Source organism: Corynebacterium sp. NML 120412, assembly GCF_002285155.1.
GTDB classification, from domain to species: domain Bacteria; phylum Actinomycetota; class Actinomycetes; order Mycobacteriales; family Mycobacteriaceae; genus Corynebacterium; species Corynebacterium gottingense.
The window spans coordinates 272617-728428 of record NZ_NSGL01000001.1 but is presented as its reverse complement, the minus strand read 5'-3'; the positions used below and the strand labels follow the sequence as shown (position 1 = coordinate 728428).

At 65.7% G+C, this 455812-nt stretch carries 420 protein-coding genes, 9 tRNA genes and 11 pseudogenes (1 of these 440 cut by a window edge); 267 read left to right on the top strand and 173 right to left on the bottom strand.

Translation table 11 applies throughout. The features are described 5' to 3' along the window. The 6 genes from CKJ84_RS03315 to CKJ84_RS03290 all read left to right on the top strand — a co-directional run. A protein-coding gene (locus CKJ84_RS03315) for an ATP-binding cassette domain-containing protein (RefSeq protein ID WP_095279057.1) crosses the window boundary here: on the top strand, positions 1 to 457 show its 3' end. 587 nt of this gene lie to the left of the window's left edge; 457 of the gene's 1044 nt are visible here — the last part of the coding sequence; its start codon lies off the left edge, out of view; its stop codon occupies positions 455 to 457. After that, a complete protein-coding gene (locus CKJ84_RS03310; protein ID WP_095279056.1) occupies positions 454 to 1206 on the top strand; it encodes an ABC transporter permease in 753 nt (250 codons plus the stop codon). Before CKJ84_RS03315 ends, CKJ84_RS03310 begins: the two co-directional genes overlap by 4 nt. After that, positions 1203 to 1940 (top strand): ABC transporter permease, encoded by a 738-nt coding sequence (locus CKJ84_RS03305; protein ID WP_095534860.1) that lies wholly within the window; start codon positions 1203 to 1205, stop codon positions 1938 to 1940. Before CKJ84_RS03310 ends, CKJ84_RS03305 begins: the two co-directional genes overlap by 4 nt. A 73-nt stretch (positions 1941 to 2013) precedes the next feature. Further along, positions 2014 to 2697 (top strand): trans-aconitate 2-methyltransferase, encoded by a 684-nt coding sequence (locus CKJ84_RS03300; protein ID WP_095279054.1) that lies wholly within the window; start codon positions 2014 to 2016, stop codon positions 2695 to 2697. After that, positions 2694 to 4472 (top strand): ABC transporter ATP-binding protein, encoded by a 1779-nt coding sequence (locus CKJ84_RS03295; protein WP_095279053.1) that lies wholly within the window; start codon positions 2694 to 2696, stop codon positions 4470 to 4472. The genes CKJ84_RS03300 and CKJ84_RS03295 overlap by 4 nt, the downstream gene beginning before the upstream one ends. After that, positions 4469 to 6202: an ABC transporter ATP-binding protein gene (locus CKJ84_RS03290; RefSeq protein ID WP_005329286.1), complete on the top strand. Its 1734-nt coding sequence runs from the start codon at positions 4469 to 4471 to the stop codon at positions 6200 to 6202. Before CKJ84_RS03295 ends, CKJ84_RS03290 begins: the two co-directional genes overlap by 4 nt. A gap of 17 nt (positions 6203 to 6219) precedes the next feature. Here CKJ84_RS03290 and CKJ84_RS12180 read toward each other — a convergent pair whose 3' ends face one another. From CKJ84_RS12180 to CKJ84_RS03285, 3 genes and pseudogenes are all read right to left on the bottom strand, one after another. Beyond that, positions 6220 to 6387 carry a hypothetical protein gene (locus CKJ84_RS12180; RefSeq protein WP_154762579.1) on the bottom strand — a complete coding sequence of 56 codons (168 nt, stop codon included), beginning with the start codon at positions 6385 to 6387 and terminating at the stop codon, positions 6220 to 6222. Between the two features lie 9 nt (positions 6388 to 6396). Continuing rightward, the gene (locus CKJ84_RS12175) at positions 6397 to 6567 is read right to left on the bottom strand and encodes a hypothetical protein (RefSeq protein WP_154762578.1); all 171 of its coding nucleotides are present in this window, start codon (positions 6565 to 6567) and stop codon (positions 6397 to 6399) included. Between the two features lie 431 nt (positions 6568 to 6998). Continuing rightward, positions 6999 to 8206 (bottom strand): annotated as a pseudogene (locus tag CKJ84_RS03285) (IS110 family transposase). Positions 8207 to 8672: 466 nt separating this feature from the next. Here CKJ84_RS03285 and ilvA point away from each other — a divergent pair. Beyond that, positions 8673 to 9980, top strand: a complete 1308-nt coding sequence (gene ilvA / locus CKJ84_RS03280; protein ID WP_095545935.1) for a threonine ammonia-lyase IlvA — start codon at positions 8673 to 8675, stop codon at positions 9978 to 9980. Between the two features lie 69 nt (positions 9981 to 10049). Here the strand turns inward: ilvA and treZ are convergent, their stop codons facing one another. Further along, on the bottom strand, positions 10050 to 11843 hold the full coding sequence (gene treZ / locus CKJ84_RS03275) for a malto-oligosyltrehalose trehalohydrolase (protein WP_095545934.1): 1794 nt from the start codon (positions 11841 to 11843) through the stop codon (positions 10050 to 10052). A 66-nt stretch (positions 11844 to 11909) separates the two neighbouring features. Between treZ and CKJ84_RS03270 the strand changes: the two genes are divergently transcribed. The 3 genes from CKJ84_RS03270 to CKJ84_RS03260 are packed head-to-tail and all read left to right on the top strand — an operon-like array spanning position 11910 to position 13232. Beyond that, positions 11910 to 12554 (top strand): YigZ family protein, encoded by a 645-nt coding sequence (locus tag CKJ84_RS03270; protein ID WP_095545933.1) that lies wholly within the window; start codon positions 11910 to 11912, stop codon positions 12552 to 12554. A gap of 48 nt (positions 12555 to 12602) precedes the next feature. After that, on the top strand, positions 12603 to 12836 hold the full coding sequence (locus tag CKJ84_RS03265) for a hypothetical protein (protein WP_095534855.1): 234 nt from the start codon (positions 12603 to 12605) through the stop codon (positions 12834 to 12836). A 12-nt stretch (positions 12837 to 12848) separates the two neighbouring features. Continuing rightward, positions 12849 to 13232: an RNA-binding S4 domain-containing protein gene (locus tag CKJ84_RS03260; protein WP_095545932.1), complete on the top strand. Its 384-nt coding sequence runs from the start codon at positions 12849 to 12851 to the stop codon at positions 13230 to 13232. On the opposite strand, the gene CKJ84_RS03255 is transcribed toward CKJ84_RS03260, so the two are convergent. The 6 genes from CKJ84_RS03255 to CKJ84_RS03230 all read right to left on the bottom strand — a co-directional run bounded on the left by CKJ84_RS03255 (position 13229) and on the right by CKJ84_RS03230 (position 21959). Then, a complete protein-coding gene (locus tag CKJ84_RS03255; protein WP_095545931.1) occupies positions 13229 to 14284 on the bottom strand; it encodes a GTP pyrophosphokinase family protein in 1056 nt (351 codons plus the stop codon). The genes CKJ84_RS03260 and CKJ84_RS03255 overlap by 4 nt on opposite strands. Positions 14285 to 14339: 55 nt before the next feature. Continuing rightward, complete coding sequence (gene treY, locus CKJ84_RS03250; RefSeq protein WP_095545930.1) at positions 14340 to 16844, bottom strand: malto-oligosyltrehalose synthase; 2505 nt, start codon at positions 16842 to 16844, stop codon at positions 14340 to 14342. 68 nt (positions 16845 to 16912) lie between these two features. After that, positions 16913 to 17542: a hypothetical protein gene (locus CKJ84_RS03245; RefSeq protein ID WP_095536802.1), complete on the bottom strand. Its 630-nt coding sequence runs from the start codon at positions 17540 to 17542 to the stop codon at positions 16913 to 16915. 88 nt (positions 17543 to 17630) lie between these two features. Further along, the gene (locus tag CKJ84_RS03240) at positions 17631 to 19058 is read right to left on the bottom strand and encodes an exonuclease domain-containing protein (protein ID WP_095545929.1); all 1428 of its coding nucleotides are present in this window, start codon (positions 19056 to 19058) and stop codon (positions 17631 to 17633) included. Positions 19059 to 19139: 81 nt separating this feature from the next. Then, entirely contained in the window at positions 19140 to 21332 is a 2193-nt protein-coding gene (gene glgX, locus CKJ84_RS03235; protein WP_095534850.1) for a glycogen debranching protein GlgX, read from the bottom strand. A 39-nt stretch (positions 21333 to 21371) separates the two neighbouring features. Then, positions 21372 to 21959 carry a TetR family transcriptional regulator gene (locus tag CKJ84_RS03230; protein WP_095545928.1) on the bottom strand — a complete coding sequence of 196 codons (588 nt, stop codon included), beginning with the start codon at positions 21957 to 21959 and terminating at the stop codon, positions 21372 to 21374. Between the two features lie 226 nt (positions 21960 to 22185). On the opposite strand from CKJ84_RS03230, the gene CKJ84_RS03225 reads away from it, so the two are divergent. The 17 genes from CKJ84_RS03225 to CKJ84_RS03150 all read left to right on the top strand — a co-directional run bounded on the left by CKJ84_RS03225 (position 22186) and on the right by CKJ84_RS03150 (position 38440). Continuing rightward, entirely contained in the window at positions 22186 to 22962 is a 777-nt protein-coding gene (locus CKJ84_RS03225) for a hypothetical protein (protein ID WP_095545927.1), read from the top strand. 13 nt (positions 22963 to 22975) lie between these two features. Beyond that, entirely contained in the window at positions 22976 to 23548 is a 573-nt protein-coding gene (locus tag CKJ84_RS03220) for a hypothetical protein (protein ID WP_143340301.1), read from the top strand. 114 nt (positions 23549 to 23662) lie between these two features. Then, positions 23663 to 24976 carry a histidinol dehydrogenase gene (gene hisD / locus CKJ84_RS03215; protein ID WP_095545925.1) on the top strand — a complete coding sequence of 438 codons (1314 nt, stop codon included), beginning with the start codon at positions 23663 to 23665 and terminating at the stop codon, positions 24974 to 24976. Positions 24977 to 24978: 2 nt separating this feature from the next. Then, the gene (locus tag CKJ84_RS03210; RefSeq protein WP_095545924.1) at positions 24979 to 26097 is read left to right on the top strand and encodes a histidinol-phosphate transaminase; all 1119 of its coding nucleotides are present in this window, start codon (positions 24979 to 24981) and stop codon (positions 26095 to 26097) included. Continuing rightward, positions 26090 to 26713: an imidazoleglycerol-phosphate dehydratase HisB gene (hisB, locus tag CKJ84_RS03205; protein WP_095545923.1), complete on the top strand. Its 624-nt coding sequence runs from the start codon at positions 26090 to 26092 to the stop codon at positions 26711 to 26713. The genes CKJ84_RS03210 and hisB overlap by 8 nt, the downstream gene beginning before the upstream one ends. After that, on the top strand, positions 26714 to 26890 hold the full coding sequence (locus CKJ84_RS12170) for a hypothetical protein (RefSeq protein WP_158221631.1): 177 nt from the start codon (positions 26714 to 26716) through the stop codon (positions 26888 to 26890). It abuts the gene before it with no gap. A gap of 25 nt (positions 26891 to 26915) precedes the next feature. Continuing rightward, complete coding sequence (locus CKJ84_RS03200; protein WP_233125465.1) at positions 26916 to 28193, top strand: MFS transporter; 1278 nt, start codon at positions 26916 to 26918, stop codon at positions 28191 to 28193. A gap of 11 nt (positions 28194 to 28204) precedes the next feature. Continuing rightward, the gene (gene hisH / locus CKJ84_RS03195) at positions 28205 to 28888 is read left to right on the top strand and encodes an imidazole glycerol phosphate synthase subunit HisH (protein WP_095277558.1); all 684 of its coding nucleotides are present in this window, start codon (positions 28205 to 28207) and stop codon (positions 28886 to 28888) included. A gap of 29 nt (positions 28889 to 28917) precedes the next feature. Continuing rightward, positions 28918 to 29673, top strand: coding sequence for a bifunctional 1-(5-phosphoribosyl)-5-((5-phosphoribosylamino)methylideneamino)imidazole-4-carboxamide isomerase/phosphoribosylanthranilate isomerase PriA (gene priA, locus CKJ84_RS03190; RefSeq protein ID WP_095545922.1), 756 nt, complete (start codon positions 28918 to 28920; stop codon positions 29671 to 29673). A 30-nt stretch (positions 29674 to 29703) separates the two neighbouring features. Further along, positions 29704 to 30537, top strand: coding sequence for an inositol monophosphatase (locus tag CKJ84_RS03185; RefSeq protein WP_369801150.1), 834 nt, complete (start codon positions 29704 to 29706; stop codon positions 30535 to 30537). Positions 30538 to 30583: 46 nt separating this feature from the next. Then, complete coding sequence (gene hisF / locus CKJ84_RS03180) at positions 30584 to 31357, top strand: imidazole glycerol phosphate synthase subunit HisF (RefSeq protein ID WP_095545921.1); 774 nt, start codon at positions 30584 to 30586, stop codon at positions 31355 to 31357. Next, on the top strand, positions 31358 to 31726 hold the full coding sequence (hisI, locus tag CKJ84_RS03175) for a phosphoribosyl-AMP cyclohydrolase (RefSeq protein ID WP_095545920.1): 369 nt from the start codon (positions 31358 to 31360) through the stop codon (positions 31724 to 31726). A gap of 26 nt (positions 31727 to 31752) precedes the next feature. Next, positions 31753 to 32484, top strand: a complete 732-nt coding sequence (locus tag CKJ84_RS03170) for a TIGR02234 family membrane protein (protein ID WP_095545919.1) — start codon at positions 31753 to 31755, stop codon at positions 32482 to 32484. A gap of 73 nt (positions 32485 to 32557) precedes the next feature. After that, positions 32558 to 33394 (top strand): indole-3-glycerol-phosphate synthase, encoded by an 837-nt coding sequence (locus tag CKJ84_RS03165; RefSeq protein WP_095277546.1) that lies wholly within the window; start codon positions 32558 to 32560, stop codon positions 33392 to 33394. 59 nt (positions 33395 to 33453) lie between these two features. After that, a complete protein-coding gene (lgt, locus tag CKJ84_RS03160; protein WP_095545918.1) occupies positions 33454 to 34455 on the top strand; it encodes a prolipoprotein diacylglyceryl transferase in 1002 nt (333 codons plus the stop codon). Between the two features lie 52 nt (positions 34456 to 34507). After that, entirely contained in the window at positions 34508 to 35932 is a 1425-nt protein-coding gene (pyk, locus tag CKJ84_RS03155; protein ID WP_095534968.1) for a pyruvate kinase, read from the top strand. 105 nt (positions 35933 to 36037) lie between these two features. After that, positions 36038 to 38440, top strand: coding sequence for an excinuclease ABC subunit UvrA (locus tag CKJ84_RS03150; RefSeq protein WP_095545917.1), 2403 nt, complete (start codon positions 36038 to 36040; stop codon positions 38438 to 38440). Here the strand turns inward: CKJ84_RS03150 and CKJ84_RS03145 are convergent. The 5 genes from CKJ84_RS03145 to CKJ84_RS03125 all read right to left on the bottom strand — a co-directional run bounded on the left by CKJ84_RS03145 (position 38409) and on the right by CKJ84_RS03125 (position 46258). After that, a complete protein-coding gene (locus tag CKJ84_RS03145; RefSeq protein WP_095545916.1) occupies positions 38409 to 39194 on the bottom strand; it encodes an aminotransferase class IV in 786 nt (261 codons plus the stop codon). The genes CKJ84_RS03150 and CKJ84_RS03145 overlap by 32 nt on opposite strands. After that, a complete protein-coding gene (gene pabB / locus CKJ84_RS03140) occupies positions 39164 to 41047 on the bottom strand; it encodes an aminodeoxychorismate synthase component I (protein ID WP_095545915.1) in 1884 nt (627 codons plus the stop codon). The genes CKJ84_RS03145 and pabB overlap by 31 nt, the downstream gene beginning before the upstream one ends. A gap of 35 nt (positions 41048 to 41082) precedes the next feature. After that, complete coding sequence (locus CKJ84_RS03135) at positions 41083 to 43500, bottom strand: glycogen/starch/alpha-glucan phosphorylase (protein WP_095545914.1); 2418 nt, start codon at positions 43498 to 43500, stop codon at positions 41083 to 41085. Positions 43501 to 43547: 47 nt separating this feature from the next. Then, positions 43548 to 44831 carry an amidohydrolase gene (locus CKJ84_RS03130; RefSeq protein ID WP_095545913.1) on the bottom strand — a complete coding sequence of 428 codons (1284 nt, stop codon included), beginning with the start codon at positions 44829 to 44831 and terminating at the stop codon, positions 43548 to 43550. A gap of 101 nt (positions 44832 to 44932) precedes the next feature. Continuing rightward, positions 44933 to 46258 carry a DUF4921 family protein gene (locus CKJ84_RS03125; protein ID WP_186439372.1) on the bottom strand — a complete coding sequence of 442 codons (1326 nt, stop codon included), beginning with the start codon at positions 46256 to 46258 and terminating at the stop codon, positions 44933 to 44935. Between the two features lie 35 nt (positions 46259 to 46293). On the opposite strand from CKJ84_RS03125, the gene CKJ84_RS03120 reads away from it, so the two are divergent. Next, on the top strand, positions 46294 to 46692 hold the full coding sequence (locus tag CKJ84_RS03120) for a hypothetical protein (RefSeq protein WP_095536785.1): 399 nt from the start codon (positions 46294 to 46296) through the stop codon (positions 46690 to 46692). Positions 46693 to 46722: 30 nt separating this feature from the next. Here CKJ84_RS03120 and CKJ84_RS03115 read toward each other — a convergent pair whose 3' ends face one another. Beyond that, entirely contained in the window at positions 46723 to 47880 is a 1158-nt protein-coding gene (locus tag CKJ84_RS03115) for a glycerate kinase (RefSeq protein ID WP_095545912.1), read from the bottom strand. A 158-nt stretch (positions 47881 to 48038) separates the two neighbouring features. On the opposite strand from CKJ84_RS03115, the gene gdhA reads away from it, so the two are divergent. From gdhA to CKJ84_RS03060, 11 genes are all read left to right on the top strand, one after another. Beyond that, positions 48039 to 49385: an NADP-specific glutamate dehydrogenase gene (gdhA, locus tag CKJ84_RS03110; protein WP_095277512.1), complete on the top strand. Its 1347-nt coding sequence runs from the start codon at positions 48039 to 48041 to the stop codon at positions 49383 to 49385. 82 nt (positions 49386 to 49467) lie between these two features. Continuing rightward, complete coding sequence (locus CKJ84_RS03105) at positions 49468 to 50271, top strand: DivIVA domain-containing protein (RefSeq protein WP_095534830.1); 804 nt, start codon at positions 49468 to 49470, stop codon at positions 50269 to 50271. Positions 50272 to 50284: 13 nt separating this feature from the next. Continuing rightward, positions 50285 to 50821, top strand: coding sequence for a DUF177 domain-containing protein (locus tag CKJ84_RS03100; protein WP_095534829.1), 537 nt, complete (start codon positions 50285 to 50287; stop codon positions 50819 to 50821). Next, on the top strand, positions 50818 to 51591 hold the full coding sequence (gene rnc / locus CKJ84_RS03095) for a ribonuclease III (RefSeq protein ID WP_095545911.1): 774 nt from the start codon (positions 50818 to 50820) through the stop codon (positions 51589 to 51591). The genes CKJ84_RS03100 and rnc overlap by 4 nt, the downstream gene beginning before the upstream one ends. Continuing rightward, complete coding sequence (gene mutM / locus CKJ84_RS03090) at positions 51592 to 52446, top strand: bifunctional DNA-formamidopyrimidine glycosylase/DNA-(apurinic or apyrimidinic site) lyase (protein WP_095545910.1); 855 nt, start codon at positions 51592 to 51594, stop codon at positions 52444 to 52446. It abuts the gene before it with no gap. Positions 52447 to 52521: 75 nt separating this feature from the next. Continuing rightward, positions 52522 to 54024, top strand: coding sequence for a sodium:alanine symporter family protein (locus CKJ84_RS03085; protein ID WP_095277505.1), 1503 nt, complete (start codon positions 52522 to 52524; stop codon positions 54022 to 54024). 19 nt (positions 54025 to 54043) lie between these two features. Continuing rightward, on the top strand, positions 54044 to 54334 hold the full coding sequence (locus CKJ84_RS03080; RefSeq protein WP_095545909.1) for an acylphosphatase: 291 nt from the start codon (positions 54044 to 54046) through the stop codon (positions 54332 to 54334). Positions 54335 to 54370: 36 nt separating this feature from the next. Next, positions 54371 to 57814: a chromosome segregation protein SMC gene (gene smc / locus CKJ84_RS03075; protein WP_095545908.1), complete on the top strand. Its 3444-nt coding sequence runs from the start codon at positions 54371 to 54373 to the stop codon at positions 57812 to 57814. 19 nt (positions 57815 to 57833) lie between these two features. Beyond that, positions 57834 to 59450 carry a signal recognition particle-docking protein FtsY gene (gene ftsY, locus CKJ84_RS03070; protein ID WP_233125464.1) on the top strand — a complete coding sequence of 539 codons (1617 nt, stop codon included), beginning with the start codon at positions 57834 to 57836 and terminating at the stop codon, positions 59448 to 59450. Between the two features lie 106 nt (positions 59451 to 59556). Continuing rightward, a complete protein-coding gene (ffh, locus tag CKJ84_RS03065) occupies positions 59557 to 61188 on the top strand; it encodes a signal recognition particle protein (protein ID WP_095545906.1) in 1632 nt (543 codons plus the stop codon). A 45-nt stretch (positions 61189 to 61233) separates the two neighbouring features. Then, entirely contained in the window at positions 61234 to 65268 is a 4035-nt protein-coding gene (locus tag CKJ84_RS03060) for a hypothetical protein (RefSeq protein WP_095545905.1), read from the top strand. A gap of 27 nt (positions 65269 to 65295) precedes the next feature. Here the strand turns inward: CKJ84_RS03060 and CKJ84_RS03055 are convergent, their stop codons facing one another. Beyond that, positions 65296 to 67608: an acyltransferase family protein gene (locus CKJ84_RS03055; RefSeq protein ID WP_095545904.1), complete on the bottom strand. Its 2313-nt coding sequence runs from the start codon at positions 67606 to 67608 to the stop codon at positions 65296 to 65298. Positions 67609 to 67965: 357 nt separating this feature from the next. Here CKJ84_RS03055 and rpsP point away from each other — a divergent pair, with 357 nt between their 5' ends. The 12 genes from rpsP to CKJ84_RS02995 all read left to right on the top strand — a co-directional run bounded on the left by rpsP (position 67966) and on the right by CKJ84_RS02995 (position 79356). Beyond that, positions 67966 to 68490, top strand: a complete 525-nt coding sequence (rpsP, locus tag CKJ84_RS03050) for a 30S ribosomal protein S16 (RefSeq protein WP_095545903.1) — start codon at positions 67966 to 67968, stop codon at positions 68488 to 68490. A 162-nt stretch (positions 68491 to 68652) separates the two neighbouring features. After that, entirely contained in the window at positions 68653 to 69153 is a 501-nt protein-coding gene (rimM, locus tag CKJ84_RS03045) for a ribosome maturation factor RimM (protein WP_095545902.1), read from the top strand. After that, positions 69146 to 70357 (top strand): tRNA (guanosine(37)-N1)-methyltransferase TrmD, encoded by a 1212-nt coding sequence (gene trmD, locus CKJ84_RS03040; protein ID WP_095545901.1) that lies wholly within the window; start codon positions 69146 to 69148, stop codon positions 70355 to 70357. The genes rimM and trmD overlap by 8 nt, the downstream gene beginning before the upstream one ends. Further along, a complete protein-coding gene (locus CKJ84_RS03035) occupies positions 70354 to 72669 on the top strand; it encodes a Tex family protein (RefSeq protein WP_095545900.1) in 2316 nt (771 codons plus the stop codon). The genes trmD and CKJ84_RS03035 overlap by 4 nt, the downstream gene beginning before the upstream one ends. A gap of 113 nt (positions 72670 to 72782) precedes the next feature. Then, complete coding sequence (gene rplS, locus CKJ84_RS03030) at positions 72783 to 73130, top strand: 50S ribosomal protein L19 (protein ID WP_095277476.1); 348 nt, start codon at positions 72783 to 72785, stop codon at positions 73128 to 73130. Positions 73131 to 73423: 293 nt separating this feature from the next. After that, the gene (gene lepB / locus CKJ84_RS03025) at positions 73424 to 74113 is read left to right on the top strand and encodes a signal peptidase I (protein ID WP_095546389.1); all 690 of its coding nucleotides are present in this window, start codon (positions 73424 to 73426) and stop codon (positions 74111 to 74113) included. A 15-nt stretch (positions 74114 to 74128) separates the two neighbouring features. Continuing rightward, complete coding sequence (locus CKJ84_RS03020) at positions 74129 to 74785, top strand: ribonuclease HII (protein ID WP_095545899.1); 657 nt, start codon at positions 74129 to 74131, stop codon at positions 74783 to 74785. Continuing rightward, positions 74782 to 75090: a DUF2469 domain-containing protein gene (locus CKJ84_RS03015; protein ID WP_095277469.1), complete on the top strand. Its 309-nt coding sequence runs from the start codon at positions 74782 to 74784 to the stop codon at positions 75088 to 75090. Before CKJ84_RS03020 ends, CKJ84_RS03015 begins: the two co-directional genes overlap by 4 nt. A gap of 199 nt (positions 75091 to 75289) precedes the next feature. Continuing rightward, a complete protein-coding gene (locus CKJ84_RS03010; protein WP_095277467.1) occupies positions 75290 to 75715 on the top strand; it encodes a YraN family protein in 426 nt (141 codons plus the stop codon). Then, complete coding sequence (locus CKJ84_RS03005; RefSeq protein ID WP_095545898.1) at positions 75702 to 77255, top strand: YifB family Mg chelatase-like AAA ATPase; 1554 nt, start codon at positions 75702 to 75704, stop codon at positions 77253 to 77255. The genes CKJ84_RS03010 and CKJ84_RS03005 overlap by 14 nt, the downstream gene beginning before the upstream one ends. After that, entirely contained in the window at positions 77252 to 78445 is a 1194-nt protein-coding gene (locus tag CKJ84_RS03000; protein WP_095545897.1) for a DNA-processing protein DprA, read from the top strand. Before CKJ84_RS03005 ends, CKJ84_RS03000 begins: the two co-directional genes overlap by 4 nt. 11 nt (positions 78446 to 78456) lie before the next feature. Then, positions 78457 to 79356 carry a tyrosine recombinase XerC gene (locus tag CKJ84_RS02995; protein WP_095545896.1) on the top strand — a complete coding sequence of 300 codons (900 nt, stop codon included), beginning with the start codon at positions 78457 to 78459 and terminating at the stop codon, positions 79354 to 79356. A gap of 20 nt (positions 79357 to 79376) precedes the next feature. Here CKJ84_RS02995 and CKJ84_RS02990 read toward each other — a convergent pair whose 3' ends face one another. Then, on the bottom strand, positions 79377 to 79886 hold the full coding sequence (locus CKJ84_RS02990) for a M23 family metallopeptidase (RefSeq protein ID WP_095534811.1): 510 nt from the start codon (positions 79884 to 79886) through the stop codon (positions 79377 to 79379). A gap of 294 nt (positions 79887 to 80180) precedes the next feature. On the opposite strand from CKJ84_RS02990, the gene rpsB reads away from it, so the two are divergent. The 3 genes from rpsB to pyrH all read left to right on the top strand — a co-directional run bounded on the left by rpsB (position 80181) and on the right by pyrH (position 83144). Beyond that, on the top strand, positions 80181 to 81140 hold the full coding sequence (rpsB, locus tag CKJ84_RS02985; RefSeq protein ID WP_095534810.1) for a 30S ribosomal protein S2: 960 nt from the start codon (positions 80181 to 80183) through the stop codon (positions 81138 to 81140). A gap of 259 nt (positions 81141 to 81399) precedes the next feature. Continuing rightward, on the top strand, positions 81400 to 82218 hold the full coding sequence (gene tsf, locus CKJ84_RS02980) for a translation elongation factor Ts (protein ID WP_095536760.1): 819 nt from the start codon (positions 81400 to 81402) through the stop codon (positions 82216 to 82218). A gap of 242 nt (positions 82219 to 82460) precedes the next feature. After that, positions 82461 to 83144 carry a UMP kinase gene (gene pyrH / locus CKJ84_RS02975; RefSeq protein WP_233125538.1) on the top strand — a complete coding sequence of 228 codons (684 nt, stop codon included), beginning with the start codon at positions 82461 to 82463 and terminating at the stop codon, positions 83142 to 83144. Positions 83145 to 83337: 193 nt separating this feature from the next. Here pyrH and CKJ84_RS02970 read toward each other — a convergent pair whose 3' ends face one another. Beyond that, positions 83338 to 84459 (bottom strand): amidase, encoded by a 1122-nt coding sequence (locus CKJ84_RS02970; RefSeq protein WP_095545895.1) that lies wholly within the window; start codon positions 84457 to 84459, stop codon positions 83338 to 83340. Positions 84460 to 84530: 71 nt separating this feature from the next. Here CKJ84_RS02970 and frr point away from each other — a divergent pair, with 71 nt between their 5' ends. The 3 genes from frr (at position 84531) to rlmN (ending at position 87292) form a co-directional block, all read left to right on the top strand. Continuing rightward, on the top strand, positions 84531 to 85088 hold the full coding sequence (gene frr / locus CKJ84_RS02965) for a ribosome recycling factor (RefSeq protein WP_095277445.1): 558 nt from the start codon (positions 84531 to 84533) through the stop codon (positions 85086 to 85088). Positions 85089 to 85294: 206 nt separating this feature from the next. Continuing rightward, the gene (locus tag CKJ84_RS02960; RefSeq protein ID WP_233125537.1) at positions 85295 to 86119 is read left to right on the top strand and encodes a phosphatidate cytidylyltransferase; all 825 of its coding nucleotides are present in this window, start codon (positions 85295 to 85297) and stop codon (positions 86117 to 86119) included. 69 nt (positions 86120 to 86188) lie between these two features. Next, positions 86189 to 87292, top strand: coding sequence for a 23S rRNA (adenine(2503)-C(2))-methyltransferase RlmN (gene rlmN, locus CKJ84_RS02955; protein WP_095277440.1), 1104 nt, complete (start codon positions 86189 to 86191; stop codon positions 87290 to 87292). Between the two features lie 113 nt (positions 87293 to 87405). Here the strand turns inward: rlmN and CKJ84_RS02950 are convergent, their stop codons facing one another. Next, positions 87406 to 87972: a DUF2631 domain-containing protein gene (locus CKJ84_RS02950; RefSeq protein ID WP_095545893.1), complete on the bottom strand. Its 567-nt coding sequence runs from the start codon at positions 87970 to 87972 to the stop codon at positions 87406 to 87408. 229 nt (positions 87973 to 88201) lie between these two features. Here CKJ84_RS02950 and dxr point away from each other — a divergent pair, with 229 nt between their 5' ends. The 5 genes from dxr (at position 88202) to map (ending at position 94605) form a co-directional block, all read left to right on the top strand. After that, entirely contained in the window at positions 88202 to 89368 is a 1167-nt protein-coding gene (gene dxr, locus CKJ84_RS02945) for a 1-deoxy-D-xylulose-5-phosphate reductoisomerase (protein WP_095545892.1), read from the top strand. Positions 89369 to 89380: 12 nt separating this feature from the next. Then, the gene (locus tag CKJ84_RS02940; RefSeq protein WP_095545891.1) at positions 89381 to 90589 is read left to right on the top strand and encodes an RIP metalloprotease; all 1209 of its coding nucleotides are present in this window, start codon (positions 89381 to 89383) and stop codon (positions 90587 to 90589) included. A 29-nt stretch (positions 90590 to 90618) separates the two neighbouring features. Beyond that, on the top strand, positions 90619 to 91779 hold the full coding sequence (ispG, locus tag CKJ84_RS02935) for a flavodoxin-dependent (E)-4-hydroxy-3-methylbut-2-enyl-diphosphate synthase (RefSeq protein ID WP_095277430.1): 1161 nt from the start codon (positions 90619 to 90621) through the stop codon (positions 91777 to 91779). A 62-nt stretch (positions 91780 to 91841) separates the two neighbouring features. Further along, positions 91842 to 93653, top strand: coding sequence for a penicillin-binding transpeptidase domain-containing protein (locus CKJ84_RS02930; protein WP_095545890.1), 1812 nt, complete (start codon positions 91842 to 91844; stop codon positions 93651 to 93653). Positions 93654 to 93705: 52 nt separating this feature from the next. Further along, positions 93706 to 94605 (top strand): type I methionyl aminopeptidase, encoded by a 900-nt coding sequence (map, locus tag CKJ84_RS02925; protein ID WP_095536754.1) that lies wholly within the window; start codon positions 93706 to 93708, stop codon positions 94603 to 94605. 266 nt (positions 94606 to 94871) lie between these two features. On the opposite strand, the gene CKJ84_RS02920 is transcribed toward map, so the two are convergent. From CKJ84_RS02920 to CKJ84_RS02905, 4 genes are all read right to left on the bottom strand, one after another. Continuing rightward, the gene (locus CKJ84_RS02920; protein ID WP_095545889.1) at positions 94872 to 95333 is read right to left on the bottom strand and encodes a hypothetical protein; all 462 of its coding nucleotides are present in this window, start codon (positions 95331 to 95333) and stop codon (positions 94872 to 94874) included. A 54-nt stretch (positions 95334 to 95387) separates the two neighbouring features. Then, positions 95388 to 95756: a hypothetical protein gene (locus CKJ84_RS02915; protein WP_095545888.1), complete on the bottom strand. Its 369-nt coding sequence runs from the start codon at positions 95754 to 95756 to the stop codon at positions 95388 to 95390. 320 nt (positions 95757 to 96076) lie between these two features. Then, the gene (gene mtr, locus CKJ84_RS02910) at positions 96077 to 97504 is read right to left on the bottom strand and encodes a mycothione reductase (protein WP_095545887.1); all 1428 of its coding nucleotides are present in this window, start codon (positions 97502 to 97504) and stop codon (positions 96077 to 96079) included. A gap of 73 nt (positions 97505 to 97577) precedes the next feature. Next, positions 97578 to 98636: an alpha/beta hydrolase gene (locus tag CKJ84_RS02905; protein WP_233125463.1), complete on the bottom strand. Its 1059-nt coding sequence runs from the start codon at positions 98634 to 98636 to the stop codon at positions 97578 to 97580. Positions 98637 to 98832: 196 nt separating this feature from the next. On the opposite strand from CKJ84_RS02905, the gene mqo reads away from it, so the two are divergent. Then, the gene (mqo, locus tag CKJ84_RS02900; RefSeq protein ID WP_095545886.1) at positions 98833 to 100335 is read left to right on the top strand and encodes a malate dehydrogenase (quinone); all 1503 of its coding nucleotides are present in this window, start codon (positions 98833 to 98835) and stop codon (positions 100333 to 100335) included. Positions 100336 to 100367: 32 nt separating this feature from the next. Here the strand turns inward: mqo and CKJ84_RS02895 are convergent, their stop codons facing one another. Beyond that, entirely contained in the window at positions 100368 to 101603 is a 1236-nt protein-coding gene (locus CKJ84_RS02895) for a protein adenylyltransferase SelO family protein (protein ID WP_095545885.1), read from the bottom strand. 24 nt (positions 101604 to 101627) lie between these two features. Between CKJ84_RS02895 and cobA the strand changes: the two genes are divergently transcribed. The 4 genes and pseudogenes from cobA to CKJ84_RS02875 all read left to right on the top strand — a co-directional run. Further along, positions 101628 to 102368, top strand: coding sequence for a uroporphyrinogen-III C-methyltransferase (cobA, locus tag CKJ84_RS02890; RefSeq protein ID WP_095545884.1), 741 nt, complete (start codon positions 101628 to 101630; stop codon positions 102366 to 102368). Next, entirely contained in the window at positions 102352 to 103314 is a 963-nt protein-coding gene (locus CKJ84_RS02885; RefSeq protein ID WP_095545883.1) for a class I SAM-dependent methyltransferase, read from the top strand. The genes cobA and CKJ84_RS02885 overlap by 17 nt, the downstream gene beginning before the upstream one ends. A 47-nt stretch (positions 103315 to 103361) precedes the next feature. Continuing rightward, a complete protein-coding gene (locus CKJ84_RS02880) occupies positions 103362 to 103613 on the top strand; it encodes a type II toxin-antitoxin system Phd/YefM family antitoxin (protein ID WP_095545882.1) in 252 nt (83 codons plus the stop codon). Positions 103614 to 103640: 27 nt separating this feature from the next. Then, positions 103641 to 103868: pseudogene (locus CKJ84_RS02875) on the top strand (Txe/YoeB family addiction module toxin); the annotation flags it as partial. On the opposite strand, the gene CKJ84_RS02870 reads toward CKJ84_RS02875, so the two are convergent. The 6 genes and pseudogenes from CKJ84_RS02870 to CKJ84_RS02845 all read right to left on the bottom strand — a co-directional run bounded on the left by CKJ84_RS02870 (position 103840) and on the right by CKJ84_RS02845 (position 110145). Then, entirely contained in the window at positions 103840 to 104604 is a 765-nt protein-coding gene (locus CKJ84_RS02870; protein WP_095545881.1) for an NAD-dependent deacylase, read from the bottom strand. The pseudogene CKJ84_RS02875 and the gene CKJ84_RS02870 overlap by 29 nt on opposite strands. Positions 104605 to 104608: 4 nt before the next feature. Beyond that, on the bottom strand, positions 104609 to 105226 hold the full coding sequence (locus CKJ84_RS02865; RefSeq protein ID WP_095545880.1) for a thermonuclease family protein: 618 nt from the start codon (positions 105224 to 105226) through the stop codon (positions 104609 to 104611). A gap of 11 nt (positions 105227 to 105237) precedes the next feature. Beyond that, on the bottom strand, positions 105238 to 105966 hold the full coding sequence (locus tag CKJ84_RS02860; protein WP_095545879.1) for a DUF1648 domain-containing protein: 729 nt from the start codon (positions 105964 to 105966) through the stop codon (positions 105238 to 105240). A 306-nt stretch (positions 105967 to 106272) separates the two neighbouring features. Beyond that, positions 106273 to 107255 (bottom strand): annotated as a pseudogene (locus CKJ84_RS02855) (IS481 family transposase). Then, positions 107252 to 108496, bottom strand: a complete 1245-nt coding sequence (locus CKJ84_RS02850; protein WP_095545878.1) for an MFS transporter — start codon at positions 108494 to 108496, stop codon at positions 107252 to 107254. Before CKJ84_RS02850 ends, CKJ84_RS02855 begins: the two are co-directional and overlap by 4 nt. Beyond that, positions 108493 to 110145, bottom strand: a complete 1653-nt coding sequence (locus CKJ84_RS02845; protein WP_095545877.1) for an ATP-binding cassette domain-containing protein — start codon at positions 110143 to 110145, stop codon at positions 108493 to 108495. Before CKJ84_RS02845 ends, CKJ84_RS02850 begins: the two co-directional genes overlap by 4 nt. 345 nt (positions 110146 to 110490) lie before the next feature. Here CKJ84_RS02845 and CKJ84_RS02840 point away from each other — a divergent pair, with 345 nt between their 5' ends. Beyond that, complete coding sequence (locus CKJ84_RS02840) at positions 110491 to 111003, top strand: hypothetical protein (protein WP_095545876.1); 513 nt, start codon at positions 110491 to 110493, stop codon at positions 111001 to 111003. A gap of 124 nt (positions 111004 to 111127) precedes the next feature. Then, positions 111128 to 111418 (top strand): hypothetical protein, encoded by a 291-nt coding sequence (locus CKJ84_RS02835; RefSeq protein ID WP_158221663.1) that lies wholly within the window; start codon positions 111128 to 111130, stop codon positions 111416 to 111418. Here the strand turns inward: CKJ84_RS02835 and CKJ84_RS02830 are convergent. After that, a complete protein-coding gene (locus CKJ84_RS02830; RefSeq protein ID WP_095545874.1) occupies positions 111402 to 112103 on the bottom strand; it encodes a peroxide stress protein YaaA in 702 nt (233 codons plus the stop codon). The two genes, CKJ84_RS02835 and CKJ84_RS02830, sit on opposite strands and share 17 nt — an antisense overlap. 31 nt (positions 112104 to 112134) lie before the next feature. Between CKJ84_RS02830 and CKJ84_RS02825 the strand changes: the two genes are divergently transcribed. Next, complete coding sequence (locus CKJ84_RS02825; protein ID WP_095545873.1) at positions 112135 to 113925, top strand: proline--tRNA ligase; 1791 nt, start codon at positions 112135 to 112137, stop codon at positions 113923 to 113925. A 44-nt stretch (positions 113926 to 113969) separates the two neighbouring features. Here the strand turns inward: CKJ84_RS02825 and CKJ84_RS02820 are convergent, their stop codons facing one another. Further along, the gene (locus CKJ84_RS02820) at positions 113970 to 114797 is read right to left on the bottom strand and encodes a hypothetical protein (protein ID WP_095545872.1); all 828 of its coding nucleotides are present in this window, start codon (positions 114795 to 114797) and stop codon (positions 113970 to 113972) included. A 31-nt stretch (positions 114798 to 114828) separates the two neighbouring features. Between CKJ84_RS02820 and rimP the strand changes: the two genes are divergently transcribed. From rimP to CKJ84_RS02775, 9 genes are all read left to right on the top strand, one after another. After that, positions 114829 to 115371, top strand: a complete 543-nt coding sequence (gene rimP / locus CKJ84_RS02815) for a ribosome maturation factor RimP (RefSeq protein WP_095545871.1) — start codon at positions 114829 to 114831, stop codon at positions 115369 to 115371. A gap of 39 nt (positions 115372 to 115410) precedes the next feature. Beyond that, positions 115411 to 116439, top strand: a complete 1029-nt coding sequence (gene nusA / locus CKJ84_RS02810) for a transcription termination factor NusA (RefSeq protein WP_095545870.1) — start codon at positions 115411 to 115413, stop codon at positions 116437 to 116439. 209 nt (positions 116440 to 116648) lie between these two features. Then, positions 116649 to 116963 (top strand): YlxR family protein, encoded by a 315-nt coding sequence (locus CKJ84_RS02805; protein WP_095534785.1) that lies wholly within the window; start codon positions 116649 to 116651, stop codon positions 116961 to 116963. 121 nt (positions 116964 to 117084) lie between these two features. Next, on the top strand, positions 117085 to 119991 hold the full coding sequence (gene infB, locus CKJ84_RS02800) for a translation initiation factor IF-2 (protein ID WP_095545869.1): 2907 nt from the start codon (positions 117085 to 117087) through the stop codon (positions 119989 to 119991). 132 nt (positions 119992 to 120123) lie between these two features. Continuing rightward, positions 120124 to 120573, top strand: a complete 450-nt coding sequence (gene rbfA / locus CKJ84_RS02795) for a 30S ribosome-binding factor RbfA (protein WP_095545868.1) — start codon at positions 120124 to 120126, stop codon at positions 120571 to 120573. Continuing rightward, positions 120573 to 121616 carry a bifunctional oligoribonuclease/PAP phosphatase NrnA gene (locus tag CKJ84_RS02790; protein ID WP_095545867.1) on the top strand — a complete coding sequence of 348 codons (1044 nt, stop codon included), beginning with the start codon at positions 120573 to 120575 and terminating at the stop codon, positions 121614 to 121616. The genes rbfA and CKJ84_RS02790 overlap by 1 nt, the downstream gene beginning before the upstream one ends. A gap of 20 nt (positions 121617 to 121636) precedes the next feature. Further along, on the top strand, positions 121637 to 122968 hold the full coding sequence (locus tag CKJ84_RS02785) for an MATE family efflux transporter (protein WP_095545866.1): 1332 nt from the start codon (positions 121637 to 121639) through the stop codon (positions 122966 to 122968). After that, positions 122965 to 123765 (top strand): metallophosphoesterase, encoded by an 801-nt coding sequence (locus CKJ84_RS02780; RefSeq protein ID WP_095277369.1) that lies wholly within the window; start codon positions 122965 to 122967, stop codon positions 123763 to 123765. Before CKJ84_RS02785 ends, CKJ84_RS02780 begins: the two co-directional genes overlap by 4 nt. Then, the gene (locus CKJ84_RS02775; RefSeq protein ID WP_095545865.1) at positions 123766 to 124419 is read left to right on the top strand and encodes a 4'-phosphopantetheinyl transferase; all 654 of its coding nucleotides are present in this window, start codon (positions 123766 to 123768) and stop codon (positions 124417 to 124419) included. A gap of 5 nt (positions 124420 to 124424) precedes the next feature. Here CKJ84_RS02775 and truB read toward each other — a convergent pair whose 3' ends face one another. Next, positions 124425 to 125321 (bottom strand): tRNA pseudouridine(55) synthase TruB, encoded by an 897-nt coding sequence (gene truB, locus CKJ84_RS02770; RefSeq protein ID WP_095545864.1) that lies wholly within the window; start codon positions 125319 to 125321, stop codon positions 124425 to 124427. 30 nt (positions 125322 to 125351) lie between these two features. Between truB and CKJ84_RS02765 the strand changes: the two genes are divergently transcribed. The 4 genes from CKJ84_RS02765 to CKJ84_RS02750 all read left to right on the top strand — a co-directional run bounded on the left by CKJ84_RS02765 (position 125352) and on the right by CKJ84_RS02750 (position 130294). Next, positions 125352 to 126326: a bifunctional riboflavin kinase/FAD synthetase gene (locus tag CKJ84_RS02765; protein WP_095546386.1), complete on the top strand. Its 975-nt coding sequence runs from the start codon at positions 125352 to 125354 to the stop codon at positions 126324 to 126326. Between the two features lie 51 nt (positions 126327 to 126377). Next, positions 126378 to 127355, top strand: coding sequence for a nucleoside hydrolase (locus CKJ84_RS02760; RefSeq protein WP_095545863.1), 978 nt, complete (start codon positions 126378 to 126380; stop codon positions 127353 to 127355). A gap of 148 nt (positions 127356 to 127503) precedes the next feature. Then, a complete protein-coding gene (rpsO, locus tag CKJ84_RS02755; RefSeq protein ID WP_095277357.1) occupies positions 127504 to 127773 on the top strand; it encodes a 30S ribosomal protein S15 in 270 nt (89 codons plus the stop codon). A gap of 205 nt (positions 127774 to 127978) precedes the next feature. Next, positions 127979 to 130294 (top strand): polyribonucleotide nucleotidyltransferase, encoded by a 2316-nt coding sequence (locus CKJ84_RS02750; RefSeq protein ID WP_095536727.1) that lies wholly within the window; start codon positions 127979 to 127981, stop codon positions 130292 to 130294. Between the two features lie 85 nt (positions 130295 to 130379). Here CKJ84_RS02750 and CKJ84_RS02745 read toward each other — a convergent pair whose 3' ends face one another. Together CKJ84_RS02745 and CKJ84_RS02740 are read right to left on the bottom strand one after the other, a co-directional pair. Next, positions 130380 to 131963 (bottom strand): succinic semialdehyde dehydrogenase, encoded by a 1584-nt coding sequence (locus CKJ84_RS02745; RefSeq protein WP_095545862.1) that lies wholly within the window; start codon positions 131961 to 131963, stop codon positions 130380 to 130382. Between the two features lie 21 nt (positions 131964 to 131984). Next, positions 131985 to 133025, bottom strand: coding sequence for an oxygenase MpaB family protein (locus CKJ84_RS02740; RefSeq protein WP_233125462.1), 1041 nt, complete (start codon positions 133023 to 133025; stop codon positions 131985 to 131987). Between the two features lie 438 nt (positions 133026 to 133463). Here CKJ84_RS02740 and CKJ84_RS02735 point away from each other — a divergent pair, with 438 nt between their 5' ends. Both CKJ84_RS02735 and CKJ84_RS02730 read left to right on the top strand, forming a co-directional pair. Continuing rightward, positions 133464 to 134051: a DUF6230 family protein gene (locus CKJ84_RS02735; RefSeq protein ID WP_095277348.1), complete on the top strand. Its 588-nt coding sequence runs from the start codon at positions 133464 to 133466 to the stop codon at positions 134049 to 134051. Beyond that, positions 134032 to 135429: a DUF6114 domain-containing protein gene (locus CKJ84_RS02730; protein ID WP_143340300.1), complete on the top strand. Its 1398-nt coding sequence runs from the start codon at positions 134032 to 134034 to the stop codon at positions 135427 to 135429. The genes CKJ84_RS02735 and CKJ84_RS02730 overlap by 20 nt, the downstream gene beginning before the upstream one ends. A gap of 477 nt (positions 135430 to 135906) precedes the next feature. Here CKJ84_RS02730 and CKJ84_RS02725 read toward each other — a convergent pair whose 3' ends face one another. The 5 genes from CKJ84_RS02725 to CKJ84_RS02705 form a co-directional block, all read right to left on the bottom strand. After that, on the bottom strand, positions 135907 to 136836 hold the full coding sequence (locus CKJ84_RS02725) for an oxygenase MpaB family protein (protein ID WP_095545860.1): 930 nt from the start codon (positions 136834 to 136836) through the stop codon (positions 135907 to 135909). 20 nt (positions 136837 to 136856) lie between these two features. Further along, positions 136857 to 137645, bottom strand: coding sequence for an NAD(P)-binding protein (locus tag CKJ84_RS02720; RefSeq protein WP_095545859.1), 789 nt, complete (start codon positions 137643 to 137645; stop codon positions 136857 to 136859). Positions 137646 to 137867: 222 nt separating this feature from the next. Next, on the bottom strand, positions 137868 to 138602 hold the full coding sequence (locus CKJ84_RS02715; protein ID WP_095545858.1) for a hypothetical protein: 735 nt from the start codon (positions 138600 to 138602) through the stop codon (positions 137868 to 137870). A 39-nt stretch (positions 138603 to 138641) separates the two neighbouring features. Next, entirely contained in the window at positions 138642 to 139358 is a 717-nt protein-coding gene (locus CKJ84_RS02710) for a hypothetical protein (RefSeq protein WP_143340299.1), read from the bottom strand. A 50-nt stretch (positions 139359 to 139408) separates the two neighbouring features. Continuing rightward, on the bottom strand, positions 139409 to 139642 hold the full coding sequence (locus CKJ84_RS02705) for a VOC family protein (RefSeq protein WP_095545856.1): 234 nt from the start codon (positions 139640 to 139642) through the stop codon (positions 139409 to 139411). A gap of 78 nt (positions 139643 to 139720) precedes the next feature. Here CKJ84_RS02705 and dapB point away from each other — a divergent pair, with 78 nt between their 5' ends. The 10 genes from dapB to CKJ84_RS02655 all read left to right on the top strand — a co-directional run bounded on the left by dapB (position 139721) and on the right by CKJ84_RS02655 (position 150954). After that, positions 139721 to 140476, top strand: coding sequence for a 4-hydroxy-tetrahydrodipicolinate reductase (dapB, locus tag CKJ84_RS02700; protein ID WP_095545855.1), 756 nt, complete (start codon positions 139721 to 139723; stop codon positions 140474 to 140476). A 4-nt stretch (positions 140477 to 140480) separates the two neighbouring features. Continuing rightward, a complete protein-coding gene (thyX, locus tag CKJ84_RS02695) occupies positions 140481 to 141233 on the top strand; it encodes an FAD-dependent thymidylate synthase (protein WP_095545854.1) in 753 nt (250 codons plus the stop codon). A 64-nt stretch (positions 141234 to 141297) separates the two neighbouring features. Then, positions 141298 to 142206, top strand: coding sequence for a 4-hydroxy-tetrahydrodipicolinate synthase (gene dapA / locus CKJ84_RS02690; protein ID WP_095536845.1), 909 nt, complete (start codon positions 141298 to 141300; stop codon positions 142204 to 142206). Positions 142207 to 142208: 2 nt separating this feature from the next. After that, on the top strand, positions 142209 to 142487 hold the full coding sequence (locus tag CKJ84_RS02685) for a hypothetical protein (protein ID WP_095545853.1): 279 nt from the start codon (positions 142209 to 142211) through the stop codon (positions 142485 to 142487). 98 nt (positions 142488 to 142585) lie between these two features. After that, positions 142586 to 144340 carry a ribonuclease J gene (locus CKJ84_RS02680; RefSeq protein WP_095545852.1) on the top strand — a complete coding sequence of 585 codons (1755 nt, stop codon included), beginning with the start codon at positions 142586 to 142588 and terminating at the stop codon, positions 144338 to 144340. Between the two features lie 93 nt (positions 144341 to 144433). After that, on the top strand, positions 144434 to 144877 hold the full coding sequence (locus tag CKJ84_RS02675; RefSeq protein WP_095545851.1) for a hypothetical protein: 444 nt from the start codon (positions 144434 to 144436) through the stop codon (positions 144875 to 144877). A 21-nt stretch (positions 144878 to 144898) separates the two neighbouring features. Further along, the gene (locus CKJ84_RS02670) at positions 144899 to 145531 is read left to right on the top strand and encodes a TIGR03085 family metal-binding protein (protein ID WP_095546385.1); all 633 of its coding nucleotides are present in this window, start codon (positions 144899 to 144901) and stop codon (positions 145529 to 145531) included. 106 nt (positions 145532 to 145637) lie between these two features. Then, entirely contained in the window at positions 145638 to 148994 is a 3357-nt protein-coding gene (locus CKJ84_RS02665; protein ID WP_369801149.1) for a DNA translocase FtsK, read from the top strand. Next, positions 148995 to 149597, top strand: a complete 603-nt coding sequence (locus CKJ84_RS02660; RefSeq protein WP_095545849.1) for a DJ-1/PfpI family protein — start codon at positions 148995 to 148997, stop codon at positions 149595 to 149597. It abuts the gene before it with no gap. Positions 149598 to 149781: 184 nt separating this feature from the next. Then, positions 149782 to 150954 carry a TerC family protein gene (locus CKJ84_RS02655; RefSeq protein ID WP_095545848.1) on the top strand — a complete coding sequence of 391 codons (1173 nt, stop codon included), beginning with the start codon at positions 149782 to 149784 and terminating at the stop codon, positions 150952 to 150954. Positions 150955 to 150986: 32 nt separating this feature from the next. Here CKJ84_RS02655 and CKJ84_RS02650 read toward each other — a convergent pair whose 3' ends face one another. After that, positions 150987 to 151280, bottom strand: coding sequence for a YciI family protein (locus CKJ84_RS02650; RefSeq protein ID WP_095545847.1), 294 nt, complete (start codon positions 151278 to 151280; stop codon positions 150987 to 150989). A 46-nt stretch (positions 151281 to 151326) separates the two neighbouring features. Here CKJ84_RS02650 and pgsA (CKJ84_RS02645) point away from each other — a divergent pair, with 46 nt between their 5' ends. The 4 genes from pgsA (CKJ84_RS02645) to CKJ84_RS02630 all read left to right on the top strand — a co-directional run bounded on the left by pgsA (CKJ84_RS02645) (position 151327) and on the right by CKJ84_RS02630 (position 153667). Next, complete coding sequence (gene pgsA / locus CKJ84_RS02645; RefSeq protein ID WP_233125461.1) at positions 151327 to 151866, top strand: CDP-diacylglycerol--glycerol-3-phosphate 3-phosphatidyltransferase; 540 nt, start codon at positions 151327 to 151329, stop codon at positions 151864 to 151866. Beyond that, complete coding sequence (locus tag CKJ84_RS02640) at positions 151856 to 152350, top strand: CinA family protein (protein WP_095534764.1); 495 nt, start codon at positions 151856 to 151858, stop codon at positions 152348 to 152350. Before pgsA (CKJ84_RS02645) ends, CKJ84_RS02640 begins: the two co-directional genes overlap by 11 nt. Positions 152351 to 152358: 8 nt before the next feature. Then, on the top strand, positions 152359 to 152739 hold the full coding sequence (locus CKJ84_RS02635) for a helix-turn-helix domain-containing protein (RefSeq protein WP_095534763.1): 381 nt from the start codon (positions 152359 to 152361) through the stop codon (positions 152737 to 152739). A gap of 70 nt (positions 152740 to 152809) precedes the next feature. Then, the gene (locus tag CKJ84_RS02630) at positions 152810 to 153667 is read left to right on the top strand and encodes a PspA/IM30 family protein (RefSeq protein WP_095534762.1); all 858 of its coding nucleotides are present in this window, start codon (positions 152810 to 152812) and stop codon (positions 153665 to 153667) included. Positions 153668 to 153725: 58 nt separating this feature from the next. Here CKJ84_RS02630 and CKJ84_RS02625 read toward each other — a convergent pair whose 3' ends face one another. The 3 genes from CKJ84_RS02625 to CKJ84_RS02615 are packed head-to-tail and all read right to left on the bottom strand — an operon-like array spanning position 153726 to position 155619. Next, positions 153726 to 154337, bottom strand: a complete 612-nt coding sequence (locus CKJ84_RS02625; RefSeq protein ID WP_186439377.1) for an energy-coupling factor transporter transmembrane protein EcfT — start codon at positions 154335 to 154337, stop codon at positions 153726 to 153728. Further along, a complete protein-coding gene (locus CKJ84_RS02620; RefSeq protein WP_095545845.1) occupies positions 154337 to 155026 on the bottom strand; it encodes an energy-coupling factor ABC transporter ATP-binding protein in 690 nt (229 codons plus the stop codon). The genes CKJ84_RS02625 and CKJ84_RS02620 overlap by 1 nt, the downstream gene beginning before the upstream one ends. Continuing rightward, on the bottom strand, positions 155026 to 155619 hold the full coding sequence (locus tag CKJ84_RS02615) for a biotin transporter BioY (protein ID WP_095545844.1): 594 nt from the start codon (positions 155617 to 155619) through the stop codon (positions 155026 to 155028). The genes CKJ84_RS02620 and CKJ84_RS02615 overlap by 1 nt, the downstream gene beginning before the upstream one ends. Before the next feature lie 74 nt (positions 155620 to 155693). Here CKJ84_RS02615 and CKJ84_RS02610 point away from each other — a divergent pair, with 74 nt between their 5' ends. The 3 genes from CKJ84_RS02610 (at position 155694) to recX (ending at position 157933) form a co-directional block, all read left to right on the top strand. Next, positions 155694 to 155909: a DUF3046 domain-containing protein gene (locus CKJ84_RS02610; RefSeq protein WP_095545843.1), complete on the top strand. Its 216-nt coding sequence runs from the start codon at positions 155694 to 155696 to the stop codon at positions 155907 to 155909. A 246-nt stretch (positions 155910 to 156155) separates the two neighbouring features. Continuing rightward, a complete protein-coding gene (gene recA / locus CKJ84_RS02605) occupies positions 156156 to 157310 on the top strand; it encodes a recombinase RecA (RefSeq protein ID WP_095277290.1) in 1155 nt (384 codons plus the stop codon). Next, positions 157310 to 157933, top strand: a complete 624-nt coding sequence (gene recX, locus CKJ84_RS02600) for a recombination regulator RecX (RefSeq protein WP_095545842.1) — start codon at positions 157310 to 157312, stop codon at positions 157931 to 157933. The genes recA and recX overlap by 1 nt, the downstream gene beginning before the upstream one ends. A gap of 39 nt (positions 157934 to 157972) precedes the next feature. On the opposite strand, the gene CKJ84_RS02595 is transcribed toward recX, so the two are convergent. The 4 genes from CKJ84_RS02595 to gluA form a co-directional block, all read right to left on the bottom strand. After that, a complete protein-coding gene (locus tag CKJ84_RS02595; protein WP_095545841.1) occupies positions 157973 to 158911 on the bottom strand; it encodes an amino acid ABC transporter permease in 939 nt (312 codons plus the stop codon). Then, positions 158911 to 159597, bottom strand: a complete 687-nt coding sequence (gene gluC, locus CKJ84_RS02590; RefSeq protein ID WP_095545840.1) for a glutamate ABC transporter permease GluC — start codon at positions 159595 to 159597, stop codon at positions 158911 to 158913. Before gluC ends, CKJ84_RS02595 begins: the two co-directional genes overlap by 1 nt. A gap of 71 nt (positions 159598 to 159668) precedes the next feature. After that, complete coding sequence (locus tag CKJ84_RS02585; protein ID WP_095545839.1) at positions 159669 to 160544, bottom strand: glutamate ABC transporter substrate-binding protein; 876 nt, start codon at positions 160542 to 160544, stop codon at positions 159669 to 159671. A gap of 49 nt (positions 160545 to 160593) precedes the next feature. Beyond that, positions 160594 to 161322 carry a glutamate ABC transporter ATP-binding protein GluA gene (gluA, locus tag CKJ84_RS02580; RefSeq protein ID WP_165765357.1) on the bottom strand — a complete coding sequence of 243 codons (729 nt, stop codon included), beginning with the start codon at positions 161320 to 161322 and terminating at the stop codon, positions 160594 to 160596. A 156-nt stretch (positions 161323 to 161478) separates the two neighbouring features. On the opposite strand from gluA, the gene miaB reads away from it, so the two are divergent. The 3 genes from miaB (at position 161479) to CKJ84_RS02565 (ending at position 164068) form a co-directional block, all read left to right on the top strand. After that, positions 161479 to 163065 carry a tRNA (N6-isopentenyl adenosine(37)-C2)-methylthiotransferase MiaB gene (gene miaB / locus CKJ84_RS02575; protein ID WP_369801165.1) on the top strand — a complete coding sequence of 529 codons (1587 nt, stop codon included), beginning with the start codon at positions 161479 to 161481 and terminating at the stop codon, positions 163063 to 163065. A 45-nt stretch (positions 163066 to 163110) separates the two neighbouring features. Continuing rightward, positions 163111 to 163812, top strand: a complete 702-nt coding sequence (locus tag CKJ84_RS02570; protein ID WP_233125460.1) for a hypothetical protein — start codon at positions 163111 to 163113, stop codon at positions 163810 to 163812. 91 nt (positions 163813 to 163903) lie between these two features. Next, entirely contained in the window at positions 163904 to 164068 is a 165-nt protein-coding gene (locus CKJ84_RS02565; protein ID WP_095277275.1) for a glycerol dehydrogenase, read from the top strand. Here the strand turns inward: CKJ84_RS02565 and CKJ84_RS02560 are convergent. Beyond that, complete coding sequence (locus CKJ84_RS02560) at positions 164065 to 165186, bottom strand: GNAT family N-acetyltransferase (RefSeq protein ID WP_233125459.1); 1122 nt, start codon at positions 165184 to 165186, stop codon at positions 164065 to 164067. The genes CKJ84_RS02565 and CKJ84_RS02560 overlap by 4 nt on opposite strands. Beyond that, on the bottom strand, positions 165186 to 166595 hold the full coding sequence (locus tag CKJ84_RS02555; RefSeq protein ID WP_233125458.1) for a DUF349 domain-containing protein: 1410 nt from the start codon (positions 166593 to 166595) through the stop codon (positions 165186 to 165188). Before CKJ84_RS02555 ends, CKJ84_RS02560 begins: the two co-directional genes overlap by 1 nt. A 195-nt stretch (positions 166596 to 166790) precedes the next feature. On the opposite strand from CKJ84_RS02555, the gene CKJ84_RS02550 reads away from it, so the two are divergent. The 4 genes from CKJ84_RS02550 (at position 166791) to CKJ84_RS02535 (ending at position 170335) form a co-directional block, all read left to right on the top strand. Next, positions 166791 to 167438, top strand: a complete 648-nt coding sequence (locus CKJ84_RS02550) for a hypothetical protein (RefSeq protein ID WP_233125457.1) — start codon at positions 166791 to 166793, stop codon at positions 167436 to 167438. Then, positions 167435 to 168373, top strand: coding sequence for a tRNA (adenosine(37)-N6)-dimethylallyltransferase MiaA (miaA, locus tag CKJ84_RS02545; RefSeq protein WP_095545835.1), 939 nt, complete (start codon positions 167435 to 167437; stop codon positions 168371 to 168373). Before CKJ84_RS02550 ends, miaA begins: the two co-directional genes overlap by 4 nt. Continuing rightward, positions 168370 to 169236 carry a diaminopimelate epimerase gene (gene dapF, locus CKJ84_RS02540; protein WP_095545834.1) on the top strand — a complete coding sequence of 289 codons (867 nt, stop codon included), beginning with the start codon at positions 168370 to 168372 and terminating at the stop codon, positions 169234 to 169236. Before miaA ends, dapF begins: the two co-directional genes overlap by 4 nt. 106 nt (positions 169237 to 169342) lie before the next feature. Beyond that, positions 169343 to 170335 carry a hypothetical protein gene (locus CKJ84_RS02535; protein WP_095545833.1) on the top strand — a complete coding sequence of 331 codons (993 nt, stop codon included), beginning with the start codon at positions 169343 to 169345 and terminating at the stop codon, positions 170333 to 170335. Positions 170336 to 170353: 18 nt separating this feature from the next. On the opposite strand, the gene CKJ84_RS02530 is transcribed toward CKJ84_RS02535, so the two are convergent. Further along, complete coding sequence (locus CKJ84_RS02530) at positions 170354 to 170869, bottom strand: hypothetical protein (protein WP_095277264.1); 516 nt, start codon at positions 170867 to 170869, stop codon at positions 170354 to 170356. An 89-nt stretch (positions 170870 to 170958) separates the two neighbouring features. Then, entirely contained in the window at positions 170959 to 171750 is a 792-nt protein-coding gene (locus tag CKJ84_RS02525; RefSeq protein WP_095545832.1) for a hypothetical protein, read from the bottom strand. A 196-nt stretch (positions 171751 to 171946) separates the two neighbouring features. Here CKJ84_RS02525 and hflX point away from each other — a divergent pair, with 196 nt between their 5' ends. After that, positions 171947 to 173479, top strand: coding sequence for a GTPase HflX (gene hflX, locus CKJ84_RS02520; protein WP_095277259.1), 1533 nt, complete (start codon positions 171947 to 171949; stop codon positions 173477 to 173479). A 62-nt stretch (positions 173480 to 173541) separates the two neighbouring features. Continuing rightward, entirely contained in the window at positions 173542 to 174819 is a 1278-nt protein-coding gene (locus CKJ84_RS02515; RefSeq protein WP_095545831.1) for a uracil-xanthine permease family protein, read from the top strand. Between the two features lie 96 nt (positions 174820 to 174915). Here CKJ84_RS02515 and CKJ84_RS02510 read toward each other — a convergent pair whose 3' ends face one another. The 5 genes from CKJ84_RS02510 to lexA form a co-directional block, all read right to left on the bottom strand. Next, the gene (locus CKJ84_RS02510) at positions 174916 to 175185 is read right to left on the bottom strand and encodes an HPr family phosphocarrier protein (RefSeq protein ID WP_095277256.1); all 270 of its coding nucleotides are present in this window, start codon (positions 175183 to 175185) and stop codon (positions 174916 to 174918) included. 69 nt (positions 175186 to 175254) lie between these two features. Continuing rightward, complete coding sequence (locus tag CKJ84_RS02505; protein ID WP_095545830.1) at positions 175255 to 177393, bottom strand: fructose-specific PTS transporter subunit EIIC; 2139 nt, start codon at positions 177391 to 177393, stop codon at positions 175255 to 175257. Positions 177394 to 177432: 39 nt separating this feature from the next. After that, complete coding sequence (locus CKJ84_RS02500) at positions 177433 to 178398, bottom strand: 1-phosphofructokinase family hexose kinase (protein WP_095545829.1); 966 nt, start codon at positions 178396 to 178398, stop codon at positions 177433 to 177435. 169 nt (positions 178399 to 178567) lie between these two features. Beyond that, positions 178568 to 179353, bottom strand: a complete 786-nt coding sequence (locus CKJ84_RS02495; protein WP_095277246.1) for a DeoR/GlpR family DNA-binding transcription regulator — start codon at positions 179351 to 179353, stop codon at positions 178568 to 178570. A gap of 233 nt (positions 179354 to 179586) precedes the next feature. Continuing rightward, positions 179587 to 180273, bottom strand: coding sequence for a transcriptional repressor LexA (gene lexA / locus CKJ84_RS02490; protein WP_095277243.1), 687 nt, complete (start codon positions 180271 to 180273; stop codon positions 179587 to 179589). A gap of 381 nt (positions 180274 to 180654) precedes the next feature. Between lexA and CKJ84_RS11990 the strand changes: the two genes are divergently transcribed. Continuing rightward, on the top strand, positions 180655 to 180870 hold the full coding sequence (locus tag CKJ84_RS11990; RefSeq protein WP_133063988.1) for a hypothetical protein: 216 nt from the start codon (positions 180655 to 180657) through the stop codon (positions 180868 to 180870). A gap of 91 nt (positions 180871 to 180961) precedes the next feature. Next, positions 180962 to 181420, top strand: a complete 459-nt coding sequence (gene nrdR, locus CKJ84_RS02480) for a transcriptional regulator NrdR (protein ID WP_095277238.1) — start codon at positions 180962 to 180964, stop codon at positions 181418 to 181420. A 26-nt stretch (positions 181421 to 181446) separates the two neighbouring features. Here nrdR and hrpA read toward each other — a convergent pair whose 3' ends face one another. Both hrpA and CKJ84_RS02470 read right to left on the bottom strand, forming a co-directional pair. Further along, the gene (gene hrpA, locus CKJ84_RS02475) at positions 181447 to 185382 is read right to left on the bottom strand and encodes an ATP-dependent RNA helicase HrpA (protein ID WP_095545828.1); all 3936 of its coding nucleotides are present in this window, start codon (positions 185380 to 185382) and stop codon (positions 181447 to 181449) included. Positions 185383 to 185405: 23 nt separating this feature from the next. Next, complete coding sequence (locus CKJ84_RS02470; RefSeq protein ID WP_095545827.1) at positions 185406 to 186362, bottom strand: hydrogen peroxide-inducible genes activator; 957 nt, start codon at positions 186360 to 186362, stop codon at positions 185406 to 185408. A 149-nt stretch (positions 186363 to 186511) separates the two neighbouring features. Between CKJ84_RS02470 and CKJ84_RS02465 the strand changes: the two genes are divergently transcribed. The 3 genes from CKJ84_RS02465 (at position 186512) to CKJ84_RS02455 (ending at position 188895) form a co-directional block, all read left to right on the top strand. Further along, the gene (locus CKJ84_RS02465; RefSeq protein WP_095277230.1) at positions 186512 to 187108 is read left to right on the top strand and encodes a peroxiredoxin; all 597 of its coding nucleotides are present in this window, start codon (positions 186512 to 186514) and stop codon (positions 187106 to 187108) included. Between the two features lie 93 nt (positions 187109 to 187201). Then, the gene (locus CKJ84_RS02460) at positions 187202 to 187726 is read left to right on the top strand and encodes a carboxymuconolactone decarboxylase family protein (RefSeq protein ID WP_095545826.1); all 525 of its coding nucleotides are present in this window, start codon (positions 187202 to 187204) and stop codon (positions 187724 to 187726) included. 140 nt (positions 187727 to 187866) lie between these two features. Next, positions 187867 to 188895, top strand: coding sequence for an HNH endonuclease signature motif containing protein (locus CKJ84_RS02455; protein WP_095545825.1), 1029 nt, complete (start codon positions 187867 to 187869; stop codon positions 188893 to 188895). Between the two features lie 67 nt (positions 188896 to 188962). On the opposite strand, the gene CKJ84_RS02450 is transcribed toward CKJ84_RS02455, so the two are convergent. The 3 genes from CKJ84_RS02450 to CKJ84_RS02440 all read right to left on the bottom strand — a co-directional run bounded on the left by CKJ84_RS02450 (position 188963) and on the right by CKJ84_RS02440 (position 194046). Then, positions 188963 to 190180, bottom strand: coding sequence for an FAD-binding oxidoreductase (locus CKJ84_RS02450; RefSeq protein ID WP_186439448.1), 1218 nt, complete (start codon positions 190178 to 190180; stop codon positions 188963 to 188965). Positions 190181 to 190418: 238 nt separating this feature from the next. Further along, positions 190419 to 192962, bottom strand: coding sequence for an RNA helicase (locus tag CKJ84_RS02445; protein WP_233125456.1), 2544 nt, complete (start codon positions 192960 to 192962; stop codon positions 190419 to 190421). A 28-nt stretch (positions 192963 to 192990) separates the two neighbouring features. Next, complete coding sequence (locus CKJ84_RS02440; protein WP_095534735.1) at positions 192991 to 194046, bottom strand: PAC2 family protein; 1056 nt, start codon at positions 194044 to 194046, stop codon at positions 192991 to 192993. 202 nt (positions 194047 to 194248) lie between these two features. Here CKJ84_RS02440 and CKJ84_RS02435 point away from each other — a divergent pair, with 202 nt between their 5' ends. Then, the gene (locus tag CKJ84_RS02435; protein WP_095545822.1) at positions 194249 to 195445 is read left to right on the top strand and encodes a DUF4192 domain-containing protein; all 1197 of its coding nucleotides are present in this window, start codon (positions 194249 to 194251) and stop codon (positions 195443 to 195445) included. 1 nt (position 195446) lies between these two features. Here CKJ84_RS02435 and galE read toward each other — a convergent pair whose 3' ends face one another. The 6 genes from galE to CKJ84_RS02405 form a co-directional block, all read right to left on the bottom strand. Beyond that, positions 195447 to 196415 (bottom strand): UDP-glucose 4-epimerase GalE, encoded by a 969-nt coding sequence (gene galE, locus CKJ84_RS02430; RefSeq protein ID WP_095534733.1) that lies wholly within the window; start codon positions 196413 to 196415, stop codon positions 195447 to 195449. Between the two features lie 3 nt (positions 196416 to 196418). Further along, on the bottom strand, positions 196419 to 197111 hold the full coding sequence (locus CKJ84_RS02425) for a metal-dependent transcriptional regulator (protein ID WP_095536686.1): 693 nt from the start codon (positions 197109 to 197111) through the stop codon (positions 196419 to 196421). A 94-nt stretch (positions 197112 to 197205) separates the two neighbouring features. Further along, positions 197206 to 198198: a sigma-70 family RNA polymerase sigma factor gene (locus CKJ84_RS02420; protein WP_095278973.1), complete on the bottom strand. Its 993-nt coding sequence runs from the start codon at positions 198196 to 198198 to the stop codon at positions 197206 to 197208. Positions 198199 to 198385: 187 nt separating this feature from the next. Then, entirely contained in the window at positions 198386 to 198820 is a 435-nt protein-coding gene (gene dtd / locus CKJ84_RS02415; RefSeq protein WP_095536685.1) for a D-aminoacyl-tRNA deacylase, read from the bottom strand. Continuing rightward, positions 198820 to 200367: a class I SAM-dependent methyltransferase gene (locus tag CKJ84_RS02410; protein ID WP_095545821.1), complete on the bottom strand. Its 1548-nt coding sequence runs from the start codon at positions 200365 to 200367 to the stop codon at positions 198820 to 198822. The genes dtd and CKJ84_RS02410 overlap by 1 nt, the downstream gene beginning before the upstream one ends. A 3-nt stretch (positions 200368 to 200370) precedes the next feature. Beyond that, on the bottom strand, positions 200371 to 200877 hold the full coding sequence (locus tag CKJ84_RS02405; protein WP_095545820.1) for a DUF3099 domain-containing protein: 507 nt from the start codon (positions 200875 to 200877) through the stop codon (positions 200371 to 200373). 50 nt (positions 200878 to 200927) lie between these two features. Between CKJ84_RS02405 and CKJ84_RS02400 the strand changes: the two genes are divergently transcribed. The 3 genes from CKJ84_RS02400 to CKJ84_RS02390 are packed head-to-tail and all read left to right on the top strand — an operon-like array spanning position 200928 to position 203530. Beyond that, positions 200928 to 201182 (top strand): DUF3039 domain-containing protein, encoded by a 255-nt coding sequence (locus CKJ84_RS02400; RefSeq protein ID WP_095546381.1) that lies wholly within the window; start codon positions 200928 to 200930, stop codon positions 201180 to 201182. Beyond that, a complete protein-coding gene (locus tag CKJ84_RS02395; protein ID WP_095534728.1) occupies positions 201179 to 202954 on the top strand; it encodes a DEAD/DEAH box helicase in 1776 nt (591 codons plus the stop codon). The genes CKJ84_RS02400 and CKJ84_RS02395 overlap by 4 nt, the downstream gene beginning before the upstream one ends. Before the next feature lie 54 nt (positions 202955 to 203008). After that, entirely contained in the window at positions 203009 to 203530 is a 522-nt protein-coding gene (locus CKJ84_RS02390) for a DUF4190 domain-containing protein (protein WP_095545819.1), read from the top strand. A gap of 70 nt (positions 203531 to 203600) precedes the next feature. Here the strand turns inward: CKJ84_RS02390 and CKJ84_RS02385 are convergent, their stop codons facing one another. Together CKJ84_RS02385 and ppgK are read right to left on the bottom strand one after the other, a co-directional pair. Then, positions 203601 to 205187: an RNA polymerase sigma factor gene (locus tag CKJ84_RS02385; RefSeq protein ID WP_095545818.1), complete on the bottom strand. Its 1587-nt coding sequence runs from the start codon at positions 205185 to 205187 to the stop codon at positions 203601 to 203603. A gap of 214 nt (positions 205188 to 205401) precedes the next feature. Further along, positions 205402 to 206169, bottom strand: coding sequence for a polyphosphate--glucose phosphotransferase (gene ppgK / locus CKJ84_RS02380; RefSeq protein ID WP_095536682.1), 768 nt, complete (start codon positions 206167 to 206169; stop codon positions 205402 to 205404). A gap of 80 nt (positions 206170 to 206249) precedes the next feature. On the opposite strand from ppgK, the gene CKJ84_RS02375 reads away from it, so the two are divergent. Further along, positions 206250 to 207131: an inositol monophosphatase family protein gene (locus CKJ84_RS02375; protein WP_233125455.1), complete on the top strand. Its 882-nt coding sequence runs from the start codon at positions 206250 to 206252 to the stop codon at positions 207129 to 207131. Between the two features lie 151 nt (positions 207132 to 207282). Next, entirely contained in the window at positions 207283 to 207579 is a 297-nt protein-coding gene (locus CKJ84_RS02370) for a DUF4193 domain-containing protein (protein ID WP_095278964.1), read from the top strand. A gap of 3 nt (positions 207580 to 207582) precedes the next feature. Here CKJ84_RS02370 and CKJ84_RS02365 read toward each other — a convergent pair whose 3' ends face one another. After that, a complete protein-coding gene (locus CKJ84_RS02365) occupies positions 207583 to 208122 on the bottom strand; it encodes a DUF3093 domain-containing protein (RefSeq protein WP_095278963.1) in 540 nt (179 codons plus the stop codon). An 83-nt stretch (positions 208123 to 208205) separates the two neighbouring features. Between CKJ84_RS02365 and dut the strand changes: the two genes are divergently transcribed. From dut to dxs, 4 genes are all read left to right on the top strand, one after another. Next, on the top strand, positions 208206 to 208688 hold the full coding sequence (gene dut, locus CKJ84_RS02360; protein WP_095545816.1) for a dUTP diphosphatase: 483 nt from the start codon (positions 208206 to 208208) through the stop codon (positions 208686 to 208688). A gap of 137 nt (positions 208689 to 208825) precedes the next feature. Beyond that, complete coding sequence (locus CKJ84_RS02355; RefSeq protein ID WP_095545815.1) at positions 208826 to 209746, top strand: DUF3710 domain-containing protein; 921 nt, start codon at positions 208826 to 208828, stop codon at positions 209744 to 209746. 9 nt (positions 209747 to 209755) lie between these two features. Continuing rightward, entirely contained in the window at positions 209756 to 211012 is a 1257-nt protein-coding gene (locus CKJ84_RS02350; RefSeq protein WP_095545814.1) for a class I SAM-dependent RNA methyltransferase, read from the top strand. Between the two features lie 81 nt (positions 211013 to 211093). Then, a complete protein-coding gene (dxs, locus tag CKJ84_RS02345; protein ID WP_095545813.1) occupies positions 211094 to 213016 on the top strand; it encodes a 1-deoxy-D-xylulose-5-phosphate synthase in 1923 nt (640 codons plus the stop codon). A gap of 6 nt (positions 213017 to 213022) precedes the next feature. On the opposite strand, the gene CKJ84_RS02340 is transcribed toward dxs, so the two are convergent. Next, positions 213023 to 214225, bottom strand: coding sequence for an HRDC domain-containing protein (locus CKJ84_RS02340; protein WP_233125454.1), 1203 nt, complete (start codon positions 214223 to 214225; stop codon positions 213023 to 213025). Positions 214226 to 214233: 8 nt separating this feature from the next. Next, positions 214234 to 214869 carry a DUF3000 domain-containing protein gene (locus CKJ84_RS02335; RefSeq protein ID WP_095536676.1) on the bottom strand — a complete coding sequence of 212 codons (636 nt, stop codon included), beginning with the start codon at positions 214867 to 214869 and terminating at the stop codon, positions 214234 to 214236. A gap of 141 nt (positions 214870 to 215010) precedes the next feature. On the opposite strand from CKJ84_RS02335, the gene hemQ reads away from it, so the two are divergent. Next, entirely contained in the window at positions 215011 to 215712 is a 702-nt protein-coding gene (gene hemQ, locus CKJ84_RS02330) for a hydrogen peroxide-dependent heme synthase (protein ID WP_095278957.1), read from the top strand. A gap of 63 nt (positions 215713 to 215775) precedes the next feature. Here the strand turns inward: hemQ and msrB are convergent, their stop codons facing one another. The 9 genes from msrB to CKJ84_RS02285 form a co-directional block, all read right to left on the bottom strand. Next, on the bottom strand, positions 215776 to 216192 hold the full coding sequence (gene msrB, locus CKJ84_RS02325) for a peptide-methionine (R)-S-oxide reductase MsrB (RefSeq protein ID WP_095545812.1): 417 nt from the start codon (positions 216190 to 216192) through the stop codon (positions 215776 to 215778). Continuing rightward, positions 216185 to 217510: a glycosyltransferase family 87 protein gene (locus CKJ84_RS02320; protein ID WP_233125453.1), complete on the bottom strand. Its 1326-nt coding sequence runs from the start codon at positions 217508 to 217510 to the stop codon at positions 216185 to 216187. Before CKJ84_RS02320 ends, msrB begins: the two co-directional genes overlap by 8 nt. A gap of 50 nt (positions 217511 to 217560) precedes the next feature. Further along, positions 217561 to 218292: a pyrimidine reductase family protein gene (locus tag CKJ84_RS02315; RefSeq protein ID WP_095534716.1), complete on the bottom strand. Its 732-nt coding sequence runs from the start codon at positions 218290 to 218292 to the stop codon at positions 217561 to 217563. A 71-nt stretch (positions 218293 to 218363) separates the two neighbouring features. After that, a tRNA-Gly gene (locus tag CKJ84_RS02310) sits at positions 218364 to 218436 on the bottom strand. Between the two features lie 44 nt (positions 218437 to 218480). Next, positions 218481 to 218552, bottom strand: a tRNA-Val gene (locus CKJ84_RS02305). A 15-nt stretch (positions 218553 to 218567) separates the two neighbouring features. Continuing rightward, positions 218568 to 218641, bottom strand: a tRNA-Cys gene (locus tag CKJ84_RS02300). 32 nt (positions 218642 to 218673) lie between these two features. Continuing rightward, positions 218674 to 218749: transfer RNA gene (locus CKJ84_RS02295), tRNA-Gly, on the bottom strand. Positions 218750 to 218793: 44 nt separating this feature from the next. Continuing rightward, positions 218794 to 218865 (bottom strand) — tRNA-Val (locus CKJ84_RS02290). A 16-nt stretch (positions 218866 to 218881) separates the two neighbouring features. Beyond that, positions 218882 to 218957: transfer RNA gene (locus CKJ84_RS02285), tRNA-Gly, on the bottom strand. Positions 218958 to 219241: 284 nt separating this feature from the next. Here CKJ84_RS02285 and CKJ84_RS02280 point away from each other — a divergent pair. The 23 genes from CKJ84_RS02280 (at position 219242) to CKJ84_RS02170 (ending at position 244779) form a co-directional block, all read left to right on the top strand. Next, positions 219242 to 219313: transfer RNA gene (locus CKJ84_RS02280), tRNA-Val, on the top strand. 262 nt (positions 219314 to 219575) lie between these two features. Beyond that, entirely contained in the window at positions 219576 to 220151 is a 576-nt protein-coding gene (locus CKJ84_RS02275; RefSeq protein ID WP_095536673.1) for a copper resistance protein CopC, read from the top strand. A 10-nt stretch (positions 220152 to 220161) separates the two neighbouring features. Further along, on the top strand, positions 220162 to 220788 hold the full coding sequence (locus tag CKJ84_RS02270; RefSeq protein WP_095545811.1) for a copper chaperone PCu(A)C: 627 nt from the start codon (positions 220162 to 220164) through the stop codon (positions 220786 to 220788). A gap of 22 nt (positions 220789 to 220810) precedes the next feature. Continuing rightward, complete coding sequence (locus CKJ84_RS02265; RefSeq protein WP_095545810.1) at positions 220811 to 221995, top strand: Dyp-type peroxidase; 1185 nt, start codon at positions 220811 to 220813, stop codon at positions 221993 to 221995. A 166-nt stretch (positions 221996 to 222161) separates the two neighbouring features. After that, entirely contained in the window at positions 222162 to 224252 is a 2091-nt protein-coding gene (gene thrS / locus CKJ84_RS02260; protein ID WP_095545809.1) for a threonine--tRNA ligase, read from the top strand. 7 nt (positions 224253 to 224259) lie between these two features. Then, on the top strand, positions 224260 to 224868 hold the full coding sequence (locus tag CKJ84_RS02255; protein ID WP_233125452.1) for an HIT domain-containing protein: 609 nt from the start codon (positions 224260 to 224262) through the stop codon (positions 224866 to 224868). Next, the gene (gene pgsA / locus CKJ84_RS02250) at positions 224846 to 225481 is read left to right on the top strand and encodes a phosphatidylinositol phosphate synthase (protein WP_095276271.1); all 636 of its coding nucleotides are present in this window, start codon (positions 224846 to 224848) and stop codon (positions 225479 to 225481) included. The genes CKJ84_RS02255 and pgsA (CKJ84_RS02250) overlap by 23 nt, the downstream gene beginning before the upstream one ends. Further along, complete coding sequence (locus CKJ84_RS02245) at positions 225482 to 226438, top strand: phosphatidylinositol mannoside acyltransferase (protein WP_095545808.1); 957 nt, start codon at positions 225482 to 225484, stop codon at positions 226436 to 226438. 12 nt (positions 226439 to 226450) lie between these two features. Next, positions 226451 to 227563, top strand: coding sequence for a glycosyltransferase family 4 protein (locus CKJ84_RS02240; protein WP_279629691.1), 1113 nt, complete (start codon positions 226451 to 226453; stop codon positions 227561 to 227563). Further along, positions 227560 to 228060 carry a hypothetical protein gene (locus CKJ84_RS02235; protein WP_095276279.1) on the top strand — a complete coding sequence of 167 codons (501 nt, stop codon included), beginning with the start codon at positions 227560 to 227562 and terminating at the stop codon, positions 228058 to 228060. The genes CKJ84_RS02240 and CKJ84_RS02235 overlap by 4 nt, the downstream gene beginning before the upstream one ends. Before the next feature lie 11 nt (positions 228061 to 228071). Beyond that, positions 228072 to 228977, top strand: coding sequence for an acyl-CoA thioesterase II (locus CKJ84_RS02230; protein ID WP_095536667.1), 906 nt, complete (start codon positions 228072 to 228074; stop codon positions 228975 to 228977). A gap of 88 nt (positions 228978 to 229065) precedes the next feature. After that, entirely contained in the window at positions 229066 to 229818 is a 753-nt protein-coding gene (locus CKJ84_RS02225; RefSeq protein ID WP_095276283.1) for a YebC/PmpR family DNA-binding transcriptional regulator, read from the top strand. Positions 229819 to 229941: 123 nt separating this feature from the next. After that, the gene (gene ruvC, locus CKJ84_RS02220) at positions 229942 to 230499 is read left to right on the top strand and encodes a crossover junction endodeoxyribonuclease RuvC (RefSeq protein ID WP_095276286.1); all 558 of its coding nucleotides are present in this window, start codon (positions 229942 to 229944) and stop codon (positions 230497 to 230499) included. Continuing rightward, a complete protein-coding gene (gene ruvA, locus CKJ84_RS02215; RefSeq protein ID WP_095276289.1) occupies positions 230496 to 231095 on the top strand; it encodes a Holliday junction branch migration protein RuvA in 600 nt (199 codons plus the stop codon). The genes ruvC and ruvA overlap by 4 nt, the downstream gene beginning before the upstream one ends. A 7-nt stretch (positions 231096 to 231102) precedes the next feature. Beyond that, complete coding sequence (gene ruvB, locus CKJ84_RS02210; protein ID WP_095276291.1) at positions 231103 to 232179, top strand: Holliday junction branch migration DNA helicase RuvB; 1077 nt, start codon at positions 231103 to 231105, stop codon at positions 232177 to 232179. A gap of 31 nt (positions 232180 to 232210) precedes the next feature. After that, positions 232211 to 232594, top strand: a complete 384-nt coding sequence (gene yajC, locus CKJ84_RS02205) for a preprotein translocase subunit YajC (protein WP_095545806.1) — start codon at positions 232211 to 232213, stop codon at positions 232592 to 232594. A 78-nt stretch (positions 232595 to 232672) separates the two neighbouring features. Continuing rightward, complete coding sequence (gene secD, locus CKJ84_RS02200) at positions 232673 to 234565, top strand: protein translocase subunit SecD (RefSeq protein ID WP_233125451.1); 1893 nt, start codon at positions 232673 to 232675, stop codon at positions 234563 to 234565. Positions 234566 to 234567: 2 nt separating this feature from the next. Then, the gene (gene secF / locus CKJ84_RS02195) at positions 234568 to 235794 is read left to right on the top strand and encodes a protein translocase subunit SecF (protein WP_095545805.1); all 1227 of its coding nucleotides are present in this window, start codon (positions 234568 to 234570) and stop codon (positions 235792 to 235794) included. A gap of 91 nt (positions 235795 to 235885) precedes the next feature. Continuing rightward, positions 235886 to 237505, top strand: coding sequence for an ABC transporter substrate-binding protein (locus tag CKJ84_RS02190; RefSeq protein WP_233125450.1), 1620 nt, complete (start codon positions 235886 to 235888; stop codon positions 237503 to 237505). 58 nt (positions 237506 to 237563) lie between these two features. After that, a complete protein-coding gene (locus tag CKJ84_RS02185) occupies positions 237564 to 238121 on the top strand; it encodes an adenine phosphoribosyltransferase (protein ID WP_095545803.1) in 558 nt (185 codons plus the stop codon). A gap of 76 nt (positions 238122 to 238197) precedes the next feature. Next, entirely contained in the window at positions 238198 to 240477 is a 2280-nt protein-coding gene (locus CKJ84_RS02180) for a bifunctional (p)ppGpp synthetase/guanosine-3',5'-bis(diphosphate) 3'-pyrophosphohydrolase (RefSeq protein WP_095545802.1), read from the top strand. A gap of 162 nt (positions 240478 to 240639) precedes the next feature. Beyond that, positions 240640 to 242781 carry a 5'-nucleotidase C-terminal domain-containing protein gene (locus CKJ84_RS02175; RefSeq protein WP_095545801.1) on the top strand — a complete coding sequence of 714 codons (2142 nt, stop codon included), beginning with the start codon at positions 240640 to 240642 and terminating at the stop codon, positions 242779 to 242781. Positions 242782 to 243042: 261 nt separating this feature from the next. Then, a complete protein-coding gene (locus CKJ84_RS02170; RefSeq protein WP_095545800.1) occupies positions 243043 to 244779 on the top strand; it encodes an IS3 family transposase in 1737 nt (578 codons plus the stop codon). A 220-nt stretch (positions 244780 to 244999) separates the two neighbouring features. On the opposite strand, the gene CKJ84_RS02165 is transcribed toward CKJ84_RS02170, so the two are convergent. After that, positions 245000 to 245368: a hypothetical protein gene (locus CKJ84_RS02165; RefSeq protein ID WP_095545799.1), complete on the bottom strand. Its 369-nt coding sequence runs from the start codon at positions 245366 to 245368 to the stop codon at positions 245000 to 245002. A gap of 212 nt (positions 245369 to 245580) precedes the next feature. Next, a complete protein-coding gene (locus tag CKJ84_RS02160; RefSeq protein WP_095545798.1) occupies positions 245581 to 246549 on the bottom strand; it encodes a peptidylprolyl isomerase in 969 nt (322 codons plus the stop codon). Positions 246550 to 246695: 146 nt separating this feature from the next. On the opposite strand from CKJ84_RS02160, the gene tpx reads away from it, so the two are divergent. The 3 genes from tpx to hisS all read left to right on the top strand — a co-directional run bounded on the left by tpx (position 246696) and on the right by hisS (position 249236). Then, positions 246696 to 247193, top strand: coding sequence for a thiol peroxidase (gene tpx, locus CKJ84_RS02155; RefSeq protein WP_095276315.1), 498 nt, complete (start codon positions 246696 to 246698; stop codon positions 247191 to 247193). A 67-nt stretch (positions 247194 to 247260) separates the two neighbouring features. Next, positions 247261 to 247941, top strand: a complete 681-nt coding sequence (locus CKJ84_RS02150) for an MBL fold metallo-hydrolase (protein ID WP_095545797.1) — start codon at positions 247261 to 247263, stop codon at positions 247939 to 247941. A gap of 11 nt (positions 247942 to 247952) precedes the next feature. Further along, entirely contained in the window at positions 247953 to 249236 is a 1284-nt protein-coding gene (gene hisS, locus CKJ84_RS02145; RefSeq protein ID WP_095545796.1) for a histidine--tRNA ligase, read from the top strand. On the opposite strand, the gene CKJ84_RS02140 is transcribed toward hisS, so the two are convergent. The 5 genes and pseudogenes from CKJ84_RS02140 to CKJ84_RS02120 all read right to left on the bottom strand — a co-directional run bounded on the left by CKJ84_RS02140 (position 249233) and on the right by CKJ84_RS02120 (position 254236). Further along, positions 249233 to 250630, bottom strand: a complete 1398-nt coding sequence (locus CKJ84_RS02140) for an L-serine ammonia-lyase (protein ID WP_095545795.1) — start codon at positions 250628 to 250630, stop codon at positions 249233 to 249235. The genes hisS and CKJ84_RS02140 overlap by 4 nt on opposite strands. A gap of 26 nt (positions 250631 to 250656) precedes the next feature. Continuing rightward, on the bottom strand, positions 250657 to 251319 hold the full coding sequence (locus tag CKJ84_RS02135; RefSeq protein WP_095545794.1) for an FMN reductase: 663 nt from the start codon (positions 251317 to 251319) through the stop codon (positions 250657 to 250659). Between the two features lie 34 nt (positions 251320 to 251353). Next, positions 251354 to 252495: pseudogene (locus tag CKJ84_RS02130) on the bottom strand (CE1758 family FMN-dependent luciferase-like monooxygenase). Positions 252496 to 252526: 31 nt separating this feature from the next. Continuing rightward, complete coding sequence (locus tag CKJ84_RS02125; protein WP_095545793.1) at positions 252527 to 253264, bottom strand: CBS domain-containing protein; 738 nt, start codon at positions 253262 to 253264, stop codon at positions 252527 to 252529. A 51-nt stretch (positions 253265 to 253315) separates the two neighbouring features. Further along, complete coding sequence (locus CKJ84_RS02120; protein WP_095536838.1) at positions 253316 to 254236, bottom strand: neutral zinc metallopeptidase; 921 nt, start codon at positions 254234 to 254236, stop codon at positions 253316 to 253318. 160 nt (positions 254237 to 254396) lie between these two features. Here CKJ84_RS02120 and aspS point away from each other — a divergent pair, with 160 nt between their 5' ends. From aspS to CKJ84_RS02040, 16 genes are all read left to right on the top strand, one after another. Further along, entirely contained in the window at positions 254397 to 256217 is a 1821-nt protein-coding gene (aspS, locus tag CKJ84_RS02115; protein ID WP_095546378.1) for an aspartate--tRNA ligase, read from the top strand. Positions 256218 to 256320: 103 nt separating this feature from the next. Continuing rightward, complete coding sequence (locus CKJ84_RS02110; protein ID WP_095545792.1) at positions 256321 to 257580, top strand: phosphotransferase; 1260 nt, start codon at positions 256321 to 256323, stop codon at positions 257578 to 257580. A gap of 11 nt (positions 257581 to 257591) precedes the next feature. Further along, a complete protein-coding gene (locus CKJ84_RS02105; protein ID WP_369801148.1) occupies positions 257592 to 258977 on the top strand; it encodes a replication-associated recombination protein A in 1386 nt (461 codons plus the stop codon). Positions 258978 to 259073: 96 nt separating this feature from the next. Further along, complete coding sequence (gene alaS, locus CKJ84_RS02100; protein WP_095545790.1) at positions 259074 to 261743, top strand: alanine--tRNA ligase; 2670 nt, start codon at positions 259074 to 259076, stop codon at positions 261741 to 261743. Positions 261744 to 261905: 162 nt separating this feature from the next. Next, entirely contained in the window at positions 261906 to 262403 is a 498-nt protein-coding gene (ruvX, locus tag CKJ84_RS02095) for a Holliday junction resolvase RuvX (protein ID WP_095545789.1), read from the top strand. Then, entirely contained in the window at positions 262400 to 263551 is a 1152-nt protein-coding gene (gene mltG / locus CKJ84_RS02090; protein ID WP_095545788.1) for an endolytic transglycosylase MltG, read from the top strand. Before ruvX ends, mltG begins: the two co-directional genes overlap by 4 nt. 12 nt (positions 263552 to 263563) lie before the next feature. Continuing rightward, a complete protein-coding gene (locus CKJ84_RS02085; RefSeq protein ID WP_095545787.1) occupies positions 263564 to 264418 on the top strand; it encodes a shikimate dehydrogenase in 855 nt (284 codons plus the stop codon). A gap of 50 nt (positions 264419 to 264468) precedes the next feature. After that, complete coding sequence (locus CKJ84_RS02080; RefSeq protein ID WP_095545786.1) at positions 264469 to 264942, top strand: A24 family peptidase; 474 nt, start codon at positions 264469 to 264471, stop codon at positions 264940 to 264942. A gap of 12 nt (positions 264943 to 264954) precedes the next feature. Further along, entirely contained in the window at positions 264955 to 266220 is a 1266-nt protein-coding gene (aroC, locus tag CKJ84_RS02075) for a chorismate synthase (RefSeq protein WP_095545785.1), read from the top strand. After that, positions 266207 to 266821, top strand: coding sequence for a shikimate kinase (locus tag CKJ84_RS02070; protein ID WP_095545784.1), 615 nt, complete (start codon positions 266207 to 266209; stop codon positions 266819 to 266821). Before aroC ends, CKJ84_RS02070 begins: the two co-directional genes overlap by 14 nt. 90 nt (positions 266822 to 266911) lie before the next feature. Then, the gene (aroB, locus tag CKJ84_RS02065) at positions 266912 to 267988 is read left to right on the top strand and encodes a 3-dehydroquinate synthase (RefSeq protein WP_095536640.1); all 1077 of its coding nucleotides are present in this window, start codon (positions 266912 to 266914) and stop codon (positions 267986 to 267988) included. A 2-nt stretch (positions 267989 to 267990) separates the two neighbouring features. Next, positions 267991 to 268428 carry a type II 3-dehydroquinate dehydratase gene (gene aroQ / locus CKJ84_RS02060; protein ID WP_095545783.1) on the top strand — a complete coding sequence of 146 codons (438 nt, stop codon included), beginning with the start codon at positions 267991 to 267993 and terminating at the stop codon, positions 268426 to 268428. 34 nt (positions 268429 to 268462) lie between these two features. Beyond that, positions 268463 to 269554, top strand: coding sequence for an aminopeptidase P family protein (locus tag CKJ84_RS02055; RefSeq protein ID WP_095545782.1), 1092 nt, complete (start codon positions 268463 to 268465; stop codon positions 269552 to 269554). An 84-nt stretch (positions 269555 to 269638) separates the two neighbouring features. Beyond that, positions 269639 to 270202 (top strand): elongation factor P, encoded by a 564-nt coding sequence (gene efp, locus CKJ84_RS02050; protein WP_095276375.1) that lies wholly within the window; start codon positions 269639 to 269641, stop codon positions 270200 to 270202. Further along, positions 270202 to 270831 carry a transcription antitermination factor NusB gene (gene nusB, locus CKJ84_RS02045; protein ID WP_095545781.1) on the top strand — a complete coding sequence of 210 codons (630 nt, stop codon included), beginning with the start codon at positions 270202 to 270204 and terminating at the stop codon, positions 270829 to 270831. The genes efp and nusB overlap by 1 nt, the downstream gene beginning before the upstream one ends. 115 nt (positions 270832 to 270946) lie before the next feature. After that, positions 270947 to 271789, top strand: a complete 843-nt coding sequence (locus CKJ84_RS02040; protein ID WP_095536636.1) for a PPK2 family polyphosphate kinase — start codon at positions 270947 to 270949, stop codon at positions 271787 to 271789. Here the strand turns inward: CKJ84_RS02040 and CKJ84_RS02035 are convergent. From CKJ84_RS02035 to CKJ84_RS02025, 3 genes are read right to left on the bottom strand one after another with little or no spacing between them, the layout of a single operon-like run. Continuing rightward, positions 271786 to 272244 (bottom strand): YbjN domain-containing protein, encoded by a 459-nt coding sequence (locus tag CKJ84_RS02035; protein ID WP_095536635.1) that lies wholly within the window; start codon positions 272242 to 272244, stop codon positions 271786 to 271788. The genes CKJ84_RS02040 and CKJ84_RS02035 overlap by 4 nt on opposite strands. Then, positions 272234 to 272785, bottom strand: coding sequence for a YbjN domain-containing protein (locus CKJ84_RS02030; RefSeq protein ID WP_233125449.1), 552 nt, complete (start codon positions 272783 to 272785; stop codon positions 272234 to 272236). Before CKJ84_RS02030 ends, CKJ84_RS02035 begins: the two co-directional genes overlap by 11 nt. A 24-nt stretch (positions 272786 to 272809) precedes the next feature. Continuing rightward, on the bottom strand, positions 272810 to 274144 hold the full coding sequence (locus CKJ84_RS02025) for a TIGR01777 family oxidoreductase (RefSeq protein ID WP_095545780.1): 1335 nt from the start codon (positions 274142 to 274144) through the stop codon (positions 272810 to 272812). Between the two features lie 171 nt (positions 274145 to 274315). Between CKJ84_RS02025 and pyrR the strand changes: the two genes are divergently transcribed. The 25 genes from pyrR to secG all read left to right on the top strand — a co-directional run bounded on the left by pyrR (position 274316) and on the right by secG (position 302420). Next, positions 274316 to 274924, top strand: a complete 609-nt coding sequence (gene pyrR / locus CKJ84_RS02020) for a bifunctional pyr operon transcriptional regulator/uracil phosphoribosyltransferase PyrR (protein ID WP_095545779.1) — start codon at positions 274316 to 274318, stop codon at positions 274922 to 274924. 1 nt (position 274925) lies between these two features. Next, positions 274926 to 275846 carry an aspartate carbamoyltransferase catalytic subunit gene (locus CKJ84_RS02015; RefSeq protein WP_095545778.1) on the top strand — a complete coding sequence of 307 codons (921 nt, stop codon included), beginning with the start codon at positions 274926 to 274928 and terminating at the stop codon, positions 275844 to 275846. Beyond that, positions 275847 to 277163 (top strand): dihydroorotase, encoded by a 1317-nt coding sequence (locus CKJ84_RS02010; protein WP_095545777.1) that lies wholly within the window; start codon positions 275847 to 275849, stop codon positions 277161 to 277163. A 9-nt stretch (positions 277164 to 277172) separates the two neighbouring features. Next, entirely contained in the window at positions 277173 to 278366 is a 1194-nt protein-coding gene (gene carA / locus CKJ84_RS02005; protein ID WP_095536630.1) for a glutamine-hydrolyzing carbamoyl-phosphate synthase small subunit, read from the top strand. A gap of 33 nt (positions 278367 to 278399) precedes the next feature. Continuing rightward, positions 278400 to 281756 carry a carbamoyl-phosphate synthase large subunit gene (gene carB, locus CKJ84_RS02000; protein ID WP_095545776.1) on the top strand — a complete coding sequence of 1119 codons (3357 nt, stop codon included), beginning with the start codon at positions 278400 to 278402 and terminating at the stop codon, positions 281754 to 281756. Beyond that, on the top strand, positions 281746 to 282570 hold the full coding sequence (gene pyrF / locus CKJ84_RS01995; protein ID WP_095545775.1) for an orotidine-5'-phosphate decarboxylase: 825 nt from the start codon (positions 281746 to 281748) through the stop codon (positions 282568 to 282570). The genes carB and pyrF overlap by 11 nt, the downstream gene beginning before the upstream one ends. 302 nt (positions 282571 to 282872) lie before the next feature. Further along, a complete protein-coding gene (mihF, locus tag CKJ84_RS01990; protein WP_095276401.1) occupies positions 282873 to 283196 on the top strand; it encodes an integration host factor, actinobacterial type in 324 nt (107 codons plus the stop codon). Positions 283197 to 283198: 2 nt separating this feature from the next. Then, positions 283199 to 283792, top strand: a complete 594-nt coding sequence (gene gmk / locus CKJ84_RS01985) for a guanylate kinase (protein ID WP_095276404.1) — start codon at positions 283199 to 283201, stop codon at positions 283790 to 283792. Between the two features lie 16 nt (positions 283793 to 283808). Beyond that, on the top strand, positions 283809 to 284108 hold the full coding sequence (rpoZ, locus tag CKJ84_RS01980) for a DNA-directed RNA polymerase subunit omega (RefSeq protein ID WP_144717015.1): 300 nt from the start codon (positions 283809 to 283811) through the stop codon (positions 284106 to 284108). 100 nt (positions 284109 to 284208) lie between these two features. Next, the gene (coaBC, locus tag CKJ84_RS01975) at positions 284209 to 285435 is read left to right on the top strand and encodes a bifunctional phosphopantothenoylcysteine decarboxylase/phosphopantothenate--cysteine ligase CoaBC (protein WP_095545774.1); all 1227 of its coding nucleotides are present in this window, start codon (positions 284209 to 284211) and stop codon (positions 285433 to 285435) included. A 141-nt stretch (positions 285436 to 285576) separates the two neighbouring features. Further along, complete coding sequence (gene metK, locus CKJ84_RS01970) at positions 285577 to 286791, top strand: methionine adenosyltransferase (RefSeq protein WP_369801147.1); 1215 nt, start codon at positions 285577 to 285579, stop codon at positions 286789 to 286791. A gap of 19 nt (positions 286792 to 286810) precedes the next feature. After that, positions 286811 to 288820 (top strand): primosomal protein N', encoded by a 2010-nt coding sequence (locus tag CKJ84_RS01965; RefSeq protein ID WP_095545772.1) that lies wholly within the window; start codon positions 286811 to 286813, stop codon positions 288818 to 288820. A 108-nt stretch (positions 288821 to 288928) separates the two neighbouring features. After that, positions 288929 to 289861 carry a methionyl-tRNA formyltransferase gene (gene fmt, locus CKJ84_RS01960; protein ID WP_095536623.1) on the top strand — a complete coding sequence of 311 codons (933 nt, stop codon included), beginning with the start codon at positions 288929 to 288931 and terminating at the stop codon, positions 289859 to 289861. Continuing rightward, on the top strand, positions 289858 to 291363 hold the full coding sequence (locus tag CKJ84_RS01955) for an RsmB/NOP family class I SAM-dependent RNA methyltransferase (RefSeq protein ID WP_095545771.1): 1506 nt from the start codon (positions 289858 to 289860) through the stop codon (positions 291361 to 291363). Before fmt ends, CKJ84_RS01955 begins: the two co-directional genes overlap by 4 nt. A 10-nt stretch (positions 291364 to 291373) precedes the next feature. Further along, the gene (rpe, locus tag CKJ84_RS01950; protein ID WP_095545770.1) at positions 291374 to 292051 is read left to right on the top strand and encodes a ribulose-phosphate 3-epimerase; all 678 of its coding nucleotides are present in this window, start codon (positions 291374 to 291376) and stop codon (positions 292049 to 292051) included. A 125-nt stretch (positions 292052 to 292176) separates the two neighbouring features. Beyond that, positions 292177 to 292662: a 6,7-dimethyl-8-ribityllumazine synthase gene (ribH, locus tag CKJ84_RS01945; RefSeq protein WP_095536189.1), complete on the top strand. Its 486-nt coding sequence runs from the start codon at positions 292177 to 292179 to the stop codon at positions 292660 to 292662. A 78-nt stretch (positions 292663 to 292740) separates the two neighbouring features. Continuing rightward, positions 292741 to 293274, top strand: a complete 534-nt coding sequence (locus CKJ84_RS01940) for a PH domain-containing protein (RefSeq protein WP_095545769.1) — start codon at positions 292741 to 292743, stop codon at positions 293272 to 293274. Positions 293275 to 293310: 36 nt separating this feature from the next. Beyond that, positions 293311 to 295383, top strand: a complete 2073-nt coding sequence (gene uvrC, locus CKJ84_RS01935; protein ID WP_095545768.1) for an excinuclease ABC subunit UvrC — start codon at positions 293311 to 293313, stop codon at positions 295381 to 295383. Positions 295384 to 295448: 65 nt separating this feature from the next. Next, a complete protein-coding gene (gene rapZ / locus CKJ84_RS01930; RefSeq protein ID WP_095276437.1) occupies positions 295449 to 296330 on the top strand; it encodes an RNase adapter RapZ in 882 nt (293 codons plus the stop codon). Positions 296331 to 296424: 94 nt separating this feature from the next. Then, the gene (gene yvcK / locus CKJ84_RS01925; RefSeq protein WP_095545767.1) at positions 296425 to 297399 is read left to right on the top strand and encodes a uridine diphosphate-N-acetylglucosamine-binding protein YvcK; all 975 of its coding nucleotides are present in this window, start codon (positions 296425 to 296427) and stop codon (positions 297397 to 297399) included. Positions 297400 to 297477: 78 nt separating this feature from the next. Then, positions 297478 to 298488, top strand: coding sequence for a DNA-binding protein WhiA (whiA, locus tag CKJ84_RS01920; RefSeq protein WP_095545766.1), 1011 nt, complete (start codon positions 297478 to 297480; stop codon positions 298486 to 298488). 446 nt (positions 298489 to 298934) lie between these two features. Next, positions 298935 to 299945 (top strand): type I glyceraldehyde-3-phosphate dehydrogenase, encoded by a 1011-nt coding sequence (gene gap / locus CKJ84_RS01915; protein WP_095276446.1) that lies wholly within the window; start codon positions 298935 to 298937, stop codon positions 299943 to 299945. Positions 299946 to 300051: 106 nt separating this feature from the next. Beyond that, positions 300052 to 301269, top strand: coding sequence for a phosphoglycerate kinase (gene pgk / locus CKJ84_RS01910; protein WP_095545765.1), 1218 nt, complete (start codon positions 300052 to 300054; stop codon positions 301267 to 301269). A gap of 26 nt (positions 301270 to 301295) precedes the next feature. Continuing rightward, on the top strand, positions 301296 to 302078 hold the full coding sequence (gene tpiA, locus CKJ84_RS01905; protein WP_095276452.1) for a triose-phosphate isomerase: 783 nt from the start codon (positions 301296 to 301298) through the stop codon (positions 302076 to 302078). Between the two features lie 105 nt (positions 302079 to 302183). Beyond that, on the top strand, positions 302184 to 302420 hold the full coding sequence (gene secG / locus CKJ84_RS01900) for a preprotein translocase subunit SecG (protein WP_095276455.1): 237 nt from the start codon (positions 302184 to 302186) through the stop codon (positions 302418 to 302420). A gap of 92 nt (positions 302421 to 302512) precedes the next feature. Here secG and pgl read toward each other — a convergent pair whose 3' ends face one another. The 5 genes from pgl to tkt form a co-directional block, all read right to left on the bottom strand. Continuing rightward, positions 302513 to 303247: a 6-phosphogluconolactonase gene (gene pgl / locus CKJ84_RS01895; RefSeq protein ID WP_233125448.1), complete on the bottom strand. Its 735-nt coding sequence runs from the start codon at positions 303245 to 303247 to the stop codon at positions 302513 to 302515. A 22-nt stretch (positions 303248 to 303269) separates the two neighbouring features. Beyond that, the gene (locus CKJ84_RS01890) at positions 303270 to 304238 is read right to left on the bottom strand and encodes a glucose-6-phosphate dehydrogenase assembly protein OpcA (protein ID WP_095545764.1); all 969 of its coding nucleotides are present in this window, start codon (positions 304236 to 304238) and stop codon (positions 303270 to 303272) included. Positions 304239 to 304254: 16 nt separating this feature from the next. Further along, positions 304255 to 305802: a glucose-6-phosphate dehydrogenase gene (gene zwf, locus CKJ84_RS01885; protein WP_095545763.1), complete on the bottom strand. Its 1548-nt coding sequence runs from the start codon at positions 305800 to 305802 to the stop codon at positions 304255 to 304257. A 53-nt stretch (positions 305803 to 305855) separates the two neighbouring features. Beyond that, on the bottom strand, positions 305856 to 306947 hold the full coding sequence (gene tal, locus CKJ84_RS01880) for a transaldolase (RefSeq protein ID WP_095546377.1): 1092 nt from the start codon (positions 306945 to 306947) through the stop codon (positions 305856 to 305858). Positions 306948 to 307055: 108 nt separating this feature from the next. Beyond that, positions 307056 to 309137, bottom strand: coding sequence for a transketolase (tkt, locus tag CKJ84_RS01875; protein WP_095545762.1), 2082 nt, complete (start codon positions 309135 to 309137; stop codon positions 307056 to 307058). A 236-nt stretch (positions 309138 to 309373) separates the two neighbouring features. Between tkt and CKJ84_RS01870 the strand changes: the two genes are divergently transcribed. After that, positions 309374 to 310405, top strand: a complete 1032-nt coding sequence (locus CKJ84_RS01870; RefSeq protein ID WP_369801164.1) for a heme o synthase — start codon at positions 309374 to 309376, stop codon at positions 310403 to 310405. Here CKJ84_RS01870 and CKJ84_RS01865 read toward each other — a convergent pair. The 5 genes from CKJ84_RS01865 to mptB form a co-directional block, all read right to left on the bottom strand. Beyond that, a complete protein-coding gene (locus tag CKJ84_RS01865; RefSeq protein WP_095545761.1) occupies positions 310402 to 311361 on the bottom strand; it encodes a zinc-binding dehydrogenase in 960 nt (319 codons plus the stop codon). The genes CKJ84_RS01870 and CKJ84_RS01865 overlap by 4 nt on opposite strands. A gap of 40 nt (positions 311362 to 311401) precedes the next feature. Further along, on the bottom strand, positions 311402 to 312265 hold the full coding sequence (locus CKJ84_RS01860) for a heme A synthase (protein ID WP_095545760.1): 864 nt from the start codon (positions 312263 to 312265) through the stop codon (positions 311402 to 311404). Positions 312266 to 312546: 281 nt separating this feature from the next. Further along, complete coding sequence (locus tag CKJ84_RS01855; RefSeq protein WP_233125535.1) at positions 312547 to 313248, bottom strand: ABC transporter permease; 702 nt, start codon at positions 313246 to 313248, stop codon at positions 312547 to 312549. Positions 313249 to 313399: 151 nt separating this feature from the next. Next, complete coding sequence (locus tag CKJ84_RS01850; RefSeq protein WP_233125446.1) at positions 313400 to 314344, bottom strand: ABC transporter ATP-binding protein; 945 nt, start codon at positions 314342 to 314344, stop codon at positions 313400 to 313402. Positions 314345 to 314350: 6 nt separating this feature from the next. Continuing rightward, positions 314351 to 316024, bottom strand: coding sequence for a polyprenol phosphomannose-dependent alpha 1,6 mannosyltransferase MptB (gene mptB, locus CKJ84_RS01845; protein ID WP_198949231.1), 1674 nt, complete (start codon positions 316022 to 316024; stop codon positions 314351 to 314353). Positions 316025 to 316190: 166 nt separating this feature from the next. On the opposite strand from mptB, the gene CKJ84_RS01840 reads away from it, so the two are divergent. From CKJ84_RS01840 to CKJ84_RS01800, 9 genes are all read left to right on the top strand, one after another. After that, positions 316191 to 316931, top strand: coding sequence for a metalloregulator ArsR/SmtB family transcription factor (locus CKJ84_RS01840; RefSeq protein ID WP_095546375.1), 741 nt, complete (start codon positions 316191 to 316193; stop codon positions 316929 to 316931). Beyond that, on the top strand, positions 316918 to 318363 hold the full coding sequence (sufB, locus tag CKJ84_RS01835) for a Fe-S cluster assembly protein SufB (protein WP_095276483.1): 1446 nt from the start codon (positions 316918 to 316920) through the stop codon (positions 318361 to 318363). Before CKJ84_RS01840 ends, sufB begins: the two co-directional genes overlap by 14 nt. A gap of 5 nt (positions 318364 to 318368) precedes the next feature. Then, complete coding sequence (sufD, locus tag CKJ84_RS01830) at positions 318369 to 319541, top strand: Fe-S cluster assembly protein SufD (RefSeq protein ID WP_095276487.1); 1173 nt, start codon at positions 318369 to 318371, stop codon at positions 319539 to 319541. A gap of 69 nt (positions 319542 to 319610) precedes the next feature. After that, positions 319611 to 320366 (top strand): Fe-S cluster assembly ATPase SufC, encoded by a 756-nt coding sequence (gene sufC, locus CKJ84_RS01825; protein ID WP_095276490.1) that lies wholly within the window; start codon positions 319611 to 319613, stop codon positions 320364 to 320366. Next, entirely contained in the window at positions 320366 to 321625 is a 1260-nt protein-coding gene (locus tag CKJ84_RS01820; protein WP_095545758.1) for a cysteine desulfurase, read from the top strand. The genes sufC and CKJ84_RS01820 overlap by 1 nt, the downstream gene beginning before the upstream one ends. After that, positions 321622 to 322074: a Fe-S cluster assembly sulfur transfer protein SufU gene (gene sufU / locus CKJ84_RS01815; RefSeq protein ID WP_095545757.1), complete on the top strand. Its 453-nt coding sequence runs from the start codon at positions 321622 to 321624 to the stop codon at positions 322072 to 322074. Before CKJ84_RS01820 ends, sufU begins: the two co-directional genes overlap by 4 nt. Positions 322075 to 322077: 3 nt before the next feature. Then, the gene (locus CKJ84_RS01810) at positions 322078 to 322518 is read left to right on the top strand and encodes a metal-sulfur cluster assembly factor (RefSeq protein WP_095536171.1); all 441 of its coding nucleotides are present in this window, start codon (positions 322078 to 322080) and stop codon (positions 322516 to 322518) included. A 108-nt stretch (positions 322519 to 322626) separates the two neighbouring features. Continuing rightward, positions 322627 to 324255, top strand: a complete 1629-nt coding sequence (locus CKJ84_RS01805; RefSeq protein ID WP_095545756.1) for an ABC-F family ATP-binding cassette domain-containing protein — start codon at positions 322627 to 322629, stop codon at positions 324253 to 324255. Between the two features lie 32 nt (positions 324256 to 324287). Next, positions 324288 to 324536 carry a PLDc N-terminal domain-containing protein gene (locus CKJ84_RS01800; RefSeq protein WP_233125444.1) on the top strand — a complete coding sequence of 83 codons (249 nt, stop codon included), beginning with the start codon at positions 324288 to 324290 and terminating at the stop codon, positions 324534 to 324536. Here the strand turns inward: CKJ84_RS01800 and CKJ84_RS01795 are convergent. Continuing rightward, entirely contained in the window at positions 324533 to 325903 is a 1371-nt protein-coding gene (locus CKJ84_RS01795; protein ID WP_095545755.1) for a PFL family protein, read from the bottom strand. The two genes, CKJ84_RS01800 and CKJ84_RS01795, sit on opposite strands and share 4 nt — an antisense overlap. Before the next feature lie 10 nt (positions 325904 to 325913). Further along, the gene (locus tag CKJ84_RS01790; RefSeq protein WP_095545754.1) at positions 325914 to 326183 is read right to left on the bottom strand and encodes an ACT domain-containing protein; all 270 of its coding nucleotides are present in this window, start codon (positions 326181 to 326183) and stop codon (positions 325914 to 325916) included. An 84-nt stretch (positions 326184 to 326267) separates the two neighbouring features. Here CKJ84_RS01790 and CKJ84_RS01785 point away from each other — a divergent pair, with 84 nt between their 5' ends. After that, the gene (locus tag CKJ84_RS01785) at positions 326268 to 327011 is read left to right on the top strand and encodes an NAD(P)H-binding protein (RefSeq protein WP_095545753.1); all 744 of its coding nucleotides are present in this window, start codon (positions 326268 to 326270) and stop codon (positions 327009 to 327011) included. A 30-nt stretch (positions 327012 to 327041) separates the two neighbouring features. Here CKJ84_RS01785 and CKJ84_RS01780 read toward each other — a convergent pair whose 3' ends face one another. The 3 genes from CKJ84_RS01780 to acnA form a co-directional block, all read right to left on the bottom strand. Beyond that, complete coding sequence (locus CKJ84_RS01780) at positions 327042 to 327797, bottom strand: hypothetical protein (RefSeq protein WP_095545752.1); 756 nt, start codon at positions 327795 to 327797, stop codon at positions 327042 to 327044. 24 nt (positions 327798 to 327821) lie between these two features. Then, positions 327822 to 328388, bottom strand: a complete 567-nt coding sequence (locus CKJ84_RS01775; protein ID WP_095536166.1) for a TetR/AcrR family transcriptional regulator — start codon at positions 328386 to 328388, stop codon at positions 327822 to 327824. Between the two features lie 114 nt (positions 328389 to 328502). Next, positions 328503 to 331283, bottom strand: a complete 2781-nt coding sequence (acnA, locus tag CKJ84_RS01770) for an aconitate hydratase AcnA (RefSeq protein WP_233125443.1) — start codon at positions 331281 to 331283, stop codon at positions 328503 to 328505. A 375-nt stretch (positions 331284 to 331658) separates the two neighbouring features. On the opposite strand from acnA, the gene CKJ84_RS01765 reads away from it, so the two are divergent. The 3 genes from CKJ84_RS01765 (at position 331659) to CKJ84_RS01755 (ending at position 335621) form a co-directional block, all read left to right on the top strand. Further along, the gene (locus CKJ84_RS01765; protein ID WP_158221662.1) at positions 331659 to 332132 is read left to right on the top strand and encodes a DUF6676 family protein; all 474 of its coding nucleotides are present in this window, start codon (positions 331659 to 331661) and stop codon (positions 332130 to 332132) included. A gap of 546 nt (positions 332133 to 332678) precedes the next feature. After that, positions 332679 to 334523: a DIP1281 family NlpC/P60 protein gene (locus CKJ84_RS01760; RefSeq protein ID WP_095545749.1), complete on the top strand. Its 1845-nt coding sequence runs from the start codon at positions 332679 to 332681 to the stop codon at positions 334521 to 334523. Between the two features lie 51 nt (positions 334524 to 334574). Then, positions 334575 to 335621, top strand: coding sequence for a ferrochelatase (locus CKJ84_RS01755; RefSeq protein WP_095545748.1), 1047 nt, complete (start codon positions 334575 to 334577; stop codon positions 335619 to 335621). Positions 335622 to 335624: 3 nt separating this feature from the next. Here CKJ84_RS01755 and CKJ84_RS01750 read toward each other — a convergent pair whose 3' ends face one another. Further along, positions 335625 to 336410, bottom strand: coding sequence for a hypothetical protein (locus CKJ84_RS01750; protein ID WP_095276540.1), 786 nt, complete (start codon positions 336408 to 336410; stop codon positions 335625 to 335627). A gap of 52 nt (positions 336411 to 336462) precedes the next feature. Between CKJ84_RS01750 and CKJ84_RS01745 the strand changes: the two genes are divergently transcribed. From CKJ84_RS01745 to CKJ84_RS01735, 3 genes are read left to right on the top strand one after another with little or no spacing between them, the layout of a single operon-like run. After that, positions 336463 to 337308: a DUF3097 domain-containing protein gene (locus CKJ84_RS01745; protein ID WP_095545747.1), complete on the top strand. Its 846-nt coding sequence runs from the start codon at positions 336463 to 336465 to the stop codon at positions 337306 to 337308. Between the two features lie 20 nt (positions 337309 to 337328). Then, positions 337329 to 337757: an NfeD family protein gene (locus tag CKJ84_RS01740; protein ID WP_095536594.1), complete on the top strand. Its 429-nt coding sequence runs from the start codon at positions 337329 to 337331 to the stop codon at positions 337755 to 337757. Beyond that, the gene (locus CKJ84_RS01735) at positions 337758 to 338969 is read left to right on the top strand and encodes an SPFH domain-containing protein (protein WP_095536159.1); all 1212 of its coding nucleotides are present in this window, start codon (positions 337758 to 337760) and stop codon (positions 338967 to 338969) included. Positions 338970 to 338973: 4 nt separating this feature from the next. On the opposite strand, the gene CKJ84_RS01730 is transcribed toward CKJ84_RS01735, so the two are convergent. The 3 genes from CKJ84_RS01730 to CKJ84_RS01720 all read right to left on the bottom strand — a co-directional run bounded on the left by CKJ84_RS01730 (position 338974) and on the right by CKJ84_RS01720 (position 340385). Beyond that, a complete protein-coding gene (locus CKJ84_RS01730) occupies positions 338974 to 339528 on the bottom strand; it encodes a MarR family transcriptional regulator (RefSeq protein ID WP_095536158.1) in 555 nt (184 codons plus the stop codon). A 10-nt stretch (positions 339529 to 339538) separates the two neighbouring features. Then, entirely contained in the window at positions 339539 to 340240 is a 702-nt protein-coding gene (locus CKJ84_RS01725) for a TVP38/TMEM64 family protein (RefSeq protein ID WP_233125442.1), read from the bottom strand. A 59-nt stretch (positions 340241 to 340299) separates the two neighbouring features. After that, a tRNA-Leu gene (locus CKJ84_RS01720) sits at positions 340300 to 340385 on the bottom strand. Between the two features lie 232 nt (positions 340386 to 340617). Between CKJ84_RS01720 and CKJ84_RS01715 the strand changes: the two genes are divergently transcribed. After that, positions 340618 to 341154 (top strand): YbhB/YbcL family Raf kinase inhibitor-like protein, encoded by a 537-nt coding sequence (locus tag CKJ84_RS01715; protein WP_095545745.1) that lies wholly within the window; start codon positions 340618 to 340620, stop codon positions 341152 to 341154. A gap of 11 nt (positions 341155 to 341165) precedes the next feature. After that, on the top strand, positions 341166 to 341522 hold the full coding sequence (locus tag CKJ84_RS01710; RefSeq protein ID WP_095276562.1) for a hypothetical protein: 357 nt from the start codon (positions 341166 to 341168) through the stop codon (positions 341520 to 341522). A 12-nt stretch (positions 341523 to 341534) separates the two neighbouring features. Here the strand turns inward: CKJ84_RS01710 and CKJ84_RS01705 are convergent, their stop codons facing one another. Both CKJ84_RS01705 and CKJ84_RS01700 read right to left on the bottom strand, forming a co-directional pair. Further along, complete coding sequence (locus CKJ84_RS01705) at positions 341535 to 342686, bottom strand: quinone-dependent dihydroorotate dehydrogenase (RefSeq protein WP_369801145.1); 1152 nt, start codon at positions 342684 to 342686, stop codon at positions 341535 to 341537. A 2-nt stretch (positions 342687 to 342688) separates the two neighbouring features. Then, positions 342689 to 343780, bottom strand: coding sequence for a hypothetical protein (locus CKJ84_RS01700; protein WP_233125441.1), 1092 nt, complete (start codon positions 343778 to 343780; stop codon positions 342689 to 342691). A gap of 85 nt (positions 343781 to 343865) precedes the next feature. On the opposite strand from CKJ84_RS01700, the gene CKJ84_RS01695 reads away from it, so the two are divergent. The 9 genes from CKJ84_RS01695 (at position 343866) to CKJ84_RS01655 (ending at position 352994) form a co-directional block, all read left to right on the top strand. Continuing rightward, positions 343866 to 344723: an undecaprenyl-diphosphate phosphatase gene (locus CKJ84_RS01695; protein ID WP_095545744.1), complete on the top strand. Its 858-nt coding sequence runs from the start codon at positions 343866 to 343868 to the stop codon at positions 344721 to 344723. A gap of 67 nt (positions 344724 to 344790) precedes the next feature. After that, positions 344791 to 346011 carry a cysteine--1-D-myo-inosityl 2-amino-2-deoxy-alpha-D-glucopyranoside ligase gene (gene mshC, locus CKJ84_RS01690; protein WP_095545743.1) on the top strand — a complete coding sequence of 407 codons (1221 nt, stop codon included), beginning with the start codon at positions 344791 to 344793 and terminating at the stop codon, positions 346009 to 346011. Positions 346012 to 346020: 9 nt separating this feature from the next. Then, positions 346021 to 346425: a hypothetical protein gene (locus CKJ84_RS01685; protein ID WP_095276571.1), complete on the top strand. Its 405-nt coding sequence runs from the start codon at positions 346021 to 346023 to the stop codon at positions 346423 to 346425. Then, entirely contained in the window at positions 346418 to 347104 is a 687-nt protein-coding gene (locus CKJ84_RS01680; RefSeq protein WP_255407218.1) for an HAD family phosphatase, read from the top strand. Before CKJ84_RS01685 ends, CKJ84_RS01680 begins: the two co-directional genes overlap by 8 nt. Positions 347105 to 347115: 11 nt before the next feature. Beyond that, positions 347116 to 347379: a phosphoribosyl-ATP diphosphatase gene (locus tag CKJ84_RS01675; protein ID WP_095545742.1), complete on the top strand. Its 264-nt coding sequence runs from the start codon at positions 347116 to 347118 to the stop codon at positions 347377 to 347379. 33 nt (positions 347380 to 347412) lie between these two features. Beyond that, positions 347413 to 348261: an ATP phosphoribosyltransferase gene (hisG, locus tag CKJ84_RS01670; protein ID WP_095546373.1), complete on the top strand. Its 849-nt coding sequence runs from the start codon at positions 347413 to 347415 to the stop codon at positions 348259 to 348261. 61 nt (positions 348262 to 348322) lie between these two features. After that, positions 348323 to 349747 (top strand): aspartate ammonia-lyase, encoded by a 1425-nt coding sequence (aspA, locus tag CKJ84_RS01665; RefSeq protein WP_095536228.1) that lies wholly within the window; start codon positions 348323 to 348325, stop codon positions 349745 to 349747. A gap of 189 nt (positions 349748 to 349936) precedes the next feature. Further along, complete coding sequence (locus CKJ84_RS01660) at positions 349937 to 351244, top strand: anaerobic C4-dicarboxylate transporter (RefSeq protein ID WP_095546372.1); 1308 nt, start codon at positions 349937 to 349939, stop codon at positions 351242 to 351244. Between the two features lie 49 nt (positions 351245 to 351293). Beyond that, positions 351294 to 352994 (top strand): formate--tetrahydrofolate ligase, encoded by a 1701-nt coding sequence (locus CKJ84_RS01655; protein WP_095545741.1) that lies wholly within the window; start codon positions 351294 to 351296, stop codon positions 352992 to 352994. On the opposite strand, the gene CKJ84_RS01650 is transcribed toward CKJ84_RS01655, so the two are convergent. Further along, complete coding sequence (locus CKJ84_RS01650) at positions 352991 to 353815, bottom strand: RecB family exonuclease (RefSeq protein ID WP_369801144.1); 825 nt, start codon at positions 353813 to 353815, stop codon at positions 352991 to 352993. The genes CKJ84_RS01655 and CKJ84_RS01650 overlap by 4 nt on opposite strands. A gap of 26 nt (positions 353816 to 353841) precedes the next feature. Between CKJ84_RS01650 and CKJ84_RS01645 the strand changes: the two genes are divergently transcribed. The 4 genes from CKJ84_RS01645 (at position 353842) to CKJ84_RS01630 (ending at position 358575) form a co-directional block, all read left to right on the top strand. After that, positions 353842 to 355065, top strand: coding sequence for a M18 family aminopeptidase (locus CKJ84_RS01645; protein WP_095545739.1), 1224 nt, complete (start codon positions 353842 to 353844; stop codon positions 355063 to 355065). 15 nt (positions 355066 to 355080) lie between these two features. Further along, entirely contained in the window at positions 355081 to 355914 is an 834-nt protein-coding gene (locus CKJ84_RS01640; protein WP_095276590.1) for a tRNA (adenine-N1)-methyltransferase, read from the top strand. Positions 355915 to 355944: 30 nt separating this feature from the next. Beyond that, on the top strand, positions 355945 to 357495 hold the full coding sequence (gene arc, locus CKJ84_RS01635; RefSeq protein WP_095545738.1) for a proteasome ATPase: 1551 nt from the start codon (positions 355945 to 355947) through the stop codon (positions 357493 to 357495). 99 nt (positions 357496 to 357594) lie between these two features. After that, on the top strand, positions 357595 to 358575 hold the full coding sequence (locus tag CKJ84_RS01630; RefSeq protein ID WP_095545737.1) for a bile acid:sodium symporter family protein: 981 nt from the start codon (positions 357595 to 357597) through the stop codon (positions 358573 to 358575). Between the two features lies 1 nt (position 358576). Here CKJ84_RS01630 and CKJ84_RS01625 read toward each other — a convergent pair whose 3' ends face one another. Further along, positions 358577 to 359941 carry a PLP-dependent aminotransferase family protein gene (locus tag CKJ84_RS01625; protein ID WP_095545736.1) on the bottom strand — a complete coding sequence of 455 codons (1365 nt, stop codon included), beginning with the start codon at positions 359939 to 359941 and terminating at the stop codon, positions 358577 to 358579. Positions 359942 to 360020: 79 nt separating this feature from the next. Between CKJ84_RS01625 and pdxS the strand changes: the two genes are divergently transcribed. Next, on the top strand, positions 360021 to 360905 hold the full coding sequence (gene pdxS, locus CKJ84_RS01620; RefSeq protein ID WP_095545735.1) for a pyridoxal 5'-phosphate synthase lyase subunit PdxS: 885 nt from the start codon (positions 360021 to 360023) through the stop codon (positions 360903 to 360905). Positions 360906 to 361011: 106 nt separating this feature from the next. Here the strand turns inward: pdxS and CKJ84_RS01615 are convergent, their stop codons facing one another. Then, positions 361012 to 362499, bottom strand: a complete 1488-nt coding sequence (locus CKJ84_RS01615; protein ID WP_095545734.1) for a peptide MFS transporter — start codon at positions 362497 to 362499, stop codon at positions 361012 to 361014. 67 nt (positions 362500 to 362566) lie between these two features. Between CKJ84_RS01615 and dop the strand changes: the two genes are divergently transcribed. The 7 genes from dop to CKJ84_RS01580 all read left to right on the top strand — a co-directional run bounded on the left by dop (position 362567) and on the right by CKJ84_RS01580 (position 371956). Then, positions 362567 to 364078 (top strand): depupylase/deamidase Dop, encoded by a 1512-nt coding sequence (dop, locus tag CKJ84_RS01610; protein ID WP_095545733.1) that lies wholly within the window; start codon positions 362567 to 362569, stop codon positions 364076 to 364078. 1 nt (position 364079) lies between these two features. Continuing rightward, the gene (locus tag CKJ84_RS01605; protein WP_198949252.1) at positions 364080 to 364268 is read left to right on the top strand and encodes a ubiquitin-like protein Pup; all 189 of its coding nucleotides are present in this window, start codon (positions 364080 to 364082) and stop codon (positions 364266 to 364268) included. Positions 364269 to 364273: 5 nt separating this feature from the next. After that, on the top strand, positions 364274 to 365665 hold the full coding sequence (gene pafA, locus CKJ84_RS01600) for a Pup--protein ligase (RefSeq protein ID WP_095545731.1): 1392 nt from the start codon (positions 364274 to 364276) through the stop codon (positions 365663 to 365665). A 32-nt stretch (positions 365666 to 365697) separates the two neighbouring features. Then, the gene (locus CKJ84_RS01595) at positions 365698 to 367653 is read left to right on the top strand and encodes a YafY family protein (protein WP_095545730.1); all 1956 of its coding nucleotides are present in this window, start codon (positions 365698 to 365700) and stop codon (positions 367651 to 367653) included. Positions 367654 to 367736: 83 nt separating this feature from the next. Beyond that, the gene (gene tatA, locus CKJ84_RS01590; protein WP_095545729.1) at positions 367737 to 368024 is read left to right on the top strand and encodes a Sec-independent protein translocase subunit TatA; all 288 of its coding nucleotides are present in this window, start codon (positions 367737 to 367739) and stop codon (positions 368022 to 368024) included. Positions 368025 to 368102: 78 nt separating this feature from the next. Then, complete coding sequence (gene tatC, locus CKJ84_RS01585; RefSeq protein ID WP_095546371.1) at positions 368103 to 369083, top strand: twin-arginine translocase subunit TatC; 981 nt, start codon at positions 368103 to 368105, stop codon at positions 369081 to 369083. A gap of 5 nt (positions 369084 to 369088) precedes the next feature. Beyond that, positions 369089 to 371956, top strand: a complete 2868-nt coding sequence (locus CKJ84_RS01580) for an RNA helicase (RefSeq protein WP_095545728.1) — start codon at positions 369089 to 369091, stop codon at positions 371954 to 371956. Here the strand turns inward: CKJ84_RS01580 and CKJ84_RS01575 are convergent. Then, positions 371953 to 372576, bottom strand: coding sequence for a trypsin-like peptidase domain-containing protein (locus CKJ84_RS01575; protein WP_095545727.1), 624 nt, complete (start codon positions 372574 to 372576; stop codon positions 371953 to 371955). The genes CKJ84_RS01580 and CKJ84_RS01575 overlap by 4 nt on opposite strands. Before the next feature lie 33 nt (positions 372577 to 372609). Here CKJ84_RS01575 and CKJ84_RS01570 point away from each other — a divergent pair, with 33 nt between their 5' ends. The 5 genes from CKJ84_RS01570 (at position 372610) to CKJ84_RS01550 (ending at position 376500) form a co-directional block, all read left to right on the top strand. Beyond that, a complete protein-coding gene (locus tag CKJ84_RS01570; RefSeq protein WP_095545726.1) occupies positions 372610 to 373710 on the top strand; it encodes a Xaa-Pro peptidase family protein in 1101 nt (366 codons plus the stop codon). A gap of 4 nt (positions 373711 to 373714) precedes the next feature. Further along, the gene (locus CKJ84_RS01565; protein ID WP_095545725.1) at positions 373715 to 374491 is read left to right on the top strand and encodes an SDR family oxidoreductase; all 777 of its coding nucleotides are present in this window, start codon (positions 373715 to 373717) and stop codon (positions 374489 to 374491) included. Between the two features lie 5 nt (positions 374492 to 374496). Further along, complete coding sequence (locus CKJ84_RS01560; protein WP_095545724.1) at positions 374497 to 375696, top strand: lipase family protein; 1200 nt, start codon at positions 374497 to 374499, stop codon at positions 375694 to 375696. Positions 375697 to 375816: 120 nt separating this feature from the next. Further along, positions 375817 to 376401: an FxsA family protein gene (locus tag CKJ84_RS01555; protein WP_095545723.1), complete on the top strand. Its 585-nt coding sequence runs from the start codon at positions 375817 to 375819 to the stop codon at positions 376399 to 376401. 25 nt (positions 376402 to 376426) lie between these two features. Continuing rightward, a tRNA-Leu gene (locus CKJ84_RS01550) sits at positions 376427 to 376500 on the top strand. 4 nt (positions 376501 to 376504) lie between these two features. Here CKJ84_RS01550 and CKJ84_RS01545 read toward each other — a convergent pair. The 7 genes and pseudogenes from CKJ84_RS01545 to CKJ84_RS01520 all read right to left on the bottom strand — a co-directional run bounded on the left by CKJ84_RS01545 (position 376505) and on the right by CKJ84_RS01520 (position 381414). Continuing rightward, entirely contained in the window at positions 376505 to 377311 is an 807-nt protein-coding gene (locus CKJ84_RS01545) for a hypothetical protein (RefSeq protein ID WP_143340297.1), read from the bottom strand. A 27-nt stretch (positions 377312 to 377338) separates the two neighbouring features. Next, the gene (gene crtI, locus CKJ84_RS01540; protein WP_095545721.1) at positions 377339 to 378895 is read right to left on the bottom strand and encodes a phytoene desaturase family protein; all 1557 of its coding nucleotides are present in this window, start codon (positions 378893 to 378895) and stop codon (positions 377339 to 377341) included. Between the two features lie 37 nt (positions 378896 to 378932). Next, the gene (locus tag CKJ84_RS01535; protein WP_095545720.1) at positions 378933 to 379691 is read right to left on the bottom strand and encodes an SDR family NAD(P)-dependent oxidoreductase; all 759 of its coding nucleotides are present in this window, start codon (positions 379689 to 379691) and stop codon (positions 378933 to 378935) included. A 44-nt stretch (positions 379692 to 379735) separates the two neighbouring features. Continuing rightward, complete coding sequence (locus tag CKJ84_RS01530) at positions 379736 to 380032, bottom strand: FAD-binding domain-containing protein (RefSeq protein WP_233125440.1); 297 nt, start codon at positions 380030 to 380032, stop codon at positions 379736 to 379738. A 142-nt stretch (positions 380033 to 380174) separates the two neighbouring features. Then, positions 380175 to 380309: pseudogene (locus tag CKJ84_RS12420) on the bottom strand (deoxyribodipyrimidine photo-lyase); the annotation flags it as partial. Beyond that, positions 380306 to 380401, bottom strand: a complete 96-nt coding sequence (locus CKJ84_RS12305; RefSeq protein WP_198949229.1) for a deoxyribodipyrimidine photo-lyase — start codon at positions 380399 to 380401, stop codon at positions 380306 to 380308. The gene CKJ84_RS12305 and the pseudogene CKJ84_RS12420, both read right to left, overlap by 4 nt. A gap of 20 nt (positions 380402 to 380421) precedes the next feature. Further along, on the bottom strand, positions 380422 to 381414 hold the full coding sequence (locus CKJ84_RS01520; protein ID WP_095545718.1) for a suppressor of fused domain protein: 993 nt from the start codon (positions 381412 to 381414) through the stop codon (positions 380422 to 380424). A 116-nt stretch (positions 381415 to 381530) separates the two neighbouring features. On the opposite strand from CKJ84_RS01520, the gene CKJ84_RS01515 reads away from it, so the two are divergent. Further along, entirely contained in the window at positions 381531 to 382334 is an 804-nt protein-coding gene (locus tag CKJ84_RS01515) for a Bax inhibitor-1/YccA family protein (protein ID WP_095545717.1), read from the top strand. A gap of 91 nt (positions 382335 to 382425) precedes the next feature. Here the strand turns inward: CKJ84_RS01515 and CKJ84_RS12165 are convergent, their stop codons facing one another. The 3 genes from CKJ84_RS12165 to CKJ84_RS01500 all read right to left on the bottom strand — a co-directional run bounded on the left by CKJ84_RS12165 (position 382426) and on the right by CKJ84_RS01500 (position 384140). Further along, positions 382426 to 382941 (bottom strand): hypothetical protein, encoded by a 516-nt coding sequence (locus tag CKJ84_RS12165; protein WP_095537674.1) that lies wholly within the window; start codon positions 382939 to 382941, stop codon positions 382426 to 382428. 68 nt (positions 382942 to 383009) lie between these two features. Beyond that, positions 383010 to 383528, bottom strand: a complete 519-nt coding sequence (greA, locus tag CKJ84_RS01505; protein WP_095276849.1) for a transcription elongation factor GreA — start codon at positions 383526 to 383528, stop codon at positions 383010 to 383012. A gap of 126 nt (positions 383529 to 383654) precedes the next feature. Beyond that, on the bottom strand, positions 383655 to 384140 hold the full coding sequence (locus tag CKJ84_RS01500) for a DUF4307 domain-containing protein (protein ID WP_233125439.1): 486 nt from the start codon (positions 384138 to 384140) through the stop codon (positions 383655 to 383657). A gap of 133 nt (positions 384141 to 384273) precedes the next feature. On the opposite strand from CKJ84_RS01500, the gene mca reads away from it, so the two are divergent. Genes mca through CKJ84_RS01485 form a run of 3 tightly spaced genes read left to right on the top strand, consistent with a single transcriptional unit; the run spans position 384274 to position 386249 of the window. Further along, positions 384274 to 385134 (top strand): mycothiol conjugate amidase Mca, encoded by an 861-nt coding sequence (gene mca / locus CKJ84_RS01495; RefSeq protein WP_095545716.1) that lies wholly within the window; start codon positions 384274 to 384276, stop codon positions 385132 to 385134. After that, entirely contained in the window at positions 385131 to 385445 is a 315-nt protein-coding gene (locus CKJ84_RS01490; protein ID WP_095535680.1) for a hypothetical protein, read from the top strand. The genes mca and CKJ84_RS01490 overlap by 4 nt, the downstream gene beginning before the upstream one ends. 15 nt (positions 385446 to 385460) lie before the next feature. After that, a complete protein-coding gene (locus tag CKJ84_RS01485) occupies positions 385461 to 386249 on the top strand; it encodes an isoprenyl transferase (protein WP_198949228.1) in 789 nt (262 codons plus the stop codon). 16 nt (positions 386250 to 386265) lie between these two features. Here the strand turns inward: CKJ84_RS01485 and coaA are convergent, their stop codons facing one another. Beyond that, positions 386266 to 387201 (bottom strand): type I pantothenate kinase, encoded by a 936-nt coding sequence (gene coaA / locus CKJ84_RS01480; protein WP_233125438.1) that lies wholly within the window; start codon positions 387199 to 387201, stop codon positions 386266 to 386268. Positions 387202 to 387380: 179 nt separating this feature from the next. Between coaA and glyA the strand changes: the two genes are divergently transcribed. Beyond that, positions 387381 to 388673: a serine hydroxymethyltransferase gene (gene glyA, locus CKJ84_RS01475; RefSeq protein WP_095276837.1), complete on the top strand. Its 1293-nt coding sequence runs from the start codon at positions 387381 to 387383 to the stop codon at positions 388671 to 388673. A 4-nt stretch (positions 388674 to 388677) separates the two neighbouring features. Here the strand turns inward: glyA and CKJ84_RS01470 are convergent, their stop codons facing one another. Then, positions 388678 to 389028, bottom strand: coding sequence for a DUF5997 family protein (locus CKJ84_RS01470; protein ID WP_095535677.1), 351 nt, complete (start codon positions 389026 to 389028; stop codon positions 388678 to 388680). 24 nt (positions 389029 to 389052) lie between these two features. Here CKJ84_RS01470 and CKJ84_RS01465 point away from each other — a divergent pair, with 24 nt between their 5' ends. From CKJ84_RS01465 to CKJ84_RS01455, 3 genes are all read left to right on the top strand, one after another. Next, a complete protein-coding gene (locus tag CKJ84_RS01465; protein ID WP_095545714.1) occupies positions 389053 to 389727 on the top strand; it encodes a LysR family transcriptional regulator in 675 nt (224 codons plus the stop codon). A gap of 164 nt (positions 389728 to 389891) precedes the next feature. Then, a complete protein-coding gene (locus tag CKJ84_RS01460; protein WP_095545713.1) occupies positions 389892 to 390488 on the top strand; it encodes an LGFP repeat-containing protein in 597 nt (198 codons plus the stop codon). 113 nt (positions 390489 to 390601) lie between these two features. Continuing rightward, positions 390602 to 391132 carry a GNAT family N-acetyltransferase gene (locus CKJ84_RS01455; protein WP_095276829.1) on the top strand — a complete coding sequence of 177 codons (531 nt, stop codon included), beginning with the start codon at positions 390602 to 390604 and terminating at the stop codon, positions 391130 to 391132. A gap of 74 nt (positions 391133 to 391206) precedes the next feature. On the opposite strand, the gene CKJ84_RS01450 is transcribed toward CKJ84_RS01455, so the two are convergent. The 5 genes from CKJ84_RS01450 to glpX form a co-directional block, all read right to left on the bottom strand. Next, positions 391207 to 392784 (bottom strand): MDR family MFS transporter, encoded by a 1578-nt coding sequence (locus tag CKJ84_RS01450; protein ID WP_095545712.1) that lies wholly within the window; start codon positions 392782 to 392784, stop codon positions 391207 to 391209. Further along, complete coding sequence (locus CKJ84_RS01445; RefSeq protein ID WP_133064045.1) at positions 392757 to 393401, bottom strand: TetR/AcrR family transcriptional regulator; 645 nt, start codon at positions 393399 to 393401, stop codon at positions 392757 to 392759. The genes CKJ84_RS01450 and CKJ84_RS01445 overlap by 28 nt, the downstream gene beginning before the upstream one ends. Positions 393402 to 393446: 45 nt before the next feature. Next, positions 393447 to 393962, bottom strand: a complete 516-nt coding sequence (locus CKJ84_RS01440) for a hypothetical protein (RefSeq protein WP_095545711.1) — start codon at positions 393960 to 393962, stop codon at positions 393447 to 393449. A gap of 57 nt (positions 393963 to 394019) precedes the next feature. Further along, positions 394020 to 395420, bottom strand: coding sequence for a class II fumarate hydratase (locus CKJ84_RS01435; protein ID WP_095545710.1), 1401 nt, complete (start codon positions 395418 to 395420; stop codon positions 394020 to 394022). 122 nt (positions 395421 to 395542) lie between these two features. Beyond that, positions 395543 to 396562, bottom strand: coding sequence for a class II fructose-bisphosphatase (gene glpX, locus CKJ84_RS01430; protein ID WP_095545709.1), 1020 nt, complete (start codon positions 396560 to 396562; stop codon positions 395543 to 395545). 231 nt (positions 396563 to 396793) lie between these two features. Here glpX and CKJ84_RS01425 point away from each other — a divergent pair, with 231 nt between their 5' ends. Continuing rightward, entirely contained in the window at positions 396794 to 397369 is a 576-nt protein-coding gene (locus CKJ84_RS01425; RefSeq protein ID WP_095545708.1) for a DUF4245 domain-containing protein, read from the top strand. On the opposite strand, the gene CKJ84_RS01420 is transcribed toward CKJ84_RS01425, so the two are convergent. Further along, positions 397366 to 397641: an exodeoxyribonuclease VII small subunit gene (locus tag CKJ84_RS01420; RefSeq protein WP_095276814.1), complete on the bottom strand. Its 276-nt coding sequence runs from the start codon at positions 397639 to 397641 to the stop codon at positions 397366 to 397368. The two genes, CKJ84_RS01425 and CKJ84_RS01420, sit on opposite strands and share 4 nt — an antisense overlap. Positions 397642 to 397651: 10 nt before the next feature. Next, complete coding sequence (xseA, locus tag CKJ84_RS01415) at positions 397652 to 398902, bottom strand: exodeoxyribonuclease VII large subunit (RefSeq protein WP_095545707.1); 1251 nt, start codon at positions 398900 to 398902, stop codon at positions 397652 to 397654. A gap of 154 nt (positions 398903 to 399056) precedes the next feature. Between xseA and CKJ84_RS01410 the strand changes: the two genes are divergently transcribed. After that, a complete protein-coding gene (locus CKJ84_RS01410) occupies positions 399057 to 400028 on the top strand; it encodes a 4-hydroxy-3-methylbut-2-enyl diphosphate reductase (RefSeq protein ID WP_095545706.1) in 972 nt (323 codons plus the stop codon). A gap of 3 nt (positions 400029 to 400031) precedes the next feature. Here CKJ84_RS01410 and CKJ84_RS01405 read toward each other — a convergent pair whose 3' ends face one another. From CKJ84_RS01405 to CKJ84_RS01395, 3 genes are read right to left on the bottom strand one after another with little or no spacing between them, the layout of a single operon-like run. Further along, positions 400032 to 400661, bottom strand: coding sequence for a DUF6542 domain-containing protein (locus tag CKJ84_RS01405; protein ID WP_198949227.1), 630 nt, complete (start codon positions 400659 to 400661; stop codon positions 400032 to 400034). Positions 400662 to 400672: 11 nt separating this feature from the next. After that, positions 400673 to 401716 carry a DNA recombination protein RmuC gene (locus tag CKJ84_RS01400; RefSeq protein ID WP_095545705.1) on the bottom strand — a complete coding sequence of 348 codons (1044 nt, stop codon included), beginning with the start codon at positions 401714 to 401716 and terminating at the stop codon, positions 400673 to 400675. 30 nt (positions 401717 to 401746) lie between these two features. Continuing rightward, positions 401747 to 403138, bottom strand: coding sequence for an AI-2E family transporter (locus tag CKJ84_RS01395; RefSeq protein WP_369801143.1), 1392 nt, complete (start codon positions 403136 to 403138; stop codon positions 401747 to 401749). Positions 403139 to 403225: 87 nt separating this feature from the next. Between CKJ84_RS01395 and ychF the strand changes: the two genes are divergently transcribed. Both ychF and CKJ84_RS01385 read left to right on the top strand, forming a co-directional pair. Next, positions 403226 to 404314: a redox-regulated ATPase YchF gene (ychF, locus tag CKJ84_RS01390; protein WP_095276806.1), complete on the top strand. Its 1089-nt coding sequence runs from the start codon at positions 403226 to 403228 to the stop codon at positions 404312 to 404314. 20 nt (positions 404315 to 404334) lie between these two features. After that, on the top strand, positions 404335 to 405846 hold the full coding sequence (locus CKJ84_RS01385) for a recombinase family protein (protein WP_095545704.1): 1512 nt from the start codon (positions 404335 to 404337) through the stop codon (positions 405844 to 405846). A 540-nt stretch (positions 405847 to 406386) separates the two neighbouring features. Here the strand turns inward: CKJ84_RS01385 and CKJ84_RS01380 are convergent. Next, positions 406387 to 406791, bottom strand: coding sequence for a MerR family transcriptional regulator (locus CKJ84_RS01380; RefSeq protein ID WP_005293770.1), 405 nt, complete (start codon positions 406789 to 406791; stop codon positions 406387 to 406389). A gap of 169 nt (positions 406792 to 406960) precedes the next feature. On the opposite strand from CKJ84_RS01380, the gene CKJ84_RS01375 reads away from it, so the two are divergent. From CKJ84_RS01375 to eccB, 4 genes are all read left to right on the top strand, one after another. Then, complete coding sequence (locus CKJ84_RS01375; RefSeq protein WP_063938611.1) at positions 406961 to 408520, top strand: SulP family inorganic anion transporter; 1560 nt, start codon at positions 406961 to 406963, stop codon at positions 408518 to 408520. 249 nt (positions 408521 to 408769) lie between these two features. After that, a complete protein-coding gene (gene truA / locus CKJ84_RS01370) occupies positions 408770 to 409651 on the top strand; it encodes a tRNA pseudouridine(38-40) synthase TruA (RefSeq protein ID WP_083279290.1) in 882 nt (293 codons plus the stop codon). A gap of 49 nt (positions 409652 to 409700) precedes the next feature. Then, complete coding sequence (locus tag CKJ84_RS01365; protein WP_095545703.1) at positions 409701 to 411848, top strand: DUF6541 family protein; 2148 nt, start codon at positions 409701 to 409703, stop codon at positions 411846 to 411848. Between the two features lie 97 nt (positions 411849 to 411945). Then, positions 411946 to 413241: a type VII secretion protein EccB gene (gene eccB / locus CKJ84_RS01360; protein ID WP_070421280.1), complete on the top strand. Its 1296-nt coding sequence runs from the start codon at positions 411946 to 411948 to the stop codon at positions 413239 to 413241. 333 nt (positions 413242 to 413574) lie between these two features. On the opposite strand, the pseudogene CKJ84_RS12160 reads toward eccB, so the two are convergent. The 9 genes and pseudogenes from CKJ84_RS12160 to CKJ84_RS01305 all read right to left on the bottom strand — a co-directional run. Beyond that, positions 413575 to 413919: pseudogene (locus tag CKJ84_RS12160) on the bottom strand (integrase core domain-containing protein); the annotation flags it as partial. Next, complete coding sequence (locus CKJ84_RS01345; protein WP_070421282.1) at positions 413825 to 414727, bottom strand: transposase; 903 nt, start codon at positions 414725 to 414727, stop codon at positions 413825 to 413827. The gene CKJ84_RS01345 and the pseudogene CKJ84_RS12160, both read right to left, overlap by 95 nt. A 470-nt stretch (positions 414728 to 415197) precedes the next feature. Next, a complete protein-coding gene (locus CKJ84_RS01340; RefSeq protein WP_070790720.1) occupies positions 415198 to 416970 on the bottom strand; it encodes a penicillin-binding transpeptidase domain-containing protein in 1773 nt (590 codons plus the stop codon). Between the two features lie 111 nt (positions 416971 to 417081). Then, positions 417082 to 417966 (bottom strand): serine hydrolase, encoded by an 885-nt coding sequence (locus CKJ84_RS01335; protein ID WP_070421284.1) that lies wholly within the window; start codon positions 417964 to 417966, stop codon positions 417082 to 417084. Continuing rightward, positions 417963 to 418844 (bottom strand): LysR family transcriptional regulator, encoded by an 882-nt coding sequence (locus CKJ84_RS01330; RefSeq protein WP_070421285.1) that lies wholly within the window; start codon positions 418842 to 418844, stop codon positions 417963 to 417965. Before CKJ84_RS01330 ends, CKJ84_RS01335 begins: the two co-directional genes overlap by 4 nt. Positions 418845 to 419366: 522 nt before the next feature. Beyond that, positions 419367 to 419925, bottom strand: a pseudogene (locus tag CKJ84_RS01320) (NADPH-dependent FMN reductase). Between the two features lie 701 nt (positions 419926 to 420626). Further along, entirely contained in the window at positions 420627 to 421970 is a 1344-nt protein-coding gene (locus CKJ84_RS01315) for a hypothetical protein (RefSeq protein ID WP_231699088.1), read from the bottom strand. A 1542-nt stretch (positions 421971 to 423512) separates the two neighbouring features. Further along, positions 423513 to 423842 (bottom strand): hypothetical protein, encoded by a 330-nt coding sequence (locus CKJ84_RS01310; protein WP_095545702.1) that lies wholly within the window; start codon positions 423840 to 423842, stop codon positions 423513 to 423515. A gap of 171 nt (positions 423843 to 424013) precedes the next feature. Continuing rightward, positions 424014 to 424322, bottom strand: coding sequence for a helix-turn-helix domain-containing protein (locus CKJ84_RS01305; protein WP_024058948.1), 309 nt, complete (start codon positions 424320 to 424322; stop codon positions 424014 to 424016). Between the two features lie 1839 nt (positions 424323 to 426161). Between CKJ84_RS01305 and erm the strand changes: the two genes are divergently transcribed. Further along, positions 426162 to 427016 (top strand): 23S ribosomal RNA methyltransferase Erm, encoded by an 855-nt coding sequence (erm, locus tag CKJ84_RS01300; protein ID WP_016456425.1) that lies wholly within the window; start codon positions 426162 to 426164, stop codon positions 427014 to 427016. A 70-nt stretch (positions 427017 to 427086) separates the two neighbouring features. Here erm and CKJ84_RS12415 read toward each other — a convergent pair whose 3' ends face one another. The 3 genes from CKJ84_RS12415 to CKJ84_RS01285 all read right to left on the bottom strand — a co-directional run bounded on the left by CKJ84_RS12415 (position 427087) and on the right by CKJ84_RS01285 (position 430325). Next, on the bottom strand, positions 427087 to 427440 hold the full coding sequence (locus CKJ84_RS12415; RefSeq protein ID WP_016423158.1) for a type IIL restriction-modification enzyme MmeI: 354 nt from the start codon (positions 427438 to 427440) through the stop codon (positions 427087 to 427089). Between the two features lie 636 nt (positions 427441 to 428076). Next, complete coding sequence (locus CKJ84_RS01290; protein WP_005291011.1) at positions 428077 to 429969, bottom strand: cation-translocating P-type ATPase; 1893 nt, start codon at positions 429967 to 429969, stop codon at positions 428077 to 428079. Then, the gene (locus tag CKJ84_RS01285) at positions 429966 to 430325 is read right to left on the bottom strand and encodes a helix-turn-helix transcriptional regulator (protein WP_095545701.1); all 360 of its coding nucleotides are present in this window, start codon (positions 430323 to 430325) and stop codon (positions 429966 to 429968) included. Before CKJ84_RS01285 ends, CKJ84_RS01290 begins: the two co-directional genes overlap by 4 nt. Before the next feature lie 339 nt (positions 430326 to 430664). Between CKJ84_RS01285 and CKJ84_RS01280 the strand changes: the two genes are divergently transcribed. Next, entirely contained in the window at positions 430665 to 431639 is a 975-nt protein-coding gene (locus tag CKJ84_RS01280; RefSeq protein ID WP_005291014.1) for an NAD-dependent epimerase/dehydratase family protein, read from the top strand. 269 nt (positions 431640 to 431908) lie between these two features. Here the strand turns inward: CKJ84_RS01280 and CKJ84_RS01275 are convergent. From CKJ84_RS01275 to merA, 3 genes and pseudogenes are all read right to left on the bottom strand, one after another. Continuing rightward, positions 431909 to 432298: pseudogene (locus CKJ84_RS01275) on the bottom strand (peptide chain release factor I). A gap of 192 nt (positions 432299 to 432490) precedes the next feature. Then, entirely contained in the window at positions 432491 to 432841 is a 351-nt protein-coding gene (locus CKJ84_RS01270) for a hypothetical protein (RefSeq protein WP_095546369.1), read from the bottom strand. Then, a complete protein-coding gene (gene merA, locus CKJ84_RS01265) occupies positions 432838 to 434259 on the bottom strand; it encodes a mercury(II) reductase (RefSeq protein WP_095545700.1) in 1422 nt (473 codons plus the stop codon). The genes CKJ84_RS01270 and merA overlap by 4 nt, the downstream gene beginning before the upstream one ends. A gap of 98 nt (positions 434260 to 434357) precedes the next feature. Between merA and CKJ84_RS01260 the strand changes: the two genes are divergently transcribed. Continuing rightward, positions 434358 to 434747 carry a heavy metal-responsive transcriptional regulator gene (locus CKJ84_RS01260; RefSeq protein WP_005290994.1) on the top strand — a complete coding sequence of 130 codons (390 nt, stop codon included), beginning with the start codon at positions 434358 to 434360 and terminating at the stop codon, positions 434745 to 434747. Positions 434748 to 434793: 46 nt separating this feature from the next. Here CKJ84_RS01260 and CKJ84_RS12665 read toward each other — a convergent pair. Then, positions 434794 to 435039, bottom strand: a pseudogene (locus CKJ84_RS12665) (alkane 1-monooxygenase); the annotation flags it as partial. A gap of 82 nt (positions 435040 to 435121) precedes the next feature. Further along, positions 435122 to 435472, bottom strand: coding sequence for a VOC family protein (locus tag CKJ84_RS01250; protein ID WP_095537048.1), 351 nt, complete (start codon positions 435470 to 435472; stop codon positions 435122 to 435124). 327 nt (positions 435473 to 435799) lie between these two features. On the opposite strand from CKJ84_RS01250, the gene CKJ84_RS01245 reads away from it, so the two are divergent. Further along, positions 435800 to 436081: a type II toxin-antitoxin system RelE/ParE family toxin gene (locus tag CKJ84_RS01245; protein ID WP_095537047.1), complete on the top strand. Its 282-nt coding sequence runs from the start codon at positions 435800 to 435802 to the stop codon at positions 436079 to 436081. An 8-nt stretch (positions 436082 to 436089) separates the two neighbouring features. After that, positions 436090 to 436395, top strand: coding sequence for a HigA family addiction module antitoxin (locus CKJ84_RS01240; protein ID WP_095537046.1), 306 nt, complete (start codon positions 436090 to 436092; stop codon positions 436393 to 436395). 3 nt (positions 436396 to 436398) lie between these two features. Here CKJ84_RS01240 and CKJ84_RS01235 read toward each other — a convergent pair. The 4 genes and pseudogenes from CKJ84_RS01235 to relB form a co-directional block, all read right to left on the bottom strand. Then, positions 436399 to 437189 (bottom strand): annotated as a pseudogene (locus tag CKJ84_RS01235) (alpha/beta hydrolase). A 21-nt stretch (positions 437190 to 437210) separates the two neighbouring features. Then, entirely contained in the window at positions 437211 to 437654 is a 444-nt protein-coding gene (gene arfB, locus CKJ84_RS01230; protein WP_095545699.1) for an alternative ribosome rescue aminoacyl-tRNA hydrolase ArfB, read from the bottom strand. A gap of 61 nt (positions 437655 to 437715) precedes the next feature. After that, entirely contained in the window at positions 437716 to 438000 is a 285-nt protein-coding gene (locus CKJ84_RS01225; RefSeq protein ID WP_095545698.1) for a type II toxin-antitoxin system RelE/ParE family toxin, read from the bottom strand. 8 nt (positions 438001 to 438008) lie between these two features. Continuing rightward, positions 438009 to 438224 carry a type II toxin-antitoxin system RelB family antitoxin gene (relB, locus tag CKJ84_RS01220; protein ID WP_165765475.1) on the bottom strand — a complete coding sequence of 72 codons (216 nt, stop codon included), beginning with the start codon at positions 438222 to 438224 and terminating at the stop codon, positions 438009 to 438011. A gap of 177 nt (positions 438225 to 438401) precedes the next feature. Between relB and CKJ84_RS01215 the strand changes: the two genes are divergently transcribed. After that, positions 438402 to 438764 (top strand): DUF2200 family protein, encoded by a 363-nt coding sequence (locus CKJ84_RS01215; protein ID WP_095545697.1) that lies wholly within the window; start codon positions 438402 to 438404, stop codon positions 438762 to 438764. Between the two features lie 22 nt (positions 438765 to 438786). Here CKJ84_RS01215 and CKJ84_RS01210 read toward each other — a convergent pair whose 3' ends face one another. The 3 genes from CKJ84_RS01210 to CKJ84_RS01200 are packed head-to-tail and all read right to left on the bottom strand — an operon-like array spanning position 438787 to position 441874. Beyond that, on the bottom strand, positions 438787 to 439539 hold the full coding sequence (locus tag CKJ84_RS01210; RefSeq protein ID WP_095545696.1) for an ABC transporter ATP-binding protein: 753 nt from the start codon (positions 439537 to 439539) through the stop codon (positions 438787 to 438789). 4 nt (positions 439540 to 439543) lie between these two features. Then, the gene (locus tag CKJ84_RS01205; RefSeq protein ID WP_095545695.1) at positions 439544 to 440668 is read right to left on the bottom strand and encodes an iron ABC transporter permease; all 1125 of its coding nucleotides are present in this window, start codon (positions 440666 to 440668) and stop codon (positions 439544 to 439546) included. Continuing rightward, entirely contained in the window at positions 440669 to 441874 is a 1206-nt protein-coding gene (locus CKJ84_RS01200) for an ABC transporter substrate-binding protein (protein ID WP_095545694.1), read from the bottom strand. Positions 441875 to 442161: 287 nt separating this feature from the next. Between CKJ84_RS01200 and CKJ84_RS01195 the strand changes: the two genes are divergently transcribed. From CKJ84_RS01195 to CKJ84_RS01175, 5 genes and pseudogenes are all read left to right on the top strand, one after another. Beyond that, entirely contained in the window at positions 442162 to 442899 is a 738-nt protein-coding gene (locus CKJ84_RS01195; protein WP_158221660.1) for a type II CAAX prenyl endopeptidase Rce1 family protein, read from the top strand. 47 nt (positions 442900 to 442946) lie between these two features. After that, entirely contained in the window at positions 442947 to 443396 is a 450-nt protein-coding gene (locus CKJ84_RS01190; protein ID WP_095545692.1) for a VOC family protein, read from the top strand. Positions 443397 to 443407: 11 nt separating this feature from the next. After that, a pseudogene (locus CKJ84_RS01185) lies at positions 443408 to 443838 on the top strand (GNAT family N-acetyltransferase). A gap of 89 nt (positions 443839 to 443927) precedes the next feature. Then, a complete protein-coding gene (locus CKJ84_RS01180) occupies positions 443928 to 444392 on the top strand; it encodes a hypothetical protein (RefSeq protein ID WP_095278912.1) in 465 nt (154 codons plus the stop codon). 21 nt (positions 444393 to 444413) lie between these two features. After that, positions 444414 to 444914 carry a 2'-5' RNA ligase gene (locus CKJ84_RS01175; RefSeq protein ID WP_095278911.1) on the top strand — a complete coding sequence of 167 codons (501 nt, stop codon included), beginning with the start codon at positions 444414 to 444416 and terminating at the stop codon, positions 444912 to 444914. Here the strand turns inward: CKJ84_RS01175 and CKJ84_RS01170 are convergent. The 8 genes from CKJ84_RS01170 to CKJ84_RS01135 all read right to left on the bottom strand — a co-directional run bounded on the left by CKJ84_RS01170 (position 444847) and on the right by CKJ84_RS01135 (position 455395). Then, positions 444847 to 445962: an FUSC family protein gene (locus tag CKJ84_RS01170; RefSeq protein ID WP_133064706.1), complete on the bottom strand. Its 1116-nt coding sequence runs from the start codon at positions 445960 to 445962 to the stop codon at positions 444847 to 444849. The two genes, CKJ84_RS01175 and CKJ84_RS01170, sit on opposite strands and share 68 nt — an antisense overlap. Before the next feature lie 45 nt (positions 445963 to 446007). Continuing rightward, positions 446008 to 446754 carry a spermidine synthase gene (locus CKJ84_RS01165; protein ID WP_198949226.1) on the bottom strand — a complete coding sequence of 249 codons (747 nt, stop codon included), beginning with the start codon at positions 446752 to 446754 and terminating at the stop codon, positions 446008 to 446010. A 32-nt stretch (positions 446755 to 446786) separates the two neighbouring features. Beyond that, the gene (locus CKJ84_RS01160) at positions 446787 to 448769 is read right to left on the bottom strand and encodes a bifunctional UDP-sugar hydrolase/5'-nucleotidase (protein ID WP_095545691.1); all 1983 of its coding nucleotides are present in this window, start codon (positions 448767 to 448769) and stop codon (positions 446787 to 446789) included. 158 nt (positions 448770 to 448927) lie between these two features. Next, positions 448928 to 450028: a hypothetical protein gene (locus tag CKJ84_RS01155; RefSeq protein WP_095545690.1), complete on the bottom strand. Its 1101-nt coding sequence runs from the start codon at positions 450026 to 450028 to the stop codon at positions 448928 to 448930. 51 nt (positions 450029 to 450079) lie between these two features. Then, positions 450080 to 450610 carry a DUF1707 domain-containing protein gene (locus tag CKJ84_RS01150; RefSeq protein ID WP_095545689.1) on the bottom strand — a complete coding sequence of 177 codons (531 nt, stop codon included), beginning with the start codon at positions 450608 to 450610 and terminating at the stop codon, positions 450080 to 450082. 56 nt (positions 450611 to 450666) lie between these two features. Beyond that, positions 450667 to 451725 carry a hypothetical protein gene (locus CKJ84_RS01145; protein WP_095545688.1) on the bottom strand — a complete coding sequence of 353 codons (1059 nt, stop codon included), beginning with the start codon at positions 451723 to 451725 and terminating at the stop codon, positions 450667 to 450669. Further along, entirely contained in the window at positions 451718 to 453919 is a 2202-nt protein-coding gene (locus tag CKJ84_RS01140; RefSeq protein WP_095545687.1) for an AAA family ATPase, read from the bottom strand. Before CKJ84_RS01140 ends, CKJ84_RS01145 begins: the two co-directional genes overlap by 8 nt. A gap of 27 nt (positions 453920 to 453946) precedes the next feature. Then, positions 453947 to 455395: a DHA2 family efflux MFS transporter permease subunit gene (locus CKJ84_RS01135; protein ID WP_233125437.1), complete on the bottom strand. Its 1449-nt coding sequence runs from the start codon at positions 455393 to 455395 to the stop codon at positions 453947 to 453949. Positions 455396 to 455436: 41 nt separating this feature from the next. On the opposite strand from CKJ84_RS01135, the gene CKJ84_RS01130 reads away from it, so the two are divergent. Continuing rightward, on the top strand, positions 455437 to 455812 hold a 376-nt coding region (locus tag CKJ84_RS01130), incomplete at its 3' end, for a DUF429 domain-containing protein (protein WP_158221659.1).

Below are 455812 nucleotides of genomic sequence, written 5' to 3'. Positions count from 1 at the left end.
ACCCACGACGGGGCTGGACCCGGTCAGCCGCGAAGAGTTGTGGGGCTTCATCCAGCAACTGCGGGACGACGGAATGACCCTGGTGCTGACCACCCAGTACCTGGAAGAGGCGGAGGCGCTGGCAGACTACGTCCATCTGCTCAAGGACCGCCGCATCGTCGCCAGCGGAACGCCGGAGGAATTGCGCCGCGACTTCGGATCGCACGTGCTCCGCGTGTCCTTTGCCACCACCGCCGAGGCGGAGGCGTTCGCCCGCTGCCTCGGAGGAACGTGCCTGGACGGCGCCCGCGTCGCGGGGAAGTCGGTGTCCCTCGACGTCGACCCCGGACCGCAGGTCCTCGAGGCGGTGGCGCAGGCGATGGAGGCCTCGGACGCGTTGCCGGATTCGCTGAGCGTGTCGCCGCCCACCCTCAACGAGGTATTCATATCGATGAACGCAGGGGGTGCGGCGCGATGAGTGCGACGTCGGTCGCGGCGTTCCTCCGTCGGGATCTGCTGCTGTTGCGACGCAACACCGCGTCGCTGATCTCCATGTTCGTCGTTCCTCCCCTCTTCCTGCTGTGCCTGTACGCGGTGTTTGGGTACTCGGCAGGGCAATCCGGCTTCGGGTACCTGCGTTTCGTGCTCGGCGGCTGCCTGTTCCAGGCGGCGATGTTCACCGCCGCGGCGTCGGCGATGGCGGTGGGACAGGACGTCGAATCCGGGCTCGTTGACCGCGTGCGCGTGTTGCCCGGGGCCACAGGCGGCTATGTCGCCGGCAGGCTCGCCACCGATGTGCTGCGGATGTCCGCGTCGATCGCGGCGCTGCTGGTCGTCGCGTGGTCCTGCGGCCTCGACATGGCTCTCGGTGACGTCGCGTGGACAGTCCTGTGGTCACTGCTCGCCGCCGCGGTCCTGTCCCTGGTCACGGACGGGGTGATCCTGATGGTGCCCGCCCCGGTGTCGACAGCCTCATCGATCCAGGCGCTGGAAATGCTGCTGCTCATGTTCTCCACCGCGTTCATTCCGGCGACCGCTTTGGACGGCTCCCTGCGCGACGTCGTACGTCACATGCCGTTTTCGCCGATCATCGAGGTGATCAGGGCGGCGTCCCCGGATGCCTTCCCGGATAGTGCCGGGGAAGAGGCCGCCCTGTGGCTCGGTGTCGCGGCGGTCGCCGGAATCGTCTTGTTCATCCGCCGGTTCACCTTGAGGAGCGAATCATGATCGACGCCATTTTCGTGCATCTGCGGCGCATCGTCCACACTTGGCTGCGGCGCCCTGACTTCTGGTTCATGACGTTCATTGCTCCGCTCGTGTACCTGTTCATCGTCAACCGCATGTTCGGTGGCCTGGTCAGGCAGCTCACCGGAGAGTTCGAACTCCCGAACGCGGTCATCCTGGTCGTGACGACGTGGGCGTTCATCTTGGCCATCACGGGATCGTCCACTGTGTTCGTTGAACGCAGCAATGGCCTCCACGAGCGGTTGATCACCATGCCGGCACCGTACGCGGCCGTGCCGACCGCACGGATCATCGCCGAGTTTATCCGGATCATGGCGATGACGGTCGTCGTCGCGGCGGTGGCCGCCTTGCTTTCCGACAGCCCCCCTGAGGTGTCCTGGTGGTGGAGGATCACGGTGACCGGCGCGATGGTTGCCGCGGCGGCCGCATGCACCGGCACGTACATCGCGTTCTCCATCACCAGCCCCCAGGGATCCGTGGCCCTCATCCCGTTAATCATCGTTGCGATGTTCGTCAACACGGTGCTCATGCCCGCCGACCACTTCCGTCCCCTCCTGCGCGGAATCGCCGGGCACACCCCCGTATCCGCGGCCGGCGAGGCCGTCAACGGCACCGGGGCTGCGGGTCTGGTGGTCTGCGCGGCCTGGTTCTTTGGTATCGCTGTGCTCGCGGCGTGGGGCATCGCCGTGAAAACGAGGCCGGGGGAGTCTGCATGACGGCCCGCGAATCCGAGCATCTAACCCGAAACCGCCGCGTGGACGCGGCCCACACACCCGGAGACAGAACCAAATGAAGTCGATCGCCCAGATCGTCCAGAACAACCGCAGGCTCCTCGCGGCCTACGAGGACAAGGTCCAGCCGAGGTTCCTAAGCCGCTATGCGCGCGAACCGATGGACGCCGCTGCCGTGTACCGGAAGCTCCGTGCGCTGGATCCCGGGCCGGATGCGCCGGCCCGGGTCCTCGACCTCGGTTGTGGAACCGGGTGGCTCGCCCGCACGCTCGCCGCTGAGTCTCGCTATCGCAGGGCGAACATCGTCGGCTACGACCTGTCGCCCAATGCGATCCGCATCGCCCGCGAACGCGCCGCCGCCGACGGGCTCGGGGCCCGGACGGAATTCCACGTTGCCGACATCCTCACGCCGCTCGCGGGAGAGCCCGGCGGGGCCTGTGAAATCTGGGTGTGTGGCGCGCTCCACCAAATGAAGGATGCGGGAGCCGCGCTCGGCAGGGTCTCCGGGCTGCTCGCCGACGGCGGCATCGCTTACGTGCAGACGTTCGTCGAGGATCCCGACGTGAACGAGCGGGTCGACATGGCCGTCATGGAGAAGACGGGCCACCGGGTGTTCCGGGGCAGCGAGCTCGAGGACCTCGCCGAAGCCAACGGGCTGAAGCTGGACGGAGTCTCACGCGCCGGCATGGTGTATTTCTGCACTCTCACGAAGAAAAGCGCGATCGGGGAGGCGGGCAAGTGAGCGCCGTGGACGGGACCGTAGGCCCGTGGTCGCTGCTCGCCCCGATTCGGACCCGGATGCGTGCGGTGGTCGCGTTATCCGTCCTGTCGTCGGTGGCTACCGTCGCTTCGCTGGTCGGCATCATCGACATCGCGATGACGTACCCGGAGGCCCCGGAGCATCGGACGTGGTTGGCCGTGGCTGTCATCGTCGTCGCCGCAACGGTGCGCATGGCCGCGGACGGCGCCGCCGGCATGCTCTCGCACCGGGCGGATAATGACCTGCAGCTCCACCTCCGGCGCCGGCTGGTCGCCCACATCCGGAAGTTGCCGTTGGGCTGGCTGGACGCCCGGCGCTCGTCGGGAATCATCGAGTCGGTTGAGAAGGACGTCGCGGCTGTCCACCAGCTCATGGGCCACACCGTCGGTGAGACCGTGGTGGCGGTGCTGGTTCCCCTGCTTTCCCTCATCGCGCTCGTCGCGGTCGATTGGCGGATCGCGGCGGTGGCGGTCGTCCCGGTGCTGGTCACCTTCGCCCTGATGGGCGTGATGATTTCGCGCGGAGCCGGTCTTCAGCGCGACTACGAACGAGCCTCTGAAAAAGTGACGGCTGCGGTCATCGAGTTGGTGCGCGGCATCCCGGTGATGAAGTCCTTCGGACGCGCCAGCCAGGGCGCGGGCCGCTACGATGCCGCGGCGTCGTCGTTCGTCCGCGCGTGGTCCGCCTGGTCCCGGCAGTCGAACATCTATCTCGGGCTCATCGACGTGGTGACGTCCCCGATCACGGTCCTCGCAGTGATGTGCGGCGCCGGCCTCGCTTTGAGGGACACTGCGGGCGGCAAACCGGAGGGTCTCGTCGCCGGGCTGGTTCTCGGCCTTGGACTCTCCGCGGCGATCGTGAGGGTGGCTATGAACTCCGAACCCATCATCGCGGGGATCGCCGCCCTGAAGTCCATCGCGGAGGTGCTGGGCACGCCGCCGATCACCGAGTCCGTCGAGCCGGTGCCCGTGCACGGAGGCGCGCTCGAGGTTCGGAACCTGGTCTTCTCCTACGGGGATGGGCCGCGGGTCCTCGACGGGATGTCCGCGACGTTCGAACCGGGGACCCTCACGGCGCTGGTGGGGTCCTCCGGTTCCGGAAAGTCCACCGTCGCCCGGCTGTTGGCGCGTTTCCACGACCCTGTCGAAGGCTCGGTGCTGCTGGGCGGCGACGATCTTCGCGACATCGCCGTGCGCGACGTGCACCGTTCGGTGTCGGTGGTGTTCCAGGATCCGCAGTTGCTCACGCTGCCCTTGCGGGAGAACATCCGGCTGGCCAGGAGAGACGCCACCGACGGCGAAATCATGGCGGCCGCGAAGCTCGCGAACCTCGATACGGTCATCGCGGCGCTGCCGAAGGGCCTGGATTCGGTGGTCAACGTCGACGTGACCTTTTCCGGTGGTGAGGCGCAGCGCGTGGCCATCGCGAGGTCGATTGTCACGGACGCGCCGGTGCTCATCTTCGACGAGGCAACCGCTTACGCGGATCCGGCTTCCGAGGCCCTCATTCAGTCCGCAATCGAGCGTTTGGCTCGTTCGCGGACGGTGATCGTGATTGCGCACAGATTGAGCACGATCCGCAACGCCGACCGCATCCTCGTTCTCGATGGGGGAGCGGTCGCGGAGGCGGGCACCCACGACGAGTTGCTTGCGCGCGGTGGCCGTTACCGGGATCTGTGGCGCGCGTTCGCGCTCGACGACGAACCATCCGCCCCGCGGGGCACTGAAGCAGACGATGAAAAGGCAGGGAACCGATGATCCGGGACTTGTGGTCGATGACGGATCGGCGCTCGAAGATGACGCTGGCGTGGCTCATTGCGTTGGCCGCGCTTGCCGCGCTGGCACAGGGAGCGGCGTTCGTCGCGCTGCTGCCGCTGCTGTCGGCTCTGGCCGTGGGAGATGATGCGACGGCGTGGCGTTTCACCGGCGTTATCGCCGGCCTCGCGGCCGCCCATGCGGTGCTGTCCCTCGCCGCGGGGACGGTCGGCAGGGCGAATTCCGCAGCGGTGCTGTCGTCCCTGCTGCGTTCCCTGGGCGAACGCGTGCTGACGTTGCCACTCGGGTACGTCACCAAGTCCACGGCCGGCCGCTTTTCGGAGATGGCGTCTTCGGGCATGGCGTTCGCGGCGTCCGTGCCGCACGTGATCCTGCGGCCCGTCATCGCTGCTGTGGTTGCGCCGACCGTCATCGCTCTCGGAATTCTGGCGGTGGATTGGCGTGTCGGGTTGGTTCTCGTCGCGTCGGCGCCGGTGCTCTTCTTCGCCTACCGGGCCATTGGCCGAGTCGGCGGGGAGTCGGACGAAGCGCATGCTGACGCCGTCGCTGCCGTCTCCGGCAGGCTGATCGAGTTCACCCGCGGCCAGCAGGTGATTCGCGCCGCGGGCGACGGTTCGGCGGCGGACGCGATGGTGGATGAGGCGATCCAGGCCCAACACGATGCGTTCGCGAAGGCGACGTCGACGCAAGGCGCGGCCATCGGACGGTTGGGCTCGGTCGTCCATGCGGTGTTCACGGCGGCGGTGGTCGTCGCCGTGGCGGTCGCCGCGACGGGCGGGATGTCACCGGCGCATTTGGCGTCGATGCTCATTGTGGTCGTCCAGTTCACCGGACCGATCACCACGGCGGGAGCGTTGTCCGGCGGTTTCGGCGCGGGCCGCAACACGTTGGCTGCGCTGCGTGACCTGCGGGCGATCCCCGCCCTTCCCGAACCGGCCGCACCGGAGCTGCCCGACGGGCATGACGTGGAGTTCCGCGGTGTGAGCTTCGGGTACGGGGAGAAGAAGGTCCTCGACGGCGTCAGCTTCCGTGCACCTCAGGGAGTGCTGGTCGCCATAGTGGGACCTTCGGGGGCGGGCAAGACGACGGTCATGCGGCTGCTGTCGCGGTTTCATGATCCGGACTCGGGGGAGATCCTCATTGGCGGGGTGCCCTTGCCTCGGATCGGCACCGACGGCGTGAACTCGCTGGTGACCCCGGTGTTCCAGGAGACGTTCCTCTTCGACGCGTCCGTGCGGGACAACGTGGTCTTCGCCGACCCCGGATTCGGTTCCAGGCCCGGCGACGGAGACCGCTTGCGCGAGGCCGCCCGGCGATCCGGGGTGGACCGCATCGTGGAGCTGCTGCCTTCCGGGTGGGATAACCCGGTGGGGGAGGAGGGGACGCTGCTGTCGGGAGGCGAGCGGCAGCGCGTCGCCATCGCCCGGGCGCTTCTGAAGGATTCCCCGGTGGTGCTTTTCGACGAGCCGACGTCCTCGCTGGATGCGGCCACTGAGCGGGCGATTGTCGGCACGATGGAAGCGTTGCGCGGCGATCACACCGTGATCGTCGTCGCCCATCGCCTGCACACCGTCCGCGATGCCGACCTCATCGTCGTGCTTTCGGAGGACGGGACGGTCGCAGAACGGGGCACACACGATGAATTGCTGGCGAAGGGCGGCCGCTACGCCGAGTCGTGGACGTGCCGGACGGGAGGCTCCCCGGGCGCCTGATCCTCGTCCGTCGAGGACTATCGCTCCGGTCCGGTACCGGTGCAGTGGTCCCGCCACGCCGTCCCGGTCAGCGGGTCCTCGACGATGCCCTGGGCGACAGGGTCGTAATTGAAGCCGTAGTGCTCGGTGCGGTGGGCGGGGCACACGTCTTGGACGGTGATGTTGGTGACGCCGGGTTCCCGCACGAAGGAGTTTTAGTGGGGGAGCACGGCATTGTCGTGCCGCGTGCCCAGGAAGGTGTACCGAACGCCCGGTCGAGTGATGTCGCCGATGGTCAGCTCATTCAGCAGCATGGAACCGGAGATCTGCTGTTCCCAGGCAAGCGCGTTCGTTTTGCCGGCGTTTCGGGAGTATCCGTGGCGCATCTCGGGGTGGACGTCAAAGCGATCGGCTGCGCTGTGCGCCCGGGGCCCGTGGTTCGAGGCCCGGTACCGATGAGCTGTTCGACGACCCGGTCCCGGGAATGAGGATGACGGGCAATTCACCGTCCCGGGGCGGCACCGGAAGTCGTTGGCGCCGGGGGCACCAGACCGGGCTTGGCCATGGACAGGGCCCGGGCGGCCGCGGGTGAGGTTTGCCGGCGGCCGGGCCACCGGTCGGGAAACCGCCGTCCGACAGCGACGAGGGGATTCTCGTCACCTCGTCGGGGGGTGTTCCTATATAGGTTGTCAACTCCGCGGGTGGGCTTGTTGGGGGTGTGAACGGCTTCTGCTTCGTCTCGTAGATGTTGTTTTGGGTACCTTGAGGAGCCGATTGGGCTTGCTGTGCAATCGGCTTGGATGGGGGTCTGGTGGCTTTAGGCTGCTGCGGCCTCCTGGATTGTGGGGATGTCTCGGTAGAGCTCGCCGTTTCGCATCATGGCGAAGAGGACGTTGAGGCGTCGGCGTGCGAGTGCGACGACTGCGGCGTTGTGTCTTTTGCCTTCTTTGCGTTTTCGTTCATAGAATTGCCGGGAACGCTCGTGGAATCTGATCGATGCAAAAGACGATTGCCATAGGGCGTTCTTTAATTTTTGTTGCCAGCGCGGTTGGGCGAATTCGACATAATGGACGTTCCTGATTGATTTGTCCGTGGTGATAGGCCTGCATAGGACGCTAGGTGCGCTGCATCGGGGAAGTCGGACATATCGCCAACGGTCATGAGGATCTGTGCTGCGCTACGTGGGCCGATGTCGGGCATGGATAAAAGAATCTCGGTTTGAGGAATGTCTTGAATGAGCTTGAGTACCTGTGCTTCTATTTCCTTGCGATGCTCTAGTTTGGCCAGTGCGTCTTTGGCGGACATTGCTACGCCAAGTTCGGCGTATTCTGCGCCGGCAATGGACACGGTCTGTCCGTGGATGGCAGCAAGCATGGCATCGATGACAGGCTCGGGATTGCGCGCTTTGTGACTGCGCGCAAAGGCTGCTAGGCGTGTTTTACCGATGCGTCGAATCTTGGTGGGGTCACCGTATTTCGCAAGTAGGTGGAGGATCCATTTTCGGTGAATCATCTGTCCGCGCAGAACATGTTCGAATGCAGGATAGGTTCCTACGAGCGCGGATCGCATCTGGTTAATCAGGCGTGTGTAGGCCCGGGCGAGATCTTCGTCAATACCGTTGAGTACTTTCAGCTGGATAAAGACTTCCTCAACGCGGTCGACACTGCGCAAGGAATCTGGAAGGTTAAGACCGGCATGGGCGATGACGTAGGCGTCGCGTACATCGGTTTTGGAGTTGCCGACGTGGATGCGAGAGAGCTGTCGCATCGCAAGCCCTGGTAGATAGCGAACATCTGCCCCCATGTCTTGGGCGACTGCGACGGTTAATCGGCCGATGTTGTTGGGTTGATCGACAATGACCAGGACCGAGGCGTTGTCGGTGAGGAATTTGCCGAAGAGCTTGCGTAGTGAGCCTTCATGCTGGTTGATGCGTTTGGATAGGACTTGCCTGCCTTGGGGATCGAGGACGCAGGCGTGGTGGAAGTATTTGCCGACGTCTACGCCAATGACGAAGTCATAGGCCATGGGTGTGTGCCTCCTAGCGATGAATGAGAAGTTGGACTATTTAAGCTTCATCACTGGGGTTGGTCGGACATACTTGGACTGGCACCCACATTACTGTGAGACCTCATACCACCTGGGCTGGGTCAGGTTCCTATTAGCAGTTTGAGTATGTCACTGTCTTCGGCGACATCACCCCCCGGATCATTTTCAGACAGGGACAGGAATAAGCCATACCGAAGCCAGTGACTAGTTCCCCTGTCCTTTCAGACGGAGGGAACGGAAGTAAACATAGCCCGCCCAATCGGGCGGACAGGTTATGAATCTTCGGTGCCCTGGGGTGGAACTGCTAACAACGTAATGGGCATCCTAAAGTGGGCAGGTAGTTCCAAGGAGAACGCGTGGTGAACACTTGGTGAACCGTGCGGGTGAATGAAAACTGGCGGCGATAGCCCGCGCGAATACCTGTTCACGGATAGACTTGTCCACCATGAACGCAGCCACCGAGCACAATGAACAGTCAACGAGCAACTACCAACCGGTCCACGCTGCCGACATTCAAGCTGCTCAGGCGAAAATTTCCTCGGTGATTGAGCCGACCCCGCTGCAGTACTGCCCGCGGCTGTCGCAGCAGTACGGCGCAGATGTGTACCTCAAGCGTGAGGATTTGCAGGACGTGCGCTCCTACAAGATTCGCGGCGCTTACTACAACATCTCTCGCCTGTCCGCTGAGCAGCGCGCAGCGGGGGTGGTCGCGGCGTCGGCTGGCAATCATGCGCAGGGCGTCGCGTACGCCTGCCGTGCGCTAGGGATCCAGGGCAAGATCTTCGTGCCCAAGCCCACACCGAAGCAGAAGCGCGATCGGATTATGGTCCACGGCGGCGACAACGTCGAGCTCGTCGTGACGGGCAATACGTTCGACGAGGCGGCGGAGGCGGCTCGTGCCGACGCCCGCGAGCGCGGGGCAACAATCATCGAGCCTTTCGACGCCCGCGATACCGTCATCGGGCAGGGCACGGTTGCCGCCGAGATCCTCGCACAGCTGACGGGGCTTGGCCGGGAACTGGACACCATCATGGTGCCCGTCGGCGGCGGCGGCCTGCTCGGCGGGATCGTGTCGTACGTGGCAGACATGTCGCCGCGCACGGCCGTGGTGGGGGTGGAACCGCGCGGCGCGGCGTCGCTCGCCGCAGCGCTCGAGCACGGGGGTCCGGTGACGCTGACGGACATTGACCCGTTCGTCGACGGTGCGGCGGTCAAGCGCATCGGCGCGTTCCCGTTTGAGGTGATCGAACACAACCAAGGGCGTACGCACCTCCTGCGCGCAGACGAGGGCGCGGTGTGCACCGAGATGCTCGCGCTGTATCAGAACGAGGGCATCATCGCCGAGCCCGCGGGCGCGCTGTCGGTGGCGGGACTGGCCGGGATGAAGGTCCAGCCGGGGTCCACCGTCGTATGCGTCATCTCCGGCGGCAACAACGACGTGCTGCGTTACGCGGAGGTCATGGAGCGCTCCCTGGTGCACCGCGGGCTCAAGCACTACTTCCTGGTGAACTTCCCACAGGAGCCGGGACAGCTGCGTACCTTCCTCACCGACATCCTCGGCCCGGACGATGACATCGTCCTGTTCGAGTACCTGAAGAAGAACAACCGCGAGACCGGCGCGGCGCTGGTCGGCCTGGAGCTCACCCGCGCGAGCGACCTGGAGCCGCTGCTGGAGCGCATGGATGACTCCGTCATCGAGTGCCGCCAGCTCACGCCCGGCACGCCTGAGTACGAGTTCATCGTCTCCAGCTAGCCGAGCAAGCCCAGTGGGCCGAGCAAGCCCGGCGGGCCGAGCGGCCCGCGCGGGCCAAGCGGGCGCTGCCTAGCGCTGGATGTAGGCGATGCCCCAGGGGTCCAGCACCGTCTCGTCATCGCCGACCTGCGGGTGGGTGAACGAGTACAGCAGGGTACCGCCGACCGGCACGGTGACCGGCTCGTCGCTGAAGTTCGCAGCCAGCACGACCGTTCCGTCATCGCTACCGTCCGCCATGGTCAGCCACTTCTCGCCGTTGTCCACCTGCAGCGTGCGCAGGTCCTCGCGGTTGCAGCCGTGCTCGCGGCGCAGCTGGATCAGGCGCTTGTAGGCGTCGTGGACCTGCTGCTGCTCGTCGGTAAAGGTCCAGTTCAGCTTCGCGGACGTGTAGGTGTCCTCGTGGCCCGGGTCCGGCACTTCGTCGTGGTCCCAGCCCTGGCGGGAGAACTCGTGGAGGCGCCCCTGGCGAGTGCCCTCCAGAATCTGCTCATTGGAGTGGGAGACAAAGAAGGGGAACGGGGTGTTCGCGCCGAACTCTTCGCCCATGAACAGCATCGGGGTAAACGGGGAGTGCAGCAGCACCGCAGCCTTGAGCACCTGCTGGGTCGGGGTGAGGTTTTGGCTCGGGCGGTCGCCCGCAGCGCGGTTGCCGGTCTGGTCGTGGTTGGTGGTGTAGGACACCAGGTGCCACGGTGCGACGTGGGAGAGGTCCAGCTCGCGGCCGTGCGTGCGGGCGCGGTACTTCGAGTAGGAGTTGCGGAAGCGGTAGCCGTTGCGCAGCGTATCCGCGAGGATCTCCATGGAGCCGTAGTCCATGTAGTAGCCCTGGGTCTCACCGGTCAGCAGAGAGTGGATCCCGTGGTGGACGTCGTCGAGCCAGTGCCCCTCGAGCCCGTAGCCGCCGCGCTCGGGGGCGCTGATCAGTCGCGGGTCGTTCTGGTCGGACTCGCCAATCACGGTGCGGGGCACGCCGGTGTCCGCGGCGAGGTCGTCGCCGATGCGGGCGATTTCTTCCATGATGGAGAAAGCGAGGCGGTCGTCGTAGGTTTGCACCGCGTCCAGGCGCAGCCCGTCAGCGTGGAACTCGCCGAGCCACTGGCGCACCGTATCCAGGATGTAGGCGCGCACCTCGTCGGAACCGGGGCCGGAGATGTTGATGACCTCGCCCCAGGCGGTGAGCCCGTCCGTCAGGTACGGGCCGAACGCGTCGTTGTAGTTGCCCTCCGGGCCGAAGTGGTTGTACACGACGTCGAGGAGGACGGCGATGCCGTGGGTATGCGCGGCGTCGATAAGCTCCTTGAGCCCCTGCGGGCCGCCGTACGTCTCATGGATGGCAAACCAGTCGACGCCGTCGTAGCCCCAGTTCCGGGTTCCGGCGAAGGGCTGCAGCGGCATAAGTTCGATGGTGTTGACGCCCAGCTCGGCGAGGTAGTCCAGCTTCTCAATCACGCCGGCGAAGGTGCCGGAGGGGGAAAAGGTGCCCACGTGGAGCTCGTAAATCACCATGTCCTTGGTGGGGATTCCGGACCAGTTGTCATCGTTCCACGCGAAGTCGGTGCTCACGACCTCGGACGGGCCGTGCACGCCCTCGGGCTGGAGGCGCGTGCGCGGATCCGGCATGGGGATGGACCACTGGGTGCCGTCGAAGAGCGAGAAGGTGTAGTGCTGACCCGGCTGCGGGGCGACGGTGGCGGGGTCGAGCACCCACCAGCCCGCGCGCTCCGCGTCGGGCTGCATGTCGTGTTCCTCGCCGTCGACGGTCACGCGCACCTTCTGGCCCTTCGGGGCCCATACCTCAAACTGGCCCGGGGCGGTGTGGGACGCAGCATTGTTGGCAGTGTTTGTGCTGTGTGATTCACTCATGTTCCCCAGCCTAAGGAGGCGACTCGAGCACCGCAATGACGTCGTCCCCCGGTAGACTCCACCCCTATGCTGACCACCTACGAGCTGCCCGCCGCGGGCGCGCCGACCACCCACGAACTTGAAATCAAACGTTCCCGGTTCATTACCTGGGTGGGTCGCGTCGAATCGGAGGATGAAGCACGCGAATTCATCCACGCAGCGCGCGAGGCGTTCCCGGATGCGCGCCACCACTGCTCGGCGTTCATCGTCCACGTCGACGGCGCGCAGCCCATCGAGCGCTCGTCCGACGACGGCGAGCCGTCCGGCACCGCGGGCACACCCATGCTCGAAGTGCTCAAAGGCTCAGGCTTGGTCAACGTATGCGCAGTGGTCATCCGCTACTTCGGCGGCACCAAGCTGGGCACCGGCGGGCTCGTCAGCGCGTACACGCACGCGGTGACCGGCGCGCTCGAGAACCTGCCGCGCGCCACCCGCAACCTCCGCGAGCTCATCACCGTCAACCTGCCGCACGCCGAGGCCGGCCGGATCGAGTCGGAACTGCGCAACGCGGGCATCGAGGTCGTGGACATTGCCTACGGGTCACTGGCCACGTACACGCTCGGGTTCGCCCCGGGGGAGCGTGAGCTTGTCGACGCCCACCTGGCAGCGTCCACCCAAGGCACCGTCGAGTCGAAGGAAGCCGGGCACCGGTGGGTCGAAACGACCGACTGATCCGCGGCAAACGCCGGCTGCGCGTGATCCCGCGATAGACTGTGCAGCATGACGATGAAGCCTCGCCTCAATAACCCCATCGCGCGCCGCAAGGAAGCTGTGCGCAAGTACAGCCGGAACGCCGTCCTCTGGGCCGGCGGCGGAGTGGTCGGCGGTGTCGCCCTCGGCCTCATCGCGGGCTCATGGTCGCTGCTCATCCTCGGTTTTGTCGTCGCCGTCGTTGGCGGCGTGGCCAACTGGATGAAGGTGCAGAAGATCGTGAACCATAAAGACGAGTACTAAAGGCGTGGGCGAATGACCCAACCCGACGGAAAGGCAGTGCGGATCGACGCCTGGCTGTGGGCCGTCCGCATCTTCAAGACCCGCACCCAGGCCGCGGAGGCCGTGCGCGCCGGGCACGTCAAACTGAACGAGCAATCGGTAAAACCCGCCGCGCAGGTTGTACCCGGCGACGCGGTGCGCGTGTGGAAGGACCACCGCTACCGCGACCTGGAGGTCACGGCAACCGTGCGCAAGCGCGTCGGGGCGCCCGTGGCCAAGCAGTGCTACCTCGACCACTCGCCGCCACCGCCTCCGATGGACATTTTCGCCACGATGCCCAAGCGCGAGCGGGGGGCGGGGCGTCCGACGAAGAAGGAGCGGCGCGAGACCGACCGCCTGCTGGGTCGGCGTCGCTAGTTCGCTGCCCGGAGCTGCGCAAGCCGCTTGGTCAGCCGCGCCCGGCGCACCTTCGGCCGGTTGCCGGCGTCCCAGGTGCGCTCGATGTGGTCGGTGCCGTAGCGGTTGAGCAGGAGGTCGTCGACAAGCCTGACCTGCCCGGGCACGAATGAGTAGCGCAATCCGTTGGTTACCGCCTCAAGGTCCGCCGGGTTGAGCAGCTCCGCGACCTGCGAGACCCGCTCGAGGCCGTGCGCGCGCAGCAGCTCGTTGAGGAACCGGTAGTCCGCCGCCCGCGAGAGTGGGTAGCGCGAACCGAGCAGCACCGTGAGGATGCCGGGCAGCGTCTCCGGCGCGATCTGCGCCTCCACGTCCGCCCCCTCCGTAGGTTGCACATCCGTGATCCTGGCGATCTGGTCAAACTGCTGATCGGCCAGCTCAATGAGCCCGGCAGCGAGCGTGAACGCACGGTCCACCTGCGGGTCGACGTCCTCAACAGCCCGCTTGTAACGCACGTCGTGCTCGAACTCGGCCCAAGCATGCTGGAGCACCGTGCGGATCTGCACCTCGAAGGCAGTCCCCACATACTCCTCGAGCCCCTCGGACCTCTCCTGCACCCGCAGCACCAGGTGGTGCGAGCCGTAGCCGAATCCGCCGGCCACGCGCGTCTCCTCCGCCTTATCCACGCTGCGCAGGACCTCAAACTCATCCGCCAGCAGCGTTTGCACCGCGGGGATCTCAGTGGAGTGCAGCACCGTAATGCGCGCCCCGATGATGTCCTTAATGTCCGTCCACGGTTCCGGGTAGACGGGTTCGCCGTCGCGCATCTTGCGCGCCTTTTCCTTCAATGAAGGCCACGTCTTGATCCGTACGTCCACCCGGTCGAAGTTCACGGCGGCATCGCGCATCAGCTCGTGCAGCGCGTGGCGGAACGCGGTCGCCGGGTCCTCGTGCGCATTGAGCCAGTTAAAGTAGGTAGAGCCGAGCCGGGCGATGGTCGCATCGGGAACCCTCGCCTCAGCCCTCCGCGCCCCCTTGCCCGCCCGGGCGCGCTTCTCCTGCTCGTTGCTCATCAGGAGCTACAGCATACTCCGCTGCACGCTTATCGACGCCCCCACAGTCCCATCCTCACGCCCCCGCACGCACGAACAGCGCCACAGGCAGCGCGGAGAACACGTCAGCGACCTGCACAGTCCCGTGAAACTCCCGTCCGCTCAGGCGCTCCACCCACGTGCCCTCCGGTAGGTCCACTGTCGTTTCGCCCCAGCCGCCGGTTCTGGCCAGCTTGAGCGGCTCCCGGGTGGCGAGCCCAATCACCTTCGCGTCCTCGCCCTGCATACCTCGCGCCATGCCGACGAGGTGGTGCTGCGCGGGACCCAGCGCGAACACGGCCCGGTACGAGCCCTCCGTAAACACCTCCGGCCGCTCGTGGCGCAGCCGCAGCGCCTCCGCCGTGACCGCCTGCTTCGCGTGGTTGCCGCGCTCCGCCAGCGCCTCGGGGGTCGGCGGAACCTCGCCGTACAGGAACCGAGCCACGTCGAATGACTCACCGCTGCGGGCGGCGTCGTACTGTGCGAGCGTTTGCGCCCGGGCCGTGTAGTCCACGAAGGCCCTGTTGTCCGGGTCCACGAGCGCCAGTTCCACGAACTCCTGGCCTTGATACGTATCTGGAATGCCCGGCCCGACCAGCTGGAGCAGCTTGCGGCCCAGCGACACCTGGACCGCCCCGATGTGGAGCTGCTGGACGAACGCGCTCACCCGCGCGGCGGCCGGTCCGTACAGGACGGCGTCCACCCAGTCCAGTACCCGTTGTTCGTAGCGCGCATCCGGGTCCACCCAGGTGGTGTGGAGCGCCGCCTCGCGCACCGCCTTCGTGGCGTAGCCGTGCAGGCGCTCCCGCAGTGCGTCCGTCACCTCTCCGTCCTCCGGCCAGACGCCGATGATGTTCTGCAGGAGGAAGTGGCCGGTCGCGCTGTCCGGAGGCGGCACGAGCGCAACAATTTGCCGCACCAGCTCGGCGAAGTCGTTCGGCACCTCGGTGAGCTCGATGATCCGCGCGCGGGTGTCCTCGCTGCGCTTTGTGTCGTGCGTGGACAGCGATGTCATCGCGTGCGGCCACAGCCCGGCGCGCTCGTCCTGCAGCAAGTGGAACTCCGCCGCCCCGACGCCGAAGCGCCCCGGCGCGCCGCCGACTTCCTGCAGCGCCACGAGCCTGCTCGCGCGGTAGAACAGCGTGTCCTCGACGCCTTTGGCCATGACGGCGCCGCAGACTTGGGCGAAGCGGTTCTTCGCCTCGCCGGACGCGAGGAAGGCAGCCGCGATGAGGTCGAGCGCGTTGCGGCGAGAGGGGAAGCGCTTGGCCATGTCCGAGATGACGCTGGACGTGATGCGCGAGAGCGACCGGTAGTCGGCGCGGTAGACGGGCATCGCCGCGACCAGCTCGATCACTGTCGACGCCAATTGCTCATCCGAGACTTCCGCGGTCACCGCGGAGAAGTTGTCGCGGCGGATGGCGCGAACGAGCCTGCGTACCTCGGCGCCCAGCTCGGAGGAGGCGACGTCGTGCTTGAGCTGCTGCTCGCTCGCCGCGATGGCCTCCTCGTCCCAGGTCGAGCCGGATTGCTGCAGGGCGAGCATGCTTAACGTGTCCTCGGCCGAGCGGTTGAGAAAGATGCCGTCGAGTTCCCGCAGCGCGTCGTACCCGGTGGTGCCGTCGACGTGCAGGCGCGGGTCGAGCGGCTCGTTGACGCCAAGGATCTTTTCCACCACGAGCCACCGGTCGTGCCCGACGAGGTCCCGCAGGCGGGAGAGGTACGCGAAGGGGTTGGTCAACCCGTCGGGGTGGTCGACACGTACGCCGTCGATAAGCTCTTCTGCGATCAACTGGCGAAGGAGCCGGTGCGTGTGCTCGAAGACGAGTGGATCTTCCTGGCGTACCCCTGCGAGCCCATCGACGGAGAAGAAGCGGCGGTACGAGATTACGCCGTCGCGCCAGTACATCAGCTTGTACGGCTGGCGCTGGTAGACCTCGAGCGGGTCGTCGTCGAGACCGCCGTACGACCCCGGCGCGAGGGGAAAGTAGTTGTCGAAGTAGGCCAGGACATCCTCCCCGCCTGGGGCAGTGCCTGCGGGGAATTCATCCTCGGCCAGGTGAGTGAGGCGGAGCTGCTCCTCGTCGCCCTCCTTGCCAAGCACCGGGAGCCCGAGCTTACCGCCGGCGCCGTTGTCCTCGTGCCAATCAATATCAAAGTAGGTGGCAAACTCGGAGTCCGCGCCAAGCTTGAGCACGTCCCACCACCAGCGGTTGCGATGCGGGACCTCCACGCCCACGTGGTTTGGCACGATGTCCAGCACGATGCCGAGTCCGGCGTCGTGTGCTGCCCGGGCGAGCTTGCGCAGGCCCTCGATGCCACCCAGCTCGGGGTTGACCTTGGTCGGATCGATGACGTCGTAGCCGTGATTGGACTCCGGCATGGCGGTGAAGATGGGGGAGAGATAGAGGTGCGATACCCCTAGGTCGCGCAGGTAGGGGATCTGCGCCTGCGCCTCAGCAAACCCGAACGCCCGGCCCGCCGGGTCGGCCCCCGGGCCGCGCAGCTGGAGGCGGTAGGTGGAAGTGATGGGTCGACGCATGGTCGTGCTGCTCCTTGAGCTGGAATAAACGGGGACACAGGGACACCCCATTCACCATAGCGAGGTGGCTAGTAAAAGCGGCGTACCTTGCGCGGACGGCATAGCAGGAGCGGGAAGCCGAGTGAGTACCGCATCAGGCGCTCCCAACCGACGACACCGGCGACGTCCCTCGGTGGTGCGTCGAAGACGAACAGCTTGTTGTCATCAGCAACGTAGTACAGCAATTCGTGCTCCGGGCGCAGCACTTCCGTGAAGTGCGAGTGCAGTACGTCGAAGGTTGTCGGGTGCGTCACCCACCCCGCGGCCGTCCACCCAAGTGCTTGGACCTCAACGCCGCGCGGGAGCGAGCCCGGGGCACCACCGAGCGCGATGGACGGGTCCCGGACCCAAAACGCCTCCTCCGGGCCGCGCTCCTCGGCGAAGCGGAGCAGGCGCGCGGCAGCGTGCTTCCACGCTTGGTGCTCCGAAAAGCCCAACATGCCCACTTGCTGGTGCGTGAGCGCGGCCGTTGCCGGGGTGTCAAACACGCACGCCAGGCCGGGCGACAGGCCGACGTACGCAGTTGACGAGCTCAGCCCGGGCGTGAGCCACGCGTACGGGCCGGTGGAATAACGCTCGTCGCGCCGGGCGAGGCGGGGGATGAGCAAGGCGGGCAGCTCCGGGGCGCGGGGAGCCAGGGTGTCAGAAAAATGCGTCATGCACTATTAGACGCAAAAAGTGCCGCTCCGGTTCCATGCGTTGCCGAAGAAATTGAAATTTTTTTTGACGGAGGGGGGAGTTGGCAGGTCAGAACGGTGGTTCGTCGTCAAGCTCGAGCACCGAAAGCAGGCGATCCGCCTGCCAGATCTGGATCTCCTGACCCTTTTCCTGCAGTTCCTTGGCGCGCTTTTCCTTCGAGGTGACGCTGTTCCAGGCGCCGACCACCAGGATCGTCGTCTTCTTGGTCACGTTCTTGCCCACCTGGCCGCCGTGCTCGGCGATGCCGTTCCAGAGCGTGCCCTTGTCAAAGGGCTCGAATTCGCCGGTAAGCGTGACGTGCTGGCCGTACAGCGGCGAATCCGGGCTGGCGTCCAGGCTCGGCTCGGGGACCTTGTCGGGCGTGGCCACAGACTGCCAGGGAGCCGGGCCGCGCTGCCCGCCGCTCGAGACCCCCGCCCCCTTGCCCGAGCCGGATTGCCCACCGCGCTTCGGCCCGGCCTGGTTACTGCCGCGCGGCGCGGCGGCAGCCTCCACGACGGCCTGCACGCCGCCAGCGGCGAGCAGCTCCGCCTGTGCGGCGCTCCGCGTCCCGGAGCGGTCCCGCGTCACCGGCGTGACCTTCGCCTGCTCGATGGTGCCCAGCACAAAGCCGCTGCTGTGCACGAAGCTGGCCAGGGAGCCTGTGTGGTGCGCCCGGCGCGCCAGGCCGAGCATGATGCCGGCGCACGCGGCCGCGTCGGCGCACGCGTCGTGGTGGTTGTCCAGGCCCACACCGAAATACTCCGAAAGCGTGGGCAGGCGGTGGTTGCGCACGTCAAGGCGCTCCGCGCGCGACTGCGCGAGCGTGCACGCGAACAGCATGGGCGGCACCGGGTGCCCCGTAGCCACGCACGCGCTGTGCAGCGCCGAGGCGTCAAACTGCGCGTTGTGCGCGACCAACGGCAGCTCGCCGACGAAGTCAATCATCGCGTCGATGCGATCAGCCACGCCGGGCGCGTCAGCCACATCATCGGCGGTAATCCCGTGGATGGCCACGTTGCCCGGCTCGAACAGCTTGCAGCTCTCCGGAGGCTGGCACAGCCACGACACGCGGTCGACCTCTTCGCCGTCCACAAACTTGACCAGCCCAATCTGGCAGATGGAGCCCCAGTTGGGGTTGGCGGTCTCCACGTCGAACCCCACGAAATCGAAGCCGGGGATCGCGCCAGAAGCCTCCGCATTATCGACGTCCGGGGCTTCGCCCCGGCGCGCCGCAGCCACCAGCGACGCGAGCGCTTCTACTTGCGACGCCTCGCCGGGCGCGAAGCGCACCACCTTGGTGTCCCCGGCCCCGAGCGTGATGGTGAGGCGGCCTTCTTGCCACCCGTCCCCGAGCTCGGTGGTCACCTTGGTGATGTCCGCGACGTCCACACTGTGCTCGTCGGACTCGCCCGTGAGGGCGGCGGCGAGCGGCGAGGGGCGCCACACCACCTTCGAGTTGGTCACCGTTACCAGGGCGCCGTGGGCGGAAATCACGTGAACTACTCTCCAATCACAGGCAAATGCGGGTTCGCACTAGTCTACCGGGGCGGTGGGGCGTCGATAAGCACCTGCCCCTTAGTCCTCCGGCATCACCGGCGGCTCGATCTGCTTGAGCACCATGGTGGAGCGGGCGGGCACGGTCAGGGTGCCCTCAGCGTCGGCGGGATCGAAGCCGACGGGGTAGCCCAGGGGCTCGGTCGTGTCGATGAGCACCTCCCACTTCGCGCCGAACTTCTGCGGCGGGATGCGGAACTCGATGTCCTCGTAGTGGGCGTTGAACATGAGCACGAAGGAATCGTCCGTGATGCGGCGGCCGCGCGAATCGGGTTCGGAGATCGCGTCGCCGTTGAGGTAGACCATCAGCGCCTTGCCAAAGGCGAAGTCCCAGTCCTTCTGCTCCATTTGCTGCCCGTCCGGGACGAGCCAGGCGATCTCGCGGTCCAGCACGTCCTCACCCAACGCACCACCGGAGAGGAAGCGACGGCGGCGGAAGACGGGGTGGGCCTTGCGGATGGCAATGAGGCGTTTGGTGAAGTCGTGGAGCTCGTTCGCCTCGTCCAGGCGGTCCCAGTTCATCCAGGCGATCTCGTTGTCCTGGCAGTAGACGTTGTTGTTGCCGCCTTGGGTGCGCGCAAACTCGTCGCCGTGGGCGATCATGGGCGTGCCCTGGGACAACAGGAGCGTGGTGAGGAAGTTGCGGCGCTGCTGGGCGCGGAGCTGGCGCACCTCCGGATCGTCCGTCGGGCCCTCCACGCCACAGTTCCAGGAGCGGTTGTGGCTCTCGCCGTCGCGGTTGTCCTCGCCGTTCGCGTCGTTGTGCTTCTCGTTGTAGCTCACCAGGTCATTGAGCGTGAAGCCGTCGTGCGCGGTGATGAAGTTGATCGACGCGGTCGGGCGGCGATCGTTGTGTTGGTACAGGTCCGAGGAGCCGGTGAGGCGGGACGCGAACTCGCCCAGGGTGGAGCCCTCGCCGCGCCAGAAGTCGCGCATGGTGTCGCGGTACTTGCCGTTCCACTCGCTCCACAGCGACGGGAAGTTGCCCACCTGGTAGCCGCCCTCGCCGACGTCCCACGGCTCCGCGATGAGCTTGACCTGGCTGACAACCGGGTCCTGCTGCACGAGGTCGAAGAAGGTGGCCAGGCGGTCCACATCGGAGAACTCGCGGGCAAGGGTGGAGGCGAGGTCGAAGCGGAAACCGTCGACGTGCATCTCAGTGACCCAGTAGCGGAGGCTGTCCATAATCAGCTGCAGCGAGTGCGGGTCGCGCACGTTAAAGGAGTTGCCCGTCCCCGTGTAGTCCATGTAGTGGTACTTGTCATCGTCCACCAGGCGGTAGTACGCCTCATTATCAATGCCGCGGAACGCAATCGTCGGGCCCATGTGGTTGCCCTCCGCGGTGTGGTTGTACACCACGTCCAGGATGATCTCCATGCCCGCCTCGTGGTAGGCGCGCACCAGGTGCTTGAACTCGGCCACGGCGTCGCCGGGGTTGGAGGTGGAGGCGTAGTCGTGCTCCGGGGCGAAGAAGCCGAAGGTGTTGTAGCCCCAGTAGTTGCGCAGCCCCATTTCCTTCAGGCGGTCGTCCTGGAAGAACTGGTGGATCGGCAGCAGCTCGACGGAGGTGACGCCGAGGTCCTTGAGGTATTCCACCATTGCGGGGTGTGCCATACCGGCGTAGGTGCCGCGCAGGTTTTCCGGGATGTCCGGGTGCGACTGCGTCATGCCCTTGACGTGGCACTCGTAAATCACCGTTTCCTCGTCGGGGATGCGCGGGCTGCGGTCGTCGCCCCAATCGAAGAACGGGTTGATCACGACCGAAAGCATGGTGTGACCCAAGGAGTCTTCCTCATTGCGGCCGGTGCCGGGTTCCTCAGCGTCCGGGTCGTAGGAAAACAGCGCGGAGTGGGTGTCAAAGGAGCCGTCGAATGCGCGCGCGTAGGGGTCGATGAGCAGCTTGCTCGGGTCGCAGCGCTTGCCGTCAGCTGGGTCCCACGGCCCGTGGACGCGGTAGCCATAGCGCTGGCCGGGGGCGATGCCGGGGAGGTAGCCGTGCCAGATGTGGTTATCCATCTCTTCCAGGGGGACGCGCGTTTCGGCTCCGTCGTCGTCGATCAGGCACAGCTCGACGGCATCGGCGACACCGGAGAACAGCGCGAAGTTCGTGCCGGCTCCGTCGTAGGTGGAGCCAAGCGGGTATGCGGATCCTGGCCACACGATCGGTGCCTCGGAGGTGGTGGGTGCATCAGAAGGTGCAGAAGGTTCAGTCATGTCGCCCGATCCTAGCCAAATTTGCGCGCCCGGTCCCGGCTACGCGCCCGCCTCGCCCGCCGTGCCTCCCGCGCGCAACCCCGCCATGAGGAGCGCGACGCCTTCCTCGTGCTCGCGCGTCGCTTCCTCGGCGCCCACCACCGGCCGCTCCCCGGTGGCTTCCGCTAGCTGCGCGCCCGATTGGTACATCGTCGCCGCGCCAAGCGTCATGGTGACCAGGCCCGCCGCCGCTGAGCGAAGGACACTTGCCGGAGCGCCCTCGTTCGCGACTTCCCGCACTGCCCCCTCAAAGACGGTGGAAAGCTCCCCGCGGATGCGCGCTCCCGGCTGGCTCATTGCCGCGAGCACGACCTCGGCGCCATCGCGGATGCCCAGGACGGCCTCCCGGAGGGCGCGCGCGAGCTGTTCCGGCGCGGTCGCCTCCCCCGCGGCGTCGGCTGCAACTGGTCGCACAATCTCCGCGGCAAGGCAGGAGATGAGCTCCTGTTTGTTCTCGATGTGCCAATACAATGCCCCCGGGGCAACGCCGAGTGAGGTGGCCACGCGGCGCATTGAGACGTCCGCCAGCCCGTATTCTGCCAAAATGCGCAGCGCGGATGCGGTAATGGTGTCCCGGGTCAACTGCATAATGCTCCATCGTAACTGTGGTGCAGTCAGGGCACGGGAGGTTCATTGCCCCGATTGCTCACAGGAAGCGCCCAGAATGTTGTCACCTCAACTCGACGATTGCCCCAGCTGGGTGTTGTTAGGATGGTCGAGACAACTTACAAGTATCTCGAGCGTGCGTTCGCGCGTCCAAGAGTGATACGAACCCGGGCGGTCCGACTTCCCGGGAGATGAAGAGAGGTAATTCGTGAGGTTTTCCACCAAGACGACGAAAGCTGCTGCAGCAGGTGTCACGGCAATCGCCCTGACCTTGACACTGTCTGCGTGTGGCTCAGGGGAGGAAACCAACGGCGGCGGTCTGTCCACAGCAGCTGAGGCCGCCGGGGACAACGGGGCCGACAACACCGAGTCCGTCGACGGTGCCGCGAAGGAATCGGAAAAGAAGTCCGGGGACGACAAGGACCAGAAGGACGGACAGAAGGACCAGGACTCCAAGGGCGGGGATGCCGCGAAGAAGACCTCGGAGAAGGACGCCAAGGACTCCGGCGAGAAGGATTCCGGCTCCGACAACCAGGGCGAGAACGGCGATGTGCCCACCATTGCTAACCCGTTTGCGGACGGTGAGTACGAGCAGGTCACCCACGAGCCGATCGCCGGTGGCCAGGATGCGTCGCAGGGCGACATCGATGAGATGACCAAGGTCGTCGAGGCCGTCTCCAACCCGGAGTCGCTCGCCACCTGGACCCGCACCATCCTGGATAACTCCTGCAAGGCCGTGCGCGACCCCGCGATGGAGGAGCTTGAGCGCCAGGGCATGACCCTGGACTCCGTCGAGGAAGCGGCGCGGATGCAGGAAGATGCCGGCATGACCATGGACCTGCCGAAGTCCGAGATCTCCCTGGCGGACGTGCGCGTTGACGGCGACCGCGCCTCCGCGTCCGTGACGGCCAAGAATGATTCCGGCGAGGATACCCAGACCCAGCTCTTCGAGCGCGAGGATGGCCGCTGGAAGCTCTGCAACTAGTCAGCGCCCCTCGTTGAGTACTGCATTAGAAACAACCCAGCCCGCGTCGCGGCCCCGCATCCCGAGGTTCCCAGCTCGGATCGGGGCGGACGCGGGCCTTGTAGTGTGCGCGCTGCTGCTCGGTATCGGCGGCGGCCTCCTGTGGGGATGGCTGCGCCCCGCGTACGTGGGCACGGTGGATGACGGGAGGCTCGCCATCGACCAGGTGGCCAGCCCGGCAAACGCGGAGTTCGCCGCGACCGGCTGGTTCAGCCTGATCACTCTGGCCATCGGCGTCGTCCTGGCCGTCGTCGCGTTGCGCCAGTTCGCTTCTCGACGCACCCGTGGAGGCCTCGGCTCGCTGTGTTGGCTCATCGCCTGCGCGGTCTCCGCGACCCTGACGGTGGCCGTTACCGGCGACGTGCTCGCCGCGGCGCTGCACCCGCTGGACCACGCGAACCTGGCCGACGGCCAGCAGGTGGAGGTGGTGCCGCCTGCCAAAATCGGCGCTGCATGGTTGGTCGGCCCGTTTTTCTCCTCCCTAATCTACTGGGCCTCCAATGCGTTGTCCCTCGTGGTGGAGCGGGACGAGCCGCCAACTGACTGATGAACTTGCCGCGCGCAGCGGTCCCGGCCCCTACACTGGAAACGTCCTGGGGCGCAGCCACGCTAAGGCCGCGCCCCGTACCTCAAAGCAACGCGAGCGATGTTGGGAGTTTCCATGCTGCACGTCACCGACCTCCGGGACACCACGCCGACGACATCCGAGCTGCGTCGCGCCCTACCGCGCGGCGGGACGGATGTGAACGCGGTCCTGCCCACCGTGGCGCCGATGGTGGAGGCCGTGCGTACCGGCGGGGCTGCGAAAGCCCTGGAGTACGGCGAGCAGTTCGACCGGATCCGCCCCGCGTCGGTGCGCGTGCCCGCCGAGGTCATCGAGCGGGCCGTCGCCGACCTCGACCCCGCAGTGCGCGACGCGCTTGAGCTGGCCATCCAGCGCATCCGCCGCGTCCACGCGGAGCAGAAGCCAGCGGCGCACACGACGCGCCTGGCGGCGTCGGCGCACGTCACCGAAAAATTCGTTCCCATCAACCGCGTGGGCCTCTACGTCCCCGGGGGCAAGGCGGTCTACCCGTCGAGCGTGCTCATGAACGTCATTCCGGCGCAGGAAGCGGGTGCCACCTCCATGGTGGTGTGCACACCACCCCAGGAGGAGTTCGGCGGCTGGCCGCACCCGACCACGCTCGCCGCCTGCTCCGTGCTCGGCATCACCGAGGTCTGGGCGGTCGGTGGCGCACAGGCCGTGGCGCTCATGGCGTACGGCGACGACGCAGCCGAGCTCGAGCCGGTGGACATGGTCACCGGGCCCGGCAACATCTTCGTCGCTGCTGCCAAACGCCTGGTCAACGGCGTGGTCGGCATCGACGCGGAGGCGGGCCCCAGCGAGATCGCGGTGATCGCGGACGAGCACGCCAACGCCGAGTACGTCGCGCTGGACCTCATTTCCCAGGCGGAGCACGACGAGCAGGCGGCCAGTGTCCTCATCACTGACTCGGAAGCGTTCGCGCGCCGCGTCGACGAGCTGGTGGAGCAGCACTCCACGTCCACGCTCAACGCGGAGCGTGCCCGCAGCGCGCTGGGCGGGGCGCAGTCCGGCATCGTGCTGGTGGGCGACCTGGACGCCGCGGTCGCCGTGGCCGACGCCTACGCCCCGGAGCACCTCGAGGTCCACACCGCCAACGCCCGGGAACTCGCGGAGCGCGTGACCAACGCCGGCGCGATTTTCGTCGGCCCGTACTCGCCGGTGCCGCTTGGCGACTACGCTGCCGGATCCAACCACGTCCTGCCCACGTCCGGCACCGCGCGCTTCTCCGCAGGCCTGTCCACCCACACTTTTCTCAAGCCGGTCAACCTCATCGAGTACGACCAGGCCGCGCTGGCGGAGATCGGCCAGGCGATCATCACCCTGGCTGCCGAGGAGCACCTGCCCGCCCACGGCGAGTCCATCCGCGCTCGACTCGAAGGAGGCCGCTAACCATGCAGTTTCAAGACGGCACACTCGCCGCGTCCACCGAGCTCGCCGGACTGCCGCTGCGGGAGGAACTGCGCGGCAAGTCCGCGTACGGCGCGCCGCAGCTCAAGGTCCCGGTCGCGCTGAATACCAATGAGAACCCGTACCCGCCATCGCAGGAGCTTATCGACGCCCTTATGCAGGAAGTTGCCGCCGTCGCCGGCAACCTCAACCGCTACCCGGACCGCGACGCGCTCGCGCTTCGCGACGACCTCGCCGCCTACATCAGCGGACAGACCGGCGTCCGCGTCACCCGCGACAACGTCTGGGCGGCCAACGGCTCGAACGAAATCCTCCAGCAGCTGCTGCAGGCCTTCGCCGGCCCCGGCCGCAGCGCGATGGGGTTTATCCCCAGCTACTCCATGCACCCGATTCTGTCTGCGGGCACGCAAACGGAGTTCATCGCGGTCCCGCGCGGTGAGGACTTCCGGATTGATCTTGAGGCGGCGCTGGTGGGCGTCGATAAGCATGCGCCCGACGTCATCTTTATCACCACGCCGAACAACCCGACTGGCGACGTAACGACCCTGGACGACATCGAGCGGCTCATCCAGGCCGCGCCGGGCATCGTGATCGTGGACGAGGCGTACGCCGAGTTCTCGCCGAGCGCTTCGGCGGTGACGCTGCTGGAGCGGTACCCGGAGAAGCTCGTGGTGTCGCGGACCATGTCCAAGGCCTTCGATTTTGCGGGCGGGCGGCTCGGCTACTTCGTTGCGGCGCCGGCGTTTATCCAGGCAGTGATGCTCGTGCGGCTGCCGTACCACCTCTCGGTGCTTGCGCAGGCAGCCGCGCGCGTGGCGCTTCGGTTCGCGGGGCAGACCCTGGAAACCGTGGAGAAGCTCGCGCAGGAGCGCGACCGAGTCCAGGCGGCGCTGGAGGAGATGGGCTACGATGTCGTGCCGAGCGAGTCGAACTTCGTCTTCTTCGGGCCGTTTGCCAACGCGCCCGCCGCGTGGCAGGAGTTCCTCGATCGCGGCGTGCTGATTCGCGACGTCGGGGTGGCCGGCCACCTCCGCGCGACCATCGGCCTACCGCACGAAAACGACGCATTTCTCACCGCAGCGAAGGAGGTTTCCCATGGCTGAGTCTCCGGCGCCAGCCGCGCAGCGCATCGGCACCGCGACCCGCACGACCAGCGAGTCCGACATTACGGTGCAGATCAACCTTGACGGCACGGGCCAGGTCGAGGTTGACACCGGCCTGCCGTTTTTTGACCACATGCTCACCGCGTTTGGCACCCACGGTGCGTTCGACCTCTCCGTGCGTGCCCAGGGCGATACGCACATCGACGCCCACCACACCGTCGAGGACACCGCCATCACGCTGGGCTGGGCGCTTATCGACGCCATCGGTGACAAGCGCGGCATCCGCCGGTTCGGATCGATGCTGCTGCCCATGGACGAGACCCTGGTGGAAGGCGTCGTCGACTTTTCCGGGCGGCCCTACTTTGTCATGCACGGCGAGCCCGAGCACATGGACTGGCAGGTCATCGGCGGGCACTACGCCACCGTGATCAACCGCCACTTCTTCGAGACGCTGGCGTACAACGCGCGCCTCACGCTCCACCTCAACGTGCGCTACGGGCGCGACCCGCACCACATCACGGAGGCGGAGTACAAGGCGGTGGCCCGCAGCCTGCGCCAGGCGGTGGAACGCGACCCCCGTATCTCGGGGGTACCGTCGACGAAGGGGGCGCTGTAGGTGTTTAACGTCGCTGCCGGAATGTGGGTTGTCGTCCTTTTCCTGCTTGCCGGGCTGCTCGCCGGGGGAGTGTGGTCGGCGTATCAACACGGCTCAAAGGCCGTCACAATTGTATTAGCTCTACTCGCTGCGCTGGCATTCGTGTTCGCGCTATTCAACATGGCAAAGGTGGTGTGAGGTGTCCTTCTTTTCCCGTCGTCCTGTGACTACGGAAGAGATCAATTCCCTAACAAGCGTGTGGCAGGCACGCGGTCTCAAAGCGGTCTTCGTAGCCATGGCGTGCGCGTTCGGCGCGTGGGCCCTGCTCCTGCCCGTCGTTCCCACTGCCGTCCTTGACGCTGGCGGGGGCGAGACACTCGCCGGCACCACGACCGGTGTGTTCATGCTCTTTACCGTCACCACACAGGTATTTACTCCGCGGCTGCTACGAAAGTTTGGCTACACCACTGTGATGTCGGTTTCCGCGTTCCTCCTGGGCTTCCCCGCGGTGGGGTACCTCCTCGGGATGGGGGCGCCCGAGGTGCTCACCATTTCCGCGATCCGCGGCGTGGGATTCGGTGCGCTGACGGTGGCGGAGGCGGCGATCGTCGCGGAGCTGGTACCCATCAGCCTGCTGGGCCGCGCGACCGGCGTGGTGGGCATCATGATTGGCCTGGCACAGATGATCGCGCTGCCCACTGGCATGGCCCTGGTCCAGCGCATCGGGTACGACGCTGTCTACCTGATCGCGGGCGGCGTCGGCTTGCTCGCGCTCGTGGCCTGCCAAGGCATCCCGCCCATCCCGCCGCCGGAGAAGGAAACGTCGGAGACGGACCACATTTACGTGCCGATCTGGCGGTTGGTGCTCGTCCCTGCGCTCGCGCTCATGTTCGTCACCACCGCATACGGTGCGATTACGAACTTCCTGCCGGCGTCGATGCGCGAGCTCGACCCCGTCGCCGGCGCAACCCTGGGCGGGCTCATGCTCGGGTTCATGAACTTCGCCTCCATGCTCTCGCGCTACTACGCGGGCCGCGTCATGGACCGCGTGGGCTATCCGGGTACCGTGATGATTCGTTTCCAGATCACCGCCGCCCTCGGCGTCCTCCTCATCGCCGCGATCCTGGTGTTCCAGCTGTCCGTGTGGTGGATGGTGCTCGCGGCGCTGCTGTACGGACTCGGCTTCGGCGCCGTCCAGAACGAGGCGCTGACAATGATGTTCTACCGGCTGCCCCGGTCCAAGACCTCAGAAGCCGCGGCGATTTGGAACGTGGCCTACGACGGCGGCACCGGGCTCGGCTCAACCTTCTACGGCATGCTGCTGACCACGATGGCGTTTTCGCCCATGTTCGGTATTTCCGCGGCGGTCATCATGATCGGCCTGGTGGTGACGTTGCTGGACCGCCAGCTGGGCCGCCACCGCGTGGTTGAGGTGAACAACCTCGCCGCCCGGCTCCAATCGGTGCAGGCACCGCGACGCTACCGACGCCGCGACCGGTAAGATGAGCCACCATGAACTCCACCCCTGAGCGCCCGGACCACGCGACAACGCCGCGCAGTGCCCCCAGCGTCGCCCTGCTTGACTACGGGGCGGGCAACATCCGCTCCGCGCAGCGCGCCCTCGAGCACGTCGGCGCGCAGGTGACCGTCACACAAGACCCGCACGTGGCGGTGGAGGCTGACGGCCTGCTCGTTCCTGGGGTGGGCGCGTTCGACGCGTGCATGCGCGGCATCAACCGGGTCAACGGCGGCCGCGTCATTGGCCAGCGCCTCGCGGGTTCGCGCCCGGTGTTGGGGATCTGCGTCGGCCTGCAGGTGCTGTTTGACCGTGGCGTGGAGCACGGCGTGGACACCAAGGGCCTCGGCGAGTGGCCCGGGGTGGTGGAGAAGCTCGAGGCGCCGGTGCTGCCGCACATGGGCTGGAACACCGTCGACATCGCGGACAACAGCGAGATGTTCGCCGGCCTGGACCCGCAGACGCGCTTTTACTTCGTACACTCCTACGGGGTGCGCGACTTCGCGCTGTCCGCCGACGACTACATCGCGTACCCCAAGGTCAGCTGGGCAACGCACGGCGACTGCCGGTTCGTGGCTGCGGTGGAGAACGGCCCGCTGTGGGCCACGCAGTTCCACCCGGAGAAGTCCGGAGACGCGGGCCTGGCGCTGCTGGAGAACTGGGTGAACACGCTGCGCTAAACGCGTGGCGGCGCTGCTACCATGTGTGCATGGATTTCACACTGCTGCCCGCCGTAGACGTTGTTGATGGCCAGGCCGTCCGCCTCGAGCAGGGCGAGGCCGGGACGGAGAAGAGCTACGGCGACCCGTTGGAGGCTGCCCTTCGCTGGCAGGAGCAGGGGGCGCAGTGGCTCCACTTCGTTGACCTGGACGCCGCTTTTGGGCGGGGGTCGAATCACGAGATGATGGCGGACATCGTCGGCAAGCTTGATGTGCAGGTGGAGCTGACCGGGGGGATTCGGGACGACGCTTCGCTTGAGCGCGCCCTGGCCACCGGTGCGCGTCGCGTGAACATCGGTACCGCAGCGCTGGAGAACCCGCAGTGGGCGGCCGATGTCATCGCGCGTTTTGGTGACAAGATCGCGGTGGATCTGGCGGTGCGCGAGGAAGCCGGCGAGTGGCGCACGAAGGGCAACGGCTGGACCTCGGACGGGGGCGATCTCTGGGAGGTCCTGGAGTACTTCGATGCGGCGGGGTGCGCGCGCGTTGTGCTTACCGACGTCAGCAAGGACGGCACCCTGACCGGTCCGAACATCGAACTGCTGCGGGAGGTCTCGGCGGCGAGCGACGCTGCGGTGACCGCCTCCGGTGGTATCGCCACACTCGACCACGTGCGGGAGCTGGCCAGCTACGCGGAGGAAGGCATCGACTCGGCCATCATTGGCAAGGCGCTCTACGAGCGGAAGTTCACGCTGACCGAAGCGCTCGACGCGGTGGCACACGCCACGCCCGCGGCCCAGGACTAATTGCGAGACGAAGGAGAAGGGGCACCGCACGTGAGCGAGTTGCACCAGCCCGATTCCAACACCGATGCGGCGGGGACAGGCGTCGACCTTCCCGGGTGCATGGACGCCGCGCGCGACGTGGTAGCACAAGCTCGCGAGCTCTTCACCGCGCACCTCGGGGCGGCGCCGGCGTTGGATAAGGGGAAGGGGGACTTCGCCACCGAAGCGGACCTGGCCATCGAGGCGCTCCTGCGGCGCCGCCTCGAGTCAGAAACCGGCGTGCCCGTCTTTGGGGAGGAGCAGGGCGGGGAGCTCAACGAGCACGCGTGCTGGGTCGTGGACCCCATCGACGGCACGTCGAACTACTCGACCGGCAACCCCAACTGCGCGATTCTGGTCTCGCTGGTGGTGCGCGGCGAGCCGGTCCTCGCGCTGACGGACATCCCGCTGATGGACATGCAGCTGAGCGCCGTCGCGGGCGGCCCGGTCATGCTCAACGGGGATGCGTTGCCACCGGTGAACAGCCGGACGGCGTCCGCGTGGCAGGTTGGCGTGGGCTCCGTCGGCTCGGACGACCGGCAGCGGTTCCCTGCCCGGATGCGCCTGGGACTTGTCGGGGCGCTCGCGGAGACGGAGCTGCGCCCCCGCATTTCCGGCTCCGTGGGGGTGGACCTGGCGTTCGTGGCGCAGGGCATCTACCAGGCGGCCGTGAGCTTCTCGCCGCACATCTGGGACAACGCGGCGGGCGTGTGCCTAGCGCGCTGCGCCGGCGCGCGCGTGACCGACGCCGTGGGCAAGCCCTGGCACATGCGTTCCGTCGGCGCCCTGCTCGGCACCCCAGAGGCGCACGCTCGGACCCTGAGTACGATGAAGTCCGTTGTGTAGATAGCCCTGTAGCCCTGTAGCCCTGCCCGAAAGGACGTGCCCGCTCATGCCCGTTGCAATTCGTGTGATCCCGTGCCTCGACGTGGACGAGGGCCGGGTGGTCAAGGGGGTTAACTTTGCCAACCTCCGCGACGCCGGCGATCCGGTCGAACTGGCCAAGAAGTACGGGGAGGCAGGCGCCGACGAGCTGACGTTCCTCGACGTCTCCGCGTCGAAGGAGGGCCGCGGCACCATGTTGGATGTCGTGCGCCGCACCGCGGAGCAGGTGTTCATTCCCCTCACCGTCGGCGGGGGAGTGCGCTCTGCTGACGACGTGCGCGAGCTCCTCCGCGCGGGAGCGGACAAGGTGAGCGTGAATACCGCAGCCATCGCGAACCCGTCGCTGCTGCGTGAACTCAGCGAGGAGTTCGGCGCCCAGTGCATCGTGCTGTCCGTCGATGCGCGGCGCGTCCCCGAAGGCGGCGCGGAACAGCCGTCCGGGTTCGAGGTCACCACCCACGGCGGCACGCGCTCAGCAGGTATCGACGCCGTGGAGTGGGCCCGCACCGGCCAGGACCTGGGCGTGGGTGAAATCCTCTTGAACTCCATGGACGGTGACGGCACGAAGGAGGGGTTCGACCTGGACCTGCTGCGCGCGGTGCGAGAGTCCGTGACGATCCCGGTGATCGCCTCCGGCGGCGCCGGTAAAGCGGAGCACTTCCCGCCCGTGGTCGATGCAGGTGGCGACGCGGTGCTTGCCGCATCGATCTTCCACTTTGGCGAGGTCTCCATCGCCGCGGTGAAGGACGCGCTGCGGGATGCCGGCAAGGAGGTCCGGTAAGTGGACACCCAGCACAGCGATAATCCTGCCGAGTATGCGCTCGACCCGGAGATTGCGCAGCGCTTGAAGCGCAACGATGCGGGGCTCGTTCCGGCAGTGGTGCAGGCGGCGGACACCCGCGAGGTGCTTATGATGGCGTGGATGGATGACCACGCGCTGGCCTACACGCTGGCCACGCGGCGCGGGACCTACTATTCGCGCTCCCGCCAAGACTACTGGATTAAGGGACTGACCAGCGGGAACGTGCAGCGTGTGACGGAGGTGCGTCTGGACTGCGACGGCGATACCCTCCTTGTCACGGTGGAACAGACCGGTGGGGCCTGCCACACGGGCGATCGCACTTGCTTTGACGCGGACCAGCTACTCTGACGCGCACGACTACTAAGGAGCACAACATGAGCCAACCGTCGAAGGGCTGGTCCCGCGCGGGCGCGATCGCGCTCGGCGTGGGCGGCGCTGCGCTGTGGGCCTTCGCACGCATGGAATGGATCCAGGTGGACTACCAGGACGACCTCTCCGGCGGAGGCAGCGTGGCCATCCGCGGGGCGGAGTGGTCCACGGAGACGACGGCGGTCGCGTTGCTGCTCATCGTCGGCATGATCGCAGGCGTTGCCCTGCGGCGCTGGGGTCGGCGCGCGGTGGGCATCGTTGGCGCGCTCGCGGGCGTCGGCGGCGCGATTTCGCCGGCGACGACGCTGCTCGGCACGATCGACCCCGAGCGGGTGCACACGCTGCTCAGCGTGGGGTCCGACACCGCGCAGACCGCGCAACAATCCCAGTCATCAGGAGCTGTGATTGCGGAATGGGCCGACATTACTGCCACGACGGTGGCACCGCTCGGGCCGATCGGTGCGCTGCTCGGTTGCCTCGTTGCGGTGGTCGGCGGCGTGCTGCTGGCGGCCAAGCCGGGACAGGACTCTGCGAAACTGAACAAGTACGAGCAGGAGACGGTGCGCCGCGAGAAGATCCATGAGGACCTCGAAGCACGTCCGGACTCGGGTCGCGTCCTGTGGGACGCGCTGGACGCAGACATCGATCCGACTGAGCAGTTGGGCCAGCCGGAGCGCCCGGAGCACCCGGAGCACCCGGCGCGCCCCGAGCACTCCGTGCGCCGACGGGACCAGTAACCAGGGGAGATTTCGTGCGCAGCGGCCAACCCGTCTATTCTATGGACAACAGTCAAGACTCCTGGAGGTAGTCATGTTGGCACCGCACACGGCTGACGCGCCCGACAAGGTCAACACCGTTGTCGCCAGCGTCCTGCGCGACGTTGCCAAGCGCGAATCTGTCGTTTCCTTCCAGGACATTAAGGCCCGCTCCCGCGCAATGGCGCCAACTCGGGACGCCAAAGCCGCGCTGCTGCGCCACGGGTGCGGGGTGGTTGCGGAGATTAAGCGCAACTCTCCGGTGTTCGGACCGACCGCCGCCACCTACCAGTCCATCGAGGAGGTGGCGCACGCCATCGAGCAGGGCGGGGCGCACCTCATCGCGTGCCAGACGGAGCGCCTGCGTTTCGACGGTTCCCTGGCGGACATGGCGGCCGCCAGGGAAGCGGTGGAGCTGCCCATGGTGTGCAGGGACGTGATCGTTGACCCCTACCAGATCCACGAGGCGCGCTGCTACGGCGCGGACGTGCTTCCCCTCCAGGTGGAGATCCTGGAGCAGGCGAGGCTCGCCGCGCTGCTGGATCGCGCGGAGTCGCTCGGCATGGTGGTCATGGCGGAGGTGCGCACCCCAGAGGAAGCGGACCGCGCGCTTCAGGCCGGGGCGAGCGTCATCGCGGTGAACTCGTGGTCGTTTGAGACCAACTCGCTCAACCGCGACGCGTTTGCGGAAATCGCGCCGGGTCTGCCCAGCGAGGTGATCAAGATCAGCCTCGGCGGCGTCGCGACCGCGAAGGACTTGATGGCGGCTGCCGCGTGCGGGGCGGACGCGGTGCTGGCCGCCGAGGCGATCATGAACGGGGGAGACATCTTGGCGGCAACCAGGAAGCTTGCGGCAGCTGGGCAGCACCCGGCCTGCCCGTCGCGGAGGTAGCGTCGATAAGCACGAGGCCCTGTTCGAGATTCGGGGCACGCTCAGGCACACTATGTGTCGTGGAAACCTTTTACTTGGCAAATATTCCGTCGCCGCCGCAAGGCGTGTGGCACCTCGGGCCGGTGCCGATCCGCGCCTACGCCCTGTGCATCATCACCGGCATCCTCGCGGCAATGTGGCTCGGCGTGCGGCGCTACAAGGCGCGCGGCGGCGACCCGGACGTGGTGTGGGACGCGGCCATCGTGGCGATCCCGGCGGGTATCGTCGGCGGCCGTCTCTACCACGTCATTACGGACCATGAGAAATACTTCGGCCCCGGCAAGGACCCTCTGCAGGCGCTCAACATTACCGCCGGTGGCCTGGGTATTTGGGGCGCGGTCGCGCTCGGCACGCTCGCGGTGTGGGCCCTCATGCGATACCGCAAGGTGCCGTTTGCGCCGCTTGCCGACGCCCTCGCGCCCGGTGTTGTGCTCGCACAGGGCATCGGACGACTGGGGAACTGGTTCAACCAGGAGCTCTACGGCGCGGAAACGGATGTGCCGTGGGCGCTGGACATCTACTACCGGGTCGACGAGTCCGGGAAGTTCGCGCCACTGACCGGGCATTCGACCGGCGAGGTCTTGACCAGTGTGCACCCGACGTTCCTCTACGAGCTGGTCTGGAACCTGCTCGTCTGCGCGCTGCTGCTGTGGGCGGACCGCCGGTTCCGCCTCGGGCACGGCCGCGTGTTCTGGCTCTACGTGGCGGGGTACACGTTCGGTCGCTTCTTTGTAGAGCTCATGCGAAGCGACGAGGCGACCATGATTTTCGGGCAGAGAGTCAACACCTGGGTTTCTGCAATTGTGTTTTTGATCGCGGTTATCCTGTTCCTACGCTTGCCCAAGGGGCGTGAAACCGCAGCTCAGGTGCGGTCGCTCGGGGGGTCTGGCCCGGTCGGTGGGGAACCGCAGGAAGATTTGGCGGAATGTCCGATTGTGTCCGAACGGTCATCGGAAGGCGAAAAGGAGTACCGTTGGAAACCGGAAGCAGGGCCCGGCAATCGCCCCGGTCATGAAGGCTGAGGCGGGGTCGTCGCCCTGAAGAGTTCGTCAACATCCAGATAGGTTGGAGATCGTGGATAGAAGAACAAAGATCGTTTGTACGCTGGGTCCGGCTGTGGCTTCCAAGGAGGGCATCCTCGGGCTGGTCAAGGACGGCATGGACGTCGCCCGCCTGAATTTCTCGCACGGTGATTACCCTGATCACCAGAAGAACTACGACTGGGTCCGCGAGGCGACCGACGAGACCGGTCACGCCGTCGGCATCCTGGCCGACCTGCAGGGCCCGAAGATCCGCCTGGGCCGCTTCAAGGACGAAAAGACCTACTGGGAGACCGGCGAGACCGTCCGCATCACGATCGATGATGTGCAGGGTACGCACGACCGCGTCTCTACCACCTACAAGGGCCTGGCCAACGACGCGCAGCCGGGCGACCGCCTGCTTGTGGACGACGGCAAGGTCGGCCTGGTGTGCGTCGAGGTCGACGGCAACGACGTCGTGTGCCGCGTGACAGAGGGTGGCCCGGTGTCCAACAACAAGGGTGTGTCGCTGCCCGGTATGAACATCTCCGTGCCGGCCCTGAGCGAGAAGGACAAGGCCGACCTGCGCTTCGCCCTGAACATGGGCGTGGACATGATCGCCCTGTCCTTCGTTCGCTCCCCGGCGGACGTCGACCTGGTCCACGAGATCATGGACGAGGTCGGCCGCCGCGTCCCGGTGATTGCAAAGCTGGAGAAGCCGGAAGCGGTTGACGCCATTGAGTCGATCATCCTCGCATTCGACGCCGTCATGGTTGCCCGTGGCGACCTCGGCGTGGAGATCCCGCTCGAGGAGGTCCCGGCCGTGCAGAAGCGCGTGGTCCAGATCGCCCGCGAGAACGCGAAGCCGGTCATCGTGGCAACCCAGATGCTGGACTCCATGATTGAGAACTCCCGCCCGACCCGTGCAGAGGCTTCCGACGTTGCAAACGCCGTGCTGGACGGCGCGGATGCGGTCATGCTCTCCGGCGAGACCTCCGTCGGCGTCGACCCACACAACGTGGTCCGCACCATGAGCCGCATCGTCCGCTCCGCAGAGGGCACCGGCGAGGTGCCGAAGCTCCAGCACGTCCCGCGCACCAAGCGCGGCGTGGTGGCGTACTCGGCCAAGGACATTGCTCAGAACCTGCACGCCCGCGCGATTGTCACCTTCACCACCTCCGGCGACACCGCCCGCCGCGTGGCCCGCCTGCGCCCGGACCTGCCCATTCTGGTGTTCACGCCGCACCCGCAGGTGCGCTCGCAGCTCGCCGTGTCCTGGGGCGCGGAGACCTTCCTCTGCCGCGACGTCCACTCCACGGACGAGATGATCGAGGTCGTCGACGAGATCCTGCTGGGCATGGACCGCTACGACGAAGGCGACACCATGGTGGTTGTCGCTGGTACCCCGCCGGGAATCTCCGGCAACACCAACACCATCCACGTCCACCAGCTGGGCGAGGATACCCGCAGCCCGCGCTAAGACTTCCGCGCGAACTGCTGCCGCATCGCCCCCGGCTGACGCACCTAAACGTGCGTTTAGCCGGGGGCGATGTCGCGTTTCCGGGGACGGACGTATGGTGGCAGCATGTCTAGTATCTCTGTCCGCGACGCCCACCTGCACAACCTCAACAATGTCGACGTCGACATGCCTCGGGGAAAGCTCGTGGCCGTCACGGGCGTGTCCGGGTCGGGCAAGTCCTCGCTCGCATTCGGCACCATCCACGGCGAGGGCCAGCGCCGCTACCTCGAGTCAGTCGCACCCTTCGCGCGCCGCCTCATCGGATCCGCCGTGGACCCCCAAGTGAGCCAGGTCGAGGGCCTGCCGCCCACCGTCGCACTGCAGCAGTCCACCACCTCCGGCGGCACGCGCTCGACCGTGGGCACGATCTCCGCGCTGTCCAACAGCATCCGCCTCCTGTACTCCCGCGCGGGCGACAACCCGCACGGCCTGTACTCCGACTCTTTCTCCCCGAATACGCCGGAAGGCATGTGCCCCACCTGTCACGGCACGGGCGTGGTCCACGAGCCGACGGAGGCAACGATGGTCCCAGACCCGTCGCTGTCCATTGAGGACGGCGCGATCAAGGCGTGGCCCGGCGCGTGGGCGGGCAAGAACTTCCACGACATCCTCCAGGCACTCGGTTACGACCTGGACTCACCGTGGGAGGACCTGCCACAGGAGGACCGCGAGTGGATCCTGTTTACGGACGAGCGCCCGGTGGTCACCGTCAAACCCCTGCGCGGCAAGGACCAGATCCAGCGCAACTACGAGGGCACCTGGCGCTCGGTGGCGAGCTACCTGCGCAAGACGCTCGCGGAGACGCAGTCCGACTCGCTGCGCAAGCGCACCCTGTCCTTCATGGAGTCGCGGACTTGCGAAACCTGCAACGGCCGCCGACTGAACCAGCGCGCCCTCGAGGTCACCTACGCAGGGTTGCCTATCGACGAGCTCGGCGCCCTCCCGCTCGACCGCGCCCACGAGCTGTTGGCGCAGCAGCACCCGGAGGACCCCAGCTCCGCAGAGGCGCTCCTGCTCAAGCAGATTCTGCCCTCGCTGACCTCCGCCCTGGAGCTCGGGCTGGGTCACCTCAGCTTGGACCGACCGGCGCAAACGCTTTCCGGCGGCGAGCTGCAGCGTATCCGCCTGGCGGCGCAACTGCGCTCCGGCCTGTTCGGCGTGGCGTACGTGCTCGACGAGCCGTCCGCCGGCCTCCACCCGGCCGAGCGGGGAGCGGTGCTGGACATCTGCCGTCGCTTCATCGACGCCGGCAACTCCGTCCTCCTGGTCGAGCACGACATGGACCTGGTCGCGCAGGCCGACTGGCTTGTAGACGTCGGCCCGCTCGCCGGCCAGCGCGGCGGCGACGTGGTCTACTCTGGCCCGGTTGCGGACTACGACGCTGACACCCCCACCGCGCGCGCCCTGCGCAATAGGACACTTGAGCTGAAGGTGGAGCCGACCGAGCCTGCCGGCGACCTCGTGCTCTCCGGTGTTCGCGCCCGCAGCATCGACGCGTTGGACTTCACCTTGCACCTTGGCCAGTTCACCGCGGTGGCTGGCGTCTCCGGATCCGGCAAATCCACGCTGATCAGCACCGTGCTCGCGGGGCTGCTGCGCCGCAACGCGACGATGGTGACCGACGAGGACAGCCCTGCCGAGGAGCGCGGGTGGTCCGTCGACAATGCGGAAGGCCTCGAGCGCGTGAGCCGCGTCGTGCAGATTACGCAGAAGCCGATCGGACGCACGCCGCGCTCCACGCTGGCCACCTACACCGGCCTCTTCGACAACGTGCGCAAGCTCTACGCCTCCACCGACGAGGCGAAGCACCGCAAGTGGACCGTCTCCCGCTTCTCCTACAACGTGAAGCAAGGCCAGTGCCCGACCTGCGGCGGCGCTGGCAAGATCGAGGTGGAGCTCGTGTTCTTGCCGGGTTCGTACACCACCTGCCCGGACTGCGGCGGTGCCCGCTACAACGACGAGACGCTCGAGGTCCAGTGGGAGGGCCGCACGATCGCAGAGGTGCTGGAGCTGACTGTCGACGACGCCGCCACGGTCTTCGCCGACGAGCCGAAGATCCTGCGCGCGGTGGAAACGCTCCAGGCCGTCGGCCTTGGATACTTGCGGCTGGGGCAGGGCGCGCCGGAGCTCTCCGGCGGCGAGGCCCAGCGCATTAAGCTCGCCACCGAGCTGCAGCGCTCCCGCATCTCGCGCCGCGGCCACACGGTTTACATCCTGGACGAGCCGACTACCGGCCTGCACCCGGCCGACATCGCACTGCTCAACGCGGAGCTGCACAAGCTGGTTGACGCCGGGCAGACCGTCGTGGTGGTCGAGCACGATCTGTCGATGATGGCCCAGGCGGACCGCATCGTGGAGATGGGGCCGGGCGCAGGTGCCGAGGGCGGCCAAATCGTCGCGGATGCAACGCCCGCTAAGCTCGCAGGCCTGGATACGCCTACCGGTGAAGCACTGCGGTCGCGGGCGTAAAGCCGGACCACCACCACTCCCGCCATTGCTCAGTCGCCGCGTGCGCGGGCGGGATGATCGTGCCCTGCGCTGTCCGGATCTCGCTCACCGGGCTAATCCCGTGGAGTGAATTGAGGTACCACAGCGGGCGGTCGCAGCACGACTCCACGGTGAGCGCCTCCCTCCGCACGGGAACGCCCAACCAGCGGGCGCGCTCCGTCACCTGCCGCAGCGTGATGCTGGGGAGGTAGACACCCTCTGGGGTGACAAGCGTTTCACCGTCCCACGCGACGAGTGCGCCGTTTGACGCTTCAACCATCGCGCCGGAGCTGTCGGTGATAGCGATGTCATCGGTTTGTGTATCCATGTACTCGCGCCGGTGCAAGCGAAGCGGGATGAAGTCGGGGCCCTTCACTAGCGGGTGCTTCCGCGGGTCCGGCGCGGCTGCGTAGGTGAGACTCGTGGTGTCGCGGGGCAGCGGCGCGAACCGGAGCTGCAAAATGAGTTCACCCTTGTACAAGGCGATGCGGGGGAACAGCTCGCCCTCGGAGGCCATGGCGACCATCTCCTCCACGAACCCTTCCGGGAGCGGTCCCGCGGTCTCCTCGAATCGGTCGAGGTGGAGGTCAAGGCGGTTCGTACGGCCACGAGAATGGCGCCACGAATCAGCGACGGTGTACCTGTCCACGTAGGAGCCGGGTTGCCAGCGGCGAGGGCGGAAACCGTCCTCCCAGACGTATTCCGTTAACGGGAACTCCGCGAACTTTTCGGACACTGCAACGCCTCCACTACTGCATCGGCCTTCAACTGCTTTTCATCCCACTCTGCCACGGGATCAGAATCCCAGACGATTGCCCCTCCGGCGCCCACAGTGAGCTGCTCGCCACGCTTGACCGCGGTGCGGATCACAATGTTCAGGTCCGCCGTCCCGTCGAACGCAAAGTACCCGATCGTGCCGGAATAGATGCCGCGCTCGCCGGCCTCCAGGCTGTCGATGATCTCTAGGGTGCGCTCCTTCGGCGCGCCCGTCATCGATCCCCCGGGGAACGTGGCCCGCAATAGCTCCGCCGCGGTGACGCCGGGGCGCAGCCGCCCCGTCACCGTAGAGACCAACTGGTGGACCGTCGCGTACGTCTCCACGGCCATCAGGCTGGGTACCTCGACCGACCCGGGCTCGCACACCCGGGACAGGTCGTTGCGCAGCAGGTCCACGATCATGAGGTTTTCCGCCCGCGTCTTCGCGTCCTGTCGCAGGAATGCCGGGTCTTCCTCGCGTGCGATCGTGCCCTTGATCGGCTTGGAGGACACGATGCCCCCGCGGACGCGGAGGAACCGCTCGGGAGAGGAACAGAGGATCTCCTCCGTGCCCGTGTCCAGGTACGCAGCGTACGGCGCGGGGTTGGCGCGGCGCAGCCGGCAGTACGCGTCGAGACCGCTCCCGGTGATTGTGGTTTCCCACGTGTCGGTGAGGCAGACCTCGTAAGAGTCGCCGCGTGCGAGCGCCTCCTTGATGTCCCCGATGCACCCGAGGTACGTGTCTTTGTCCATCCGCCACGCACCGGTCCCAAGATCGATTGGCCACGCCTCGTGCGGGCGCGGGGTAGCGGTCGCTTGGGCGGTGCGGACGGCGTGGATAAGCTGCTGCATCAAGCGTTCGGTCTCGGGTGTCTCGTGCTCGTCGACGAGCACGCAGCACTCCACCACGGCGCCGTCGTGGTGGTAGACCACAAACGCGTGCGGGCGCAGCCACCAGCCCGCGCCGGGTGTGCGCGCGTAGGCGCAGTAGCCCACGAGCCCGCCAGGGATGGGCCCGACTGCCCCGCGTTGCAGCTGGGCAGAAAGCTTATCGACGCTCCCCGCACCGTCAAACACCGCAGCGAGACTCCCGGCCGAAGTGCCCATGATGGTGGTGCCGTCGCCGGTAGCGGAGTCGAGCCAAAACGCCTCCGTCGCGGGCAGGGTGGAGCGCAGCGCGCGGAAGAGCGCCTCGGTGTCGAGCGCGCCCTCGAGCCGTGTGTGCGCTACGCGCCACGGACCGGGCAGGCCGAGGAAGTTACGCATGAGCGCCTCGCCGTGCTCGGTGAGGATCGACTCGGGGTGGAATTGCACACCCCAGTGATTCAGGCCCGCGACCTTGAGCGCTTGGACCGTGCCGTCCTCGGCGCGGGCGTGGACTTTCAAACGCGGGTTGCTGGCTGCGGGATCAACGACGCACAGCGAGTGGTAGCGCACCACGTGCATGCCCTGCGGGAGGCCCGCGAAGATGCCCTCGCCGGAATGGGTGAGGGTGGACAGCATGCCGTGCTGCGGTGCGGCGCGGTGGATCGGTGCACCGGCGAGGAGCCCGAGTCCCTGGTGTCCGAGGCACACCCCGAGCAGCGGAAGTTTGGCCTCCGCTGCGGCCTCGATGGCGCGCCGGGAGGCCCCGAAATCCTCGTCGCTCTCCGGGGTGCCGGGCCCGGGGGAGATGATGATATGGGAGAACTCCCCGGCGCGGATGCGCGCGGGGAGTTCCGGTGCCTCTGGGGCGTCGCAGCGGACCACCAGGGGTTCGCTGCCGGCCACCTTCGCCACGAGGTGGGCGAGGTTGTAGGTGTAGGAATCGCGGTTGTCCAGCAGCAAGATCATGGTGCGGATGATCTTACCGCTGGGGTGTACGCCTCCTAGTTTGCGGTGGACGCGTTGTGCTCCGCGTTGACCGGGGTCGGCTCGATCTTCCAGACTTCCTCCGCGTAGTCGCGGATGGTGCGGTCGGAGGAGAAGCGGCCGGACGCGCAGATGTTGATCCAGCACATCTTCGCCCAGTGATCCGGGTTTGCGTAGTACTCGGCGGCCATGCGGTCGCGGGTGTCGCGGTAGTCCGCGAAGTCGCCGAGCGTGTAGTAGACGTCCGGGTCGTCGAAGCCGAAGCCGTCGAGCAGGGAGGTGCGAATGTCGTGGAAGGCTCCGCTGCCGTTGTCGTCCAGGGTGCCGTCGACAAGCGCATCGAGCACGCGCATCAACCCCGGGGTGTCGGCAGCGACCTGCTTCGGGTCGTAGTTGCGCTTCAGCTCGGGAAGCTGCTCCTCGCGGGCGCCGAAGATGTAGGCGTTCTCCTCGCCCACTGCCTCGGCAATCTCCACGTTGGCGCCGTCCATGGTGCCCAGGGTCAGCGCGCCATTCATCATGAACTTCATGTTCGAGGTGCCCGAGGCCTCCTTGCCGGCCGTGGAAATCTGCTCGGACACGTCGGTCGCCGGGATGATGTGCTCGGCGGGGGAGACGTTGTAGTTCTCCACGAACACGACCGTGATGTACTTCGAGGCCTCCGGGTCATTGTTCACCAGCTCGGCAATGGTGTTGATGAGCTTGATAATGCCCTTGGCCATGGTGTAGCCCGGAGCCGCCTTGGCGCCGAAGATGAAGGTGCGCTTCGGGATGTCACGCTCGCCGTCCTGCGTGATGCGGAAGTACAGGTCCAGGATGTACAGCGCGTTCATCAGCTGGCGCTTGTACTCGTGGAGGCGCTTGATCTGGGTATCAAAGACGGAGTCCGGGTCGATCTCCGCGCCCTGGCGCTCCGCGATCCACTCGGCGAAGTCGCGCTTGTTGTCGGCCTTGATCTCGCGCAGCTCCTTGAGCACGGCCGGGTCGTCGGCGTAGCGGCTCAGTTCCTGCAGCTTGGACAGGTCGGTCACCCAGGCGTCGCTGCCCGCAAGGCGGTCCAGCAGCGCGGACAGGCGCGGGTTGCACATGCGCAGCCAGCGGCGCGGGGTCACACCGTTGGTCTTGTTGTTGAACTGCTCCGGGTTCATGCCGTACCAGTAGGCGAGCGTGTCACGCTTGAGAATCTCGGTGTGCAGCGCGGCCACGCCGTTGACGGAATACGACGCGTAGCAGGCGATCCAGGCCATGTGGATGGAACCGTCGTGCACGGGGGAGTAGTGGTGCGCTTCCTCCGGGCCGATGCCGCGCTGTTCCATGTCGATGCGGTAGCGACGGTCAATCTCCTGCACGATTTCCCAGATGCGCCAGAACAGCTGCTTGAAGATGGACTCTTCCCAGGTCTCCAGCGCTTCCTGCAGCACGGTGTGGTTGGTGTAGGCGAAGGTGTTGGAGGTGACCTCCCAGGCGTCCTCCCAGCCCATGCCGTGCTCGTCCATAAGCAAGCGCATCAGCTCGGGGATGCCTAGGACCGGGTGGGTGTCATTGAGCTGGATGGAGTTGTACTTGTGGAACTCGCTGAGGTCCTCGCCGTGGTGCTCGACGTAGTTGTCTACCAGCTCCTGCAGGGACGCGGAGACGAAGAAGTACTGCTGACGCACGCGCAGCACCTTGCCCGCGTAGCTGGAGTCGTTGGGGTAGAGCACGCGGGTGATGTCGTGGACCGCTTCGCGCTCCATGATCGCGTCGGTGAAACGCTGGTGGTTGAAGGCGTCGTAGTCGAACTCGTGCATCGGCGACGCGTCCCACAGACGCAGGGTGCCCACGTTGTCGGTGCCGTATCCGGTGATCGGCATGTCGAACGGGATGGCGCGCACGTGCATGTCATCAAACTTGATGATGCGCTGCTCCGAGCCGCGTCGCACGATGAACGGGTAGAAGGACTCCTTCCAAGCGTCCGGGTGCTCCTTCTGGAACCCGTCGACGAACTCCTGGCGGAACAGACCGTAGCGGTAGAGCAGGCCGTAGCCGGTCAGCGGGTAGTCCTGGGTGACTGCAGAGTCGAGGAAGCAGGCGGCGAGGCGGCCAAGGCCGCCGTTGCCCAGTGCCGCGTCGTGCTCAGCCTCGAGCACGTCCGACAGCTCGTGGCCGTACTCACGCGCCACGCGCTGTGCCTCGTCGACCAGACCCAGGTTGGTCAGGTTGTTGAGCAGTGCGCGGCCCTGCAGGAACTCGGCGGAAAAGTATGCGGCCTGGCGGCCCGCGGCGTACTTGGAACGGGTGGCATTCCAGTTGTCCGCCAGCTGCTCCATCACGGCGGAGGACAAGCCGGTCCAGAACTTCTTGTTCGTGGCGTTTTCCGGCGTGCTACCGGAAAACGCGCGGACGTGGCCGCCGAGCGCGGCCTCGAGCGACGGGGCGTGTGCGGGGTTATTCATGCTCTGCCTTCCAGGAATTTTGCAAAATGAGTTTACGTTGCCCGAGCCTACCGGCTCTTCGCGGGCGCATCAGTGGCCAGATAGGTCAGCACCGCGGCCAAACCGGCGTTGGTTGCCGCCTTGATCGTTGGCTCGTATTCGGGGAGGAACGTGGACATGTGGTTGACCGGTACGTCTTGTTCCACGCGGTCCGCCGCGACGGCCTTGTCCCACTGCTCGCGCGGGGTGCAGCCGATGAGCCAGAAGAAGTACGGCACGCCGAAGGCCTGCGGCAGCACCGGGAAGTCCTCGGAAACGGTCTTGCGCGCGGCGTTGACGGAATCGGTGCCAAAGACATCATTAAACGTGGCGCGGACCTTGTTGTACACCACCGCGTCGTTGCTCATCAGCTCGCCGTGCGCGAAGTACTCGATCGTGGGCGCCTCGGTGGAGCCGGAGGCGAGCACCTCGGCGTGGACGACGCGCTCGATCGAGGCGTAGATGCGGGCCTTGGTGCGCTCGCTGTAGAAGCGGCAGTTCAACACCAGTTCCGCGTGGCCCGGGATAATGTTGTTGGTCGTTCCCGCGTGCATGCTGGCCACGGTGACCACGGCGAAGTCGTTCGGATCCACCTCGCGGCCCACCAGTGCCTGCATGCGAGAGATGATCATCGCGGCAGTGTATGTGGGGTCGATGGAGTTGTGCGGCATCGAGCCGTGCGCGCTGCGGCCGGGGATGCGGATGCGGATGGAGTCGCAGGCAGCAAACTGGGGGCCGGACTTGGACATGACCTGCCCCGCGCGCCCGGGCATGACGTGCTGGCCGAAGCAGACTTCGGGGAAGGGGATACGGTCCACCAATCCATCGTCCACCATCGCTTCTGCGCCTGCGCCGATCTCCTCACCAGGCTGGAACAGGGCGATAAACGTGCCCGACCACTTGTCGCGCGTGTTGTCCAGGAAGTGGCACATGCCCATCAGTGCGGCGGTATGAATGTCGTGGCCGCAGGCGTGCATGGTCCCTACTACTTCGCCGTCCTTCGTGGTGACGCGCTTGTGCGACGCGTAGGGGACGCCGGTCTGCTCGGTCACGGGCAGGCCGTCGAAGTCCGCACGGTGCAAGACCGTGCTGCCCTCGCCGTTGCGGAAGATAGCGCAGATGCCGTACTTGCCAATCGGCGCGATGACCTCGCAGTCAAGGAAGCTCAGTTCCAACAGGAGGCGTTGGTGCGTTTCCTCCTCCTGCAGCGAGAGTTCCGGGTTGGCGTGCAGCAGCTCGTAGAGCCTGCGCTGCCAGGCCGGATCGATCTCGTAGGATTCAATTATGGACGCGATATTGCTCGTGTCGCTCAAGGTTGCTCCTCCGTGTGGTCAACCCACACGCTCGATGGTTTGGGTGTATTTACCTGTTTACCACCTTGCGCGGCGCTCGAGCGATCGCGTGCGCCCCGCGTTCACCCAACCGCGGGGTTGTAGCGCAGCGCGTTGCGCGCCGGTGCGCACTCCGTCGCAATCCGGATGCCCGGGTCGATCGCGCCTTCCTCGCGCAGCCGGTACATGTTGGTCACCACACGGTCGCGAATATCAAACGGGGAGAGCGTGTTGACGTAGATCTTCGTACCGCCCTCGAACCCCGCGAGCGTGGAGATACGCCACTTGATGTTGATCCGCCACGGCATAGGCAGGTCCAGGTCCACCGGCTTGTAGTGCCACTCCTCGTTCGTCGACACCTCCGGTCCCGTCGCTGCGTGGACCGCGTGCAGCAGGTTGGACATGCCGCGGACCTCGTCCGGGGTCTGCTTCCACGGCTCGCAAGTCGGGGACTTGGAGTAGACGCTCACGGTGGGGTAGCGGTGCCCGATGCCGACGAGCACAATGGCGTGCTCGTTCTCCGCGATGACGAGGTTGTGGTAGCTGGCGTAGTTCGCGCCCCACTCGTTGTACATGTTCACGTTCTGGCGCAACTTGCTGATCTCCAGCTCGGCTTGGACCCCGCGCTCGTCGATAGCCACCAGCTGCTTGTGCAGGTGATTGAACGACGCGCCCGCGGGGGCAAGCCAGTTTTGAAACACCACCACGTACGGCGCGTAGCGGTTCTGGTCGAGCAGGTCCGCGAGCGCGTCGATGGTGAAGGTGATGAAGCCGAAGTGTTCCTCCGGCGTGAGCGTGCCCGAGCCAGCGAGCTGTGAGTCATTCTCCGCGCCGTCAACGTAGTGCCTGCGCCCGATGATCACGTCATGCCCGCCCGCAAAATACGCGGGCACGTATGACATGAGTGTCGCCTCGTCCGGCTCGCCCTGGTGCCCGGAGGCCTTCAGCCGCGTGCGGACAATGTTGTAGATGTGCTCGCGGCCCTCGTGGTCTGCCAGGTAGCCATCCATACGCGAGCGCTGGGCCTCGGTGATCTCGTAGCCGTAGTTCTCCTTCCAGTACTGGTAGGAGACGATTTCGAAGAGGTTGGGTACGCGCCTGAATTCGGCACGTGTTTGCTCCAGCTCGTGCGGCATTTGGTTACGCAGGATGCGCCACTCCTCGCCGTTGCGCACCATCCGGGACTTCTCCGGTGGCGTGGCCAGTTGCTTCGCCTCGCAGAAGTTGCACGCGTGGGTGAAGTCGTCCCCGGAGAGCGGCTTCGGGTCGGCCGCGGGTGTGGATAGCGGCCGGTTCCCGCGCCCCGGCACGGTCCACACTTGAGTACCGGAAAACGGGTTGACCTGCTTGATCGTCCCGTCGGCCATGGTGGACAGTGCGTCGCGGTGCAAGGGCAGCGGAAAGCTCATGCGACCCAGCGTAACCCCTTGGTTAGGCTTGTCGCATGCCTCACATCCAGTTCGATGTCCTTGTCCCGTCCGCCCACGCTGGCGAAATCGGCGATGCGTTCCAGCGCGCGCTGGACATTCTCGTTCGTCGCGGCAAGCTCAGCGCCGCCTCGCTCGAGGCCCAGGGCCCAGTGCTTCTCGACGCCCCCGTGCTCGCCGTTTTCACGCGCGCCTACGAAGAAGAGCGCGGCACCGACCCCGCCGCCGACGGGGCCGAGGTGCACCGGTACCTCATCAGCGCCGAGGGCGTGGACAGCTACAACCGCCTGGCCATGGGCCTCTCGCGCATCCTTACCCCGAAGGCGGACCTGCCGCGCGACCCGGTCGCGCTTGAGCAGCAGGACCGCTTCGAGGTGCCCGCGCTCTTCCCGTGGATGGTCACGATCCTGCGCTGACCCTTCGCCGCCCCCTCGCTGATGCCTCGGCTACTCGGCGCCAGTAGCGCCGTCGTTGAGGTACGCGACCGCGATCTGCGCGCCCGCGCGGACGAGCTGCTCGCGGATATCGGCAATATCCTCCAGCTGCACAGCCAGCACGCCCCCGTCGGGCTCGCCCTCAAAGCTTCCCGCCGCCACTGCGACGGTGGGGGAGCCTGCTCCTGCCTCGCGAGCCATCTCACAGATCGCGCCGACGACCTTGCCGCTCGCGGTCTGCGAGTCGAAGCGGCCCTCTCCGGTGATCACAAGGGAGGCAGCTCCGATCAGGTCCGCTACGCCGTTCGCGTCGGCGACGGCTCGCGCGCCGGGCGTGATGTGGACGTGGCTGGCGTCGCCGTGCAGCAGCGTGGAAAGCCACGTGATGCCGATGCCCAGGCCGCCCGCGGCGCCCATCCCCGGCGTGGCGGGGTCGATCCCGGCCACTTCGCACAGGCGGGTCAGGCCCGCGTCGAGAAGTTCGACGTCCTCGGCAGACGCGCCCTTCTGCGGGCCGAACACTGCGGCTGCACCGGAGGGGCCGGTGGCCGGCGAGGTGACGTCGGTAAGCAACAGCCACTCGAGCGCACCGGCGGGGACATTGACTTTGGCGGTGTCCAGGTCGGCGAGCTGCGTGAGGGCGCCACCGCCCGGCTTGAGCTGGTAGCCGGCCTGGTCGATGGGGTTCGCACCGAGCGCGACGAGGATACCGGTGCCGCCGTCTATCGTGGCGGTGCCGCCGAGGCCCAGGACGATACGCTTCGCGCCGCGCGTTTCCGCATCCGCGATGAGCACGCCGGTGCCGTAGGTGTCGCCGGTGAGCGGTACGGGGTGGTCGGCGACGGCGGGGAGGCCGGAGGCGGCGGCGACGTCGATGTAGGCGGTCTCGGTGGTCGCGTCGTAGGTGTAGGTCGCCTCGGTGAGACGCCCGGCGGCGTCCGTGGTGGGGAGGGTGATGCGCTCACCAGTGAACAGGGAGGAGGTGCCCTCGCCGCCGTCTGCCATGGGGGCGAGGGTGATGTCGGCGTCGCGGATGACGCTGCGGACGCCTTCGCCGAGCCACTGTGCGGCTTGTTCCGCAGTGGCGGTGCCCTTGAACGAGTCTGGTGCAATAACGATGCGCGCGGAGGGCGCTTCAACACCGTCGACGTCATTTGTGATCAAGCTCATAATTTCCCCTTTTTCCGTGCGTGCTGGGATGTTGAGGGCATTGTAGCTGGCTGCCAAGAATGAAAATTCGGCAGTTTTCTATCGCGAGACCGAAACCTACTGTAGGCTGAACCGCGATCCTGAAACCTACTGCCTAACAGGTATTGAAAGGAAAGCTCATGAGCTCGATCGAACAAGAGGTCGCTGGCTACTACGACAAGCTGCTCCAGCGCAACGCCGGTGAGCCGGAATTCCACCAGGCCGTCGCCGAAGTGCTCGACTCCCTGAAGATCGTCCTGGGCAAGGACCCGCACTACGCGGACTACGGGCTCATTGAGCGTCTGTGCGAGCCGGAGCGCCAGATCATCTTCCGCGTCCCCTGGATGGATGACAATAACGAGATCCGCGTCAACCGCGGCTTCCGCGTCCAGTTCAACTCGGCGCTTGGCCCCTACAAGGGCGGCCTGCGCTTCCACCCGTCCGTGAACCTGGGCATCATCAAGTTCCTTGGCTTCGAGCAGATCTTCAAGAACTCTCTGACCGGCCTTCCCATCGGCGGCGGCAAGGGCGGCTCCGACTTCGACCCGAAGGGCAAGTCCGAGGGCGAGGTCATGCGCTTCTGCCAGTCCTTTATGACTGAGCTGTGGCGCCACATCGGCGAGTACCGCGACGTCCCCGCCGGCGACATTGGCGTGGGCGGCCGCGAGATCGGATTCCTCTTCGGCCAATACCGCCGCCTGGCAAACCAGCACGAGTCTGGTGTCCTGACAGGGAAGGGTCTGACCTGGGGCGGCTCCCTCGTCCGCACCGAGGCAACCGGTTACGGCTGCGTGTACTTCACGCAGGAGATGATGAAGGCAAAGGGCGAGTCCCTCGACGGCGCGAAGGTCATCGTCTCCGGTTCCGGCAACGTGGCCATCTATGCAGCGCAGAAGGCGCAGGAGCTCGGCGCCACGGTCGTCGGCATGTCCGACTCCTCCGGCTGGGTCGAGACCCCGAACGGCGTCGACGTTGAGCTGCTGCGTGACGTCAAGGAGGTCCGCCGCGCACGCATCAGTGACTACGCAAAGGAGACGGAGGGCGCGACCTACCACGAGGACGGCTCCATCTGGGACCTCAAGGCGGATGTCGCCCTGCCGTGCGCCACCCAGAACGAGCTGGACGGTGAGCACGCGAAGAAGCTCATCTCCAACGGCGTGAAGTACGTAGCGGAGGGCGCAAACATGCCGTCCACCGCAGAGGCAGTGGAGGTCTTCCGCGCAAAGAAGCTCTCCTTCGGCCCGGGCAAGGCCGCCAACGCCGGCGGCGTGGCGACCTCGGCGCTGGAGATGCAGCAGAACGCGTCGCGTGACTCCTGGACCTTCGACTACACCGACGGCCGCCTGCACCAGATCATGTCTGGCATCTTCAACGTCACGGCGAACACCGCGGAGGAGTACGACCACGCTGGCGACTACGTCATCGGCGCGAACATCGCGGGCTTTAAGAAGGTCGCAGACGCGATGCTGGCGCAGGGCGTCATCTAACCGCCGCAGTCGTTGTAGTTGTTGTTGGACACTGGTTCCGCCTTCGCTTCGCGCGGGGCGGATTCCAGTAGGCTATTGAGCTATGTATCGCGTATTTGAAGCACTGGACGAGCTTGTCAAGACTGTTGAGGGTGCATACGGCGTGCCAATGACCGCCAACTGCATGGTTCCGCGCAACGAGATGCTCACGCTTCTCGACGACATCCGGGAGTCCCTCCCCAAGGAGATCGATGATGCGCAGGACGTCCTGGATAAGCAGGACGAGATCCTTATTGGTGCCGAAAACCGCGCGGACCAGCTCGTGGGCGACGCGAAGGCGGAGGCAGACCACATCCTCGGGGACGCACAGTCCCAGTCCGAATCCATGTTGAGCGACGCGCAGGCGCAGGCCACCTCGCTGGTCGCCCGTGCCGAGCAGGACGCGGAGAGCATCACCTCGCGCGCTCAGGAGGAAGCGGACTACGCGCTCGACAGCGCCCACACCGAGGCCGAGCGCCTCGTTGAGGACGGGAAGCAGCAGTACCAGCGCTCCATCGACGAGGGCCTTGCGCAGCAGGAGCACCTCATCTCCGAGTCCGAGGTCATGCGCCGCGCCGACGAGGAGGCGCACCGCTTGGTCGAACAGGCGCACTCCGAGTCGTCCCGACTGCGCGGCGAGTGCGACGACTACGTGGACTCCAAGCTGGCGGAGTTCGAGGAGTCGCTGTCCTCCGTCCTGCGCACTGTGTCCTCGGACCGTTCCGCGCTGCGCCGCGGTGCCGGTGCGGCCGGTACGTCGCGCGACCGCGGTGACAGCAGGGGAGACGTGAGGACGGACCATTACGAGCCTCGCGGCTACCCGCGCAGCGGCCGGAGCCAGCGAGCTGACCGCGGAAACCGTGAGTAGGATACTGGCTGTTATGGCTAAGAATCCTTTCATTGTTGATGTCGCCGACGCACTCCACGGCGACGGAATGCCAGTCACCGTCCACCTGTCCGGCCCGAGCCCGTCGAGGGTGGGGCCGGAGATGATTGCCCTCCCGGAGGGCCAGGAAGTGGAAGTGGATGCGACCATCACCCCGCTCGGCTCGGGCGTGCTCGTGGACGCCAGCCTGACCGCTCAGTTCAAGGGCGAGTGCGTCCGCTGCTTGAAGACGCTGACGCCCACGAAGACACTGCAGATCTCGCAGGTGTTTGAAGGCGACGACGGCTTCATCGTCGGCGATGCTGAGGCCGAGGAGGACCAGGGCTCGGGCGATGAGATCCGCCGGATTGAGGACGAAACGGTTGACCTTGAGCAGGCGTTTGTGGACGAGGCGGGCCTGACCCTACCGTTCAACCCGGTTTGCGAGCCAGAGTGCGACGGCGACACCGAGGTCCCCGACCCGGACGGCGTGTCAGGGGAGGAAAACAACCTGGTCGACCCGCGTTGGGCCGGTTTGGAGAAGTTCCTGTGAGCCGTTCCCGCAAACACAAACTCTCCGGCGAGGAAGCCCTTGCGCAAGCCTTCGCCGCAGTGGACCACTCGCCGCTGCTCGAGCGCATCGGCGTGCAGCTTGACGACGATTACCTGCGCCTCGCCCTGACGCACCGCTCCTTTGCCAACGAGCACGGTCACCTCCCAAACAACGAGCGCCTTGAGTTCCTCGGCGACGCCGTGCTGGGGCTGTCGGTGGCCACGAAACTGTTCGAGCTCTATCCGTCACGGCCGGAGTCCGATCTGTCTCCGATGCGTGCGGCCATCGTGTCGCGCTACGGGCTGGCGGACATCGCCCGCGAGATTGACCTGGGCCCGCACATCCTGTTGGGCAAAGGCGAAGAGGCCACGGGCGGCCGGAAGAAGGACTCGATCTTGGCCGATACGACCGAGGCCCTGTTTGGCGCAATCTACCGGCAGCACGGCTTCACCGCGGCACGGGACGTCGTGCTCCGGTTGTTCGACGACAAGCTGCAGCACGCCACCGTCTCCGGCAAGCACAAGGACTGGAAGACCGAACTGCAGGAGCGCCTCGCAGAGCTGAAGGCCCCGTTGGCGGAGTACCGCGCCACCTCGGTGGGCCCCGACCACGACAAGACCTTTACTTCCGACGTCTTCGTCGGCGAGGAGTCCCGTGGCCGCGGTGTCGGCCCGAGCAAGAAGCTGGCGGAGCAAGAAGCGGCGCGCAACGCGGTCCGGTTCCTCCGCGACCACCCCGGGGCCGTGGCGGGCACCGCCAAGGAGCACTAAGTGCCCGAACTGCCAGAGGTGGAGGTGGTCCGCCGCGGGCTCGATCGCCACGTGGTCGGCCGCACGTTCACCGCGGTCGAGGTGCTGCACCCCCGCGCGGTCCGCGGGAACACCCACGACCTCGCAGCTGTCCTGCCCGGAACAACCATTACCGGCACCGGGCGGCGCGGCAAGTTCATGTGGCTCACGCTGGATTGCGCCGACGCCCTTGTCATCCACCTCCGCATGAGCGGGCAGATGCTCGTCGGCGCTCCGGGCAGCGTTGACAGCCCGCACCTGCGCATTCGGGCCCTGCTTGGCGGTTCCGGCCGCGATAGCGCAAGGGCAGGGGAACCGCTCGAGCTGGACTTCGTGGACCAGCGCACCTTCGGGCTGTGGCAGTACGCCCCGTATTCCGGCGATGTGCCCGAACCAGTCGCGCACATCGCCCCGGACCCGTTCGAGGACGACTTTGACGCGGTCGCAACGGCGCGCCTGATTCGCACGAAGCGCTCGGCGATTAAGACGGTGTTGCTCAACCAAGAGGTGGTGAGCGGGATCGGGTCGATTTATGCCGATGAGGCGATGTGGGCGGCGGGCGTGAGGCCGTCGAAAAGCGCCCGCTCGCTGCGCCAACGCGACACCATCGCGCTGTTGGACCACGCGCGGGACGTGATGGCACGCGCCCTCGAGCAGGGCGGCACCAGTTTCGATTCCCTCTACGTCAACGTCAACGGCGCCTCGGGGTACTTCTCGCGCTCGTTAAACGCATACGGGCAAGCGGGCGCACCGTGCGCCCGTTGCGGGACCCCCATCGAACGGATGGTGGTGGGCGGGCGCTCCAGCTTCTACTGCCCCCAGTGCCAACGCGGCTAACTGCCCGCCCACGAATGTGGGGAAGCGTACATCGTCGTTGCGAGTTTCCTCATATCACCCATTAAGATTCCCGCCATGGAATCCGCAACGTCGTTTGTGAACGACTCGCTCAATGGCATCATCTGGAACGTCGTTCCTTGGCTGCTCCTGGCAGCCGGTATCTACTTCGGCCTCCGCACCATCTTTGTGCAGATCCGACTCCTGCCTGAAATGCTCAAGGCGGTCACCGAGACACCAAAGGGCAAGGACCGCGAGGGCCGCGACCTTGATGAGGAATACGGTGGCATCTCCGCGTTCAAGGCCTTCACTATCTCCGCAGCGTCCCGCGTGGGCACCGGCAACATCGCCGGCGTTGCGCTGGCCATCTCCGTCGGCGGCCCGGGCGCCGTGTTCTGGATGTGGATCATCGCCCTGGTCGGCGGCGCTACCGCGTTCGTCGAGTCCACGCTCGCGCAGCTGTGGAAGACCAAGGACGAGGACGGGAACTACCACGGCGGCCCGGCCTACTACATGACGCGCGGGCTGAACTGGAAGCCGCTGGCCGTCATCTTCGCCGTCGCGCTGTCGCTGACCTACGGTTTTGTGTACAACGCCATTCAGACCAACTCCATCGTGGAGGCAGTCGGCGGCTCGTTCAACACCGACTCCGTCGCCATGAAGTGCATCGTCGCCGCGGCGGTTGCGGCGCTGACGGCGATGATCATCTTCGGCGGCGTGACCCGCATCGCGAGCGTGACGCAGATCATCGTGCCGTTCATGGCCATCGCGTACATCCTGATCGGCCTGCTCGTGATCATCATGAACATCACCGAGGTGCCCGGGATGTTCGCCCTCATCGTCGGACACGCCCTCGGCCTCAAGCAGGTCGCCGGCGCCGGGCTGGGCGTCGCGTTCGCCCAGGGCATGCGCCGCGGTTTGTTCTCCAACGAGGCCGGCCAGGGCTCCGCGCCGAACGCGGCGGCGACCGCGACGGTGTCGCACCCGGTCAAGCAGGGCCTGGTGCAAACCCTCGGCGTGTACTTTGACACCCTCGTGGTCTGCACCATCACCGCCTTTATCGTGCTGCTCGGCCCAGCTGTTTCCTACGGCAACGATGACATCCAAGGCGCGTCGCTGACCCAGTCCGCGCTGGCGGACAGCGTCGGCGCGTGGGGCACCCACGCCGTCACCTTCATCCTGTTCTTCCTCGCCTTCTCCTCCGTGATTGGCAATTACTACTTGGCGCAGGCCAACGTGGAGTACCTCACCGACTCGAAGCTCGTCATGCTGCTCTTCCGCCTCGGCGTGATCGGCTTTGTCATCTTCGGCGCCTTCGGCTCGCTGCCGCTCGTGTGGGCGCTGGGCGACACCATGGCGGGCACCATGGCAATCATCAACATCATCGCCATCGTCCCGCTCGGCGGGGTGGCCTTCAAGCTGCTGAAGAACTACAACGAGCAGCGCGCCAAGGGCGTCGACCCGGTCTTCCACCGGGACATGGTCCCGGGGCTGAAAAACGTGGAGTACTGGGACGGCTCCGACCCGGTCACCCGCCGCAGCGCGGAGGACCTGAAGGTGGCGGATCATCCGGATCAGTAGCCGCGGCTAGTGTGGTGGCATGACTGAACAGCTTGTGAGAATGACAGCCCACGTCCATGGACACGTCCAGGGCGTGGGTTTTCGTTGGTGGACCCGGTCCCGCGCCCTGGAGCTGGGGCTGCGCGGGTACGCGAAGAACCTCGCCGACGGGCGTGTAGAGATTGTTGGGGAGGGGGAGCGAGGGAGCGTCGAGAAGCTTTTTGCGCTGCTGAACGAGGAATCGTCGACGGAGAAGCGCCCGGGGCGCGTGGAGTTTGTCGGCGTGCAGTACGGCGAGCCGAAGGGGCTTTCCGGCTTTGAGGAACGCTAAGGACGGGCTGCGGCCCGGGCAGGTACACTGACGCCAATGCACCTGAAATCGCTGACGCTCAAAGGATTCAAGTCCTTCGCTTCAGCGACCACGATGAAATTCGAGCCCGGAATTTGCGCCGTGGTGGGGCCGAACGGCTCCGGCAAGTCGAACGTCGTGGACGCGCTCGCGTGGGTGATGGGGGAGCAGGGCGCGAAGAACCTGCGCGGCGGGAAGATGCAGGACGTGATCTTCGCCGGCGCCGGTGACCGCAAGCCGCTCGGCCGCGCGGAAGTCACCCTCACCTTTGATAACTCGGACAAGCACCTGCCCATCGAGTACACCGATGTAGCGATTACGCGCCGCATGTTCCGCGACGGCGCGTCCGAGTACGAGATCAACGGGTCCAAGGCCCGGCTGATGGACATCCAGGAGCTGCTGTCGGATTCCGGCATCGGCCGCGAGATGCACATCATCGTCGGTCAAGGCAAGCTCTCCGAAATCCTGGAGTCGCGCCCCGAGGAGCGCCGCGCCTATATCGAGGAAGCGGCGGGGGTGCTCAAGCACCGGCGCCGCAAGGAGAAGGCGCAGCGCAAGCTCACCGGCATGCAGGCGAACCTCGACCGCCTCACCGATCTGACCGAGGAGCTGGGCAAACAGCTCAAGCCGCTGGCCCGCCAGGCCGAGGCCGCGAAGCGTGCCGCCACCGTGCAGTCCACGTTGCGCGAGGCCCGCATGTCGCTCGCTGGCCACCAGGTAGTGACGCTGCGCAGCACGCTTCTCGACGCCACCCGCGCCGCCGAACTCCTCGCCGAGCAGGTCGAGACCGCGACCGCCGCACTGGAAGAAGCGGAGCAGACTCAGGCGGAGATCGAGTTCGAGCAGGAGGAGGCGCAGCCGCAGGCGGAGCAGGCCCAGCAGGTGTGGTTCACGCTGTCCACCCTGGCGGAGCGTGCCAATGCGACAGTCCGCATCGCCACCGAGCGCGCACAGAACGCGGGCGCGCAGGTGCCCTACGCGGGCCAAGACCCGGAGGAGCTGCTGCGCCGCGCAGCATTCGCCGACGAGGACTACGCCGAGGCGCTTGAAGCTGCAGAAGAGGCCGCCGAGAGGCTCGAGACGCTGCGCGAGGAGGTCGCGGAGAAACAGGAAGCGTTCGACGCCGCCGAGCGCGAGCACATGGCGCAGGTGCGCGCGCTCGCGGACCGGCGCGAAGGTGTGGTGAGGCTGCTCGCGCAGGAGGAATCACAGCAGAGCGCGATCACTGCGGCCGAGGAGGACGTGGCGCGGCTGACCGAGCTGCTCGAGGAGACGCGCACCCGCGCCCGCGCGGCGGAGAAGGAGGCTCGCGAGGCCGCCGAGCAGGTAGCGAACGTGGATACGCAGCGCGCCCCGCTGGACGAGGCCCATGTGCGCGCCTACACGGAGTCCGACGCCGCCGACAAGCGCCTCGAGCAACTGCGCGCCCAGCAGCGCGAGCGCGAGCGGGCCGTGTTCACTCTGGAATCGCGCATCTCCACGCTGCAGGAGCAGGCGCCGAAGCAGCCGGCAGCGGAGATCGTCAGCGAGGCGGCGCCGCTCGCGGGGCTGGTCACCGCGGAACCGGGCGTGGACCGGGCGCTGTCCGCCGCGCTCAGCCAGTACGCGGAGGCATTGGTCGGCGACGTCACCGCAGAAACGGTCGAGCGCCTCGCGGATGCGGCCCGCACCGTGGTGATCGACCGCAGCGGCGGCAGCGCGTGGCGCCTCGACGCGGAATCCCCGGTGGACTGGCTGCTTGACCACCTGCGCATCGACGCGTCGGTGCTGGGGCCGGTGACGCGTTTGCTTGTCGACGTCGCGCTCACCGACGACCTCCCCACCGCCCGCCAGCTGGTGGACGACGACCCCCGGCTTCGCGCCGTTACGCGCGACGGCGTCGTCGTCGGCGAAGGTTGGGTCGCCGCCGGCACCGGCGCCACCACCTCGGTGGAAGTGAGCGCGCAGATCGAACGCGCCCGCGAGGAACTCGACGTGGCCCAGGCCCAACTCGAGGAGCTCTCGGGCACGCTGGAGGGCGCGAAGCTGGCCGCGGAGGACGCGCGCGTGACCGCCGCGAGCGCGAAGGCGGCGCTGCGCGAATACGACGCGGAGTCCGAGCGCCAGCAGCGCGACCACGAGCGGCTGGAAAAGCAGTGGCAGGCGAACAAACACGAACATGAGCGTGCTGCGCAGCGCGCCACGGAGGCAGAGGCCCGACTCGCCGCCCGCCGCGAGGACTTGGCGCAGACTCGTGACCGGCTTGCCCGCGTCAACGATGAGGACACACCCAGCGAGGAGCCGTCGTCCGCCCAGCGCGACGCGGCGCAGCAGGAACTGAACCAGGTCAAGGCGATGGAGATGGAGGCCACGCTCGCCTCCCGGTCCGCGCAGGCCGAGGCGGAGCAGCGCGCAGGGCGCGGCGACGCCCTGCGCCGGCAGGCGGAGCACGAGAAGCAGGCGAAGGCACGCCACGACGCGGCGATGCAGAAGCGTCGCGCGCAAGCGGAGCTCGCCCGCACCGTCTCCGAGCAGGGCCGCGACCTGATCGCCCGGATCCAGGACGCGTTGTCCCGTGCGGCGGAGGAGCGTGACCGGTGGCAGGGGAGCGTCGTCAAGCTGCAGGCGCGACTGCAGCAGGCCCGCAGCCAGGTCTCGGCGGCCCGGCAGCAGCTCAAGCGGCTCACCGACAGCGCGCACAATTCGGAGATTGCGCAGTCGCAGGCGCAGGTGCGTATCGACGAAGCCGAGAAGAAGATCACCGAGTCCCTCGGCGTTGCCATCCCGGACCTCCTGCGCGATTACACCCCGGGAGAGGATTTCGATGAGGCCGCCGAACAGGCGCGGCTGAAGCAAGCCGAGAAGGATCTGCGCGCGCTGGGCAAGGTGAACCCGCTGGCGCTCGAGGAGTTCAAGGCGCTCGAGGAGCGCTACTCGTTCCTGTCCACGCAGCTGGATGACGTGATCAAGGCGCGCGAGGATCTCACCGGCGTGATCAACGACGTCGACGCGCAGATCCTGCAACTTTTCACCGATGCGTGGAAAGACGTCGAGGACGAGTTCCCGCGCGTCTTCCACACCCTGTTCCCGGGCGGCGAGGCGCGGCTCGTGCTCACCGAGCCTGACGACATGCTCGCCACCGGAATTGAGATCGAGGCGCGCCCGCCGGGCAAGAAGGTTAAGCGCCTGTCCTTGCTCTCCGGCGGCGAGAAGTCGCTCACCGCGCTCGCGTTCTTGGTGGCCATCTTCCGCGCCCGCCCCAGCCCGTTCTACGTGCTGGATGAGGTCGAGGCAGCGCTTGATGACGTCAACCTTCGCCGCCTCATCGCCCTGCTCAAGGAGCTGCGGGAGGACTCGCAGCTGATCGTGATCACGCACCAGAAGCCGACCATGGATGTGGCGAACGTGCTCTACGGCGTGACCATGCGCGGCGACGGCGTGACGCGCGTCCTGTCGCAGCGAATGCAGCCTGCGGCTGACTAGCTCCGCCGCGCCTGGCACTATGGGTGCCATGGATATGGAACTAGCAATGAACTCGCCACTACTGTGGATCATCGTCGCGATCATCGTCGTTGTCCTCATCATCGTGGGCATCGTCGTGGTCGGGCGCCGCAGGAAAGAAGAAAAGACCGTCTCCTTTGAAAAGACGGAGGAGCCGAAGGAGCTCACCCAGCAGGAGAAATCCGGCAATTACCAGGCCAAGGGTGGTTTCAATTTTGCGCCCGCCGCCGCCCCCGACGCACCTGCGAAGGAGCCGGTCAAGGAGCCAGTGCTTCGCGACGAGCCCGTGGCCCCAGTAGCCAAGGAAGAGCCGAAGGCTGCAGCGGCTCCCATTCCGGAGCCTGTCGCGGAGCCTGTCGCGGAGCCGGTGGAGGATCCGGTTGCGGAGCCGGTTGAGGAGCCCGCACAGAACGAGGCGCCGGTGGAAGCCGCCGACCGCGACACCAGCAATCCCAGCGACTCCAGCGACACCGACGAGACGGTCGTGCTGAACACTGACGAGCCGGAGGCCTCCGAGACCGTCGTGGCCCCGGAGGACGTCGCGCCCGCCGAGCAGGAGACCGAAGCCACCGAGGCCGCCGAAGCCGCTGCTGTGACCGCCGAGAGCGCCGGCGCTGCGCGTGAAGCGGGTGCTGAGCCGAGTGATGAGGTGGTCGTCGAGAAGCATGATGCCCCCGCGGAAGAGCTCGACGAGATCGAGCCTGCTGCCGGGCGCATTGGCAAGCTGCGCGGGCGCTTGTCGCGTTCGCAGAACGCAATCGGGCAGGGCTTGCTCGGGATCCTCACTGCAGGCGACCTCGACGAGGACGCGTGGGAGGAGATCGAGGACACGCTGATCATGGCGGACCTCGGCACCAACCTGACCCTGCGTGTCACCGAGAATCTGCGCGAGAAGATCGCGGAGCGCGGCGTGTCCACGGAGGCTGAGGCCCGCGCGATGCTGCGCGAGACGCTCATCGAGGCCGCGCGTCCGGACATGGACCGCTCTATCAAGGCGATGCCGAATGAGGGCAAGCCCGCCGTCATCCTGGTCGCCGGCGTGAACGGCACCGGCAAGACCACCACCACCGGCAAGCTTGCGCGCGTGCTCGTGTCCATGGGCCACTCCGTGGTGCTCGGCGCAGCCGATACGTTCCGCGCCGCCGCTGCCGACCAGCTGGAGACCTGGGGCCGCCGCGTCGGCGCCTCGACCGTGCGCGGTAAGGAGGGCGCGGACCCGGCGTCCGTCGCCTTCGACGCGGTCGCGACCGGCGTGCAGGAGGGCGCGGACGTGGTGCTCATTGACACCGCCGGCCGCCTGCACACCTCCACCGACCTCATGGACCAGCTGGGCAAGGTCAAGCGCGTGGTGGAGAAGAAGAGCAACGTCGACGAGGTGCTGCTCGTGCTCGACGCCACCGTCGGCCAGAACGGTATTGCGCAGGCGCGCGTGTTCCGCGAGGTCGTTGACATCACCGGCGTCGTCTTGACCAAGCTCGACGGTACGGCGAAGGGCGGCATCGTTTTCCAGGTCCAGGAGGAGCTCGGCGTGCCCGTCAAGCTCGTCGGCCTGGGCGAGGGCGCGGACGACCTCGCGCCGTTCGAGGTGGAAAGCTTCGTCGACGCGCTGCTGGGCTAGACCGGCTGAGTTCTGGGCTTTCGCGCCCAGGCACTAGGCTAGAACGAGTTCATCTTTAGCAAGCGCTTTTAGCACGCTTATCGACGAAGCGAACAGGAGTACTGACGTGTTCGAGTCACTGTCCGACCGCCTCCAAGATGCCCTCGGTGGCTTGCGCGGAAAAGGCAAGCTCACCGAGGACGACATTAAGGCGACCACGCGTGAGATTCGCCTCGCCCTGCTCGAGGCGGACGTCTCCCTGACCGTCGTCAAGGCCTTTATCAAGCGGGTGAAGGAGCGCGCGCTCGGTGCGGACGTGTCCGAGGCGCTCAACCCAGCGCAGCAGGTTGTCAAGATCGTTGATGAGGAGCTCACCTCGATCCTCGGCGGGGAGACCCGCCGTCTGAACCTGGCAAAGAACCCGCCGACCGTCATCATGCTCGCGGGCCTCCAGGGCGCGGGTAAGACCACGCTCGCCGGTAAGCTGGCCAATCACCTCTCGAAGCAGGGACACACCCCGATGCTGGTGGCGTGTGACCTGCAGCGCCCCGGCGCAGTTCAGCAGCTGCAGATCGTCGGCGAGCGCGCCGGCGTGCAGACGTTCGCGCCGGACCCGGGTACGTCCATCGACTCCTACGAGCACGAGATGGGCTCCTCCCACGGCGATCCGGTCGCGGTGGCGCAGCAGGGCATCGAGCACGCGAAGCAGACCAAGCACGACGTGGTCATTATCGATACCGCGGGTCGCCTGGGCATCGACGAAACCCTGATGACGCAGGCGCGCAACATCCGCGACGCCGTCAACCCGGACGAAGTCCTCTTCGTCATCGACGCGATGATCGGCCAGGACGCGGTGAGTACCGCGCAGGCCTTCGCCGACGGCGTCGACTTCACCGGCGTGGTCCTGACCAAGCTGGACGGCGACGCCCGAGGTGGTGCCGCGCTGTCGATCCGCGAGGTGACCGGCAAGCCGATCCTGTTCGCGTCGACAGGCGAAAAGCTCGACGACTTCGACGTGTTCCACCCGGACCGCATGTCCAGCCGCATTCTCGGCATGGGCGACCTGCTCTCGCTGATCGAGCAGGCCGAGCAGACCTACAACGAGCAGGACGCCGAGGAAGCGGCGACCAAGCTCGCGTCCGGCGAGCTCACGCTCGAGGACTTCCTCAACCAGTTGCTCATGATCCGGCGCATGGGGCCGATTGGCAACCTGCTGAAGATGATGCCGGGCGGCAAGCAGATGAACCAGATGGCCGACATGGTGGACGAGAAGCAGCTCGACCGCATCCAGGCCATCATTCGCGGCATGACGCCGGCGGAGCGCGAGGACCCGAAGATCCTCAATGCTTCACGACGCAAGCGCATTGCCAAGGGTTCCGGTGTCGAGGTCTCCGACGTGAACCAGCTGGTGGAGCGCTTCTTTGAGGCGAAGAAGATGATGGGCAAGATGGCCGGCCAGTTTGGCATGGGTGGCGGCATGCCCGGTATGCCGGGGATGCCGGGTGGCCGCTCGGCAACCAAGAAGAAGCCGAAGGGCCGCAAGGGCAAGAATGGCAAGCGTAAGCCGCCGAAGCGCCGTGGTGGCGGCGGGATGCCAGGGATGCCGGGGATGCCCGCGATGCCAGGCATGGGCGGCGGCATGCCGGACATGAAGGAGCTAAAGAAGCTGCAGGAGCAGCTTCCTCCGGGGATGGACGGCATGGACCTGGACAACCTCGACTTCGGTGAAGCGATGAAGCGCATGGGGAAGAAGAAGTAACTCCCGCCCCTGCGGTGTGCGCTATATCACTGTAGGTTGTGCGGTATGGAGTTCCCATTCCACTTCCTGCGAACGAATAGCGTTGTCACGTCCCGCTTCGACCAACTGGCGAAGGTTCTCAAGGGCGTGGACGTTGACGCGCTGCGCCAGATCCCCGATCCAGAGATGGAGGCGTTTGCGCGTGATCTTTCGCGTGGGCTTGGTCAGGACTTCGCGCCGACTCGCCTCATCACTGCCTCGGTGAACGGTCTCGATGCCCACTCGCTGAATTTCGTCTCTTTCCTGTGTTTGCAGCACCGAGTCTCGGCGTTTATCGGGGAATCGGATCTGTACATCGACGCCAGTGGCGTCTATGGTGCGACCGCCGAAATCTCGGCGGTGACAAACTCGATCGCAACAGTCTGGTGCCAGGTGAGCGAGCACACTCTGGACCGCGCGTTTGAGGATGCCCTTCGAGCGCCGTCCGACATGGACACCTGGGTGCAAGTGCACAACTTCGGCGAGAGCACCGCCGAGTTTGGTGTCCGGATGCGCATGCACCTCCTGGACGACGGCCGTTTCACAATCGTGTGGACCGTTCGTGAGGACGACTCCGATCTTCGAACCCTGTCGGTTGCGACCTACGAGGAAGCTCGCGCCGTCCTACTCGCGTTTGCGGATCATTGCCCGATCCTCAGTGAGTACGAGTGGACCAACGTCGACTTCGTCCCGTGTCTCTCTACCTGCGACCTCGTGCAGCGCTCCCAGTACCGGCTGCGCCGGTTCGGGGCGATCCGCGATCTGCCGGCGGGCGTCATGGTGCGCCTGCACGACCGGCTCAATTTCTCTTTGGAATTTGGGCGGGACCGCGACGGGCAGTGGCGCGCGACGATGCGCCACGCCTTGAACGGCGGGATGACCCGCACCTTCGATACCGCCGGCGAGCTCCTCGAAATCGCGGAAGCCTATGTCAACAACGAGCTCGGGGCGTTGCTCGAGTACTTCCCGGAGTCGTCTGAAATGGCATTGCCCGCCGCTCTCACCGTGACGGCGATGGTGCTTCCGGAACGCGCGGCGAGGTGGGCGAACTCGTCGATACGCGAGATGCACCGCGTGCGGGACGCGCACAACGGCGCGGAAGCGGGGGCGATGGCTGCATTCATCGCGCAGGTGAATCAGCAGGCGCCGCATACGCTTGCGCTTGAGCGAAGCAGCGTGGAGGCGCGTGCCTTATCGACGATTTCCGTCAGCCGGCGCGGCTCGCTGCGGACCCTCGACCGGCTGGGCAACCTCGCGCACCGCTACGGGGTGTCACTGGTGCTTGACGGTGCACATGTGATGGTCAACCCCTCGGGCGCCACAGCTGGAGGCGACGTGCGGTGCACACTTGAGCTGTTCGACGGCGACAGGTGCGTGAATCGGTGGGTGTCGGTGTCACCGGCTGCCTTGATGGAAGCGTTGATGGTGTACTTCAGTCATTGGCAGCTGCGACTGACCGTCGAGTCGCTCGAGCGTCCCGACCAGCGGCTGGTGCTCCTCGCCATCCCTCAGGACGCGGATCATGGCTCGTTTCTGCTGAAGGCCTTCGGGCCCGGTTGGAGCATGCGGGCCGTCGCCGGACTTTCGCAATACGAAGTCGCGGTCGTGTTCGTGAACGCCGCGGAGTCTCCGCACGAGATTGTTGACTCAGTGCATTGGGAATCGGTGCGGACCGCAGACTTGGCCTTGCCGCGGCGTCCGTACATGCTCGGCTCCAACTCCGGTGACTCGACGACGTTGTACAGCGACGAGGCGTTGGCTACCTACCAGGAGGCGTTTGCCGCAGCGGGCGTCGGCGACTGGATCGGAGTGACCGACAACCGTAGCCCCGAGGACTATTGCCGCGTGTTCCGCCACGATGCCCATGACTGGTACCGGGTGGAGTGGGGGTACAACAATGGCGCCGTCGAGCGCGGGCACGTGCTCACCCGCGACATCAACCGAGCGTACGAAGTCTTCCGGATGTACGTGGAGGATAACCGGGAGCTCATGCGCGCACTTGACTGGATCGTGGGGGACGAAGGGGCGCCAGGCGGGCGACGGTACGGGGCGCCGGTGCGCCTGTACGTGTCCCGTCCATCAACCGGCGTGCTCGCGCATCACCAGCGGTACGTGCAGGAGTTGTACCTGCAGGACCCGGATCAGTTCGAAGTCCCGGATCCCTCGATGGAGGGACTCGCGGGTGCGCTTGCGCACCTGCTGGGGCACGACGTGAAGGCGCAGCGCGTGCTCACCATTGATGCGCAGATGGACGATCCCCAGGTGTTTAACCGTGTCGTCGACCTAGCATTTCAGCATCACGCCCTGGTGTTTCAGGCCGACTCCGGGTTGCTGGTCAACGGATCCGGGGCGGAGATGCACGAGGTCGGCTTCGCGGGCCTTCGCAATAACATCGGCACCCTGTGGCACCAGGTGTGCGAGCGCACTCTTGATGTGGCCTTTGAGGACGCGCTGCGCGTGCCCGACCCCATCGGCGCGTGGGTCGAGGTGTACGCCGAGGGCCCGGAAGCGATGGCTGCACGCCTCGACGCCGACGGCTCGTGGACCCTCCGCTGGCGCCACGTGAACGGGGAAGACTCCGGCGAGTACCGCTTCCTCACCCGCCGGGTGGCCGGCTACGCCCAGGCGCGCGAGCTGCTCCTGGCGTTTGCGGATCGGAGTCCGCTGCTCGACCGCCTCGGATGGGGCGAGGCCGCGCCGGCGGACGCCCACTTTGCTTCGAGCGCTGGGGAGCGCAGCGAGCTCCCTCTGCGTCGGCTCGACGCGGTGCTTCATCTGCCGGAGGGCACACTCGTGCGGCTCCACGACGGCCCAGGTGGCGCCCTGGAATACGGGCGCGCCGGCAACGGCCGATGGGTAGCCACGCTGGAAACCGCACCGTTTTCAACTGTGACCCGTGAGTTTTCCAGCGGCGCCGACCTGGTGGCGTTCGTGCACATGTACCTCGCGGCGGACGACGCGCAGGCAGAAGTGCTCTTCGGCCAGGACGCCCCGGTTCGAACACGGTCGCTGTGGGACAACGAGCTCACGGAGATCTCTGCCATGATCCTCCCGCAGCGAGCCCAGGCATGGACCGATGCATCGGTCCGCCACTTCCACCGCATGCACGCGGACACCGCCGAGGACGCACCCGCCGAGCTCAAGGCCTTCTTCTCCGAGCTGCAGCAAGCACAGCCGGCACCCGGTGCGATCCGCGGGCGCGCCGGCAACGAGGTCGGGCTTCGCGCGATGACGCGTGCGTGGGTGCCCAAGGCCGCGCTCGACGGAGTCCTCGCGGACATCGTGCGCCTTGCGCCCCAGTACGGGGTCTCGGTCGTGCTCAACGAGGCGCACGTCTTCTACAACGCCACCGGAGGCGAGGAGACGCCGTTCAGCGGATTGACGCTCGGCGCGAACAACACGATCGTCCAGTTCTGGGTCGATGCCACCGTTCCCGCGTTCGCGCAGGGCCTGCAGCAACTGCGCCGCGCGGACGAGCTCGTGGTCGCGTCCAGCATTACGCTCGACTCGGGCCGTGCGGAGCCGGACCTGCAGTACTACTGGCTCACCATCCGTGAGGCCCCGGGCGGCTATTCGGCCACGTACGAAATCCCGGGCGGCATTGTGTACTCAGTCGAGCGACTCGCTGAACCGGATGTGCTGCACCTCTACGCCACAATGGCGCAGTCGCCGGCTGCGGTGGTCGAAGCGGCCCAGTGGCACAGCGCCACGCGGGCACCGGATGCACCTTCCCGCTTCCAGATACAGTCAAATCTCTTCGAGCCCGTGCCGCTCGACCCGGAGAACCTGGACGCGCTGCGCCGGGTGGAGTTGCCCACAAAGGGCGACTTCATCCAAGTGATGGATTCCGCTGTGGAGGGCGACTACGTCCTGGTGATCAATGACAGCGGCGCGCTTCGCAGCCGGTTCGTGGTCGGGTGGGGCCACGACTTCGGGCAGATTGAGAACTTCCAGCGCAAGACGAGCAGCCTCGCTGAGGCCCTCGCGCTCGCCGAGCATTACGTTGCGGGCGATCGCCAGGCGTTTGTGGCGCTGGGGTGGAAGCGTCGCAAAGTGCGCTAACGCCCCGAGCGGGCTGCTTATCGACGCCTACTCGCGTCCCAGCATCGGCACCTCCGGTGCCTCCCCGTCGCCGGCGGGGACGTGCGCGTTCGGATCGGGGAACAGCGGCGGGATGACGTACTCCGTGGGTGGCGCGCCTGCTGCGCCCTCGCCGTCTTGCCCCGGCTCGGGCTGCGTGTAGGCGATGTCCAGCGTGTCAAAGACTCGGCGCAGCTCCTGCCACACCAGCGGCGTCAGCGTGGCCATGTACGCGTTCGAAATGTGGTTCTGGTCGCGGTAGACGTACACGTTGCCGATCTGGGGGCGGCACAGTTCGGCGTCGCAGAACCACCCGGCGGTGTCCACACTGAACTGGTTGCGCGAGCCGTCGAGGTACTCGGCAGCCGGGTCGACGGGGGCGTAGACGTCCTTGGTGGCCATGGAGCACTCTTCCTCGGTGTGACCACTGACAACGCAGATGTTCGGGTCCATGATCTCCCCGAAAATGTCGAAGATCCACGGATTGTCGCGGAATCCCAAGAAGGGAAGGTCGTTGGCGGCGAGCTCGTCCCACAGGTTGAGGTAGGAGTCCGGGACATGGTCCACGGACACCGTCACGTCTCCCGCGTGGCCTTCCGGGCGCGTGGAGGTGGAGACCACCAGATCCGGGTCCAGGTTGACAATTTCGTTGAACGCGTTGACGCTCCACTCCTGGCAGACCTGGGAGACGAGCTCGCCGCTCTCCGCGGCGTCCAGGATGAGCGGGCACGTCTGACGGACGTACGGGATCACCTTGAACCCGTGTTCCTTGCCCAGGCGGTCAAAGGGGATCACGTACGGCTCGATGTGGGAGCCGCCCACCATGACCACCGTCGTGTCCGCCTCCGGGTCGCCGTACACGCAGTCGGGGCGCGGCATGGTGTCGGCGTCCTGGTTCTGGAACACCATGCAGCCGTCGGTACCGGCGGGCGGGTAGACACCGGAGATGAGGTTCGGGTCCGGCTGCGGGGGCACGTCTGGAACGTTCACTCCCGCCAGGGCCAAGGCGCCGGGGTAAAAGGTTTCATTGAGCGGCTTTTCCGCTTCCTCGACCTTCTGGTTCCACAGCGGTTGGATTGTAAAGGTAGCGGCGACTAAGCAAGTGACAACCACGCCTCCGACGGCGCGGGCCGCACCGGCGGGGGTGCGGAGTGACCTGCGGGCGTCGAGAAGCGGCTTGTCCGTGGCGGTCGGGCGCTTCCGGTGCTGGCGGAGTGGCTCTTCAAGCAGCTCGTGGGTGACGTGCGCGAGGGCGAGGGACACGATGATGACAATCGTGCCCACCCAGGCCGGCGGAGTGCCAAAGCCGCCGATGACGGTGACGATGATGAGCAGTGGCCAGTGCCAGAGGTACAGCGAGTAGGCGATGCCACCCAGCCAGGTCATCGGCTTAGACGCGAGTACCGTGGAGACCGGGTTGTCGTTGCCGCTAAGGATCACCAGCGCGGCGCCCACGAGGGGGAGCAGCGCGACCGGGCCCGGGAAGGCGAGAGAATTGGCAACCACCGCGCCCGTGATCGTGATGCACACGACGCCAAGCGCCGACGTCAACCAGGCGATGCGCTGCGGGAAGAAGCGCGAGCGCGGGACGAACGCGAGGAGCGCGCCGAGCGAGAGCTCCCAGGCGCGGGAGAACGTGGAGTAGTAGTTCGCGCCGGTGCCGATAAACCCGAAGCGGGACGCCCACGCAAAGGAAGCGACGGTGATGAGTGCGAGCACGATCACGGCGCCGCGGCGAGCGAGCGTGCGTGGCAGCTTGCACTTGGTGATCAAGACAGCGACGAGCGTGCCGAAGAGGATGCCAAAGAGGTAGAACTGGCCTTGGACCGCCATCGACCACAAATGCTGCAGCGGCGACGTGTCCTGGCTGGCGGCCGCGTAGTCCGCGTCCTGCGCCATGAGCTCCCAGTTCTGGTAGTAGAGCATCGACGCGGTGAACTGGGCCGCGAGCTCGTCGCTCATGAGCTCCGGGGTGAGGTAATGCACCGCGATAAGCACCGCCAGAATGACGACGACGAGCGCAGGGACCAACCTACGAATGGTTCGCCAGAGCGGCCACCATGGATTGAGGTTGGGGTTCGGGCGCAGTGCGTAGCGCAGCTGTCCGCCCAGGAAGAAGTAGCCGGAGAGCAGGAGGAACACGTCCACGCCGCCGGATACGCGGCCGACGAAGACGTGGAAGAGCACGACGAGCGCAATTGCGTATCCGCGAAGGCCGTCGATGTCCACGCGGTAGGACGAGGGGCGCGGGCGGGGATGCGCGCCAGGAGACTGCTGCGCCTGCCGCGCCGTCTGTGACTGCTGCGCCGTTCCTTCGCCCATAAGCCCGTAAAACCCCTACAACATCATGAAAATTTTGGTACTATCCGGTTCAATTCGCTGAAGACATTACCGGCTCAACCGCCCGATTTGAAAAAACTTGGCCCCGTTGGGCGTGGCACGTCGTTTTGGTGTATGTGCCTCAACCGGGTAATGTGTGCGGGGTTGCCTGGTGGTTTGCCGCCCCAGGGGACAGCACAATCTGCGTACGCGCCGGACCCGTCTGGTCCGCGCCCCGGAAGGCCGGGAGCGCGGCGGTCGGCCGGCCAGTCACGCGCAGGGTAAAGAAGAAGGGTTGAACCGGCTCGCCGACAAGTGGCGGGTGTCTGCACTGCCCAGTGACCGAAAAGGAAGTTTTTCATGGCTGTCAAGATCAAGCTGCAGCGTGTGGGTAAGATCCGCAACGCTCAGTACCGTGTTGTCATCGCTGACTCCCGCACCCGTCGTGACGGGCGCGTCATCGAGAACATTGGCATCTACCACCCGAAGGAAGAGCCGTCGCTCATCCGCATCGACTCCGAGCGCGCTCAGTACTGGCTGGGCGTCGGCGCGCAGCCGACCGAGCCGGTCCTCGCTCTGCTGAAGGTCACCGGTGACTGGCAGAAGCACAAGGGCGAAGAGGGCGCCGAGGGCACCCTGAAGGTCGCTCCGGAGAAGAAGACCAAGCTCGAGCTGTTCAACGAGGCGCTCGAAGAGGCCAACAACGGCCCGACCGCCGAGGCCATCACCGAGAAGCGCAAGAAGGCGAAGGAAGAGGAGGAAGCCAAGGCTGCTGCCGAGGCTGAGGCCGCTGCCGCCGCCGAGGCTGCGGAGAAGGCTGAATCCGAAGAGGCAGAGGCTTCCGAGTCCTCCGAGGAGAAGGCTGAGGAGTCCGAGGAGAACTAAGCGTCTCTCGTATTGTATGAGCCCCCGCTGCGTCACCTGGCGCGCGGGGGTTTGTTCGTTGCAGTGGGGCAGTGTTGACGCGCGCTCGGTGCTCCGGTGAGGGCGTTGGTGCGCAAACCGGCGACTCTGGTCCACTGAACGCCCGTGTTAGGCTTGCTGATTATGCAGCTCAACATAGGAAAGGTCGTGAAATCCCACGGCATCAAAGGCGAGGTCGCCGTCGAGGTCACGACGGATGATCCGGATGTGCACTTCGCCGTCGGTGAGTCCCTGACCGGCAAGCAGGCCGGGAAGGAACAGCAGCTCACCGTCAAGACGATGCGCCCGCACCAGAAGCGGCTCCTGGTCAGTTTCGAGGAGATCCCCGATCGCACCGCTGCCGACAGCCTGCGTGGCATGAAGTTCTACGCCGAACCGCTCGAACACGATGCGGACGAAGACGGCTACTACGACCACGAGCTCACTGGCCTTGAAGTCCGCATGGACGGAGCGCGTATTGGCGAGGTCACCGGCATTATGGACACGCCGAACCGCAAGATCCTCGAGGTTGACTACCAGGGCAGGGAAGTCCTCATCCCGTTCGTGATGGACATCGTCCCGGAGGTGGACCTGGACCAGGGCTACCTCGCGATCACCCCGCCGGAGGGGCTGCTCGATGTCTAGCCACATCCCGCAGCTGCGCCTGGACGTCATCACCATTTTCCCCGAATACCTGGAACCGCTGCGCCACGCGCTGTTGGGCAAGGCCATCGAGCAAGGAATCCTGCAGGTCGGCGTGCACAATCTGCGCGACTGGGGGCAGGGAAATCACAAGTCTGTCGACGCCCCGCCGCTCGGCGGGGGCCCCGGCATGGTCATGAAGCCAGAGGTGTGGGGCCCAGCGCTCGACGCGGTCGCGCACCGTGACACCGATGTCGAGACGCTCACCACCGCTGCCGCGCACCGCAACGACAAGGTGCGACACGACGAACGCCACGGCGTTACAGCCCGACCTTACGACTCCCGCGACGTCCGCGACGGCGAGGACCCGGACGCCCCGCTGCTGCTCGTGCCCACCCCGGCGGGTGCGCCCTTTACACAAGCGGACGCGCAGGCGTGGTCGCGCGAGCGCCACATCGTTGTCGCGTGCGGGCGCTACGAGGGGATAGACCAGCGCGTCTTTGAGGACGCGGCGCAGCGCTACCGCGTGCGAGAGGTGTCCATCGGAGACTACGTGCTCATCGGTGGCGAGGTCGCCACGCTTGTGATCGCGGAAGCGGTCACCCGGCTCATCCCGGGCGTGCTGGGCAACACCCAGAGCCACGAGGACGACAGCTTCTCCGACGGGCTGCTCGAGGCCCCCAGCTATACCAAGCCGCGCAGCTGGCGCGGGATCGATGCCCCAGAGGTGCTTTTTTCCGGCGATCACGGCAAGGTGGAGCGGTGGCGTCGGCAAGCATCGCTCGCCCGCACGCAGGCGATACGCCCGGACCTTGTCGCCCAAGCCCGCGCGCGCGACGAGCTCACCGACGAGGACACCTTTTACCTCGACTCGCGCGCGGTGATCACCGGCCTCGATGTCCTCCTCGACCCCCGCAGCTGGTCCAAGGTGCGAAAGCGTTTGCGCCGCGAGCTCGCCAAAGCCGGTTACCGCATTGACGACGCCACGCTCACCGAGCGCTCGGGCCCCGCCTGCTTCGAGCCGTCAATGCTCGAGCAGGTCTACGAGCAGGAGCACGGGCTGCCGGCCCTGGATCCGCTGTGCCAGCTCGAGATCACCGGCCGCACCACGCTGAGCAACGCCGAGGCGACTAAGGCCGTGGTGGCCGCGCTGCCGCGGGGTACCCAGTGGGTGGGCACGACGCGGTCGCTAAACTCACACGAATGACATCTCTCGCAGCGACCATCGCGACAGAACTCAACGTACAACCATCCCAGGTCGAGGCGGCGCTGAAGCTGCTCGCCGAGGGCAACACGGTCCCGTTCATTGCCCGCTACCGCAAGGAGGCCACGGGCGGCCTCGACGACGCGCAACTGCGCCACATCGAGGAGCGTCACACGTACCTCGTGGAGCTCGAGGAGCGCAAGCAGGCAGTCATCGAGGCGATCGAGGAACAGGGCAAGCTCACTGACGAGCTCAAGCGCGCCATCCTCGACGCAGACACGAAGGCCCGCGTGGAGGACCTCTACCTCCCGTACAAGAAGCGCCGGAAGACGAAGGCGGACATCGCGCGCGAGGCAGGACTCGAGGAGCTCGAGCAATTGCTTATCGCCGACCCCGTCGCCGACCCCGCAACATTGGCCGAGCAGTTCCTCTGCGAGGGCTTCGAGGACACGAAATCGGCCCTCGACGGGGCCCGCGCAATCCTGGTGGACAGGTTTGCCACCGACGCGGACCTGGTCGGCGAGGTACGCGAGCGCCTCTACACCACAGGCACGATGCGCTCTGGCGTCGTGGAAGGCAAAGAAGCCGAAGGCGCTAAGTTTAAGGACTACTTTGACTTCAACGAGCCGTTCGAATCCCTGCCGTCGCACCGCATCCTGGCACTGCTGCGTGGCGAGAACGAGGGCGTGCTCACGCTCGACCTGGATGCGGGCGACGAGTCGGTGTACGAGGGCATGATCGCCGAGCGCTTCGACCTGCCGGTGAAAGACAGCGAGTGGCTGGCCAAGGCAGTGAAGTGGGGCTGGCGCACGAAGCTGCAGGTTTCCGCGAACCTGGATACCCGCGTGCGTTTGAAGGAGAAAGCGGAAGAGGGTGCCCTCGAGATCTTCAAGACGAACCTGCGCGACGTGCTGCTGGCCGCCCCGGCGGGCCAGCGGTCCACCCTCGCCCTGGACCCGGGGTATCGCAACGGCGTGAAGTGCGCGGTCATCGACGGCACCGGCAAGGTCCTCGACACGACGATCGTCTACCCGCACCAGCCGCAGAACCAGTGGCAGCAGGCGGTGCAGACACTGTCCACGCTGTGTGCGCAGCACGGCGTGGAGCTCATCGCGGTGGGCAACGGTACCGCGAGCCGCGAGTCCGAAAAGCTCGCCGGCGAGGTCGCAGATCTTATCGCCCAGGCGGGCGGGCAGCGCCCAACCCCGGTGGTGGTTTCGGAGTCTGGCGCGTCCGTCTACTCTGCGAGCCAGATTGCGGCCGAGGAGTTCCCGGACATGGACGTTTCCCTGCGCTCGGCGGTTTCCATCGCGCGCCGCCTCCAGGACCCGCTCGCGGAGCTGGTGAAGGTCGACCCGAAGTCCATCGGCGTGGGCCAGTACCAGCACGACGTCAACCAGGCCGCGCTCGCCCGCACGCTGGACGCGGTGGTCGAGGACGCGGTGAACTCGGTCGGCGTGGATCTCAACACGGCATCCGCACCACTGCTCGAGCGCGTGGCAGGCGTGAGCGCCACTATTGCGAAGAACATCGTGGCCTACCGCGACGAGCACGGCTCCTTCACCTCGCGCAAGGAGCTCGGCAAGGTCCCGCGCCTGGGCCCGAAGGCGTTCGAGCAGTCCGCTGGCTTTTTGCGCGTGCAGGGCGCGGCGAACCCCCTCGACGCGTCGGCGGTGCACCCCGAGGCGTACCCCGTGGTTGAGCGGATTGCCGCGGCGACGGGGCTGGACACCAAGGGGCTCATCGGCAACAGTGCCGTGCTGACCAAGCTCAAGCCCGCCGACTTCGCCGACGAGACCTTCGGCGTGCCCACCGTGACCGACATCATCGCCGAGCTGGATAAGCCGGGCCGCGACCCGCGCCCGGAGTTCAAGACGGCCACGTTTAAGGAAGGCGTGAACAAGGTCAGCGACTTGACCCCGGGCATGATCCTCGAGGGCACCGTGACCAACGTCGCCGCGTTTGGCGCGTTCGTTGACGTCGGGGTGCACCAGGACGGCCTGGTCCACGTCTCCGCGATGAGCAAGCAGTTCGTCTCGGACCCGCACGACGTGGTGCGCTCCGGCGAGGTGGTCAAGGTGAAGGTCATGGAGGTCGACGTTGAGCGTCAGCGCATCGGCCTGAGCTTGAGGCTTGACGACGAACCCGGGCAGGACCCCAAGCGCGGCGGCGGCAAGCCCGCCGGAAAGCCCGGCGGCAAGCAGCAGCGGGGCGGGAAGCAGCGACGCGGTGGGAGGGGGCGCGGTGGCGTCGATAAGCGGGCCCAAGGCGGGTCGATGGCGGACGCGCTGAAGCGAGCGGGATTTGGTAAATGACCCGGGCTTATGTAAGCTTTCTCGAGTTGTTGTAGGCGACATGAACCAGTCGAGCGCCCGTTTGGGAGAAGCCGCTAGGGTCCTCTGTCCTTAAACGTAAAGGATTGCTTCATATGAGCAACGGCATTATTGATCTTGTAGACGCAGGTCAGCTGCGCGATGACATTCCGGACTTCCGCGCCGGCGACACGCTTGACGTGCACGTGAAGGTGATCGAGGGTTCGGTGACCCGTACCCAGGTCTTCACCGGCTTCGTGGTGCGTCGCCAGGGTGGCGGCATCCGCGAGACCTTCACCGTGCGTAAGGTCTCCTTCGGTATCGGCGTTGAGCGTACCTTCCCGGTGCACTCCCCGAACATCGAGAAGATCGAGGTTGTTCGCAAGGGTGACGTCCGTCGTGCGAAGCTGTACTACATGCGCGATCTGCGCGGTAAGGCAGCCCGCATTAAGGAGCGTCGCTAGTCTGCGGCACCGGCGCCCCCGCTCACTGACACGATTCGGTGGGCGGGGCGTTTTTGTATGTCCGGCCGACCGGCGCTGCTAGAGTATGCGAGGTGACGAACGTGAATGGACCAGTAAGCGGCTCGAACCTAGGCAGGGGAGAGCCGGAGTACCCGCGTGACACGACGGTGCCATCCGTGCCGGCCGGTTCCGGCGCGCGCGCCGGGGCGGAAGACCGTGTCGCTCAGGGGAAGGCGGGCAAGCCGGGGAAGTCTGGCTCGTCGGAATCCTCGGAATCTTCGGAGTCCAAGGAGATGCCGTGGTACGTGGAAATCCCCATGGTCATCGTGCTGACGCTCGTGTTCATCTTCCTCATCCAGACCTTCATCGGGCGCCTGTACGTGATCCCGTCTGGGTCGATGGAGCCCACCCTGCACGGCGAGAACGGGTCGGGGGACCGCATCTTCGTGGAGAAGCTCACCTACGCCTTTGACGACCCGGAGCCCGGCGACGTGATCGTCTTCAAGGGTACGGACTCGTGGAACACCGGGTTTGAGACCAACCGCTCCGACAACCCGGTGATCCGCGGCGTGCAGGAAGTTGGCTCGTGGGTGGGCCTCGTGCCTAAGGATGAGAACACGCTGGTCAAGCGAATTATCGCCGAGGGCGGGCAGACCGTGTCCTGCCAGGAGGGTGACCCGGCCGTCATGGTGGACGGCCAGCCGATCCAGCAGGACTACATCATGAAGCCCTCGTACTACCCGGTGGACCCGTCGACCGGCTCCGACGCGTGCGGTGGACAGTACTTTGGCCCGCTCGAAGTGCCGGAAGACCACTACTTCATGATGGGCGACAACCGCACGAATTCTTCCGACTCCCGCTACCACATGGGCGACGGCGAAGAGGGGACGATTCCGCGTGAGAACATCCGCGGCAAGGTCCTCGGCATCGTCTTCCCGCTGAACCGTTTCGGCGGCGTGGAGAGCCCGGACATCCAGCAGTAGGCTGGTCCGCTGTCGATGGCTCGTGTCCGCAGGCTCAAACAGCTGCGCACCTACGAGGTAGCGCTGGACAACGCCGGGCTCGGCCCGGTGGCCGGCGTGGACGAAGCAGGGCGGGGTGCCTGTTTTGGTCCGATTACGATCGCCGCGTGCGTGCTCCCGACGAGCCCGGTAAAGGAGCTCGAGGGCCTGACCGACTCGAAGCGGCTCACGGCGCGCCGTCGCGAGTTGCTCTTCGACCCCATTCGAGAGTGCAGCTTGGCGTACGGGATCGTGCATATCTCGGCTAAGGAGATTGACCACCGCGGCATCCAGGCCGCCAACCTGGACGGCGCGCGCCGCGCCGTCGCCCAACTAGAGATCCAGCCTGGCTATGTGCTCATGGACGGCTTCCGCGTGCCCGGTATGCCGGCCGCGCAACTTCCCGTGGTCGGCGGGGACGCCGTGGCGCGGTGCATTGCGGCGGCGAGCATCCTGGCCAAGGTGAGTCGTGATCGGCTCATTACGCAAATGGCGCAGCAGTACCCCGGCTACGGGCTGGAGGGGCACAAGGGCTACGGCACGAAGGCGCACATGGATGCGGTGCGCCGCCACGGCGCGACCCCGGAACACCGCTATAGTTATGCAAACGTCAAGCAGGCGATCGAGTGTTACGAAAAAGGGGTGCTTGCATGAGCGCTGAGGAACTGGACAACTACGAGTCTGAGGTGGAGCTGTCGCTGTACCGGGAGTACCGCGACGTAGCCAGCCAGTTCTCCTACGTGGTGGAAACGGACCGCCGTTTCTACCTGGCCAACGCGGTCGAGCTGATCCCACACACCGAGGGCAAAGACGTGTACTACGAGGTCCGCATGTCCGACTGCTGGGTGTGGGACATGTACCGTGCCGTGCGTTTCGTGCGCTACGTCCGCGTCATCACCTACAAGGACGTCAACATTGAGGAGCTGGACAAGCCCGACCTGACCTTCCCAGACCGCTAAACACCACGGTTTCCCGCTTCTTTCATCGGGGGCGACGACCGCGAAGCAACACCGGTGGCGCAGTATCCTGCGCCACTTTTTTCGTTTGTGATGGAACCGCGGCCCCTTTTCCGGAGTCTAACTAAGTACGGGGTTTTACACCCGCACTGAAAGCAACGAACGTTCAGACACAGTAAGACACGGACTCTCAGGAGGGGCCATGCACCATCACACATCACACCACGACCCGCACCAGCGATCCGGGCCGCCGATCGGCCTGAATGACCAGTACGAGCTGGGATATGCGGGGGAGGCGGGCGCGATCGCGTGGTACGAGGAGCTGGGCTACCAGCTGCTCGCGCACCGCGCCCGCGTGAAGGCGGGTGAAATTGACGCGGTGCTTCGCGCGCCGGACGGGACCATCGTGTTCCTTGAGGTCAAAACGCGCCGCGGCACAGCGTTCGGCGCGGCGGAGTCGGTCACACCCCGCAAGCTCGCCACGATGCGGCGCTGCGCCGGGCAGTGGCTGAGCCAGCACCACCTGCCCGAGGCACGGTGGGCGCGCTTCGACGTGGTTGAGGCGGTCTTTGACGGCACCCAGCTGCACTTCCACCGCTTCGAGGGGGTCGAAGATGGCGCTTGCTAGCACCCAAACCGCGACGGTTGAGGGCGTCGTCGCCCACCCGGTCACCGTGGAGGCCAATGTCGGCCCCGGTCTACCCGGCGTCCACATGGTCGGACTTGGCGACGCCGCCGTGAAAGAATCCCGCGAGCGCATCCGCACCGCTGTCGCCAACGCCTCGCTGCCGTGGCCGCGCACCAAGATCATGGTCTCGCTCTCGCCCGCGCACCTGCCCAAAGCCGGATCGCATTTCGACCTGCCCGTCGCCCTGGCGGTACTGGGCAGTATGGACCCGCGCACCCAGCGCACCATCGGACGCACCCTCTTCCTCGGTGAGCTCGCCCTCGACGGCACCTTGCGCCGGGTCGAAGCGATCCTGCCGATGCTTCTGCAAGCACGCAGCCGCACCGACATCGATACCATCGTCGTCCCCACGGCCAACGCCGATGAGGCGGCACTCATCGCCGATCCCCGCACGTTCACCGCCGATTCGCTCACGCACGTGTGGAGCTGGCTTCTCGACGCCACGCCGCTCCGCCCCGTCGCCCCCGTTGCCCCCGGCACCCCCGGTACCTCAGCGCGCTCGGGGAGCGGGGCGGCTGCGCTCGACTTCGCGGACATCGCCGGCCAGGTCCTTGAGCGGCGGGCGATGGAAGTCGCCGCCGCCGGTGGCCACCACCTGATGATGGTGGGCCCGCCCGGGTCCGGGAAGTCGATGCTGGCGGAGCGGCTGCCGTCGATTATGCCCCCGCTCACCGACGCCGAACGGATCGAATGCACGGCGCTGCACCAGGCCGCGGGTATCGCCAAAGGCGCGCTTGTGCACGAGCGGCCGTTTATCGCGCCGCACCCGTCGTTGACCAAGGCGGCGTTGCTGGGCGGTGGGGCGCACATCCCGCTGCCGGGAGCGGTGAGCCAGGCCCACCGCGGCGTGCTTTTCCTCGACGAAGCCTCCGAGATCCCCGCCCGCGTTCTGGACGCGCTGCGCATTCCGCTGGAGCAGCGGGAGGTGCAGCTCCAGCGCGGGCGCCGGACCGTGCGGTACCCGGCCGCTTTCCAGCTGATCCTGGCTGCGAACCCGTGCCCCTGCGGCGGGGAGGCAACGCGGTGCCGCTGCACACCGGGGGAGCGGGCGCGGCACCTCGCCAACATCTCCGGCCCGCTGCGCGACAGGCTGGACCTGTACGTGCGCACGACAGCGCAATCGGCGGTGCTCAGCCCGGAGGACGCCGAGCCGTCCGCCGTTATCGCCGACCGCGTCGCCGCGGCGCGGGAACGCGCAGCCAGCCGCTGGGCTCAGGCTGGGGTCGGTGGGGAGGAGGCCGCGACCAATGGCGCGGTGGCGTCGACACTGATCCGGAGGCACTACCCGGCCGATGAGACCGGCATGATCTTCCTCTCCAACAAACTCGGGCACGGCGAGCTGACGCAGCGTGGCGTGGACAAGGTGCTCAAGCTGGCGTGGACGCTCGCCGACCTCGAGGCTGCCGACACCCCTGACATCGACCACGTCGCGCGGGCGGCGGAGATGCACGCGCCCGCGCCAGAGGAGGAGGCAGCATGACACCCAGCAACCTTGAGTCCTGGGCCTACCTCTCCCGAGTAATTGAGGGCCCCTCCCGCCACCTCCAGGAGATGCTGCGCGCCGGCCGCGATGCCGACGAGATCGCCCGCGGCATCCGCACCCGGGCGAGCTGGCTCGGCCCACTGGCTGGCACGACGGAGCGCCGGTACGACTGGGACCGCCCGGCCGCGGACCTGGAGACAGCGCACGAGCACGGCTACCGCTTGCTCACCCCGGAACACGCGGGGTGGCCGAGCGAGCGCATCGAGGAGTCCTTTGTCGCGGGGGCATTGCACAGCCGGGAAAACATGGACTTCGCCATCGCGGACGGGTCGGCCCCGCACGCCCTGTGGGTGCGCGGGGCGACCGACCTGGCGGCGCTGGTCGCGCAGTCGGTGGCCTTTGTGGGCACGCGAGCGTCGAGTAGCTATGGGCATCAAGCCACGCAAGACCTCGTGGGCTCGGTGGCCAAGCAGCGCTACACCGTTGTCTCTGGCGGGGCGATCGGCATCGACACGGTGGCGCACGAGACCGCGCTCGCGGCGGGCGCGCCGACCATCGCGGTGGCCGCCTGCGGGCCCGGGGTGGTGTACCCGAAGCGCAACGAAAAGCTCTTCCGGCGCATCGTCGCCGCGGGAGGCGCGCTGGTGACGGAATACCCGCCGGGCGTGACGCCGGATCGGCACCGCTTTCTCACGCGCAACCGGCTCGTCGCCGGACTGACGCAGGGCAGCGTGGTGGTCGAGGCGGCGTTTCGCTCCGGCGCGCTGAACACGCTGAAGTGGGCGCGCTACTACAACCGGCAGGCAATGGCGGTGCCGGGGTCAATACTCGGGCCCAACTCGCTCGGCACTAACCTGGCCATCCGCGCCGGGAACGCCACGATGGTGCTCAGCGGAGACCAGATCCACGAGCAGTGCGGTCACATTGGCCAGATTGACGCGGAGGGGCAGCTGGAGATGCAGTTTCAGGCAGACCCGATCCAGCAGCTCAGCCACAACGAACTCCGCGTGTTTGATGCCACCCCGCCCGCCGCCTCAGCGGGGCGCGACGCCGAGCGCATCGCCGCCGACGCCGGGTTGAGCACGGGTCTCACCGTCCACCTCCTCATGGAACTCGAGCGACGCGGCCTGGTCCAGCGTGAGCGCAGGCAGTGGTCCCGCGCGGTGCGCAGCAAGGAGAGTGCGTAAACTCCTGGGGCATGAGTGACTTCAGCGCCGAGTCGCAGTTCCTTGCCGCCGTCGCGGACTTTGCGGACTACGCCCGCGACGTGCGCAACCGTTCCAGCAACACCGTGAAGGCCTACGAGGCGGACCTGCGCAGCCTGTCCAGCTACGTCACCACCTTGGACCAATTCACGCTGGAGACGTTGCGCACCTGGCTTGCCGACGCCTCCCGCGCCGGCAAGGCACGCTCCACTCTCGCCCGACGCACCGCCACCGCCCGCAGCTTCTCCACGTGGGCGACCAAACAGGGGCTGCTCCCTCGCGACGTCGCGGCACGCCTGGTCACCTCCCAATCCCAGCGGCCCCTGCCCACAGTGGTGAGCGCCACGCGCGCTGGGGACCTTGTCGAGGCCGACACAGCCGACGACGCGCACCCCGCCGAGGCGCTCCGTGACCACGCCATGCTCGAATTGCTCTACGCCACCGGCATCCGCGTCGGCGAACTCACCGGCTTGAACACTGGGGACGTCGACTTCGCCCGACAGACGGCAAAGGTCACTGGTAAAGGCAACAAGCAGCGCACCGTGCCCTTTGGCCAGCGGGCCAGCCTGGCCGTACAGGACTGGCTCGAGCAGGGCCGCGAAGAGCTCGCCGCCGATACCGACGCGCTCTTCGTGGGCAGCCGCGGCGGGCGGATTGACCAGCGTCAGGTCCGGCGCATCGTCGAGCGGGCTGCCGAGCGCGCCGGGATCGCGGACGTCTCACCCCACACGCTTCGCCACACCGCGGCCACCCACATCCTGGAGGGCGGCGCGGACCTGCGTGTGGTGCAGGAGATGTTGGGGCACTCTAGCCTGCAGACCACGCAGATCTACACCCACGTCTCCGCCCAACGGCTGCGCAAGGTCTACGAGCAGGCGCATCCACGGGCGTAGGGGGTTGGCTTCGGGTTGGTTTAGCGGACGGGTTTGAGCCGGATCAACGGGGCCGAGAGGAGCGAAAGCGGGTCGATGTAGCGCTCCTTACCCACGATCGCGCCCCAATGCAGGCCGTCGTGCCGGTTGGGCGCGTTGGCGGGGGAGTAGGCGAGCGCGCCGATGATGTCGCCCTCGCCGACGGGGTCCCCCTTGCGTAGCTCGGTGCGTACGGGTTGGTAGGTTGTGCGGATTCCATCCGCGTGGGCGATGGAGACGACGGGTGTGCCGGCAATCGTGCCCACGTAGTGGACCGTGCCGCCGCCGGCGGCCAGGACGGGGTCGCCGGGGCGGGCGGCAAGGTCGACGCCGCGATGGCCGGGCTGCCAGTTCTTCTCCGGGATGTTTGCGGGGCGGGTCACGCGGGAAGCGTGCGCGGTGCCGGTGGTGGGGTCCACCCACGCGAGGGTCGGCGGGCAGGAGATGAGGAGCGCGAGGGTGGCGAGGATGAGGGCGGTGAGGGGTGGGCGCGGCGTCGTGAAGCGATACATGCCTCAGTTACATCACAACAAACGGTGCAAAGGAACCCTAAACGAAAAATTTGTGGATAGGTGCTGGGGGTTATCCACAACCGCGCAGCGCAATTAGGATTTTGCGCCTGAGGTGCGTATACTCACTCGGGCAGTCCGCGCCTTGCGCGAGGCTGACTCCGCGCGCCGACAAACGCCAGCCGAGCAACGGTCCCTTGAAAGGGTGCGAGGCGGGCACGGTGCCAGGGTGTGGGATAAAAACCCGCACGTTTGACCAGTATTAACCGAACTATTTTCTCCAAAGGAGACATTCCCATGGCAGTCGTAACCATGCGCGAACTCCTCGACGCAGGTGTGCACTTTGGCCACCAGACGCGTCGTTGGAACCCGAAGATGCGTCGCTTCATCTTCACCGATCGCAACGGCATCTACGTTATCGACCTGCAGCAGACGCTGACCTACATCGACGAGGCATACGAGTTTGTCAAGGAGACCGTTGCGCACGGCGGCACCCTCCTGTTCGTCGGTACCAAGAAGCAGGCACAGGAGCCGATCCAGGAAGAGGCAGAGCGCGTCGGCATGCCGTACGTGACCCACCGCTGGCTCGGTGGCATGCTCACCAACTTCCAGACCGTGTCCAAGCGAATCGCCCGCATGAAGGAACTGCAGGCGATGGACGCAGCCGAGGACGGCTACGCCGGCCGCGGTAAGAAGGAAATCCTCATGCTCACCCGCGAGCGCACCAAGCTTGAGCGCGTCCTCGGCGGCATCTCTGAGATGACCAAGACGCCGTCCGCGCTGTGGATTGTGGATACCAACAAGGAGCACATCGCCGTCAACGAGGCGCAGAAACTGCGCATCCCCGTTGTCGCTGTGCTGGACACCAACTGTGATCCGGACCTGGTTGACTTCCCGATCCCGGGCAACGACGACGCCATCGGCGCCGTGAAGCTGCTCACCCACATCGTGGGCGAGGCAGTCGTGGCCGGTAAGCAGCAGCGCGAGGAGCGCCAGCTGGCAGCCGCCCGCGACGCAGCAGGCGACAATGACGCCAAGCTGCAGGCCGAGGCATCCGAGGCTGCTGCGAACGCAGCGTCCTCCGACGATGTCTCCGCTGCCGACGCGGCCAAGGCCGCCGCTGCCGCCGAGGCAGCAACGCCGCAGGAGGTCGCACCGGTTGAGCAGCCGCACGCAGTGCGCGCCGCTGAGCAGGCAGCCGAGGCTGAGAAGGCCGAGAAGGCTGAGCAGGAGGAGAACTCCGAGAAGGAGTCCTAAGCCGAATCGGCAACCCCCTGACACATGCACCCCGCGTCTTCGGTTCACGTCCGCCCCACTTCACTGGGCCGGGACGCGAGCGAAGCGCGGGGTGTAGTGCATCCAAGGGCTGCTAGCATTTCCTAGCGTGCCGATTCACGCAAAGTCGGCTACCCTTTACACGATTACTTATCACAGCCAATTTTGGTTGCTTGTGGGCGCGTGGGCGCCGATAAGCTGCCCAAAATTGCACAAACCTTACGAGGAGGATCGCCCCAACATGGCGAACTACACTGCAGCAGACGTGAAGAAGCTCCGCGAGATCACCGGCTCCGGCATGATGGACTGCAAGAAGGCACTCCAGGAGACCGACGGCGACTTTGAGAAGGCCGTTGAGAACCTGCGCATTAAGGGCGCAAAGGACGTGGGCAAGCGCGCTGAGCGCAACGCCCTCGAGGGCCTCGTTGCAGTTTCCGGCAACACCATCGTGGAGATCAACGCAGAGACCGACTTCGTGGCCAAGAACCAGGAGTTCAAGGACCTCGCCGCTAAGATCGCCGACGCCGCTGCCGCTGTGAAGGCGAACTCCCAGGAGGAGCTGGCAAACGCTGACGTCGACGGCCAGACCGCGCACGAGGCGCTGCAGGTCCTGTCCGCAAAGATCGGAGAGAAGCTCGAGCTGCGCCGCGCCGCAACCGTCGAGGGCGACAACGTTGCGAAGTACCTGCACCAGCGCTCCGCGGACCTGCCGCCGGCCGTGGGCGTGCTCGTTGCCTACACCGGTGACAACGAGGAGGCCGCTCACCAGGTCGCTCTGCAGATCGCCGCGATGAAGGCTCGCTTCCTCAAGCAGGAGGACATCCCGGCCGAGGTCGTGGAGAAGGAGCGCGCGGTGCAGGAGGAGATCACCCGCAACGAGGGCAAGCCCGAGGCTGCCATCGAGAAGATCGTCCAGGGCCGCATGGGCGGCTTCTACAAGGACGTCGTGCTGCTGGACCAGCCGTCCCTCGCAGACTCCAAGAAGACCGTGAAGCAGTTCACGGAGGAGAGCGGCATCGAGATCACCGACTTCGTGCGCTTCGAGGTCGGCCAGGCGTAAGCAATCTGCTTATCGACGATGCCGTGAGCCCCGTCGAGTCTGTTCCGCTCTAGCGCCCTGCCCCCGGGAAACCGGGGCGGGGCGCTTTCGCGTTCTTTGCAGTGCATTTACGTGGTTGCGGGGGAACTGGTTAGAATCGGGTGCGAATACGCAAGCTTTCGATTCACCACCCGGCATTTGTGCATAAGGAGTGTCACACCGTGACTGATTTCGCCCTCAACCGCAACGGATTCAAACGCGTCATGCTCAAGCTTGGCGGTGAGATGTTCGGCGGCGGCAAGGTCGGCATCGACCCGGACGTGGTGGAAAGCGTCGCCTCCCAGATTGCCGAGGTGGCCAAGGCAGGCACCGAGGTCGCCGTGGTCATCGGCGGCGGCAACTTCTTCCGCGGAGCGGAGCTGCAGAAGCGCGGCCTGGACCGTGCGCGTTCTGACTACATGGGCATGCTCGGCACCGTCATGAACTGCCTGGCGCTGCAGGATTTCTTGCAGCAGAAGGGCGTGGACTGCCGCGTGCAGACGTCCATCAACATGGCGCAGATCGCTGAGCCGTACCTGCCACTGCGCGCCGCCCGCCACCTGGAGAAGGGCCGCGTGGTCATCTTCGGCGCCGGCATGGGCATGCCGTACTTCTCCACCGACACCACCGCTGCGCAGCGCGCGCTGGAGATCGGGTGTGAGGTCCTGCTGATGGCCAAGGGTGTCGACGGCGTCTACGACGACGACCCGCGCACCAACCCGGACGCCAACCTGCTTACCGAGATCTCGCCGCGCGAGGTGCTTGAGCAGGGCCTCAAGGTGGCGGATGCCACCGCGTTCTCCCTCTGCATGGACAACAACATGCCGATCCTGGTGTTTAACCTGCTCAAGGAGGGCAACATCGCCCGCGCCGTTGCCGGTGAGCAGATTGGGACCTTGGTGGCCTAGGCGTCCCTTCGGTTTGGGAGTGTGCCCCGGCGGTGTTGACCGCCGGGGCTTCCTTGTTTCCGGGGCGTGTGACAGATTTCCGCAGAAACGATTCACCCAGACCGGCCCACCTGGGGAATTGTCGGCCAGGGGCGCGACGGCCGGGGAAATTTTACGCATTTTCGTCATGTGCGCGCCGCCCCAGGATCACCACTTACCCCTCGCGACCCAGGAGCCCGTCCACCTGCCAGGCGAGGTTGAGCAGCTCCGTCGCGTTGACGGCGGGGCGCGCCGCGCTCCCGAGTACACCCAGGTGGATGCCTCCGATCGCGATCGCGGCGCTGCCGGTGACGTTGAACACCGAGCACCACGGCGACCAGACCGTCTGCTGGTAGAAGCTCTCCTCGGGGGACAAGGAGGGGAAGTAACCCAACCGCGGCGGGTCGAAAGCCAGGGTGGGAGAGAGGACTACGTCGACGTCCCACTGCTGGGCAAGCAGGTGCGGGAGCACGTCCAGGTGCTCGCGGACGCCGCGCATCTGGGCGCGGGTGACGCGCGCCCCCTCCTGCGTGAGCCACTGGAGGTACTCGCTGTCCAGCGGGTCGACGCTGGTGAAGGAGCGCTTGATGCGGCGGGAGAAGTGCGCGAAGGTGTCGCCCGCCTGGGCGTAGGCGCGCAACGGGACGACGTCGTGGTGGAGGGAGAGCGCCCCCGCCAGCTGGTCCACCGCGTCCGCGCGGGAGGGTGAGAGATGGGAGGGGGCGAGGAGGGCGTCGAGAAGCACCCCGACCCGCAAGCGTCGCGGATGCGTGGGGCGCATGCCGTAGATGGTGCATTGGTCGGCGACGGTGCGGGTAAGGAAGCCGTGCGCCGCGACGTGGGGCGAGGCGGGCTTGAAGCCGACGATGTCGCACGCCGCGGCGGGCACACGCAGCGAACCGCCCGCGTCCGTTCCGTGCGCCGCGCGGACTTGGCCCTCCGCCACCGCAACCGCGGCACCGGTGGAGGAGCCGCCAGGGGTGCGGCCGGGGAACGCTGGGGACTCGAGCACTGGGACGCCGGGGCGCTCGGCGTAACAGGTGGCGCCCAGCTCGGAAGTGAGTGTTTTGCCGGGGATGGTCGCGCCGGCGTCGAGAAGCATGGGCACGATGGCGTCCGTGCGGCGCGCCACGTAGCTGCGGGCGGGGTTGCCGTTGGTGGTGGGCCAGCCGGCGACGTCAACGGAGTCCTTGACCGGGATGTCCCAGCCCGCGAGTCTGGTGCGGGACGGAGCGGCAGCGGCGTCGACGGGCGGGGGCGCCAGGGGAGCGCGGAAGGAGAACGCCGATTGCTGCATGGCAACAGTGTAGGCGGGGCGAGCGCTGGTAGATTAGTGGGGAACGTTAACGAGCAAAAGGTAGGTAAACCATGATTGATGATGTCCTGTTGGACGCAGAAGAGCGCATGACTTCCTCGGTGGAGCACACCCGCGAGGAGTTGGTCACCATCCGTACCGGCCGCGCCAACCCCGCAATGTTCAACGGCGTCATGGCGGAGTTCTACGGTGCGCCGACCCCGATCAACCAGATGGCCACCATCTCCGTGCCGGAGCCGCGCATGCTGCTGATTAAGCCCTATGACATGTCTACCCTCCAGGAGATTGAGAACGCGATCCGCAACTCCGACCTGGGCGTGAACCCGACCGATGACGGCCAGGTCATCCGCGTCACGGTGCCGCAGCTCACCGAGGAGCGCCGCAAGGACCTGGTCAAGCACGCGAAGCAGAAGGGCGAGGAAGGCAAGATTGCCATCCGCAACGTCCGCCGCCAGGGCATGGACCAGCTGAAGAAGATCCAGAAGGACGGCGACGCCGGCGAGGACGAGGTCAAGACCGCCGAGCAGTCCCTGGACAAGACCACGCAGGGCTACGTCGCGCAGATTGATGAGCTGGTGCAGCGCAAGGAAGACGAGCTGATGGAGGTCTAACCTCCCGCACAGTCGCGCAACTATCCGCCAATTGAGGCACGCCGTGGACATCGCTCCGTGGCGCCGGACGAGACCGAAGCGAGGAGACAGTGCAACCACACCGCAACGAGCAGAGCGATCTTGACAACCGGAGGGTTGCGGAGAGGTCCAGGTGGCCGTCGTTAAGGCTCAAGGCGCCCACGCCGAAGAACAATGCGGGGCGCGACCTGACCGCCGCGATCACGACGGCGGTGGTGCTCGGCTCGGTGGTAATCGGTGCGCTGTTGGTGGGCCCGTTGGCCTGGTACCCGCTTGTTGCCGTGGCGGTGGCGCTGGCCATGTGGGAAGTGCTCACGCGCCTGCGCGAAGCCGGGTACCAGCAGCCGCGCACGCTCCTGGTCATCCTGGGGCAGATCATGCTGTGGGCCTCCGCCACGTACGAGACGGCCGGCCTGGTCACGGGGTTCGCGTTCACGGTCCTCTTCCTCATGTTCTACCGGCTGTTCCCCAACGGCCGCCACGCCAAGCCCGAGAACTACCTGCGCGATACCGGTGTGGGCATCTTCGTCCTCGTCTGGATCCCGCTCTTCGGGAGTTTCGCCGCGATGATCTCGCTTATCGACGAAGGTGCCCTCCCCGCCAGCCGCTTCATCGCCGCATTCATGCTCTGCGTCGTAGCCAACGACGTCGGCGGCTACGCCGCGGGCGTCATGTTCGGCTCGCACCCGATGGCGCCCGCGATCAGCCCAAACAAGTCGTGGGAGGGCTTCGCCGGCTCCGTGGTGTTTGGCGTGCTCACCGGCATAGCCGTGGTGCACTTCCTCATCCAGGGACCCTGGTGGATGGGCGTGGTGTGGGGCGTTGCGCTTGTCCTCTGCGCCACCATGGGCGACCTCGTGGAGAGCCAGTTCAAGCGCGAGCTTGGAATCAAGGACATGTCGAACTTGCTTCCCGGCCACGGCGGGCTGATGGACCGCTTGGACGGGATGCTGCCCGCCGCCAGCGCGACCTACATGCTGCTCAACGCCGCGGCGATCATGAACCCGCTCTAGCGGCCCTGGCAGCGAACGGGCCGCGTAGATTAGTCAAGACGCGGGTTACGTGCCAAAATAGGGCACACTATGAGCGACGTACCCAAGATCCAACTCCTTTCCCCGAAGCGCGGCATGCCGCCGAAGCACTTTGCTGACCTGACCAAAGAGGAACGCGTCGAGGCCCTCAAGGAGCTCGGGCTGCCGAAGTTCCGCGCGGACCAGATCGCGCGCCACTACTACGGCAAGTTCGAGGCGGACCCGCTGACCATGACGGACCTCCCCGAGGCTCAGCGCCAGCTGGTCAAGGACGCGCTGTTCCCAACCCTGCTCAACCCCGTGCGCACCGTGGAAACCGACGAGGGCGACACCACCAAGACCTTGTGGCGCCTGCACGACGGGATCCTGCTGGAGTCCGTGCTCATGCGCTACCCGGACCGCGCCACGCTGTGCATTTCTTCCCAGGCGGGCTGCGGCATGGCGTGTCCGTTCTGCGCTACCGGCCAGGGCGGTCTGGACCGCAACCTGTCCACCGCGGAGATTGTTGACCAGGTCCGCGCAGCCGCCGCGATGATGGCGGCGGAGGGCTCGCGCCTGTCCAACATCGTCTTCATGGGCATGGGCGAGCCGCTGGCCAACTACAACCGCCTGCTCTCCGCAGTCCGCCAGATCACCCAGCCCAGCCCGGATGGGTTTGGCATCTCGCAGCGCAACATCACCATCTCCACCGTCGGGCTCGCGCCGCAGATCCGTCGCCTTGCCGACGAGGGCCTCTCCGTCACTCTCGCCGTGTCGCTGCACACGCCTGACGACGAGCTACGTGACACCCTCGTGCCCATCAACAACCGCTTTGCCGTCTCCGAGGTGCTCGACGCCGCGTCCTACTACGCGGATCAGACCGGTCGCCGCGTCTCCATCGAGTACGCGCTGATCCGGGACATCAACGACCAGGACTTCCGCGCCGACATGTTGGGCAAGAAGCTGCACAACGCCCTCGGATCCCGCGTCCACGTGAACCTGATCCCGTTGAACCCGACGCCGGGTTCCAAGTGGGACGCGTCCCCGCGCGACCGGCAGGACGAGTTTGTCCGCCGCGTGATCGCCCAGGGCGTCACCTGCACCGTGCGCGACACGAAGGGCCAGGAGATCGCCGCAGCCTGCGGCCAGCTCGCTGCCGACGAGCAGGCGGGGTAGGCCGGGTCCGCACGCGTGTGGGCGGCGAATGCGCGGGGAGACTGACCGCCCGCAATCCGAGCATAAAAGGGGCCGATCCCGTCTCCCGGGATCGGCCCTTTGCCTTGCTGCGGCTACTGCGCGGCGTGCTTGCCGCGCGGGGTGACCTCGACAACCTCGACGTCGTGGTCCGCGCGGTTCACGTGGACGGCGCCGTCCTTGCGCACGGATGCGGAGCCGGCCGCGGTGGCGTGGCGGTCACCGGCGGCAACGGCCTGCTGCGGTGCGCGCAGGTGCTGGATGCGGGCCGGGTCGATGTTCAGGGCGCGCAGCTGGCGCTCGTCCAGGTTGGCGTACGCGCCGGACAGGGTCTTCTGGTCGTAGCACCAGTCCGGTTCGACGTGGCCCTGCGGCTTGTTGTGGGCGGTGACTGTGCGCTTTTGGTTCAGCTTCGGCTGCGTCGCGTGCAGGATCAGACCCAGGGCGATGAGGACGGCAATGGCAATGAGCCAGATGGTCTCAACGTGGCCCTTGTGGTTACCAAAGTTGTAGGCGATGAGCACCAGAACGGACACCCAACCGGCAGCCTGGATCGTGCCGCGGCTCTGCTCGCTCCAACCGAAGCGTGCAGACGGGACGTCTGCCTCGGAAACGCCGTTGTACACCTCAGGTGCCTTTTCGTTCGCGTGGGCCACTGCCATACTCCTTCAAGTCAGCGCTAAATGCTTCGGCCCGCGCCCTTCCGCAGTGCGCTTTGCGCAGCGCAAACGGAATCGCAGCCGGAGCAGGAAACAATTCTGAGGACTATATTGTCATACTTCCGTGGCAATCGGTGACTTTGTACCCCTAATAGGTGCAAACTTTCGTCCGATCTGCCGGCCGTCGGTCCACCCGTCGAGCGGCCGCACCGGGGCGTGCAACAATGGCGGGGTGAAACGAATTGTCATTCTCGGCTCAACCGGATCAATTGGCACCCAGGCGTGCGAGGTTATTCAGGACAACCGCGACGCCTTCCAGGTGGTCGGCATCGCCGCCGGCGGACGCGACCCGCAGGCGATCAGCACGCAGGCGAAGGAATTTGGGCTCCAGCCCGACCAAGTGGCTGTCCAGCGCGAGGACGCCGCGGCGCAGGTTGGTCAGGCCCTCGGCGGAGCCGTGCTGAGCGGTGAGGACGCGGCCCGGCAGCTCACCGAATCACAAGCCGCGGACGTCGTGCTCAACGCGCTTGTTGGGGCGGCGGGGTTGGCGTCGACAATCGCTGCCCTGCGCAGCGACGCCGTGCTGGCGCTGGCGAACAAGGAATCGCTCGTGGCCGGCGGCCAGGTCGTGCTGCGGGAGGCGAAGCCGGGCGCGCTGGTGCCGGTGGATTCGGAGCACTCCGCGATGGCGCAGGCGCTGCGCGCGGGCCGCCGAGACGAGGTCGCCCGCTTCGTGCTCACAGCATCCGGCGGCCCGTTCCGCGGCCAGACTCGCGAGCAGATGTGGGGCGTCACGCCGGAACAAGCCGTCACCCACCCCACCTGGTCGATGGGCACGATGAATACGATCAATTCCGCAACCATGGTGAATAAGGGGCTCGAGCTCATCGAGGCGTCCCTGCTCTTTGACGTGGAGCCATCGCTTATCGACGTCACCGTCCACCCCCAATCCATCGTCCACTCCATGGTCACCTTCATCGACGGCGCGACGATCGCGCAGGCTTCGCCACCGTCGATGAAGATGCCGATCGCGCACGCCCTTGCGTGGCCCGGCCGCGTCGCGGGCGCGCAGCCCTCGCTGGACTTCACAACCGCATCGGAGTGGACTTTCGAACCGCTGAACAACGAGGCGTTTCCAGCAGTGGAGCTTGCACGCCAGGTGGCGAGCGCCGGCGACCCGTACCCGGCGATCTACAACGCCGCGAACGAGGTGGCCGTCGACGCGTTCTTTGATGGGAGGATCCGCTTCCCGCAGATCGTGGACACGATCGACGCCGTGCTTGACGCCGCGGGCAGCTATGCGCACACCCCGACGTGCATTGAGGAGATCCTCGAGGTGGACGCGCAGGCGCGCCGGAGCGCGGCGGACTCCGCGGACGCGCTGGCGCGCAAACAGTAAGAGGGAGCGCTCATGGGCATCATTGGTGTTGTCCTGTTTGCGCTCGGCATTGCTGTGTCGATTGCGCTTCATGAGGCGGGGCATATGGCGGTGGCCCGCGGCTTCGGAATGCGTGTGCGCCGCTACTTCATCGGTTTCGGGCCGACGGTGTGGTCGGTCACCCGCGGGCACACTGAGTACGGCGTTGCCGCCCTGCCGTTCGGCGGCTTCTGCGACATCGCCGGCATGACCGCGCAGGACGAGCTGGCCCCGGACGAGGCCCCGCTGGCCATGTACAAAAAGCCGTGGTGGCAGCGAGTGGCGGTGATGGCCGGCGGCATCGTGATGAACCTGTTCATCGGTGTCATCATCACCTACTTCGTGGCCGTTCTCGCCGCCATCCCGAACCCGTACGCGGATCGCACGCCCACGGTGGGTGAGCTGTCGTGCACCTCCGACCAGATCGACGCGGAGACACTCGCCCCGTGCGAGGGCGACGGGCCCGCCGCGCAAGCCGGCCTCCGCCCGGGGGACAAGCTGCTGGCTGTCAACGGCCAGGACATCGTCGCGTTTACGGAAGTGCGCGATTACGTCATGGCGCGACCCGGCGAAACGGTGGCGCTTGACGTCCTCCGCGACGGCACGGAGCTGACCGTCGACGTGCCCGTTGCGCGCGTGAAGCGCATCGACCCCGCCAGTGGGCAGGAGTTTGACGCGGGCGCGATCGGTGTGACGAGTGAGCCGGTCGCGGACGCGATGCGCCAGTTCGGGCCGATTGAGGCGGTCCCGGCGACCGCGAAATTTACCGGTCAAATGCTGCACGCGACCGTCGATGGCATTCTCGCGTTCCCGAGCAAGATCCCGGGCGTCGTGGCATCCATCTTCGGCGCGGAGCGCGACGTCAACGGCCCAGTCAGCGTGATCGGCGCCTCCCGCGCTGGCGGTGAGCTGGTCCAGCAGGACCTGTGGTCCATGTTTTGGATGATGTTGGCCAGCATGAACTTCTTCCTCGCCCTGTTTAACCTCGTGCCGCTGCCTCCGCTGGACGGCGGGCACATCGCGGTGGTGCTGTATGAAAAGGTGCGCGACCTCGTCCGCAGGCTGCGCGGGCTCGGCCCCGGCGGCCCGGCGGACTACGAGAAGCTGATGCCAGTGACGTACGCCATGGCTGCGGCGCTGCTTGTGGTGGGGCTCTTCGTCATGGCTGCGGACGTGGTGAACCCGATCCGCCTCGCTGGCTGAGCTCGCGTGCGGTGCTAGAGTTGGGCACTATGAATCTCCCCATCGGATTAGGTATTCCTGAAGGCCCGCCACCGACCCTGGCGGAGCGACGCAAGACCCGCCAGCTGATGGTGGGGAACGTGGGCGTGGGCTCCGAGCACCCGATCTCGGTGCAGTCCATGACCACGACGAAGACGCACGACATTAACGCGACGCTGCAGCAGATCGCGCAGCTGACCACCACCGGTTGTGACATCGTCCGCGTGGCGTGCCCGAAGACGGTGGACGCGGACGCGCTGCCGGCCATTGCGGCGAAGTCCCCGATCCCGGTGATCGCGGACATCCACTTCCAGCCCAAGTACATTTTCGCCGCCATTGATGCCGGTTGCGCCGCGGTCCGCGTGAACCCGGGCAACATCAAGGAGTTCGACGGCCGTGTGAAGGAGGTGGCGAAGGCGGCGGGCGAGGCCGGGATTCCGATCCGCATCGGTGTCAACGGCGGTTCGCTGGACAAGCGCCTGCTGGAGAAGTACGGCAAGGCCACCCCGGAGGCGCTCGTCGAGTCGGCGATTTACGAGGCCGGCCTGTTCGAGGAGTACGGTTTCGGCGACATCGCCATCTCTGTCAAGCACTCCGACCCGGTGCTGATGGTGGAGGCGTACCGTCAGCTGGCGGAGAAGACCGATTACCCGCTGCACCTCGGCGTGACCGAGGCAGGCCCGAAGTTCATGGGCACCATCAAGTCCTCCGTCGCGTTCGGCGCGCTGCTCTCGCAGGGCATCGGCGACACCATTCGTGTGTCCCTCTCCGCCGACCCGGTGGAGGAGATCAAGGTGGGCGACCAGATCCTGCAGTCGCTCAACCTGCGCCCCCGTAAGCTGGAGATCGTGTCCTGCCCGTCGTGCGGCCGCGCGCAGGTGGACGTGTACAAGCTCGCCGAGGAGGTCACCGCGGGTCTGGAGAACCTGGAGTACCCGCTGCGCGTCGCCGTGATGGGGTGCGTTGTCAACGGTCCGGGTGAGGCTCGCGACGCCGACCTGGGCGTCGCCTCCGGCAACGGCAAGGGCCAGATCTTTGTCAAGGGCGAGGTCGTGGAGACCGTCCCCGAGGCCGACATCGTGGAGACCCTGATCCGCCACGCGAACCGAATCGCGGAGGAAGAGGGCATGGAGAAGGGCGACGGCGGCGCCGAGGTCAAGGTCACTAACTAGACCGAAGCGTGCTGTGAGCGTGGCAGCGTCGGGCGAGTGCCCGGCGCTGCTATTTTTATCCCATGCAACGACTCCTCGCCCTGCTCACGGGCGCGGCTGTACTTACCACCGCGCTCGCCGCATGCACCCCGCGCCCCAACGATGCGCAACCCGTGGCGCAGGAGATGCTCGAAGCGATCGCGTCCCGCGAGGTGGGGGAGCTCGATGCGCTTGTCGACGACCCCTCGACCGCCGCCACCTCAATCAACGAGAATTGGGACGGCCTCCAGGCCGAGGCGCTCGACGCCCGGATAACCAGCGTGAGCCAGACGGAAAACCTCGCCACGGCCAACTACTCCATGAACTGGGAGCTGCCCCGCGGCCGCAAGCTCAACTACGACGGCCAGATGACTCTCACGCAGTCGGGTGAGAACTGGCAGGTGCGTTGGCAGCCGAGCGTCCTTCACCCGCGCCTTGGCGCCAACCAGCACCTGGAGCTGCGCTCGATCACGCCGAAGGAGGCGAGCGTGGTGTCTGCCGACGGCGTCGAGCTCCTGCGCCCCGGCGTTGCATACCGGCTGCTGGTGGACAAGGAATCGCTCGGCTCCGTGCCCGACACCGCGTTCAAGATCTCTCAGGCCCTCGCCGCGGGCCACGAGGCGGATCGCGCGGTGCCGCTTCGCGACGCCGGCGAGCTCACCAACGAACTTGAAGGCGTAGGTGGCGTCTATTCCGCTGCCATGATCCCCCAGGCCGCGAAGGGGGTCGTGGAGCACGAGCTCAACGGCATCCCTGGGGTGCGGCTGAACGAAGAGGCGTCGATGGTCAACGCCGACCCCGCGTTCGCCCCGGACATCATGGCGCGGGTCGGCCAGCTGGTCCGCGACGACCTTGAGGGCGACGCGGGTTGGAACGTGAGCGTGGTGAACGAGAACGGGGCGGCCTACGAGGAGCTGGAGCGCGAAGACGCCGCGCCTGCGCCCGCCGTGCACATCAGCCTGGACCACCGGGTGCAGCAGGCAGCCGAGTCTGCGCTGGAGCCGGTTGCGGGCCAGCAGGCGATGATCGTGGCTATCCGCCCGTCCACCGGCGGCATCCTGGCTGTGGCTCAGACCCCCGCTGCCGACGCGGACGGTAACGTCGCGACGATGGGGCAGTACCCGCCGGGTTCGACGTTCAAGATCATTACTGCGGCCGCGGGGATGGAGCGGCAGGGTCTGAATCCCGGTTCAACGGTTCCGTGTCCGGGCACGATGAACCTGTTCGGGAGGACCGTGACCAACTACGCCGGGTTCGGCCTGGGCAACGTCTCGTTGGAGTCTGCGTTCGCGCACTCCTGTAACACCTCGTTTGCCGATATTTCGACCCAGCTTGCTCCCGGAGAGCTGCAGGAGACGGGCAAGCAGTTTGGGCTCGGGCTGGACATGAACATTCCGGGGCTGGACACCATTACCGGGTCGATCCCCGAGGGCGAGGAGCCGTTAGACCGCACCGAGTCCGGCTACGGCCAGGGCTTGGATCTGGCGAGCCCCTTCGGCATGGCTCTGGTCGCGGCCACGGCTGCGCACGGGCAGATGCCGGTCCCATTCCTCATCCAGGGGAAGGAAACGGAAGTGGACGGCCAGGTGGGCCCGATGGCTCCGGAAGTCGCCGCTCAGCTACAGCAGATGATGGCGGCCGTGACGGCCCCGGGCGGTACGGCGACGGGGATGACCGCCGGCGGGGATATACGCGGGAAGACCGGTGAGGCGGAGATTAACGGCGGCTCACACTCCTGGTTCGCCGGGTACAGGGCCGATGATGACATCGCCTTTGCCACCCTCATCGTGCTTGGCGGAGGCTCCGAAGCGGCGGTCGCGGTGACCGACCGGATGCTGCACAACCTCAACCCGTAACGCGGGTCGGCGCGAATCGGGGTTTGCGCACTTGGGGACTACCATGGGGCGCATGAGTGCAAGAGGAAAGTTGAAGCCAGGAAAGCAGACACCGATCCGCAAAGTGCCCAAGGACATCGAGCGTCCGGAGTACGCGTGGAAGGACGACGTTCAGGAGAACGTGGGCGAGCCGCTCGTGCAGACCGCTGAGACGGTGGAGCGGATGCGCGAGGCGTCGAAAATTGCGGCAAACGCGCTTGCTGTGGCCGGCGCGGCGGTGGAGCCTGGGGTGACTACCGATGAGATCGATCGGATTGCGCACGAGTTCATGTGCGACCACGGCGCGTACCCGTCGACGCTGGGGTACCGCGGGTTTACCAAGTCCTGCTGCGTGTCGCTGAATGAGATCGTGTGCCACGGGATTCCGGATACGACGGTGATTGAGGAAGGCGACATCGTCAACATCGATGTCACGGCGTACAAGAACGGGGTGCACGGCGATACGAATGCGACCTTCCTCGCGGGTGAGGTGTCGCAGGAACACCGGGACCTGGTCGAGCGCACGTACAAGGCGACGATGCGCGGCATCAAGGCGGCAAAGCCTGGCCGCGAGATCAACGTGATCGGCCGCGTGATCGAGTCCTACGCGCAGCGCTTCGGCTACAACGTGGTCACGGACTTTACCGGCCACGGTGTGGGCACCACCTTCCACAACGGTCTGGTTGTGCTGCACTACGACTCCGATACGTACCGTGATGTGCTGGAGCCGGGAATGACGCTCACCGTGGAGCCGATGATCAACCTCGGAGGGCTCGAATACGACATTTGGGACGACGGCTGGACGGTGCAGAACCGAGACGGGGAATTCACGGCGCAGTTCGAGCACACCCTGGTGATCACCGACGACGGCAACGAGATCCTCACCATCCCGGACGAGCAGTACGCCGCCGGTCAGCTCATGCTGGGGAGCTAGGTTGGTTCTTCTCCGTGGCCGCGTCTTGATCTTGACGGCGCGGCTTTGCACATGGCGCTAGCTCCATGTGGTCGGCGGGGAACACCAAGACCTGGGGTTTCCTCCGCGGTGGTTCATATATGGAGCTAGCGCCATGTAGGGGAGTGGACAAAAACGTTCGTGCTCCGGGCAGCTGAGACAACCCCTAAAGCACACGAAAAGCCTCCCGCACCGAGACGGTGGGGAGGTAATTCCTTGCTAGGAATCGAGGTCCTAAGCAGTGCTTCTTACAGCTTGATCAGGCCGTTGTAGGAAGCGAAGTTGAAGCCTGCGATGACCAGGCCAACGAGAGCGCCGATCGCGGAGACGATAGTGCCGTCGATCCAGATGCGAGCCCACTGCGGGAGAGCCTCGGCGTTCTTCTCCTTGCCGAATGCGTCAACGCCGTAGAACGGCTTATCCGCATCGTTGACGTAGTGGGAGGAGCCCTTGCCGTTGAAGAGGCCCTCGGTGCCGTCGGAGATGGACTCGTTGAAGGACTTGTCGCCGTCGCGGCCGTCGAAGCCCTTGAATGCGACGGAGTTGTCGTTGTTCTTGGTCTCGGAGCGCGGGCGGTCGGCCGGCTTTTCGTAGGAAGCCTCGGTGGTGGCCGGGGTCTCCGTGGTCTCAGCGGAGGCGACAGCGACGCCACCGAAAGCGACGGTCAGTGCGGTTGCGGAAGCAACTGCTGCGGTGCGGAAGTTACGCATTGATGTTCCTTCTTTCGAGAAAGTCGTTAGTTGTTGTGTGCGGAATTCCGCGACTTACATGTTCGGGAGGCCGTGGACAACGAAGTTGTAGGCCGGGCCGACGACCAGGCCGACCAGTGCGGAGATAGCGGCGAAGATGGTCGTGGCGTAGAAAGCCTTTGCCCAACCCGGCTGGTCACCGAAGTGCTCCTTCTCGGAGCCGAAGATCTCACGGCCGTCGGCAGCGGTAGCGTTGCCGTTCTCGTCGTAGGCGCCGAGGGAAGCGCCGATCTTGGTGGAAGCGGACGGCTTCTGGGCGTCTGCCGGGGTCTGGTTGTTGGTCTCCGGGGCGGCAGTCTCTTCAGCTGCGGCAATGGTGGTGGAGCCGAAAGCCAGGGCGACTGCGGTTGCGCCTGCGAGGGCTGCCTTACGGAAATTACGCATGAAACGAAATCCTTCTCTGATAGTACTTGCAAGACGTCCGGGGATTAACGGAGAAAATCCAGGGGCCAAAGCTCCTAGGACCGAATGACAAGCCCGATGGACTCGGATCCCGGTGTCGAAAAACCACACTAATGGATAGACGGCATGAATGCACAAGTGAACCGCGAAAAAATTTCAAGAAACGTGAAAATGGGGCCTCTCGTATCGTGGCTTTTGGGGTTCCTGTTACACAACCATTATCTGACGTGGGTTTTTGCTGCTCGATTCTATGTTTTTCCTGGAAAAGCGTTACACCCCCACAACGGGGGTGGACGAACGGTCTAAAATTCGTAAAAGTCCAGGTCGAGGCCCAAAAGTGCGTTCTCCACTACTTCCGGCAACGCCGGGTGAATCCAGTACTGGCGGCGCGGAATTTCCCGCAAGTCCAGGTCAAACGCCATGATGGTGACCAATTGCTGGATCAGGGTGGAGGCCTGTGGCCCAATGAGGTGAGCTCCCAGGAGTTTGCCAGACTGGCGGTCAGCGACGAGTTTCACCAGACCTGTCGTGTCCTCGAGCGCCCAGCCGTAGGCCACATCGCCGTAATTCTGGACCTTGACGGTGACGTCGTGGCCGGCGTCGCGAGCTTCCTGCTCGGTCAGGCCCACCGACGCGATCTGCGGGTGCGTGAACACGGCGTAAGGTACGTGCTGGTGCGGCATCGGCACGAAGTCGTCGGAATCCTTCATCGCTGCAATGACGTTGTGGGTCACCGCGCGCTGCTCCGCGTTGGCCACGTGCTTGAGCTGGTACGGGGAAGAGGCATCGCCGAAAGCCCAGACGCCGTTGGCGGTGGTACGGCCGTACTCGTCAACCGCGATGCGCCCGTCCTCGCGCACCTCGACGCCACCGGCGGCGGCGTCGAGTCGGTCACCGTTGGGCACACGCCCGGTGGCGATGAGGAGGGCCTCGGAGGTGATGACGGTGGCGTCGTCAAGCGTGAGCTCCACCGAGTGGTCGTCGCCGCGCGCAGACGTGACGGTACGGCCGATGTGGGTGGTAAAGCGCTCGGTGGCAAGTGCGTTGAAGCGCTCGTGGATGTCGGCGTCGAGCGCGCGCATGAGCGGGGAGCGGTTCACGACGGTCACCTCGCAGCCAAGCGCGTCAAAGATGTGCGCGAACTCCATGGCGATGAAGCCACCGCCCACGATCGTGAGCGACTTCGGCAGCTCCGGCAGGCGCATGATGTCCTCGTTCGTGTGGAACGGCACGCCCTCGGCCCACTCGGGGATGAACGGACGCGCGCCGACGGCCAGTATGATCGTGTCGGCGCTGATTCGCTTCTCTGCGCCCCCTTGCCCTGTCACCAATGTCTTCGGTCCCACGAACCGTGCGTGCATGTCGTACACGGTCACGTTCGGGCACTCGTCGCCGCGTCGGTATGCTTCGCCGCCGGCCGCGATCTGGTCCACGCGATCCCCGAAGACGCGCTGCTGGATGGCCTTCCAGTCGACACCGCGATATTCCAGATTTACGTTGAGGCGATCGGCCTCGCGGGCCTGGAGTGCAGTATCGGCGGCAAGGACGAACATCTTCGTCGGAATGCAGCCGACGTTGAGGCAGGTGCCGCCAAACGTGCCCTCTTCCACGATGGCGACTTTTTTGTCGTCGAAGTCCGGTGTGAGCACGCTGTTGCCGGAGCCGGTGCCGACGATGATGAGGTCATAGTGCTCGGTGTGCTCAGTGTGCTCGGTGTGCTGATCGGTCATGCGATGACTCCTTTATATATACGTCTATGTTGAGTTTGGGACAATTGGGATTTGAGAGGTGTTCTGGGGCGGCTTAGCGGTGCGGCAGCTCGTCCAACCAGGAGGTACACGCCTTGAACGCGGACTCGCGAGCGTACTTCCCGGACAAGAAGACGTCGTGGCGCGCCCCGTCGATGGTGGCGATTACGCAGTCCTGAGCAAGGTGCGGCGCCCACGTGCGGATCTGGTCGACGTCCAGCACCGTATCGGCAGTGTCCGCGGCGGGGGAGTACTCCTTGCCCAGGTAGGAGTGGGAGGACACGAGGGTGAGCAGCGGGACTCCGGTATCCACGTCGTCGCAGTGGATCCGTTCCTGGCCATCCACAATCGCCTTGAGCCAGCCCGCGTACTTCGTGTGCCCGCCTAACGGCTTCCACTTCGTATTGAAGTCCCACTCGCCGTTGTGGTCCACATGCAGCGACTCGCCGTAGGTGGAGAGGGACCCTCCCGGCAAAGGCACGCGCGGGAGCACGCCGCCGCCCACCTTGAGGACCGGCTTGACCGTCTTGACCAGCAGGGGAGAGAACTGCATGTCAATCCATGGGCTGTTGAGTATCAGGCCCGCCAGCCGCGCGTGGTCTGCGGGTCGCTCCCGGCGCAGCCAGTCCGCCCACAGCGAGGTGATCAGCCCGCCGGCGGAGTGTGCGAGGGGGACGACCTTCGCGCCCTGGCCGCGCTCGCCGACGATGACGTGCAGCGCGTCCGTGAGCTCGGGGAAGTAGTTGGCAAGGTCCTCGGTGTAGTGCCAGTACTCGCCGTTCTGCCGCGAGCGCCCGCACCTGCGCAGGTCGATGGCGTAAAAGGCGTACCCGGCGGCGGTGAATTCCTCGGCGACGTGAGTCTGGAAGAAGTAGTCGCTCATCCCGTGTACCCAGAGGATCGCGGGTTTTGTCGGATCAACCGCGTCCGCATTGAGGCTCGTTCGCACAATGGTGGCGCGCGTGCCCTTCCCGGTATCAGGGTCCTTGCCCTGCGGGAGGAACGCGGATTCAAATCCGTCACCGAGCACGTCGGGGTACCAGTCGGGGCTCATGCTTGTCGACGTCACGCCGTCCCAAGCGCCTGCGGGGGTGTTCTCCGGGGTCTTTGTCATGTCACTGATCCTAGCGAAGGGGGTGGGGTGCACGGTGGCGTCGAGAAGCGTGAAAGCCGTGCCACGCAGGCCAAACATCGTACCATTATCCGGGGGTATGGGTGGACAATGGCGGAGGCAACTGGCGTATTGTGGATGGGTGACGTGAAGGCGAGGTGCACTCGCAATGAATACACAGTGAATGAGGGAAATCACGATGTCTGATACAGCAGCCAACCGCTACGACGATGAGGTGGACGTCCTCCTCATCGGCGCCGGTATCATGTCCGCGACACTCGGCGCTATGCTCCGCCAGCTCGAGCCGAACTGGACCCAGGTGATCTACGAGCGCCTCGAGGGGCCTGCGCAGGAGTCCTCCTACGCGCTGAACAACGCCGGCACCGGACACTCCGCGCTGTGCGAGCTGAACTACACGCCGGAGAAGAACGGCCGGATCGACGTCTCCAAGGCGATGGCGATTAATGAGAAGTTCCAGGTCTCCCGCCAGTTCTGGTCCCACCAGATCGAGCACGGCGTGCTGGGCGATCCGAGCGAGTTCATCAACCCGGTCCCGCACGTCTCCTTCGCGCAGGGCGACGACCAGATTGACTACCTGCGTCGCCGCTACGAGGCGCTATCTGCAAACCACATGTTCCCCAACATGCAGTTCACCGACGACCAGGACGTGTTCGCCGAGAAACTGCCGCTGATGGCCAAGGGCCGCGACTTTGATGCCGAGCCCGTCGCGATCTCCTGGACCGACGCGGGTACGGACATCAACTACGGCGCGCTGTGCAACCAGTTCTTCGACGCAGCCACCCAGGCGGGCACCGAAATCCGCTACGGTCACGAGGTGACCAACCTCAAGCGCGAGGGCAACTTCTGGAAGGTCACCGTGCGCAACGTGCACACGGGTGACAAGAAGGTCACCCGCGCGCGCTTCGTCTTCGTCGGCGCGGGCGGATACGCCCTGGACCTGCTGCGCAAGGCGGGCGTGCCCGAGGTCCGCGGCTACGCCGGCTTCCCCATCTCTGGCATGTGGCTGCGCACCACCAACCAGGAGCTCGTCGCCCAGCACAAGGCAAAGGTCTACGGCAAGGCGAAGGTCGGTGCCCCGCCGATGTCCGTGCCGCACCTGGACCTGCGCGTCATTGACGGCGAGGAGTCTCTGCTCTTCGGCCCGTACGGCGGCTGGACCCCGAAGTTCCTGAAGAAGGGCTCGTACCTGGACCTGTTCAAGTCCATCCGCCCGGACAACATCCCGTCCTACCTGGGCGTTGCGGCCACCAACTTCGGCCTGGTCAAGTACCTGGTGGAGGAGGTCTTCCGCGACTTCGACGGCAAGATGGACGTCCTGCACGAGTACTACCCGGAGGCCGACCCGAAGGACTGGGAGGTCGTCGTCGCGGGCCAGCGCGTGCAGGTGATCAAGCCCGCGCCGGCACCATCCTTCGGCTCCCTCGAGTTCGGCACGGCGCTGGTCAACGACCAGTCCGGCTCCATCGCCGGCATCCTCGGTGCGTCCCCGGGCGCATCCATCACCCCGTCCGCGATGCTCGAGCTGCTCGAGCGCTGCTTCGGTGAGCGGATGATCGAGTGGCGCGAGGAGCTCCACGAGATGTTCCCCACCTACGGCAAGTCCCTCAAGGACAACAAGGAGGCCTACGACAAGCAGTGGGCCTGGACCGAGAAGACGCTGAAGCTCGAGGACAAGAAGTAGTCACCCCACCGGCGTGACCCGGCCGGGGCCGTTTACGTACCGCAGAAGGTACGGAACGGCCCCGGCTTTTCCGGTTGGGCCATCCACTCCTCGCCGGCGGCCTCGTCGTAAGGATGCGTCACCGCCTGCAGCAGCGCGAGGTAGGCAGCGACGTCCCCGTCGCGTTCCGCCGACGTGATCGCCGCGTCCAGCATGTGGTTGCGGGGAATATAGATGGGGCCCGGATACGTGCCGTCCTTGTTGGGCTCGGTGCCGCCGAAAGGCATTCCGTGTTCCCGGTTGTACGTGGTGATGTCCTGCGCGAGCATCAAACCCTCCGCGTGCGCGCCGACGTAGTGGCTCCAGGCCTTGTCCCACCGCGCCTGCAGCGTGGACAGGATCTCCTGGGCCTGCTCCTGGCCCAGCTCGGGCAGCAGCGTCTCCGCGAGGCGGACCATGTTCCACGCCAGGATGCCCGGCTGGTTGCCAAAGGCGTAGCGGCCCTGCGCGTCGATGGAAGAGAACGACGCGGCGCCGTCGAACCGCTGCGTGAACGCACACGGCCCGTAGTCGATCGTCTCGCCGGACAGTGCCACGTTGTCCGTATTCATCACGCCGTGGACGAAGCCGACGCGCATCCACCGGTTGACCAGGTCGATCTGGCGGTCGATCACGGTATCCAGCAGCTCCGCGGGCCCGTCGAAGCCTGCGGCGGCAATGACGTCGCCGACCAGGTCGCGCGACTGCTGCGCCGCGTACTGCAGGGAACCGACGCGCAGGTGGGAGGTGGCGACGCGCACGACGATGCCCGCGGGCACCGGGCCTTGCTGGCGGACGACCGTTTCGCCGGTGCGAAGCACCGCGAGCGAGCGCGTGGTGGGGATGCCGATGGCGTGCATGAACTCGCTGATCAGGTACTCGCGCAGCATCGGGCCGATGGCGCCGAGCCCGTCGGAGCCGGGGCGGGAAAACGGGGTGAGCCCGGAGCCCTTGAGCTGGATTTCGCGGCCACCTATGTCGCCGAGGAGGAGCGCGCGGCCGTCGCCAAGCACTGGCACGAACTGGCCGAACTGATGGCCCGAATACGCGGTGGCGTGCCCGCCTGCGGATCCGGCGAGCCACGCCACGCCCTCTGGGCTGCGCAACCAGTCGGGGTCGAGGCCGAGCTCGCGGGCGAGCGGCTCGTTGAGCACGATGAGCTCCGCGCCCGGAACCTGCGTGCCAGGCAGCGGCACTGCCATGTCCGGCAGCGCGTCGGCGAACGTGTGGGCAAGCGTGGGCTGTTCCATGGCCCCAGCCTAGACTAGGGGCCCATGAGCATCGGAGAAGTCACACTCGTCGGAGGGGGCCCGGGCGAATGGGACCTCCTGACCATCCGCGGCCTGCGCGCGCTCGAAGCCGCCGACGTGATCCTGACCGATCATCTCGGCCCCTCCAGTCAGCTTGAGGACTTCCTCGACGTCTCGGGCAAGGAGCTTATCGACGTCTCCAAGCTCCCCTACGGCAAACAGGTCGCCCAGGAACGCACCAATGAACTGCTGGTGGAACACGCGCTGGCGGGCAAGCGCGTCGTTCGCCTGAAAGGCGGGGACCCGTACGTGTTTGGCCGCGGTTTCGAGGAGCTGCAGGTGTGCGCGGCCGCCGGGGTGCCGTGCCGAGTGGTGCCGGGCGTGACCAGCGCGATCTCAGTACCCGCCGCAGCGGGCGTGCCCGTGACCCAGCGCGGGGTGACGCACTCCTTCACGGTGGTTTCCGGGCATCTTGCGCCGTCGAACCCGGAGTCGCTGGTGGATTGGGAGGCGCTCGCGCGGGTTGGCGGGTCCATCTGCGTGATCATGGGCGTGCGCCACGTCCGCGAAATCGCCTCGACGCTGGTGAGTGCGGGGCTCGATGCTAACACCCCCGCGGTCGCGGTGCAGGAGGGCGAGACCACCTCCCAGCGCGCCGTGCACGCAACCGCGTCGACGCTTGCGGACGCGATGGAAGCCGAGGCGATCGCCTCGCCCGCCGTCTACGTGATTGGGGAGGTCGCTGGTCTTGCGAGCGCTGGATAGCCTGATCTGGGACACAGCAGTTGCGGGTGGGGTGCCGGATACCTTGCTCGTTTGCCACGACCCGACGATGGACCTGACGCGCCAGGCCGTGGCGACGGGTGCTTGCGTGCTGTTTCTGGACCCGGACTATGCGCGCAGCCAGGCCGCGTTGGCGCTCGGCGCGGAGATCGTTGGGGACGTTCGGCTCGACGAGTTTCTCGCTCGCTTAGGCCCTGGAGCGGGTTGCGTAGTCGGGCTCGGCGAGATGCCGAAGTCCCTGGCTCGACTGGACTACCTCGCCCGCTCCATCGCCGGCGCCGGATTCGCGGAGGCGCGCCTGGTGCTCGGGGCGAACAACAAGCACCTTTCTCGCGGCATGAACTCGGTGCTGGCAGATTCCTTCAATGACGTCCACGGATCGCGGGGGCGCGGCAAGTTCCGGTGCCTGGTGGCGTCGGGGGCGCGCGAGGTCACGTACGAGCCAGTTTCGCAGCGGGGGTTGGTAGCCATCGGCGGCGTCTTCTCCGGCGCCAAGCCGGACCGCGGCGGCGAGCTGCTGCGCTCGTGCCTGCCCCAGGAGCCTGGTCGCCTGCTGGACCTCGGGTGCGGCAACGGTTCGGTGAGCAGGGGTTTCGAGGGCGCGGTCGCCACAGATTCGGACGCAGACGCGGTCCTTTCTGCCCGCGTCATCGGCCTGGAGGCCACCTGGGACGATGCCGGCTCGCAGCTGCCGGACGCGTCCTTCGACACCATTGCGCTGAACCCGCCCTTCCACGCGGGCACGACCATCGACGCCACCCTCATCCAGCACCTCCTCGACGCCGGCGCGCGCCTGCTCGCCCCCGGCGGCGATCTGTACGTGGTGCACAACTCGCACCTGCGCTACCGCGGGGAGGTGGAGCGCCGTTTCGGCGAGGTGGAGCAGGTCGCTCGCGACGCGACGTTTACTGTGCTGCGGGCTCGGTAGGGCGATTCAAGGTACCGTAACGTGGTACAACAAGCTGGAGGTGGCAAATGTCTATCAGTGCTTCGGAAGCGCGCCGAACCCTGCTCCCTCTCATTGAGAAGGTGAACCAAGACCGGGACACGGTCGAGATCGTTTCCCGTAGCGGTAACGCGGTGCTGATGTCCGCGGAGGACTATTCCTCCTGGGTGGAGACCGCGTATCTTTTCCGCTCTCCAGCCAACGCGCGTCGGCTCTTGGAGTCCTACGAGCAGGCGCATCGTGGCCAAGCCGTCGCGCATGCCATCGACCTGGATGCATGAATGCAGCTCGCCTGAACGCCATACACTTGGGAGGAATACCTCTACTGGCAGCAGAAGGATCGGAAGATCCTGAAACGGGTGAATCAACTGCTCAAAGACATGATGCGTGATCCATTCGAGGGGATTGGTAAGCCGGAGCCGCTGAAATACGGTATTGCCGGAGCCTGGTCACGGCGCATCACCGAAGAGCACCGATTGGTTTACATCCTTGAAGGCGAAACGCTCATTATTCTGCAAGCTCGCTACCACTATTGATCCGCCCCTGCAGGATCCGCGGCAGCGCCTCCGCCGCGGTGGCAGGCACGACCACGTCGGCCAGGTGCGATAGGTCCGTCGGCTGCGGGGTGACCTCCACGATCGGGATCTCTCGCGCGTGCGCCATCAACGGCAGGCCCGCGGCGGGGTAGACCACGCCAGAGGTGCCGACGATAAGCAGCGCATCTGCGGTCTTCATGCGCCGCTCCGCCTCTGCCCACTCGTCCTGCGGCAGCGCCTCGCCGAACCAGACCACGCCCGGGCGCACGAGCCCGCCGCACACCGGGCACTCCGGCGGCGCGATCCGCTCAACCGGCTCCTCCGGCAGCGCGATCGGCTCCTCGTACGGGATGCCGCAGTCGGTGCAACGGAAGGCGAATAGTGAGCCGTGTAGGTGCACGACATCCTCGCTACCTGCTCGTTCGTGCAGGTTGTCGATGTTCTGCGTCGTCACCGTCATGCCCCGCGCCGCCGCAATTGCCCGGTGCCCGGCGTTCGGCTCGGCGCGCTGCGACAGCTGAGCCCGCCAGAGGTACCAGGCGTACATCGTCTCCGGGTCGTCGTGCCATGCGCTTATCGACGCCATCGCCACCGGATCCACACGCTCCCACACCCCAGTTACCGCATCCCGGTACGTGGCGATGCCACTGTCGGCGCTCATGCCGGCGCCGGTGAAGACTTCGACGTGGTTGGCTGCTGTGAGGATCTCGTGGGCGTCGATAAGCATTTGCTCCATGGCCCTAGTCTAGGCTGTCGATGAACTCCAGAGCCTGGCCTTTGTACGTGAAGTTGGGGGTGGCGTTGACAGCGTCGCGCATCACGTCGCGGTAAAACGCCTGGTGCCGCGGATCCTCTTCGTGGAGCTCGTACGCGCGACGGGCCGTATCGGTGGGGAGCAAGCACTCGGTCGGCACCGCGTGCATGCCGAGGTGGGCGCTGCGGGCGCGGGCCTGGGCGGACTCCATGCGCGTGGTGTAGGCGTGATTCGGCTCGTAGGTGACTGCGCGAGCCAAGCCCTCGGCGGCGAGCTGCTCGTTGACGAATATCTCGCCGGCGAAGACAGCGGCAAGCTCGCGGCCGTAGCGGTCCTGGCGCTCCTCGTCGTGCTCGAGGCGCACGCGGGTGCCCGGTGGGGCGAGCTCGGTAAGGCGGTCCGTGGCCTTCTGGTAGAGGCACTCACCCCGTTCAGGAGTGTCGATGTTGAGCAGGCGGACGCGCACGGTCTCCCCGTCGCGGTCGACGTCGAGGGTGTCGCCGTCGACGATCTTGGTCACCGTCGGCTGGTCCTGTCCGGGAAACTGGCAGGCAGTCAGGACAGCGACGGCGAGGACCGTGGCGATGAGGCGGAGCGGGCGCATAGCAGTCTCGCTTACATGACGGCGGCGAAGACGATGCAGGCCACTATGGATGCCGCGAGCGCGATGCCCATCCGCCACAGGTAGCGGCGACTCCGCTCGTGCGCGGTGTTGATCTGGAGCTTGCTTGGGTTGGTGGGGAATACCGCGACCGGTGCCGGATCCTGCGGTTCGCTATAGACGCCCATGCCGCCGGCGTAGCGGAAGTGCTCGTTGCGGGTCTGCTCGTCTTGGTCTGTCGGGAGTGCTTCGACCTGCTTGCTGGCACTGACAGTAAACGCGATGGCGAGCACCACGACGCCGATGGTGAACACGATCCAGACTGCGGGGAGCAGCCAGTTGAACGGCGTGAGGCCGGCTGACGAAAGCGCGCTCAGGCACGTGCACACCGCCATGCCGAAGATGGTTTGGGAGACGAAGGTGGCCGTCTTATCGGTGAGTAGTTCGACACGTGCCGCGTTGGCCTCCGAAAACGGGACCGGGGAAGTGCTCGGTACATCCGTGGTGCGACGAACCATGGCGTGCGGCGGTACGCAGCAGGCAATAGCAACGGACACAGCCGCGCCAATCCACACCAGGGCGGTTGCGCCAAGGAAGGATTTCGGCGTGTAACCGTCCGCGTTGCCGGAGCCATCGAAGTGCACCGGGATCGGATCCGGAACGGTGTCCCATCGCAGCAATACGTACGCCAGCGTGGCGAGGTAGAAAAACGCGGTGGCCGCGTAGTAGTGGCGAGGTTGCATGGGGCGAGCGTAGCAGAGGAATCGGTGGAGGCTGACAGACGGAGCTAGCTCCGTATGTGGGGTGCGGGTTTGGAAAACCCCTGGTGGTGGGTCGGTGTGTCGGGCAGATGGCGCTAGCTCCGTTTGTGGAGAGCCGCGGCCAAAACGCCTGGCGCGGGTTGGCGGTTCAGCTAAACGGAGCTAGCTCCGTTTGCACGATGCCGCCACCAAAACGCCTGGTCGTGAGTTGATGGTTTGGCTAAATGGAGCTAGCGCCATTTGTAGACCGCCGCGGCTAAAACCACAGGTCGCGGTTCGGTGTGTCGGCTAGATGTACTGCTCGGGGACGTTGAGCAATCGTGAGAACGGCGGCTGGTTGTCGCAGGCCGTGTGCGGGCGGTGCTGGTTGTACTGGTGCAGCCAATCCGGCAGGGCGTCGCGTCGTTCTTGCTCGCTGGTGTAGCAGCGGGCGTAGGCCCACCCGTCGGCCATGGTCCGGTGGAAGCGCTCTACCTCGCCGTTGGTCTGCGGCCGGTACGGGCGCGTCCGCTTCGGGGTGATCGAGAGGGCCTCGCGGGTGTCCCGCCATAGGTGCGAGCGATAGGCGCCACCGTTGTCGGACAGCACCCGCTCCACGGCGACGCCGCGATCGGCAAACCACGCCACAGCCCGATGCAGGACCCCGACCGCGGTGACGGCGGTCTCGTCGGCGTGGAACTCGGTGTACGTGACGCGGGAGTGGTCGTCAATGACGGTGTGCACGAACGCGTACCCGAGCCTGGGGTTGTGCCCCTTGCTCTTCGGCTTACCCGGTGTCGCCGTTCGGTTGTGGTCGCCCTGGCGGCGGCCGACGTAGCGCCAGCCGCCGCCGGGGATGTTCCCGAGCTTCTTCACGTTCACGTGGACCAGGGAGCCGGGGTGGGGGTGTTCGTACCGGCGGATCGGTTCGCCAGTCTCGCGGTCCACGTAGGAGAGCCGGTTCAGTCGGGCACCGGCCAAGATGCGGTGGACGGTCGAGGGCGCGATGCCGAGTCGGGCGGCGAGCTGCACGGGCCCTCACGCAGCCGTATCCGCAGGCTGACGCACCGCTTCGTCGTCGCCTTGTCCGTCTTGTTCGGTGAGGTCTTCGGTCGGGACGAGCGATCCTGCATCGACTCGCCGGCGCGATAGCGGTCGACCCACCTCTTCACGGTCGGCCAGGAGACCTGGAAGCGGGCGGCGACTTCGCTGATGGGCCAACCGTCGTCGACGACGAGCTGGGTCACCTTGAACCGATGGCGAGGTGTCAGGGTGGCGTTGGCGTGCATCACTCCTCACCTGCTGCGACGGGCGTCGTCCGCGGCGTTCGGAGTTGCCCCAGGACTGCAAGGAGGATCGTCGTGGCGAGCGGCACGAGTCCGGCGGCGATGAACAAGCTGGCAGCGGCGATGTGTCGGCTGAGGAGTCCGGTGAGTGCGATGGACAGTGGCATGAAGGCGATGGAGATGAAGAAGTCGAGGCTGGCGACTCGGCCGAGCATCTCCAGCGGTACGTGTTCCTGCAGGACCGTGCCCCAGATGACCATCCCGACTCCGATCGACGCACCGTAGACCGCGAGTCCGGCGCTGATGATCCACGGATTGTTGGTGAGCGCGGGGATGGCCAGTGGAAGGCAGCCGAGTGCCCATGCGCTGACCATTACGGGCAGGAAGTGTGAGGGGGTGGGCCATGAGCCGGCGACGAGGGAACCCACCAGACCGCCGACGCCCAGAGCTCCGAGGACGACTCCGTACACAGCCGGACCGTTGTCATGGGTCGAGCGTATGAGCGCGGGCAGGAGAACATCCAGCGGGCCGGTCACGGCCAGGCCCATGGCGGCCGCCAACAGCACGCTGGAGCGAACCCAGCGCGTGCGGGCGACGTAGCCGAACCCGTCGAGCAGATCCCGCAGCGCAGAGGTGGCCGGAGCTTCGGCGTCGGTCTCGGCTGAGCAAGGGGCAGGAAGCCGCAGGGCGGCGATCAGGGCGAGTCCGAGCGCGCCGGCGATGAGGTACCCGCCCGCGGCGGGCACGCTCGCGCCGATGACGGCACCGACGACGCCGGGGGCGAGGGTCTGTCCTACCAGCGGCCGGGTGGTCCCTTCGAGCCCGTTGACGGCCATCAGGTCGTCGCTTCCCACGAGGACGGGCACGAGCGCGGTGTAGGCCGGGAAGAAGAAGGCGGTCGAGACGCCGATGACGAACGCGGACACTGCCAGCATCCAGAAAGTGGCCGCGTCGAAGATGGCGGCGGTGGAGGTCGTCGTCGAGGCGGCGAGGTTGACAGTGAGGACGCCGACGATGATGGACTTCTTGGCGACGCGATCCGCAAGTACCCCGGCGGGCAAGGATCCTGCGAGCAGGCCGATGCCGCTCCACGCCACGACACTCGACAAAGTGGCCGCCGTGGCGCCCAGGTCGAGGGTCTGCATGGCTAAGTAGAGGGCCCAGGCGCCCTGGGCGAAGACGGTGAGCACCATCGCTGCAAACAGCGGTCGGTAGCCGGGGACGGACAAGGGGCGAAGGGGGTTCATGGCAGGTCCTTTGGGGCAAGGCTGAGGTGGGGCCAGTCAGTGAGGTCGTTGAGCATCTGCCGGTCGTGCGTGGCGACGATCGTGGCGCAGGAGGTACGCAGGAGCTCGGTGGTGATGTCGTCGACGAGGCTCGATGACAGATGGTTGGTGGGCTCGTCCAGGAGCAACAAGTCCGGGTCCACCGCCAGGCACATGGCCAGATGGAGACGGCGTTGTTGCCCTTGCGACAGGTGCCCCACGAGTGTGCGGGTTGCCGCGGGCTCAAGCAGCCCGAGTGAGCCGAGGGAGGGTGCCTGTGATCGGCGGCCCTGCGTGGCCAGGTACGTCTCGTAGACCACGTGTGCGGGGAGGGCGTCGTCCCAGTCAGGGACCTCTTGAGACAACAGGGCGACGCGCACCCTCGGGTTCACCCGCAGCTGACCTGTACTTGGGGCCAGTCGCCGACCGAGAAGCCCCAACAGTGTGGACTTCCCAGCACCGTTCGGCCCGGTGACCACCAACCGGTCTCCACCGCTGATGTCCACCGAGACCGGGGTGGTCAACTGGCCAGTCACGGTGAGCATGGAGCCGTTGACGATGTTCTGACCGGTCCGCGCTGTCGATATGGGCCATGCCAACCGCAGCGGTGGCTCTGGCACGTCGATCTGATGACGCTCCAGGTCCACGATGCGGCGGTTGAAAGCCTGGACCACCCCGGCAGCGCGCGTGGCCCGTTGGTGCTTGCCCGTTCCCTTGTCGGGTCGCCAACCGCCTTGCGACAGGCGGGAGCGTGCGTCGGCGGCGGCGCGGGTCAGTTCCTGATGCCGGGCGACCTGGGCGGCATGGTCTTGCTCCCAGGCGGCCCGTTCTCGTTGCCGCCCTTCGATCCAGCCCTCGTAACCGCCCGCGTAGGTGCGCGGAAGGCCATCGCGGGTCGGGTCGAGGTCCAGGAAGCTGGTCGCCACATCGCGCAGCAGGGCGCGGTCGTGGCTGACTAAGGCCAGGCCACCGGGGTGGTCCCGCAGGCGCTCAGTCAGGAAGGACAGCCCTGCAGCGTCCAGGTGGTTGGTGGGCTCATCCAGCAGCAACAGGTCAGGGGACGATCCGAGGGCGACCGCCAGCCGTACCCGGTACCGCTGGCCGACCGACAAGGTCGACAGGACCCGATCGCGGTCGCTACAGGCGTTCAGGCCCGCCAGGGCGATGTCAACACGGCGGTCTGCATCCCAGGCTTCCAGTCGCGTGGCCGCCTCGAGTGCGGCGGAATAGGCGTCGGCCGCGTCATCGCCCGCGGCCAGCGCCGCGGTAGCCACGTCGAGGGCCTGCAGTGCGGCTCTGGATTGGGTGGTCGCCTCGGCAATGAGGTCACCGACCGTGCGATCGCCCTCGGTGGCCATGTCCTGCTTGACCAGGACGAGGGAACCCACCCGGGTCACCACTCCCGAGTCTGGTTTCAAGATCCCCGCCAGTATATGGAGCAAGGTGGTCTTGCCCCGGCCGTTGTCGCCGACGATCGCCAGTCGCGACCCGGTGGAGACGGTGACGTCAGTCTCCCTCAGCAGCGGCCTGTCGCCGAGTGTCAGGTGGAGTGATTCAGCGCGGATGTGTGCAGCGGGCCCTTGGGATGTCCCGATCCAGGCACATGACTTTAAAGGTTCTGTGGTTGGCATTGCGTACTCTCAGCTCGTCATGGAGCCGGGCACCACGAAGCGGCCGCCCGGCAGATGGCCAGGACGGCAGACGAGAGGTCATAAGGGGTCCCGCCGCCGTCAGCGGACGGAACGCAGCTTCATCGAGGCGATTCCTGAGTACATGCGGCTGAGCATACAGAGCCCGGGCGATGCCACGCAAGTCAACTAACGTCCCCGGTCAGTACAGCCGGATGGCGCTAGCTCCGTTTGCAGGACGCCGCGACCAAAACGCCTGGTCGCGAGTCGGCGGCGCAGCCAGATGGAGCTAGCGCCATTTGCAGCGCACCGAAACACACAACCCCAAACCGATAGACGAAATAAGCGATGTCTGCTAAAAACAACAGTATGGATTCGGGGAGGAAGCAAGAGCTGGCGAACAAGCTCATGGACAGAAAGTGCGAACAAGATTGGCTCGCGTACCGCAGGTGCCCGGCTGCGTTTCGTAAGGTCTCAACGCGTTTTTTCATCAATGTGGCTGAATGGAAGCAGCTGCGCTATCACGAAAAACGATGGCTGGCGGCTTACGCGGTCGGTTGTACTGTGCCGAAAGCCGTGTTGTCCGGGCGATCGGCGGCGCGCATTCTCGGTATCTGGGTGATTGCGACGACGCCGGAACAAGTAGAGCTGGTATCGCAGCGAGGGAAGGCACCTTCTCGGAAGCAGTGGCCGTCGGGCGTGGTGTACCGGGATAGGTCGCCAGGAAATGCTGCACCTCGCAGCTTCGATCGTCTCCGCACGACGGACCTGATGACAACCGTGTTCGAGATCGCCCTGCGCCACGGCTTCGCAGAAGGGCTCGTTGCGATGGACTGGCTGCTCCGCGAGGGGAGGCCGTAGCCGGGCTGGGCCCTTTCCGCGGCATCGGGACGCTGCACCGCGTTATCGTGCACGCGGTTGATAAATCGCTGTCGCCGTACGAGTCCTATGCCCGCGCGCTCCTGGTGCAGGCGGGCTTCGGCAGTTGGCAGGTCAACGCGCGCATCGCGGTTCCCCAAAAATCTACTTCGTGGACTTGCTGCGTGGCCGCCTCGTCGTCGAGACCGTTGGGGCGCAGAAATACGACGGGACCACCTTCGCCCCGACCGACACGGCGATCCGCGAGGAACGGGAGCGCGAGAAGCACCTACAGAACGCCGGCTACCTGGTGGTGCGCGTCTCCCCCGAGCAGCTGCGTGAGAACGCCTCAGCGTTCCTCGCCACCGTCACCCGCATGCTCGAGCTCGCGGAAATGTATGTCACACAACCAGCGTGACCTGGGCGCCGTGGACCTCCGCGCTCATGCCGGCGGTGTGGGCGACGTGGGCGACGTCGTCGGGGGAGGTGACGGTGGTGTCGTGAAGCGCGAGAGCCCGGGCGAGCTCACCCTTGTACTGCTTGTTGAAGTGGCTGACCACCTTGCGCGACCCGTCGGGCTGCACGGATTCGACGCGCACGGTCGCGGCGCCGGGGACGGGGCCGAGCTTCTGGTACGTGCCGGAGCGGAGGTCGACAACGAAGGGGAAGTCTGCAAGGACGTCGGTAATCGCGGTGCCCCAGCGCGACTTCAGCGTGGCACCGCCAAGGCGCGCACCGCCGGAGAGCCGGTAGCGCGGGATCAAATCCCCGGCACGCACGACTCCGAAGAGCGCCGAGCCGACCGCCAAGCGCTCCAGGCAGGCGGTGGGGAGGGTGGGGGCGGACAGGGCGTCGAAAAGCACGCCCGTGTAGCGGAAGATGGCAGGCATCACAGGTGCCTGGGCCAACCCCAGGTTTTCCTCCGCCTCCGCGCGCTTCGACGCGGGGATTTTCAGCTCGGCCATCATCTCCTCGACCGGGAGCGCCACAAGGTCGCGCATCAGGTCAGAGCGGATTGGGTCGAGCGCGGGAAAGGACGCGCTCATCGGCGCATCCTGGCCGCCGGGCGCCTTGGTCTCTGAAGGCGGGAGGACGATAAGCATGGCTCACAACCTTAGCGCTAGGATTGTGCGCATGATTACACGCCTCTCTCAGCTGTTCCTGCGCACCCTGCGCGAAGACCCCGCCGACGCCGAAGTCCCCAGCCACAAGCTGCTCGTTCGCGCCGGCTACATCCGCCGTGCCGCGCCGGGCGTGTATTCGTGGCTGCCGCTGGGTCTGCGCACGATGCGCAAGATCGAGGGCGTTGTGCGCGAGGAGATGGACGCGATGGGCGGCCAGGAGCTGCTTTTCCCCGCGCTGCTGCCGAAGGAGCCGTACGAGGCGACCAACCGCTGGGATGAGTACGGCGACGACCTGTTCCGCCTGAAGGACCGCAAGGGCGCGGACATGCTGCTCGGACCCACGCACGAGGAGATGTTCACCCAAACGGTCAAGGACCTGTACTCCAGCTACAAGGACTTCCCGGTCACGCTGTACCAGATCCAGACCAAGTACCGCGATGAGGCGCGTCCGCGCGCTGGCATCCTGCGCGGCCGCGAGTTCGTGATGAAGGACAGCTACTCCTTCGACATGTCGGACGAGGGCCTGGACGCGTCGTACGCGAAGCACCGCGCGACCTACCAGCGCATCTTCGGGCGCGTGGGGATCCGCTACGAAATTTGTAAGGCCACCTCTGGCGCTATGGGCGGTTCCGCGTCCGAGGAGTTCCTCGCGTACAGCGAGAACGGCGAGGACACGTTCGTCGTTTCCTCCGAGGGCGACTACGCCGCAAACGTGGAGGCCGTCATCACGGTCCCGCCGGCCGCGACCCCGATCGAGGGCCAGCCGGAGGCGAAGGAGTACGACACCCCGGCCGCCGAGACCATCGACGCGCTCGTCGACTGGGCCAACAAGGAGCAGGTGCTTATCGACGGCGCGCCCACCCAAGCTTCTGACACCCTCAAGTGCATGATGATCAAGGTGGATGACCCACGCGCGGTGGACGAGGACGGCAACAAGGTCGGCCCGCAGCTCACCGGCGTCCTCCTGCCCGGTGACCGCGAACTGGACGAGAAGCGCCTGGAGGCAGCCCTCGAGCCGGCTACCTTCGAGCTGGCCAGCGACGAAGACTTCAAGAACTCCGATTTCCTGGTCAAGGGCTACGTCGGCCCGCGCGCGCTGCAGGCCAACGGGGTGCGCGTGCTCGCGGACCCGCGCGTGGTCGAGGGGTCCAGCTGGATCACCGGCGCGGACGCCTCGCAGAAGCACGTGGTGGGCCTGGTCGCCGGCCGCGACTTCACCGTCGACGCCTTCGTCGAGGCCGCCGAGGTCCGCGAGGGCGACCCGGCGCCGGAGGGCAACGGCACCGTGCGGCTGGCGCGCGGCATCGAGCTGGGCCACATCTTCCAGCTGGGCCGCAAGTACACCGAGGCCATGGACGTCCAGATCCTGGACGAGAACGGCAAGCGCGCCGTGCCGACCATGGGCTCCTACGGCATCGGCGTGTCCCGCATGATGGCGGTCGTGGCCGAACAGCGCCACGACGACAAGGGCTTGGTCTGGCCGGTCGCGATCGCGCCGTACCAGGTACACGTGGCAGTGGCCAACAAGGATAAGGCCGCGCTCGAGGCCGGCGATCAGATCGCCGCGGAGCTCTCGGACGCGGGCCTCGAGGTGCTTTTCGACGATCGCCCCAAGGTCTCCCCGGGCGTGAAGTTCAAGGACGCCGAGCTCCTCGGCATGCCGTTCATCGTGATCCTTGGCCGCGCGTTCGCCGACGGCAACGTGGAGCTGCGTATCCGCGGCGGCGAAACCCGCGAGGTGCCGGCCGGCGAGATCGTGGCGAAGGTCCGCGAGCTGGTCGCGGAGCAGCTGGCGCAGTAGCGCCCTCCGGGCGTGGCTGCCCCGCGGGCGCCGCGCGCCTGCGGCTACGCCCCCTGCGCCTCCGCGGCGAGCTGAATAGCCAGGCGGCGGAACTGGGGGCTCTCGGCGTTGGCGGCGGTGGCGCGCCACTGATCCACAAGCGCCTGCTGCTGGGTCTGCGTGTAGGCGCCGGCGGAGGCGACGTCGGCAGGCGCCGGGACGCCCTCGAATGCGTAGCCCGGGGCGGCCTCCGGGACGTCGCCGCTGGGCTCGAGCGCGGTGACGAGGGCGCGCACACGCTCGTCGGAGGCGTCGCGCAGCGCCTCGAGGTGCTGGTCAAGCGCGTCGTCCGCGTACGCAGTGGCCATGGAAAAGCCGTACTGCGCCGCGTACTCCCGGCGCAGCATCTCGCGGGCGGCGTCCAGGTCGGCTTCGTTGGTGATCTCGGAGTCTGCGCTGTCTGCGTCTGCAGCGGGCTCCGTTCCAGCTGCCACGCGCAGATCGATCGCCTGGGCGGTCACCAGCGCGACGGATTCCTCCGGCACGTCCGCGGCAGCTTCCGTAAGCGCGTCCGCCGCGTGGTCGGCCGCGGACACCTCGTCGGGGTTGCCCGCCGATTCGCCGGGCGTGCGTTCCACCTTGCAGGTGCTCGGCAACTCGCCGGACTCGGTGGTGCCGCAGAGGCGCTCAACCTCGTCGAACAGCTGCTGCGCCTGCATGGCGCGGGTGTGGGCGAGCGGGGCGTCGCCAAGCGCCTGCTCATCGGCGACTGCCTGCTGGGCGAGCGCGACGAGGTCGGCGTTGGGGCGCGGCCCGACCACATCGAGTGCGTCGCAGGATGCGAGCGAAAGCGCGACGGGGGCGGACATAGCGAGGGCGACGAGTTTCTTCACCCGCAAAACCGTACACGATAGGGTGGGGGCCATGGCTTTTCCTACACCCGAGCAGCTCGAGGACATTGTCGCCCCCATCGCGCGCAACCACGACCTGGACGTTGAGCAGATCCGCGCCGTGCGCGCCGGCAAGAAATCACAGGTGGTCGTCGCCCTCGACGGCGACGAGCACCCCACGTTGGACGAGCTGGAGGTCGTTTCCAACGAGCTCAGCGAGCTTTTCGACGCCCACGAGTCCGCCGGAGACCTCAACTTCGGCGCCGGCTACACCCTGGAAGTGACCACGCCCGGGGTGGACATGCCGCTGACCGCGCCGCGGCACTGGCGCCGGAACCGTGGCCGCGCCGTCGCCCTGCTGGACGCCGACGGAAAGAAGGAGACGTGGCGCATCGGTGCGCTCAACGATGCTGAGGATCGTGTCGTGCTCATCGAGCGCGGCGCCAAGCAGCCGCGCGTGGAAACCCGCGTGGTTTCCGAAATGCCGAAGGCAGTGGTAGAAATTGAGTTCAAAGCGCCACCGGCTGCCGAGCAGGAGCTGGTCGACGCTGCGTACGAAGAAGCAGGAGACGAGTAAGCTCCGGGGCTCACCCGGCTTACCTGGAAGGAACAACAAGTGAATATTGACTTGAACGCGCTCAAAGTGATTGAGGACAAGCAGGGCATCGCTGTCGACGACCTGCTCACCACCATCGCGAGCGCGCTTTTGTTTGCGTACCTGGATTACCGTGACGGGAAGCCGGACGAAAACACCAAGTCTCGCGTGGACATCGACCCAGACACCGGCGATGTGCACGTCATGGTCAGCGAGTTGGATGAGGACGGCGAGGTCGTCTCTGAGTACGACAGCACGCCGGTCAACTTCTCCCGTATCGGCGCCCCCGCGGTGCGCGACGCCATCAAGCGTCGCCTGCGCGAAGCGCAGGCGGGGCGTGTCTACACCGCTTACTCAGAGTTCGAGGGCCACGTCGTCTCCGGCGTGGTGCAGCGCGACGCCAACGCGGAGGCACGCGGCCTGACCATCGTCCAGCTGGGCACCGAGGCGGATCCGCAGGACGGCATTCTCCTGCCCGCTGAGCAGATTCCGGGAGAGCGCCTCACCCACGGCGACCGCGTCAAGGCGTATGTGGTGGGCGTGAACAAGGGTGAGCGCAATGTGCAGGTCAACCTGTCGCGCACGCACCCGGAGCTGGTGCGCGGCCTGTTCGCGCTCGAGGTGCCCGAGGTTGAGGACGGTTCCGTGGAGATCATCGCGATCGCTCGCGAGGCCGGCCACCGCTCCAAGGTCGCGGTGCGCGCCACCGTCAAGGGCGTCAACGCAAAGGGTGCCTGCATCGGCCCGCGCGGCGCGCGTGTGTCCAACATCATGAAGGAGCTGGGCGGGGAGAAGATCGACATCATCGACTACTCCGAGAACCCGGCCACCTACGTGGGCAACTCGCTGGCGCCGTCCAAGGTGGTCAAGGTGGACATCCTGGACCGCGACGCGCAGATGGCCCGGGTGACCGTGCCGGACTACCAGCTGTCGCTGGCCATCGGCAAGGAAGGGCAGAACGCCCGTCTGGCAGCGCGACTCACGGGGTGGAAGATTGACATCCACTCCGACGCCGACGCGGACACCGATACGGACGCAGCCGCGGAGTAGCGGGGGCGTAGCTGGGGAGCGCGTGAGCGTCGACAAGCAATGCCCCGGGGCCGGCAGGAACCCTGCTGACCGCCGTAAGTATTGTTTAGCGCCGCAATGGCGTAGGCTAGGACGCGGCTTATTTCCCGTGCGTCGAGACGTGTCGCGTTCCCGGTCGCAGTAGTTGGGTGTGGGCAGGACTGTACGTCGAGCAACAGGAAGGGTTGTGGATGAGCGTTACGCGCAAGCGTCCCATCCGTACTCGTACCTGCATTGCTACCCGCGACGTGCTGCCCGACACCGAGCTACTGCGACTCGTTCAGGACCCCGATGCGCCCGGCCGGATCCTCGCCGACCCGCGCCGGTCATTGCCCGGCAGGGGAGCGTGGATCACGCCGACGCGGGAAGCAGTCGAGCTGGCGGAGCAACGCCGTGCCTTCGGTAGGGCGTTCCGTCTGTCCGCTCCGGCGGACCTAGGTCATGTACACACGTACCTCGCCAATCTGGCGAACGACCCAACGCAAGTAAGGAAGACCGAACACTGATGAGTACACAACCGTGAAGCAGCATCAGCGATGAAAGTCAATGACCACGTCTAGGGGTCGGTAGCCGCACGAGCCACGGGTTCGGCGGGCACCGTCTCCTAGCACAACAACAAGGAGACACGTGCCCGGAAAGTTACGCGTACACGAGCTTGCCAAGAAGCTTGGCGTTACTAGCAAGGAACTGCTCGCCACGTTGAAGGAACAAGGCGAGTTTGTAAAGACCGCTTCGTCGACCATTGAGTCGCCAGTGGTGAAGAAGATGACGGCCTACTACCAGGAGAAGGAATCCGGTGGGAAGGCCGAGGGCGACAGCGGTGCGAAGGCCGCTCCGAAGCCCGGTGCCCCCAAGCCGGGGGCCGCGAAGCCTGCCGCAAAGAAGCCTGGTGCCCCGAAGCCGGGTGCGCCGAAAAAGCCGGGCCAGGGCGCTCCGGCTGCGCAGGGCGGTGCCCCGAAGCCGGGGGCCGCGAAGCCTGCGGCGAACAAGCCTGGTGCCCCGAAGCCGGGTGCGCCGAAGCCTGCGGCGAAGAAGCCGGGCCAGGGCGCTGCGGCTGCGCAGGGTGGCACCCCGAAGCCGGGCGCTCCCAAGCCTGGTGCACCGAAGCCTGCGGCGAACAAGCCTGGCGCCCCGAAGCCTGGCGCGCCGAAGCCTGCGGCGAAGAAGCCAGGCCAGGGCGCTGCGCCGACGCCGGGCTCGATGCCGCGACCGGTGGCAAAGCCGGGCGGTCGTCCGAAGGTGGCGAACAACCCGTTCTCGTCCAACACCTCCGCTCCGCGCCCGGCGCCGCGCCCCGGTGGCGGCCGTGGCGGCCAGGGCCAGGGCAACCAAGGTGGTGGCCGTGGTCGCGGCCAGGGCGGACAGCGCCCGGGTCAGGGTGGCCAGGGCCAGGGCGGTCAGCGCCAGGGCGGAAATCGTGCTGGTGGCGGCCGTCGTCCGTCGCCCGCTGATATGGCTGCAGCTCCGTCGCCGAAGCAGATGCCGGCGAAGGCTGCCGGTACCCGCGGTGGACGCGGCAACGGTGGCGGCGGTCGCGGACGCGGTGGTGGCCCGGGCGGCCCGAACCGTGGCGGCGGCGGTGGCTTCCGCGGACGCGGCGGTCGTCGCGGTGGCACCGCGGGCGCATTCGGGCGTCCGGGTGGCGCACCGGGGCGTCGTCGCAAGTCCAAGGGCCAGAAGAGGGCCGAATACGAGGAGATGCACAAGCCGAACGTCATCGGTGGCGTTCGTCTCCCGGACGGCGACGGCAAGACCGTGCGCCTGCGCCAGGGCGCAACCCTGTCCGACTTTGCGGAGAAGATCAACGCGGAGGCGTCGGCACTCGTGCAGGCGCTGTTCAACCTCGGTGAGATGGTCACGGCGACCCAGTCGGTGCCGGAGGAGACCCTCCAGCTCCTGGGCGCGGAGATCAACTACGAGGTGAAGATCGTCTCGCCTGAGGACGAGGACCGCGAGCTGCTCGAGTCCTTCGACCTGCAGTTCGGCGAGGACGAAGGCGACGACGAGGATCTCCAGCAGCGTCCTCCGGTCGTGTCCGTGATGGGCCACGTCGACCACGGTAAGACTCGCTTGCTGGACTCGATCCGCAAGGCGAACGTGGGCCGCGGCGAGGCCGGCGGCATCACCCAGGGCATCGGCGCGTACCAGACCGAGGTCACCCTCGAGGACGAGCCGCGCAAGATCACGTTCCTGGATACCCCTGGTCACGAGGCGTTTACCGCCATGCGTGCCCGCGGTGCGAAGTCGACCGACTTGGCCATCCTGGTCGTCGCTGCGGATGACGGCGTCATGCCGCAGACCGTTGAGGCGATCAACCACGCCAAGGCGGCGGACCTGCCCATCGTGGTTGCCGTGAACAAGGTGGATAAGCCGGAGGCACAGCCGGATAAGATCCGTGGCCAGCTCACCGAGTACGGCCTCATCCCCGAGGAGTACGGCGGCGACACCATGTTCATCGACATCTCTGCGAAGCAGGGCACGGGTATCGACGACCTCCTGGAGGCCGTCCTGCTCACCGCCGACGCTGCGCTGGAGCTGACCGCGAACCCGGACATGGACGCGCAGGGCGTGGCCATCGAGTCCCACCTGGACCGCGGACGCGGCCCGGTGTCCACCGTGATCGTGCAGCGCGGTACGTTGCGCGTCGGCGACTCCATCGTCGTCGGCGGCAACTTCGGCCGCGTGCGCCGCATGGTCGACGAGTGGGGCAACGACGTGCAGGAAGCCGAGCCGTCCCGTCCGGTGCAGGTGCAGGGTCTCAACGGCGTTCCCGGCCCGGGCGACAACCTGCTCGTGGTGGAGGACGACCGCGTGGCGCGCCAGATTGCGGCGCAGCGCGACGCCCGCCACCGCGCAGCGATGCAGGCGCGCACGAAGAAGCGTGTCTCCCTGGAGAACCTGGACCAGGCGCTCAAGGAGACGAGCCAGCTCAACCTCATCCTCAAGGGCGACAACGCCGGTTCAGTGGAAGCCCTGGAGGAGGCGTTGCTCAAGATCGAGGTGGACGACGAGGTCGAGGTGAACATCATCGACCGCGGTGTTGGTGCCGTCACCCAGACCAACGTGGTCCTGGCTGCCGCTTCCGACGCGGTCATCGTCGCCTTCAACGTTCGCGCTGAGGGCAAGGCGACCGAGGAGGCCAACAACGAGGGCGTGGAGATCCGCTACTACTCGGTGATTTACGAGGTCATCGACCAGGTGGAGGCCGCACTCAAGGGCATGCTCAAGCCGATCTACGAGGAGCGCGAGGTTGGTGCCGCGGAGATCCGCCAGATCTTCAAGGCATCCTCCGTCGGCCTCATCGCCGGCTGCATGGTCACCGAGGGCCACGTCAAGCGCGGCGCGAAGCTGCGCCTCGTGCGCGACGGCAACGTCATCACCCCGGATGCAACGATCGAGTCGCTGCGTCGCGAGAAGGACGACGTCACCGAGGTGGCCAAGGGCTACGAATGCGGTATGGTCCTGTCCTACCCGGACATCCAGGTGGACGACCAGATCCAGGTCTACGAGATGGTCGAGGTTCCCCGCGACTAGCGCACAACGCGCAGAAAGAGGGAAGCACGCTGCCCGGCCCCGGCATGACGCTGGGGTGCGGGCAGCGTGGCGTCGATAAGCACATGCGAGCGTCTAGACTAGAGACGCTTACGCGAAGAAGGAGATGATGACATGGCTGAAAACCCGCGCGCACAGCGCCTTGCCAAGCAGATTCACGCGATCGTGGCGTCTGCGATTGAGCGAGAGGTCAAAGATCGGCGTCTGGAGCTGGTCACCATCACCGACGTTCGCGTTACCGGTGACCTGCACGACGCGACTGTGTACTACACAGTGCGTGGTCGCGACATCGACGAGGAGCCGGACTTCGACGCGGCGGCGGAGGCACTCCACCGCGCCCGCGGCCAGCTGCGCAAGAAGGTCGGCGACCAGCTCGCTGTGCGCTTCACGCCGACGCTCGCGTTCGAGCTCGACACCGTGCCGGAGGCCTCCGCGCGCATGGAGGAGCTGTTGAACCGGGCGCGCGCCCGCGACGCGGAGACCGCGCGTCTGCGCGCCAACGCGACTCCGGCCGGAGACGGTAACCCGTACAAGACCAGCGGCGACGCAGAGTCCGGTCAGTAATGGGCGGACTGTTCGCGGACACCCCGGCAGTCGGGGAGCAGCTGGCGCAGGTCGCCGAGGTGCTGCGCGGCGCGGAGCGCATCTCCGTCGTGGCGCACATCAAGCCGGATGCCGACGCAGTCGGCTCCGCGTGCGGCCTGGCGGCGGGGCTGCGCAAGCTGGGCAAGGACGCCCGTGTCTACATCGGGCAGACCTATCCGCACCCGGGCAACCTGCGAACTGTGCCTGGTGTGGACGACATCACCTACGGGTCGCACCTGCCCGCAGACGGCCTCATCGTCACCGTGGACTGCGCGTCCGTGGACCGCACCGGCCTGCTGCGCGAGCAGATCGACGCCGAGCGCGACCGGGTCGTGGTGATCGACCACCACGAGACCAACCCGGGTTTCGGTGCCCACAACCTCATCGCAGATGCTGAGTCCACCACGACCATTATCCGCGAGCTGTTCACGCACCTTGGCGTGGAGCTGGATTCTGAGATCGCGTACTGCCTGTACGCCGGGCTGGTCACCGACACGGGCAGCTTCCGCTGGGGGACACCGCGAATGCACACGCTTGCCGCCGAGCTCATGGAATACGGCCTGGACACCCGGCAACTCACCATGGACTTAATCGATAAAGCGAGCCCCCGCGACCTGCAGATCATGGGCGGAGTGCTGGCGGACCTGCAGAACTTCCGCCAGGAGGGACTCGTTGTCAGCGTGTTCACCATCCCGGCGGAGGCGCTGGCTCGCATGAGCCAGACCACGGTGGAAACCATCATTGATTACGCCCGCGTGCTGGAAGGCTCCGACGTGGGTATGGTGCTCAAGCAGAACGGCCCGAAGCACTGGGCGGTGTCGCTGCGCTCGACTGTGATCGACGTATCCAAGCTGGCCCAGGCCCTTGGGGGCGGCGGGCACATCCCGGCCGCGGGGTACACGGCGTACGGATCGCAGGACATGGTTGTGCGGGACCTGATCGCTGCGCTGCCTACGCGCGAAGAGCGCGCTGCCTCCCAACACGAGCCAGCAGCCCAAAACTTCCCGAACGCTAACCGATAAGGAGAGTGCACGCTGCCGTGATGGCGCAACGCAACGACGCGACGGTCACCCCTGGCAAGATTCTCGCCCTGGCCCTGCCGGCACTGGGTGTGCTGGCGGCCAACCCCCTCTACCTGCTGCTGGACACCGCCGTGGTCGGTCGGCTGGGCACCGCGGAGCTGGCGGCCCTCGCCGCAGGCACCACGATCCAGTCCACGGTGACCACCCAGCTCACGTTCTTGTCCTACGGTACGACCGCGCGCAGCTCCCGCCTGTTCGGCGCGGGGAAGCGCGAGGCCGCCGTGGCGGAAGGCGTGCAGGCCACGTGGGTGGCGCTCGGCGTCGGCTTCGCGCTCGCCACCATCATCTGGTTGTTCGCGCAGCCGATCGCGCTGGCCCTGACTAACGACGCGGCCACGGCCCAGGAGTCCGCGCGGTGGATGCATGTCTCCGCGTTTGCCATCCCGCTTACGCTCATCATCATGGCGGGCAACGGCTGGATGCGCGGTGTGCAAAACACGCGGCTTCCGTTCCTTCTCACACTGTGCGGACTCATTCCGGGCGCGATCGCGCTGCCCATCTTGGTGGGAAAGTTCGGCCTGATCGGCTCCGCGATGGCCAACCTGCTGGGCATGGGGATCACGGCCGCGCTTTTCCTCACCATGCTGCTCCGCGAGCACGCCGGCAGCTGGGGGCCGCGCTGGCGCGTGATGCGTGAGCAGCTCGTCTTGGGGCGCGACCTGATCCTGCGCTCCCTGTCCTTCCAGATCTCGTTTCTCGCCGCGGCGGCGGTGGCCGGCCGGTTTGGCGTCGCGACGCTTGCCGCGCACCAGATCCTCCTGCAGCTGTGGAACTTCCTCACGCTCGTCCTCGACTCGATGGCCATCGCCGCGCAAACGCTCACCGGGGCTTCGCTGGGCAAGGGTCGCGTCGCCGAGGCTCGCTCCGTCGGCGCGCAGGCCACCAGGTTCTCCGTCGGCTTCGGCGTGGTCTTGGCGTTGGTCTTCACGCTTTTCGACGCCCCCCTGCAGTCCATCTTCACCCAGGACCCAGCCGTCCACGACGCCCTCACCATCCCGTGGTGGTTGCTCATCGCCATGATTGTCACCGGCGGCGTCGTCTTCGCCCTGGACGGGGTGCTGCTCGGGGCCGGCGACGCGGCGTACCTTCGCAACATCACCATCGCCTCCGTACTCGGCGCCTTCCTCCCGCTCACGCTGCTGTCGGTGGCGTTCGGGTGGGGCTTGGTCGGCATCTGGGCTGGACACCTCGCCTCGGTGCTGCTGCGCCTGGTCGGCGTGGTCATCCGTTTCCGGGGCGACGAATGGGCACAGACAGGAGCAGAGCGCAAGACCCGAAAGGCGAGCGCATGACCACCACCCTCTGGGCAGTGAGCGACCTCCACGCAGCGGTGAAGCGGAACGGGCCGAAGATCGCCCAGATCCAGCCCGCGGACCCGTCGGACTGGCTGATTGTGGCCGGAGACGTGGCGGAACGCCACGAGTTGATCGTGCAGGTGATGGCGGAGATGGCCGGAAGGTTCGACACGGTGATCTGGGTGCCGGGCAACCACGAGCTGTTCGCCCGCAGCGCGGACCGCTACCGCGGCCGCGATAAGTACACCGCACTGGTGCAGTCCATGCGAGAGCTGGGTGTGGTCACCCCAGAGGACCAGTTCCCCGTCTTCGGTGGCGTTACCGTCGCCCCGTTGTTCACGCTGTACGACTACTCATTCCGTGGCCCCGGAATGACGGTCGAGGAGGCCATCGAGGCGGCGAAGGAAAAGAACATCGTGATGACGGACCAGTACGCCATCGCCCCGTTTGTGGACGTGCGCGCGTGGTGCTGGGATCGTCTTGCGTACACCACGAAGCGGCTCTCACGAATCAGCGGGCCCACCATCATGGTGAACCACTGGCCGCTGGTGCAGGAGCCGACGCTGCGGATGCAGTGGTCCGAGATTGCGCTGTGGTGCGGGACGAGGCATACGCGATCTTGGCCAAAGCGCTACAACGCCCGCGCAGTGGTGTACGGGCACCTGCACATGCCCGGCGTCGTGGAGGTGGACGGCGTGGACCACATCGAGGTCTCGCTCGGGTACCCGCGCGAGTGGCAGCGCCACCCTGCAGGGGTGCAGTTCCCGTACCCGGTCATGGAACTGGGGGCCTAGATGCAGAACCTGGCACTGTTTCCCCCCGAGGCCCGGTTTGTGTACCTGCGTACGAATGAGCGCAGAGACCTGACCCACTACGAGGATCTCCACCCCAGTGAACAAGAGCTTGTCAGCCGCGCCGTGGACAAGCGCAAGGGCGAGTTCGGCGACGCGCGCTGGTGCGCCCACGAGGCGCTCAAGGAGCTGGGCTGCAGCGACGCGGGCGTGATTCTGCGCGGCGAGCGCGGGATGCCGCTGTGGCCGCACGGCTACACCGGGTCGCTCACGCATACAACCGGCTTTCGCGCGGCGGTGGCGGCACCGACACGGCACGTACGGTCCATGGGACTCGACGTCGAGCCCGCGGTCCCGCTGCCGAGCGAGGTGGTGCCCCGCATCGCCAGGCCCACCGAGCGGGCGATGCTGCGCGAGCTGGAGGAAGAAGGCTTCGAGTGGGCCAGCAAGCTCCTCTTCTGCGCCAAAGAGGCGACGTACAAGTGCTGGTTTCCCATGACGCGCCGCTGGCTCGGATTCGAGGACGCCGACATCGTGTTGCGCACCGACGGCACGTTTTCGTCCTACATCCTGGCCCGCCCCACCCCGGCGCCGCTGTTTGAGGGGCGCTGGGTGGTCGGCGACGGCTACATCATCGCCTCCGTCTTCGTGGAGTAGGCGATTTAGCCCAGGGTTGCCGGGCGAGCCACGAACTCCGTGGACAGGCGCTTGCCCTTCTCCTTGACCAGGGCCACGACGCGCCCGTCCGGCCCCTGGGCGGCGTGCACGCCCTGCAGTCCGCGCGGTTCGAGCCATTTCCCCAGCGCGAGTGCCTGGTACTCGTCGTCGCTGACCGGGAGCACCGGCCAGGCGCGAGTGAGCGCCTCGTCCAGGGTGAGCGAAAGAGCGGGGGAGTCTTGGAGGACGGGGAGCGGCGTGGCGTCGGCAAGCGAAAATGCGCCAACGCTGGTGCGGCGGAGTTGCGTGAGGTGACCGCCGACGCCGAGCGCGGCGCCCAGGTCGCGGGCGAGAGCGCGGATGTAGGTGCCGGAGGAGCAGTGGACGGTCACGGTGACGTCGATAAGCGAGCCCTGCCTGCTGACCTCGTGGGTGTCGAAGGCGAAGATGGTGACCGGGCGGGCGGGGATGTCCACGTCTTTGCCCTCGCGGACCAGCTCGTGCGCGCGCTTGCCGTTGATTTTGATGGCGGAGACCGCGGTGGGTTTTTGCATGATGTCGCCGGTCAGGGCAGTGATCTCGGCGGCAATCTGCCCGTCGGTGATGGCTGCTGCGTCATGCTCCGCAGTGAGCTCGCCCTCCGCGTCATCGGTGGTGGTGGACTGGCCGAGCCTGATGGTGGCCTCGTAGCGCTTGTCGTGCGCGACGAGGTGGGCGAGCAGCTTGGTGCCGCGCTCGATCCCGGCGACAAGCACGCCGGTGGCCATCGGGTCGAGCGTGCCGGCGTGCCCCACCTTGCGGGTGGAAAATGCGCGGCGCAGCTTCGCTACAACATCGTGGCTTGTCATGCCCGCGGGCTTGTCTACCACGACGATTCCAGAGGTTGCGAGGGGATCGGTCATGGTTTTCCAGTATGCCGTACGCTATTGCGCGTGGATATTTTGCACGGGCTTGGAAGCGTCCCAGCACATCTGAAGGCGGACGGCGGTTGCGTGGTCACCATCGGCGTGTTCGACGGCGTGCACCGCGGGCACCAGCTGCTCATCAGCACCGCCGTGGACAGGGCGCGCGAGCGTGGCGTGCCGTGCGTGGTGATGACGTTCGACCCGCACCCGGTGAGTATTTTCGCCCCCGATCGTGCCCCCGTCGCCTTGCTTCCCATTGAGGAGCGTGCCCGGCAGATCGCGGAGCTCGGCGTGGACTACCTCCTGGTCATCGACTTCCGCGAGGAGCTGGCAGGCGACAGTCCTGAGCACTACGTCACCGAAGTGCTGCAGGGGCGGCTCGGCGCCCTCGAGGTGGTCGTGGGCGAAAACTTCACCTTTGGCAAGGACGCCGCCGGCACCGCGCAGACGATGGCGCAGCTGGGCGAGCGCCACGGCCTCGAGGTGACCATCGTGCAGTTGCTCAACGACGGCGACGTGCGCATCTGCTCGACCGCCATCCGCGACGAGCTCACGGCCGGGAATATCGGCTTGGCGACGGACTACATGGGCCGGCCGTTCTCGGTGATCTCCATCATCGAGCGCGGCGCGGGCCGGGGTGGGCGCGAGCTGGGGTACCCCACGGCGAATCAGTACGTCGAGGAGATGTCGGCGCTGCCCGGAGATGGTGTCTACGCCGGCTGGGTCACCATCATTGATGACGCCCCCATCGACGGCGACATCGAGCCCGGGGTGCGCTACCCGGCGGCGATTTCGGTGGGCACCAACCCGACCTTTGGTGATACCCGCCGCAGCGTCGAGTCCTACATTCTGGATCGCGACGCCGATCTGTACGGACGGATGGCGCGCGTGGAGTTTGTGGACAAGGTCCGCGACATGGTGAAGTTCAACTCGGTGGACGAGCTGCTGGAGAATATGGCCCGCGACGTCGCCCGTACCCGGGAGATCCTCGCCGCAGAGTAGGGCGCGCTATTGTCGGGGGCACGACAGTCTCCCCAGCGAAAGGACCCAACCATGGCACGCAAGCTCATCCTGGACGTGGACACCGGCATCGACGATGCGCTGGCGATTGCGTACGCACTCGGCTCCGAGGATCTTAACCTCATCGGCGTGACGGGGACCTACGGCAACGTGCTGGTCCCCACCGGAACGAGGAACTCGCTGGCCATCCTGGAGCTGTTCGGCCGCACCGACATCCCGGTCTACGCGGGGCCGGACCACGCGCGCGCCCGCGATTCCTTCGAGGTCATGGAAATCTCCGAGTTCATCCACGGCAAGAACGGTATCGGCGAGGCCCAGATTCCGGACGCCTCGCGTGCGGTGGAGGAGCAGTCCGCCGTGGAGTTCATGGTGGAGTCTGTGCGCCAGCACGGCGACGAGTTGGTGATCGTGCCTGTGGGTCCTCTCACCACGGTGGCCGCGGCGATGGAGGCGGACCCGACGTTTGCGGACAACGCGCACATCGTGATCATGGGTGGCGCGCTCACCGTGCCCGGCAACGTGACGCAGTGGTCCGAGGCCAACATTAACCAGGACCCCGAGGCCGCTGACCTGGTGTTCCGCAACGCGAAGGACGTTACGATGGTTGGGCTGGACGTGACGCTGCAAACGCTTTTGACATCCAAGGAGACCGCGGAGTGGAAGGCACTGGGCACGACCGGCGGCGACTTCCTGGCCACCGCGACGGACTACTACATCAAGGCTTATGAGACCACCGCGCCGTACCTGGGCGGTTGTGGACTCCACGATCCGCTCGCCGTGGCGGTGGCGGCGGACCCGACCCTGGTGGAGACGTTGGACATCAACTTGAAGACGGACACGCAGGGCGAGACGCGGGGGCGCACGATTGGCGACGAAGCCCGGCTCAACGACGCGGCGAAGACCGGGCACGTGGCGGTGGGCGTGGACGTCGAGCGCTTCCTCGCCGAGTTCATGCGCCGGCTGACCGGGCTTGCGCAGCGGACCCCGGGGAGTGACGCGGCCGCCAGGTAGCGCGATTTGGGGAGGGCGGTAGCGCTCCGGTAGTATGATCCGCTGGCCCTGTCACCGGAGCTTTCCGGGGCACAGACTGTGGTTCGCAGCAGTCCCGCAGGGCACGAGAACACTGAAGAATGCGGACTGAAATATAAGGAGCATACTCATGGCACTGTCCACTGAGAAGAAGGCCGAAATCCTCAAGGAGTACGGCGTCCACGAGACCGACACCGGTTCCCCGGAAGCGCAGGTTGCGCTGCTGACCGAGCGCATCAACAACCTGACCGAGCACCTGAAGGATCACAAGCACGATCACCACTCCCGCCGTGGTCTGCTGCTGCTGGTCGGCCGTCGTCGCAGCCTGCTGAAGTACCTGCGCGAGAACAACGTTGAGCGCTACCGCGACCTCATCGCTCGCCTGGGCCTGCGCCGCTAAGCACAGCTGAGAGCCCGCCCGGTGTTACCGGGCGGAGATGCACCAACCCGCCGCTTTCGAATCGGGACGCTGTCCGCCGACACGTTCCCGGGATGAGATGGCGGGTTTTGTGCGCGGTGGGGAGGTGCAGAGAAGCGTGCCTTGCACGGTCGAGCTGGTATGATGTTTGCCGTTGTAGATGAACGCATACGAACCGGCGGCACCGATGACCGCCACGACGAGACTCGAGGAGAGAGATCTTTTGAGCACCTTTACGCCCAAGAACTCGTACGACATTCACGTGGACGAGGAGTTCGGGATTACTGAGGCGGTTGCCACACTGGACAATGGCGACTTTGGCTCCCGCACCATTCGTTTTGAGACCGGTCAGCTCGCCCGCCAGGCGGACGGGTCGGTGACCACCTACCTGGACGATGACACGATGATGCTGGCCACCACCACCGCGTCGAACCAGCCGCGCGAGGGCTTCGACTTCTTCCCCCTGACGGTCGACGTGGAGGAGCGCATGTACGCCGCCGGCCGTATCCCGGGCTCGTTCTTCCGCCGCGAGGGCCGCCCGACCACGCAGGCGATTCTGGCTTGCCGCCTGATCGACCGCCCGTTGCGCCCGACGTTTGCCAAGGGGCTTCGCAACGAAGTGCAGTGCGTGATCACTGTCATGTCCATGGCACCTGACGAGTACTACGACGTGGTGGCCATCAACGGCGCCTCCGCGGCAACGCAGCTGTCCGGACTGCCGGTCTCCGGTGCCGTCGGCGGTGTGCGCATGGCGCTGATTGCGGATGATAAGCACCCGGAGGGACAGTGGGTCGCCTTCCCCAACGCTGCGCAGCACGAGCGCGCGTTGTTTGAGATGGTCGTGGCAGGCCGCATGGTGGAGCGCAAGCGCGGTAAGAAGACCGAGGAAGACGTTGCCATCATGATGGTGGAGGCCGGCGCTGGCGTGAACGTCGTGCAGCTGGTCAAGGACGGCTACCCGGCGCCCAAGGAGTCCACGGTTGCTGAGGGCCTCGAGGCTGCGAAGCCGTACATTCAGACGCTGGCGAAGGCGCAGGCCGACCTGGCTCAGGAAGTGGGCAAGGAGACCAAGGAGTTCCCGCTCTTCCCGCCGTACACCGACAAGGTTTACGAGCAGGTGGAGAAGAAGGCCGCGAAGAAGCTGGCCAAGATCATGACCATTAAGTCCAAGGCCGAGCGCGAGGACGCCTCCAACGAGTACATGGAGGAGATCGAGGAGGCGCTCCTGGACAAGTTTGACGTGGACGACGATGACGCCGAGGTCACCGCCATGTCCAAGGAGATCCGCGCCGCGTACAACGCAGTGCAGAAGAAGATCGTGCGCGAGAAGATCCTCACCGAGGGCTTCCGTATCGACGGCCGCGGGGTCACCGACATCCGCGACCTCGAGGTGGAGGTCGAGCTGGTACCGCGCGCACACGGCTCCGCGCTGTTCGAGCGCGGCGAGACCCAGATCCTCGGCGTGACCACGCTGGACATGCTGAAGATGGAGCAGCATATCGACTCGCTGCACCCGGAGGATACGAAGCGCTACATCCACCACTACAACTTCCCGCCGTACTCCACGGGCGAAACGGGCCGCGTCGGCTCCCCGAAGCGCCGCGAGATCGGCCACGGTGCGCTGGCAGAGCGCGCGCTGCTGCCGGTCATTCCGTCCAAGGATGACTTCCCGTACACGATCCGCCAGGTCTCCGAGGCGCTGGGCTCCAACGGCTCGACGTCGATGGGCTCCGTGTGCGCGTCGACCCTGTCGCTGTACAACGCGGGCGTGCCGCTGGCGGCGCCGGTGGCAGGCATCGCCATGGGCCTGGTGTCCGGCGAGGTTGACGGCGAGACCGAGTACGTCACCCTGACGGACATCCTGGGTGCAGAAGACGCGTTCGGCGACATGGACTTCAAGGTCGCCGGCACCAGCGAGTTCATCACCGCCCTGCAGCTGGACACCAAGCTGGACGGCATCCCGTCTGACGTCCTCGCCGGCGCGCTGGAGCAGGCCTACGAGGCCCGCGAGACCATCCTGGACACCATGTCCGAGGTCATCGAGGGCCCCGACGAGATGAACCCGCTCGCTCCGAAGATCACGACGGTGACCGTCCCGGTGAAGAAGATCGGCGAGGTCATTGGGCCGAAGGGCAAGACGATCAACTCCATCACGGAGGAAACCGGCGCGGAGATCACCATCGAGGACGACGGCACCATCTACGTGTCTGCGACCGAGGGCTCGGCTGCCGACGCCGCGATTGAGAAGATCAACGCGATTGCGAACCCGCAGATGCCGAAGGTGGGCGAGCGCTACCTGGGCACCGTGGTGAAGACGGTTGCCTTCGGCGCTTTCGTGTCCATCCTGCCGGGCACCGACGGCCTGATCCACATCTCCAACCTGGGTGGCAACACCCGCATTGAGAATGTTGAAGACGTGATCAACGTCGGCGACAAGGTTGAGGTGGAGATCCGCGACATTGACAACCGCGGCAAGATCTCCCTGGTCCCCGTCGAGGAGTAGGTCGAACCCGCGACGGCAAACGCCTCCCCGAACCGGCTGCGCGCTGGTGGGGAGGCGTTGTTGCGTCGGTAAGCAAATGCGAACGCTAGGGGAGGAACCGTAGCTTCTTGCCCAGGTTGAGCGCTGTGGTGAGCAGCGTGCCGTAGTAGCGGCGGGGGAGCTGCGCGGGGCCGCGCATCGGCATGATTCGCTGCTGGGAGATGTTCTTCGGTTCCGTGTACTTGGTCAGGCCCTCGGGGCCGTGGCGGCGGGCTAGGCCGGATTCTTTCATACCGCCGAGCGGGGTGGAGATGGAGGCCCAGGTGGAGGCGTAACCGTCGTTGATGGTCACGCTGCCGGACTCGATGCGTTGGGCGAGGGCCCACGCCGTGTTCGGCGCGCCGAACACGGAGGCGTTCAGGCCGTAGCAGGTTGCGTTGGCCAGCTCGACGGCCTCGTCGATGTCGCGCACGCGCTGGACGTAGACGACCGGGCCGAAGACTTCCTGGGTGGCCAGGTCGGTGCCCTCGCCGAGGCCGGTGAGGATGGTTGGTTCGAAGTGGAAGGGACCGATGTCCGGGCGCGCCTTGCCGCCGGTCACTACGGTTGCGCCTTTGGCCAACGCATCGTCCACGAATGCTTGCACGCGGTCTAGCTGGGCCTGGTTGATGAGCGAGCCCATCTCGTAATCCCAGTTCAGTCCCTTGCCCAGGGTGATGGACTCCGCGGCGCGCCGGAATGCGGCGATGAAGCGGTCGAAGAGCGCGTCGGGCACGTAGATGCGCTCGATGGACACGCAGAGTTGGCCGGAGTTGGAGAAGCAGGCGGTGGCGATCGTGTCAATATGCTTATCGACGTCAGCGTCCGGGGCTATCAGCATCGGATTCTTGCCCCCGAGCTCTGCCGAGAACCCGACGAGCCGCTCGCCGACCGTCCTGCCCAGCAGCTTGCCGGTCTTGGTGGAGCCGGTGAACATGAGGTAGTCGCACTGCGCGGCGATCGCGCCGCCGACCTCCTCGCCGGAACCGGTGACGATCTGGAAGAGGTCGCGCGGCAGGCCCGCCTGGATGAGCAGGTGGAGCGAGATGAGGTTGGAGAACGGGGTCTGCCAGTCCGGCTTTGCCACGACGCCATTGCCGGCGATCAAGGCGGCCACCGCGTCGGAGACGCCGAGCGCGAGCGGGTAGTTCCACGGGCTGATCTGGCCGACGACGCCTTTGGGCACGCGCTGCTCGGCCGTCTTGGTGATGAAGGGGAACGCGCCCGCCCGGCTTGACGTGGTGAGCAACCGCTCTGCCGTGTTGGCGTAGTAGCGGGCGTTGTTCATGACATCGAGGACTTCGTCGAACGCGGCGGTACGGTCCTTGCCGGTTTCAAGCTGGACGATGTCCGCGAGCAGCTCCCGCTCGCGGTACACCAGGTCGTGGAAGCGCTCGAGCACAGCGACCCGGTCTGCGATGTCGCGCGCGGCCCACTCCCGTTGGGCGGTGCGGGCGCGGCGGAACGCTTCATCGACGTCCGCGGCGGTGCCGGCTCCGACCCAGCCGATGGGCTGGTCGACGAAGGGGGACGTGACATCTTGGCGCTCGCTGGCGTCGAGCGAGCCCGTCGCGCGGTTAGTGGTCAAGTTGAGCAGCATTTCCAGGAAATGTTCCGGGAGCGGCTGTTCCTTCAAACGATGAATTGGCATGAAGTTTGCGCTCACTCCTGGTTAGAACGGGCAGCCGGCTGCGCGGCGGGCGGCGACGGCGTCGGCATCGTCGTCAAGCGAGCTGCGCTGCTTGTGTGCGGACACGGTGATGCCGTCTGCGGCCTTGAGCTCTGCTTCCGGGTCCTCGTCGCCGTTGCCCTGGTATGGGCGGATGTTCTTCGGCTCCTTGTACTCGCCGGAAATCATGCCGTGCTTGATCATCTGGGACCGGCCCGGCTCCATGTAGCGCTTGTCCTCCGGGAGGATGTCAAAGACCTTCTTCACCAGTTTGGCAATGCGGTCGAAGCGCTTTTGATCCTTTGCGGACCAGTCGAGCTCGAGGATGGCGCGCTCCTTTGCGGGGATGGTGCCGTAGGTGAGCCAGATGACGCTGCGCATGATCGGCTTCCAAATGATCTTCCACACCTTCGGGGAGACGCCTTCCGGCGGGGCGATCATCTCGTCGCGGGCGGTGCGCAGAGCGAAGTCGACGGTTTCGTTGCGCTCGAGGACGGTGTCGGCCATCTCGTCCATGTACGCCACGAGGTCGTCGTAGTTGTCGATGACCGGGCGCTCAGACATGCCGTAGTGGTCCCACCAGGTCACGCCCTCGCGCACGATCTGGTCCTTCTCCTCGTGGGTGAAGGGGGTGCCGAAGAGCTCCTGGGCGTAGATGACGCGGTAGACAAACGTAGCGTGCGCCCACCAGAAGGTTTCGGGATTCATCGAGTGGTAGCGCTCGCCGTTGCGCAGAGTGCCCTTGATGGTGGTGTGGTAGTCGCGGATCTGCTTGCCAAGGTCGCCGTCGTCGTAGATGGACATGATGATCTGCGGGGTGGAGCGCTCCAGACGAGCGAACGGCTCGTCGAAGAACTTGGAGTGGTCCAGCAGCGACTGGCCAATGGCCGGGTGCATGTTCTGCATGACGCCGGTGTACCCGCGCAGGAGCTGAATGCGTTGGTCAGAACCCCACTTCCACAGGAGCGAATCTGGGCCGAGAGGAGAGCGGCGGAGCTCGCGCTTACCACCCTTTGAGGAGTTGGCGGAAACTGGCGTGGACATCAGTTGCCTCATTTCATGTGCTTGTAGACATCTCGATTGATATGTGAACGGTAGCACAGGAACGCGGTTGGCCGGGTGGGGGTCACATAATTTTCATGCCCTAAGGATTTGTCTGTGGAGAGGCGCCGGCTGAAACGTGGGCGTTCTGCGGGCGTTCTGGGGCTGTGACGGCGAGGATCTGGTGTGGGCACCTACCTTATGTGCGGGTAGTGGTTCGCAGTGCGACCGCGGGGGTGTCCGGTATTTTCAACTTTGGGTGTATGTGGCGGACGTCATGAGATTCGGTTTGGTCTGGGCCACCGCAGCCGTGTTAATGTGTGGCAACTCATACAAGAGCGTGTCGTTTTGGCGGAAGTCTCAGGCCCAACCTCAGCACTCCCCGCAGCACCTGAGGGTGCATTGGTTAAAACGGTTGCACAACGATGAAAGGTTGCCCCCATGGGGAAATTCAACTGGAAGAAGACCGCGGTCGCCCTGACCACCGGTCTCTTGGCGTTCGGGGCCACTGGCGTCGCTGTCGCGCAGGGAGGCCTGACCGCAAACCTGGCGCTATCGGGCACCTTTTTCAAGGTCAGCATGACGCACCTGGACGGCGAGGACTTCTCGCTGTTTGTGGATAGTGAGCCGATGAAGGAAGATGACACCATTCCGGTCGCCCGCCTGAAGTTTGGCCACGCGTACGCTTCCAACCTGTGCCTTTCCGCCACGCTGCCGGATCTCCCGATGGTCGGCGAGGGCACGCTCGCGCTTCGCGCCAACGGCGACAACAGCGTCGAGGTCCGCAACCTCGTCGTGGGTGCCAACGACATTAAGGGCGCACTCCAGCTCACCGACGCAAGCGTCGGCATCGACGCCCAGCAGGTTAACGCGCAGGCCGCGCCTGGGACCTGGGGCCTGCACTCCAACAAGGTCTCGCTCAGCGCCGACGACATCACCACTACGTCCATCGGCGCCGAGTACCTCTCCGCGTCAGGCGTTGGTGTGACCGTGGTGAAGGGGAGTGACAATGCCTGCGGCCTCAAGTAGCGACGAGGAGCACATGCTTATCGACGACCACGACACCGCCACCCACGACACACCGGGACTGGCACACCGCTTCAATCAGTGGCGGAAGAATCGCCCGTTCATTCCGGGCCTGCTCATGATGATTTCCGGATTCGTCATCGCGGCACCGGCATACATCACGGTTGAGGTCTCCGACATCCTGGTGATGATCTCCACCGTCTCCGGCGTGTCCACCCTGCTCATCGGCGTGCTGATGTTCATGTTTGGCCTCGGATGCTGGTTGCAGCCTGCCACCGCGGTGTACTTGGGCGTGCTGGCCATCATCGTGTCGGTGATCTCCCTGCCGACCTCGAACCTCGGCGGCTTCGTTGTGGGCGCGCTGTTTGGCATTGTCGGCGGCGCCCTTGCGCTGGGCTGGGAGCCGGGCGAGAAGAGTGCGAAGAAGCGCAAAGGGAAGCACACGAAACGTGCGTCGGCTGCCGACGCACCGGAGCAGCCGGAGGACTTCGATCCGTTCGCCGAGGACGCCTTCGATGAGTCCGAACCCGAGGAATCCGAGACCGAACAGCGCGGGGGAAGCTCGAAGTGGAGTGGAGGTTCCACGCTGAACTCGGTCGTGGCCGTCGCTGCTGCGAGCGCGGTCCTCGCACTGCTGCTCGGCGACACTGGGGTCGTGTCTGCACAGGAACCGGCGGCCCCCGCAGCGCCGCAGCTCCCGCAGGTGGAGCTTCCAAAGCTTCCGGCCCCGGAGCTCCAGTTGCCGGAGATTCCGAAATTGCCAGCGCCGTCGGTCCCCAATGTTCCGGGCCTGCCGGCGCCGACGCAGCCCGCACCGGAGAGTTCGGCCCCTGCGGCCCCGGCGGCTCCGGGGGTGGGCGAGGGGGCGTCGATAGGTACGAGCACAATTCCCTCGGGGCTGGCCCCGGCCGCGGCGCCGAGTACTGTGACTGCGGACAAGGTCACGCTGACTGGCAATGTGCACGCGACGCTGGACTATGTCAACGTGGGAGGACAGCAGCAACGAGCGCTGGTGCTGAGCGGCGATCGGCTGGTTGGGCACAACCTGGGTCTCAAGATTCCCGGCATGGGCGGCGGGAACCTGACCACGGGAAATGTTGATACGACAGTAACGAATGGGCCGGTGAAAGTCGTGGCTACAGGCTTGACTGCGACGCCCGCTGTGCGTGATCTTCCGACCATCCCAGTGACGGTCGATCTCAGCGGTGACCTCAACTCGGTCCTCGATCAGCTCGGTGTACCCGAGAAGCGTCCCGTCCCCAATGTAGAAGTGCCCGACATGTTGATGAATGAGATTTCGCTGAACAACGTGACCATGCAGATGGTGACGCTCTACGGACAAGGGTTTAGTGCGCCGTCGGTTCGTTTGACAGTTCCGTAGATTGGGCGAGCAGATAGTTCTGACTGGGCTCTGATTTTTCCGCCTGTGCGGAATTTTTGATCACACGGAGTACACGAGGTCGGGAGGACTGGGGTCAGATTTTCCGCGTGTGCGGAGTTTTTGGGGGCCCGAGTTTTCCGTCTGTGCGGAATTCTTCGGGCCCGGCTTTTCCGCTTGTGCGGAATTTTTCGGGCCCAGCTTTTCCGCCTGTGCGGAATTTTTTGAGGCCGAGTTTTCCGTCTGTGCGGAATTTTTTGGGGGCCAAGTTTTTCCGCTTGTGCGGAACTTTTGGAGCCCGGCTTTTCCACTTGTACGGAACTTTTGGTCTGCCGGTTTTTCCGCCTGTGCGGAACTTCGGCCATACGTTGAGCTACCACACGGATACATGGCGATAATGCTCACGTCGGGGCGCAGTGCATAAAGAAAACGCCGGGTCTCGGGACGAAACCTGGCGCACTCTCGTCGCGGTGGCAGTCGTTAGAAGCGGAAGCCACCTTCGGCTTCGGCTTTCTCGTACGCGCGGGATGCGATCGGGACCATGCGCGCCTTGCGAGGAAGGACCGAGAATACAGCGCGTGTGCCCGTAGAAAGCAGCTTGAGGCGACGGGCATCCTTCTTGGTCCACTCCCAGCCGAGCTTGTCGCGGAGCTTGTCGGGGATCATGCCGATAGCCACCCAGAGGAGGAGCTTGGAGGCGAAGGGGGCGACCGGCTTCCACGCCCATTTCGGCACCGATGGGTCCGGTGTGTCGAGCGTCAGACCATTGATGATGCGGGAGCGCTCGATCGTCTCACTGGGGCCGAGCTCGTCGATCATGCGGTCCATGTATTCGACATACTCGTCGTACGTCTTCGGTGCGCTTTCGGGTTCGGCGACGCCGTAGAAGCTGTACCAGGTTCGACACTCCTGGAAGAGCTGATCCTTCTCCGCCTTGGTCATATCCGGCATGAAGTTGCCGGCAAGCTGGTACGGCATCGCGGCAAACGTCGCGTGCGCCCAGTAGTAGACCTCCGGGTTCAGCGAGTGGTAGCGCGAGCCATCCGGATGGGTGCCCTTAATGTCCTTGTGGAAGTCGCGGATCATTGATCCAACCTCGGGCCCTTCGTACACTGCGCGGATGATTGGGAATGCGGAGCGAACTAGGCGTGCGACCTCGTTATCAAACACGTTGGATTGCTGGACTAGGGAACGGCTGATGTCCCGGTGCGCGATCTGCAGCACGCCTGCGGCCAGGGCGACGAATGCGGAGCGCCAGTCGCCAAAACGGTCCCAAAGGATGGAATCCGGGCCGAGCTCGGGCAGGCCGGGTTGCGGCTCGGCGACGTGGCCCTGAGCCGCTTCCTGCGCTGCGTTAAGCCCCGCGTCGGCAGCGGACTCGTTCTTCGTTGACGGGTGGACGGTAGTCATGGTGTCTCCTTCGGGCTTGGTTAGCGTGCCGCTGCGGTGGCTCGTGCGGCTCGGCGGGCGTCGTCGGCGTAGTGAGAAGCGCGCTTGAACTCGTGGACGGTCGCATCGAACTCGGACAGCTTCGAGCGAATGCCGCGAACGGCGCCGGGTTGCACCAGCCACTTGTCGCGCTTGACGGTCAGCGCACCGGGCCCGCGGATTTCTAGCTGTCGGGCGTAGCGGCGGGCGTAATCGCCGCGCGCTTCGAACACAGCCAAGGGGTGTCGCTTGAGGCTGGAATCGGTGGGGTAGGGGCCGTCGACAAACAGCGCGTTCGGCAGACCGACAACTTCCACGCCGTGGTGCAGGTAGAGGTCATCGACCGAGATGTTTGGGCGGCCGGGGACTGCGATCCACGGCGATGCCTCGCCGGTGGCGCGGACGAGAATGTCAAAGCGCTCAGTGTGCTCGCCGCCTTGTGTATCGATGAAGGTTACCTCCCACTGGCCTTCGCCTTCATCAAACGCGGCACCGGTGACCGTGGTGTGCGGGCGGAAATCCGCGCCGCCCGCCTGCACTGCCGCGGCGAGGTGGCGCGCGGCGGCAGCGGCAGAACCGTCCACCTTGGTCACCTTGAGGTACGGCCTGCGGTAGTGGAGACGCTTGGACACAGGTTCCGCATCGGGTGCCGCCAGGTGGCCGCCGATTGCTTCGCGCTTGTCAAAGAGGGTGGTGTCAAAGCCGGAGAATGCGCATTCTGCGGCAGCGGTAGCGCCAGCAGGGCCGGCGCCGATGACGGCCACTGTGGGGCGTCTGTAGGGATCAAACATTGTTGGGTGCCTTTCACAGCTGGCGATGTATGCGCCAACGAGAAGATCGATTCATGGAATTGCTCTAGATCATACAGAACGATACGGGGTAATAGCGCTCTCTCGCAAGAACAAGTGTGTTGCAGATAACTCAGGCGACCTCCCCTCGCCCGACCACCACAGTGCGTATACACAAAGCGGGCACTCGATGGAGGGGTGCCCGCGGATGAAGGGGAGGTGCGTCTACTTGGGAAAGTCGAGCACTATGCGCGGTGGGTTCTCAAGCATTTGGAACGTGAAGTCGCGCTCGGAGTCCAGGCCCACGTAGAAGAGCGAATCGCCTTCGGTGCCACCAGAGTTGAATACATCAAGAATGTTGCCCGCCGCCACGCCTAAACTGCCACGACCAACAAACTGGCGCCCTTCGGGTGTGTCAGCCACTGCCACCCGTCGCAGCAAAACTGGAAGGTACGCATTGCCCTTGACGGGTTCAATGTCTCCGGTGCCTTGCTGGTCCGGGGCATCTTGATAAGTCATAGCTTTCTCGACGACCTCCGGGTTCCCCGAAAACTCAAAGACCAGCCGGTCGAACCCCTCGTGCTCTGCGGCTCGAACGTCACGGCGGAGGACCTCGGGCATGCCCGGGTTCGAGTACCCACTTCCCGGAATGTCTCCGCCGGCCGCCTGGGCGGTCTGGTGCACCTGTGCCACCGCTGACGGCGTGACCAGCGCTTTGGTCAGCGGTGCAAGCGCTACCTTGTCGCCGGGCTTGCCGGTTGTGGCCACCACGCTCGCGTCGGGATCGTGGGCCTGCGCATCCGTATCCTCCGTTGCCTGTGTTGTCGACCGGACGGTAACGGTCTCCGGGCCGCTGTCGCCCTCGTTGGCGCAACCGGCGAGCAGGAGAGAGAAACCGCGGCAATGCTCGCGACGGTAGGCCGAGCGCGCAGACAGGCGATTGGCAGGAAACGGTGGCATAACTGCCAGTGTCTGCCTCCTGTAGTGCCCCCGCTCCGCTTACCGGGCAATATCGACCACGACGCGCGTCGGGTTCTCAAGCGTGTAGATCTTGTACCCGCGCTGGCTGTCCAGCCCGATAAAGAACTGGGAGTCGGCCTCAAAGATCGAACCCAGGTACACGTCCGCGATGTTGCCCGCCGCGACGCCCTTACTGCCCATCGCCGTGATCGGCGCGTCGGTGCGCATCATATCCCCGGCCGTACCCTGCACATTCACTTCGAGGTGCGCCGCGCCCGGCACCTCCATCACGTTCCCAGAGGCCTGTTGCCGCGGCGTATCGACGTACCCCGCCACGTAGCTTGGCAAGCCCGTCCCCGCGTACTCAAAGACGACGCGGTCAATATCGCCGTGGGAGCCCGCGCGCACATCCTGCAGTTGTAGGTCAGCTGGCTGCGGCTGCGTGACCCGGACTTGCTCCGTGCTGAACTGCCCGCCATCGCTCGCCGCGGACAGCTTCTGCGCCGGAGTCTCAGCCCGAGTTTCAGGCTGCGTCTTAGGCACCGTGCTTACCGACGCCCCCACGTCCCCCTCCGGGCGTTCGCTGGAAGCAACCTCTGCCGCAGACGTCGGAGTGGCTGCGCTCGAGGGTGTGGGAGCCTCATCGGATGACTCCGGCGAGCAGGCGGTCAGCGCGAGAGTGCAGGCGAGGGCGGCGCTGGCGACTGCGGCGGCGTGGGAGAAATGGGGCGCGTGGTGCTGACGTGACTGTTGCATGGTGCCAGTATATGGGGAAGGGGAGGGTGTGGGCGTCGAGAAGCGAATTGCTACGCGCCCTCGACGAGTTGGATGTAGTGGCCGTTCTGGTCGTCGAACACTGCGGCTTTGACCTCGCCCATCGGCGTCGGCGGCATGGTGAACTTCACGCCCTGAGCGGCGAGGCGCTCGTGCTCGCCGCTGACGTCATCCACGTTGAACCGGGTAAAGGGCAGGCCGTCGCGGTAGAACTCGAGCGCTCGCTGCTGGTCCTGAACACAGCGAGCAAGGACTGAAATACGCATACCCGCCAGTGTGCCCGGGCTTGGCCGCGCGGGCTAGAGTTGCGAGGGAACAATGCAAGCGGAAACGAGGAGGCCAGCATGGCGGACAAGGTGATCAAGGTCGGAGTGCTCGGAGCGAAGGGGCGCGTGGGTACCGCTGTGGTGGCCGGCGTGAACAAGGCCGAGGACCTGGAGCTGGTTGCAGAAGTCGGCAGCGGCGACTCGCTCGAGGTTCTCGCCGAGCGCGGCGCGGAGATCATCGTGGACTTCACCACGCCAGCGTCCGTGATGGATAACCTTGAGTACTGCATCAATCACGGCATCCACTGCGTGGTGGGCACGACCGGCTTTGATGACGCCCGGTACGAGCAGGTGCGCGCTTGGTGCGCCGACAACCCCGGGGTGGGCGTGCTCGTTGCGCCCAACTTTGCAATTTCCGCGGTGCTGACCATGGCGTTCGCTCGCCAGGCGGCCCGGTTCTTCGATTCGGCCGAGGTCGTCGAGCTGCACCACCCAAACAAGCTCGACGCGCCCTCCGGCACTGCGCTGAAGACGGCGCAGGGCATTGCCGACGCCCGCCGCGACGCCGGTCTGGGCGCCATGCCGGACGCCACCGAGCAACAGCTCGATGGTGCCCGCGGCGCCGACGTTGATGGCGTGAAGGTCCACGCGGTGCGCATGCAGGGCATGGTCGCGCACGAGGAAGTTATTTTCGGCACGACCGATCAGTCGCTGACCATCCGCCAGGACTCCTACGGGCGCGAATCCTTCGTGCCGGGTGTGCTCACCGGTGTGCGTGGCGTCGCGGACCGTCCCGGTCTGACCATCGGCCTGGACGACTACCTGGGGCTGTAGCGACATGGCCGTTTCCTCGCACTTGGACGTCCAGCTCATCGCTGCCTCCCAGTTCCGCGCCCCCGCGGGTGTGGCGTGGGAGGCCGACCCCACGGCCACCGACGCGGAATCGCTCGTAGAATTCGCGGGCCGGGCCTGCTACGAGACCTTTGACCGGCCCAACCCGCACACGGCGGCGAACGACGCCTACCTGCACCACATCCTGGATGTCGGGCACGACGCACTGCTCGAACACGCCACCGCGACCCTGTACATCCGCGGCCTGTCACGCGCAGCAGGCAACGAGCTGCTCCGCCACCGGCACTTTTCCTTCTCCCAGCTGTCGCAGCGATTCGTGCATAGCGACGACAACGAGGTCGTCGTCCCCGACATCATCGCGGACGACGAGGAACTTTCGCGCATGTTCCTGCGCGCGGTGGATGACTCCCGCTTTGTGTACGACGAGCTGCTGCAGGCCCTGGAGGAAAACATGGCCTCGGAGCCGAACGCGCTGCTGCGCAAGAAGAAGGCCCGCCAAGCCGCGCGCGCGATCCTGCCCAACGCGACCGAAACCAGGTTCGTCGTCACCGGAAACTACCGCGCGTGGCGCGGGTTCATCGCCTCGCGGGCGTCCGAGCACGCGGACGTGGAGATCCGCACGCTCGCGGTCGAGTGCCTGGAGCTGCTGCGCGGTCAGGCGCCAGTGTTGTTCAGTGACTTTTTGATCAGTGAGCTTGCCGACGGCACGCGGATGGCCACCAGCCCCTACGTGCGGTAGGGGCGGGGTTGCAGAGGGGCGTCGATAAGCACTTGCGTTAACGAAGAGGGTAGTCTGTGTGCTCATGGGCACATCTATGAAAGCTAACCTCGGTGCAGAAGTCTTTGGCACCGTCTGCGTCGCAATGGTCACGCCGTTCGATTCCAACGGAGAACTTGACTGTGATGCAGGCCGAAAGTTGGCAGCCCACCTTGTAGATCATGGAATCGACTCGCTTGTCCTCGCAGGCACAACCGGCGAATCCCCGACCACCACGGTGGAGGAAAAGCTGGCCCTGCTCAAGGCGGTCAAGGAAGAGGTGGGTGACTCCGCAACGCTGATTGCGGGAGCCGGCACAAACAACACGAAAACCTCGATCGCGCTGGCGCAGGCCTCGCGCGATGCCGGGGCGGACGCACTGCTGGTAGTCACCCCGTACTACTCCAAGCCCTCCCAAGCAGGCGTAAAGGCCCACTTCACCGCCGTGGCCAAAGCGACCGACCTGCCGATCTGCCTGTACGACATTCCCGGCCGCTCCGGAATCCCCATTGCTGGGGAGACCATTGCTGAGCTGGCTGAACTCGAGACAGTGCAGGCGGTAAAGGACGCGAAAGGCAACTTCTTTGAGGCCGCTCCGCTCATTCAGAGCACGGGCCTGGCCTGGTACTCCGGGGACGACCCGCTCAACCTGCCCTGGCTGTCCGTTGGCGCGACCGGAATGATCTCCGTCGTGGCGCACGCGGCTCCGCAGGCAATGCGTGACATGGTGACAAGCTTCGAGGAAGGCGACCTCGCCCGCGCGCGGGAAATCAACGCCAACACCCTGACCGTGCTTGCTCGACAGCAAGCGGCGCTCGGCGGTGCAACATTTGCAAAGGCAGCCCTGCGACTGCAGGGCATCAACGTAGGGGCGCCGCGCCTGCCGGTGGTTGACGCAACCCCGGCGCAGCTTGAGGCGCTCCGTGAAGATATGGAAAAGGCTGGAGTTCTCTAAGTATGAACGAACCCCGTAATCGCTCCCGCAAGGTGACCCGCAAGGCGGGCCCGCCGGAGCCTGCTGAGCAGCAGCCCGCGTTCAAGGCGCCGTCCCAGCAGACCCCCAACAACGAGTCCCACGGCGACGGCCACAACGACGCCGACCACGGAAGCGGCAACGGCAAGAACGGCGGTGGCCGCAACGGTGGCCACGCCAAGAACGGCGGAAACGGCAACGGCAATGGCAACCAGGGCAACGGCCGTGGCGGCAACGGCCGAAGGCGGGCTAGATCGCGTTGAGCTCGCCGACTGACGGGCCGGTCAACCTGTATGCGACCACCCTTGCCGGGGATGACCCTGTCAACCCGAGGCGGGCGACCCGGGAGCTGCGGCTGTTGATGAGTGCGGACGGGCCGACGTGCTCCTGGGCGGATTGCCACCAGCCGGCGAAGGACACGCTACGCATCTACGCGCTTGGCGGCATTTCTGAGATCGGCCGCAACATGACGGTCTTTGAGTACAACGGCAAGCTGCTCATCGTGGACTGTGGCGTGCTCTTCCCCAATTCCGGCGAGCCGGGCGTGGACCTGGTCCTGCCGGACTTCGGCCCCATTGAGAACAAGCTGGACAAGGTTGAGGGCCTCGTGGTCACGCACGGGCACGAGGACCACATCGGCGCCATCCCGTGGCTGCTCAAGCTGCGCCCGGACATCCCGATCTACTCCTCGCGCTTTACCAACGCGCTCATCGCCGCGAAGACGAAGGAGCACCGCCAGCGCCCGAAGCTGCACGAGGTGAACAAGGACTCCGAGGTGACCCTCGGCCAGTTCCGTCTCCGGTTCTGGCACGTCGGCCACTCCATCCCGGAGTGCCTGGGCGTGTCCATCAAGACCGGCGCCGGCCACGTCGTCATGACCGGCGACGTCAAGGTGGATCAGACCCCGTACGACGGCAAGCCCACCGACATCCCCGCGCTGTCGAGGCTTGGCGACGAAGGCGTGGACCTCTTCCTCTGCGACTCCACCAATGCGACGATCCCGGGTATCTCCGCTTCGGAGGCCGGCATCGAGGACACCCTGACCCGCCTCGTTGCGCAGGCGAAGCAGCGCGTGGTCATCGCGTCCTTTGCGTCCAACGTGTCGCGCGTGCAGATGGCGGTCAATGCCGCCGTGGCGAACAACCGCAAGGTTGCGTTCAACGGCCGCTCCATGCTGCGCAACATGGAGATCGCGGAGAAGATGAGCCTGCTCAAGGCCCCGAAGGGGACCATCATCCCGATCGAAGAGGCCGCCAAGATGGCGCCGCACAAGACGGTGCTCATCACCACCGGCACGCAGGGCGAGCCGATGGCTGCGCTGTCGCGCATGTCGCGCCGCGAGCACCGTCAGATCACGGTCCGCGACGGCGACACGATCATCCTGTCCTCCTCCCTGATCCCGGGCAACGAGGAAGCCGTCTTTGCCGTGATCAACAACCTTGCGCAGATCGGCGCGAAGGTGATCACCAACAGCGAGGCGCACGTCCACGCGTCCGGTCACGGCTACGCCGGTGAGCTCCTGCAGCTCTACAATGCGGCGCGGCCGAAGAACGCGATGCCGGTACACGGCGAGTGGCGCCACATGCGAGCAAACAAGGAGCTCGCAATCTCCACCGGCGTCCGCCCGGAGCACACCGCGCTCGCGCAGAACGGCGTGGTGGTGGACATGCACGCCGGCAAGATCAAGGTGGTCGGCCAGTACCAGGTCGGTCAGCTTTACGTTGACGGCGAGACCATGGGCGACGTCGACCCGGACGTGCTGGCAGACCGCAGCTCGCTCGCATCCGGCGGCGTTGTGTCCATCACCTGTGTGATCGACGACCGCACCGGCCAACTGCTGGAGGCCCCGCGCGTGTCCACCACCGGTTTCTCCGACGACGACCGCGACTTCAATAAGAAGCTCGTCGAGCGCGTCGAGGGCGTGATGGGCGACCTCGCCGCAGAGGGCGAGAACGACCCGTACCGCATGGTGCAGCAGCTGCGTCGCAAGGTCTCCCGCGCGATTGAGCAGAAGTACAAGCGCGAGCCGGTCATTCTGCCGACCGTCGTGCCGATGGCTGCGGATAACCTGCCGGTTGAGGACGACGACATCGAGCTCACCCGCGAATCGCTGTAGCCGCATTTCGCTTGGCGACGCCAACCCCCTCGGCCTGCAAGTTCGGACCGAGGGGGTTGCGACGTTCATGACAGGTGTGTATAAAAATGGTCTATGATGGACTGCACAAAGACCACCGCCTCAATGATCGCCGCCACAATTCTGCTCGCGCCCGCTGCCCACGCCGATGACGCTGACGCCGACACCGACTGGACCGGCGGACACCCGCTGCCCGAGGGCACTGAGGTGCCGCACGAGCCGGGGTATGGCTCGGCCTGGAGGATGTACGACGTGATCAAGTTCGGGGACCCGAATTTTCGCAACAGCGAGGCCCGGGGAGTGCGCGTCATCGGTGACTTTGATGCGGACCAGATGCTGTGCTCCATGAACTTCAAAGGTGGTGTGGGGTCCTGCTACGTCGACGGCCGGCAGGTGACCGACTTGGGCTGGGCCAAGGGCGGCAAGCTCGTCACCGCTGACGCCAAGATCGCACCGTTTACTCCCATCATTCAGGCGTTCGCCAGCCTCGAGCACCGGCTCTCTAGTTCTGCGAGCTAAAAGAACGCTAGGGTGGGCACCATGTCTTTAGCTTCTCGTGAACGTGAAAACCTTGGTGCCCTCCTTCTGCAGTTGGGGCCAGACGCCCCGACGTTGCTCGATGGCTGGACCACCCGCGATCTCGCTGCACACCTGTACGTGCGTGAGCACCGCCTTCCGTGGGGGGTTGGCAACTTCTTCTCGCCGTTGGCCAAGAGGCTGGGCAAGGAGATGGACAAGGCTCGGAACCGTCCGTACGAGGACAACATTCAGGATTGGCTCGCCGGTCCGAGCAAATTCGCCGCGCCCCTTTTTGCGCCGCTGAACACGGGCGAAAACTTTGTCCACCACGAGGACGTCCGCCGCGCGCAGGGCACCGATGTGCAACCGAGGGCGCTCAGCGCCGCCGCGCAGGAGCGCCTGCTCAAGTCCGCGACCAGCTACGGCAAGGTGACGCTGCGCAAGGCGCCGGTCCCGGTGATTCTCACGCCGGAGCACCTGCCGCCCGTCACGCTTGGCGACAAGTCCGGTGTCTCGGATCAGGGCGATCGTGTCGTCCGCGTCTTCGGTGACCCGAGCGAGCTACTGCTGTGGGTCGTCGGCCGTGCCGCAGTGGCAAAGGTGCGGGTGGACAACGAGGAACTGCTCGAGGGCTACGAGATGTCCGTCGGATAGTCGGTTTCTTAAGGGGCCAATGGGGGAGTGGCTCCCCTCGATACGGCGAGGTTTTTCCGCGCCACCCCGAGTTGCCTATGGGAAGTATGTGACTCGAGGTATTAGAGTGACAGCCATGTCTGTCAAAAATTCCGCACCACGCTCAACGCGTCCCCGCTCGAGCGGGGCGTCGACGCGGCGCAATGGCCCCGTGTCGCTGACGCACCCGCCGACATCATCAATGGTGGCCGCGGAAACTGCCGACGAGCGCGTCGGCTCGGCCACCAGCGTGGTCGGTCGCTCCATCGGCGCGGCAGCAAGCTCTGCGGCGCGCGGGGTGAGGGGCGTGTTCGGGGGCCTGTCCCGTCGCGTCAGCGGTGGCCGTGATGGTCGCGGTGGTCGCGGTGGCCGGTACGCCACCGACGAAGAACTCGACGACAGCTTTGACCCGTTTGATGATGAAGAGGAGCACGTGCAACAACGCACCCGTACGAGGAGCGCAAAGCGATCCGCCCGCCGCGGCGACGACCATAACGACTACGCCGACCACAACGACTACGACGATTATGACGATCGTGGCGAGCAGGCCGAACTCGGCGACGACGGCAGGGGGCTTCCGCGGCGCGGTCGCGACAGCATAGCCGAGCACGCGGATGCGTGGGGACTACTCCTTATCGGCCTCGCCGCAGTCATCGGTGCATCGGTGTGGCTGGACATTGCCGGTCCGATCGGCGAGCTCATCGCCACAGTGACCCACTGGGTAATCGGCGCTGGCGCGCTCATCCTGCCGGTCCTCCTCGTCGGGATCGCCATCGCGTTGATGCTCAATGTGCGCACGCCGCGGGATGTCCGCAACCGGGTCTCGCTGGGCCTGGGCATTATCGCGGTGGCCATGCTCGGACTCGTCCACGTCTTCGCCGGCAACCCCGCAGATTGGGAGACGCGCCGCATCGCCGGAGGTGTCATCGGCGCATACACGGGCGGCCTTTTGGCCAAGGGCTTCTCCTCGTACGTTGCGATCCCGCTCCTCGCACTCGTGATCGTGTACGGCGCGCTGAAAACCACCGGTATTACCGTGCGCCAGGCGTACGACTACGTCGTCGCGCGCATTTCCGAGCTTTTCGACGCCACCAGAAACCCAAGCGATGACGACGTTGACGATGAGGACGCTGACGGCTTGGACGACGATTTGTACGGCCACGTCGAACGGGACCTGGACGACATCGCCGAAGGACGCGAGCGCCGCTACAACCGTCGGCCCGCGCAGCGACGGGAACGCCCCGCCCGATCTGACCGCGCTGACCGGTCCGACCGCGAGGAGGCGCGCCGAGAGCGTCTGCGCCGAACCCGCCCGCGCCGCCGCACGCCGATGGACAACTACCCGACGGACGAGCAGCACTCCGATCCGACCGAGGCGTTCGACCGACAGCGGGTGGACGACTTCGGCGAACCGGTCGCGGAGGCCTTCGACGCTCCTGCCGAGCCCGAGGTGCACGACGATCCTTCCCCGGCGTCTTCGAAGCGCGGCACCACCCGCGCACGCAAACACAGTGACGACGGGGAGACCAAGGTCCTGAAGCGCACCGCGGAAGCTGCGGGCGGCGTTGCGGGCGCTGCAGCCGGGGCCGCAGGCGCGGCGAAGGCTGCAGGGGCCGCAGGTTCCACTGCGGCGGCGGGCGCTGCTGCTGGCGCGGGCGCTTCCGCGGCGGGTGCCGCCGCTGAGGCAGCCGGTGACGCAGTGAGCAACTCCCGCGAAGCCGTGCGCAAGGCGATCGTCGCCCGCTCCGGTGTCGACGCGTCCGCAGTTCCGGCCTCAACCCCGAAGTCCGAGGTGGAGGCAGCAAGCGTCGACCCGGCGCAGCAGCGTGCGCGCAAGATTCAGCGCAACTCGGACTACGCGCTGCCGTCGACAGACTTGCTCATCCAGGGCAGCGCTCCGAAGACGCGGACCGAGGCGAATGACCGCATGATCGAGGCGATTACGGACGTCTTCGAGGAGTTTAAGGTCAACGCCCAGGTCACCGGATTTTCGCGCGGCCCGACGGTGACGCGCTACGAGGTCGAGCTCGGCCCAGGCGTGAAAGTCTCCAAGATCACCAACCTGCAGTCCAACCTGGCGTACGCGGTGGCGACGGACAACGTACGCCTGCTGACCCCGATCCCGGGCAAGTCCGCCGTGGGCATCGAGGTGCCGAACCGCGACCGCGAGATGGTCCGACTGCGCGACGTGCTCGACGCGCCGAAGGTGGCCACCGACGAGGACCCGATGCTTATCGGCCTGGGCAAGGACATCGAGGGCGACTTCATTGCGTCCTCGGTGCAGAAGATGCCGCACCTGCTGGTGGCCGGCTCGACCGGTTCCGGTAAGTCCGCCTTCGTCAACTCCATGCTGGTTTCGCTGCTTACACGCGCGACCCCGGAGGATGTGCGCCTGATCCTCGTGGATCCCAAGATGGTTGAGCTGACTCCGTACGAGGGCATCCCGCACCTGATCACCCCGATCATTACGCAGCCGAAGAAGGCTGCGGCCGCGCTCCAGTGGCTGGTCGAGGAGATGGAGCAGCGCTACCTGGACATGAAGCAGGCGCGCGTGCGCCACATCAAGGACTTCAATAAGAAGGTCCGCAGAGGCGACATCCAGGCACCGCCCGGATCGGAGCGCGAGATGCGCCCGTACCCGTTCATCGTGTGCGTGGTCGACGAGCTCGCCGACCTGATGATGACCGCGCCCAAGGAGATCGAGGAGTCGATCGTGCGCATCACGCAGAAGGCGCGTGCAGCCGGCATCCACCTGGTGCTCGCGACGCAGCGCCCCTCCGTGGACGTCGTCACCGGCCTGATCAAGACCAACGTGCCTTCGCGCCTCGCGTTCGCCACCTCCTCGTTGACTGACTCACGCGTCATCCTGGACCAGGGCGGCGCCGAGAAGCTCATCGGTATGGGCGACGGCCTGTTCATCCCGCAGGGTGCCGGCAAGCCGCAACGCATGCAGGGCGCCTTCGTCACCGACGAGGAAATTCAGGCAGTGGTCGACGCCGCGAAGTCCCAGGACGAGCCCGACTACGTCGAGGGTGTCACCGAGGAGAAGCAGGCAGAGAAGAAGGTCATCGACGACGACATTGGAAAGGACCTCGACGACCTGCTCGAGGCCGTCGAGCTGGTTGTCACCTCCCAGCTCGGCTCGACGTCGATGCTGCAGCGCAAGCTGCGCATCGGCTTTGCCAAGGCGGGCCGCCTCATGGACCTCATGGAGTCCCGCGGCGTCGTCGGCCCGTCCGAGGGATCGAAGGCCCGCGAAGTGTTGGTCAAGCCCGAGGAGCTGGAGACCATCATTTGGATGATCAAGGGCGCGGACCCCGCGGAGGCACCCAAGGAGCAGTCGCTTGACGACGACGCGCCGTCGCCAAGCGACGCCCCGGAGGCAGGCGACGACAACACCCGCACGGTGGAGGCGACCTACAACCCGACTGGCGGCGCGTTCTAGATGTCACGCCGTAGCTCGAGGAGATTCTCGATCGTCCTGTTTGAGGAATTCGAACTCCTCGACGTGGCCGGGCCGTTGGAGATTCTGTCCAAGGTTGAAGGGTGGGACACCGAGTTACTCTCACCAGATGGGAGACCGGTGGGCGCGTCCCAGGGTGTGCGATTCGAGGTCGATGGCTCCTACGCGCAGAAAAGCGGCGACGTGCTCGTTATCCCCGGAGGGCTCGGGACGCGAACGCTTGCCCGTGACGAGGAATTTCTTCGAAATCTCACCTTGATGGCGAACGGCGCGAGTGTCCTCATGTCGGTGTGTACGGGCTCGGCACTGCTCGCCGCAGCGGGACTCCTTGAGGGATATGCGGCAACCAGCAACAAGCGGGCATTTGCATGGGCCACTGGCTTCGGGCACGAAATCGACTGGCGCAAATCTGCCCGGTGGGTGCATGACCGCGATCGGTGGACGTCTTCCGGAGTGTCGGCCGGGACGGATATGGCGGCGGCATTCGTCGCAGCCGAGTGTGGAGTGGATGTGGCGCGCGAGGTTGCTTCCGCTATCGAGCTCCGCCTGAACCTTGACGCTGACGAGGACCCGTTCGCTGTGTAGCCGTGACTCGCGCGGCGCACAGGGTGGTGTATTGTTGGACGAGCTTGGAGGGGAGTACCCCGTAAGCGCCTGGACCGTCAACACGGAAGCGTCGGTAAGCGATTGCCCCGGTCTGGGCCGCCCCGCGCTGGGTGGGGGAGACCTCCGGTCATCTTTGTTCGAACTCTGACCGGAGGAAATGTCTATGCATGTGCCCCTGTATATCTGGCTCATCACCTCAGCGGTGATTCTCGGCTTCTTCGTCTTTGACTTCGTCTCGCACGTGCGAAATGCGCACGAGCCCACGATGAAAGAGTCCGGAGGTTGGGCCGCCTTCTACATGACGATGGCCGCAATCTTTGGCGGCATCGTTTGGTGGCTCTGGGACGCCGAGCACGGCGTGCAGTTCTTCACGGGCTACATCACCGAGCTTTCACTGTCGGTGGATAACCTGTTCGTGTTCGCCTTGATTATGGGCGCCTTTAAAATCCCTCGGGCGTACCAGCAAAAGGTGCTGCTGATCGGCATCGTCATGGCGCTGGTCTTCCGCCTCCTGTTCATCCTGCTGGGCGCGGTGATCATCGAGGCGTGGTCGGACGTGTTCTACCTGTTCGCAGCCTTCCTGATCTACACGGCGATCAAACTCATCTACGACGAGGCGACAGACCAGCCCGACGAAGACCCGAACGACATGTTCGTGGTGAAAACGCTGCGCAAGGTCATTCCGGTGACTAAGTCCTACCACGGTGACCGACTGGTGTCGAAGACTGAGGCGGGGAAGAAGGCAGTGACCCCACTGTTTGTGGCGCTGCTGTCCATCGGTTTTATCGACGTGATGTTCGCGTTCGACTCCATTCCGGCTATTTTCGGTATCACTCAGGAGTCGTTCCTGGTCTTCACCGCGAACGCCTTCGCGCTGCTGGGCCTGCGCCAGCTGTACTTCTTGCTCAACGGCCTGCTGGACAAGCTCGTGTACTTGCCGTACGGACTCGCGATCATCCTGGGATTTATCGGCGCGAAGCTGCTGCTACATGCACTGCACGAGAACAACTTGCCGTTCATTAACGGGGGCGAGGGCCTGGCCGTACCGGAGGTTGGCACTGTCGCCTCGCTGGTGGTGATTGTGGGCGTACTCGTGGTCACTGCGGTGGCGTCGATCCTTAAGGATCGGGCCGACGTGAAGGCCGGCAAGATGGATCCGAACGAGACGAGCTACCACATCGACTATGACGACCATGGCAACCGCCGCAAGGTGGACAAGCACGGTCACCACGTCGAGTGGGTCGATGATCCGGCTACCTCCGGCAAGGGAGATCACACTGCCACGGGTTCGCGGGAGACGGATCACCTGCACGTCGCCCGCGGCGGTAAGAAGTAGGGACGAGGGGCGTCCCGGGCGGAAACGCCGGCTTACTTCTCGGCGAAGATATTGCTCACCGGGTTCCACTCGTGGACCTCGCGGGACGCGAGCGCGGACTTCTCGGTGTAGGGGTCCGCGTCCATGATTTCCTCGGCGTCCGCGACCGTGGCGGTGTCCGGCAGCTGCAGGATGATGAGTGCCTGCTCGCCGCCCGCGTACGGGCCGGAGCCGACGATCCGCCCCAGCGACAGCTGGCTGGCGATGAATTCGCGGTGGGCGGGGCGGGTGGCGTCGACAAGCGCCGTGTCCTCGCCGTAGGTATAGGTAAACGCAAAATACTTCATGGGTGGCAGTCTAGGCCACGGCGAATGGGTAGGTAGGCTGGTTTTTGTGAAGACTCAGTCCAATTGGAATCTGCCGAACGCTCTGACGTCGCTGCGAATTCTGTTTATCCCCGTGTTCGCGTGGCTTGTGCTCACGCAACACTGGTGGTGGGCCTTTTGCCTGTTCGTGGCGCTCATGATCACGGACAAGCTCGACGGTGACATCGCCCGCGCGCGCAATATTGTCACCGACTTTGGCAAGATCGCGGACCCGATCGCGGACAAGGCGCTGATGATCACCGCGCTGGTGACGCTCAACATCGCGAGCTCCTTGCCCGTCTGGATCACGGTGGTCATCATCGTCCGCGAGCTTGGCATCACGTTCTGGCGCATGTGGATGCTACGCCAGGGCCACGTCGTTCCAGCTTCCAAGGGCGGCAAGCTCAAGACGGTGCTGCAGACCGTCGGCGTGGGCATGTACCTGTGCCCGCTGCCTGGATGGATGGACATCCCGACGCTTACGGTCATGCTCATCGCCGTCGTGGTGACCGTGGGCACGGGCGTGCAGTACCTCGTGGACGCGCGAAAGGCCAACAATGGAGCGTGAGCTCGTCGCATTGCTTATCGACGCCCCCGCCACCCTCGCCTTCTGCGAATCCCTCACCGCAGGCCTCGCGGCCGCGACCGTGGCGCAGGTGCCGGGCGCTTCCGCAGTGTTGCGGGGCGGCCTGGTCACCTACGCGACGGACCTGAAGGAGTCGCTGGCTGGGGTACCGCACGCGGTGCTGGAAGCGAACGGCCCCGTTAGCCCCGTCACGGCGCGCGCCATGGCCGAAGGCGCGCGCCGAGTCTGTGGTTCGGACTACGGCGTCGCGCTGACTGGCGTTGCCGGACCCGACCCGCAGGACGGGCACCCGGTTGGCGAGGTGTGGGTCGGCATCGCGGGTCCGCGACGGAGCTTCGCCCTGGCCGCGGGTGGCACCGAGCCGCTGCGGGGATCGCGCCAGGACATCCGCGAGGCGGCGGTGGGCGCGGCGCTGTCGGCCCTGTACAACGAAGTCCGGGAACAAACACAAGGGGAGGACCGTTAGTACTCGTGATGGCAACTACAACTCTCGTACATGAATCACCGATGATCCAGCCCGCCGCGCTCGACGGCGCGGCTGGGCGCACCCTCGCTCCGGAGGTGCAGGAGCGCGAGCCGCTGCTGCGCGAGGCCCTCGGCATGTCGCTGCGCGCCTACCGCGCCGATAAGGGCGTGACGCTGCGCGAGCTGGCAAAGCAGGCGCGTGTGTCCTCTGGCTACCTCTCGGAGCTGGAGCGCGGCCGCAAGGAGGTCTCTTCTGAGCTGCTCGCGGCCATCTGCACCGCGCTGGACACGTCGGTGGCGGAGCTGCTGATGGAGGTCGTGGCGAACATGTCGCTGCACTCCATTCAGGAGGAATTGGCAACAACTTCACCGGCCGCAGCGGAAGCATAACTCGGCCCAGCACACTAGAGTGTTGGATTATTAGTGTGACTGACAGGTAACGAAAGGTTCTTTAAGTATCATGGCTAACCCGTTTGCGAAGTTCTGGAGCTACCTCATGGCGCTCTTTGACAACAAGATCGAGGAGAACGCCGATCCGAAGGTGCAGATCGAGCAGGCCATCGGTGAGGCACAGCGCCAGCACCAAGCGCTGTCGCAGCAGGCTGCGGCGGTGATTGGTAACCAGCGCCAGATCGAGATGCAGCTGAACCGCCGCCTGGAAGAGGTGGAGAAGCTGCAGGCGAACACCAAGCAGGCACTGCAGCTGGCGGACAAGGCTCGCGAGGGTGGAGACGCCCAGAAGGCCCAGGAGTACGAGAATGCGGCCGAGGCCTTCGCAGCGCAGCTCGTCACCGCGGAGCAGAGCATCGAGGAAACGAAGCAGCTGCACGACCAGGCGCTGCAGCAGGCCACCCAGGCAAAGCAGGCCGTTGAGCGCAACGCTGCGCACCTGCAGCAGCAGGTGGCAGAGCGCTCCAAGCTGCTCAGCCAGCTGGAGCAGGCGAAGATGCAGGAGAAGGTCTCGGAGACCATGCAGTCCATGAACTCCATCACCGCCTCCGGACCGAACCTGGATCAGGTGCGCGACAAGATCGAGCGCCGCTACGCAAAGGCACTCGGCTCCGCCGAGCTGGCAGAGAACTCAGTCCAGGGCCGTATGGCCGAGGTCGAGCGCGCCGGCATCCAGATGGCGGGCCACGGCCGTCTCGAGCAGATCCGCGCGGAGATGTCCGGCGAACTGTCTTCCGGCTCCAAGCCTGCCATCGAGCAGAACGCGCAGGGTGCAGCCGGCAATGCGCAGGGCGCAGCAGGCAACGGCGCGAACGTCAGCGACGACGCTGTCGCGCAGCGCATGCGTGAGCTTCGCGGCGAGAACTAAGGAGGGCGCCGGCGCGAGAGCGTGGCGCAAACGTCCCCATTGATGGCCCGCGGCGCGGTTAATCTACCGCGCCGCGGGCCATCAGTGCTTCTCCGATCATGCGCGCTCGCAAGACGGCACGAATCACCAGAGGAATGCCAAACGCGGTGACGGAGAGCCCGAGCCCACGCGCCTTGCGCGCTTCCAGAACCTCATTGGCTGTTGCCAGCATGAGTGGGACGAGCCTGATCGTCAAGGCGATGGCGAGGCTGATTGTGTTTACGGGAACTCCGAAACGCTGGAGTGGCGCAAGGTTGCGATCAAGCGCGTCTAAAAGCGCCTCCACCGTGGTGGTGAGCGTGAGTAGATTCGCTGCGGCGATTGTGGACAAGAGCCCGAAGAACGTGGCGGCAGCTGAGGCGAGACCGTTTTGCCACCAGAGAAACGCGGAGAGGAACGCCAACAGGGGGAGCACTGGCAGGGCCTGCTCCGCTGCAATGCGCGGCGGGATGGCCGCCACGGCGTAGAGGGCGACCACAAGCCCGAGCGCGGCGAGTGCGTGCCACGGGCGCGTGGGGAGCAAGGTGACGGCGATGATGAAGACCAGCAGCGCGACGAACTTCGCCGTCGGATGCGCGCGGTGCAGCACCGAGTCGCCGGGGACGTAGACGCCGAGGGGGAGCGTACGGATCACGATGTCTGCTCCATGAGCTCGGTGTAGAAAGCGATCGCTTCGTCGGGGTTCCCGTCGTACGCCAGCTTGCCGTCATTTATGCAGATGACTCGGTCGAAGTCGCGCAGCATGTCCAGGTCGTGGGTGACGACGATCAGCTGCTGGTCCAGCGCATCGAGCTCCCTGATGATGCGGCGTCGGTTCCGCAGGTCCAGGAGGGTCGTTGGCTCGTCGGCGATGATCGTCTCCGGGCGGATTACCAAGACCGATGCCAGTGCGAGAAGCTGCTTTTCGCCGCCGGAGAGTGTGTGCGGGGACGCCTCAGCCTTGTCGCTCAGGCCGAATCGCTTGAGTGCTGCGTCGACGCGGTCGCGCACTTCCTGCCGGGGAAGTTTGAAGCGGCGAAGGGAAAATGCGACGTCGTCGCGCACACGAGGCATGACGATCTGCGACTCCGCGTCGGAGAACACAAAGCCCACGCGTTTGCGAATGGCTTTGCCGTCGGTGGAGGGCGACATGGCGTCGAAAAGCACCTGCCCCTCGGACGGCGTGATAAGGCCGTTGATGAGGCGGACGGTAGTGGATTTGCCGGATCCGTTGGAGCCAATGATGCCGATGCGGCGTTCCGTGAGCGTGAGGTTGAGGGGCACGAGCACTGTGCGGCCGTCGTAGGAGACGGCGGCGCCGCGGAATTCGATGGTGGGCATTAGCGGCGGCGCATGTCGGGGAAGGCGGCGTGGACGGCGAGCGCGATGATGACCATGACGGCGATCTTCGCGGCGTCGGCGGGCAGGAAGGGGACCTGGGCGAGCCATGCGGCACCGAAGGAAAGGTCGGCGCGGAGCATGAGCCCGAAGACGCCGAAAAGGTACTGCAGGGCGAGACCGAGGGTGCCGGCGACGAGGAAGAGGATGACTCGTCCGGCTTTGGACGAGCGGAGCGCGGAGTAGGCGATCGACCCGGCGACGGCCGCGGAGATGATGTAGCCGACGAGGTAGCCTGCGGTGGGGGATCCGAGCGCGTAGAGGGTGGTGCGACCTCCCGCGAGGACCGGGAACGCGAGCCCGATGAGCAGGATGAGGACGACGGAGGCGGTGCCGCGGCGAGCGCCGAGGACCAGGCCGGTGAGGATTGCGGCGGCGTTTTGCAAGACGATTGGCACGCCTGCGGTGCCGACGGGGATGGAGACAAAACCGAGGATCCAGAAGATGGCCGCGAAGACGGCGATGTAGGCAATGTCGACGGCGGTGATACCGGGCTTGGACCCCGCAGTTGCTGCAGGGGTGGTGTGTGTACTCATGGGTGAAACCTTAGTGAACGCTGTTCAACTCGTTCGATGCGGGGAGAAAGCGGTGCGCGTGTAGGTTAGACGGCATGCGTTTGACGGAATTTCGGCAGTTGGTGGAAGACGAATTCGGCTCGGATCGCGCCGGTTGGATTATCCAGTCCCAGGTGCTTTCCGTGGAGGGCGAAACGGCTGCAGAGATGATCGAAAGCGGGGTCGATCCGAAGGTGGCGTGGGAGCGACTGTGCGACTCCTTTGACGTGCCGCAGGAGCGCCGCCTGGGTGTAGACCGGCCTGGGAAGTAGCGCGCGGCCCTTTGTCTGCGGCGCGCTGTGTAGGGGTGGACCCACTTGTGTGTCGCGACGTGTACTCGAACACCTATGCGTGTATAGTCGTTGCGTGTCCGTGCCCTGCCGTAGAGTGCCAATCAGCGCCACAGGAGAAAAAGATTGGTGGCAGAGGGAACCGCACCCCTATGGTCGTGCGTCTAATAGATAAAGGGCGGCCACGGTGCCGCGTGCGAACCTACGAAAGACATAAAGGAGAACAACATGGCTGCGAAGAAGAAGGCTGCCGCGAATAGCGGCAACGAACGTCAAAACGCGCTCGATGCGGCGATGGCTCGGATTGAGAAGGACTTTGGCAAGGGCGCGATTATGCGTCTTGGAGACGATAACCGTCCGCCAATCCAGTCCATTTCTTCGGGCAATACTGCGATTGACGTCGCCCTCGGCATCGGAGGCTGGCCCCGCGGCCGTGTCGTAGAGATCTACGGGCCGGAATCCTCCGGTAAGACGACGGTGGCGCTGCACGCAATCGCGTCCGCCCAGCGCGCCGGCGGTATTGCCGCGTTCATTGACGCGGAGCACGCGCTCGACCCGGAGTACGCGCGCAAGCTCGGCGTGGACACCGATAACCTGCTGGTGTCCCAACCGGATACCGGTGAGCAGGCCCTGGAGATTGCGGACATGCTGGTGCGCTCCGGCGCCATCGACATCATCGTGATCGACTCCGTCGCGGCGCTGACGCCGAAAGCGGAAATCGAGGGCGAGATGGGCGACTCCCACGTCGGCCTCCAGGCCCGCCTGATGTCGCAGGCGCTGCGCAAAATGACCGGTGCGCTGTACAACTCCGGCACCACCGCGATCTTTATCAACCAGCTGCGTGAGAAGATCGGTGTGATGTTCGGCTCGCCGGAGACTACCACCGGCGGTAAGGCGCTGAAGTTCTACGCCTCCGTGCGTTGTGACGTGCGTCGAATCCAGACCCTGAAGGACGGCCAGGATTCCATTGGTAACCGCACCAAGATGAAGATTGTGAAGAACAAGGTCTCGCCGCCGTTCAAGATCGCCGAGTTCGACATCATGTACGGCGAGGGCATCTCCCGCGAGTCCTCCATCATTGACCTCGGCGTGGACAACGGCATCGTCAAGAAGTCCGGCTCCTGGTTTACCTATGAGGGCGACCAGCTCGGCCAGGGCAAGGAGAAGGCCCGCAACTTCCTGAAGGACAACCCGGACCTGGCCAACGAGATCGAGGACAAGATCTTCCAGGCCCTCGGCGTCGGCGCGTACGCCAAGTCCAACAACAGCGAGGGCGATGAGCTTAGCGACGATCCCGTGGACATGGTCCCCAACGTCGACTTCGACGACGACGAAGTCGGCGACGGCGCCCCGGCCGGTGCGTCCGCCGCTGACGCGAAGTAGTGGCGGGCCCACGCGATCGGGGGCCGGCCCAGCCTGACCCGGAAAAACTTGAGCAGCTCAAGGAGGCCGTCGAGGCCTACGAACGCGGCGAGGGGAGCAACCAGCTCTTCGACCGCACCCGGGAGGAGGCCCTGGCCCCAGTGCGAAAGCGGGCGCTGGGGCTGCTCGACCAGCGGGCGCGCTCCCGCGACGAGCTGCGCTCCCGCCTCCTGCGCGCGGAGTTCGAGCCACAGCTCGTTGAGGACGTTCTTGATGAATTCGAGGGGTCCGGGCTGCTCAACGACGCGGCGTTCGCCCACGAGTGGGTGCGGCAGCGCGCGAAACGGCGCGGGAAGTCATCGCGGTTCCTGGACCGGGAGCTGCAGAAAAAGGGCGTGGCTCAGGCAGATCGGGCCGAGGCCCTAGCGCAGCTCAGTGAAGCAGACGAGGAGGCCACCGCGCGTGCGGTGGCAGAGAAGAAGGCCCGCCAGGTGAGGCACCGCCCCGACGGGCGGGCCGAGTACGACAAGGTGTTGCGACGCATCGTCGGCGCGATGGCGCGCCGCGGCTTCCCCGAGGGGATGGCGCTGCGCCTGGGCCGCGAGGTGCTTGAGCAGCGCCTCGCGGAGCTCGATGGAGAGTGAGTGACGTGGGGCGTGGCGTCGAGAGGCGATGCCCCGCGTCTACTCGTCGGGGTTGGCAACCTTGGTGTAGTTGGGGTTGTGCCAGTCCACGTTGACGTTGTCTTTGGTTTCCAGGCCCTGGTTGTGCTGCTCGGGAACCTTGGCAAAGGGGTTGCGGCGCGCGCGACCTGCGCGAAGCTGGTGCTCAATGCGTGACGCCAAGCGGGTGAGCAGGAAGTTGATGGCGATCATGATGATGGCCACGACGATGAGCGCAGGGATGTAGTTCTTGTTCGCGGACGCGACCTGGGTGCCCGAACGGACAACTTCGATGTAGCCGATCTGGTAGCCCAGTGCCGAGTCCTTCAACGCAATGACCATCTGAGAGATGAGCGCCGGCAGCATTGCGGCGACGGACTGGGGGAGCAGGATCTGCCACATGGTCTGCCAGTGCGACATGCCCAAGGCCTGCGCTGCCTCCGACTGCCCGCGCGGGAGCGACTTGATGCCGGCGCGAAGGATCTCGGCGATGACGGCGCCGTTGTAGAGCGTCAGCGCGATGACGACGGCCCAGAACGCGAGCCCTTTCGGAGGAACGATCTTGAATACCGCGAAGAGCTGGTACAGGAAGATCATGAGCATGAGCACTGGGATGGCGCGGAAGAACTCAATGATCACGCCGCACAACCAGTGCACCACCTTGGTTTGGGCGAGTCGGCCGAGGCCGAAGATCACGCCGAAGACGATGGCGAAGACGATGGAGAGCGCAGCTGCTTTCAGTGTGCCGAGGAGTCCAGGCAAGATGTAGGTGGTCCAGGTGTTGGCCTGGACAAAGGGGGTCCACTTTGCGGCCTCGAGCTGGCCGTTGCTGGAGAGCGTGCTCATCACCCACCACGCGGCCGCAGCGAGGACGGCGATGGTGACAGCGGTGTAGATGTAGTTGCGTTTGACGGCGTTGGGGCCGGGGGCGTCGTAAAGAACTGTTGCGCGTACGGACATCAGCGCTTCACCGCCAATCGGTCAGAAAGCCAGCCCAGGGCGAGGCCCATCGGCAGGGTGAGGATGAGGAACCCGGCGGCGAAGACGCCGAAGACGACGAAGAGCTCGTTGGCGTGGAACTCGATCGTGGACTTCATCAGCAGCGATGCCTCGGCGACACCAATGACTGACGCGATGGTCGTATTCTTGGTCAGCGCGATCAGCGTGTTGCCCAGTGGCACGATCGCCGCGCGGACGGCCTGCGGGAAAACAATGAGCGAGAATATTTGCCCGAAGCTCAAGCCCAATGAGCGGGCAGCTTCGGCCTGGCCGAAGTGGACGGTGTTGATGCCGCTTCGGAGCGACTCGGCGACGAAACAGCTGGTGTACAGGATGAAGCCGAGCACCGCCAGGCGGAAGTTCTGGTCCGCGATGAACGTCGAGGAGTCCCTGCTGGCCAGTTCAAGCCCGAGGTTTTGGTACAGACCGAACGAGCAGAAGAGCACAACCAGGGTGAGTGGGGTGTTTCGCACCGTTTCGATGTAGGTGGTGGCGAGCCCGCGCAACACACCGACCGGCGAGACGCGCATTGCCGTCAGCAGCGTGCCTAAGAGCATCGCGCCGATGGCCGAATAGACGGTGAGCCGGATTGTGGTGAAAAATGCGGGCCAAAGCTTTGGCAGCAGGTCGGCCCATAGGGCGTCCATAGTTGACTCCTCGGTGCAGTGCGGTGAGTAGATTGGGGGCTGGCGCGGGGCGCGCGGGCGCGTGGGAGCGCCTACTGCTCCAGGAAGGACAGGTCGCCCGGCTTGTCCTGCTCGACACCTACGCCGCCCTCGAGGTTTTCGTTGACGAACGTGTCAAAGGAGCCGTCCTCGTACATAGCCTCGAGCGCGGTATTGATGGCGTCGACGGTTTCGGTGTCGTCCTTGGTCACGCCGATGCCGTAGTGCTCGTTGGTAAACGGCTCGCCGTCCTTTTCCAGCTCCACGACCTTGAAGTCGCCCGGGGACTGGGCCGCGTAGCCGCCCAAAATAGTGTTGTCTGTGGTCAGCGCGTCGACGTTGCCGTTGCGCAGCGCCTCGACGCACGAGGAGTAAGTGTCGTACTCCTGGAGCTGCACTCCGGGGAGCGCGTCCTTGACCTTCTGCGCCGGGGTGGAGCCGGTGACGGAGCACAGGATGCGGCCGTCAAGGTCATCCAGGCCGTTGATGTCATTACCCTCGCTGCGCACGAGCAGCCCCTGGTGGGTGAGCAGGTAGGGGCCGCCGAAGCTCACGGCCTCTGCGCGAGAAGAGTTAATGGAGTAGGTTGCGCCGATGGCGGCGACCTCGCCGTTTTGGATCAGGGTTTCGCGCTGCGCTGATGGGGTTTCGCGCCAGGTGATTTCAGGGTGCTCCCAGCCGTTCGCATCGGCGATGGAATTGACCACGTAGGTCATGATTAACACGTCCAGGCCGGTCATGGAGCCGTCTGCTTCGCGCAGGCCGAGGCCCGGCTGGTCATACTTGGTGCCCAGGGTGACGTTGCCCGCCTCAATTTGGGCGAGTAGGCCGTCGCCGCTCGCGCTCGAGGCGCCGCCGCACGCGACGAGCATGGTGGCGGTGAGTGCTGCGATGGACGTGGCTGCCAGGGCGCGGAAGATGCGGTTCATGAGTGGTCTCCTTTGGGATTGGGATGAGGGGGAGGGAAGGGCGTAGGGGTTAATGCGGAAGGATCTTGGCCAGGAAGTCCTTGGCACGATCCGACTGCGGGTTGGTAAAGAAGGATTCTGGGTCGGAGTCCTCCACAATCTCGCCGTCAGCCATGAAGAGGATCCGGTCCGCCACTTTGCGGGCGAAGCCCATTTCGTGTGTGACTACGACCATGGTCATGCCGGATGCGGCGAGTTCGCTCATGACGTCCAGGACTTCTCCCACCATCTCGGGGTCGAGGGCGGACGTGGGTTCGTCGAAAAGCATGACCTTCGGGTCCATGGCCAGGGCACGCGCGATAGCGACGCGCTGCTGCTGACCGCCGGAAAGCTGCGCCGGGTACTTGCCTGACTGGTTGCCAATGCCAACCCGGTCGAGCAGCTCGTTCGCGCGGTTGACTGCGTCCGATTTGCTGTGCTTGCGCACCTTGATGGGGCCGAGCGTGACGTTGTCACGGATGGTCAGGTGCGGGAACAGGTTGAACTGTTGGAACACCATGCCCACGTCGGCGCGCAGCTTGGCAAGGTCTTTCCCTTCCTCAGGAAGGAGCTTGCCGTCGATGTGGATCGAGCCTTCCTCGATGGTTTCGAGGCGGTTGATCGTGCGACACAGGGTTGACTTGCCGGACCCGGATGGGCCAAGCACAACGACAACCTCGCCTCTGGGAACGGTGAGATTGATGTCAGTCAGGGCGTGGAAGTCACCGAAATACTTCTGCACGCCCTCCATGAGAATCATGGGTTCAGTAGCCTGTGTCATGCATATAACATTTAGCTGATCCAAGTGAGCTGTGACATGCTTTTGTGAAACTTTGTGTGAACCTCCCCCAAACTGTGGGTAACTCGAGCGGCGTGGGCGGCGGATTTCCCGGTTATGCTGCGGGCGTTGGCGGCGATACACTGTGCAACCGTGACGCAGCAACAGAATCTTCAGGGGCAAGAAGTGACCAGCGGTGGAGCCGGTCGCACCTACGAGGTGCGCACCTTCGGCTGCCAGATGAATGTGCATGACTCGGAGCGGCTTTCCGGCATGCTTGAACGCGCCGGGTACGTCGCCGCGGAGCAGGAGACCGAAGCCGACCTCGTGGTCTTCAACACGTGCGCGGTGCGCGAAAACGCGGACAAGCGCCTCTACGGCACGCTCGGCCAGTTGAAGAAGACCAAGGAAGCGCACCCCGGCATGCAGATCGCTGTCGGTGGCTGCCTGGCGCAAAAGGATCGGGACACGGTCCTGGAAAAGGCCCCCTGGGTCGATGCCGTGTTTGGCACCCACAACCTGTCGGCGCTGCCCGCGCTGCTGGACCGCGCTCGTGTGGAAGACGAGGCGCAGGTGGAGATCGTCGAGTCCCTCGAGGTCTTCCCGTCGGTACTGCCGGCGAAGCGCGAGTCCTCGTACGCGGGCTGGGTGTCCGTGTCCGTCGGCTGCAACAACACGTGCACCTTCTGTATCGTGCCGAGCCTGCGCGGCAAGGAAGCGGACCGCCGACCCGGCGACATCCTGGCAGAGGTCCAGGCGCTGGTGGACCAGGGGGTGTCCGAAATTACGCTCCTGGGCCAGAACGTGAACGCGTACGGCGTGAACTTTGTTGATGAGGACCTGGAGCGTGACCGTTCCGCGTTTTCCAAGCTCCTGCGCGCCTGCGGCGACATTGAGGGGCTCGAGCGCGTGCGCTTCACCTCTCCGCACCCAGCCGAGTTCACCTCTGATGTCATCGACGCAATGGCGGAGACGCCGAACGTGTGCCCGCAGCTGCACATGCCTCTGCAGTCCGGCTCGGACAAGGTGCTCAAGGACATGCGCCGCTCCTACCGCACCAAGAAGTTCCTCGGCATTCTCGACGAGGTGCGTGAAAAGCTCCCGCACGCGGCGATCACCACTGACATCATCGTCGGCTTCCCCGGCGAGACCGAAGAGGACTTCCAGGGCACCCTCGACGTGGTGGAGCAGGCGCGCTTCAGCTCGGCGTTTACCTTCCAGTACTCGCCGCGCCCCGGGACCCCGGCCGCGGAGATGGAGGACCAGGTGCCGAAGGAGGTCGTGCAGGACCGGTTCGAGCGCCTCGTCGCCCTGCAGGAGCGTATTAGCGAGGAGGAGAACGCGAAGCTGGTGGGCACCGACCAGGAGCTGCTCGTCCAGGCCGACGGGGGCCGCAAGAACGACCGGACCCACCGCATGTCCGGCCGTGCCCGTGACGGCCGACTCGTGCACTTCACACCCGAGGGCAACATCGACGGCGAGATCCGCCCGGGAGACATCGTCCACGTGACCGTGACTGACTCCAAGCCCCACTTCCTCATCGCGGATTCGGGTGTGCGCTCGCACTGCCGCACCAAGGCGGGCGATAACTCGGCCGCAGGTGAGGTGCCCACCACGGCGCCGGTCGGGGTGGGCTTGGGCTTGCCGACGATCGGCCGCCCCGCCACTAACGCGGACCCCGCAACCGGCACCGCCGCAGCGGGCGGCGCGTGCGGCTGCAACTAGACTCACTGCCCGAACCACTTCCACGCACACTCATTGGAGGCCACCATGGCGCAGGCACCACACCCGGAGGACAATCGGCTCGCGGAGCAGAGCGCGGCCGCCCACACCTACAAGGGCGGCGATGCCAAGCAGGCCGCGCGCGCCGAGAAGGCGGCTGGCGCGACCATCCCGGTCAACGCGGGGTTCTGGGTGCTTGCCGGCTGCATCGTGGTGTACCTCATTGCACTCTTCCTCCCGTTTGCGGGCGGGGTGAGCGGCTGGCAGTTCGTGGGGGTTACGGAGGCGTCGGCAAGCGTTCAGGCGAAGCTCACGGAGACCGTGTTCCTGTGGCTGTCGCTGGCCGGGCTGGGCGTGCTCACGACGGTGGCGCTGGCCACCCGCCGCTTCGTCTTCGCCGCGCCCGCGTGGATGCTCACGACGGTCGCACTGTTTGCGTCTGTGCTCGCGCTGTGGCTTCGCCGCACAAGCGATGCGTTTGACCAGGGATTTCACCACGGCCCGGGCAGCTACCTGGCCATCCTCGCGGTTGCAGTGGCCACGTTCGCCTTCATCCCGGTGATCACCCGCCGCGACGCAGCCCAGCGGGCGGCCGGTGAGCGCCGCGCGCTGCTCGACGACACCGACGACGTGGCCAAGGCCCAGCAGGAAGCCACCCGCCAGGCACAGGGATACGCCGAGAACCCGCTGCTTATCGACGATCGCCGCGCCCGGGCCGCCGAACGCCACCGCAAACACCCCTCGGACTAGGTGGACTGACCGGGGCCGACCCGCGCGGAGCGGAGAATCGGTATGGTGGAGGGCCAGACTTTACCTGTTCCCCACATGGAAGGACTTGTGTATGCGTTGGGTTGTTTCGATCGGCGGCGCCGTCGTCGGTGCCCTCTTCTTCGGGTGGCTGTTGCAGATGCTGGGCATCACCGGCATCCTCTACACCATTCTGGTGCTGGTCGGCTCGGCGGCAACGTCGTCCGCCGCGAACGCACTCTACCGGCCGCGCAGCTAATCCGTCTCCTCGAGCTTCTGCCAAGCTGTCGTGGCGGAGGCAGACTCGGCGGAGAGCGACCGCATGATGGATCCCGCAGCTGCGGAACCGGCGGGGTACGAGCAGTAAGCGGTCTCCAGGTCCTCCCACACATCCCGCGCGTGCTCGAGCGTGGCGCGAATGAGCCCCGCGCCGAGGCCGCGACCGCGATGCTCGGGCAGCACGTAGACGAGCCCAAGCTCGCAGACCTTCGGGTCATCCGAAAGGTAGCGGACAACCTCGCACAGACCAGCGATCTCGCCCGCGGCACGGACGATGCCGGTGAGCTGCACACCGCCGCGGTCGGTCAGCCTGGCACCCGCGTCAGTGATGCGCTGGAGGTCCCACTCGATCGTGTCCAGGCACAGGTCGCCGCGCGGGTAGTCGCGTGAGGCCGCGGTGAGCAACCGGCCGAATTGTTCCGCCTCGCCCGGTGCGCCGGTGCGGTTCGTGCGGAACCCGGGGCCTTCCACGACATGGATGTCACCGGCGGGAGTGGGGAGTGCCGAGATGTGCTCGACCGGGAACGTCGCCTGATCCTCGCGGAACGCGGGCGCGTAGCCGAATTCCTCGGCGGCCGGTGGGGTAAATTCGCCCGGCGCGTGGGTTACCCAGATGTGTCTGGTGGGGCGCTCGAGTTGGGTCGACAGGGCGTCGACAAGCGAGAGTGCGGCACGCCATGGTTCGTCCGGGATGGGTTCTCCTGGCAGGGGTGCGATCGCGGCGTCAAGGGTGATGTTTGCCTCGATGACGGTGAGGTCCTCGAGGAGCGGCAGGGAGACGAAGACCCACGCCTGGACGTGCTCGAGGTCGGCTGCGAACAACTCGGGGTATCCGAGGTCGGTGACGGGGCGCGGTGCACGCGCATCTGTGAGCGCGAAGAGGTACGCAGCGGACTCAGCGGACGGCTCGAGGCGTTTCGCAATGTGCGACGCGGTGACGCCTGAGGTGGCCATGCCGGTGATGTCCTGGATGGCAAGGGTGGCGGAGAACGCGTACGCCCCGACGACGGCGGCCGCCGCGTCGTGTGCCGCGTTGTCTGCGGCAGCGTGCGGAGTGTGGGCGTCGGGGCGGGGCGCGAAGAGTTGCGGGGCGAGCACTAGTTGTCGTTGACCGCCTTGGACGCCACGTCGGCGAACTCCTGCCATTGGGCGGCCTGCTCGCGCAGCTCTGTGGCCTTGTTCGCGTCACCCTGCTGCTCTGCAGCCTCAGCCTGCTTGGTCAGGTCATCTGCCTTGACCTGGAACTGGTTTGCCTTGGCCTGTGCTGCCGGGTCGGTCTTGCGCCAGCGGGATTCCTCTGCATCTGCGACGCGGCGCTCGAGCGCGCCGATCTTGTCCTCGTACTCGCGGACCTTTCCGCGGGGGACGTAGCCAATCTCATCCCACTTGTCCTGCAGCTCGCGCAGCTTCGCCTTGGCGCCGCCGAGGCCCTTCGACGGGTCAATGAGCGGCTCGTATTCTGCGATGAGCGCGTCCTTGGCCTGGGCGTTCGCTGCAAACTCGCGGTCTCGTTCGGCGTTGACGGCGTCGCGGGCGCCGAAGAACTTGTCTTGTGCCGCCCGGAACTTGGCCCACAGCTTGTCGTCGGCGTCGCGTGGGGCGCGTCCGGCCGCCTTCCACTCCTTCATGAGGTCGCGGTACGCGCGCGCGGTCTCGTTCCAATCGGTGGAGTCCTGCAGGGCCTCGGCGCGCACGACCAGCTCCTCCTTGGCGCGCTTGGCGGCGGCGCGGTTGCGGTCCAGCTCGGCGAAGTGGGAGCCGCGGCGACGGTTGAACGCGTCGCGGGCGCGCGAGTAGCGCTTCCACAGCTGGTCGTCCGTCTTGTGGTCGATGCCGCGAATGGTGCGCCACTCTTCGAGGATGGCGCGAATGCGATCGCCCGCGGCCTTCCACTCATTGGAGTTTTCGGCGAGCTCCTCCGCCTCCGCCGCGAGCGCCTCCTTCCTGGCGATGGCGTCGGCGCGGCGCTGCGCCTTCGCCTCCTGGGCCTGTTGGCCGGCGACGTCCGATGCCGCGATGACCGCGTCCAGTCGCGCGTCCAGGGCGTCCAGGTCGCCGATGACCGCCTGCTCGTCCAGCGTCGACTTCAGCGACTCGGCCCGCTGGCGAAGTTGCGCGGCGTCGTCCGGGTGGGCTGCCAGGCGGGATTCGATCAGCTCGACCTCGGTGACCAGGTCGTCGAAGCGCTGGCCGTAGTGCGCCAGGCCTTCCTCCGGTGTCCCTGCCTGCCAGGAGCCGATTTGGCGCTCCGTGCCACCGCGCGTGACAAAGACCGCGCCGTGCTCATCGATGCGACCAAACTTGGACGGGTCAGCGGTGGGCACCGCGGGCGCCTTCGGCGGGACGGGGGACGGGGTGGCAGCCTGCGGGTTTGCGGAACCAGGCACGGGACCGGGCTTGGGCGAGCGGTTCGGCATCGCGGCCGGTGAAGGTTTCACGCCCGGCTTCGGAGCGGGGGTCGCCCCGGGCTTCGGAGCTGGCTTCGGTGTCTGGTCCGAGGTGGTCATTGCAGGTCCTTTCCCTACGTTCAAAGTGCCGCGCGACGCGGCTGCCAGTGCCACGCGGCGTCCGTTGTAGGGCGCCGCGTGGCGAGTGCTTCCTCAAACTTTACAGGGGTACCGGCAGCTGCGCGGCCAAACCTTGCTCCGGGAGCGGACCTCCCACCCGGTTGCGCGCCGAGCACGCCAACTAGAGTGGTGCGGGTGAAACACAGCGCACAGGTCCTCATCATGCCGGGGTCGCCGGCCCTGGTTGACGCCCTCGCCGGGGCCCACGAACCCTCCCGGCGGGTGCTCGGCGCGATCGGCACGGCGGTTGGGCAGGCGGTAGACGCCCTCGGCGCCTTAGGTGCCCGAGAAACAGCGGCGACCATTGACATTGTCTGCCCGCGCAACCAGCAGCACTACACCGCCCATACTGGCTCCTTCGCCGCGTGGGGCGCACCGCAAGTCAGCGTCGGCGAGGGAAACTACCTGCCGGAGCTCGTCGCCCGCTACGCGCTCGCGCAACCCTCGCTGGCCGGCCGGAGCACCCGCGTGCGTGAGGTGCGCAGCCACGTGGGAGCACCTGACCCAGGCGTGCTCACCATCGTCGTGGCGGACGGGTCGGCGGGCCTGACCGAGCGCGCGCCGCTCGCGCTCATGCAGGGTGCCCCGGAACTGCACCGCGCAATGGAGCGTTTCGCCGACGGCGAGGATGTCGCGCTGCCCGAAAACTTGGAGGAGCTTGGCGTGCTCGAGCCGGAGCTGTGGTTCGAACTCGCCCGGCTCAACCGGGTGAGCAGCCAGTTGGTTGATTCGGACGCGTCGCTCGGCGTCGGCCGCTACGTTGCGCTGTGGGAGGTGGCATGACTCACGCACCCGAGAGCTCGGTCAGCCCGATCGCTGTCGTTGGCCCCACGGCGTCCGGAAAGTCCGACCTGGGCATCGCGCTCGCTTCGCACGTCGGCGGGGAGGTGGTCAACGTCGACTCCATGCAGCTCTACCGGGGTATGGACATCGGCACCGCCAAGCTCGCCCCCGACGAGCGCGGCGGCATCCCACACCACTTGCTGGACATCTGGCCCGTCACCAAGACCGCGTCCGTGGCCGAGTATCAGGCACTCGCCGTCGCCACCGTTGAGGAGATCATGGCGCGCGGCAAGGTCCCCGTCCTCGTCGGCGGTTCGATGCTGTACGTGCAGTCGCTTATCGACGCCTGGACGTTCCCGCCCACCGACCCCGCAGTTCGCCAAAGGTACGAGGACCGCAGGCTCGTCATCGGCACCGACGCGCTGCACGACGAGCTCGCCGCGATCGACCCCGAAGCCGCCCGCGTCATCGAGGACAAGGACCCGCGACGCACGGTGCGCGCGCTCGAGGTCATCGAGCTGACCGGGAAGCCCTTCCAGGCGTCCCAGCCGCCAAAGGACGCGCCGCCGCGCTGGGGGACACGCATCGTGGGGCTGCGCACGAACGCCGAGTGGCTCAACCCGCGTGTGGAACAACGCGCGCACCTCATGTTCGAGCGCGGCCTCATCGACGAGGTCGAATCGCTCATCGGTGACGGGCTCGTCCGCGACTCCACCGCCGGGCGCGCCATCGGCTACGCCCAGGTCCTCGACATGATGGCAGGCACGCTTTCCCACGACGAGGCCGTCGAGCGCACGGTGACCGGCACGCGCCGCTACGTGCGCCGCCAGCGCTCGTGGTTCAACCGGGACCACCGCATCGCGTGGCTCGACGCAGCGTCGGGAGAGACGCTCGACCAGGCGCTGGGCGCACTGCGTCTAGACTCGCAACCATGACTCAGCCGCAACAGTTCATCAAAGCCCACGCGACAGAAAATGACTTTGTCGTACTCGTAGACGTCGACAATCAGCTCGACCTCGCCCCCGAACAGGTTGCCTGGCTGTGCAACCGCCGCGCCGGGATCGGCGGCGACGGCCTGCTGCGCGTCGTGCGTATCGACGGCACCTGGTTCATGGACTACCGCAACGCCGACGGCTCGATCGCTGAGATGTGCGGCAACGGCATCCGCGCATTCTCCCACGTGCTCAAAGCCGAGGGCCTCGAACCCGCCGATGACTTTGACGTGCACACCCGCGCAGGAATGAAGCGGATCCACGTCGTGCGCTTTGACGAGCGCGACGCCGTCGTAGCCGTCGGCATGGGCACCGTGCGCGTTGGGGCTGACTCTTGGGCGACCATCGGATCGCACACCTTTGAAGGCGTCGCAGTCGATGTGGGGAACCCGCACCTCGCCGCGGTCGTGCCCGGCATGACCCCTGAGGAGCTCGCAGCCATTGAGCTGTCCGCTCCCGAGTTTGACGCTGCCGTGTTCCCGGAGGGCGTCAACGTGGAGCTCCTCACCGAGGCGCGCGACGGGCAGTGTTCCATGCGCGTCTGGGAGCGTGGCGTAGGAGAGACCCGCTCCTGCGGGACCGGCACCGTCGCCGCCGCGACCGCCGCGCTGCGTGCCGCGGGCGAGACGGCTGGGACCGTCACCGTGCGCGTCCCCGGCGGTGCGGTGGAAGTTGCAATCAGTGAAGACCCAGCAAATTCGGAGCAAACCGCGCGCATGACGGGCCCCTCGCGTATCGTGGCACACGGAGACCTCATCCTTCCGGGTCCCGCTGCGGACGCCGTTTCTCCCTCCGGCGCGCAGTAGAAGCTCGTTGAAAGTAGCCGCAATGCACCTCGCAGCCTCGTTTGCACGTCCACTTCACGACGATCACCGGGACACCAAGCGACCCAGTTCCCGGAGGCTCGCCAGCGTGGCCGCCCCGATGGCCGCAGTGGTTGCAGTGGCCGCAGTGGCGCCACCCGCCAACGCCGCCGATGTCAGCCCGCTGGAAGACTCGGGGCTACTGGGCGCGCAGTCTTGCTTTGTCAGCCTCACCGAAGACGAGGCCAAGGCGTACGCGCTGTATGACACCGTGGCGCTGGAGCGACTCTTCATCGTTGCGAGTAAAACCACGCTCACACCCGAACAACTCAAGCGCCTCGATGCGTTAGTAGCAAACGAGTCCGTGGTAGAGACCTTGATCAGCTACGAAAACTTTACCGACGTCGCCCCAGACGTCGAAGCAGAGTACGAACGCGAAGTTGCGTCGCTCGAGGACGCATACGGCCCCGATACGGCCGGAACAATCACGGACATCGTCGCAGCGCAAGCCCGAACCGACGCGTACCTGCAACGTGTGGAGTCCGGGAGGGCGAATTCCTGGGAGTTCGAGCTCTTCCCGGGAGAGACCGCAAACGCAGCGTGGGCCGAAATGGGCTACGAAGGATGGGATGAGTTCGCCCAGAACCCGGGCAAGGTTTTCTCCGCCAATGAACAGCTGGACCTGACGCAGGACCAGATCAGGAGGTTTAACGAGGAAGCACCGCGCGTCGTCGACCTCCCCGCAGCCATCGCCTACGAGCGCGCAAACGTCGCCGCGACGAAGCAGGCAGACAAGGCGTGCGCGCAGGGCGGCAACGTAACGGTCAGCTTCCCCACGGAAGCGGACGTGAACCAGCAAGGAGGCGTCGGCACGCGTCACGGCGACGGCCCTTCACCCGCAGGTGAGCCCCTGGCCGACACCGCGGCGCCCCCAGCGGTCCCGGCGAGAGCAGAAAACACGGAGCAGGCCAGCTCGGCGGGAAAGGCAGTTGCCATCGCACTTGGGGTGCTCGCCGCGCTCGGGCTCCTCGTCGGCGGCGGAGTCGCAGTCGCGCCTCGGCTGGGCATCACACTGCCGTCGCAGCTGCAGCAGTTGCTGTAGGGGTTTGCGCTCGCAGCGCTACGCGGGCCCGATTTGGCGCGCGACGCGCCGGGCGTCGTCCCACGCTTCGGAAAGCTCGAGCGCGCGCTCGTCGGCAATGCCAATGAGCTTTTCTAGCTGGAAGCGGTCAATGTCCGGGGATTCCAGGTAGCCGTCAATGCGCGCGATGAAGCGGCGCGCTGAGGAGGTGCGCAGCAGGAACTCGCTGATGGCGTGCTGCGAGACGTCGCCGTTGGCCAGCGCCGGGTAGTGCAGCGTGCGATCTGCGACGGACTGCGTGGACGTGCCGTACTTGAGATCGTCGTAGCTTTGGAGGATCTCCTCCATGTCGTCGCGCGCGATGCGCAGCGACGCCTTCAGCGACGCGATCTCCGGATTCGTGTCGTACCGGCGGTGTATCGCGAGCGCGAGCGGGATGAGGAGCAGCGTGAGCATGAGCCCTGGGAGCCGGAGGAAGATCACCAGCAGGACCGCCACTGCGAACAACAGAGCGCCCCACAAGGCGCGGAGTAAGTCTTTTCGTGATGGATCCATGTGCGGTCACCTCCTCGATCGGCGTGTGGGGACCATGTCAACGGGGTCAACGGGGTCAACGGGGTCACCGGAGCCGAGCGTCTGTATCCCTAGTGCCCACCGCAGCCACAGGAACCGCCACAGCCGCCACACCCGCCGCCGCTCGGAGCGGGGATGGAGCCGGCGAGCACCGCGGTACCGGCGATGACGGAGTCGCGTTGCGGGAGCTCGCCGTCCGGCAGGCACACGTCGAAGGGGAAGGCGCCATCCACGGACGCGTGGATGAAGCGCTGGCCGGTCAGCTCGGAGGTGCGGTATTCCGCGTCGAGGACGCGTGCGGAAAGCTGCGCCGCTGCGTCGGGGGTGGTGGCCGCGCCGTTGCCCACGGCTTCCGCACCAGGGGAGGTCACGGCGCCGAGGACTGCACCCGGGTTGGCCGCCAGGTACGCGTCGGTGGAATCGAAACGCTGCTGGTCCAGCATCAGTGCGGTGATGCCCAGCTCCTGCCACTGGAGCGTCGGCTCGCCGACGATTAGCGGGCCCTGCGCCAGATTCACGGTAACGGAGGAAATGGTGTTACCGTGCGGATCAACAACGTCGGCCAGTGCGACGACGTCATTGAGCGGGGTGATGTGCGCAAACGTGCGCGTTTGCGACGCAAAGCCAGCGAAGGTGGCAAACGGCTCAACAGCCAGGATGTTGAGCTGCGCGCCCGACGGGTCGCCGTACTGAATCAGCTGCCCGCCACGGACCTCGCCCGTGACTTCGAGGCGGTTGGTGGCGATTGCCTGCTCGACTGCTTCCTGCCACTTGGAAAAACCGAGGCCGATCGCAGCAAGGTCCTGGTGGGCGCCGTTGCTCGCGGTGGCCGCTTGGGCTCGGGTACTCAGAGTTTCGCTCATGGAGCACAGCCTAGTCGGCGAATGCACCGGGGTGAGAACTGCGGGGTCGCGGTGGCGTCGCAAAGCACTGTGCGCACGGAATGATCCGCATGCACACGGTGTTGGAAGAAACACGTAAACTACAACGTAAGCATTCTTCGGAATGCGCTGGGCGCGCGAACCCACGCGGCCCGGAAGTTCTGACCAGAAGGACTGAATGACCTCAACGTTCTACACCCAGGGTGCTCAGGGAGCACAGGACGACCAGAGCGACCAGGATGCGGCGCGTGATGCGCTGCTTGAGCGGGCGTTCCGGCACAACTCGCCGCAGCCCGGGGCTGACGCCCCGACGACTGGCGCGCTCGACTTGGAGGAGCGCAACTCGTTCCGCAGGGTGACACAACACACCGAGATTCGGACTGACGAGCTCGAAGACGACTACGAAGTTGAGTACCGCAAGCTGCGTCTTGAGCGAGTGATCCTCGTTGGCGCGTGGCTCGAGGGCACGACCGCGGAGATGGAAGCGAACATGCGCGAGCTCGCCGCGCTGTCGGAGACGGCGGGCGCGGAAGTCGTGGAGATGATCTACCAAAAGCGCGACAAGCCGGACCCGGGCACCTACATCGGTGCCGGCAAGGTCGGGGAGCTGCGCGAGATCGTGCAGGCATCCGGCGCGGACACGGTGGTCTTTGACGGTGAGCTCTCGCCCTCGCAGATCGTGGCGCTGGAGGAGGCGCTGAAAACCAAGGTCATCGACCGCACCATGCTCATCCTGGACATCTTCGCCCAGCACGCGAAGAGCCGAGAGGGTAAGGCGCAGGTCTCGCTGGCGCAGATGGAGTACCTGTTCTCGCGCACCCGTGGTTGGGGCGGCAACCTGTCCCGCCAGGCGGGCGGTCGCGCCGGCTCCAACGGGGGCGTGGGCCTCCGCGGCCCTGGTGAGACTCGTATTGAGGCAGACCGTCGCCGCCTACGCGCGGACATGGCGCGCCTGCGCCACGAGCTGAAGGGGATGAAGACGGCGCGCGAGGTGAAACGCGCGCGGCGCCAGCGTTCCACCACGCCCAAGATTGCCATCGCTGGCTACACCAACGCGGGCAAGTCCTCGCTCATTAACGCGATGACGGACGCGGGCGTGCTGGTGGAGGACGCGCTGTTTGCCACCCTGGACCCCTCGACGCGGCGCGCCCAGCTGGCGGACGGCCGCAATGTTGTCCTCACCGATACCGTCGGTTTCGTGCGCCATCTGCCCACGCAGCTGGTCGAGGCGTTCAAGTCCACGCTGGAAGAGGTCACGAACGCGGATCTCTTGCTGCACGTGGTGGACGGCTCGGACCCGTTCCCGCTGAAGCAGATCAAGGCGGTCAACGAGGTCCTGGCAGAGATCACGCGCGAATCCGGCGAGGAAATCCCGCCGGAGATCGTCGTGGTGAACAAGATCGACGAGGCTGATCCGCTCGTGCTTGCAGAGCTGCGCCACGCCTTCGATTCCTCCGGCCACGATGTCGTCTTCGTCTCCGCCCTTACCGGCGAGGGCATCCCCGAGCTGGAAGGCAAGGTCGAGTTGTTCCTCAACACCCTCGACGCCCACGTGGAGATGCTCGTCCCGTACACCCGCGGCGACGTCGTCTCGCACGTCCACGAGGAGGGCACGGTGCGCCGCGAGGAGTACGAGGAGCAGGGCACGCGTATCGACGTCCGCCTGCCCCAGGTGCTCGCCGACCAGTACGCGGAATTCGTAGTCGCGTAAGCGGACGAGTGCCTGCGTAAACAATTGGGGCCAGCTGGGTACACCTGCCTAGACTGCCAGGTGTGAATACTTCGTATGGTTGGTCCCTACACGGCGACGGCCGCACCGTGAAACCCGGTGCCGTCGTCGCACCCGACGAACGGCTGAGCTGGCCGCGCACCATCGGCATCGGCATGCAACACGTCGTGGCCATGTTCGGCGCGACCCTGCTCGTGCCGACCCTGACCGGGTTCCCTGTCAACACCACACTGCTCTTTTCAGGTTTGGGCACGATCCTCTTCCTGCTCATCACCCAGAACAGGCTGCCCAGCTACCTTGGCTCCTCGTTCGCCTTCATCGCGCCGCTGTCCGCCTCCCAGCAGTACGGCATCGGCGCGCAGCTGGGCGGGGTGCTGGTGACAGGCTTGCTCCTCATCGCCGTCGGCGCGGTCGTGCACGTGGCCGGCAAGCGCGTGATCGACGCGGTCATGCCGCCCACCGTCACCGGCGCTATCGTCGCCCTCATCGGCTTCAACCTCGCGCCGACCGCGGTGAGCAACGTCCAAGCACAGCCAGCCGTCGCTGGCGTGACCCTCGCGGCGATCGTGCTGATCACCGTGGCGACCCGCGGGATGATCTCGCGCCTGAGCATCCTGATCGGCGTGATCGTGGGCTGGGCCTACGCCGCAGCCACGGGCGGGCTTGCCGACGACGCCCTGGACACCATCGCCGCCGCGCCCCTTATCGGCCTGCCGCAGTTCCACTCGCCGGAATTCCACCTTTCTGCCATCCTGGTCACGCTGCCCGTGATGGTGGTGCTCATCGCCGAAAACGTCGGGCACGTCAAGGCGGTCTCCGAGATGACCCACCGAGACCTGGATGACCTGCAGGGCAGGGCACTTATCGGCGACGGCATTGCCACCACCCTCGCCGGCGGTTTCGGCGGCTCCGGAACGACCACGTACGCCGAAAACATCAGCGTGATGGCGGCGACGAAGGTGTACTCCACGGCGGCGTACTGGGTGGCAGCGTGCTTTGCCATCGCGCTGGCGTTCGTGCCCAGGTTCGGCGCCATCATCTTCACGATTCCCGTCGGCGTTCTCGGCGGCGCGTGCCTGGTCCTGTATGGGCTCATCGGCATGCTGGGCGTGCGCATCTGGCAGGACAACAACGTGGACTTCACCACCCCGGTCAACCTCACTGCCGCCGCGGTCGCGCTGATCGTGGGCATTGGCAACCTGTCCTTCACCGTTGGCTCCGTGACGCTCGAGGGGATCGCCATCGGGTCTGTGGGCATCATCGTCGGCTACCCACTCATGCGGTGGCTGTACAACTCGGTCGGGGAGGGCCAGTACCGGTAAGGAGGGGATTACGGGGGGCGTCGATAAGCACGAAAGAGCCCCTGGGCCTTCACGGGGAAGGTGCCAGGGGCCTGAAGTTGTGCGATCGCGCGGAGGCTACTCCTCGTCGAGGTTCTGCTCGATCAGCGCGGCGATCTTCTCAACGGCGTCGGCGTTGTCGGAGGTGATGGTGACCTCGTCGCCGTGCTCCGCGCCCATCGCCATAATCATGAGGGAGGACGCGGCGTCAGTCTCGTCGTCCTCGTCGCCACCGACGAGGGTCAGGATGATCTCGTCATCAAACTCGCCTGCGGCGTCGGAGATGACCGTTGCCGGGCGTGCGTGCAGTCCGACGGTGGAGCCAACCTTGACGGTCTTGGAAGCCATAATGAGGTCCTTTCGAAATACTTTGGTTGAGTGCTGATTTACTGGGTACCAGTGTAGGCACCCGGTTGGTTATGCCGCTACCTGCTGCACGCCCGCCGAAGCGGTGTTTTCCTGCGTAGCCTTGTCAGCGGCGGCCTTCTGGATTTCCTTGTTGGGCCAGAAGCGCTTGATGGCAATTACGGCTAACGTGGCCACGAGTACGCCCGCGGCCAGCGCGATCACCATGCCCCACCACGGGTCGTAGGCGAAGATGACAAACACGCCGCCGTGCGGCGCCTGGCATCCCACGCCCAGGCCCATGGAGACCGCGCCCGCAGTAGCGCCACCCAGCATCATCGCGGGGATGACGCGGAACGGGTCAGCTGCTGCGAACGGGATCGCTCCCTCCGAGACGAAGGACAGGCCCAGGAGCCACGCGGACTTGCCGTTCTCCTGCTCGGCCGGGGTGAACAGCTCCTTGCGCAGGAAGGTCGCGATGGACAGCGCGATTGGCGGCACCATGCCGGCGATCATGACGGTCGCCATGATCTCGAAGCTGGCGTCCGTGCCAGCGGACAGGCCCGCGGTACCGAACAGGTACGCCGCCTTGTTCACCGGGCCACCAAGGTCAAAGCACATCATCAGGCCGATGATGATGCCAAGCAGTATTGCCGACGACCCCGTCATGGACGACAGCCAGTCGGTCAGCCCCAGCATGAGCGCCTCGAGCGGGCGGCCCAGCAGGAGGAACATCAGCAGGCCGACGATCAGGGAGGTCAGCAGCGGGATGATCACCACCGGCATGAGCGAGCCGAGCCAGCGCGGCACCTTCCAGGTCTGGATCCAGTACGCGATCACGCCGGCGAGCAGGCCGGTGACCAGGCCACCGATGAAGCCGGCACCAACCATGACGGAGATGGCGCCGCCAATGAAGCCCGGTGCGATACCGGGGCGCCCTGCCAAGCCGTAGCCGATGTAGCCGGAGAGGGCCGGCACGACGAACTGCATGCCCATCTGGCCCGTGGCAAAGAGGACGGCGCCGAGGTAGAGCGCCCACCCGGAGCGCTCAAAGGTTGCCGTGACACCGTCAACCGTCACCTCGTGGCCCGGCAGATCCCACGGCGTGAACTGGGTGACCAGCGCCTGCCAGCCGTTGGCCATGTCGTAGCCGCCGAGCAGGAAGCCGAGCGCGAGCAGGAGACCGCCCGCGGCGACGAACGGCACCATGTAGGACACGCCGGTCATGATCGCCTGCTGCAGGCGCTTCGGCCAGCTTTCGCCCGAGGACCCGGTTGCGGAGTCCTCGCCAGCGGACTCGGAGGCGGCCGCGACGCGAGGGGCCTTCGAGTCCTTCGCCGCGGCGATGGCCTCGTCGATCATCGCGTTCGGTTCGTTCACACCGCGCTTGACCGGGGAGTCCACGACCGGCTTGCCGGCAAAGCGGCCCTTGTTTCGCACGGCCACGTCGTGGGCGAAGATGACTGCGTCGGCGCTATCAATGAAGGACTGCTCGAGCGGGTCGCCGCCGGACGACCCCTGCGGCTCCACAATGAGCTCGACGTTATCGCGCTTTTCGGCTGCCTGGGTGAGCGCGTCAGCTGCCATGTAGGTGTGGGCAATGCCGGTCGCACACGAGGTGACCGCAGCGATGCGGATGACGTCCTGCTTCGCGCCGGAAGTGCCCGCGGTACCTGCAGCGCCCGCGGTGACGGCCGTGCTGCCGGCGGCTGCGGCGCCATCGGTCGTGGCCGGTTTCGGCTTCTTCTTTTTCGGTTCGGCGTTGACGACCTCCAGCACTGCGTCGACAAGCTCCTGCTCGGTGCTGGCGTTGCGAAGCTTCTCCACAAAGTCACCGCGGACCAGCGCGCGGGCCAGCTTGGACAGGATTTTCAGGTGTTCCTTGCCGCCGCCCTCGGGGGCGCCGATGAGGAAGACCAGCTCGGCATCGCCGTCGGGGCCGGAGAAATCAACCGGATTGGACAGGCGCGCGAAGGCAAGGGTGGGCTCGTTGACTGTAGCGACGCGGCAGTGCGGGATGGCCACACGGCCGTTGACACCGGTGCCGGCCTTCGCTTCGCGGGCAGTCGCCGCTTCAGCGATGGGGCCTGCGTCGGTCGCGCGCCCGGAGGCTTCTATGAGCCCGGCAAGGTGTTGGATGACGTCCGCGGGCGAGGAGCCGAAGTCCACGTCCAGCCTGACCAGGTCAGGTGTGATGAGTGGGGAGTTCATAGGAGTTCCTACTCTGTAGCGAAGGATATGGGTATTGAATTAGTTGGAAAGACTGAAGACTTTGGTGCGCTCGACGTCCAGGTCGGACGGGGAAGGAATCCCCGTGCCCGGCATCGAGGCAGCGGCCGAGCCGTAGGCCACGGCCCGGCGGAGGCAATCCGCGGGCTCGAGGCCCTCGACTCGCGCCATCACGTAGCCGGCGAGCGAGCTGTCGCCCGCGCCAACGGTGGAGCGAACGGTGATCGGGGGAGCGGAGGCCGCCCACGCGCCGTTGGCCGTGACCAGGCACGCGCCGGCGCCACCGAGCGTGACCAGCACCTCCTGCACACCTCGTTTCACGAGGGCGCGCGCTGCGGCGATGATGGCATCGTACTCGCCGCGCTCGGCGGCGGCCTCGAGCTCGTGCCCGTCCGCGCCGGTGAGCTGGGCCAGCTCGAACGAATTCGGTTTCATGATGGTCGGTGCCGCACCGTCGAGCTTGCGCCCGAGCGCCTGTAGCGGCGCATCCGACGTGTCCACAGCAATGACAAGATCCGGCGAAACCTTGCGCAGGGAAGCGACAAGCTCGGCGTACCAGTCCGGCGCCGCACCAGGCGGCAGCGAACCAGCCAGCACCGCAGCGTCGGCGTTTCGTGCGTGGTCGAGCAGTTGCTTTTCGACGCCACGCTGCTCCTCGCCCGACAACTCGGCACCACGCTCGTTGATCTTGGTGGTGGTGCCGTCCGGCTCGGTGAGCGCAGTGTTCGTGCGCACGTTGCCCTGGATGGGCACTGGTGTGAACGGGATGCGCGCGCGCTCGACAGCGCTGATGAATGGGTCGTGTGGTCCACACGGCGCGATCGCGAGGGTGTCCTTGCCAGCCAGCGCAACAGCGTTGGCGACGTTGATGCCTTTACCCCCGGCTTCGCGTCTGGCATCGGTGGCGCGGACCACTTCGCCGCGCGCCACGGCATCGACGTTGAGTGTGGCGTCGATGCTCGGGTTCGGCGTTAACGTGATGATCATGGATTCGCTCCCTACTGTTGATGTAGTGGGGTGAGGCACGAGAGCGCCCCTACGCAGCGAGTCTGTTGGCGATGCCGGGCACTAAGCGCCACCCCCCAAGTATGTCCGAATAGGTGTGATTTTTCAACCATTCGGAAGCGATCTCACACGAGTGAGGGGGAAAACGGGCTTATTCGGACGCGGTAATGACGTCGACGCCGTGTGCGACGAGTTCATCGATGAAGGACTTTGGCGCCTCCGAGTCGGTCACCAGCACATCGACTTCGCTCAGGCGGGCGAAGCTCACCAGGTAGTCGTTTCCGAGCTTGGTCGAGTCGCACATCGCCACCACCTTGTGCGCGTTTGTGACCATCGCCTTCTTGATCGCGGCCTCTTGGGGGTCGGCCGTGGAGAGCCCGTGATCAATGGTCAATGCGTTGGTGCCAATGAAGGCGACGTCGGCGCGCAGAATGGCGATGGAGCGAAGCGCGATGTCTCCGACGACCGCTTGGGTGATCGCACGAACGGTTCCACCCAGTAGCTGCACATTTTCCAAACCCGCGCTTGCCAGGTCGAGGGAGGTGGGCAGCGAGTTGGTCACGATGTGCCAATCTTTGGCCGAGGGGTGCTTGGCAATAATCTCGGCCAGACCATTGATGGTTGTGCCAGAGTCGAGGAAGAGAGATCGGTCCGGCCGGTCCGGGAGGAATTGGAGCGCTGCACGGGCGATCGCCATCTTGGCCGTGGACGCGGCGCGATAGCGGGCCTCAAGCGGAAACTCGGTGGTGAGAAAGGATTGGCTCGCTACGGCGCCACCGTGCACGCGGTGGACAATGCCCTCATCATTGAGCACAGCCAGGTCGCGACGGATCGTCTCCGCGGTGACTCCAAACTTTTCGGCCAGCTCAGTGACATTGACTCGACCTTCAACCGCGGTGAGGGAGGCAATTTGTCGCCGGCGTTCTTCTGCGTACACGGCGCTCCTTCAGTATGTCGGGATGTAAGACGGGAAAACGTATACCTGTCATTGTCGCATTGATTGGTGCCCGATTGGTTGTTGTTGTGCCCGACTCCCCCGAAGCGGGGGCAGCACCCGCCACATATCCGGAAATCGTCACAGTGGTTGAAGGTGATAAGCGGAGGTGAGCTACAAACAAGAAAAACGCCCGCGCGAGGGATCGCTGCGGGCGTGTGTTCAGGGTGGAGGTGCTACATGGTGCGGAACACGGAGACGACGCGTCCCATGATTTCCGCATTGGTGCCGTCAATAGGCGAGTAGGCATCGTTGTGGGGGAGGAGCCACACGCCGCTGGAATCCTTGTGGAACTCCTTCACCGTCGCCTCGCCGTCGAGCAGGGCTGCGACGAACTCTCCCTCCTCTGCCACGGGCTGGGAGCGAACGACGACCCAGTCGCCGGGGAGGATGCCGGCATCGCGCATCGACTCGCCGACGACCTGCAACATGAACAGGTCGCCGTCGCCGAGAAGATCCTCCGGCATCGGGTAGTAGCTCGTCACGTTCTCCTCTGCGAGGATCGGCGACCCGGCGGCAATCTGGCCGACCACTGGGATGTAGCGCGGAGTCGACGCATCCTCCGGCACGTTTGTGTCCGTGCTCGGCTTCGGCTTCTTGCCGGGTGCGTCGGGGAGATGGCGCAAGTCGACCGCGCGAGGCTTGTTCGGGTCGCGGCGCAGGAAGCCCTTCTTTTCAAGCTCTTTGAGCTGGTAGGCGACGGACGAGGTGGACTGCAACCCAGCTGCGTCGCCAATCTCGCGAATGCTTGGCGGGTAGCCGCGAAGGACGACGGCGTCCCGAATTACTTCCAAAATTCGCCGCTGACGATCAGACAGCGTCGAGATGTCCAAATCCTTGGCATCAGCCTTTTTGCGGGCCATGAGGTGCTCCTTTGATGGTGACTGTGTGTGAGTTTATTCGCGCTAACTACGCACTGCACAACCTACCAGATCGGGCAAACATGTTCGAGTTCTCAACCCGCCCGCTAGACAAGCTTTGACGTGCCTGCTATAAATCGAACATGCAACCGACATCGAACGCCTGAACGGTATTCCGTTCGACAGTGTTGGTTCGGTTCGTAAGATTGCGGTGAACGTGAAAGGAATGAACTCATGACGATGATGCAAAATGGTACTTACGGTGCTTCTACTACTCGCTTCGAGGTGGCTTCCATGCCGGCTCGTGCTGACGAGTGGGACATTGAAACCCGTGGTGTTCGGCGGTGTGGGGCTGAGCATGTTCGAACGCTCAGTAATTCGATAATGGCCGTTGATGTGGGGAGGGGTGATCCGGCGCAGTGGCCAGACCGAGCGGACGATCGGTTCGAATCCCACCGCGAAAAGCGCGAGAGCGTGCTCGTGGGACTGGGCTTGAGCGCCGCGCTGGTGATCGGGTCGATCGTGGGCGGTGCGTTCTCGGACGACACCGCGTCGATGAGCCACCAAGTCTCCGCCCAATACGTCGCTGGCGCCCGCTAGGGAAGCGGCGCGGGGGACGGTACATTGAGGAGGCAAGCCCGGGCGCACGTCCCCGGGGTGTACCCAGAACAGCGAGGAGCGGGAGCCTGCAATGTACTGTCCGTTTTGCCACAACGATCATTCGCGCGTGATGGACTCCCGCATCATTGAAGGAGGATCAGCAATCCGCCGGCGTCGTGAGTGCACCGAATGTGGGGGGCGATTCACCACCGTGGAAAAGGCAGTGCTGACGGTGGTGAAGCGCAACGGGATCAGCGAGCCGTTTGACCGTGACAAGCTCATCGTCGGCGTGCGGCGTGCCTGCCAGGGGCGCGACGTGTCGGACGACGCGCTCAAACGACTCGCGCAACAGGTCGAGGAGATCGTGCGCTCCCACGGCAGCTCACAGATCCCCGCGCACGAAATCGGCCTCGCGGTGCTCGAACCGCTCCGCGCGCTTGACGAGGTCGCCTACCTGCGCTTCGCGTCCGTGTACAAGTCGTTCGAGAGCGCCGACGACTTCGAATCAGAGATTCGTCTGATGCGGCGGCGCGACAAAGAGGACTTCTGAGCCGGTTGAGTCTGTAGCTCACGCCGCTAGGTCAGCTTGTCTACCATCTTCTCAATGCGCCGCGCGCTGACCGGCTTCGGCGTGCCAAGGCGCTGCGCGAAGACGCTCACGCGCAGTTCCTCAATCCTCCACAACACGTCCTTGTAGGCGCGAGTCTTTTCCCGCCCGGCGGGGAGCTTGGCCAACTTGGCGGCAAGGTACGACTTCGCGCCGTCGACAATTGCCTGCCGGTCCGCATCGCGGTCGGGATCCACGCGCATGTCCTCAAGGCGAATCCGGATAGCCTCGATGTAGCGCGGCATGTGCTGGAGGTGGGTCAGTCCGTGCCTGGTCAACGCGTTGCGGGGGAGGTAAAACTCGAGCTGCGAACGCATGTCATCAATCGCGGGACCTTCCCATTGCGACAGCTCCTGCGCCATGTTCGCGTACGCGACGAGCCCAGGGGCGATGCCCACCACCATGCGCCGCACCGCGCCAGGAACTTCTGGCGACACCTTGGCCACGAGCGCCGAAAACTCCTCCGGTGTACGCACGGGGCCGCCGTGCTGCATCATCAGGTCGCGAATCGCTGCCACCCGCGCATCCTCCACGAGCCCCTTCGCGCCACCGTGCGGGTACTGGTCCACCGCCACCTTCTGTCGCAGCGGCAACCCCTTGGTCATCTGCTGCGCAGACACCGAAATCTCGCGGATCAGCAGCGTGAGGGTCGCGGTGACCATCGACGCGTCCGCGGCAGCCTTCGTTGGGAAGACCGTGACGCGCACGCCGTCGCGGGTAGCCTCCAGCGCGGGGAACGCGTCGACGCTATTGCCATCAATGGTGGTTTGCACCGTCGCCGGCACCTCGCCCAGGGAGTCCGCCGTCCACTTCGCCACGGCCTTAGACTCCGCTGCCCGGCTCGCCTTTGACACCGACGAGCGGATCTTGCCCGCCTGCCGCTTCTTCAGCGCGGCAAGGTCCTTGTCGTGGTCGACAACCTTCCCGCGCTTGTCAATTGCGGCGTACGTCATGGTCAGGTGCGCCGGGAGTCGAGTCGGTGAGAAGTCTGACCCGTTGACCCCGGAGGCCCCCAGTGACTGGAGGGCGGACGCGAGGGCGTCGACAAGCGGCTGCCCGTCTTCGAGGAGGGGCAGGGCGCGCTGCGCGAAGTCGGGCGCGGGGACGACAGTGGTGCGAATCGCCTTGGGGAGCGAGCGGATGAGCTCGGTGATGAGCTCCTCGCGCAGCCCCGGTACAAGCCAGTCGAAGCCGTCCGGGCTCAGGCCTGCGAGCAGCGGGACCGGGACCTCGACCGTGACGCCATCGAAGGGGTCGCCGGGCTCAAACTTGTAGCGCAGGTCGTAGTTGATCGATCCCTGGCGCCACGTCTCGGGGAAGGCGGTGGCTGAGGTGTCGGTGCCGGTGTCGTCAAGCAGCGATTCCGGGTCGAAGTCGAGGAAGTGCTTGTCTGTGCGGCGCTGCTTCTTCCACCAGGAGTCGAAGTGCCGCGCGGTGGTCACGTCGGCGGGCAGCTTGGCGTCGTAAAACTCGAACAGCGTGTCCTCATCGACCACGAGGCCGCGGCGTCGGACCTTTTCCTCCACCTCGGAGGCCTCCGCGAGCAGGGCGTCATTGTGCTCGATGAACGTGTGGTGGCGGTTCCAATCGCCCTCCAGCAGCGCGTGTCGGATGAACATGCTGCGCGCTGCCTCCGGATCCACCTTGTGGTACGGAACGAGCCGGTCGCGCACAATCGTGACGCCGTAAAGCATTGACTTCTGGTGCACCATCGCCGCGGAGCGCTTGCGCGACCACACCGGTTCGGAATAGCTGTGTTTGAGCAGGTCTTTCGCGGCGCGTTCCACCCACTGCGGCTCGATCTTGGCCACGTCGCGGGCCCACAGCCGCGAGGTCTCCACCAGTTCCGCGGCCATGAGGAACTCCGGCGGCTTCTTGCTCAGGCTCGAGCCGGGGAAGACGAGGAAGCGGGTGCCGCGCGCGCCCTGGAACTCCTTCGAGTTGCCGTCGCGCGCGCCGATGTTTGACAGCAGGCCGGTGAGCAGCGATTTGTGCACGGCGTCGGCGTCTGCTGCGCCGTCGCCTTGAGTGCTTTGCGACGCCCGCACAATCCACCCCAACTGCTTTTCCACATCCCGCAGCTGCCGCACCAGGTCGTACCATTCGCGGATACGCATGTAGTGCAGGAACTCGCGCTTCATCCGTTTGCGGAACGCGTTGCCCGACAGCTCGTCGCGGGACTCGTTGATGTAGTCCCAGAGCTTGAGCACGGAGAGGAAGTCGGACGTCTTATCCTTGAAGCGTGCGTGCGCCTGATCCGCCTGCGCTTGGTACTCCAGGGGGCGTTCGCGCACGTCCTGGATGGTCATGCCGGCGACGATCACGGTGACGCGATCGAGTACGCCGAGGGTGTTGGCCTCGACGAGCATGCGCGCCATGCGCGGGTCGACGGGGATGCGCGCGAGGTCGAGGCCGATGTCCGTCAAGACGGGGGCGCCGCTGCGCTCCTTGTCGGTGATCGCGCCCAGCTCGTGGAGGAGCAGGAGACCGTCGCGCACTGCCTTGTGATCCGGTGGCTGGATAAACGGGAACTCGGAAATGTCGCCGAGGCGCAGCGAAATCATTTGCAGGATGACGCTGGCCAGGTTGGTGCGCAGGATTTCCGGGTCGGTGAACTCGGGCCGCGCCTCGAAGTTTTCCTCCGAGTACAGGCGGATGGCAATGCCGTCGGCGGTACGTCCCGAGCGGCCCGATCGCTGGTTCGCGCTGGCCTGCGAAACCTCCTCGATGGGCAGGCGCTGTACCTTCGTGCGGGTGGAGTAGCGAGAGATACGGGCCAGCCCGGTATCCACCACGTAGTGGATCCCCGGCACGGTCAGCGAGGTCTCCGCGATGTTGGTCGCCAGCACGATGCGGCGGCCGGAGTGCGGGGAAAACACGCGGTGTTGCTCCGCGTTGGAGAGGCGCCCGAACAGCGGCACGACCTCCACGCCGCGCCAGTGCTGCTTCTCCAGCGCCTCCATGCAGTCGCGGATGTCACGTTCGGATGAGAAGAAGCAGAGGATGTCGCCTTCGCCCTCGCTCATGAGCTCCTTGCAGGCATCGACGACGCCGTCGATCATGTCGATGTCCACGTCTTTCGTGCCCGACTTCGTCTCCACTTGCTCGACGAGCGGCCGGTAGCGGATCTCCACCGGGTAGGTACGGCCCGAGACCTCGATGATTGGCGCGGGCGTGCCGTCGGCGGCCGCGAAGTGCGCGGCAAAGCGCTCCGGGTCGATCGTCGCCGAGGTGACAATGACCTTGAGGTCCGGCCGCTTCGGCAGGAGCCGCTTGAGGTAGCCGAGGAGGAAATCGATGTTCAGGCTGCGCTCGTGGGCTTCATCGATGATGATCGTGTCGTAGGCGTTGAGAAAACGGTCGCGCTGCATCTCCGTGAGGAGGATGCCGTCCGTCATCAGCTTCACGGCGGTAGAGTCCGACACCTTGTCGTCGAAGCGGATGGCGTAGCCGACGGTTTGACCAATTTTTTGCCCCAGCTCGTCGGCGATGCGCTCGGCCACCGTGCGCGCGGCGATCCTGCGCGGCTGCGTGTGTCCGATCAGCCCGCGTCGCCCGCGCCCCATCTCCAGCAGCATTTTCGGGATCTGCGTGGTCTTGCCCGAGCCCGTCTCGCCAGCGATGATCACGACCTGGTTGTCGCGGATCAGCTCCATGATGTCGTCGCGCCGCGCGGAAACGGGCAGCTGCTCAGGGTACTCGATGGCGGGCACGAGGGCATTTCGCTTCTCGACGCCACGCGCCGCCTCCGCAATGTCCGCCCCGATCGCGGCGAGCGCCTGCGGCGCCTTGGCCTTGGAAAGCCGCCGCCGGAACCGGCGCTCCTGGTTGATCGGCACCGAGTCGAGCTGGCGGTACAGCTCGTCCTTGCTCGGCACGTCCGTATTGTCTGGATCCTTTTTCATCACTGCTGGACCAGCTTAGTAGCTCAATGCGTGAGCGCTGCATCTCCGCGCGCGGCGGCCTCCGCGTACGCGGCCTTCACCAGTTCGCCCAGGGCCTCGAACTCTTCAGCGCGGCTTGACGACGCCCGGTACGCAAGCCCAATGGTGCGCTGCGCCCCAACGCCGGTGGCGAAGGTCGCCAGCCCGATCCCGGGGCGGGTGCATTCGCTGGCCACGGCGGACTTGGGCACCAGCGTTGAGCCGAAACCAGCGCCGACGAGCTGCATGATCGTGGTGAGCGACGCCGCCCGCGTCACCGACTGGTTGGCGGCGGGGTGAGACACATTCGCCAGCTTGCACAGGTCGACGATTTGTTCGCGGAGGCAGTGGCCGTCGTCAAGCAACAGCAGGTCGAGCTCCTCGAGGGCGGCGAGCGGCAGGTCGCGACGCCCCGCGAGCGCGTCATCCTCGTGGGTGACGGCGACGAATTCCTCGTCGTAGAGGGGCAGTTCCGTGAGCGTGGGCGTCTCGGTGGGGAGGGCGAGGACGGCGAGGTCGATGCGGCCGTCGCGAAGCTGCTCGAGCAAACGCTCGGTCTGTTCCTCCACGATGCGCGGCTGCAGGTTCTCGTACTCGGACCGCAGGCGCGGCAGGAGATCCGCCAGAAGGTACGGGGCGACCGTGGGGATCATCCCGATGGTCAACGGGCCGTTGAGCACGCCGTGGGCGCCCTGTGCGCGGGCGACGAAAGCGTCGGCTGCTTCGAGCGTGGTTTTTGCGAAGGGGAGCAGCTCCTCGCCGGCGGCGGTGACGATGACCTTGCGCGTCGAGCGCTCGATGAGCTGTATACCCAGCCCGCCCTCGAGCGCGACGAGGGCCTGCGACAACGACGGCTGCGAGATACCGAGCTTGGCCGCGGCGGTGCCGAAGTGCTTGTTCTCCGCGATCGTGACGAAGGTGCGCAGCTGCGCGAGCGTCGGTTTATATTCCTTATTGCTCATGCCTATCATCATACCGCACCTTTATAGGTTTTGTTGTTGAGCTTCCGGGTGGGCTGTGGCATACTCGGGTGGCAGAAGACGTGAGAACGTGTTCGTGACTAACTGCGTCACAGTACGCAAATTCACCCTATGTATATGGAGGAATCACTATGCCGATCATGACTGTTGGGGAGCGTTTCCCGGAGTTCAACCTGACCGCGCTCAAGGGCGGCAACCTCAAGGAAGCAGACGCGTCCTCCCCGGACGACTACTTCGAGCAGGTCTCCCTGGACAAGTACGAGGGCAAGTGGAAGATCGTCTTCTTCTACCCCAAAGACTTCACCTTCGTATGCCCGACCGAGATTGCCGCCTTTGGCAAGCTCAACGAGGAGTTTGAGGACCGCGACACCCAGGTGCTCGGCGGCTCCACGGACAACGAGTTCTCCCACTTCAACTGGCGCGCAACGCACGAGGACCTGCTGGACATCCCGTTCCCGATGTTCGCCGACGTCCGCCACGACCTGATCCGTGCTCTCGGCGTCGAGAACGCTGACGGCGTGTGCGACCGCGCGACCTTCATCATCGACCCGGACGGCATCGTCCAGTTCGTGTCCGTCACCCCGGACGCCGTCGGCCGCAACGTCGACGAGGTCCTGCGCGTCCTCGACGCACTGCAGTCCGAGGAGGTTTGCGCCTGCGACTGGCAGAAGAACGATCCGACCAAGAACATCGACAAGATGGCCGTGGTTCAGGACGCCCTGAAGTAGCGCGATTCTTCGCACGAAGCCGCCCCGCGCTCCGCACCGCTGGAGTGGCGGGGCGCTCGTCTACTTACCACCAATCACACGAAAGGACACCCAATGTCTATTGACAACCTGCGCGGCGCTCTGCCGGAGTACGCCAAGGACCAGAAGCTGAACCTCGGTTCGCTGACCCGCTCGACCGAGCTGAGCGAGCAGCAGCTGTGGGGCGCGCTCGTCGCCGCTGCCGCCGCGACCCGCAACGCGACCGTCATCTCCGAAATTACCGACGAGGCGAAGGAGCACCTCTCCGAGGAGGCCCTCAACGCTGCGTTCGGCGCCGCCACCGTGATGGCGATGAACAACGTCGGCTACCGCGCCAAGGGCTGGCTTGGCGACGACTACTCGCAGGTCAAGTTCGGCCTCCGCATGAACATCATCTCCAAGCCGGGTGTGGAGAAGGCCGACTTCGAGCTGTGGTCCCTCACCGTTTCCGCGATCAACGGCTGCGAGCACTGCAGCGTCGCCCACGCGAACACGCTGCGCGAGGAGGGCATGACCAAGGAGCAGATCTGGGAGGGCGTCAAGGTCGGCGCCGTCGTACAGGCCGTCGCCCAGGCCATCGAGATCGAGGTAGCGCGCTAGCAGCTCGCTTATCGACGCCACGCAAACCCCCAACCCTATTTAGACGCACCAAACCGGCCCGCGGTTCCCTCCCGGGCCGAAAATGGGTGAATCCTCACAACCCATTGTTTCCCCAGCTCAGAGCCGGTAACGTGGCTGCCATGAACGCACTGGCAGACCTCGTATCCATCGACCGCCGCGGCATGCAACTTGTCGCGGCGGCCGCTGGCATGACCCTCGAGGACCTCACCGCACTCGGCCTGCCACGCGACCGCGCCCGCCAACTCCACACCCCCGCAACCGTCCTGTGCGGCACACCCAGCCACACCGCCTACCAACGCCGCGCCCACACCGGCGCCGCAACCAACCAGCACCGCCTGGACACCCTCGCCTACATCGCCCGCAGCGCCCGCACCATCACCGACACCACCGCCCGCTGGACCTACATCGACACCCTCTGCAACACACCCGGCGACCTGACCCACATCACCCGCGTTGCCAACGAACTGAAAACCGAACTCCAGCCCGCACCCCCGCGCCCCGAACAAGCCCGCGTAACCCACCACGGCGACGGCATGGCCACCCTGCGCATCACCGGGCCCGCCCTAGCCATCCAAGGTGTTTACGACGCGGCGAACAACAACATCACCGGCTGGCTGGCAAACGACTGCCCCAAAGCCGACTACCTCGTACGCGTTACCGCCAACCTGGACCTCGGCGACTACCAACGCATCATCGCCGGCACCGGCGACGACGTCGAGGTCCACTTCGCCAACGGGGTGATCACCACCGGGGAAGAATTCGTGCGCATGCAACTCGCAGAGCTCGGCAGCATCATCCTCATCGGCGCGATGGACGGGCCCGTCAACGCCTACAACGCGCGCTTCGCCTCGGCGAAACACCGCGAGATCATGCTTGCCGACGCCACCACGTGCACCTGGAAAGACTGCACCGTACCAGCCACACGCTGCCAGGCGCACCACATGAGCGAACACCGCCACGGCGGCGAGACCACGCCCGCCAACCTTGGTTGGTTGTGCCAGTACCACAACTCGCAGGCCGCGACCGGCGCCCGGGGCCACACCGAACGGCGGGACGGACAGATCTACTACGTCTCACCATACGGAAACGCCACCCCAACCGGCACCGACCACACCGCCCGCGCGCCCAGCCGCACACCGCCCGACTGACCCCCAACGCAAAAGCCCGCGCGCCAGCAACCCTGGCGCGCGGGCAAGCATGCCCGCAGGCGGTGGCCTACAGGCCGGCGAACGGGCTGCGCAGCGGGTCGAACGGCTCGATGGTGCGGTCCACCTCGCCGGTGGCGATCTGCTTGGCCAGCATCTTGCCCGACACCGGGCCGAGGACGATGCCCCACATGCCGTGGCCGCCGTTGGTGTACACGTTGGGCACCTTGGTCGCGCCGACGAGCGGCAGGCCGTCCGGGGTCACGGGGCGCGAGCCGACCCACTCGTCCTGGCGGGCGTCCCAGTCGATGCCGCGGAACATCGGCTTCGTCGCATGGATCATGGAGGCGACGCGGCCCGGCTGGAACGCCTCGTCGGGGCCGCGGAACTCCATCGTGCCCGCCACGCGCAGGCGGCCCTGGTACGGCGTGCAGGCGATCTTCTGCTCTGGCAGGTAGACGGGGCACTCGGGCACGGTCTCCGTCTCTACGCTGAACGAGTAGCCGCGCCCCGCCTGCACCATGGTGGTGACGCCCAGCTCGCGCGCCAGTGCGGGCATCCACGCGCCGGTGGCGATCACGACGACGTCGGCAGGCTTCCATTCGCCCGTGGACAGCTGCACGGCCGGTTTGCGGGTGGAGGTCACCTTCGTCACTTCGGCGCCGGTGGTGATGGTGCCGCCGCGCGCGGTGAACGAGTCGGCGATGGCCTGGCAGTAGGGGCCCGGCTCGATGAAGCGTTGGCCTTGCATGCGGTATATGGCCTTGACATTGTCGGTGAGCATGGGGGCGTGCTCGCGGGCGTCGTCAAGCGAAATCGGCTCGAACGGGATCTCCTGGCCGTGGCGGATGGCCCCGTCGACCTCCTTGAGGAAGCCCTTGGCCTGCGACTGTGACTCGAAGCCGATGATGTACGGCGAGCGGTAGGACTTGGAGGTCACGCCGCCCGCTTCGAGGTCGTCGAAGGCGGCGAGCGAGGCCATGTCGGCGGGGGTCAGGCCGGCCATGGTCTTGTCCCACGCGCGCTGCGTGGCGTGCGCCATGAACTGTGCGCAGAACGCCCACAGCTTCGGGTCGACGCGCACGGGAACAGAGAGCGCGGCGTTGCGGTCGAAGAGCGCGGTCGGCCCGTAGGCCCAGAGGCTGGAGTTGGACAACGGGATCGTCTTGCCGGGCGCGAGCCAGCCGGCGTTGCCCCACGAGGAGCCGCCCGCGACGCCAATTTTGTCTACGACCTCAACGTCGTACCCGTATTCCTGCAGGAACCATGCGGTGGACAGGCCTGTCATGCCTGCGCCGATCACGAGCGCACGAGTCAATTGTGTTACTCCTCACAAATTGTCGGATTGTGTTTGGAACAACAATGTACCGCACGCCAGTGAGGTGAATGTCACGTTCGCTGGGTGAATTTTACGCACTGCATATTGTGCAAGTTATGCAGCTGCGCGCATGAAAAGCCCAGCTCACGTACCTGTCTATCCACAGAAAAGGGGCATGCTTATCGACGCCACGCCACCCCCAAAAGAGCTACCCCTCCCGCAATTCCAAAGATCGGAGCCGGACTTCTCCCGCCTCGTCGGAGGCGTCCAAGTCCACAACGCCGTGGAATTGGAACGCGTTGTCGCCCTCCGGGTCCTTGAGGATCTGGGTGACCTCCCAGGTGCGCCCGGTGGTGTCGCCAAGCCGGAAGTACTCGGGTCCACGAGCGTCGGGGCCGGTGTCGACGTCGTCGTACTCGTCGAAGTAGTCGTCCATCCCGGCGGGGAAGTCGGGGCGCGCGTCCGGGTCAAGGTAGTCGAACATCTCGTCCAGCTCGCGTTCCTTCTCCAGCGCGAAAAGTTCGGCGAGGCGGAAGAAGGCGTTGCGGACCATGATGGTGAAGGCGCGCCGGTTGGCGGTGAGGGCGTTCGGGTCCTCGACGCCGAACGCTAGCTCGCGGTCCAGCGTCGCCTGGTCGATGGGGGAGTCTTCGTCGGCCATGTGCGCCCATTCGTCGATAAGCGACGAGTCCACCTGGCGGATCAACTCGCCGAGCCACACGATGATGTCTTCGAGCTCCTCGTTCATGTTGGCTTCGGGGATGGAGTGGGAGAGGGTGCGCCACGCGTCGGTGAGGTAGCGCAGCACCACGCCCTCGCTGCGCGCGAGGCCGTACGTGGCGATGAGATCGGAAAACGTCATGGCGTGTTCGATCATGTCGCGCACGACGGACTTCGGCGCGAGCTCGAACTCTTTCGCCCACGGGTTGCCCTGGCAAAAGGTATCGAAGGCCTCGTCGAGTTCGTCAGCAAGCGGCTTCGGGTAGGTGACGTCCTCGATGAGCGCCATGCGCTCGGTGTAGTCCACGCCGTCCGCCTTAAGCGCGGCGATTTCCTCGCCGCGGGCGGCGGATTGCTGTGCCTGGAGGAGCTGGCGGGGGTCGTCGAGAATTGCTTCAAACGTCGAGATGACGTCGAGCGCGTAGGTGTCGGACTCGGGGTCCAAGATGGTGAGGAACGCGAGCGCGAACGGTGACAACGGCTGGTTGAGCGCAAAGTCGCGGTCCAGTTCCCGGGTGAGCGTGTAGGGGCGGAATGCGGGCGAGTCGGGCGTGCGCTCGACGACGCCCGCGTTGATCAGCCCGCGGAACAAGTCGACCGCGGTGAGGATGTCTCGGTTCTGCTTCGCCCGCGAGTCGTGGTTGGTGCGCAGCAGGTGGCGCATGTGCTCGTAGCCGTCGCCCGGGCGGGCCACCACGTTGAGCAGCATCGAGTTGGACACGCTGAACTGGCTGGTCAGCTCCTCCGGCTCCGCGGTGGTGAGCCGGTTGAACGTGTCCTCGGACCAGGAGACCTCGCCGTCGCGGGCGGACTTCTTCCGCAGCTTCTTGCGCTTCTTCGGGTCGTCGCCGGCCTTCCTGCGCAGCTTCACGTTTTCAATCTCGTGCTCCGGCGCCTCTACGACGACGGTGCCCTCCGTGTCGTAGCCGGCGCGCCCGGCCCGGCCGGCAATCTGGTGGAATTCGCGAGATTTGAGGATGCGTTGGCGCGTCCCGTCGTACTTGGCCAGGCCGGTCATCACCACGGTGCGGATCGGCACGTTAATGCCCACGCCCAGCGTGTCGGTACCGCAGATCACTTTGAGCAGGCCGGTTTGTGAGAGCCGCTCCACCAAGCGGCGGTACTTGGGCAGCATGCCGGCGTGGTGGATACCGATGCCGCGGCGCACCAGCTTGGACAGCGTCTTGCCAAAGGTAGTGGTAAAGCGGAACGAGCCGATCTCTTCGGCGATGCGCCGCTTCTCCTCGTCGGTGATGATCTTCAGGCTGGTCAGCGCCTGGGCGCGCTCGGTAGCTTCGCGCTGGGAGAAGTGGACGACGTAGATGGGGGCCTTGCCATCGTCGAGAAGCTGCTCGATCGTCTCGTGGACCGGGGTGAACACGTAGTGGAAGTCGAGCGGCACGGGGCGCTCGGACCCGCCGACGTAGGTGGTCTGGCGGCCCGTGCGTGAGGTGAGGTCTTTCTCCAGCCAGGCGGTGTCGCCGAGCGTTGCAGACATGAGCAGGAACTGGGCCTTCGGCAGCTCGAGGAGCGGCACCTGCCAGGCCCAGCCGCGGTCGGGCTCGGAATAATAGTGGAACTCGTCCATGACCACCTGGTCGATCTTCGCGTCCTTGCCCTCGCGCAGGGCGATATTTGCGACGATCTCCGCCGTCGCCGCGATAATCGGCGCAGACCCGTTCACTGTCGCGTCGCCGGTCATCATGCCGACGTTTTCGGCGCCGAAGATCTCGCACAGGGCGAAGAACTTCTCGCTGACCAGCGCCTTGATCGGCGCGGTGTAGAACGTGCGCTGCCCGCGGGTCAGGGCGATGAAGTGCGCCGCGTTGGCCACCATGGACTTGCCGGACCCGGTGGGGGTGGCGAGGATGACGTTGTCACCGGCGAGCAGCGCGAGCGACGCTTCCTCTTGCGCCGGGTACAGCGAGATGCCGCGGGACGAGGTCCAGGAGAGGAAGGAGTCCCACGCGGCTTCGTCGAGAAGCGGTGCGGGGACGTCGGCGAGATCGGCGAGCAAGTCAGATAAAGTCACGCTCACCACCGTAGCCGAGGAGCGAAACCTACTCGTCGTCGTCCGGTTTTTCCGGGTCTGCAGGGTCTTCAGGGTCGATGAGGAAGTGGTCCATCAGCAAATTGTTCTCGTCGTCGCCGAACGGCAGGCTCAGCTGCTGTTCGTCCTGGCCGAGCACGCGGTCGCGGTCCTCGATGGCGGTGAGATAGTTCTCAAACGCGTCGCTGATCTCCTCGCCGCTCGGCACCTGCGCCTCGCCCGGCATCATGGCCTGCGGGTGGCGCTCGCGGTAGTCACTGATCTCCTTGTCGTAGTGCTCCTCCAGCGCGTGGACCACGTGGGCGATCTCGTCGGAACCGGCCATCTGCTCGGCCAGCTGCTGCGACACCCGCGTGATGTCCGACTCCAGAGCGCGCAGCGGGAACTTCAGCTTAGTCGCGTCCTCGATGGACTGGAGCAGCTGGAACGTCGCGTGCGGGTACGGGGACGACGCCACGTAGTGGGGCACGTGCGCCGTAAACCCGGCGACGGGCTTGCCGCGCTTGTGCAGGGCGCGCTCGATGAGGATCGAAGCAGAGCCGGGCACCGTGACCATGCCGTCGAAGGTATACATGTTGCCCACCAGCTCGCTGCTGTTGCCGTGTGCCGAGACGACCAGCGGGCGGGTGTGCGGGGCGCCCATCGGCGCCGCGTAGAGGCAAATCGTCTGCGCGACGCCGAAGCGCTGCGCCAGGTCGCTCACGGCCTCGCTGAACGCCTCCCACCGCAGGTCGGGCTCGGGGCCGGACAGGAGGAGGAAGGAGCGCCCTGCTTCGTCACGAAGCACGCGCAGGTCCAGCTGCAGGTCATCGATGTCCGTGATCTCGTGCTGCGCGATGGTCACTGCGGGGCGGCGCGAGCGGTAGTCAATGAGCTCATCGTTGCTAAACGTGGCGAGCGTGCGGGAGTCCAGCGCCGCCTTGAGGTGCTCGGCGGCTCCCTCGACGGCGTGGCCGGCGTCGGCGTAACCCTGCATTGCCACCACGAGCGCCGGGCCGTTCGCGGATTCCTCGCCGACGGAGGGCGCCGGGTATTCCAGTTCATACATGCGAGACGTATCAGACATGTGCTTCCTCCCAAATGATCTCGCGGTACGCCACATTGCCCGGACAAATGCCGGGTGGCGTACCTTTTCGCATTATCAAAGACAACTACGCCAGGGGTGAAACTATTCCACGCGTCCCGCGCCAAGGTGGCAACAATGATACCGCAGCAAAGAAGTTTCCCGGACGAGGGAACCGAGGCGGTGCTTTTTGCGTCCAATATGTATGAAGCAATCACGAAACTTTGACGCCAATGACCACCGCCCCAACAACCCGCCGTACGGCCCCGCCGAACTCATCGCCTGCATCCCAGGCGCGCTCGGCTTCTACCCGCAAGAATCCCTCGTCCTCATTGGCCTGAGCCACGCCGGCGAGGACTCCACCTCGTACACGGTCGGCCCGATCGTGCGCGCTGATCTGGCGAGTGAGGAGCAGATCGCGTTCGGGCTGCGGGCGCTTTTCGACGCCCACCAGGACCTCCACCTCGCCGTCATCATCACCCGCATCCCGAACTCGGATTTGGCGATGGAAACCGCCTACTTCCTGCAGTCCCTGGATACCCAGCTCGACCTCCCGCCGCTCGCCGCGTGCTGGCACGTCTCCGAGATCGCCGCGGGCACGCCCTACACCCTGCTTTTCGACGCCACCAGCCCCCAACTCTTCCCCGCACACCACGAGCGCACCGCCGCCCCCGCCTCGTACTTCTCCGGCACCGTGCCGTCGATCGTGCACGCGCCAACCATGCGCGGATTGCTTGACAACGGCATGCTTCCAGAGCTTCGTCGCGAGGACATGCACCTCTTCTTCGAATCCGACAATTCCGGCGACCTGCGCCGATGCCGCGCGCTTTACGACGCCGCGTATCACTCCGGCCGCCGTCTCATCCAACAACTCGCGCCGCACCCGGCAGGCGCCGGCGAGGGCTGCGGCGACAGGTGGGACGCCATCAACCTGATCGAGGACGGCTGCGTGACGCTCATCCATGGCGGCGCGGGCAACCCGGAGTTTCCGGCGGGGACGTCACGCCGGCCGCTGCAGTTGAGCGACTGCTTCCGCGACGACGAGGAGATCGTCCTGCTGGCCTCGCTGCTGTCCCGCAGTAAGCTGCGCGATTGTCTCGTCGAGGACGTCCTCGAGCACTCCGCGACGGCCGCTCAGGCGCTGCTGCTCATCGCGCGAAACTTTACGGGCGTCATCCGCGCGAACGCGCTGAGCTTGTGGGCGCTCGCAGCGGCGGCGTCGGACCTGGAGCCGTGGGCGTTCGCGGCGCTGCGGGCGGCCCAGGACGAGGTGCCAGGGCATTCGCTGTCCGCGGTGCAGCGCCAGCTGATGGCGATCGGCGAGTGGCAAGGGATGGTCAACACCGCACTCGCCGGGTGCCGCGAGTCGTGGGACGACCTGCTCCGCGAGCAGGCGGCGTGACTCAAGCACCCCCGTGGCGGGCGGAGGTGAAGTCCCACGCGTCTTGGACGATGGTGCGCAGGTCGGTGCGCGTGGGGTTCCAGCCCAGCTGGCGCTTGATCTTGTCCGAAGAGGCGATGAGCACGGCCGGGTCGCCGGCGCGGCGGGGTGCGACCTCGGCCGGGATCTCGTGGCCGGTGACCTCGCGGCACATCTCGACGACCTGGCGGACGGAGTAGCCGTCGCCGGAGCCAAGGTTGTAGATCTCGTGGGTGCCTGGGGTATTCGCCTCGAGTGCGAGCACGTGGGCGTCGGCAAGATCCCTCACGTGGATGTAATCGCGAACGCAGGTGCCGTCGGTGGTGGGCCAGTCGTCGCCGAACATCTTGATGGCGTCGCGCTGGCCGAGGGCAACCTGCAGCACGATGGGGATGAGGTGCGTCTCGGTGCGGTGACGCTCGCCGTAGTCGCCGTACGCGCCGGCAACGTTGAAGTACCGCAGACTCGTCGCGCCGATGCCGTAGGCCTGGCAGTAGGAGGTGATGGCGTAATCGATGGACAGCTTCGTCGCCCCGTAGGTGTTGGTGGGGCGGGTTGGGGCGTCCTCGGTGATGGGCACTGCCTCCGGCTCGCCATAGGTGGCGGCGGTGGAGGAGAACACGAGCGAGTGCACGCCGTGTGCGCGCATCGCGTTGAGCAAGGTGAGTGAGACCTCGAGGTTGTCGCGCCAGTACTCCGCGGGAACCTCCATGGATTCGCCGACCAGCGAGCGGGCGGCGAAGTGGAGCACGCCGTCGACGTCGCCGGCGGACAGGACGCGGTCGATGACGTCGGAAATATGGCCCTCGACCAACGTTGCCCCGTTGGGGACGGCGTCGCGGTTGCCGGTGCTGAAGTCGTCGATGACGATGACGTCGTGGCCAGCCTCGACGAGCACAGCAGCGCATACGCTGCCCACGTAGCCGGCACCGCCGGTGACTACAAGCTTCACGGGTTAATCCTCCACTGGGGTGACGCGCAGTGCGTGCGCGAGTTCGGGTGAGAGTTCGACGCGTTCGCCGTCCTTGGTGGTGAGCATGATCGCGCCACCGTCGTGCTGCTCGAGGGTGACCTGCGAGCCGACGAAGGACGCGACGCCGACAGTCGGGGAGACGGTTGCGGAGAGCTGCTGCAAGATCTCGCTCACTTGCACCACCGTGACCTCGGTCGGGCCGTCGAGCTCGAGGTCGCTCGCGCGGGTGCCGTACGCGGTTTCGGAGCTCGGCGTGGCGTCGAGCTCTTCCAACGCCGGGATCGGGTTGCCAAACGGGGAGCGGGTCGGGTTGCCCAGCACGGCGACGACGCGGCGCTCCACGTCCTCGCTCATGACGTGCTCCCATCGGCACGCTTCGTCGTGGACCTGCGCGATGTTGAGCTGTAGGACGTCGGTCAGCAGCAGCTCGGCCAGGCGGTGCTTGCGCATCACTGCGGTGGCGCGCTGGCGCCCCGCCGGGGTAAGCGCGAGGGAGCGGTCCGGCTGGACCACGAGCAGGCCGTCGCGCTCCATGCGCGAGACCGTTTGCGAGACGGTCGGGCCGGATTGCTCAAGGCGCTCCGCGATGCGCGCGCGCAGCGGCGTGATGCCTTCCTCCTCAAGCTCGTACACAGTTCTCAAATACATCTCGGTCGTGTCGACGAGATCACGCATGCTGCCTCTCCCTCTGAGTCACTCTGTGCAGACGGTCTGCGCGGGTCATTTCGCGCACAGTCCATCCAAGCCCTGCAAGTGTACGCGCGGTGCCCTAGGCGTAGTCGCGCAGCCGGTCGGCGCGGTCGCCGACGCGCAACTTGGCCATAACCTCGCGCTCAATTTGGCGCACGCGCTCGCGCGACAGGCCGAACTGGCGGCCAATCTGGTCCAAGGTGCGCGGCACGCCGTCGGTCAGGCCGTAGCGCAGGCGAATCACGTCCTGTTCGCGTTCCTCCAGGCCTGCGATGATGTCCTCGATGTCGTCGTGGCGCAGGGTCGAGACCACAGCGTCTTCGGCGTCCGTCGCCTCAGCGTCCTCGATGAAGTCACCGAGCGGCGCCTCCTCGTCCGCGCCGACAGGCATATCCAGGCTCACCGGGTCGCGCGACTGGCGCAGCAGCATCTCAATCTTGGACTCCTCGATGCCGGACTCCTCGGAGAGCTCCTCATTCGTAGGTTCGCGGCCCAGGGACTGGTACATCTCGCGGCGGATGCGCGAGAGCTTATTCACCTGCTCCACCAAGTGGACTGGTAGGCGAATCGTGCGCGACTGGTCCGCCATCCCGCGTGTGATGGCCTGGCGGATCCACCAGGTGGCGTAGGTGGAGAACTTGAACCCCTTGGCGTAGTCGAACTTTTCCATGGCACGGATCAGCCCGAGGTTGCCTTCCTGGATCAGGTCCAGCAGTGGCATTCCGCGCCCCGTATACCGTTTTGCCAGCGAGACCACGAGGCGCAGGTTGGCTTCCAGCAGGTGTGAGCGCGCTTTGCGCCCTTCCTTGGCCAGGATCTTCATGTCACGCTTCTTGGCGCGGGTGAGCGTGACCTCCGGGTCGTCCAGCAGGTGCTGGGCGTAAAGGCCTACCTCGATCTGCTGGGCCAGCTCGACCTCTTCCTCAGCGTTCAACAGGGCCGTTTTGCCGATACCGTTGAGGTACACGCGCACGAGGTCCGCCGACGGATTGTCATTGGTCTGATTTCGGCGGCTACCGCGGTCAACGTTTTCTTCGTTGCCCGCATCACGAGCGTGGTCCGGCTGAGTCATGAAGAGCTGCCTCCTTGAAAGGGGTTCGAACCGTAAGTTCAGTCTTATAGATCAAACGGAGCAACGCTCCCGATTGTTCCGGCTGAGCGTAAATATTATGCAACGCGCGTCTGCCTCGCTCGACTCTCAGCATCACTCCAGGAACTTCTTCCCTAGAACGTGGGTAGCGGCCAGGTTTCGCCCCGTGTCACGCCTCGACGAGGACCGTGAACGGCCCGCTGTTGACGCTCGCCACGTCCATCATCGCGCCGAACCGGCCCTCTTCGACCGTGATGCCGCGGCCGCGGAGCTCCTCTGCGATCTTGGCAATTACCGGTGCAGCTACCTCGCCCGGCGCCGCATCCGCCCACGACGGCCTGCGTCCCTTCGCTGTACGCCCCATGAGGGTGAACTGGCTGACCAGGAGGACGGGCGCGCCGGCGTCCTGGGCGGAGCGCTCGCCGTCGAGAATGCGCAGCTCCGCGATCTTGCGGGCCATCTTCTCCCACGCGTCCTCCGCGTCGTCGCGGCCCACGCCGACGAGGGCGAGGATGCCGCCGGTTTCGGGGCAGTCGATCGCCCCGACGACCTCCCCGTCGACGGTGACAGAAGCACTCTCCACTCGCGTCAGTACAGCTTTCATCAGGACTCCTTCGCAATAATCTCAGCGGGCAGGACGAGGCCGTGGCGCACACAATCCACCGCAATCGCCGCTGCGTTGTTCTCAAGGCGTGTGTGTTCCGCCGGGTCATCGACGCCTTGCGACGCCACCAGCAACCCCACCACCTCGCGCAGGGGCAACCCCTGTGGGTGGAGGCCAGAGAGAATCGAGACGACACCGTCGTCGACCTCGTGGGTAAAGCGCGGTCCGTCCATGCGCGAAACCCTCGTGACTCGCTGCGCAAAGCCCATCCCGGCCTCGGCGTCGGCGACGCTCACCCTCTCCAGCGCCACGCCTGGGCGCACCATGTACGCGGCATCCAGGATGTCGTCGGTGCCCCTGCCGCGCAGCCATTCGGCCCTGGTGAAATACTCGTCCACCTCCGGCCCGAGGGGATCCGTGAACGGGTGCGAGAGGTCTTCGGCGGTAATCTCGGTGGGGTTATCGCCGATCTCGCGGAGGAAGATCCACCCGAACCCGATGGCCTCGACGTCGTTGTCGCGGAAGTGCGCAAGCCAGCGCTCGGTGCGCTCGACGGCCTCTGGGGAGCGGACGTCGACCGATTCATCAGCAAGCCAGGTAGAGACGTACTGGCCCGGGTCGACAACATCGCGTTCCAGGACCCAGGCGCTCACACCGCGGGAGGGCAGCCACGAAGCAACGCGCGAGCGCCAGCTCTCGCCGGTGCGGTGGACCCACGCACCGAGGATGCACGCGGTCGCGCCCTCCGCCAGGTGTGCGGGGGCCTGGCCGACAACGAGCTCGGTTGCCCCGTCGAGCGACAACCCCGAATCGCGGTACACGTGGCCCACCTCGGGCAGTCCCACCACGAACGGCGGGTTCGCTACGATCCGGTCGAAGCGCTCGTCGGCAACCGGCTCGAACCACGGGCCCTGGCGCAGCTCGACGTTGTCGATCCGGTTCGCAGCGAGCGTCGCGCGAGCCAGCTCCAGGGCGCGCGGGTGGACGTCCGTCGCCACCACGCGCTGCGCAACCCCTGCCTGCGCCACCGCCTGCACCCCCGAGCCGCAACCGAGATCCAGCACCGTGTCAACCGGCGTCTCCGGCGAGGCGCTGAGCAGCGAGAGCGACGCCGACCCAACGCCCAGGACGTGGTCGGGCCCCGGCACGTGCGCGGTCATCGACGCATCCAGGTCCGACACGATCAGTCGGTCCTGCCGCGCGAGGACGTGGGGGCGCAGGTCGAGGGCCACGGCGAACCGGTCGTTGGCGGCGGGGCGGATCACGGTGGCGTCGAGAAGCATGCGCACGAGGTCAGGTGCAAGGAGCTCGTCGAGCTGGGCTTGCGACGCCGGCTCGCGCACCAAGAAGAAACGGATCAGGCGCGACAGCGGCGAAGCATCACAGGCGGCGAGTACGACGCCTGGCTCGCCACGGTAGAGCGCCGCAGTCGCGTGGGGACCGAGGTGCTCGGCGATGCCGTCGGCGGTAAAACCGGACGGCGCGAGGGCGTCGGCAAGCGCGCGCACGGCGCTGGGAAGAGACTCGGGGAGCGGTTCGAGAGGCATTGGCTACTCCTTGCTGGCGTCGGGATCGGACTCGATGATAGCGGGGGAGCGGTCGGCACCAGAGCGCGATTGACCCGCCTCCAACTGCGCACGGGCCTGCGCGGCGAGCTGGGCCTCCTCGCGGGCGAGCGCAGGCTTGTACACGTTTTTGTCCCGCTTATCGCGCGCCTCGCCCTGGCTGTTGGCAATCATGACGGAGATCCACGGCACCGGGATCGATATGGAGAAGAAGAGTGCGGCGAACCACCAATGTCCCAGCACCGCGCACAGGATGGAGATGGCGATCAGTGGCACGCGGGCACCCTGCCACAACAGATACTGCTTTTCGCGGCTCTGCAGATCCTGCTCGTGGGTCCGCGTGGCGTCGGTGATGAGCGCGCGCCGGGAGCGCCTCGGGCGGAGCCGGCGGCGGCGGGGCTGCTCCTCGTCCGGCTCGGCGTCGATCGTGTGCGGGTGCGGACCGGGCACGCCCGACTCGGGTTGGTGGAAGGTGTGGTCAGATCCGCTCATAACGCAAAGGGTAGCGGGGCATTGCAAATTCCGACCCACTTTGGGGCATGATGGAAGGCGTGAATACGACGACGAAGACTCTTGAGCGCCCCGACCTCCGGGAGGAGACCTCGTCAACCACGGAGGACGGCAAGGAAAAGTTTTTCCACTACGTGCGGAAGGACCAAATCGTGGATTCCGCGATCTCTGGGAAGCAGGTTGTCGCGCTCTGCGGAAAGAAGTTCTCTGTAAAGAAGCAGGCCAAGCCGGGGTCCCCGGTCTGTGCCGATTGCCAGCGGATTTATGAGGGGCTGCGCCGCAAGTGACAGCGTCGACACCAGGGCCTCAGCTCCGTAAATGGCAGCAAGAGGCCCTTGATTCGTTTCTGCGTACAAAACCGCGCGACTTCATGGCCGTGGCAACGCCGGGCGCGGGAAAGACGACGTTCGCGCTGACGCTGGCGAGCACCCTCTTGGCCGACCGCACGGTGCAGCGGCTCATTGTGGTCGTGCCGACGGAGCACCTGAAGCACCAGTGGTCCGAGTCGGCCAAGCGCTTCGGGTTGTCGCTGGACCCCAACTTCACCAACTCGTCCGCGGTGAACCCCTCCTACGACGGCATCGTGGTCACCTACGCGCAGGTGGGCATGCACCCGTTCAAACACCACGCAGTCGCGTCGGCGCGGCGCAGCTTGGTCATCCTGGACGAGATCCACCACGCCGGCGACTCGAAGAGCTGGGGCGACGGCGTCTATGAGGCGTACAACGACGTAGAGCACCGACTCGCGCTCACCGGTACGCCGTTCCGCTCTGACGACTCACAGATCCCGTTCGTGCGCTACAACGAGGACGGCGAGGGGCACCTCGTCTCCGAGGCCGATTACACCTACGGCTATTCGCACGCGCTCAAGGACGGTGTGGTGCGCCCCGTTGTGTTCCTCGCCTACAGTGGGGAGACAGAATGGCGGGATTCCGCTGGCGAGGAATACTCAGCCCGCCTCGGTGAACCGCTCAACGCGGAGCAAACGGCACGCGCGTGGAAGACGGCACTGGACCCGAAGGGGGACTGGATCCGGCTCGTGCTGCAGGCCGCGCACACGCGCCTGACCAAGATCCGCGCCAACATGCCGGACGCGGGCGGGCTGGTCATCGCCACGAACAAGACCACGGCGCGCGCCTATGCCAAGATGCTCGAGGGGATTTCCAGCACGCCAGTCACGGTGGTGCTTTCCGACGAACCCGGGTCCTCCGACCGCATCGAGGAGTTTTCGGCGTCCCGCGACGAGTGGATGGTGGCGGTGCGCATGGTCTCCGAGGGCGTCGACGTTCCGCGCCTCTCCGTCGGCGTATACGCCACCTCCGCATCGACGCCACTGTTCTTTGCCCAGGCAATCGGCCGTTTCGTGCGCTCCCGCATGCCCGGCGAGTCCGCGTCCGTGTTCCTGCCGTCCGTGCCCGTGCTGTTGGGGCTGGCGGAGAACATGGAGGAGGAGCGTGATCACGTCCTGGGCAAGCCGCACCGCGAGCAGGGATGGTCCGACGAGCTCATTGAGCAAGCCAACCGCCAGGAGAACGAGCCCGACGAGGGCCCGAGCTACGAGTCCATCGGTGCGTCCGCCGAGCTGGATTCGCTGATTTTCGACGGCTCCACCTACGGCACCGCGACCGCAGCTGGTTCCGCCGAGGAACAAGACTTCCTTGGGCTCCCGGGACTGCTGGACGCCGAACAGGTCAAGACCCTGCTGCGCAAGCGGCAGAGCGACCAGCTGGACGCCCGTGAGGCGGAGGAGAAGGCGCGGAAGGCCGCGGAGCGCGAAGCCGCAGAACGGGCGAAAACGCTGGGCGAGCCGGTCGCTGCTGGGCCCGGCGCCGCACCGTCCAAGTCTGGCTCCACCGGCGGCGGGGGCGAGACCGCTGCGGATGAGATCCCCAGGCTGCGCAAGGAGCTGAACACGCGCGTCTCCATCGTTGCGGGCAAGACGGGGCGTCCGCACGGCGCGATCCACACGGAGGCAAGGAAGGCGTGCGGCGGGCCGCCGACCGCACTGTGCAACGCCGAGCAGCTGCAGCAACGCATTGACTATTTGCGTGGCTGGTAGCGCAAAAGACCGGTAGTGTGGGCGAGTGCACGGCGACGAGTGAAGGAGACGACCATGACAGATCGTTATAACCCGAACCAGGAGGGTCCGTACAACCACCCCGAGGGGTTCTCAGACTACGGGCAGCACCCGCAGCCAGGTCAGCCACAGCCGGGCCAGCCGGGCCAGCAATGGCAGTACGGCGGCGGTGCCGCCTACGGTGGCGCGTACCCGCAGGGCGAGCCGTATGGGGTACAGAAAAATAACGGCATGGCGATTGCTGCCTTGATCGTGGGTATCCTCGCCATGCTTGCAATCATTACGATCGTCGGCGGGGTGTTCCTCGGTGTTATCGCGATCATCCTCGGCATTTTGGGGATCCGGAGCGCGAAGAAGATCGCCGGTCCGGGCGCGCGGAAGGGGATGGCCATCGCCGGCATCGTTCTCGGCGCGATCGCCTCGCTGCTCAGCGTGGTGTTTATGCTCGTCGGTGTCGGACTCGTTTCTACCCTCGTCGGGGAGTGCGACCACTTGGTGGATGACACGGCCGCTTACGAAAAGTGCGTGGAAGATGTCGCGGAGCGTGAGTTTGGCTAATTCAGCCGTACATAAAAGCGGTGCCCCGCCCGGAATCCTCCTGGCGGGGCACCGCTATATCCGCGAAAGGCTAGTCCAGGTAGTCGCGCAGCACCTGGGAACGCGACGGGTGGCGCAGCTTGGACATTGTCTTCGATTCGATCTGGCGGATGCGCTCGCGGGTCACGCCGTAGACCTGGCCGATTTCGTCTAAAGTCCGCGGCATGCCGTCGGTAAGCCCGAAGCGCAGGCGTACCACGCCAGCTTCGCGCTCGGAGAGCGTGTGCAGCACGTCCTGGAGCTGGTCCTGCAGGAGGGTGAAGGACACGGCGTCGACGGCGACGACCGCCTCGGAATCCTCGATGAAGTCACCGAGCTGGCTATCGCCCTCGTCGCCAATCGTCTGGTCCAGGGAGATCGGCTCGCGCGCGTACTGCTGGATCTCCATCACCTTTTCCTCGGTGATGTCCATCTCCTTCGCCAGCTCGAGCGGGGTGGGCTCGCGGCCCAGGTCCTGCAGCAGCTCGCGCTGGATACGCCCGAGCTTGTTGATGACCTCCACCATGTGCACCGGGATACGAATGGTGCGGGCCTGGTCCGCCATCGCGCGGGTGATCGCCTGGCGGATCCACCACGTAGCGTACGTGGAGAACTTGTAGCCCTTGGAGTAGTCGAACTTCTCCACTGCACGGATCAAGCCGAGGTTGCCTTCCTGGATGAGGTCCAGGAACGCCATGCCGCGGCCGGTGTAGCGCTTGGCCAGCGAGACCACGAGGCGGAGGTTTGCCTCCAACAGGTGGTTCTTTGCCTTGCGGCCGTCGCGGGCCACCGCGCGAAGGTCGCGCTTGACCGCAGGCGTGAGCTTGGCATCCTTGTCGCCCTCAGCGGCGGCGCGCGCCATCTCGTCCAGGCGGTACTGGGCGTACAGGCCGGCCTCGATGCGCTTGGCCAAGGAGACCTCTTGCTCCGCGTCTAGCAGCGCGACCTTGCCGATCTGCTTGAGGTACGCGCGGACGGAGTCGGCGGACGCGGTCAGCTGCGCGTCCTTGCGCGCCTGACGCAGCGCCGCAGACTCCTCGATGTCCCAGACGGACGAAGAGTCTTCTTCCTCGTCGTCCGAGTCGTCGTCTTCGTCATCTTCGATGTCGTCGCCGTCCAGGTCGTCCTCGTCGATGTCCTCGGCGAGCTCGTCATCAAAGTCGGCGTCCTCGTCCGCGAGGTCGGGATCGTAATCTTCGTCGTCGCGGTCATCGACGGTATCGGCATCGTCGACAAGCGCATCGGTGCGCAGCTCGTCCTCGTCCACGCCCTCGGCGCCTGCGTGCGCAGCGGTCGCCTTCTTGGCCGCTGACTTCTTGGTGGTCTTCTTCGCAGTCTTGCGGGCCGTCTTCTTGGCCGTCTTCTTGGTGGCCTTCTTCCGAGCGGATTTCTTCGCCGTCTTCTTCGTGGCCTTCTTCCGAGCGGTCTTCTTTGCAGCCTTCTTGGCCGTCTTCTTCGCCGCCGGAGTTGCCGCGGCGTCGTTTGCACCGTTGCCTGCGCCACCGTCGGAGGATGCCTGTGCTGCATTCTCCACGGTGTTATTGCCTGATGCTTCGCTGGCTACCACGTACGCCCTTTCGCCGATTCGGTTTCTTCCACTGCGCGCAACCCTGCTTCCTGCGAGAATATTCGTATGCATATCCTGCCGGATTGCGCAATGGTTCCAATTCTAGAACGCCAATCCTAACAGGCCGCGCGCTGAATCTATTCCAGCACTCGCCATCGTGCCGCATCTTTCGCGCGCCGTGCGTGTCACTGGGCCGGAAAGGTGCGTCCCACGAGGGCAGGAGTGGTTGCTGTCCGGTGCCCACCGTACATGAGTCATGGATCTGTGGTTGGGCCGGACCAATCAATTACGGCGCAACGTGCTCGTTCGCCGCCATCGCCGCGCCGACAATGCCTGCTCGGTTGCGCAGACGCGCGGCGACCACCGGCACGTCCACCGTCAGGTTCGGGACCCACTTGTCCGCCTTACGGGAGATGCCGCCGCCGACCACAAACGCGGACGGGCTGAACAAGCGCTGGTACTCGTGCAGGACGGCGTCGACCCGCTTGGACCACTTCTTGTAGCTCAGTTCCTCGCGGTCCTTGGCGGCGGAGGAGGCGACATGCTCTGCTTCCTCTCCAGAGATGACCAGGTGGCCGAGCTCCGTGTTGGGGAAAAGGGTGCCGTCCATGAAGAAGGCGGACCCGATCCCGGTGCCGAAAGTCAGGAAGATGACGGCGCCCTCGCGGGCCTCGGGCTCCCCGAATGCGACTTCGGCGAGACCGGCGGCGTCGGCGTCGTTAAGCACCGCGATGTCCTCCGTGCCCAAGGCTGCGGAGAAGAGCTCGTGGACGTTAGTGCCAATCCAAGCTTCGTCGATATTGGCGGCGCTGCACGCGACCTGGTTACGGATAACGGACGGCAGGGTGATGCCGATCGGCCCATGCCAGTCGTGCGCGCGCACGATTTCCGCGACGGTGTCGGCCACGGCCTGGGGCGTTGCGGGCTTGGGCGTGGCAATCTTGACACGCTCGCCGACAAATTCGCCGGTATCCATGTCAACGATGGCACCTTTGATGCCCGAGCCGCCGACGTCCACGCCGAATCCGAGATGAGTTGCAGTCGTATCGCTCATACGGCACAGCTTACAAACGCGCGGCATAAATGGGGCGGTGCGAGTCGCGCTTCCGGGAAAGTCGGTGCACGATGGGGACTATGAGCACACCGACTTCCCCCAATGGCACCGCCAATACTCCCACCGCAGCTGAGTTGCGCGACCTGTGCGTTGAACTCGTGCAGGACGCGGCCGGGTTCGTGGCCAAGCAGCGCGACTTTCTGACCAGGCACGGTTCCGTGGAGATGGTCGCGCAGACTAAGACGTCCGAGGTTGACCCGGTCACAGCCGTGGACAAGGGGTGCGAGGAGCGCATTGTGGGCAAGCTCTCGGAGTTGCGTCACGGCGACGGCGTCATCGGCGAGGAGGGCGCGTCGAAGCCGAGCGAGACGGGCGTTGAATGGGTCATCGACCCCATCGACGGCACCGTGAATTTTATTTACGGGCTGCCCGCCTACGCGGTCTCCGTCGGCGTCGCCGTGCACGGCGAGCTCGTCGCTGGCGCGGTCGCTGATGTCGCCCGCGGCATCACCTATTTCGCCGCCCGCGGGCACGGGGCCTTCGTGCTTAGCGACGCCACCGCCCACCCCCTTCACACATCCCGGGCCTCCCGTCCCGCCACCGCTCTGGTGGAGACCGGCTTCTCCTACGACTCCGGGTGGCGCGGCCAGCAAGCGCAGATACTGACCACGCTCTTGCCGCAGGTGCGCGACATCCGCCGCATGGGCTCGGCGGCGTTGGACCTCTGCCGCGTTGCTGAGGGGAGCGCGGACGCCTACTACGAGCACGGCACGCACCCCTGGGATTACGCTGCCGGCGCGGTGATTGCCGCCGAGGCGGGAGCGGTGGTGCACCACCCGGGCTTGCGCGATCGCGGCGGTGACGGCGCATTGATGTACGCCTGCGCTCCGGGGCTCGCGGAATCGTTCCCGCGGCTGCTGGAGGAGGCGGGGGCGATGCGCGATTTGGGATCCGACTCCTAGCAGCATCGCCCCTGGTCGGGGGCGAAAGTGACAGATCGAGCCATTTGCTTTAGTATTCCGCTCAAACGCGTCCCGGCAGGACCTGGCAGGACGCTCAAAACAAAGCACCGCACCTTTTTACTTTTTACGTTGAGCTGGAGGGAAGAACGCCATGGCTACGGATTATGATGCGCCGCGTCGCCGACTCGAGGACGACGAGATTGAGACCGACTCGCTCGAAGGCCTGAAGGCTGCAGAAGTAGCCGGCAGCAGCATGGACGACGACGGCGAGATCGTCGAGCCAGTGGAAATCCCCGCGCAGGACCTGTCCGGTGAGGAGCTCAACGTAGAGGTCAAGCCCCGCCAGGACGACGAGTTCACCTGCGCCTCCTGCTTCCTGGTGCAAAAGAAGAAGCGCCTGGCGTACACGGCCGATGACGGCTCGAAGTACTGCCTGGACTGCGAGTAAGCCTTACGCAGCCCCGTCGGCAGGGGCCTTCTCGGGGACGAACGCGGCGAGCAACGCCTCGGGGTGCTTCGACGAAATGAGCCAGTAGGGGGTTGGGTCCTCTGGGTCGTTCAACACGATGAGCGCGTGCTCGGGGACCCACGCGTGGGAGACGAGGTACGCCGCCGGGTCGAGCTGGCGGCCGAGCGCGTTCTGCCGCGCGGAGCGGGGGACAACCATTGCACGATCAACTGCGTCCGCGGGCAGGTTCGCCTCGCCGACGCGGAGCCAGCGCGAGCCGTCCGGGTCGCGCTCGACGGACACGGTGGTGTTGGACAGCCACGTGAGGAACCACGCGACGAGCGCGCCGATGACTACCAGCGGCACAATGAACCACCAGACGTTGCGGTTCAGCGCAAACTGGGCGGCAAGGAGTAACGTCAGGCCGATTCCGGCCGCCCACCAGTACCACGGCACCCACTGTCGTTCGCGGTAGAGCACCTCGGGCGCTGCGGCGCCGGTGGCGTGGGCAGTTGCATCGTTGGAGCGCGAGGTTTCAGACACGAATGCAACTTTAGTTCAGGGGATGGGTGACCTGTCCAATTCGCCGCATTGGCGTGTGCAGGCCGTACCGTAAGGTGGGCACCATGAGCGAGAACAACGAAAACACACAACTGGTTGGCGCGGTCCAGCTGCCCCCGATCCCGCTGAAACGGCTGGATAAGGAGCTGCCGCTTCCCAAACGCGCGCATACTGGGGATGCCGGCGCGGACCTGTACTCCGCCGAGACAATCACCCTGGAACCGGGACAGCGCGCACTCGTGGGCACGGGCGTGGCCCTCGCCCTGCCGCTCGGCACGGTAGGGCTGATCCACCCGCGCTCCGGGCTCGCTGCGAAGCACGGCTTAAGCATTGTGAATACGCCGGGGACTGTCGACGCCCAATACCGCGGTGAGCTCAAAGTGTGTCTGGTGAACACGGACCGCTCGCAAGCATTTACCGTCGAGCGTGGGATGCGCATTGCCCAACTCGTCGTCCAGCGCGTGGAGCTGGTTGACTTCGTCGAGGTCGATGCGCTCGACGAAACGGTACGCGGCGAGGGCGGTTACGGCTCGACCGGGACCAAATAGCACCAACCGTTGAAGGCCCCACCACCGCGCGCGCTAGAGGTGCGGCGCGCTATGGTCAAAGGGCACGACTTTAAAACGCGAAACCACCGCGAAAATTTCGCAGCAACGCCCAACCGGGCGCGAGGAGGACAGAAACTATGGCACTGTGGCCGTTTGGCAAGAAGAAGAACCGCAACAAGGCCGACAACGACGCGGCTGCCCAGCAGGTCCCCGAGCACACCGAGTCTGCCGAGCCCACCGATACTCCGGACGCCGCAGCAGCACAGGCAGAAGCAGCTGCGCCCGAACCATCGGAGTCTGCGGTGGCGGCGGCACCCGCGGTGCAGGACGGCGGCCAGGCGGCTGGCACCGCACCGCTGACGGACTACGACCCGATCAACGGCAGCACCGGCCCCTTCGACGGCGACTCCGTCAACATCGAGGACTTTGATTTCTCTGACTTCTCCAGCGCCACGCTGAACCTGCACTCCATGCGCATCCCGTTCCCGAAGGAGGCGCAGGTGCAGGTGGAGATGGGTGAGCAGGGGCCGAAGATGGTCCACATTGTCACCCGCTACGGTCGCGTCACCCCGGTTGCCTTCGCGGCTCCGCGCAGCGGTGGTCTCTGGGATGACTCCGCCGAGGAGATTGCAGAGGGCATGCGCAACGAGGGCATGCCGGTCACCTTCGAGCAGGGGCCGTGGGGCAAAGAGATCGTTGGTCAGGGCACGAATGGTGTGATCCGCATCATCGGTGTGGAGGGTCCGCGTTGGCTCTACCGCGTCACCCTCGCCGCGCCGCAGGGCCGTGAGGACGACCTGGCAAGGCTGGGGCGCGAGATCGTAGCGCGATCCTTTGTGTATCGCGGCAACGACCCGGTCCTGGCCGGGAGCTCCCTCGATGTGATCCTGCCGAAGAAGATCGCAGAGCAGGTGCAGCAGGCGGTGCAGCAGCGTGCTCAGCAGGGCCAGAGCGCCGCTGCGGGCCAGAGTGCTCCGCAGAGTGGCAACCCGAACCTGCTCAGCGACGCGCTCAAGCAGATCATCGACCAGAACAACCAGTTCAACAAGGATAAGTAGTTTCCACGCATGGCAGACTCGGGAACCGGGGCACTTGAGGTAGGCGAGACCCTCGAGGTCTCCGTCCGCGCAATGGCGCACGGAGGGGAGGGAATCGCCGACGCGCCCGACGGACGTGTGGTGTTCGTCCGCGGCGCAATCCCCGGCGACCGCGTCGAAGCCCGGCCCACCAAGGTGAAAAAGCGGTGGGCGCGCGCAGACCTCGTCGAGGTCCTCGAGCCATCCCCGCAGCGCACCCGCCAGGTGTGCCAGGCTGCGGCGCACGGGGCCGGATGTTGCGACTTCGGTTTCGTGACAGCTCCCGCGCAGCGCGAGCTGAAGCGTGAGGTGCTCGTCGGCCAGCTGCGTACCCTGGCGAAGCGATCCGGGGTGCTCGACGGGTTCCAAGCCGACAGTGATCTTCAGGAAACCGCGCTCGCGCCCGACCACGGCTGGCGCACCCGCGCCCGGCTGGGCGTGGATAGCGAGGGCCGCGCCGGCCTGCGCAAGCTGCGTTCCACCGAGCTGGTAACCGAGTTCCCCTGTGCCCAGATGGTGCCCGGCCTGCTCGACGGCCTCGTCGGCCCCGGCGGTCGCCGCTTCACTCCGGGAGCCGAGGTCATCGCGGTGATCGATTCCACTGGAGCCCGGCACGTCGTGGAGACGGCAAAGGTGCAGCGCGGGCGCCGCGCGGAGACAATCGACACTGTCGTGGAGGGTACCGGGATGGTCACCGAGCGTGTCGACGACCGCGAGTTCACCTTCCCAGCCACCGCCTTTTGGCAGGCGCACACCGCGGCACCGCAGGCGTACGCCGACATCGTTGCGCAGTGGGGCGAGGCTGCCAACGCTCCCGGTGCTGTTGGCTGGGATCTCTATGGCGGCGTCGGCATGTTCGCGCCCGCGATCAGTCGCGCGCTGGGTGGGGGCCGCGTCGAGACCGTGGACTACTCGCCGGCGGCGACCGGGACGCCGCAGCCGGGGCTTGCGGACCTGGATGTGCGGGTGCGGAATGCTCGGGTGGAGGTGAGCGTCGATAAGCTGCCCAGCCCAGCGCTCGTAGTGCTCGACCCGCCGCGATCCGGCGCGGGAGCCGAGGTCGTCGGCGCGGTGGCTCAGGCCGCGCCACCACGTGTCATCCACATCGGCTGCGATCCCGCAACACTCGCGCGCGATTTGGGCACCTGGGGCGAGCACGGGTACCGCGTCGAGCGCATGATGCTTATCGACGCCTTCCCGCTCACCCACCACTTCGAAACCGTCGTCCTCCTGACGCCCCGGGCGTGAGCGCTGCAAGGATAGGGCAGCGTGGCGGCACGGTGTAACATGGCGGGGAATACCGGCGAGACGAAGGAGAGCTTGACAACAGTGGGAATGCTCGAGGGAATCACATCGCCAACCGACGTGAAAAAGCTGTCGGTGGAGGAACTTGACGCGCTCGCGGAGGAGATCCGTGAGCTGCTGATTGCTAAGGTCTCCGCCACCGGCGGGCACCTCGGGCCGAACCTCGGTGTTGTCGAGCTCACGCTGGCGCTGCACTCTGTGTTCAACTCGCCGCAGGACCCGATCATTTTTGATACCTCGCACCAGTCCTACGTGCACAAGATCCTTACCGGCCGCGCCGACAAGTTTGACACGCTGCGTAAGCGAGGCGGGCTCTCCGGATACACCGACCGTGCTGAGTCGGAGCACGACTGGACGGAATCCTCGCACGCCAGCGCGTCGCTGTCCTACGCGGACGGCCTGTCCAAGGCCAAGGAGCTCAGCGGCCACGGCGACGACAAGGTGGTCGCCGTCGTGGGTGACGGCGCGCTCACCGGCGGCATGTGCTGGGAGGCGCTGAACAACATCGCGGCGGGCAACCGCAACGTGGTCATCGTGGTCAATGACAACGGGCGGTCCTACTCGCCAACCATCGGCGGCTTTGCAAACAACCTGTCCAAACTGCGCGACCAGCTCGTAGCGCTGCGGATGCAGCCGGGCTACGACGAAGTCATGGAGTCCGGCAAGAAGACCTTGAAGTCTATGGGCTGGGTCGGGGAGCGGACGTTCGAAGCGCTCCACGCGCTCAAGGCAGGCGTGAAGTACCAGGTGCTGCCCACGGAGATGTTCCCGGACCTGGGCATGAAGTACGTCGGCCCGGTGGAAGGCCATGACCTCAAGGCGCTGCTCAGCGCGTTCCACTACGCGCAGCGCTACGATGGCCCCCTGATCGTTCACGTGGTGACGGAGAAGGGACACGGCTTTGCCCCGGCCGTGAACAACGAGGCGGATCAGATGCACTCCACCGGCGTGATTGATCCGGTGACAGGCGAGTCGCTGGCCAAGTCCGCTCCCGGCTGGACCTCCGTGTTTACCAAGGAACTGCTGCGAGCCGGCCACGAGCGCGACGACGTTGTTGCCATCACGGCGGCGATGGCGGGGCCGACCGGCCTGCAGCCGTTCGCCGAGGAGTTCCCGGATCGCTTCTTCGACGTGGGCATCGCGGAACAGCACGCGATCACCTCCGCCGCCGGTCTCGCGCTCGGTGGGATGCACCCGGTGGTGGCCGTCTATTCCACCTTCCTCAACCGCGCCTTTGACCAGCTGTTGATGGACGCCGGCCTGCTGCACCTCCCCATCACGGTGGTCCTCGACCGCGCCGGCGTGACCGGCTCGGACGGTGCGAGCCACAACGGGGTGTGGGACTTCTCGGTGGCGTCGATAGTCCCGGGCATCCGCATCGCCGCGCCGCGCGACCCGGCACGGCTGCGCGAAGAATTCCACGAAGCGCTCGGCGTTGACGACGGCCCTACCGTCGTCCGCTTCCCGAAGGGCAAGGTCGGCGCTGACATCGAGGCAAAGGAGCGCCGCGGTACGGTCGATGTGCTGCGCACCACGCTTGACCGCGACGATGACTCCGTCCTCAACGTTCTCCTCGTCGCTGTCGGCACGTTCGCGGGCCCGGCGCTCGAGGTCGCGGACGCCATCGCCGGCGACGGCATCAGCGTCACGGTCGTGGACCCGCGCTGGGTCGTTCCGGTCGCGCCGGAGCTCATCGATATGTCTGCCTCGGCGGACCTGGTGGTGGTGTACGAGGACGGGGTGATGCGCGGCGGCGTGGGTTCTGCCGTCGCGGAGGCGCTCCACGCCGCGGAGATTGATACGCCGCTGCGCCAGCTGGCATTCCCGTCCGTGTACCCCAAGCACGCGTCGCGTGATGAGGTACTGGCGGAGTACGGCCTGGATGCGGAGTCTGCGACCGAGCAAGTGCGCACATGGGCGCTTGACCTCGCAGACCGGGAGAACTAGCCGCTCCTACTCGTCGGCGGCGGAAAGCCCCGCGGCCGCGATGATCGGCGCGACGAGCTCGCACTGCCAGGGCCGCGCGCCGAGCTCACTGAGCTCCTGCTGAGCCCGCCGCACATCCCAGGGGTGCAGCGAGTGCGACGCCTTCCACACCGCTGCGCGCAGCAGCTTCGTGGTGGCGATGGTGCTCGCCTCCATGTTCAGCGCGTCGGCGAGGTCCGCTACCTCGTCCCGGGCGGCCTCGAGCGCCTCGCTGAGCGCAGGGTACTCGCGGCGCATGGTCGACTTGGAGGGGACGTCCGTCGGCGCTGACTTCGGGCGGGTCGGCCACGTTGAGCGGTCCTGCTCGCGCGCCTCCGCCATCACATCCAGGCAGGCAGCGGCGAGGTCTTTGCGTCGACGGGGGAACCCCGGGACGGCCATGACGTCGCGGATGGTGGTCGGCTGGGCGAGTGCGATGTCGACAAGCACGCGGTTCTGCAGAATGTTGGACGGAGAGCGGTCGGAGCGCTTCGCCTGTGCCTCGCGCGCAGTCCACAGCGCCCTGGCAAGCTGCATGCTGAGCGCGCTGCTGATCCGCGAGGCTCCTTTCAGGTCGCGCCAGGAGCCCGTGCCAGTGCGGGGCGAGGAGGAGGTGTCCAGGATGTACGCAAACTCTTGCTCCGCAAACTCGAGCTTGCCGGTTTGCGCGAGCTCCTCGGCGAGCCCGTCGGCCAAATCGGTGAGGTAGGCCACGTCGAGCGCCGCGTAGTCCTGCCACTCTCGGGGCAGCGGTACCTTGGACCAGTCTTCGCGCCCGTGGCCCTTCTCCAGCACCACGCCGCAGATGCGCTCGACCATGTTGGCCAGGTTGGGGCGCTGGTATCCGGCGATGCGTGCGGCAACCTCGGTGTCAAACAGGCTGCCGGCGCACAGGCCCAGCTCGGACAGGCAGGGCAGGTCGCTCGCGGCGGCGTGGAGGATCCACGTCTCACCGTTCAGCACCGGTGAGAGGGCGCGGGTGGCGTCGTCGCGGTGCCCCTCGGGCGCAATGAGAAACGTGCCGGCGTCTTCGCGCTGCACCTGGATAAGGAATGCTCGGTCGCCGTAGCGAAACGTCGAGGCCCGCTCGGTGTCGACGGCGAACGGCCCGCGGCCTGCCGCCAGCGCCTCGGCCGCCTCCTGGAAGCCGGTGGGCGTATCGACGAGCCTGTAATTCACCTTTTCACACACGGGGCGAACTACTTGCGTGCACCCAGCGCGGTGACACCCTCCGGCGGCAGGCCCGCGACGTGCGCGAGCACCTTGGCAAACGCCTCGACGTGGCCCGAGAGGTCGATGCCCTCGGCGGTCCAGGAGGCGCGCATCTCCAGCTGGTAGGCGCGCGGCGGGCCGCCGATCTCGCCAAAGCGGACGGAGGCCGTGGAGGTGACGGTGCCTCCGAGGTTGGTGTAGCCCGCGCCGGCTTCGGCGAGCGACTCGTTGAGCCACTGCCATGCGACGTCCGGAAGCAGCGGGTCGGACGCGACCGCGTCGTCCATGTCGGCCTGGATGTAGGCCACGAGGCGCATGGACCCCTCCCACGCCTCCTCGGCGTCCGGGGAGTGCAGCAGGATGAGGCGGCCGAACGCGTCGCCCTCGCTGTCTGTGGGGACGGTGCCGGCCTCGTCGCCGGAGCGGTCGACCTCAAGCCCGACGGCGTGGCTGTATGGCGCGGGCCGCTGGGGTGGTCGGATGGTGCCGAGGGTGACTTCCGGCCGCAGCTTCGCAGCGTGCATAGACTCCACCGCAGCAGAGAAATCTGCGGGCAGGGAGGCGGTGTCGCTGTGCGGGGCGGGTGTGCCGTCGCCCGTGTTGGAGGAGTTGTCCGAATTCATCACAGGGTTCAACGTAGCTACCGTAGCGGCCCGCGGGTGGGAGGCGCGCCGAACGCCGGGGCGCGTGCCGACGGCGCGTAGACTGTCCTTACGACTTTCGGTTGATCTGGCCCGCCCGGGCCGAAGAAAGGATACAAACCTATGGCCAAGCTTGATTTCGACGCACTGAACTCCGTTCAGCGCTACCTCCAGTTTGCGGTGTTCCGCGCCATCCCCGGTGCTCTCGGCTCCGAGCGCGAGGAGCTGACCGCGGAAGCGAAGCGCTTCTTTGCGGACCTTGAGGCGGAAGGCAAGGTCGTCGTACGCGGGATCTACGACAACACGGGCATCCGCGCCGACGCCGACTTCATGATCTGGTGGCACGCCGAGGAGTTTGAGTACCTGCAGAAGGCGCTGGCAGATTTCCGGCGCACCACCGCCCTCGGCCAGCTGCTCGAGGTCTCGTGGCTGGGCAACGGCCTGCACCGCCCGGCTGAATTCAACAAATCCCACCTGCCCAGCTTCATCATGGGCGAGGAGGCAGAGGCCTGGATCACCGTGTATCCGTTCGTGCGCTCCTACGACTGGTACATCATGGACCCGCAGGAGCGCCGCCGCATCCTGGCCAACCACGGCAAAGCCGCGCGCGACTTCGCCGATGTCCGCGCGAACACGGTTGAGGCGTTCACGCTGGGTGACTACGAGTGGATGCTCGCTTTCGAGGCGCCCAGCCTGGAGCGCATCGAGGACCTCATGCACAAGATGCGCTACACCGAGGCGCGCCTTCACGTGCGCGAGGAGATCCCGTTCCAGACGGGTCGCCGCGTCGCGGACATTGGCGAGATCATCAAGATTCTGCCCTAAGCAGAGCACGCTTGTCGACGCCCCGTTGCAGACGCCGCGGTCCACGTGGCGTCGAGAAGCGTTTTACTTGCGCTCGTCGAGCGTCATCGAGATGGAGTTGATGCAGTAGCGCAGGTCGGTGGGGGTGTCAAAGCCTTCGCCGGCGAAGACGTGGCCGAGGTGGGACTCGCAGTTGGCGCAGAGCACCTCGGTGCGGACCATGCCGTGCGAGCGGTCCTCGTGCTCGATGATCGCATCACCCGCGAGCGGGCTGAAGAACGCCGGCCAGCCGCAGTGCGCGTCGAACTTCTCGGTGGAGCGGAACAGCTCCGCGCCGCAGGCACGGCAACGGTAGATGCCCTCGGTGGTGGTGTTGGTGTATTCGCCGACGCCCGCGGGCTCGGTGCCAGCCTGGCGCAGGACGTAGAACTCCTCGGGGGAGAGTTTTGCCTTCCAATCGTCCTCAGTGAAAGCGCTGTAATCGTTGCTGTTTTCAGTCATGCTGTGCCTCCTGTGCCTCCGGTGTCTTGCCCGGCTTGTGTAGCTCCTGTGCCGGTGCTGCTGGCAGACTACGCGTTAGCACTGAGATTACCCAAGCGGCGATTGCCACGATGAAGATTGCCCAACCCGCGGTGGGCAGGAATGTGTTGAGCCACCGGCCGGCCGGCCCGATGACGGTGCTGTTGAACTGGAGCGGGCTGACGCACAGAAGCAGGCCCGCCCACGGCGCGGCGATGTGGAACGGGCTGGCGCGGTGCAGCGCCGTAAACGCGGCGGGGAAGAGCATCATTGAGTAGTACGCCTGGCCGAGCGAGCTGAGCAGGCACACCCCGGCGAGGAGCACGGCGGTGGAACACGTGAGCCAGAGCCATTCGTCGCTAAAACGCCAGCGCGCAAGGCCCAGAACTCCGGCCGCGACGGCCGCGCCGAGCACGACGAAGAGGAGACCGTGCGCCCAGGCGGGCATGCCGAAGTAAACGGCGAAGCCCGCGAGCGAGGAGTTTGCGTAGTCGCGCGTGATGCCTAGGTACGGCACGAGCTTGGTCAGATAGTCGCTGGCGCCTGGAGTAAGCGGCCAGGCCACTACATTCAGGAGGGCTGGCACCGCGATTCCTGCGGCCACGGCCCTGAAACGCAGCTGCATGAGCGGCAGGACGAGAAGCGGGGCGAACATCGGCTTGATCAGGATGGCCAGGCCGAGGACAACCCCGGCGACGAGGAAGCGGCGGGCGCGGTAGCTGGCCAGGAACGCGGTGAGCGCCAACAGGAGGATGCCGTTGATGTTGGAAAAGACCAGCGTGTTGGTCACCGACTCCGTCGCAAACGCCGCCGCGAGCGCGACGGGGAACACGGGTCCGGTGAGCCGGCCACCCGCAAGACGGGTGCACCAGGCGAGCGCACCGATGATCGCGAGCGCGTTGGCCAGAATGAACCAGGGGCGCACGGTGTCTGGCGAGTCCGCCAATCCGAGCGGGGAGAGCAGGAGCGTCGCGCCAGGGTTGTACAGGTAATGCGGGTCCACGTAGTGGTAGACCTCGTTGTAGACCGGGACCCGCTGGATGAAGCGGTGCGTTGCCGCCCACACGGTGGTGAAGTCGTCGGTGGGTGAGCCCTCGCGGGCGAGCACGACAAGCCGGTGCACGATGAGCAGGATGGCCAGCGACCACGCGGCGGCCGTTACAGCGCGGGCGGAGGGGGAGTGAAGGTCCCCGGTGCTGCTGCGCGGCGCGGCGGCCGCGGTTGGGCGCGGCGCGGGCGAGGTCCACAGTGCGTTGATCCGCTGCTGCCAGCTGGGGGAGGGGTGAAGCGTGGTAGTCACGCGATTTACCGTACCGAACCGGGTGCGCGTTTCCGGTATCGCCGGTGCGGCTATTGGTCAGTGCGACGGTAGCGGCAAAACATGACGGAATCGTCGCTCGTGTGCACGTCTTCCAGGGCGAGACGCGCGTTGTAGTTGCCGCCGGCGCCGAAGAGCGTGGTTTCGACGTTGCCGTGGACGAGCGGGTCGATGGTGAGGTGGAGGACGTCGCCGAGGCCGGCCGCGAGGAGGGTTCCGTACAGCCCCGGTCCGCCCTCGCAGGTAATGCGGTTGAAACCGCGGGTGTGGAGGGCATCGATGATGGCGTGTGCGGAGCCGTCGCCGGTGGAGATGAGCTGCGCGTTGGCGTCGAGAAGCCTCTGGCGCGCGCTGGCGAGGCCCGGATCGTCGAGGGAGGCCTGCGGCGCGAGGAAGACCGGCGGCACTTCGGTGTCGGTGAATAGCTGCGAGGACGGGTCAAAGTCGAAGGATTTTGTGAGCACCGCGATAGGGGGGACGGGGGCTTGGCCGCGGGCGACCCGCTTGTCTCGCTCGGACTCGCTGCACTTGGCGCCGGAGTAGGTTTCGGCGCGGGCCGTGCCGGCGCCGACGAGGACGACGTCGGACCATGCGCGGACCGTGGTGAGGAGGGCCGCATCGATGTCGTTACCGAGCGATTCGGAGGTGCCTTCGACGGCGGCGGCGCCGGACAGTGACATTACTGCGATCAGCCTCAGCTCGCGCTCGGCGGGTGGGAGCGTGGGGCCTAGCAGGTCGGCGGTGGTGAACGGTGTCTGCTTCATGCATGCCAGCATAAAGAAGCAGGGGCACATGCAAAAACACCGCCGGGGAAGAACCCGACGGTGTTGCGTAGAGCGGATGACGAGACTCGAACTCGCGACCCTCACCTTGGCAAGGTGATGCGCTACCAACTGCGCTACATCCGCGGGGCAAGCGTGAGCTTGCCACAAGCCTTCTTGCGAAGACTTTGTGCGCGATACTGGGATCGAACCAGTGACCCCTACCGTGTCGAGGTAGTGCTCTACCGCTGAGCTAATCGCGCGGGCTGTTTCCAGCTTGGAGGTGGATACGGGAATCGAACCCGTGTACACGGTTTTGCAGACCGTTGCCTAACCACTCGACCAATCCACCTTGGAGCTTCCTCCAAAGTACCCGTATGTACTTGGAGCGGATGACGAGACTCGAACTCGCGACCCTCACCTTGGCAAGGTGATGCGCTACCAACTGCGCTACATCCGCATGGCAAACATGAGCTTGCCCCGAGTCTTGCTATGAAGACTCTGTGCGCGATACTGGGATCGAACCAGTGACCCCTACCGTGTCGAGGTAGTGCTCTACCGCTGAGCTAATCGCGCTCATCCCTTACGGGATTGGAGCGGATGACGAGACTCGAACTCGCGACCCTCACCTTGGCAAGGTGATGCGCTACCAACTGCGCTACATCCGCACGCACCTTATTGCCTGTCAACATCGTGACCAGCACTGCGTGGTGCGAGATAAAACATTAACCGGTTGGCAATCATAGTCCAAATCGTGAGGTCATGCCCCGATTTCCGATGTCGCTGAGTCGATCTCTGAGTTACATCGTTGTCGTTTGACGTGCCCGCCCCTTCGCTTATCGACGCTACCGCTATCCCCACACTTCCGTGAGGGGGATAGGCGTGCTGAAGTGTGTTGTGTCCTGCGGATTCGTGGAATCGCGGGGTGGCGTTGTAAAGTATCAACTCGTTCGGTCCTATGGCTCAGTGGAAGAGCGTTCCGTTCACACCGGAAAGGTCGCTGGTTCGATCCCAGCTAGGACCACAGATTGCGCCCCGGCGAGATGTTTTCTCGCCGGGGTTTTCGCGTCGCCTCGACTTGTGGAAATCGACGAGGGCAAGTGCGCCGCATCTGCGCTCGGCTTCGGTCTGCCGCTGCTGGCGCTGTGGATCCTTAGCCCCGCATTGGGGTATATCAACCGAAAGTTGGGGTGCCGGGAACTCTAGTGCAGCACTGTGCGACTACTCTCCCAAGAATGTAAACAACCCGTTACGTTCACGTGACGTTGAAAAGGAGAGCTCAATTTATGCAACGCACCATTGCAGCCACCGCCGCTGTCATCGGAACGTTGGCGCTCGCAGCGCCAACCGCCTATGCGCATGACTCTGTGATCAGCGGCACTCCAGACAACGAGTCCACGGTCCAAGCGTTCCCCGACACCATCTCGCTGGAGTTCTCGGGGCAGCCGCAGGAGGGCTTCAACACCGTTGCGCTTTCCCGCGCGTCGGATGGCGAGGTGCTTTTTACCGGCGAGCCGGAGATCGACGGTCGCGTTGTCACCATCGACGTCCCCGACGAGGTTGAATCCAACGCCGAGCCGGGGGAGTACACGGTCGGCTACCAGATCATTTCCTCCGATGGTCACTCGACGAAGGGGATGTCCAGCTTCACTTTCGAGCCGGGCGCGTCCGACGCCGCAGACAACGCCGACAACACCGAAGCCGCCGACGAAGAGGGCGGCAATTCGGGCCTGCTGACCATTCTGGGCATCCTGCTCGGCGTGCTCGTCTGCGCTGGTGCCGCCGTCGCCGCGCTGGCGAAGTCCCGGAAGTTCCGTGCGTTGAATGATGACGGCGCGGCGTCGACAAGCGAAAAGCGATAAGGAGCAGACGATGAAGATCACCCGCACAATAGTGACCGCGCTTGTCGCGGCGACCGCCCTCGGAGTTGCGGGCTGCAGCCCCTCCAATCAGGAGGACTCGACGCAGCCAAGTGCGACTGCTGCTTCGAGCGAGGTGAATGAGTCGAGCACAGCGAATGATGCCGAAGCACAGCTGCAGGGCGCGGGCGACATCAAACTCGAGGACGCGACGGTGCGCGCGAAGGCGGCGGCCGATGGCGCCGAGGGCTCGGAAATGACTGCGATCTTTGGCACCATCCACAACACTGCTGACCACGACATCACGATCACTGGGTTCTCTACATCCTTGGGGGAAGCCGACTACCAGATCCACGAGACCGTCGACGGGACGATGCAGCAGAAGGAGGGCGGCATCACGATTCCGGCAGGCGGGACCGATGAGCTCGCGCCCGGCGGCGATCACCTCATGATCATGGGGTATGCGCCCGAGATCGCTGCAGGTGACACGGTGGATGTGTTTTTCGAAACGTCCGACGCGGAGGGGAGCGAGCAGGGCATCGTTGTCCAAGGCGTGGCCGTGCGCTCCATGCTGCCCGGTGGCGAGGAGTACGGCGACGGCGGCGAGATAACCGCCCACGAGCACGCGGACAGTCACTAGGCAAGAAGGGGTAGGCACGACGATGGAGGTATCTCGGCGCGGATTCTTGGCGGCGGGCGCGGGAGGGGTCGGTGTGACGTCGTTAAGCATGCTCTCCTCATGCGCGGAGCAACCGGGCGCTGCGCCGCAGGAACTCCCGCTGCGCAGCGCCTCCATTGCCTTCGACGGCGCGCACCAGGCAGGCGTGCAACAGCCCGCGCAGGCGAGCCTGAACCTCATTGGTTTCCGCTTGAACCAGGGCGTGGACGCAAAGGCAATCGTGCGGCTCATGCGCCTGTGGACGGAGGACGCGCGGCGGCTGACCGCGGGGCAAAACCCGCTGGGAAGCCTCGAGCCGGAGCTCACCACGTGGCCGGCGAACCTCACCATCACCTGCGGGTTTGGTCCGCGGATCTTCCAGGTCGCGGCGCCGCATGTCGCGCCCGCATGGCTTCACGGCATCCCCGCGCTGTCTCGCGATCAGCTCGACCCACAGTGGGGGCAGACTGATCTGGTGCTCCAGATCTGCTGCGACGACCCGGTGATGGGCGCGTGGGCGATGCGGCACATGACGCGCGCCGGCGTAGATTACGTGCGTACCGCCTGGGTGCAGCAAGGGTTTGTCAACGCGCACGGGGCGACGCCGGAAGGCGAGACCCCGCGCAACCTCTTCGGCCAGGTCGACGGCACCGTGAACCCGCGCACCGACGAGGATTTCGCGCAGCAGGTGTGGATCAACGAAGGCCCGCTGGCGGGTGGGACCTCGCTGGTGGTGCGCAGGATTGCGATGCACCTTGACACCTGGGAGCTGCTGGACCGCCGCTCTCGCGAAGAGGTCGTCGGCCGCACTTTAGCCACTGGTGCTCCGCTGACCGGCGGCGACGAGTTCACCGAGCCCGACCTTCAGGCTCGAGACGCCTACGGGCTGCCGGTGATCGACCCGAACTCGCACATGGCCCGCGCCCGCGCCACCGGCGCCAAAATCCTGCGCCGCCCATACAATTACAGCCTGCCGCCGGAGCCGGGTGCCACCGAGCTTTCCAACGTCGGCCTTATCTTCATGGCCTACCAGCAGGACCCGGACGCGAGCTTCACCCCGCTGCTCACTCACCTCGATGAGGCGGACCGCCTCAACGAGTGGATCACCCACATCGGCTCTGCCGTCTATTACATCCCGCGCGGCACGGCGGCGGGCGAGTACTGGGGTCAGGGCCTGCTCCAGGGCTAGTTTGCTTATCGACGCCCACTCGCACCCCACCCACCCAGTCCAACCAACCCCGGCGGGGTAGTATTACCAACGATGTGCCGGGCCCGCTGTGCCCGGCGCAGGACGGAACGAACACGTGGGGTGCGTCCAGGTATGGCGGACCCCTTTGACGCGCAAAGGAGCGCCAATGGCCACCGATGTAACCGACGTAGCCGATGAGGCCGATGAGAATGTGCAGGTAGAGTTCGCCCCCTTCGAGGTCCCCGCTGGGACCCCGGTCGGTGCCGCAATGCGCGAGCTAGACCTGCCCAACAAGGGCGACAACGCCATCGTTGTTGTCCAGGACGAGGCGGGGGAGCTCAAGGACCTCTCGCACGTTCCGTCCGAAACCGCCACCTTCACGCCGGTCCCCGCCAACACTGAGCTGGGTCGCTCGGTGATCCGCCACTCGTGCGCGCACGTACTCGCGCAGGCCGTGCAGGCGGAGTTTCCGGGCACCAAGCTGGGCATCGGTCCGGCGATCAATGACGGCTTCTACTACGACTTCGACGTTGCCGAGCCCTTTACGCCGGAGGACTTGAAGAAGCTGGAAAAGCGGATGAAGAAGATCATCAAGCAGGGCCAGAAGTTTGTCCGCGGGGTGTACGAGTCCACTGACGTGGCGTCGGAAAAGCTCGCGAACGAGCCCTACAAGCTCGAGCTGATCCAGGACAAGGGCAACGTTGACCCGGATTCGGACGAGGCGACCGAGGTCGGGGCGGGCGAGCTGACGCACTACGACAACGTCAACCCGCGCACGGGCGATGTCGAGTGGTTTGACCTTTGCCGCGGCCCGCACGTGCCCACCACCAAGTACATCCCGGCCTTCGCGCTGACCCGCTCGTCTGCGGCGTACTGGCGCGGCGACCAGAAGAACGCTGGCCTGCAGCGTGTCTACGGTACCGCCTGGGAGTCCAAGGAGAAGCTCGCCGAGTACATGACCATGCTGGAGGAGGCGGAGAAACGTGATCACCGCCGCCTGGGCAACGAGATGGACCTGTTCTCCTTCCCCGACGAGGTCGGCTCCGGCTTGCCGGTGTTCCACCCGGACGGCGGCATCGTCCGCATGGTGATGGAAGAGCACTCGCGCCAGCGCCACCTGAAGGCCGGTTACTCCTTTGTAAACACCCCGCACGTGACCAAGGGCGACTTGTTCAAGAAGTCGGGCCACCTGGACTGGTACGCGGACGGCATGTTCCCGCCGATGCAGCTCGACGGCGAAGTCGACGAGGATGGCAATGTGACCAAGCAGGCCGTTGACTACTACGTCAAGCCGATGAACTGCCCGATGCACAACCTCATCTTCGACTCCCGCGGCCGTTCCTACCGCGAGCTGCCGCTGCGCCTGTTCGAGTTCGGCACCGTCTACCGCTACGAGAAGTCCGGCGTGGTCCACGGCCTGACCCGTGCGCGCGGCTTCACGCAGGATGACGCCCACATCTACTGCACCGAGGACCAGCTGGAAGAGGAGCTGACCAGCGTCCTGGAGTTCATCATCTCGCTGCTCAAGGACTACGGCCTTGATGACTTCTACCTGGAGTTGTCCACCAAGGACCCGGAGAAGTACATCGGCGACGACGACATCTGGGATCGCTCCACCAACATCCTGCGCTCCGTGGCGGAGAAGTCTGGCCTGGAGCTCGTCCCGGACCCGGCGGGCGCGGCCTTCTACGGCCCGAAAATCTCCGTGCAGGCGCGCGACGCCATCGGCCGCACCTGGCAGATGTCCACCGTGCAGCTGGACTTCAACCTGCCGGAGCGCTTCAACCTGGAGTACACGGGCCCGGACGGCGCTAAGACCCGCCCGGTGATGATCCACCGCGCGCTCTTCGGCTCCATCGAGCGCTTCTTCGGCGTGCTGCTCGAGCACTACGCCGGTGCGTTCCCCGCCTGGCTCGCACCGCACCAGGTGGTGGGCATTCCCGTGGCCGACGAGTTTGCGGACCACCTGGAGGGCATCGTGAGCAAGCTGCGCGAGTCCGGGATCCGGGCTGAGGTCGACCACTCCGACGACCGCATGCAGAAGAAGATCCGCACCCACACCACCGGAAAGGTGCCCTTCATGCTGCTCGCTGGCGCACGGGACGTGGAGGCCGGCGCGGTCAGCTTCCGCTTCCTGGACGGCACCCAGGTCAACGGCGTGCCGGTGGACGAGGCCGTCGAGCTGATTACCAACTGGGTTGCTGAGAAGCTCAATGCGCAGCCGAGCGAGGAAGCCATTGCAGCGCGCCGAGGGTAGGGACGACGTGGCGTCGGCAAGCTCGAGCCCGCGCGACTACGTGGACTCGGGAGCCGGCGACGCGGACCGGCTGCAGCGACTTTGGGCCCCGTACCGGTCCAACTACATTGCAGCGATGCCGGAGCGCAGCGCGGACCCCTTCGTGGAGATCCCGAAGGGGAGCGACGAGGACGGGCTGATCATCGCACGTGGTGAAACCGTCTACGCGCTGCTCAACCTCTACCCCTATAACGCGGGCCACCTGATGGTGGTGCCGTACCGCAAGGTTGCGGCGCTTGAGGCGCTGACCGACGCGGAAACTGCGGAGCTGATGGTGTTTGCCAAGCGCGCCATCCGCACGCTCAAGTCCGTGTCCAACCCGGAGTCCATCAACGTGGGCCTGAACTTGGGCAAGGCGGCGGGCGGATCGGTGAGCGATCACCTGCACCTGCACGTGGTTCCGCGGTGGGCGGGAGACTCGAACTTTATGACTGTGATCGGCGGGACGAAGGTGCTGCCGCAGCTGCTGCGCGAGACGCGCGCAGTCCTCGCGGACGCCTGGGTGGCGCTCGAGCGCGACACCGACTCCGCCGAGGCGCCGGAAGGAGGCGACGATGCTGAGCGTCCACGGGCGTAAACCCGCTGCCGTGGTGGTCAAACCGGTTGCCAAGGCGCTGCTCAAGGTCGGGATGACCCCAAACGTCACCACGCTTGTGGGCACCGCGGCGACCGTGCTCGCCTCCGTTGTGCTCATCCCCACCGGCCACCTCGTTTGGGCTGCGTTGCTGTCTATCTTCTTCGCCGCGTTCGACATGGTCGACGGCACGATGGCGCGACTGCGCGGCGGGGGCACCGCGTTCGGGGCGACGCTGGACGCCAGCTGCGACCGCATCACGGACGGTGCGCTCTTCGCCGCCATCGCCATGTGGCTCATCTACGTGGACAACGCGCAGCCGTACAATGTGGCCGTCTGCCTTGCCGTGCTGGTGCTCTCGCAGGTGATTAGTTACGTCAAGGCGCGCGGAGAGGCCGGCGGGCTGCGCATCGTCGGTGGGCTCATCGAGCGCCCCGAACGGCTCATCATCGCCCTGGCGGGGCTTTTCCTCGAGGGCTTCGGCGTGCACCACGCCATCGAGGTGTCGCTGTGGGTCCTCCTCGTCGGCTCCGTATTCACGGTGGGCCAGCGCCTGCTGTACGCGGCGCGCGACCCCAAGTCCGACGGCAAGCTGGCACCACCCGCGGGGGCGTAGATGGCAGTACTCGACCCGGTGACGGCGGGGTACCTCGCCGGTTGGAAGCTCGTGGGACGGCTGCCCGAATCCGTCACTGGCCGGGTGTTCGCGCGGGGCGCCGATTGGGCGTCCGGCAACGGGGCGGGGCCGGAGATGCTCCGCCGCAACCTCACCCGCGTCGTCGGCCCCGAGCGCGTGACGCGCGAGCTCGTACGCGATGCGATGCGTTCCTACGCGCGCTATTGGCACGGGGCGTTCCGCTTGCCGCAGCTCGCCGGACAGCCCGGGCTGCTCGCCGAGCTCGATGCAGGCGTGCAGGGGCGGGCGCTTATCGACGCTTCTCTGGACAAGGGCCACGGCTTGATCCTCACCCTGCCCCACACTGGGAACTGGGACATGGCCGGCATGTGGTTAGCGCAGCGCTACGGGGGATTCACGACTGTCGCTGAACGGGTCAAGCCGGAGGCCTTGTTTGATGCGTTCGTGGACTTTCGGGAGCAGCTCGGCTTTGAGGTCCTCCCGCTCACCGGCGGGCAGCGCCCTCCGTTTGCACGGCTGAAAGAGGTCCTCCGCGGGAACGGGATCGTCTGCCTCATGGGCGAGCGCGACCTTACCGGGAAGGGGATCGCAGTTGACTTTTTCGGCGAGGAAACCACCATCCCTGCGGGGCCGGCGAAGCTCGCTCAGGAGACGGGGGCAGCGCTGTGTGTCGCCCACTCGTGGTTCGAGCGAGACCTGACGCTGCCGCGATGGGGGTTCAGCGTCACCGGCATTGAGGTGCCGGAGGCGACGCCGGGCGCCGGCCAGGAGGGGCTCGCGGTCACCGCGCAGCGGGTCGCGGACGTGTTCGCCGCGAACATCGCTCGGCACCCGCGTGATTGGCATGCGCTGCAGCCCATTTGGCCCGCGGATGCGGCGTGGCGCAAGCAGGCACACCCGCGGCGGGAGCCTATTGCACAGGGCGGGGAGGCGTAAGTGCGCATTGGCATGGTTTGCCCGTATTCCTTTGACAAGCCCGGCGGGGTGCAGTCGCACGTGCTCGATCTCGCGCGCGTCTTCCGCGCCCGCGGGCACGACGTGCGGGTGCTGGGGCCGGCGTCGGCGAGCACTCCACTGCCAACATGGGTGAGGCGCGGCGGGCTTGCGGTACCCCTGCGCTACAACGGCTCGGTGGCGCGCATCGCCTTCGGGCCGCAGGTGAGCCGAGTGACCCGAGAATTCCTGCGGAACGGCAACTTCGACGTCCTGCACGTGCACGAACCGAACTCTCCCAGCTACTCCATGGTGGCGACCCGCCTGGCGCGGGGGCCAATTGTTGCGACCTACCACGCGTCCGCCCGGAGCTCCTACGCGCTCCGGTTCGCGCTGCCCATGCTGCGCGGAAATTTGGAGAAGATCCGCGGCGGGATCGCGGTTAGCGAGCTTGCGAGGCGCTGGCAGGTGGAGCAGGTGGGGACGGACCCGATTGTCATCCCGAACGGGGTGGATACGGCGCTGTTCCGTCGAGCTCGAGAATCGGCGGACGGGTGGAAGGCCAGCGCCGACACGGACGCGGTGGAAATCGTGTTTCTGGGCAGGCTGGATGAACCGAGGAAGGGGTTGGGGACCTTTTTGGGTGGTGTGGAAAAACTTGGTCTTCCGGTACGGGTGACGGTGATGGGTGCGGGGCACCACCGGCCGGTGCCCGGGGTGCGGTTCGTCGGCGCGGTGAGCGACGCGGAAAAGGCGGCGATCCTCGGGCGCGCGGACATTTTCGTCGCGCCAAACACGGGCGGGGAGTCCTTCGGCATCGTGCTGGTAGAGGCGATGGCCGCCGGCTGCGCCGTGGTGGCGAGTGACTTGGAGGCATTCGCGCGCGTGTGCGGCGCTGATACTGCGCACCCCGCAGGGGTGCTGTTTCCCGTCGGCGACGAGGACGCGCTCGCAGACTGCCTTCGCGCGCTCGTTGCAAACCCGCAGCTGCGCAGGCAGTTGGTTGCGCGCGGCACGCAGCGAGCCCGCGAGTACGACTGGGCTACCGTGGCCGATCGGATCATGGCGGTCTACGAGACGGTGGCGCCGGTCGGGCCCGGGGCGGCAGAGAAGGTGTCGGTGCGATGACCTGGCTAGCAGTGTGCGCTGCGGTGGCGGTCACCGCGTTCCTTGCCTGGGCGTACTTCACGGCGCAGCGGCTTGACCGGTTGCACATGAGGGTGGACCGCACCCGTGACGCGCTGCAGGCGGCGCTCGACCGGCGGTGCGCTGTCGTCGCGGCGACACTGCCCGCGCTGCGCGATCAGGCGCGGGCAACGGAGGAAGTGCGGCTGGACCCGCGAGACATTGCACACCGTCTCCGGCGGGAGGACGCGCTGTCCGTGGCGCTCACGCGCGTGCAGAAAGAGTGCGCGGGGAGCGCACCGGAGGTTGCGCACTCCCTCCGTGACGCGGAGACCCGCGTCTTCCTCGCGCTGCGTTTTTACAACGAGGCGGTGTCAGACACGCGGGCGTTGCGGCTGCGTCCACTTGTGCGCGCGCTGCACCTCGGCGGTACCGCGGCACTGCCGGAATACGCAACGATGACCGAGCTGGAGGGCCCCGCCCCCGCGCGAAATGCGTAAGGTCGTGTCACATGAGCGCTACACTTTCGAACCTTTCGGAGTCCCCGACCTACATCCAGCGCATCCTGGATCTTGAGCGATGTGACGGAAACGAGCCAGACACCTTCCGCGGTGCGGCAATGCATTCGGACCATTTCGTCCGCACGTTTGGAGGACACGTCGCTGGTCAAGCGCTCGTGGCCGCCACGCGCACAGTGGAGGGTAAAAAGGTCCACTCGCTGCACGGATACTTCCTGCGCCCCGGGGACGCGAACGCGGAAACCGAGTATCGCGTCGGCCGCCCGCGCGACGGCCGCAGTTTTGCCACCCGCACCGTCGAGGCACTCCAGGGCGGGGAAGTGCTCTTCTCCATGCAAGCCAGCTTCCACCGCGCCGGCGATGAAGGCCCGGAGCACTCCGACGAGATGCGCGCGGTTCCCGCGCCGGACGAGCTGCCCGCCGAGACGAAAGCGCCCAACCTTGGGCCAGGGTCGCGCCACGACCTCAACGAGTGGGACATCCGCGTGGTGCCGCCGGAGATGTACTCGCCGAACCAATACACCACGAGCCAACAGGTGGTGTGGTTCCGATCGACGAGGAGGTTGCCGGACGAGGACACGTTCCACGCGTGCACGCTGACCTATATGTCAGACATGACGCTGCTGCACTCGGCACTCGCCGCGCACCCCGGCCACCAAGTCCAGCTGGCCTCGCTGGACCACGCGGTGTGGTTCCTGCGTCCGTTCCGGGCCGACGAGTGGCTGCTCTACGACCAAATCTCGCCGTCTGCGCACGCCGGCCGGGCTTTGACCCACGGCCGCATCTTCGACCAGCAGGGGCGCCTGGTCGCCGTGGTGGTGCAGGAGGGGCTGACGCGCAACCTTCGCGAGGGCGCCCACGCCGTGCCCGAGCGGGATCCTCGCCCGGAACCAATGTAGCGCCCCAAGCAGGCCCCCGGAACGGGGTGAGCGGGGGACACGTATACTTAGCCAAGTTCATCTACTCGCGACGAAAAAGGGGTGCCAGATGTCGGGCCACTCAAAGTGGGCTACTACCAAGCACAAGAAGGCTGCGAACGACGCGAAGCGTTCCAAGCTGTGGGCGAAGTTGATCAAGGACATCGAGGTGGCCGCTCGTACGGGCGGCGGCGATCCTGCAGGCAACCCAACGCTCGATGACATGATCAAGAAGGCCAAGAAGGCCTCGGTGCCGGGCGACAACATCGAGCGCGCCCGCAAGCGCGGCTCCGGCGAGGAAGCTGGCGGCGCGAACTGGGAGTCTGTGATGTACGAGGGCTACGGCCCGAACGGCATCGCGCTGCTCATCGAGTGCTTGACCGACAACCGCAACCGCGCGGCTACTGAGGTCCGTACCGCGATGACCAAGAACGGCGGCAACATGGGCGATTCCGGCTCCGTTGCTTACATGTTCAAGCGCACCGGCATCGTCACCATGAAGAAGGGCGAGCTGACCGAGGACGACGTGCTCATGGCTGTGCTCGACGCTGGCGCCGAGGAAGTCAACGACCTGGGCGAGGAGTTCGAGGTCGTCTGCGAACCCTCCGATACGCAGGCCGTGCGCGACGCGCTCAAGGCTGAGGGCATCGAGGTTGAAGGTGCGGATCAGGACTTCCGCGCAGACATCGAGGTCGACGCCGACGTCGCCGCCGCGAAGAAGACCCTCAACCTCATCGATGCGCTCGAGGATTCGGACGACGTGCAGAACGTGTACACCAACATGAACATCTCCGACGAGGTCGCCGCCCAGCTGGACGACTAGCCTCCGCCGCGTCGCCCCGCCGCGCGCCCGACTCGTACGGGTGCCCGGCGGGGCTTTCGCGCTTATCGACGCCCTGTGGTAGAACATTTGTGTTAGATGGTTCATTGCTCGTGGGAGGTTGGAATGCAGCTCGAGGGGCTCCGCGTCATGGGGATTGACCCAGGCCTGACCCGGTGCGGCCTTTCCGTGGTGCAGGCCGGGCGAGGCCGCCAGATCCTTCCCATCTCGGTAGGAGTGGTGCGCACCCCGTCCAACGCGGACCTCTCCGAGCGCCTGCTGCGCCTGTCGCGTGCGGTCTCGGAGTGGATGGACGAGTACCGCCCGGATGTGATCGCCATGGAACGTATTTTTGAGCGCGGCAACGTCTCCACCGTCATGCACACTGCCCACGCGGTCGGGGTTCTCGTCCTGGCAGCGGCGGAGCGTGGCATCGCGGTGCATATGTACACCCCTTCCGAGGTGAAGAAGGCCATTTCCGGCAACGGACGCGCGGACAAAAAGCAGATGACGGTTATGATTACCCGTATCCTTGGGCTTTCGGAGCCGCCGAAGCCCGCGGACGCGGCAGACGCGCTGGCTATCGCGGTGTGCCACTGCTGGCGGGCCCCGCTGCTCGCACGGAGCGCGCACGCTGAGCGGCTGGCCCAGGCGCAGCGCACAAGGACAAAGGAGAAGACATGATTGATTCCCTCAACGGCGAGGTCATCTCGATCGGGTTGGACCACGCGGTCATCGAGTGCGCCGGCGTCGGCTACCGCTTCTTGGCAAGCCCACCCACGCTGGCCGCGCTGACCCGTGGTGAGCAGCGCCGCGTGCTCACCTCCATGGTGGTCAAAGACGACGGCGTGACGCTCTATGGCTTCGCTGACGACGATGCGCGCGAGATGTTCCACCGCATGCAAAGCGTCACGGGCCTGGGGCCCAAGCTGGCGCTCGCCGCGCTTTCCGTCTTTAGCCCCGCTGAGTTGGCCACCCACATCGCGGAGCAAAACGCCAAGCGCATCCAAACGATTCCCGGTGTGGGCAAGAAGATGGCGGACCGCATCGTGCTCGAGCTCAAGGACAAGGTTGCCACCCTGGCTGCTCCCGAGCAGGAGGCACCCGCCCCCGCCGCAACAACCTCGTTCGCCACGGAGCAGGTCGTCGAGGCGCTCGTCGGACTCGGCTTCCCGGAGCGCAGCGCCCGCCCGGTCGTTGACGCGATCGCGGCAGAGCAGCCGGACGCGGCCAGCTCCGCGCTCCTGCGCGCGGCCCTGACCCAGCTGGGCAAGAAGTGAGGCCCAAATGTCGGATGTAGAAAAGACTGAATTTTCCCTCCCGGACGGCATGGCGCGCCCGGGCAATTCGCTTATCGACGCCACTTCGCAACCCGAGGAGCGTGACGCCGAAAAGTCGTTGCGCCCGAAATCCATCAGCGAGTTCATCGGCCAACCGAAGGTCCGCGAGCAGCTGGGCCTGGTCCTCGCTGGGGCACGCAGCAGGGACGTCACCCCGGACCACATTTTGCTGTCCGGCCCGCCGGGCCTGGGAAAGACGACGATGGCCATGATCATCGCGCAGGAACTGGGGACCTCGCTGCGCATGACCTCCGGCCCAGCACTGGAGCGCGCGGGCGATCTGGCGGCGATGCTGTCCAACCTCATGGAGGGCGACGTCCTCTTCATTGACGAGATCCACCGGATCGCCCGCCCGGCCGAGGAGATGCTCTATATGGCGATGGAGGATTTCCGGATTGACGTGATCGTCGGCAAGGGCCCCGGCGCCACGTCGATCCCCCTGGAGATCCCGCCGTTTACCCTCGTCGGCGCGACGACTCGCGCCGGAATGCTCACCGGACCGCTGCGCGACCGCTTCGGGTTTACCGCGCAAATGGAGTTCTACGACGCCGAGGACCTGACCAAGGTGGTCACCCGCGCGTCCTCCATTTTGGGAGTGAGCATTGACGAGGACGCGGCGGTGGAGATCGCCTCGCGCTCGCGCGGCACGCCGCGTATTGCCAACCGCCTCCTGCGCCGCGTGCGGGACTGGGCCGATGTGAACGGCGACGGCCACGTGGACCTCGCGGCCGCGCAGGCGGCGCTGGCGGTGTTTGACGTGGACGAGCGCGGCCTTGACCGCCTCGACCGTGCCGTGCTGGACTCGCTCATCCGTGGCCACGGTGGTGGGCCGGTGGGTGTGAACACCCTGGCCATCGCGGTCGGCGAGGAGCCCTCGACCGTCGAGGAGGTCTGCGAGCCCTACCTCGTGCGCGCTGGGTTGATGGCGCGGACGGGCCGCGGCCGCGTCGCCACGGCGGCGGCTTGGCAGCACCTGGGCATCACGCCGCCTCCGGAAGCGCCGGGCCAACTCAACCTCTCGTAGGCACACCTGCGGCCTATGAAACAATGGGCGCATGGAAATTGTTTACATCCTCATCGTCCTGGCCATCTTCTTGCTGCCGTCGCTGTTGATGATGCGCAGCCAGAAGAAGCGTCAACGCCAGATGCAAGAGATGCAACGCTCGATTGCTCCCGGCGACCGGATTGTCAACGTCGCCGGTTTCCACTGCACCGTGGTGGAGAACAACGGCGAGACGCTGCGGGTGGAACTGGCCCCGAACGTCGTGGCCACGATGGAAACCGCGGGCGTGATGAAGCGCGTGGACCCGCAGGGTTCCACCCAGGCCGACGTGCCGACCGACACCGAGTACCCAGCGCACCTGGCACCCAGCCCGACGCTTCCCATGTACCGGGGGAGGGGTCGGGCACCAATTTTTTGCCCCAATGCCGTAGCATAATCCGTTGTGCAAGTGCCGGACACCCGTCTCGGGTGCCCTGGGCAGCAAAGATCAAAGAACAGCAGAGGAGTCAGCTCAGTGTCCTCAAACACTCGGCGTTCCGGCGAATTGAGATCAAAACGTACGTGGCCAGGCAAAGCCCTGGCGCTGTTTTTGCTCATCGTCATCGGCGTGTACGCATTAGTCTTCTTTACCGGCGACAAGTCGGCATCGCCGAAGCTCGGCATTGACCTGCAGGGCGGTACCCGAGTCACCCTCGTTCCGCAGGGTGAGGAGCCAACGCGCGAGCAGCTTAACGACGCCCGCCGTATCCTGGAGAACCGCGTCAACGGCATGGGCGTCTCCGGCGCGACCGTCGTGGTGGACGGCAACACGATCGTCATCACCGCCGCCGGCGACGACACCTCCGAGGTCCGCAACATCGGCCAGACCTCCCAGCTGCTGTTCCGCCCGGTGGAGGAGATGCCCTCCCCGGATGCCGCCGCAATTGGCCCGGCAGTGTTGGACATGGCAAACGAGTGGGTCAAGTACGGCGTGATGACGAAGGAAGAGGCGCAAGGGCTCCTCGACCAGTCGATGGGCGGCCAGGACGGCCAGCCGAACCCGAATACGCCGAAGATCGAAGCCGATCCGCTGCCCGAGCCCGAGGGGCCGGTTGAGGCTGCCGACCGCCGCTCCGAGGTGACGGAGATGCTCCGCGAGTCCCGCCAGTCCGACGACCCGACGAAGCAGTTCGCTTCCTTCATCCTCCTGTCGCAGAAGTGCGCCACCCAGGAAGTCGACCCGCTCGCGGGTACCGACGCAGAGGATCGTCCCCTGGTCGCCTGCGATTCCTCGACGCGCCAGCCGCTGCTCCTCGGCGAGGTACCGCTGCTTGAGGGCGTGACTGAGGAAGATGGTCCGCGCCTGACTGGCGAGCAGATCGACACCGCCCGCCCGATTACCGGCGGCTACAACCCGCAGAGCTCGCAGATGGAGATCAGCTTTGCGTTTAGCCAGAACGGCGACGTCAATGGTTCTTCCACCTGGGCTGCATTGACCAGCGAGATGATTGGCAAGCAGATCGCTATCACCCTGGACTCCCAGGTCATCTCCGCACCGCAAATCCAGGGCGCGACCCCGGTCGGCTCCGCCACCGCCATCACCGGCGACTTCACGCAGGAAGAGGCCGAGGGGCTGGCCAACAACCTCCGCTACGGTGCGCTGCCGCTGTCCTTCGCCGGTGAAAACGGCGAGCCGGGCGGCACCGCGCTGACCGTCCCGCCGTCACTCGGCCTGGCCTCGCTCAAGGCGGGCCTGTACGCCGGCCTGGTTGGCTTGGCACTGGTCGCCCTGTTCGTGTTCGCGTACTACCGCCTGTACGGCCTGATTTCGCTGGCCACCCTGGCGGTCTCCGGCGTCCTGGTCTACGGGTCCCTGGTGCTGCTCGGTCGCTGGATCGGCTACTCGCTCGACCTGTCCGGCATCGCCGGTCTGATCATCGGTATCGGTACGACGGCCGACTCCTTCGTGGTGATCTACGAGCGCATCAAGGATGAGGTCCGCAAGGGCAAGACGTTCCGCTCCGCCACAGCGTCCGGCTGGGACCGCGCGAAGGAGACCGTGGTGACCGGCAACATGGTCACGCTCATCGGCGCGGTGATCATCTACTTCCTGGCTGTGGGCGACGTGAAGGGCTTCGCGTTCACCATGGGTCTGACCACGGTGTTCGACCTCCTCGTCACCTTCCTGGTCACCGCGCCGCTGCTCATCCTGGCGTCTCGCAGTAAGTTCTGGGGCAGGCCGTCCGTCAGCGGTATGTCCAAGGCGTTTGCCACTGCGAACAGGAAGAAGGACACTGACACAGACAAGGACACTGACACAGCTCGGACCAAGGCCGCCGAATCGACTGGGTCGACGGTGGTGGAGGTCGGCGGGGGAAGCGTCGATAAGCAACTGGCCCCCACTCGCGACGACTCTGAGGAGAAGTAACCATGACGAGTTCTATTGCGAACACCGCGCCCGCGGCTCAGATGGACCGGCGCGAGCGGCTGCACACCGAGGACGGCGCCATCGACTTCGTCGGACGCCGGAAGCTCTGGTACTCCATCACCCTCGGCCTGCTGGTCGTCGCCGTCGTGGCGATGCTGGCACGTGGGTTCAACCTGGGTATCGACTTTGAGGGCGGCACGAAGATGTCCATGCCCGCTGGCGACCTCGTCGCCGAGGAAGTCGAGGACACGTTTGTTGACGCCACCGGGGTGACCCCGGAGCTGACGCAGATCGTCGGCGCTGGTGACGCGCGCACCCTGGAGATCAATTCCGAGCACCTGAGCCAGGAGCAGATCGACCAGGCTCGCCAGGCAATCTTTGAGCAGTACCAGCCGAAGGACGAGAAGGGCGACGTTACCGCGAACGCGATCGGTGACTCAACCGTGTCCGAGTCGTGGGGCGACACGATTACTCAGCGCATGCTGCTGGCAATGCTCGTGTTCGTCATCGCCGCGGCCGTGTACGTGGCAGTGCGCCTGCAGCGCGAGATGGCGTTGGCCGCACTGGCCGCGCTCGTGGTGGACGCCGTCCTCATTATGGGCTTCTACGCGCTCTTCGGGCTCGAGGTCACCCCGGCGATGATCATCGGCCTGCTCACGGTGCTCACCTTCTCTCTTTATGACACGGTCATCGTGTTTGACAAGGTGAAGGAGAATACCTCCGGAATCCTTGATTCGCGCAGGTCCACCTACGCGGAGCAGGCGAACCTGGCGATCAACCAGACCGTGATGCGTTCTATTTCCACCACCGTGATTTCCGCACTGCCGATTATCGCGCTGATGATCGTGGCGGTGTGGATGCTCGGCGTGGGTACGCTGCGCGACCTGGCGCTCATCCAGCTCATCGGTGTGATTGAAGGCGTGTTCTCGTCGCTGTTCCTGGCGACCTCGCTGCTGGTGACCTTCATCGAGCGCCGGAAGAAGTTCCGCGACCACAACGCGGCGGTGCAGGCGTTCCGCAACGGTGACACCGCAGAGCACGGCGAAGGTGCTGAGGGCGCTGAAGGCGCTGAGAGCATTGGGCGAACTGTGGCGGAGCATGGGAAGCGCACCGTCGGATCTATTTCCCAGCGCACCTCCGGCGAAGCTGACGCCGCTGGCAAGGGGACCGGGGCGGACTCGTTCGGCGACACGCCGGGCGGGGCTGCGACCTGGAGGCCGGGGCGCTAGACAGAAGGAGAGTCACGCAGTGCCACAGCACGGGAGAACACACCGAAAAACAGACGGAACTCGGCGCAGACATCAGGTGGGCCGAGGCGCGGTGGCGTCGCTTAGCGCAGCTTGCCTGTTGGCGGGGACGCTCACGGCGTGTAGCGGCGGTGATGAGGACCCGAACGGGAAGCTCGACGAGCAGCATTTCGGATACCAGGTGTCCGGTCCGCTCCTCACCACCAACGCCGGCAGCCTCGAAGGCACGTCCACGCAGGCGCACCGCCTGTCTGGCCGTCTGTACCCGGGCGTGTTCGTGCCGGGGCCGGGCGGGGAGATGATCCCGAACACGGACCTGATCAGTGCGCAGCCCCTTCCAGGCCCGCAGCGCCGCGTAACCTACACCATCTCGGACAACGCCGTCTTCTCCGACGGAACGCCGGTGACGTGCACCGACTACCTGCTCGCGTTTACGGCGGGACAGCACCCTGAGATCTTCGGGTCGCACCTTCCGCTTTTCGACGACACCGAGTCTCTCGACTGCACCTCGGGCAGTAAGACCTTCACCGTGGTGTTCAAGGAGGGCCGCGGGGACCGGTGGCAGGACCTCTTCGGTGCCGGCACCGTGCTGCCCGCGCACGCTGTAGCGCGGAAAGCGGGGAAGAGCGTCGAGGAGCTCAACGCTGCGCTGCAATCCGAGGATCCCGCACAGCTCGCCCCGATTGCGCTGATCTGGCACCACGGGTTCGACTTTGCGCAATTCGATCCGGAACTTCAGGTTTCTTTTGGCCCGTACGTGATTGAGAGCTACGGCGCTCAGGGAGAAGTGAACCTGATTGCCAACGAGCACTACTACGGCGACCGGCCGGCGATCGATCACCTCGTTATCTGGCCTGGCACCGCGGACAGCGGCGAGCTGTACCGCGGGGGCGGGCTCAAGGTCGCAGACCTGGACGACCCGAACCCGGAGTGGTTTGACGTGAACGCCGAGGACAACCAGGTCGACATCTCCACGGTGGTCGGGCAGCTCTCCGAGATGCTCACCTTCCCTGAGACCGGGGTCTGGGCCATTCCGGAGAACCGGCAAGCACTGTCGCGGTGCCTTGACCCTCGCGGCGTGGCGGCCGTTTCGAGCGAGCACGCCGGCGTGCAGGTTCCGCCCGCCCCGGTCCACGTGCTGCAGCAAGACGATCCGCTCACCTCCCGCGTGGAGGACGTGGCGGCGCCGTTCATGGACGTCAATATCGACGAGGCGAGCGTTTTGAGCGGGATGGAGGTGCGCGTGGCGTACCCGTACCCGAATGCCCGCCAGGCCGCGATGGTCGAGGCAATGCGCCGCAGTTGCGAGCCCGCCGGCGTGAACATCGTGGACGTGACGGGGGAGGGCAAAACGCTGGCGGATCTGCCGCACCTTGCCACCAACGAACAGGGTATGCAGTTTGTCACCGACGGCGAGGTCGACGCGCTGCTGCGCCCGGTCGACCCGATGAAGGAGTACCCCGCCGCAGCAAACCAGGGCAACCAGGTGGGCAACCTGCGCGCCCAGGAGCACGCGCTGTGGGAGCAGCTGCCTTCGGTGCCGCTGGCCGCGCAGCCCCGCACGTTCGCTGTGAACCGCGGTGTGGGCAACGTCGTGCCGTACACCGGTCTGGCGGGAATCGGCTGGAACATGGACCGATGGCGCATCATGCCGCAGGATGCAATACCATCGTCATCTGGTGGGCAGCAGTAGTTCCCGCTGCCAGAATTCACTCCGTACCAACACTCTGAAAACGAGGATGCCCCGGCCCATGGCTAAGACAGACAACAAGTATTCGTCCGCGCAGGAAGCGCTCGCTGATAAGGTGCGCCGCGTACCCGACTTTCCAGCTGAGGGCGTGTTGTTCGAAGATCTCACCCCGGTGCTTGCCGACGCCGACGCGCTCAACGCCGTCATCCGCGAAATGGCTGAGGCCAGCAAGCAGCTCGGCGGTGACCTCATCGGTGGTTTGGATGCCCGCGGCTTCCTGCTCGGCTCCGCTGTCGCCTTTGACATGGGCGTTGGTATCCTGGCCATCCGCAAGCAGGGCAAGCTGCCGCCGCCGGTGATCACCCAGGAGTACCAGACCGAGTACAGCACCGCGGCGCTCGAGATCCCCGAAGACGGCATGCAGCTTGAGGGGAAGCGCGTCGTGCTTGTCGACGATGTCCTTGCCACCGGTGGCACGCTCGTGGCTGCCACCAACCTCATCGAGCGCGCAGGCGGCAAAGTCGTCGGCTACGTGGTCGTGCTCGAAGTCGACGGGCTCGGCGGCCGCGAGCGCCTCGGCGACGCCCCGTTGGTGGTTTTGGACGACGGAGGGCGCTGAAGCGACTAGAATCAGACGCTTACACTGAGTTTCGTCTCGGTGTGCAGTCTGGTTCAGAGTCTGGCGGGAGGCCCCGGTGTCGCACGAGAAAACTTCTAAGCGCTCAGGTCAAACGGTGCGTAGCGTCTCCGCGCGGCTGGCGCGCTCGCTCACGGGCGGCGGGCGCCCGAAGATTAACCCGGTCCTGGACCCGCTGCTATCTATTCACCGGAAATACCACCCGAAGGCCAGCGTCGAGCTGCTCAACCGCGCCTACGGGACCGCCGAGCGCTTGCATGAGGGCGTGTTCCGCAAATCCGGCGACCCCTACATCACCCACCCCCTCGCCGTGGCGACGATCTGCTCCGAGATCGGCATGGACACCACCACCGTGGTCGCGGCGCTGCTGCACGATACGGTGGAGGACACCGACTACACCCTGGATGACCTCACGGCTGACTTCGGTCCGGAGGTGGCCCGGCTGGTAGACGGAGTGACCAAGCTGGACAAGGTGGAGCTGGGCAAGGCCGCAGAAGCGGAGACGATCCGGAAGATGATCGTCGCCATGGCGAAGGACCCGCGGGTGCTGGTGATTAAGGTGGCGGACCGCCTGCACAACATGCGCACGATGCGCTTCCTCCCACCTGAGAAGCAGGCGAAGAAGGCGAAGGAGACGCTCGACGTCATCGCGCCGCTGGCGCACCGCCTCGGCATGGCTTCGGTGAAGTGGGAGCTGGAGGATCTGGCCTTTGCCATCCTGTACCCGAAGAAGTACGAGGAGATCGTACGCCTCGTGGCGGATCGGGCCCCCTCGCGCGACCGGGCGCTTCAAGAGCTCACGGAACAGATCCAGTCCGAGCTCAAGGCGAACGGGATTGAGGCCGAGGTGATGGGGCGTCCGAAGCACTATTGGTCCATCTACCAGAAGATGGTGGTGCGAGGCCACGAGTTTAACGAGATCTTTGACCTGGTTGGCATCCGCGTCCTGGTGGATACGGTGCACGATTGCTACGCCGCGGTCGGCGTCGTCCACGCCCTGTACTCGGCCATGCCGGGACGGTTCAAGGACTATATCTCCAACCCACGTTTCGGCGTGTACCAGTCGCTGCACACCACGGTGATGACGGACACGGGTCGCCCGCTCGAGGTGCAGGTGCGAACCCACGACATGCACTACAACGCCGAGTACGGGGTGGCGGCGCACTGGCGCTACAAGGAGACGAAGGGCTCCCACAAGGGTAACCAGAACGAAGTGGATGAGATGGCGTGGATGCGCCAACTGCTGGACTGGCAGAAGGAGGCGGCCGATCCGGACGAGTTCCTCGATTCGCTGCGCTACGACCTGACCAGCCAGCAGCTCTTCGCGTTCACCCCGAAGGGCGACGTGGTGAACCTGCCGGCGGGGTCCACCCCGGTCGACTTCGCCTACGCCGTGCACACGGAGGTGGGGCACCGGTGCATTGGTGCGAAGGTCAACGGCAAACTCGTGGCCTTGGAGACCAAGCTGGAATCCGGCGACCGGGTGGAGATCTTTACCTCCAAGGACCAAAACGCCGGCCCGAGCCGGGACTGGCAGGACTTCGTGGTCTCGCCGCGAGCGAAGACGAAGATCCGCCAGTGGTTTGCCAAGGAGCGCCGCGAGGAGCACCTGGAGGCCGGGCGTGACGCGCTGGCCGCGGAGGTGCAGCGCGGAGGGCTGCCCATGTACCGCCTGTTCACGGCGGAGTCGATGCGCAGGGTGGCCAAGCAGCTGCACTACCCGGATGTGGACGCCCTGTATACCGCGATCGGAGCCGGTCACGTCTCCGCGCAGCACGTGGGCAAAATGTTCGTCGACCTGTTTGGCAACGAGGAGGACGCGGTCGATGCGCTCGCGGACCGCGCCCCGATGTCGGAACTGGTGCGGCGGGAGTCGCGCGAGTCCGCCAGCGGTATCCTCGTGCAGGGGAGCCCAGACGTCATGGCGAAGTTGGCCAAGTGTTGTCAACCGGTGCCAGGTGATGAGATCTTCGGCTTTGTCACCCGCGGCGGGGGAGTCTCGGTCCACCGCACCGACTGCACCAATGCGGCCAAGTTGCGTGAGGAGCCGGAGCGGCTTATCGACGTCGCGTGGTCCACAAAAACCACGGCAGGCGGTGCCTCGCTGGCCACCCTCCAGGTCGAGGCACTGGACCGCCACGGGCTGCTCGCAGAGCTCACCGGCGTCATGACGGACCAGAACCTCCCGATCTTGGCGCTGTCTTCCCAGGCTTCGGACGACCGGATCGCTAACGTACGGTTCACCATCGAGGTGTCCGACACGAAGCAGCTGGGCGCGCTGATGAATCAGTTGCGGAACGTGGAGGGCGTCTACGACATCTACAGGGTGACGTCGTAAAGCGCGCTCTGCGTGCCGAAGTTGAACAGCGGGTGAATTCTTGGCGACGTCCGCCTTGAATCTCAAGGCCGACCTGTCACAGTACGTACGTTGTGCTGCGAGCGAGCTGATCTCGCGCTAGAAAACAGTGAGACCCCTATTTCACACGCAGAGGAGTTCCAAGTGTTTTCTTTCCGTCGCGCCGGCGCGCTGATCGCCGCAACTACGTCGACCGCGCTGGTGGTCACCGCTGTCCCGGCTTTTGCCGCGGACGATGAGAAGGTGCAGATTAGCATCGCTAACTTCACCGACTTCCACGGCCGCCTCGAGGCGAACCTGTCCACGGACAAGGAAACGGGCGAGGTCACCCCGAAGAAGGGCGACGAGATGGGTGCCGCAAACATCGCCGGCATCATCAACTTCCTGCGAGACAAGAACGCCAACACTATCGTCACCAGCTCGGGCGATAACCAGGGCGGCTCGGCATTCGTCTCCGCGATCTCAGACGACAAATACACCATGGACTTTGTCAAGGCCGTTGGCACCGTGGGCTCCGCTGCTGGCAACCACGAGTTTGACAAGGGCTACAAGGACCTGATTGACCGCATCAACCCGGGTACCGGTGGCATCCAGCTCGGCGCGAACGTGTTCAAGGAGGACGGCTCCCGCGACCTGGAGGCCTCGAAGATCGTCGAGATTGACGGCGTGAAGGTTGGGCTGGTGGGCACCACCTCCAACCTGACCAAGAGCAAGTCCAGCCCGGATAATGTCGCCGGCCTGAACTTCACCGACTCCTCCGAGCAGGTGAATAAGGAAGCGAAGAAGCTGAAGGATGAGAAGAAGGCCGACGTGGTCGTCGCCCTCATCCACGACCCGGTCGAGACCGGCGCGCCGAAGCTGGACCCGGAGTATGTCGACTTCATGTTCGGCGGCGACAGCCACGTGAACGTGGTCAACGCCGATGCCCCGGTGCCGAACGCACAGTCCTGGGAGTACGGCAAGGTCGTGACGGACCTGGACTTCACCTACAACAAGACCACCGGGGAGATCGAGGCACCGGCGTTCGAGCAGTACGACGCCGAGTCCCTGGTCACCCTGGACATCACCCCGGACGCCGAGGTGCAGAAGATCGTCGACGAGGCGAAGGCGGAAGCCGGCAAGCTCGGCGAGGAGGTCGTGGCCAACGTCCAGGACACCTACCTGCGTGGCTCCAACCCCGGAGAGAACACCGGCTCGAACCGTGGTACCGAGTCCACCGCGAACAACATGCTCGCTGAGTCCGCGCTTTACGCGATGGACAAGTCGCTCGAAGAGCACATCGACCTGGGCATCATGAACGCTGGCGGCGTCCGCGCGGACCTCGAGGCCGGCGACGTGACCTACCAGGAGGCCTTCCAGGTCCAGCCGTTTGGCAACGACATCTCGGTGGCAACCTTGTCCGGCAAGGCCATCAAGGACGCCCTCGAGCGTCAGTGGCAGAGCAAGGAGGACGCCGAGAAGTCCGGCCGCCCACGCCTGGACATGGGCCTGTCCAACAACGTCGCCTACACCTACAACCCGGAGGCTGAGGCCGGCGAGCGCATCACCTCCGTAACCATTGACGGTCAGCCGCTCGAGGACGACAAGGACTACCGCATTGCAGGTTCCTCCTTCCTGTTCGCTGGCGGCGACAACTTTGTGAACCCGGACGACGTCCGCGACCTGCTCAACGTTGGCTACAACGACCTGCAGGCGTTCGTTGACTACCTGAAGTCCGACGAAGTTGGCGTGCGCAAGGGCCAGAAGGACGTCGGCGTGGTCCTGCCGGAGGAGCTGAAGGCAGGCACCACCGCCTCCATCAAGCTCTCCTCCCTCAACTACTCGTCCGAGGGCGAGCCGATGGCGAAGCAGGCCACCATCACGCTTGGCGACGCCACCGCGACCGCCGACATCGACGCCTCCACCACCGAGGCGGACAACGGGCTGGGTGAGCAGGGCCGCGCGACCGTGGACATCGAAATCCCGGCCGAGGCCGCAGGTGAGCAGACGCTGAGCATCACCACTGACGCTGGCACCGAGCTGACGGTTCCGGTTACCGTCGCGGCCGCTGACCCGAAGCCGTCCGAGGAGCCGGCGCCGAGCGAGAAGCCTGCGCCGTCCGAGGAGCCCAAGCCGTCCGAGGAGCCGACGCCGGGCGACGAGCAGGGTGCGCAGGACGGCAGCACCGCAAACCTGGGCACCATCATGGGCGCCGTTGCAGGTGTGCTCGCCCTCCTCGGCCTGCTGGCCGTCGTCTTCGCTGGTCCGATCGACCAGGTGCTTGGCCCGATCGCAAAGCTTTCCTAGCAGCCTCCCCGTAGGGGACCCAACCTGCCGCAGCGGCGCCGTCCTTCTCGCGATGTTCTGAGAGGGGCGGCGCTTTCGGAGGATGGCACGCTCAGTCCCAGAAGAACGCTCGATCCTGGGGCGGCAGCAGCGATGCGCTGGGCCTCCAACAGGCTCTACCACCCAATCAGCGCCTACTTGACGAGATTGGGTTGACGAAGATGCGAGAAAGGGACCGCGGACAAATAGTTGGAGTGTCCCCGGGGGCGGAGAGGGTTTCTGATGTCCGCGCATTTTCCCCGTGAGATCCGGGAGCAAGCAGTTGATAAGTTTCTTGAAGGCATGCCGTACAAGCGCATCGGCGATTGGCTGGAAGAAAGCTATGGCCAACGCCCTTCTCGGTCAACGGTCGGGTTATGGGTCAGGCAAAGACGTCACGGTCGCCCTCTTAGCCCGCAGCCGGGTATGCATGCCCCGGAAACAGTCGCTGATGCGGTTGCACGTCGTGTGACCTCAACACAGTCGTTTGCAATTATCGGCGACCAAGTTGGCGTCGCCAGTGGGTCAGTGCGGAAATGGACTTCGCGGTACTGGCCCGACGCGCAAGAGGTTGCCGCTGCCGCGTCGCTGCCGTTCGACGAGGTCTACGCGATCACAATGGAACGTGTGAGCAAAGATCGCAGAAACAAACGCACCAAACAGCAACAGCGCATCGCTGATAAGCACAACGCCGCAACCCGTCCGGCACCGGTAGATTCCTGGTTGCCAGGCCCAGGTCCTGTCCCCGATATGGATGCGCTGCCTGATGACCCTGCAGAGTTAAAGAAACTCCTCGCCCAGGAACGCGAACGCCAAGCGGTCAAAGACGCGATCATTGAAGTGCTCATGGGCGGCAGCGAACACACCCAGGGCTGCGGTGATGCATCGGGAAAAGCCCTCGTCCGTGATGGTGCATTGTCTATAGCTGCGAAAGCTGCTGTGGTCTGCGCCCTTACGGACACCCACCACATCAGTATCGCCAAAGCATGCGCGCTTGCCGGGATCGCGCAGTCAACGTTTTATCACCACCAGGGCAAACACCAACGCAGTGTGGCAAAACGCAAGGCACGCCGCGACAAGTACAAAGTACTCATCCGCCAGGCAGTCGATGAGTGCGGGCAAAGCTACGGCTACCGGCGCATCCACGCGTGGCTTGTTCGCGGTGGGCATCGCATATCGGAAAAAATTGTGCGTGAGCTGATGGACACACTCGGCTGCCACCCACCAGCAAAAGCATCCACGAAGTACTCCTCATACACCGGCGAGACCGCGCACCGCCCGGCAAACCTGCTGCTCATTGGCGATAACGAGCGCCCTGCTAATGAGACACATACCCTTGCCCGCCCTGAGGTGGCGCACTCGCAGTATTTCACCCGGTATGCGCACAGTAAGGGGTTGACCCATGATTTTCACGCGGATCAACCTTGGCAGAAAATTGGTACCGATGTCAGCGAAATCCGCTGCAGTGACGGCAGGCTCTACTTGTCAGCAGCCATCGACTTCTTCGACGGGATGCCCATTGCTGTGACCATGTCACAAACGCCAAACCATGAGCTGGTTGCCGGGATGATTGAACGGATCGACGCGGTAAAACCTGCTGATGCGCAACCGATCCTGCACTCGGATCGTGGAGGGCTCTACCGCAGCACACGCTGGGTCAACCTGATTACCGACCACGCCCACAACATCACCGGGTGCAAGGCATGCGCCACAGGGGAATGGTGCCAGAGGCGGTGGCGATACATCCCGTCACTGTCACGGAAAGGCACAAGTGGTGATAACGCGCGCACCGAGGGGTTCTTCGGCACGATGAAACAAGAACTGCTCAAAGGCAGACCCGCCACCAAAAAGATGACGGTGGCACAAATGCGAGACTATATTGACAACTACATCGACTTCTACACCCACACCAGGCTGAAGTCGACGCTAGGCAACGGCTATGCCACCATCGCCGAACACCGCCAAGCACTTGGAGTCTAAACAACAACACACAAGCCCACGGGGCACTCCAACAAAACATCCGCAGGCCCAAAAGGGACGTCTTCGTCACCCGATTCTCGTCAAGTAGGCCAAACCCGCTCATGACGCCGAGCGAGGCACTCGTTGAGTCGGCGGGCAGGGCAGAGCATCGCAAGCAAAAAGCCCGGCCGCAGGGGCCGGGCTGTGCTCACGCGCCCAAGGGTGCGCGGTGACTCCGCAATTACGCGCGCAGGTACTTGTCCAGGAACGCGAACAGGGTGCCCAGAGCGCCGATGACGGCGGTGAACACTGCGATCCAGTCGCGGATCTCGGACGGGGACATGTCCTTGACGGAGGAACCCTCGCCCTTCTTGTTGTTGTCGCCGGTGTTGACCTTCGGGCCGTTGGACGGCTTGGAGGTCGTGGTCGGCTTCGACTCGGTGGTCTTGGTCGGCTCGGCCTTGGTGGTTTCGGTCGGCTCAGCCTTGGCGGTCGCCGTCGGGGTGGTGGTGCGGGTGGTGACCGTGGTGTCAGCGGTAGCTGCAACTGCGCCGGTGGACATGACAGCTGCTGCGGTTGCGGCGGCGAGGAGGCCCTTGCGGAACTGCATCTGATTCCCTATCTTTCGGAGATCTTCGATTGAACGTTGATTACCTTAGCCAGACACCAAAGGGTACGCAACAGTTTTCCCGGCATTTCTTCAATGTTCTCGCAACGCAAGATGAACTTTAAATGAACTGCTCACGTGCGTTTTGTGTCATGTCGGGTGCGCTCAAGAGTGTCTGGCGGCACGAGCAACGATACCAGAAGGTATCGCGCGCGCTACTTGACAGTAGCGGAATTGATCTTGACCTCTTCGGCGGGCGCGCCGTCCTGGCCACCGTCCTCAGTACCCTTCTCGGCGATCGCGTCGAGGGTGTCAAGGCCCTCCTGGTTGATCTGGCCAAAGTAGGTGTACATCGGAGGCAGGATGGAATCGCCGTAGTTGAGGAAGAACTGCGAACCGTTCGTGCCCACGCCAGCGTTGGCCATCGCGATGGAGCCGCGCGGGTAACGCTTCTGGTCCTGCTGCAGGGCCATGGATTTGTACTGTTCCTTCTCCTCGTCGGAGACACCCTCGGGGATCTGGAGCTGGGACTCGTCGACGGACTCGAGGGCCTCGTCGGTGGGGAACTCGTTGGCAAATTGGAAGCCAGGTCCGCCCGAGCCGGTGCCGGACGGGTCGCCGCACTGGAGGACCTTGAGGCCTTCGTTGGTGGTCAGGCGGTGGCACACGCTGCCGTCGAAGTACTTCTCCGAGGCCAGGTGCTCGATGGCGTTGACGGTACAGGGCGAGACGCTGCGGTCCAGCTCCATGCCGATCGGGCCTGCGCTGGTGTCCAGCTCGACGTTGACCTTGCCCTCCGTGGAGACGTTGTCGGTCTTCGGCTTGCCAGCCTCTGCCTCACCTTCGCCAGCCTGTGGGCTGTCGTTGTACGAGCAGGACACGGTCGCGGGCAGCGCCGTCGCGCGCTCGGTGGCAACCGCTTCGAACTGGTTGGGGTCGATGCTGGGCTCGGTCTCGGAGGACTCGGCGGCTTCCGAGGAAGCGGTGGTGTCCTGGGCCGTGACGTCCTCGCTTCCGTCATTCTGCGTCGCGGCGAAGTAGATGCCGCCGCCGACCACGGCAATCACCACTGCGGACAGCGCCGCCACGGTGAGCGGCTTGGACTTCTCCTTGCGGTCGCGGGAATCAAGCTCGCGCTTGAGGTGGGTGAGGGCTTCTTCGCCCCGTTTTTGGTTGTCGGCCACCTGAGATACCTCACTTGTGTGTTGCGTAGCGTCGCTAAGCGCTGGTGCGCTCGGCAGGTGAATTTCGGGGCTTAAGCCTAGCAGTGCTTGGGCCGCCGCTTGATCAACCCTTGCGAGGCCTGACTCGCGTCCATAGAATCGCGCCCATGGCTACCGTTACTTTTGAAGGCAATGAGACCACTACTTCCGGCGAGCTGCCCAAGGTCGGCGACGCGCTGCCCAACGCAACGCTCGTCGCGGGCGACCTGAGCGAGAAGTCCCTGGCGGACTACTCGGGCAAGCGCCTCGTCCTGAACATCTTCCCGTCCCTGGACACCGGCGTGTGCGCGAACTCCGTGCGCAAGTTCAACGAGCTCGCCGCGTCCCTGGACAACACCGAGGTCCTGTGCATCTCCAAGGACCTGCCGTTCGCGCAGCAGCGTTTCTGTGCCGCCGAGGGCATCGAGAGCGTCGAGGCGCTGTCCGCGTTCCGTTCCTCCTTCGCCGATGATTTCGGCCTGACCCTCGAGGGCTCCCCGCTCAAGGGCCTGTGCGCTCGCGCCGTCGTGGTGACGGACGCTGACCACAAGGTCATCCACACCGAGCTCGTCTCCGAGATCACCACCGAGCCGGACTACCAGGCAGCAGAGGACGCGCTGAAGTAAGCAAGTCTGCTCCCCGCACGCGGGCGTTTCCGGCCACTGGGTCGGGCGCCCGCTTTATTATTGCCGTATGAAGCTTTCAGGTTTTGCCGCAGGCCCGTTCCAAACCAACTGCTACGTGCTCCTTTCGGAGGAGTCACGCGAAGCGGTGGTGATCGACCCCGGAATGGGCGCCTACGAGCCCGTCACTGAGTTTCTCACCCGCGAGCAGGCGACGCTTGCCGCCGTGGTGTGCACCCACGGCCACCTTGACCACACGCGGGACGCCGCCCGTTTCGATGTCCCGGTGTACATCCACCCAGACGACGAGTTCATGCTCGACGGCGGCCTCGGCCTGCCGGACTCGACCCGCCAGCTCTTTGACGCAGCGTCGATGCAACCCCCGCGCGAGGTGCGATCGCTTCTCGACGCCCACTCGCTCACCCTCGCCGACACCACCTTTACCGTCCGACACGCCCCCGGGCACTCGCCGGGATCTGTGCTGCTCGTGGAAGACGCAGCGGAGGAAAAGACGGAAACGGCGGGGGAGACCGGCCCGCTGGTCTTCTCCGGCGACGTCCTGTTCCGCGGCGCGATCGGCCGCACGGACTTCGAGCACTCGGACCCCGCCGCGATGCGCGCGTCGCTCCGCGGCCCCGTATGGGACCTCGATGACACTTGCGTCGTGCTGCCCGGCCACGGGCCGACCACCGTGATGGGGCAGGAGCGCGCTACCAACCCGTTCCTGCTGCAGGCCAACCCGGACCGCTAAACTTTGAACCCGTGAGTGAATCGAAGAAGACCGAGAAGTTCCAGCCGCTGTCCGCCCCGAAGGGCCTGCCGGACTACGTGCCGCCGCAGTCAGCGACATTCCACCGCGTCCGCGACGAGTTCGCGCGGCAGGCTCACCTGGCCGGGTACCAGCACGTTGAGCTGCCGGTCTTCGAGGACACCACGCTGTTCGCCCGCGGCGTTGGCGAGTCCACAGACGTGGTGTCCAAGGAGATGTACACCTTTACGGACCGTGGCGACCGCTCGGTCACGCTGCGCCCGGAGGGCACCGCGGGTGTGATGCGCGCCGTCATCGAGCACAACCTGGACCGAGGGTACCTGCCGGTCAAGCTGAACTACTACGGCCCGTTCTTCCGCTACGAGCGCCCGCAGGCCGGCCGCTACCGCCAGCTCCAGCAGGTCGGTGTGGAGGCGATCGGTGTGGACGACCCCCTGCTGGATGCGGAGATCATCGCGCTCGCGGATCGCTGCTTCCGGTCCATCGGTTTGACCGGGTTCCGTCTGGAGCTGACCAGCTTGGGCGACCGCAACTGCCGCCCCGAGTACCGCCAGAAGCTACAGGACTTCCTGTTCTCCCTTCCGCTGGATGAGGAGACCCGCCACCGCGCTGAGATCAACCCGCTGCGCGTGCTTGACGACAAGCGCGAGAAGGTCCGCGAAATGACCGCGGACGCTCCGCTCATGCTCGACTACCTCGACAATGATTGCCGCAAGCACTTCGACCAGGTGCGCGCGTCTCTCGACGAGATGGGGGTGGAGCACGTGGTGAACCCGCGCATGGTCCGCGGCTTGGACTACTACACCAAGACCTGCTTCGAGTTCGTCCACGACGGCCTCGGCGCGCAGTCCGGCATCGGTGGCGGCGGCCGCTACGACGGGCTCATGGCGCAGATCGGTGGCCAGGACCTCTCCGGCATCGGCTTCGGCCTCGGCGTGGACCGCGCCGTGCTCGCGCTCGAGGCGGAGGGCGTCACTCTCGACGGGGTGGATCGCCGCGTCGACGTGTTCGGTGTCGGCATCGGCGAGGCCGCGCAGGCGCGCATGGCAGTGCTTATCGACGCCCTCCGCGCCGCCGGTGTCTCCGCCGACATGGCCTACGGCGGCCGCGGGCTCAAGGGAGCCATGAAGGGTGCCGACCGCGCCGGTGCCAAGTACGCGCTCGTTCTCGGCGACCGCGAGCTAGAGGCCGGCGAGATCGCGATCAAGGACCTTGCCGCGCACAGCCAGGAGACCGTGGCGCTCAGCGCCGAGGCAGTCATCGCGCAGCTGCGCTAGCACTCAGTGATGTTGACTGGCAGCCCGAGCTGGACTGCCAGGCCGCCCATCGAGGTCTCCTTGTACTTGGTCATCATGTCGCGGCCGGTCGTCGCCATGGTCTCGACGACGTCGTCGAGGGTGACGATGTTGGTGCCGTCGCCAAGCTTGGCCAGCCGGGCTGCGTTAATCGCCTTGACCCCGCCGATGGCGTTGCGCTCGATGCACGGGACCTGCACCAGGCCGCCGACCGGATCGCACGTGAGGCCGAGGTTGTGCTCGAGCGCGATCTCGGCCGCGTTCTCAATCTGCGCCGGCGTACCGCCAAGGACCGCGCACATGCCGGCGGCGGCCATCGCGGAGGCTGAGCCGACCTCGCCCTGACAGCCGACCTCGGCTCCGGAGATCGACGCGTTTGTCTTGATGATGATGCCCACCGCACCAGCGGTGAGCAGGAAGCTTCGCGCCTGCTCCTGGGTGAACGCGCCGTCGGTGAAATCGCGGCAGTAGTGCATCACCGCGGGGATGATGCCGGCGGCACCGTTCGTGGGCGCGGTGACGACCTGGCCGTGGGCGGCGTTTTCCTCATTCACAGCAAGCGCGTAGAGGTTGACCCACTCCATGGCGTCGAGGCCGCGGGCAGTGGATTCCTCGTACTCCGCGGTGAGCAGGCGGTGGAGGCGGTGGGCGCGGCGCTTCACGCCGAGGCCGCCAGGCAGGGTGCCCTCGGTCTTCAACCCGTGGGCGACGCATTCCTGCATGACGTCCCAGACGGCGTCGAGGTGGGCGTCGAGAAGCGCTTTGCCATGCAGCGCCTCTTCGTTGGCGCGGACGAGCTCAGCGATGGACAGGCCGCTTTCTTCACAGAGTGCGACGAGGGTCTTCGCGTCGTTGAACTCGTACGGCGCGGGCTCGTTGTCGCGGACGGTGGCCACACCGGCTTCGTTGCGGTGCTCCTCCATGCCGGTGCGGTCCAGGATGAAGCCGCCGCCGACGGAGTAGTACTCCTTGCGGGTGGCGATGCGGTTGCCGTCGGCGTCCCAGGCGTCAAAGATGAGGCAGTTCGGGTGCTGCGAGACCGGAGTGGGGTTAAACGTCACCTCGTACTCGACCTCGCCGGCAGGGCCCGAGATCATACCGCGTTCGGGCACCGGGTCGCCGGGTTTCGGGGCGATGTCGGCCGACGTGGTCGTGGGGGTGTAGCCAACCAGGCCGAGCAGCGTTGCGCGGTCGGTGCCGTGGCCCACACCAGTGGCGGCGAGGGAGCCGCGCAGTTCTACGCGGACGAATGCGGGCAGCACGCCGAGTTGTTCAACGAACGCGAGGGATGCGCGCATCGGGCCCACCGTGTGCGAAGACGACGGACCGATACCGATGCTGAAAAGGTCAACGACGCTAACAGTATTGTGGGGCATGCGCGCGATGATACCGCATCGTGGGATTAGCTCCGCGTCCCCGTGTGGCCTTCCAACAGCTGGGAAAACGGGACGAAATCTTCGGCAAGGTCCGTGCCGGTGCGGCGAGTGACGCCCTCCGGTGGGCCACTTAATCCTTCAACTGCGCCGCTGGTGGTGACGATGAGCGCTGCGAGCTCGCTGGCAGCGCGGCTGATCCGCCGCTGGAACGAGGCGCCGTTGGCATCGCCGAAGTCAGCAGTGGCGGCGAAAAGTGAGGTGGGGACCACCGTCGCGTGCAGGTACGTGAGCAGCGGGCGCAGCGCGTATTCGGTGACGAGGGAATGGCGCTCAGAGCCTGCTGTCGCGGCGACGATGGTGGGCATGTCGGTCAACGCGTTGGGGTCGAGGGCGTCGAAGAACATCTTGAACAGGCCGCTGTAGCTGCCCTGAAACACCGGGGAGACCGCGACGAGGGCGTCGGCGGCGGAGATGTCTCGTTTGACCTGATCAAGCCTGGGGGAGGGCATCCCGGTGAGCATGAGCTGCGTGAGCTCGGTGGCGTACTCGCGGACCTCGATCGTGGTGACCTCGAGGTCTTCGCCACGCCCGCCGACGGCGGAGCCGACCGCCGCCGCGATCTCATCCGCCACCTGTCTCGTGGTGGACGGCTGCGACAGACCTGCGGTGACTACGATGAGCTGCTTCATGCTGTGGTGGGTGCTCCTTCGCTACATTGCCCGGCTATTCCTGCTCGGATTGCTCCTGTGCTTCTCCGGGTGAGACGCGAAAGTGCGCCAGATTCTTCCCATCGCGCTTTGCACGTGCGAGGGACGCAAACGTGGGCGGGTCGCTCGGAACGTGGACCGGGCGGCGCGCTTCCATCCGTCTGCGCAGCTCAGGGACCACTTCCGTGCCGAGGCGCTCGATCTGGTGGAGGACCACCTCGAGTGGGAGTCCGGCGTGGTCAATAAGGAACAGCTGGCGCTGATAGTCCCCGACCCAGTCCGCGAACTGCATCGTACGCTCGATGACCATCTCGGGAGTGCCCACGGTCAGCGGGGTGATGTCGGTGAACTCTTCCAGCGAGGGCCCGTGGCCGTAGACGGGCGCGTTGTCAAAGTAGGGGCGGAACTCGCGTTTCGCCTGTTCCTCAGAATCCGCGATGTACACCTGGCCACCGAGCCCGACGATGGCCTGATCCGCCGCGCCGTGCCCGTACGCGGCGAAGCGCCGACGGTAGATGCCGACCATCTTCGCGGTGTGCTCCTTGTTCCAAAAAATATTGTTGTGGAAGAACCCATCGCCGTAGTACGCCGCCTGCTCGGCGATCTGCGGCGAGCGGATGGATCCGTGCCACACGAATGGCGGCACGCCCTCAAGCGGCGCGGGCGTGGTGGTGAACCCGTGCAACGGGGTGCGGAACGTGCCCTCCCAGTTGACGTTCTGCTCGCGCCACAGCCTGCGCAGGAGGTGGTAGTGCTCCACCGCGAGCGGGATGCCCTTGCGGATGTCCTTGCCAAACCAGGGGTAGACGGGACCGGTGTTGCCGCGCCCGAGCATGAGGTCCATGCGGCCATCCACCAGGTACTGCAAGAAGGAGTAATCCTCCGAGAGCCTGACAGGGTCCGTGGTGGTGATCAGCGTGGTTGACGTGGAAGCAGGATGGAGGAGGTTTTCGCACCAATGTAGGCCAGGTGGGTCGTCGGAGAAGACGGGACAAACGGCGGGTTGTGGTGCTGGCCTGTGGCGAAGACATCGAGCCCGACCTCCTCGGCCTTCAGCGCGATCTGTGTCATCGCGTCGATCCGCTGTTTCTCGGTCGGGGTCGCGCCGTTGGTGGGGTCCGCGGTGACGTCGCCGATGGTAAAGACGCCGAACTGCATCCGTGGGTGTCCTTTCCGTTGATCGTCGCGGTTAGCGGGCCGCCAGTAGGGCAGGAATGTCGGTGGCCACCAGTACCGCGAAGGGGCGCTGGCTGGGTGAGCCGGACTCGGTGATGATGGCCAGGCGGGGGAGCGCGCCGCTGTCCAGCGGCGTGGTCAGCGCATCAACGGCTACTGCGGCGGTGACGGACCGTGGCAGGAAGACCGGCTGGTCGTGCCGCCCCGACAGATCGAGCACCTGCTTGACCGTGGTCGGGGTGAGGTGGTTGTTTGCGTCCAGTTCGCCCGCCAGCCAGCGAGCCAGCGCGTTGGTGGTGAGCAACCCGACGCAGGCGCCGGCGTCGTAGACGGGGAACTGCCTGTGGCCGGTCTCCCGCAGCGCGCGCAGTGGCTCCAGGATGTCGTCGTCCGGGGCGAACGTAATCACGGCTTGCGTCTGGACCACTTCGAGGGCCAGCGCCGGGGTGAGCAGCGCGTCGCGCAAACGCTCAATCTCTTCCACCGTCTCCTGCAGCGGCTCTGCAATGGGGCGCAGGTCGCGGTACTCGCCGTGCGAGATCGCGTTGCGCAGCTCCGCGTACTCCACAAGCAGGTCAGCTTGGTCGCGGCTCACCACGCCCTTCTTCGCCGCCTGCCTGGTCATCCACTTGAAGGAGTCCGACTTTTTTGCTCCTAACTCCTCGCGCAGGAAGCCTTCAATGGCGTTGAACGCGGCCATAAACGGCACGGCGCGGTTGGAGCGGTTCTGGGGGGATGACGTTTCGCTCATGCCCACGAGGGTAGCGGTGGTGGCACGTGGGCGTCGATAAGCGATGTGGCTCTAGGCGTCCTGGTAGACGCCGCGGTTGAGCGTGTCGCAGGCGGACATCTGGCCGGTGGTGTAGCCGGACTTGAAGGCCTCGGCGCGCTGCTCGGAGGAGCCGTGGGTCCAGGAATCCGGATCCACATCGCCGCCGGACTTGCGCTGGATGCTGTCGTCGCCGATCGCCTGCGCGGTCTGAATTGCCTGGTTGAGCTGCTCGTCCGTAATCGGCTCGAGCGCCGCGTCGGGCCCCTCGGAGGCGTGCTTGGCCCAGATACCGGCGTAGCAGTCCGCCTGGAGCTCAATCGCCACGGCAGCGGAGTCCTCTCCCGGGTTCTTGTAGTCGCTCAGGCCCAGCGTGCCCTCGAGGTTCTGAATGTGGTGGCCCATCTCGTGCGCGGTGACGTACTCCTGGGAAAGCGCGCCGTCGGAACCGCCTAGCTGGCCGAGCTGCTCAAAGAAGGACACGTCGAGGTACGCGGTGGTGTCGTTCGGACAGTAGAACGGGCCGGTATCGGCCGTTGCGTACCCGCAGCCAGTGCTGACATCGCTGCGGAACAGGTTGATGTCAGCGGGGGTGTACTCAATGTTCGCCTGTGCTGGCAGGACTTCGGCCCACACCTGGTCGACCGAGCGGGCGGTGGCCTCCGCGCGGCAGTCGTCGTACTCGTTCGCCGCGCCCGGGGCATCGCAGTGGCTCAGGTCGTAGTCGCCCTGGGCACCGGGGCTTTGCTGGGACTGGCCCTGCGGGTCCGAAGAGCCGCCGGTGAGCCCGCCCAGGCCGCCGTTGAGGAAGAACACAATAGCCAGGAGAATGATCGTGCCGATACCGCCGCCGCCCACCGCGATGGGGATGCCGCCGCCTCCAGCCCGGCCGCTGCCGGAACTCGTCTGCGCGCGGCGGCCTTGGCCCTGACCAAAATCATTCTTAAACGTCATGCTGCAAATCTTGCCAAAAAACCGCGTGCAGCGCTGCATCCCCGCGCCTGTGCCGTGCAGAGAAGAAGCGAAACGGGGCGCTTCAACGCTTGACGACGCCTACGGGTAGAGTTTTTGGCGTTCAAGTTTTGCCCTCACGTGGAAGGACGTGGAAGAGACCGTGCTGCGCACTCACCTTGCGGGTGATCTCCGCAAAGAACTCGATGGACAGACCGTTACGCTCACCGGTTGGGTGGGCCGACGCCGCGACCACGGCGGCGTGATCTTCATCGACCTGCGCGACCGTTCCGGCCTGGCGCAGGTTGTGTTCCGCGAATCCGAGGTGGCGGAGGCCGCGCACGACCTGCGCAGCGAGTACGTCATCCAGGTCACCGGCGTGGTTGAACCGCGCCCGGAGGGCTCGCAGAACCCGAACCTGGCCTCCGGCGAGATCGAGGTCAACGTCTCCGAGCTCACCGTGCTGAACAAGGCGGCCGCGCTGCCGTTCCAGATCGAGGACGCCTCCTCCAGCGAAGTCGGCGAGGAGACCCGTCTGAAGTACCGCTACCTGGACCTGCGCCGCGAGCGTCAGGCGAACGCGCTGCGCCTGCGCGCGAAGGCGAACCAGGCCGCCCGCCGCGTGCTGGATGAAAACGGCTTCACCGAAATCGAGACGCCGACGCTGACCCGCTCCACCCCGGAGGGCGCGCGCGACTTCCTCGTCCCGGCCCGCCTCCGTCCGGGCAGCTGGTACGCGCTGCCGCAGTCCCCGCAGCTGTTCAAGCAGCTGCTCATGGTCGCCGGCATGGAGCGCTACTACCAGATCGCGCGGTGCTACCGCGACGAGGACTTCCGCGCCGACCGCCAGCCGGAGTTCACCCAGCTGGACGTCGAGGCGAGCTTCGTGGACCAGGACGACGTCATCGCCCTGGCCGAGCAGATCGTCACGGAACTGTGGAAGCTGATCGGCTACGAGATCACCACCCCGATCCCGCGCATGACCTACAAGGACGCGATGGAGAAGTACGGCTCGGACAAGCCGGACCTGCGCTTTGACATCCAGCTGCAGGACTGCACCGAGTTTTTCAAGGACACCACCTTCCGCGTCTTCAACGCTGAGTACGTCGGCGCTGTTGTGATGGACGGCGGCGCCTCCCAGCCGCGTCGCCAGCTCGATGCGTGGCAGGACTGGGCCAAGCAGCGCGGCGCCAAGGGCCTGGCCTACATCCTCGTGCAGGAGGACGGCTCCCTGGGCGGCCCGGTGGCCAAGAACATTACGGACGAGGAGAAGGCCGGGATTGCCGATCACGTCGGTGCGAAGCCGGGAGACTGCATCTTCTTCGCTGCAGGTGAGACCAAGTCCTCCCGTGCGCTCCTCGGTGCTGCCCGTGGCGAGATTGCGAAGAAGCTCGACCTGATCAAGGACGGCGACTGGGCGTTCACCTGGGTCGTCGACGCGCCGCTGTTCGAGCCGTCTGCGGACGCCACCGCGTCCGGCGATGTCGCCCTCGGCCACTCGAAGTGGACCGCCGTCCACCACGCGTTCACCTCGCCGAAGCCGGAGTACTTGGACAACTTTGATAAGAACCCGGGCGAGGCGCTGGCGTACGCCTACGACATCGTCTGCAACGGCAACGAGATCGGCGGCGGCTCGATCCGTATCCATCAGCGCGATGTGCAGGAGCGCGTCTTCGACGTCATGGGCATCAGCGAGGAAGAGGCCCGCGAGAAGTTCGGCTTCCTGCTCGACGCGTTCGCGTTCGGCGCACCCCCGCACGGCGGCATCGCCTTCGGCTGGGACCGCATCGTGTCCCTGCTCGGCGGCTTCGACTCCATCCGCGACGTCATCGCGTTCCCGAAGTCCGGCGGCGGCGTCGACCCGCTGACCGACGCGCCCGCCCCGATTACGAAGGAGCAGCGCAAGGAGTCCGGCGTGGACTTCAAGCCGAAGGCCGACGAGAAGGCCGCGAAGTCCTCCGGCGAAAGCGAGCAGTCTGAGTAAGAGCCAATACGGTTCCACGGCCCCGGGTGTGGCGGAAACGTCGCGCCCGGGGCCACTGGTATGTCACACTGAGAACCGAGTAACCCGCAAGGAGAGGTTCAGCATGGACCAAGAGCAGATCATCGCCGAGGCGGAGGAGATTCTCACTCGGCGCTACGGCGGCACCCAGACGCTCGGCGAGGTACAGCGTCTGGGGGGCTCCGGCGTTGCCAGCGTGTTCCGTGCCCGCGTGTCCAACAACCCGTTCCTGCAGCACCGGACCGTCGTGGTGAAGTACTCGCCGGAGACCGGCAACGTGCTGGAGGACGCTGCCTTTTTGCGGGAAGTGGTTGCTTACCAGTTCACGACGTCGTTAAGCGAAGATGTCCGGCCAGGCCCGGTCCTCCTTGGCTACGACATTGACCAGCGCATCGTCATCATTTCAGATTCGGGCGAGGGCGACACCCTGGCCACGCTGCTGGACAGCGCGGATGAGGAGCAGCACGTGCAGCTGCTGCGCAACCTCGGCACTGCGCTGGGGCGGATGCACGTCGGCTCGGCCGGCCGCGAGGACGCGTTCGACGTACTGTTCGCACAAGCGGCCCGCCAGCGCAGCGGAGCGGATACGATGCAGCACCTGCGCGAGCGCCTGCTTGCGCACCGCTTCGGCTTCGGTCTGGATATGCTCGAACGCAGCGGGCTCGACGTGCCGACGGAGGTCCGGCTGACCGCCGCCAACGTGCGCAATCGCCTGTTCAAAGGGGGCTCGCGGGCGTTTACCCCCTTTGATCTGTCGCCCGACAACATCATCTACGCGGACCGCACGCAGTTCCTGGACTACGAGTGGGCGGGTTTCCGCGACGTCTCCTTCGACGTGGCGTTCGTGGTCGCCGGGTTCCCGCTCTACGTCTCCGCGTGGGGCTACAGTGACGTGGCCATCGAGGCGTTCATCAGCGCGTGGGTGCAGGAGGTCCGCCGGATCTGGCCCGCATTCCTGCACGAGGACACGCTCCACGCCCGGATCACCGGAGCCATGGTCGCGTGGGCGCTGTCCAGCCTCTCCGTGATGGGGCAGTTCACCGTCGCCGAGCTTGCGGCCAGTGATGCCGAGCTTGCGCAAGAGCTTATCGACGCCGGCGTCGCACCCCACAGCGAACGGCTCACCGCGCAGGGCGAAGCGGCGAGCGGCGCGGAGACGCTACACGGCGGCTCGGACATCCTCCGCCCGCAGAGCCAGGGACCGTTCACCGAGGAGGAGCAGCTCGTGCGCCGCGACCTGCAGGAGACGTTCGAGGCGCTCGCCGCGTTTGCCGGCACCGGGCGCGACACGGCGTACCTCGTGATCGCTGACTTTGCCCGCACCGTGGCGAAGCGGTTTGCGTAGGCGGGGTGGCAGTGGCACAAGAAGATTTGTTTGGCGGCGGGCTCGGCGGGCCAACTCCCGGCCCTGGTGACCCCGGTGGCCCCGCGGCAGGTCTGCGCGGCGCGAGCTTCTTCGAGGCGGGGCAAACCGCCCCGCTGGCTGCGCGGATGCGCCCGCGCTCGCTGGATGAGATCGCGGGGCAGGCGCATTTGCTCAGCGAGGGGAAGCCGTTGCGCCGCCTCGTCGAGGGCTCGGGCGCCGCCTCCGTCATCCTGTACGGGCCGCCCGGAACGGGCAAGACGACGATCGCGTCGCTGATCGCGCAGACGATGGAGCAGAACTTCGTCGGCCTGTCGGCCCTGTCCAGCGGCGTGAAAGAGGTGCGCCAGGTCATCGACCAAGCGCGGCGCGACCTCATCCGGGGCGAGAAGACGGTGCTGTTTATTGACGAGGTCCACCGCTTCTCCAAAACCCAGCAGGACGCGCTGCTGGGGGCGGTGGAAAACCGGACGGTCCTGCTGGTTGCAGCGACGACGGAGAACCCCTCGTTCAGCGTCGTCGCCCCGCTGCTGTCCCGTTCGTTGCTGCTCAAGCTGGAGTCGCTCTCTCGCGAGGACCTGCGCAAGGTGATTGAGAACGCGGTCGTGGCACAGCGCGGGCTCGCCGGCACGGTGGAGCTGGCGGACGACGCGCGCGAGCAGCTGATCACACTGGCCGGCGGCGACGCGCGGCGCGCGCTGACCTACCTGGAGGCGGCGGCCGAGGCGGTGCCCGCCGGCGGGACGATCACGGTGGATACGCTGCGCGACAACGTGAACCGCGCGGTGGTGCGCTACGACCGGGACGGCGACCAGCACTACGACGTCGTCTCCGCGTTTATTAAATCGATCCGCGGCTCCGACGTGGACGCCGCGCTGCATTACCTGGCGCGGATGATCGAGGCGGGCGAGGACCCCCGCTTCATCGCCCGACGCCTGGTCATCCACGCGTCTGAGGACATCGGGATGGCGGATCCGACCGCGCTGCAGACGGCCATCGCCGCGGCCAACGCGGTGCAGTTCATCGGGATGCCGGAGGGCCGGCTCCCGCTCGCGCAGGCGACGATTCACCTCGCCACCGCGCCGAAGTCGCCGTCGGTCATCCAGGGGATCACCCGCGCGCAGCAGGACGTCGCCGCCGGCAACATCGGCGCGGTGCCCCCGCACCTGCGCGACGGCCACTACGAGGGCGCGAAGGCGATGGGCAATGCCGTCGGCTACAAGTACCCGCACGATGACCCCCGTGGCGTGGTGACGCAGCAGTACCTCCCGGACGAGTTGCTCGGCGCGGAGTACTACACGCCGACCGATCACGGCGCGGAGAAGCGGATCCGCGATTTCCTCGGTCGGCTGCGCCGCGTGATTCGGGGAAAGGACTAAGCGCGGGCATTGCTTATCGACGCGCACTGTCTCCGGATTCACACGCCGGGGTAGAGTAGTGCGGGACAAATACGAGCTTTGAAAGGACATCACCTCGTGCAGACACATGAGATCCGTGAGCGGTTTACCAACCACTTTGTTCAGGCAGGGCACACGCCCGTGCCGAGCGCTTCGCTGATCCTGGACGACCCGCAGCTGCTCTTTGTCAACGCCGGCATGGTGCCTTTCAAGCCGTACTTCCTGGGCCAGCAGAACCCACCGTTTGAAAACGGCCTTGCCACCTCGATTCAGAAGTGCGTGCGCACGCTGGATATTGAAGAGGTGGGCGTGACTACCCGCCACAACACCTTCTTCCAGATGGCTGGCAACTTCTCCTTTGGCCAGTACTTCAAGGAAGGTGCGATTACTCACGCGTGGACGCTGTTGACCAACTCGGTTGAGGACGGTGGCTTCGGCCTGGACCCGGAGCGCCTGTGGGTCACCGTCTACTTGGACGACGACGAGGCCCTGGAAATCTGGCGCGACAAGATTGGCGTGCCGGAGTCGCGTATTCAACGCATGGGGATGGAGGACAACTTCTGGTCCATGGGCGTGCCCGGCCCGTGCGGTCCGTGCTCCGAGATTTACTACGACCGTGGCCCTGAGTACGGCAAGGAGGGCGGTCCAGAGGCGGACGACTCCCGCTACATGGAGATCTGGAACCTGGTGTTCATGGAATCCATCCGCGGCGAAGGCGACAAGAAGGGCGGCTTCGACCTGCTTGGCGAGCTGCCGAAGAAGAACATTGATACCGGCCTGGGCATCGAGCGCGTCGCGTGCCTCCTCCAGGGCGTTGACAACGTGTACGAGACCGACCTGCTGCGGCCGGTGATCGACGAGGCCGTGAGGCTCACCGGCACCCAGTACGACGCAGGGAAGCACGAGGATGACGTGCGCTTCCGCGTCATTGCAGACCACTCCCGCACCGGCATGATGATCATCCTGGACGGCGTGACCCCGTCCAACGAGGGCCGCGGCTACATCCTGCGCCGCCTGCTGCGCCGCATCGTCCGCTCCGCCCGCCTGCTTGGCGCCGAGGGCAAGGTGCTTGAGGTCTTCATGAACACGATCATGGACACCATGACGCCTTCGTTCCCGGAGATCGCGGACAACCGGGAGCGCATCTTGCGCGTCGCTGTGGCCGAGGAGCGCGCTTTCCTGAAGACGCTCGCCTCCGGCACCAGCCGCTTCGACGAGGCTGCGTCCGCGCTGCGCGAGTCCGGTGCCACGACGCTGCCGGGTGAGCAGGCCTTCGAGCTGCACGACACCTACGGGTTCCCGATCGACCTGACGCTGGAGATGGCGCGCGAGGCTGGCCTCGACGTGGACATGGCGGCGTTCGACGCGGCGATGCAGGAGCAGCGTGCGCGCGCGAAGGCGGACAATAAGGCGAAGAAGCAGGGCAACATCGACGAGTCGCTCTACCGCGAGTGGGTTGACGCGCACCCCACCGAGTTCGTGGGCTACGGCGAGCTGTCGCACGAGGGCAAGGTGCTCGGCCTCGTGCGCGACGGCGCGAAGGTGAACGAGGCGACGGCCGGCGACGAGGTCGAGGTCATCCTCGATGTCACCCCGATGTACGCCGAGGCTGGCGGCCAAATGGCAGACCGCGGCCGCATCGTGGTGGGCGACACCGTGCTCAACGTCAACGACGTGCAGAAGGTGGGCAAGAAGCTCTGGGTGCACAAGGCCACCGTGGAGCACGGCGGGCTGGACCTCGGCCAGACCGTGACGGCGGAGGTGGACGAGGCCTGGCGCCACGGCGCGCGCCAGGCACACACCGCAACGCACCTGATCCACGCTGCACTGCGCCAGGTGCTTGGGCCCACCGCGGTCCAGGCCGGCTCGCTGAACAAGCCGGGCTACCTGCGCTTCGACTTCAACTACACCGACCAGCTCACCGACGCCCAGCTCAAAGAGATCGCCACCGTGACCAACCAGGCGGTCGACGCGGACTTTGCCGTCAACACCATCGAGACCTCCCTGGACAAGGCCAAGGAAATGGGCGCGATGGCGCTGTTCGGCGAGAACTACGGCGACCAGGTGCGCGTGGTAGAAATCGGCGGTCCGTTCTCCATCGAGCTGTGCGGCGGCACGCACGTCGCGCACTCCTCGCAGATCGGGCCGGTCGCCGTGCTGGGCGAGTCATCTGTCGGCTCCGGCGCGCGGCGTATCGAGGCCTATTCGGGCATGCACTCCTTCGATTATTTCTCCAAGGAGGCGGCTCTGGCTTCCGGCATCGCCGCGGAGCTGAAGACCCCGACCGACCAGCTGCCCGACCGCATCGCGCAGCTCACCGAGCGCCTCCGCGCCGCGGAGAAGGAGATCGAGGCGCTGCACCGCCAGCAGCTGCTCGCGCAGACGGCGGGCCTGGCAAAGAACGCGGAGCACGTCGGTGCGTTCAAGCTCGTCGCCGTCCACCTTCCGGACGGAGTGTCCGGTGGCGATCTGCGCACCATCGCCCAGGACGTCCGAGGCAAGCTCGGCACCGAGCCTTCCGTGGTGGCCCTGGCGTCCAACGACGGCGGCAAGGTCCCGTTCGCCGTGGCCGCAAACAAGGAGGCCGTCGCCGCCGGCGTGAAGTCTGGGGACCTGGTCAAGCTGGTCGGCGGCTACATCGACGGCAAGGGTGGCGGCAAGCCGGACTTGGCACAGGGCTCCGGCAGCAATCCGGACGGCATTACGGCTGGCCTGGCCGCGCTGCGCGAGGAGCTCGCCGGCAAGTAAGCTGCAAATGTAACAAATTGGTCAAGGGACACGCCGTCGGCGTGTCCTGGCCTTTTGTGCGTAGACGGTATTTTGGCTGTGAGCGCCGTACGCGGTTTGACGCTAGCGTCGATAAGCGATTGCTCGTACGCATGAGCCCCGACCTGTAGATCGGAGAAACTTTTGAAGGTTGAGCCTGACACACCGGGCGTCGAAGACCCCGGCCCGGGCCGCAGACTCGGTATCGATGTGGGCACGGTCCGCATTGGCGTCGCGGCGTCGGACCGCGACGCAAAGCTGGCTATGCCGGTGGAGACTGTCAAACGCGTCACCGGGTTTAAGGACCGGGACGGCGAGGACATCGAGCGGTTGCTCGAGCTTATCGACGCCTACGGGGCCGTCGAAGTCGTTGTCGGGCTTCCCCGCGACCTCAAAGGAAACGGCTCCAAGAGCGTGAAGCACGCCAAGGAGATCGCCTTCCGTATCCGGCGGCGCAACGGCGACGTGGCCGTACGGATGGCGGACGAGCGGCTGACGACTGTCGCGGCGACGCACGCGATGCGGGCCTCCGGCCGCAGCGAAAGGGACCAGCGTGCCGTGATCGACCAAGCGGCGGCAGTGGAGATCTTGCAAACGTGGCTTGATGGCCGGCACAACTACCTCAAGGAGAACGAATCGTGACTTCCCGAAACAACGCCCAGCGGCGGACGCGAGGGATCGCGGTCCTCGTCGCCTCAATCCTGCTGATCATCGGCCTGATTGCGTGGATCGCCGTTGCGCACCAAACCGCCTCGCCGGATGACTTTAAGGGCGAGGGCAACGGCGAGGAGCAGGTCGTGGAAATCCCCGAGGGCTCGAATATCTCCGCGCTCGGCCCCGAGCTTGAGGAGCGCGGCATCGTCGGCTCCAACAAGGCGTTCCAGGCCGCGGCTGCGAGCGACCCAGACTCCGACAATATCCAGCCGGGCTTCTACCGCCTGGAAAAGGAAATGAGCGCGGAGAGCGCCGTGTCTGCGCTGCTGGACCCGAACAAGAAGGTCACCCCGCTCCAGGTCTACGGCGGCGCGACGCTCATGGACATCAACGTGGTCGGTGGGCAGAAGCGCGAAGGCATCCTCACCATGATTCAGAACGTGACGTGCGGCAGCGAGATGGCGCAGGGCTGCGTGGACGTCGAGCGCCTCAACCACGTGGCGTCCGATGCGGACGCGGCGAGCCTGGGCGTGCCGGAGTGGGCCGTCGAGACGGTGGACGCGCGGAAGGGCGACGCGAAGCGCCTGGAGGGCCTGATCGCACCGGGCGAGTACATCATTGACCCGGGTGCGACGGCGGAGCAGATCCTCACGGACCTGATTACCCGTTCCGCTGAGGTATACAACTCCACCGACATCGCGTCCCGTTCAGAAAACGTGGGCCTCAGCCCGTACGAGCTGCTGGTTGCCGCCTCGCTGGTTGAGCGCGAAGCGCCGGCAGGCGAGTTTGACAAGGTCGCCCGAGTGATCCTGAACCGCCTCAACGAGCCGATGCGCCTGGAGTTTGACTCCACCGTGAACTACGGCCTGCCCAACGTCGAGGTCGCGACCACGGACGAGGACCGCCAGCGCGTCACCCCGTGGAACACCTACGCCATGGACGGGCTGCCGCAGACCCCGATCGCCTCGCCGTCTGTCGAGGCCCTCGACGCGATGGAGCACCCCGCCGACGGCAATTGGCTGTTCTTCGTCACCGTGGACAAGGACGGCACGACCGTGTTCAACGAAACCTTCGAGCAGCACCAGGAAGACACGCGCCGCGCGATCGACTCCGGCGTGCTTGACTCCCAGCGGTAGGGGCGGACCAGCATGACGCAGCCACCCACGCACCGCGCGGCGGTCCTTGGCAGCCCAATCGAACACTCGCTGTCGCCCGTGCTCCACACCGCTGGGTACCGGGCTGCGGGCCTCGACGGCTGGGCGTACGAGCGCATCGAGTGCACCGCAGAGACGCTGCCGGCGATTGTGGGTGGGGCCGATCCCACATACCGCGGGTTCTCCGTCACCATGCCCGCCAAGTTTGCGGCCCTGGAGTTTGCTACCACCGCGTCAGAGCGGGCCACCGCGATCGGCTCCGCAAACACGCTCGTGCGTACCGACGACGGCTGGTACGCCGACAACACCGACTGCGAGGGAATTGCCACGGCGCTCTCCGCGCTGCTCGGTGCGGCGACGCCGCGCACCGCCCTGGTCATCGGCGCCGGCGGCACGGCGCGCCCCGCCCTGTGGGCGCTGCGCCACGCGGGTGTAGCGCGCATCGACGTGGTGAACCGCTCCGACCGATCGGGCGAGATCGCCTCGCTGGTGGAAGGCGTGGACTTCCAGTTCCACGGCTACACCGGCGACCTCGAAGCACTTGCAGTTCGCGCCGACGTCATTGTCTCCACCGTCCCGGCAGCTGCGGTCGCGCCCTACGACGCACAGCTTGGACACGCGCCTGTCCTCGACGTGATCTACAACCCGTGGCCGACGCCGCTGGCGGTGCGAGCCGCCGCTAACGGGTACCCGACGGTCGGCGGGCTCACCATGCTCGCTGGGCAGTCGTACTCGCAGTTCGAGCAGTTCACCGGCGTGACGGCGCCTCGCGGTGCCATGCAAGATGCACTCATGCGCCACTGGGATGAGCTGGTCAGTGGCGGCGGGGAAGCGGGGGCATCGCGCTAGCACTGTGCCCGCTCTGCGGCACGCGGGGCGGCGGCCTAGACTTTCACCCCATGGGGATTGGGGGAGCGCTCTTCAGCGCGGAATTCGCATTATTTGGGCCAGCCGGCGTCACCTGGCTGGCGCTGTGCACGTTCGTCGGGTGGAGCATCGTGCTCGCGCGCATTGACGCGAGGCACTCACGTTTGCCCAATGGGCTGACGGTCCCGCCCGCGCTCGTTGCCCTGGCAGCCTGCGTCGCCTCGCCGTACCTCGCGTGGGGCCTTGTGTGGCCTGCCGCCTACCTCGCTGGCCCCGGCATGGGCGGCGGTGATGTAAAGCTTGCCGTCCCGCTCGGAGTGCTTCTCGCTGCGCTTGGAGGTCCGTTCGCGGTGCTCGCCGCGGTAGGGCTCGCGGGACTGCTCACGGTTGTGCGCGGGTGGATGGCAGGGCGAGCGGCACTGCCGCACGGCCCCCAGATGCTGGCAGCGGCTTGGGCCGTTGGAACATTTGTTGGGCTAAAGAGCTCGATCGCGGCGGCGTTGTGAGACAATGCCTTCATGTTTCGTTGGACTACCGCTGGGGAATCCCATGGACAAGCGCTGATCGCGCTCATTGAAAATATGCCCGCCGGAGTGCCGGTGACCCAGGAGGAGATCGGGCACCACCTCGCCCGCCGGCGGCTGGGATACGGCCGTGGCGCGCGCATGAAGTTTGAAGCGGACGAGCTGACGCTGCTCACAGGCATTTTGCACGGCAGAACGCTCGGCAGCCCAATCGCTATTCAAATTGGCAATTCCGAGTGGGCGAAGTGGACGACGATCATGTCGCCGCACCCACTGGACATGGAAGACGACGAGGTGGCAAAGGCGATGTCGTCCGGGCGCGGGGCGCGCCTGACTCGTCCGCGGCCGGGCCACGCGGACTTTGCCGGCATGCTCAAGTATGGGTTCGATTCCGCTCGGCCGGTCCTGGAGCGCTCCTCCGCCCGCGAGACGGCGGCACGCGTCGCTGCGGCGACTGTCGCACGCTCGCTGCTGCGCGAAACGTTGGGCGTCGAAGTGTTCTCGCACGTGATCTCGATCGGCGAGTCTGCGCCGTACGCAGGCCCCGCGCCCACGTACGCGGACATTGATGCGATTGATGCGTCCCCGGTGCGCGCGTACTCCAAGGAGGCCGAAGCGGACATGGTGTCCTGCATCGAGGCGGCCAAGAAGTCCGGCGACACCCTAGGTGGCATCGTCGAGGTCATCGTGGATGGACTGCCCATCGGGCTCGGGTCCCACATTTCTGGTGACCACCGCCTGGACTCGCAGCTCGCTGCCGCGCTCATGGGGATCCAGTCGGTCAAGGGCGTGGAGATTGGCGACGGCTTCGAGGAAGCCCGTCGTCGCGGCTCCGAGGCCCACGACGAAATGGTGCGCGACGAGGCCGGCGTGCACCGTCTGACCAACCGCGCGGGCGGCTTGGAGGGCGGCATGACCAATGGCGAGCAGCTGCGCGTGCGTGCGGCGATGAAGCCGATCTCCACCGTCCCCCGAGCCCTGCAGACGGTCGACATTTCTACGGGCGAGGCCGCGACGGGCATTCACCAGCGCTCCGACGTGTGCGCGGTCCCCGCCGGCGGCGTGGTCGCCGAGGCCATGGTGGCGCTCGTGCTTGCGCGCGCGGTGCTGGAAAAGTTCGGCGGCGACGGCCTTGAGGAGACGAAGCGCAACATCGACGCGTACAACGAAGACGTGCGCCGCCGCCTCAATTTTGCAGACGGCGCGGTGCATGAGGCGGCAGGAGAGAAGAAGGAAGGCAACGCCAATGACGTTCACTGAGTCAGCGCAGGAGCGCGACGAAGCGACCACCCCCGAGCTGGATACCTCGCCGGATTCCCAGCCCACTGCGCAGGCCTCCGTCGTTGCGTCCGTCCCCAGGATCGTGCTGGTCGGCCCGCCGGGCGCCGGAAAATCGACGATCGGGCGCCGGATTGCCAGCGCCCTGAACCTGCCGATCGTGGACTCTGATCTGCTCATCGAGCAATCCGAGGGCAAAGCCTGCGGGGAAATCTTCTCCGAGGTCGGTGAGGAGCGCTTCCGTGAGATCGAGGCAGGGTGCGTTGCACGCGCTCTCGCGACCGGCGGCGTAGTGAGCCTGGGCGGAGGGGCAATCCTCACCGCCTCGACGCGCCAGCTGCTGCAGCGCCACACGGTGGTGTGGATCGACGTGAGTGCGGAGGAGGGCATCCGCAGGACCGCAAATGAGACGTCCCGCCCGGTCCTCAATGCCGAGGACCCAGCGCAGCACTACCGCGACCTCCTGGCTACCCGCGAGCCGTTCTACCGCGAGGTTGCGGACTACCGCGTTCGCACGGACCAGCGCCCCCCACAGCGTGTGGTCGCGGAGATTCTGGGGATCATCGAGTCCTCGGAGGAGTAGGCGCGGACAAGCGCGTGCCGGAGCAGGCGCACGAGGGCATTCTGGGGAAGAATCGGACCACACTCGCACCCGTCCACAAAGGAGCACACTATGGCACACGTCGAGGTCACCGGGCCTTCGCCGTACACCATCCACATCGCGCACCGCATTACTGATCAGGTCGCGCCTCGCGCCAAAGAGATTGGGGCGCGCAAGGTGGCGATCGTGCACCAGGCTGCGCTCAAGGCGGTGGCGCGTGGCATCGCGGGCGACCTCGAGGCCGTGGGCGTTCAGCCGGTGATGGCGGAGATCCCGGACGCGGAGGCGGGCAAGTCCCTGGACACGGCAAGCACGCTGTGGGACCTCCTGGGTACGAGCGGCTTCTCGCGCCAGGATGCGGTGATCGGCCTCGGCGGCGGCGCGGCAACAGACATTGCGGGTTTCGTCGCCGCGACGTGGATGCGCGGCATCAAGGTCATCCAGGTTCCGACCACGCTGCTCGCGATGGTGGACGCCGCCGTGGGCGGCAAGACCGGCATGAACACCGAGGTAGGGAAGAATCTGGTCGGCGCGTTCCATGAGCCGGACTCCGTGTTCATTGACCTCGAGCGGATCTTTACGCTGCCGGAGGAGGAGATCGTGTCCGGCTCCGCCGAGTTGGTCAAGACCGGTTTTATCGCGGACCCGAAGATCCTCGACCTCTACCGCGACGGCAGCGCCCGCGGTGAGTGGAATTGGGAGGAGCTGGTGCGCCGCTCCGTCGCCGTCAAGGCAGCCGTGGTCAGCCGCGACCTCACCGAATCCGGGCTGCGCGAAATCCTCAACTACGGGCACACGCTCGGCCATGCCATCGAGCGTCGCGAGCAATACACCTGGCGCCACGGCAACGCGGTCGGTGTCGGCATGATGTTTGCGGCGCACCTCGCGCACGAGCGCGGGCTTATCGACGCCACCCTGCTGGACCTCCACCGCGAGATCCTCACCCTTGTCGGCCTGCCCACTTCGTACGAACCGGGCGCCTTCGACGAGCTATACGAGGCGATGACGCACGACAAGAAGAACCGCGACGGCCGCATCCGCTTCGTGGTGCTCAACGCCCTCGGCTCGTGCACGCGGCTCGAGGATGCAACCGTCGAGGAGATGCGCGCGGCGTACGACGCAATTTCCCAACCCACCCAGGAGGCGTAACTGTGAAAATTCTTGTGCTCAATGGCCCGAACCTCAACCGGCTCGGCAAGCGGCAGCCGGAGGTGTACGGGAGTGAGACGCTGGGGGACGTCGAGAAGCGGCTGCACGACCGCGCAGCCGAGCTCGGCGTGGAGGTCGAGGTGCGCCAGACCAACCAGGAGGGCGAGATGCTGGACTGGGTCCACGAGGCTGCAGACCACCGCTGGCCCGTGATCATCAACCCGGGCGGGTGGACGCACACCTCGGTGGCGCTGCGCGATGCGCTCGTGGAGCTGACGGACCATCGCGGGTTCATTGAGCTGCACATTTCCAACGTGCACGCGAGGGAGGAGTTCCGCCACCACTCGTACCTGTCGCCGATCGCGCGCGGTGTAATCGTAGGGCTTGGCACGCAGGGCTACCTGCTCGCCCTCGAATATTTTGCCAACAACGTAGAGTAGAACTTTCACGTACAACTCGCGTCAGGAGGAAAGAATGTCACTGGCAGATACTCGTTTTGAAACCCGGCGCCGCAAGCTGGCCTCGAGCCTGGCGGCGCAGCGGATCGACGACATGTTGCTGACCCACCTGATCCACGTGCGCTACTTCTCCGGCTTTACCGGCTCCAACGGCGCCCTGCTGGTGTCCAAGGACCGTACCGCGAAGGTGGCGACAGATGGCCGCTACGCCACGCAGATTTCGGAAGAGGTCCCGGACGTCCCGGCAACGATCACCCGCAAGGTGGCCACCGAGCTGCTGGCGGGAGTGGTGGACGGCCACCGCGTGGGCTTCGAGGCCGACTACGTAAGCGTCTCCGAGCTGGAAGCGCTGCGCAACGCCTGCCCGGAGGGCGTCACGCTGGTGCCCGTCAGTGGCGCGGTCGAGGAGATCCGCCTGCTCAAGGACCAGCTCGAGCTGACCCGACTCGAGGAGGCGGCCGATCTGGCCACGCAGGCGCTCGAGCAGCTTATCGACGCCGGCGAGCTCGCTCCCGGGCGCACCGAACGCGACGTCGCCGCGGACCTGGAATACCGCATGCGCAAACTTGGCGCGGAGCGCCCCAGCTTTGACACCATCGTCGCCTCCGGGCCGAACTCTGCCAAGCCGCACCACGGCGCCGGCGAGCGGACGCTGGAAACGGGCGACCTGGTCACCATTGATTACGGCATGTTCCGACTCGGCTTCAACTCCGACATGACGCGCACGTTCGCGCTGGGGGAGCCGAACGATTTCCTGCGGGAGATCTACGAGGTCACCCTGCAGTCCCAGCTCGCCGGCGTGCGCGCGGCGGTACCGGGGGCGGAGCTGGTCGACGTGGATGCCGCTTGCCGCGACGTGATCGAGGCCGCCGGGTACGGCGAGTACTTTGTCCACTCCACCGGGCACGGCGTGGGCCTGGACGTCCACGAGGCGCCGTACGCAGCGAAGACCGGCAAAGGTACGCTGCAGGAAGGGATGACGTTGACCATTGAGCCGGGGATTTACGTTCCGGGGCGCGGCGGTGTGAGGATCGAGGACACCCTGTTCATTACCTCCGGCACGCCGAAGGTGATCACGAAGTTCCCCAAGGACTTGACAGTGCTGTAGCATTGTTGTGTTTGCACACTGTTGAACGCACTGTCTCAACATCGTTGAGCCACGCTTTGTGGCACGCCAGAAGAAAGGTTTCACGTGGCAACTACCGCCGATTTCAAGAACGGCCTCGTACTCAAGAACGAGGGCAAGCTCCAGCAGATCATTGAGTTCCAGCACGTCAAGCCGGGTAAGGGCCCCGCATTCGTGCGCACGAAGCTCAAGGACGTTGTCACCGGCAAGACCGTTGACAAGACCTGGAATGCCGGTGTGAAGGTCGAGACCGCGACCGTGGACCGCCGCGACATGACTTACCTGTACAACGACGGCACGAGCTACGTCGTCATGGACGACAAGACCTTCGAGCAGTTCGAGCTGCCCGCTGACAAGTTCGGCGACGCGGCACGCTTCCTGCTGGAGAACATGCGCGTGCAGGTTTCTTTCCACGAGGGTGAGGCGCTGTTCGCCGAGCTGCCGATCTCCGTCGACCTCAAGGTCGAGCACACCGAGCCGGGCCTGCAGGGCGACCGCTCCTCCGGCGGCACCAAGCCGGCGACGCTGGAGACCGGTGCTGAGATCCAGGTTCCGCTGTTCCTGGAGACCGGCAACGTGGTCAAGGTGGACACCCGCACGGGTGAGTACCTCTCCCGCGTGAGCAACTAATGCCTGACTACAAACGCCACGGGGCGCGCTACCGCGCCCGCCGACGCGCGGTGGACATCCTCTTTGAGGCCGAAACGCGCGACGTGGATCCGGTGGAAATTGTAGAAGACCGGGCGGAGCTGTCCCGAAACCCACAGAACTCGGTGGCGCCGGTGGCGGACTACACCCGCCAGATCATCTCCGGTGCCGCCGAGCAGCTCGACGACCTGGACGATGCGATTGAGCGCTACCTGGTGGACGATTGGGAGCTGTTCCGCTTGCCAGCCGTGGATCGGCAGATCCTCCGCGTCTGCGCGTGGGAGATCATGTACAACGAGGACGTTGACGCGCCGATTTCCATTAAAGAAGGCGTGGAGATGGCGGCGGAGTACTCCGGTGCGTCGGCGTCGCCGTATATTAACGTCGTGCTCGACGGTATCGCGCAGCGCGGCGCCCCGGAGGCACCGTTCGCCGACGACACTGAGGATGCTGTGGGCGCTGAGGGCACCGAGGGTACCGAGGAAGCTGGTGTCGGCGAGCAGGAGGTAACGTCTGCCGATGATGCGCAGCGCGCCGTCACCGCTGTCGTCGCCGGCGCCGCGGTCCCGCCCGAATCGCGCTCCGCTGTCGCCGAGAAGCTGGAAAACTAGGCAGCAACGAGAAGAACGTGAAAGAACGTGAAGGTGTTCGCCGAAAGGCGGGCACCTTTCGCTGTATCCTGCGTTGACAGATACAGCACCGTAGGGGAGCAACACAGGAGGAACCATGTCCAAGGTGACGATCGAAGACGCGAAGTCGTTCATGGTCGGGCCCAACTTTCAACTCGACGATGTCGACCCGGCCGCCACCCCCGGCGTGTCCGACGTGGACGACGCGTTCAACGCGTACGACGACGAGCTGAGCGAGCTCCACAAGCTGCTCTTTGCCAACGGCCGCGCGGGAAACGAGGACGCCGGTTCGGTCCTCTTGGTGTTGCAAGGGATGGACACGTCCGGCAAGGGCGGCCTCATCCGGCACGTGGTGGGGCAGACAATGGATCCCCAGGGCGTCCACATTCAGGCGTTTGGCAAGCCGACCGAGGAGGAGGCAGAGCACGACTTCCTCTGGCGTTTCTACCCGCACCTGCCCGAGCCGGGCGGGGTCAGCGTTTTCGACCGCTCGCACTACGAGGACGTGCTGGTGCAGCGCGTGAAGCAGATGGCGCCGCCGGAGGAAATCGAGCGCCGCTACGGCGCGATCGTGGACTTTGAAAAGGAGGCGGCCGCCCGCGGCACCAAGATCATCAAGGTGATGCCGCACATTTCCCGCGATTTCCAGGCGGAAAACTTGAAAGACCGCATCGAGCGGGCGGACAAGCACTGGAAGTACAACCCGGGCGATATTGATGACCGCAGATTGTGGTCGCAGTACATGGCCGCCTACCAAATCGCGCTGACCAGGACCTCGACGGATGAGGCCCCCTGGTACTGCATCCCCTCCGACAACAAGAAGTATTGCCGTGCCGTGGTCAAAACCTTGCTTGTCGACGCCCTCGCGTCCCTCGACCTCACGTGGCCGGAAGCCACCTTTGATAAGGACGAGGAACTCAAACGCCTCGCCGAGTCCTAGTCGCGGTTCTCGCGGGCCTGCGTCATTTCGTCGACAAGCGCGCGCATGGCGTCCTGGGCCTGCAGGACGCCGTCGATACTCAGCTTGAGCGCGCTTTGCAGCTGTTCGTCGGTCATGCCGGCTGCGACCTGAGTCTCCGATTCGGTGCGCACGATGAGCGTGTCGGCCTTGTTGACCACGAGCGCGCGTGCGTCGAGGAAGGTCGAGTTCACCTGGTTCGCGGCGAGATAAACCGTGGGGTCGGGGCTGTCCGCCGGGGTCTCGGTCGACGCATCCGCGCGGATGATCGCCACGGAGTCCAGCAGGACGAAGAGGACGTTGAACCCGTTGAGGTTGGCCACCGCGGCGCGGCCGCTGGCGTCGGGTTCGATCGTGACACCGTGCGCGCTCATCGCATCGGCGATGCGATCAATGGTTACGAGCGAGGTGTAGGTTTGTGTGTCTTTAGTGCTCATTGTGCGGGTCCTCCCATGTAACCAGGGTCGGGAACGAGGTGGCCAGGAAATCGAACGCCTGCAGCACGACGTCGATGGAGCTCATGATGAACGCGCCGAGCTGGTTGTGCGACGCGCCGTGGGTAATGTCCATCGAGCGCACCGCGCTGATCGCAATGTGGTCCTCGCCCTGCTCGAAGAAGCGGAGCGTGGGGGCGAAGTGGGTCTGGTTGTGCTCGTTGGTGGCGAGCAGGATGTGGGAGGCCATGTCCTTGGGGATCTCGCCGCGCCACAGGGATTCGAACACCAGGTGATCCTGGTCGATCGCCACGACGATCGCGGCGTTGACGAATCCGGACAGCAGGGTGCCGTTTTCTACGCGGTACTCCAGGTTTTCCGCCTTGAAGATCTCCTCCACCGCTTCAATGGTCACGGGGTGCAGCTGGTTGGCGGGGTCTGCCTGCGCGTCGGCGTTGACCTTGGCAACGGTGTCTTCGTCCGGCGTGGGCGGGATCGTCGCCTCTCCGCCGGTCTGGTCGGGTGCGTGTTCGTTGTTAGTCACACGCACGACTGTACCTGGTAGCGCCTACGCCTCGAGGAGGTCCTCGCGTCCCAGCTCGTGGTCCAGCGCGGAGCGCAGCGTGGGGTAGCGCTGCACCCAGCCGCGCTGGCGAGCGACCGCCGCGTCCACCCGTTGGTCCGCGAGCACAAGCTCGGCGGCTCCCTCCGAACCGAGCAGCAGTTTTGGCCCGAAGGTCGGGATGGGCAGGACGTCCGGGCGCCGGAGGACCTCCGCGAGGGTGGCGGACATCTCCGCGTTCGTGACGGGCTGCGCGGCCGTCGCGTTCACCGGTCCAGACACGGTGTGATCCAGGAGCGCGCGAACGTAGGTGTCCGTGAGGTCGTCGAGGCTCACCCAGGACATCCAGAACTCGCCGCTGCCAAATCGGGCGCCGAGCCCCGCCGAAACGCTCGCCTTGAGCACGGGAAGGAGTCCGCCAGCCCCAGACAGTGCGAGACCGGTGCGGATCTGCACAGTGCGCAGCCCCTCTACGCGGGCCGCCTCTTCCCACGCCTGGCAGACCTCGGCGAGGAAGCCGGCGCCAACGGGGGCGTCCTCGGCGTGAGGGGAGCCGCCCGCCTCGGTGCCGTAGTACCCGACGGCGGAGGCGGAGATGAACGTGCGCACGCCCGACTCCGCGGCGAGTGCGGCGAGCTTCCGCGTCGGCGCGACGCGCGAGTCCCAGATCCGGCGCTTCTTCGCATCGGTGAAGCGGCCCATGATCGATTCGCCTGCCGGGTGGATCACCGCGTCGACGCCTTCGAGCAGGTCGGGGTGCGGGTTGTCCGGGTCCCACTGGCGCTCGCCGGGGCCGGCGGTGTGGCGGACCAGCGGGATGACGGTGTGGCCCAGGGTGGTCAACTGCGCGCGGAGGTGGGTGCCCACCAGCCCGCTCGAGCCGGTGAGGGCGATGACGAGGGGCACCGAAGCAGGCAGCGACTGCGCGAAGGCGATGTCGCCGACCAGCTGCCGCTGGCGGTAGGCAAACGCCGGGGTGAGCAGCGGGGCGGGGGTGGGGGTAGACACGGCGTCGAGAAGCACTGTGCTGCCAGCGTCCTCGACTGAGTCCCGGAACGTGTGACGGTGGCGCCATTTGGTCAGTGCGCGCACCGACTGGTTGGTGGCGACATCCTCAAACGAGCGGGCGAACTCGTACCCGGCGCGCTGGTGCTGCGCCACCCACCGCTGGCCTGCGGGGAGGGCAAAGACGGTGGTTCCGGAGCGAAGCGATGCGGCCTCGGACGCCACTGTCATGGGCAGAAACGGCGGGGTGAGCCGGGTGACCGCCCCCGGGCGCGCGTGCCAATTCCACACCTCGAGGCGGGGTGCGGGGACGGTGTGCTCTGCGGTGATTCCCATGGTCGCTGCTCCGTGCCTGTGTTTGCGGATCTGGTGCTAGACTGAGTGTCAGTCTCCACCCTAGGCGCTGACGCGCCCAGGGGTATTTGAGAAGACGGCACATTGTGAATATTGCATGCACCAGACAAGCATCCTTTAAATTCCGCACTGTGAGGCGGGGAAGGAGGCATGATGAGTGAAGACAACCGCGCAACCGTACAGCTGCTGACGGCAGACGACGTCGCGCGCACAATCGCACGCATCGCGCACCAGATCATTGAAAAGACGGCGCTGGATTCGGCGCTGAAGTCAGAGGCGAGCGACGCACCGGCGTCGCCAGTATTGCTCCTTGGCATCCCCTCCGGGGGCGTGCCGTTGGCGCAGCGGATCGCCGCGTCCGTCGAGGAATTCTCCGGCGTAGAGGTCCCCGTTGGCAGCCTCGACGTGACCCTATACAGGGACGACCTGCGCGACAAGCCGCACCGCGCGCTGCGCCCCACAAGCATCCCCGCGCCGCTTGACGGCGCGACGGTGATCCTCGTGGACGACGTCCTCTATTCCGGTCGCACCATCCGGGCAGCGCTCGACTCGCTGCGCGACATCGGCCGCCCGGCCGCGATCCAGCTCGCGGTGCTGGTGGACCGCGGGCACAGGCAGCTGCCCATCCGCGCCGACTACGTGGGCAAGAACATCCCGACCGCGCTCACGGAGGACGTGACCGTCACGCTCACGCCGATTGATGCCCGCGACGCGGTCACGCTGAGCCGGACCGCACCGGCCGCCGAAGGAGAGGCGAAGTAGCATGAAACACTTCGTTGACATCGCGGATCTCACCCGCGACGACGCCATCGCGATCATGGATGAGGCCGACCGTTTCAAGGAAGCCCTGGACGGCCGCGACATCAAGAAGTTGCCCACACTTCGTGGGCGCACCATCTTCACCCTGTTCTACGAGAACTCCACCCGCACGCGTTCCTCGTTTGAGACCGCGGGCAAGTGGATGAGCGCGGACGTGATTAACATTTCCGCTTCCAGCTCCTCGGTGAAGAAGGGCGAGTCCCTCAAAGACACGGCGCTCACGGTGCAGTCGGTCGGCGCCGATGCCATCATCATGCGCCACTCCGCATCCGGTGCCGCGAAGCTGCTTACGCAGTGGCTGCCGGAGACCAGCATCATCAACGCCGGCGACGGCAAGCACCAGCACCCGACCCAGGCCCTGCTGGACGCGGTGACCATGCGCCAGCGCATCGGCGAGATCGCCGGGCGCAAGGTGGTCATCGTGGGCGACATCGTGCACTCGCGCGTGGTCCGCTCCAACGTTGACCTGCTCACGCTGCTCGGCGCGGAGGTCGTGCTGGTCGCGCCGCCAACCCTGCTGCCCACCGGGGTCGAGCACTGGCCAGCGCGCGTGGCCTACGACTTGGACGCGGAGATTGCGGACGCGGACGTGGTAATGATGCTCCGCGTGCAGGCCGAGCGCATGCACGGCGGCTTCTTCCCCTCGCACCGCGAGTACGCCTCGCTGTACGGGCTGAGCGCGGCTCGCGCGGACCGCATGAAGGACGGCGCGATCATCATGCACCCGGGCCCGATGTTGCGCGGAATGGAAATCAATTTTGCTGTTGCGGAGCGCCAGAACACGGCGGTGTTGCAGCAGGTAACCAACGGTGTCTACACGCGCATGGCCGTGCTGTTTACGCTGCTTGCGGGAGAGGAAAAGTAAATGGCAAAGATTCTGCTGAAGAACGTGCGCCCGTACGGCGAGGACGAGGTGCAGGTGCTTATCGACGGCGGCGTGATCACCGCCATCGGCACCGAACTCGACGTCAACGACGCCGAGAGCGTCAAGGACGCCGAGGTCATCGACGCGCAGGGGAAGGTGCTGCTGCCGGGCCTGGTGGACATGCACGTCCACTTGCGCGAGCCGGGCCGCGAGGACACCGAGACCATCGCCACCGGCTCGGACGCCGCCGCGAAGGGTGGGTTCACCGCCGTGTTCACCATGGCGAACACCAGCCCGGTGATTGATCAGCCGTTTTTGGCTGACGCCGTGTGGGAAAAGGGCCAGGCCTACGGGAAGTGCGACGTGTACCCGGTTGGCGCGATCACGCAGGGGCTTCAAGGTGAGCAGCTCAGCGAGATCGGCCTGATGAGCCGCGGCCACGTGCGGATGTTTTCCGACGACGGCAAGTGCGTCAACAACCCGCAGGTGATGCGCCGCGCGGTGGAGTACGCGAAGGCGTACGACGTCCTGCTGGCTCAGCACGCCGAGGACCACCGCATGACCGCGGACTCGGTCGCGCACGAGGGCGAGGTGGCCGCACGGCTCGGGTTGGGCGGCTGGCCGCGCGTCGCCGAGGAATCGGTGGTGGCACGCGACGTGATCATGTCGCGCGACTACGGCGGGCGCCTGCACATCTGCCACGCCTCGACCGAGGGCACCGTGGAACTGCTGCGGTGGGCGAAGTCCCAGGGCATCGCGGTAAGCGCCGAGGTTACCCCGCACCACCTGCTCCTCACGGACGAGAAGCTGGAAACCTACGACGGCGTCTTCCGCGTCAACCCGCCGCTTCGCGAGTCCCGCGACACGGTCGCGCTGCGCGACGCGCTGCTCGACGGCACCGTGGACGTCGTGGCCACTGACCACGCGCCGCACGGCTCCGAGGACAAGTGCGTGGAGTTCGAACACGCGAAGCCGGGCATGCTCGGGCTGGAGACCTCGCTGGCCATCATTGCCAAGGTCTTCGTCGAATCCGGCCTGGCAGATTGGCGCTTCGTGGCCAAGGTAATGAGCGAGCGCCCCGCGGAGATCCTGCGCCTGGCCGACCAGGGCCGGCCGATTGCGGAGGGCGAGCCCGCCAACCTGGTGCTCGTGGACCCGGGTGCCGCGTGGACCGTACACGGCGACGAGCTCCGCTCGAAGGCCTCGAACACGCCCTACGAAGGCACCGAGTTTTCCACTAGCGTGGCACTGACGCTGCTGCGCGGCGAGGTGACCTACCGCGCCACCCCAAGCGACACCACAACCAGCACGAAGTAAGGAACCACCATGACTGAATCTCGAATCCCTGCGGCACTCGTGCTCGGAGACGGCAACGTCTACCGCGGAACCGCCTTTGGCGCCGTCTCGGCTGATTGCGACTCGCAGGACTCCGCGACGAGCGAGCCGGTGTACGGCGAAGCCGTCTTCACCACTGGCATGAGCGGCTACCAGGAGACGATGACGGACCCGTCCTACCACCGCCAGATCGTCGTGATGACGGCACCGCAGATTGGCAATACCGGCTGGAACGACGAGGACAATGAGTCCCGCGGCAACCGCATCTGGGTTGCAGGTCTGATCATCCGCGACCTGTCCAAGCGGGTCTCCAGCTGGCGCGCGGAGCGTTCGCTGGAAGAGGAGATGCGCAACCAGGGCATCGTGGGCATCAGCGGCATTGACACCCGCTCCGTGGTGCGCCACCTGCGCAATTTCGGTTCCATTCCGGCTGGCATTTTTGTGGGGGAGGACGCCGCACAGAGCGTCGATAAGCTTGTGGCGCTGGTGAACGAGCAGCCGAGCATGGCTGGAGCCGACCTGTCCGCCGAGGTCAGCGCGGACGAGCCGTATACGGTCAAGGCGCAAGGGGAGAAGCGCTTCACCGTCGTGGCGTACGACATGGGCGTGAAGACGGCGACCCCGAACCACCTGGCCAAGCGCGGGGTGGAGACCATCGTCGTGCCTGCGAACACTCCCTTTGAGGAGATCACTCAGTACAACCCGGACGGCGTATTCATCTCCAACGGTCCGGGCGACCCGGCGACCGCCGATGAGATGGTGGACATCACCCGCAAGGTCCTCGAACAGAAGCTGCCGCTGTTTGGCATCTGCTTTGGCAACCAGATCCTCGGCCGCGCGCTGGGGCTGGAGACCTTCAAGATGAAGTTCGGCCACCGCGGCATCAACGTGCCGGTGAAGAACCACCTGACCGGCAAGATCGACATCACCTCGCAGAACCACGGCTTCGCGCTGAAGGCGCCGGACGGCGTTGGCGTGGGCGAGAAGTTCGACACCGACTTCGGCCCGGCCGTGGTGTCGCACACCTGCCTGAACGACGACACCGTGGAGGGCGTCGCGCTGGAAAACGGCATGGCGTACTCGGTGCAGTTCCACCCGGAGTCTGCCGCCGGACCGCACGACGCGAACCCGCTGTTTGATCAGTTCATCGAGCTCATGCAGCAGCACAGCCCGAACGCACAGTAACCAGGAACCAGGAAACACAAGGGAGAATTCACGATGAAACGCAACGACATCAACCACGTCCTGGTTATCGGTTCCGGGCCAATCGTCATCGGTCAAGCCTGCGAGTTTGACTACTCGGGTACCCAGGCGTGCCGCGTGCTCAAGGAGGAGGGTCTGCGCGTGACCCTCATCAACTCCAACCCGGCCACCATCATGACCGACCCGGAGTTCGCCGACCACACCTACGTCGAGCCGATCGAGCCCGAATACATTGACAAGATCCTCGCCCGCGAGGCCGAGCAGGGCAACCCGGTGGACGCCATCCTGGCAACCCTCGGCGGCCAGACCGCCCTCAACGCTGCGATCCAGCTGGACCGCCAGGGCATCCTGGCCAAGCACGGCGTGGAGCTCATCGGCGCAAATATTGACGCCATCGAGCGCGGCGAAGACCGCCAGAAGTTCAAGGACATCGTTGCCAAAATCGGCGGCGAGTCTGCGCGCTCCCGAGTCTGCTTCAACATGGACGAGGTCCACGAGACCGTCGCCGAGCTGGGACTGCCCGTCGTCGTGCGCCCGTCCTTCACCATGGGTGGACTCGGCTCCGGCCTGGCGTTTTCCATGGAGGACCTGGACCGCATCGCCGGTGGCGGCCTAGAGGCCAGCCCGGAGGCCAACGTGCTCATCGAGGAATCCATCCTCGGCTGGAAGGAGTACGAGCTGGAGCTCATGCGCGACGGCGACGACAACGTCGTGGTCATCGCGTCCATTGAAAACGTTGACGCGCTCGGCGTGCACACCGGCGATTCCGTGACCGTGGCGCCCGCGCTGACGCTCACCGACCGCGAGTACCAGACCATGCGCAACCAGGGCATCGCGATCATCCGCGAGGTCGGCGTGGACACCGGCGGCTGCAATATTCAGTTCGCGGTCAACCCGGATGACGGCCGCATCATCACCATCGAGATGAACCCCCGCGTCTCGCGCTCGTCCGCACTGGCGTCGAAAGCCACTGGCTTCCCGATTGCAAAGATCGCCTCGCTGCTGGCCATCGGCTACACCCTCGACGAGATCACCAACGACATCACCGGCGAGACCCCGGCGGCGTTCGAGCCGACCCTGGACTACGTCATTGCCAAGATGCCGCGCTTTGCGTTTGAGAAGTTCCCGGGTAGCGATGACACCCTCGGCACCTCCATGAAGGCGGTCGGCGAGGCCATGGGCATTGGCCGCAACTACATTCAGAGCCTGAACAAGGTCATGCGCTCGATGGAGGACAAGCCGAACGGTTTCTGGACCAGGCCCGACGAGTATTTCGCGGAAGGCCGTGAGCAGGACCTCAACGCCGTGCTGGATGACCTGAAGACGCCGACGGACAAGCGCATGTACGACGTCGAGCTGGCACTGCGCCTCGGCGCGTCGATCGAGCTCGTGCACGAGGCCAGCGGTATCGACCCCTGGTTCCTCGCCGAGCTGCAGGCGCTCGTGGACTTCAGAAGCACGCTTGCCGACGCCCCCGTGCTCGACGCCGACCTCCTCCGCGAGGCCAAGACGTACGGGCTGTCCGACGCCCAGATCGCCGCGCTGCGCCCGGAGCTGGCCGGCGAGGACGGCGTGCGCTCCCTGCGCTGGTCGCTGAACATCCACCCAGTGTTCAAGACTGTGGACACCTGCGCGGGTGAGTTCGAGGCGCAGACGCCGTATCACTACTCGGCCTACGAGATGGACCCGAACGCGGAGTCCGAGGTCGCCGAGACCGGCCGCGAGAAGGTCATCATCCTCGGTTCTGGCCCCAACCGCATCGGCCAGGGCATTGAGTTCGACTACTCGTGCGTGCACGCGGCCCTTGAGCTGTCGCGCATTGGCTACGAGACGGTGATGGTCAACTGCAACCCGGAGACCGTCTCCACCGACTACGACACCGCAGACCGCCTCTACTTCGAGCCGCTGACGTTCGAGGACGTCATGGAGATCTACCGCGCCGAGCAGGCGTCCGGCACGGTGGCTGGCGTGATTGTCCAGCTTGGTGGCCAGACCCCGCTGGGCCTGGCGCAGCGGCTTGCCGACGCCGGTGTGCCCGTCGTGGGCACCAGCCCGGAAGCCATCGACCTGGCGGAGGACCGCGGCGAGTTCGGCGACGTGCTTACCGCAGCGAACTTGCCGGCACCGGCCTACGGCACGGCCACGTCCTTCGATGAGGCCCGCGAGGTGGCCAACGGCATTGGCTACCCGGTGCTCGTGCGCCCCTCCTACGTGCTGGGCGGCCGCGGCATGGAGATCGTTTACGACGAGGCGAGCCTGCACGACTACATTGAGCGCGCCACCGAGCTGTCGCCGGACCACCCGGTGCTAGTGGACCGCTTCCTGGACTCCGCGATCGAGATCGACGTGGACGTGCTGTGCGACGGCGACGAGGTCTACCTCGGCGGCGTCATGGAGCACATCGAGGAGGCGGGCATCCACTCCGGCGACTCCGGTTGCGCGCTGCCGCCGATGACACTCGGCCCGGACGACATTGCCAAGGTGCGCCGCTCCGCGGAGGCGCTGGCGCACGGGATCGGTGTCAAGGGCCTGATGAACGTGCAGTTCGCGCTGAAGGACGACATCCTCTACGTCATCGAGGCAAACCCGCGCGCCTCGCGCACCGTCCCGTTCGTGTCGAAGGCGACGGGCGTGCACCTGGCCAAGGCCGCGTCGCGCATCATGATGGGCGCCTCCATCGCGCAGCTGCGCGAGGAGGGCCTGATCCCGTCGGACTACGACGGCGGCTCCCTCCCGCTGGAGCACCCGATCGCGGTGAAGGAGGCGGTCCTCCCGTTCACGCGCTTCCGTCGCCCAGACGGCTCGCTGCTGGATACCATCCTTGGCCCGGAGATGAAGTCCACGGGCGAGGTGATGGGCCTTGCCCCGTCCTTCGGCGTGGCGTACGCGAAGGCGGAGACCGCAGCGTTTGGCGCCTTGCCCACCGAGGGGACTGTCTTCGTCTCGGTGGCCAACCGCGACAAGCGCACCCTCATCTTCCCGATCCAGCGCCTGTACACCATGGGCTTCAAGGTGGTGGCTACGGCCGGCACCGCCCAGATGCTGCGCCGCAACGGCATCGAGTGCGAGGTCGCCCAGAAGGCCTCCGAGGTGCGCGAGGGCGGCGAGGGGACCTCGATTGTGGACCGCATTAACGACGGCGAGATCGACCTGATCCTCAACACCCCGGCCGGTTCCTCCGGCGCCCGCCACGACGGGTACGACATCCGCGCGGCGGCCGTCGTCGCTGGCGTGCCGATCATGACCACGGTGCAGGGCGTGACCGCGGCCGTGCAGGGCATCGAGGCGATCCGGGACAACGAGATCACCGTGATGAGCCTGCAGGAGCTCGAGCACGCAGCCAAGGAAGAGGCGAGCGCCGATGCCGAGTAGCGCCCCGCAGCCCGGGTTCGGCGGACGTCTCGTCGCCGCGGGCGAGCGCCACGGTCGGCTGTGCGTCGGCATCGACCCGCACGCCGCGCTGCTTAAGCAGTGGGGCCTCCCAGATTCCGTCGACGGCTTGCGCCGCTTCGCGGAGATCTGCGTCGAGGCGTTCGCCGGGCACGTCGCCCTGGTGAAGCCGCAGGTCGCGTTCTTTGAGCGCTTCGGCGCGCGCGGCTTTGCGGTCCTGGAGGAGACGCTGGCGTCACTGCGCGAGCGCGGCACCCTCTCGGTGGCGGATGCGAAGCGCGGCGACATCGGCTCGACCATGGCCGGCTACGCGGCCGCCTGGCTGGAGCCGGGCGCTCCGCTGGAGGCCGACGCGGTCACGCTGACGCCATACCTCGGCGTCGGCTCGCTGGAGCCCGCCATCGAGTTGGCCGGCGAGCACGGCAAGGGCGTGTTCATCATGGCCGCGAACTCAAACCCGGAGGCGGAGGCGTTCCAGAGCTCGCTTATCGACGACCGCACGATCGCCCAGTACATGGTCGACGGGTGCGCGGCGTACAACGGCGATGCCGAATCCGGAATCGGTCACGTTGGGGTCGTGGTGGGCGCGACCGTCGGCAAGCCGCCCCTGCTTGAGCGCCTCAACGCGCCGGTGCTCATGCCCGGGGTGGGCGCGCAGGGCGCCACGATGGATGACGTGGCGCGCATCGCCGGCGCGCAGGCGCGGCTGGTGTTTCCGAACGTCTCGCGGTCCGTGCTCAGCGCTGGCCCTGACGTGGGGAAACTTCGCGACCGGGCCGGTGAGCTGGCAAAATAGGAGCTTCGCCGGGGTCGTTTGCGCTTCTGGGCAAAAACCCTGGTAGTTTAGTTCCGTCAACGCGTTGACGTGGTTAAATCCTTTGACGCATCGGGCCGCGGTTGCGGTGCGGTGGCCGGGGCACGCTCCCCGGCGCGCGTCGGCGCGGAGGATCTGACCCAGTGCTACACTTAGCCAGAACTGAGAGTTGCACGGATGGCATTCGGGCTGTTGAACGGCCCTGTGGATTCGTGTGGTGGTCTCGGCTTGACGGCTTCGGTAGAACTGGACCGATACGTACTACTACACACATGGAGGAACCAGTGGCACTTCCACAGTTGACTGATGAGCAGCGTAAGGCAGCACTTGCAAAGGCAGCCGAGGCACGTAAGCAGCGCGCAGAGCTGAAGGCTTCGCTGAAGCGCGGCGACACCGACCTCAAGGACGTGCTGGACAAGGCTGAGTCCGACGAGATCATTGGTAAGACCAAGGTCTCCGCACTGCTCGAGGCGATGCCGAAGGTGGGCAAGGTCAAGGCCCGCGAGATCATGGAAGAGCTGGAAATCGCACAGACCCGCCGTCTGCGCGGCCTGGGCGAGCGTCAGCGTCGCGCCCTGCTGGAGCGTTTCGGCTTCTCCGAGGACTAGAGATGGCTGAGACAGCGCCGCGTGGGAGCCTGGTCGTCCTGGCCGGGCCCTCCGCTGTAGGGAAATCGACAGTGGTGCGGCGGCTTGTCAGCGACGTCCCGGATCTTTACTTCTCCGTCTCGATGACCACCAGGGCACCCCGCCCGGGCGAGGTCGACGGGGAGGACTACTTCTTCGTCAGCGCTGATGAATTCCAGCGCCGGATTGACGCGGGGGAGATGCTGGAGTGGGCCGACATTCACGGCGGTCTGCAGCGTTCCGGCACCCCGTCCGGTCCGGTCCGTGAGGCCCTCTCGGCCGGTCGCCCCGTGCTCGTGGAGGTTGACCTCGCCGGGGCTCGCAACATCAAGCAGTTGATGCCGGAGGCAAGAACGGTGTTCCTTGCCCCGCCGTCGTGGGAGATTCTGGTGCAGCGCCTGTCCGGGCGTGGCACCGAGACCGAGGACGTGATTCAGCGTCGTCTCACCACGGCTCGTGAAGAGCTCAACGCTCAGGATGAGTTTGATAGCGTTGTGGTCAACGATGACGTGGATTCGGCCGTCGCGGCAATTGCCAGCATCCTGATGAACACATCGAACAACAACACAAGCGAGTAGGTTTTTAGTGAGCAACATTACTGAGGAACCGTCGCAGGCAGCCCCGGAAGCTACCGAGGACAAGTCCTACGACGCACCCGAGGGCATTACTGCGCCTCCGATTGATGAGCTGCTGACCAAGGTGTCGTCCAAGTACGCACTGGTTATCTTCGCCGCGAAGCGCGCACGCCAGATCAACAGCTTCTACCAGGATTCCGAGGACGGCGTATTTGAGTTCGTCGGCCCGCTGGTCACCCCGGAAGCGGGGGAGAAGCCGCTGTCCATCGCGCTGCGTGAGATCCAGGCTGGTCTCCTCGAGCACGAAGAGGGCCAGTAACGCCTCGGCGGCACCGCGTCGCCTGAGACATCGAATCGGCACCACCGAGTAAGCCTGCATTGGGCTTGCGGGTGGTGCCGTTTGCGTAGACTAGGCCACCATGAGTCAACGCAACGTAGTCGTCGGCGTCGCCGGCGGTATCGCCGCATACAAAGCCTGCCACCTGATCAGAGACTTCAAAGAGGCGGGGGATGACGTCCGCGTGGTCCCGACCGCCAACGCGCTCAAATTCGTCGGCGCCGCCACGTTCGAGGCGCTGTCCGGACACCCGGTGGACACCGGTGTTTTCGAGCGGGTCGATGAGGTGCAGCACGTTCGCATTGGTCAGGAGGCTGACCTGATTGTGGTGGCCCCGGCGACGGCGGACGTGATCGCGCGCATTGCAGGGGGGCGCGCAGACGACCTCCTGACCGCGACGGTGCTCGTGGCCACGTGCCCCGTCGTCGTGGCACCGGCGATGCACACGGAGATGTGGCACAACGGTGCCACGCAAGCGAACGTGGCCACGCTACGCAGCCGCGGGGTGACGGTCCTGGAGCCCGCGCACGGGCGGCTGACCGGGAAGGACTCTGGCCCCGGCCGGTTGCTCGAGCCGCAGGCGATTGCGGAGCTCGCGCGCACGGTCGCCACGACCGGGCCGCTGGGCCGCCCGCTGGAGGGCAAGCGCGTGCTGGTCAGCGCCGGGGGCACGCAGGAAAACATCGACCCGGTCCGGTACGTGGGCAATCGGTCCTCCGGGCGCCAGGGCTTTGCGCTGGCCGATATTGCCGCGCACAAGGGGGCGCAGGTCACTGTGGTTGCGGGAAACACGGAGGCGCTGGAGACCCCGGCTGGTGCAGACGTGGTACGGGTGACCTCGACCCGCGACATGGAGCGCGAGATGCGCTCGCGTGCTCCCGAGGCGGATGTGGTGATCATGGCCGCCGCCGTGGCGGACTATCGCCCGGCGCACGAGGCGACCTCGAAGCTGAAGAAGGGACAGGCGGATGCGTCGCTAGAGCGCATCGAGCTGGTAGAAAACCCGGACATTCTGCGTGGGCTCGTTGACATGCGTGACAACGGGGAGACGACGGCGGCGATTATGGGGTTCGCGGCTGAGACAGATAACGCGCTGGAGTATGGCAAGGCAAAGCTGGCACGCAAGGGTGCGGACCTCCTGATGGTCAACGACGTCTCGGGCGGCAAGGTGTTTGGGCAAGCCCGGAACTCGGGGTGGTTGCTGTCGCGCGACGGCGGGGTCGCCACGATTGAGGACGGCACCAAGCACGAGGTCGCGGCGCAGATCTGGAGCGCGATTGAGGCCGCGGGGCACGACACGGAAGCATAACGTTGCCAGTTTAGACAGCTTGGTCTATCGTGGTGTTCGTTGGCGTGGGGCGAGGTGGCGTCGATAAGCGTTCGCCCCACTCGCGCTTCGCCCGCACGGCGATGAGATACGAAACAGTGCTGCACTGAAAGCGAGACCATTTTGTCTACTGATCCTTACTACCGTTTGTTCACCAGCGAGTCGGTGACCGAGGGCCACCCCGATAAGATCTGCGATGCCATCTCGGATGCCATCCTGGATGACATGCTCGCGCAGGATCCGGCAGCGCGCGTGGCTGTAGAGACCCTGGTCACCACCGGACAGGTGCACGTGGTCGGCGAGGTCAACACGACGGCGTACTCCAACATTGCGAAGATCGTGCGCGACAAGCTGGTCGGCATCGGCTTTACGTCGTCCGAGGTGGGGTTCGACGGGCGTACGTGCGGCGTCAACATCGCGATCGGTGACCAGTCGCTGGAGATTTCGGAGGGCGTGTCGACCTCGCAGGAGGTCCGCGAGCAGTCCTCCGCGGAGGCGGACGATCAGGCCGGTGCCGGCGACCAGGGCCTCATGTTTGGGTACGCCACGAATGAAACGCCGGAGTACATGCCGCTTCCCATTTCCACCGCGCACCGCCTTGCGCGGAGGCTCACCGAGGTGCGCAAGCTGGGCAAAGTGGTGGGCCTGCGCCCCGACGGCAAGACCCAGGTCACCTTCGCCTACGACGGCAACACCCCCGTCGCGCTGGACACCGTGGTGATTTCTACGCAGCACGACCCGGACTTCACCGGCGATGCGCTGCGCAACGCTCTGCGTACCGAGGTGCTCGAGTGGGTAGTCAAGGACGCCGGTTTGGAGCAGTACTACACGCCGGACACGAAGCTGCTGGTGAACCCGTCCGGCTCGTTTGTGCTCGGCGGCCCGATGGGGGACGCCGGGCTGACCGGCCGCAAGATCATCGTGGACACCTACGGCGGCATGGCCCGCCACGGCGGCGGCGCGTTCTCGGGCAAGGACCCCTCAAAGGTGGACCGCTCGGCCGCGTACGCAATGCGCTGGGTGGCCAAGAACATCGTCGCCGCGGGCCTGGCAGAGCGCGTCGAGGTCCAGGTGGCGTACGCCATTGGTCGCGCCACCCCGGTGGGCCTGTACGTGGAGACCTTCGGCACCGCCGCCGAGGGCCAGACGGATGCCACGATCCAGCAGGCCGTGGAGAAGGTCTTTGATCTCCGACCTGCCGCGATCATCCGCGAGCTTGACCTGCTGCGCCCGATCTACGCCCAAACCGCAGCGTACGGGCACTTCGGCCGCACCGATGTGGAGCTGCCGTGGGAGCAGTTGAACAAGGCGGAGGAGCTCAAGGCCGCCGCCAACTAGTGCGCTAAACTCGGGCACCATGTCGTCGTCGCCCGCAACCCAGTACCCCGTCGCGCGGGTGCTGCCGATGTTGGGCCTGGCGCAGCTGGACCGCCCCTTCGACTACCTGGTCACGGAGGGCGACTCCGACGCCGCGCAGCCCGGGGTGCGGGTGCGGATCCGCTTTGCGGGCCGACTAGTGGACGCGATTGTGCTCGAGCGCACTGCGGTCTCCTCGCACGAGGGGAACCTTCGCTTCATCGAGCGCGTCATCTCGCCGGAGGTCGTCGCGCCAGAGCAGTTGCGCTTGCTTATCGACGCCCTCGCGCAGCGCTACGCCGGCGTCCGCTCCGACATCTACCGCTCCGCCATCCCGGCGCGCCACGCCAAAGCCGAGGAGACCGATACGTCGACGCCCTGGGACGAGCTGGGGGAGGCGACCGAGCCAGACCTCTCTGCGTGGAGCTCCTATCAATACGGGGAGAGCTTTGTCGACGCAGTCCTGGACGGGAAACTCGCACGCGCCGCCTGGCAGGTCGTGCCTGGCGAGGACTGGGCCGCGACAGTGGGGGCGCTCGCCGCGAAGGTCGCGCTCAGCGGGGGCGGCGCGCTCGTCGTCGTGCCCGACCAACGCGACGTGGACCGGTGCGAAGCAGCGCTGCGCGAGCACGTTTCGGCGCGCCAGGTGACCACGCTCACCGCGAAGCAGGGGCCGCAGGCACGGTACTCGCGCTACCTCTCGATCTTGCACGGCCAGGGCCGGATCGTGGTGGGGACCCGCTCGGCGGCGTTTGCCCCCGTGCGCAACTTGCGGTTGATAGTGCTCATGCACGATGGGGACGAGAGCCTGGTCGACCCCCGCGCGCCCTACGCTCACGCACGCGAAGTACTCACCACCCGCTCGGCGCAGGAGCAGGTGCCGCTGATCATCGGCGGGCATGCGCGGACCGCGGAAACGCAGCTGTTTGTGGAGCGCGGTTGGATGCACGAGCTGCTCGCCCCGCGGGCGGTGCTCCGGCAGGTCAGCCCACGCATCCACGCGGCGGGGGACTCGGACGCCGCTATGGAGCGGGACCCCCGGGCGCGGCAGGCAAGGATGCCGTCGGCGGCCTTCATGGCCGCGCGCGCTGCGCTGCGCCGCGGGACGCCGGTGCTCTTCCAGGTCCCGCGCACCGGCTACATCCAGTCCCTGGCCTGCGGGCAGTGCCGCGCGCCGGCGCGCTGCAGGTGGTGCAACGGCCCGCTCGGCCTGCCCGCCGGCGGCGAGGCGTCGGCGCCGACGTGTCGGTGGTGCGGCCGCATGGACCCGGCGCACGTGTGTCCGGAGTGCGGGTCGAAACGGGTGCGCGCGATGGTGCTGGGCACCGAGCGCACGGCAGAGGAGCTTGGCAGGGCGTTCGCGCAGTTCCGGGTGCGCACATCGTGGGGCGACAAGGTCCTGGATGCCGTGCCTGCGGAGCCGGCGATCATTGTGGCCACCCCGGGGGCTGAGCCGGTTGCGGAAGGAGGCTACGGCGCGGCCGTGCTGCTGGACGTGTGGGCGCTGCTGCAGCGGCCGGACCTGCGGGCGGTGGAAGACACGTACGCCAAGTGGGCGGCCGCTGCCGCGCTCGTGCAGCCGCACGCCGACGGCGGCGAGGTTGTCGTGGTCGCGGAGCCGTCGCTCCCGGTCGTGCAGCATCTCATCCGGTGGGACGCCCGCGGGCACGCGGCACTCGAGCTGGCGCGGCGGCGGGACGCCCGCTTCCCGCCCGCGGTGCACATCGCTGTGGTGGACGCGCCGCGCAAGGCGTTGGACGACTTCTTTGGCAACGTGGAGTTGCCGGACCACGCGGAGGTGCTCGGTCCGGTCGACCTCCCGCCGGGAATCGACGTCCCGGGTGAATGGGACCGGGGCGAGTACGGCCCGGCCCAGCGGATGCTCGTGCGCTCACCGCTCCATGGCCGCGCCGCGCTAGGTTCGGCGCTCCGCACCGGACTGATCAACCGGGCGGCGCGGCGGCAGACCCTTCCCCTGCGCGTTCAGGTCAACCCGATAGACGTGGGTTAGGCGCCGCGGTGGAGCAGTAGACTGGGCGGGCAAACGCTGCCTGCGGCGCACGAGTGGTGCGGGGGCGGTGACGTCGATAAGCCCGGGCGACCGGGGGAGGAGAAAGATATGCGGCTAGTGTTCGCCGGCACCCCGGAACCAGCGGTGGTGGCGTTGCAGCGACTCATTGATTCACAGCACGAGGTCGTGGCGGTGCTCACTCGGCCCGACGCGCGGCGCGGGCGCGGCCGTACGCTGCACCCCTCGCCGGTCAAGGCGCTCGCGGTCGAGCACGGCATCGAGGTCCTGGCACCGGAGAGCTTGCGCGAAAACGAGGAGATTCGGGACCGACTCACGGCGCTGGCACCGGACGCAATCCCGGTGGTGGCGTACGGCAATCTCATCCCCGAGGACATGCTGGGCATACCGAGGCACGGGTGGGTCAACCTGCACTTTTCGCTCCTGCCACGGTGGCGCGGCGCGGCGCCGGTCCAGTCCGCGATCCTCGCGGGTGATACGGAGACGGGTGCGAGCACCTTCCGCATTGACAAAGGTCTGGACACCGGCGAGGTCCTCGGCACCATCTCCGAGACCATCAGCGCGGAGGACACCGCTGACGATCTGCTCACGCGCCTGGCCTACGCCGGCGCGGACCTCCTCGTGGACACCATGACGGGGCTCGAAAATGGCACGGTCACACCCACGCCGCAATCGGGGGAGGCCACCTACGCGCCCAAGATCGTGCCCGCAGACGCCCGCGTGGACTGGTCCGCACCCGCCGCCGACATCGACCGCGCCGTGCGCGCACACACCCCGGGACCCGGCGCGTGGACGACAGTGGGCGACGACCGTTACAAGCTGGGCCCCGTCGCGCTTACCGGCGAAGACACGCTCGCGCCCGGCGCGGTGCGAGTGGAAAAAAACCGGGTTGTCGTGGGCACTGCGACGCAGGACGTGGTGCTGGGCATGATCCAGCCGCCGGGAAAGAAGCGGATGAACGCCGCCGACTGGGGCCGCGGCCTGCAGCCGGCGCAGATTGAGCAGGGAGTGGTGTTCGCATGAGCGGAGGATTCCGATCCCGCTCGGCAGGGCGGCGCAGCCAGGAGACAGCGCGCAACCAGGAGCCCGAGCGCAAGGGGCAGAAAAACGGCCGCGGTGACCGCCGCGGCCAGGCGAGCCGGCGTGGTGGCGCCAACAAGCGGGGTCCTGCTACGCGCACCGGAGACGCGGCGCGAGAGGCGGCCTTTGACGTGCTGCTCCGTGTGAGCGAGGAAGGCGCGTACGCGAACCTGGCGCTGCCGGCGCTGCTGCGGGAGCGCAAGATCTCCGGGCGCGACGCGGCGTTTGCCACCGAGCTGACGTACGGTGCGCTGCGCACGCGGGGCGTGCTGGACGCGGTGATCGCGGAGAACTCCTCGCGTGAGCTGGATCGGATCGACCCGCGGGTGCTGGCGGCGCTTCGCCTGGGCACCTACCAGCTGCTCTACACCCGTGTGTCCTCGCACGCGGCGGTGGACACGTCGGTGCGGCTGGTCGAGGCCGCCGGCCAAGGCAAAGCGAAGGGCTTTGCCAATGGCATCCTGCGCACGATCGACCGCTCCACGCCACAGCAGTGGTTTGACCGGCTCACGCCCTCCGGCGCGCTGGAGGCGGCGGCGTTCCGCCACGCGCACCCGGCCTGGATTGCACGCTCCTTCTTCGCCGCGCTCGGGCTCGACAGCGAATCCTCGCCCGACCAGCTGGCCGAGCTGGAGCGCGCCCTCGAGTCGGATTCGGCTCGCCCCACTGTGCACCTGGTCGCCCGGCCCGGCGAGCTCTCCGCCGAGGAGCTGGCGCTGAGCATCGGTGGGGAGGAAGGGACTTACTCCCCGTACGCGGTGTACCTCGATGAGGGTGATCCCGGTCAGCTCGAGCCAGTTCGTGAGCGGCTCGCCGCCGTGCAGGACGAGGGCTCGCAGCTCATCGCACGGGCCGTCGCCGAGGTACCCGTCGAGGGAGATCAAGGCAAATGGCTTGACTTGTGCGCGGGGCCCGGCGGCAAGGCGGCGCTGATGGGCGCGCTCGCGCGCATTGACGGCGCGTCGGTCGACGCCGTGGAGAGCAGCGCGCACCGCGCCGAGCTCGTCCGCAAGGCAACCGACGGTCTCCCGGTCCGCGTTCACACCGCGGACGGCCGCGATCCTGGTCTCGCACCGGGCTACGATCGAGTGCTTGTCGACGCCCCCTGCTCCGGTCTTGGCGCGCTGCGCCGTCGCCCGGAGGCGCGCTGGACCAAGTCCGAGCGAGACATCGCCGAGCTGACCACCCTGCAGTCCGAGCTTCTTGCCTCCGCGATTCGCCTGGCGCGCCCCGGCGGCGTCATCGTGTACTCCACTTGCTCGCCGGACCTGCGGGAGACGCGCGGTGTGGTCGACGCGGCGCTGGGTGACGGCGGGGTTGAGGAACTCGACGCCGCCGAGTTCGCCTGCGGCATGGAGCACACAGGCGAATTTCCGAGCGTGCAGATGTGGCCACACCGGCACGGCACCGACGCGATGTTCTTCGCGGTCCTGCGCAAGAAGTAGGCTTGGAGGCATGATCTACATCGCCCCCTCCATCCTGGCCGCCGACTACGCCAATCTTGGCGCGGACGTGCGGAAAGTCCCCTCGGCAGACCTGCTCCACGTGGACATCATGGACGGTCATTTCGTGCCCAACCTCTCGTTCGGTCCGGACGTGACCAAAGCCGTCAACGGTGTCACCGACCAGTTCCTGGACATGCACCTGATGATCGAGGAGCCGGAGCGGTGGTTCGCCACCTACGTCGAAGCGGGCGGCGACCGGCTGGTTTTTCACGTGGAGGCGACCAGGGACCACGTTGCCGCGGCGCGCCAGTGCCGTGAGCTCGGCGTCCAGGCTGGCTTTGCCGTCAAGCCTGGCACCCCGATCGAGCCGTACCTCGACTCGGTGTCGGAGTTTGATCAGGTCATGGTGATGAGCGTGGAGCCCGGCTTCGGCGGGCAGAAGTTTATGCCCGAGGTGTTGCGCAAGGTGATGACGTTGCGCGACCACATTGCCGCGGAGGGCTTGGACACCATCATCGGCATCGACGGCGGGATCGGCAACGCGACCATCGCCCAAGCCGCGGAGGCTGGCGTCGACGCGTTCGTCGCGGGCTCGGCCGTGTTCGGCGCCGACGATCCTGCGCAGGCGGTGGAGCGACTGCGCGAATTGGCACAGGAGGCAACCAGCGGTCCCAGTTCCGCGAGTTGACACGTATCCTGAACCCTGTCAGTCTGTCGCAAAACCCATCTCATCCCAGGGCGCGCGCGTTGCGACGGGCGCCAGCCCGGGACCTAAGCCTCGCGCAGTGCGCGCGTTGAAGGAGTGTTGTACGCATGACCGCTTCCGGTGCGCCGGAGGACTATTCCCCGAACGCTGAGGGGTACACCCTCGCCATTGTGGCGACTCGCTGGAACGCACGCATTGTGGACATGATGCGCGAGCGCGCTCGGGATACCGCGCGCGAGCTCGGGGCGAAGGCAGATGAGTACCTCGTGGATGGCGCGATGGAGCTCCCCGTGGTGACCCAGGCGTGCGCGCGCCGCTACGACGCGGTGGTCGCCCTCGGGTGCGTCATCCGCGGCAAGACGGCCCACTTCGAGGTCGTGTGCGACTCCGTAACCAGCGGCCTGACCAGGGTGTCGCTGGACGAGGGAACCCCGGTGGGCAACGGTGTGCTCACCGTCGAGGACGAGGACCAGGCCTACGAGCGCTCTGGCGGCGAGGACGCGAAGGAAGACAGGGGAGCGTTGGCCGTACGAGCCGCGCTCAGCGCCGCCGTCGAGCTGGGCAAAGTACGGGCGCTGCGCGAGCGGGACTAGTATCCGAAGGGACCCGTAGCAGGTTCCTGGTACCCCAACGCAGCACACCTATAGACGAGGCACGAAAGGGAGAAGCGAGTGTCGGAGGATACAACCCAATCGAGGAAGCTCAGCGACGAAGAACTCGCGTACCTTAACGCTCTCGACCCCCACGCGGTGACGTCGTCCAAGCCGTGGGAATTCACGGCGGAATCGCCGTTTCTCAGGCGTGTGGCCATCGTCTGGATCATCGTAGTTATGGCTGTACATATCTTTATGTCGGCCGTCGTGGACGTGAAGTTCACCGGGGTGGCCATCACCGGCGTGGACAAGTTCGCGTTCATCGGCGTCGGACTCATCATCTCCGCCTTGTCCTGGTACTTCCTGACCCGCCCTCGCGTTCGCGCTAATGAAGACGGCGTGGAGGTCTCCAACATCATCGGGACGAGGTTCTACCCCTGGCTCGTGGTCTACGGACTCTCGTTCCCCAAGGGTGCCCGCATGGCGCGCCTTGAACTCCCGGACTTTGAGTACGTCCCGCTGTGGGCCATCCAATCCGGAGACAAGGAGCGCGCGTTGCGCACCGTTGGCCAATTCCGAGAGCTTGAAGCGAAGTACATGCCGCAGGATTAACCTCCTGTCGCCGATGTGTGAAGGAGGAGCGCCCACGTGGCGAACCCGAAGGACTACCGCCCGGCCCCAGGGACCATTCCGACGGAGCCGGGAGTGTATAAGTTCCGCGACGCGAATGGTCGTGTCGTGTACGTGGGCAAGGCTAAAAGCCTTCGCGCAAGGCTGAACAACTACTTCCAGCCGCCCGAGCACCTGCACCCGCGCACCAGGCAGATGGTGTTCACCGCGGCCTCGGTGGAGTGGACCGTGGTGGCCAGCGAGGTGGAGGCGCTCCAGCTCGAGTACACGTGGATCAAGAGGTTCGATCCTTGGTTCAACGTGATGTATCGGGATGATAAGACGTACCCGATGCTCGCCGTGAGCGTGCGCGAGCGGTACCCGCGAGCCTTCTTCTATCGCGGGCCCAAGCGGAAGGGGGTGCGCTATTTCGGCCCGTATTCCCACGCGTGGGCAGTGCGCGAAACGCTTGACCTGCTCACCCGGGTGTTTCCCATCCGCACCTGTTCCAACGGCGTGTATAACCGCCACGAAACGTTGGGGCGCCCCTGCCTGCTTGGGTACATCGACAAGTGCGCCGCGCCGTGCGTGGGCCGGGTCGACGAGTCGGAATACGAAGACATCGTTGCTGGCTTTATGGGGTTTATGTCCGGCAATACGGACAAAGTCGTGCGCGATATGACTGCGCAGATGGAGTCCGCCGCGGAGTACCTCGAGTTTGAGAAGGCCGCGCGGCTTCGCGATGACCTCGGCGCCGTCAAAAAGGTCATGGAGCGCCAAACGGTCGTGCTCAGCCCCGATACGGATGCAGACATCGTCGCCTTCGATACGGACGAATTGGAAGCCGCGGTGCAGATCTTCAATGTCCGCGGCGGCCGCATCCGCTCGCAGCGCGGCTGGGTGGTGGAGAAGTCTGGCGACGAGCCCGGCTCCGCGGAGCGCCTCGACGGGGATGGGCCAGATCCTGCGCTGCCCGTGCTCGTGCAGAACTTCCTCGTGCAGTACTACTCCGACGCGGTGGAGCGCCAAAAGCAGGAACAGGCGGAGGACGCCCGTCGGGCCGCGGAGACCATCAAACGCCGCGGCGTGGACCAGGAATCGCACGCGGAGGTGCGCTCGCCAGTTCCGGTGCCCAAGGAGATCCTCGTGTGCGCGATGCCGGACGAGGAAGAGGAAGTCACGAAGCTGCTCGAGGGCCTGCGCGGCGCACAGGTGAACATCCGCGTCCCGCAGCGCGGTGACAAGGCGGCCCTGATGGAGACCGTGCGCAAGAACGCCGCCGATGCGCTGCACCAGCACAAGCTGAAGCGGGTCGGCGACCTCACCGCCCGTTCCCAGGCGCTCCAGGACATCCAGGACGCGCTTGGCATGGAGGAGGCGCCGCTTCGGATGGAGTGCACGGATATTTCGCACATCCAGGGCACCGACGTGGTGGCTTCGCTCGTCGTGTTTGAGGATGGCCTGCCCAAGAAGCAAGATTATCGACGCTACCGCATCAAGGAAGCCGCCGGCGACGGTCACTCCAACGACGTCGGCTCGATCGCCGAGGTGACCAGCCGCCGCTTCAAGCGCTACAACGAGGACAAGCTGGCCAACCCGGACGAGGAGTCTGCCGCAGTGATGTTCGCGGAGGAAGCCTCCGAGGTGGAAACGACCAATAACAAGCGGTTCGCGTATCCGCCACAGCTGTTCATCGTTGATGGCGGCAAGCCCCAGGTCGATGCCGCGCAGGCAATTTTCGACGAGCTTGGCGTGGTCGATGTCCAACTCATCGGCCTGGCCAAGCGCCTCGAGGAAATCTGGGTCCCGGACGATGACGAGCCGGTGATCCTGCCGCGCAACTCGGAGGGCATGTATCTCCTCCAGCAGATCCGCGACGAGGCCCACCGCTTCGCCATCACGTACCACCGCCAGCAGCGCTCCAAGCGCATGCGTTCCTCCGCCCTGGACGCGATCCCTGGCCTCGGGCCCTCCCGACGGTCGGAGCTGGTCAAGCACTTTGGCAGCGTGAAGAAGATGAAAGCGGCGTCCGTCGAGCAGATCGAAGAGGTCAACGGCGTTGGGCCGAAGCTGGCCGCGACGATTTACGAGCACCTGCACAAGGGAGAATGAGCCCTCGCTGCAAATTCCTCCGCAGACTGGGACAGGCGCGGTCCGAGTTCCGTTAGGATGGCCGTATGACTCAGCACCAGGACCAACCGCTCCACCCGGTCATCATTACCGGCTTGTCCGGCGGCGGGCTTTCCACCGCTGCGAAGATTTTTGAGGACAAGGGCTACTTCGTGTCTCAGAACCTGCCCCCGCAGCTGATTCTGGAGCTGGTGGGCATGTCGACCGCGAAGGATTCCCCGGTGTCGCGTCTCGCCGTGGTGACGGACGTGCGCGCGAGGAAGTTCAACGGGTCGTTGATGAATACGATCTCGGAGATCAAGAAGCTCGGGTTCGCCCCGTTCATCCTGTACCTCGAGGCGCGTGATGACGTGCTGATCCGCAGGTTCGACTCGGTGCGGCGCACCCACCCGCTCCAGGACGGGGATACGCTGCAGCATGGCATCGAGCGTGAGCGTGAGGCGCTCGAGCCGGTGCGCGACATCGCCGACGTGATCATTGACACGACCAATCAATCGGTGCACGACCTGCGGCGTTCGATTGAGGCGTCGATAGGCGAGCTTGCGACCGGGAAGCAGCACGTCACGCTGGAATCCTTTGGGTTCAAACACGGCTCGCCGCGTGACGCGGACATCGTGCTCGACGTGCGCTTCCTCCCGAACCCATACTGGGTGCCGGAGCTGCGCGAGTTCCGTGGCGTCGACAAGCCGGTGTCGGACTACGTGCTGAGCCGGGAGGACGCGGAACCGTTCATCGACAACTTTGTGCGATTGCTCAGTAGCACGCTCGAGGGCTACCAGCACGAGGGCAAGGACTTCATCACCGTCGGGGTGGGGTGCACGGGCGGGCACCACCGGTCCGTCGCGGTCGCAGAGGAAATCGGCCGGCGGCTGCAGCAGAAGCCACGCCTGGAAGTCAACGTCTTACACCGCGACCTCTGCAGAAACTAGCGCTGCAGCGCAATCACACTGGGTGAGCGGGTCAGAGGGCCCGCCACCTTGCCGTATCCAATTCTTCATAGCTTTCCGTTGAAAGGAGACCGCGATGAGCTCGAGCGAACGCCTTGCGTTCACCTGCCTGGGTGGCGGTCATGGTCTGTACCAAACACTGCTGGCTGCGCGGCGTGCGCAAGCGACGGACATTAACGCCGTCGTGACCGTCGCCGACGACGGTGGCTCCTCCGGTCGCTTGCGCCGTGAATTCCCCATCATCCCGCCCGGGGACCTGCGCATGGCCACGGCCGCGCTCACTGCGGACGATGTGGACGGGGAGCTGTGGCGCGAGGCGCTGCAGCACCGCTTCGGGGGAAACGGTGTGATGGCGGGACACCCGCTAGGAAACCTCATGCTGGTGAGCCTCGTGGAGCGCTTCGGCGACATGCAGACCGCGCTGGACATTGTGGCGAAGTGGACGCGCTCCGCGGGCCGAGTGATCCCGATGTGCTCACAGCCGTTGGACATTGAGGCGGATGTCTCCGGGCTTGATGATGACCCCCGCGTTCTCCGCTCCGTGCGTGGCCAGGCGGCGGTGGCGTCCACCTCTGGTGCTGTCCGGCGGGTTCGCTTGCTGCCCGAGCAGCCCGCTGCTTCCGCGGAAGCCGTGGCGGCGATTCGGGATGCGGACATCGTCACCATCGGGCCAGGCTCCTGGTTTTCGTCCGTGCTCCCGCACCTCCTGGTTCCGGAGATCGTCGCTGCGCTGAACCAGACGGACGCCATGGTCGTGGTGATGCTCAACCTCCTGCCACAGGCCGGGGAGACCCCGGGCTTTAGCACGGAGCGTCATATCCACGTCCTGAGCCAACACGCGCCAGAGCTGCAGGTCGACTACCTCCTCGCGGACAACCATATCAGCCCATCCGAGGGGGAGCGCACGCATCTCCAGCGCGCCGCGGAACGGCTCGGCGCAAAAATCGCATTCCGTGACGTCCACCAGCCCGTGCCGGAGGGCAAGCAGGCCGAGAAGCACGACCCGGACAAGTTGGCAACGGCAATTTTGGAGTTGTACCGGGCACGCTAGAATCAGGCGTCGGTACACCTGGCCCCGGTGCGAAGCGAGAGGCCTGCGAGACATCAACTGCGAAGGGAAAGGACCACGGTGGCGCTGACCGCGAAAGTCAAAGATGAGCTGCTGAGCGTACGCGCCACCCAGGCAAGCGCGCAGATTGCGGAAGCAACGGCGATGATCCGGTACGCCGGAACGTACGAGCAGACGCCACACGGTACGGTCCTGCGCGTTGAACTTGCCGAGCACCCCGTCGCCGAGCGACTGCAGCAGTTGCTTGACGGGACTACCGGTGTCGCGACCACGCTCGAGGTCATCGCCCCCGGCTCCGCGAGCAAGGAACGCAAGTGCGTGGTGACCGTTTCCGAGGGGTTGCGCGAGGTCGTACGGAAGCTCCGCTTGATCACGGCCTCCGGGCATCCCGTGGAAGGGATGCCGCACACCATCATCTCCGGCCCGATCGCGGATGTGGAGGCTGCTTGGCGCGGGGCGTTCCTTGCCCGCGGCTCGCTCACTGAGCCAGGGCGCACCGCGGCGCTCGAGGTGGCGTGCCCTGAGGAAACTGCCGCCTTGGCACTCGTCGGGTTGGGGCACCGGCTTGACGTGGCGACGCGGACGAAAGAAACGCGTGGCATCGAGCGAGTCTTCGTCCGCGACGGGGAGACGATCGCCATCCTGCTGAGCAGGATGGGCGCACCGCTCGCGCGCCTGGAGTGGGACGAAAAGCGCAAGCGGAAGCAGCTGCGCGCGCGATCGGGGCAGCGGCTGGCAACGTTCGACGACGCGAACACGCGCAGGTCCGCACAGGCGGCGGCCGCGGCCGCGCGCCGCGTGGAGCGCGCGATGGAGATCCTGGGCGACAACGTGCCCGAGCACCTCGCGGAGGCGGGGTATCTTCGTGTGGAGCACCGCCACGCCTCGCTCGAGGAGCTGGGCAAGCTCGCGGATCCGCAGATGACCAAGGACGCCGTCGCAGGTCGCATCCGCCGCCTGCTCTCCCTCGCTGACAAGGAAGCGAAAGAGCTGGGAATCCCGAACACGCAGGCCGCGGTTGAGCAGGCCGAGCGCGGCGCGGCGGACGACGACGTCTCGCACGCGAAGTAAAACGACATCACAACTCGCGCACTCGTTTATTTCCGGGGGGTGTGAGATATGCCATACCCGAAAGTTGTTTCAGTATCACCTTTCTAGAGTTCGACGGGTGGAGGGGGAGCGGTCGCGTTTGCCGTGCTGAAGGCGTGTAGCTGGCAGGAGGAGGGGGCGGTCAGAATGTCAACCGGGCGCAAAACCCACACCGGTATTAGGGAAGTTACCCCCGGATTTTCGTCCGATTGTGTCCGGTTGTTGTGGGGTTGACGAGAAGCGGAAAGGCCGATGCACGGTTGTTGGTCCGTCGCTACACTGGATTTCGACAGGCCAGGAAGTGAGCCAGTGGACGGCATCGGCGCAGGTGAAGCGCCCCGCCGAACGAGGTTCCGCTTCTCAGACCTGACCGTATGAGGTGCGCTGCATCTCAACCGACACGACTCAACAAGAGGAGTAATTTTACAGTGACTACTCGTATTGGCATCAATGGCTTCGGTCGCATCGGCCGCTCTGCATTCCGCATCATCCAGGACAAGTTCCAGGGCGAGCTCGAGGTTGTCAAGATCAACGATCTGACTGACAATGAGACCCTCGCTCACCTGATGAAGTACGACACCGCTTACGGCCAGTTCGGCCACGATGTTGAGTTCGATGAGAACTCCATCACCGTCGACGGTCGTCGCATCGAGGTCTCTGCTGAGAAGGACCCGGCCAACCTGGCTTGGGGCGAGGCTGGCGTCGACATCGTGCTCGAGTGCACCGGCGTCTTCCGCTCCGGCGACACCGCAAAGGCTCACATCGACGCTGGCGCGAAAAAGGTCATCATCTCCGCTCCGGGCAAGAACGTCGACGGCACCTACGTGTGGGGCGTGAACAGCGACTCCTACACCAACGACCAGACCGTCATCTCCGCCGCTTCCTGCACCACCAACTCCCTGGCTCCGCTGGCCAAGGTGCTGGACGAGGAGTTCGGCATCAAGTCTGGCCTGATGACCACCGTTCACTCCTACACCGGCGACCAGCGCCTGCAGGACGCACCGCACAAGGACCTGCGTCGCGCCCGCGCTGCAGCTCAGAACATCGTTCCGACCACCACCGGCGCTGCAAAGGCAGTCGCTCTGGTGCTCCCGAACCTCGAGGGCAAGCTCGACGGCTTCGCAATGCGCGTGCCCACCATCACCGGCTCCGCAACCGACCTGACCGTCCAGCTGAACAAGGACGTCACCGCTGAGGAGGTCAACGCTGCAGTGAAGAAGGCCACCGAGGACGAGGTTCTCGGCACCGCAATGCAGTACTCCGAGGAGCCGCTGGTTTCCTCCGACATTATCGGCAACACCCACGGCGCTATCTTCGACGCTGGTATGACCCGCGTCATCGACGGCAACCTGGTGAAGGTCATCTCTTGGTACGACAACGAGTGGTCCTACACCTCTCAGTTCGTGCGCATGACCAAGCACGTCGCTGACAACCTGTAAAACTAGGTACAGCGGATGAGCCCGGTGTGTGCGCATGCGCATGCACCGGGCTTTTTCAGCACCCGAGAGACCCCTTAACAAACACGACATACTCAAGGAGACAACAATGGCAACGCAGACGCTCAAGCAGCTTCTCGACGAAGGCGTGGAAGGCCGCCACGTTCTGGTCCGCTCCGACTTCAACGTCCCGCTCGACGAGGACGGCAGCATTACTGACCCGGGCCGCATCGACGCGTCCCTTCCCACCCTGAAGGCGCTGCTTGACGGCGGCGCCAAGGTGATCGCCATGGCCCACCTCGGCCGCCCGAAGGGCGAGGTCAACCCGAAGTTCTCGCTGAAGCCCGTCGCTGAAGCGCTGTCCGAGCGCCTCGGCCAGTTCGTTGCTCTCGCCGGCGACGTCTCCGGCGAAGATGCGCACGAGCGCGCCAACGGCCTGACCGACGGCGAGATCCTCCTGCTGGAGAACGTACGCTTCGACCCGCGCGAAACCTCCAAGGACGAGAACGAGCGCGGCGAGTTCGCGGCCGAGCTTGCCGCGCTGGCCGCCGACAACGGTGCCTTCGTGTCCGACGGCTTCGGTGTCGTCCACCGCGCCCAGGCGTCGGTCTATGACGTCGCACAGAAGCTCCCTGCATACGCCGGCTACCTGGTGGAGAAGGAAGTGTCCACGCTGTCCTCCGTCAAGGATGACCCGGCCCACCCGTACGTGGTTGTCCTCGGTGGTTCCAAGGTCTCCGACAAGCTCGGCGTCATCGAAGCGCTCGCAGCGAAGGCAGACAAGGTCGTTATCGGTGGCGGCATGTGCTACACCTTCCTCGCAGCGCAGGGCAACAACGTCCAGGAGTCGCTGCTGCAGGAAGACATGATCGACACCTGCAAGGAGCTCATCGAGCGCTACGGCGACAAGCTCCTCCTGCCGGTCGACCTCTCCGCCGCTGAGAAGTTTGACAAGGACGCGGAGACGAAGATCGTGGACCTGGACGGCATCCCGGAGGGCTGGATGTCCCTGGACATCGGCCCGGAGACCGCGAAGAAGTACGCCGCCGCCATTGAGGACTCCAAGACCGTGTTCTGGAACGGCCCGATGGGCGTCTTCGAGTTCCCGAAGTTCTCCGCCGGCACCAAGGCCGTCGCAGAGGCGATGATTGCTGCGACCAAGAACAACGACTCCTTCACCGTGGTCGGCGGCGGCGACTCCGCAGCGTCCGTGCGCACCCTCGGCCTGGATGAGGCGGGCTTCTCCCACATCTCCACCGGCGGCGGCGCTTCCCTCGAGCTCATTGAGGGGAAGGATCTGCCGGGCGTCGCAGTCCTGTCCAAGTAACCAAGCCGAAACGATAGGAGAAATCCATGGCACGTAAACCACTCATCGCAGGCAACTGGAAGATGAACCTCGATCACCTCGAGGCGATCTCCAGCGCTCAGAAGCTCGCCTTCGCGTTCCCCAAGGACGGCTACGAGCTTGTCGACGTCGCTTTGACCGTTCCGTTTACTGACCTGCGTTCCATCCAGACCCTCGTTGAGGGCGATAAGCTGCAGATCACCTACGGTGCGCAGGATGTTTCCGCCAACGACAACGGCGCCTACACCGGCGAGATCTCCGCCACCATGCTGGAGAAGCTCGGCTGCACCTGGGTTGTCGTCGGACACTCCGAGCGCCGCCAGTACCACAACGAGTCGGACGAGCTCGTTGCCGCGAAGGCGAAGAAGGCCCTCGACCACGGCATGTCGCCGATCGTCTGCGTCGGCGAGCCCCTCGAGGTCCGTGAGGAAGGCAAGCACGTCAGCTTCGTTGAGGAACAGACCCGCGCCTCCCTGGCCGGCTTGAACACCGAGGAACTTTCGCGCACCGTCATCGCTTACGAGCCCGTGTGGGCCATCGGCACCGGCAAGGTCGCGTCCGCCGAGGACGCGCAGGAAGTGTGCCACGCCATCCGCGAGCTCGTGCGCGAGCTTGCGGACGACGCCACCGCCGACGGCATCCGCATCCTCTACGGCGGTTCCGTCAAGGCCAACACCGTCGCCGAGATCGTCGGGCAGGCTGATGTCGACGGCGGTCTGGTCGGCGGTGCTTCGCTCAACGGCGAGGACTTTGCCAAGCTGGCCGCTGCGGCAGCAAACTCGGTCCAGTAGGCGCCGTGCGACAGACCGCATGGTCGCTGCACGGGGCACGCTCCCCATGGTGTACGATTTAGCAAGTTCACCAACATCCCATTTGAAAGTGGAGGATCGTCCCGCATGACGTTGGCTTTGGAGATCGTGCTCGTAATCGCGTCGGTGCTTGCGACCGTGTTCGTCCTGCTCCACAAGGGCAAGGGCGGCGGCCTGTCCAGCCTCTTCGGTGGTGGCGTGCAGTCCAACCTGTCCGGTTCCACCATCGTGGAGAAGAACCTGGACCGCTACACCATCATCATCTCGCTGATCTGGGTGGCGTGCATCATCGCGCTCAACCTGATCCAGACCTACTCGGCGTAGCGCGCACAAGCCCGTAGCAATACGGCACAGGCCTCGGGCCCCTTCCGGCAAACAATGCTGGGAGGGGCCCGTGACGTCGGTAAGTGCTCTGCTTAAAGCATCGAGGCGGCGTCGTCGGAGACAAAGAGCACCGTCTCCGCGCGGCCCTGCGCGCCGGCGGCCGGCCACTCCTCGGCCGGCGCACCGTGCGCGACGTGGGACGCGGCCTCCGCCTTCTCCGCTCCAGCAACGAGCAACCACACTCGCTCGGCGCTGCGCACTGCCGGCAATGTCAGTGTCGCGCGCTCGGCCGGCGGCTTGGGCGAATCGGTGACGGCGAGTGTGGTGCGCGTGTCCTCGCGCACGGCGTCGGTGTGGGGGAAGAGCGAATTGATGTGGCCCTCGCCGCCCATGCCGAGGAGGTGGAGATCGAACCCTCGCGGGGCGTGCTGGGCCACCGTTGACGCGTACTCGCGCACCTGGTCCGACATGTCCCCGCCGTCCAGGCCCCAGCCGTGGATACGCTCGGCGGAGACGTTCACCTTGCTCAGCAGCGCGGCGCGGGCCTGTCCCTCGTTGGAGTCGGGGTGCGTGGCGGGGACGTTGCGTTCGTCGCCGAAGAAGAACTCGACGCGGTTGAAGTCGATGTCCTTCAGCGTTGCCATGGCGCTGAGCAGCTCGATGCCTGCGGTACCGCCGGTCAGGACGACGCGCGCCACACCGTCGCCGTGGATCCCGCCGGCGGGGTCAGCCTGAATACCCCGCAGCAGGTCGGCGAACTGCTCCGCTGCCGCGGCAACCAGGGCACGACGGTCGGTGAACTGGGAAACGGTCACGTGTGCTGGCACAATCGGCCTCCTTCTGATGTGGTTACTGCTCTGTTGCGCGAGTCACGCCGGACAGCCCCCGGAGGGCGCGCGCGTAGGTGACATCGTTGTCCAGGTGGCGCAGCTCCTCGGCGAGGCACTCCGCGTCGGTCCGCGCACTCAGCGCCACGTAGGAGTCGGGGCTTCCCGGCACGGTGATGCGGGCCGTGTTGTCGTCGACGACCTCGACCGTCACGTCGCCCCCGCCACAATGCAGCGTGAGCCGCGTGATGGGCGCGCCGTGCACTGCGGAGTCGTTCGTGGAGTCGTTCGTGGAGTCGCTGGTGGAGTCGCCGGTACCGCGCGTCACGTCGACGTTGAGGCACGCGGCGAGCCAGCCGGCGGCGATGTCCACGGAAGGATCGTCAGCAGGACCGTCAATGTGGACGGATTTCACCGGGTCGTCGTGGTAGCGGTCCAGCGCGGAAGCGACGGCCCCGCGCCACGGGGTGATGCGGGACCACGCGAGGTCGGAGTCGCCGGGCTGGTAGCCGTCCGTGCGGGCGCGGAGTTGGTCCCCGGAGGCGTCGGAGTGGGCGTTGGTGATGCGGCGCTGCGCGATACTGCCCAGCTCCGCCTCCTTCGGGCGGGACGGTGCCTCGTTTGGCCACCAGGCCACAATCGGCGTGTCCGGCAGCAGCAGCGGGGTGACCACGGCGCCGAGGTGGTGCGTGAGGTCACCGAAGAGGCGCATGACGACCATTTCAGACGCGCCCGAATGCGCGGCCACGATGAGGTCGGCGTTCATGCTGGTGGGCGCGGTTTCGTCGCCAAGCAAAAGCACGAGCACGCGGGCGGGGTGCTCGCGGGTCGCGGCGCGCACCGTCTCAAGGATCTTGTCGGAATCCTCGGTGTCGCGTGCGGCGACGAGGAGGGTGAGCACGCGGCCCGAGGACAGCGAGAAGTTTTCTTGCGCTTGGATCAGCGCGTTCGCGATCTGGCTGGTGGTGGTGTCCGGGAGTGAGATGATCACAGCCGCAAATCCTTTCTTAGGGGCGCCGCCAGACGCGGCCGTCCTTTTCCAACATGTGGTTCGCCGACGCCGGACCCCAGGTGCCGGCCTCGTATTCGTCGGGGCGGCCTTGCTGGGCCCAAAAGTTGAGGATCGGGTCGAGGATCTCCCAGCTCCGCTCCACCTCGGCGTTGGTGGGGAAGAGGCTCGATTCATCCAGCAGCGCGTCCAGGATGAGTCGCTCGTAGGCTTCGGGCGACTGCTCGGTGAACGCCTCCGAGTACGCGAAGTCCATGTTGACGTCGCGGACTTCCAGGCCCACGCCCGGCACCTTCGAGCCGAAGCGCATGAGCACGCCCTCGTCCGGCTGGATGCGGATCACCACGGCGTTGTTGGTGAGCAAGTTCGTCTGGTCCGGGTAGAAGGGCTGGTACGGCGGTCGCTTGAACACCAACGCAATCTCGGTCACGCGTCGGCCGAGACGCTTGCCAGTGCGCAGGTAGAACGGCACGCCGGCCCAGCGGCGCGAATTGATCTCCAGGGTGCAGGCCGCGAACGTCTCGGTCTCGGAGTCCGGGTCGAAGCCTTCCTCGTCGCGCAGTCCCACGACCGGTACGGAGCCCTGCAGCCCGGCGGTGTACTGGCCGCGGGCGGTCGTCTCTTCGAACGGTCCGGTGGGCGAGGTCGCGCGCAGCACCTTGAGCTTCTCCGAGCGCAGCTGGTGCGGGGAGAAAGACGTCGGCTCCTCCATCGCCACGAGCGCGAGGAGCTGGATGAGGTGGTTTTGGATCACGTCGCGCGCCGCGCCGATGCCGTCGTAGTACCCGGCGCGGCCGCCCAGCCCGATGTCCTCGGCCATGGTGATCTGGACGTGGTCGATGTAGTGCGAGTTCCAGATCGGCTCAAACATCTGGTTGGAAAAGCGCAGCGCCATGATGTTCTGCACCGTTTCCTTGCCCAGGTAGTGGTCGATGCGGAACACGGCGTGCTCGGGGAAGACGGTGTTGACCACCTTGTTCAGTTCCTTCGCCGAGGCGAGGTCGTGACCGAACGGCTTCTCAATGATCACGCGGCGCCACTGCCCGTCTCCGGGGTGGGCCATGCCGCAGCGGTCCAGCTGGTGGACCACGTTGGCAAAGAACTCCGGCGGCACGGACAGGTAGTACGCCCAGTTTCCGGCAGTGCCCTGGCTCCGGTCCATCTCCGCGAGGACGGTGGCGAGCCGATCGAAGGCGGTGTCGTCGTCAAATGCCCCGGAGACGAAGTGGATCCCTTCCGCCAGGCGGTTCCACACGTTGGTGTTGAACTTGGTTCGCGATCGCGCCTCGACCGCCTCGCGGACGTAGTCTTCGAAGTCCTGCTTGCTCCAGTCGCGCCGACCGAACCCGACGAGGGCGAATCCGGCCGGCAGGAGGCCGCGGCTTGCAAGATCGTAGACGGCGGGAAGGAGCTTCTTCCTGGCCAGGTCACCGGTGACCCCGAAAATCACCAGACCAGATGGTCCGGCAATACGGGGCAGCCGCTTATCGACGGCCGACCGCAGCGGATTCCCCCGCTGTACCTGCGCGTCTCTCTCTTCGATCACCTTTGTCGCGTCTCCTTTTGCCTACCGCTTCCGGAACAATGAACCCTTAGAGGTTAGCTGTTGAGCTTCGTTTCAGTGGAGTCGAGCAGGTCCTGCCACGCGGTGACGAACTTCTCCACGCCCTCGCGCTCCAGCACCGCGATGACATCGTCCATGTCGATGCCGACCTTCTCCAGGCCGTCGAAGACCTGCTTCGCCGCCTCGTCGCCGTGCGTCAGGGTGTCGCCCTTGAGCTCGTCCATATCGTTGACGGCTTCAATCGTGCCCATCGGCATGGTGTTGACCGTGTCCGGGCCGGCGAGCTCGACTACGTACATGTTCTTGGGGTACTCGGGGTTCTTCACACCGGTCGACGCCCACAGCGGGCGCTGCTTGTTTGCCCGCGGCGGGAGCTCGTCCAGGTCGTTGAAGGAGTCGAGGAAGAGGCGGTAGGCCAGGCGGGCGTTGGCGATGCCCGCCTTACCGCGCAGCGCAAGGGCCTCGTCGGTACCGATGGTCTCCAGGCGCTTATCCACCTCGACGTCCATGCGGGAGACGAAGAAGGACGCGACGGAGTGGATGTGCTCCACGTCGTGCCCGTTCTGAGCGGCCAGCTTGATGCCCTCCTTGTAGGCGTCGATGACCTGCTTGTAGCGGTCGACGGAGAAAATCAGCGTGACGTTGACGCTGATGCCCTCGGACAGGGCCGTCGTGATTGCCGGCAGCGACTCGTCGGTGGCCGGGATCTTGATCATGGCGTTGCGGCGGCCGACCTGTTTCCACAGCTCGCGCGCTTGCGCAATGGTCTTCGCCTCGTCGTGGGCGTAGCGAGGGTCGACCTCGATGGACACGCGGCCGTCTCGGCCGTTGGTGTCCTGGTAGATGGGGTCAATAACGTCGCAGGCCTGCTGGACGTCCGCGATGCTCATACGGTACACGGCCTCCTCGGCGGAGACACCCTCCTTGCGCAGCTCCTCGAGCTGGCGGTCATAGTCGCCGCCGGCGGAGATTGCCGCGGAGAAGATCGCCGGGTTCGTAGTGATCCCGAGGATGTTTCGCTCAAGGAGGAACGTCTCGAAGTTCCCCTGACCGTTGAGAAGGTCGCGGGAGAGATCATCCAGCCAGACGGAAGTGCCGATGTCATAAATGCGGTTGGTTGCAACCATGTTGTCGTGTGCCACGGTGCGGTCCTTTCTCCAGGGCGCCAGGTCGAAAGATATGACTGCGACCTGGCGTAACGGATGTGTGCGATGTGGGTGGGTAAAGAGGTAGAGCTACTGTGCAGACTTCGCGGACTCGATCGACTCGCGGGCCGCGCGCAGCACGTGCTCGGTGGTGAAGCCGAAGCGCTCGAAGAGTTCCGCGCCCGGTGCGGAGGCGCCAAAGTGCTCGAGGGAGACGTTGCGGCCGTGGTCGCCCGTGAAGCGGTGCCACGGCATCGCGGTACCGGCCTCGACGGACACGCGTGCCTTGACCTCCTTGGGCAGGACCTGCTGCTGGTACTCCTCGGTCTGCTCGAGGAACCAGTCGATGGACGGCATGGACACCACGCGGGCGGCGACGCCATCCTCGGCCAGCAGCTTGGCTGCCTCGACGGCGTACTGCACCTCCGAGCCGGAGGCGATGAGGATGACGTCGGGGGTCGGCGCGGTGGCGTCGACAAGCACATAGCCGCCCTTGGCCACGCCCTCGAACGCCTTCTCCTTCGTGCCCTCGAGCACCGGGAGGTTCTGGCGCGACAAGGCGAGTGCCTTCGGTTGCTCGCGGCCTTCCAGCGCGGCGATCCACGCAGCCGAAGTCTCGTTGGCATCCGCCGGGCGGATGACGGCGAGGTCCGGGATAGCGCGCAGTGCGGTGAGCGTCTCTACCGGCTGGTGGGTCGGGCCGTCCTCGCCGAGGCCGATGGAGTCGTGGGTGAACACGTAGTAGCCGTCGATGCCGGACAGGGCGGCCACGCGGATGGCGGGGTAGAGGTACTCGGAGAAGATCAGGAAGGTACCGCCGTAGACACGGGTGCCGCCGTGCAGGGCGATGCCGTTCATGATGGCGCCCATCGCGTGCTCGCGGATGCCAAAGTGGAGGTTGCGGCCGTACGGCTCGGCAGTGAACTTGTTCGTGGTGATCGCCTCAGGGCCGAAGGACGGCGCGCCCTTGATCAGCGTGTTGTTGGAACCGGCCAGGTCAGCGGAGCCGCCCCACAGCTCCGGGAGCGCGGCCGCAGCGGCCTGGATCGCCGCCTCGGACGCCTTGCGGGTAGCCAGGCCCTTGGCGTCGGGCTCCCAGGTGGGGAACTCGGCCTTCCAGTTCTCCGGCAGCTCGCGCGAGGAGAGACGGTCAAACAGTGCCTTGTGCTCAGGGTTGCGAGCAGCCCAGTCATCAAAGCCCTGCTGCCACTCCTTGCGCACTGCGGCGGAGCGCTCAGCGAGCGCGCGGGTGTGGGCGATCACGTCCTCTTCCTCGGGGAAGTCGACGTCGGTGTCAAAGCCGAGCTCTTCCTTGACCAGCTTGATCTCCTCGGACCCGAGCGCGGCACCGTGAGCGGCGCCGGTGTTTTGCAGATTCGGGGCCGGGAAGCCGATCACCGTCTTGAGGCGGATGATGGTCGGCTTCGCGGTTTCCGCCTTAGCCTCTTCGACGGCGCGCTCAATTGCTGCGACGTCTTCTCCGGACCCTACGGTGAGGGTTTGCCAACCGTAGGCCTCGTAGCGGGCGAGCACATCCTCGGTGAACGCGATCTGGGTGTCGTCCTCGATGGAGATGCGGTTGTCATCCCAGAAAAGGATGAGGTTGCCCAGCTGCTGCGTGCCCGCGAGCGAGGACGCCTCGGAGGTCACGCCCTCCTGCAGGCAGCCGTCGCCGGCCACGACGTAGATGAAGTGGTCGAACGGGCTCTGGCCGGCCGGGGCCTCGGGATCGAACAGCCCGCGCTCGCGGCGCGCGGCCATCGCCATACCCACAGCGGAAGCGAGGCCCTGGCCCAGCGGGCCAGTGGTGATCTCGACGTGCTTGGTGTGGTTGTACTCCGGGTGGCCGGGAGTCTTGGAGCCCCAGGTGCGTAGCTGCTTCAGATCGTCCAGCTCCAGGCCGAAGCCGCCGAGATAGAGCTGCACGTACTGGGTCAGTGAGGAGTGGCCGTTTGACAGGACAAAGCGGTCGCGACCGACCCAGTGCGGGTCGGTGGGATCCAGGCGCATGACGCGCTGGAAGAGCGTGTAGGCCAACGGAGCAAGCGACATAGCGGTGCCGGGGTGGCCCGATCCGCAGCGCTCAACAGCATCCGCAGCGAGGATTCTGGCGGTGTCCACCGCGCGCGTATCAGTCTGCGTCCAGTCGTCCGGGTAGTTCCGGACGGTCATAGCTTGAAGTTCCGGGGGCAGCGTCGACTGTGTCACAGTTTCCTCATTCATTGGATTGGCATTACGTCTCGGCTCCGGCGATGGGCCGGGCACCCGCCTTAGTGTAGTCGCCAGGCGGTGCGCCGTGTGCGGGCAGTGTATTTTGAGTCACCGCGGTGAGCGTCGACCAATCCGCCCACACCGGCCGCAAGGAGAGCGTGTCCGATTGGGCGCAGTGCAAGGTTAGGGCTAACATCATCCAAAGGAATGATACGGGTGGCAAAACCGCAGGACGCTTGCGAGCGTATCCCAACACGGCCACCCACGAAGCAGTTGCGCCGACGGCGGCGCGAACAACACGCTATAAGGAGAAGTTTTTGGAGACCGTGAAGGCGTATTTCGCGTTGACGAAGCCGAGGGTCATTGAACTTCTCTTGGTAGCCGCCATCCCCGCGATGCTGCAGGCAGATCGCGGCACCGTCCACGTGTGGCTGATCCTGGCGACCCTGCTCGGTGGATGGATGGGCGCGGGCGCTGCCAACGCCTTCAATATGGTCGCTGACTACGACATTGACCAGAAGATGGGTCGTACACGCGCGCGCCCGCTCGTGCGCGCCAAGGTGACCAAACACCGCGCTGCGGTATTCGCCTGGGTCTTGCTCATCGTCAGCGTGCTCTGGCTCGGGCTCGTGTGCGGGTCGTGGTTGGCAGCGCTGTTCATCATCTTCACCAACTTCTTCTATATCTTCGTCTACACGAAATGGCTGAAGCGTAAGACCTGGCAGAACGTCATCTGGGGTGGCGCTGCGGGCTGCATGCCGGTCCTCGTCGGCTGGGCCGCGATTCGGGACAACGTGCACGACGGTTCACCGGACCGCTGGTGGCAGGCGATCGTCATGTTCCTCATCATCTTCTTCTGGACCCCGCCGCACACCTGGGCGCTGGCCATGAAGTACAAGGACGACTACGCCCGCGCAGAAGTCCCGATGCTGCCGGTCATCGCGTCCCCGCAGGAGACGACGCGCCAGATCGTCATCTACTCCTGGTGGACGGTCATCGTCTCCCTCGCGCTCGTCCCGGCGACGTCCTGGATCTACCTCGTCGTGGCGGTGGCGTCCGGCGCCGCGTTCCTCGTCATGGCCACGCGCCTGCACAACGGCGTGCGCCGCGGCGAGAACGTCAAGCCGCTCAAGCTGTTCATCCTGTCCAACAATTACCTCGCCGCGCTCTTCCTCGGCCTCTCTGTGGACGCCGTGCTCGGCCTGCCGACGATCGGCGGCCTCTTCTAAGCGCGCAGCAGCACACTCCCAACGCGCTGGGCATCCGCGAGCGCCTCGTGCGCGGCGTCCGCCTCGGCGAGCGAGAACACCCCGCCGATAGGGAAGCGCAGCGTCGCATCCTCGACGGCACGCGTGACCGCTTGGGACCGCAAGCGAAACTCGTCCGCAGTGCGCGTGTACCAGTCCAACGAAGGGGCGGTAAGGAACAGCCCCCCATGCTCGTCGAGTTCGTTCAGGAGCGCGTCTGCGCTCCTCCCCGCCGCGAGCTCCGAGCCGCCGACGGCGCAGATCAGGCCAAGCGGTCGGCAGGCCTGCAGCGCCAGGTCGAAGGGGTGGAGCGCCTCGGGCAGAGGCGGTTGTGACGCCTCGATAACGACGTCGACGCCGCTGCCGCTGTTGGCCTCGCAAATACGTTGCGCCGCGTCAGGGAAGTAGCGGAAGACGCCGGTCGCGCCGGCGTCGTACGCGATTTCCTCCTCGTGGGCCGTTGAGACCACTGAAAACACCGTGCCGCCCAATCCCGCTGCCAGCTGGGTCACGGCGAGGCCGAGCTCGCCGCCTCCGCCGGTGACCACCATGGTGTCGCCGTCCGCGGTGTCGCGGACGCCGTGAAGGAGTGCGTGCGCCAGTATGCCGGGAGCGAGCATGCACGCGGCGACCTCATCGTTGATGGATTCCGGGACGGCGGCGATCCGGTCCCGGTGGACGACAGCCTGCTCCGCGTACGCGCCCTGCGCGTCGCAGAAGGCGACGAGCGTGCCAGCGGCGATCTCACCGACAGGGTCGTGGGCCACGCGCCCGCATCCTGCGGCGCCGGGGATGCCGGTGCCGGGGGCGGGAGTGGGGTCGCGTTGGACGTGGGCGTAGGTGACGTCGATAAGCACTTGCTCGGGTGTGGGAACTGGGGGATCGACGCGAGTGAAACGGAACGGCCCGCCGGGGGAATCGCTGATAATGGCGTGCATAGCCAAAGCGTACCCCGGCGGGCGCGGTGTGCGTGGGAGGTTAGACGAGTGTGGGGAGACGGCGCGAACTGTGCGCCCACAGGAAGGCGGTAAACGCGACGACGGTGGACGACATTGCGATGTGCGCCGGGATGGTCCAGCGCGGGACGCCGAGCCTGAACTGGATGACGCCGATCGCCCACTGGATCAGGATGAGCACGATGAGGGCGAGGGCGGTGCGCATCGCGTCGCTCGGCGCCTTGTGGCGGCGCAGCATGTACACGGTGACCAGCGTGGCAATGAGGTAGAGGTACAGGCAGATTGCGTGGACGTACGCAAGGACCCTGGTGTCCATCTCGAGGCGGCCCTCCAAACCGGCGGTGGCGTCGCCGGCGTGCGGACCGGAGCCGGTGACCATGGTGCCCGTCACCAGGACGAATACTAGCGCGATGGCGGCGATGATCGCCCAGGTCACGGCGGCCTTGGGGACGCGCCTCGTCGGGGCGACATCATCCGGCTCCGCAATGCGCATGTAGAGCACGGCGGCGACGGCGACCAGCACCATCGAGGGCAGGAAGTGCACGGCGACGGCCCACCACTTCAGGTCTAGGAGGACGGAGATGCCGCCGATGACGGCCTGCAGGACGACGCCGCCGAGTGAGACGGCTGCGAGCGACTTGATACCGGAGCGACGTCCCGCGCGGACGACCGCGACGAGGACGGCGATGGATGCTGCGGCGACGACGAAGGTGAGCGTGCGGTTGCCAAACTCGATGAGCTGGTGGATCCACGGCGCCGAACCCGCGACGGGGACGAGCGAGCCCTCGTGGCACATCGGCCAGGTATCGCAACCCAGGCCTGAGCCGGTGACGCGGACGAGCGAACCAGTAACGGTGATGCCGCCCTGGCACAGCAACAGGATCATGGCCAGAACGCGCTGTACCTTGAGCGACGCCCCCTTTGGTGCATCCACGGCCTGTGCCGCATCGCCGGCATTGTGGCTGGCATTGTGGCTGGAGTTGTGCTCAGTCTGGGGAGACCCCAACTGCGGAGAAGACACGAGACGCGCTCCCTTTCACGTGTGCAGTTTTGCAGTGCAACTTTAGTTTGAGAAATGACTGCTTCAGCTTAACGCATGACGCCCCAAACTCCGAGATCCGATTGGGCGTGGAGCGAGTTGAGCTCCGCAGCGGTGCGCCACAGGAGCTACCCCTCGAAGCGGAACCATCGGGCCGCGGCCGCCATGGCCGCCCCAGCCCAGCACAGGAGCGACAGCCACGCCTGCCAGTGGAAAGAAAGCTCGAGCGCCTTGGTCAGGGCGCCAGCGAGCGCCACCGTGGGGACCGCGTTCCACCAGCCGGCGTCTCCGACGTCACCGCTGTACTGCACCCACCCGAGCACGCCCATGAGGACGAGCCAGATGAGGTTTGCCAGAGCAAGGACCAGCTCGGAGCTGAGTGTGCCCCCCATGAACAGCCCCATCGCCGTGAATGTGGCGACGCCGACCAGCAGGGTGATCAGGCCGAACAGGGCGCCGAGCGCACTGACGCGCCACCCCAGGGCAACGGCGAGCGCGCCCAGGACAACAATCTGTACCGCAACGGTGGCCAGGACGCCGATGATCTTTCCAGCAATGATGGTCCACGGCGGCACCCCGGAGGCGCCGGTTCGCTTCAGCGCACCGTAGCGGCGGTCAAACGCGAGGGCGATGGCCTGGCCAGTAAAGCCCGCGCTCGTGGTGGCCACGGCGAAGACCATCGGCACCAGCTGGTGGAAGTCGGTATCGCCGAAGACCGGGACGATTGCTGCCGCCACGAGCAGCGCCGCGGGGATGACCAGGTTGAGCAGCAGCTGCTCGCCGTGGCGCAGCATGAGCTTCGCCTCAATCCGTCCTTGGGCGAGCGCCATCGCGGCCACGGAGGCGCGCTGCGGGCGGGGAGCAAACGTGCCCGGTGCGAGCTTGGGATTGGGGGCTGCACCGTCCTGGGATCGGTGCAGCTGTGCATCATGGGCTGTCGTCATGGTGTACCTCCTTCAAGTACTCAAGTAAGGGTCTGCGCTAGCTGCGCAGCTCTCGGCCGGTGATGTCGAGGAAGACGTCCTCAAGGTTTCGGTGCGAGACGCTGAGTTCGCGCAGCAGGACATCCTGCTGGGCCGCGGCGTGCGCGATTGCTTCAACCAGCTGGGGGCTGCCGTCGCCGCGCACGCGGTAGGAGAGCGGCCTGACGTTTTCCGCTTCCCGGTCCGCAGCGCCGAACGCGCGCAGCGAGTGGTTGAACGTTTCCAAGTCCAGCGCCTGTGCCGTCCCGAACGATACGAGCGGGTAGTCCTCGTGGGAGGTGAGCTCCGCCGGCTCGCCGGTGGCAACGACGCGCCCCCGATCCACAATGACCACGCGGTCCGCCAGCGATTCGGCCTCGTCCATCAGGTGGGTGGTCAGCACGATCGTGGTGCCATCGCGCTTCATCGCATTGACCAGCTCCCACACCGCGAGCCGGGACTGCGCGTCCATGCCTGCGGTGGGTTCGTCGAGGAAGAGGAGCTCGGGCCTGCCGATAATGGCCAGGGCGAGGGAGAGTCGCTGCTGCTGCCCGCCGGAAAGTCTGCGGTACGTCGTCGACGCCACCCCCTCGAGCCCGAGCAGCTCGATGAGCCAGTCGGGGTCGTGCGGGTCCTCGTTGTAGGACGCCGCGAGGTGCAGCATCTCCCGCACCTTGACCCCGGAGTATGATCCGCCGCCCTGGAGCATGATGCCGATGCGGTCTCGAACCCGCTGTGGCTCGGTCGCGGGGTCGTACCCTAAGACTCGGATGGACCCGGAGGTCGGCTGCGTAAACCCCTCGCACATCTCGATGGTGGTGGTCTTGCCCGCCCCGTTTGGTCCCAGCAGCGCGAGAAGCTCGCCGCGTCGAGCGGTGAATGAGACCCCGTCGACTGCGCGCTTGGGCCCGAATTGCTTGACTACCTCGTTGAGCACGAGGGCTTCAGGTTCCATGCTTGGCATGGTTGGTTAGTGTAGACCTCTCCCGGCCGTATGGCGGTACCAGAACCACGCTGCGGCGCACATGACCGCAAACCACACCGCGGCAGCGAGATAAATCGTCGCGACGGTCCCCGGTGGCAGCGCGAGCCCGCGCGGCAGCACCAAGAAGCTAAAAAGCGCAGAGTAAATCGCGACGGCAGCCCGGAAGAAGAAGCGATTCGCCCACGCCGCGAGCGGCAGGATCCCCCAGAGCGGATACCAGGGGTGAACCACTGGGAAGAGCAGGACGAGGACGAGCGTTGCCACACCCAGCCCGCCGACAGGGTGGATGGAGCCGCGGAATGTCGCCCAGAGCATGCGCACGAGGAACGCGCCGGCCACGAGGAGTCCCACTCCGCGCGTGATGCTCAGGATCGCCTCCGTGTGATCGCCCAGCTGCAGCAGCATCCCCGTAACACCGCTGATCACGCCGATGTCCGTGGTCAGCGACAGCCAGCTGCGGATCGTCGCCGCGCCGCCCTGCCCGGTGACCCACCCAAGCCCGATCCCGGTGAACCAGGAGATCAGCCCAGCCGTCACCGCAAGGCACCCCGCCTGGACGAGGGCCGCGGTGCAAATTGCGCTTATCGACGACCGCTTGCCCCCACTTCGCGCGCACACCCGCGCCAGCGCCATGCCCGTAAACCCGAGGGCAATAAACCCGGTGACCTTGACCAGCCCGCCGCAGGACAGGAGCGCCCCCGAGAGGAGGAACAGCGCCCACCCCCGACGCCGCTGCCCGCCGGCCGCAAGCGCGTCGATGCCCCGTAGCCCTACCTCCATACCGACGAGGAGGAACCCGAGCATGATCGACTCGTTGTGGATGCCGGCAATGAGGTGCAGGATTGCCAGAGGGTTCAAGATCCCCAGCCAGAGTGCGGTCGCGCCGTGGACGCCGCACCGCCGGGCCAGCGCGCGGATGCCCCACGCCGCGGCCACCACGCCCGCGAGCGACAAGACGCGGTGGCACAGAACCCCGAAGTAGATCGAATCCTGGGTGATCCATGACACCGCGGAAGCAATCCCGAGTGCAACGGGGCCGTACGGGCTGGGGGAGTGTGCCCAGATGAACGGGACGGATCGGGCGAGCCGGTCCTCGGTGCCGAGCAGTTCGACGGGGCCCGCGGCGTAGGGGTCCAGCCCTTGCCGAACGATGGATCCCTGGGCGAGGTAGGAGTAGATGTCCTGGGTGAACAGGGGCGCGGTGAGCAGCAGGGGCGCCGCCCACACCAGGAAGGTCCGAAACACCACCCGGGCGCTGATCCGCGCGTGATTGGACCCGGCACCGACGAAGGGCCCCATGAGCAGCCAGGCGACTACGAGGCAACCGACTCCGATGAACACGAGGGAGGACGAGGCTTGCAGCATCCTCCCCATAAACGCGCCGCCGGGGAGGTCGAACCAGGGGTTGTCCACCACGGGCAGCGCGCCGCCGCCCAGCCCGCCGAGGCCGATCAGGAGCGTGCCGACCGCACCCAACCAGCGAAGGAGTGCGAAGCGGTTGAGCTCGACGACGGACGCGCGAACCCCCTTGTCCGAAATCCCAGCGCGGTGCAGCGCGGCTGAGCGGGAGCCGGGCGCACCGAATCGGGGCAGGGCGTCGACAAGCGTGGACGGCCGCGTGGTCTCGGAGGGGTGGCGTGCAGGGGTCACATCACGCATTCTAAGGCCCGGGCGCTCCCAGAGCGGCAATGCTTTGCGACACGCTGGGGACCCGCCGCAGCGGAAATATTTTGGAAACACTAGTGTTGTGTAAAGGCGAAAGGATCGTCCTTTTGTCCGCGGAATTCGCGGAGACGTCGAGCGACACGGAAGCTGAGGTGAAGTGATGGCCGAGCAGCACCACGCTGCGGGGAGCGATACCCGCACCGAAGTCATGCGCGCGCTTCTCACGCTTGGCCCGGTGACTGCCACCGACATAGCCGCGCAATTAGGCCTTTCTGCCGCCGGTGTGCGCCGCCACCTTGACAAACTCATTGAGTCGGAACTGGCGGAGACGTGCGGTCCGCGCGCCATCGCCGGAGAAGAAGCGACGCGGGGGAGACCCGCCAAGCACTTCCGGCTCACTGACAGCGGGCGGCGCTCATTTGGCACGCACTATGACGACCTCGCAGTCGAGGCCGTCGAAATGATTAAGACACTCGGGGGTGAGGCGGCCGTGCGCGACTTTGCCCGCGCCCGGATTGACAAGATCCTCCAGGGTGTCGACGGGGCCTCCGGGGCCCACACATCGCCGAAAGGAGACAGCGAGGCGGCGCGCACGCAGGCTACCGTTGAAGCTGTCGCCGAGGTGCTTGATCAACATGGGTACGCGGCAACGGTGAGCGCCGTTGGCAACGGAATCCAGTTGTGCCAGCACCACTGCCCAGTCTCCGAAGTTGCGTCCGCGCACCCGGAGATCTGCGAGGCAGAGCACGAGGCGATCTCGGCACTGGTGGGCAAACACGTGCAGCCGCTCGCGCTGATCGCAGACGGCAACGGCATCTGCACAACCAACATTCCACTCGCCGCTACCGCTACGGCGGCGGGAACCATAAACGAAAGGAGCGGAGACTATGACGAAAGCTAACCCCGCACCCGGCCTGGACAAGCCGATGAATGATGATGAGATCATCGACTCCATCGGTGCCTACAGCTACGGCTGGCACGACTCCGATGTGGCCGGCGCCTCCGCACGGCGCGGTCTGAACAAGGACGTTGTCAAGGACATCTCCGGGATCAAGAACGAGCCGGAGTGGATGCTCAACCAGCGTCTCAAGGCGCTCGACATCTTTGACAAGAAGCCGATGCCGACCTGGGGCGCAGACCTCTCCGACATCGACTTCGACAACATTAAGTACTACGTGCGCTCCACGGAGGAGCAGGCGGCCTCTTGGGACGATCTTCCGGAGGACATTAAGCACACCTACGACAAGCTCGGTATTCCTGAGGCGGAGAAGCAGCGTCTCGTCGCCGGCGTCGCGGCTCAGTACGAGTCCGAGGTGGTCTACCACCAGATCCGCGAGGACCTGGAGGAGAAGGGCGTTATCTTCGTCGACACCGATACCGCGCTGCGCGAGCACGAGGAGCTGTTCAAGGAGCACTTCGGCACGGTGATTCCGGCCGGCGATAACAAGTTCTCTGCACTGAACTCCGCTGTCTGGTCTGGTGGCTCCTTTATCTACGTTCCGCCGGGGGTCCACGTGGACATCCCGCTGCAGGCCTATTTCCGCATCAACACGGAAAACATGGGCCAGTTCGAGCGCACCCTGATCATCGTGGATGAGGACGCGTACGTCCACTACGTCGAGGGCTGCACCGCCCCGATCTACAAGTCGGACTCCCTGCACTCCGCGGTCGTGGAGATCATCGTGAAGAAGGGCGGCCGCTGCCGCTACACCACGATCCAGAACTGGTCCGGCAACGTGTACAACCTGGTGACCAAGCGCGCGAAGGCCGAAGAGGGTGCCACCATGGAATGGGTCGACGGCAACATCGGCTCGAAGGTGACCATGAAGTACCCGGCCGTGTGGATGACCGGTGAGCACGCGCGTGGCGAGGTCCTTTCCGTCGCGTTTGCGGGTGAGGGCCAGTTCCAGGACACCGGCGCGAAGATGACCCACATGGCACCGCACACCTCCTCGTCCGTGGTGTCCAAGTCCGTGGCCCGCGGCGGCGGACGTTCCGCGTACCGCGGCCTGATTCAGGTGAACGCGAACGCGCACCACTCCACCTCCAACGTCGAGTGTGACGCCCTGCTGGTGGACGACATCTCCCGTTCCGACACGTACCCCTACAACGACATTCGTAATGACCGAGTCACCCTCGGCCACGAGGCGAAGGTTTCCAAGGTCTCTGAGGAGCAGCTTTTCTACCTCATGAGCCGCGGCATTCCGGAGGAAGAAGCAATGGCCATGATCGTGCGCGGCTTTGTCGAGCCGATCGCCAAGGAGCTCCCGATGGAGTACGCCCTTGAACTGAACCGTCTCATCGAGCTGCAAATGGAAGGATCGGTGGGCTAACCCCAATGACCGTCTCTGTTGATCCCGTACAAAACGCCACCCCGCACAACAACAAGGGTGACCTCTTCCAATCCTTCACCGTCGACGACTTCCCGGTCCCGGGCGGTCGCGACGAGGTCTGGCGCTTCATCTCCCTGCGTCGCCTTCGTGGTCTGCACAACGGCAAGTTCGCCGACGCCGCAAAGGCGCAGGTAAAGATCGACGCCCCCGAAGCGGTCAGCGTCGAAGAGGTCGCAATTGACGACGATCGCCTCAAGGTCGTTGGCGGCGCCGTCGATCGCGTCGCAGCGCAGGCCTGGTCCTCTGCGAAGTCCGGCTACATCGTGTCCATCCCGGCCGATACCGAGCTGGACGAAGACGTGACCATCACCGTGACCGGTGCTGGTGAGGATGTCACCACGTTCGGCAACATCCTGGTTGAATCCGGCACGCACTCCAAGGCGAACGTCATCCTGCGCTACGAGGGCACCGGTACCCACGCCGACAACGTGAACTGGCACATCGGCGAGGGCTCCCGCGTCCACGCGATTGTGGATGCGGAGTGGAACTCCGATGCTGTCCACATCGGACAGCAGTCCGTGCTGGTCGAGCGCGACGCCACGCTGCGCCACCACGTTGCAACGTTCGGCGGGGAGGTCGTCCGCATTACCCCGCGCGTGAAGTTCGCAGCGCCGGGCGGCGACGCGGAGCTGACCGGCGTCTACTTCGCGGACGCGGGCCAGTACATCGAGAACCGCATGCTCGTTGACCACTCCGTCCCGAATTGCCGCTCCAACGTCCTGTACAAGGGCGCACTGCAGGGCGACAAGCAGTCCTCGCTGCCGGAGGCACGTACCTGCTGGGTTGGCGACGTCCTGATTCGCTCCGACGCGAAGGGCACCGACACCTACGAGACGAACCGCAACCTGGTGCTCACCGACGGCGCCCGAGCCGATGCGATCCCTAACCTAGAGATCGAGACTGGCGAGATCGCCGGCGCCGGCCACGCAGCGACCGTGGGACGCTTCGACGACGAGCAGCTGTTCTACCTGCGCTCCCGCGGCATCCCGGAGGACGAGGCGACCCGCCTGATCATCCGCGGATTCTTCAACGAGGTCCTCAACCAGATCCCAGTCGAGTCCGTCCGGGACGAGCTCATCGCCCGCGTTGCCGGCGAGCTCGAGCGGAGCAACTCCTAAGCGCCCCAGCCACGTCGCTGAACACCTGTAACACCCGCGTCACCGAATAAAGAAAGCTGAAAACACCGAATGTCTACGCTTGAAATTAAGAACCTGCACGCCAACGTCTTGCCCACGGAGGAAGGACAGGAGCCGAAGCCGATCCTCAAGGGCGTGAACCTGACCATCAAGGCGGGCGAGACCCACGCAATCATGGGCCCGAACGGCTCCGGCAAGTCCACCCTTGCCTACACCCTTGCGGGCCACCCGAAGTACGAGGTCACCGAGGGCGAGGTGCTGCTCGACGGCGAGAACATCCTGGAGATGGAGATCGACGAGCGCGCTCGCGCCGGCCTCTTCCTGGCAATGCAGTACCCGGTTGAGGTCCCGGGCGTGTCTTCGTCCAACTTCATGCGCTCCGCCGTCACCGCGGTGCGTGGCGAGTCCCCGAAGCTGCGCGAGTGGGTTGCTGAGCTCAACGCCGCCCGCGAGTCCCTGCAGATGGACGCCTCCTTCTCCGAGCGCTCGGTCAACGAGGGCTTCTCCGGCGGCGAGAAGAAGCGCCACGAGGTCATGCAGCTCGCGCTGATGAAGCCGAAGTTCGCTGTCATGGACGAGACCGACTCCGGTCTTGACGTTGACGCGCTGCGCATCGTCTCCGAGGGCATCAACAAGTACCAGGAGGAAACCAACGGCGGCGTCCTCATGATCACCCACTACAAGCGCATCCTCAACTACGTCCAGCCGCAGTTCGTGCACGTGTTTGCTGACGGCAAGATCGTGCAGACCGGCGACGCATCGCTGGCAGACCAGCTCGAGGCAGAAGGCTACGAGAAGTTCATCTAATGGGATACGTCAACGACAACGGAACACTCAACGTGGAGGCGATCCGCGCGGAGTTTCCGATCCTGTCGCGCACCGTGAGGGACGGCAAGAAGCTCGTCTACCTCGACTCCGGTGCGACGTCGCAGCGACCGGAACGCGTGTGGAACGTCGAGCGAGACTTCGTCCTCAACACCTTCGCGCCGGTGCACCGCGGCTCCTACCAGCTTGCTGAAGAAGCCACGGATGCCTATGAGACGGCACGCGACGCCATCGCGGCGTTCGTCGGCGCGGACGGGCACGAAATCGCGTTTACAAAGAACGCGACTGAGGGACTCAACCTCGTCGCCTATGTGCTTGGCGACGAGCGCGCGGGCGATCTCGCGGTGCGTGAAGGCGACACCATCGTCATCACCGAGCTTGAGCACCACGCCAACCTCGTGCCGTGGCAGGAACTCGCCGAGCGCACTGGTGCGACCCTGAAGTGGTACACGATGACGCCGGACGGGCGGATCGATCTGGACTCGCTCGAGCTGGACGAGACCGTCAAGGTCGTGGCGTTTACGCACCAGTCGAACGTCACCGGTGCTGTCGCTGACGTTGACGAGCTGGTGCGCCGCGCGAAGGCTGTCGGCGCGATGACAGTGCTCGACGCGTGTCAATCGGTGCCGCACATGCCGGTCGACCTGCACGCGCTCGACGTCGACTTCGCTGCCTTCTCCGGCCACAAAATGTGCGGGCCATCGGGCGTCGGCGCCGTGTACGGCAAGGGCGACATTCTCAATCAGCTGCCGCCGTTCCTCACGGGCGGCTCGATGATTGAGATTGTGAAGATGGAAAAGACCACCTTCGCGCCGGCACCGCAGCGATTTGAGGCGGGCACCCAGATGACCAGCCAGGTCGTGGGGCTAGGTGCCGCAGTCGAGTTCCTCAACGAGGTCGGCATGGACGCCATCCACGCCCACGAGCAAGAGCTCACCGCGTACGCGCTCGAGCAGATGCAGGGCATCGAGGGGCTGCAGATCGCGGGGCCGCTCACCGCCGAGCAGCGTGGCGGAGCGATCTCGTTTACCGTCGACGGTGTGCACCCGCACGACCTCGGTCAGGTGCTGGACTCCGAAGGCGTGGCAATCCGCACCGGGCACCACTGCGCGTGGCCTGCCCACCGCGGCCTGAACCTGCAATCCACCTCGCGCGCAAGCTTCTACCTGTACAACACGAAGGAAGAAGTGGATACGCTGGTGGCAGCGATTGGCAAGGCGAAGGAGTTTTTCGCACGATGAACCTTGAATCGATGTACCAGGAAGTGATCCTGGACCACTACAAGAACCCCCAGTACGCCGGGCTGCGCGAGCCGTACGAGGCGGAGGTGCACCACGTGAACCCGTCCTGCGGCGACGAGCTGACGCTGCGCGTTCACCTTTCCGAGGATGGGAAAACGGTGGAGGATGTTTCCTACGATGCGGCCGGTTGCTCGATCTCGCAGGCGTCGACAAGCGTGATGGCGGAGGAGCTGAAGGGGCTCCCCGTCGAGCAGGCGATGAAGAAGCTGGGGTCGTTCGAGGAAATGATCACCTCGCGCGGCACCATCGAGGGCGACCCAGCGCTGATTGGCGACGGCGTTGCGTTCGGTGGCGTGGCGAAGTTCCCGGCGCGTGTGAAGTGCGCGCTGCTCGGGTGGAAGGCCTTCGAGGCGGCAACGCACGAGGCCCTGGAGAAAAAGGAGAGCTAGGACATGGCTGAAGACAACGTCAACGAACAGACCACTGCGGCCGACGCTGACGCTGCCAAAGGCGGCTCCGCGTCGAACTTCGGCGGCGCGGGCGAGCGTCCGCCCCAGACCGATGCACAGCTCAAGCTGGCCGGAGAGGTGGAGGAGTTCCTCCGCGACGTGATCGACCCGGAGCTGGGGATCAACGTCGTCGACCTCGGCCTGGTCTACGACCTGTGGATTGAGGAGCGCGACGGCAAGACGATCGCGTGCATCAACATGACGCTCACCTCGCCGGCATGCCCGCTGACAGATGTGCTCGAAGAGCAGGCGCAGCAGGCCGTGGTGGGCAACACCGAGGCGGACGACATCGTGCTCAACTGGGTATGGATGCCGCCGTGGGGCCCGCAGATGATTACTGAAGAGGGCCGCGAACAGCTCCGCGCCCTCGGGTTCGCGGTGTAGCACCCCTCGACGTCCCCCTCACGGTTAGCGCCCTGAGGGGGACGTTTTGCATTGCTGACCCTGCTGACCCTGCGGTGTCGATTTGGGGGTGCTTGCTACAGTGATCCCGTGATTGTCACCAATGATCTCGAAGTCCGCGTCGGCGCACGCACGCTCCTGTCTGCGCCCGGCCAGCACCTGCGCGTGCAGCCGGGCGACCGTATCGGGCTGGTGGGGCGAAACGGCGCGGGCAAGACGACGACCATGCGCATCCTCTCGGGGGAGACGGAGCCCTACGGCGGTTCGGTGACGCGCTCGGGCGAGATTGGCTACCTGCCGCAGGACTCCAAAGAGGGCGACATCGAGCAGACCGCACGCGCGCGAGTGCTTTCCGCCCGCGGCCTCGACCAGATCCAGCGCTCGATGGCCAAGCAGCAGGAGATCATGGAGACCACCGACGGGGCGGAGCGCGACAAGGCGATTGCCAAGTTCTCCCGCCTGGAGGAGCGGTACCAGGCGCTCGGTGGCTACGAGGCGAACGCGGAGGCGGCGCAGATCTGTGACAACCTCGGCCTGCCCAGCCGAATCTTGGACCAGCAGCTGAAGACCCTGTCGGGTGGCCAGCGCCGCCGCGTGGAGCTCGCGCAGATTCTCTTCGCCTCGCGCCAGGGGTCGGGCAAGTCGCAGACCACGCTGCTTCTCGACGAGCCCACGAACCACCTCGACGCCGACTCGATTAGCTGGCTGCGCAACTTCCTGTCCAAGCACGAGGGCGGCCTCATCATGATCTCGCACGACGTCGAACTGCTCGACGCCGTGTGCAACAAGGTCTGGTTCCTCGACGCCGTCCGCGCCGAGGCGGACGTGTACAACATGGGCTTTGCCAAGTACAAGGACGCACGCGCGCTCGACGAGGCGCGCCGCCGCCGCGAGCGGGCCAATGCGGAGAAGAAGGCGTCTGCGCTGCAGAAGCAGGCGGCAAAGCTCGGTGCGAAGGCCACGAAGGCAGCTGCGGCGAAGCAGATGCTCGCGCGCGCCGATCGCATGATGGAGCAACTCGATGAGGTTCGGGTGGCAGACAAGTTTGCGTCGATTAGCTTCCCTGAGCCCGCGCCGTGCGGCAAGACTCCGCTGTACGGCAAGGGGCTGACCAAGATGTACGGCTCGCTCGAGGTCTTCGCCGGGGTTGACCTGGCGATTGACAAGGGCTCGCGCGTGGTCGTGCTTGGCACCAACGGCGCGGGTAAGACGACGCTGCTGAAGCTGCTGGCCGGTGTGGAGCGCACTGACGGCGAGGGCGGCCTCGTGTCCGGGCATGGGCTGAAGATCGGATACTTCGCGCAGGAGCACGACACGATCGACGGCGACAAGAGCGTGTGGGAGAACACCATCGAGGCCTGCCCCGACGCCGGCCAGCAGGATCTGCGCGGCCTGCTCGGCGCCTTTATGTTCTCGGGCGACAAGCTCGAACAGCCGGCTGGCACTCTCTCCGGCGGTGAGAAGACGCGCCTCGCGCTCGCCACGCTCGTTTCCTCCCGCGCCAATGTGCTGCTTCTCGACGAGCCCACGAACAACCTGGATCCGCAGTCGCGCGAGCAGGTGCTTGACGCGCTCAAGACCTACACCGGGGCCGTCGTCCTGGTCACCCACGACCCGGGGGCAGTGCGCGCGCTCGAGCCGGAGCGCGTGATCATCATGCCCGAGGGCGACGAGGACCTGTGGAGCGACGAGTACATGGAGATCGTGGAGCTGGCGTAGCGGGTTGAGTTCGCCCGGCTAGACTCGCTGGTATGACGAAGAACAACGACCTCATCACCATGTTCCGCGACGCGTGGAACGCCATGTCGAGCGACCAGAAGACCATCGTCGGCGCTCTGGCCGCCATTGACGCGCTCGGCAAGGCGCTTGCGCTGCGCGACCTGGCGCGTGCGAAAGACGGCAGGGTGCGCGGCCCGAAGTGGCTGTGGGCGCCCATCATTGGCGCGGTGAACACGCTTGGCTGGGCCGCCTACTTCCTCATCGGGAGGAAGCGCCACTAGTTCCTAAAACCGTGCACCGGCGCCGGGATGAAGCCGCCGCGCCGGATCATCTCGGCGCTGCCCTTCGTGTTCACCGGAATGACTGGCGCGTAGCCGAGCAGTCCGCCGAAGCTCACCTCGTCGCCCGGCTTCGTGCCCGGGACTGGGATGAGGCGTGCGGCGGTGGTCTTATGGTTCATGATGCCGATCGCGGCTTCGTCGGCAATCATGCCCGCGATGGTTTCGGCCGGGGTGTCGCCGGGGATCGCGATCATGTCGAAGCCGACGGAGCAGATCGAGGTCATCGCCTCGAGCTTGTCCATGGAAATTGCGCCGGAGTGCACGGCGTCAATCATGCCCTGGTCCTCGGAGACCGGGATGAAGGAGCCGGACAGGCCACCGACGCGGGAGCAGGCCATCATGCCGCCCTTTTTCACCGCGTCGTTGAGCAGGGCGAGCGCCGCCGTAGTGCCGTGGGTGCCCACCTGCTCGAGCCCGATGTGTTCGAGGATGTGCGCCACTGAGTCGCCGACCTCCGCTGTCGGGGCGAGCGAGAGGTCGACGATGCCAAACGGCACGCCGAGTCGTTCGGCGGCCATGTTGCCCACGAGCTGGCCGGCGCGCGTGATCTTAAACGCGGCCTTCTTGATCTCCTCGGCGATCTCGTTGAGCGACGCACCCTTGAGCGGGGTGATCGCATTGTCCACCACGCCCGGGCCGGATACGCCGACAGAGACGACGGTGTCCGGCTCCTCAATGCCGTGGAATGCGCCAGCCATGAACGGGTTGTCACCCACGGCGTTGGCAAACACGACGAGCTTCGCGCAGGCGATGGAGGACTCGTCCTTGGTCAGCTCGGCGGCCTCCTTGACTACCTCGCCCATTCGCGCCACGGCGTCCATGTTGATGCCGGCGCGCGAGGTACCCACGTTCACGGAGCCACAGACCGCCTGGGTCACGCTCAGCGCCTCGGGGATCGAGTCGATGAGCCGGCGGTCCGAGGACGTCGCACCCTTTTCCACGAGCGCGGAGTAACCACCGACGAAGTTCACGCCGAGCTCCGACGCCGCCTTGTCCAGGGCTCGTGCGATGTCGACCGGGTTGCCATCCACGCCGGCGGCGACGAGCGAGACGGGGGAGACGGAGATGCGCTTGTTCACGATCGGGATGCCCAGCTCGCGCTCGATGCCCTCGCATACCTCGACGAGGCGGGCGGCGCGTGCGGTGACGCGGTCGTACACCGCCTGGCAGGTGGCGTCCATGGTGGAGCGGGTGCAGCCGATGAGCGAAATGCCCATGGTCACGGTGCGGATGTCTAGGCGGTAGTCCTCGATCATTTTGATGACGTCGAGGATGTGGCCGGATTTGAAGTCGAAGTCTGTAGCCATCGCGCCGCCCCTAGACTTCGTTCATCGCGGTGAACAGGTCCTCGGACTGAATGCGCACGACCACCCCGAGTGCGTCGCCCACTTGGGCCAGGTGGTCCTGGAGCTCGCCCATATCCGGGGTATCGTCCGGCAATGCGACGCGCATGACCATGGTGAAGTAGTTGTCCATGAGCGTCTGCGAGACGTCGAGAATGTTCAGGTTGCGTTCTGCCGCGGCGCCTGCGACTGCGGCGATGATGCCAACGCGGTCCGGGCCGGTAGTCGTAATAATTGCGTGCATGAGGGACCATCATAGTGGCACGTACGGACACGGGTGAGAGTTGCGCCACAGCGAGTCCGCGCCGAGTTGGTTACGGTGGGCCGCATGACTGATTCAGCGAACACCCCCAATGCTTCTGCACCCCAACCTTTTGCCACCACGGCGTCGGAAACGCCTGAGCGCACCGCGCGTGTGCTCGTCATCGGCGCGGGCGGTCACGTGAGCCGCCACTCGGTGCCGCTGCTGGTCCAGCAGGGCCACGAGGTCACCGGCCTTGTGCGCAATCCCGATCACGTCGCCCGCATCGAGCAGGCGGGCGCGCAGGCAATGGTGCGCGACATCACGGACCTCACGGTAGAGCAGTGGGCGGCGCTGCTGTCCAAGTTTGATGTGGTGGTGTGGTCCGCTGGCGCGGGCGGAAGCTCCGCCGAGGCGACCTACGCTGTGGACCGAGACGCGGCGCTGCGCGTCGTGGAAGCGCTTGAGCAGCTCACCGAGCACACGCCCCGACTTCTCATGGTGTCCTACGCGGGCGCGCGCTTCGCCACCACGGATGATGACGGCGCGTGGTACGCCTACGTCGAGTCCAAAAAGACGGTCGATGTGCGCATCATGGACAGCGACCTCGAGCAGGTCATTCTTGGCCCGGGCATGCTTGTCGACGGCCCCGTGCCCGGCTACGCCACCATCGATCTCGAGGGGGACGACGCCCAGGGCCACCCGCAGACCTCGCGCGAGCTCGTCGCTGAAGTGATCGTCGAGCTGGCTGGTCGCGACAGCGTCGCGGGGATTGCGAACCCATTTGAGTTCCAGAACGGGCAGACCCCGGTGCGCGAGATCGGGCGCTAATCTGCCACGGAACTCTCTCCAGGGTTCCTGCTACGCCTTCGGCGCGTGGGCCGGGCTGCGGTCGAAGCAGTACTGTGCAAAGTTCCGCAGGATCGCGTTGGCCCAGGCAACGTCGTGGTTGGGCAAATCGGCGACGATACGAGCGTAGTCCTCGGCGGGGAAGTACCCGTAGTTGTAGAAGAAGTCCATCCGGGTGTGCATCGCGGCGGCGTCCATTTCAGCGTGGAACTGGGTGGCCCACACGTGGTCGCCGTAGCGGACCATCTGGACGGGGCAGGTGGGTCCGGTGGCGAGGACGGTAAGCGCCTCCGGGAGACTGTCTGCGTCCGGGTTCTCGGTGTGCCCGGTGAGTGCTGTGAACTGCTCCGTGGCGCCGCGCAGCAGCCTGTCGCCGCGGCCGGCGGCCGTCAACGCAACGCTCGTCGGGCCTGAGTTCTCCGGGTGTGTGTGGCCGACGGTGCCACCGAGGTGATCAACCAGCCACGAGATGCCAAAGCAGACGAAAAATACTGGCAAGCCCGATTCGACCACGCCCGCGAGCACGTCGTTAATGTGGCGCTGCCACGGTGAGTACTCGGCGTTGCTGACGTTGAGCGAGCTGCCGCCGATGATGATCCCGCTAATGGCCTCCAGCGATCCAACTTCCTCGTCAACCCGGTCCAGGATCTTGAGCTCGACGTCAACCTCGCTCAGGCCGGCGGCGTTAAGGACGTCGTGGTATTCGGCACGCGCGATCTCGGGTGCGAGCTCGCCTTGTCGCAGGGAGAGGAAAAGCAGCTTGGACATAGCGGTAATTCTATACCGCTTGGTCTATTTTTCACTAACCGGCTTACGGACCGACTGCTCGACGAGCGAGAGCATGGCCTCCAGGCGCTCGACGGGCTCGCCCGCAGCGAGCTTGACCACGAATCCTTCGAACACCGTCTCCAGGTAAGTCTGGACAACGTCGATGGCGACGTCCTCGCGCATGGCTCGGTTGGACACGATGCGATCATGGACAGCTTGGTCCAGAACCTCTTGGTGAGCGCGCCACCGTTGCTCAAACTCCGGGTCGGTGCGGAGCTTGCGGACGATCTCCGCGCGGGTGACAAACCAGTCGTTCTTTTCGCGGTGGTGGAGCATGTCGCGCATCACCTCGACCAGGCCCTGGTTGCTCACCACCGCCGCCTGCCGCTCCGCGTCCTCGCTCGCGATGGCGAGAAACAGCGCTTCCTTATCCGCAAAGTGATGGAAGATTGCCCCGCGCGTCTTGCCCGTAGCCTGTTCGAGCTTGGCCACGGTAGCGCCTTCGAAGCCGTAGTGGGCGAAGCAGAGCCGAGCGGCATCAATGATTTCTTGGCGCCGACGTGCGAGTTCGCCTTCACTGACGATGGGCATGCGCGGTGCAATCCTTCCTGTAATAGGGGTGTGGGATGAATGGTTCGGTGGTGAGAAAACGAAGAGGGGCACCCGGGCGGGAGGCCCGGGTTACCCCTCTACAGGGTCAAGGAGTTAGTTCTTGACCATCTGGCGCAGCACGTACTGCAGGATGCCGCCGTGGCGGAAGTACTCTGCCTCACCAGGCGTGTCGACGCGGACAACTGCGTCGAACTCGACCTTCTCGCCGCCGTCCTTCGTTGCTGCAACGTGGACGGTCTCCGGGATCGTGTCGCCGTCGTTAAAGGCGGTGATGCCCGTGACCTCGAAGGTCTCGGTGCCGTCGAGGCCCAGGGAGCCGTGCGACTGGCCCTCGGGGAACTGCAGCGGCAGCACGCCCATGCCGATGAGGTTCGAGCGGTGGATGCGCTCGAAGGACTCCGCGATGACGGCCTTCACACCGAGCAGGTTGGTGCCCTTTGCGGCCCAGTCGCGGGAGGAACCGGTGCCGTACTCCTTGCCGGCGATGACCACGAGCGGGATGTTCTTCTCTGCGTAGTTCATCGCGGCGTCGTAGATGTACGCCTGCGGTGCGCCCTCCTGGGTGAAGTCGCGGGTGTAGCCGCCCTGCTCGTCCACCAGCTCGTTGCGCAGGCGGATGTTGGCGAAGGTACCGCGGACCATGACCTCGTGGTTACCACGACGGGAACCGAAGGAGTTGTAGTCGTGGCGTGCCACACCGTGCTCGTCCAGGTAGTTCGCCGCCGGGGTGCCCGGCTTGATGGAGGAAGCAGGGGAAATGTGGTCGGTGGTCACTGAGTCGCCGAGCTTGGCCAGCACGCGTGCGCCGGCGATGTCCTCGACTGCCTCCGGCTGCTCCGGCATACCGTCGAAGTACGGAGCCTTGCGGATGTAGGTCGAGTCCTCGTTCCAGTCGAAGGTCTTGCCCTGCGGGATGTCCAGGTTCTGCCACTGCTCGTCGCCCTTGAACACGTCGGCGTAGTCAGCCTCGTACATCTCGCGGGAGATGATGCCGGAAATGGTGCTCTCGATCTCCTCGGTGGACGGCCACACGTCCTTGAGGAAGACGTCGTTGCCGTCGGCGTCCTGGCCGAGCGGCTGGGCGTCGAAGTCGAAGTCCATGGTGCCGGCAATGGAGTACGCGATGACCAGCAGCGGGGAGGCCAGGTAGTTCATCTTCACGTCGGGGGAGATGCGGCCCTCGAAGTTACGGTTACCGGACAGGACCGCGGTGGCGGTCAGGTCGTACTCGTTGATGGCGTCGGAGACCTCGGTCGGCAGCGGGCCGGAGTTACCGATGCAGGATGCGCAGCCGAAGCCGGTGAGGTAGAAGCCGACTGCCTCAAGATCCTTCCACAGGTCGCCGCGCTCGTAGTAGCCGTCGACAACCTGGGAACCGGGAGCCATGATGGTCTTGACCCACGGCTTGGCGTGCAGGCCGTTTTCAGCAGCCTTGCGCGCGAGCAGTGCGGCGCCGACCATGACGGACGGGTTGGAAGTGTTGGTGCAAGAGGTGATTGCAGCGATGGCAACCATGCCGTGGTCGAGGGTGTACTCGCCGCCCTGCGGGGACTCGACGATGACCGGCTTGGAAGCGCGGCCCTCGGCGCCGTCCGCGGCAGACTCGCCGTGACCCGGCCAGGACTGGTTGTAGTCCACGGTCTCGGTCTTCTCGGCGCGCACCGGCTCGGTGACGTCGTTGCCAGCGGTGTTGTAGTCCGGCAGCTGGGTGCGGAAGGTGTTCTTGGCCTCGGACAGCAGGATGCGGTCCTGCGGGCGCTTCGGGCCGGCGATGGACGGCACGACGGTGGAGAGGTCCAGCTCGAGGTACTCGGAGTACTCGGCCTCCTCGGCGTCCTGCTCCAGCCACATGCCCTGTGCCTTGGCGTATGCCTCGACGCGGTCGATGTCCTCCTGGTCGCGGCCGGTCAGCTCGAGGTAGTTGATGGTCTCCTCGTCGATCGGGAAGATCGCGCAGGTGGAGCCGAACTCCGGGCTCATGTTGCCGATGGTGGCGCGGTTTGCCAGCGGGATCTGCTTGACGCCGTTGCCGTAGAACTCGACGAACTTCTGCACCACGCCGTGCTCGCGGAGCATCTCGGTGATGGTCAGCACGACGTCGGTAGCGGTCACGCCGACCGGGATCTCACCGGTGAGCTTGAAGCCGACAACGCGGGGGATGAGCATGGACACCGGCTGGCCCAGCATGGCCGCCTCTGCCTCGATGCCGCCGACGCCCCAGCCCAGGATGCCCAGGCCGTTCTCCATGGTGGTGTGGGAGTCGGTACCAATGCAGGTATCCGGGTAGGCAAGGCCCTCGTTGTCAAAGACGACGCGGGAGAGGTACTCAATGTTGACCTGGTGGACGATGCCGGTTCCCGGCGGAACGACGCGGAAGTTGGAGAAGTTCTCAGCGCCCCAACGCAGGAACTGGTAGCGCTCCTCGTTGCGCTGGTACTCGATCTCGACGTTCTTATCCAGTGCAGCGTCGGAGCCGAATGCCTCGATGATGACGGAGTGGTCAATGACCATCTCGGCCGGGTTCAGCGGGTTGACCTGGTCCGGGCTGCCACCGAGGTCGCTGACTGCCTCGCGCATGGTTGCAAGGTCGACGACGCAGGGCACGCCGGTGAAGTCCTGCATGAGGACGCGGGCCGGGGTGAACTGGATCTCAATCGACGGTTCTGCCGACGGATCCCAGTTGGCGATTGCCTTGATGTGGTCTTCGGTGACGTTCTTGCCGTCCTCGGTGCGCAGCAGGTTCTCGCCGAGCACCTTCAGGGAGTAGGGCAGCTTCTTCATGCCGTCAACCGCATCGAGGGCAAAGTAGTCGTAGGACTTACCGCCGACCTCGAGGGTCTGCTTAGCGTTGAAGGAGTTCTTGCTTTCAGCCACAGTGAGCTCCATTTCTCGTCGTAATGCAAATCTGGGAACTATGACACGTGATGGTCAACCAATAATGATATGCGACCTCTCACGGTTCCGTCGCCATAATAACAGTACGGTCGTTATGTTTTGCGCTAGGGCGCACTTATCGACGCCCCCGAGCAACCAAATCCCCTCATCCGCGGGGGCAAACGCACCCGGATAATCAAAGCACCTGGGCAAACGCAGCGACGGCGAGGGCGGAACGCGCTCACTCTGACCACACTGCCTACCCCCAAACGCGTGGTAGGTTTCCGGCTGCATGTTGGAAGACCGGAGCGCATAGCGCGACGGCGAGCCGATTACACTCCGTAACGACGGCGAATGCGAGCGGAAAGGGACGACGTGATTCCAGTAGACGTTGACATGGCGAGTCTGGAAGCCCAGCTCCAGGAGGATGGGATCGCCTTTGGGACGGAAAACCCCGTCAACGTACCGCTCGAAGCCGCAATGCGCGACGCGCTGACGCAAGCACCGGCCGACGACATGGGGGAGGCTGGGCTCGTTGTGCTTGAGCAGACCCCACCGCAGATTGCAGACCTTCGCGACGTCGCACAGGACCTCCTCAATGGCACCGGTTATGACACAGTCGTGGTCCGGACGCCGAACGCCGCTATCGCGGTGAGCGATTCGCTCAGCCGGGCGGCGATCGAGCGCGGGCAAACTGCGATGGTGGCCCAGCCTGATTACCCGAAAGGGGTCGTCGCGTTCGCTGAGGCGACGCAGGGGCACTCCGTGGCGTGGGGGATTGCCGTTGGAGCGGTGGTGCTCGCGCTTGCGTGCATCGCGGTGTTGTCCGCCTGGCGCGCACGCCGTTAGCCACCCCCTCAATAAGTCAAGTCGTTCGCCTTGACGGTTTTGTCTTGCATCAAGGGATACGCAGCCGCATCGCGATCCCAGCGCAACGGCCATGGCGACTTGTCCCCCCCTGCCGGGAAATGTGTCGAACTTCACACTACTTGTTCGTATCGGCTATATCTGCTGTACCTGGCGCTATCAGGTCATGTGAAAAGCCTTGACTGTTGTGGTTTTTGGTAAAGATTGTGCAACAAGTTGATTACGTGTCGTATGGTCTTGCTGTCGGCTCGTGAGCTGAATGCAACACCAATCGTTTCAGGCCTTACTCCTTGACTGAACTCGTCATTCGGTAAAGGCCCCGGTTCGGGCATGTGGGGAAGCACGCCAAGAACCAGGCCGGTAACGAAGGTGGGGCTGAAGGCTCGCGTGCCTGCATCAGTAGTCAACCCATTAGGGCTGCGCGTCAAGGCTGCAGGCTAGTCACCTGTGGCGGTGAATCGTCGAGAAGCACTTTGCTCCTCGCTTGATTTGTCATGCCTGGGCGCGCGGCGTGAGGAGCCCCATTCCGTGGTAGAACCATCGAGGTTCACCCGGTCGGGTCGCGCGCGCATTGCGCTCGGCACGATCGCGTGTTCCACAACTCTGTCTCTCGCGGCGACGCTGGTCACCCCAGTGGCAACCGCGCAACCTGCGTCCATGACGGAGCTGGTCACCAGCATTTCGCAGGCGCAGTCCAACATCGATGACCTGAATTTGAACATCGGCGACCTGCAGGAAAAGGTCAATCAGGCGCTCGTGGACCTCAAGGACGCCCAAGGCCGCGCCGAGCAGGCTCGCCAGGGTGCAGAGGAAGCGAAGAAGCGCCTGGAGGCCTCGGAACACGCCGTCGAGGAGGCGCGAGCAGCGCTCGACGAGGTCACGCGGTCGCAGTACCGCGGCGCCGGCCAGAGCGGCGGGCTCGACATGGCCACCAGCGGTGACGCCCAGAAGGACGTGCTCGACCGTTCGCTGTACCTGCGTCAGCGCAGCGACGAACGCCGGGCGAAGCTCGACGAGGTCGAGCGCGCACGCACCGAGGCAGCCAACGAGGCGTCGATCCAGCGCAAAGCGAGCCAGCTCGCCGAGTCGACCGCCAGCGAGGCGGAGGCCGCGGAGGCCGAGGCCCGCGAGCTGCTTGACTCCACCAGCGAGGCCCTGGCCGAGCAGCGTCGCGAGCGTGATCGGGCGCAGTCCGAGTTGGACAGCGCTCAGGCGTCGTTAGCCGAGCAGCGCCAGGCGTCGGGATCGGCCCCCCAGACCGATGCGAGCGAGTCCGGTAGCCCGACTGAGGCGGCGGACTCGGGCGAGACGGCGGCACCTGCGACCTCCCAGACGGCCGAGTCGGAAGGGGCGCAGCAGCAGTCCGCGCAGGGCCAAGCCGCGCAGCCGAGCATTGAAGCGTCCGCTGCCGCCCCTGAGCAGCAGGTCACTGCTGACGAGATCCCCGAGGACGTGGTGCTTCGCGTCGAGCAGCACGCGGCGGACATCGATCCCTCGGTCGCACAGCTGAGCTCGGAGACGGTCGCGCAAGCCCTCACCAACGCCGCCGCAGCGAACGGGGAGAGCCTGCAATCGGAGCCGGAGGCGGGCGCAGCCGGCGCACCCGACGCGCCAGCGCCGTCCTTCGGCGGCATGTCCAGTGACCTGAACATCTCCGAAGACACCATCGCCGCGGCGGCAGGAATCATCGCCGCCGCCGCGATGGTTGGCGCGACCCAAGCCAACCACACAAGCCTGGAAAGCCCGTACGGCTCCTCGAGCGACAGCGAGGTCATCGCGGCGTTCGCCGGCGGGCTGAGCGACGCGCTCGGCGCCGGTGGGGCCGCGCAGGTGAACCAGACCTCGGACGAAGAATCCGCATCCACTGGCACCACTGAGGATCTCAACTCCGTGCTCCCGGAGGTCGACTCCGCAGCAACGGTCTCAGACACGATTCAGAGCGCCGTGGGCAAGGCCAGCGGCTCGCAAAGCGCCTCTAGCTCCGGTTCCATCGAGACTGTGATCGCCCGCGCCCAGTCTGCCATCGGCACCCCGTACGTGTGGGGCGGCGGTGACGCCAACGGTCCGACCACGGGCGTGGACGGCGGCAGCCAGGCGGGCTTCGATTGCTCGGGCCTCGTGCTCTACGCCTTCGCTGCGGTGGGCATTTCGCTGCCCCACTACACCGGGTACCAGTACCAGCGCGGCACCCAGGTGCCGGCGAGCGAGGCGCAGCGCGGCGACCTCCTGTTCTGGGGTCCGGGCGGCAACCAGCACGTGGCCATCTATCTTGGCGACGGCACCATGATCGAGGCCCCGCAGGCCGGGCAGAACGTGCAGATTTCCCCGGTGCGTTATTCCGGAATGGCCCCGAACGCGGTGCGTTTGCTCTAGGCGGCGAAGCGGTGTGACGCCGCGGATCGCCACCGCACTACCATCAGTGGCATGAAGTTATCTGACTACGATGCACTCCTCGTCCTTTCCTTCGGCGGCCCCGAAGGAAAGGACGAGGTTATTCCGTTTTTGGAGAACGTCACGCGCGGCCGGGGCATTCCCAAGGAACGGCTGGCTACCGTCGGCGAGCACTACTTCCACTTTGGCGGTGTGAGCCCCATTAACCAGCAGAACCGCACGCTGATCACCAACATCAACGCCGAGCTGGAGCGCCGCGGGATCAAGTTGCCCGTCTATTTTGGCAACCGCAATTGGCACCCGTTTGCCGAGGACACCGCGAAGCAGCTCGCCGCAGACGGCGCGCGCCGCGTCCTCGTCTTCGCCACGAGCGCGTGGGGCGGCTATTCCGCCTGCAGGCAGTACGACGAGGACATACAGCGCATGCGCGAGGTGGCACCCGAGGTCGAGTTCACCAAGCTGTGGCAGTTTTACGGCAACGAGGCGTTCATCGACCAGGTGGCGGCAGGCCTCAAGGAGGCGCTCGCGCAGGCGCAGGGGAAGGACTACCGGGTGCTGTTTACCGCCCACAGCGTGCCCACGGCGGCCGATGTTGCCTCGGGTGGCCCCGTTAACGCCAACCTCTACTCCCGGCAGGTTGCGGAGGCCGCGCGGCTCGTCGCGGAGCGCGCTGGCGCGCCCGACTACGAGGTGGTCTGGCAATCCAGGTCGGGGAACCCGGCCACGCCGTGGCTCGAGCCGGATGTGGTGGACCGGGCGGAGGCGCTTGCCGACGCCAACGTGCAGCACCTCATCTGCGTCCCCATCGGGTTTATTACGGACCACATGGAGGTTGTGTGGGACTTAGACACCGAGCTCCGGCAGGCCTGCGAGGAGCACGGGGTCACGCTGGACCGCGTCGCGACCGTGGGGCTGACCCAGGAGTTTGCGTCCATGGTCGTCGACATCGCGGAGGCGGTCGCCCGGGGCGAGCAGCCAGCGAGCCTGTCGACGCTCACCGTCCAGGGTTGCACCCGCAACGGCGCCCCGTGCTGCGAAGGGTGCTGCGAGCCGCGGAAGCGGCCCGCCCGCGCGCACTAGCAACTAAGCGCCGCCGGTGGACGCCGCGTACTCGCGCTGGTAATCCACCACCGCGTCGGCGACGCCTGCCATGCGGGCGGTGCGGATATGGCGCCACAGCGCGAAGAGCTGGGGGTCGAAGGAGTGATCGTCTAACCGGTCGGTCACCGTCTCAATGATCGCCGCCACCCGGTCAGCGCGGGCGAACAGCTTCGCCGCGCGCGGCGTGACGCCCGCAGGCAAGCCGGGTGTGTCGTAGAAGTCCGCGAGCGTCCCCACAGTCAGGCGCGGGTGGGGGAGTTCGCGAAGTACTTGGTTTGCGGGGTTGGCGGAGCGGGTGGCGTCGATAAGCACTGCTGCCTGGTTGGTTGCCTGGGACAGGAGCGCATCGGCCTCGCCGGGGCTGAGCCACGCGGGCTCCGGGAGCCGGCGGGACTCCTCGAACCACCGCCAGTGCACGGACGCGCCCGTGTAGTCGGGGACGAGGATGTGCGATTGGTCCGCGCCACGGACGACGATCGCGCCGGCCGGGGTGAGAGCTTCCATAGCGGGGCTGCCTGCGATGAGTCCGGCGGCCTGGCCCGGTCCCCAGAGGATGAGGCGGACCGCTGGACCCGGGGTGTCCAGGTCGGCTGCGGCGCGGACGTCGCGAAGCAGCGGCAACAACGGGCCGCCGAGGTATTCGTGGGTGCCGCCGAGGTCGCGCAAGGCGTCCATGGTTTCGTCGCTGGATTCGACGTTGTACAGCCATGCGGCGAGCCACACGGCAGTGTTCTGGAGCGGTGAATAAACCTCGGCACGAGTTTGCATCCGGGGTATCCTAACAGGAACCGGGGGTTGGGGAAGATACACTCTGGTCACTATGAGCTATGACGACCGCTACGGAGCAGACATTTTTCAGGGTCATGCGCGACGCAAGCGCCCGACCTACCCGGAGATGCCGGCAAAGCCCGGGATCATCGTCGAGATCGTGGGCAACGACTTCGTCGGGGCGGTCATCGGCTTCGAGCGCACCTACGACGGCGACTTCGTCCGCCTCGAAGACCGCTACGGCACCGAGCGACTGTTTAAGATGCTCCCCGGCGCGTTCATGGTGGAGGGACAGCGCGTCACGCTGACCCGCTACGTACCCAAGCAGGACTCCGGGCCGAAGCGCTCCAACTCGGGCTCCCGGAAGGTTGAGAATGTCCGCGCGAAGGTGGCCATGCCGAGCCGGATCTGGGTCGAGGGCATTCACGACGCCGCGATTGTGGAAAAGGTCTGGGGCCACGACCTCCGGGTCGAAGGCGTCGTCGTGGAGTACCTCGAAGGGTTGGACAACCTCCAGGCGCGCCTAGACGAGTTTCAGCCGGGGCCTGGGCGCCGAATCGGCGTGCTCGCAGACCACCTCGTCGAGGGCACGAAGGAGTCGCGCCTGGTCCGCAACGTCGGCGAACACGTGCTCGTGACGGGGCACCCATACATCGACATTTGGGCCGCGGTGAAGCCGGAGAAGCTGCGAATCCCCGCCTGGCCAGACGTGCCGTACGGGGAGGACTGGAAGACGGGCGTGTGCAAACGCCTCGGCTGGTCGGACCCGAAGGATGGGTGGCGCCGTGTGTACTCGGCGGTGGAGACGTTCCGCGATCTCGACTCGACCCTGATCGGCGCCGTAGAACGGCTCGTCGACTTTGTCACCAATCCAGAGTTGTCCAAAGAGGATCTGTAAGCTCCTGTAACCTTGAGCACGTGGGAGCACTCGTTTGGTTTGTCGCAGCAGCTGTCCTCGCCGGCCTTGAATTGGCGGTGGGTGAGTTCACGCTACTCATGCTCGGGGCCGGCGCACTCACTACCGCCGGGGTGGCACTGGCCGGGGTTCCGCTGTGGGCGGAAGTCCTCGCGTTCGTCGCCTCCTCGGCGGCGTTCTGGTTTTTCTTGCGGCCTTACCTGCACAAGCGCTACCACCAGCCGAAGGTGTACGACGATTCCCCGCGAGCCCTGGTGGGGCAGCGCGCGGAGGTGCTCGAGGCCTTCGGCCCCACGGGCGGCCAGGTCCGGATGGACGGTTCCATCTGGTCCGCGAGGTCGCTGGATCCGGCGGACACGATCGTCGCCGGCGATATTGTCACAGTGGCAGACATTGACGGCCCTGTCGCGGTCGTCTGGAAGGAACGTTAGATGGGCCCAACTATTGTCCTCGTCGTCATCATTGCGCTGGTGGCGGCGCTCCTCTTCGCATCGGTGAAACTGATTCCACAGGGTGAAGCCGCGGTGATCGAGCGGCTTGGCCGCTACACCCGCACGGTCTCCGGTGGCTTGACCCTCCTCATCCCGTTCATTGACTCCGTCCGCGCACGCGTGGACACCCGCGAGCGCGTCGTGTCCTTCCCGCCGCAGGCCGTGATCACGCAGGACAACCTCACTGTCGCCATCGACACGGTGGTCACGTTTCAGATCAACGATCCCGCCAAGGCCATCTACGGCGTGGACAACTATCTTGTCGGCGTGGAGCAGATTTCTACCGCCACACTGCGCGACGTGGTTGGCGGCATGACGCTTGAAGAGACGTTGACCTCCCGCGAAACCATCAACCGCCGCCTGCGCGGCGAACTTGACGCGGCCACCGGCAAGTGGGGCCTTCGTATCAGCCGAGTTGAGCTTAAGGCCATTGAACCGCCGCCGTCGATCCAGCAGTCCATGGAGATGCAGATGAAGGCGGACCGAGAAAAGCGCGCAATGATCCTCACCGCAGAGGGCAGGCGTGAATCCGACATCAAAACTGCCGAGGGCGAGAAGCAAGCACGCATCCTCTCCGCCGAGGGCGAGAAGCACGCCGCCATTCTGAACGCGGAGGCGGAGCGTCAGGCTATGATCCTGCGCGCAGAGGGCGAGCGCGCCGCGAAGTACTTGGCCGCACAGGGCGAGGCACGCGCGATCCAGAAGGTCAACGCGGCCGTGAAGTCCTCCGGCGTCACACCGGAACTCCTGGCGTACCAGTACCTGGAAAAGCTGCCCAAGATCGCGGAAAACGAAGCGGCCACGATGTGGATGATCCCGTCCCAGTTCGGCGACTCGCTGCAGCAGTTTGCGCAGGCGTTCGCGGGCAAGGGCGAGGACGGCGTGTTCCGCTACGAGCCGGCAAACGTGGACGAGGAAACCAAGGAGATGGCGGAGGCGGAAAACACGGACTCCTGGTTCGACACCTCCACCGACCCGGAGCTGGCCAAGGCGCTCGCCGAGGCCCGCGCGGTGGCCAACAAGCATGTCGACGACCCGGATCCGACGCAAGACGCCCCGCAGGTTGCCCCGGGAAGCAGTCGCCGTGAACTCGGTGCGGGCCCGCAGGATCCGCTGCCGGCCGACGAACCGAATCGCCCGTACCAGGGGTAGCGCATTAAGCGCTTTGCGACGCCTGCGTGAGGAGGTTCAGCGCCAGCTTCCACCCCGACTGCTCCGCCTGCCAGCCGGCGGCCTGCAGCCGCTGGCTTATCGCCTGCTTGGAGATGCCTAGCTCCGCAGCCGCTTCGTTCTGATTGAGGCCACCTCGCACCAGCGAGGTGGCCTCTCGGCCTTCCAGGGTGCGCTTGTGCAGCACGTAGCCCAGAAGCGCGAACGTCGCCTCGATGTCGTTTGCGGAGGTGCCCGGGTCCGGCGTGTCCACTACGACCTTCACCTGCGCGGGTCGCGTGCCCACCGCGTCCGTCGCCGCGAAGACGGCGCGTCCGTGTCCCGTGATCCCCAGGCCGATGGCCCAGTCGCCGTCGGAGAGTAGCGCCATGATCACGTTGAGCGCGTGCTCGGGCCCGACGACATCGGCGCGGATGTCCTCCACGCTGCACAGTTCAAACTCGCCGACGCCAGGCAGCGTCGCGAGCGCCTCAGCCGAGCGCCGCACGACCTCGGCGCGCGCCTTATCCCTTCCCCGGTACCTCGCGTGGACTGCAATCATGACCGAGATGTTACGCCTGGTCTACGTTCAGGCCTTTACTCTTCGGGGTGGGCGTGTCGCGGGTGGGCAGGGTGGCGTCGATAAGCAAGCCCCCGACACCCAGCACTGCTAACACGACAACGGCGACGATGACCCACGGGTTGGCGTGGCCCGTGAGCGTGTCTCCGAAGACTGCGACGAGCACGGTGTTGGGCGCTGAGCCGAGGAGCGTGGCGATGGCGAAGGGAAGGACGCGTACGCGGGTGAGTGCTGCGGCATAGTTCATGATGGAGAAGGGGACTCCAGCGATCATGCGCAGGCTGGTCACGGCCAGCCAGCCGCGCTGCTCCAGGCGCGCGTTGATCTTTTGCACGGCGGGGTGGGTGAGGCGGGGCTCGACCCAATCGCGCAGCAGGAATCGCACGATGAGGAGCGAGATGACCGCGGCGACCGTGGTCGCCGTCAGCGAGAGCGCGATGCCGAGCCCGGTGCCGAAGAGGATGCCCGCAGACAGCGTCATGACCGTCCGCGGGATGGGGAACTGCGTGATGAGTACGTAGAGCAGCCAGAAAACGAGCGGGAACCAGGGGCCGGTCGATTCCGCCCACGTGCGGAGCGTGGCGAGGGAGGGGACGTCCAGGAGCCACCACGCCGCAACGAACCCCACCGCAGCGAGCGCGAGCAGCGCGATCCGACCGGTTGAGGGGCGCGCTGTAGGTTGACGCTGCGCCACCGCCAAACCTCCTTGTACAAAAAGATAACCGGCCTCCATCGTAGGAGGCCGGTCGGTTGTGCCCGAGGGGGGACTTGAACCCCCACGTCCGTTAATAGGACACTAGCACCTCAAGCTAGCGCGTCTGCCATTCCGCCACCCGGGCCGGGTGTTTCAGCCTCTCGGCTGGGCACTTGAAACACTATAAGGTGCTCGGCGTAAAACACACAAATCGCCTGCACAACACCGCTTTTTAGGGTGCAATGGGCACATTTGCGCTTCCAAACCACACCCTTGGCATTCTGCCGCTCCCGCCCATCACGCATCACGCCGTGAACCCACAGAACTTTTAGTGAAAATCATGGCGAAAGTCACAGCGCTGGGGTAGAAATATCTGTATGACTGCTTCCTACGTTTCAGACCGTTTTCCCGGCCCGGACCCGTACGCAGCGTTGAAGGACCTGCCGTCGTTCCCGCTTAGCTCCACCGACTTCGAGGACGGCGCCGAGCTGCCCGACTCCCTGGTCGGCGACGATGCCACGTCGCCTCAGCTGGCCTGGTCCGACCTTCCGGAGGGGACCAAGTCCCTGGCCATTACGTGCTACGACCCAGACGCGCCGACGACCTCTGGCTTCTGGCACTGGGCCGCGTTCAACATTCCGGTGAGCACGCAGTCCATTGCGACCGGCGATGCGTCCAAGGAGGACTTGGGCGTCGGTGCGATCCAGCTGGTTGGTGATTCGGGCGCGCCTGGCTTCTACGGCGCGAACCCGCCCGTGGGGCACGGCCCGCACCGCTACCTGTTCGCAGTGCACGCGGTCGACGTGGAGGAGCTGCCGGCGGACCAGATCGCGAACCCGACGCAGCTCGGCTTTAACCTGTACTTCCACAGCGTGGGCCGCGCGATCGCGTGGGGCTGGACCGAGACCAAGTAGACCGATCCGTCATGGCCCCGCTTCAACTTCGCGTCGGCGGAGCGTTTATCACGCTCGCCGCCGCGCTCTTCCTCTTTACTATTCTCTCGGTCTTGCGTGGTGAGGAGCTCTTTGCCCTCACACTCCAAACCCTGACCGTCCTCATCGCTGCGGTGATCATCGGCGCGTTCGCTACGGTGAGCACCTCGCACGAGGGTTCGCGCACGCAGGTCGCCGCGCTTATTATCGCGCTCGTGCTCATCGGCTTGGGCGTCGCGTTGCCTACGCACACGCTCTTCTACACGCAGACGTACTGGCCCGCCCTGTGGGGCGTCGCAGCGTTACTCTGCGCCATCGTGCTGCGACGCACTACGCGCCCACGGGCGTAAGCGGGGGAGCGACTACCGCAGGTAGGGCAGCTCGCTGCCCACCGCCTGCGCGATGTTTTCCAGCCCGTGGGCGCGCACCTGCGCCGCGATCCCGCGGTGAATACGGCTGATCCAGGCCGGACCGCCGTAGATGAACCCGGTGTAGCCCTGGAGAAGGCTGGCGCCTGCGGCGATGCGCTCCCACGCCTGCTCCGGCGTGGAAATACCCCCAACGCTCATGAGCGTCAGCTGGTCGCCCACGCGCGCGTGCAGCCGGCGCAGGACCTCAAGGGCGCGATCGTTCAGCGGCGCGCCTGAGATGCCACCGGCGCCCATCGCTTCCACCTCATCCGCGGGGGTGCGCAGGCCCTCGCGCGAAATGGTCGTGTTGGTGGCCACGATGCCGGCGAGCCCCAGCTCCACGGCCAGGTCGGCGACCGCGTCGATGTCCTCGTCGGAGAGGTCCGGGGCGATCTTGACCAGCACCGGAGTGGCGGTGGACTCTGCAACGACGGAGAGGATCGGGCGCAACTCCTCAACCGCCTGGAGGTCGCGCAGGCCGGGCGTGTTTGGCGAGGACACGTTTACCACCAAGTAATCAGCGTGCGGCCCCAGCACGGTGGCGCCGGCCCGGTAGTCCGCCACCGCGTCGGTCGCCGTCTTGTTCTTGCCGATGTTGATGCCCACAATGTCGTCCGACTTCCGGGCGTCCAGGTTCAGCGCGGCGGGCAGGGCGCCGTCGTTGTTGAACCCCATGCGGTTGAGGATCGCTTTGTCCGCGGGGAGGCGGAACAGGCGCGGAGCCGGGTTACCGAGCTGCGCCTTCGGCGTGACCGTCCCGACCTCCGCGTAGCCAAAGCCGAGCGCGCCCCACGCGTCGAGGGACGACGCGTTCTTGTCAAAGCCGGCGGCAAGGCCCAGCGGCGCGGGGAAACGAACGCCAAAGCACTCCTGCTCGAGCGCGGAGTCGTGCACGCGCACGACGCGCTCCGCGAGTCGGTTCACCGGGCTCGCCACGTGCAGCGCGCGCAAGCCTGCGTTGATGATCCCGTGGATGCGCTCGGGCGGAAGGAGGAACATCGCCTTCAGCGCGGCGGCGTACGCCGCGTCGTAGGCCGCTTCGGAAGCCTTCGTCAGTTGCGTACCGTCGGGCAGGGAGTGCATTGCTTTTTGGAGAAACGTCATGATTAACCCTCGTTGTGCTGGGAGGAAGGAGACTGTTGGGTCGGGGCGTCGGCCGCTGCGGTCGTCGCCGGCAGTTCGTCGAGGTGGAGCTCGTCCGGCTCAACGACCTGGAGGCCGCCGCCGGAGGCGGAGGCGATGAGCAGCGTGGCGTCGTCAAGCGTGGCAATGCTCTGCGCATCGCCCACCGTGGCCAGCTCACCCCGCTGAAGCGGAACGCCGCGCGAGATGTCGTAGCCGGTGGCGGTGTTCGTCGCCGTCGAGGTGACCCACGCGACCTGGTTGCTGTTGTCCCAGGCGGCGTCCCACGGGCTCTCCGGGACCGGGGCCATCTGGTGCAGACGGATGATGTCGTCGGTGGTGTAGACGAGGAGCTGGTCGCCCGTGGCGTCGGCGGCAAGCAGCAGACCATTCGCCCCGGCGGCGATCTTGCCCACACCGAGACCTGCGCGCAGTGTGCCGCCCTGGCGCCCGTTGCCCCAATCGATGTCCTGGACGGTGGTGTCGAAGCGGTTGGTACGCACGACGCTGTCCGCCTGGCCGTCGACGGGTACGGCCTGGAGCTGGTCGGTCTCGCGCGCCACCGAGAAGGTGTCCGCGAGCTCACCGTCGCGGTAGAGCCAGACATCGCGCTCGCTGTTGCTGCCGGCGAGCACGTCACCACTGGAAGTCACCGTCGCGGACGTTACGCGCTCATCCACATCGAGCGTGTCCGCCTGCCCGGGGTCATCGGCGCGCACCAGCATGATCGAGGTGCCGCAGCCCAGCGCGAACGTGCCCGCGTTCGCAGAGACATCGCCGCACTCGCCGGAAAGCGGGTGCGCGGCGGCGCTGCCGTCCCGCAGCTGGTCGAGGGTGCCCACCGTGAGTGCATTGGCGGTGCGGACGGCGATCACGCCGTCGGTGGTGTCGAGGTCTTCGATGGCGTCGAAGGGGAAGACCGTCCCGGCGGGGTCCGCGGCCTGCGGCGACGGATCGGGCGTCGCGTTGCCCATGCTTTCTTCCAGCTGGTCACCCGTCACATCCGAACCGCAGGCGACGAGCGCCAAGGACGTCGCGGCCGCGAGCGCAACGGCAAATCTCTTTCCGTATTTCACAACCCCTAACCCTAGCAACCTGCCAGCTTCGCTCCGGCCGTGTGTGTTCGGTCCCTGCAGCCACTCGCGGGTAGTGTGTTCTGCCATGACTGATCCGACACAGTTGGCCGAATCCATGTCCTGGGTTCAGGTCATCGTCCTCTCTATCGTGCAGGGGCTCACCGAGTTCCTTCCGGTCTCTTCGTCCGGGCACCTCCGCATCGTCTCGCAGCTCTTCTGGGGCGAAGACGCCGGCGCGAGCTTCACCGCCGTCATTCAGCTGGGGACCGAGCTCGCGGTCCTGGTCTACTTTGCCAAGGACATCTGGCGCTACCTCTCCGGCTGGTTCGTCGGCCTTGCAAACAAGGACAAGCGCGGTTTTGACTACCGCATGGGCTGGATGGTCATCGCCGGCACCATCCCCGTCGCTGTGTTGGGCGTCCTGCTCAAGGACCTCATCCGAGACAACTTCCGCAACCTCTGGATTACCGCGACGGTGCTCATCATTTTCTCGCTCGTCTTCATTCTTGCGGAGCGCCGCGGCACCAAGACCCGCGGCTTCGAGGACCTGACCATGAAGGACGCCGTGCTCATGGGCTTCTGGCAGTGCCTCGCGCTGATCCCGGGCGTCTCCCGCTCCGGCGGCACCATCTCCGGCGGCCTGTTCCTCAATCTCGAGCGTGAGGTGGCCACCCGCTTTAGCTTCCTGCTCGCCATCCCCGCAGTGCTCGCGTCGGGCCTCTTTTCGCTCCCCGACGCCTTCAACCCCGAAAGCGGACAAGCCGCCAGCGGCAGCCAACTCCTCATCGGTTCCGCGATCGCGTTCGTGCTTGGCTACATCTCCATCGCCTGGCTGCTGAAGTTCGTGTCCAACCACTCCTTCGCCTGGTTCGCCGCGTACCGCGTCCCGCTCGGCCTCGTGGTCATGCTGCTGCTGGGAACCGGCGTGATGGCGGCCGGCTAGGAGCCATGGGGCCAGCGCACAGCGTCGATTAGCGGCGCCCCCGGCAGCAGTGGGTAGGGTAGTGGCCATGCAATCCTGGCCTACTCCTCATGTCGCTGCTGTTGCTGGCATCCCTCGCCCCCTGCAGCTGTACGACACTGCGGATCAACACGTTCACGCCGTCGACGTCACGCCGAACGCTAACGGGGAGGTGGGCATGTACGTCTGCGGCATTACCCCGTACGATTCCACGCACCTCGGGCACGCCGCGACCTATCTGACCTTTGACCTGGTGCACCGACAGCTGCTGGCCAACGGCCACAAAGTGCACTACGTCCAGAACGTCACCGACGTGGACGACCCCCTCTTCGAGCGCGCGGATCGTGACGGCGTGGACTGGCGCGAGCTCGGCCGCAGCCAGATTGCCCTGTTCCGCAGTGACATGGAGGAGCTCTCCGTGATCCCGCCGCGCGACTTCATCGGCGCAATGGAAGCTGTCGACGAAGTTGCCGCCATGGTGCAAACGCTGCTGGACAACGGTTCCGCCTACCGCCTCGACCAGGGCGACGTGTACGCGTCCATTCACGCCACCGAGCAGTTTGGCTACGAGTCCAACTACGACCGAGCCACGATGGAGAAGTTCTTCGCAGAGCGCGGCGGCGACCCCGATCGCGAAGGCAAGCAGGATACGCTCGACGCACTGGTGTGGCGCGGCCCCCGTAAGGGCGAGCCCGCGTGGCAGACCAAGATCGGCCCGGGGCGCCCCGGATGGCACGTCGAGTGCTCCGCAATTGCGACCAACCGGCTGGGTCACACGTTTGCCATCCAGGGCGGCGGTTCGGACCTCGCCTTCCCGCACCACGAGTTCTCCGCCGCGCACGCGGAGGCGGCCTACGCGGAACCGCGCATGGCGGGCCACTACGTGCACTCGGGCATGATCGCCCTCAACGGCGTGAAGATGTCCAAGTCGCTGGGCAACCTCGTGTTCGTGCACAAGCTGACCGCGCAGGGACACAGCGCCGCCGCGATCCGACTCGCCGTGTTTGCCGGGCACTACCGCGAGGACCGCGACTTTTCCTACCGCGGCCTCGAGGCCGCAGAGCAGCGCCTGGCCCGCTGGCAGGAGCGACTCGCGCAACCCGTCACGGAGGCGGAAGCGCTGGCCAACGTCAACGAGCTGCGCACCGCGCTGGCGGACGACCTGGACACCCCGCGCGCCCTGCGGGTGTTGGACATGGCCCGCGGCGACCACGACAACATCCTGGTGAACGCGATCGACGGCCTGCTCGGGGTGCGCGTTTTCGCGTAGTCGATCACAATGGGAAGCATGACGCAACCAGAGACCTCGATTCGCGCCCGACTGCAGCCGGACGTTGACCAGTTCATCGATGACCTCCGCACCTTTGCCACCGGCTCCTACCTGCAAGAAAGCGACAAGGAGCTGTGGGAGCAGCCGTTCGACCCGGAGGCGCTGCCGGAGCTCAAGCAGATCATCGAGATGTTCCTTGACGCATTCGACCTCATTGAGCCGTCCCCGGACGGAGAGCGGTTGAAGGCCCTCGTGCAGCCGTTTTACGGCAACCTGGAGCAGTTCAACGCCAAGCACGAGTACGCGGTGCTGGAACCGGAGGAGAAGTCGGAGCTTGCGGACGTGGTCCGTCGCGCCGCAATCGCGTCCGGCGCGGACGATGAGGCCCTCGGGGAGCTGCCCGACTTTGAGTAGCGCGATCGCCGCTCCAGCAGCCATCTTCTGGGACATGGACGGCACTCTCATCAACACCGAACCCCTCTGGGCGGAGGCCACGTTCGAACTCTCGGAGAAACTCGGACGCAGGCTGTCCCCTGAAGAGCGCAAGAAGACCGAGGGCGCGAGCTTCGCGGAATCCCTGGGCATCTGCGCGAGGTGGGCGGGCTACGAGCTTGCCAACGGCGAGCAGGACGAGCTCCGCGCCTGGATGTACCAGCGCATGGCCGAGAAGTTGGCCGGCGGTATCGAACTCAACCCGGGCATCCGCCCCCTGCTCGAACAGCTGCGCGCTGCCGGGGTGCCCATGTTTGTCACAACGAACACGGAGCGCACTCTGGCGGACCGCTGTATCGCGGCCATCGGCGCGGCACTGTTCACGGACTCCATCACGGGCGACGAGGTCACCCACCCCAAGCCGGCGCCCGACATGTACGAAGAGGCAGCGCGCCGGGTTGGTGCTCCCACCGCGGAGTGTCTCGTCGTGGAGGATTCCTGGACTGGCATGTCCGCCGCCGCGGAGTCCGGGTGCCGCGTCCTCGGGCTCGGCGACCCGGTCCCGAGCGGGGTCTACCAATTCGACCCGGCTCGCTTTGTCGGCGCCACCGCGGAGGATCTCTTTTCCTGGTTTGCCACGGCGGCGCGCGAGGTCCGCTAAGGTTTGAAGGCGTGAAATCCTTCGATGACCTTTTCGCAGAACTGACCCAAAGGACCGCAGACCGCCCGGCTGGGTCCGGCACGGTTGACGCCTTGGACATGGGCGCGCATTTCATTGGGAAGAAGATCATCGAGGAAGCCGGCGAGGTCTGGATCGCCGCCGAATACCAGTCGGACGAGGAGCTGGCCGAGGAGATGAGCCAGCTGCTCTATTGGACGCAGGTGATGATGCTCAAGCGCGGCCTCACCCCGGACGACCTGTACAAGTACCTCTAGATCCCCAGCGGAGAACCACCCATGGAGAAATCGTTGATCAAGCTCGCCGTTCCAAATAAGGGTTCGCTCTCGGAGCACGCGCTGCAGGTGCTCAAGGAGGCCGGGTACAAGGGCCGCGGCGCGAACAAGGCGCTCAATATTGTTGACGAGCCCAACGGCGTCGAGTTCTTCTTCCTCCGCCCGAAGGACATCGCCATCTACGTTGCCCAGGGCCACCTCGACCTGGGAATTACCGGCCGCGACCTCGCCGCAGACTCCCGCGCGCAGGTCGAGGAAGTCCTGGACCTCGGGTTCGGCTCCTCCACCTTCCGCTTTGCCGCGAAGCAGGGTGAGCAGTGGGCGGTCGAGGACCTCGCAGGCAAGCGCATCGCCACCTCCTACCCACACCTCGTGGAGGACTACCTCGCCCAGCGCGGGATTACCCCCAGCCAGGTCATCCGCCTCGACGGGGCAGTGGAGATCTCAATCAAGCTCGGCGTCGCCGACGTGATCGCGGACGTCGTCTCCACGGGCGCCACCCTCCGCCAGCAGGGGCTCGCTCCGTTCGGCGAGCCGATTATTTCCAGCGCGGCGGTCGTCGTGAAGCGCCAGGGCATGCAGCTTGACGACGCCCACGTGAAGGTCCTCAACCGCATCGAGGGCATCCTCAACGCGCACAACTACCTGATGATCGACTACAACGTCTGCCGCGATAACCTCGACGCGGTACTGGTGCTGACCCCGGGCATCACGGGGCCGACGGTCTCGCCGCTGTCGCGCGAGAACTGGGTTGCGGTCCGCGCGATGGTCCCGCGCGCGACGGCTAACCAGGTGATGGATCAGCTGGCTGAGCTGGGCACAGAGGGCACGATCGCCACTGAGCTGCGCATCGCGCGCCTCTAGTTTTCACCCCCGAAGCGGGCAAATGATGAGCGGTAAAAGTCCGTTCCGTACGATGGTCCGCATGACGACTCGCAAAGAAGAAGACCTGCTCGGCACGATGGACGTCCCGGCGGACGTCTACTACGGCATCCACACCCTGCGCGCCATGGAGAATTTCCAAATCTCCGGCGAAACGATCAATGATGTGCCCGATTTTATTCGCGGCATGGTGCAGGTGAAAAAGGCTGCGGCGCTGGCCAACCGCCGCCTGCACGCGCTGCCCAAGGCGAAAGCGGAGGCGATCGTGTGGGCCTGCGACCAGATCCTGGAAGAGGGGCGCTGCATGGACCAGTTCCCGATCGACGCGTTCCAAGGCGGCGCCGGCACCTCGGTGAACATGAACACCAACGAGGTCGTGGCGAACCTTGCGCTGGAGCACATTGGCAAGGACAAAGGCGAGTACAGCGAGATCAACCCGAACGACGACGTGAACATGTCGCAGTCGACGAACGACGCGTACCCGACCGGCTTCCGCCTCGGCTTGTACTACGCCGTCCAGGGCCTCATCGAGGAATTCGACCTCTTGCAGAAGGCGTTCCGCGCCAAGGGCGATGAGTTTGCGGACATCATCAAGATGGGACGTACGCAGCTCCAGGACGCCGTCCCGATGACGCTGGGCGAGGAGTTCACCGCCTTCGGCGAGAACCTGGGCGAGGAGAACCGCACGCTGGTCAACGCGGCGAACGTGCTCCTGGAGATCAACCTGGGTGCGACCGCCATCGGCACCGGCATCAACACGCCGAAGGGCTACCGCGACCAGGTTGTTGCGGCGCTGCGCGAGGTCACCGAGCTGGAGATCCAGGCGTCCCCGAACCTGATCGAGGCGACCTCGGATACCGGCGGCTACGTCATGATGCACGGCGCGATCAAGCGCGCTGCGATGAAGATGTCCAAGATCAGCAACGACCTGCGCCTGCTGTCCTCCGGGCCGCGCGCCGGCCTCAATGAGATCAACCTGCCGGAGCGCCAGGCCGGCTCGTCGATCATGCCGGCGAAGGTGAACCCGGTCATCCCCGAGGTAGTCAACCAGGCCTGCTTCAAGGTGTTTGGCAACGACCTCACCGTCTCCATGGCGGCGGAGGCCGGCCAGCTGCAGCTCAATGTGATGGAGCCGGTGATCGCACAGTCACTGTTCAGCTCGATTTCGCTGCTCTCCAATGCGGCGCGCACGCTGCGGGAGAAGTGCGTCACCGGGATCACCGCCAACAAGGAGGTGTGCGAGGCCTACGTTGCCAACTCGATCGGCATCATCACCTACCTCAACCCGGTGATTGGCCACCACAACGGCGACCTGATTGGCAAAGAGGCCGCGGCGACCGGCCGCGGCGTCCGCGAGCTCGTCCTGGAGAAGGGGCTGCTCAGCGAGGAGGAGCTCGACGCGGTGCTAAGCAAGGAAAACCTCATGCACCCGGAGTACCGCGGGAAGCTCTACGTCGACGAAGACTAGGCCGACATCAAGCACGCCACATTGATCGGGGGGGTGCGCGGGTGCCGGTGGCGTGGCGTCGATAGGCGCAGGCACCCGCGTTGCAGGGGAGGGGCACGCACCGCGAGTTGGAATGGTCGTACCATCCGGGCGATAATGGTACGCGATTTATATTCGTTGAACTCGTGAGGGGAATGGTCTGTGTCGCTGCTGCTCGTCGTGCACATCATCATCCTGTTCGGCGCCATTGTGCTGGGCGCGCGGATGGGGTCCATCGCTATCGGTTTCGCCGGCGGGCTCGGGGTGCTGCTCCTCGGCGCGACCGGCATCCCGGTGAGCGCGGAAGCGATCCCGTTCGACGTCATCGGCATCATCATGTGCGTGATCGCGGCGATCTCCGCCATGCAGCTCGCCGGCGGAATGGACTATCTGGTGTACCTGGCGGAGAAGTTCCTGCGCAGCAACCCGAAGCGGGTGACCGTGTACGCGCCGGTGGTCACCTGGCTGATGACGGTGCTGGCGGGCACCGGCCACACCGCCTTCTCTACGCTCCCCGTGATCGTTGAGGTGGCGAAGGAGGGCAAGGTGCGTCCGTCGCGGCCGCTTTCTGTCGCGGTCATTGCCTCGCAGATGGCTATTGTGGCCTCGCCGATCTCCGCGGCCGTCGTGTTCATGGCCTCTCTCCTGGAGGATCACGGGGTGGGCTATCTGCAACTACTCGCGGTGATGCTCCCGGCGACGCTGCTGGCCATCTTCCCCACGGCGTGGCTGGCCAACCGCCTGGGCAAGGATCTCGAGGACGACCCCGTGTACCAGCAGCGTGTGGCTGACGGGCTCGTCGCGCAGCCGCAGGCGTCCGCGGAGTTCGCACCGAAGGCGGGCGCGAAAACCTCGGTGGGCATCTTCGTCGCCGCGATCCTCATCGTGATGGCCTACGCCACGTTGATCTCGGACCAGATCGGGCTCATTCCGAACCCGACGGTGCCGCGCAACGAGGCCATCATGGCGATCATGCTGTCAGCCGCCGCCATCATCCTCTGGGTGACCAAGCACGCAGCGGCCGAGGTGCTCACCACCCAGGTGTTCCGCTCCGGGATGTCCGCCTGCGTGTGCGTCCTGGGCGTGGCGTGGCTCGGCACGACGTTTATCAACTACTACATCGACGACATCCAGGCGGTCGCCGGCACCGTTTTGCAGGCGCAGCCGTGGCTGCTGGCCGTGGTCCTCTTCTTCGCCGCGTGCCTGCTGTACTCGCAGGCGGCAACGGCGAAGGCGCTCATGCCGGCAGCGCTCGCCATCGGAGTGAGCCCGCTCACCGCCGTCGCCGCCTTCCCGGCGGTCTCGGCGCTGTTCGTGCTGCCGACCTACCCGACGCTGCTCGCGGCGGTGGAGATGGATGACACCGGCAGTACCCGCATCGGCAAATACGTTTTTGACCACCCGTTTATCGCCCCCGGCGTCGTCTGCATCTCCACGGCGATCCTGCTGGGGTACGGCATCGGCGCCCTCGTGCTCTAACAGCGCATCGCACGGGGGTGGCGCCCCAGGCACCGGGTACTGTGGAGGTATGTCAGACACCACAGCAACGCAATCTGCGTCCCAAAACCACACCCCGAAATCCGACGTTGAGATCGCGCAGGCGCACCAACTCGCGCCCATCACGGACATTGCGGCGAAGGCCGGCGTTTCGGCCGACGCGCTCATCCCGTACGGCACGCACATGGCCAAGGTCGACGTGACCAAGCACCCGGGTCAGCCGAAGGCGAAGCTTGTCCTGGTCACCGGCGTGTCCCCAACCCCCGCCGGGGAGGGCAAGTCCACGGTGCTCATCGGGCTTACCGACGCCCTCTCGCTCCTCGGCCACAACGCCATGGTCGCGCTGCGTGAGCCCTCCCTTGGCCCCGTCATGGGGATCAAGGGCGGCGCGGCCGGTGGCGGCTACGCGCAGGTCGTGCCGATGGAGGACATCAACCTCCACTTCACCGGTGACTTCCACGCCATCACCTCGGCCAACAACACGCTCGCGGCGCTGATTGATAACCACATCCACCAGGGCAACGAGCTGGGCATCGACCCACGCCGCGTCACTTGGCAGCGCTGCCTGGACGTCAACGACCGCTCGCTGCGCAACGTGGTCACCGGCCTCGGCGGGCCGACCAGCGGTGTTCCGGCGCAGACCGGGTTCACCATCACCGCCGCCTCGGAGATCATGGCTATCCTCGGCCTGGCCACGGACCTGCAGGACCTCAAGCGGCGCCTGGCCAACATCACCATCGGCCTCACCTACGACCAGAAGCCGGTCACCGCGGGCGACCTCGGCGCGGAGGGGGCGATGGCGGCACTGCTCAAGCAGGCGATTCACCCGAACCTGGTACAGACCCTCGGCGGAACGCCCGCGTTTATCCACGGCGGCCCCTTTGCCAACATCGCGCACGGCTGCAACACGCTGCTGGCCACCCGCACCGCGATGCAGTACGCAGACATCGTGCTCACGGAGGCCGGCTTCGGCTCCGACCTGGGCGCGGAGAAGTTCTTTGACATCAAGGCACGCTACGGCGACCTGGACGTCGCCGGTGCAGTCGTCGTCGCCACCGTTCGCTCGATCAAGTACAACGCCGGCATCGCGCGCGAGGAACTCAAGCAGGAAAACGTCGATGCGCTGGAGCAGGGGATTGCGAACCTGGAGCGCCACGTGGACAACATCCGCAAGTTCGGCGTAACCCCGGTGGTCGCCCTCAACCGCTTCGACACGGACACGCCGGCGGAGCTTAAGTGGGTCCGCGACTGGGCTGAGCGCACTGGCGTGGCCATCGCGGAGGCCGACGTGTGGGCCAAGGGTGGCGAGGGGGCCACGGAGCTGGCGACCACGCTGCTGGACAACCTGACCGAGAGCACGTCAACGCAGCTCTACGACCCGGCCAACGGTATTGAGGCCTCCATCGAGACCATCGCGCGCGAGATCTACCGTGCAGACGACGTCCAGTACTCGGCGGTCGCTCTGCGCGACCTCAAGATGCTCAAGGACAACGGCTTTGACACGCTGCCGGTGTGCGTGTCCAAGACGCAGTACTCGTTCTCGGACGACCCGCAGCAGCTCGGCGCCCCGGAGGGACACACGCTGCACGTGCGCAACCTCGTCCCGCGCACCGGTGCCGGGTTCGTCGTCGCGCTGACCGGCGACGTCATGACCATGCCCGGCCTGCCCAAGAAGCCGGCGGCGAACAACATCGACGTCGACAGCGAGGGTCGCGTCTCCGGGCTGTTCTAATCCTCTGGCGAGGTGGTGCCGTCCGCCGCGGAGCCCGGCCAGCCCGGGTACTCCGGCGGCGTTCCGCCGAACTCGGGGCACAGGTCCTGGAATGCGCACCAGCCGCACAGCTTGGACTTCTTCGGCCGGAAGTGACCGTCCTTCCCGTCCGCCTCGATCTTCGCCCACAGGTCCGCGAGGTCGCGCTCGAAGTACTCCAGCTCCTCGCGCGACGGGGTGAGGATCATCGAGTCCATAACCTTGAGGTACATCAGCCGCAGCTGGGTGGGGATGGTCTGGAACAGCCGCCAGTACACGAGCGCGTAAAACCGCATCTGGAACTGCGCGTCCTGCGAGTAGCGGGGCAGTGGCTTCTTCCCGGTCTTATAGTCCACCACGCGAACCTCGCCCGTGGGCGCGATGTCCACACGGTCGATGAATCCGCGCACGGGCACCCCATTGGGCAGGACGGTGTTCACGTACATTTCCTGCTCGTGCGCGTCGAAACCGAGCGGATTTTCCATGTGGAAGTACCCGCGAAGCAGCTCGCGTGCGGCTTGGAAGAGCGCCAGTTCGTTGTCAATCGGCTCCGCGCAGCTCGGGTCCTTCTCGCACATTTCCTCCCACGCCGGCTTGATGCGCTTGACGGCGGCCGGGAACGTGCGCTCCGCACGCGGCCAACCGAACATTTCCTCGAGCACCGCGTGCACCAATGTGCCTTTGACCTGCGCTTCCGTGGTCGGCTCCGGAATCTTGTCAATGGTGCGCAGCCGGTATTGCAGCGGGCAGCGCTGGTAGTCGGAGGCGCGGGACGGGGAAAGTGCGAGCGGTCGTGGAGTCATCGTGTCCCACATTTTAGAGTGGAGGTATGCACGCTCGCTTCATCGACTTCCTCCACACCAGCCCCAGCGCCTTCCACGCCGCGCACAACGTCGCGCAGGCACTCACCGCGCAGGGCTTTTCGCTTATCGACGCCACGTCGCCCGCCCCCGCCGACCCGGCCGCACCCGGCGGCCACGTCCTGGTCGACGGCGGCGCCGTGATCGCGTGGTGGGTCCCCGAGCACCCGCGCCCGCGCTTCCGCATCGTCGGCTCCCACACGGACTCGCCGGGCCTGATGGCCAAACCGCAGCCGGACTTCCAGCGCGAGGGCCTGCGCCAGGTGGCGGTGGAGGTGTACGGCGGACCAATCCTGCAGACGTGGCTGGACCGAGACCTGCGATTTGCCGGACGGGTGGTCACCGATGATGGCGCGCAGCACCTCGTGGATACCGGCGCCGTCGCCCGCGTGCCCAACCTGGCAATCCACCTCTACCGCGCCGACGCGCCCACCGTGGAGCGCCAGGCGCACACGCCGCCCGTCCTCGGCGTCAACCAACCGCTCATGGAGCTCGTCGGTGAGGCGGCCGGCGTGGACCCGCAGCGCATCGTGGCCCACGAGCTCATCACCGCCGACGCGCAGCGCGGCGAGCTGCTCGGGGACATGCTCGCCGCGGGGCGCCTGGACAACCTTTCCAGCGTGTGGGCGTCGCTCGAGGCGTTGCTGGCCGCGAAGGACACCGCCCAGGACATCTTGGTGCTCGCCGCATTCAACCACGAGGAAGTCGGCTCCGCGTCGACCACCGGTGCCGGCGGCCCGCTCCTCGAGCGCGTGCTGACCCGCATCGCCCGCGAGGTCGGCGAGCCCTTCGACGTGTTTGCTGAATCGTTCCAGGTCTCCGCGGATGCCGCGCACGCCGTCCACCCGAACTACCCGGAGAAGCACGACCCAACGCACCGGCCGCGCCTCAACGGGGGGACGGTGCTCAAGATCAACGCGAACCAGCGCTACGCCTCGGACGCGGTCACCGAGGCGGAGTGGCTCCGCGCCTGCCGCGCGGCCGAGGTGCCCTCGCAAACCTTCGTGGGCAACAACAGCGTGCCCTGCGGATCCACGATCGGGCCGATCTCATCGACGCGCATGGGCATCCGCACCGTCGACGTGGGCGTGCCGCTGCTGTCGATGCACTCGGCGCGCGAGCTGTGCGGCGCGCGCGACATGGAGTACTTCGTCCGCGCGCTCACCGCGTTTTACGGTGCGCGAGCCGAGTAGGGCATACTTAGGCGCATGTATTCAGGCCCGTTCCAAGCAGGAGACAAAGTCCAGCTCACCGACGCGAAACGCCGTCACTTTACGATCCAATTGGTCGAGGGCGGCCAGTTCCACACGCACAAGGGCATCGTCATGCACGATGACATCATCGGCGCGGACGAAGGCTCGGTGGTCAAATCCACGCTGGGCAGTGACTACCTGTGCTTCCGCCACCTCCTGGTCGACCACGTGCTGTCCATGCCGCGCGGCGCCGCGGTGATCTACCCCAAGGACGCCGCGCAGATCCTGGTGGAGGGCGACATCTTCATGGGCGCGCGCGTGCTGGAGGCGGGCGCGGGCTCCGGCGCGCTGACCATGTCGCTGTTGCGCGCGGTCGGGCCCGAGGGCCGGGTGTTCTCCTACGAAATCCGAGACGACCACCTCGCCTTTGCCAAGGACAACGTGGCCGATTACTTCAACGGCACCCCGGAGTGGTGGACCCCGCGCTTAGGCGACTTCGGCGAGATCACCACCGAGGACCTCGACGGCCCGGTCGACCGCGTCATCCTGGACATGGTCGAGCCCTGGCACTTCATCGACACGGTGAAAAACGTACTCATCCCCGGCGGCGTGTTCATGACGTACGTGGCCACCGTGCCGCAGCTGATGAACATCATGGAAGCGATCCGCGAGGCGAAGTGCTTCACCGAGCCGCGCGCCTGGGAAACGCTGCTGCGTGAGTGGAAGGTGGAGGGCCTGGCCACCCGTCCGGAGCACCGCATGAACGCGCACACGGCATTTCTCGTGTGGACCCGCAGGCTTGCCGACGGCGTCACGCCGCCGCGCCCGCAACGCCGGGCACGCAAGTAGCTGTTACCGGCACCCACTAGTGTGGTGGGTATGGCTGGCAACACAATCAACGACGACGCATTCGGCCCCGAGCTGCGGGAACTCAAGCGCGAGAATCAGGCGATGAGCTCGCGGAACAAGAAGTTGGCGGAGCTGCTTAAAGCGAGCCGCGACAAGCTCAACGACCTGTATGCGCAGGTGGAAGCACTCGGCGAGCCGGCGTCGACGTACGGGGTGTTCCTCGAGGGATCCCCGCGCGGCCACGAGGCCGAGGTGTTTACCTCCGGACGCCGCATGCGCGTCAAGGTCGCGCCGACCGTGTCGCCGGACGCGCTGCGCCCGGGCACGCTGGTCCGCCTGGGCGACGGCGCCATCGTCGTCGAGTCCTGCGGGTACGAGGCCGTCGGCCAGCTCGCCACCCTGTCCGAGAAGATCAACACCGAGCGCGCGATCGTGGCGGACCAACAGGGTGCCGAGCACCTGGTCTACCTCGCGCAGCCACTCCGGGAGCACGCACGCGCAGGCGATACGGTCCTGGTGGACACCCGCGCCGGGTACGCCTTCGAGCGCGTCCCTAAAACCGAGGTCAACCAGCTTTCCCTCGATGAGGTTCCGGACGTCACCTACGCCGACATCGGCGGCCTGAGCTCGCAGATTGAGATGATCCAGGACTCGGTCGAGCTCCCGTTCTCCCACCCGGACCTCTACCGAGAGTTCGACCTCACCCCGCCGAAGGGACTATTGCTCTACGGCCCGCCCGGGTGCGGCAAGACGCTTATTGCCAAGGCCGTGGCCAACTCGCTGTCGCAGCGCATCGGCGACGGGGGACAGGCCCACTTCATCAACGTCAAGGGCCCCGAGCTGCTGAACAAGTTCGTCGGGGAGACCGAGCGACGCATCCGCCTTATCTTCGAGCGCGCCCGCGAGCTGGCCGAGGGCGGCCGCCCCGTCATCGTGTTTTTCGACGAGATGGAGTCCATCTTCCGCACCCGCGGCTCCGGGGTCAGCTCCGACATGGAAACCACCGTGGTGCCGCAGCTGCTCACCGAGATCGACGGCGTCGAGGGTATCGCCAATGTGATCGTCATCGGCGCAACCAACCGCGAGGAGCTCATCGATCCCGCCATCCTGCGCCCCGGACGCCTGGACATCAAGGTCCGCGTCTCGCGCCCGAACCGCGCGGAGGCCGAAGACATTCTCGCCCGCTACATCACGCCGGCTATCCCGCTCGCTGCGGCACCCGAGGAGCTCATCGCCGCGGCCGCCGACGCCATGTTCGCCCCGCGTCCGTTTGTGCGCTTGGAGCTTGTCGACGGCACATCGCAGCTCCTCCACTATTCCGACTTCATCTCCGGCGCGATGATCGCCAACGTGGTGGACCGCGCGAAGAAGCTGGCGATTAAGGACTGGATCGGGGCGGTGGGCGTCGATAAGCAGCCCAGCGCGGTGCAGAAGGGGATTACCGCGAAACATCTCCGGGCGGCCGTGCGCGCTGAGCAGGACGAGAGCGAGGATATGCCGAACACGGCGAACCCCGATGAGTGGGCGCGCATTTCCGGCCGGCAGGGCAAGCGAGTGGTGGCCGCGGAGGTCGTCGGGTAGCAATCGGGCGAAACGCCCAAACATGTGCGCGGCATCACTTATACTCACCCATATTCCGTTATGCGGAATTTCATCCCACAGAGTGAGTAGGAGTTCGCCATGAGCACACAGGAAGATCGCTCGGCAGCCGTCGCCGTCGCCGCGTTCCCGGCTTTTATTCTGCTCGGCTCGGTGCTCGCGTTTGTCGCGCCAGGGCCGTTCCTCCCGCTGACCAGCTTCATCACGTACTTCCTGATGATCATCATGTTCGGTATGGGGCTCACGCTGACCATCCCGGACTTCAAGGAGGTAGCGAAGCGGCCCGTCCCGATCGCCATTGGCGTCGTCGCGCAGTTCGTGATCATGCCGCTCGGCGCGGTCGCGGTGGCCAAGCTCCTGGGCCTGAGCCCTGCGCTCGCAGTGGGGCTGCTCATGCTGGGCTCGGTTCCCGGCGGCACCTCCTCGAACGTGATCGCGTACCTGGCCAAGGGCGATGTGGCGCTATCCGTGGCGATGACGAGCGTTTCCACGCTGCTCGCCCCGATTGTGACCCCAGTTATCATGTTGCTACTCGCCGGCGCTGACGTGGCGGTGGACGGCGCGGGGATGGCCTGGTCGCTCGCACAGACCGTGCTCATCCCAGTGATTGGCGGGATCGCCCTGCGCTACGCGCTCGATGCGTGGATGGGCAAGATCGCTCCGGTGCTGCCGTGGATCTCCATCCTGGGCATTGGCGGCGTGGTCTTCCCAACCGTGGCGAAGAACCGCGAGGCGCTCATCGAGGTCGGACTGCTCGTGTTCGCGGCGGTGCTGATGCACAACGCGCTCGGCTACCTGCTGGGCTACTTCACGGCGAAGGTGACAGGGCAGCCAGAGAGCTACCGCCGGACGGTGGCAATCGAGGTGGGCACGCAGTCGGCGGGCCTTGCAAGTGGCATGGCCGGCAAGTTCTTCTCCCCGGAGGCGGCGCTGCCCGGCGCGGTCGCCGCGGTACTGCACAACATCACCGGCGCGATCTTCGCCTGGGCGGTTCGCCGGAAGACGGGAGCCCCTGCCGGCGAGCCCCCGCGTCGCGCTGAGGTCGCGGCCGCAGGGGGCTGAGTCAGGCGGTCTTTCCCTGGTGGATGGCCCCGAGCGCGTAATGGAAGTCCTCATCCGTCAGGTGCGAAAAGCTCAGGACAAGCCCATCCCCACCGCCCGACCACAGGCTGGACTCGTGGCCGCACTCCACGCCGCTGGCGGCAAGTTGGTCCTCGAACTGTTGCCGCAGTGCAACGGTGGGAAACTCGGCGGTGACGTCTGCGCCGCCTGCTTCCGGCACGGTCACTCGCGCGCCGCGCGCTTCCAGGGCGGGGACCACCGTGGCGGCAACGGCTTTGCGACGTCGCGCGAGCCGGTTGTGCGCTGCACGCGCGTTCCGGCGCACGTAGCCGCGGTCGAGGAGGTGCGCGATGGCGCGCTGCGTCACCGTGGCCACCGGCATTCCCAGGAGCTCTCGGGTCTCCCGCAGCGCGGGAGCGAGCGCGGGGGAGGCCACGACATACCCCGCGGCGAGCTCGCGGGAGAGGAGCGTGGAGAACGTGCCGAGCGTGAGCACGTCGGCGCCCGGTGACAGCGCCGCGAGCGGGGGCTGTGGCGAGATGAGGTAGCGCAGCTCGGTGTTGAAGTCGTCCTCGATGAGCACGGCGCCGGTCCGCGTTGCCCAGTTGAGCAGGGAGGAGCGGCGCGAGGCGCTCATCGCACCGCCAAAGGGGTACAGGTGGGACGGAGTGACCAAGAGCGCGTTGAGGCGGTCTGAAAGCTCGCCCACGACCACCCCGCCGGGATCGGTGGCGCAGGGGACCACCTCGTGTCCGCTGAGGGGGATCACGCGACGCAGGCCGGGGTGGCCCGGGTCTTCAACGCCCACGCGCAGCCGCGACCCCAGTGTGTACAGGATGAGCTGCAGCCCTTCGCGCGATCCTCCAGTGACCACCACGTGTGCGGGGTCGACCTGTATGCCACGCGCGAGGCGCAGGTGCTCGGCGATGGCGGCTCTGAGTTCTGGTTCTCCGGTCTTATCCAGGCTGGCACCGTCCGCGTTAAGGGCGTCCCTCCAGGCCTTGCGCCACGCGGCCGGGCGCACTGCGCCGGCGCTGCCCGCGGACGGCCGCAATGACACCCGAGGGCGGGGTGTCGTCCTTGGGCGCGTGTCGCGCTGCGGCTCCTGCGCCGGTGGCGCAAGCGTGAGCGCCGGGTGGATCCGAGTCGGTGCGCCCTGTGCAGCGAGAAGGAAGCCCTCACTGATGAGTTGGTCGTAGGCGGTAACGACCGTGCCACGGGAGACGCCGAGCTGGCGGGCGAGTGCGCGTGTGCTGGAGACCGTGTCTCCGGGCTGCAGCGTGCCGTTGGTAACGGCGAGCCGAATCTGCTGCGCGATCTGTGTGGGCAAGGGGATGGGCAGCTCGGAGGAGATGCTGAGGAGCACACGATCACCAACTGGTACAAGGAATGAAAATGATACTGGACCTTGGAATCTACCAGTTATGCACTGACAATGGAGCACTATGACAGATTTCACCAAGTTTGCAGAACTCACCAACTCGTTCAAGAGCGGCGTGATCATGGACGTCGTCACGCCGGAGCAGGCGAAGATCGCCGAAGCGGCCGGTGCCGTGGCCGTCATGGCGCTCGAGCGCGTTCCCGCGGACATCCGCGCCGAGGGCGGCGTTGCTCGCATGTCCGACCCCGACCTCATCGAGGGCATCCTGAACGCCGTAAACATCCCGGTGATGGCGAAGGCCCGCATCGGCCACACCATGGAGGCGCGCGTCCTCGAGCACCTGGGCATCCACTACATCGATGAGTCCGAGGTGCTCAGCCCCGCCGATTACGCCCACCACGTGGACAAGCGCGCCTTCGACGTTCCCTTCGTCTGCGGCGCCACCAACCTCGGCGAGGCGCTGCGCCGCGTCAACGAGGGCGCCGCGATGATCCGCTCCAAGGGCGAGGCTGGCACCGGTGACGTCTCCGAAGCCACGAAGCACATGCGCGCCATCCGCAGCGAGATCGCAGCGCTGCAGGCCACCTACAATGCCAACCGCGACGAGCTCTACGTCGCCGCTAAGGAGCTGCAGGCACCCTACGAGCTGGTCTGCTACGTCGCGGAACACGGCAAGCTGCCGGTGCCGCTGTTTACCGCCGGCGGCGTGGCAACGCCTGCCGACGCCGCGCTGATGATGGAGCTCGGCGCCGACGGCGTCTTCGTCGGCTCCGGCATCTTCAAGTCCGGGAACCCGGAGGCACGCGCCAAGGCAGTGGTCAAGGCCGTGCGCAACTGGGACGACATCGCCGTCGTCACCGAGGCGTCCCGCGGCCTGGGCGAGGCGATGGTGGGCATCAACGTTGCTGACCTGCCCGCACCGCACCGCCTGGCAGAGCGCGGCTGGTAGCGCACGCCCCGCTCGTCGCGGAACTGAGGTAACGAGGAAAGCCGGCCCCGAGGGGCCGGCTTTGTGGTTGGGATGGGGACGCGGTGGCGTCGTGAAGCGAGGCGCGCTAGCGCACGTCGACGAACTTCTTCAGCACCCAGCGGCGAATCGAGATCAACCCTACGCCAAGCACAATGGTGATCACCGACAGCGTAATGAAGAACGTCCGCTCGGCGGAGGCATCATCAGGGTTGTACAGCGAGCCGAGCACGCCAGATAGCGCCGTGCCCATAGACAGCGACATCAACCAGGCAGCAAACAGCCGAGATTTAAACGCCTCAGGTGCTACCTTCGTTGCCAGCGAGTTGCCCACAGGAGACAACAGCAGCTCGCCCATCGTGAACATAAAGAGGATAAGCACCAAGACCAGCAGCGGCGTCGACTTCGGACCACCACCCGCGTACGGCAGGAAGAAGAAGAGCGCGCTACCTGTAACCAAGTTTGCCACACCAAACTTCACCGCAGATGACCACTGGCGCTGCCCCAGCGCAGTCCACATGGCTGCAAAGATGGGGGAGAAGACCACGATGAAGAAAGGGTTAAACGCCTGTACCTGGGCCGGCGTGAGCTCCCACATCAAGAAATTCAGGTTAGCGCGCTGATCGGAGTAGACCGCGACCACAGTGAATTGGGATTGAAAGATCGCGAAAAACGCCACAGAACCAAACAGGAGCGGAATGTAGCCGGTTAGACGCGACTTCTCAGCAGGGGTAACTTCATCAGAGTGGAACATTTCCCACAACAGGTAAATCGTGGCGATAAGAGCGATAGCAAACACGATCCACGACAGCGATCCGAGCGGAACAATGCCGGTGACCAGCAGCGCGACTACGACAACAACGACAGCAATTGCACCAATCGCCCACATACCACGCCGCTCGCGCGGCAGTGGATTTGGAACTTCAGATCCGACAGCGCCGATGGAAGACTTCCGCATAATGATGTACTGCGTCAGTCCCATTGCCATTCCGATCGCGGCAAGCCCAAAGCCCCAGTGGAAACCGGCCTTGCCCCACACTAGGCCAGTCAACGCCGGGCCAAATAGGGAACCAATATTGACCGACATGTAGAAGATGGAGAAGCCAGCGTCTCGGCGGGGATCCTCACGCGAGTACAAATCACCGAGCACCACCTGCGAGGACGTTTTGACTCCACCGGAGCCTATACCGATGCACACCAAGCCAGTGGCAAGGCCTAGACCGCCAGGCACAAGGGCGAGGACGATGTGTCCGACCATCACCAGGATCGCGGAGTAGAACAGTGTGCGCTCCGCGCCAAGCAACCGGTCACCCACAAACGAGGCGACCAGCGCCATCATGTAGACGAAGCCACCGTAGGCGCCCACGAGGTTAAGCGCCGTGGTCTGGTCAATGCCCAGACCACCTTCAGTGGTGGAGTAGTACATGTAGAAGGCCAGGAGGGCCTGCATGCCGTAGAAGCTGAAGCGCTCCCACAGCTCAATGCCGAAGAGGTTAGCGAGTCCCCAGGGCTGACCGAAGAATTTACGTTCCTTCGGCACTACACCTGGGTCGCTTGCGAGGGTCTCAGAACTCATGTAAATAAAATACGCCAGTATGCATTTTTCACACAAATAGGCATACCAACGAGTACGGTAGTTCAGTATGACACGTTACATGGGGACCGAGACCGAGTACGGGATCACGACCCCGGACGACCCGTCGATAAGCCCGCTGCTCACCTCGACGCACGCGGTGGTGGCGTATGCCGCAATGAATACGGCCGCCCGCTCCCGCTGGGACTACGAGGAGGAAGCACCGCTCAAAGACACCCGCGGGTTCGATCTGCAGCGCTACCGCACGGTGCCCGTGGTGGACCCGAACGCGATGGGCGTGGCCAACGTGGTGACCACCAACGGCGCGCGCTATTACGTCGACCACGGACACCCCGAGTACTCCTCGCCGGAGGTGTCCAACGCATGGGACGCGATGATCTATGACACCGCCGGGGACTACGTCCTCAACAAGGCCGCGGCGGACATCCGCGAGCTGTGGGAGCAGCAGGTCAGCGTACTGGACAAGACCGCGCCGTGCCCGCCGCTGAAGTTTTACAAAAACAACGTTGATGGCAAAGGCCAGTCGTACGGCAGCCACGAGAACTATCAGTACTCCCGCCAGACCGACTTCTCGCGGCTCACCCAGGCGCTCGTCCCGTTCTTTGTCACCCGCCAGGTCATCATCGGCGCAGGCCGCGTGGGTATCGGCCAGGAATCCGAGCGCGACGGCTTCCAGATCTCGCAGCGCGCGGACTACTTCGAGCAGGAAGTCTCGCTGGAAACCACGCTCAACCGCGGGATCGTCAACACGCGCGACGAACCGCACGCACTGGCCACGAAGTTCCGCCGCCTGCACGTCATCGTTGGCGATGCGAACATGAGCCAGTTCTCCAACTTTCTCAAGTTGGGGATGACCAAGCTCGTGCTCGACTGCATCGAGGCTGACGTCGACTTCAGCGACCTGCGGCTCGCCAACGCCGTCGACGAGATCAAGCAGGTCTCCCACGACCCAACGTGCACCCATCGCCTGTTGCTTGTCGACGGACGCCGGCTCACCGCAATCGAGCTCCTCCGCGAGTACCGCGAGCGTGCCGCAGCGCTCCCGGACCTTGACGAGGTCGATGCAAAGGTCCTGCGACTGTGGGGCGAGGTGCTTGACGACCTCGAGCGCGACCCGCTATCTACCGCGGACCGCCTCGATTGGACGGCGAAGTGGGCCCTCATCAGCCGGTACCTGGAGCGCGGCGTACCCATCTCGGACCCGAAGCTCAAGCTGATTGACATCCAATACGCCGACATTGACCCCGCGAAGTCGCTGTACCACGCCCTCGTGCGCAAGGGACAGATGCGCACGCTCGTGGACGAGGAAGTCATCCGCCGCGCCGTGACCGTGCCGCCGGAGGACTCCCGAGCGTGGTTCCGCGGCAAGGTGAGCGAAAAGTTCGGCGAGGTCATCATCGCGTCGAGTTGGCAGTCCGTCCTTTTTGCGGTGGGCGACCAGCCGATCCGGTTCCCCATGGACGAGGTCGACGGCTTGACCAGGGCGGAGGTCGGCGAGCTTATCGAGCGCGCCGAGACCGTCGAATCACTACTGAAAGGATTAGAATCGCACCATGTCTGACATGTCTAAGCAGCAGTTTGTACAAGGTGGCAACCACGGCGACTCCGGCGCGGACGAGGGCGCCGTTGATGCCGGGCAGGCCCAGCTGAACACCTCTGGCACCGACGACATCCTCGACGAGATTGACGCCCTGCTGGACACCAACGCCGAGGAATTCGTGCGCTCGTTCGTGCAGAAGGGCGGGCAGTAACCCGCATGGCCACCGTCTACCCCCGCCGCATCATGGGCGTGGAGACCGAGTTCGGCGTCACCGCGTTCGAAAACGGCAAGGCCGTGCTGACGCCCGAGGAAATCTCCCGCTATCTCTTTCGCCCGGTCGTCGCCGAGCACCGCAGCTCCAACATCTTCACCGACAACGCCTCGCGCCTCTACCTCGATGTTGGCTCGCACCCCGAGTACGCCACCGCGGAGTGCGACTCGGTCACCCAGCTGCTCAACTACGACAAGGCGGGCGAGGTCATCTTCAGCAACCTCGCCACGCAGGCAGAGCAGGCGCTCGAGCGGGACCGAGTGGGCGGCAAGGTCTTCCTGTTCAAGAACAACGTGGACTCCAAGGGCAACTCCTACGGCACGCACGAAAACTACCTGATCAGCCGCGAGCTCGCCCTGAAGTCGTTCGGCATGCAGCTCCTGCCGTTCCTGATTACCCGCCAGCTCATCTGCGGGGCCGGGATGATCAAGAAGGGGCGTTTCGTCCTCTCGCAGCGAGCGGACCAGGTGTGGGAGGGCGTCTCCTCGGCTACCACCCGCACCCGGCCAATCATCAACACCCGCGACGAGCCGCACGGCGATTCCCACCGCTTCCGGCGCATGCACGTCATCGTCGGCGACTCGAACATGGCGGAGCCCACGTTCGCGCTGAAGGTCGGCTCGACACTGTTGGTCATTGAGATGCTCGAAGCTGGCTTCGATCTCCCGGGCTTCACCCTCGACAACGCCATCGATCACATCCGCGACATCGCGGCGGACCCCACGGGCCAGACCCCACTCGCGCTCAAGAGCGGGGGCACAGTCACCGCACTCGAGGTCCAGCAAGCCACCTTGGATGCCGCACGGCGCTGGCTGGAGTCCCGGCCGGACGAGGGCACGCCGAACGAGGAAATGGCACGCGTCATTGACTTGTGGCAGCGCACTCTGGACGCGATTGCGTCGCAAGATTTCTCCGGCGTGGACCAAGAGATTGACTGGGTGATCAAGCGAAAGTTGTTGCTCCAGGTCAAAGACAAGCTCGGGGCTGAGTGGGACCATCCAAAGCTCGCGCAGATCGATTTGACCTACCACGACATCAACCGCGAGCGGGGGCTGTTCTACCTCCTGGAGCGCAAGGGGCTGGCGCGCCGCTGGACCACCGACGAAGCGATCGCCCACGCCGCGACAGCACCGCCGGAGACGACGCGCGCGTCGTTGCGCGGCCGGTTCCTCAGCGCTGCGCGCTCGGCGGGGATGGACCACAATGTGGACTGGGTCCACCTGAAAACCAACCGCCCGGAACCCCGCACCTTGGAGCTGCTCGACCCCTTCGCTACCGAGGACCAGCGCGTCGACGAGTTCATCGCACACATCCACGCGATGGACACCGCCGACTAGCCAGACCGGGGACGAGGGAGAAAGGCAGTTACGTGGCAGAGCTCGAACCGGAAGTCCGGCAGGCGAACCTGGCCTTTGCCATGCTGGGGTCCTCGCACGACCGCGAATCGGAGTGGGTTGCCCGCAACGTGGACGGCTACCAGGACCTGGAGACCGAAGCGTTACGCGTGAAGATCCGGCGCGATGTCGAGGCGCTGCGCCGGGCAGGAGTGCCCATTGCGTATTCCGGCGGAACCCTCACCATGGACCGGGACCGCTACGAGCTGGAACCCGTCGACCTCACCGAAGAAGAGGCGAGCGCCGTGGGCTTGGCGGTGGATCTCAGCACCGGCGGCTCTCTCGGCGCGTTTGCCCGCTCCGGCTGGACCAAGCTCGCGGCGTCCGGCGCGACCCGCGTGTTTGACAGCGCGCCGTTGACCTCTGCGGCCAGCGACGCCAACCGCATCGACCCGCAGGCATTCCACAACCTCCTCGCCGCGATTGAGCTGCAGAAGCGAGTCTCGTTCGACTTCACCCCAGCCGGCGGAGGGCACCCGCAGCGCCGGACGTTGGACCCGTGGGACATCGTCTCGCTGAACAATCGCGCCTACCTCGTAGGGTGGGACATCGCGCGCGACGCCGACCGCATCTTCCGGCTGGTCCGCGTCGCGAACGTGACCCTCGTGCGCGAGACCGAGGACTTCCACCAGTCGCCGGAGAACACCGGGGAGCTGGTTCGCGACGTGCTGCGCGGACCGGTCACCGACGCCATCGTCACCGTACGCCGCGGCACCTGCGAGGAACTCGCCGCCGCCGGCACTCGCGCGCTGGGCACCCGGGGCGACTCCCGTGCGGACCGCGACGAGATTCGTTTGCACGATGCCGAGCTCGACTGGGTGGTGCGCACATCGGCGGCCCACGCCGCCGACCTGGTCGCCGTGCAGCCGGAGACGGTCCGCAAACAGGTCATCGCCCTGCTCAAACATTCCGCCACGCCACACGACGCCCCGCTCCGCAGCGCAACGAGCGCCAAGGCCCCGTCGCCGGAGGACTCGGGCAGCCCGCGCCCTGCGGGTCACGCAAACTCCGCCGGGTCAACCAGGCTCGTCCGCCTCCTCAACCTCCTGCCGTACATCACGCGGCACCAGGGGAAGTCACTCATGGAGATCGCTCGCGACCTCAGGTCCAGCGTGGACGAGGTCCGCGACGACCTCAACCGGCTGCTGCTTTCCGGGGTCGGGCGCGGCCCGGGCGAGATGTTCGACCTCGAGCACACCTGGCGCGGTGTGACCGTCCTGGATGACCAGGGTCTCACCGCGCCACTCCATCTCAAGCCCACCGAGGCCCACGCGCTGCTGCTCCTGCTCGAATCGCTCGAGACGCTGCCCGGCCTGGTCAACGTCGACGCCGTGCGCTCCGCCGCGGACAAGATCCGCCGCGTTAACCGGAAGCGCGGGGTAGCGGACGTGGACCAGGTCGGCGGCCTGGGGTCCGTCGCGCAGGAGATCCGCCAGGCAATCGACGCCGGCAAGCAGCTCGAGCTCCGCTACTATTCCGCTTCCTCGGACCGGGTGACCGAGCGAACCGTTTCCCCGGTCGGCGTGTTTCAGCGCGATGAGCAGGCGTACCTGCAGGCGCTCGACGGCGACCGCGTCAAGTCCTTCCGGCTCGACCGAATTCGTGAGGTCAGGCAGGGGGAGGGGGACGCGGAGGCGTCGATAAGCGTCGCGCCCCTTGACCCCGACAACCCTTTCGGACTGGCCGATGCGCCACTCGCGCAACTGCTGGTGCGCAGCGACGCGACGTGGATGGCCGACTACTGGGAACTGGAGATCGACGAGGTGGGCGGCACCGGAGCGTGGGTGCCTGCGACGTTTCGCTTTGGCAGTGAGGACTGGCTGGTGAGGTTCTGCCTGGCCCACGCGGACCGACTGCGCCTGGTGGAACCGGAAAGCTTGGTGGACACGGTGCGCGAGCGTTCACTTCGCGCGCTCGACGCGTTAAGATGACGCGTTAGATATTCAGAAATTCAAACATTCGATGTCGATGTTTTCGTTGCAGGGCATCGCCAATACCCGTGGAAAGAGAAACCATGCCAAACATTGGTTGGACCGAGCTCATCATCATCCTGGTCATCGTGTTACTGCTGTTCGGCGCAAACAAGCTGCCGGACCTCGCGCGATCGATGGGTCGCTCCGCGCGCATCTTCAAGTCCGAGGTCGATGAGATGAAGCACGACGACGCGGGCGAGGCACCCAAGGCTCAGCCGAACGCGATCGAGTCCGGCCGCAACGCGGAGACCCAGTCCGTTGCGCAACCGGAGAGCTTCTGGAACAAGCCGGAGCACCAGCGCAACCAGACCCCGCCCGCACAGCAGTAGCCGCTCGCGGCAGAGAGGGGAAAAGCGTTGGCGCTGAAGCTCAAGCGCGCGAGGAAGCCGAAAAACCCGACCGGTGAGATGAGCCTGGTGGAGCACCTCCAGGAGCTACGCCGGCGCGTCATGGTGTCCATGGCCGCAATTTTGGTGGGCACAATTGTCGGCTTCATCTGGTATCAGACCGCCCCGCCGGGCATCTTTCCGTTGGGCGAAATCATTCGCGGCCCCTACTGCAACCTGCCCAGCGAACTGCGCGTAGACCTGGCCGGCGACGGCGAGTGCCGCCTGCTTGCCACCAGCCCGTTCGAGATGTTCATGCTGCGCCTGAAGGTCGGCGCCCTCGCCGGCCTCGTCCTGGCCTCCCCGGTGTGGCTGACGCAGATCTGGAACTTCATCACCCCGGGGCTGCACAAGAATGAGCGCCGCTACACTTTTACCTTTGTCACGCTGGCGGTCGCGCTGTTTGTGGCTGGCGCTGTGCTCGCGTACTTCGTGCTGGACAAGGGCCTGTACGTGCTCATGTCCATCGGCACCGAAGTGCAGGTCGGCGCACTCACCGGCGGCAATTACTACAGCTTCCTGCTCGCGTTGATCGTCATCTTTGGCGTGAGCTTCGAGCTGCCGCTCATCATCGTGATGCTCAACCTCATCGGCGTGCTGCGCTACGAGCATGTTCAGGACAAGCGCCGCATGATCATCGTGCTCATCTTCATCTTCGCCGCCATCATGACGCCGGGCCAAGACCCGTTCTCCATGGTCGCGCTCGCGCTGTCCATCACCGTGCTAGTGGAGATGGCCTTCCAATTCTGCCGCATTCATGACAAGCGCACGAACCAGTCGCGCCCGGAGTGGATGGACCTTGACGACGAGCAAGCGTCCGGCCCCGTCACCTCCTCCGGCTCCATCGGGCGCGCACAGCCCGTCGGCGCGACCTCCCGGCCAAGCGCGCCGTCGAGGGTTTCCCCGTCGGCACCGCCGGCGGCCCCGAGCGCCCCGCCCGCCCCGGGCCGCGGTGGCTCGCACACCTACGGTCACGGGGATCCGTTCAACGACGTACTGTAAGGGGCATGGATTCCAGCGTTACCCCCTCACAGTCAGACAACCAAAGTCTTTCGGAGGACAACACCGCCGAGACCACAGGGGCCACTGAGGCTTCCGCACCCTTAGCGTTTCTGCCGGAGTTCCGCGACGCTAAGCCCTTCCCACTCGACGACTTCCAGGTGGAGGCCTGCGCAGACATCGAGCGCGGCCACGGCGTCCTCGTGTGCGCACCGACCGGCTCCGGCAAGACGGTTGTTGGCGAGTTCGCCGTTGCGCTGGCCCTGCACCAAGGCACGAAGTGCTTCTACACCACGCCCATCAAGGCGCTGAGCAACCAGAAGTACCACGACCTCGTCGCCGAGCACGGCGAGGACGCCGTCGGCCTCCTCACCGGCGACACCTCAATCAACGGGTCCGCCGAAATCGTCGTGATGACCACCGAGGTGCTACGAAACATGATCTACGCGGACTCCCGGCAGCTTGACCGGCTCTCGCACGTGGTGATGGATGAAATCCATTACCTCGCCGACCGGGACCGCGGCGCGGTGTGGGAGGAAATCATCCTCAACCTGGACGAGTCCGTCAGCCTCGTCGGGCTGTCCGCCACCGTGTCCAATTCCGAGGAGTTCGGCGAGTGGCTCGACGCGGTGCGCGGTGATACCCGCGTGATCGTCTCCGAGCACCGCCCGGTCCCGCTGAGCCAGTACATGATGGTGGGCCGCAAGATCTTCCCGCTGTTCGAACCCGACACTGGCGGTACCGATGACACAGAGGGCGGGAAAGTGAACCGCGCCCTCGTCCACGCGATCGAGCGCATCGAGTCCGGCTCCCGCGACGAGGGACGCAGCGACTTCAAGGAGGGCCGCGGCTTCCGCGCCCGCTCGACCGGCCGCCGCAGCGGCGCCCAGCGCGCCCAGGACAAGGTCAAACCCGTCGGCCGCCCGCAGGTCGTCGCAGCACTGGGAAGCCGCGACATGCTCCCGGCCATCGTCTTCATCTTCTCCCGCGCGGGCTGCGACGGCGCCCTCTTCCAGTGCTTGCGCTCCCGCAAAGAGCTCACCACCCCGGAGGAGCAGGAGGAGGCAAGGGCTATTATCGACGCCGGCGTCGAAGGCATCCCCGACGAAGACCTCGACGTGCTCAACTTCCGCCAACTCCGCACGGCGTGGCTGCGCGGCTTCGCCGCCCACCATGCCGGCCTGCTCCCCGCGTTCAAACACATCGTGGAGCAGCTGTTCGTCCGGGGTCTGGTCAAAGTAGTTTTCGCCACCGAAACGCTTGCGCTGGGTATCAACATGCCGGCGCGCACCGTCGTGTTGGAGAAGCTGGTCAAGTTCAATGGCGAGGCGCACGTCGACCTCACGCCGGGGCAGTACACGCAGCTTACCGGCCGCGCGGGCCGCCGCGGCATCGACCATATCGGCAACGCGGTGGTGCAGTGGTCTCCGGCGATGGACCCGCACGAGGTGGCAGGCTTGGCGTCCACGCGCACCTACCCACTCATCTCGCAGTTCCAGCCCGGGTACAATATGGCGATCAACATGCTGGGCATGAACGGTTACGACGACTCCATCCGGCTCATCGAGCAGTCGTTCGCCCAGTTTCAGACCAACCGCTCCGTGGTGGGCGAGGTGCGTGAGATCGACCGCCTGCGCTCCAAGGTACGCAGCCTGCGCGCGCAACTGGAACGAGACGTGGCCGGCTTTAACCCGCCGGGCACGGACCCGGCGGCGGCCCTGGAGGAGTACCTGCAGTTGCGCCGCGACCTCTCCGAGGCTGAGAAGGACGCGCGCCGCCACGCGCTGGAAAACCGCCAGGCGGAGACGGAGACGATCCTGGGGCGGCTGCGCGTCGGCGAGGTCATCGCCTTGCCGGGGAAGAAGAAGCCGGAGCTAGCCGCCGTCGTACAGGTGGCGGGAAAGAAGCGCGATCCCCGCCCGTGGGTGACCACGGAACGCGGCTGGTCCGGGCGCATCGACGCCGGCTCGTTTCGCAACGCGCCAGTCGTCGTTGGGCAGATCAAGGTACCCCGCCACGTGCAGGACCAGCCGCGCAAGCACACCCGCAAAGTGGTGAACATGCTGCACAGCGGGAATTTCAACGCGCCGCGTAAGCTCAAGGACAAGGTGCGGGTCCGGCCCAGCAAGAAGGTGACCGCGCTGCGCGAGGCCATGCACAACCACCCGGTGCACGCGTGGCCGCCGCATGACCGCGAGGTGCTCGCGCGTGTCGGGGAGGAGCTGGTGCGCAACGAGCGCAAGCTGCGCCGGCTGACCAACAGCGTGGATCGTTCGACCGATTCGTTGGGCCGCACCTTCGAGCGCATCATCGGACTGCTCACGGAGATGGACTACGTCGAGCTCATCGGCGGCGAGCCGCGCGTGACCGACGAAGGCGAGCGCCTGGCGCGCATCCACAACGTCTCCGACCTGCTCGTCGCGCAGTGCCTCAAGCGCGGTATTTGGGACGAGCTGGACCCCGCGGAGCTCGCCGGCGTGGCGTCCATGGTGGTGTTTGAAAACCGCAAGGCCACGCACGGCGAACCGGAGGCTGCCACGGACCGAATGGCGGAGGCGATGGGGGAGACCATGCGCGTCTACGGCGAGCTCTCCTTTGATGAGCAGCGCCACCAGCTGCCGGTGACGCGACTCCCGGATCCCGCGTTCTCGCTCGCCATGCACCAGTGGACCGCCGGCGCCCCGCTCGGGTACGCGCTGGCGGCCGCCGCGGAGTCCGGCACCGAGCTGACCCCCGGCGACTTTGTGCGCTGGTGCCGCCAGGTCATCGACCTGCTCGAGCAGGTCAAAAAGACTGGATACAGCGACGAGGTCCGCGATAGCGCCAACCGGGCCATTGACGCTATTCGACGCGGCGTCGTCGCCATCGGCAACTAGCAGGCGGCCCGTGCCGCCTCGATGGCGTCGCGCACTTCCCGGTTCAGCAGAGAGACGGTGGCGAGGTGCAGGTTGACGCGCCACGGGTCGAGGATGAGGGACTGGATGCCGGCGAGGTGGGCGTCGATAAGCACTGGGCCCCCGGAGTCCCCCTTGATCGCGGGGGCGGCGTTGGCGACGATGCCCGCCGGGCGCACGATGGTGCGCATGCTGCGCGAAAAGGCGAGCGGAAGCGTGATGAGGAATCGCCCGTCGCGGGCCGCGGGGGAGGTGGCGCCGCCGCCGAATCCGAACGTGACCGTACGTTTCAGCGCGCTTCCAAGCAAGCGCGCCGGCGGGGCGAGGGGCGGGTACGGTCCAGGCGGCGCGTCGTCGGCGGTGCGGACGCGATTGAGCGTGATGAGAGCCACGTCGGTGCCTTCGAAGATGCGCACTTCGCGGGCGCGACGGCGGGTGCCCCGCAGGCGCACCGTGATGCGGGACGGGGCGGGGCGCTCTGGAAGCAGGAAATGGGCGCAGGTGAGCACCGTGTCCTGAGCAACGAGGATGCCCGAGCAGTAGCGCGCGCCCACGGAGCAGCGGACGATCAAGTCGGGGTAGCAGGGGACAGGGTCGGTCACGCGCTCGAGTGTAACTGGCCTATCATTGCCAGCATGACGCGTATAGATCAGTCCACGTTCGCACACCGTCGATCCCGTGCCGCCGAGCTCGTTGCGGCGCACAAGCTCGGGGGCCTGGTTGTTGGCACCGGCCCGGAGTTTGCCTACCTCACCGGCTCCTGGGCCTCCTCGCACGAGCGGCTCACCGCCCTTGCCATCGGGCCGGACGGGCGGGTCGTGCTCGTCGCTCCGGTGACGGACATTGGCAGCCTGGGCGTTGCCGGCGACGATGTGGAAATCCGCGGCTGGCAGGACGGGCAGGACCCGTACCAGCTGGCAACTGAGGCGCTCGATGCGTCCGCACCCGTGGCGCTGGGCAGCTCGCTGACCGCCAACCACGTCTTCGCGCTGCAGGCCCTGCTCCCGCAGACCCGTCTGGCAACGGACACGCTCGCCGAGCTGTTTATGGCTAAGGAACCGGCCGAGCTGGCAGAGCTCAAGCGCGCCGGCGAGGCAATCGACCGCGTCCACGCCCGCGTGCCGGAGTTCCTGGTGGCGGGCCGCACCGAGGCGCAGGTGGCCGCCGAGCTGGACCGCCTGATCATGGACGAGCACGAGTCCGTCGACTTTGTCATCGTCGGCTCCGGCGAAAACGGCGCCAACCCGCACCACGACTTCTCCGAGCGTGTGCTGGAAGACGGCGACGTAGTTGTCGTGGACCTGGGCGGCACGCTGGATTCTGGCTACCACTCGGACTGCACCCGCACCTACATCGTGGGCGGCGACCCTGCGAAGGCGGATCCCGAGGTGGTCAAGGCCTACGAGGTACTGTTCCGCGCCCACCAGGCGGCGGTCACCGCGGCACGCCCCGGCATCACCGCCGGCGAGCTGGACGCGGTGGCGCGCGGCGTGATCGAGGAGGCCGGGTACGGCGAGTACTTCACGCACCGCCTGGGCCACGGCATCGGCCTGGCGGGCCACGAGAACCCGTTCATCATCGCCGGCAACGACACCGCATTGCAGGCCAACATGGCGTTTTCCATCGAGCCGGGCATCTACCTGCCGGGCAAGTGGGGCATGCGCCTGGAAGACATCGTTTACCTGGACGAGGACGGCGCAGTCTCGCTGGATAACGTCTCCCGCGACCTCCGCTAAGCCCATGTCTCGACCCATCCGCGGCGGGAGGACCGCCGAACCGCCCACCACCGGCACCGTGCTCGTGCTCGGCGGCACCAGCGACATTGGCACCGCCATCGCCCTGCGCGTCTGCTCCGGGCGGAGGGTCGTGCTGGCCATGCGCGAGCCCGAACGCGCTGACGCTCGCGCCATCGCGGAGTGTCTGCGCGAAGCCGGCGCCGCCAGCATCGAGTGCATCCGGTTCGAGGCCACGGAGCTCGAGTCCCACCGCCGGATAGTGGAATCCGTGCACGCCGCGGAGGAGATCACCACCGCCGTTGTCGCGTTTGGCATCCTCGGCGATCAGGCGCGTGCCGAGCGCGACGAGTCCGAGGCCGTCCGCATCGGCAGCGTGGACTACCTCGCACAAATCAGCGCGCTGACCGTGCTGGCGGACGTCATGGGTCGCGGCAACATTGTCGCATTCTCATCCATCGCCGGCTGGCGGGCCCGCCGCGCGAACTACGTCTACGGCTCCACCAAGGCGGGGCTCGACGCGTTCTGCCAGGGCCTGGCGGACCGGCTCCACGGCTCGGCGCTGCACTTGATCACCGCGCGCCCCGGGTTTGTTATCGGCTCGATGACGGAGGGGATGACGCCCGCGATCATGTCGGTGACTCCGGACGAAGTCGCCGATGCGGTCGTCGACGCCGCCCAGCGGGGCCGCAGCACAACCGTGTGGATCCCGCGCCGCCTCGCCGCGCTCGCGCTGGTCATGCGCCTCGTCCCGCGCCCGATCTGGCGTCATATGCCGAGGTAGGACGCATGTTTCCTCTCACCCGCACAATCGCGGGGCTGCTTCTCGACGCCCTCCACGACCCCCGCCGCACCGAGCCGGAGCACACCACGCCGACGTGGGTGACGGGCATGACTCCCGGATCCCTCCTCAACGCCCGCGAAATCAAGGCCGTAGGCCTGACCAAGCGTCTCAACCCCGCCGACGTTTGGGGGATCGACTACGTTACTGCGGACGAGGACGGCCGCGCCCTCACCGCCACCGGGGCGGTCTTCCGCTCGCGCACCCCTTGGCCGGGCCACGGCCCGCGCCCCACCATCGCGTTCGCCCCCTCCACGCAGGGCGTCGCCCCGCGCTGCAATCCCTCGTACTCCTGCACCGTCGGCCTCGCCCCGCGCCGCGCGCCGTGGGACCTCATCGCCGCCTACGAGCAGCCGGCGATCAACCTGCTGCTCGCGGCCGGCGCCAACGTCGTGCTCACCGACTACCCCCGAAACCCGGCGGAGAACGTGCAGCTGTACTGCGACCATGTCGCCGCCGCGCAGTCGCTCATCGACGCCACCCGCGCCGCTTCATCCCTCTCCGTCGACACCACCGTGCTCGGCTTGTGGGGCTTCTCCCAGGGCGGCGGGGCAGTGGGCGCCTGGCTCGAACGCCCGGAGTACGCCCCGGAGCTCCAGCCGCAAGCCGCCGTCGTCGGCGCGCCCCCGGCCGCGCTCGTGCCGATGCTCGACCACGTCGACGGCGCCATGCCTTCCGTAGTGATCCTTTACGCCGTCGCGGGCCTCATGGCGCACCACCCGGACCTGGCGGATGAGATCCTGCCGCACCTCAGCCCCGAAGGCGCCGCGACGATCCTGGCGGACTCGGACCTCTGCGCCGTCGGGGCATCGCTTCGCCGCCCCTGGGCGCACACGACCCGGTGGACTCGCAGCGGCCTCAGCATGGCGGAGCTCCTCCACTCCCTCCCTGGCACCTCCGAGCACCTCGAGTCGATCGCGCTCGGACGCAGGCGGCCGCTGCGCATCCCGACCCGGTTCTGGGGCTCGCTCCACGACGACATCATCCCGTACCCGCAGCTCACCGCGCTCGCGGACGCGTGGGAGATTCCGTTGCAGACGCGCCGCATGCCGCGCGTGCCGGGCAGGACTGGCGTCAACCACTATGGCCCGTATTTCCAACATCTGGCTGGTGACGTCAAATGGCTCGTGCGACAGCTGGACAGGTAGTCTGGCCGCATGCCGCGCGTGCCGGGCAGGACTGGCGTCAACCACTATGGCCCGTATTTCCAACATCTGGCTGGTGACGTCAAATGGCTCGTGCGACAGCTGGACAGGTAGTCTGGCCGCATGCCGCTGTTTATTTTCGCCTACTTTCTCATTGAGGCACTCGCGTTCTTCGGCGTTGCCAAGCTCATCGGCGTCGGCTGGGCACTGCTCGCCATCTTCGCGCTGATGTTTCTCGGTGGTGCGCTCGCCAGCCTCGCGCTGCGTGGCACGCTAGTCAACGCCGCCGAGGGGCGCTCGTCGCTCGGCAGGGTAGCGGGGGACTCCGCCCTGTTGATGACGGGATGGCTGCTGTGCATCATTCCCGGCTTCGTCAGCTCCCTGCTCGGGTTCCTGCTCATCTTCGGCCCCACCCGCGGGTTCCTGCGCCGCTTCATCAGAACGCGGACGATTCGGAGCATGGAAAACTTCGGTGTCCGCGTGTACAACACCTCGCCGCTGTCGCAGTTCCAGACCAGCTACGGCAGCTTTGGCACCGGCCGGCAGGCAGGCAGCCACCAGGCGCACGAGCAGGACACGGAGCACGACGTCATTGACGCCGACGAGCTCGAGGCCATGTTCCGCGCCGAAGGTCCGGAGGGTGATCGTGGCGACGGGGACGGAGGGGCGTCGACAAGCAAAGAGCCCGACGGCGGAAAGGACAAGTAGGTGCAGGGTACGATGACTGCCTGTTGCCCCTATAGCCCAATCGGCAGAGGCAGTCGACTTAAAATCGATTCAGTGTGGGTTCGAGTCCCACTGGGGGCACCGATTAGCTCACCGCGTCAACGGCGTCCTGCAGCAGCCGCGTGACCTGCTCCGGGTCCTCGCCGGAACCGGTGATTTGGACAACGGTGTTGCCAAAGCGGCCGTAGACCGTCTCTCCGGTGTAGGACATTGCGCCCTCGACGGTGGTTACGCCGGAGAAGGAATCGTCCGCGCCCTCAAATTTCAGGTCCGACTTCTCGTACGTGTTGTGGGAAGAGACGGCCTGCTCTCCGGTGCCGGACGTGATCGTGATGTCAGTGCAGTCGCCGCTGTAGACGTCGCTGCGCTTCAGCAGCGCCTTCGCGTCGTCCTCGTTGCCAAATTCCGCGACGACCAGGTCCACCGACGGACCGCTGGCCGGGTCTTGGCCCTCGGGCATCTCTGCCGGCTTGGACAGCAGGGTGGATTTCGAGTGCTTGGTCATGAGGTTGTCCAGGACCTTGGTCTCGTCGGAGAAGTCGCACTGCGGCGGATCCACGGTGACATCGCTGGGCGTCTCCATCGACTGGTCGTCGCCGCCCATCTGCTCGTAGAGCGCATTCAGGTCCGTTTCCTCCGCGGTGGGGTACTGCTCCTTGAACGCGGCGATGACCTTGTTGGCTTCCTCGCCGTACTCGGCGGGCGGCTCGCCGGTGCCTCGGTCTTCCGCCGGCGCAGCTTCCACGGGACTCTCAGTGCTCTCAGACGATGGGGACTCCTGCGATGCCGTTGCGCTCGTGTCGGTGCTGGTCGAGTCATCGGCCGAGCAGCCGGCAAGCGCCAGGCCCACCGAGGTCAGCAGTGTCGCGGCAATTACGGTGTGTCGTTTCATGCGCCCGACCATACGTGATCGACGCCGTCAGGCGGTAGGTAAAGGCCCAGAACTTGTATCGCCGCGGAGCCGTTTCACCACGTTCTCGGCAGAAATGAGGCACATCGGCACGCCCACCCCCGGCACCGTCGTCGCGCCCGCATAGTAGAGATCCTCCAGTTTGCGAGACGCGTTGCGCCCGCGCAGAAACGCCGATTGCCGCAGCGTGTGCGCCGGGCCGATCGCGCCTCCGGACCACGCGCGGTAGCGGTCCGCGAAGTCTGCGGGCCCGACCGTCTTATGCACGACGATCCGCTCGCGCAGGTCCGGGATGCCGCACCACTCCGCGATCTGCGTCAGGACAGCGTCGGCGATCGCTTCGACGCTTGTCGACGCCCCGCCTCCGTACGCATCTCCGCCCCCAACATCCGTCTGGGCGGGCACCGGGACGAGGACGAAGAGGTTCTCGTGCCCCTCGGGCGCCGTGCCGGGGTCCGTGGCCGACGGCTTGGATACGTAGATTGAGCGCGAGGCGCCCAGCGGACGCGCGTCGACGGGGCCGTCGAACACCGCGTCAAAGTCCGTGCCCCACTCGCGGCTGAACAGCAGGTTGTGGTGCGCCAGCTGGGGCAGCGCTCCGCGCACCCCCAGGGTGAGCAGGACGGCGCTGACCCCGGGGTTGCGCTTGGCAAAGTAGGGCTCGTCGTAGGTCCTCTTGTCCGCCGGGAGCAGGCGTGTTTCGGTGTGGTGGAGGTCGGCGGCGGAGACGGTGGCGTCGAAAAGCAATTGCTCCGTGCCAACGCGCACGCCCGTGGCGCGGCCGCCGGAGTGCGTGATGGCGGTGACCTCCGTGCCGAGGCGGAAGCGGACGCCCTGCTCGCGGGTGATGCGGTAGATGGCGTCGACGACGGCGGCGAATCCGCCTAGCGGGTAGCGCACGCCCTGGGTGAGGTCGGTGTGGCTCATCAGGTGGTAGAGCGACGGGGTCTTCGACGGGGGCGACGACAGGAACACCGCCGGATAGGTGAGCATCTGGCGCAGGCGGACATCGCTGAAGCGACGCGCCACGAAGCGGTCGAGCGGGGTGGTGAGGAACTTGGCCAGGTCGGCGTAGCCGGCGCGCACCTCCGGCGCGAGGAACGCGGCGGGGGAGGAGAATGTGGTGTAGAGGAAGTGGCGCAACGCCAGGTCGTAGATGCGCTCGGCGGAGTCGAGGTATTCGGTGAGTTTCGCGCCCGCGCCGGGCTCGATGGACTCAAAAAGCGCCGCAGCGCGCGCGGGGTCCGCGGGGACGTCGAGTGGCGCCTGGCACTCGGGAAACAGGCGGTACGCGGGATCCAGCGGAACGAGGTCGAGCAGCTCCTCCGTGCGGTAGCCAAAGAGCGCGAAGAAGTGGTCAAACGCGTCCGGCATGAGGTACCAGGACGGGCCCATGTCGAAGCGGAACCCGTCGAAGGTTTCCTCCCCGGCCCGCCCGCCAACTGCGTTCAAGCGCTCGAAGACGGTCACCTCGTATCCCTCGCGGGCCAGGAGCGCGGCGGTGGCGAGGCCGGCGAACCCGGCGCCGATCACGGCTGCGGTTGGTGACGAGGCTGAAGTGGACACGGGAAGTACACCTTTCTTTTCGAGGGGGCTAGAAGGCCTAGACAGCAGTGTATCCGCCGTCGACGAGGTGGTAGGAGCCGTTGACAAAGGAGGCTTCGTCGCTGAGCAGGAAGCGGACCATGGCTGCGACCTCCTCCGCGCGACCGAGGCGAGCCTGCGGGTGGCGGGCAATGAGCTGCTGGCGCATCTCCTCAGACAGGCGGTTGAGCAGCGGGGTGTCGATGTAGCCGGGGCCGACGGCGTTGCAGCGGATGCCCTTGGCGGCGTAGTCCGCGGCGATGGACTTGGTCAGCCCGATCACGCCGTGCTTCGCGGCGGCGTACGCCGCGATCCCGCCTTGACGGGCGACGGAGCCGTGGATGGAGGACATGTTGACAATCGCGCACGGGATTCCATCCTGCTGCGTAAGCATCTGGTTGAGCTGGTAGTGGCAGCCGTAGGCGACGCCGTTGAGGTTGAAGTTGATGATTCGGTCCCAGTCCTCGAGTTTCTTCTCCGCGAGCGGGACTTGGTCACCGATACCGGCGTTGTTCACCGCGAGGTGGAGCGCGCCGAACGTCTCCACAGCGAACTTCACTGCTGCTTCGTTCTCTTGCGCGCTCGCGGCGTCCTGCTTGAGCGCGGCTGCGGTGCCGCCGGCCGCCTCGATGTCCTGGGCGACTGCACGGGCGGCGTCCTCGTTGATGTCGGCGACGACGACCTTCGCGCCGTTGGCGGCGAGGTCGGCGGCAACGGCCTTGCCGATGCCGGATGCTGCGCCGGTGACCAGCACGACGCGGTTGTCAAAGATGCCCATAGGGATGTCCTTTCGGTGGAGGTGGATGGGATCTTCGCACCAGACTAATGATGCGCCGCGATGTCGTCGTAGGCCGCTAACGCCACCTTGCGGGATGCCTGTACATCCACCATCGGCCCAGGATAGGCGGGGGTACTCACCTCGGGTACCCAGCGGCTGACGTACGCGCCGTCAGGGTCGAACTTCTGCTGCTGCGTGAGCGGATTGAAGATACGGAAGTACGGCACGCCCGTCTCCCCGCGCTGCCAGCGGGCGAGCTGCTCGAGGTGTTGCGCATCGGGGTCCATCTCTGGGTGCGCGACCGCGTGCCATACGGTCGCCGGGGGTGCAGTGCGCCGCAAGCGTTGCGCTCGACTCGGGCTCGTCCATGCTTGTCGACGCCCACTCGACCCCCTCCAATCCCTCAACGGCAGGGGCGGGTGTGGGGGACGGAGGGGCGTCGAGAAGCATGCCCTGTGCCTTCTTGGAAAAGGGCGTGAATACGCGGTAGGGCGTGCCGGAAGCAGTGCGGACCTCCCAGGGCTCGGTGAGCAGGAAGCCGGGGTGCGAGACCGCGCCGGTGGCCTCCTTGACCTGCGCGTCGATGTCGGTGAGGTGGTAGCGGCGGTTCCACGTCACCGCGGCGCCGAAGCAAGCGTCGCATTGTCGTGCAGGCGCAGGTCGTCGCGGAACCACACGAGGGTGGTGGGGGCGTTGGTGTCGTGGCTCATTGCACCGATGCTCGTGCGGGTTAGCGCTGCGTATCCACGACGTGCAACTCGAGTGGGGCGGTGACGAACCGGTACGTCCCTGGTGCCGCGTCCAGTTTGGCCAGGATTTCGTTGCGCACGTCCGGGGAGGTGGGCACGCGCAGACCGTCCTCCTCTGCAGTGATGGCTCCTGGGAGGTCGGGGTCGAACAGCAGCCAGTTACGACCTGCGACCAGGGCGAAAGGCCTGCCGAAGGGGAGGCGGTGGCGCATAGCGCGTAGGATCGCGCGGGCGCCGTCGACGGAGACGTCGATACGCCCGGTGCCCTCGACACCGAGCAGCCGCGACTCGACGGCGCCCACGGTCGATCCCTCGCGGGCGGTGGCCGCGGCGACAATGCGGCGGGCGGCGCGGTGCGTGGCTACATCCGCGCGCGCCGGATCGCTCAGCCCGAGGGGGAACGTGTCTCCGAGTACGCCCGTGAACTTCAGCGGGTCCCACGCCAGCGCGTCCTCGAGGTCGCGCGCGGTCAATCCCACGGCGTAGGTGAAGCGGACCATGGCCAGGCGCGAATCGATGACACCAAGCAGCGGGTCCGCGACGAAGCTGAACGCGGAAAGCCGCGCGCCATCTGCGACCGGCGCGTGGAAGTCGAAGTAGTGGCCGGGCTCGATGGGGCGGCCAGTCCTCCGGATGTGGCGGACCAACCGGCCCAGCACCGCCGCGGGCCAACCCGGGGGAAGCGGCGCGCCGGCTGCGGGAACCCGGAGCGTCAGCTCGGTGTGCGTGCCGGCGAGCGGGAGCGAGGAGCGCACCGGCGCCAGACCGAACGTGCTGAACAGGTAGTGGTCCACCGGGTGGCTGATCCGGAAGGCCAGGATTTCCACGTCCCCGTACTGCGCAGCAAACGGGTGTGCATCACCCGTGAGCTCGAGCAGACGCTCGTGCACGGCGTCGCCTACCGCGGCGGGGCGAAACCGTTGCTGGTGGGCGCGGGAAAACAGCTCCGGCGCGCCCCATTCGGGCAGATGCATACTCACACTTTAGGCCCGTGTGCCGCGAGCTTCATACGCGGATGGGAACTATCTGGGAAGGTGGGGCGTTACATAAGGTGACACGGACGATGGACAAGGAAAGGAATGGAAACCAGATGCGAAGTAGCAATCCGGTACTGAAGAACTTGCCCCAGGCCCAGCAGCAGGGCTACGGATACGGAAACAACGAGCACACCCCCTACGGTGGCGTCCAGACTGAGACCCCGCGGGCCCCGCAGGACGCACAGCGCCCGATGACGGTCGATGACATTGTGTCGAAGACCGGCATCACCCTCGCGGTGATCGTCGCGTTCGCCGCGGTGAATTTCGCCCTGTGCATGGGCGTGAACCAAGGCATCGGCATGATCCTGACGTTCGTCGGCGGTATCGCCGCGTTCATCACTGTGCTGGTCCACTCGTTTTCCAAGAGCTTTGGCTCGCCGACCGTCACGCTGCTCTACGCGGCGTTTGAAGGCCTGTTTGTCGGCGGCTTCTCCTTCCTCATCGGCGGGACGGCCGGTGAGCTCATCTTCCAGGCAATCCTGGGCACGATCGGCGTGTTTATCGGCATGCTGTTTGTCTACCGCACTGGCGCGATCCGCGTCACCCCGCGCTTCAACCGCGCACTGACCGGCATGATCTTTGGTGTCGCCATCCTCGCGCTGGGCAACTTCCTGCTCGCCATGTTCACCGGTATCAACCCGCTGCGTGGTGACGGCGTGATGGCCATCATCTTCAGCCTCGTCTGCATCGTGATCGCCTCGCTGTCCTTCCTGCAGGACTTCGACCTGGCCGACAAGCTGGTGCGTTCCGGTGCGCCGGCAAAGGAGGCATGGGGCGTCGCCCTCGGCCTGGCAGTGACGCTCATCTGGCTCTACACCGAGATTCTGCGCTTCCTGTCCATCTTCAATGATGATTAATCACTGAATACCAAACGCGCCCGGCCCGCACCTTGCAAGGAATCAAGGTTGCGGGCCGGGCGCGTTTCGCGTGCCCTGAGGCGGGGCGAAGTTACATGTCGCGCTCCGGGTACACCTGCGCGCCGTCCACGGTGATCGTGGTGTAGGCCAGTACGCCGTTGACAATCTCCGGTTCGGACAGGGAGACGGCGATGTTCTCCGGCTCCTGGCCCGGGGCCACGCGGGTGCCGGTGCCGGTAGCGGCGTCGGCCTCCCAGGAATCCCAGACGATGTCGCGCAGCAGGTTGCCCTGGTCGGTGCAATCCAGCACCAGCTCGGTCGGGCGCTCCAGCTCGACGGCGCCGCAGTTGGCGATGGTGGGGGTGCCGTCAGAGGCCGTGATAGTGGTCGGCTGCGCGGATGCGGTGCCAGACGCGGTAGCGGTGCCGGATGCAGCTGCGGTGCCGGACGGGGTCGCGCCGTAGGAAGCCAGCGAATCCGGGTCCTGGCTCTTCGCCGTGTCGACCTTCTCGGCGGAGTCAACCTGGTGCGGCGGGTGGCAGGCGGAGAGGGAAACTGCTGCCACGGCGAGCATGCCGGCCGCGGCCTTACGGGAAACGGAAATCACAGGTTTGATCCTTCAGTTAGTTCTAAGAGCGTGCAATAAAGCGGGGATGAGGCTGCGTGCTAGTGGTACTAGTCGCGCGGCGTGGAAGCCTTAACAGAATCATACGGCTCCGCGGAGAGAATCGTCACCGAAATCTCGCGGCCGTTCGGCGCGGTGTACTTCCGCGTATCGCCCTCGGAGGCGCCGACGACGGCTGCGCCAAGCGGGGAGTTCTCGGAGTAGGTCTCCAGGTCCTTGTTGTCGGTGGATGCAGCGCGGGTACCGATGAGGAAGGTCTCCTTATCGTTCTCGTCGCCGTTGTAGTACACGTGCACGACGGAACCGACGTGCGCGACGCCCTCGATGACGCCGGTGCGCTCGGTGGTGGAGTTGGCCAGCAGTTCGGAGATCTGCTTGATGCGGGCCTCTTCCTGGTCCTGCTGCTCACGAGCCGCGTCGTAGCCCGCGTTCTCCTTGAGGTCGCCCTCCTCGCGGCGCTCGTTGATCTCAGCAGCGATCACCGGGCGGTTATCAATCAGCTGCTGCAGCTCTGCCTCGAGCTTGTCCTTCATTTCCGGGGTGATGTACTGCTTTTGCGTCTCAGCCATGCGGAAAACCCTTCCCTCATACGTCAAAAACGAGCCCGCCTGTTTCCCAGGCCGGGCCCAGTCCGACGGATTACGTGGTCATACTCGTACAAATATACAGGCGGATCTTAACACACCGCCCGCAGGCTACCGGGCCGCGTAGTAGGCGCTTTCCGCGTCCATATAGTCCGGAGTCTTCTCCGAGCACCCGTAGACGCGCCCCGACGCGAGATCGCCGCGCACCGGCATGTCAACGGCGAGTCGCTCCATTTCCTCGCCCCCCGCGGGGATGACCACTTCACGGCGACCGATCTCCGCGTGGTGGTAGTCCACCGCGGTGACGATGCAATAGGACGGCACGTCAGTATCTTCGCGGGTCACGTCGATCCACAGCCGCGAGGTCGAGTCATCGACCTTCTCCTGCGAAATGAAATCTGCGCTGATCGGCTGCGCGGACCGCTCGCTCATCACGCGTGCCACGGCAAAAATGGCAAAACCCACCAGCAGCACCGCAGCGATCGCCATGATGCGCCCGGGCAGTTTGCTTGTCGACGCCCCCGTGCCCCCTCCGTACCGCGTACGCGAAGTACCGCCGTTGCCTGGTGCTGCGGATGTATTCGAGGTAGTGGACACTGCGGCGACCTCTCCTTCTGGGTTAGCGGCACGGGAGCGAACGATTGCTTCGCACTTGATGGTACTAAGATGGGCCGGAGTTGAAGCACTGCCCCCTACAAAAGTTGGAGTTCTCGTGACTGGTTTGCGGCTGATGGCAATCCACGCACACCCGGACGACGAATCGTCTAAGGGCGCGGCGACGATGGCGAAGTACGCGGCGGAAGGCAATCGCGTCAAGGTGGTCACCTGCACTGACGGCCGCCGGGGCGACATTTTGAACCCAGCTATGGATCGCCCGGGGGTGCTGGACAACCTCATCCAGGTTCGCGAGCGGGAGATGGCCCGCGCGGTTGAAGCACTCGGCGTCGAGCACGAGTGGATGGGCTACCAGGACTCCGGGCTGCCGGAAGGGGACCCGCTGCCCCCGTTGCCAGAGGGGTCGTTCGCCGTGCAGGATCCGGAGGCGGTGGCGGCCAAGCTGGTGGCGTCGATACGCGCATTCCGCCCGCACGTCATTATCACCTACGACGAAAACGGTGGCTACCCGCACCCGGACCACATCATGGTGCACACGATTTCCATGCTGGCCTGGGAAAAGGCGGGGGATCCGGAGTTTGCGCCCGAGGCGGGTGAGCCGTGGACGCCGCTGAAGCTGTATTACAGCCACGGGTTTATCCTGCAGCGGATGCGTCTGCTGCAGGAGCGACTCTACGCGCAGGGTAAGCCGAGCCCGTACGAGCTGATGATTGCGCGCTGGGAGCAGAACCAGGCCGACGTGATGAGCCGCGTGACCACGCAGGTGGAGTGCGGCGAGTACTTCGCGCAGCGCGAGGCGGCGCTCACCGCGCACGCCACCCAGATTGACCCGGCCGGCGCGTTTTTGGCCAGCTCGGTGCAGGACCAGCGAGACGCCTGGCCCACCGAGGAGTTCGAGCTCGCGCAGACCAGGGTGAAAACGTACTTGCCGGAGGACGACCTGTTCGCCGGAATCGAGGAGGAGGCCGAGAAATGAGCATTGGGTTCACAGCATCGTTGACCGCGTCCGCGGTGAACGCGTCGAGCTACGTGCTCGCGCAGGCGCCCGCGGAGACCCCGGTGGGGCCGGACTTTGGCAAGGCATCGCCAATCGGCCTGCTCATCCTGGTGGTGCTGGCCGTGGTGATCCTCTCGCTCGGGTTTGCCTTCCACCGCCGCTACTCGCGGTTCCGGCGCCGCCAGCAGTTCGCCGAGGCGCACGGGATCGACCCGTTCGACCAGGAGGCGCTGGACGCCGCGATGCGCGAGGCCGGCGTGCTGGACCTCGGGAAGAAGCGTATTTTCTAAGCGCGGGCGCGCCACATGAGTAGAGTGAGGACTGTGACGTTGCTGGAGAAGGTGCTGTACCCGCTGTACGAGCTGCGCTTGAAGCGCGAGCTGCGCGGCAAGAAGCGGCCTAAGCATATCGCTGTGATGGCGGACGGGAACCGTCGTTGGGCGCGCGAGGCCGGGCTGACCGACATCTCCCAGGGGCACCGAGCGGGCGGCGCGAAGATCGGCGAGCTGGTGCGCTGGTCCGCGGAAATGGACGTCGACGTGGTCACGCTCTACCTGCTCTCCACGGAGAACCTCCAGCGCACCTCCGAAGAGGTGGAGCTGCTCTTTGACATCATCTCTGACGTGATCGAGGACCTCGCGACGGAACACTATTCGTGCCGCGTGCGCCTCGTCGGCCACCTCGACCTGCTGCCTCCGGACGTGGTGGAGCGCATGCAGCGCTCCGCGGAGTCAACCACGGGGAAGGCGGGGCTGACCGTCAACATCGCCGTCGGCTACGGCGGGCGCCAGGAAATCGTGGACGCGGTGCGTTCCCTCATCCGGGACGAAGCCGCCCGCGGCGCCACGACGGACGCGCTGGCTGAGGCGGTCACGGTGGACTCGATCGGGGAGCACCTCTATACCTCGGGTCAACCGGACCCCGACCTGGTCATCCGCACCTCGGGCGAGCAGCGGCTGTCCGGATTCTTGCTCTGGCAGGCCGCCTACTCCGAAATCTGGTTTACGGATACGTACTGGCCCGCGTTCCGCAAGATCGACTTCCTGCGCGCGCTGCGCGAGTACTCCCAGCGGTCGCGTCGGTTCGGGAAGTAGGGGGCGCTGACAAGCGCTACAGCTTGCGCATGCGCACGCGCTGCACCGTGTGGTCGAAGCCCTTGCGCAGCACAAGCGAGGCGCGGGGGCGCGTGGGCAAGATGTTTTCCACCAGGTTCGGCAGGTTGATGGTCTGCCAGATTTCGCGGGCGCGGTGGGTCGCCTGGGCATCATCAAGCTGGGCGTAGTCGGCGAAGTGGGCGCCCGGCTCGCGGAACGCGGTGTGGCGCAGCTTGAGAAAGCGCGAGATGTACCAGTGCTCGATGTGCTCGACCGAGGCATCCACGTAGATTGAGAAGTCGAACAGATCCGAGACCATGAGCGTGGGGCCGGTCTGGAGGACGTTGAGGCCCTCGAGGATGAGGATGTCGGGCTGGCGGACCTCGATGTACTCACCGGGCAGGATGTTGTACGCCGTGTGCGAGTAGATGGGCGCCTTGACCACGGGCTGGCCGGATTTGACCTCAGTGACAAAGCGCATGAGGTTGCGGCGATCGTAGGATTCCGGGAAGCCCTTGCGCGACATGAGGTTGCGCTCCTGGAGGACCTCGGTGGGGTAGAGGAACCCGTCCGTGGTGATCAGGTCCACGCGGGGGTGCGACTCCCAGCGCTGCAGCAGGAGTTGGAGCACGCGCGCAGTGGTCGACTTGCCCACGGCCACCGAACCGGCCAGGCCGATGATGAATGGGACGTGGCCGGGGTCGCCGCCGATGAAGGTCTCGGTGGCGTTGGTGAGCTTCTGGCGGGCGCGGACCTGGAGGTGGATGAGACGCGATAAGGGGAGGTAGATGTCCTCGACCTCCTGCAAGTCAAGGTTTTCGCCGATACCGCTGAGCTTCTCCGCCTCCTCGGCGGTGAGCACCTGCGGCATCGTCGCGCGGCGCTCGCGCCAATCCTGGCGGTGGAAGTCCAGATAGGGGCTTGAGTCCGCTCCCCGTACACCTTGAGCCATGGGCCCCATTGTTCCACTCGCTGGAACACTGCTCGCGCTCAGGGCAGGGCTTGAAGAGGGCTTGAAGAGGGCTGGAAGTTGCCCCCGTGGGTGTGGGGTGGCGTTTATACTGCTAGAAAGTCACCGCGCTGCGGGGATTTTGCCATCGAATCTTGAACCATTGAAAGGACCCGGAGCACGTGTCTGAAGACTTCCGTTACCAGGACCTCGCCACCTTCGACCCCGAAGTACACGAGGCCATCGTCAACGAGCTGAGCCGGCAGCGCAACACCCTGGAGATGATCGCGTCCGAGAACTTCGTGCCGCGCGCCGTCCTGCAGGCACAGGGCTCTGTGCTGACCAACAAGTACGCCGAGGGCTACCCGGGCAAGCGCTACTACGGCGGCTGCGAGCACGTCGACGTGGTGGAGGAACTGGCCCAGGAGCGCGCAAAGCAGGTCTTCGGCGCGAAGTTTGCCAACGTGCAGCCGCACTCCGGCGCGCAGGCTAACGCCGCCGTCCTCATGGCGCTGGCGGAGCCGGGCGATACGATCCTGGGACTCAGCCTGGCGCACGGCGGCCACCTCACCCACGGCATGAAGATCAACTTCTCCGGCCGTCTTTACAACGTCGCGGCCTACGAGGTGGAGCAGGACACCCACACCATCGACATGGCGAAGCTGCGCGAGCAGGCGCGCGAGGTCAAGCCGAAGGTGATCATCGCCGGTTGGTCCGCCTACCCACGCCACGAGGATTTCGCCGAGTTCCGCTCCATCGCGGACGAAGTCGGCGCGTACCTGTGGGTCGACATGGCGCACTTTGCGGGCCTGGTTGCCGCCGGGCTGCACCCGTCGCCGGTGCCGCACGCCCACGTCGTGTCCTCCACGGTGCACAAGACCATCGGCGGCCCGCGCTCCGGCTTCATCCTCACCAACGACGAGGACCTGAACAAGAAGCTCAACTCCGCGGTCTTCCCCGGCCAGCAGGGCGGCCCGCTGATGCACGTGGTGGCGGCCAAGGCGACCGCGTTCAAGATCGCCGGCATGCCGGAGTTCAAGGACCGTCAGGAGCGCACCATCGAGGGCGCACGCATCCTCGCCGACCGCCTCACCCAACCGGATGCGAAGGAGGCCGGCGTGGACGTCGTCTCCGGCGGCACCGACGTGCACCTGGTCCTCGTGGACCTGCGCAACTCCAAGATGGACGGCCAGCAGGCGGAGGACCTGCTGCACAGCGCGGGCATTACCGTGAACCGCAACGCCGTGCCGTTCGACCCGCGCCCGCCGAAGGTCACCTCCGGCCTGCGCATCGGCACCTCCGCGCTGGCCACCCGCGGCTTTGGGAAGGAGGACTTCACCGAGGTCGCAGAGATTATTGCGGAGGCCCTGATCAAGGGCGAGGCCGCCGACACCGAGGCCCTGCACGCGCGCGTCGACGCGCTGGCGGAGAAGTACCCGCTCTACCCGGGCCTCGAAGACTGGAAGATGCTCTAGGGCGCTAGTTGTCGCTGCGCTGCTCGGCGTGCGCCGCGCGGGCCTCGCGCAGCCACTCCGGCTGGTCTGCCAGCAGCTCGCTGATCTCCTTGGAGGTCAGCGGGCGGTCCATCTCGTGCTTCTTCAGCGCGGTGATGGAAATGCCCAGCTTGCGGGCGACCTCGGGGCGGGGGTGCGGCCCGTTGTGGCGCAGCTCCTGCAGCCACTCGGGTGGATTCTGCTGGAGCTCTCGCAGCTCAGCATGGGTAACCGACCCGTCCTGAAACTCCTGCGGGGTGGCGGGCAGATACACACCGAGCTTCTTCGCGGCGGTTTCCGGCTTCATGGCCGTGCTGGAGGGCGTCTCATTGCTCATGCTGCACACGGTAGCATTCTGGGCATGCTCTCCCTCGTCTTCGTCACAGGTTCCGCGCCCAGCAAATGGATCCGGCGCTATCAGGAGGCCACGGGGGACTCCGTCGAGGCCATCGATGCCGCCGACCCCTGGGCAGTGCTTATCGACGCCCCCTCGTCCCCACCCACCGTCGCCTTGCTCCGCCTCCCGGACCCGCGCCTCGACGCCGCGAGCGAAGACTTCCACATGGTCCGCCTCTACGAGGAAGCCCCCGGGGTCGCCGTGCCCAAGGACTCCGTGTACGCGGAGGTGGGGGAGCAGGTCGCGGAATCGGACCTCGCCGATGAGTACGTCAACCTGCCGTTTTCGCACCGGCCCGACGTAGACGCGCTGCGCGAAGCGCTGCAGGTCGTCGCCGCGAACGTCGGTGTGGCGTACGGACCGCTGCCGTTGCTCAAGCACCTATCGAAGAAGCAGGTCGTGCCGCTCGAGGTGGCGGGACCATCGGTCGCGCCGACGCCGATCGCGCTGGTGTGGCGCAAGGACGACGACTGCGACGCGATCCAGGACTTCGTGGGGATCACCAAGGGGCGCTCGGTGCGGTCCTCGCGCGCCAACGCGGCCCAGAAGAGCCACAAGAGCCACAAGAAGCGGAAGAAGGGGAAGAAGGGGAAAGCGATCCAGCCGCGTGGACGGGGAAGGCGGCGCGGACGGAACTAGTGCGGGATGTGCACACTTTTTGTTTGCTATCCATGGGGATAGTGCAGGATTCTGTAAGGGGAGCGGGAGAGTTTACCCCCGTTCGGGTGGGGTAAAACGGCGTGGGAATGTATAGCTTGCATAATGGTCACGTCACGTAAACGACACAACGAAAGGTTTTGTTTATGAGCATCTCCCGCAAGATCGTCGCTTCCGCAGCTGCGCTGACCCTGGCCACCGGCCTGGTCGCTTGCTCCTCCGACGAGGGCGACAGCGAGAACGGCACCACCGTGGTCGAGGAGACCGCGACCGAGACCGCTACCGCCACCGAGACCGCTGGCGCCGAGGACGGCGCTGAGGGTGCCGAGGGCGCTGCAGGCGCGGGCGCTGCTGTCGGCGCTGAGGGTGGCACCACCGAAATCGCTACCGCGGACGGCGAGACCGCGATGGTCCCGAACGATCTGGCGGCGGCCATCGATAAGTACGCCGACCCGGCATGGGGCGAGCCGGCTTCCATCGAGGAGACCGCGAACGGCTGGATCGTCTCCTACGACGGCGAGCACTACGTCACCTGGAACGAGAACACCGGCGGCGCGCCGATCTGGGGCGAGATTGCGAACGAGTGGATCAACGGCAACCACGCCGAGACCCTCGGCTTCCCGCTCGAGGCGGAGACCCCGCTGCCGTCCGAGTCTGGCTGGATCCAGGAGTTCGAGCACGGCACCATCGAGTGGACCCGCGGCGACAACGGCGAGTTCGGCCCGATCATCAACCAGCACTAGTCTGGCGTAGCGTTACGCTATAGCTCGCGCCCCATTACCAGGAAAACCCTGGTGGTGGGGCGTTTTTCGTGCGCGGTTTGCGCGCTACTTCGAAGGCCATGACAATAGTGCGCATGGCCAAAAACGGTTTTAATATTCGTCCGATCCGCCCTGAGGACTACCCGCAGGTCCGTGAGATCTATGAGATGGGCTTGAGCACTGGAAACGCCACCTACGAGACGAAGGGGCAGACGTGGGAGGCGTTCTCCCGCGGTAAGATCATCGAGACCGTTTTCGTCGCCGTTGATGCGCTTGACGACGACAAGGTGCTCGGTTGGGTTGCCGCGGCGAAGGCGTCGTCGCGAAGCGTGTTCCATGGCGTGGTTGAGGATTCGATCTACACGCACCCCGATTCGCGCGGCATGGGCGTGTCCGGCGCGCTGCTGGACAAGCTGATCGAGACCTGCGTTGCGCTGGACAAGTGGTCGATTCACTCGTGGATCTTCCCGGAGAACACCGGCTCCGCGGGCCTGCACATCTCCCGCGGGTTTGAAAAGATCGGCACCTTCCACCACATGGCGAAGATGACGTACGGCGAGCGCGCCGGCGAGTGGCGCGACTCCGACATATACGAGCTGCTGCTGCCAAAACCCGACGAAAAGTAGGTCCGAAGAACGCAGAAAAGGAGCCACCCTGGCGAGTGCCAGGGTGGCTCCTTTGTGTTGGTCAGTGGCTCTTCCTAGTCCACAGTTTCCTTCAGCGGATCCTCAGTGATCGGGATGAGCAGGAGGAAGGCGATGACGGCGAGCGGCACGATCATCAGGAAGACCGGGGTGAGGCCGTCGTTGTAGCTGGTCAGCACGACCTCGCGGATCGCGTCGGGCAGCTGCGCCACCTGGTGCGGCGTGAGGTTGCTGCTGCCGCCGCTGAACTGCTGGCCGATCGCCTGCGCCTGCTCGGGCGGCAGCTGTGCCATCGCCTCAGGCATGCGCTCCTCCATGTGGGTGCGCATGTTGTGGATGAACAGCGAGCCAACCAGGGAGGCGCCGATGGAGGAACCGAGCTGGCGGAAGAAGTTGTTCGTCGCCGTCGCGGTGCCGACCATGGCAACCGGGAAGGAGTTCTGCACGATCAGGACCAGCACCTGCATGACCAGGCCGAGGCCGAAGCCGAAGATGAACATGTAGATGCCCAGCATGACCAGCGAGGTCTCGACGGTGAGGCGGGAGAAGAGGAACATGCCGACGGTGGTGATGGCCATACCCACCAGCGGGTACATCTTGTAGCGGCCGGTGCGAGAGATGACAAAGCCGACGGTCATGCCGGTGCCCAGCATGCCCAGCACCATCGGAATCATCATGAGACCCGCGTTCGTCGGGGTCATCTCGTGCACCATCTGCAGGTAGGTGGGCAGGTAGGCGAGTGCGCCGACCATTGCCATCCCGAGCACCGTGCCGGCGGCGGTGGTGAGCGCCATGTTCCGGTTCTTGAACAGGCCCATCGGGATCATCGGGTTCTTCGCACGCAGCTCAACGAAGACGAATGCGACGATGGCAACCACGGCGATAGCGATCGTGGTCAGGATGGTCGTGCTGCCCCACTCGTACTGGGTACCGCCCCATGTGGTGGTGAGGATCAGGCTGGTGGTGCCGATAATCATCAGCACCATGCCGAGCCAGTCGGCGTTAAGCGGGCCCTCGGAACCCTTGCGCAGGCGAAGGACGGAGGCAGAAACCAGCATGGCCAGAATGCCGAGCGGGATGTTCATCCACAGGCCCCAGCGCCAGCCCGGGCCGTCGGTGAACCAGCCGCCCAGGACAGGGCCGAGCACGGAGGCGACGCCGAACATGGCGCCCATAACGCCCATGTACTTGCCGCGTTCGCGGGCGGGGACGACCTCGGCGATGATGGATTGCGAGTTCACCATCATGCCGCCGGCACCAAGGCCCTGCACGGCGCGGCCGATGATAAGCAGCGTCATGGTGTGCGCGAAGCCGCCCAGGGCGGAGCCGATGACGAAGAGGCCGATCGAGCCGACGTAAAACCACTTGCGTCCCAGGCCGTCGCCAAACTTGCCGTTGATCGGCATCGCGATGGTCATGGTGATGAGGAACGCGGAGATGACCCAGCTCATGTGGTCAACGCCGCCGAGTTCGCCGACGATGGTCGGCAGGGCGGTGGAGAAGATCATCTGGCCCATGGAGCTCATCAGCATGGTGAGCAGGAGGGCCGTGAAAATCAGTCCAATGTGTTGCTTTGCACCGCCTTCAACGACGGTGCTCCCGGTTGTTACGCCGGAGTTACCGGATTGTTCCATTTCAGTTCCTTTGTAAACTCAGTAAACATGGCGCCTGCGCGCAGCAGGTTGGCTTTCAGGGTGCCTTCCGGTCGTTCCGGAAGGTGGAGATAGCGGGAGACGGCGAAGAAGAAGATCTCCACAACTGCGTGGATTTCTTCCTCGACCGGTCCGTCGAGCTTTCGGTCTTGCGGATGTTGTGCAAAGTGCTTATCGACGGCACGCCACAATGCCTTCATCGCCTCCCTTTTGCGAACCATCGCGGCGCTCTCAAGCTCCACGTGCTGGTGGAGTAGCTTGCGCCGACGGGCGAGGTGCTCTTGGTCTGCGGCCTCGGGGTGCTCCTCGAGCGACTCGATGATGAGCGCGACAAGGTTGTCCGAGGGCGTTGACGCGATGGCCTCGAGCCCGTCTTCGGTGAGATCGAAGGGGAATGCTCCAAGGATTGCGTGGTCCTTGGAGTCCATGTAGTTGAAAAAGGTGCGCCGGGAGATGTCGGCGGCTTGGCAGATGTCCTCGACGGTCGTGTTGTCGATTCCGTGTGCCTCGACCAGGTCCATAGCCGCTTCAAAGATGCGCCGCCTGGTGCGCTGTCGCTTCACCTCCCACGCGTTTGCGGAAGACTGTGAATTTTGCACGGAGTGCAATCTTACACTCAGTGCAAAGTTTGGCAAATCGTCTGTTTATGCCCGGTCAAACCCGATTGAGAGGGTGCCGCCGGCGATCCGCTGGTCGTCCTCAAGGTAGGTGAGCTCGACGAGCCCGTTGTCGGGCACAGCAACCTCCCAGCGCGCGTCGGCGCCGTTCGCGGTCTCGCACTTGTCGGTGAGTGGGTGATGGTGGAGCGTGGCGTCGATAAGCGCACTGCACCCGCTGTTTGGGTAGGTGACGGTCGCCGTGCCGCCGCCGAACGTGGCGACGACCGGCCACGATAGCGTATTCGCACCATCGGTGGTCTCCGCGAGGCGGACGAAGGTGCCGGAGTAGGTGCCCGCCGGGGCGAGGTCCGGGCCGGGCGCGGACGGCTGCGCGGTGACGGTAACCGTGGCCGGGAGGGAACTGTTGTGCGGGTTGCTTGACCAGTACGCGGCGGCGAGCGCGACGCCGATGAGGGCGAGCGCGAGCGCGAAGACGCCGCCGGCGACCCACGGCTTGTTGGAGCCGCCCGCGTGGCGCAGCTCGGAAAAGGAATCAGGCATGAAAAAGTCCCCAGCTCGGTAGTGATACTGGGGACTTATCCTAACCGGCGGGGCCGATTAGTTGCGATCGGTGTTGGCCATCGAGAGCACGTCGAGGCGCTTGTCCAGCTCCTCTTCGGTGAGCTTCTCGCCATCGACGAAGCCGAGGTCGATCACGGCCTGGCGGATGGTGATGCCCTCCTTGATCGCGTGCTTGGCCACCTTCGCCGCGTTCTCGTAACCAATCGCGGAGTTCAGCGGGGTCACGATGGACGGGGAGGACTCGGCAAGGCCGCGCATGCGCTCGACGTCGGGCTCGATCCCGTCGACAAGCTTGGTGGCAAACTGGCGGGCCGTGTTGGCCAGCAGACGCGAGGACTCGAGGACGTTGCGCGCCATCATCGGGATGAAGACGTTGAGCTCGAACTGGCCCTGGGTGCCGCCGAAGGCGATCGCGGCGTCGTTGCCGATGACCTGGGCGGAGACCTGGGTGGCGGTCTCGCACAGCACCGGGTTGACCTTGCCCGGCATGATGGAGGAGCCCGGCTGCAGGTCCGGGAGGTGGATCTCGCCGAAGCCTGCGAGCGGGCCGGAGCCCATCAGGCGGATGTCATTAGCGATCTTGTAGAAGGAAACGGCCACGGAGCGCATCGCGCCCGAGAACTCGACGAGCGCGTCGCGGTTCGCCTGGGCCTCGAAGTGGTTGGCCGCCTCGGACAGGGCGTCAACACCGGTGAGCTTCTTCAGCTCCTCGGTGACCTTGCTGCCGAACTCGGCCGGCGTGTTGATGCCGGTGCCGACGGCCGTGCCGCCGATGGCCAGCTCGCCGAGGCGCTCGACAGTGCCCTGGACGCGCTGGATGCCCAGCTCGATCTGGCGGGCGTAGCCGGAGAACTCCTGGCCCAGGGTCACCGGGGTGGCGTCCATGAGGTGGGTGCGGCCGGACTTGACGACCTCGTGCCACTCGTCAGCCTTTGCGGCCAGGGACTTCTGCAGGACCTCGAGGCCCGGAATCAGGTCCTGGACCGCGGCTTCCGTCGCCGCCACGTGGGTCGCGGTGGGGAAGGTGTCGTTGGAGGACTGGCCCATGTTGACGTCGTCGTTCGGGTGGACCTCAACGCCGTTCGCCTTCGCGATGGAGGCGATGACCTCGTTGGTATTCATGTTGGACGAGGTGCCGGAGCCGGTCTGGAACACGTCGATGGGGAACTGGTCGTTGTGCTTGCCGTCAGCGATCTCCTTCGCGGCGGCAATGATTGCGTCCGCCTTCTCGGCGTCCAGCTTGCCCAGGTCCTTGTTCACCTGCGCGCAGGCAGCCTTGAGCAGGCCGAGAGCGCGGATCTGCTGGTCTTCCAGGCCGCGGCCGGAGATGGGGAAGTTCTCGACGGCGCGCTGGGTCTGGGCGCGCCAGAGGGCGTCGACAGGCACCTTGACCTCGCCCATAGTGTCATGCTCGATGCGGTACTGCTGTTCTGTCATAACTAACGTCCTTTACTTACTTGCGTGGTTGGTCACAATATTCTTGAGCTCACGATTATGCCCCTTTTTCCCGCCGGGTGCGGTCGTCCCAGTTCGCGACCGCCCGATGTGGGGGAGGGGCGCTACTCGTGGGTGGGGTCCGAGTAGTCGACGACGGAGTACTGCTGCAGCTTGGCCAGCTTGTGCAGGGACTCCACGTAGCGGACCGTGCCGGACTTGGAGCGCATCACCAGGGAGCGGGTGGTGGCGCCGTTCTTGCGGTAGGACACGCCGCGCAGCATGTCGCCGTTGGTCACGCCGGTGGCGGCGAAGTAGCAGTTATCGGAGGTGACCAGCTCGTCGATGGTCAGAACGTGGTCGAGGTCGTGGCCCGCGGCGAGCACCTTCTCGCGCTCCTCCTCGGACTGCGGAGCCAGCATGCCCTGGATGTCGCCGCCCAGGCACTTCAGCGCGCACGCGGTGATGACGCCCTCCGGGGTGCCGCCGACGCCCATGGCCATGTCGATGGAGTTGGTGTCCTGCGCGGCGGCGATGGCGCCAGCGACGTCGCCGTCCATGATGAAGCGGACTTTGGCGCCGGCGGCGCGGATTTCGTCGACAAGCTGCTTGTGGCGCGGGCGGTCCAGCACGACCACCGTGACCTCGTTCGGGCGCACGCCCTTCGCCTTCGCGACGGACTGGACGTTCTCGGCGACAGACGCGGTGATGTCGATGTGGCCGGCGGCCTCCGGGCCGACCGCAATCTTGTTCATGTAGAACGCGTCCTTCGGGTTGTACATCGCCCCGCGGTCCGCAGCGGCGATGACGGAAATAGCGTTCGGGCGGCCCTCCGCCATGAGGCGGGTCCCGTCGACCGGGTCCACCGCCAGGTCGACGCGGGCGCCCTCGCCGTTGCCTACCTGCTCGCCGTTGAAGAGCATGGGGGCCTCGTCCTTCTCGCCCTCGCCAATCACGATGACGCCGTCCATGCTCACGGAGTTGATCATCTTGCGCATCGCGTCGACGGCCGCGCCGTCGCCCTCGTTCTTCTTCCCGCGGCCAACCCAGCGCCCCGAGGCCAGCGCTGCGGCCTCCGTGACGCGGACGAGCTCCATCGCAAGGTTGCGGTCGGGGACGTACTCTGTGGACTTCGATTCAGACATCGAAATGTGGCCTCCTGGGCGTAAATACATGCATCGAACATCAACGGGGGTGAACCGACACCACACCGCACCGTCTCATTGTCGCACTTTTGCGCCCGGTTTCGGCACCGAATTCCACCAATTCGGGGGAAGATGCACCCCAGCAGGGCGGATGCGCGGCCCGCGCGTCGCTGCGGCCGCGGCGGCTGACAAATTCGGGGGTGGACCACGCCGCGTGCCATACTGGCCTACGTGGCAAGTAACAGCAGCACCCGCATCTTTCAGGACGGACGAAACATCGCGCTCAACATGGTGTTGATCGTGGTGATCATGCTCGTGGCGGTCGGCGCGACCGGTCTGTGCACGTTCAACCCCGGCAAGCCGGAGCAGGGGCCGGTGCAGGAGGTCGACGCGCGTACGTTCCTGGACATGGAGGCCCGCTCCGTGGACTTCCCGGTGGTGTACCCCGAGGCGCCGGCGGGCTGGGTGACCAACTCCGCCCGCCGCGCGATGATCGAGCAGGCGCCCGCGCCGACCGTCGGCTGGGTCACGGCCGACGGGGGCTACCTCCAGCTGACGCAGACGGGCGCCCCGCTGGACAAGGCGGTGCGGGGGGCCGACCAGAAACCGCGCGAGCTGCAGCGCTCCGTTGACGTGGGCGGCACGGAAGCGCAGGTGTACACCTCTGCGTCCGACGACGTGCGCGACCTGTGGGCCGTCGACGCCGGGCAGTCGCGGTTCCTCGTCACGGGCGCCGGCACCGAGGAGGAGTTCCGCGCGCTGATTGAGGCGGCGCTCACCGCGGCACCGCTGCCGGCGCAGAGTTAATTGGACGCGTTGCCGTCGTCGCCGTCCCCGGAGCGGGATTGGATGGCGGCTTCGACGCGCTGCGACGCTCCGTCGAGAAGCACCTCGCACCGCTTGGCAAGCGCCTCGCCGCGCTCCCAGTACTTAAGTGACTCGTCGAGGCTCATCTGGCCGAGCTCCAGGATTTTTACCGTCTCAATGAGCTCGTCGCGGGCCTGCTCGTAGCTGAGGTCCTGCGGGTCCGGGAACGCGTTCTCGCCGGCCTCGCCCGCGCCGAAAGTGTTGTCTGCCATAGTGTCTCCTTTAATCTGCTGGTGTGTTGGCCATCGAGGCCGCGGTAATAGAGCCGTCGCCCACGCGGATGCGCAGCTGCGCCCCGGGCGGTGCCTGTTCAATGCTGGTGACCACGTCCGGCCCGCTGCCGTCGCGGGGCAGGACCTGGACAATCGAGTACCCGCGCGCGAGTGTCGCGGAGGGGCCGAGCGCCGCAACCTGCGCGCGTAACGACGCCACGCCGCTGCGCTCCTGCTGCAGCAGGTACGTCACATCGCGGCGAATCTGCGTGCGAGCGCGCTCGAGTTCGTCGCGCCGCCTGGTGATGGGGGACATGGGGTCCGCGAGCGCGGGGCGACTCCGCACCGCAGCGAGGCTGTCCCGCTCGCGCCGCACCCAGCCGCGCAGCGCCGCCGCGGAGCGCTGGCGCGCCTCCGCGATAAGCGCGCGCTCCTGCGCCACGTCGGGCACGACGCGCTTGGCCGCATCGGTGGGCGTTGCCGCGCGCAGGTCCGCGACGTTGTCCAGCACCGGCGTGTCCGGCTCGTGGCCGATGGCGGAAACCACCGGAGTGCGCGCGGCCGCGACCGCGCGCTGGAGCGCCTCCTCCGAAAAGGGCAGCAGGTCCTCCACCGAGCCGCCGCCGCGGGCGATGATGATGACGTCCACGTCCGGGTTGCGGTCGAGCTGCTCGAGTGCCTCGATAATGGCCGGCACCGCGAGTGCGCCTTGCACCGGGGTATTGATGGTGCGGAACTGCACTGCAGGCCAGCGCTGCTGCGCCACGGACTGCACGTCGCGCTCCGCGGCCGAGCCCTTGCCGGTGATCAGCCCGATCGTGGTGGGCAGGTACGGCAGCCGCTGCTTCCGGGCAGGGTCGAACAGCCCCTCCGCGGCGAGCTGCTTGCGCAGCTGCTCGATGCGCGCGAGCAGCTCACCCTCACCGACGTGGCGAATCTCCGTGACCCACATAGAAAACGTGCCGCGCCCGGCGTAGAACGCGGGCTTGCCGCGCACGACAACGCGGTCGCCTTCCTTCAGCGGGGTCGGCATGTCGCGCAACATGCCCGAGTTGACGGTGAGCTGTACGCTGACCTGTTCCTGCGTGTCGCGCAGCACCAGGTAGGACAGCTTCCAGGTTGGCTTCGCGTTGATCTGGGCCAGCTGCCCCTCAACCCACAGCCACCCGAGCCGCTCGATCCACCCCTTCACGGTGGTGTTGAGCTTGGAGACTGACCATGGCGCCTCGGGCGTGGTCTTCTCTTTCGCGGTTTCTGCCACCTTTTCTCCTTTCTTCCAAAGCCGAACTTACACAGCGCACTCGCACGGCACACGGGCAGAGCGCTTCTCGACGCCACCGCCGCCACGTACGCAGCGCCCCGGGCCGTGCGAAGCCGCCTATTCTTTTAGACGCAGATTGGGTACTGTCGGTTCCATGACTGATCAGGGTAAAAAAGTTCTTCTTGCTGCGCCTCGCGGCTACTGCGCCGGGGTGGATCGCGCGGTAGAGACGGTGGAGAAGGCGCTGGAAAGGTACGGCGCGCCCGTCTACGTGCGCAAACAGATCGTGCACAACAAGTACGTTGTGGAGACCCTTGAGCAGCGCGGTGTAATTTTTGTTGATGAGACCGACGAGGTGCCGGAGGGCGCACACCTTGTCTTTTCCGCGCACGGGATTTCGCCGGCGGTGCGTGAGTCCGCCGCGAACCTGAACCTGCGCACGCTTGACGCGTCGTGCCCGCTGGTGACCAAGGTGCACAACGAGGCGAAGCGCTTCGCCCGCGACGGCTTCCACATCCTGCTCGTCGGCCACGAGGGCCACGAGGAGGTCGAGGGCACCGCGGGTGAGGCACCGGAGGTGACGCACCTGGTCGACGGCGTCGAGGGAGTGGAGAGCCTGCCGGAGTCGCTGCAGGACCAGAAGCTGGTGTGGCTCTCCCAGACCACGCTGTCCGTGGACGAGACGATGGAGATCGTGACCAAACTCAAGGAGCGCTTCCCGCACCTGCAGGACCCGCCGAGCGATGACATTTGCTACGCCACCCAAAACCGGCAGGCTGCGGTGAAGAAGATCGCGGCGGACTCAGACCTGGTTGTGGTGGTCGGCTCGCAGAACTCGTCGAATTCCAAGCGCCTGGTCGAGGTGGCGCTGGAGGCCGGTGCGAAAGACTCGCACCTGGTGGATTACGCCTCGCAGATTGACGAGGCGTGGCTCGAGGGCGTGAACACCGTCGGTGTCACGTCCGGTGCGTCCGTCCCCGAGATCCTGGTGGGCCAGGTCGTGGACTTCCTTGCGGAGCGCGGCTACACCGACGTCGAAGAGGTCACCACCACGGTGGAAACCATCACGTTCGCGCTGCCTCGCGATCTGCGTGCGCGGCGCACGAAGGAAAATACCGCGGGCTAGGCGCTAGTCGTAGAGGTTGTCGTTCAACCCGCCCCGCGTTCGCTGCGGGCGCGGGTTTTTCTCGCGCTCGGTCTTCGCGCGGTTGAGCAGCTCCTGCACGGACACGCTCGAGGTGCGCTCGCGCGCGCGGCGGCTCTGCACGGAGGTGCGCTGGTTGCTCTCTGCGACGCGGTGGCGCTCCGCACTCTCGGAGCGGGCGCGCGCACGGTTTTGCCGCTCGACCAATTTGTAGCGGACCACCGCGATGACAATTGCGCCGATTGTGATGGTGAACAGCGCGGGAAACACTTCCGTGAGCGGGTAAAACACCGTGAGTAGTGCGGCGCGCGAGGAGGTGCCTCCGTTGGCGATCTGGCTGCGCGAGAGCACGTACCCCGTAGCCAACACAGCGATGACAAACATGATCGGCGCGGACGCCACGGTGAGGAAGAGCCCCTTCGGCTCGACGACGGTGGTGACCAGGATGACCCCGACGGCAAAGCAGGCCAGCAACGGCCAACCGATTTGGCCGATCATGGTGCACAGCAGTGCTCCGGTCACGAGGGCTGCGAACTGGATGCCAATGGCAGAGCCTGTCGGCAGGCCCTGGAAGGGTGCAGACGGGGCGTTGGTATTCCGGATCACGTGAGACACGGTGAGTCAGTTTACCCGGCAGCGTGCTGCGGACGCGATGTGGCAGGCGTGAGCGGCGCGGCGTGTGCGCGGCCCGTGGGCACCTCCATATCCTCCAGCCGCCGGGCGGTCACCATGACGCGCGAGTCCATCGACGCCAGCGTGGCGTTGTATGCTTCCACGGCCTTGTCCAGCGAGGCGCCCACCTTGTTGTAGTGCTCGCCCATCACGCGCAGGCGAGTGTGTAGCTCCGCGCCGAGCCGTTGGATCTCTTTCGCCTTCTCATTGACCGAGTCCTGCCGCCAGCCGAGCGCTACCGTGCGCAGCAGCGCGAACAGGGTGGTGGGGGTGGCGATGACCACGTCGCGCGCAAGCGCGTAGTCGAGGAGCTCCGGGTCGATGGTCAAGCCTGCGTCGAGGAACGGGTCCGCGGGCACGAACATGACCACAAACTCCGGAGTGGGTTGGAACGCCTGGATATAGGACTTGGATGAGAGCGTGTCCACGTGGCGGCGCAGCAAGTGCGCGTGCCGACGCATGTACGCCTGCTTCTCCTCCGGGTCCTCCGTGTTCAGTGCGTCTAGGTACGAGGAGAACGGCACCTTCGCGTCCACCACGACGTTGCGGCCCTGCGAGAGCCGGATCACCATGTCGGGGCGGACGCCAGGGGTGTCGACGCCGCCGCGCAGGTGGGCCTGCACGTCAAAGTCGACGTGCTCCACCATCCCGCCGAGCTCGACGACGCGCTGGAGCTGGATCTCGCCCCACCGCCCGCGTGTTTGCGGGCTGCGCAGGGCGTTAATGAGCTGATCGGTGCGGTCGCCCAACCGGGCAGAGGTCCGTCCGATCGCCTGGACCTGGCTGGCCAGCGCGTTGCGGCCGACGGCCTGGTCCTTGTCCAGCTCGTCCAGCTGGTCCTGGAGCTGGGTGAGTGCACGGGCGACGGGCGCCAGGTCCGTCGGCGGCGCGGGCGTGGGGGTGTTGCGCCTGAGCCAGCTCATACCGGTGAACAGTCCCGCGATGAAGCCGAGGAGGAGGCCTGTGGCCAGGATGAGAAATGCGGTGGCGGTAGACATGCGCCCGAGTTAACCACATGCACCGAACACCTAATCCTTGGTTTCGTCCTCCGAGTCGGAATTTCCGAACATTTTGGCGAATCGGGAGTTTTCGTGGGCGTCGATAAGCTTCTTCCAGCTCGACGACCCCTGGGGCTCGTCGGCCTCGAGCTCCTCGACGACCGGCGGGGCGGTCCACTGGCGTTCCTTGCGCCACTCCGCGCGCTCGTGGACGGACTCCTTCTCCTCGATCTCGGCGATGGTGCGGCCTTCCTCGGTGACAAAGTCGAGCTCGGCTGCGAACTTCTCGCCGGAGTGAATGCGCAGGATGTCCAGGACGTAGCGGTAGCACACCGCGATCATCGCGGCCGCGGGCACGGCGAGGAAGCCGCCGATGAGGCCGAACAGGCCGCCACCGACGGTGACGGAGACCAGGACGATGACCGGGTGCAGGTTCATAGCGCGCGACTGCAGCATGGGGGAGAGGACGTTGCCCTCGAGCTGCTGGACCGCGCAGACGATGGCTAGGACGATGAGAGCCTCGGTGAACCCCAGGGAGACGAGGGCGACGAGGACGGCGAGGGCGCCTGCGGTGACGGCGCCGATGATCGGGATGAAGCCGGCGATGAAGGTGATGACGGCCAGCGTGAACGCCATCGGTACGCCGACGATGGCGATGCCGAGGCCGATAAAGACGGAGTCAACGAGCGAGACGATGGCCTGCGCGACGATGAAACCGCTCAGCGTCTTCCAGGCGCGCGTGAGTAGCTCGGTGGCGTGGAGGCCGGTACGGCCGCCCGTGGCGGAGCGTACCCACGGCAGGAAGCGGTGCCCGTCCTTGAGAAAGAAGAAGGTCAGCACAAGGAGGACCATGAGCGAGACCATGAGGCTCGCCGCGGTGCCCAGGCCGGAGAAGACGCCGCCGGCGATCGCGCCCGCCTGGTTTTGCATCCACTGGGCGACCTCGTTGATCGCCTGGCTGAGGTCGTCGGGGTCCATGTTGAGCGGCGGACCCTGCAGCCACAGCTGCATGCGCTGGATGCCTTCGAGGGCTTGCAGGTAGAGGACACGGGAATGCGAGACGATGTCCGGGGCGATGAGCAGGGCAATTGCGCTGAGCAGGCCGAAAAAGCCCAGCAGGGTGATCGTCGCGGCGAGGCCGGACGGCAGGCCCGCGTTGCGCATCCACGACGCGATGGGGGCCAAGACCGTACAGATGATCAGCGCCAGCACGATCGGCAGGACGCCGGCCCAGAATGCGCCGATGAGGTTGCCCAACGCGAACAGGAACACGGCGATGATGAGCAGGCGCAGCGTCAACATCGCGGCGCCCTTGACCCACGAGTTGATGACCACGCCGCGGTCCACGCGATCCTCCCGTTCGACCGCAGCGGTGTCCTGGGGGTCGGTGACGGTTTCGGTGTTTGCCTTGCTGCTACTCACCCGCACTATTGTGCCCCACTCGCATCCAAAGCGCTCGCACCCCCTGCGTGTCGGGGGAGGAGGCGAAGTGGGCTAGGATAGGCCGACGTGAGCCTTACACTTGGAATCGTCGGACTGCCCAACGTTGGTAAGTCAACCCTCTTCAACGCACTGACGCGCAACGAGGTGCTTGCTGCCAACTACCCGTTTGCCACCATCGAGCCCAACGTGGGTCTGGTGGAGCTGCCGGACCCGCGCCTGGACCGCCTGGCCGAGATCTTTGAATCTGAGCGGATCCTGCCCGCCACCGTGTCCTTTGTGGACATCGCCGGCATTGTGAAGGGTGCCTCCGAGGGCGAGGGGATGGGCAACGCCTTCTTGGCCAACATCCGCGAGGCGGACGCGATCTGCCAGGTGGTCAGGGCTTTTAGCGACGACAACGTGATCCACGTCGACGGCAAGATCGACCCCGCGAGCGACATTGCCGTGATCAACACCGAGCTGATCCTCGCTGACCTGCAGACCATTGAGAAGGCCCTGCCGCGCCTGGAAAAGGACGGCCGCAAGGACAAGGACATCGCCGCGCAGGCCGAGGAGACGAAGAAGGCCCAGGCCGTGCTCGAAAGCGACCGCACGCTGTTCGCCGCCTCCAAGACCGGCGAAATCGATCTCTCCCTGCTGCACCACCTGCACCTGATGACGGCCAAACCCTTCCTTTACGTATTCAACTCTGACGAGGACGTGCTGACCGACGACGCCCGCAAGCAGGAGCTGCGCGACGTCGTTGCCCCCGCCGACGCAGTCTTCCTCGACGCCCAGACAGAGACCGAGCTTTTGGAGCTTGACGACGAAGACGCGTCCGAACTCCTCGCCGCCGTCGGCCAGGACGAGCCGGGCCTGCAGACGCTGGCGAAGGCCGGTTTTGACACCCTCGGTTTGCAGACCTACCTCACGGCCGGTCCGAAGGAGGCGCGCGCCTGGACCATCCACAAGGGTGACACCGCCCCGCAGGCGGCCGGCGTGATCCACTCCGACTTTGAGAAGGGCTTCATCAAGGCCGAGATCGTCGCCTTCGAGGACCTGGACGAACTCGGCTCCATGGCCGAGGCGCGTGCTCACGGCAAGGTGCGCCAGGAGGGCAAGGATTACGTCATGGTTGACGGTGACGTGGTGGAGTTTCGTTTCAATGTAACCTGAGGCGCGCTAGTGTTAGCGGCATGACAACACGTGCTGCTATTTACCTCCGTATCTCGCTCGATGCTGCCATGGACGGCCTCGCCATCGACCGGCAGCGCCAGGACTGCGAAGCCCTTGCCGAGCAACGCGGCCGGGACGTCGTGCATACCTACGTCGATCAGTCGATCTCCGCGTCGAAGAAGGACGTGGACCGCCCCGACTACGACGCGATGGTGGCGTCCTTTGAGCGCGGCGAGATCGACGCGATCATTTGCTGGGACCTCGACCGCCTCACACGGCAGCCCTGGCAGCTCGAAGAGTGGATCGACAGGGCAGAGGAGCAGGGGCTGAAACTCGTCACTGCGAACGGTGATGCTGACCTTGCCACCGACGGCGGCAGAATGTACGCGCGCATCAAAGCAGCCGTGGCACGCGGCGAGATCGAGCGAAAGAGCATGCGCCAGTCTCGTGCGCAACAGCAACGCGCCGAGCAGGGCCGCTGGTACTCCGGCGGTGTGCGCCCTATCGGCTACACCTCCACCGGCGAGATCATTCCATCCGAAGCCGCCGCCGTGCTCGGTATGTTCCGCGCTGTCGAGAGGGGCAACTCCATGCGCGACATTGCGCGCGCCTTATCTGGGGTCGATCAACCGGGCTTGCCGGATATCCCGACCACGCCGCGCCATATGTACACCGTGGTCACAGAGCGCAACGCTCGACGCCGCGCTGAAGGCCAGGAAGAAAAGCCGGTTCCCGACGCGCAGCCGTGGGCCTACACGTCGTTGCACTCGATCCTGCGCAACCCCGTGTATGCGGGTTACTCCACTTATAAGAAGGCCAAGCGCAAAGGCGTGAAGAACAAATACCGCCGTGTCACGCATATCGTCCGCGACCCCGATACCGGCGAGCCGGTGAAAGGGCAGTGGGAGCCGATCGTCACACCAGATCTGTGGTGGCGCGTGCAGAACGTGCTCGACGATCCCGACCGGCTGACCAACAAGGAGCGCCGGAACACTCGCCGCCATCTCGGCTCGGGTCTGTATGTCTGCGACGAGTGTGGCAACCCCGTGCGCACACATGCCGACCGCTACCGCTGCGCCGCCTGTGGATTAGTGCGCACACATAGCGTCGATGATTTTGTGCTCGCCGTGATCCGCGCCCGCCTTGGCCGTGACGACCTGGCGGACCTGCTGCCGACTGTGGACGACGACGAGGTCAACGCCATCGACGACGAACTCGCTGAGCTTCGCGCAAAGCTCGCCCGCGTCCAGGCTGACTACGATGAGGAGCTTATCGAGGCCCGTGACCTCAAGCGCGCGCGAAACCGTTATGAGCCGCAGATCGAGAAACTCGAAACGCGCCGTGCCCGTCTTGCTGGCGCATCGGCGCTGCTCGACACAACCGGCTACGCCTCGCCCGTGGATGCCTTCGACAACGCAGAGCTTGCCGTGCAGCGCCGAGTCATCAATACCCTGTGCCAGGTGCGCCTGCGCCGTGGCGTGCGCGGCACCAAGACCTTTAACCCTGAATCGGTGCAGATCGTGTGGAACTAGGTTGCAGTGTGTGACACGTCAACAATCGCGCGCATGCGCTGCGGCGCGCAAAGCTCTTACGAAGGAACGCCACGGGAGCCGGCAGTTCGGGGGAGATCTGCCTTCGTGTATCGGGGGCGACACTGCTCAACCGTGGCGTTCGCAGGAAGTATGACACGGCTCTTGTTACCCCAGAGGTCGTAGGTTCGAATCCTGCCCCCGCTACCAACTTCCAAGCCCCTACCAGGAGAAACACTGGTAGGGGCTTTAGTTATTTCTCTTAAGGCGCACGTCCTGGGACTCAAATCGGGACTTTAGCGATGGCATTTTGTCACTTAAGCCGGTTTGGAAGTGATGGGGTTAAGTGACAATTTTCGATTTTGTGACCTTGGATGACTGTGTCGTTTTGAGGAGTCGTCTGCACGGATTTCAGAAGTCCTCTGTACTATCGCCATCCACTCCGGAGAGGCCGCGGGCGTTCGTCCACTTCATCTGGAACGCGATTCGACAGAGCGCATTCAATACGATGGTCTTTTTCTCCCTGCGAAGGATGGGGGCAGTTTAGGGTGCCAGGGTGTTGACCAGATCGAGGAATTCCTCAGCGTAGGCAATTTGCTTGCGTAGCTTTTCGTAGCGGGTGCGCGTCTCCTCACGAATGTCGGCAAGGGTGGCCTTGGCATTACTCCGTGCCTGCTGTGCGGTATCACTGTCCTGCCCGCCATCTGAACTATGAAGAATCTCCGCAGCTTCCAGGAATTCCCGCATCTGATCCAGAGTAAACCCCAGCGGTTTCATCCGTCGCACCAGCAAAACACGACGTACATCAGCCTCACTATAAAGCCTGAACCCACCAGGGCTACGCCCCGATGGGGTAATCAGGCCGACGTTGTCATAATAACGCAAGGTGGGAATCGACAACCCCGTCTGGTCAACGACCTCGCCGATCTTGAAATTACTGTTTTGCATTGCCTGTTCTCCTTCACGGTGATGTTGCCCACGGGTTCCTGTGCCTGGGTTGGCGGTTGAGTAAAACTCCCGCTACCATGACCACCATCACCAAACCTAAAGTTACTAGAGGGTTGGATTCCTTTCGGGCGTTCGCCCAGTTACCTATCCCCTCAAAGATTGGACATCTATGACTGAAACTAGCACGGCGGCCCCCCGCCCCCTCCTGAGTCCAGACGGCGCTGATGCCCCTACCGGGATCATCGCATCCTTCCGTTACGCATTTTCTTCCCCCGCCCGTATCCGTATAGAGATTCTGGCCGGACTGGCGGTATCCCTGGCGCTGATCCCTGAGGCCATTGCCTTTTCCATCCTTGCCGGTGTTGACCCAGCCATGGGTCTGTTTTCCTCGGTAGTCATGGCCATTGCGATCGCCTTTACCGGTGGCCGCCCGGCAATGACCACCGGCGCCACCGGGGCTATTGCCCTAGTCATTGCTCCTGTGGCGCGTGGTTACGGGATGGATTATTTCATCGCCACCGTCCTGTTGGGCGGTGTCCTACAAATCGTGCTCGGCGCCCTCGGTGTGGCGAAACTTCAGCGTTTTATCCCCCGATCGGTGATGCTGGGTTTCGTCAATGCACTGGGCATTATGATTTTCACCGCCCAACTCGAACACCTCATTGATGTGCCTTGGATAGTCTACCCACTCGTCGGCTTGGGTGTGGTGATCATGATTTTCTTCCCCAAGCTCACCAGTGTGATCCCCGCCCCGCTGGTCACGATTATCGTGCTCACCGGTTTGGTCATTGCCGCCGGTTTGACTGTCCCGACGGTCTCGGACATGGGCAAGATGCCGGAGACCTTACCGTCCCTGTTTATTCCGAACGTGCCGTGGACGTTGGAGACCCTGCAGATCATCGCGCCTTATGCCCTGGCCATGGCCGTGGTCGGTCTCATGGAATCGTTGATGACCGCCAAGCTCGTCGATGACATCACCGACACTCATTCCGATAAAACTCGTGAATCCTGGGGACAGGGGGTGGCTAATATTGCCTCCGGTTTCTTCGGCGGCATGGGTGGCTGCGCGATGATCGGTCAAACCATGATCAACGTCCGCGAATCCGGGGCACGTACCCGCCTATCCACCCTGTTAGCCGGTGTGTTCCTGCTGGTCCTGGTCCTGGCACTGGGCGACATCGTTGGCATGATCCCGATGGCTGCGCTGGTGGCAATCATGATCATGGTCTCGGTCGGCACCATCGACTGGCACTCGGTGCATCCACGCACCCTTAAACTCATGCCGGTCTCTGAGACCATTGTTATGGCCGTGACGATTATTGCCACCCTAGCCACCAGCAACCTGGCCATTGGTGTGGTGTTGGGTGTGGTCACCGCGATGATCATGTTCGCCCGTCGGATGGCACATATCGCTTCCATTGAAAAGGTCTCCGAGATCGACGGCGACGGCGATGGAGAGATTGATACTCGTACCTACCGGGTGCATGGCCAGTTGTTTTGGGCATCAAGCAATGACCTGGTTTATCGCTTTGATTACACCGATTCTGCCCGTCATATCACTATTGATCTCACTGAGGCGGAGATCTGGGATGCCTCCACGGTCGCGACCTTTGACGCGATTACGCAGAAGTTCCAGGACAGAGGCAAAACCGTGTCCATTATCGGGCTCGACGGTCCCAGTCAGGACCGGCTGAACCGCCTGTCTGGCCGGCTTGGCACCGGCCACTAACATCCCCCGACTCGAGCACATCGACTTGGCGCCCCAACTTATAACCGGGGCGCCAGTTTATTGGTGCTGTTGCAAAGTTGGGGCATAGGAAGAGCATAAAAGAAGCGTAGCGGTTAACCGCTACATACGACCTGGGGTTTTGTGAAGCGATTTCAAACGCATCTAGTGGCGCCATTTATGGTTGGGGGCATGGGCGCAGGAAAAAGTGATTTCGACGTTGTAGGTGACCGTGCGGACGATCCGGAAGAGATGGTGCGCCTGCGGTTCGATGTCGCTTACGACGGCACGGACTTCCACGGTTGGGCGCGCCAGAAACCTGCCGGTGGGGAAGAGCTCCGCACGGTGCAGGGCGTGCTGGAGGACGCGCTGAGCCTGATCCTGCGCTACCCGGTGGAGCTGACGGTGGCCGGCCGGACGGACGCGGGAGTCCACGCCGCCGGGCAGGTGGCGCATGCGGATATTCCGGTGTCGTCACTGGACCAGAGGTCGATTGAGGGGGATCCGGGGAGGTTGGTGCGTCGATTAGCGAAATTGCTTGATCCCGACGTGCGCGTTTCGGCAGTGTCCGCCGCGCCCGACGGCTTCGACGCGCGTTTCTCGGCGTTGACGCGCACCTACCGCTACCGGGTGACCACCGCGGACGGCGGCGCGCTGCCCCTGCGCGTGAGGGACACCGCGGTGTGGCCGAAGAAGGTGGACCTGGACGCGGCGCAAGAATTCGCGAATGCCGTGGTCGGGCTGCACGACTTCGCGGCGTTCTGCAAAGCGCGGCCGCACGCCACCACGATCCGGGAGGTCCGCTCGTTCGAGTGGCGCGACGTGTCCACCGGTGAGGAACCCGAGCTCTACGAGGCGGTCATCGTCGCCGACGCGTTCTGCTGGCACATGGTCCGCGCGCTGGTGGCCACGTGTCTCGACGTCGGCTCCGGCAAGCGCGACGGTGAGTGGGCCGCGGCTTTGCTGGGGGAGAAGGAACGCTCTGCCGCGGTGAGTTTGGCACCCGCAAATGGGTTGACCCTCCTCGGCGTCGACTACCCGGCAGATAACGAACTCGCAGCTCGCGCTGCAGTGACGCGCGACCGGCGCGACGCTTCGGAGGTGCACTCCGAGTCTTCCCGGGCGACGGAATAGACTGCTTGGGCAGGAATTGTCCGAACGAGTCGCCCCCGGGAGGTAGCGCATGGATGCAGTCGGTGCCGTGTGGTTGGCCATCGCTGTATTCACATTGCCGGGGCTGATCTTCGCGTGGGTCGCGGGCGCGAAACTGCCCGCTGCGGCCGCGTCGTCGCTGCCCGCGACCTTCGGCATCGTCGGGTTGGGCAGCTGGATGTACGGCGCGATGGGAATCCGCTTCGGGTGGCCGTCGTTCATCGTTTTCTTAGTGCTCATGCTGTGTCTGGCGGCCGGGTGGCGCTACGCGTTCGCGCGGCGGGCGAGAAAACGCGCGGCGAAGAATTGGGTGCGTGCCCTGTGGCCGGGCGACTGGCGGCGCGGCAGTATCGCCGACCCGTCGTGGGTGCTGCCCGGCGCCGGCGTCGTGGCTGGCGCGTGGATGCTGATCGCCAAGCAGCTCGAACTCCAGTCGAAGGTGCCCGGCCAGCTGGACAATATTGTCCAGGGTTGGGACATCCAGTGGCACGTCAATGCGGTGCGCTTCATCATGGAGGAAGGCATTGCCTCGCCCACGCGGATGGGCGAGCTGCAGAACCCCGAAACGCACATCGATCTTTTCTATCCTTCCGCTTTCCACGCGGCGACGGCGCTGTTTGCCAGCGCGGGCGACCTCGCCCCCGTGGAAGCCGTGAACCTCGCGTCGATCGTGCTGCCGAGTCTCGCCCTGACCGCCGGCGCCGCTGGTCTGGCGTGGGCGATGGCGCGCGGCCGCGGCATGGTCGCGCAGATCGCCGCGGGACTGGCCGCCATCGCGGTGTACGCCTCGCCGGTGCTGGTGTGGATCCCGGATTTCGTGGGCATGCGCCCCTACATCGTGGCGATCGGACTGTCCGGCATCGTCATCGCGTTGATCCACCAGGTGCCGCGCTACCGCGCGCTGGCCCTGCCGACGCTGTTCGCGTTCTTAGGCATGATGCAGGTCCACCCGTCCGCGGTGCTCGCCGTGCTGCTGTACTGGCTGACCTACCTGGTGTGGCGCCCGGACCGCTCGCGTGTTAGCGATGTCCTGTGGCTGGCCATTCCGGCGCTCGGCGCGACGGTGGCGTTCCTCCCGCAGCTCATCGCCGGCCAGACTCAGGCCGAAGAGGTGAACACCTGGGACGCCAGCGAGAATGTCACTTCAGGGGAGGCCTGGGAGAAGGCGTTCAAGATGAGCACCCGCCACGTGGGCGAGTTCTTCCCCGACTTCGACCCGACCATCCTGCTGTGGCTCGCCGGCTTCGGCGCGATCGCCATGGTGGTCTGGCGCGGGCAGGTGTGGGCGCCCGTCTTCTACGGGCTCATGACGGCCAGCGCGGCGCATGCGCTGCACCCGTTCGACGGACTGTGGGAACCGCTTTTGACCCTGCTCGGGTCCCCGCACTACAACTCCGCGCACCGCATCATCACGGTCGTGGCGCTGACCGTCATCGCCGGTGCCGCTGTCGGCGCCGCGATGATCATCCGCGTGTTCACGCTCGCTCCCGTCGCTGCCCGCTACGGCACCCGCCCGTGGGTGTGGGGCACGTCGATTGCCTCCGCTATCCTCGCGGTTCTCGTCGGGTGGGGCACCGGCGCCTGGGCGTCCACCGTCGCCGTCGACGGCGCGAAGATGTCCTTCGACGCCTCCCGCCTCAACGACCGCATGGTCGACGACGACCAGCTCACGGCCTACGCCTGGCTCGCCTCCCGCCCGGAGGCTCACGAGGGCTTAGTCATGGGCGAATCCACCGACGGGTATTCCTGGGCCTACGCCATCGACGGCGTGCCCACAGTCGCCCGCCACTACCTGTGGCCCAACGGCGGCCTGGGCGTCGACTCGAACCTGCTCGCCGACCGCGCCGGCCAACTCGGCGCCGGTGAACGCGGCCGACCGAACGAGAAATCGCCCGCCGACGACGCCGCCGCCGACCTGGGCGTCCGCTTCATCGTCTCCTCCGGCAACACCTTCTGGCCCGGGCCCAAAAACTGGCAGGTGGACAAGGCCCTGTGGACCACCCCCGGCGTCACGCCCGTCTACCAGCGCGGTCGCGTGACCATCTTCGCCGTCAACGCGCAGCTCACCCCAGCTGAGATCAAGGAACTCCAGCGCGACGCCGTCGCCAACGGCGGCTCCACCGAGCTGCCTGAGCTGACTCCGACGAGTGAGGAGCTGGCGGCCGCGGGCGTCGAATAGCGTTGCGCACTTCAGTGCGCATTTTCGGGTTGAAGCCCGCCCCGCATGCGCTTAGCGTCGTTTAAAGAAGCCATTGCTAATCGACGGGGGCGTCCACATGGCTCAGCACACTCATGCCGTTTCGGGGGAGACAAAGCAGGCGCGCAGGCTGTTGCCGACGACGCGTTCGCAGGTTTCGGGGCACCGTTTCATGCGCCGGCGCGTGGAGCACGGGCTCATTTACGGGGATATCCGGATGATTCATGATCCATTGGCGGCACGGCGTCGTTCGGCGATCTTCGGGATGGTCGCGGTGGCGCTCATCGCGGCGGGATCGGGGCTGTTCGCGTGGTTGCGGCCGAATCCGGATCCGGGCGCGGCGGCGATTCTGCGGGCCAATGACGGGGCGATGTACGTGCGGGTCGGGGAGGTAGTGCACCCGGTGACGAACCTGACGTCGGCGCGACTGATCGCAGGCAGTGCGGAGGAGCCGCAGCGCGTGGGGGAGGAGCGACTCACCGAGATGCCGCGCGGTGTGCCGTTGGGTATCGCCACGGCGCCGGCGATGTTCGCGCCGGGTGATGCGGTGGATGCTGCGTGGTCGGCGTGCGAGGGGGAGGAGCGTGTCACGGTTGTCGCCGGGGAACCGGTGCAGCAGCTTGCCGACGGGCAGGCTGTCGCGGTTACTCAGGGCGGCAACGAGTGGATGCTCACCAATGAGGGGCGCGCAAAACTCCCGCCAGACAGCGATGCACAGGGCAGGCTGATCCGACGCGCCCTGGGCATCGACGCGCGGGTCGTCCGCGCAGACATCAGTGCGCCGGTGCTGTCCGCGATCCGCGAACTTCCGCCGGTCCGCCTGCCACACCCATTGCCGCGCCTGTTGCTCGCCGACGGCACCGACGAAGCATGGGCTGTCACACAGCATGGCGGCATTCAGCCCGTTTCGGAATTACAGAAGCAGTTGCTTATCGACGCCGCCGCACCCACCTCAACCTCTTCCCCCTCCCAGATTGCCGCGTATCCGGATGCCCAAGTCCCGCTAGATATCGCCGTTCCGGAGAAAGCGCCGGAGTGGGTTGATCCACAAGGATCGGCCGTGTGCGTGACGGAGTCAGGCTCTGTTGCACTCGTTGCCCCAGATTCGGATGTCTTGACCGCAGGATCGGTCGAGCTGTCCGGTGACAGCCCCGCGACCCATTTCGTCGGGTTAGCCTCCGGTGCTGTCGGCGTCGACACCGGTGCCGGCTACCACGTCGTGTCCGCTTCAGGTCAGCGCCATCTGGTGGATACCAGGGACAACCTCGACGTCGTCGGCGCACTGCACGTGGACACCGTTCCGTGGAGCATCCTCAGTCTCCTGCCCGAAGGCCCGGCCCTCACACGCGAGGCAGCGCTGACCGCGACCTACTGATAGCGCTGCGACGCCAGTCAATCTGGTCTCGGTGCACTACCTTCGCGGCGAGTTTTAGCCGTGGTGAATGGAGCGATGCCGGGGTCGGCCCTGGAGGAGTATCCGTCGAAAAGCGCCCACTGCGACAGCAAGGGCGGCGACGAGCACGACGCTTGCGACCGTGAAACTGCTTCGGTGTGGGGCAGCGGAATCAATGGTCGCAATTGGGCGCGCACGCAGCGGTGCGGTGTCGGGGCTCTGCTCGCGTTCGACGAATGGGACAGCCCGCAGTGGGTCGACGGCCCCGCCGTGCGGTTCCGCGGAGGCGGTGATCATGATAGTCAGTGCAGCTAATCAGGCGGCTTCAAAGGCATTCGGCGAGCGGTAGCCGGACCATGAGTGCAAACGTTTCGTGTTGTACCGGGTGCACCACCGAAACACATCCCGGCGGCACACCAGCTGACTTGGAAAAACAGGCTCATCCTGAAGGACTTCCCGCTTCAGTGACGCGTTGAACGACTCCGCCAACGAGTTATCCGCACTCGTCCCGATCGCTCCCATCGACTGGGTGACGCCGAACTGCTCACACAACCTCCGGTACTGCTCAGAGGTATAAACACTGCCGTGATCCGAGTGGAAAATCGCCCCATTCAGGTCTCCTCGTACCTTCCAGGCCATCGTCAGGGCTTCGGATGATAATCCGCATATCTGTGGGGTATTTGTCGAGGTTAATGCCCAGTGGTTCCCCGGCCCAGGATCGCATCCGGGAAGTGATGTCTGCGACATAAGCGTCCGTGGTGTCGCTGACCGTACCGCCCGCGCGGATGATGCCTTGTTTGATGCCCTCGCCGAGCGTGGAGGCGATGTCGCCGATCTGCCAGGTCACCGGCAACCCCACCGAATACGCCAGGCCTTGTTGGTTGAGGTGTCTCAGAAAGGCCTGGGATCCGCCGGCGGAATCCGTGCGTATCAGCAAACGCTTCCCCCACTCCTGACCATCGACGCGGTTGGGGATCGCGGCCAAGGCCTGGTCGAGGACGTCCTTGTGGTCGTCGGCGGTATTCGAGCCGACGTTGTCCGGACGCAGCAGGACGGCTGCGGGTTCACCGGTCAGCCCGTCGCCGTGGTCGATGATCGCGCACAGCGGGTGGAACCCGTAGTGCTTCTTCCAGGTCGGGGCCGCTTTTTCCTTGTCTGAGTGGGCGAGGATTTCCGTGGCGTCCAGGTCCAGAACCAACGGAGCATCGGTGCTGGCCGCGGCGGCGGGGTTGCGGGCACCGCAGGCGGTCCAGTCCGCGGTACGGGCTGTTTTCATGCCGGCCAGCACCGCGGTTGTGCCGGCACCGGCAGCTTCGTCGTCGTGGTCGGCGAGTTCCTTGCGGCGGCGGTGCACCGTGGAGTGCGACGGCACCTGGTCGACCAGGCCGGTGGCCACCAACGGGCCCAGGAGATCAACATCGCCTGCGTCGTCCCCGCTGAGGGCCAGTGCCAGGGCTAGTGCGGTCATGGTGTGCAGCAGGTTCGGGTTCTGTCACTCGGCCAGTTCCACGTCGATGGCATCGGCGACTTTGACGGCGTCGGCGGTGGCGGCCAATAACATGAGTCCGGCGTTCGAGCACAGTTGAGCAGGAGCGGGGTACCGACATGGAAGCTGGTAGTCTTCACCCTGAAGGTGATCCCTTCGAGCAGGCAAATTGTGACATCAACAACTACTAATTTGCCTGGTCAATGGTCACTTTCCTTGGATCTTCACCACATGTCAGTCGGCTTCCCGTGAAAACACCGGGTTACCTTCTCGAATATGTTGACCGACAGTGAACGACTCCTCATTTTTTAACGCAGAAGTTGACGTGATCACCCGAGGTATTGCGGACTTTTGTCCGGAACGTCCTCTTCCGCCCCCTGAATGGGGCTGACCTGCACTAATACTACTTTTGGGGGATCGACGTGAGCGTTGGCCCGGGTGATGGGGTCCGCTCAGCGCCACTCCGACATCGCGTCATCGCGCAGGAAACGGCCCGTGGCCGCCACCGCCGGTCCCGAGGACTCCGCCCCGGCGACGAAGGTGCAGAACGCAAGGTCACCCTTGATGCCGGCGAACCAGCCGTGGGCGGGCCGGTTGCCCCCGACCTCCGCGGTCCCGGTCTTGCCGCCGAGACCGTGGATGTCGCTCAGGCTGGCGGCGGTCCCGGAGTCCACCGTCTCCGCCATCATCGCGCGCAGGGCCCGCACTGTCGCCGGGTCGAGCGGCTCGGGGTCCTGATCGGCGGTGGTCTCCTCACCCTGGATCAGGGTCGGCAGCACCATCCGGCCGTTGTTGCCCAGGGAGGCCTCCATGACGGCCAGCCCGAAGGGGGAGGAGAGGACCTCGCCCTGGCCGATGGCGGCCTCCACCCGGGCCGCGCCGGGCTCGGTGACGGGGACGGAGCCGGTCACCGAGTTCATGCCGGGCGCGGTGAAGTCCACGCCCAGTCCGAGACGCGCCGCCGTGTTCCTCATGTCGTCCGGCTCCAGATCCTGGGAGATGAAACCCTGGGTGGTGTTGCAGGACTGGGCGAAGGCCTGCGTCATGGAGACGTCCCCGAGGGCGAAGTTGCCGTCGTTGGGGATGACGCGGCCATCGATCTCCGCGGTGGCGGGGCAGGCGACGGTGGAGTCGGGTACCACGGTGCCGCGTTCGAGGGCGGCGGCGGTGGTCACCGTCTTGAAGGTGGAGCCGGGCGGGTACAGCCCGCTCAGCGAGACGGGGCCGAGGGCGTCGGCGGCGTCGTTCTGCGCGACGGCGATAACCCCGCCGGTGGAGGCGCTGAGGGCGACGATCGCCGCGGGCTGCTCGATCGGCTCCAGGGCCCGCTTCGCGGCCGTCTGCACCCCGAGGTCCATCGTGGTGCGCACGGGTTCGCTCTCCGCCGGTTCCACCTGCCCCAGGATGGTCGTGCCGGTGGGGGAGGTGGCCTGGAGGGTCCAGCCGGCGTCGGCCGTGATCTTCTCCGACCAGTAGTCGCGCAGGCCGCCGTCCACCGGGGAGGCGGTGTCCCGGGTGGGGCCGAGCATGCGGCCCTCCTCCCGCAGGTCCAGTCCCTTGATCGCCCGCAGGGCGTCCCCTATCACGGCGAAGTCCCGCTCTCGGAGGGTGAACAGCCCCACCGGGGAGCCGTCCCCGGACTCGATCTGGGCGGTGACGGATTCGGCGGTGGAGGTCGGCACGACCGGGCGGACGGCGGCGGCGATCTCCCCGGCCCGCGGGATCAGCTCCGGGCCCGCGGAGACGACGGTGACAGGTGTCCAGGACAGGATGTCGGTGCCGTTGCGGTCGGTCACCGGCAGAGTGAAGGTCTTGTCGTCGGAGTAGAGGAAGCGACTGTCCCCGTTCAGCTCCGTGGAGAAGATCCGCTTGTCCCAGGTGATGAGGTCGCTGTCCTGTTCGGAGAGGGTGATCGTCCCGGTGGTAGTGGACTCATCGCCATTCGGGACGGTCCAGGTGGCGGTGATCTCGGTGGCGCCGTCCTCCTCGCCGCCGGCGTCCAGTTCCACGCTGGTCCCGCCGATGCCCGCGCGCAGCTGCTCCAGGTCGGCTGCGGCCCGGGCGGGATCGTCGCTGAGTGTGGCGGCACCGGCGTCGTCACCGGCGTTGAAGGCGGCGACGAACTCGTCCACCGCGTCCCGGAACCAGGGCACGGTGCAGGAGGAGAGCGCGAGCGCCGTAGCGGCGAGCAGGGCGGAGACACGGACAGTGGTGCGGGTGGTCATGCCGGATGAGATTAGGCCCACGGGCTCACCGCTACCACGTTCCCGCACGACTTCCGGCCAGTCGGGAGACGAATATCGCCTGCTCGGCGGGGTGTTCTCCGGTGGGAAATCTCAGCGCGACATGCGCAGTTCATCGACGAGTAACCGGGCGATGCGGCCGATCGCGGCGTCCGCGGCCGCGAGGTTCGGGCCGCTGCGGGCTGAACGGGTGATCACGGCGACGACGATGGGTGCCTCCTCGTCGACGGCCACCACGGAAACCTCGCCGCGCACGGGGCCGATCGTCCCGGTCTTGCCGTGGAAGCGCACGCCCCCGGCGGGGAAGCCGGAGGGGATCCGGTGGCCCCACACCTGCTGCCCGAGCACGGTCCGGGCGAAGGCACGGGAGACCCCGGTGAGATCCGGGCCCGTCCAGATCCAGTCCAGCAGGCGGCACAGCTGGCGTGGGGTGCTCACCGAGCGGTAGGTGGCCGGATCCTGGTGGACCCGGGGGTAGGAGACCAGCAGCCGGATCGCCTCGCTGGCCGCGGAGCCGTCCTCTGGAAGGGCCGGGAGTTCGGACTCGGTGGTGCCCGGGGCGACGATCGTGGTGTCCTCGAGATTCGCCAGGGAGACGACCTCCCCGACCAGGCCCGGTGGGAGACGCCGCTGCAGCACCCGGGCGGCGATGCTGTCGGAGAGCACCACCATCTGACGCACCAGATCCCGCAGGCTCATCGTCACGGGATCGGCGAACAGCCCCACTCCCGGGGTCCCGACCGGGCCGTCATCCGTGCTGAGCGTCACCGCGTCGAGCGGATTCAGCAGCCCGCGGTCCACGGCTAGGCAGAAGGCGGCCAGGAGGTGGACCTTGTACATCGACGAGATGCTGGTCTGACTGTCGGCGCCGACCCCGACGCCGGCCGCCTCTTCGCCGACCGGGTGCGCCCAGCACCAACCGTCACAGCCCGCGGCGACCAATTCGGTGCCGATCCGGGCCCGCAGGCTCCTGGTCATCCGGTCTCTCCCAGACGCCCGAGGGAGCGCCGCAGGGCACGGTCCACGACGTCGCGCAGATCCCGCTTTCCGACGGCCCCGCCCCGTTGCGGCGGCACCACACACCGCAGCCGCAGGTGGAAGGCCGTCGGCATCGGGAACGCGGGCAGGCCCCCGAGTTGATCGGGGGTGAGCAGCACCATCGCGCCTCCGGCACCGAGCCGCGCGGCCAGGGCCGTCCGGTCCGGCCACAGCTCGGTCTCCGGGTGCAAGCCGATGGTGAAGAAGGCGTCGGCCAGGCGTCCGGCGGCCGCCGGGCTGACGGCGGCGGTGTTGTCCAGCAGGGTGTGTCCCCGCAACGCCGCCCAGGTCGCGGGCTTTTCGGCGGGCCCGGCGAGCAGCCGGGGAACCTCGTGCAGCTGCCCGCGAGACAACTCACCCGTCGGCGCCGGGTCCTCGATGACGGCACAGTCCAGACGGCCCTCGCCCACCCGGGTGACCAGCTGCGACACCTCGGCCGTGTGCACACTGACCCGGCCGACGTCCCGCAACGCGGAGGTGAGGTCGAAGGCGATGCCCGGCGGCACCGAGGGGGCCAGCCCCACGCGTACCTCGGCCCCGGCGTCGGTGATGGCGTGGGCCATGCTCTGCAGTTCCGTGGCGTCCCGGACCAGAATCCGGGCCTGCGGGAGCAGGGACCGGCCGGCCTCGGTGAGGGTGGCACCGGTGGCGGAGCGGCGGATCAGGTCGAGGCCGAGATTCGACTCCAGACGTTTCAGCCCCTGGGACACGGGGGACTGGGTCAGCCTCAGCCGCTCCGCGGCACCGGTGACGCTGCCCTCCTCGGCCACGGCGACGAAGTACTCCCAGTGCCGGAGGGAATTCGGTCGAGTTGTCATGTGCCCCGAGCCTAGTGGAGGGGACTCTGACGAGCTGAGCGAGGTACGGGGAACAAGGGCTCACCGGGCCTGTCGTGCAGCGGATTGCCGTGGTGGGTCCAATTCAGGCGAAGATGCGTATGACAGCCGAACCGGCACCGTCCCGGGCCAGGGGAGAGACCCCTTTTCCCACGGCACCAGAACTGATCTGTGCGAGGGGGAATCGGCGAACTTCAGCTACCTGACCGCCACCCTGGATGCGTCCATCCGTGGAGCGGGACCCGCGGTCGGGGAGTGGCCGGGCAGAATCCACCGGGTGGAACCCCGGTCCCCTTCGAGGACGACCCCGACCTGACGGACAAGCGGTTTACGGGCAGTGGAGGAGATCCTCGACTGAGAGCCGCACGCCCGAGGTGGTCCGGGAGATGCGGGGCAATCCGGAAGAACTCGAACGGCTCGGCATTGAGGCGAGCAACGAACGACAACGCGGCGGGAAACCACAGGTTTCTCGCCGCGTTCGGCCTGGTTCAGACCAACTACCGGTCAGCCGCGCAGCGTCTTGAGCGCCTCCGACCAGGCGGTGACCTGGTTGAACACATCGGTGAGAGCGCCGGTGGCGCCTTCGGTCGGGGTGAACTTCGACATGTCCTCGAAGTCGGAGCTGAAGGGCAGGAACACCTGGGCGCGGACGTCGGCCATCTGCAGTTCCGCGGCGATCAGCCGCCACGCCTCCACGGAGCGGGTGCCGCCGGCGCTGCCGTAGCTGACGAAGCCGATGGCCTTGTTGTTCCACTCCGCGTACAGGAGGTCCACGGCGTTCTTCAGTGCGGCGGGCACGGAGTGGTTGTACTCCGGGGTGACGAAGACGAAGCCGTCGTAGGAGGCGATCTTCTCGGCCCAGGCCTTGGTGTGATCCTTCGAGTACTGGCCCATGGCCGGGGGCATGGGCTCATCCAGCAGGGGCAGGTTCTGGTCGGGCGATGTCCACGAGCTCGAACTCGGCGCCGCCGTGCTGCTGCGCGTGCTCGTGCACCCATTCGGCGACCTGGGGTGCCAGGCGGTTGGGGCGGGTGCTGCCGACGATGATGGCGATGCGGGTCATGGTTTTACCTCCGAATAGTGGTGGTGGTGACATTCCCGTCTCCCACGCTAGCTGTACTTCCCCGTGACGTTGTGAACGCGTTGCAGGGGGAGTTAACCCTCCGATAGCAGTGTGAGCCCGGTTGCAATTGTAATCGTGGATGAACCCCGCATACGCTGCGGGGTTATTTTTTCAACCATTTCACACGCCAATTTGCTGCGAATCACTTGTGCAGTTTTACGGTGCAGTGGTGCGGTGCTTTTACTGGCGTTTCTGCTGCGCAACTCACTGCACTATGTAGTGTCTGTGACATTTCATTAACACGTAGGTTGCACTGTGTATTGGGCACCCATTTCATCGACACGTTTACTGCGCAATCAAATGCCCTGTCACTTTAATGACATGTGAATTGGGCAGTGAAGTGGTTTGTCATCCTATTGACACCTTTACTGCGCAACAGGATGACAACGACATTCTGCAGGTCTGTGTGCTGGCATGTTTGCTGTGCAGCACATGCGCCGTCGTACACACCGACGCGCTGCGCAATATCTCCGCCACTTAACCGGCCAATTCGCTGCGCAACGTAGTGACACTTGGCCCCGCTTAGCCGAGATTTCTTCGATTTTCGCCGAATCTCAGCGGTTTCATACCGCAGATGACCGACGACGCCGACGGCGCCCTGTACGGCCCGCAGACGGGCGTGCAGAGCGCATGGTGAGCTGCTAAAGCTCCATACCGCCGTCACGATCACGCTGCTGTTGCTGCTGGCGGCGCTTCTCGATACGCTCGCGCGCACGTTGCTGCGCCCCGCCCTTCTTGCCTGAGGTCTGCGACTGCTTGAACAGCGTGTAGCGCTCAAGCAGCTCCGGGCTGCGATGCAGTTCTTGCACCAGGAACTTCTTGTCCAGATGCTCCAACTGCTGTCCTGACTTCACCGCTTCTTCGATGATGATGGCTGCTTCATCTTCGGCGTCCGTGTGCGCGTTGCGGCGGATCTGATCAGCCTCATCGCGGGCATCCGTGCGCGTTACTGCAGCGTCGCGCGTGGCCTCGTCGCGGATGCTTGTGGCCTCATCTCGTGCTTCGCTGCGGATCGTCTCAGCGTCGCGCTCAGCCTGCTTACGGGCCTCGTCGGCTTGGCGTGTGATCGACTCCGCTTCGCTGCGGGCTGCGGCTGTAATCTCGCCCGCCTTGGCCTGTGCAGTCTCTTCGGCTCGTTCGAGCAGCTCGTCTGCTTGCGCTTCGGCAAGGCCCATGGTCTGCTCGGCTTCTTGCTTGGCCTTCTCGCGCGCGTCACTGCGGATCTGCTCGGCTTCTTGCTCTGCCTTCTCACGTGCCTCGTTGAGCACACGCTCGGCAACAGCGCGAGCCTGTTCTTCGGCGTGCTGCAACACACCTTGCGCTTTTTCGTTGGCAGCTTTTGCCTGTTCAAGTTCTTTTGCTGTTTGCTCGCGGTCACGATCAATTGCGTCCATATCGCGCTGCACGGATCGCTTCTTGACTTCCACATCATCCTCGCGCTTGGCGAGGTCGCGCTCCCGGTCTTGTTGTTCTGCGTAGCGTCCGAGGTTCAACGACTCGTCATGCCGCTCGGAGACTTCCAGTTCCACCGGATAGCCCAGCGAGTGCATGTGTTCGCGCAGGCCCCGTTGCGCGTCGATGAACTTCTGGTTACCCGAGATCTGCTTGCCCTTCTTCGGGCCGGATGTGTACCGCACTGAGGTGTCAGTGTTGTACGCGATGCCGGGGCGGCAACGGAGCTTGTCGGGATCTTCGGGCTTCGGTGAGAACGTATCCGCCTGGAACTGGATGTGTGGCGTTGATTCGTCGAAGTTCATATCACCGCCAGCGACTGCGTCGATACCGCCGGGAATGAAGTTCTCGGCGAGCCAACGCATTGACTCTTCGGGGTACATCATTGCTTCTTCGTAGTCGCGGGCTGCATAGCGCGGACGTTTCACTTCGCGCCCGTCCACCTCACTGGTGTAGTAGTCGGGGATCTCCTTGCACATCGACTTCGGCAGATACACGACGAACAGCGACGTCTCGAAACTGTTCTTCTGCACGCGCACTCCGTCCATCCGAGGCGTCTACGGCCGCCACAGGGCCGTACAGCCGCTGCCACAAAGATGAACCAATCGAGTCGCGGCGCTACACATTTGCATCAACAGCTGCCGCTGGATCTGCTGCGAGCGGGCGCTCGCGAAACACACGTCGCTGGCGGTGTCTGTTACATGCGCTTGCGCGCATATGGCCGCCGCGAACGTGATACGTCTGCACCGATAGTGTGCTTGTAGCACGGGCCGATATGGAGTGTGTTACTCAGCCCGTGTCGTTGACCCCCGCAGCAGCATCAACACCGCCTTGCGGCGGATGGCTCGCTGCGGGATGTTCACCACCCTGCAATGACCGCCTAGCGGCGGTGCCAGAGTGCAGGGTGTGGCTGTGCGCACCACGTTAACGATGTCGGTCTTGCCGTTCGGTTCGACGCCGTGGCACGTTCGCAAGCTCACGTTGCACACGGCGTGCGCGATGACGCGGGAAGACGCCGCAAGCGGCGTTTCCACCCGTCATCGGCCCTTACTTTAAGACCGACATACAACGACTGACGCCGTATGTGGTGCGCACAGCGTGGCGACCTGCAGATTTTGTGTAGGCACCATGTGCGCTTCGCGCATCAACGGGCCGTTTCGGGTAAGGGTCGAAGACCGCATAAAGACCCGAAACACGCAGGTCGCAGCCCCCTTCTGTGTCAAAACCCCTATATGTTTGTCGTTATAGGGGTAGAAGGGGGAAAAGGGCATAAGGGGGTGCGACGCCTCCGCTGCGCTCCGGCGCTCGGCATAGCCGAGGCACTGCACCGGGTATTACTACTCGCTGGCGCTCGCATAACCCGGTGCCCGGCGCTGGCGCGCCGCCCCTCATAGCCCCAGACTCAGACCTCGCTCGCTCGGTCTGGCTGGGTCTACCTTTCCCTCCGCTGCGCTCCGGTCAAGGTGCCCAATAGTGCAGCTGGCGCTGCACCTTGTGTGATGACCCATGCTTTACGTCACGACACTGCCGGCAATCCGATATATCTTGTCGATATACAGTCGGATATGCCAGCATCTGTGTGTCGTGTTTGGGTCATCACGAAACGCTCCATCACGGCAAGCGTGCCGTGATGAACATCAACGTTTCTACCGACGCGGCATGATGCGGCATGCGCCGCATACCATCTGCCGTCGCGGTTGCATCTTCAGCAGCACAGCTGCTGAAATCTGCTCTGTCCACGCTGCTGTCTTTGCTGCACCCACGGCCCCGTCTTCGGCATATTTCAAGTCCACACAAGACTATGCCGGCCAGAACCGCGCATAACAGCAGCGCGACATACCGCCAGCCATGTGGCGGATGATCCAGGCGACGGGGCAGACGTGTATATGCCCCGTCGCCGATACCGGCGCAAGCATCGTGACAGTGTCACGTGTAGCGGTGCCGCAGCCACCCGCACACACGCGAAAACCCCGCCCTTGCGAGCGGGGTGTGTGGCGACATCAAACGTGACGGCTGTACGTCGTCACGCCGCGTGGCCGTACACACATGAGGTGATTGCGTGTACGGCTAAAGGGTTAGTCGGGTACAACTTCTAGATGCCGCTTCGGCTTACTGCCCTCGGTGCTCTCAGGCGTGTCGCCGTCACCGTTCTCAGGTGTATCGCTGTCCCCTTCGGTGCTGGCGGACTTGTCACCGTCCCCTTCGGTGCTGGCGGACTTGTCACCGTCCCCTTCGGTGCTGGCGGACTTGTCACCGTCGAGATTCACCTCGAACTCTTCGGCATACTTGCGCAACTGCGCAAGGCGCTCCTTTGTCGCTTTGTGTGCACGGCGCGCCTCGTTCACGGTATCTTTTGCTTGCTGCTCATCGCGCAGCGCTGCTGCGTAATCGTCTCTGAAAGACATGGTTTGTTCTCCTTGGTTGAATGAACTGTTTATTTGGACTCGGGGCACGACGGTGGAGCGCGCGTGTGTAGTAGCACGGCCATCACCCATCAGCCCTCGCACTCAGTTCAAGACCCAGCCTGACTAGCTGAGCTAAGCGGCGGGATCTCGTCGTAGGCGGGTTTGTCCGCATTAGTGCTTCACACCGCCCAGCACCGTGACGAGCTGCTGGCGCTGCTCATCTGTCAGTTGGGGCGCTGCATTCACGACGGCATCGACGAAGCCGTCGAATAGCTGCGGGGCAGGGCGGCGTGCGGCCGCGAGGTAGGCGTCGAGATCGTCTTGGCGAATCCGATAGGCGGTGCCGAAACGGTGGAATGAAAGACGGCCCTCTTTAATAGCTTTTCGCAACGTGGACTCGGAGCCGACGCCGAGATCGGCGAGTTCCTGCAGCGTGTAAAAGCGTGGCGCGACGGCGGTAGTCGTGTCCTTTTCGGACATAGAAAAACGCTCCTGGGCAGATTGATCTGTCCCGGAGCGGGGTGCTTTACCGGCTTGCTATTCAGGCGGCTTGGAGTGCCGTGCTCAACTCGCTAGAACGGTGGTCTGCCGTCCCATCGCTTTACGGGAGCGCTTACTCCCTACCTGACCGCTTTTGTGGTTGGCAATGCCGTTGCCGACCGGTCTATCTCGTCGGAGGAACCGCGCCTATCACGGTCGAGAGGCTGTCTCTTTATGAATTATCCTCGGGGTTATCCCCCGTATGCGGCTGGCTAAACCAAAAACGAATTAAAACGCCACATACGGTCTGGGGGCCATCGTACGGAACTTATGCGTCGCGCACAATAGCCTGCGACCTAATCTTTACGAATCGAACCGAGCACGTTTCTACACGCCACGTGGCACGGCTGGGGTGTTGTGGTGGGGCAGCTGTTGTGTGGCGGCATGGTGACACGCAAGGGGCGCGCCTTTTTGTGACCTGTGACACGTCTATAGTGTGCTCGTTTCGTAGTTTTGACCTCGTTTCGTAATTTGCCGATCAAAATACGAAAAAATTACGAAACGCTCTACCTGCGGTTTCGTAGAACTACGAAAATCGGAAAACCAAATTACGAAACACGCGATAACGCTGTGACCTGCACAGACACGTCACATTTCGGGGATGTTTCGTAATTTTGCGGCATTTCGACCCAAACCTTTTAAGGGAGAGACACAGACACACATTACGGGCACATGTCTACGACATAGACCGTCCTCATTGAGGGCACGCTGCAGGGGTTGTAGCTATGTGACACGGCCGGGATGCTGCGTCACGGTGACACGCAAGGGGCGCGCCTTTTTATGACCTGAGACACGTCTGTAGCGCGCTCGTTTCGTAGTTTTGACCTCGTTTCGTAATTTGCCGATCAAAATACGAAAAAATTACGAAACGCTCTACCTGCGGTTTCGTGATTTCCGCAAACGAAAAGAACAAAACTACGAAACACGCGATAACGCTGTGACCTGCATAGACACGTCACATTTCGGCGGTGTTTCGTAATTTTGCGGTATTTCGACCCAAACCTTTTAAGAGAGAGACACAGACACGCATTGCAGGCACATGTCTACGACACAGAGCGTCCTCGTTGAGGGCACGCTGCAGGGGTTGCAGCTATGTGACACGGGACACAATCGCAATCAAGGTGTCTCTTCTTATTTAGATTTTCTTCAAAAAGTGGAAAAATTACGAAACGAAAACCATTTACGCTGCTCAACGTATGTTTTTGTGTTTCGTAGTTTTGTTCTTTTCGTTTACGAGATTACGAAATGACCCGCAAATACCTACCGTGACCTGCGGTGATGTGTTTCGTATTTTTCTGCGTAATTTCACGTCGCCCGAAGCAGACACCCTGCCGTGTGCTTGCTGCAGGGCTGCGGCCGTCCCTCCATGTGGAGCGTCAGTGTCGATGCTGTAACTTAAACGTACATACATTTGTGGCGCTCTCGTTACGTGTCTGTGCATTGCCGAGCTCTTTACTGTTGTGTGTGGGCGCGCAGCCGTAGTGTCCGTGCCACTCCGAGTAGGGCGCGTCGTACCCCAAACCCATGTTCAATTAAATTCCAATCCAGAGAGGTCTTGCACTGTTGCGGTGCGGTTGTCTTCTTTCTCACCGTATTGGACCCTGCGAAATTAATTGGATACGATAGGCCCATGTTGATTTCAGGTTCCGTTTTCATGCGGCCGCTCACCAGCCGCTAAGGCGGTTTTCTCCCTCCCGCAGGTTAGAAACCGCTCCGGTCCTTTAGCCGGGCGGCCATTTGCCATGCCCGGCTCCGTTTCAACTCCACGGAGCACACCTGATGTCTACATACGGATACGGCCGTCACGAACATGGCCAAAATTTTCTCACAGACCACAAGATCATCAACTCCATCGTCGATCTTGTAAAACAAACCTCCGGCCCCATCATTGAGATCGGGCCAGGAAGCGGTGCCCTCACTCACCCGATATCCCACTTGGGGAGGGCAATAACGGCAGTTGAGGTAGACGCAAAACTAGCTGCCAAACTCACAAAAAAGACCGCCTCGGCGTCGGTCGAAGTGGTCCATGATGATTTCCTCAACTTCCCGTTACCCGCCACTCCCTGCGTCATTGTGGGAAACATTCCCTTTCACCTCACCACTGCCATTCTTCGAAAGTTGTTGCATGCGCCGGCATGGACTGCCGCTGTACTCCTCATGCAGTGGGAAGTCGCTCGCCGCCGGGCCGGGGTAGGTGCAAGCACGATGATGACAGCTCAGTGGTCCCCATGGTTCACGTTTCACCTTGGTTCCCGAGTACCAAGGTCTGCTTTCCGGCCACAGCCAAACGTTGACGGGGGGATCTTAGTGATCCGCCGGGTGGGTGACCCGAAGATCCCGATAGAGCAACGCAAAGCCTTTCAGGCGATGGTGCACACCGTTTTCACCGCCCGGGGACGCGGGATAGGGGAAATTCTCCGAAGGGCAGGGTTGTTTTCATCACGTTCAGAGACACAATCATGGTTGCGCTCGCGAGGAATCGACCCCGCAACCCTACCTCCCAGATTGCACACCAGCGACTGGATCGATCTCTTCCAGGTGACTGGTTCCTCTTCACCGCGCCATCGGCCCATTTCACAATCGGGAAGTAGTCAACGCCCTCCTCAACGGAAAAATCGAGGCCGGCGGCGGTAATCCCCCCACCACCAAAACCGAAATCCACCAGTAGTAGTGAACGACCCATGTTCGTCTACCGTGAGCCGCGTTATGGCAGTGACGTGTTCTCGTCGGGCACAGTCATAGTTCCCGGCGTTGCCAGCGACAGGGTTCTACACCCAGCAGCGGGACCGATCAAAATCACCCGCACGGGGAACGACCCTGCTGGTGGTTTCGATTTTGATGAAAGCGAGGAGACATAGCCCCTCGCCAACTCCCCGTAGCTGGCGAACAGTAGCTCCTGGCGCTGGCGCTCGTTGGTGAGTTTGCGTGCCACATCGAAAGCCTTATCGACTTCCCGGTCCAAGTTGTTGTGGGCCTTGAGCAGAATTGGGTCCATCGATAACGGGTTGTAGTGCTCCGCGAGTGACCGCTGGGGGTGCCGCTCGCGTGCCCGCAGCACCAACTGTCCAGCGTCGATGATTCGCTGCTGCGCCTTCTCATCTAGTTCACACAGAGCTGGTCCGCAGTTGTAGCTCCCGATGTACTCCGAAAAACGGAAAAAATAAATAGTGGGGATACATCAACCTTCCACTTTCCATTCTTCCGGCTCAGAGTATTGAGGGGTCTGGGACCGGGTCCGTAAACCCTTTATGTTTTTCGCGCACAGCGGTTCTTAGCGACGCACCCTATAGGTTTTCCGCAGAACCTATATGTGTTTCTGTGCACCCCCATATGTTGTCTGTTTCTAGCGGTATTTCGTTGTACTTTGCGCATCGAATAGTTATTTATCGACGACACTCCGTCGAGTTCAAGTTCAACGTGTAACGCGGGGTGTTAATGACGCTTCGCGTTATTGGGGGGGAGGTTGAAGAGCGCTGTCTCTAACTCCGGTTTTCGTTCGGCCTCGGTCCATTCCGCTACCTCGTGTGTAGAATCTGCAAGCGGTATCGGGCCGTTGAACTATTAGGTTCACCCACAGTTCCCGTGCCTGCACGCATCGAGAAGGACCAGGTGGTGAACTCGAATGACTCGCCTGGTCCAACGTGTGTGCGCTCGGCGCGTGGTTTAACTCTTATAAGACTTGCCGGTCACAGCCTCAGCGTTTCGCTCGTGCAGCCCGCAGGCCGTTCAAGATCACGATGACTTCAGCGACTTCGTGAACCAACACGACGGCGGCCAGGCCCAGCACACCGCTGATCGCCAGTGGCATCAACACGATGATGATGGCCAGAGACAGCACGATGTTCTGGTTGATGATCCTGCTGCCTCGGCGGGCGTGCTGCAGCGCCTGCGGGATCAGCCGGAGGTCGTGGCCAGTGAAGGCGACGTCAGCGGACTCGATCGCGGCGTCAGAGCCGGTTGCTCCCATCGCAATGCCCACCGTCGCGCCCGCCAGTGCCGGCGCGTCGTTGATGCCGTCGCCGATCATCGCCGTCGGCGTCTTGGAGGAAAATTCGGCGACGATGCTTGCCTTGTCCTCAGGGCGCAGCTCGGCGCGCACGTCGTCGATTCCGGCGATTTCAGCCAGCGCCCGGGCGGTGCGAGTGTTGTCGCCGGTGAGCATGCTCACTTCCACATCGTTGGCGCGCAGGGTCTGCACGGCTTCGGGAACCTCGGGACGCAGCTCGTCGCGGACACCGATCGCTCCGGCGAGAGCGTCATCGACGGTGACTAGGACGCAGGTCTGGCCTTCGGACTCCATGCGCTCAACGTCTGCCTTCAGTGGCCCGGCGTCGATCCACCGGGGGCTGCCCACCAGCACCCGTCGGCCTTCGACGGTGCCGCTGATGCCGTGCCCGGCTTCCTCGCTGATGTCCTGGGCGGCGGGCGCTTCGGGCCCCGCTGCCGCGATCGCCGCGGCGAGGGGGTGCGTCGATTGCTGCTCAACTGCCGCCGCGAAAGTAAGCACCTGCGCCCGATCAAACCTGTCTGCCGGGACCACGCCGGTAACCTCGGGCTGGTTGCGGGTGAGGGTTCCGGTCTTGTCCACCGCCAGGTGACGGATGCCGCCGAGCCGCTCGAACGCCGCGCCAGACTTGATGACCACGCCGAACTGGCTGGCCGCGCCGATCGCGGCCACGACCGTCAGCGGCACGGAGATTGCCAGCGCGCACGGCGACGCTGCGACCAGAACCACCAACGCACGGGTGATCCACGTCTCGGGGTCGCCCAGCAGCGAGCCGATCACGCCGACTAGCACCGCCAGGATCATCACCCCGGGCACTAGGGGTTGGGCAATCCGGTCGGCGATCCGGGCGCGGTCGCCCTTTTCCGCCTGCGCCTGCTCGACCAGGTCCACGAGTGTGGTCAGCGAGTTGTCCGTTCCAGCTGCGGTCGTCTGGACTTCCAGCACACCGGCGGAGTTGATCGCTCCCGCGGGCACCTCGTCGCCGGGCGCAACCTCCTCCGGAATGGATTCTCCGGTGATCGCTGAGGTGTCAAGGCTGGAGCGCCCAGACCGAATGATGCCGTCCGTGGCGATCCGCTCTCCGGGGCGCACGAGCATAAGCTCGCCAGCCGCGAGGTCCTTCGCTGCGACCTCGACCGACGTGCCGTCGCGCAGCACCGTCGCGGTCTGCGGTACCAACTTCAACAGTGCCCGCAGTCCGCCCTGCGCCCGGTCCATCGCCTTGTCTTCCAGCGCCTCGGCGATCGAGTACAGGAACGCTAGCGCCGCGGCCTCTCCGACGTAACCGAGGATTACCGCGCCGACCGCGCTGATGGTCATCAGCAAACCAATGCCGAGCTTGCGCTTCGTGACAAGGTTTCGGATCGCGTCGGGCGCGAACGTATACGCCCCTAGCAGCAGGCCGACCCAGAACAGTACTGTCGCGGGTGTCGCTAGCCCGGACCAGCCCAGCGCCAGGCCTACGCAGAGGGCTACGCCGGAGAAGATCGGCAGTAGCAACTCGGGGTCCTTCCACCATGGCCGATCGAGTTCTTCGATCTCCGTGGCGGGTTCGTGTTCGCATCCACACGCCGAGCTCATGCGTCCTCTCCCTTCTCGCCGCAGCCGGGCACCGAGCACTCAGGGTCGATGCACGGGGCGTTTTCGTCGGCAGCCAACGTCGCGTTCACCAGCGCGTTGAGCGCTGCCGCGAGGTGCGGATCGGCGATTTCGTAGCGTGTCTTGCGGCCCTCCGGCTCGGCAACGACGATGCCGCAGTCACGCAGGCAGGTCAGGTGGTTCGAGACGTTTGAGCGGGTCAGGCCCAGGTCGCGCGAAAGTACGGCCGGGTAGCTCGGGCCGTCGAGTAGTGTCATCAGGATTCTGGAACGCGTCGGATCCGCCATGGCCCGGCCGAGCCGGTTCATGACGTCGAGGCGTGAAGCAATAGTCAGCATGTGCTAAACAATACATCGTGTGCTGAACTATTCAAAGTGTGCTGAACTGACAGTTACGCGAAGGTCCTGCGACCTGCAAGAATTAGTCGATGGGATAGCAGATGACTGATCCTTTGTGGTTCGGCTGCCACCCAACGCGGGAGCGACGTGGGTGGCGAGGTTCTCGAGAAAGTTACTTTGCAACTACATACCGTGGAATTTAAGTTCAATGTGTAGGTTAGCCGAATAAGAAGCTCTGGCAGATGGTGGGGTAATCCTGCTCTGACATCTTATTCCAGCTTGGATGCGCTGGGATTAGGACTGGTCACGTGTGAGAAGGTTTCGTGTACAACTAGGGACATGAACTTTTTGTTGCTCGGTGGTACCGGTTTCCTTGGAGGGCACATTGCGTTTGCAGCAGTCGAGCGAGGACATCAAGTTACTTGCCTCGCGCGGGGTAACGGGAAGGTTCCCAACGGAACCGAATTTGTGAGTTCAGACCGTGACCGTGACGGTGCGTACGATGAGGTTGCGGGGAAAACTTGGGACACCATTGTGGATCTGACGAGTCAGCCGAAGCATGCGCGGGATGCGGCGGCGAAACTCCAGGCCAAGCATCGTATATTTGTGTCTTCGAGCAGCGTATATGAGGATCAGGGAAGTATTTCTTCCGAGTCTGATTCTGTAGTCGCTCCGCTTGAAATTGACTACATGGAGAACATGGGGCAGTACCCAGCCGCAAAGTCTGCTTGCGAAACGACTTATCGAAGCACAAATCGGTCGGTAATGGTAGTTCGACCCGGTCTGATCGCCGGCTACGGCGACGAAACAGGGCGCAGTGGTTACTATCCGTGGCGCTTCGCGCATCCCACGGGTGAGAACGTGATCGTCCCAGACCCGGCGTTTCCCGTCGCTATGATCGATGTGAAAGACCTTGCAGGCTGGATAGTTGAGTCCGCAGAAGTCGGGACTTTCGGAACCTTTAATGCTACGGGGTTTGCTACTTCCTTGTCCGATGTGTTCAAGATTTCGCGGGAGTTAACCGCATCGGAGTCTACGGAGCGACCTTGCTCTGATGAACTGCTTCTCGCTAATGATGTAACCCCGTGGATGGGCCCAAAATCGTTGCCGTTGTGGGTACCAGGTGAACAGTTTCGCAACATCGCGCTACTCGATTGCACCGCAGCCTACGAAGCGGGCCTGCGGATTCGCCCGTTGAAAGAAACATTGGCGGATGCGCTGCGATTCGAAGAGGAACAACACGGTGAAAGACTTGCCGGGCTCAGCGATGAAGAAGAAGTCGTGCTTCGCCAGCGGTTAGAAGATGGTATTTAGTTTCGGCACCAACAGTTCTAGCTGCAGCCAGGACCGTGCTCAGTTGGTTTTCGTTCCGCGACTGACTGTGAGAATGAGTCCGAATCTGGCGTGAGGGCAACTTCGGCGGTGCCAGCTCTTCGTGACGGGGAGCGATCTAGCCTGCGGAGGTTGCCTTTCCGAGCAGAAAACGCCTTGCGGCACACTTTTCAGGTTTCTCGAATCGCTTACAACTGAGTGAGGTAGCCTTCTTTCGCCACTCCGTCGAGTTCAAGTTCAACGTGTAGTGCTTAACCTCTGCGATGAACTCTTTGATCCCGGGACGTGATGAGGACTGGGGCTATTGTGCTCCCCCGAACGCTACGGCCCGGGGGCACGAGGCTGTGTCGCAGGTGCAAGCGAGAGGACCACTAGCGAAACACAGACCGCTGAGTCGACGCAGTCACGGTAAAGACGGAGCCGTCTAGGCGGTGCTCGAGGTTGCGCGAGATACGGTGACGCTGGGCGTCGGTAAGCGATGCGCATTCGGCGACATCGATGGAAAGCTGGACTTTGCCGTCCGTCGTGTTGACGCCCTGGCCGCCCGGAGTCGACGATTTCGCGAAACGCTCCGCGAGATCGGCGGCGATGACCGCACCGTCGGGGATCCCCGGGCCGGGCGCTATGGTCATGTCGTTCATGCCGCCCAGCCTAGGTGCCCACAACCCTTTCTCGTCTCGGCGGAAGCGGAGACCGCGTCGCGACGGCCGGGATCCAGCCTCAGTATTATCCTCGTTACCGGTTGATTCGAACGCTTTTTGCTCCTCCTTCTCCCGTCGGGCTTCGATTTTAGCGGCCTCCGCAGGTGGCAGTGATCGCTGGATCCGCTCGAACTACCGGTTCCGATCAGCGGTCGAAGGATTTTCGCAGCAGCCAGACCTGCGGCGCCGGTGCCGCCGCCGTAGCCTGACGAGCATCCCTGCCATGACGGCCATCACGACGGCGGTCCCGGCACCGATGATCCAGGGATTACCGAGGAGCCCACCGACGGCTGCGAGTGCTCCGCCCGCCGCGATGAACGGCAGGCCGCAGCAGAGCAGCGACGGAAGCGCGCAGCATGCCAGCAAGAGCAGCCCGGTCACTGCAGCGACGACGGGACCGGCGCGCCATTCGTCGCGGTCCTGATCGGCGCTCATCGTCTGCTTCAGGCTGAGATCTCCCCGATTGCCTGCGTTGCCGTTCATGCGCAGCACGACAGCAGCGACGGGTCGGTGGTGAAGGCCTTCGCGGCGATCCGGATGCCCTCGGCCATGGTCAGGTAGGGGGCCCAGGCGTTGACGACCTCGGCGACGGTCCTGCCGAGCACGTGGACGCCTGCGGCGGCGAGCTCCCCGGCGTCCTTGGCGACGGCGGTCAGGCCGAGGATCTCGTTCGTCTCGGCGTTCACGACGATCTTGATGAACCCGCGGGTGTCGCGGTTCACCAAGGCGCGGGGCACGTGGTGCAGGGGCAGGACGCGGCAGTCGCAGCGGATCCCCGCGGCGAGGACGTCCTTCTCGGTCATCCCGACCGCGCCGATCGCGGGCCCGGTGAACGTCACCCGCGGCAGGCGGGCGTAGTCGACGGACCGGTCGGCGTCGGCGAACGCGTTCTCGGCGACGAGGGTGCCGTGGTGGGCGGCGACGTAGACGAACTCGGGGTGCCCGGTCACGTCGCCCGCGGCCCAGACCCGCGGGTTCGAGGACTGCAGCCGGTCGGAGACGACCACCTCGCCGGAGTCTCCGGTATTCACCCCGACCGCATCGAGGTTCAGGCCATCGGTGACGGGACGGCGTCCGAGGGCGACCAGGACCTGGTCGGCGCGGAACTCCTGCGAGCCGCCGGACAAGGCGGCGGTCACGACGGCCTCGCCTCCCGTGCCGCGGGAGACCCGGGTGGGCACTGCGCGGCTGACGACGCGGATGCCCTCGTCGGCGAACACCTCCTGGAGCGCCTTCGACACCTCCGGCTCCTCCTTCGAGGCGAGCCGGGACCGCACGAGCAGCGTGACCTGCGAGCCGAGGCGGGCGAACAGCTGCGCCTGCTCCAGGGCGACGTAGCCGCCGCCGAGCACCAGCAGCGACTCGGGGACCTCCGTCAGCTCCATCGCCGTGGTCGAGGTCAGGTATCCGGTCTCCTCCAGGCCGTCAATCGGCGGTGCCCACGGGCGAGAACCAGTCGCGACCAGGTAGCGGTGGGCCTCGATGGTCTCGACGCTTCCGTCGGATCCGGCAACATCGAGAACCGGCGCATCAGGGGTGCCCACGAACGAGGCGTCGCCGCGGAGGACCTGCCAGCCGTAGGAGTCGGCCACGTCGGCGTACTTCTCGCCGCGCAGCGACTCCACCAACGCTTGCTTCCCAGCGATCAGCGCGGGCATGTCGACGGGATCCGCCGTCGTCGCGATCCCGGGGAACCGGGTTGCGGCGTCGACCGCGACGTGCCGCGCGCCGGCCGCGGCAATGAGCGCCTTCGACGGGACGCAGCCAGTGTTCACGCAGGTGCCGCCGAGCGTCCCGCGCTCGATCATCACCACCGACTTCCCGAGCGTGCTGGCGCGGATCGCAGCGGCGAACGCGCCGCCTCCCGATCCGATGATGGCGAGATCGTACTTCGTAGGCATCGCTACTCCTGTCAACTCTTGGCTTTCTGCTCTGTCTCAGCCATACTGGACCTTCCAGTGCAGGGGAAGGTCAAGCGCGGCCACGGAGGGAGACAGCAATGTGGATCGGAGAACTCGCCGAGAGGGCGGGCACTACCGCGAAGACCCTTCGCTTCTACGAGGAACAGGGCCTTCTGCCCCCGACCGAGCGCACGCCGTCCGGATACCGCGACTACGCGCCCGAGACGGTCGCTCGGATCGACTTCATCCACCGCGGCCAGGCCGCGGGCCTCACCCTCGCCCAGATCCGCCAGATCCTCGACATCCGCGACGGCGGCCATGCGCCCTGCGAGCACGTGCGCGACCTGCTTGACGTGCGCCTCGCTGAGATCGAGCAGCAGATCGCGCAGCTCTCCGTGCTGCGCGACACTATCGCGGACCTTAGCCAGGACGCCGCGCACCCGGATCCTGAAACGTGCAGCACCGATCAAGTGTGTAGGTACTTGTAGACGGCGGGAGTCAATGACTCAAACGCTACAACCCCGATATGCGCTAGCGCATGTCGATGCCGCCGGTGCCCACCTCGATGATCTTGGTGGTGGCCGCGATAGCACACAGCAGCGGCATCGGGGCGGAGGCCTGCAGCGCGAAGTGGTGGACTCGGAAGGACGCGTTGTTCACGCCGATTTCGTCCGCAGCCTGGGTGATCTCCAGACGAGTCTTGGCGATCTTTTCCGCAGATGGCCCGCACTAGCTGCCGAAGGCGTAATGCCCGAAGCTTAAGAAGCCGAACGCTTTCATTGGACAACACTCCTTTTGATGGTGTTAACGAGAGGGAGTAACTTTGCAACGACATACCGTCGAGTTTAAGTTCAATGTGTAGCTAGGCCCCGGGGTTACCCACGCAGAACTCGTTGCCTTCCGGGTCCTGCATGACAGTCCACACCAATCCCGGCGCCTCGTGGGTGGTGAGTTCGGTAGCGCCTAGGTCTTTGAGGCGTTCGATAAAAGTTTCGCGCTCCGCCCCGCCAACGTCGATGTGCATGCGGTTTTTCCCAGGTGTCGGATCCTTAACGCGCTGAAATCCCAGCGCCGGGGTGGAATCAACCATCACAAAATCGCCGTAATCCGCGGCGATTTCGCAACCGGTTGCGGCGGACCAAAACTCGGCGAGCTTTGAGGGATCGTTGCAGTCGAAGGTGATCTGCCGGATCGTGAAATTGGGATCGCTCATGAGCATCATTTTAGGGGCGGGGCTTAAAATGCGCTGTCTGGTGTACGAGCGGAGTTAGAGCCTTCCGGCCTAATGGAGTGTTTTGTATCGCGAGGTTTTCTCCCGCGAGAAAGTAGGAACTCGATCTCGTAGCCATTTTCGGCTTCGGTGCCCCAAGTATCAACCTGATCTTCACTGTTCGGCTTCCCTTGTATTGTCTTCACGGTAGTCACCGTAATGCGGAAACGGTGTTGTTGCGTAGGGTGGGAGTGTACTTGCATTCGGGTGAGCTAAAGCTTAACGTTGTGCGTTATTGACGCTTTGCGTTATGGGGGGATAGGGTAAGGCATGATCCAGTCGTTCGGGAACCGAGAGACCGAGCTGGTATTCCTGCGTGAACCAGTTCCGAAACTGGATCCTCGGATCCATAAGTCGGCGAACAAGAAGCTCCACCAGCTCGACGCTGCTGTATCCCTTGACTCTCTTCGCGTACCGCCCGGGAATCGCCTAGAGGCTCTCAAGGGAGATAGGAAAGGGACGTTTAGTATCCGAGTGAATAACCAGTGGAGAATTACATTCCGCTGGAAGGGCGCAGGGCCCGAACATGTGACCATTGAGGACTACCACTAAGGAATGCCATGTCGAACAAGCTGTACCCGCCGATTCATCCTGGGGAGATTCTCTTAGAAGACTTCATTGAGGGATTCGGAATCACTCAGCACAAGCTTGCTGTGTCTATCGGGGTTCCGCCCCGTCGCATTAACGAGATTGTGCACGGCAAACGTGGAATCACGGCTGACACCGCTCTTAGGCTCGGAAAATATTTTGGGGTGGAGCCGATATTCTGGATGAATCTGCAGAACCAGTATGAGATTGAGCTGGCGGAAGATAAGGCCCTCGCCGAGATCGAGCAGATTCAACCGATCCAAGCTGTCTCGGCGTAGCGCCTAATCCACGTCCCCGGAGCCTATCGGGACGTATCGCGCGAGGAAATCCAGCTGCTGCGCCACGTTGCGCTCGAAGGCGTCGCCGACGTAGATGTCGAAGTGCCCGCCGGGCTGCATGCGAACCTCTCCCTTCGGGGCCTTCCGCACGTGCCGCAGGGTGGGGCGCGGCGGCGCCAGCGAATCGTCCTCGCACACCGCGAGGTGCGCGGGGCACTGGATTCTGCGGGCGTCGCGGCCGGGGAAGTAGCGCACGATGTCGGCGCCGAAGCGGGCGGTGATGCCCGACGGCGTCTGGTCTCCAGGTGGGATCAGTGCTTCGATGCCGGCGAGCGCGGCGATCTTGGCCAACACCTTCGGCGGGAGCGCAAATGTCGATGCGAACCTGTTGGTGAACGGGCACTGGGAAATCACGGCCGCAACCCGCGGGTCGCGTGCGGCGGTGCGGATGGCGTGCCCGCCGGCGAACGAGGTGCCCCACAGGACGATCCGGTCCGGATCGACGCCGTCGAGCTGCCGTGCGTATGTAATTGCGTTGCGCCAATCCTCCAGTTGGCGGCGCACCTAAAGCAGCTGCCGCGGCTCGCCTGCGCTGGCACCGAAGTGCCTGTAGTCGAACACCAGGCAGCGGTAGCCGGCGCTGCTGAAGCGTTCGGCGAAGGCGTCGAGACGCATCTGGCGCACCCCGCCGAGGCCGTGCGCCATCACAAGCATCGGCGAGCCGAGTCGGGGACAGACAGCCACGCGGCGCAGGAGCCGCCCCCGGAGGGGAAGGACACGTCGGTTCTTGGCATAACGCGAGTCTATGGCGAGCGCTAGGGAATCTGGGGGCGCCGCCTCGTGGACTTGAGTTCTGAGCGCCGCATCTTCGCCTCTCGATGGCGCCGCACCGAGCCCCGCGTTGGCTTCGTTGTGCGCCGCGGGGGAGGAGGCGGAGCGAGCGCTTCGCGCAAGAGCGCAGCCAGGCGGCGACGTGCCTCAGCGCGGTTACGAATCTGCGATCGTTGCGTCGACGCGCTCACGGTAAGCACGGTGCCGTCAAGGCGGTGTTCGAGGTTGCGCAAGATGCGGTGACGTTGGGCGTCGGTAAGCGATGCGCACGCAGCAATGTCGAGGGAAAGCTGGACCTTGCTGTCGGTGGTGTTGACGCCCTGGCCGCCCGGCCCCGATGATCGTGCAAACCGCTCCGTCAGATCGGCGGCAGCGATGACCGCGCCACCGGGGATCCCCGGGCCGGGGGCGATAGTCAGGTCGTTCATGTCACCCACCCTACGTTCGCGCTGGGGTCGATGAAGAATGGAGAGCCTACCGTGAGCACGATTAATCGCGGTAGATCTCGCGGCGATGGCCTATTGAAAGCACCTCGATTGTGATTGTGCCTTCGTTGATGAGGGCGAGGATTCGGTACGCGCCGACGCGATAGCGCCACTCTCCGGTGTGATTCGCGGAGAGCCCTTTCCCGAATGCTCGTGGGTCGGTGCAGCCTTCCAAGTTGTCTTTGATCCAGGTGGCGATGAGCCGTGCATCAAAGCGGTCCATCTTTTTGAGTTGCTTGCGTGCGCGGGCCGTGAATTCGACTTTGTAGTGGCCGGACGGTGTGGTCATCGGGAGCGCTACTGATCGAGGTCGGCCAGGATGTCATCAAGGCTGAACCGCTCACCGGTGTCGTGAGCGAGAGCGTCGCGAAGCTCCTGTACATCGTGCGCGTCTTCGATTTTCTCCAAGATCGCAGTGCGGGCGAAGTCGGAAAGAGTGACTCCTTCGAAGCGTGCGTACTTGCGCACGAGCTCCGCATCGTTGTCATCCATCCGGATCGTCATCGTTGCCATGGTTGCCCCCTTGGTGAGTTTGAATACAGTGTATTCAGTGGTTGAGCATCGCGCAATGGTTGGGGTGCTCGAACTGCGCAAGATGAGCAGAACACGGCACACCTCGACACATCCGCCTAGCGTGGGATACTCGGACATGAACTCACAGATCCACTAAGGAGCAAGAGGGAAACGCGCATGAACGAACAGGCAAAGTTAGAGCGGGTCTTCGCTTATTCGTTTGGCGACATCTACGGCAACTATGTGTCCAAGGTGGAGCGCAAGGGCCACACACGCGAGGAACTCGATGACGTCCTCGGCTGGTTCACGCTCCTCGAACCGGACGAGCTCCACGCGGCCGCGGACTCGGGGAAGACGCTGCGAGAATTCTTCGCCGACCTCACGCTCACCCCGAATGCCGACCTGATCACCGGCAAGGTGTGCGGGGTGCGCGTGGAGGAGGTCGAGGACGAGCTCATGCGCCAGATCCGCATGATGGACTTGCTTGTCGACGAGCTCGCGCGCGGCAAGAAGATGGAAAACATCAAGCGCGGCGAGTAGGTGAATAAAGGACCTGACCCGCCTAGACGGGGCAGATGACGGGGACGCCGGAGTCGCTGAGGATCTTGGCGCGGATGCCGTAGACCTCGTCGAGCAGGTCCGGGGTGAGCACCTCGGTGGGTGGGCCCTGCGTGACGCGCTGCCCGGCCTTCATGACGAGGAGCTCGTCGCAGTAGCGGGCCGCGAGGTTGAGGTCGTGGATTGCCACAATTGCCAGCTTGGTGGTACCGGCGATCTCCTCGCGGATCAGTCGCAGGACTTCCACTTGGTGGCGGAGGTCGAGGGCGGAGGTGGGCTCGTCGAGAAGCAAAATGCTCGGTTCGCGCACGAGCATCTGCGCAATGCCAACGAGCTGGCGCTGGCCGCCGGACATCGCGGTGATCATGCGGTCGGCCAGGTGGGAGATGTTGAGGCGGTGCATGACGCGCGCGGTGGCGTCGACGGGGTCACCACTTGTGCTGCCGCCGTGGTTGGCGGAGATCATGATGGACTCAAACGCCGTCAGCGACGCGCCGGAGAGTAGGTCTTGGGGGACATAACCGACGTGGTTTGGGCGGTCCTTGTCCTTGACTTCCTGGCCGTCGATGGTGACGGTGCAGGAGCCGGATGCGGCTTTCTTTACACCGGCGAGAGTCTTCACCAGGGTTGACTTGCCGGCAGCGTTAGGACCCAGCAGCCCGACGACTTTGCCGCCGTCGAGCGGGGCGAAGCTCATGGCGTCGATGATGGTGTTGCGGCCGTACTGGACGGTGAGGTCATCAGCCTGAATAGTCATGGCGTTATCCTTTCCGCTGGGCGCGGGTGAAAATCAGGAAGACGAAGAACGGGACGCCGACGAGCGCGGTGATGATGCCGATCGGGATGGCCACCCCGGGGATGATGGACAGCGAAACCGCGTACGCGATGCTGAGCAGCATCGACCCGGCAGCTGCCGCGGCGGGGAGGAAGAACTTCTGGTCTTCGCCGACGAGCATGCGGGCGACGTGCGGGCCGACCAGCCCGATGAAGCCGATGATGCCGGTGAACGCGACCGAGGCCGCGGCCAGCACAGAGGCGACGATGAGGGTGGTAATGCGCAGTCGCTGCACGTCGACGCCGAGCGCGGCGGCGCGGTCCTCGCCCAGGCGCAGCGCGGTGAGCCGCCACGCGTTGACGATGCAGAAGGGGATCGCGCAGACGATGACGGCGGCGAGGATGATGTTGGCGGTCCAGTTGGCGCGCTGCAGCGAGCCCATGGTCCAGAAGACGATCTGTTGCAGCGCCTCGGTGTTTGCGCCGTACTGCAGGAGCGAGAGGAGCGCCTGGAAGAGGAAAGACAGCGCGATGCCGAGCAGGATCATCGACTGCGCGTTCGCGCCCTTCCACACCGAGGCGGCAGCGACGATGAGCGCCGCGATCAGCGCGGTGAGCGCGGCCATGGTCGCCAGGTTGAACTGCGGGTTGGGGATGAGGGCCCAGCCCATGACGATCGACACCGCGGCGCCGAATGCGGCCGCCGCAGAGATACCGAGGGTGAACGGCTCGGCGAGCGGGTTATCCAGAATGGTCTGCATCTGCCCGCCCGCCAGGCCCAGCGCGGCGCCGACGAGTACGGCCATCACGGCCGCGGGCAGCCGCAGCGTCCGGATGACGGTCCGCGTCTGATCGTCGACGCTTTCCGGGCTGAAGACGGCGTTCCAGACGTCGGCAAGCGACAGGTTCAGCGGGCCGACGATGACGGCGATGAGGAAGCTCACTGCCGCCGCGATAATCAGGCCCACGATCGCAAGTGCTTTTCGACGCCCACGCTTCCGGTACGAACGAATCGCGTCGTTCCGGGCGGTTTCCGCCGAGGCCGGGGCGTCTGCCCCGGCGCGCTCTGCGCCGTTGGGGTCGATCTGTCGAAGGGCTGTTGAAGTGGTCATTTACGAGGTTTCACTGTTGGGGTCGGCGAAAAAGGCGCCGCTGTATTCGTAGGGGAGGAAGTCCTTGTGGAACTGCTCGAAGTCTGCTGCCGGGTCCATGTCCTCGAACTCCTCCGGGTGGAGCCACTTGGCAAAGGCCTCGAGTGCGAACACGTTGAAGGGGTTGTCGTAGAACTGGTGGTACACGGCAAAGTAATTACCGTTCTTCGGCGCGTCAAGCAGGTCAATGCCCGGGATCTTCAGCGGGCCGGAGCAGGACTCGATCGCGGTCTGTTCGTCCGCTTGGTAGCCCAGCTCGACGTGGTGGTAGGACTCGGACTTCGACGGGTCGCTTGCCCACTCGCCACCGGTGACGATGAGCTTCTCGGGGTTGATCTCTACGAGCTTTTCTGGCGTCAGCTGGGTGGAATCCGTGCCGAGCACCTCCGGGCCGAGGTTGTGGCCGCCCGCGGCCGTGACCAGGGTGCCGAGGTGGACGTCGCCAGCGACAGAGCAGCAGTCTTGGAAGCCGGCCGCGGTCCACACCAGCGTGTCTGGGCGGTCCTCGATGTTGGCTACGCGGTCTGTAATCGTCTTCACCTTCTCGTCGTAGAAGGCGTTGAACTTCTCCGCGCGCTCCTGCTGGCCCAAGAGCTCGCCCAGCATGGTCATCGATACGGTGGTATTTTCCAGCGGCTTCTGGCGGAAGTCGATGAACGCGTACTTGATCCCCAGCGCGTCGAGGTTGGAGAGGAAGCCGTTCTCCTCGCTTGCCTTCTTTTGGTCGAGCGTCATGATGATGACGTCCGGCTTTTGGGCGAGGAGGTTCTCAGCGGTGACGTCGCCCTTCTGGATGGAGCCGATCATTGGCATATCCTTGGCTTCGGGGTAGTCCTCGAGCAGCCTTTCCTGCAGGGCCGGGGCCGCCTTGTTGAGGTCGTCGCCGTACGCGACCACGTTGTTGAATGGGTTGTCCTGCAGGGTCGCGGTGGCGTACACCGCGCGGCCCTCGGCGAGCACGATTCGCTCGGGGCGCGCCTCGAAGTCGAGCGTGCGCCCGGCGGCGTCGGTGATGTGGACGGCGTCCGCGCTCCGTGCGGCGGACGAGGAGGCGTTCTGCGTCTCGGTCACCGCGGCGGTGTTGTCGTCGCTTCCAGAGCAGGCGGCGAGCCCGAGGACCGTGGCTGCGGAGACAAGGAGTGCTCCGGCGCGTTGGAAAAGTTTCAACTGCAGACCTTTCTTGCTTTAGGTAAGGCTCGCCTTTGCAAGCACTCCTTCTAAAGTAAGGCAAACCTTTCTTTGGGTCAACCCCCTGGTTTTCATTGTGCAATCCAATTCTTCTCACCGGCCTGAGCGGTGGCCAACGGGCGACCGACGATCCACGGATGTAGCGTTGTGCCGGCTGTATGAAACCCGAAAGAATAGGAGAGGAAACTCAAGTGGATCGCGTGTGTGATTTCGCGTTCGGCGCAAGACAACAACCGAACTACTCCTGGTGGAAACCGTTGGCCGAAATGCTCACCGTGATCGTCATGGTGATCGCGATGACAGTGGTCGTCGGGCTCTCGCTGGAGGCGGCAGGGCTTGACACCTCAGCTCCTGACGTCGACGGCTGGTTTACCTACGCCACCGTGATCGTCGAGATCATTGCGGTGCTCGTGGCAGTCAAACTGGTGGGGCGGCGCTCCGCGGCTTCGGTGCTGTGGAGTGGGAAAGCGCTGCGGCCGCTCACGCTCGTCGCGGCATATCTGTTGGCGTTTGCCGTCATAGCCGTCACGCTGGGACTGATCAGCGTCTACGCGTTCGGCTCGTCGTGGGACAAGGCGTTAGCAGGCTTTTCCAGTACGTTCCCGCTCGAGCTCGTGGCGATTCTGCTTGCCGCGCTTGCCGAGGAAATGCTGTTCCGCGGGCTTGTCTTCCAGGCCTTTACCGCGTGGACGCGGCACCCGCTCGTCGGCGCGATCGCCGCTGCGCTCCTGTTCGTTGCCGTGCACCCCGCAGCTTGGAGCGAACCCCTCGCGTTTGCGCACTTCTTCCTCGACGGCCTGCTCTACGCCTGGCTCGCCTGGTATTTCAACGGTATCGGCATCGCCGTCGCGGCACACGCGGCGTGGAATACTGCGGCAAGCCTGCAGGACTACGGGGTGCCGTTGTCGCTGGGCGGGACCGCAACGCAGTTCGTCGCGGCGGCGCTCTCGGTGGTCGTGCTCACCGTTGCGTTCCGTCGAGCACGGCGCCCCCTGCGCCCGTAACCTCCTCCGCCGGGCAACACCGGCGCTGTGCGTCTACGCTTGGCCGCATGGCAATTCACACATGCACCTATATCGCATTCCCCGGCAACGCTCGCGCGATGCTTGAGTTCTACCACTCCGTCTTCGGTGGCGAGCTCCGCATCCTCACCTACGGCGAGCAGCTGGACAACGGCGTGCAGTTCCCGTTCGAACCGCCCCGTGACAAGGTCGCGCACGCGTTGCTGCGCGGCCCGTTCACCATCTCCGGCGGCGACGACCTCGAGCACGACCGCGAGCAACTCAGCGCCAGCGAGTACGGCTTCACCGTCGAAGCGGACTCGCCCGAGGAGGCAAAGAAGCTTTACGACGCCCTCGCTGCAGAAGGCGGCGAGGCGCGCATGCCGTTCGCCCAGGCGCCGTGGGGCGAGCACTTCGGCATGGTGGTCGACCGTTTTAACGTCGCGTGGAACGTCACCGCCCCGGGCGGCGACAACGGCGCCAACGCTGCGCAGGCGTAGCGCGGTTGCGATTGGACAGCGGGGCGGGGGTTGCCGTCGCGGGGGTTGACCGGGCGGGGAGCGTCGCAAAGCTCCTGCGCGACTTCAACGCGGAGTTTGCTACACCGTGCCCGGGGCTGGGCACGCTCACGCGGCGGTTCGCAGAGCTCATCGCTGGGGACCACGGGTACGTGGTGCTCGCGGAGTGGCCCGAGCCCGTCGGATTCGCGCTGCTGACGCTGCGCCCGAGCCGTATTACGACGGCCCGATCGCAACGCTCGATGAGCTCTACGTGCGGCCCGAACTCCGGGGGAGGGGCATTGGCACCCGGCTCATGGACTGCGCGGAGGCTGAGGCGCGCGCACGGCACGTGGGCGAGGTGCAGATCAACGTGGACGCCGTTGATGTCGGTGCCTGCCGCTTCTACGAGCGGCGCGGATACACCAACATTGAGGCGGGCTAGGACGTGGCCATGCTGTGCTACATCCGCGAGTTTGGCTCGCCTGCCGGCACTGCGTAGCGCTTCGCGGCCGTGCCGTACCCTTGGGCAGCATGGCCACGAAGTACAAATTTTCCCTTCCGAATAGCAACTGGGTCCAGGCGACCACGCCCGCGAACATGGACTTCCTCCTCGCCCGTGCGGCTGAGGCGGAGCAGTCCGTGTTCATGCCGCCGACCATCAGCGGGCTGACCGCGGCGCTGGCGGAGGACGCCGACATGCAGGCGGTCATGAAGGACAACCTCGCCCGGCTCGAGCAGGCGGGGCAGAATCCGCGCGTGGAGCAGGGGGAGGTTAGCCCCGACGGTAATGCGGGCCTGCAGCAGGTGACGCTGTCCGCCTCGGCGGAAGACGGCACGCGCGGCGAGGTCGCCCAGCTGCAGAACTACCTCATCTTGCGCGAGCAGGGCGGCGCGCAACGGTGGGTGGTCATGCTCGCGCTCACCGCGGACGTGGGCCGGATCCAGGAGCTCGCCCCGGAGTTTCAACAACTCCTCGATTCGGTCGAGTTTGTCTAACTCGGGAAACGACCGACTGGAATGTCCTCGCGCTCGCCGGAAAACATCCTGTTGCGCCTCCCCGACACGGAGGAAGAGCAGGTCCGCGGGATCTTTGACGCGCTGGAGCAGCGGGGATTCCCGCGCCAGCACCAGCGCCCCCATATCTCAGTGACGTTTGCACCACGGATGCGCCAGAGCGCGGTAGAAAGCGCGGCGGCGCTGCTGCCGCCACTGCTCCCCGCGAGACTGGATCGGGTGGGCACCGTCGTCTTTGGCACCAAGTCCAAGCAGACGGTCGCGTGGTTACTCGAGGCGCCGGAGGCGCTCGAGCGCGCCGCCCGACAGCTCAGCGCAGAGAACCCTAATGGGCGAGGGGAGCGGTGGGTACCGCACCTGACGCTGGGGCTGCGCCTGCCAAAGTCAATGGTGCCCGGGTATATCGGGGCGCTCGCCGAGGTGACGAACCCGCACCTCAGGGCGCTGACTGCGGATCGGGCTGTGTACTACCGGCCGACTGTTGGCCAAGACCTGCAGCTTTAGGGAGCACCACGGTCGGGTACTTGCGTACGTAGCCGATCGCGATGATGACCAGCGCCGCGGCCGCGCCCAGGATCGTCTCAGCCGTGCGGGCAAGCAGCATCGGCGCGACGGGGGCAGCCTGCACCGTCTGGATCATCAGCAGCGCGGTTGGGGTGATGAAGCTGCCGGCGATGGTGTAGTTGCGGGTCACGTACATCTCAGTGAGGTACTGCAGCACGATGATCCACACCACGATCTGCCACCCCTGCATCGGGTGCGAGAGCAGGAAGCCCGCGACCAGGATGCCCGACAGCGTGCCCAGCACGCGCTCTATCGCGCGGAAGTACTGCACCTTGAACCGCGAGTTCACCAGCGGCGCGACCGCGGCCACCATCGCCCAGTAGAAGTGCGAGAGGGGGTCGATGAGCATCACCGAGAACAGTCCGATCACGCCCGCGAGGAGCGGGGAGAAGAAGAAACGAGCGGCCTCAACGCGCAGCCGCTTGCGGGGCACGGGGCCGGCGTCGGGGGCGCGCGACGGGCGCTCGGGGGCCTTCGCGTTGCCGCCGGGCCCTTCGCCGATGTACTGGGAACACTGGCCGAGCACCAGGCAGAGCAGCGCCGAGCTGCCCGCGATGCCGAACGCCATGAGCGGGTGCACCGGGTCGCGCAGCGAACCGACCGCGGCGACCGAGAAGATCACAAAGACGGAACCGGTCGGCTTCATGTCGGCGGCGAGGGCAATCGTCGCCCACACCGAGGACACCAGCGAACTGACCAGCAACAAGATCCAGGGGCTGAGGCCCACCCAGGCAATTGTTGCGCCGATCGTCACCGACAGGGTCAGCGCGCTCCCGGCCAGCAGATGGTGCTTGCGCCGCACCTGCGGGGTGGCGTGGCGGCCGTACACGCCGGTGAACGCGCCGAAGTTTGCGTAAATTGCCAGGTCAAGTCGTCCAAGCGCCAGCAGTGTAAACATCGGGATCGCCACGCCGAGCGCGGTGCGGAACGCGGGAATATGGTCGCGCTTCGCAGGCCCCATCTGAAACAACGGGCTGAAATGGTGCAACGTTGGCCTCCTGTCGCTTCGCTTCGGGAACTCGCAATACTGTAATCAGTCGCGGAGTGGGGCGCACTCGTTGGCGTCGATAAGCAAGGCCCCGTCGAGCGCAATGCTGCTTGTCGACGCCCCCACGACCACATTCCCGTACCCCCGACCCTCGGAGCGGGCGGCGGTTTGGCCGAAGACGAGCTCCAGGCCGGCGAGCTCGGCGCGGGTGCGCGGCAGCCCCTCCGTGTCGCCGATGTTGGCCATGAACAGACCGCCTGGGCGCAGGGCGCGCCGCGCGACGGTGAAGAACTCGACGGTGGTCAACGCGCGGGGCGTGTCCGGCCCCGCGAAGACGTCGCGGACGATCACGTCGACGGAGCCGGGCGCGAGCGCGTGCGTGAACGTCCGGGCTTCCGCAACCGCGAGCTGTACCGGCGGGTCGAACGCCCAGCGCACGAGGTCGGCGAGTGCGCTGTCCAGCTCGACGGCAACGTTGGTGGAATCCGGGTAGCGTTGTTGGAGAAACGATGCGAATGTGCAGCCCGCGGCGCCGAGGTGCACGGCGGTGAACGGGCGCGGGAGGTTGCCGGCCGCCTCGTGCGCGCTGATGAGCTGGGCGAACCAGCGAATGTAGTCGTACTCCAGCACCTCGGGCGCGCCGGGGACCACGTAGGAAGACGGGACGTTGTTGACCTCGAGGGTGTAGCCACCGTCGCGGGACGGGTCCGCCACGATCGCGGCGGTGCCCGTGTCGATGGAATAGGTGCCGGTGATGTGCCGTTTCTCGGCGCGCGGCTTACCGCGGCCCATGTGCATCACCGGCAGTCATGAGCGGAGTGGCCTTAACGCTTGGCAATCGGTCCGAGCACCTGGTCGACCTGCTGCGGCAGAAGCAGCGCGATGAGGCTGCCCAGGCCGGCGAGGCCAGCGAGCGCAACCGGCAGGATCCAGGCGAGGTCGGCGGCGGAGCTGCCTGCGGGGGCTGGGGTGCCCGGCTCGTCGGTGTCCTGCGCCGGTGCGACCTCGACCGGGACGGTCGCGTCGGTGCCCGCGTCGGTGGTGACGTGCAGTTCCTGGGGACCGGACATGTCATCCGGGACGTCGAGAGCCACGGTCGCCTTGCCCTTTTCATTCATCCCCTCCGGGCCGTAGGCCGGGTCGATGTCTGCGGTTGCCGTCGCATCGCCGAGCGAGACGGTGACCTGCTTCGCGGTCTCGCCAAGTGTGTACTGCAGCGAGGAGAGGTTGATCGTCGCGGACGTGCCCGCGGTCAGCGGGGCGTCCAGGTGCACGCCGACGTTGGACTGGCCGCCGCGCGGGGCCTTCGCCTTGTCTGCTCCGAGCGCCTCGACGAGGGCGTTGAGGTCCAAGTAGCCCAGGCTGGCCGGTGCGGTGCCGCGAGTGAACGCCTCAAAGTGGTCGCCGCCGCCCAGGATGAAGGTGGAGCCGGCGATGACGTACTTCTTCGCCGGGTCGATCGGCGCGCCGTCGACGGTGACCGAGGTGATGCGCGAGCCCTGCGGCGCCTCCGGGTCGTAGGTGTAGGTGACGTTGTCGGACACACCGAGCGCGGCGAACGGCATGGAGTCGCCGTCGCGCCACTGCTGCTCGAGCGCGTCGACGAAGTCCTTGCCCGTGATCTCCACGTAGGTGTTCTCGCCGCCGAACGGCTGGACTGCGAAGGCGTCGGCGTAGGTCACGTCGCCCTGCTCCAGGTCCGAGCGCACGCCGCCCGCGTTCATCACACCGATGTCGGGCGTGATCGCGGAGTTCTGGTCCACGCCCCAACGGGTGATCTCCGCGACGAAGTTGTTCAGCTGGGATTCCACGCCCACGGAGGAGCCGGATTCCTTACCTTCCTTCGCGCCGCGGTAGAAATCCGTGCCCGCGTTGCCCACGATGCGCTCGCCCTCCGCGCCAGCTTTCTCCTCGGCCTGCTGCATGATGGCGTCGACCTCCGGTTCGGGGGTGTCGCAGGCGCGGATAGCGTCGGCGTCGAGAAGCTCTGCGTGCTTGACGGTCGCCTTCTTGGTCGCGCGATCGAAGGAAAGATCGACGTTGGCCAGGTGCTTGCCGTACTCGCCGGCCTGGATGACTACGGGACTGGTCTGACCGGGCTCGATGACCTGGTGGGTGTGGCCGAGGAACGCGAGGTCGACGTCTTTGCTGAAGTCGTCCGGCCCGAGGTTGCCCTCGTGCACGAGCGCGACGACAACGTCTGCCTCGCCGGAGTCCTTCAGCTTTTTCGCCAGCGCGTTGGTGGTCTCGACCGGGTTATCCCAGGTAATGCCCTTGATGTTGTCGGGGGAGACCAAGTTCGGCATGTCGTCGGTCACGGTACCCACGAAGGCGACCTTCACGCCGTCGAGCTCCTCGACCGTGTAGTCCTTGACGCCGTCGATGGTGTGGGCGTTCGCGCCCAGGTAGTCAAAGTCGGCCTGCTTGACCACGCGCTCCTCGACGTCCGATGCGCCGTGGTCAAACTCGTGGTTACCAATCGCGGAGACTTTTAGCCCCATGAGATTGAGCAGGTCCAGCGTCGGCTGGTCATCCAGCAGCATCGACTCGAAGGGGGAGGCGCCGATGTTGTCGCCCGCGGAGGTGAAGATGTGGGTCTTGCCCTCGGCGGCCTTGTCCACGGAGCACTTCAGCGCCGCCGCGCCGGGCACCTTGTCGGTGGGCTTCCAATAACCGTGGAAGTCGGTGATGTTGGAGATGGTGAACTCTGCGGTGTCATCGGCAGCGAGCGCAGCGGGCGCCAGTGAGACGGCGAGCGCGGCGGCTGTGGTGGTGGCGAGGAGTTGGACGTTGCGGCGGAAGCGCACGGGTCGGGCCTTTCTGACGAACTGGTGGGAGCAGCACAAAACGCTGACTTAAAACTTAGAAAGCCTTGCTTTCCGCAGGGTGACATGCCGGTAAATTCCGGGTGACCGTTAGGGGCTTGGAGCTTATCGACGCTCGCGGTGCTTATCGACGCTCGCGTCTACAACTCGGTGACGTCGTTGTAGTCATTCACCCACGCCGACCCCGGCAGGCTGGTGTCTGTGGTCCAGGACAGCATGCTCGGATCCGCGTCGATGCGGACGCGCTTGCCCACGTACGCTTCCCACTCCACGCCCCGCTCAAAGTCGTGCCCGTTGATCGACTCCCGTGCGCCCAGCGAAACGTATTTGTCCACCGTTCGGGTGTCGGTGCCTGAGCCGGCGAGCAACGCCGAGATCTCTCGCGGTGAATCGAACCAGAGCACGAAGTACTGGCTGTCCGGGTCCTCATTGTTCGGGTTTGCCTGGCCCCTGATTTCAGGAAGCTCTGCGGCGGTGATCATCCGCACCGTGCCGGTGAGGCCGCCATCGTCTTCCACTGGCGCGTCCTCTGCCTGGGCCGCGGCGGCCGGCACTCCCTGCGCGAGCGCGGACGGGTCAGTGGTCGGCGTCCAGTCGACTTCCCGGTACTTGTCCGGAATGGCATCGAGGCGAGCGACTTCCGGCTCGCCGCTCTTGGTCAGCGTCTCGCCGTCGACGGAGTAAAGCTGGAAGTTCGCATCCGGTTGGGTTGAGTAGTGGTCCTCCTGGTAGAGGCCGTTTTGCGACGCGGACGCGTACACCGCAGCGCGGCTGCCGCCAGCGGAGCGCACCCCGTCCAACAACACAGGGGACGAGGGGCGGGCCTTGCCCTCCTCATTCAGGTGAAAGACCAACACGGGCGCGAACTCGCGCGAGTCCTTCTTCAGCAGCAGCTCGGGCGTCCCGTCGCCGGTTGCTTCGATCAGGGCGTAGCTGTACTCGCCCGTGGGCTCTACCAGCGCGTCGGTGTCAAACGCGTACTCGTCCGGGTGCGCGATGACGTACTCGTACTCGCTGTTCCAGTTGCCCTCGCCGGACTGCTGCGGCGAGCTCGGCTCCTTCGCCCATTCCGGGAAGTCCGCAGGATCGACCTCGGACCCGTCCGGGTTCACAAAGGTCGTGGACTTCACCACGACGGTTTCGCGCTCCCCGTCGCCGGAGCTGCAGGCGGTAAGGGAGACGGCGGTGAGCGCAGCAACGAGAAGCGCGCTCGTGGGGGCAGGAAGGCGTCGAAGGTTCACACGCCACAGTGTACAAGCAGCCTGTACACATGTTGGTGCGTTGAGGGGAGTCTACTTGCCCAGCTCCTTGCGGCGCTCGTAGGCGATGCGGAGTCGCTCCGCCCGCTCCGACTTATCCTTCTTCTCTATCTCTTCGAGCACGTCGTACTCTTCATCGGAGATTCCGGCGATGGTGTAAACCGCGAGTGCCGCAATGGCCGCGACCGGCCAGGCGACCCAGGCCAACGACACGTGGAAGGCGAACTGCAGCAGGAAAAACACGGCCGCACCGCAGCTGACGATGGCGCCTGCAGCAATATCGCAGTTGCGCTTCACCTTCAGCTTTCGCTCGAGCTCCGCCTCGCGCGCTGCGTTTACCGAGGGGGAATCGTCGCGCTGCTCGAGGATGCCGCCGCTGGAGGGGTGCGGGAGGTCGCTGAAAAGCGCAGCGAGCTCACCGCGAGTGGTTGCGGACGCGGCGCGGGCGGTGCGGGCGTCGAACTCGGCGACGTCGAGGTAGCCGTCGGCGAAGTGCTCGCCGAGGCGGTCGAGGGCGGAGGTACGCTCTGGATCACCAACACGAATGTCCGGGTTATCGGTCATGAGCCGTCCTTTCGCTCCGTGAGGTGTCTGGCCACCTACAACATACGCATGAATGGTCAATGATCGAGATCGGGAAAGCGGTCGAGCACCGCTTCAAGGTCCGCCTGGACACGTGGCCATGGTTGCGACAAGTCGATCGTGGTGGCACCGATGCGGTGGCCAATGATTTCCACGTCAAGCTCGGGCTGGATTGGCCCGTCGGTGCGCGCGTACAGCAGCAGCCCGGACACGGGCGTGCTCGTGGACGCCGCAGCGTTGTGCACGTACGCCTGAATTTGGTACAGGTTCCCCGAGTGCAGCGTGGCCTTGCCGTACTGGCCATAGGCCATGGGCCGGGAGTACAGCTTGGTATCGATAATCAGCGTCGCGTCTGGTCGCGCGAGCGTGATGTCGGTGCGCATTGCCGGGAGCTGATGCTTGCCGACGTCGCGCTGTCCCCCAAGATCCCACCTCACCTGCGCCGCACGTGGGTTGAGCTCTGGGTGGTGGAAGCGGAGGTACTCCTTCACAAAATTTTCAAACAAGGTGCTCATCGCCTCGGTGTGCTGCCAGGGGAGACCTGCGCCGCCGGGCTCGTTGCCGGGGAGAAGGCCCCGAGCTGCGAGTTCGCATGCGCCAAGCAGCCACCGGTACGACGCGGTGGTGCGATGGAGGTGGAGTTGGTGCCAACGGATCGTGTGGACGGGGATACGTGACACACGGGAGAGGTAGGGCAGAAGTCGGGTCAGCGCGCGTCGTCGGAACGGAGGTACCTCCTCGTGTCGCGCGAGCATGAGCACAACGGCCTTGACCGCGCGGTTGTGCTGGGTATCGGGGAGGAACTCGTCGTACTCGCGCACGACGGTCCCGTTTCGCATGTGGTGGCGCGCCATCGTGGCCGGCAGGTCGATTCGGGCTCTGATGGTGCGCAGCTCCTCGCGCTGGGGCAGGTAGTCGTGGTGGAGCCCGCGGCGCACTTGTCGTGAGAGTTCCTCGGCGATGATGTGCGCAAGTAGGTCGTGGAGGTGCGCGAACTCCTGCGGAGCCGCCTGCATCGGCGCGGTTCTCTCGAGGCAGCGGAAGGCGTACGCCATCATGACGTAGACGTTGCCGAGCAGGATGCGCGAGTTACCCATCGATCGCGCTTCGCAACGTCTCGGACCAAGTAGTGGCCTGCTCGGGCTGGTCAAACCAGTATTCGTGGAGCAGCGGGACTAGCTCGTCTTCTACTACTGATTCCAGCCACAGGTTATTTTCCAGTGCAGCGCCATCAGCCATCACGAAGCTGTGCCCGATAGTGAAGCCACTACCGAGCGCAGGATCGGCGGAAATGGCCTCGTTGAGGTTAATCAGTTGCGTGACCAGGTCAATGAGTTGCGGGCTGTTTTGCTGCTCCAAGTACTTCTGGAACTGCGTCGACTCGAAGGCGGGTGGGAGATCGAAGAACCCGAAGCGCCGGCGCAGCGCGTAATCGAGCAGCGCAAGGCTCTTATCGGCAGTGTTCATCATGCCGATGACGTAGATGTTCGGAGGGACCGAGAAGCGTTCTTTGCCGTAGAGCAGGCGCAGCGATCGTCCGCGCTTGGAGGACTCGAGGAGCATGAGGAGCTCGCCGAAAATCTTCGAGATATTGCCCCGGTTGATCTCGTCGATCAGGAAGAAGTAGTCGCGGTCGAGGTCTTCGCGCGCCCGCTCGCAGAACTCGTAGAAGGGCCCGTACTGCAGCGTGAAGCTGCCCGACTCGGTTGGGCGGTATCCCATGACGAAGTCCTCGTAGGAGTAGCTCTGGTGGAACTGCACCATGGAGATGCGCGTGTCATCGGTGCTTCCCATCAGTGCGTATGCGAGCTGACGGGCAGCATATGTCTTTCCCACTCCAGGGGGACCAGCGAGAATGACATTTTTCTTACGCTGTAGCAGCGAGGAAAGTCGATCGAAGCGTTCCTCGGAAAGGAACACGTCACGGAGGAAATCGTGGCGGGTGTACTCGCGTGCAGCCGCGACGGGTTGCTCAATCGCTGGTGAGGTGTCAAAGATTGCTTCGAGTGCCTCGACGCGTTCGTCGTAGCGGGTAATATCGGTAAGCGTTTTCATTGCGAATGCAGAGGGCGCTTCCCACGAACCGGTGTCGGTCCATTTCACGGCGCGGGTGTTGCGAAACTGCGTGCGCTCTGCGTGAAACTCTGGCGCTCCCACCACCACACCGCGTCCCACCAGCTCTGTGCGACCACGTCTTGCGTAGACGATATCGCCTGGTTCCATGCAGTGCTGGAACTCCCAGACAGCGAGGGTGTCGTTTGGGGCAGCCTTGCCAGTCCCCTCAGTGTCTAACGCTTCGCGAATTTCTTCCCGAGAGGTGTACTGGCCGAAGTCGCCGAGCGACGACCAGTTCAGCGCCATGACGCCTTCGCGACGCTGCGCCTCCCAGTTGCTTGCATTGGTGCCCGGCGCGAAAGCCCAGTAGTGCACGCCCCGCGTCTCCTGCGACTCTGTCTCCTCCGGTTCGGGACGTGGCGTGAGCTTCGCGCTTGGGTTCCAATGCTCCACGATTCCTGCGGACCAGAAGTGGAAGGGCTCGTCATGCTCGTTTGCGAGCACTTCGCGGATTGCGAGGAGGTCGCGGTCGACCGCCGCAGGGTCGTCGCCAGGAGTTGGGGTGATCCGGTTGGCGAACCCGTGGCGGATCTTTGCCTTCATCGGGTTTGAAGAGATCGGCTCGAAGGCTTCCGGAAACGCCAGGAACTGCAGCGCGTTGCGTGCACCTGAGGTGTCTTCGTCTATATCAAGCATGAGCCGTTGAAACTCCCACGCATCGGCGTGGGCCGCTTCGCGCGTGCTGGAGTTTTGTGAGCGCAGGTGAACGACAAACTTAGCCATCCAGATCAGCTGTTTCCAGAGCGAGCCGTGGTAGCCCTGGCCACCCTTAAAGCCGGAAGGTTCGCGCTGTTCGAACAATTGCTTTGCGGGCGCAGGGAGGTCGTGGATGTCCGCGAGACGAAGCAGTCTTGTCAGGTGTTTCACCCTCGTGTCGGCGGTCAGCGTGCGTTCCGGGTGATCGCGGAGCAAGACTAATTCCGCGGCGAGCACGATGACCTCGTGCGGCGCGCCAGCGAGTTGGTCTTCGAGCTTGCTCCACTGATCCAGTTTGCCCAGCATCGGGTTGTCCTCGATCCGGTGGCGGAGTTCCTCGGCAGCCTCAGCGGTCCAGATGGTGAGCTCGGTCGCGAGGAATGAGTGGGCGTCGCCAAGCATATGCTCGAAGATCGGAGCAACGCTGCGCGCGAGGCGAAGGTCATATTGCGGGCGGGAACGAAGGAGCGTAGACGTCATGCCAACCAGTTTGGCAGATGACAAAGTTTAGTCGTTCCAGCTCTTCGTCCGCGCGAAGAAGCACGCCATGATCGCGCCGAGCAGCGCGACGGCTGCGGGGAGATACAGCGAGTGCGACATGGCCAGTGCGAACGGGGCGTGAAGTGCCTCGGGCATCGCGCCACCCGTACTTCCGGCGGCGCCGCCGACGGTCGCCTCGCCCGCGCCGGGGCCGAGCTGGGCGTTGAGCTGCGCGTCCATGAGCGCGGCGATCGCGGCGGAGCCAATGACGGCGCCCACCTGGCGCAGCGTGTTGTACACGCTGGAGCCGGCGCCGGCGAGCGCGGGCTCGAGGTTGCGCGTGGCAATCATGGACAGCGGCCCCCACACCATCGAGTTCGCCACGCCGTTGAGCACGGAGATGGCGAGCAGCCAGTACGGGCTGATCGTGGGGTCGGCGATCCAGGCGGTCAGCGCCACCGACACGCCCAACATGGTCAGGCCCGCGATGGCGAAGGGCTTGGGCTGGTGGGTGTTGGTGAGCTTGCCAATCCAGGGCGACAGTACGCCCGAGACCAGCCCCGCGGGCACGAGGAGGAGCGCGGCGCGGGTGGGGGAGAAGCCCTGGACGGACTGGATGTAGATCATCCACGGGATCATGTACGTCGACACGGTAAAGCCCACCGTGGCGATCGTGACCGCGGAGAGCGAGAAGTTGCGGTCCGCAAAGAGGGCGAGCGGCACAAGCGCGTCGCGACGAGTGCGCGACTGCCACGCAACGAACGTACCGAGCAGGACCAGGCCGCCGGCGATGAGACCGAGCGCGCGCCAGTCCCAGTTGAAGCGCTCGCCCTCCTGGATACCCAGGATGAGGCAGAACATGCCCGCTGCGCTCAGCACCACGCCGAGCCAGTCGAGGCTGCGGGAGGTGAGCTCGAGGCGCGGGACGTAGATCCACGCGAGCACCAGGCCGATCACGCCGATGGGGACGTTGACAAAGAAGATCCAGGGCCAGCCGGAAGCGTCGACAAGCAGCCCGCCCAACAGCGGGCCGACGATGGTGGCGACACCCGCGGTCGCGCCCCAGACACCCATGGCGCTGCCGCGCTCGCGGGGGCTGAAGGTACGGATCATCACCGCCATCGTCTGCGGGGTGACCATTGCGCCGCCGAGGCCTTGGAAGACGCGGGCGACGATGAGCGCCTCGATTGTGTCGGCCAGTCCGCACGCCAGCGAGGACAGCGTGAAGAGGGTGAGGCCGGAGATGTAGAGGGCGCGGGGGCCGAAGCGGTCGCCAAGCCTGCCGGTGATCAGCAGCGGCACCGCGTATGCGAGCAGATACGCGCTGTTGACCCAGATCACCGAGCTGTAGCTCGCGCCGAGCCCGGCGGTGATCGCGGGGATCGCTACGGAAACGATGGTCGAATCGACCAGGATCATGAAAAAGCCCAGCATCATGGACCACAATGCGGGCCAGGGGGAGCGTTGTTGCGTCACCTCGGACACTCTACCCCGCAGCGGGCAATATGCTTTCTCGCATGAACCGCACCTTCTCCGGCATTGACCTCGCCGCCGACCCGGCCAAGACCGGCATCGCAACCATCCAGGAAACGCCCGCCGGGCTCACGCTTATCGACGCCACCGCCTCCGCCACCGACGCCATCCTCATCGAACTCGTGACCGGTGCCGAGCTCACCGGCGTGGACGTGCCCGTCGGATGGCCGCGCGCGTTTCGGGAGTTCGTGAGTGCGCACGCGGACCAGCGCATGGCTGCCCCGGCGACCTACGGCCCGGACGAGCGCCGCCGCTTGGTCAACCGCTTCACCGACCTGGAGGTGCGTCGCAACGCCGGGGTGACCCCGCTGCCGGTGGCCGCCGAGCGCATCGCGCACCCGGCGCTGCGCTGGGCCGGCG

What these genes read in the sequence shown, in the direction of transcription:
- CKJ84_RS03170 (WP_095545919.1), top strand. Translation starts at nt 31,753, where the DNA reads ATGAGCCAACCGTCGAAGGGCTGGTCCCGCGCGGGCGCGATCGCGCTC.
- tsf (WP_095536760.1), top strand. Translation starts at nt 81,400, where the DNA reads ATGGCGAACTACACTGCAGCAGACGTGAAGAAGCTCCGCGAGATCACC.
- nusB (WP_095545781.1), top strand. Translation starts at nt 270,202, where the DNA reads ATGCCTGACTACAAACGCCACGGGGCGCGCTACCGCGCCCGCCGACGC.
- CKJ84_RS02275 (WP_095536673.1), top strand. Translation starts at nt 219,576, where the DNA reads ATGCAACGCACCATTGCAGCCACCGCCGCTGTCATCGGAACGTTGGCG.
- CKJ84_RS01485 (WP_198949228.1), top strand. Translation starts at nt 385,461, where the DNA reads ATGAGTAGAGTGAGGACTGTGACGTTGCTGGAGAAGGTGCTGTACCCG.
- CKJ84_RS03000 (WP_095545897.1), top strand. Translation starts at nt 77,252, where the DNA reads ATGACACCCAGCAACCTTGAGTCCTGGGCCTACCTCTCCCGAGTAATT.
- CKJ84_RS02995 (WP_095545896.1), top strand. Translation starts at nt 78,457, where the DNA reads ATGAGTGACTTCAGCGCCGAGTCGCAGTTCCTTGCCGCCGTCGCGGAC.
- CKJ84_RS03120 (WP_095536785.1), top strand. Translation starts at nt 46,294, where the DNA reads ATGCCTCACATCCAGTTCGATGTCCTTGTCCCGTCCGCCCACGCTGGC.
- CKJ84_RS02750 (WP_095536727.1), top strand. Translation starts at nt 127,979, where the DNA reads ATGACCGCCACGACGAGACTCGAGGAGAGAGATCTTTTGAGCACCTTT.
- carB (WP_095545776.1), top strand. Translation starts at nt 278,400, where the DNA reads ATGAAACGCAACGACATCAACCACGTCCTGGTTATCGGTTCCGGGCCA.
- ruvC (WP_095276286.1), top strand. Translation starts at nt 229,942, where the DNA reads ATGCAGCTCGAGGGGCTCCGCGTCATGGGGATTGACCCAGGCCTGACC.
- tatC (WP_095546371.1), top strand. Translation starts at nt 368,103, where the DNA reads ATGAGCCTGGTGGAGCACCTCCAGGAGCTACGCCGGCGCGTCATGGTG.
- CKJ84_RS01245 (WP_095537047.1), top strand. Translation starts at nt 435,800, where the DNA reads ATGATCCAGTCGTTCGGGAACCGAGAGACCGAGCTGGTATTCCTGCGT.
- yajC (WP_095545806.1), top strand. Translation starts at nt 232,211, where the DNA reads ATGGAAATTGTTTACATCCTCATCGTCCTGGCCATCTTCTTGCTGCCG.
- CKJ84_RS02920 (WP_095545889.1), bottom strand. Translation starts at nt 95,333, where the DNA reads ATGCGTAACTTCCGCACCGCAGCAGTTGCTTCCGCAACCGCACTGACC.
- CKJ84_RS03020 (WP_095545899.1), top strand. Translation starts at nt 74,129, where the DNA reads ATGGCTCGTGTCCGCAGGCTCAAACAGCTGCGCACCTACGAGGTAGCG.
- gluC (WP_095545840.1), bottom strand. Translation starts at nt 159,597, where the DNA reads ATGGACGCCCTATGGGCCGACCTGCTGCCAAAGCTTTGGCCCGCATTT.
- CKJ84_RS01715 (WP_095545745.1), top strand. Translation starts at nt 340,618, where the DNA reads ATGACTGCTTCCTACGTTTCAGACCGTTTTCCCGGCCCGGACCCGTAC.
- frr (WP_095277445.1), top strand. Translation starts at nt 84,531, where the DNA reads ATGATTGATGATGTCCTGTTGGACGCAGAAGAGCGCATGACTTCCTCG.
- carA (WP_095536630.1), top strand. Translation starts at nt 277,173, where the DNA reads ATGACTGAATCTCGAATCCCTGCGGCACTCGTGCTCGGAGACGGCAAC.
- CKJ84_RS01225 (WP_095545698.1), bottom strand. Translation starts at nt 438,000, where the DNA reads ATGACCACACCGTCCGGCCACTACAAAGTCGAATTCACGGCCCGCGCA.
- CKJ84_RS01820 (WP_095545758.1), top strand. Translation starts at nt 320,366, where the DNA reads ATGGGATACGTCAACGACAACGGAACACTCAACGTGGAGGCGATCCGC.
- CKJ84_RS01285 (WP_095545701.1), bottom strand. Translation starts at nt 430,325, where the DNA reads ATGCTGACTATTGCTTCACGCCTCGACGTCATGAACCGGCTCGGCCGG.
- CKJ84_RS02230 (WP_095536667.1), top strand. Translation starts at nt 228,072, where the DNA reads ATGAGCGCTACACTTTCGAACCTTTCGGAGTCCCCGACCTACATCCAG.
- sufD (WP_095276487.1), top strand. Translation starts at nt 318,369, where the DNA reads ATGACCGTCTCTGTTGATCCCGTACAAAACGCCACCCCGCACAACAAC.
- truB (WP_095545864.1), bottom strand. Translation starts at nt 125,321, where the DNA reads ATGACCGATCCCCTCGCAACCTCTGGAATCGTCGTGGTAGACAAGCCC.
- CKJ84_RS03270 (WP_095545933.1), top strand. Translation starts at nt 11,910, where the DNA reads ATGCTGACCACCTACGAGCTGCCCGCCGCGGGCGCGCCGACCACCCAC.
- CKJ84_RS01375 (WP_063938611.1), top strand. Translation starts at nt 406,961, where the DNA reads ATGACTGAAACTAGCACGGCGGCCCCCCGCCCCCTCCTGAGTCCAGAC.
- CKJ84_RS01615 (WP_095545734.1), bottom strand. Translation starts at nt 362,499, where the DNA reads ATGAGTTCTGAGACCCTCGCAAGCGACCCAGGTGTAGTGCCGAAGGAA.
- ftsY (WP_233125464.1), top strand. Translation starts at nt 57,834, where the DNA reads ATGGGTGCCATGGATATGGAACTAGCAATGAACTCGCCACTACTGTGG.
- CKJ84_RS03115 (WP_095545912.1), bottom strand. Translation starts at nt 47,880, where the DNA reads ATGAGCTTGATCACAAATGACGTCGACGGTGTTGAAGCGCCCTCCGCG.
- CKJ84_RS02425 (WP_095536686.1), bottom strand. Translation starts at nt 197,111, where the DNA reads ATGCGTGATCTCGTCGACACGACCGAGATGTATTTGAGAACTGTGTAC.
- CKJ84_RS02370 (WP_095278964.1), top strand. Translation starts at nt 207,283, where the DNA reads ATGGCTACGGATTATGATGCGCCGCGTCGCCGACTCGAGGACGACGAG.
- CKJ84_RS03260 (WP_095545932.1), top strand. Translation starts at nt 12,849, where the DNA reads ATGACCCAACCCGACGGAAAGGCAGTGCGGATCGACGCCTGGCTGTGG.
- CKJ84_RS03035 (WP_095545900.1), top strand. Translation starts at nt 70,354, where the DNA reads ATGACATCTCTCGCAGCGACCATCGCGACAGAACTCAACGTACAACCA.
- dop (WP_095545733.1), top strand. Translation starts at nt 362,567, where the DNA reads ATGACACGTTACATGGGGACCGAGACCGAGTACGGGATCACGACCCCG.
- CKJ84_RS02055 (WP_095545782.1), top strand. Translation starts at nt 268,463, where the DNA reads ATGTCACTGGCAGATACTCGTTTTGAAACCCGGCGCCGCAAGCTGGCC.
- CKJ84_RS02335 (WP_095536676.1), bottom strand. Translation starts at nt 214,869, where the DNA reads ATGAATTCGGACAACTCCTCCAACACGGGCGACGGCACACCCGCCCCG.
- CKJ84_RS01810 (WP_095536171.1), top strand. Translation starts at nt 322,078, where the DNA reads ATGGCTGAAGACAACGTCAACGAACAGACCACTGCGGCCGACGCTGAC.
- CKJ84_RS02860 (WP_095545879.1), bottom strand. Translation starts at nt 105,966, where the DNA reads ATGCAACCTCGCCACTACTACGCGGCCACCGCGTTTTTCTACCTCGCC.
- rimP (WP_095545871.1), top strand. Translation starts at nt 114,829, where the DNA reads ATGGCTTTTCCTACACCCGAGCAGCTCGAGGACATTGTCGCCCCCATC.
- gmk (WP_095276404.1), top strand. Translation starts at nt 283,199, where the DNA reads ATGGCTGAGACAGCGCCGCGTGGGAGCCTGGTCGTCCTGGCCGGGCCC.
- mptB (WP_198949231.1), bottom strand. Translation starts at nt 316,024, where the DNA reads ATGCGTGATGTGACCCCTGCACGCCACCCCTCCGAGACCACGCGGCCG.
- CKJ84_RS03100 (WP_095534829.1), top strand. Translation starts at nt 50,285, where the DNA reads ATGGCTAAGAATCCTTTCATTGTTGATGTCGCCGACGCACTCCACGGC.
- hemQ (WP_095278957.1), top strand. Translation starts at nt 215,011, where the DNA reads ATGGCCAAGCTTGATTTCGACGCACTGAACTCCGTTCAGCGCTACCTC.
- CKJ84_RS01380 (WP_005293770.1), bottom strand. Translation starts at nt 406,791, where the DNA reads ATGCAAAACAGTAATTTCAAGATCGGCGAGGTCGTTGACCAGACGGGG.
- miaA (WP_095545835.1), top strand. Translation starts at nt 167,435, where the DNA reads ATGACTCACGCACCCGAGAGCTCGGTCAGCCCGATCGCTGTCGTTGGC.
- CKJ84_RS01145 (WP_095545688.1), bottom strand. Translation starts at nt 451,725, where the DNA reads ATGGGTAACTCGCGCATCCTGCTCGGCAACGTCTACGTCATGATGGCG.
- hisB (WP_095545923.1), top strand. Translation starts at nt 26,090, where the DNA reads ATGGCTGAGTCTCCGGCGCCAGCCGCGCAGCGCATCGGCACCGCGACC.
- CKJ84_RS03005 (WP_095545898.1), top strand. Translation starts at nt 75,702, where the DNA reads ATGGCGCTTGCTAGCACCCAAACCGCGACGGTTGAGGGCGTCGTCGCC.
- CKJ84_RS01215 (WP_095545697.1), top strand. Translation starts at nt 438,402, where the DNA reads ATGAACGAACAGGCAAAGTTAGAGCGGGTCTTCGCTTATTCGTTTGGC.
- coaBC (WP_095545774.1), top strand. Translation starts at nt 284,209, where the DNA reads ATGAGTCAACGCAACGTAGTCGTCGGCGTCGCCGGCGGTATCGCCGCA.
- pdxS (WP_095545735.1), top strand. Translation starts at nt 360,021, where the DNA reads ATGACAGATTTCACCAAGTTTGCAGAACTCACCAACTCGTTCAAGAGC.
- CKJ84_RS02805 (WP_095534785.1), top strand. Translation starts at nt 116,649, where the DNA reads ATGAGCGTTACGCGCAAGCGTCCCATCCGTACTCGTACCTGCATTGCT.
- CKJ84_RS02840 (WP_095545876.1), top strand. Translation starts at nt 110,491, where the DNA reads ATGTCTGCTAAAAACAACAGTATGGATTCGGGGAGGAAGCAAGAGCTG.
- CKJ84_RS02825 (WP_095545873.1), top strand. Translation starts at nt 112,135, where the DNA reads ATGATTACACGCCTCTCTCAGCTGTTCCTGCGCACCCTGCGCGAAGAC.
- CKJ84_RS02725 (WP_095545860.1), bottom strand. Translation starts at nt 136,836, where the DNA reads ATGACTACCGTCCACCCGTCAACGAAGAACGAGTCCGCTGCCGACGCG.
- CKJ84_RS01250 (WP_095537048.1), bottom strand. Translation starts at nt 435,472, where the DNA reads ATGAGCGATCCCAATTTCACGATCCGGCAGATCACCTTCGACTGCAAC.
- CKJ84_RS01140 (WP_095545687.1), bottom strand. Translation starts at nt 453,919, where the DNA reads ATGACGTCTACGCTCCTTCGTTCCCGCCCGCAATATGACCTTCGCCTC.
- pgk (WP_095545765.1), top strand. Translation starts at nt 300,052, where the DNA reads ATGGCAACGCAGACGCTCAAGCAGCTTCTCGACGAAGGCGTGGAAGGC.
- CKJ84_RS01630 (WP_095545737.1), top strand. Translation starts at nt 357,595, where the DNA reads ATGAGCACACAGGAAGATCGCTCGGCAGCCGTCGCCGTCGCCGCGTTC.
- CKJ84_RS02270 (WP_095545811.1), top strand. Translation starts at nt 220,162, where the DNA reads ATGAAGATCACCCGCACAATAGTGACCGCGCTTGTCGCGGCGACCGCC.
- pyrF (WP_095545775.1), top strand. Translation starts at nt 281,746, where the DNA reads ATGCCGAGTAGCGCCCCGCAGCCCGGGTTCGGCGGACGTCTCGTCGCC.
- CKJ84_RS03080 (WP_095545909.1), top strand. Translation starts at nt 54,044, where the DNA reads ATGACTGAACAGCTTGTGAGAATGACAGCCCACGTCCATGGACACGTC.
- mtr (WP_095545887.1), bottom strand. Translation starts at nt 97,504, where the DNA reads ATGACCGATCAGCACACCGAGCACACTGAGCACACCGAGCACTATGAC.
- CKJ84_RS03135 (WP_095545914.1), bottom strand. Translation starts at nt 43,500, where the DNA reads ATGAATAACCCCGCACACGCCCCGTCGCTCGAGGCCGCGCTCGGCGGC.
- dapB (WP_095545855.1), top strand. Translation starts at nt 139,721, where the DNA reads ATGGCGGACAAGGTGATCAAGGTCGGAGTGCTCGGAGCGAAGGGGCGC.
- erm (WP_016456425.1), top strand. Translation starts at nt 426,162, where the DNA reads ATGTCTACATACGGATACGGCCGTCACGAACATGGCCAAAATTTTCTC.
- CKJ84_RS02845 (WP_095545877.1), bottom strand. Translation starts at nt 110,145, where the DNA reads ATGCCAACCACAGAACCTTTAAAGTCATGTGCCTGGATCGGGACATCC.
- CKJ84_RS01460 (WP_095545713.1), top strand. Translation starts at nt 389,892, where the DNA reads ATGAGCATCTCCCGCAAGATCGTCGCTTCCGCAGCTGCGCTGACCCTG.
- msrB (WP_095545812.1), bottom strand. Translation starts at nt 216,192, where the DNA reads ATGACTGAAAACAGCAACGATTACAGCGCTTTCACTGAGGACGATTGG.
- treZ (WP_095545934.1), bottom strand. Translation starts at nt 11,843, where the DNA reads ATGAGTGAATCACACAGCACAAACACTGCCAACAATGCTGCGTCCCAC.
- CKJ84_RS03060 (WP_095545905.1), top strand. Translation starts at nt 61,234, where the DNA reads ATGGAGTTCCCATTCCACTTCCTGCGAACGAATAGCGTTGTCACGTCC.
- CKJ84_RS02865 (WP_095545880.1), bottom strand. Translation starts at nt 105,226, where the DNA reads ATGCGCCCGCTCCGCCTCATCGCCACGGTCCTCGCCGTCGCTGTCCTG.
- CKJ84_RS01855 (WP_233125535.1), bottom strand. Translation starts at nt 313,248, where the DNA reads ATGGCGCTCGCCCAAGGACGGATTGAGGCGAAGCTCATGCTGCGCCAC.
- CKJ84_RS03305 (WP_095534860.1), top strand. Translation starts at nt 1,203, where the DNA reads ATGATCGACGCCATTTTCGTGCATCTGCGGCGCATCGTCCACACTTGG.
- CKJ84_RS01150 (WP_095545689.1), bottom strand. Translation starts at nt 450,610, where the DNA reads ATGACCGATAACCCGGACATTCGTGTTGGTGATCCAGAGCGTACCTCC.
- CKJ84_RS01305 (WP_024058948.1), bottom strand. Translation starts at nt 424,322, where the DNA reads ATGTCCGAAAAGGACACGACTACCGCCGTCGCGCCACGCTTTTACACG.
- CKJ84_RS02850 (WP_095545878.1), bottom strand. Translation starts at nt 108,496, where the DNA reads ATGAACCCCCTTCGCCCCTTGTCCGTCCCCGGCTACCGACCGCTGTTT.
- CKJ84_RS01440 (WP_095545711.1), bottom strand. Translation starts at nt 393,962, where the DNA reads ATGCCTGATTCCTTTTCCGAGCTGCGCCACGCGGGCGGCTCCAACAAG.
- CKJ84_RS01790 (WP_095545754.1), bottom strand. Translation starts at nt 326,183, where the DNA reads ATGCACGCAATTATTACGACTACCGGCCCGGACCGCGTTGGCATCATC.
- CKJ84_RS01205 (WP_095545695.1), bottom strand. Translation starts at nt 440,668, where the DNA reads ATGACCACTTCAACAGCCCTTCGACAGATCGACCCCAACGGCGCAGAG.
- CKJ84_RS01280 (WP_005291014.1), top strand. Translation starts at nt 430,665, where the DNA reads ATGAACTTTTTGTTGCTCGGTGGTACCGGTTTCCTTGGAGGGCACATT.
- CKJ84_RS01535 (WP_095545720.1), bottom strand. Translation starts at nt 379,691, where the DNA reads ATGGGCATCTTTGACAACCGCGTCGTGCTGGTCACCGGCGCAGCATCC.
- glpX (WP_095545709.1), bottom strand. Translation starts at nt 396,562, where the DNA reads ATGTCTGAATCGAAGTCCACAGAGTACGTCCCCGACCGCAACCTTGCG.
- CKJ84_RS01400 (WP_095545705.1), bottom strand. Translation starts at nt 401,716, where the DNA reads ATGTCTACCGCCACCGCATTTCTCATCCTGGCCACAGGCCTCCTCCTC.
- CKJ84_RS01190 (WP_095545692.1), top strand. Translation starts at nt 442,947, where the DNA reads ATGGCAATTCACACATGCACCTATATCGCATTCCCCGGCAACGCTCGC.
- truA (WP_083279290.1), top strand. Translation starts at nt 408,770, where the DNA reads ATGGTGCGCCTGCGGTTCGATGTCGCTTACGACGGCACGGACTTCCAC.
- CKJ84_RS01345 (WP_070421282.1), bottom strand. Translation starts at nt 414,727, where the DNA reads ATGACCGCACTAGCCCTGGCACTGGCCCTCAGCGGGGACGACGCAGGC.
- aroB (WP_095536640.1), top strand. Translation starts at nt 266,912, where the DNA reads ATGGCACACGTCGAGGTCACCGGGCCTTCGCCGTACACCATCCACATC.
- rapZ (WP_095276437.1), top strand. Translation starts at nt 295,449, where the DNA reads ATGACTCAGCACCAGGACCAACCGCTCCACCCGGTCATCATTACCGGC.
- CKJ84_RS02720 (WP_095545859.1), bottom strand. Translation starts at nt 137,645, where the DNA reads ATGTTTGATCCCTACAGACGCCCCACAGTGGCCGTCATCGGCGCCGGC.
- tpx (WP_095276315.1), top strand. Translation starts at nt 246,696, where the DNA reads ATGGCTACCGTTACTTTTGAAGGCAATGAGACCACTACTTCCGGCGAG.
- CKJ84_RS11990 (WP_133063988.1), top strand. Translation starts at nt 180,655, where the DNA reads ATGGCCGTTGATGTGGGGAGGGGTGATCCGGCGCAGTGGCCAGACCGA.
- gluA (WP_165765357.1), bottom strand. Translation starts at nt 161,322, where the DNA reads ATGATTCTCATGGAGGGCGTGCAGAAGTATTTCGGTGACTTCCACGCC.
- CKJ84_RS01465 (WP_095545714.1), top strand. Translation starts at nt 389,053, where the DNA reads ATGCTCTCCCTCGTCTTCGTCACAGGTTCCGCGCCCAGCAAATGGATC.
- CKJ84_RS01270 (WP_095546369.1), bottom strand. Translation starts at nt 432,841, where the DNA reads ATGAACGGCAACGCAGGCAATCGGGGAGATCTCAGCCTGAAGCAGACG.
- CKJ84_RS01450 (WP_095545712.1), bottom strand. Translation starts at nt 392,784, where the DNA reads ATGGAACAATCCGGTAACTCCGGCGTAACAACCGGGAGCACCGTCGTT.
- CKJ84_RS02555 (WP_233125458.1), bottom strand. Translation starts at nt 166,595, where the DNA reads ATGACCACCTCGGACCAGACACCGAAGCCAGCTCCGAAGCCCGGGGCG.
- sufB (WP_095276483.1), top strand. Translation starts at nt 316,918, where the DNA reads ATGACGAAAGCTAACCCCGCACCCGGCCTGGACAAGCCGATGAATGAT.
- relB (WP_165765475.1), bottom strand. Translation starts at nt 438,224, where the DNA reads ATGGCAACGATGACGATCCGGATGGATGACAACGATGCGGAGCTCGTG.
- hflX (WP_095277259.1), top strand. Translation starts at nt 171,947, where the DNA reads ATGACCTCAACGTTCTACACCCAGGGTGCTCAGGGAGCACAGGACGAC.
- CKJ84_RS02170 (WP_095545800.1), top strand. Translation starts at nt 243,043, where the DNA reads ATGTCCGCGCATTTTCCCCGTGAGATCCGGGAGCAAGCAGTTGATAAG.
- hisD (WP_095545925.1), top strand. Translation starts at nt 23,663, where the DNA reads ATGCTGCACGTCACCGACCTCCGGGACACCACGCCGACGACATCCGAG.
- CKJ84_RS01420 (WP_095276814.1), bottom strand. Translation starts at nt 397,641, where the DNA reads ATGGCAGACAACACTTTCGGCGCGGGCGAGGCCGGCGAGAACGCGTTC.
- CKJ84_RS01710 (WP_095276562.1), top strand. Translation starts at nt 341,166, where the DNA reads ATGGCCCCGCTTCAACTTCGCGTCGGCGGAGCGTTTATCACGCTCGCC.
- CKJ84_RS01410 (WP_095545706.1), top strand. Translation starts at nt 399,057, where the DNA reads ATGACTGATCAGGGTAAAAAAGTTCTTCTTGCTGCGCCTCGCGGCTAC.
- ruvA (WP_095276289.1), top strand. Translation starts at nt 230,496, where the DNA reads ATGATTGATTCCCTCAACGGCGAGGTCATCTCGATCGGGTTGGACCAC.
- CKJ84_RS02440 (WP_095534735.1), bottom strand. Translation starts at nt 194,046, where the DNA reads ATGTCTGATACGTCTCGCATGTATGAACTGGAATACCCGGCGCCCTCC.
- CKJ84_RS01240 (WP_095537046.1), top strand. Translation starts at nt 436,090, where the DNA reads ATGTCGAACAAGCTGTACCCGCCGATTCATCCTGGGGAGATTCTCTTA.
- CKJ84_RS02420 (WP_095278973.1), bottom strand. Translation starts at nt 198,198, where the DNA reads ATGACTCAGCCGGACCACGCTCGTGATGCGGGCAACGAAGAAAACGTT.
- CKJ84_RS02940 (WP_095545891.1), top strand. Translation starts at nt 89,381, where the DNA reads ATGGGCATCATTGGTGTTGTCCTGTTTGCGCTCGGCATTGCTGTGTCG.
- priA (WP_095545922.1), top strand. Translation starts at nt 28,918, where the DNA reads ATGGATTTCACACTGCTGCCCGCCGTAGACGTTGTTGATGGCCAGGCC.
- CKJ84_RS02410 (WP_095545821.1), bottom strand. Translation starts at nt 200,367, where the DNA reads ATGCCTCTCGAACCGCTCCCCGAGTCTCTTCCCAGCGCCGTGCGCGCG.
- hisH (WP_095277558.1), top strand. Translation starts at nt 28,205, where the DNA reads ATGAACTCCACCCCTGAGCGCCCGGACCACGCGACAACGCCGCGCAGT.
- CKJ84_RS02705 (WP_095545856.1), bottom strand. Translation starts at nt 139,642, where the DNA reads ATGCGTATTTCAGTCCTTGCTCGCTGTGTTCAGGACCAGCAGCGAGCG.
- CKJ84_RS01755 (WP_095545748.1), top strand. Translation starts at nt 334,575, where the DNA reads ATGAAGTTATCTGACTACGATGCACTCCTCGTCCTTTCCTTCGGCGGC.
- CKJ84_RS03210 (WP_095545924.1), top strand. Translation starts at nt 24,979, where the DNA reads ATGCAGTTTCAAGACGGCACACTCGCCGCGTCCACCGAGCTCGCCGGA.
- CKJ84_RS02880 (WP_095545882.1), top strand. Translation starts at nt 103,362, where the DNA reads ATGTCTATCAGTGCTTCGGAAGCGCGCCGAACCCTGCTCCCTCTCATT.
- map (WP_095536754.1), top strand. Translation starts at nt 93,706, where the DNA reads ATGAGTGCAAGAGGAAAGTTGAAGCCAGGAAAGCAGACACCGATCCGC.
- CKJ84_RS01175 (WP_095278911.1), top strand. Translation starts at nt 444,414, where the DNA reads ATGTCCTCGCGCTCGCCGGAAAACATCCTGTTGCGCCTCCCCGACACG.
- nrdR (WP_095277238.1), top strand. Translation starts at nt 180,962, where the DNA reads ATGTACTGTCCGTTTTGCCACAACGATCATTCGCGCGTGATGGACTCC.
- CKJ84_RS02375 (WP_233125455.1), top strand. Translation starts at nt 206,250, where the DNA reads ATGAGCACACCGACTTCCCCCAATGGCACCGCCAATACTCCCACCGCA.
- secF (WP_095545805.1), top strand. Translation starts at nt 234,568, where the DNA reads ATGACGAGTTCTATTGCGAACACCGCGCCCGCGGCTCAGATGGACCGG.
- CKJ84_RS03245 (WP_095536802.1), bottom strand. Translation starts at nt 17,542, where the DNA reads ATGACGCATTTTTCTGACACCCTGGCTCCCCGCGCCCCGGAGCTGCCC.
- CKJ84_RS03150 (WP_095545917.1), top strand. Translation starts at nt 36,038, where the DNA reads ATGTCTAGTATCTCTGTCCGCGACGCCCACCTGCACAACCTCAACAAT.
- CKJ84_RS03265 (WP_095534855.1), top strand. Translation starts at nt 12,603, where the DNA reads ATGACGATGAAGCCTCGCCTCAATAACCCCATCGCGCGCCGCAAGGAA.
- CKJ84_RS01730 (WP_095536158.1), bottom strand. Translation starts at nt 339,528, where the DNA reads ATGATTGCAGTCCACGCGAGGTACCGGGGAAGGGATAAGGCGCGCGCC.
- CKJ84_RS01865 (WP_095545761.1), bottom strand. Translation starts at nt 311,361, where the DNA reads ATGCACGCCATTATCAGCGATTCCCCCGGCGGGCCGTTCCGTTTCACT.
- arc (WP_095545738.1), top strand. Translation starts at nt 355,945, where the DNA reads ATGGCTGGCAACACAATCAACGACGACGCATTCGGCCCCGAGCTGCGG.
- CKJ84_RS02950 (WP_095545893.1), bottom strand. Translation starts at nt 87,972, where the DNA reads ATGGCAGTGGCCCACGCGAACGAAAAGGCACCTGAGGTGTACAACGGC.
- CKJ84_RS03310 (WP_095279056.1), top strand. Translation starts at nt 454, where the DNA reads ATGAGTGCGACGTCGGTCGCGGCGTTCCTCCGTCGGGATCTGCTGCTG.
- CKJ84_RS02125 (WP_095545793.1), bottom strand. Translation starts at nt 253,264, where the DNA reads ATGAGCGAAACGTCATCCCCCCAGAACCGCTCCAACCGCGCCGTGCCG.
- CKJ84_RS02450 (WP_186439448.1), bottom strand. Translation starts at nt 190,180, where the DNA reads ATGACAGGCCTGTCCACCGCATGGTTCCTGCAGGAATACGGGTACGAC.
- CKJ84_RS02730 (WP_143340300.1), top strand. Translation starts at nt 134,032, where the DNA reads ATGCCTGCGGCCTCAAGTAGCGACGAGGAGCACATGCTTATCGACGAC.
- CKJ84_RS02265 (WP_095545810.1), top strand. Translation starts at nt 220,811, where the DNA reads ATGGAGGTATCTCGGCGCGGATTCTTGGCGGCGGGCGCGGGAGGGGTC.
- hrpA (WP_095545828.1), bottom strand. Translation starts at nt 185,382, where the DNA reads ATGAAAAAGGATCCAGACAATACGGACGTGCCGAGCAAGGACGAGCTG.
- treY (WP_095545930.1), bottom strand. Translation starts at nt 16,844, where the DNA reads ATGCGTCGACCCATCACTTCCACCTACCGCCTCCAGCTGCGCGGCCCG.
- CKJ84_RS01605 (WP_198949252.1), top strand. Translation starts at nt 364,080, where the DNA reads ATGTCTAAGCAGCAGTTTGTACAAGGTGGCAACCACGGCGACTCCGGC.
- pyrR (WP_095545779.1), top strand. Translation starts at nt 274,316, where the DNA reads ATGAGTGAAGACAACCGCGCAACCGTACAGCTGCTGACGGCAGACGAC.
- CKJ84_RS01645 (WP_095545739.1), top strand. Translation starts at nt 353,842, where the DNA reads ATGCACGCTCGCTTCATCGACTTCCTCCACACCAGCCCCAGCGCCTTC.
- dapF (WP_095545834.1), top strand. Translation starts at nt 168,370, where the DNA reads ATGACTCAGCCGCAACAGTTCATCAAAGCCCACGCGACAGAAAATGAC.
- CKJ84_RS02505 (WP_095545830.1), bottom strand. Translation starts at nt 177,393, where the DNA reads ATGAACTCCCCACTCATCACACCTGACCTGGTCAGGCTGGACGTGGAC.
- CKJ84_RS02010 (WP_095545777.1), top strand. Translation starts at nt 275,847, where the DNA reads ATGGCAAAGATTCTGCTGAAGAACGTGCGCCCGTACGGCGAGGACGAG.
- CKJ84_RS01795 (WP_095545755.1), bottom strand. Translation starts at nt 325,903, where the DNA reads ATGGCTACAGACTTCGACTTCAAATCCGGCCACATCCTCGACGTCATC.
- CKJ84_RS01560 (WP_095545724.1), top strand. Translation starts at nt 374,497, where the DNA reads ATGTTTCCTCTCACCCGCACAATCGCGGGGCTGCTTCTCGACGCCCTC.
- CKJ84_RS02315 (WP_095534716.1), bottom strand. Translation starts at nt 218,292, where the DNA reads ATGAAGCAGACACCGTTCACCACCGCCGACCTGCTAGGCCCCACGCTC.
- CKJ84_RS02870 (WP_095545881.1), bottom strand. Translation starts at nt 104,604, where the DNA reads ATGGAGCAAATGCTTATCGACGCCCACGAGATCCTCACAGCAGCCAAC.
- CKJ84_RS02140 (WP_095545795.1), bottom strand. Translation starts at nt 250,630, where the DNA reads ATGCCCCACAATACTGTTAGCGTCGTTGACCTTTTCAGCATCGGTATC.
- merA (WP_095545700.1), bottom strand. Translation starts at nt 434,259, where the DNA reads ATGCCTACGAAGTACGATCTCGCCATCATCGGATCGGGAGGCGGCGCG.
- CKJ84_RS02070 (WP_095545784.1), top strand. Translation starts at nt 266,207, where the DNA reads ATGACGTTCACTGAGTCAGCGCAGGAGCGCGACGAAGCGACCACCCCC.
- CKJ84_RS02635 (WP_095534763.1), top strand. Translation starts at nt 152,359, where the DNA reads ATGGCAACTACAACTCTCGTACATGAATCACCGATGATCCAGCCCGCC.
- aspA (WP_095536228.1), top strand. Translation starts at nt 348,323, where the DNA reads ATGACGACTCGCAAAGAAGAAGACCTGCTCGGCACGATGGACGTCCCG.
- CKJ84_RS01340 (WP_070790720.1), bottom strand. Translation starts at nt 416,970, where the DNA reads ATGACCACCCGCACCACTGTCCGTGTCTCCGCCCTGCTCGCCGCTACG.
- CKJ84_RS02710 (WP_143340299.1), bottom strand. Translation starts at nt 139,358, where the DNA reads ATGCAACAGTCACGTCAGCACCACGCGCCCCATTTCTCCCACGCCGCC.
- CKJ84_RS02675 (WP_095545851.1), top strand. Translation starts at nt 144,434, where the DNA reads ATGATGGACTGCACAAAGACCACCGCCTCAATGATCGCCGCCACAATT.
- CKJ84_RS01745 (WP_095545747.1), top strand. Translation starts at nt 336,463, where the DNA reads ATGAGCTATGACGACCGCTACGGAGCAGACATTTTTCAGGGTCATGCG.
- thyX (WP_095545854.1), top strand. Translation starts at nt 140,481, where the DNA reads ATGGCCGTTTCCTCGCACTTGGACGTCCAGCTCATCGCTGCCTCCCAG.
- CKJ84_RS01580 (WP_095545728.1), top strand. Translation starts at nt 369,089, where the DNA reads ATGGATTCCAGCGTTACCCCCTCACAGTCAGACAACCAAAGTCTTTCG.
- CKJ84_RS02745 (WP_095545862.1), bottom strand. Translation starts at nt 131,963, where the DNA reads ATGCCAATTCATCGTTTGAAGGAACAGCCGCTCCCGGAACATTTCCTG.
- greA (WP_095276849.1), bottom strand. Translation starts at nt 383,528, where the DNA reads ATGGCTGAGACGCAAAAGCAGTACATCACCCCGGAAATGAAGGACAAG.
- CKJ84_RS02830 (WP_095545874.1), bottom strand. Translation starts at nt 112,103, where the DNA reads ATGCTTATCGTCCTCCCGCCTTCAGAGACCAAGGCGCCCGGCGGCCAG.
- CKJ84_RS02185 (WP_095545803.1), top strand. Translation starts at nt 237,564, where the DNA reads ATGGCTAAGACAGACAACAAGTATTCGTCCGCGCAGGAAGCGCTCGCT.
- CKJ84_RS02085 (WP_095545787.1), top strand. Translation starts at nt 263,564, where the DNA reads ATGACGCAGCCACCCACGCACCGCGCGGCGGTCCTTGGCAGCCCAATC.
- gdhA (WP_095277512.1), top strand. Translation starts at nt 48,039, where the DNA reads ATGAGCTCGATCGAACAAGAGGTCGCTGGCTACTACGACAAGCTGCTC.
- CKJ84_RS02785 (WP_095545866.1), top strand. Translation starts at nt 121,637, where the DNA reads ATGGCGCAACGCAACGACGCGACGGTCACCCCTGGCAAGATTCTCGCC.
- CKJ84_RS01695 (WP_095545744.1), top strand. Translation starts at nt 343,866, where the DNA reads ATGACTGATCCGACACAGTTGGCCGAATCCATGTCCTGGGTTCAGGTC.
- CKJ84_RS02035 (WP_095536635.1), bottom strand. Translation starts at nt 272,244, where the DNA reads ATGAGCACTAAAGACACACAAACCTACACCTCGCTCGTAACCATTGAT.
- CKJ84_RS01555 (WP_095545723.1), top strand. Translation starts at nt 375,817, where the DNA reads ATGCCGCTGTTTATTTTCGCCTACTTTCTCATTGAGGCACTCGCGTTC.
- CKJ84_RS02585 (WP_095545839.1), bottom strand. Translation starts at nt 160,544, where the DNA reads ATGAACCGCATCTTCCGCGCCCTGGCAGCCACGTCCATCGCAGCACTC.
- CKJ84_RS02680 (WP_095545852.1), top strand. Translation starts at nt 142,586, where the DNA reads ATGAGTGCGGACGGGCCGACGTGCTCCTGGGCGGATTGCCACCAGCCG.
- CKJ84_RS01470 (WP_095535677.1), bottom strand. Translation starts at nt 389,028, where the DNA reads ATGAGCAATGAGACGCCCTCCAGCACGGCCATGAAGCCGGAAACCGCC.
- CKJ84_RS01335 (WP_070421284.1), bottom strand. Translation starts at nt 417,966, where the DNA reads ATGACCAGGAGCCTGCGGGCCCGGATCGGCACCGAATTGGTCGCCGCG.
- CKJ84_RS12175 (WP_154762578.1), bottom strand. Translation starts at nt 6,567, where the DNA reads ATGCGCCACGGATACTCCCGAAACGCCGGCAAAACGAACGCGCTTGCC.
- CKJ84_RS02120 (WP_095536838.1), bottom strand. Translation starts at nt 254,236, where the DNA reads ATGACGTTTAAGAATGATTTTGGTCAGGGCCAAGGCCGCCGCGCGCAG.
- pyrH (WP_233125538.1), top strand. Translation starts at nt 82,461, where the DNA reads ATGCTCAAGCTTGGCGGTGAGATGTTCGGCGGCGGCAAGGTCGGCATC.
- sufU (WP_095545757.1), top strand. Translation starts at nt 321,622, where the DNA reads ATGAACCTTGAATCGATGTACCAGGAAGTGATCCTGGACCACTACAAG.
- CKJ84_RS02040 (WP_095536636.1), top strand. Translation starts at nt 270,947, where the DNA reads ATGTCCAAGGTGACGATCGAAGACGCGAAGTCGTTCATGGTCGGGCCC.
- CKJ84_RS02385 (WP_095545818.1), bottom strand. Translation starts at nt 205,187, where the DNA reads ATGCATACGAATATTCTCGCAGGAAGCAGGGTTGCGCGCAGTGGAAGA.
- rpsB (WP_095534810.1), top strand. Translation starts at nt 80,181, where the DNA reads ATGGCAGTCGTAACCATGCGCGAACTCCTCGACGCAGGTGTGCACTTT.
- CKJ84_RS12305 (WP_198949229.1), bottom strand. Translation starts at nt 380,401, where the DNA reads ATGAGCCACGACACCAACGCCCCCACCACCCTCGTGTGGTTCCGCGAC.
- CKJ84_RS02355 (WP_095545815.1), top strand. Translation starts at nt 208,826, where the DNA reads ATGGCACTGTGGCCGTTTGGCAAGAAGAAGAACCGCAACAAGGCCGAC.
- CKJ84_RS02565 (WP_095277275.1), top strand. Translation starts at nt 163,904, where the DNA reads ATGCGTTGGGTTGTTTCGATCGGCGGCGCCGTCGTCGGTGCCCTCTTC.
- CKJ84_RS01705 (WP_369801145.1), bottom strand. Translation starts at nt 342,686, where the DNA reads ATGACGTTTCTCCAAAAAGCAATGCACTCCCTGCCCGACGGTACGCAA.
- CKJ84_RS02570 (WP_233125460.1), top strand. Translation starts at nt 163,111, where the DNA reads ATGGCGCAGGCACCACACCCGGAGGACAATCGGCTCGCGGAGCAGAGC.
- ribH (WP_095536189.1), top strand. Translation starts at nt 292,177, where the DNA reads ATGACCGCTTCCGGTGCGCCGGAGGACTATTCCCCGAACGCTGAGGGG.
- mqo (WP_095545886.1), top strand. Translation starts at nt 98,833, where the DNA reads ATGTCTGATACAGCAGCCAACCGCTACGACGATGAGGTGGACGTCCTC.
- CKJ84_RS02670 (WP_095546385.1), top strand. Translation starts at nt 144,899, where the DNA reads ATGTCTTTAGCTTCTCGTGAACGTGAAAACCTTGGTGCCCTCCTTCTG.
- mca (WP_095545716.1), top strand. Translation starts at nt 384,274, where the DNA reads ATGGCAATCCACGCACACCCGGACGACGAATCGTCTAAGGGCGCGGCG.
- CKJ84_RS03015 (WP_095277469.1), top strand. Translation starts at nt 74,782, where the DNA reads ATGAGCGCTGAGGAACTGGACAACTACGAGTCTGAGGTGGAGCTGTCG.
- CKJ84_RS01655 (WP_095545741.1), top strand. Translation starts at nt 351,294, where the DNA reads ATGTCAGACACCACAGCAACGCAATCTGCGTCCCAAAACCACACCCCG.
- CKJ84_RS01260 (WP_005290994.1), top strand. Translation starts at nt 434,358, where the DNA reads ATGTGGATCGGAGAACTCGCCGAGAGGGCGGGCACTACCGCGAAGACC.
- CKJ84_RS03230 (WP_095545928.1), bottom strand. Translation starts at nt 21,959, where the DNA reads ATGCAGTTGACCCGGGACACCATTACCGCATCCGCGCTGCGCATTTTG.
- CKJ84_RS01515 (WP_095545717.1), top strand. Translation starts at nt 381,531, where the DNA reads ATGCGAAGTAGCAATCCGGTACTGAAGAACTTGCCCCAGGCCCAGCAG.
- CKJ84_RS01180 (WP_095278912.1), top strand. Translation starts at nt 443,928, where the DNA reads ATGGCCACGAAGTACAAATTTTCCCTTCCGAATAGCAACTGGGTCCAG.
- CKJ84_RS02165 (WP_095545799.1), bottom strand. Translation starts at nt 245,368, where the DNA reads ATGCAGTTCCGCAAGGGCCTCCTCGCCGCCGCAACCGCAGCAGCTGTC.
- CKJ84_RS02615 (WP_095545844.1), bottom strand. Translation starts at nt 155,619, where the DNA reads ATGAGTACACACACCACCCCTGCAGCAACTGCGGGGTCCAAGCCCGGT.
- lepB (WP_095546389.1), top strand. Translation starts at nt 73,424, where the DNA reads ATGCCGTGGTACGTGGAAATCCCCATGGTCATCGTGCTGACGCTCGTG.
- recA (WP_095277290.1), top strand. Translation starts at nt 156,156, where the DNA reads ATGGCTGCGAAGAAGAAGGCTGCCGCGAATAGCGGCAACGAACGTCAA.
- dtd (WP_095536685.1), bottom strand. Translation starts at nt 198,820, where the DNA reads ATGAAAGCTGTACTGACGCGAGTGGAGAGTGCTTCTGTCACCGTCGAC.
- rimM (WP_095545902.1), top strand. Translation starts at nt 68,653, where the DNA reads ATGCAGCTCAACATAGGAAAGGTCGTGAAATCCCACGGCATCAAAGGC.
- rlmN (WP_095277440.1), top strand. Translation starts at nt 86,189, where the DNA reads ATGAGCGACGTACCCAAGATCCAACTCCTTTCCCCGAAGCGCGGCATG.
- CKJ84_RS03055 (WP_095545904.1), bottom strand. Translation starts at nt 67,608, where the DNA reads ATGGGCGAAGGAACGGCGCAGCAGTCACAGACGGCGCGGCAGGCGCAG.
- CKJ84_RS02620 (WP_095545845.1), bottom strand. Translation starts at nt 155,026, where the DNA reads ATGCCCACCATCGAATTCCGCGGCGCCGCCGTCTCCTACGACGGCCGC.
- CKJ84_RS02610 (WP_095545843.1), top strand. Translation starts at nt 155,694, where the DNA reads ATGCGTTTGACGGAATTTCGGCAGTTGGTGGAAGACGAATTCGGCTCG.
- CKJ84_RS02455 (WP_095545825.1), top strand. Translation starts at nt 187,867, where the DNA reads ATGAACGCACTGGCAGACCTCGTATCCATCGACCGCCGCGGCATGCAA.
- CKJ84_RS02655 (WP_095545848.1), top strand. Translation starts at nt 149,782, where the DNA reads ATGCATGTGCCCCTGTATATCTGGCTCATCACCTCAGCGGTGATTCTC.
- CKJ84_RS02235 (WP_095276279.1), top strand. Translation starts at nt 227,560, where the DNA reads ATGACCTGGCTAGCAGTGTGCGCTGCGGTGGCGGTCACCGCGTTCCTT.
- CKJ84_RS02685 (WP_095545853.1), top strand. Translation starts at nt 142,209, where the DNA reads ATGAACGAACCCCGTAATCGCTCCCGCAAGGTGACCCGCAAGGCGGGC.
- ilvA (WP_095545935.1), top strand. Translation starts at nt 8,673, where the DNA reads ATGAACGCAGCCACCGAGCACAATGAACAGTCAACGAGCAACTACCAA.
- CKJ84_RS02025 (WP_095545780.1), bottom strand. Translation starts at nt 274,144, where the DNA reads ATGGGAATCACCGCAGAGCACACCGTCCCCGCACCCCGCCTCGAGGTG.
- CKJ84_RS02595 (WP_095545841.1), bottom strand. Translation starts at nt 158,911, where the DNA reads ATGTCCGTACGCGCAACAGTTCTTTACGACGCCCCCGGCCCCAACGCC.
- CKJ84_RS03125 (WP_186439372.1), bottom strand. Translation starts at nt 46,258, where the DNA reads ATGAGCTTTCCGCTGCCCTTGCACCGCGACGCACTGTCCACCATGGCC.
- CKJ84_RS02465 (WP_095277230.1), top strand. Translation starts at nt 186,512, where the DNA reads ATGCCGATCATGACTGTTGGGGAGCGTTTCCCGGAGTTCAACCTGACC.
- CKJ84_RS02245 (WP_095545808.1), top strand. Translation starts at nt 225,482, where the DNA reads ATGGCAGTACTCGACCCGGTGACGGCGGGGTACCTCGCCGGTTGGAAG.
- CKJ84_RS02350 (WP_095545814.1), top strand. Translation starts at nt 209,756, where the DNA reads ATGGCAGACTCGGGAACCGGGGCACTTGAGGTAGGCGAGACCCTCGAG.
- CKJ84_RS01955 (WP_095545771.1), top strand. Translation starts at nt 289,858, where the DNA reads ATGAGCGGAGGATTCCGATCCCGCTCGGCAGGGCGGCGCAGCCAGGAG.
- CKJ84_RS02470 (WP_095545827.1), bottom strand. Translation starts at nt 186,362, where the DNA reads ATGAGCAATAAGGAATATAAACCGACGCTCGCGCAGCTGCGCACCTTC.
- CKJ84_RS02225 (WP_095276283.1), top strand. Translation starts at nt 229,066, where the DNA reads ATGTCGGGCCACTCAAAGTGGGCTACTACCAAGCACAAGAAGGCTGCG.
- CKJ84_RS02895 (WP_095545885.1), bottom strand. Translation starts at nt 101,603, where the DNA reads ATGGAACAGCCCACGCTTGCCCACACGTTCGCCGACGCGCTGCCGGAC.
- CKJ84_RS01570 (WP_095545726.1), top strand. Translation starts at nt 372,610, where the DNA reads ATGACGCGTATAGATCAGTCCACGTTCGCACACCGTCGATCCCGTGCC.
- CKJ84_RS01850 (WP_233125446.1), bottom strand. Translation starts at nt 314,344, where the DNA reads ATGCCAAGCATGGAACCTGAAGCCCTCGTGCTCAACGAGGTAGTCAAG.
- CKJ84_RS02640 (WP_095534764.1), top strand. Translation starts at nt 151,856, where the DNA reads ATGGAGCGTGAGCTCGTCGCATTGCTTATCGACGCCCCCGCCACCCTC.
- sufC (WP_095276490.1), top strand. Translation starts at nt 319,611, where the DNA reads ATGTCTACGCTTGAAATTAAGAACCTGCACGCCAACGTCTTGCCCACG.
- CKJ84_RS03010 (WP_095277467.1), top strand. Translation starts at nt 75,290, where the DNA reads ATGCACCATCACACATCACACCACGACCCGCACCAGCGATCCGGGCCG.
- rpe (WP_095545770.1), top strand. Translation starts at nt 291,374, where the DNA reads ATGATCTACATCGCCCCCTCCATCCTGGCCGCCGACTACGCCAATCTT.
- CKJ84_RS01650 (WP_369801144.1), bottom strand. Translation starts at nt 353,815, where the DNA reads ATGACTCCACGACCGCTCGCACTTTCCCCGTCCCGCGCCTCCGACTAC.
- CKJ84_RS01860 (WP_095545760.1), bottom strand. Translation starts at nt 312,265, where the DNA reads ATGATCCTGTTGCTGTGCCAGGGCGGCATCACCGTTACTGGTTCGCTC.
- CKJ84_RS02930 (WP_095545890.1), top strand. Translation starts at nt 91,842, where the DNA reads ATGCAACGACTCCTCGCCCTGCTCACGGGCGCGGCTGTACTTACCACC.
- CKJ84_RS01195 (WP_158221660.1), top strand. Translation starts at nt 442,162, where the DNA reads ATGCTCACCGTGATCGTCATGGTGATCGCGATGACAGTGGTCGTCGGG.
- tkt (WP_095545762.1), bottom strand. Translation starts at nt 309,137, where the DNA reads ATGACCGTCCGGAACTACCCGGACGACTGGACGCAGACTGATACGCGC.
- thrS (WP_095545809.1), top strand. Translation starts at nt 222,162, where the DNA reads ATGGCCACCGATGTAACCGACGTAGCCGATGAGGCCGATGAGAATGTG.
- CKJ84_RS01640 (WP_095276590.1), top strand. Translation starts at nt 355,081, where the DNA reads ATGTATTCAGGCCCGTTCCAAGCAGGAGACAAAGTCCAGCTCACCGAC.
- CKJ84_RS02015 (WP_095545778.1), top strand. Translation starts at nt 274,926, where the DNA reads ATGAAACACTTCGTTGACATCGCGGATCTCACCCGCGACGACGCCATC.
- ispG (WP_095277430.1), top strand. Translation starts at nt 90,619, where the DNA reads ATGAATCTCCCCATCGGATTAGGTATTCCTGAAGGCCCGCCACCGACC.
- CKJ84_RS03085 (WP_095277505.1), top strand. Translation starts at nt 52,522, where the DNA reads ATGGAATCCGCAACGTCGTTTGTGAACGACTCGCTCAATGGCATCATC.
- CKJ84_RS03290 (WP_005329286.1), top strand. Translation starts at nt 4,469, where the DNA reads ATGATCCGGGACTTGTGGTCGATGACGGATCGGCGCTCGAAGATGACG.
- CKJ84_RS02775 (WP_095545865.1), top strand. Translation starts at nt 123,766, where the DNA reads ATGCAGAACCTGGCACTGTTTCCCCCCGAGGCCCGGTTTGTGTACCTG.
- CKJ84_RS01455 (WP_095276829.1), top strand. Translation starts at nt 390,602, where the DNA reads ATGGCCAAAAACGGTTTTAATATTCGTCCGATCCGCCCTGAGGACTAC.
- CKJ84_RS01330 (WP_070421285.1), bottom strand. Translation starts at nt 418,844, where the DNA reads ATGACAACTCGACCGAATTCCCTCCGGCACTGGGAGTACTTCGTCGCC.
- CKJ84_RS02080 (WP_095545786.1), top strand. Translation starts at nt 264,469, where the DNA reads ATGGGGATTGGGGGAGCGCTCTTCAGCGCGGAATTCGCATTATTTGGG.
- tal (WP_095546377.1), bottom strand. Translation starts at nt 306,947, where the DNA reads ATGGTTGCAACCAACCGCATTTATGACATCGGCACTTCCGTCTGGCTG.
- CKJ84_RS02790 (WP_095545867.1), top strand. Translation starts at nt 120,573, where the DNA reads ATGGGCGGACTGTTCGCGGACACCCCGGCAGTCGGGGAGCAGCTGGCG.
- CKJ84_RS02525 (WP_095545832.1), bottom strand. Translation starts at nt 171,750, where the DNA reads ATGAGCGAAACTCTGAGTACCCGAGCCCAAGCGGCCACCGCGAGCAAC.
- CKJ84_RS02500 (WP_095545829.1), bottom strand. Translation starts at nt 178,398, where the DNA reads ATGATCATCACGTTAACGCCGAACCCGAGCATCGACGCCACACTCAAC.
- CKJ84_RS02530 (WP_095277264.1), bottom strand. Translation starts at nt 170,869, where the DNA reads ATGGATCCATCACGAAAAGACTTACTCCGCGCCTTGTGGGGCGCTCTG.
- glgX (WP_095534850.1), bottom strand. Translation starts at nt 21,332, where the DNA reads ATGACTGAACCTTCTGCACCTTCTGATGCACCCACCACCTCCGAGGCA.
- CKJ84_RS02650 (WP_095545847.1), bottom strand. Translation starts at nt 151,280, where the DNA reads ATGAAGTATTTTGCGTTTACCTATACCTACGGCGAGGACACGGCGCTT.
- CKJ84_RS01385 (WP_095545704.1), top strand. Translation starts at nt 404,335, where the DNA reads ATGACAACACGTGCTGCTATTTACCTCCGTATCTCGCTCGATGCTGCC.
- CKJ84_RS01310 (WP_095545702.1), bottom strand. Translation starts at nt 423,842, where the DNA reads ATGTCTTTCAGAGACGATTACGCAGCAGCGCTGCGCGATGAGCAGCAA.
- cobA (WP_095545884.1), top strand. Translation starts at nt 101,628, where the DNA reads ATGAGCATCGGAGAAGTCACACTCGTCGGAGGGGGCCCGGGCGAATGG.
- CKJ84_RS01775 (WP_095536166.1), bottom strand. Translation starts at nt 328,388, where the DNA reads ATGCCCATCGTCAGTGAAGGCGAACTCGCACGTCGGCGCCAAGAAATC.
- CKJ84_RS02780 (WP_095277369.1), top strand. Translation starts at nt 122,965, where the DNA reads ATGACCACCACCCTCTGGGCAGTGAGCGACCTCCACGCAGCGGTGAAG.
- CKJ84_RS01780 (WP_095545752.1), bottom strand. Translation starts at nt 327,797, where the DNA reads ATGTCCAAGCTGCTTTTCCTCTCCCTGCGACAAGGCGAGCTCGCACCC.
- mshC (WP_095545743.1), top strand. Translation starts at nt 344,791, where the DNA reads ATGCAATCCTGGCCTACTCCTCATGTCGCTGCTGTTGCTGGCATCCCT.
- pgsA (WP_095276271.1), top strand. Translation starts at nt 224,846, where the DNA reads ATGCTGAGCGTCCACGGGCGTAAACCCGCTGCCGTGGTGGTCAAACCG.
- rplS (WP_095277476.1), top strand. Translation starts at nt 72,783, where the DNA reads ATGAGCAACGGCATTATTGATCTTGTAGACGCAGGTCAGCTGCGCGAT.
- CKJ84_RS02715 (WP_095545858.1), bottom strand. Translation starts at nt 138,602, where the DNA reads ATGCCACCGTTTCCTGCCAATCGCCTGTCTGCGCGCTCGGCCTACCGT.
- smc (WP_095545908.1), top strand. Translation starts at nt 54,371, where the DNA reads ATGCACCTGAAATCGCTGACGCTCAAAGGATTCAAGTCCTTCGCTTCA.
- CKJ84_RS02915 (WP_095545888.1), bottom strand. Translation starts at nt 95,756, where the DNA reads ATGCGTAATTTCCGTAAGGCAGCCCTCGCAGGCGCAACCGCAGTCGCC.
- secG (WP_095276455.1), top strand. Translation starts at nt 302,184, where the DNA reads ATGACGTTGGCTTTGGAGATCGTGCTCGTAATCGCGTCGGTGCTTGCG.
- CKJ84_RS02400 (WP_095546381.1), top strand. Translation starts at nt 200,928, where the DNA reads ATGGAAGGCGTGAATACGACGACGAAGACTCTTGAGCGCCCCGACCTC.
- lexA (WP_095277243.1), bottom strand. Translation starts at nt 180,273, where the DNA reads ATGGCCCGCAAAAAGGCTGATGCCAAGGATTTGGACATCTCGACGCTG.
- CKJ84_RS02110 (WP_095545792.1), top strand. Translation starts at nt 256,321, where the DNA reads ATGGACCAAGAGCAGATCATCGCCGAGGCGGAGGAGATTCTCACTCGG.
- rpsP (WP_095545903.1), top strand. Translation starts at nt 67,966, where the DNA reads ATGGCTGTCAAGATCAAGCTGCAGCGTGTGGGTAAGATCCGCAACGCT.
- CKJ84_RS02740 (WP_233125462.1), bottom strand. Translation starts at nt 133,025, where the DNA reads ATGTCCACGCCAGTTTCCGCCAACTCCTCAAAGGGTGGTAAGCGCGAG.
- hisF (WP_095545921.1), top strand. Translation starts at nt 30,584, where the DNA reads ATGCCCGTTGCAATTCGTGTGATCCCGTGCCTCGACGTGGACGAGGGC.
- coaA (WP_233125438.1), bottom strand. Translation starts at nt 387,201, where the DNA reads ATGGCTCAAGGTGTACGGGGAGCGGACTCAAGCCCCTATCTGGACTTC.
- CKJ84_RS01565 (WP_095545725.1), top strand. Translation starts at nt 373,715, where the DNA reads ATGTCTCGACCCATCCGCGGCGGGAGGACCGCCGAACCGCCCACCACC.
- CKJ84_RS02435 (WP_095545822.1), top strand. Translation starts at nt 194,249, where the DNA reads ATGAAGCAATCACGAAACTTTGACGCCAATGACCACCGCCCCAACAAC.
- CKJ84_RS02735 (WP_095277348.1), top strand. Translation starts at nt 133,464, where the DNA reads ATGGGGAAATTCAACTGGAAGAAGACCGCGGTCGCCCTGACCACCGGT.
- CKJ84_RS01785 (WP_095545753.1), top strand. Translation starts at nt 326,268, where the DNA reads ATGACTGATTCAGCGAACACCCCCAATGCTTCTGCACCCCAACCTTTT.
- CKJ84_RS01800 (WP_233125444.1), top strand. Translation starts at nt 324,288, where the DNA reads ATGACGAAGAACAACGACCTCATCACCATGTTCCGCGACGCGTGGAAC.
- dapA (WP_095536845.1), top strand. Translation starts at nt 141,298, where the DNA reads ATGGGCACATCTATGAAAGCTAACCTCGGTGCAGAAGTCTTTGGCACC.
- CKJ84_RS03105 (WP_095534830.1), top strand. Translation starts at nt 49,468, where the DNA reads ATGTATCGCGTATTTGAAGCACTGGACGAGCTTGTCAAGACTGTTGAG.
- CKJ84_RS02390 (WP_095545819.1), top strand. Translation starts at nt 203,009, where the DNA reads ATGACAGATCGTTATAACCCGAACCAGGAGGGTCCGTACAACCACCCC.
- CKJ84_RS02760 (WP_095545863.1), top strand. Translation starts at nt 126,378, where the DNA reads ATGGCACGCAAGCTCATCCTGGACGTGGACACCGGCATCGACGATGCG.
- CKJ84_RS03165 (WP_095277546.1), top strand. Translation starts at nt 32,558, where the DNA reads ATGTTGGCACCGCACACGGCTGACGCGCCCGACAAGGTCAACACCGTT.
- CKJ84_RS01290 (WP_005291011.1), bottom strand. Translation starts at nt 429,969, where the DNA reads ATGAGCTCGGCGTGTGGATGCGAACACGAACCCGCCACGGAGATCGAA.
- ruvB (WP_095276291.1), top strand. Translation starts at nt 231,103, where the DNA reads ATGTCGGATGTAGAAAAGACTGAATTTTCCCTCCCGGACGGCATGGCG.
- CKJ84_RS01840 (WP_095546375.1), top strand. Translation starts at nt 316,191, where the DNA reads ATGGCCGAGCAGCACCACGCTGCGGGGAGCGATACCCGCACCGAAGTC.
- CKJ84_RS01435 (WP_095545710.1), bottom strand. Translation starts at nt 395,420, where the DNA reads ATGACAGAACAGCAGTACCGCATCGAGCATGACACTATGGGCGAGGTC.
- CKJ84_RS02970 (WP_095545895.1), bottom strand. Translation starts at nt 84,459, where the DNA reads ATGCAGCAATCGGCGTTCTCCTTCCGCGCTCCCCTGGCGCCCCCGCCC.
- CKJ84_RS01965 (WP_095545772.1), top strand. Translation starts at nt 286,811, where the DNA reads ATGTCGTCGTCGCCCGCAACCCAGTACCCCGTCGCGCGGGTGCTGCCG.
- aroC (WP_095545785.1), top strand. Translation starts at nt 264,955, where the DNA reads ATGTTTCGTTGGACTACCGCTGGGGAATCCCATGGACAAGCGCTGATC.
- CKJ84_RS03255 (WP_095545931.1), bottom strand. Translation starts at nt 14,284, where the DNA reads ATGAGCAACGAGCAGGAGAAGCGCGCCCGGGCGGGCAAGGGGGCGCGG.
- CKJ84_RS02460 (WP_095545826.1), top strand. Translation starts at nt 187,202, where the DNA reads ATGTCTATTGACAACCTGCGCGGCGCTCTGCCGGAGTACGCCAAGGAC.
- CKJ84_RS02135 (WP_095545794.1), bottom strand. Translation starts at nt 251,319, where the DNA reads ATGAAGCAGCTCATCGTAGTCACCGCAGGTCTGTCGCAGCCGTCCACC.
- trmD (WP_095545901.1), top strand. Translation starts at nt 69,146, where the DNA reads ATGTCTAGCCACATCCCGCAGCTGCGCCTGGACGTCATCACCATTTTC.
- CKJ84_RS02150 (WP_095545797.1), top strand. Translation starts at nt 247,261, where the DNA reads ATGAAGCTTTCAGGTTTTGCCGCAGGCCCGTTCCAAACCAACTGCTAC.
- CKJ84_RS01545 (WP_143340297.1), bottom strand. Translation starts at nt 377,311, where the DNA reads ATGAAACGACACACCGTAATTGCCGCGACACTGCTGACCTCGGTGGGC.
- rbfA (WP_095545868.1), top strand. Translation starts at nt 120,124, where the DNA reads ATGGCTGAAAACCCGCGCGCACAGCGCCTTGCCAAGCAGATTCACGCG.
- CKJ84_RS01210 (WP_095545696.1), bottom strand. Translation starts at nt 439,539, where the DNA reads ATGACTATTCAGGCTGATGACCTCACCGTCCAGTACGGCCGCAACACC.
- CKJ84_RS02240 (WP_279629691.1), top strand. Translation starts at nt 226,451, where the DNA reads ATGGTTTGCCCGTATTCCTTTGACAAGCCCGGCGGGGTGCAGTCGCAC.
- pafA (WP_095545731.1), top strand. Translation starts at nt 364,274, where the DNA reads ATGGCCACCGTCTACCCCCGCCGCATCATGGGCGTGGAGACCGAGTTC.
- CKJ84_RS02905 (WP_233125463.1), bottom strand. Translation starts at nt 98,636, where the DNA reads ATGACAAAGACCCCGGAGAACACCCCCGCAGGCGCTTGGGACGGCGTG.
- CKJ84_RS01685 (WP_095276571.1), top strand. Translation starts at nt 346,021, where the DNA reads ATGGGAAGCATGACGCAACCAGAGACCTCGATTCGCGCCCGACTGCAG.
- tatA (WP_095545729.1), top strand. Translation starts at nt 367,737, where the DNA reads ATGCCAAACATTGGTTGGACCGAGCTCATCATCATCCTGGTCATCGTG.
- CKJ84_RS02990 (WP_095534811.1), bottom strand. Translation starts at nt 79,886, where the DNA reads ATGTATCGCTTCACGACGCCGCGCCCACCCCTCACCGCCCTCATCCTC.
- CKJ84_RS02405 (WP_095545820.1), bottom strand. Translation starts at nt 200,877, where the DNA reads ATGAGCGGATCTGACCACACCTTCCACCAACCCGAGTCGGGCGTGCCC.
- CKJ84_RS01750 (WP_095276540.1), bottom strand. Translation starts at nt 336,410, where the DNA reads ATGCAAACTCGTGCCGAGGTTTATTCACCGCTCCAGAACACTGCCGTG.
- yvcK (WP_095545767.1), top strand. Translation starts at nt 296,425, where the DNA reads ATGAGCTCGAGCGAACGCCTTGCGTTCACCTGCCTGGGTGGCGGTCAT.
- rpsO (WP_095277357.1), top strand. Translation starts at nt 127,504, where the DNA reads ATGGCACTGTCCACTGAGAAGAAGGCCGAAATCCTCAAGGAGTACGGC.
- arfB (WP_095545699.1), bottom strand. Translation starts at nt 437,654, where the DNA reads ATGAACGACCTGACTATCGCCCCCGGCCCGGGGATCCCCGGTGGCGCG.
- tpiA (WP_095276452.1), top strand. Translation starts at nt 301,296, where the DNA reads ATGGCACGTAAACCACTCATCGCAGGCAACTGGAAGATGAACCTCGAT.
- CKJ84_RS01365 (WP_095545703.1), top strand. Translation starts at nt 409,701, where the DNA reads ATGGATGCAGTCGGTGCCGTGTGGTTGGCCATCGCTGTATTCACATTG.
- pabB (WP_095545915.1), bottom strand. Translation starts at nt 41,047, where the DNA reads ATGATCTTGCTGCTGGACAACCGCGATTCCTACACCTACAACCTCGCC.
- eccB (WP_070421280.1), top strand. Translation starts at nt 411,946, where the DNA reads ATGGCTCAGCACACTCATGCCGTTTCGGGGGAGACAAAGCAGGCGCGC.
- fmt (WP_095536623.1), top strand. Translation starts at nt 288,929, where the DNA reads ATGCGGCTAGTGTTCGCCGGCACCCCGGAACCAGCGGTGGTGGCGTTG.
- CKJ84_RS01735 (WP_095536159.1), top strand. Translation starts at nt 337,758, where the DNA reads ATGGGCCCAACTATTGTCCTCGTCGTCATCATTGCGCTGGTGGCGGCG.
- CKJ84_RS01165 (WP_198949226.1), bottom strand. Translation starts at nt 446,754, where the DNA reads ATGGGCCGCGGTAAGCCGCGCGCCGAGAAACGGCACATCACCGGCACC.
- CKJ84_RS02630 (WP_095534762.1), top strand. Translation starts at nt 152,810, where the DNA reads ATGGCTAACCCGTTTGCGAAGTTCTGGAGCTACCTCATGGCGCTCTTT.
- CKJ84_RS01490 (WP_095535680.1), top strand. Translation starts at nt 385,131, where the DNA reads ATGAGCATTGGGTTCACAGCATCGTTGACCGCGTCCGCGGTGAACGCG.
- dut (WP_095545816.1), top strand. Translation starts at nt 208,206, where the DNA reads ATGAGCGAGAACAACGAAAACACACAACTGGTTGGCGCGGTCCAGCTG.
- CKJ84_RS02510 (WP_095277256.1), bottom strand. Translation starts at nt 175,185, where the DNA reads ATGGCTTCCAAGACCGTCAAGGTTGGCTCCACCGTCGGACTGCACGCA.
- CKJ84_RS03300 (WP_095279054.1), top strand. Translation starts at nt 2,014, where the DNA reads ATGAAGTCGATCGCCCAGATCGTCCAGAACAACCGCAGGCTCCTCGCG.
- ppgK (WP_095536682.1), bottom strand. Translation starts at nt 206,169, where the DNA reads ATGAGCGATACGACTGCAACTCATCTCGGATTCGGCGTGGACGTCGGC.
- CKJ84_RS01520 (WP_095545718.1), bottom strand. Translation starts at nt 381,414, where the DNA reads ATGCATCTGCCCGAATGGGGCGCGCCGGAGCTGTTTTCCCGCGCCCAC.
- CKJ84_RS02660 (WP_095545849.1), top strand. Translation starts at nt 148,995, where the DNA reads ATGTCACGCCGTAGCTCGAGGAGATTCTCGATCGTCCTGTTTGAGGAA.